Origin of the sequence: Streptomyces sp. NBC_00414 (assembly GCF_036038375.1) — a bacterium.
Taxonomy (GTDB): Bacteria; Actinomycetota; Actinomycetes; order Streptomycetales; family Streptomycetaceae; genus Streptomyces.
Map to the genome: position 1 here is coordinate 1145765 of NZ_CP107935.1, position 457962 is coordinate 1603726.

Annotated in this window: 397 protein-coding genes, 14 pseudogenes and 2 riboswitches (1 of these 413 running past the window's edge); of the genes and pseudogenes, 211 read left to right on the forward strand and 200 right to left on the reverse strand. The window is 70.9% G+C overall.

Annotated elements, in window-relative coordinates:
• Window positions 1-1492, reverse strand: partial view of a glycoside hydrolase family 36 protein gene (locus OHS59_RS05025; RefSeq protein WP_443061612.1) — the 5' portion only. It extends 707 nt beyond the left edge of the window; only the first 1492 of its 2199 coding nucleotides appear in the window; the start codon lies at window positions 1490-1492; its stop codon lies off the left edge, out of view.
• A gap of 169 nt (window positions 1493-1661) precedes the next feature.
• Between OHS59_RS05025 and OHS59_RS05030 the strand changes: the two genes are divergently transcribed.
• From OHS59_RS05030 to OHS59_RS05040, 3 genes are all read left to right on the forward strand, one after another.
• Window positions 1662-2708, forward strand: a complete 1047-nt coding sequence (locus OHS59_RS05030) for a LacI family DNA-binding transcriptional regulator (protein WP_328492177.1) — start codon at window positions 1662-1664, stop codon at window positions 2706-2708.
• A 142-nt stretch (window positions 2709-2850) separates the two neighbouring features.
• Window positions 2851-5319: a CBM35 domain-containing protein gene (locus tag OHS59_RS05035; RefSeq protein WP_328492178.1), complete on the forward strand. Its 2469-nt coding sequence runs from the start codon at window positions 2851-2853 to the stop codon at window positions 5317-5319.
• Window positions 5320-5487: 168 nt separating this feature from the next.
• A complete protein-coding gene (locus OHS59_RS05040; RefSeq protein WP_328492179.1) occupies window positions 5488-8520 on the forward strand; it encodes a SpoIIE family protein phosphatase in 3033 nt (1010 codons plus the stop codon).
• 83 nt (window positions 8521-8603) lie between these two features.
• Here the strand turns inward: OHS59_RS05040 and OHS59_RS05045 are convergent.
• Window positions 8604-8801: pseudogene (locus OHS59_RS05045) on the reverse strand (substrate-binding domain-containing protein); the annotation flags it as partial.
• 144 nt (window positions 8802-8945) lie between these two features.
• Complete coding sequence (locus OHS59_RS05050; RefSeq protein WP_328492180.1) at window positions 8946-10493, reverse strand: CYTH and CHAD domain-containing protein; 1548 nt, start codon at window positions 10491-10493, stop codon at window positions 8946-8948.
• 256 nt (window positions 10494-10749) lie between these two features.
• Here OHS59_RS05050 and OHS59_RS05055 point away from each other — a divergent pair, with 256 nt between their 5' ends.
• Together OHS59_RS05055 and OHS59_RS05060 are read left to right on the forward strand one after the other, a co-directional pair.
• Window positions 10750-11592, forward strand: coding sequence for a CPBP family intramembrane glutamic endopeptidase (locus tag OHS59_RS05055; protein ID WP_328492181.1), 843 nt, complete (start codon window positions 10750-10752; stop codon window positions 11590-11592).
• Between the two features lie 254 nt (window positions 11593-11846).
• Window positions 11847-12236 (forward strand): annotated as a pseudogene (locus tag OHS59_RS05060) (DUF6461 domain-containing protein); the annotation flags it as partial.
• 156 nt (window positions 12237-12392) lie between these two features.
• Here the strand turns inward: OHS59_RS05060 and OHS59_RS05065 are convergent.
• From OHS59_RS05065 to OHS59_RS05075, 3 genes are all read right to left on the reverse strand, one after another.
• Window positions 12393-13364, reverse strand: a complete 972-nt coding sequence (locus OHS59_RS05065) for a pyridoxal-phosphate dependent enzyme (RefSeq protein WP_328492182.1) — start codon at window positions 13362-13364, stop codon at window positions 12393-12395.
• A 109-nt stretch (window positions 13365-13473) separates the two neighbouring features.
• Window positions 13474-13782: an AzlD domain-containing protein gene (locus OHS59_RS05070; protein WP_328492183.1), complete on the reverse strand. Its 309-nt coding sequence runs from the start codon at window positions 13780-13782 to the stop codon at window positions 13474-13476.
• A complete protein-coding gene (locus OHS59_RS05075; RefSeq protein ID WP_328492184.1) occupies window positions 13779-14606 on the reverse strand; it encodes an AzlC family ABC transporter permease in 828 nt (275 codons plus the stop codon). Before OHS59_RS05075 ends, OHS59_RS05070 begins: the two co-directional genes overlap by 4 nt.
• 91 nt (window positions 14607-14697) lie before the next feature.
• Here OHS59_RS05075 and OHS59_RS05080 point away from each other — a divergent pair, with 91 nt between their 5' ends.
• Window positions 14698-15303: a CGNR zinc finger domain-containing protein gene (locus tag OHS59_RS05080; protein ID WP_328492185.1), complete on the forward strand. Its 606-nt coding sequence runs from the start codon at window positions 14698-14700 to the stop codon at window positions 15301-15303.
• Here the strand turns inward: OHS59_RS05080 and OHS59_RS05085 are convergent.
• Window positions 15273-15650, reverse strand: a complete 378-nt coding sequence (locus OHS59_RS05085; protein ID WP_328499055.1) for a DUF952 domain-containing protein — start codon at window positions 15648-15650, stop codon at window positions 15273-15275. The two genes, OHS59_RS05080 and OHS59_RS05085, sit on opposite strands and share 31 nt — an antisense overlap.
• 294 nt (window positions 15651-15944) lie before the next feature.
• Between OHS59_RS05085 and OHS59_RS05090 the strand changes: the two genes are divergently transcribed.
• From OHS59_RS05090 to OHS59_RS05115, 6 genes are all read left to right on the forward strand, one after another.
• On the forward strand, window positions 15945-17573 hold the full coding sequence (locus tag OHS59_RS05090; RefSeq protein WP_328492186.1) for a sulfite oxidase: 1629 nt from the start codon (window positions 15945-15947) through the stop codon (window positions 17571-17573).
• 98 nt (window positions 17574-17671) lie between these two features.
• The gene (locus OHS59_RS05095) at window positions 17672-18331 is read left to right on the forward strand and encodes a fasciclin domain-containing protein (protein ID WP_328492187.1); all 660 of its coding nucleotides are present in this window, start codon (window positions 17672-17674) and stop codon (window positions 18329-18331) included.
• 202 nt (window positions 18332-18533) lie between these two features.
• Window positions 18534-18755 carry a hypothetical protein gene (locus OHS59_RS05100; RefSeq protein WP_328492188.1) on the forward strand — a complete coding sequence of 74 codons (222 nt, stop codon included), beginning with the start codon at window positions 18534-18536 and terminating at the stop codon, window positions 18753-18755.
• A 123-nt stretch (window positions 18756-18878) separates the two neighbouring features.
• The gene (hemC, locus tag OHS59_RS05105) at window positions 18879-19814 is read left to right on the forward strand and encodes a hydroxymethylbilane synthase (protein ID WP_328492189.1); all 936 of its coding nucleotides are present in this window, start codon (window positions 18879-18881) and stop codon (window positions 19812-19814) included.
• A gap of 182 nt (window positions 19815-19996) precedes the next feature.
• Window positions 19997-20566 carry a TetR/AcrR family transcriptional regulator gene (locus OHS59_RS05110; RefSeq protein ID WP_328492190.1) on the forward strand — a complete coding sequence of 190 codons (570 nt, stop codon included), beginning with the start codon at window positions 19997-19999 and terminating at the stop codon, window positions 20564-20566.
• 68 nt (window positions 20567-20634) lie between these two features.
• The gene (locus OHS59_RS05115) at window positions 20635-21849 is read left to right on the forward strand and encodes a GDSL-type esterase/lipase family protein (RefSeq protein ID WP_328492191.1); all 1215 of its coding nucleotides are present in this window, start codon (window positions 20635-20637) and stop codon (window positions 21847-21849) included.
• Between the two features lie 94 nt (window positions 21850-21943).
• Here OHS59_RS05115 and OHS59_RS05120 read toward each other — a convergent pair whose 3' ends face one another.
• The 6 genes from OHS59_RS05120 to OHS59_RS05145 form a co-directional block, all read right to left on the reverse strand.
• Entirely contained in the window at window positions 21944-22375 is a 432-nt protein-coding gene (locus OHS59_RS05120) for an ATP-binding protein (RefSeq protein WP_328492192.1), read from the reverse strand.
• A gap of 106 nt (window positions 22376-22481) precedes the next feature.
• Window positions 22482-23144: a YceI family protein gene (locus OHS59_RS05125; RefSeq protein ID WP_443061383.1), complete on the reverse strand. Its 663-nt coding sequence runs from the start codon at window positions 23142-23144 to the stop codon at window positions 22482-22484.
• A gap of 333 nt (window positions 23145-23477) precedes the next feature.
• Window positions 23478-25034: a hypothetical protein gene (locus tag OHS59_RS05130; RefSeq protein WP_328492194.1), complete on the reverse strand. Its 1557-nt coding sequence runs from the start codon at window positions 25032-25034 to the stop codon at window positions 23478-23480.
• 91 nt (window positions 25035-25125) lie between these two features.
• Window positions 25126-26820, reverse strand: coding sequence for a hypothetical protein (locus tag OHS59_RS05135; protein ID WP_328492195.1), 1695 nt, complete (start codon window positions 26818-26820; stop codon window positions 25126-25128).
• Window positions 26821-26921: 101 nt separating this feature from the next.
• Entirely contained in the window at window positions 26922-27077 is a 156-nt protein-coding gene (locus OHS59_RS05140; RefSeq protein WP_328492196.1) for a hypothetical protein, read from the reverse strand.
• 222 nt (window positions 27078-27299) lie between these two features.
• On the reverse strand, window positions 27300-27617 hold the full coding sequence (locus tag OHS59_RS05145; RefSeq protein WP_328492197.1) for a hypothetical protein: 318 nt from the start codon (window positions 27615-27617) through the stop codon (window positions 27300-27302).
• Window positions 27618-28051: 434 nt separating this feature from the next.
• Here OHS59_RS05145 and OHS59_RS05150 point away from each other — a divergent pair, with 434 nt between their 5' ends.
• The gene (locus OHS59_RS05150) at window positions 28052-30586 is read left to right on the forward strand and encodes a SpoIIE family protein phosphatase (protein ID WP_328492198.1); all 2535 of its coding nucleotides are present in this window, start codon (window positions 28052-28054) and stop codon (window positions 30584-30586) included.
• Between the two features lie 40 nt (window positions 30587-30626).
• On the opposite strand, the gene OHS59_RS05155 is transcribed toward OHS59_RS05150, so the two are convergent.
• The 4 genes from OHS59_RS05155 to OHS59_RS05170 all read right to left on the reverse strand — a co-directional run bounded on the left by OHS59_RS05155 (window position 30627) and on the right by OHS59_RS05170 (window position 34099).
• Window positions 30627-31385: a YqjF family protein gene (locus tag OHS59_RS05155; RefSeq protein WP_328492199.1), complete on the reverse strand. Its 759-nt coding sequence runs from the start codon at window positions 31383-31385 to the stop codon at window positions 30627-30629.
• A gap of 112 nt (window positions 31386-31497) precedes the next feature.
• Entirely contained in the window at window positions 31498-31929 is a 432-nt protein-coding gene (locus tag OHS59_RS05160; protein ID WP_328492200.1) for a hypothetical protein, read from the reverse strand.
• A 122-nt stretch (window positions 31930-32051) separates the two neighbouring features.
• Window positions 32052-33578 carry a DEAD/DEAH box helicase gene (locus OHS59_RS05165; protein ID WP_328492201.1) on the reverse strand — a complete coding sequence of 509 codons (1527 nt, stop codon included), beginning with the start codon at window positions 33576-33578 and terminating at the stop codon, window positions 32052-32054.
• Between the two features lie 317 nt (window positions 33579-33895).
• A complete protein-coding gene (locus OHS59_RS05170; protein WP_328492202.1) occupies window positions 33896-34099 on the reverse strand; it encodes a cold-shock protein in 204 nt (67 codons plus the stop codon).
• A 337-nt stretch (window positions 34100-34436) separates the two neighbouring features.
• Here OHS59_RS05170 and OHS59_RS05175 point away from each other — a divergent pair, with 337 nt between their 5' ends.
• Complete coding sequence (locus OHS59_RS05175) at window positions 34437-35510, forward strand: NAD(P)H-dependent amine dehydrogenase family protein (protein ID WP_328492203.1); 1074 nt, start codon at window positions 34437-34439, stop codon at window positions 35508-35510.
• A 25-nt stretch (window positions 35511-35535) separates the two neighbouring features.
• The gene (locus OHS59_RS05180; RefSeq protein WP_328492204.1) at window positions 35536-36015 is read left to right on the forward strand and encodes a carboxymuconolactone decarboxylase family protein; all 480 of its coding nucleotides are present in this window, start codon (window positions 35536-35538) and stop codon (window positions 36013-36015) included.
• A gap of 100 nt (window positions 36016-36115) precedes the next feature.
• On the opposite strand, the gene OHS59_RS05185 is transcribed toward OHS59_RS05180, so the two are convergent.
• Both OHS59_RS05185 and OHS59_RS05190 read right to left on the reverse strand, forming a co-directional pair.
• Window positions 36116-37759: a GMC oxidoreductase gene (locus OHS59_RS05185; RefSeq protein ID WP_328492205.1), complete on the reverse strand. Its 1644-nt coding sequence runs from the start codon at window positions 37757-37759 to the stop codon at window positions 36116-36118.
• A 177-nt stretch (window positions 37760-37936) separates the two neighbouring features.
• The gene (locus tag OHS59_RS05190; protein ID WP_328492206.1) at window positions 37937-39217 is read right to left on the reverse strand and encodes a PucR family transcriptional regulator; all 1281 of its coding nucleotides are present in this window, start codon (window positions 39215-39217) and stop codon (window positions 37937-37939) included.
• 306 nt (window positions 39218-39523) lie between these two features.
• Between OHS59_RS05190 and OHS59_RS05195 the strand changes: the two genes are divergently transcribed.
• Window positions 39524-39886, forward strand: a complete 363-nt coding sequence (locus tag OHS59_RS05195; protein ID WP_328492207.1) for a hypothetical protein — start codon at window positions 39524-39526, stop codon at window positions 39884-39886.
• 37 nt (window positions 39887-39923) lie between these two features.
• Here the strand turns inward: OHS59_RS05195 and OHS59_RS05200 are convergent, their stop codons facing one another.
• The 3 genes from OHS59_RS05200 to OHS59_RS05210 form a co-directional block, all read right to left on the reverse strand.
• Window positions 39924-40889: a YihY/virulence factor BrkB family protein gene (locus tag OHS59_RS05200; RefSeq protein ID WP_328499056.1), complete on the reverse strand. Its 966-nt coding sequence runs from the start codon at window positions 40887-40889 to the stop codon at window positions 39924-39926.
• A gap of 348 nt (window positions 40890-41237) precedes the next feature.
• Complete coding sequence (locus tag OHS59_RS05205; protein ID WP_328492208.1) at window positions 41238-42290, reverse strand: threonine aldolase family protein; 1053 nt, start codon at window positions 42288-42290, stop codon at window positions 41238-41240.
• A 66-nt stretch (window positions 42291-42356) separates the two neighbouring features.
• A complete protein-coding gene (locus tag OHS59_RS05210) occupies window positions 42357-43022 on the reverse strand; it encodes a TetR/AcrR family transcriptional regulator (RefSeq protein WP_328492209.1) in 666 nt (221 codons plus the stop codon).
• Between the two features lie 157 nt (window positions 43023-43179).
• Here OHS59_RS05210 and OHS59_RS05215 point away from each other — a divergent pair, with 157 nt between their 5' ends.
• The 5 genes from OHS59_RS05215 (at window position 43180) to OHS59_RS05235 (ending at window position 47988) form a co-directional block, all read left to right on the forward strand.
• Entirely contained in the window at window positions 43180-44103 is a 924-nt protein-coding gene (locus tag OHS59_RS05215) for an ABC transporter ATP-binding protein (protein WP_328492210.1), read from the forward strand.
• Window positions 44104-44111: 8 nt separating this feature from the next.
• Window positions 44112-44819, forward strand: coding sequence for an ABC transporter permease (locus tag OHS59_RS05220; protein WP_328492211.1), 708 nt, complete (start codon window positions 44112-44114; stop codon window positions 44817-44819).
• On the forward strand, window positions 44816-46006 hold the full coding sequence (locus tag OHS59_RS05225) for a sensor histidine kinase (protein ID WP_328492212.1): 1191 nt from the start codon (window positions 44816-44818) through the stop codon (window positions 46004-46006). The genes OHS59_RS05220 and OHS59_RS05225 overlap by 4 nt, the downstream gene beginning before the upstream one ends.
• On the forward strand, window positions 46003-46668 hold the full coding sequence (locus OHS59_RS05230) for a response regulator transcription factor (RefSeq protein WP_328492213.1): 666 nt from the start codon (window positions 46003-46005) through the stop codon (window positions 46666-46668). The genes OHS59_RS05225 and OHS59_RS05230 overlap by 4 nt, the downstream gene beginning before the upstream one ends.
• Before the next feature lie 201 nt (window positions 46669-46869).
• Window positions 46870-47988, forward strand: a complete 1119-nt coding sequence (locus OHS59_RS05235) for a hypothetical protein (protein ID WP_328492214.1) — start codon at window positions 46870-46872, stop codon at window positions 47986-47988.
• A gap of 98 nt (window positions 47989-48086) precedes the next feature.
• Here the strand turns inward: OHS59_RS05235 and OHS59_RS05240 are convergent, their stop codons facing one another.
• From OHS59_RS05240 to OHS59_RS05255, 4 genes are all read right to left on the reverse strand, one after another.
• A complete protein-coding gene (locus OHS59_RS05240; protein WP_328492215.1) occupies window positions 48087-48539 on the reverse strand; it encodes a DUF7144 family membrane protein in 453 nt (150 codons plus the stop codon).
• A gap of 33 nt (window positions 48540-48572) precedes the next feature.
• Window positions 48573-49028, reverse strand: coding sequence for an SHOCT domain-containing protein (locus tag OHS59_RS05245; RefSeq protein WP_328492216.1), 456 nt, complete (start codon window positions 49026-49028; stop codon window positions 48573-48575).
• A gap of 77 nt (window positions 49029-49105) precedes the next feature.
• A complete protein-coding gene (locus OHS59_RS05250) occupies window positions 49106-50458 on the reverse strand; it encodes a hypothetical protein (RefSeq protein ID WP_328492217.1) in 1353 nt (450 codons plus the stop codon).
• A 96-nt stretch (window positions 50459-50554) separates the two neighbouring features.
• On the reverse strand, window positions 50555-51262 hold the full coding sequence (locus OHS59_RS05255; RefSeq protein ID WP_328492218.1) for an HdeD family acid-resistance protein: 708 nt from the start codon (window positions 51260-51262) through the stop codon (window positions 50555-50557).
• A 298-nt stretch (window positions 51263-51560) separates the two neighbouring features.
• Here OHS59_RS05255 and OHS59_RS05260 point away from each other — a divergent pair, with 298 nt between their 5' ends.
• On the forward strand, window positions 51561-52970 hold the full coding sequence (locus tag OHS59_RS05260; RefSeq protein ID WP_328492219.1) for a DUF2252 domain-containing protein: 1410 nt from the start codon (window positions 51561-51563) through the stop codon (window positions 52968-52970).
• Window positions 52971-53038: 68 nt separating this feature from the next.
• Here the strand turns inward: OHS59_RS05260 and OHS59_RS05265 are convergent, their stop codons facing one another.
• The 5 genes from OHS59_RS05265 to OHS59_RS05285 form a co-directional block, all read right to left on the reverse strand.
• A complete protein-coding gene (locus tag OHS59_RS05265) occupies window positions 53039-53236 on the reverse strand; it encodes a hypothetical protein (protein ID WP_328492220.1) in 198 nt (65 codons plus the stop codon).
• Window positions 53237-53448: 212 nt separating this feature from the next.
• Window positions 53449-53970, reverse strand: coding sequence for a hypothetical protein (locus tag OHS59_RS05270; protein WP_328492221.1), 522 nt, complete (start codon window positions 53968-53970; stop codon window positions 53449-53451).
• 237 nt (window positions 53971-54207) lie between these two features.
• Complete coding sequence (locus OHS59_RS05275) at window positions 54208-56937, reverse strand: helix-turn-helix transcriptional regulator (RefSeq protein WP_328499057.1); 2730 nt, start codon at window positions 56935-56937, stop codon at window positions 54208-54210.
• 138 nt (window positions 56938-57075) lie between these two features.
• The gene (locus tag OHS59_RS05280) at window positions 57076-58896 is read right to left on the reverse strand and encodes a glycoside hydrolase family 15 protein (protein WP_328492222.1); all 1821 of its coding nucleotides are present in this window, start codon (window positions 58894-58896) and stop codon (window positions 57076-57078) included.
• Between the two features lie 273 nt (window positions 58897-59169).
• A complete protein-coding gene (locus tag OHS59_RS05285) occupies window positions 59170-60147 on the reverse strand; it encodes an ABC transporter substrate-binding protein (protein ID WP_328492223.1) in 978 nt (325 codons plus the stop codon).
• Between the two features lie 400 nt (window positions 60148-60547).
• Here OHS59_RS05285 and OHS59_RS05290 point away from each other — a divergent pair, with 400 nt between their 5' ends.
• Together OHS59_RS05290 and OHS59_RS05295 are read left to right on the forward strand one after the other, a co-directional pair.
• A complete protein-coding gene (locus OHS59_RS05290; protein ID WP_328492224.1) occupies window positions 60548-60721 on the forward strand; it encodes a CsbD family protein in 174 nt (57 codons plus the stop codon).
• A gap of 94 nt (window positions 60722-60815) precedes the next feature.
• Complete coding sequence (locus OHS59_RS05295; protein WP_328492225.1) at window positions 60816-61253, forward strand: ATP-binding protein; 438 nt, start codon at window positions 60816-60818, stop codon at window positions 61251-61253.
• Window positions 61254-61526: 273 nt separating this feature from the next.
• Here the strand turns inward: OHS59_RS05295 and OHS59_RS05300 are convergent, their stop codons facing one another.
• The 4 genes from OHS59_RS05300 to OHS59_RS05315 all read right to left on the reverse strand — a co-directional run bounded on the left by OHS59_RS05300 (window position 61527) and on the right by OHS59_RS05315 (window position 63566).
• Window positions 61527-62018: a hemerythrin domain-containing protein gene (locus OHS59_RS05300; RefSeq protein WP_328492226.1), complete on the reverse strand. Its 492-nt coding sequence runs from the start codon at window positions 62016-62018 to the stop codon at window positions 61527-61529.
• 100 nt (window positions 62019-62118) lie between these two features.
• On the reverse strand, window positions 62119-62547 hold the full coding sequence (locus OHS59_RS05305; protein ID WP_328492227.1) for a hypothetical protein: 429 nt from the start codon (window positions 62545-62547) through the stop codon (window positions 62119-62121).
• A gap of 136 nt (window positions 62548-62683) precedes the next feature.
• Entirely contained in the window at window positions 62684-63034 is a 351-nt protein-coding gene (locus tag OHS59_RS05310) for a hypothetical protein (RefSeq protein ID WP_328492228.1), read from the reverse strand.
• 271 nt (window positions 63035-63305) lie between these two features.
• Complete coding sequence (locus tag OHS59_RS05315) at window positions 63306-63566, reverse strand: WhiB family transcriptional regulator (protein WP_328492229.1); 261 nt, start codon at window positions 63564-63566, stop codon at window positions 63306-63308.
• Window positions 63567-63812: 246 nt separating this feature from the next.
• Between OHS59_RS05315 and OHS59_RS05320 the strand changes: the two genes are divergently transcribed.
• On the forward strand, window positions 63813-64517 hold the full coding sequence (locus tag OHS59_RS05320; RefSeq protein WP_328492230.1) for a GAF and ANTAR domain-containing protein: 705 nt from the start codon (window positions 63813-63815) through the stop codon (window positions 64515-64517).
• A gap of 703 nt (window positions 64518-65220) precedes the next feature.
• Window positions 65221-65550 (forward strand): DUF397 domain-containing protein, encoded by a 330-nt coding sequence (locus OHS59_RS05325; RefSeq protein ID WP_328492231.1) that lies wholly within the window; start codon window positions 65221-65223, stop codon window positions 65548-65550.
• Between the two features lie 47 nt (window positions 65551-65597).
• Here OHS59_RS05325 and OHS59_RS05330 read toward each other — a convergent pair whose 3' ends face one another.
• Window positions 65598-66476, reverse strand: a complete 879-nt coding sequence (locus OHS59_RS05330; RefSeq protein WP_328492232.1) for a helix-turn-helix domain-containing protein — start codon at window positions 66474-66476, stop codon at window positions 65598-65600.
• Window positions 66477-66772: 296 nt separating this feature from the next.
• A complete protein-coding gene (locus tag OHS59_RS05335; RefSeq protein ID WP_328492233.1) occupies window positions 66773-67996 on the reverse strand; it encodes a phospholipase D-like domain-containing protein in 1224 nt (407 codons plus the stop codon).
• Between the two features lie 224 nt (window positions 67997-68220).
• Between OHS59_RS05335 and OHS59_RS05340 the strand changes: the two genes are divergently transcribed.
• Window positions 68221-69093, forward strand: coding sequence for a SigB/SigF/SigG family RNA polymerase sigma factor (locus OHS59_RS05340; RefSeq protein WP_443061384.1), 873 nt, complete (start codon window positions 68221-68223; stop codon window positions 69091-69093).
• A 52-nt stretch (window positions 69094-69145) separates the two neighbouring features.
• Entirely contained in the window at window positions 69146-69610 is a 465-nt protein-coding gene (locus OHS59_RS05345) for a hypothetical protein (protein WP_328492234.1), read from the forward strand.
• 25 nt (window positions 69611-69635) lie between these two features.
• Here the strand turns inward: OHS59_RS05345 and OHS59_RS05350 are convergent, their stop codons facing one another.
• The gene (locus OHS59_RS05350; protein ID WP_328492235.1) at window positions 69636-70769 is read right to left on the reverse strand and encodes a GNAT family N-acetyltransferase; all 1134 of its coding nucleotides are present in this window, start codon (window positions 70767-70769) and stop codon (window positions 69636-69638) included.
• Window positions 70770-71276: 507 nt separating this feature from the next.
• On the opposite strand from OHS59_RS05350, the gene OHS59_RS05355 reads away from it, so the two are divergent.
• Entirely contained in the window at window positions 71277-71996 is a 720-nt protein-coding gene (locus OHS59_RS05355) for a hypothetical protein (RefSeq protein WP_328492236.1), read from the forward strand.
• A gap of 90 nt (window positions 71997-72086) precedes the next feature.
• On the opposite strand, the gene OHS59_RS05360 is transcribed toward OHS59_RS05355, so the two are convergent.
• Window positions 72087-73769 (reverse strand): cellulase family glycosylhydrolase, encoded by a 1683-nt coding sequence (locus tag OHS59_RS05360; RefSeq protein WP_328492237.1) that lies wholly within the window; start codon window positions 73767-73769, stop codon window positions 72087-72089.
• 167 nt (window positions 73770-73936) lie between these two features.
• Window positions 73937-74677, reverse strand: coding sequence for a nuclear transport factor 2 family protein (locus OHS59_RS05365; RefSeq protein WP_328492238.1), 741 nt, complete (start codon window positions 74675-74677; stop codon window positions 73937-73939).
• 259 nt (window positions 74678-74936) lie between these two features.
• Window positions 74937-75118, forward strand: a riboswitch (cobalamin riboswitch).
• A 30-nt stretch (window positions 75119-75148) separates the two neighbouring features.
• On the opposite strand from OHS59_RS05365, the gene OHS59_RS05370 reads away from it, so the two are divergent.
• From OHS59_RS05370 to OHS59_RS05385, 4 genes are read left to right on the forward strand one after another with little or no spacing between them, the layout of a single operon-like run.
• Entirely contained in the window at window positions 75149-75871 is a 723-nt protein-coding gene (locus OHS59_RS05370) for an energy-coupling factor ABC transporter permease (RefSeq protein ID WP_328492239.1), read from the forward strand.
• Window positions 75868-76314 carry an energy-coupling factor ABC transporter substrate-binding protein gene (locus OHS59_RS05375; protein ID WP_328492240.1) on the forward strand — a complete coding sequence of 149 codons (447 nt, stop codon included), beginning with the start codon at window positions 75868-75870 and terminating at the stop codon, window positions 76312-76314. The genes OHS59_RS05370 and OHS59_RS05375 overlap by 4 nt, the downstream gene beginning before the upstream one ends.
• Window positions 76315-76320: 6 nt before the next feature.
• On the forward strand, window positions 76321-77070 hold the full coding sequence (gene cbiQ, locus OHS59_RS05380) for a cobalt ECF transporter T component CbiQ (protein WP_328492241.1): 750 nt from the start codon (window positions 76321-76323) through the stop codon (window positions 77068-77070).
• On the forward strand, window positions 77067-77936 hold the full coding sequence (locus OHS59_RS05385; RefSeq protein WP_328492242.1) for an energy-coupling factor ABC transporter ATP-binding protein: 870 nt from the start codon (window positions 77067-77069) through the stop codon (window positions 77934-77936). Before cbiQ ends, OHS59_RS05385 begins: the two co-directional genes overlap by 4 nt.
• A 50-nt stretch (window positions 77937-77986) precedes the next feature.
• Here OHS59_RS05385 and OHS59_RS05390 read toward each other — a convergent pair whose 3' ends face one another.
• The 3 genes from OHS59_RS05390 to kstD all read right to left on the reverse strand — a co-directional run bounded on the left by OHS59_RS05390 (window position 77987) and on the right by kstD (window position 82231).
• On the reverse strand, window positions 77987-79660 hold the full coding sequence (locus OHS59_RS05390; RefSeq protein WP_328492243.1) for a serine/threonine-protein kinase: 1674 nt from the start codon (window positions 79658-79660) through the stop codon (window positions 77987-77989).
• Window positions 79661-79670: 10 nt separating this feature from the next.
• Window positions 79671-80315, reverse strand: coding sequence for a GNAT family N-acetyltransferase (locus tag OHS59_RS05395; RefSeq protein WP_328492244.1), 645 nt, complete (start codon window positions 80313-80315; stop codon window positions 79671-79673).
• A 62-nt stretch (window positions 80316-80377) separates the two neighbouring features.
• Window positions 80378-82231, reverse strand: a complete 1854-nt coding sequence (gene kstD, locus OHS59_RS05400; RefSeq protein ID WP_443061385.1) for a 3-oxosteroid 1-dehydrogenase — start codon at window positions 82229-82231, stop codon at window positions 80378-80380.
• Window positions 82232-82427: 196 nt separating this feature from the next.
• Here kstD and OHS59_RS05405 point away from each other — a divergent pair, with 196 nt between their 5' ends.
• Window positions 82428-82991, forward strand: a complete 564-nt coding sequence (locus OHS59_RS05405; protein WP_328492245.1) for a CGNR zinc finger domain-containing protein — start codon at window positions 82428-82430, stop codon at window positions 82989-82991.
• A 324-nt stretch (window positions 82992-83315) separates the two neighbouring features.
• Here OHS59_RS05405 and OHS59_RS05410 read toward each other — a convergent pair whose 3' ends face one another.
• The 7 genes from OHS59_RS05410 to OHS59_RS05440 all read right to left on the reverse strand — a co-directional run bounded on the left by OHS59_RS05410 (window position 83316) and on the right by OHS59_RS05440 (window position 91841).
• On the reverse strand, window positions 83316-83498 hold the full coding sequence (locus OHS59_RS05410; RefSeq protein ID WP_328492246.1) for a hypothetical protein: 183 nt from the start codon (window positions 83496-83498) through the stop codon (window positions 83316-83318).
• Window positions 83499-83653: 155 nt separating this feature from the next.
• Window positions 83654-85051, reverse strand: coding sequence for an FAD-dependent oxidoreductase (locus OHS59_RS05415; protein ID WP_328492247.1), 1398 nt, complete (start codon window positions 85049-85051; stop codon window positions 83654-83656).
• A gap of 169 nt (window positions 85052-85220) precedes the next feature.
• Window positions 85221-86414 carry a DUF6545 domain-containing protein gene (locus OHS59_RS05420; RefSeq protein ID WP_328492248.1) on the reverse strand — a complete coding sequence of 398 codons (1194 nt, stop codon included), beginning with the start codon at window positions 86412-86414 and terminating at the stop codon, window positions 85221-85223.
• 136 nt (window positions 86415-86550) lie between these two features.
• Complete coding sequence (locus OHS59_RS05425; RefSeq protein WP_328492249.1) at window positions 86551-87747, reverse strand: MAB_1171c family putative transporter; 1197 nt, start codon at window positions 87745-87747, stop codon at window positions 86551-86553.
• Window positions 87748-87750: 3 nt separating this feature from the next.
• Window positions 87751-88290: a toxin-antitoxin system, toxin component gene (locus OHS59_RS05430; protein ID WP_328492250.1), complete on the reverse strand. Its 540-nt coding sequence runs from the start codon at window positions 88288-88290 to the stop codon at window positions 87751-87753.
• An 843-nt stretch (window positions 88291-89133) separates the two neighbouring features.
• Entirely contained in the window at window positions 89134-91212 is a 2079-nt protein-coding gene (locus tag OHS59_RS05435; RefSeq protein WP_443061613.1) for a DUF1996 domain-containing protein, read from the reverse strand.
• Between the two features lie 392 nt (window positions 91213-91604).
• Window positions 91605-91841, reverse strand: a complete 237-nt coding sequence (locus tag OHS59_RS05440) for a DUF6296 family protein (protein ID WP_328492252.1) — start codon at window positions 91839-91841, stop codon at window positions 91605-91607.
• 533 nt (window positions 91842-92374) lie between these two features.
• Here OHS59_RS05440 and OHS59_RS05445 point away from each other — a divergent pair.
• Entirely contained in the window at window positions 92375-95176 is a 2802-nt protein-coding gene (locus OHS59_RS05445) for a SpoIIE family protein phosphatase (protein ID WP_328492253.1), read from the forward strand.
• A 78-nt stretch (window positions 95177-95254) separates the two neighbouring features.
• On the opposite strand, the gene OHS59_RS05450 is transcribed toward OHS59_RS05445, so the two are convergent.
• From OHS59_RS05450 to OHS59_RS05460, 3 genes are all read right to left on the reverse strand, one after another.
• Complete coding sequence (locus OHS59_RS05450) at window positions 95255-96793, reverse strand: MFS transporter (RefSeq protein ID WP_328492254.1); 1539 nt, start codon at window positions 96791-96793, stop codon at window positions 95255-95257.
• A 142-nt stretch (window positions 96794-96935) separates the two neighbouring features.
• Window positions 96936-97109 (reverse strand): hypothetical protein, encoded by a 174-nt coding sequence (locus tag OHS59_RS05455; RefSeq protein WP_328492255.1) that lies wholly within the window; start codon window positions 97107-97109, stop codon window positions 96936-96938.
• 146 nt (window positions 97110-97255) lie between these two features.
• Window positions 97256-97627, reverse strand: a complete 372-nt coding sequence (locus tag OHS59_RS05460) for a helix-turn-helix transcriptional regulator (protein WP_328492256.1) — start codon at window positions 97625-97627, stop codon at window positions 97256-97258.
• A gap of 144 nt (window positions 97628-97771) precedes the next feature.
• On the opposite strand from OHS59_RS05460, the gene OHS59_RS05465 reads away from it, so the two are divergent.
• Entirely contained in the window at window positions 97772-98668 is an 897-nt protein-coding gene (locus tag OHS59_RS05465; protein WP_443061614.1) for an STAS domain-containing protein, read from the forward strand.
• Between the two features lie 149 nt (window positions 98669-98817).
• Here the strand turns inward: OHS59_RS05465 and OHS59_RS05470 are convergent, their stop codons facing one another.
• Window positions 98818-99555 carry a PaaX family transcriptional regulator C-terminal domain-containing protein gene (locus tag OHS59_RS05470; RefSeq protein ID WP_328499061.1) on the reverse strand — a complete coding sequence of 246 codons (738 nt, stop codon included), beginning with the start codon at window positions 99553-99555 and terminating at the stop codon, window positions 98818-98820.
• A 163-nt stretch (window positions 99556-99718) separates the two neighbouring features.
• On the opposite strand from OHS59_RS05470, the gene OHS59_RS05475 reads away from it, so the two are divergent.
• The 5 genes from OHS59_RS05475 to OHS59_RS05495 all read left to right on the forward strand — a co-directional run bounded on the left by OHS59_RS05475 (window position 99719) and on the right by OHS59_RS05495 (window position 105103).
• A complete protein-coding gene (locus tag OHS59_RS05475) occupies window positions 99719-101398 on the forward strand; it encodes a DNA alkylation response protein (RefSeq protein ID WP_328492257.1) in 1680 nt (559 codons plus the stop codon).
• A gap of 114 nt (window positions 101399-101512) precedes the next feature.
• A complete protein-coding gene (locus OHS59_RS05480; RefSeq protein WP_328492258.1) occupies window positions 101513-101722 on the forward strand; it encodes a heavy-metal-associated domain-containing protein in 210 nt (69 codons plus the stop codon).
• Between the two features lie 161 nt (window positions 101723-101883).
• A complete protein-coding gene (locus OHS59_RS05485) occupies window positions 101884-103734 on the forward strand; it encodes a hypothetical protein (RefSeq protein WP_328492259.1) in 1851 nt (616 codons plus the stop codon).
• Between the two features lie 96 nt (window positions 103735-103830).
• Window positions 103831-104244, forward strand: coding sequence for a hypothetical protein (locus OHS59_RS05490; RefSeq protein WP_328492260.1), 414 nt, complete (start codon window positions 103831-103833; stop codon window positions 104242-104244).
• Window positions 104245-104275: 31 nt separating this feature from the next.
• Window positions 104276-105103, forward strand: a complete 828-nt coding sequence (locus OHS59_RS05495; RefSeq protein WP_328492261.1) for a hypothetical protein — start codon at window positions 104276-104278, stop codon at window positions 105101-105103.
• Between the two features lie 42 nt (window positions 105104-105145).
• Here the strand turns inward: OHS59_RS05495 and OHS59_RS05500 are convergent, their stop codons facing one another.
• Both OHS59_RS05500 and OHS59_RS05505 read right to left on the reverse strand, forming a co-directional pair.
• Window positions 105146-106615, reverse strand: coding sequence for an FAD-binding protein (locus tag OHS59_RS05500; protein WP_328492262.1), 1470 nt, complete (start codon window positions 106613-106615; stop codon window positions 105146-105148).
• A 107-nt stretch (window positions 106616-106722) separates the two neighbouring features.
• Window positions 106723-107778, reverse strand: a complete 1056-nt coding sequence (locus OHS59_RS05505) for a LacI family DNA-binding transcriptional regulator (protein WP_328492263.1) — start codon at window positions 107776-107778, stop codon at window positions 106723-106725.
• A 168-nt stretch (window positions 107779-107946) separates the two neighbouring features.
• Between OHS59_RS05505 and OHS59_RS05510 the strand changes: the two genes are divergently transcribed.
• The 5 genes from OHS59_RS05510 to OHS59_RS05530 all read left to right on the forward strand — a co-directional run bounded on the left by OHS59_RS05510 (window position 107947) and on the right by OHS59_RS05530 (window position 113404).
• Window positions 107947-109104 carry a Gfo/Idh/MocA family protein gene (locus OHS59_RS05510; RefSeq protein ID WP_328492264.1) on the forward strand — a complete coding sequence of 386 codons (1158 nt, stop codon included), beginning with the start codon at window positions 107947-107949 and terminating at the stop codon, window positions 109102-109104.
• A gap of 73 nt (window positions 109105-109177) precedes the next feature.
• Window positions 109178-109852, forward strand: coding sequence for a formylglycine-generating enzyme family protein (locus tag OHS59_RS05515; protein WP_328492265.1), 675 nt, complete (start codon window positions 109178-109180; stop codon window positions 109850-109852).
• A gap of 453 nt (window positions 109853-110305) precedes the next feature.
• A complete protein-coding gene (gene sthA, locus OHS59_RS05520) occupies window positions 110306-111709 on the forward strand; it encodes a Si-specific NAD(P)(+) transhydrogenase (protein WP_328492266.1) in 1404 nt (467 codons plus the stop codon).
• A 147-nt stretch (window positions 111710-111856) separates the two neighbouring features.
• Entirely contained in the window at window positions 111857-112477 is a 621-nt protein-coding gene (locus OHS59_RS05525; RefSeq protein WP_189768828.1) for an L-threonylcarbamoyladenylate synthase, read from the forward strand.
• A gap of 111 nt (window positions 112478-112588) precedes the next feature.
• Window positions 112589-113404, forward strand: a complete 816-nt coding sequence (locus tag OHS59_RS05530) for a sulfite exporter TauE/SafE family protein (RefSeq protein ID WP_328492267.1) — start codon at window positions 112589-112591, stop codon at window positions 113402-113404.
• 30 nt (window positions 113405-113434) lie between these two features.
• Here OHS59_RS05530 and OHS59_RS05535 read toward each other — a convergent pair whose 3' ends face one another.
• The 3 genes from OHS59_RS05535 to OHS59_RS05545 form a co-directional block, all read right to left on the reverse strand.
• The gene (locus OHS59_RS05535) at window positions 113435-114097 is read right to left on the reverse strand and encodes an NUDIX domain-containing protein (RefSeq protein ID WP_328499062.1); all 663 of its coding nucleotides are present in this window, start codon (window positions 114095-114097) and stop codon (window positions 113435-113437) included.
• A gap of 85 nt (window positions 114098-114182) precedes the next feature.
• A complete protein-coding gene (locus OHS59_RS05540; RefSeq protein ID WP_328492268.1) occupies window positions 114183-114974 on the reverse strand; it encodes a fibronectin type III domain-containing protein in 792 nt (263 codons plus the stop codon).
• A 10-nt stretch (window positions 114975-114984) separates the two neighbouring features.
• Window positions 114985-115590, reverse strand: a complete 606-nt coding sequence (locus tag OHS59_RS05545) for a hypothetical protein (RefSeq protein WP_328492269.1) — start codon at window positions 115588-115590, stop codon at window positions 114985-114987.
• Window positions 115591-115890: 300 nt separating this feature from the next.
• Between OHS59_RS05545 and OHS59_RS05550 the strand changes: the two genes are divergently transcribed.
• On the forward strand, window positions 115891-117948 hold the full coding sequence (locus OHS59_RS05550; protein ID WP_328492270.1) for a galactose-binding domain-containing protein: 2058 nt from the start codon (window positions 115891-115893) through the stop codon (window positions 117946-117948).
• A gap of 35 nt (window positions 117949-117983) precedes the next feature.
• Window positions 117984-118592, forward strand: a complete 609-nt coding sequence (locus OHS59_RS05555; protein WP_328492271.1) for a TetR/AcrR family transcriptional regulator — start codon at window positions 117984-117986, stop codon at window positions 118590-118592.
• A gap of 46 nt (window positions 118593-118638) precedes the next feature.
• On the opposite strand, the gene OHS59_RS05560 is transcribed toward OHS59_RS05555, so the two are convergent.
• On the reverse strand, window positions 118639-119397 hold the full coding sequence (locus tag OHS59_RS05560; RefSeq protein ID WP_328492272.1) for a LysR substrate-binding domain-containing protein: 759 nt from the start codon (window positions 119395-119397) through the stop codon (window positions 118639-118641).
• A gap of 37 nt (window positions 119398-119434) precedes the next feature.
• Here OHS59_RS05560 and OHS59_RS05565 point away from each other — a divergent pair, with 37 nt between their 5' ends.
• Window positions 119435-119842: a DUF5997 family protein gene (locus tag OHS59_RS05565; RefSeq protein WP_328492273.1), complete on the forward strand. Its 408-nt coding sequence runs from the start codon at window positions 119435-119437 to the stop codon at window positions 119840-119842.
• Between the two features lie 84 nt (window positions 119843-119926).
• Entirely contained in the window at window positions 119927-120952 is a 1026-nt protein-coding gene (locus OHS59_RS05570) for an LLM class flavin-dependent oxidoreductase (protein ID WP_328492274.1), read from the forward strand.
• A gap of 74 nt (window positions 120953-121026) precedes the next feature.
• On the opposite strand, the gene OHS59_RS05575 is transcribed toward OHS59_RS05570, so the two are convergent.
• Window positions 121027-121335 carry a GNAT family N-acetyltransferase gene (locus OHS59_RS05575; RefSeq protein WP_328492275.1) on the reverse strand — a complete coding sequence of 103 codons (309 nt, stop codon included), beginning with the start codon at window positions 121333-121335 and terminating at the stop codon, window positions 121027-121029.
• A gap of 373 nt (window positions 121336-121708) precedes the next feature.
• Here OHS59_RS05575 and OHS59_RS05580 point away from each other — a divergent pair, with 373 nt between their 5' ends.
• Window positions 121709-121975 carry a hypothetical protein gene (locus tag OHS59_RS05580; RefSeq protein ID WP_328492276.1) on the forward strand — a complete coding sequence of 89 codons (267 nt, stop codon included), beginning with the start codon at window positions 121709-121711 and terminating at the stop codon, window positions 121973-121975.
• A gap of 58 nt (window positions 121976-122033) precedes the next feature.
• Here the strand turns inward: OHS59_RS05580 and OHS59_RS05585 are convergent, their stop codons facing one another.
• Complete coding sequence (locus OHS59_RS05585; RefSeq protein WP_328492277.1) at window positions 122034-122315, reverse strand: hypothetical protein; 282 nt, start codon at window positions 122313-122315, stop codon at window positions 122034-122036.
• 381 nt (window positions 122316-122696) lie between these two features.
• Between OHS59_RS05585 and OHS59_RS05590 the strand changes: the two genes are divergently transcribed.
• From OHS59_RS05590 to OHS59_RS05610, 5 genes are all read left to right on the forward strand, one after another.
• The gene (locus OHS59_RS05590) at window positions 122697-123371 is read left to right on the forward strand and encodes a response regulator transcription factor (protein WP_328492278.1); all 675 of its coding nucleotides are present in this window, start codon (window positions 122697-122699) and stop codon (window positions 123369-123371) included.
• Window positions 123372-123379: 8 nt separating this feature from the next.
• A complete protein-coding gene (locus OHS59_RS05595; RefSeq protein ID WP_328492279.1) occupies window positions 123380-125107 on the forward strand; it encodes a hybrid sensor histidine kinase/response regulator in 1728 nt (575 codons plus the stop codon).
• Between the two features lie 49 nt (window positions 125108-125156).
• On the forward strand, window positions 125157-125378 hold the full coding sequence (locus OHS59_RS05600; RefSeq protein WP_328492280.1) for a hypothetical protein: 222 nt from the start codon (window positions 125157-125159) through the stop codon (window positions 125376-125378).
• Window positions 125379-125433: 55 nt separating this feature from the next.
• Complete coding sequence (locus tag OHS59_RS05605) at window positions 125434-126000, forward strand: antibiotic biosynthesis monooxygenase (RefSeq protein WP_328492281.1); 567 nt, start codon at window positions 125434-125436, stop codon at window positions 125998-126000.
• A 151-nt stretch (window positions 126001-126151) separates the two neighbouring features.
• A complete protein-coding gene (locus OHS59_RS05610) occupies window positions 126152-127816 on the forward strand; it encodes a hypothetical protein (protein ID WP_328492282.1) in 1665 nt (554 codons plus the stop codon).
• A gap of 89 nt (window positions 127817-127905) precedes the next feature.
• On the opposite strand, the gene OHS59_RS05615 is transcribed toward OHS59_RS05610, so the two are convergent.
• The 3 genes from OHS59_RS05615 to OHS59_RS05625 form a co-directional block, all read right to left on the reverse strand.
• Window positions 127906-129750 carry a HAMP domain-containing sensor histidine kinase gene (locus tag OHS59_RS05615; RefSeq protein WP_328492283.1) on the reverse strand — a complete coding sequence of 615 codons (1845 nt, stop codon included), beginning with the start codon at window positions 129748-129750 and terminating at the stop codon, window positions 127906-127908.
• Window positions 129747-130460: a response regulator transcription factor gene (locus tag OHS59_RS05620; protein WP_328492284.1), complete on the reverse strand. Its 714-nt coding sequence runs from the start codon at window positions 130458-130460 to the stop codon at window positions 129747-129749. Before OHS59_RS05620 ends, OHS59_RS05615 begins: the two co-directional genes overlap by 4 nt.
• Before the next feature lie 166 nt (window positions 130461-130626).
• Window positions 130627-131394: a L,D-transpeptidase family protein gene (locus tag OHS59_RS05625; RefSeq protein WP_328492285.1), complete on the reverse strand. Its 768-nt coding sequence runs from the start codon at window positions 131392-131394 to the stop codon at window positions 130627-130629.
• Window positions 131395-131691: 297 nt separating this feature from the next.
• Between OHS59_RS05625 and OHS59_RS05630 the strand changes: the two genes are divergently transcribed.
• The 4 genes from OHS59_RS05630 (at window position 131692) to OHS59_RS05645 (ending at window position 137784) form a co-directional block, all read left to right on the forward strand.
• On the forward strand, window positions 131692-133074 hold the full coding sequence (locus OHS59_RS05630; protein WP_443061386.1) for an endo-1,4-beta-xylanase: 1383 nt from the start codon (window positions 131692-131694) through the stop codon (window positions 133072-133074).
• A gap of 172 nt (window positions 133075-133246) precedes the next feature.
• Entirely contained in the window at window positions 133247-133693 is a 447-nt protein-coding gene (locus tag OHS59_RS05635; protein WP_328492286.1) for a PPOX class F420-dependent oxidoreductase, read from the forward strand.
• 158 nt (window positions 133694-133851) lie between these two features.
• Window positions 133852-135018, forward strand: coding sequence for a S1 family peptidase (locus tag OHS59_RS05640; RefSeq protein WP_328492287.1), 1167 nt, complete (start codon window positions 133852-133854; stop codon window positions 135016-135018).
• A gap of 321 nt (window positions 135019-135339) precedes the next feature.
• A complete protein-coding gene (locus OHS59_RS05645) occupies window positions 135340-137784 on the forward strand; it encodes a GH92 family glycosyl hydrolase (RefSeq protein WP_328492288.1) in 2445 nt (814 codons plus the stop codon).
• A gap of 78 nt (window positions 137785-137862) precedes the next feature.
• Here OHS59_RS05645 and OHS59_RS05650 read toward each other — a convergent pair whose 3' ends face one another.
• Complete coding sequence (locus tag OHS59_RS05650; RefSeq protein ID WP_328492289.1) at window positions 137863-138690, reverse strand: DUF1206 domain-containing protein; 828 nt, start codon at window positions 138688-138690, stop codon at window positions 137863-137865.
• A gap of 177 nt (window positions 138691-138867) precedes the next feature.
• On the opposite strand from OHS59_RS05650, the gene OHS59_RS05655 reads away from it, so the two are divergent.
• From OHS59_RS05655 to OHS59_RS05675, 5 genes are all read left to right on the forward strand, one after another.
• Window positions 138868-140544: an FAD-dependent oxidoreductase gene (locus OHS59_RS05655; protein ID WP_328492290.1), complete on the forward strand. Its 1677-nt coding sequence runs from the start codon at window positions 138868-138870 to the stop codon at window positions 140542-140544.
• On the forward strand, window positions 140541-142049 hold the full coding sequence (locus OHS59_RS05660) for an ATP-binding protein (protein WP_328492291.1): 1509 nt from the start codon (window positions 140541-140543) through the stop codon (window positions 142047-142049). Before OHS59_RS05655 ends, OHS59_RS05660 begins: the two co-directional genes overlap by 4 nt.
• Window positions 142046-142402, forward strand: coding sequence for a UBP-type zinc finger domain-containing protein (locus tag OHS59_RS05665; RefSeq protein WP_328492292.1), 357 nt, complete (start codon window positions 142046-142048; stop codon window positions 142400-142402). Before OHS59_RS05660 ends, OHS59_RS05665 begins: the two co-directional genes overlap by 4 nt.
• A gap of 85 nt (window positions 142403-142487) precedes the next feature.
• Window positions 142488-145499 carry a helix-turn-helix transcriptional regulator gene (locus tag OHS59_RS05670; protein WP_328492293.1) on the forward strand — a complete coding sequence of 1004 codons (3012 nt, stop codon included), beginning with the start codon at window positions 142488-142490 and terminating at the stop codon, window positions 145497-145499.
• 199 nt (window positions 145500-145698) lie between these two features.
• A complete protein-coding gene (locus tag OHS59_RS05675) occupies window positions 145699-146052 on the forward strand; it encodes a hypothetical protein (protein ID WP_328492294.1) in 354 nt (117 codons plus the stop codon).
• Between the two features lie 68 nt (window positions 146053-146120).
• Here the strand turns inward: OHS59_RS05675 and OHS59_RS05680 are convergent, their stop codons facing one another.
• Entirely contained in the window at window positions 146121-146555 is a 435-nt protein-coding gene (locus tag OHS59_RS05680; RefSeq protein WP_328499064.1) for a DUF6624 domain-containing protein, read from the reverse strand.
• A gap of 464 nt (window positions 146556-147019) precedes the next feature.
• Window positions 147020-147580: an ATP-binding protein gene (locus OHS59_RS05685; RefSeq protein WP_328492295.1), complete on the reverse strand. Its 561-nt coding sequence runs from the start codon at window positions 147578-147580 to the stop codon at window positions 147020-147022.
• 153 nt (window positions 147581-147733) lie between these two features.
• On the opposite strand from OHS59_RS05685, the gene OHS59_RS05690 reads away from it, so the two are divergent.
• Entirely contained in the window at window positions 147734-148558 is an 825-nt protein-coding gene (locus tag OHS59_RS05690) for an SDR family NAD(P)-dependent oxidoreductase (protein WP_328499065.1), read from the forward strand.
• Between the two features lie 74 nt (window positions 148559-148632).
• Here the strand turns inward: OHS59_RS05690 and OHS59_RS05695 are convergent, their stop codons facing one another.
• Entirely contained in the window at window positions 148633-150045 is a 1413-nt protein-coding gene (locus tag OHS59_RS05695) for a hypothetical protein (RefSeq protein WP_328492296.1), read from the reverse strand.
• 245 nt (window positions 150046-150290) lie between these two features.
• On the opposite strand from OHS59_RS05695, the gene OHS59_RS05700 reads away from it, so the two are divergent.
• The 4 genes from OHS59_RS05700 (at window position 150291) to OHS59_RS05715 (ending at window position 152978) form a co-directional block, all read left to right on the forward strand.
• Entirely contained in the window at window positions 150291-151157 is an 867-nt protein-coding gene (locus OHS59_RS05700; RefSeq protein WP_328492297.1) for a helix-turn-helix domain-containing protein, read from the forward strand.
• A 3-nt stretch (window positions 151158-151160) separates the two neighbouring features.
• Complete coding sequence (locus OHS59_RS05705) at window positions 151161-151406, forward strand: DUF397 domain-containing protein (RefSeq protein WP_328492298.1); 246 nt, start codon at window positions 151161-151163, stop codon at window positions 151404-151406.
• A 195-nt stretch (window positions 151407-151601) separates the two neighbouring features.
• Window positions 151602-152135, forward strand: coding sequence for a hypothetical protein (locus OHS59_RS05710; RefSeq protein WP_328492299.1), 534 nt, complete (start codon window positions 151602-151604; stop codon window positions 152133-152135).
• A 33-nt stretch (window positions 152136-152168) separates the two neighbouring features.
• Window positions 152169-152978: an SAM-dependent methyltransferase gene (locus OHS59_RS05715; protein WP_328492300.1), complete on the forward strand. Its 810-nt coding sequence runs from the start codon at window positions 152169-152171 to the stop codon at window positions 152976-152978.
• Between the two features lie 111 nt (window positions 152979-153089).
• Here OHS59_RS05715 and OHS59_RS05720 read toward each other — a convergent pair whose 3' ends face one another.
• Entirely contained in the window at window positions 153090-154487 is a 1398-nt protein-coding gene (locus tag OHS59_RS05720; RefSeq protein ID WP_328492301.1) for an FAD-binding oxidoreductase, read from the reverse strand.
• Window positions 154488-154652: 165 nt separating this feature from the next.
• On the reverse strand, window positions 154653-157253 hold the full coding sequence (locus tag OHS59_RS05725) for an ATP-binding protein (RefSeq protein WP_328492302.1): 2601 nt from the start codon (window positions 157251-157253) through the stop codon (window positions 154653-154655).
• Between the two features lie 165 nt (window positions 157254-157418).
• Here OHS59_RS05725 and OHS59_RS05730 point away from each other — a divergent pair, with 165 nt between their 5' ends.
• On the forward strand, window positions 157419-160706 hold the full coding sequence (locus OHS59_RS05730) for a glycoside hydrolase family 78 protein (protein ID WP_328492303.1): 3288 nt from the start codon (window positions 157419-157421) through the stop codon (window positions 160704-160706).
• Between the two features lie 102 nt (window positions 160707-160808).
• Window positions 160809-161504, forward strand: coding sequence for an alpha/beta fold hydrolase (locus tag OHS59_RS05735; RefSeq protein ID WP_328492304.1), 696 nt, complete (start codon window positions 160809-160811; stop codon window positions 161502-161504).
• Here the strand turns inward: OHS59_RS05735 and OHS59_RS05740 are convergent.
• Complete coding sequence (locus tag OHS59_RS05740) at window positions 161453-161875, reverse strand: hypothetical protein (RefSeq protein ID WP_328492305.1); 423 nt, start codon at window positions 161873-161875, stop codon at window positions 161453-161455. The two genes, OHS59_RS05735 and OHS59_RS05740, sit on opposite strands and share 52 nt — an antisense overlap.
• 172 nt (window positions 161876-162047) lie before the next feature.
• Complete coding sequence (locus tag OHS59_RS05745) at window positions 162048-162461, reverse strand: hypothetical protein (RefSeq protein ID WP_328492306.1); 414 nt, start codon at window positions 162459-162461, stop codon at window positions 162048-162050.
• A 118-nt stretch (window positions 162462-162579) separates the two neighbouring features.
• Between OHS59_RS05745 and OHS59_RS05750 the strand changes: the two are divergent.
• Window positions 162580-162818 (forward strand): annotated as a pseudogene (locus OHS59_RS05750) (IS701 family transposase); the annotation flags it as partial.
• A 131-nt stretch (window positions 162819-162949) separates the two neighbouring features.
• On the opposite strand, the gene OHS59_RS05755 reads toward OHS59_RS05750, so the two are convergent.
• Window positions 162950-163465, reverse strand: coding sequence for a GNAT family N-acetyltransferase (locus OHS59_RS05755; protein WP_328492307.1), 516 nt, complete (start codon window positions 163463-163465; stop codon window positions 162950-162952).
• Between the two features lie 585 nt (window positions 163466-164050).
• On the opposite strand from OHS59_RS05755, the gene OHS59_RS05760 reads away from it, so the two are divergent.
• Window positions 164051-164575: a hypothetical protein gene (locus OHS59_RS05760; protein ID WP_328492308.1), complete on the forward strand. Its 525-nt coding sequence runs from the start codon at window positions 164051-164053 to the stop codon at window positions 164573-164575.
• A gap of 167 nt (window positions 164576-164742) precedes the next feature.
• Here OHS59_RS05760 and OHS59_RS05765 read toward each other — a convergent pair whose 3' ends face one another.
• Together OHS59_RS05765 and OHS59_RS05770 are read right to left on the reverse strand one after the other, a co-directional pair.
• Window positions 164743-165468 carry a peptidoglycan-binding domain-containing protein gene (locus tag OHS59_RS05765; RefSeq protein WP_328492309.1) on the reverse strand — a complete coding sequence of 242 codons (726 nt, stop codon included), beginning with the start codon at window positions 165466-165468 and terminating at the stop codon, window positions 164743-164745.
• Window positions 165469-165616: 148 nt separating this feature from the next.
• Entirely contained in the window at window positions 165617-166363 is a 747-nt protein-coding gene (locus OHS59_RS05770) for an SAM-dependent methyltransferase (protein ID WP_328492310.1), read from the reverse strand.
• A gap of 29 nt (window positions 166364-166392) precedes the next feature.
• Between OHS59_RS05770 and OHS59_RS05775 the strand changes: the two genes are divergently transcribed.
• From OHS59_RS05775 to OHS59_RS05825, 11 genes are all read left to right on the forward strand, one after another.
• Window positions 166393-166527: a hypothetical protein gene (locus tag OHS59_RS05775; RefSeq protein WP_328492311.1), complete on the forward strand. Its 135-nt coding sequence runs from the start codon at window positions 166393-166395 to the stop codon at window positions 166525-166527.
• A gap of 332 nt (window positions 166528-166859) precedes the next feature.
• The gene (locus OHS59_RS05780; protein ID WP_328492312.1) at window positions 166860-168116 is read left to right on the forward strand and encodes an ATP-grasp domain-containing protein; all 1257 of its coding nucleotides are present in this window, start codon (window positions 166860-166862) and stop codon (window positions 168114-168116) included.
• 140 nt (window positions 168117-168256) lie between these two features.
• A complete protein-coding gene (locus OHS59_RS05785; protein WP_328492313.1) occupies window positions 168257-169048 on the forward strand; it encodes a Rossmann-like domain-containing protein in 792 nt (263 codons plus the stop codon).
• Entirely contained in the window at window positions 169045-170169 is a 1125-nt protein-coding gene (locus OHS59_RS05790) for a PLP-dependent cysteine synthase family protein (protein WP_328492314.1), read from the forward strand. The genes OHS59_RS05785 and OHS59_RS05790 overlap by 4 nt, the downstream gene beginning before the upstream one ends.
• A complete protein-coding gene (locus tag OHS59_RS05795) occupies window positions 170166-171299 on the forward strand; it encodes a dipeptide epimerase (protein ID WP_328492315.1) in 1134 nt (377 codons plus the stop codon). Before OHS59_RS05790 ends, OHS59_RS05795 begins: the two co-directional genes overlap by 4 nt.
• Window positions 171296-172534 carry an MFS transporter gene (locus OHS59_RS05800; RefSeq protein ID WP_328499066.1) on the forward strand — a complete coding sequence of 413 codons (1239 nt, stop codon included), beginning with the start codon at window positions 171296-171298 and terminating at the stop codon, window positions 172532-172534. The genes OHS59_RS05795 and OHS59_RS05800 overlap by 4 nt, the downstream gene beginning before the upstream one ends.
• Window positions 172531-173316, forward strand: a complete 786-nt coding sequence (locus OHS59_RS05805; protein ID WP_328492316.1) for a class I SAM-dependent DNA methyltransferase — start codon at window positions 172531-172533, stop codon at window positions 173314-173316. Before OHS59_RS05800 ends, OHS59_RS05805 begins: the two co-directional genes overlap by 4 nt.
• Before the next feature lie 108 nt (window positions 173317-173424).
• A complete protein-coding gene (locus OHS59_RS05810; RefSeq protein ID WP_328492317.1) occupies window positions 173425-175011 on the forward strand; it encodes an ABC transporter substrate-binding protein in 1587 nt (528 codons plus the stop codon).
• Window positions 175008-175961 carry an ABC transporter permease gene (locus tag OHS59_RS05815; RefSeq protein ID WP_328492318.1) on the forward strand — a complete coding sequence of 318 codons (954 nt, stop codon included), beginning with the start codon at window positions 175008-175010 and terminating at the stop codon, window positions 175959-175961. Before OHS59_RS05810 ends, OHS59_RS05815 begins: the two co-directional genes overlap by 4 nt.
• A 26-nt stretch (window positions 175962-175987) precedes the next feature.
• The gene (locus OHS59_RS05820; RefSeq protein WP_328499067.1) at window positions 175988-176767 is read left to right on the forward strand and encodes an ABC transporter permease; all 780 of its coding nucleotides are present in this window, start codon (window positions 175988-175990) and stop codon (window positions 176765-176767) included.
• Entirely contained in the window at window positions 176764-178344 is a 1581-nt protein-coding gene (locus OHS59_RS05825) for an ABC transporter ATP-binding protein (protein WP_328492319.1), read from the forward strand. The genes OHS59_RS05820 and OHS59_RS05825 overlap by 4 nt, the downstream gene beginning before the upstream one ends.
• A gap of 95 nt (window positions 178345-178439) precedes the next feature.
• Here OHS59_RS05825 and OHS59_RS05830 read toward each other — a convergent pair whose 3' ends face one another.
• Both OHS59_RS05830 and OHS59_RS05835 read right to left on the reverse strand, forming a co-directional pair.
• A complete protein-coding gene (locus tag OHS59_RS05830) occupies window positions 178440-179042 on the reverse strand; it encodes a response regulator transcription factor (protein WP_328492320.1) in 603 nt (200 codons plus the stop codon).
• Window positions 179039-180199, reverse strand: coding sequence for a sensor histidine kinase (locus OHS59_RS05835; RefSeq protein WP_328492321.1), 1161 nt, complete (start codon window positions 180197-180199; stop codon window positions 179039-179041). The genes OHS59_RS05830 and OHS59_RS05835 overlap by 4 nt, the downstream gene beginning before the upstream one ends.
• A 290-nt stretch (window positions 180200-180489) precedes the next feature.
• On the opposite strand from OHS59_RS05835, the gene OHS59_RS05840 reads away from it, so the two are divergent.
• Entirely contained in the window at window positions 180490-181143 is a 654-nt protein-coding gene (locus OHS59_RS05840; protein WP_328492322.1) for a hypothetical protein, read from the forward strand.
• Between the two features lie 90 nt (window positions 181144-181233).
• Here OHS59_RS05840 and OHS59_RS05845 read toward each other — a convergent pair whose 3' ends face one another.
• Complete coding sequence (locus tag OHS59_RS05845) at window positions 181234-181767, reverse strand: hypothetical protein (protein ID WP_328492323.1); 534 nt, start codon at window positions 181765-181767, stop codon at window positions 181234-181236.
• Between the two features lie 149 nt (window positions 181768-181916).
• Window positions 181917-184172, reverse strand: coding sequence for a tetratricopeptide repeat protein (locus OHS59_RS05850; RefSeq protein WP_328492324.1), 2256 nt, complete (start codon window positions 184170-184172; stop codon window positions 181917-181919).
• Window positions 184173-184534: 362 nt separating this feature from the next.
• On the opposite strand from OHS59_RS05850, the gene OHS59_RS05855 reads away from it, so the two are divergent.
• The 6 genes from OHS59_RS05855 (at window position 184535) to OHS59_RS05880 (ending at window position 189924) form a co-directional block, all read left to right on the forward strand.
• Entirely contained in the window at window positions 184535-185551 is a 1017-nt protein-coding gene (locus OHS59_RS05855) for a zinc-binding alcohol dehydrogenase family protein (protein ID WP_328499068.1), read from the forward strand.
• A gap of 47 nt (window positions 185552-185598) precedes the next feature.
• On the forward strand, window positions 185599-186075 hold the full coding sequence (locus OHS59_RS05860; RefSeq protein WP_328492325.1) for a GNAT family N-acetyltransferase: 477 nt from the start codon (window positions 185599-185601) through the stop codon (window positions 186073-186075).
• 577 nt (window positions 186076-186652) lie between these two features.
• On the forward strand, window positions 186653-187261 hold the full coding sequence (locus OHS59_RS05865; RefSeq protein ID WP_328492326.1) for a hypothetical protein: 609 nt from the start codon (window positions 186653-186655) through the stop codon (window positions 187259-187261).
• A 76-nt stretch (window positions 187262-187337) separates the two neighbouring features.
• Window positions 187338-188135, forward strand: coding sequence for a class F sortase (locus OHS59_RS05870; protein WP_328492327.1), 798 nt, complete (start codon window positions 187338-187340; stop codon window positions 188133-188135).
• 105 nt (window positions 188136-188240) lie between these two features.
• On the forward strand, window positions 188241-188771 hold the full coding sequence (locus OHS59_RS05875; protein ID WP_328492328.1) for a hypothetical protein: 531 nt from the start codon (window positions 188241-188243) through the stop codon (window positions 188769-188771).
• A gap of 136 nt (window positions 188772-188907) precedes the next feature.
• Window positions 188908-189924 (forward strand): hypothetical protein, encoded by a 1017-nt coding sequence (locus OHS59_RS05880; RefSeq protein ID WP_328492329.1) that lies wholly within the window; start codon window positions 188908-188910, stop codon window positions 189922-189924.
• A 9-nt stretch (window positions 189925-189933) separates the two neighbouring features.
• On the opposite strand, the gene OHS59_RS05885 is transcribed toward OHS59_RS05880, so the two are convergent.
• Together OHS59_RS05885 and OHS59_RS05890 are read right to left on the reverse strand one after the other, a co-directional pair.
• The gene (locus OHS59_RS05885; RefSeq protein ID WP_328492330.1) at window positions 189934-190851 is read right to left on the reverse strand and encodes an ABC transporter permease; all 918 of its coding nucleotides are present in this window, start codon (window positions 190849-190851) and stop codon (window positions 189934-189936) included.
• Window positions 190848-191756: an ATP-binding cassette domain-containing protein gene (locus OHS59_RS05890; RefSeq protein WP_328492331.1), complete on the reverse strand. Its 909-nt coding sequence runs from the start codon at window positions 191754-191756 to the stop codon at window positions 190848-190850. The genes OHS59_RS05885 and OHS59_RS05890 overlap by 4 nt, the downstream gene beginning before the upstream one ends.
• Before the next feature lie 179 nt (window positions 191757-191935).
• Here OHS59_RS05890 and OHS59_RS05895 point away from each other — a divergent pair, with 179 nt between their 5' ends.
• A complete protein-coding gene (locus OHS59_RS05895; RefSeq protein WP_328492332.1) occupies window positions 191936-192595 on the forward strand; it encodes a response regulator transcription factor in 660 nt (219 codons plus the stop codon).
• On the opposite strand, the gene OHS59_RS05900 is transcribed toward OHS59_RS05895, so the two are convergent.
• Window positions 192555-193577 carry an alpha/beta fold hydrolase gene (locus OHS59_RS05900; RefSeq protein ID WP_328492333.1) on the reverse strand — a complete coding sequence of 341 codons (1023 nt, stop codon included), beginning with the start codon at window positions 193575-193577 and terminating at the stop codon, window positions 192555-192557. The two genes, OHS59_RS05895 and OHS59_RS05900, sit on opposite strands and share 41 nt — an antisense overlap.
• 253 nt (window positions 193578-193830) lie before the next feature.
• Between OHS59_RS05900 and OHS59_RS05905 the strand changes: the two genes are divergently transcribed.
• Together OHS59_RS05905 and OHS59_RS05910 are read left to right on the forward strand one after the other, a co-directional pair.
• Window positions 193831-195243 carry a S1 family peptidase gene (locus OHS59_RS05905; protein ID WP_328492334.1) on the forward strand — a complete coding sequence of 471 codons (1413 nt, stop codon included), beginning with the start codon at window positions 193831-193833 and terminating at the stop codon, window positions 195241-195243.
• A gap of 94 nt (window positions 195244-195337) precedes the next feature.
• Window positions 195338-196606: a damage-control phosphatase ARMT1 family protein gene (locus OHS59_RS05910; RefSeq protein WP_328492335.1), complete on the forward strand. Its 1269-nt coding sequence runs from the start codon at window positions 195338-195340 to the stop codon at window positions 196604-196606.
• On the opposite strand, the gene OHS59_RS05915 is transcribed toward OHS59_RS05910, so the two are convergent.
• The gene (locus tag OHS59_RS05915) at window positions 196596-197954 is read right to left on the reverse strand and encodes an MFS transporter (protein ID WP_443061387.1); all 1359 of its coding nucleotides are present in this window, start codon (window positions 197952-197954) and stop codon (window positions 196596-196598) included. The genes OHS59_RS05910 and OHS59_RS05915 overlap by 11 nt on opposite strands.
• The gene (locus tag OHS59_RS05920; protein ID WP_328492337.1) at window positions 197951-198586 is read right to left on the reverse strand and encodes a TetR/AcrR family transcriptional regulator; all 636 of its coding nucleotides are present in this window, start codon (window positions 198584-198586) and stop codon (window positions 197951-197953) included. Before OHS59_RS05920 ends, OHS59_RS05915 begins: the two co-directional genes overlap by 4 nt.
• A 115-nt stretch (window positions 198587-198701) precedes the next feature.
• Between OHS59_RS05920 and OHS59_RS05925 the strand changes: the two genes are divergently transcribed.
• Window positions 198702-199094 (forward strand): hypothetical protein, encoded by a 393-nt coding sequence (locus tag OHS59_RS05925; protein ID WP_328492338.1) that lies wholly within the window; start codon window positions 198702-198704, stop codon window positions 199092-199094.
• Between the two features lie 88 nt (window positions 199095-199182).
• Window positions 199183-199839, forward strand: a complete 657-nt coding sequence (locus OHS59_RS05930) for a DUF3105 domain-containing protein (RefSeq protein ID WP_328492339.1) — start codon at window positions 199183-199185, stop codon at window positions 199837-199839.
• Window positions 199840-199932: 93 nt separating this feature from the next.
• On the opposite strand, the gene OHS59_RS05935 is transcribed toward OHS59_RS05930, so the two are convergent.
• Window positions 199933-201099 carry a PucR family transcriptional regulator gene (locus OHS59_RS05935; RefSeq protein ID WP_328492340.1) on the reverse strand — a complete coding sequence of 389 codons (1167 nt, stop codon included), beginning with the start codon at window positions 201097-201099 and terminating at the stop codon, window positions 199933-199935.
• A gap of 278 nt (window positions 201100-201377) precedes the next feature.
• Here OHS59_RS05935 and OHS59_RS05940 point away from each other — a divergent pair, with 278 nt between their 5' ends.
• The 4 genes from OHS59_RS05940 to OHS59_RS05955 all read left to right on the forward strand — a co-directional run bounded on the left by OHS59_RS05940 (window position 201378) and on the right by OHS59_RS05955 (window position 206080).
• Window positions 201378-202532 carry a helix-turn-helix domain-containing protein gene (locus OHS59_RS05940; protein ID WP_328492341.1) on the forward strand — a complete coding sequence of 385 codons (1155 nt, stop codon included), beginning with the start codon at window positions 201378-201380 and terminating at the stop codon, window positions 202530-202532.
• A gap of 71 nt (window positions 202533-202603) precedes the next feature.
• The gene (locus OHS59_RS05945; protein WP_328492342.1) at window positions 202604-203485 is read left to right on the forward strand and encodes a poly(ethylene terephthalate) hydrolase family protein; all 882 of its coding nucleotides are present in this window, start codon (window positions 202604-202606) and stop codon (window positions 203483-203485) included.
• A 191-nt stretch (window positions 203486-203676) separates the two neighbouring features.
• Window positions 203677-205068: an alpha/beta hydrolase family protein gene (locus tag OHS59_RS05950; RefSeq protein ID WP_328492343.1), complete on the forward strand. Its 1392-nt coding sequence runs from the start codon at window positions 203677-203679 to the stop codon at window positions 205066-205068.
• Window positions 205069-205195: 127 nt separating this feature from the next.
• Window positions 205196-206080, forward strand: coding sequence for a hypothetical protein (locus OHS59_RS05955; protein WP_328492344.1), 885 nt, complete (start codon window positions 205196-205198; stop codon window positions 206078-206080).
• An 80-nt stretch (window positions 206081-206160) separates the two neighbouring features.
• Here OHS59_RS05955 and OHS59_RS05960 read toward each other — a convergent pair whose 3' ends face one another.
• Both OHS59_RS05960 and OHS59_RS05965 read right to left on the reverse strand, forming a co-directional pair.
• A complete protein-coding gene (locus OHS59_RS05960) occupies window positions 206161-206352 on the reverse strand; it encodes an antitoxin (RefSeq protein ID WP_328492345.1) in 192 nt (63 codons plus the stop codon).
• A gap of 166 nt (window positions 206353-206518) precedes the next feature.
• Complete coding sequence (locus tag OHS59_RS05965) at window positions 206519-207241, reverse strand: ribonuclease H family protein (RefSeq protein WP_328492346.1); 723 nt, start codon at window positions 207239-207241, stop codon at window positions 206519-206521.
• A gap of 296 nt (window positions 207242-207537) precedes the next feature.
• On the opposite strand from OHS59_RS05965, the gene OHS59_RS05970 reads away from it, so the two are divergent.
• Both OHS59_RS05970 and OHS59_RS05975 read left to right on the forward strand, forming a co-directional pair.
• The gene (locus tag OHS59_RS05970) at window positions 207538-208461 is read left to right on the forward strand and encodes a MurR/RpiR family transcriptional regulator (protein ID WP_328492347.1); all 924 of its coding nucleotides are present in this window, start codon (window positions 207538-207540) and stop codon (window positions 208459-208461) included.
• 362 nt (window positions 208462-208823) lie between these two features.
• Complete coding sequence (locus tag OHS59_RS05975) at window positions 208824-209207, forward strand: hypothetical protein (RefSeq protein WP_328492348.1); 384 nt, start codon at window positions 208824-208826, stop codon at window positions 209205-209207.
• Here OHS59_RS05975 and OHS59_RS05980 read toward each other — a convergent pair.
• Both OHS59_RS05980 and OHS59_RS05985 read right to left on the reverse strand, forming a co-directional pair.
• Complete coding sequence (locus OHS59_RS05980) at window positions 209161-210090, reverse strand: hypothetical protein (RefSeq protein ID WP_328492349.1); 930 nt, start codon at window positions 210088-210090, stop codon at window positions 209161-209163. The genes OHS59_RS05975 and OHS59_RS05980 overlap by 47 nt on opposite strands.
• 205 nt (window positions 210091-210295) lie before the next feature.
• Window positions 210296-211033 carry a dienelactone hydrolase family protein gene (locus OHS59_RS05985; protein WP_328492350.1) on the reverse strand — a complete coding sequence of 246 codons (738 nt, stop codon included), beginning with the start codon at window positions 211031-211033 and terminating at the stop codon, window positions 210296-210298.
• A gap of 330 nt (window positions 211034-211363) precedes the next feature.
• On the opposite strand from OHS59_RS05985, the gene OHS59_RS05990 reads away from it, so the two are divergent.
• From OHS59_RS05990 to OHS59_RS06015, 6 genes are all read left to right on the forward strand, one after another.
• A complete protein-coding gene (locus OHS59_RS05990) occupies window positions 211364-212065 on the forward strand; it encodes a TetR family transcriptional regulator (protein WP_328499069.1) in 702 nt (233 codons plus the stop codon).
• Between the two features lie 117 nt (window positions 212066-212182).
• Window positions 212183-212644 carry a Zn-ribbon domain-containing OB-fold protein gene (locus OHS59_RS05995; RefSeq protein WP_328492351.1) on the forward strand — a complete coding sequence of 154 codons (462 nt, stop codon included), beginning with the start codon at window positions 212183-212185 and terminating at the stop codon, window positions 212642-212644.
• A 64-nt stretch (window positions 212645-212708) separates the two neighbouring features.
• Window positions 212709-213218, forward strand: coding sequence for a mycothiol transferase (locus OHS59_RS06000; protein ID WP_328492352.1), 510 nt, complete (start codon window positions 212709-212711; stop codon window positions 213216-213218).
• Between the two features lie 237 nt (window positions 213219-213455).
• Window positions 213456-214586: a tetratricopeptide repeat protein gene (locus OHS59_RS06005; RefSeq protein ID WP_328492353.1), complete on the forward strand. Its 1131-nt coding sequence runs from the start codon at window positions 213456-213458 to the stop codon at window positions 214584-214586.
• On the forward strand, window positions 214583-215671 hold the full coding sequence (locus OHS59_RS06010; protein WP_328492354.1) for a polyprenyl synthetase family protein: 1089 nt from the start codon (window positions 214583-214585) through the stop codon (window positions 215669-215671). Before OHS59_RS06005 ends, OHS59_RS06010 begins: the two co-directional genes overlap by 4 nt.
• Before the next feature lie 156 nt (window positions 215672-215827).
• Window positions 215828-217078 (forward strand): right-handed parallel beta-helix repeat-containing protein, encoded by a 1251-nt coding sequence (locus OHS59_RS06015; protein ID WP_328492355.1) that lies wholly within the window; start codon window positions 215828-215830, stop codon window positions 217076-217078.
• Between the two features lie 78 nt (window positions 217079-217156).
• Here OHS59_RS06015 and OHS59_RS06020 read toward each other — a convergent pair whose 3' ends face one another.
• Window positions 217157-217456 (reverse strand): hypothetical protein, encoded by a 300-nt coding sequence (locus OHS59_RS06020; RefSeq protein WP_328492356.1) that lies wholly within the window; start codon window positions 217454-217456, stop codon window positions 217157-217159.
• Window positions 217457-217641: 185 nt separating this feature from the next.
• Between OHS59_RS06020 and OHS59_RS06025 the strand changes: the two genes are divergently transcribed.
• The 3 genes from OHS59_RS06025 (at window position 217642) to OHS59_RS06035 (ending at window position 220373) form a co-directional block, all read left to right on the forward strand.
• The gene (locus tag OHS59_RS06025) at window positions 217642-218013 is read left to right on the forward strand and encodes a nuclear transport factor 2 family protein (RefSeq protein ID WP_328492357.1); all 372 of its coding nucleotides are present in this window, start codon (window positions 217642-217644) and stop codon (window positions 218011-218013) included.
• A gap of 345 nt (window positions 218014-218358) precedes the next feature.
• Complete coding sequence (locus OHS59_RS06030; RefSeq protein ID WP_328492358.1) at window positions 218359-219213, forward strand: hypothetical protein; 855 nt, start codon at window positions 218359-218361, stop codon at window positions 219211-219213.
• A 204-nt stretch (window positions 219214-219417) separates the two neighbouring features.
• Window positions 219418-219504: riboswitch (ZMP/ZTP riboswitch) on the forward strand.
• Window positions 219505-219524: 20 nt separating this feature from the next.
• Window positions 219525-220373: a bifunctional 5,10-methylenetetrahydrofolate dehydrogenase/5,10-methenyltetrahydrofolate cyclohydrolase gene (locus tag OHS59_RS06035; protein ID WP_328492359.1), complete on the forward strand. Its 849-nt coding sequence runs from the start codon at window positions 219525-219527 to the stop codon at window positions 220371-220373.
• A gap of 23 nt (window positions 220374-220396) precedes the next feature.
• Here the strand turns inward: OHS59_RS06035 and OHS59_RS06040 are convergent, their stop codons facing one another.
• Both OHS59_RS06040 and OHS59_RS06045 read right to left on the reverse strand, forming a co-directional pair.
• Window positions 220397-221404: a CU044_5270 family protein gene (locus OHS59_RS06040; protein WP_328492360.1), complete on the reverse strand. Its 1008-nt coding sequence runs from the start codon at window positions 221402-221404 to the stop codon at window positions 220397-220399.
• Complete coding sequence (locus OHS59_RS06045) at window positions 221397-221945, reverse strand: RNA polymerase sigma factor (RefSeq protein WP_328492361.1); 549 nt, start codon at window positions 221943-221945, stop codon at window positions 221397-221399. Before OHS59_RS06045 ends, OHS59_RS06040 begins: the two co-directional genes overlap by 8 nt.
• Window positions 221946-222050: 105 nt before the next feature.
• Between OHS59_RS06045 and ctaD the strand changes: the two genes are divergently transcribed.
• Together ctaD and OHS59_RS06055 are read left to right on the forward strand one after the other, a co-directional pair.
• Window positions 222051-223712, forward strand: a complete 1662-nt coding sequence (ctaD, locus tag OHS59_RS06050; protein WP_328492362.1) for an aa3-type cytochrome oxidase subunit I — start codon at window positions 222051-222053, stop codon at window positions 223710-223712.
• Between the two features lie 5 nt (window positions 223713-223717).
• Window positions 223718-224062 (forward strand): hypothetical protein, encoded by a 345-nt coding sequence (locus OHS59_RS06055; RefSeq protein WP_328499070.1) that lies wholly within the window; start codon window positions 223718-223720, stop codon window positions 224060-224062.
• Between the two features lie 453 nt (window positions 224063-224515).
• Here the strand turns inward: OHS59_RS06055 and OHS59_RS06060 are convergent, their stop codons facing one another.
• The 3 genes from OHS59_RS06060 to OHS59_RS06070 all read right to left on the reverse strand — a co-directional run bounded on the left by OHS59_RS06060 (window position 224516) and on the right by OHS59_RS06070 (window position 230181).
• Window positions 224516-225955, reverse strand: coding sequence for a M6 family metalloprotease domain-containing protein (locus tag OHS59_RS06060; RefSeq protein WP_328492363.1), 1440 nt, complete (start codon window positions 225953-225955; stop codon window positions 224516-224518).
• A gap of 162 nt (window positions 225956-226117) precedes the next feature.
• On the reverse strand, window positions 226118-227980 hold the full coding sequence (locus OHS59_RS06065; protein ID WP_328492364.1) for an endoglycosylceramidase: 1863 nt from the start codon (window positions 227978-227980) through the stop codon (window positions 226118-226120).
• 113 nt (window positions 227981-228093) lie between these two features.
• Window positions 228094-230181 (reverse strand): translation factor GTPase family protein, encoded by a 2088-nt coding sequence (locus OHS59_RS06070; RefSeq protein ID WP_328492365.1) that lies wholly within the window; start codon window positions 230179-230181, stop codon window positions 228094-228096.
• Window positions 230182-230452: 271 nt separating this feature from the next.
• Between OHS59_RS06070 and OHS59_RS06075 the strand changes: the two genes are divergently transcribed.
• The 6 genes from OHS59_RS06075 to OHS59_RS06100 are packed head-to-tail and all read left to right on the forward strand — an operon-like array spanning window position 230453 to window position 237436.
• On the forward strand, window positions 230453-230953 hold the full coding sequence (locus OHS59_RS06075) for a (2Fe-2S)-binding protein (protein WP_328492366.1): 501 nt from the start codon (window positions 230453-230455) through the stop codon (window positions 230951-230953).
• Window positions 230950-233361 (forward strand): xanthine dehydrogenase family protein molybdopterin-binding subunit, encoded by a 2412-nt coding sequence (locus tag OHS59_RS06080; RefSeq protein ID WP_328492367.1) that lies wholly within the window; start codon window positions 230950-230952, stop codon window positions 233359-233361. The genes OHS59_RS06075 and OHS59_RS06080 overlap by 4 nt, the downstream gene beginning before the upstream one ends.
• Complete coding sequence (locus tag OHS59_RS06085; protein WP_328492368.1) at window positions 233358-234218, forward strand: FAD binding domain-containing protein; 861 nt, start codon at window positions 233358-233360, stop codon at window positions 234216-234218. Before OHS59_RS06080 ends, OHS59_RS06085 begins: the two co-directional genes overlap by 4 nt.
• Window positions 234215-235171 (forward strand): AAA family ATPase, encoded by a 957-nt coding sequence (locus tag OHS59_RS06090; RefSeq protein ID WP_443061388.1) that lies wholly within the window; start codon window positions 234215-234217, stop codon window positions 235169-235171. Before OHS59_RS06085 ends, OHS59_RS06090 begins: the two co-directional genes overlap by 4 nt.
• A gap of 11 nt (window positions 235172-235182) precedes the next feature.
• The gene (locus OHS59_RS06095; RefSeq protein WP_328492369.1) at window positions 235183-236340 is read left to right on the forward strand and encodes a vWA domain-containing protein; all 1158 of its coding nucleotides are present in this window, start codon (window positions 235183-235185) and stop codon (window positions 236338-236340) included.
• Entirely contained in the window at window positions 236333-237436 is a 1104-nt protein-coding gene (locus tag OHS59_RS06100) for an XdhC family protein (protein WP_328492370.1), read from the forward strand. Before OHS59_RS06095 ends, OHS59_RS06100 begins: the two co-directional genes overlap by 8 nt.
• A gap of 16 nt (window positions 237437-237452) precedes the next feature.
• Here OHS59_RS06100 and OHS59_RS06105 read toward each other — a convergent pair whose 3' ends face one another.
• Entirely contained in the window at window positions 237453-237956 is a 504-nt protein-coding gene (locus OHS59_RS06105; protein WP_328492371.1) for a metallophosphoesterase family protein, read from the reverse strand.
• A gap of 60 nt (window positions 237957-238016) precedes the next feature.
• The gene (locus OHS59_RS06110; protein WP_328492372.1) at window positions 238017-240488 is read right to left on the reverse strand and encodes a SpoIIE family protein phosphatase; all 2472 of its coding nucleotides are present in this window, start codon (window positions 240486-240488) and stop codon (window positions 238017-238019) included.
• A 366-nt stretch (window positions 240489-240854) separates the two neighbouring features.
• On the opposite strand from OHS59_RS06110, the gene OHS59_RS06115 reads away from it, so the two are divergent.
• A complete protein-coding gene (locus tag OHS59_RS06115) occupies window positions 240855-243011 on the forward strand; it encodes a SpoIIE family protein phosphatase (protein ID WP_328492373.1) in 2157 nt (718 codons plus the stop codon).
• Window positions 243012-243175: 164 nt separating this feature from the next.
• Here the strand turns inward: OHS59_RS06115 and OHS59_RS06120 are convergent, their stop codons facing one another.
• Window positions 243176-244507: a S1 family peptidase gene (locus OHS59_RS06120; protein WP_328499072.1), complete on the reverse strand. Its 1332-nt coding sequence runs from the start codon at window positions 244505-244507 to the stop codon at window positions 243176-243178.
• Between the two features lie 602 nt (window positions 244508-245109).
• Between OHS59_RS06120 and OHS59_RS06125 the strand changes: the two genes are divergently transcribed.
• From OHS59_RS06125 to OHS59_RS06150, 6 genes are all read left to right on the forward strand, one after another.
• Complete coding sequence (locus OHS59_RS06125) at window positions 245110-245805, forward strand: type 1 glutamine amidotransferase domain-containing protein (RefSeq protein ID WP_328492374.1); 696 nt, start codon at window positions 245110-245112, stop codon at window positions 245803-245805.
• A gap of 463 nt (window positions 245806-246268) precedes the next feature.
• A complete protein-coding gene (locus tag OHS59_RS06130) occupies window positions 246269-246484 on the forward strand; it encodes a type A2 lantipeptide (protein ID WP_328492375.1) in 216 nt (71 codons plus the stop codon).
• A 105-nt stretch (window positions 246485-246589) separates the two neighbouring features.
• Window positions 246590-247396 carry an HlyD family efflux transporter periplasmic adaptor subunit gene (locus tag OHS59_RS06135; protein ID WP_328492376.1) on the forward strand — a complete coding sequence of 269 codons (807 nt, stop codon included), beginning with the start codon at window positions 246590-246592 and terminating at the stop codon, window positions 247394-247396.
• A gap of 47 nt (window positions 247397-247443) precedes the next feature.
• Window positions 247444-249660, forward strand: coding sequence for an NHLP family bacteriocin export ABC transporter peptidase/permease/ATPase subunit (locus tag OHS59_RS06140; RefSeq protein WP_328499073.1), 2217 nt, complete (start codon window positions 247444-247446; stop codon window positions 249658-249660).
• 118 nt (window positions 249661-249778) lie between these two features.
• The gene (locus OHS59_RS06145) at window positions 249779-252547 is read left to right on the forward strand and encodes an NHLP bacteriocin export ABC transporter permease/ATPase subunit (RefSeq protein WP_328499074.1); all 2769 of its coding nucleotides are present in this window, start codon (window positions 249779-249781) and stop codon (window positions 252545-252547) included.
• A 159-nt stretch (window positions 252548-252706) separates the two neighbouring features.
• On the forward strand, window positions 252707-254215 hold the full coding sequence (locus OHS59_RS06150) for an MFS transporter (RefSeq protein WP_328492377.1): 1509 nt from the start codon (window positions 252707-252709) through the stop codon (window positions 254213-254215).
• Window positions 254216-254418: 203 nt separating this feature from the next.
• Here the strand turns inward: OHS59_RS06150 and OHS59_RS06155 are convergent, their stop codons facing one another.
• The 5 genes from OHS59_RS06155 to OHS59_RS06175 all read right to left on the reverse strand — a co-directional run bounded on the left by OHS59_RS06155 (window position 254419) and on the right by OHS59_RS06175 (window position 260255).
• Window positions 254419-255747 (reverse strand): MDR family MFS transporter, encoded by a 1329-nt coding sequence (locus OHS59_RS06155; protein WP_328492378.1) that lies wholly within the window; start codon window positions 255745-255747, stop codon window positions 254419-254421.
• Window positions 255740-257500, reverse strand: coding sequence for an ABC transporter permease subunit (locus OHS59_RS06160; RefSeq protein WP_328492379.1), 1761 nt, complete (start codon window positions 257498-257500; stop codon window positions 255740-255742). The genes OHS59_RS06155 and OHS59_RS06160 overlap by 8 nt, the downstream gene beginning before the upstream one ends.
• A 16-nt stretch (window positions 257501-257516) precedes the next feature.
• Window positions 257517-259013 carry an ABC transporter substrate-binding protein gene (locus tag OHS59_RS06165; protein WP_328492380.1) on the reverse strand — a complete coding sequence of 499 codons (1497 nt, stop codon included), beginning with the start codon at window positions 259011-259013 and terminating at the stop codon, window positions 257517-257519.
• 72 nt (window positions 259014-259085) lie between these two features.
• On the reverse strand, window positions 259086-259619 hold the full coding sequence (locus tag OHS59_RS06170; RefSeq protein ID WP_328492381.1) for a GNAT family N-acetyltransferase: 534 nt from the start codon (window positions 259617-259619) through the stop codon (window positions 259086-259088).
• Between the two features lie 162 nt (window positions 259620-259781).
• Complete coding sequence (locus OHS59_RS06175; RefSeq protein ID WP_328492382.1) at window positions 259782-260255, reverse strand: hypothetical protein; 474 nt, start codon at window positions 260253-260255, stop codon at window positions 259782-259784.
• A gap of 260 nt (window positions 260256-260515) precedes the next feature.
• Between OHS59_RS06175 and OHS59_RS06180 the strand changes: the two genes are divergently transcribed.
• On the forward strand, window positions 260516-260902 hold the full coding sequence (locus tag OHS59_RS06180; protein ID WP_328492383.1) for an STAS domain-containing protein: 387 nt from the start codon (window positions 260516-260518) through the stop codon (window positions 260900-260902).
• Window positions 260903-260968: 66 nt separating this feature from the next.
• On the opposite strand, the gene OHS59_RS06185 is transcribed toward OHS59_RS06180, so the two are convergent.
• Window positions 260969-261700, reverse strand: coding sequence for a MerR family transcriptional regulator (locus OHS59_RS06185; protein ID WP_328492384.1), 732 nt, complete (start codon window positions 261698-261700; stop codon window positions 260969-260971).
• Between the two features lie 157 nt (window positions 261701-261857).
• On the opposite strand from OHS59_RS06185, the gene OHS59_RS06190 reads away from it, so the two are divergent.
• Window positions 261858-262067 carry a hypothetical protein gene (locus OHS59_RS06190; RefSeq protein WP_328492385.1) on the forward strand — a complete coding sequence of 70 codons (210 nt, stop codon included), beginning with the start codon at window positions 261858-261860 and terminating at the stop codon, window positions 262065-262067.
• 146 nt (window positions 262068-262213) lie between these two features.
• Here the strand turns inward: OHS59_RS06190 and OHS59_RS06195 are convergent, their stop codons facing one another.
• Entirely contained in the window at window positions 262214-262642 is a 429-nt protein-coding gene (locus tag OHS59_RS06195) for a protease inhibitor (RefSeq protein ID WP_328492386.1), read from the reverse strand.
• Between the two features lie 307 nt (window positions 262643-262949).
• Here OHS59_RS06195 and OHS59_RS06200 point away from each other — a divergent pair, with 307 nt between their 5' ends.
• From OHS59_RS06200 to OHS59_RS06215, 4 genes are all read left to right on the forward strand, one after another.
• Complete coding sequence (locus tag OHS59_RS06200) at window positions 262950-263519, forward strand: hypothetical protein (RefSeq protein ID WP_328492387.1); 570 nt, start codon at window positions 262950-262952, stop codon at window positions 263517-263519.
• A 241-nt stretch (window positions 263520-263760) separates the two neighbouring features.
• The gene (locus OHS59_RS06205) at window positions 263761-265350 is read left to right on the forward strand and encodes a purine-cytosine permease family protein (protein WP_328492388.1); all 1590 of its coding nucleotides are present in this window, start codon (window positions 263761-263763) and stop codon (window positions 265348-265350) included.
• A gap of 118 nt (window positions 265351-265468) precedes the next feature.
• Window positions 265469-266470, forward strand: coding sequence for a hypothetical protein (locus OHS59_RS06210; RefSeq protein ID WP_328492389.1), 1002 nt, complete (start codon window positions 265469-265471; stop codon window positions 266468-266470).
• A 203-nt stretch (window positions 266471-266673) separates the two neighbouring features.
• Window positions 266674-267843 carry a lactate 2-monooxygenase gene (locus OHS59_RS06215; protein ID WP_328492390.1) on the forward strand — a complete coding sequence of 390 codons (1170 nt, stop codon included), beginning with the start codon at window positions 266674-266676 and terminating at the stop codon, window positions 267841-267843.
• Between the two features lie 99 nt (window positions 267844-267942).
• On the opposite strand, the gene OHS59_RS06220 is transcribed toward OHS59_RS06215, so the two are convergent.
• A complete protein-coding gene (locus OHS59_RS06220; RefSeq protein WP_328492391.1) occupies window positions 267943-269850 on the reverse strand; it encodes an RICIN domain-containing protein in 1908 nt (635 codons plus the stop codon).
• 808 nt (window positions 269851-270658) lie between these two features.
• Here OHS59_RS06220 and sigJ point away from each other — a divergent pair.
• Together sigJ and qcrB are read left to right on the forward strand one after the other, a co-directional pair.
• Window positions 270659-271687 carry an RNA polymerase sigma factor SigJ gene (gene sigJ / locus OHS59_RS06225; protein WP_443061389.1) on the forward strand — a complete coding sequence of 343 codons (1029 nt, stop codon included), beginning with the start codon at window positions 270659-270661 and terminating at the stop codon, window positions 271685-271687.
• Window positions 271684-273426, forward strand: coding sequence for a cytochrome bc1 complex cytochrome b subunit (gene qcrB / locus OHS59_RS06230; protein ID WP_328492392.1), 1743 nt, complete (start codon window positions 271684-271686; stop codon window positions 273424-273426). The genes sigJ and qcrB overlap by 4 nt, the downstream gene beginning before the upstream one ends.
• Here qcrB and OHS59_RS06235 read toward each other — a convergent pair.
• On the reverse strand, window positions 273398-276508 hold the full coding sequence (locus OHS59_RS06235) for a glycoside hydrolase family 2 TIM barrel-domain containing protein (protein WP_328492393.1): 3111 nt from the start codon (window positions 276506-276508) through the stop codon (window positions 273398-273400). The genes qcrB and OHS59_RS06235 overlap by 29 nt on opposite strands.
• Window positions 276509-276788: 280 nt before the next feature.
• On the opposite strand from OHS59_RS06235, the gene OHS59_RS06240 reads away from it, so the two are divergent.
• Complete coding sequence (locus tag OHS59_RS06240; protein ID WP_328492394.1) at window positions 276789-279254, forward strand: SpoIIE family protein phosphatase; 2466 nt, start codon at window positions 276789-276791, stop codon at window positions 279252-279254.
• 67 nt (window positions 279255-279321) lie between these two features.
• On the opposite strand, the gene OHS59_RS06245 is transcribed toward OHS59_RS06240, so the two are convergent.
• On the reverse strand, window positions 279322-281670 hold the full coding sequence (locus OHS59_RS06245) for a ricin-type beta-trefoil lectin domain protein (protein WP_328492395.1): 2349 nt from the start codon (window positions 281668-281670) through the stop codon (window positions 279322-279324).
• A gap of 400 nt (window positions 281671-282070) precedes the next feature.
• Between OHS59_RS06245 and OHS59_RS06250 the strand changes: the two genes are divergently transcribed.
• Entirely contained in the window at window positions 282071-283360 is a 1290-nt protein-coding gene (locus OHS59_RS06250; RefSeq protein WP_328499076.1) for an arsenic transporter, read from the forward strand.
• A 201-nt stretch (window positions 283361-283561) separates the two neighbouring features.
• Entirely contained in the window at window positions 283562-285448 is a 1887-nt protein-coding gene (locus OHS59_RS06255) for a glycoside hydrolase family 9 protein (RefSeq protein ID WP_328492396.1), read from the forward strand.
• A gap of 17 nt (window positions 285449-285465) precedes the next feature.
• Here the strand turns inward: OHS59_RS06255 and OHS59_RS06260 are convergent, their stop codons facing one another.
• Window positions 285466-286434, reverse strand: a complete 969-nt coding sequence (locus tag OHS59_RS06260; protein ID WP_328492397.1) for a helix-turn-helix domain-containing protein — start codon at window positions 286432-286434, stop codon at window positions 285466-285468.
• A gap of 64 nt (window positions 286435-286498) precedes the next feature.
• On the opposite strand from OHS59_RS06260, the gene OHS59_RS06265 reads away from it, so the two are divergent.
• On the forward strand, window positions 286499-287299 hold the full coding sequence (locus tag OHS59_RS06265; RefSeq protein ID WP_328492398.1) for a phytanoyl-CoA dioxygenase family protein: 801 nt from the start codon (window positions 286499-286501) through the stop codon (window positions 287297-287299).
• A gap of 18 nt (window positions 287300-287317) precedes the next feature.
• Here OHS59_RS06265 and OHS59_RS06270 read toward each other — a convergent pair whose 3' ends face one another.
• The 4 genes from OHS59_RS06270 to OHS59_RS06285 all read right to left on the reverse strand — a co-directional run bounded on the left by OHS59_RS06270 (window position 287318) and on the right by OHS59_RS06285 (window position 293060).
• A complete protein-coding gene (locus OHS59_RS06270; protein WP_328492399.1) occupies window positions 287318-287980 on the reverse strand; it encodes an HAD-IA family hydrolase in 663 nt (220 codons plus the stop codon).
• 18 nt (window positions 287981-287998) lie between these two features.
• On the reverse strand, window positions 287999-289015 hold the full coding sequence (locus OHS59_RS06275; protein ID WP_328492400.1) for an NAD(P)-dependent oxidoreductase: 1017 nt from the start codon (window positions 289013-289015) through the stop codon (window positions 287999-288001).
• A gap of 94 nt (window positions 289016-289109) precedes the next feature.
• Window positions 289110-291971, reverse strand: coding sequence for an ATP-binding protein (locus OHS59_RS06280; RefSeq protein WP_328492401.1), 2862 nt, complete (start codon window positions 291969-291971; stop codon window positions 289110-289112).
• A 171-nt stretch (window positions 291972-292142) separates the two neighbouring features.
• Window positions 292143-293060, reverse strand: a complete 918-nt coding sequence (locus tag OHS59_RS06285) for an alpha/beta hydrolase (RefSeq protein ID WP_328492402.1) — start codon at window positions 293058-293060, stop codon at window positions 292143-292145.
• Window positions 293061-293577: 517 nt separating this feature from the next.
• Here OHS59_RS06285 and OHS59_RS06290 point away from each other — a divergent pair.
• A complete protein-coding gene (locus OHS59_RS06290) occupies window positions 293578-294441 on the forward strand; it encodes an endo alpha-1,4 polygalactosaminidase (protein WP_328492403.1) in 864 nt (287 codons plus the stop codon).
• Window positions 294442-294466: 25 nt separating this feature from the next.
• On the opposite strand, the gene OHS59_RS06295 is transcribed toward OHS59_RS06290, so the two are convergent.
• A complete protein-coding gene (locus OHS59_RS06295) occupies window positions 294467-294982 on the reverse strand; it encodes a flavoprotein (RefSeq protein ID WP_328492404.1) in 516 nt (171 codons plus the stop codon).
• A gap of 36 nt (window positions 294983-295018) precedes the next feature.
• The gene (locus OHS59_RS06300; protein ID WP_328492405.1) at window positions 295019-295477 is read right to left on the reverse strand and encodes a nuclear transport factor 2 family protein; all 459 of its coding nucleotides are present in this window, start codon (window positions 295475-295477) and stop codon (window positions 295019-295021) included.
• A gap of 131 nt (window positions 295478-295608) precedes the next feature.
• Here OHS59_RS06300 and OHS59_RS06305 point away from each other — a divergent pair, with 131 nt between their 5' ends.
• The 3 genes from OHS59_RS06305 (at window position 295609) to OHS59_RS06315 (ending at window position 298425) form a co-directional block, all read left to right on the forward strand.
• Entirely contained in the window at window positions 295609-296193 is a 585-nt protein-coding gene (locus OHS59_RS06305) for a TetR/AcrR family transcriptional regulator (RefSeq protein WP_328492406.1), read from the forward strand.
• Window positions 296194-296311: 118 nt separating this feature from the next.
• Window positions 296312-297772: an aldehyde dehydrogenase family protein gene (locus OHS59_RS06310; RefSeq protein WP_328492407.1), complete on the forward strand. Its 1461-nt coding sequence runs from the start codon at window positions 296312-296314 to the stop codon at window positions 297770-297772.
• 203 nt (window positions 297773-297975) lie between these two features.
• A complete protein-coding gene (locus OHS59_RS06315) occupies window positions 297976-298425 on the forward strand; it encodes a nitroreductase family deazaflavin-dependent oxidoreductase (RefSeq protein ID WP_328492408.1) in 450 nt (149 codons plus the stop codon).
• A gap of 66 nt (window positions 298426-298491) precedes the next feature.
• On the opposite strand, the gene OHS59_RS06320 is transcribed toward OHS59_RS06315, so the two are convergent.
• Window positions 298492-299472, reverse strand: a complete 981-nt coding sequence (locus OHS59_RS06320; RefSeq protein ID WP_328492409.1) for a cation diffusion facilitator family transporter — start codon at window positions 299470-299472, stop codon at window positions 298492-298494.
• Window positions 299473-299580: 108 nt separating this feature from the next.
• Here OHS59_RS06320 and OHS59_RS06325 point away from each other — a divergent pair, with 108 nt between their 5' ends.
• The 3 genes from OHS59_RS06325 (at window position 299581) to OHS59_RS06335 (ending at window position 301503) form a co-directional block, all read left to right on the forward strand.
• Window positions 299581-300597, forward strand: coding sequence for a glutathione S-transferase family protein (locus tag OHS59_RS06325; protein ID WP_328492410.1), 1017 nt, complete (start codon window positions 299581-299583; stop codon window positions 300595-300597).
• A gap of 82 nt (window positions 300598-300679) precedes the next feature.
• A complete protein-coding gene (locus tag OHS59_RS06330) occupies window positions 300680-300973 on the forward strand; it encodes a DUF4235 domain-containing protein (RefSeq protein ID WP_328492411.1) in 294 nt (97 codons plus the stop codon).
• Window positions 300974-301035: 62 nt separating this feature from the next.
• Complete coding sequence (locus tag OHS59_RS06335) at window positions 301036-301503, forward strand: peroxiredoxin (protein ID WP_328492412.1); 468 nt, start codon at window positions 301036-301038, stop codon at window positions 301501-301503.
• 9 nt (window positions 301504-301512) lie between these two features.
• Here the strand turns inward: OHS59_RS06335 and OHS59_RS06340 are convergent, their stop codons facing one another.
• On the reverse strand, window positions 301513-301905 hold the full coding sequence (locus OHS59_RS06340; protein WP_328492413.1) for a VOC family protein: 393 nt from the start codon (window positions 301903-301905) through the stop codon (window positions 301513-301515).
• A 354-nt stretch (window positions 301906-302259) separates the two neighbouring features.
• On the opposite strand from OHS59_RS06340, the gene OHS59_RS06345 reads away from it, so the two are divergent.
• On the forward strand, window positions 302260-303291 hold the full coding sequence (locus tag OHS59_RS06345; protein WP_328492414.1) for a 7-epi-alpha-eudesmol synthase: 1032 nt from the start codon (window positions 302260-302262) through the stop codon (window positions 303289-303291).
• A 181-nt stretch (window positions 303292-303472) separates the two neighbouring features.
• Here OHS59_RS06345 and OHS59_RS06350 read toward each other — a convergent pair whose 3' ends face one another.
• The 9 genes from OHS59_RS06350 to OHS59_RS06390 form a co-directional block, all read right to left on the reverse strand.
• Entirely contained in the window at window positions 303473-304726 is a 1254-nt protein-coding gene (locus tag OHS59_RS06350; protein ID WP_328492415.1) for a cytochrome P450, read from the reverse strand.
• Window positions 304723-305337 carry a GTP-binding protein gene (locus OHS59_RS06355; RefSeq protein ID WP_328492416.1) on the reverse strand — a complete coding sequence of 205 codons (615 nt, stop codon included), beginning with the start codon at window positions 305335-305337 and terminating at the stop codon, window positions 304723-304725. The genes OHS59_RS06350 and OHS59_RS06355 overlap by 4 nt, the downstream gene beginning before the upstream one ends.
• Window positions 305318-305689: a DUF742 domain-containing protein gene (locus OHS59_RS06360; protein WP_189776805.1), complete on the reverse strand. Its 372-nt coding sequence runs from the start codon at window positions 305687-305689 to the stop codon at window positions 305318-305320. Before OHS59_RS06360 ends, OHS59_RS06355 begins: the two co-directional genes overlap by 20 nt.
• Window positions 305686-306096 (reverse strand): roadblock/LC7 domain-containing protein, encoded by a 411-nt coding sequence (locus tag OHS59_RS06365; protein WP_055611716.1) that lies wholly within the window; start codon window positions 306094-306096, stop codon window positions 305686-305688. Before OHS59_RS06365 ends, OHS59_RS06360 begins: the two co-directional genes overlap by 4 nt.
• Before the next feature lie 5 nt (window positions 306097-306101).
• Window positions 306102-307718 (reverse strand): ATP-binding protein, encoded by a 1617-nt coding sequence (locus tag OHS59_RS06370; protein ID WP_328492417.1) that lies wholly within the window; start codon window positions 307716-307718, stop codon window positions 306102-306104.
• A 393-nt stretch (window positions 307719-308111) separates the two neighbouring features.
• Window positions 308112-309416, reverse strand: coding sequence for a crotonyl-CoA carboxylase/reductase (gene ccrA, locus OHS59_RS06375; RefSeq protein ID WP_328492418.1), 1305 nt, complete (start codon window positions 309414-309416; stop codon window positions 308112-308114).
• 61 nt (window positions 309417-309477) lie between these two features.
• Window positions 309478-310470: an alpha/beta hydrolase gene (locus OHS59_RS06380; RefSeq protein WP_328492419.1), complete on the reverse strand. Its 993-nt coding sequence runs from the start codon at window positions 310468-310470 to the stop codon at window positions 309478-309480.
• Window positions 310471-310484: 14 nt separating this feature from the next.
• Window positions 310485-314747 carry a beta-ketoacyl synthase N-terminal-like domain-containing protein gene (locus OHS59_RS06385; protein WP_328492420.1) on the reverse strand — a complete coding sequence of 1421 codons (4263 nt, stop codon included), beginning with the start codon at window positions 314745-314747 and terminating at the stop codon, window positions 310485-310487.
• Window positions 314744-316603: a fatty acyl-AMP ligase gene (locus tag OHS59_RS06390; RefSeq protein WP_328492421.1), complete on the reverse strand. Its 1860-nt coding sequence runs from the start codon at window positions 316601-316603 to the stop codon at window positions 314744-314746. The genes OHS59_RS06385 and OHS59_RS06390 overlap by 4 nt, the downstream gene beginning before the upstream one ends.
• Window positions 316604-316969: 366 nt before the next feature.
• Here OHS59_RS06390 and OHS59_RS06395 point away from each other — a divergent pair, with 366 nt between their 5' ends.
• The 4 genes from OHS59_RS06395 to OHS59_RS06410 all read left to right on the forward strand — a co-directional run bounded on the left by OHS59_RS06395 (window position 316970) and on the right by OHS59_RS06410 (window position 320818).
• A complete protein-coding gene (locus OHS59_RS06395) occupies window positions 316970-318394 on the forward strand; it encodes an MFS transporter (protein ID WP_328492422.1) in 1425 nt (474 codons plus the stop codon).
• 102 nt (window positions 318395-318496) lie between these two features.
• The gene (locus tag OHS59_RS06400; RefSeq protein WP_328492423.1) at window positions 318497-319783 is read left to right on the forward strand and encodes a PucR family transcriptional regulator; all 1287 of its coding nucleotides are present in this window, start codon (window positions 318497-318499) and stop codon (window positions 319781-319783) included.
• A gap of 73 nt (window positions 319784-319856) precedes the next feature.
• A complete protein-coding gene (locus OHS59_RS06405; protein ID WP_328492424.1) occupies window positions 319857-320219 on the forward strand; it encodes a DUF1304 domain-containing protein in 363 nt (120 codons plus the stop codon).
• Window positions 320216-320818, forward strand: coding sequence for a TetR/AcrR family transcriptional regulator (locus OHS59_RS06410; RefSeq protein ID WP_328492425.1), 603 nt, complete (start codon window positions 320216-320218; stop codon window positions 320816-320818). Before OHS59_RS06405 ends, OHS59_RS06410 begins: the two co-directional genes overlap by 4 nt.
• A 56-nt stretch (window positions 320819-320874) precedes the next feature.
• Here OHS59_RS06410 and OHS59_RS06415 read toward each other — a convergent pair whose 3' ends face one another.
• Window positions 320875-321753 carry a hypothetical protein gene (locus OHS59_RS06415; protein WP_328492426.1) on the reverse strand — a complete coding sequence of 293 codons (879 nt, stop codon included), beginning with the start codon at window positions 321751-321753 and terminating at the stop codon, window positions 320875-320877.
• A gap of 101 nt (window positions 321754-321854) precedes the next feature.
• Window positions 321855-322880, reverse strand: coding sequence for a GlxA family transcriptional regulator (locus tag OHS59_RS06420; RefSeq protein ID WP_328492427.1), 1026 nt, complete (start codon window positions 322878-322880; stop codon window positions 321855-321857).
• 70 nt (window positions 322881-322950) lie between these two features.
• On the opposite strand from OHS59_RS06420, the gene OHS59_RS06425 reads away from it, so the two are divergent.
• Window positions 322951-323901, forward strand: a complete 951-nt coding sequence (locus OHS59_RS06425) for an NADP-dependent oxidoreductase (protein ID WP_328492428.1) — start codon at window positions 322951-322953, stop codon at window positions 323899-323901.
• Window positions 323902-324318: 417 nt separating this feature from the next.
• Window positions 324319-324699, forward strand: a complete 381-nt coding sequence (locus tag OHS59_RS06430) for an anti-sigma factor antagonist (RefSeq protein WP_328492429.1) — start codon at window positions 324319-324321, stop codon at window positions 324697-324699.
• A 57-nt stretch (window positions 324700-324756) separates the two neighbouring features.
• Here the strand turns inward: OHS59_RS06430 and tuf are convergent, their stop codons facing one another.
• The 3 genes from tuf to OHS59_RS06445 form a co-directional block, all read right to left on the reverse strand.
• Window positions 324757-325950, reverse strand: coding sequence for an elongation factor Tu (tuf, locus tag OHS59_RS06435; protein ID WP_328492430.1), 1194 nt, complete (start codon window positions 325948-325950; stop codon window positions 324757-324759).
• 142 nt (window positions 325951-326092) lie between these two features.
• Window positions 326093-327007 (reverse strand): transposase family protein, encoded by a 915-nt coding sequence (locus tag OHS59_RS06440; protein ID WP_328499001.1) that lies wholly within the window; start codon window positions 327005-327007, stop codon window positions 326093-326095.
• A gap of 79 nt (window positions 327008-327086) precedes the next feature.
• A protein-coding gene (locus OHS59_RS06445; RefSeq protein WP_328499002.1) for an IS5 family transposase occupies window positions 327087-327886 on the reverse strand; the annotation gives its coding sequence in 2 pieces (ribosomal slippage) (window positions 327087-327548 and window positions 327551-327886; 798 coding nt in all).
• 113 nt (window positions 327887-327999) lie between these two features.
• Here OHS59_RS06445 and OHS59_RS06450 point away from each other — a divergent pair.
• The 5 genes from OHS59_RS06450 to OHS59_RS06470 all read left to right on the forward strand — a co-directional run bounded on the left by OHS59_RS06450 (window position 328000) and on the right by OHS59_RS06470 (window position 334353).
• The gene (locus OHS59_RS06450; protein ID WP_328499001.1) at window positions 328000-328914 is read left to right on the forward strand and encodes a transposase family protein; all 915 of its coding nucleotides are present in this window, start codon (window positions 328000-328002) and stop codon (window positions 328912-328914) included.
• A gap of 232 nt (window positions 328915-329146) precedes the next feature.
• Window positions 329147-331063, forward strand: a complete 1917-nt coding sequence (gene otr(A), locus OHS59_RS06455; protein ID WP_328492431.1) for a tetracycline resistance ribosomal protection protein Otr(A) — start codon at window positions 329147-329149, stop codon at window positions 331061-331063.
• Window positions 331064-331289: 226 nt separating this feature from the next.
• Complete coding sequence (locus OHS59_RS06460; protein ID WP_328492432.1) at window positions 331290-331940, forward strand: DUF4230 domain-containing protein; 651 nt, start codon at window positions 331290-331292, stop codon at window positions 331938-331940.
• 287 nt (window positions 331941-332227) lie between these two features.
• Complete coding sequence (locus OHS59_RS06465) at window positions 332228-332884, forward strand: VanZ family protein (RefSeq protein WP_328492433.1); 657 nt, start codon at window positions 332228-332230, stop codon at window positions 332882-332884.
• A 197-nt stretch (window positions 332885-333081) separates the two neighbouring features.
• Window positions 333082-334353: an RICIN domain-containing protein gene (locus OHS59_RS06470; RefSeq protein WP_328492434.1), complete on the forward strand. Its 1272-nt coding sequence runs from the start codon at window positions 333082-333084 to the stop codon at window positions 334351-334353.
• A 227-nt stretch (window positions 334354-334580) separates the two neighbouring features.
• Here OHS59_RS06470 and OHS59_RS06475 read toward each other — a convergent pair whose 3' ends face one another.
• From OHS59_RS06475 to OHS59_RS06485, 3 genes are all read right to left on the reverse strand, one after another.
• Complete coding sequence (locus OHS59_RS06475; protein WP_328499077.1) at window positions 334581-334952, reverse strand: peptidase inhibitor family I36 protein; 372 nt, start codon at window positions 334950-334952, stop codon at window positions 334581-334583.
• Window positions 334953-334954: 2 nt separating this feature from the next.
• Window positions 334955-335668, reverse strand: coding sequence for a hypothetical protein (locus OHS59_RS06480; RefSeq protein ID WP_328492435.1), 714 nt, complete (start codon window positions 335666-335668; stop codon window positions 334955-334957).
• Between the two features lie 322 nt (window positions 335669-335990).
• A complete protein-coding gene (locus OHS59_RS06485) occupies window positions 335991-336227 on the reverse strand; it encodes a hypothetical protein (RefSeq protein ID WP_328492436.1) in 237 nt (78 codons plus the stop codon).
• A gap of 179 nt (window positions 336228-336406) precedes the next feature.
• Between OHS59_RS06485 and OHS59_RS06490 the strand changes: the two genes are divergently transcribed.
• From OHS59_RS06490 to OHS59_RS06500, 3 genes are all read left to right on the forward strand, one after another.
• The gene (locus tag OHS59_RS06490; protein WP_328492437.1) at window positions 336407-337444 is read left to right on the forward strand and encodes a PHP domain-containing protein; all 1038 of its coding nucleotides are present in this window, start codon (window positions 336407-336409) and stop codon (window positions 337442-337444) included.
• A gap of 51 nt (window positions 337445-337495) precedes the next feature.
• Window positions 337496-338161: an HAD family hydrolase gene (locus tag OHS59_RS06495; RefSeq protein WP_328492438.1), complete on the forward strand. Its 666-nt coding sequence runs from the start codon at window positions 337496-337498 to the stop codon at window positions 338159-338161.
• Between the two features lie 404 nt (window positions 338162-338565).
• The gene (locus OHS59_RS06500) at window positions 338566-339528 is read left to right on the forward strand and encodes an SDR family NAD(P)-dependent oxidoreductase (RefSeq protein ID WP_328492439.1); all 963 of its coding nucleotides are present in this window, start codon (window positions 338566-338568) and stop codon (window positions 339526-339528) included.
• Window positions 339529-339581: 53 nt separating this feature from the next.
• Here the strand turns inward: OHS59_RS06500 and OHS59_RS06505 are convergent, their stop codons facing one another.
• Window positions 339582-339875, reverse strand: a complete 294-nt coding sequence (locus tag OHS59_RS06505) for a hypothetical protein (RefSeq protein WP_328492440.1) — start codon at window positions 339873-339875, stop codon at window positions 339582-339584.
• 111 nt (window positions 339876-339986) lie between these two features.
• Window positions 339987-341339, reverse strand: a complete 1353-nt coding sequence (locus OHS59_RS06510; RefSeq protein WP_328492441.1) for an ROK family transcriptional regulator — start codon at window positions 341337-341339, stop codon at window positions 339987-339989.
• Between the two features lie 168 nt (window positions 341340-341507).
• On the opposite strand from OHS59_RS06510, the gene OHS59_RS06515 reads away from it, so the two are divergent.
• From OHS59_RS06515 to OHS59_RS06530, 4 genes are all read left to right on the forward strand, one after another.
• Window positions 341508-342824 (forward strand): ABC transporter substrate-binding protein, encoded by a 1317-nt coding sequence (locus tag OHS59_RS06515; RefSeq protein ID WP_328492442.1) that lies wholly within the window; start codon window positions 341508-341510, stop codon window positions 342822-342824.
• A 7-nt stretch (window positions 342825-342831) separates the two neighbouring features.
• On the forward strand, window positions 342832-343821 hold the full coding sequence (locus tag OHS59_RS06520) for a carbohydrate ABC transporter permease (RefSeq protein ID WP_328492443.1): 990 nt from the start codon (window positions 342832-342834) through the stop codon (window positions 343819-343821).
• 100 nt (window positions 343822-343921) lie between these two features.
• A complete protein-coding gene (locus tag OHS59_RS06525; RefSeq protein WP_265647921.1) occupies window positions 343922-344761 on the forward strand; it encodes a carbohydrate ABC transporter permease in 840 nt (279 codons plus the stop codon).
• A gap of 32 nt (window positions 344762-344793) precedes the next feature.
• The gene (locus OHS59_RS06530) at window positions 344794-346170 is read left to right on the forward strand and encodes a GH1 family beta-glucosidase (protein WP_328492444.1); all 1377 of its coding nucleotides are present in this window, start codon (window positions 344794-344796) and stop codon (window positions 346168-346170) included.
• Between the two features lie 3 nt (window positions 346171-346173).
• On the opposite strand, the gene OHS59_RS06535 is transcribed toward OHS59_RS06530, so the two are convergent.
• Window positions 346174-347163, reverse strand: coding sequence for a phosphotransferase family protein (locus OHS59_RS06535; protein ID WP_328492445.1), 990 nt, complete (start codon window positions 347161-347163; stop codon window positions 346174-346176).
• A gap of 1024 nt (window positions 347164-348187) precedes the next feature.
• On the opposite strand from OHS59_RS06535, the gene OHS59_RS06540 reads away from it, so the two are divergent.
• From OHS59_RS06540 to OHS59_RS06560, 5 genes are all read left to right on the forward strand, one after another.
• Complete coding sequence (locus tag OHS59_RS06540; RefSeq protein ID WP_328492446.1) at window positions 348188-349732, forward strand: hypothetical protein; 1545 nt, start codon at window positions 348188-348190, stop codon at window positions 349730-349732.
• A gap of 216 nt (window positions 349733-349948) precedes the next feature.
• Window positions 349949-350347 (forward strand): hypothetical protein, encoded by a 399-nt coding sequence (locus OHS59_RS06545; RefSeq protein ID WP_328492447.1) that lies wholly within the window; start codon window positions 349949-349951, stop codon window positions 350345-350347.
• 169 nt (window positions 350348-350516) lie between these two features.
• Window positions 350517-351011 (forward strand): FBP domain-containing protein, encoded by a 495-nt coding sequence (locus OHS59_RS06550; protein WP_328492448.1) that lies wholly within the window; start codon window positions 350517-350519, stop codon window positions 351009-351011.
• An 82-nt stretch (window positions 351012-351093) separates the two neighbouring features.
• On the forward strand, window positions 351094-352341 hold the full coding sequence (locus OHS59_RS06555) for an FUSC family protein (RefSeq protein WP_328492449.1): 1248 nt from the start codon (window positions 351094-351096) through the stop codon (window positions 352339-352341).
• 62 nt (window positions 352342-352403) lie between these two features.
• Entirely contained in the window at window positions 352404-353489 is a 1086-nt protein-coding gene (locus OHS59_RS06560) for a hypothetical protein (protein WP_328492450.1), read from the forward strand.
• A 27-nt stretch (window positions 353490-353516) separates the two neighbouring features.
• Here OHS59_RS06560 and OHS59_RS06565 read toward each other — a convergent pair whose 3' ends face one another.
• Together OHS59_RS06565 and OHS59_RS06570 are read right to left on the reverse strand one after the other, a co-directional pair.
• Window positions 353517-354242, reverse strand: a complete 726-nt coding sequence (locus OHS59_RS06565; protein WP_328492451.1) for a DUF2470 domain-containing protein — start codon at window positions 354240-354242, stop codon at window positions 353517-353519.
• Between the two features lie 100 nt (window positions 354243-354342).
• A complete protein-coding gene (locus tag OHS59_RS06570) occupies window positions 354343-354951 on the reverse strand; it encodes a TetR/AcrR family transcriptional regulator (RefSeq protein ID WP_328492452.1) in 609 nt (202 codons plus the stop codon).
• A gap of 148 nt (window positions 354952-355099) precedes the next feature.
• On the opposite strand from OHS59_RS06570, the gene OHS59_RS06575 reads away from it, so the two are divergent.
• Complete coding sequence (locus OHS59_RS06575) at window positions 355100-356635, forward strand: cytochrome P450 (RefSeq protein WP_328492453.1); 1536 nt, start codon at window positions 355100-355102, stop codon at window positions 356633-356635.
• Here the strand turns inward: OHS59_RS06575 and OHS59_RS06580 are convergent.
• The 4 genes from OHS59_RS06580 to OHS59_RS06595 all read right to left on the reverse strand — a co-directional run bounded on the left by OHS59_RS06580 (window position 356603) and on the right by OHS59_RS06595 (window position 360307).
• Entirely contained in the window at window positions 356603-357442 is an 840-nt protein-coding gene (locus OHS59_RS06580; protein WP_328492454.1) for a pentapeptide repeat-containing protein, read from the reverse strand. The two genes, OHS59_RS06575 and OHS59_RS06580, sit on opposite strands and share 33 nt — an antisense overlap.
• Window positions 357443-357509: 67 nt before the next feature.
• Window positions 357510-358286, reverse strand: coding sequence for an SDR family NAD(P)-dependent oxidoreductase (locus OHS59_RS06585; protein WP_328492455.1), 777 nt, complete (start codon window positions 358284-358286; stop codon window positions 357510-357512).
• 101 nt (window positions 358287-358387) lie between these two features.
• Window positions 358388-359689: an alpha/beta fold hydrolase gene (locus tag OHS59_RS06590; protein ID WP_328492456.1), complete on the reverse strand. Its 1302-nt coding sequence runs from the start codon at window positions 359687-359689 to the stop codon at window positions 358388-358390.
• Between the two features lie 138 nt (window positions 359690-359827).
• Window positions 359828-360307 carry a DUF4396 domain-containing protein gene (locus OHS59_RS06595; RefSeq protein WP_328492457.1) on the reverse strand — a complete coding sequence of 160 codons (480 nt, stop codon included), beginning with the start codon at window positions 360305-360307 and terminating at the stop codon, window positions 359828-359830.
• A 475-nt stretch (window positions 360308-360782) separates the two neighbouring features.
• Between OHS59_RS06595 and OHS59_RS06600 the strand changes: the two genes are divergently transcribed.
• Both OHS59_RS06600 and OHS59_RS06605 read left to right on the forward strand, forming a co-directional pair.
• Window positions 360783-361448 (forward strand): response regulator transcription factor, encoded by a 666-nt coding sequence (locus OHS59_RS06600; RefSeq protein ID WP_328492458.1) that lies wholly within the window; start codon window positions 360783-360785, stop codon window positions 361446-361448.
• Window positions 361445-362557, forward strand: coding sequence for a sensor histidine kinase (locus OHS59_RS06605; RefSeq protein ID WP_328492459.1), 1113 nt, complete (start codon window positions 361445-361447; stop codon window positions 362555-362557). The genes OHS59_RS06600 and OHS59_RS06605 overlap by 4 nt, the downstream gene beginning before the upstream one ends.
• A 150-nt stretch (window positions 362558-362707) precedes the next feature.
• Here the strand turns inward: OHS59_RS06605 and OHS59_RS06610 are convergent, their stop codons facing one another.
• The 9 genes from OHS59_RS06610 to OHS59_RS06650 all read right to left on the reverse strand — a co-directional run bounded on the left by OHS59_RS06610 (window position 362708) and on the right by OHS59_RS06650 (window position 371710).
• Entirely contained in the window at window positions 362708-363346 is a 639-nt protein-coding gene (locus OHS59_RS06610; protein ID WP_328492460.1) for a DUF305 domain-containing protein, read from the reverse strand.
• A gap of 124 nt (window positions 363347-363470) precedes the next feature.
• Window positions 363471-363872, reverse strand: coding sequence for a DUF6153 family protein (locus OHS59_RS06615; protein ID WP_328492461.1), 402 nt, complete (start codon window positions 363870-363872; stop codon window positions 363471-363473).
• Between the two features lie 44 nt (window positions 363873-363916).
• The gene (locus OHS59_RS06620; RefSeq protein ID WP_328492462.1) at window positions 363917-364942 is read right to left on the reverse strand and encodes a LacI family DNA-binding transcriptional regulator; all 1026 of its coding nucleotides are present in this window, start codon (window positions 364940-364942) and stop codon (window positions 363917-363919) included.
• 78 nt (window positions 364943-365020) lie between these two features.
• Window positions 365021-366442 (reverse strand): BNR repeat-containing protein, encoded by a 1422-nt coding sequence (locus tag OHS59_RS06625; protein ID WP_328492463.1) that lies wholly within the window; start codon window positions 366440-366442, stop codon window positions 365021-365023.
• A gap of 101 nt (window positions 366443-366543) precedes the next feature.
• The gene (locus tag OHS59_RS06630; protein ID WP_328492464.1) at window positions 366544-366864 is read right to left on the reverse strand and encodes an L-rhamnose mutarotase; all 321 of its coding nucleotides are present in this window, start codon (window positions 366862-366864) and stop codon (window positions 366544-366546) included.
• Between the two features lie 73 nt (window positions 366865-366937).
• Window positions 366938-368023: a rhamnose ABC transporter substrate-binding protein gene (rhaS, locus tag OHS59_RS06635; protein ID WP_328492465.1), complete on the reverse strand. Its 1086-nt coding sequence runs from the start codon at window positions 368021-368023 to the stop codon at window positions 366938-366940.
• 147 nt (window positions 368024-368170) lie between these two features.
• Window positions 368171-369163, reverse strand: coding sequence for an ABC transporter permease (locus OHS59_RS06640; RefSeq protein ID WP_328492466.1), 993 nt, complete (start codon window positions 369161-369163; stop codon window positions 368171-368173).
• A complete protein-coding gene (locus OHS59_RS06645) occupies window positions 369156-370196 on the reverse strand; it encodes an ABC transporter permease (RefSeq protein WP_248776049.1) in 1041 nt (346 codons plus the stop codon). Before OHS59_RS06645 ends, OHS59_RS06640 begins: the two co-directional genes overlap by 8 nt.
• Window positions 370193-371710, reverse strand: coding sequence for a sugar ABC transporter ATP-binding protein (locus OHS59_RS06650; protein ID WP_328492467.1), 1518 nt, complete (start codon window positions 371708-371710; stop codon window positions 370193-370195). The genes OHS59_RS06645 and OHS59_RS06650 overlap by 4 nt, the downstream gene beginning before the upstream one ends.
• Before the next feature lie 283 nt (window positions 371711-371993).
• Here OHS59_RS06650 and rhaI point away from each other — a divergent pair, with 283 nt between their 5' ends.
• The 7 genes from rhaI to OHS59_RS06685 all read left to right on the forward strand — a co-directional run bounded on the left by rhaI (window position 371994) and on the right by OHS59_RS06685 (window position 381043).
• Window positions 371994-373154 (forward strand): L-rhamnose isomerase, encoded by a 1161-nt coding sequence (gene rhaI / locus OHS59_RS06655; protein ID WP_328492468.1) that lies wholly within the window; start codon window positions 371994-371996, stop codon window positions 373152-373154.
• Window positions 373155-373320: 166 nt separating this feature from the next.
• Window positions 373321-375360: a bifunctional aldolase/short-chain dehydrogenase gene (locus tag OHS59_RS06660; RefSeq protein WP_328492469.1), complete on the forward strand. Its 2040-nt coding sequence runs from the start codon at window positions 373321-373323 to the stop codon at window positions 375358-375360.
• Window positions 375361-375383: 23 nt separating this feature from the next.
• Window positions 375384-376820 (forward strand): rhamnulokinase, encoded by a 1437-nt coding sequence (locus OHS59_RS06665; RefSeq protein WP_443061615.1) that lies wholly within the window; start codon window positions 375384-375386, stop codon window positions 376818-376820.
• A 168-nt stretch (window positions 376821-376988) separates the two neighbouring features.
• Window positions 376989-377741 carry a (Fe-S)-binding protein gene (locus OHS59_RS06670; RefSeq protein WP_328492471.1) on the forward strand — a complete coding sequence of 251 codons (753 nt, stop codon included), beginning with the start codon at window positions 376989-376991 and terminating at the stop codon, window positions 377739-377741.
• On the forward strand, window positions 377738-379219 hold the full coding sequence (locus tag OHS59_RS06675; protein WP_443061390.1) for a LutB/LldF family L-lactate oxidation iron-sulfur protein: 1482 nt from the start codon (window positions 377738-377740) through the stop codon (window positions 379217-379219). Before OHS59_RS06670 ends, OHS59_RS06675 begins: the two co-directional genes overlap by 4 nt.
• Window positions 379216-379866, forward strand: a complete 651-nt coding sequence (locus OHS59_RS06680) for a LutC/YkgG family protein (RefSeq protein WP_328492472.1) — start codon at window positions 379216-379218, stop codon at window positions 379864-379866. Before OHS59_RS06675 ends, OHS59_RS06680 begins: the two co-directional genes overlap by 4 nt.
• Before the next feature lie 22 nt (window positions 379867-379888).
• The gene (locus OHS59_RS06685; RefSeq protein WP_328492473.1) at window positions 379889-381043 is read left to right on the forward strand and encodes a betaine/proline/choline family ABC transporter ATP-binding protein; all 1155 of its coding nucleotides are present in this window, start codon (window positions 379889-379891) and stop codon (window positions 381041-381043) included.
• A 10-nt stretch (window positions 381044-381053) separates the two neighbouring features.
• Here OHS59_RS06685 and OHS59_RS06690 read toward each other — a convergent pair whose 3' ends face one another.
• The 4 genes from OHS59_RS06690 to OHS59_RS06705 all read right to left on the reverse strand — a co-directional run bounded on the left by OHS59_RS06690 (window position 381054) and on the right by OHS59_RS06705 (window position 384402).
• Window positions 381054-381977 (reverse strand): hypothetical protein, encoded by a 924-nt coding sequence (locus tag OHS59_RS06690; RefSeq protein ID WP_328492474.1) that lies wholly within the window; start codon window positions 381975-381977, stop codon window positions 381054-381056.
• 117 nt (window positions 381978-382094) lie between these two features.
• Window positions 382095-383063 (reverse strand): ABC transporter substrate-binding protein, encoded by a 969-nt coding sequence (locus OHS59_RS06695; RefSeq protein ID WP_328492475.1) that lies wholly within the window; start codon window positions 383061-383063, stop codon window positions 382095-382097.
• Window positions 383060-383725 (reverse strand): ABC transporter permease, encoded by a 666-nt coding sequence (locus tag OHS59_RS06700; protein ID WP_328499079.1) that lies wholly within the window; start codon window positions 383723-383725, stop codon window positions 383060-383062. Before OHS59_RS06700 ends, OHS59_RS06695 begins: the two co-directional genes overlap by 4 nt.
• Window positions 383722-384402, reverse strand: a complete 681-nt coding sequence (locus tag OHS59_RS06705; protein WP_328492476.1) for an ABC transporter permease — start codon at window positions 384400-384402, stop codon at window positions 383722-383724. Before OHS59_RS06705 ends, OHS59_RS06700 begins: the two co-directional genes overlap by 4 nt.
• A 252-nt stretch (window positions 384403-384654) precedes the next feature.
• On the opposite strand from OHS59_RS06705, the gene OHS59_RS06710 reads away from it, so the two are divergent.
• Window positions 384655-385593, forward strand: a complete 939-nt coding sequence (locus OHS59_RS06710; protein ID WP_328492477.1) for a lytic polysaccharide monooxygenase — start codon at window positions 384655-384657, stop codon at window positions 385591-385593.
• Window positions 385594-385731: 138 nt separating this feature from the next.
• Window positions 385732-386670 carry a squalene/phytoene synthase family protein gene (locus OHS59_RS06715; protein ID WP_328492478.1) on the forward strand — a complete coding sequence of 313 codons (939 nt, stop codon included), beginning with the start codon at window positions 385732-385734 and terminating at the stop codon, window positions 386668-386670.
• Window positions 386671-386783: 113 nt separating this feature from the next.
• Here OHS59_RS06715 and OHS59_RS06720 read toward each other — a convergent pair.
• Window positions 386784-386948 (reverse strand): annotated as a pseudogene (locus OHS59_RS06720) (pirin family protein); the annotation flags it as partial.
• A 95-nt stretch (window positions 386949-387043) separates the two neighbouring features.
• Between OHS59_RS06720 and OHS59_RS06725 the strand changes: the two are divergent.
• Both OHS59_RS06725 and OHS59_RS06730 read left to right on the forward strand, forming a co-directional pair.
• The gene (locus OHS59_RS06725) at window positions 387044-388117 is read left to right on the forward strand and encodes a tyrosine-type recombinase/integrase (RefSeq protein ID WP_328492479.1); all 1074 of its coding nucleotides are present in this window, start codon (window positions 387044-387046) and stop codon (window positions 388115-388117) included.
• A protein-coding gene (locus OHS59_RS06730; RefSeq protein ID WP_328499080.1) for an IS5 family transposase occupies window positions 388093-388943 on the forward strand; the annotation gives its coding sequence in 2 pieces (ribosomal slippage) (window positions 388093-388455 and window positions 388458-388943; 849 coding nt in all). The genes OHS59_RS06725 and OHS59_RS06730 overlap by 25 nt, the downstream gene beginning before the upstream one ends.
• A gap of 300 nt (window positions 388944-389243) precedes the next feature.
• Here OHS59_RS06730 and OHS59_RS06735 read toward each other — a convergent pair.
• A complete protein-coding gene (locus tag OHS59_RS06735; protein ID WP_328492480.1) occupies window positions 389244-389369 on the reverse strand; it encodes a hypothetical protein in 126 nt (41 codons plus the stop codon).
• A 165-nt stretch (window positions 389370-389534) separates the two neighbouring features.
• Here OHS59_RS06735 and OHS59_RS06740 point away from each other — a divergent pair, with 165 nt between their 5' ends.
• On the forward strand, window positions 389535-392555 hold the full coding sequence (locus OHS59_RS06740; protein WP_328492481.1) for a tetratricopeptide repeat protein: 3021 nt from the start codon (window positions 389535-389537) through the stop codon (window positions 392553-392555).
• 16 nt (window positions 392556-392571) lie between these two features.
• Here the strand turns inward: OHS59_RS06740 and OHS59_RS06745 are convergent.
• The 6 genes and pseudogenes from OHS59_RS06745 to OHS59_RS44485 form a co-directional block, all read right to left on the reverse strand.
• A protein-coding gene (locus tag OHS59_RS06745) for an IS5 family transposase (RefSeq protein WP_328499081.1) occupies window positions 392572-393422 on the reverse strand; the annotation gives its coding sequence in 2 pieces (ribosomal slippage) (window positions 392572-393057 and window positions 393060-393422; 849 coding nt in all).
• A complete protein-coding gene (locus tag OHS59_RS06750) occupies window positions 393398-394222 on the reverse strand; it encodes a tyrosine-type recombinase/integrase (protein ID WP_328492482.1) in 825 nt (274 codons plus the stop codon). The genes OHS59_RS06745 and OHS59_RS06750 overlap by 25 nt, the downstream gene beginning before the upstream one ends.
• A 334-nt stretch (window positions 394223-394556) precedes the next feature.
• Entirely contained in the window at window positions 394557-394724 is a 168-nt protein-coding gene (locus OHS59_RS44475; protein ID WP_356547022.1) for a helix-turn-helix domain-containing protein, read from the reverse strand.
• Window positions 394725-395255: 531 nt separating this feature from the next.
• Window positions 395256-395540, reverse strand: a pseudogene (locus OHS59_RS44480) (IS3 family transposase); the annotation flags it as partial.
• Between the two features lie 164 nt (window positions 395541-395704).
• On the reverse strand, window positions 395705-395923 hold the full coding sequence (locus OHS59_RS06755) for a DDE-type integrase/transposase/recombinase (protein WP_328492483.1): 219 nt from the start codon (window positions 395921-395923) through the stop codon (window positions 395705-395707).
• A 101-nt stretch (window positions 395924-396024) separates the two neighbouring features.
• Window positions 396025-396183, reverse strand: a pseudogene (locus tag OHS59_RS44485) (IS3 family transposase); the annotation flags it as partial.
• 130 nt (window positions 396184-396313) lie between these two features.
• Between OHS59_RS44485 and OHS59_RS06760 the strand changes: the two are divergent.
• Complete coding sequence (locus OHS59_RS06760) at window positions 396314-397975, forward strand: ISAzo13 family transposase (RefSeq protein ID WP_328499082.1); 1662 nt, start codon at window positions 396314-396316, stop codon at window positions 397973-397975.
• Here OHS59_RS06760 and OHS59_RS06765 read toward each other — a convergent pair.
• From OHS59_RS06765 to OHS59_RS06800, 8 genes and pseudogenes are all read right to left on the reverse strand, one after another.
• Window positions 397959-398222: pseudogene (locus OHS59_RS06765) on the reverse strand (transposase family protein); the annotation flags it as partial. The gene OHS59_RS06760 and the pseudogene OHS59_RS06765 sit on opposite strands and share 17 nt — an antisense overlap.
• 62 nt (window positions 398223-398284) lie before the next feature.
• Window positions 398285-398548 (reverse strand): annotated as a pseudogene (locus tag OHS59_RS06770) (IS110 family transposase); the annotation flags it as partial.
• Window positions 398549-398708: 160 nt separating this feature from the next.
• On the reverse strand, window positions 398709-401312 hold the full coding sequence (locus OHS59_RS06775) for a tetratricopeptide repeat protein (protein ID WP_328492484.1): 2604 nt from the start codon (window positions 401310-401312) through the stop codon (window positions 398709-398711).
• An 865-nt stretch (window positions 401313-402177) separates the two neighbouring features.
• Window positions 402178-402519 carry a hypothetical protein gene (locus tag OHS59_RS06780; RefSeq protein WP_328492485.1) on the reverse strand — a complete coding sequence of 114 codons (342 nt, stop codon included), beginning with the start codon at window positions 402517-402519 and terminating at the stop codon, window positions 402178-402180.
• A gap of 33 nt (window positions 402520-402552) precedes the next feature.
• Window positions 402553-402789 (reverse strand): annotated as a pseudogene (locus OHS59_RS06785) (transposase family protein); the annotation flags it as partial.
• 82 nt (window positions 402790-402871) lie between these two features.
• Window positions 402872-404200: an IS110 family transposase gene (locus OHS59_RS06790; RefSeq protein WP_328492486.1), complete on the reverse strand. Its 1329-nt coding sequence runs from the start codon at window positions 404198-404200 to the stop codon at window positions 402872-402874.
• 234 nt (window positions 404201-404434) lie between these two features.
• Window positions 404435-405022: pseudogene (locus OHS59_RS06795) on the reverse strand (transposase); the annotation flags it as partial.
• Between the two features lie 98 nt (window positions 405023-405120).
• Window positions 405121-406224 carry a hypothetical protein gene (locus tag OHS59_RS06800; protein WP_328492487.1) on the reverse strand — a complete coding sequence of 368 codons (1104 nt, stop codon included), beginning with the start codon at window positions 406222-406224 and terminating at the stop codon, window positions 405121-405123.
• 152 nt (window positions 406225-406376) lie between these two features.
• Here OHS59_RS06800 and OHS59_RS06805 point away from each other — a divergent pair.
• A pseudogene (locus OHS59_RS06805) lies at window positions 406377-407165 on the forward strand (IS5 family transposase).
• 870 nt (window positions 407166-408035) lie between these two features.
• Window positions 408036-408359, forward strand: coding sequence for a hypothetical protein (locus OHS59_RS06815; protein WP_328499083.1), 324 nt, complete (start codon window positions 408036-408038; stop codon window positions 408357-408359).
• A gap of 21 nt (window positions 408360-408380) precedes the next feature.
• Here the strand turns inward: OHS59_RS06815 and OHS59_RS06820 are convergent, their stop codons facing one another.
• Together OHS59_RS06820 and OHS59_RS06825 are read right to left on the reverse strand one after the other, a co-directional pair.
• Window positions 408381-409151 carry a transposase gene (locus OHS59_RS06820; RefSeq protein WP_328492488.1) on the reverse strand — a complete coding sequence of 257 codons (771 nt, stop codon included), beginning with the start codon at window positions 409149-409151 and terminating at the stop codon, window positions 408381-408383.
• Between the two features lie 101 nt (window positions 409152-409252).
• On the reverse strand, window positions 409253-410158 hold the full coding sequence (locus OHS59_RS06825; protein WP_328492489.1) for a transposase family protein: 906 nt from the start codon (window positions 410156-410158) through the stop codon (window positions 409253-409255).
• Between the two features lie 170 nt (window positions 410159-410328).
• Between OHS59_RS06825 and OHS59_RS06830 the strand changes: the two genes are divergently transcribed.
• The 3 genes from OHS59_RS06830 to OHS59_RS06840 all read left to right on the forward strand — a co-directional run bounded on the left by OHS59_RS06830 (window position 410329) and on the right by OHS59_RS06840 (window position 412205).
• Window positions 410329-411294 (forward strand): helix-turn-helix domain-containing protein, encoded by a 966-nt coding sequence (locus tag OHS59_RS06830; protein WP_328492490.1) that lies wholly within the window; start codon window positions 410329-410331, stop codon window positions 411292-411294.
• 4 nt (window positions 411295-411298) lie between these two features.
• Window positions 411299-411730, forward strand: a complete 432-nt coding sequence (locus OHS59_RS06835; RefSeq protein ID WP_248781426.1) for an SgcJ/EcaC family oxidoreductase — start codon at window positions 411299-411301, stop codon at window positions 411728-411730.
• Window positions 411731-411944: 214 nt separating this feature from the next.
• Entirely contained in the window at window positions 411945-412205 is a 261-nt protein-coding gene (locus OHS59_RS06840) for a hypothetical protein (RefSeq protein WP_328492491.1), read from the forward strand.
• Between the two features lie 112 nt (window positions 412206-412317).
• On the opposite strand, the gene OHS59_RS06845 is transcribed toward OHS59_RS06840, so the two are convergent.
• The 6 genes and pseudogenes from OHS59_RS06845 to OHS59_RS06865 all read right to left on the reverse strand — a co-directional run.
• Window positions 412318-412479, reverse strand: a complete 162-nt coding sequence (locus tag OHS59_RS06845; protein ID WP_328492492.1) for a hypothetical protein — start codon at window positions 412477-412479, stop codon at window positions 412318-412320.
• A 32-nt stretch (window positions 412480-412511) separates the two neighbouring features.
• Window positions 412512-412700, reverse strand: coding sequence for a hypothetical protein (locus OHS59_RS06850; RefSeq protein WP_328492493.1), 189 nt, complete (start codon window positions 412698-412700; stop codon window positions 412512-412514).
• A 66-nt stretch (window positions 412701-412766) separates the two neighbouring features.
• Complete coding sequence (locus tag OHS59_RS06855) at window positions 412767-413192, reverse strand: hypothetical protein (RefSeq protein ID WP_328492494.1); 426 nt, start codon at window positions 413190-413192, stop codon at window positions 412767-412769.
• Window positions 413193-415002: 1810 nt separating this feature from the next.
• Window positions 415003-416076: pseudogene (locus OHS59_RS06860) on the reverse strand (MFS transporter); the annotation flags it as partial.
• Between the two features lie 565 nt (window positions 416077-416641).
• A pseudogene (locus OHS59_RS44490) lies at window positions 416642-416788 on the reverse strand (AAA family ATPase); the annotation flags it as partial.
• A 318-nt stretch (window positions 416789-417106) separates the two neighbouring features.
• Window positions 417107-417370, reverse strand: a pseudogene (locus OHS59_RS06865) (transposase family protein); the annotation flags it as partial.
• A 179-nt stretch (window positions 417371-417549) separates the two neighbouring features.
• On the opposite strand from OHS59_RS06865, the gene OHS59_RS06870 reads away from it, so the two are divergent.
• From OHS59_RS06870 to OHS59_RS06885, 4 genes are all read left to right on the forward strand, one after another.
• Complete coding sequence (locus tag OHS59_RS06870) at window positions 417550-417870, forward strand: hypothetical protein (RefSeq protein ID WP_328492495.1); 321 nt, start codon at window positions 417550-417552, stop codon at window positions 417868-417870.
• 362 nt (window positions 417871-418232) lie between these two features.
• Window positions 418233-418721, forward strand: a complete 489-nt coding sequence (locus OHS59_RS06875) for a hypothetical protein (RefSeq protein WP_328492496.1) — start codon at window positions 418233-418235, stop codon at window positions 418719-418721.
• A gap of 180 nt (window positions 418722-418901) precedes the next feature.
• Window positions 418902-419501, forward strand: coding sequence for a hypothetical protein (locus OHS59_RS06880; protein WP_328492497.1), 600 nt, complete (start codon window positions 418902-418904; stop codon window positions 419499-419501).
• 80 nt (window positions 419502-419581) lie between these two features.
• Window positions 419582-419935, forward strand: coding sequence for a hypothetical protein (locus OHS59_RS06885; RefSeq protein ID WP_328492498.1), 354 nt, complete (start codon window positions 419582-419584; stop codon window positions 419933-419935).
• A gap of 119 nt (window positions 419936-420054) precedes the next feature.
• On the opposite strand, the gene tpg is transcribed toward OHS59_RS06885, so the two are convergent.
• The 3 genes from tpg to OHS59_RS06900 form a co-directional block, all read right to left on the reverse strand.
• Window positions 420055-420588, reverse strand: coding sequence for a telomere-protecting terminal protein Tpg (tpg, locus tag OHS59_RS06890; protein ID WP_328499084.1), 534 nt, complete (start codon window positions 420586-420588; stop codon window positions 420055-420057).
• A gap of 26 nt (window positions 420589-420614) precedes the next feature.
• Window positions 420615-421265: a hypothetical protein gene (locus OHS59_RS06895; RefSeq protein ID WP_443061686.1), complete on the reverse strand. Its 651-nt coding sequence runs from the start codon at window positions 421263-421265 to the stop codon at window positions 420615-420617.
• Window positions 421266-422567: 1302 nt separating this feature from the next.
• On the reverse strand, window positions 422568-423533 hold the full coding sequence (locus OHS59_RS06900) for a pirin family protein (RefSeq protein ID WP_328492499.1): 966 nt from the start codon (window positions 423531-423533) through the stop codon (window positions 422568-422570).
• 159 nt (window positions 423534-423692) lie between these two features.
• Here OHS59_RS06900 and OHS59_RS06905 point away from each other — a divergent pair, with 159 nt between their 5' ends.
• Window positions 423693-424040 carry a tetratricopeptide repeat protein gene (locus OHS59_RS06905; protein WP_328499085.1) on the forward strand — a complete coding sequence of 116 codons (348 nt, stop codon included), beginning with the start codon at window positions 423693-423695 and terminating at the stop codon, window positions 424038-424040.
• A gap of 112 nt (window positions 424041-424152) precedes the next feature.
• On the opposite strand, the gene OHS59_RS06910 is transcribed toward OHS59_RS06905, so the two are convergent.
• On the reverse strand, window positions 424153-425637 hold the full coding sequence (locus OHS59_RS06910) for a PepSY-associated TM helix domain-containing protein (RefSeq protein WP_328492500.1): 1485 nt from the start codon (window positions 425635-425637) through the stop codon (window positions 424153-424155).
• Window positions 425638-425849: 212 nt separating this feature from the next.
• Here OHS59_RS06910 and OHS59_RS06915 point away from each other — a divergent pair, with 212 nt between their 5' ends.
• Window positions 425850-426491 carry a peptide deformylase gene (locus tag OHS59_RS06915; protein ID WP_328492501.1) on the forward strand — a complete coding sequence of 214 codons (642 nt, stop codon included), beginning with the start codon at window positions 425850-425852 and terminating at the stop codon, window positions 426489-426491.
• Window positions 426492-426572: 81 nt separating this feature from the next.
• Here the strand turns inward: OHS59_RS06915 and OHS59_RS06920 are convergent, their stop codons facing one another.
• Window positions 426573-428009 (reverse strand): dihydrolipoyl dehydrogenase family protein, encoded by a 1437-nt coding sequence (locus tag OHS59_RS06920; protein WP_328492502.1) that lies wholly within the window; start codon window positions 428007-428009, stop codon window positions 426573-426575.
• Window positions 428010-428131: 122 nt separating this feature from the next.
• Between OHS59_RS06920 and trxA the strand changes: the two genes are divergently transcribed.
• Window positions 428132-428518 carry a thioredoxin gene (trxA, locus tag OHS59_RS06925; protein ID WP_328492503.1) on the forward strand — a complete coding sequence of 129 codons (387 nt, stop codon included), beginning with the start codon at window positions 428132-428134 and terminating at the stop codon, window positions 428516-428518.
• A 138-nt stretch (window positions 428519-428656) separates the two neighbouring features.
• Here the strand turns inward: trxA and OHS59_RS06930 are convergent, their stop codons facing one another.
• From OHS59_RS06930 to OHS59_RS06940, 3 genes are all read right to left on the reverse strand, one after another.
• Entirely contained in the window at window positions 428657-429904 is a 1248-nt protein-coding gene (locus tag OHS59_RS06930; protein WP_328492504.1) for a 4-hydroxybenzoate 3-monooxygenase, read from the reverse strand.
• Between the two features lie 17 nt (window positions 429905-429921).
• A complete protein-coding gene (locus OHS59_RS06935; RefSeq protein ID WP_328492505.1) occupies window positions 429922-430956 on the reverse strand; it encodes a LacI family DNA-binding transcriptional regulator in 1035 nt (344 codons plus the stop codon).
• Between the two features lie 110 nt (window positions 430957-431066).
• Complete coding sequence (locus OHS59_RS06940) at window positions 431067-431729, reverse strand: TetR/AcrR family transcriptional regulator (protein WP_328492506.1); 663 nt, start codon at window positions 431727-431729, stop codon at window positions 431067-431069.
• Window positions 431730-431847: 118 nt separating this feature from the next.
• On the opposite strand from OHS59_RS06940, the gene OHS59_RS06945 reads away from it, so the two are divergent.
• Both OHS59_RS06945 and OHS59_RS06950 read left to right on the forward strand, forming a co-directional pair.
• Window positions 431848-432411 (forward strand): NAD(P)H-dependent oxidoreductase, encoded by a 564-nt coding sequence (locus OHS59_RS06945; RefSeq protein ID WP_328492507.1) that lies wholly within the window; start codon window positions 431848-431850, stop codon window positions 432409-432411.
• 134 nt (window positions 432412-432545) lie between these two features.
• A complete protein-coding gene (locus OHS59_RS06950) occupies window positions 432546-433385 on the forward strand; it encodes an HAD family hydrolase (protein WP_328492508.1) in 840 nt (279 codons plus the stop codon).
• 54 nt (window positions 433386-433439) lie between these two features.
• Here the strand turns inward: OHS59_RS06950 and OHS59_RS06955 are convergent, their stop codons facing one another.
• Window positions 433440-434321, reverse strand: coding sequence for an LLM class F420-dependent oxidoreductase (locus OHS59_RS06955; RefSeq protein WP_328492509.1), 882 nt, complete (start codon window positions 434319-434321; stop codon window positions 433440-433442).
• A 256-nt stretch (window positions 434322-434577) separates the two neighbouring features.
• On the opposite strand from OHS59_RS06955, the gene OHS59_RS06960 reads away from it, so the two are divergent.
• The 4 genes from OHS59_RS06960 (at window position 434578) to OHS59_RS06975 (ending at window position 438526) form a co-directional block, all read left to right on the forward strand.
• Window positions 434578-436047: an amidase gene (locus OHS59_RS06960; protein WP_328492510.1), complete on the forward strand. Its 1470-nt coding sequence runs from the start codon at window positions 434578-434580 to the stop codon at window positions 436045-436047.
• Between the two features lie 25 nt (window positions 436048-436072).
• Complete coding sequence (locus tag OHS59_RS06965) at window positions 436073-436276, forward strand: hypothetical protein (protein ID WP_189779856.1); 204 nt, start codon at window positions 436073-436075, stop codon at window positions 436274-436276.
• Between the two features lie 147 nt (window positions 436277-436423).
• Window positions 436424-437920: an SPFH domain-containing protein gene (locus OHS59_RS06970; RefSeq protein ID WP_328492511.1), complete on the forward strand. Its 1497-nt coding sequence runs from the start codon at window positions 436424-436426 to the stop codon at window positions 437918-437920.
• Window positions 437921-438079: 159 nt separating this feature from the next.
• Window positions 438080-438526, forward strand: a complete 447-nt coding sequence (locus OHS59_RS06975; RefSeq protein WP_328492512.1) for a type II toxin-antitoxin system PemK/MazF family toxin — start codon at window positions 438080-438082, stop codon at window positions 438524-438526.
• Here OHS59_RS06975 and OHS59_RS06980 read toward each other — a convergent pair.
• Complete coding sequence (locus OHS59_RS06980; RefSeq protein WP_328492513.1) at window positions 438511-439347, reverse strand: TIGR02452 family protein; 837 nt, start codon at window positions 439345-439347, stop codon at window positions 438511-438513. The two genes, OHS59_RS06975 and OHS59_RS06980, sit on opposite strands and share 16 nt — an antisense overlap.
• Before the next feature lie 257 nt (window positions 439348-439604).
• Between OHS59_RS06980 and egtA the strand changes: the two genes are divergently transcribed.
• The 5 genes from egtA (at window position 439605) to OHS59_RS07005 (ending at window position 444444) form a co-directional block, all read left to right on the forward strand.
• The gene (gene egtA / locus OHS59_RS06985) at window positions 439605-440996 is read left to right on the forward strand and encodes an ergothioneine biosynthesis glutamate--cysteine ligase EgtA (protein ID WP_328492514.1); all 1392 of its coding nucleotides are present in this window, start codon (window positions 439605-439607) and stop codon (window positions 440994-440996) included.
• Window positions 440993-442339 (forward strand): ergothioneine biosynthesis protein EgtB, encoded by a 1347-nt coding sequence (gene egtB, locus OHS59_RS06990; RefSeq protein ID WP_328492515.1) that lies wholly within the window; start codon window positions 440993-440995, stop codon window positions 442337-442339. Before egtA ends, egtB begins: the two co-directional genes overlap by 4 nt.
• Entirely contained in the window at window positions 442339-443145 is an 807-nt protein-coding gene (gene egtC, locus OHS59_RS06995) for an ergothioneine biosynthesis protein EgtC (RefSeq protein ID WP_328492516.1), read from the forward strand. Before egtB ends, egtC begins: the two co-directional genes overlap by 1 nt.
• Window positions 443142-444104, forward strand: a complete 963-nt coding sequence (gene egtD / locus OHS59_RS07000) for an L-histidine N(alpha)-methyltransferase (protein ID WP_328492517.1) — start codon at window positions 443142-443144, stop codon at window positions 444102-444104. Before egtC ends, egtD begins: the two co-directional genes overlap by 4 nt.
• Before the next feature lie 124 nt (window positions 444105-444228).
• Window positions 444229-444444 (forward strand): dodecin, encoded by a 216-nt coding sequence (locus OHS59_RS07005; protein ID WP_328492518.1) that lies wholly within the window; start codon window positions 444229-444231, stop codon window positions 444442-444444.
• A 122-nt stretch (window positions 444445-444566) separates the two neighbouring features.
• Here the strand turns inward: OHS59_RS07005 and OHS59_RS07010 are convergent, their stop codons facing one another.
• A complete protein-coding gene (locus OHS59_RS07010) occupies window positions 444567-445082 on the reverse strand; it encodes a phosphatase domain-containing protein (RefSeq protein ID WP_328492519.1) in 516 nt (171 codons plus the stop codon).
• 84 nt (window positions 445083-445166) lie between these two features.
• Between OHS59_RS07010 and OHS59_RS07015 the strand changes: the two genes are divergently transcribed.
• Window positions 445167-446168, forward strand: coding sequence for an LLM class flavin-dependent oxidoreductase (locus tag OHS59_RS07015; RefSeq protein WP_328492520.1), 1002 nt, complete (start codon window positions 445167-445169; stop codon window positions 446166-446168).
• A gap of 54 nt (window positions 446169-446222) precedes the next feature.
• On the opposite strand, the gene OHS59_RS07020 is transcribed toward OHS59_RS07015, so the two are convergent.
• The 6 genes from OHS59_RS07020 to OHS59_RS07045 form a co-directional block, all read right to left on the reverse strand.
• The gene (locus tag OHS59_RS07020; RefSeq protein WP_328492521.1) at window positions 446223-447743 is read right to left on the reverse strand and encodes an acyl-CoA synthetase; all 1521 of its coding nucleotides are present in this window, start codon (window positions 447741-447743) and stop codon (window positions 446223-446225) included.
• Window positions 447744-447776: 33 nt separating this feature from the next.
• Window positions 447777-448646, reverse strand: a complete 870-nt coding sequence (locus OHS59_RS07025; RefSeq protein ID WP_328499086.1) for a lysophospholipid acyltransferase family protein — start codon at window positions 448644-448646, stop codon at window positions 447777-447779.
• Window positions 448647-448948: 302 nt separating this feature from the next.
• Window positions 448949-449719, reverse strand: coding sequence for a GNAT family N-acetyltransferase (locus OHS59_RS07030; protein WP_328492522.1), 771 nt, complete (start codon window positions 449717-449719; stop codon window positions 448949-448951).
• 347 nt (window positions 449720-450066) lie between these two features.
• Window positions 450067-450816: a succinate dehydrogenase/fumarate reductase iron-sulfur subunit gene (locus tag OHS59_RS07035; protein WP_328492523.1), complete on the reverse strand. Its 750-nt coding sequence runs from the start codon at window positions 450814-450816 to the stop codon at window positions 450067-450069.
• Window positions 450813-452783, reverse strand: a complete 1971-nt coding sequence (locus OHS59_RS07040; protein WP_328492524.1) for a fumarate reductase/succinate dehydrogenase flavoprotein subunit — start codon at window positions 452781-452783, stop codon at window positions 450813-450815. Before OHS59_RS07040 ends, OHS59_RS07035 begins: the two co-directional genes overlap by 4 nt.
• 1 nt (window position 452784) lies before the next feature.
• Window positions 452785-453492 carry a succinate dehydrogenase gene (locus OHS59_RS07045; RefSeq protein ID WP_328492525.1) on the reverse strand — a complete coding sequence of 236 codons (708 nt, stop codon included), beginning with the start codon at window positions 453490-453492 and terminating at the stop codon, window positions 452785-452787.
• 94 nt (window positions 453493-453586) lie between these two features.
• Here OHS59_RS07045 and OHS59_RS07050 point away from each other — a divergent pair, with 94 nt between their 5' ends.
• Window positions 453587-454471, forward strand: a complete 885-nt coding sequence (locus OHS59_RS07050; RefSeq protein ID WP_328492526.1) for a LysR family transcriptional regulator — start codon at window positions 453587-453589, stop codon at window positions 454469-454471.
• 313 nt (window positions 454472-454784) lie between these two features.
• Here the strand turns inward: OHS59_RS07050 and OHS59_RS07055 are convergent, their stop codons facing one another.
• Window positions 454785-456920 carry a putative bifunctional diguanylate cyclase/phosphodiesterase gene (locus tag OHS59_RS07055; RefSeq protein WP_328492527.1) on the reverse strand — a complete coding sequence of 712 codons (2136 nt, stop codon included), beginning with the start codon at window positions 456918-456920 and terminating at the stop codon, window positions 454785-454787.
• Entirely contained in the window at window positions 456917-457729 is an 813-nt protein-coding gene (locus tag OHS59_RS07060) for an SAM-dependent methyltransferase (RefSeq protein ID WP_328492528.1), read from the reverse strand. The genes OHS59_RS07055 and OHS59_RS07060 overlap by 4 nt, the downstream gene beginning before the upstream one ends.
• Window positions 457730-457962 lie beyond the last annotated feature (233 nt).

A 457962-nucleotide genomic window follows, 5' to 3' on the forward strand; every position in this document is an offset into this window, starting at 1 on the left:
ACGCCTGGGCGTGCCCCAGCAGTCCGGCGCCGGGTGAGACGTCCCCGGGGCCGCAGGTGCCCGGGTCGACCAGGATGTTGTAGTCCAGTTTGAGGTAGCCCACTCCCCAGTCGCCGACGATCCGGTCGACCGTCCTGTCGAGGTGGGCCCGGGCGGCCGGGTGCCGCAGGTCCAGCTGGTGGCGTCCCTGCTCGACCAGGCGTACACCGTCCCGCTGGAAGAAGGCTTCCGGCGGAAGCTCGGCCGCGACCGGGCTGCGTACCCCAACGACCTCGGGCTCCAGCCACAGACCCGGCACCATGCCTCGCTCGCGGATCCGGTCCAGGACGGCTTGGATCCCGCCGTCGGGGAAGCGGCGCGACGAGGGCAGCCACTCGCCGACGCTGTCCCACCAGCCCTCCGTACTGTCGTCGTACCAGCCGGAGTCGACGCAGAAGTACTCCGATCCGGCCTCGGCCGCCGCGTCGATCAGCGGGAGCAGTCTCTCCGTCGTCGGATCGCCCATCAGCGTGTTCATGTAGTCGTTGAAGACGACGGGCAGTGCGGCATGGTCGGGGTGCGGACGGCGCACGGCTCGGCGGTACGAAGTCAGGGCGCCGAAGGCGTCGTCGAGCCCGGAGCCGGGTCCTGCGCGGGGTCCTGAGCCGAGCCCGGAGCCGAGGGCGATGACTCCCGGCACGGTGGTGAACTCGGAGCCGGGCTCCAGCCGGATCCGCCACTGGTGCTCGGCGTCCGTGGGCCCGTTCAGTGCCAGGTACGTACCGTGGTGGCGTTCGCCCAGGTCCCAGCGCCAGCCTGCCGGGGACTCCACCTGCCACAACCAGGCCCGGTCGCCGTCGCGTTCGGTGAGGGCGCCCATGGGCAGGTGTCCGCCGCTGGACCAGCTGCCGCGTCCGGTCAGGGTGAGTGCGGCCCTGCTGTCGTGCTGGTGGACGTCGACACTGATGTCGGCGACGGTGTCGCTCAGCGCCTCGGTGTACCAACGGCACTCCGCCAGCCAGTCGTTGCGGGCCCGGTGGACGTCGAGCCGGTCGGGCGGCGGGAGGGCGCCGAGCAGCAGACTGCTGACGGACTGCACGACGAGCGGCTCGTGTCCGTCGTTGCGCAGCCGGACGCGGGAGCGGAGCACGGGCAGACCGATGGGCGAGGACAGCTCGACGAAGGCGGTCAACCCGGTTCCGGGGTCGTGGAGTTCGACGGTCAGGCGGGTCCAGCCGTCGTGCTCCCCGAGGGTGTGCGCGCGGTGACGCAGACGCGGGCCCAGGGCCGTGCCGGTGAAGCGCGGGCCGGACCAGCCGCTTCCGTGGCCGAGGGCGGTGAGTTCGACGAGGTGGAGAGGGGCACCGGCACCGGACGCGGAAACCGGGTCGCCGGGGCGGGCCAGCCGGACCAGCCGCAGCTCTCCGTCGGGGCCGGTGGCGAACTCCGCCTCCAGCGCCCAGTGACCCCAGGCGATCGTCCGCCCGGTGTCCACGGGGGCCGCGCCCACCACATCCACCGCACCCGCCGTGTCCGACGTATCGGTCAACGTCTCCCCCTCCCGGTGACCGCCACCGGCCGCCGACTGCCACCGACCGCTACTCACGGCGGTCCGGGTCGGTCGCGTGAATCCATGGTTACGGTCTCTTGACGAGCTTTGTGTGACCGGTCACAATCCTGGCATGAATGTGACCGGTCACACAAAGCGCTCGGTGAGCATCAGGGACGTCGCCACCGCTGCCGGGGTCTCCTACCAGACCGTCTCCCGGGTGATCAACGGACATCCCAGCGTCAAGCCGTCCACCCGGGAGCGGGTCCTCGCGGCCATCGACGAGCTGGGCTTCCGGCGCAGCTCCACCGCGCTCGCCCTGGCCAGCGGCCGCAGCCGGACCGTGACCGTGCTCACCGCCGACACCACGCACTACGGCTACGCGTCGATCCTCCAGGGCATCGAGGAGGCCGCGCGCGCCTCGTCGTACTCGGTGGGCATCGGCGTCCTCGAATCACCCGACGAAGCCGACGAGGCCGATGTCGCCGCCCAGGTGCAGCGGGCGGCGGACACCGGCGGCGGCCTGATCGTGATCGCCTACGATCCGGCGGGGGTACGGGCCCTGGGTGCCGTACCCCCGGGGCTGCCGGTCGTCGGGGTGGTGGAGACCCCGGCCCGCCCGCCGGGCGGCGACCGCCCCTGGGTGTGGACCGACGACCGCGAAGCCGCCTACGAGGCGACCCGCCATCTGCTCTCCCTCGGTCACGCGACCGTGCACTACGTCGCCATCCCCTCCAGCACCCGGCGCACCAGCGCCCGTACCTCCGGCTGGCAGCAGGCGCTGAAGGAGGCCGGAGCCCCGCGACCCCGTCCCGTGCAGGGCAGTTGGGGTCCGGCGGGCGGCCACGCGGCAGGCCTGAAGTTCGCCGGGGACCGGGCGGTCACCGCGATCCTGTGCGGCAACGACGACCTCGCGCTCGGCGTGATCCGCGCCCTGCACGAGAAGGGCCGGTCGGTGCCCGACGACGTGAGCGTGGCCGGCTTCGACGACGCCCCGCACTCCGCCTTCCTCACCCCGTCGCTGACGACCGTGCGCCTGGACTTCACCGGCCTCGGGCGGTCCGCGTTCGGCCTCCTGCACACCGTGCTGGAGGAGTCCGCGCAGGTCGGCCCGCACCCCGTCTCCGTACCGGAGTTGGTGGTGCGCGAGAGCTCGGGGCCGCCGCCGGGGCGCGGCTGATCCCCTCCGCCGACTCCACTGGAGGTCCAACCGCGTGATCACCCCCACCCGAACACCCACTCGCCTTCCCACCCGCACGAGATCCCGTATCGGGTCCCGCACCCGAACCGCCCTGCTCACCGCCGTACTTGGAGTCAGCGCCATGGCAGGCACCCTCCCCGCGTCCGGGGCCACGACCGCCGGCGAACCGCAGCGCGTAGCCGTCGACCTCGCCGCCTCCGAAGGCCCGGTGATGCGCGGTGCCAACGGAACGCTGTACGGGCTCAGCGACGACGGCGTGCCCAGTGACGCCGCGCTGGCACCCCTGAAGATCACCAGTGTCTCGCAGAAGCCTGAGGGCGGCGCCCAGCATCCCAACGGGGACGCGCTCACGGTCTCCAAGTCGTTCTTCCGCAACGGCGGCGGCGAGATCAACGTCATGATGCAGGACATCTACGCCAAGTGGCCGTACGAGGATCTCGGCATCGACGACTACCTGCCCAAGGTCGACAAGATCGTGAAGGAGGTGGCGGCGGACCCGAACAGCGAGCGGTTCGTCTACATCCCGTTCAACGAACCCGACCAGATCTGGTACGACCTCGGCACCTCCGACCAGGCGCGGTACGAGGCCGACCGCGACCGGTTCTTCAAGGACTGGAAGACGGTGTACCAGCGGATACGGGCCGCCGACCCCGATGCCAGGATCGCCGGGCCGAACGAATCCTCGTACCACACACGCCTGTTGACCGATTTTCTCGCCTTCGCGAAGCGGGAGAACGTCCTCCCCCAGATCATGACCTGGCACGAGCTGGGCTCCGGCTCGCTGCGGGACTTCCAGGGGCACTACGACACCTACCGCTCGATCGAACGTGAACTCGGCGTCGCGCCACTCAAGATCAACATCGACGAGTACGCCAACCGCCGCGACCTGTCCGTGCCCGGGCAACTCGTGCAGTGGGTCTCGATGTTCGAGCGCAACAAGGTGTACGCCAACCAGGCCTACTGGGACGCGGCCGGCAACCTCGACGGCAACGTGGTGCGCTCGAACATCCCCAACGGCGGCTGGTGGTTCTTCCGTTGGTACGCGGGGCTGACCGGCGACACAGTCAAGGTGACTCCGCCACAGGCCGACACCATCGACACCCTCCAGGGCCTGGCGTCGTACGACAGGGAGCGGCGTCAGGCGCAGGTCCTGCTCGGTGGTTCCGCCGGTGACTCCGACGTCGTGGTCGAGAACGTGTCCCGGTCCGTCTTGGGCCGCACGGTCACCGCGACCGTCGCCGAGGCGGCCTGGTCCGGCTACGAGGGGCCGCACGCGGCGCCGCGTGTGCTCACGCGGACGAAGGTCCAGGTGGCGGCCGACGGCTCGGTGAGCGTACCGCTGCGCGGCACGCACAAGATGTCCGCCTACCGGATCGTCCTGACCCCGGGCGGTTCCGGCACCCCGTCCACCGCCGTCGTCCCGTGGACCGGCTCGTACGAGGCCGAGGACGCGGCCATCACCGGCGGTCAGATCTACACGCAGGGCACGGTCGCCAACGCCAACGGCTACGCGGCCTCCGGGACGAAGGACGTCGGCTCGCTCGACTCGGCGGCCAGCAAGGTCGACTTCACGGTGACGGTCCCGAGGACGGGGACGTACGACCTGGCGATCCTGTACGGCAACCAGTCCGGGACACCCGCCACGCAGAAGCTCATCGTCGACGGCGGGGACCCGGTCACGGTCGCCTACCCCTCCACCGAGAACTGGACCTACCGCGCCAAGAAGGACCTGTCCGTAGAGCTGTCCGCAGGCACCCATGTCCTGACACTGGCCAAGGGCGACGCCGAGGTCACCCTCGACCGCGTCGACCTGACCGCCCGTACCGCCGCCGAGCCCTCCGCCTCCTACGAGGCCACGCTGGCGGACATCAGCGGGAAGCCGGCCTTCGACTACTCCTCGTCGGCCGGTGTCGGCACGGGCTCACTGGTACTGCGCCCGGGTGACGAGGCTGTCTTCGACGTCTACGCGCCGCGTGACGGCTACTTCACGGTGTTCCCGCGTGCCTCGGCGGCGGTGCAGCTCGCCCTGCACGGAGAGACGGTGACGGCGGCGCCCGACCGGCCCCTGCGGCTGTATCTCGTGGCGGGCAACAACCGTGTCCGGGCGACGGCCGACCGCTCCGCCGTCCGCTCCCTCGACGTCTCGGGCGCCGGCTCGACCGCCGGCACGCTCTCCTACGAGGGCGCCTCGGCGACCCTGGCCGGCGGGGCCAGGCTCGTCGGCTCCGCGTACGCTTCCGCCGGTTCCTACATCGGGGAATTCGGCAACAGCGCCTCCAGCACCGCCGAGTTCACGGTGGACGCCCCCAGGGCCGGCCGCCATCTCCTGGTCGTCCACTACGCGCACAACGACCGGCGCGACAACGGCCACGCCTACAACACGGACATCATGTCCCGTACGGCGGACATCACGGTGGGTACCGCCGCTCCCCTCACGGCCACTTTCAAGAACACCTGGGGCTGGGACGACTACTGGACACTCAGTGTCCCCGTGGACCTGAAGAAGGGCTCCAACAGGGTGATCTTCGCAAACGCGAGCGCCTGGGCCCCGAACATCGACCGGATCGAGCTGGGCCGGGTCGTCGGCTGAGCGCTCCGCCGACGGCGCCGCCGGAAGCCCGGTGAGTCGGCTGCGGGTGCGTCGTGGCTTGTCGCGCAGTTCCCCGCGCCCCCGAAGGGGCTCGGCCCCGCCGGAACTGATCGTGAGGGTCCTGCGAAGCAGGGTTTCGACCGAGGTCGGAGCGTTAAGGTTCGCAACATGAACGCACGGCTGGATCTTCTCCGCACGGTGGCCCCCGGTGCCACGGAAAGCGAGGTCTTCCGGCTGGCACTTCAGCACGCGATGGGAGAACTGGGCGCGCTGGGTGGAGCGATTCACCTGCGCGGGCCCATGTCCGCCCTGAGACTGGTGTCGGCGGTCGGCCTGCCGTCCGCCCTCACCCGTTCATGGGAGATCGTCGACCAGGAGGGACCGTCGGCCCCGGCCCTCGCCCTCCACCAGGGCAGTGGCGTATGGGTCCCGACGGACTCCGAAGGGCCGGCAGGGGCCGCCCGGGAAGCCGCCGCCCGGTCTTCGGCGGAGCCGAGCGGCGCCTTCCGGCCCGGCTCCGGTCTCGCCGCCCTGCCGGTCTCCAGCGAGAACCGCCGCATCGGCGCGCTCACCCTCCTGACGGGCGACCGGGGCGAACCCACCTCCGGACAGTGGGACTTCCTGCGGGCCGTCGTCGCCTGGGCCGAGGAACGCATCCTGCAGGCGCCGCTGCCGTCCGGCCCCGTACACACCGAGCTGCACGGTGAACGCCTGCGGCAGGCGCTCAAGGAGGTCAGCGTCGGATCGTGGGACTGGGACATCCGTACCGGCGACCTGATCTGGGACGAGGCGGCGCTGGAGCTCTACGGCACCATGCCCGCCGACTTCACCGGCAGGATCGAGAACTGGATGAGGATCGTCCACCCCGACGATCTGGCACCCACACTCGCGGCGGCGCAGCGGGCCATCCACGGCCACACCGTGTTCGAGGCCGAGTACCGGGTGCGGCGGCTGGACGGCTCGTACGGCTGGACCCGGGCCCGCGGCAGGGCGACGTACGACGACCGGGGCGAGGCCCTGCGGATGATCGGCGTGGGCTGGGAGAGCAACGAGTCCCGCAGCGCCCGCGACGCCCTCAGCCGGGCCCTGCGCCATATGAGCGACGGCTTCCTCTCCGTGGACGAACAGTGGCGGATCACCTTCGCCAACCTGGAGGCGGAACGCACCCTGGGCTTCTCCGAGGAGGAGTTGTTCGGGCGCGTCCTGTGGGACCTGCCCTCCGCACGGCGGATCCCCGGCCTCGAGGCCCGCTGCCGAGAAGCCGCCGCCCAGGAGAAGCCCGTCGGTTTCGACGTCCGCACACCCCACACAGGCCGCCTCTTCCACCTGCGGCTGGTCCCCGGACCCGACGGCCGCACCCTGTACTTCACCGACGTGACCGACAAGCGGCGGCAGGCCGAGGAGCGCCGGTCGGCCGAACTGGCGGCCGCCGAGCGGGCGGCCCGGATCGCCGAGCTGACCGAGGAACTCGCCAGGGCGACGACCTCACAGGACGTGGTGGACGCGGTCGCCCGCCGGGTACTGCCGCCGTTCGCCGCCACCGGGCTGCTGATGCAGGTGGTCGAGGGCGACCGGCTGCACCGGGTCGGGTCCGTCGGCTACTCGGAGGAGTTCCTGGACGTGCTCGACCGCCGCCCCCGGGGTGTCGGCGACCCGGCCTGGGACCCGATCATGTCCGGCACGCCGCTGTTCCTGTCCTCCGTGGCGGAGTTCACCGCGCACTCGCCGGACCGCGCCGGCCTGCCCGCTCAGGCCGGCAAGCAGGCCTGGGCGTTCCTGCCGCTGGCCGCGTCCGGGCACACGTTCGGCGTATGCATCGTCTCCTTCGACCGGCCGCGCCTGCTCACCGACGAGGAACGCACCCTGCTGACCACCATCAGCGCGCTCGTCGCGCAGGCCCTGGAACGAGCCCGGCTCTACGACGCCGAACACGCCCGGTCCCGCGAACTCCAGCGCAGCCTGCTCCCCCAGGGGCTTCCCGAGCTGGCCGCGTGCACGACCGCCGCCCGGTATCTTCCCGCGGGCCAGGGCATGGACGTGGGCGGCGACTGGTACGACATCATCCCGCTGTCCGGCGGCCAGGTCGCCCTGGTCGTGGGCGATGTCATGGGTCACGGCCTGCCCGAGGCGGCCACCATGGGCCGCCTGCGCACCGCCGTGCACACCCTGGCCGACCTCGAACTGCCCCCCGACGAGATCATGAGCCACCTGAACGACCTCGTCGGCGGCATGAGCGAGGAGTCGTACGCCACCTGTCTGTACGCGCTCTACGACTCCACCACCCAGACCTGCTCCATCGCCCGTGCGGGACATCCGCCGCCGGCCCTGGTCCATCCCGACGGCAGCGTCCACTTCCCGGAGCCGGCCGCCGATCCGCCGCTGGGCGCGGCGAAGCCGCCGTTCGAGACGGTCGAGATCGCGGTGCCCGAGGGAAGTCTGCTCGTGCTCTACACCGACGGCCTGGTCGAGTCGGCGAAACGGGACATCGACACGGGCATGGCCGATCTGGCCCGGCTTCTGCACACCACCCACGAGGACGGCACCGGCGCCGACCTGGAGCGCCTCTGCGACACCCTGACGGCCGGTCTGCTGCCCACCGACCAGCAGGCGGCCGACGACGCGGCGTTCCTCGTCGCCCGCCTCCATGCCCTGCCCAAGGACAGGATGGCGGCCTGGCCCCTCCCCAGGGACCCGAAGGCGGCCGGCCAGGCCCGCCACCATGTCCGCGGGCAACTGGCCGACTGGGGCCTGGACGACCTGGCACCCACCACGGAACTGCTGGTCAGCGAGCTGGTGGGCAATGTCGTACGCCATGCCAAGGGCCCTGTCCGGCTGCGGCTGCTGTACGGCGCCGAGCTGATCTGTGAGGTCTTCGACGGCAGCCTGACGATGCCCCGGATCCGCCGCGCGACGGAGAGCGACGAGGGAGGCCGCGGACTGCAGTTGGTCAGGGCGCTCTCCGAGCGCTGGGGCGTGCGCTACACACAGACGGGCAAGTGCATCTGGACCGAGCAGGTGCTGCTCGGACCGGACGGCCACGAGGACGGCACGCCTGCGGGCCAGGACCCGACACTCGACCCGGACATGTTCGCCGCGGACCTGGAGGACCTCCTGTCCGAAGACACCGCGGACACCGCGGACACCGCGGACACCGACGACGCCACCGGAGAGGCCGGAGAGGCCGGAGGCAGGGAGTCGTAGGGGGCGCGCGGGACGGCCGGGCGAGAAGGGCCGCGGCGACCACTCCGCCGCTCCGGCACCGTCGCCGCGCCGGTGCCGCGTAGGACCAGGTGCGGGGTGAGTACGACCTCGCTGGACCCGGTGCGGCCGTGGTCGAGGCGTTCGACGGCGGACGTGACCGCGTGCCTGGCCTGCTCCTCGGCGCTCTGACTGACCGTGGTCAGGTCGAAGCAGCTCAGCCGGGACAGCGTGTCGTCGTAACCGACCACCGACACCTCGCCCGAGCCTCCTTCGACCAGCACCGGCCTGCCGAGTACCTCTTCGACGACGCGCAGCCCGAGGCCCGTACGCGCGGGGCCCGTCAGATCGTCGCGGGCCCTCGACTGCCGTACTTCGCGGGCGGGGTGCCGATGGAGGCGCCGGGCATGGGCACGTCCGCCCGGGTGTCACCGGCTGAGCTTCTCGCGTGCCTCCGGGGCCGAGGCGTGCTCCCACACAGCGGGCAGCTCCCGCTCCCTGTCCGCGGCGCGGGCCTGCTCGGTGCCGTACAGCAGGCCCCACGTGAAGCCCGCCTCGCCCGCGGTCTGGGCCGCCACGGCAAGGTCCCTGAGGGCGCCCCGGGCGACCACGCTGTCCTGGTGGTCGCCGAGGACCTTCTGCACCGCCTTGACCCGCTTGCCCAGGCTCTTGGCCGGCTTGCCGAGGGCCGGACGGGCCACCTCCGTGGCGTAGCGGACCTTCTTCGCCGCCTTGCGCGCCTCGTGGAGGGCCACATCGCGCTCGGGGCCCGGCGACAGTTCCAGGGCGTCGGTCATGCGCCCGGCCAGTCGCCCGTACTCCTTGAGGACGGCCTTGGCCATGACCTTGCCGGCGGGCGCGGTGGCCTTGCCCGCCTTGCCGGTACGCAGCGGGGGCCGCTCCAGCAGCGCGGCGAGGGAGTCCAGCAGGGCCAGGTAGCGAGGTGAGCCCAGGGCGTCGAGACTGCGCAGATGGGACTCCGTACTGTCGACGACGTTCCACACCCGCAGCCGTGCGGCGACGGGACCGAGGAGCAATTCCCGCGGCAGGGCCTCGATGTCCCCGCTGAGTCGCTCCATCAGTACTTCCTGATCGCGCTCGGCGCCCAGCTCGCCGGCCAGCCACTTCAGCTCGCCGCGGATCGCGTCGGTGACACGGCGGTCGAGAACGGACCGGTAGGACCGCAGACAGCTGCGCAGGCGGCGGCAGGCGACACGCATCCTGTGCACCGAGTCGGGCCGGTTGCGGCGCACGGCCGGGTCCAGGGCGGTCAGGGCACGGACCTGCTCCCGCACGTAGGCGAGGACCTGCGCGCCGGCCTGAGCGGGGTCCGGGGCGGCGGACTCGTCGGGTGCGCCGGCCGTGGCGGGCGCGGTCTCGTCCAGTGCCCGGGCCAGCTTGGACGGGGAGTGCGCCCTTGCGATCCCCTTCTTGCGCAGCTTCTTCTCCACTGCGTCGAGGAGGGCGGGATCGGCGTCCTCGGCCAGTTCCACCTCCATCTCGTTCCACGCGGCGCTCCTGCCCTCCGCGCGCAGGGACTCCGCGCGGACCGTGTCGACGCACACCTCGGCACGCATCGTGCCGTCGGCGTCGACGAGGTGGCGCACCTCGCGCGTCGAGCGGATACGGACCACCGGGGTCAGCTCCGCGCCGCGGGTACGGGACTTGGTCAGGTCGAGCAGCGCGTCCGGGACTGTGTCGGTGAGGGCGGACCGGATCTCCTCCCGGCTGTCGCCCGACAGCGGCAGCTTGAGGTGCCACCCGGCGTCGGCGCCACCGGTCCTGCGGCGCAGCGTGACCGAGGAGCCGGACAGGCGGAGATCGTCGGTGTCGTAGTAGACCGCGTCCAGTTCCTCGGGGCTTCGGTCGACGACCGCCGCGACACCCTCCACACGCTCCAACCCGGGCAGCCAGGAGGTGCCCGCGGACGAAGGGACTTCGTACTTTCGTTCTGTCTCTCGTATCGACTGGACCATGTAGTACCGGTAGACACAATCCGCCGAACGAAACACGAACTTGGACGTTGTCGGGCTTTCCGGGTGAGCGGGAGCGGTGGCGCAGGCCGCCACGGGTGCGTCATCCAGGGGCCGTTGCTCCGGTGCGGACGCCGTTGGCCCCGCGCGGCACGTCACCCCCGTACGGGCTGTGGACCCGGCGTGCCGTGCCGGTTCACCATGCGTGGAGGGGGCGCGCCGACCGGCGGGGCTCCGCGTGCCGTGCGGGAGGGTACTCATGGCCGAGGAGCGGGCGGCACCGGCGGCGGCACCTCGATCGCGGCCCTCCATGCCGTGGCGCGTACTGATCGTGTTCGCGGTCGCCGTCGGCCTCTTCTGGTTCGTCTTCCACGGGGCTCCGATCAGCCGTTCCTACGACCGTCCCACGCACGCCGTGCGGGCCATGCTGACCACCGCTCTCGTCGTCCCGGTGGTCCTGGTCGCGTGGCGGGTGACGGACCGCCGCCCCTGGGCCGAGCTGGGCCTGCCCGCGCCACGGGTGGCGGGACGGCATCTGCTGCTGGGGCTGGTCTATTGGGCGGCGCCCGCCGCGGTCGGCTTCGGGCTCTGCCTGGGACTCGGCTGGGTCGAGGTCACGCCACGGACCTCCGTCGCGGAGATCGTCGGAGTGACGGCTCTCCTCGTCGTGCTGGTCTTCCTCTACGAGGCGCTGCCCGAGGAACTCGTCTTCCGGGGCTACCTGCAGCGCAACCTCCTGGCCGCGCTGCCCCGTTGGCAGGCGGTCGCCGCACAGGCCGTGCTCTTCGCCCTCTTCGGTTTTCTGCTCAGGGTGGCCGTCACCCCGGACCGGCTCCTCGTCTTCTTCGCGTTCGCGCTCGTACTGGGGGTCTTCCGTGTCGCCACCGGCGACATCGCGGCCGGTATCGGATTCCATCTCGCCTTCCAGACCGTCGCGCAGCTCTTCGACAGCGAGGGCGCGGTCTTCGAGGTGTCAGGACAGGCCACCCTCGGAGTGCTCGCCCTGGGCGGTCTGCCCTTCACCGTGGGCTGGCTGGCCATGACACAGTTCCGCGGCGAACGCCCGGACTGGAACACTCCGCAGGGTTGGAGGCAGGTCTGAGGCCCGTCCCGTAACCGATCTTCGCCATGCCCGCGGTGCGGTCAGCGATGATCCGCTCGGCCGCCGACTTCCAGACACCGCGGAACCGGGCGAGTTGGCGCATCGTCAGGTGCGCGCCAGTTCAGGTGCGCGCGCCAGTACGGCCCAGGGGACCCGCTCCGGTGGCCGGAACCGGCTTTCCCCGGCGTTGTCGGAGGCATCGGGCAGACTGCGCCGTACGACCTCGGTGACCGCGCACGACTACGCCTGGATCCGAGGACGGTGAGCTCCGTACGACGTTCGAGGGCCCCTCGTCGCGCTACGGCAGCACCCCCGACGAACTGATCCCCCTGCTGCGCGAGGTCGGCTTCCCGCTGACCTCCGAGGGAGCGCACGACGAGAGCGCCCCGGACGTCGACCGGAAGGCGGCCGTCCTCGCCCTGGCCGAGAGACTCACCGGCATACGCGTCACCGAATCCCTCCTCCAGGACGCTGCCTACGAGCTGGGGCTCGTCCCCGAACAGCCCGCCGAGGAGTGGACCGGCGTGGTCACAGACATCACCGATGCCCACAGGGAGCGCTTCCACAGGGAATGGACCTACGAGGAGACAGCGGCGGCATCGGAGCGCGCACGGGCGGAGGCGAACGCACCGGTCGTCGTCACCTACAACGACCCGCCGACCGTGGATCGCTCGGAGGTCCGTTCGAAACACGAGACAGGCGAGGAGCGAGCGAGCGCGGGGAGGGTACCCCCGAGCGGGCGCGGAGCGAGCGCACCCGAGCGAGCGCGAATGGGCGCCCCGGTGTACTCGCCGCCGCGCTCAGCCGAACTTCCGCATGCCTTCGGCGAACGCGAGCGCCTCGGTGTGCCCGAACAGTCCGGGGAGACCGCCGGTGTGGACGAAGACGGTCCTGTCACCCGGGGCGATCTCGCCCCGCCGGGCCGCCGCGATGAGTCCGGCCATGGCCCGCCCGGTGTACGTGGGATCGAGGAGGACCCCCTCCAGCCCGGCGGTGAGGGTCATCGCCTCCTCGACGGTTTCGGCGAGGCTCGCGTAGCCGCTGCCGATGTGGTCGCGGTCGACGCGCAGATCGGCGGCGCGGACATCCGGCGCATGCGGGGCGGTGAACGCCTCGACCCGTTGGCGGGCGTCGTCCACGGCCCCCACCTCGACACCGAGGGTGCGCTCCGCACCCAGGCTGGCGACGAGACCGGCCATCGTGGCCCCGGACCCCAGCGCGACAACCGCGGTGCGCAGGCCGGGTACTTGGGTCACGAGTTCCTCGCCGCATCGCACGTAGCCGCGGGCCGACAGCGCGCTGGACCCACCGAACGGGAGGAGAGCGGGGCGCGCCCCTTCGGAACGCAGCCGGTCGCACACCCGTGAGGCGGCGTCCGCGAGCGCCGCCTGTCCCGTCACGCCGCTGAAGACGATCTCGGCGCCGAGGAACGCGTCCAGGGTGAGGTTGCCGGACCGGGCCGTCCCCCGTTCGCCCGGGAACACCAGTACGGCGCGCAGGCCGAGGCGTGCGGCGGCAGCGGCGGTGAGCCGGGCGTGGTTGCTCTGCGGAGCGCCGGTGGTGACGAGTGTGTCGGCGTCGTTCGCGAGCGCTTCGGCGACCGTCCATTCCAGCTTGCGGATCTTGTTCCCACCGCCACCGAGACCGGTGAGGTCGTCCCTCTTGACGAGCAGGTCGTCGCGGCCGAGACCGAGGGCGGCGGCCAGCCGGGGCATCGGCTCCACCGGTGTGGGCCAGGTGCCGAGCGAGAGCGGAATGATCGGTTCGGACATACCTGCGACTCCTGGAGGTCGACGTGCCGGGCTGCACGGTCCGTACGGGCTGAGCGGGCTGAGCGGGCTAGACGGTCTGGCCGGCCTGGCCGGTCTGCGTGACCGCTGGTCAGCCCCATAACAGCCTGATGAGCGCCGTGACGGCCACTCCGGCGACGATCGCGAGCAGCATCGGCGCACGCCACAGCCGTACGGCCGCCACCGTGGCGAGTCCGATCAGCAGGGCTCCGTCCAGCCCCGTCCACCGCGGGCCCGCCACGTCGACGACGAGCAGTCCGGCGAGGAGCACCGGTGCGAGCAGAGCGATGACGCCGCGCGCCGCCGTGGGAAGTTGCCGGTCGCCGAGCACCGCGGGCCCGGTCGCCTTGAAGGTGAAACTGATCAGCGCGACGCAGAGGATGGCCCACCACAGGTTCACGATCCGCTCGCCTCCTCCGTGGCGCGCGGAACGAGACCGGTACGCAGCCCGAGCAGGGCCGCCGCGCTCGCCCCCAGCAGCGCGAGACCGGCCGGCACCCAGATCACCAGCACCCCGGCGAGGCAGCCGCCCAGCGCCGCCGCGATGCGTGCCGCCCGCGATCCCCGCAGTTCGTCCAGCAGGAGCAGCAGGAAGAAGGCCGGGAAGACGAGATCGAGGCCGAGTGGCTCCACCAGGCTCTCCGGCGGGGCCACGACGACGCCCAGCGCGGTTCCCGCCACCCAGGCGGGCCACTGCACGGCGGTCGCGCCGAACAGTTTGTAGCGGTCGAACCGGCCACCGCCCAGATGCGCGGCGACCCAGGAACCGTCCACGACGGCCTGTCCCTCCAGCGCCCGGCGGATCCGGCCACCGCGCAGGTCCTTGGCCACGGCCACGCCCATCGGGACGAAGCGGCCGTTGATCAGCGCGGCCGCGGCGATGGCCGTCGGTACGCCCCCGCCGCCGGCCAGTGCGGTGGCGAGCGCGAACTGCGCCGACCCGGAGAACACGACAAGGGAGCAGACGATGGGGGCGAGGACTCCCCAGCCCTCCGTGCGGGCGAACGCTCCGAAGGTGACGGCCAGGACGAAAGCGGCCGCTGCCAGGCCCGTGCCCACCTTGAGGCCCGCGACGAAGCCCTGCCGGCGGGAGTCCCCGGCCACCCCCTGAGCCGCCGGGCCCTCGCCCGCCGGGCCCTGGGCCGCCAAGCCCTGGGCTGTCGATCCCTTGGCCGTCGGGCCCTCGGACGTCGGCCCCTCGGCTTGCGGAGATATCCGGTCCATACATCCGAGGCTAACAGTCATCAGACGCTATGAGTATTAGCATGACGTCATCGAGGCGAAAGCATGAAGGTGGCGGCATGAAGGTGACGGCATGGAGGTGACGGCGTCGGCCCTGATCGGCGGGCACGTGGTGCTGGACTTCGCCAACACGATCGCGTGGCGGCTCGACGAACGACGCACGGTCGACCGCGTGTCCGATCCCGCGGCCCTGCTCGCCTGGACGGGCGCGGCCGGCCTGCTGGACGCCGACCGGGTCGAATCGCTCCTGGCGGTCACCGAGGACGACCCGGACTCCGCCGCGGACATGCTGCGGGCGGCGCGGCGGCTGCGGGCGGCCCTGCACCACCTTCTCGACTCCGCGGTGGACGGCCGACCGCCCCGCCGCGAGGACCTGACCGAGGTGCGCCGCCGCTTCCTCGACGCTTGGCATCGGGCGGAGTTCGCGTCGGCCCTGCCACTGCGCCCGGCGTCGGACGTCACGGTGCCGGAGGACGTCGTACGGCTACTGGCACTGGAGGCCGCGGAGCTGCTGTCCGGGCCGCTGGCGAATCTCCGGCGCTGCCAGGGGCCGGGCTGCGGGTGGTTCTTCCTCGACCGCAGCCGCAGTCACACCCGGCAGTGGTGCCGCACCGGCGACTGCGGCAACCGTGAGCGGGTGCGGCGGCACTACGAGCGTTCCCGCGGCACCCGCGGCTGAAGGGCGACCGCCCGGCCGTCGTCGTCCCACCGGATCTCCAGCACGCGCTCGACGGCTTCCCGGTCGACGGGACCGTACAGGTGGGGGAAGAGGACGTCCGCGTCGACCCCGGGCGGCGGAGTGGGGTCCGCCGCTTCGAACTCCAGCCTGGCGGTGAGCCGGGTCTCGTCGAGGACCAGCGCGAGCAGTGGTCTCGGCGTGCTCCGGTAGAAGGCGTTGACGACGGCCAGGGTGGTCTCCTCGTCGGGAGCGCAGTGGATGAAACCGTCCTCCGCGAGGGAAGCGGGCGCGTACGGGACCTCCGGGCGGGCGCTCCAGTCACCGAGCGTCACAACGTGATAGATCATCATCCGGTTATACAACAGCGGGTGCGGTGCCTACGGCTCTCGGTCCGCGACCTTCGATCCGCCGTCCTCGGTCTTCCGCCAGCGGACCTCATGACATGGCGGCCCGAACTCACGCGATGGCCGGGAACTCACGCGATGGTCGACGAACTCATGGAACGGCTGTCCGAATCGAAAATCCGTAGGACCAAATTCTCTTAATCCGTTGCCCGAGGGTCTGCGGATTGGTCCGAAAAAGAATTGGCCCTGATCGGGTGATCGACCAATCCGTGCCTCTTTCAGGACCGGATTCCCCACGTGACGCAAGACGAGAAGCAAAGGCGAATTACCCGCAGCCCGGTGCGGCCGGCGCTGGGTGCGCTCAGTGGCCTGCTGGCGGGTTTCGCCGCGCTCGCCGTCGCCGAGCTGGTGGCCGCAGGGGTGCGCCCTCAGGCCGGTCCCGTCATCGCGGTCGGGGGTGCGGCGATCGACCGCACCCCCACAGCCGTGAAGGACTGGGCGATCCGGAATTTCGGCACCAACGACAAATTGGTCCTGCAACTCGGGATTCTCGCCGCACTGGTGCTGTTCGCTATCGCCCTGGGCCTGTTCGCACTGCGGTACCGGCGGAGCGGGGCCGCCGGAGTTCTGCTTTTCGGTGTGGTCGGGGCATCGGCGGCGCTCAGCCGGCCCGACTCGACCGGACTCACCGACGCGTTGCCCTCCGTGGTGGGCGCGGTGGTCGCCGCGGTGCTCCTGTTCTTTCTCGTCGGCAGGCTCCGGATCCGTACCCCGGCACCCCACGACGCCGGTTCGGCGGAGGCGGAAGCGCAGGAGGACTCGCCCCGTGAACCGGGGTGGGACCGCCGCGGCTTCGTCATCATGGCGACCGCTGCCGCCGCCGCGTCAGCCGGTACCGGACTGCTGGGCCGCGCCCTGAGCGGATCGAGCAGCCGCGAGGCGGTCGCCTCACGGGCGGACGTCGTACTGCCCGCCCCGGCCTCCCCAGCCGACGCGGTTCCCAAAGGCGCCCAGTTGCGGGTCCGCGACGTGAGTGCCTTCACCACCCCGAACAAGGACTTCTACCGCGTGGACACCGCACTCGTGGTGCCCAAGGTGGACGCGACCACCTGGAAGCTGCGGATCCACGGCAAGGGGGTCACCCGGCCGGTCACCCTCACCTTCGACGACCTGCTGCGGCGCGAACTGATCGAGCGCGACATCACGCTCACCTGCGTGTCCAACGAGGTCGGCGGCCCGTACGTGGGCAACGCCCGCTGGATCGGCGTACGACTGGCCGATCTGCTGGCCGAGTGCGGGGTCGAGCCGCCCTCCAAGGGCGGTCGCGCCGACCAGTTGGTGACCCGTTCCGTCGACGGCATGACCATCGGCAGCCCGGTCGAGGACGTCATGGACGGCCGCGACGCCCTCCTCGCCGTCGGTATGAACGGGGAACCGCTCCCCTTCGCACACGGCTTCCCGGTCCGGATGCTGGTGCCCGGCCTGTTCGGTTACGTGTCGGCCTGCAAGTGGATCCAGGACATCGAACTCACCTCGTTCGACGACTACGACGCCTACTGGGTCAAGCGGAAGTGGGCACGGCAGGCGCCCGTCAAGACCCAGTCCCGGATCGACACCCCCAAGCCGTTCGCCCGCCCCGAGGCCGGCTCGGTCATGGTCGCGGGGGTCGCCTGGGCGCAGCACCGCGGCATCGACAAGGTCGAGGTGCGTGTCGACGACGGCCCCTGGCAGGAGGCCCGGCTCGCCGCCGAGGACTCGCGCGACACCTGGCGTCAGTGGTCCTTCGACTGGCGGGCCACCAAGGGCGGTCACACCCTCACCGTGCGGGCCACGGACCGGACCGGTGAGGTGCAGACCGACAAGCGCACCGGCACCGTCCCCGACGGCGCCAGCGGCCGGCACTCGGTCGTGGTGACCGTCGAGTGAGACCACGGACCAACTCTCCCGAGCCACATTCCCCGAGCCATTTTTCCGACCCCCGAATGAACGCAGCTGCGACTGCGTCAACCCACAGGAGAAACACCATGAACACTCGCATCAGCCGTATCGCCGTGATCGTGGCCGCGGCCACCGTTCTCCCGCTGTCCCTCAGCGCCTGCTCCGACAGCGGCAGCGACTCCGCCAAGTCGGACTCCTCCAGCAAGGCATCGGCCGCCGCCACCGAGTCCGACGACAGCATGGGCAGCTCCGGCGACACCGCTTCGAAGGACGAGCCGTTCGGCCCGGGCTGTGCGTCCGTGCCCGCGAGCGGTTCCGGTTCGTTCGACGGCATGGCGAAGGACCCGGTCGCCACGGCCGCGTCCAACAACCCGGACCTGTCCACCCTGGTGACCGCCGTCAAGAAGGCCGGTCTGGTCGACACCCTGAACAACGCCAAGGACATCACGGTGTTCGCCCCGACCAACGACGCCTTCGCGAAGATCCCGAAGGCCGACCTGGACAAGGTCCTCGCCGACAAGGCCATGCTGACGAAGATCCTCACGTACCACGTCGTGGGTCAGAAGCTCGCCCCCAAGGACCTGGAGAACGGCTCCTACCCCACGCTGGAGAAGTCGAAGCTGACGACCTCGGGCTCGGGCGAGTCGTACAAGGTCAACGACTCCGCGAAGGTCGTCTGCGGCAACGTGAAGACCGCCAACGCCAACGTCTACATCATCGACACCGTCCTGATGCCCACCAGCTGACGGATCTGCTTCGGCCGCCGGCCGCCCGGAGGCGGACGGCGGCCGGCGCCCGGGCTCCCGTGACGGGGAGAAAAAAGGGGTGGCCGGGACCGTTCAGTCCCGGCCACCCCTTTCCTGTCCCGCCGACCCGGCCGACGCCTGCCGGACGGCAGGGTGAGACGGCTCCTCGGGCGGGCCGGGCCGCCGCGGGTACCCTGCCTGCATGACGCAGGAGCCGCCTTCGGAAACCGGGTCCGGTGACGCCGTCCCGGCCCCGGCGGCCGGTGCGGAGATCACCACGACGGACTGCCGCCAGTGCGGCGCCAAGGTGAGCGGGCTCAACAACCGGTACGCCTGCTCGTACTGCGGCTGGGTCAACCACTGGGTGGAGGGCTCCAACGTCCTGCCGTCGGCCGAGGACGACCCCGACCACCCCGGCCACTGAGAAGCGGCCCGGTCACGGGCGAACCACCGGACCCCTGGTCGCGGTCGACGCCCGTACCGGGCGGACCACCCTCGTGACAGGGAGGGCCGGTTCGTATGGGGCACACGGTCTATCGTGGGCCGTATGCACGCTCCCGAGCTGATCCGCATCGTCTCCCGCGACTCGCCCATGGCCCTGGCGCAGGTGGCGCGCGTAAGAGCCGAACTGGCCGCGCTCCATCCCGGGACACGCACCGAGGTCGTCCCCGTGAAGACGACCGGCGACAAGTGGATGGGCGACCTCGCCGCGGTGGAGGGCAAGGGGGCGTTCACCAAGGAGGTCGACGCCGCGCTCCTGGCGGGTGAGGCCGACCTGGCGGTGCACTGCGTCAAGGACGTGCCCGCCGACCGGCCGCTCCCGGCGGGCACGATGTTCGCCGCGTTCCTCAAGCGGGACGACATCCGTGACGCCCTCATCCATCCGGACGGGCTCACCCTCGACGAGTTGCCGCCCGGAACCCGGATCGGGACCTCCTCCGTACGCCGTGTCGCGCAGCTCGCCGCGTCCCGTCCGCATCTGCAGTGCGTGCCGTTCCGGGGCAACGCGAACCGGCGCCTGGCGAAGCTCGCGGCCGGTGAGGCGGACGCGCTGCTGCTCGCGGTCTCGGGCCTGGAGCGCATCGGACGCACCGATGTGATCACCGAGATCCTCTCCCCGGAGACGATGATGCCGCCGATCGGTGCGGGCATCCTCGCCCTCCAGTGCCGCGAGGGCGACACCACGGTCATCGACGCCGTCAGTGCGCTCGGAGATCCCGACACCCATCGCGAGGCCACCGCGGAACGCATGTTCCTCCACGTCCTCCAGGGCCACTGCAACTCACCGATCGCCGGTTACGCCACGGCCGGCCGGGGCGGTGAACTGTCGCTGCGCGCCTGCGTGTTCACCCCGGACGGAAAGACTCAGCTCAACGCCCACGAGTGGGCCGGCCGTCTCGACCCCGCCACCCTCGGCACCTCCGTGGCCGTCGCACTGCTGCGCCAGGGCGCCCGCGACCTGATCGACACCATCGCCCACTGACCGACGCTCGTCCTTCTCTTTCAGGGACGCGGGGAACTGCTCACCCAGCCCCCACCGGGTGCCGCCTGACAGCGAACCCCTCCCCACCTCCCAGAAAAACACCCCCTCCCTTCAAGGCGCGAGCATTTGCCTAAACCCTTTAGGCAAATGCATAATCGAGTCTGCCGAACAGGAGGAGCCCCATGGTCCGCGCAGGACTCACGACGGAGCGACTGATCCAGGCGGGCGCCGAACTCGCCGACGAGGTCGGCTTCGACCAGGTCACGGTCTCCGCGCTGGCCAGACGATTCGACGTCAAGGTCGCGAGCCTGTACTCGCACCTGAAGAACTCCCAGGACCTGAAGACCGGGATCGCCCTGCTCGCCCTGGAGGAACTGGCCGACCGCGGCGCCACCGCACTGGCCGGACGCGCCGGCAAGGACGCCCTCGTCGCCCTTGCGAACGTCTACCGCGACTACGCGGTCGAGCATCCCGGCCGCTACGCCGCAGCCCAGCTCAGGCTCACCCCGGAGGCGGCGGCAGCCAGCGCCGGCGGCAGGCACGCGCAGATGACACGGGCCATCCTGCGCGGCTACGACCTGACGGAACCGGACCAGACGCACGCGGTCCGCCTCCTCGGCAGCGTCTTCCACGGCTACGTCAGCCTGGAACTGGGCGGCGGGTTCAGCCACAGCGCCCCCGACTCGCAGGAGACCTGGACCCGGATCCTGGACGCCCTCGACGCGCTCCTCAGGAACTGGCCCGCCCGGTAGCCCGGCCCGGCAGCCCGCCCCCAGCAGTCCCGCCCAGTCAGCCACACCGAACCGACAAGGTCGAAGCCATGCGTACCGAGAACCGAACAGCCGACAGGGACGACTGGATCACCACGCCCATCACCGCGGACCTCCTGCGGGGGGCCATCGACGTGGAGCGGACCGAGCACGGCGTGCTGCCGCACCGGCTGCCCGCGTGGGTCCGCGCCCAGTACGCCGACGGACAACTGGCCATGGCCGAGTCCCAGCCGTCGGGCGTACGGCTGGCCTTCCGGACCAGGGCCACCACCGTCGAACTGGACACACTGCCCACCAAGCGGCTCTACGTGGGGGCCCCGCCCCGTCCGGACGGCCGGTACGAACTGCTGGTCGACGGGGTCCTGACCGGCCAGGGCAGTGTGCGGGGCGGCAACACCCTGACCATCGACATGACCACGGGGAGCGCCGAACTGCGGACCGGTCCGGTCGGCACCGTCCGCTTCACCGGCCTGCCCGAGGGCGCGGGCGACGGCGGCAAGGACGTCGAGATCTGGCTGCCGCACAACGAGACCACCGAGCTGGTCGCCCTGCGCACCGACGCCCCGGTCGAGCCCGCGCCGGACCGGGGCCGCAGGGTGTGGCTGCACCACGGCAGCTCCATCAGCCATGGTTCCGACGCCGCCGGGCCGACCACCATCTGGCCTGCCCTCGCCGCCTCCCTCGGGGGTGTGGAGCTGATCAACCTGGGGCTGGGCGGCAGCGCGCTGCTCGATCCGTTCACCGCCCGCACGCTCCGGGACACCCCCGCCGACCTGATCAGCGTCAAGATCGGCATCAACGTGGTCAACGCGGACGTGATGCGCATGCGCGCGTTCACCCCGGCCGTCCACGGTTTCCTCGACACCATCCGTGAGGGCCACCCCGACACACCGCTGCTGGTCGTCTCGCCGATCCTGTGCCCCATCCACGAGGACACGCCAGGTCCGAGCGCTCCGGACCTCGCCAACATGAGCGAGGGACAGCTGCGGTTCGTGGCCATGGGCGATCCGGCGGAGAAGGCCGCCGGGAAACTGACCCTGCGCGTCATCCGGGACGAGCTGGCCCGGATCGTCGCCCAGCGGGCGAAGGAGGACCCGAACCTCCACCACCTCGACGGGCTGCGCCTCTACGGCGAGGCCGACTTCGCCGAACTGCCGCTGCCCGACCAGCTCCACCCGGACGCGGCCACCCACCGCCGCATCGGCGAACGCTTCGCGGAGCAGGTCTTCAGCGCCGAAGGCGCCTTCGCGACCCGCGACGCCTGACGGACGCCGGGCGCCGCACCGACAGGTCGCCGTACCCGCAGCGGGCGCTGTACCGGCAGTTGGCGCCGCCCGGACGGCGGGCGCCGAGCGGGACTCAGCGGCCACCCATCGAGTGGCCGTCCCGCGAATCGGCGCCGGCCGGCCGGAAGCAGGCCGTCACCACCTTGCCGTGCCGCTGGCACCGCATCTCCCACTCGTCCGCGAGCATCCGTACGATCCCCACTCCGCGGCCGGACACCTCGCCGATCCCCGGGTCCCGCTGCCGCGGCAGCGTGGGGTCCTCGTCGTGGACGCTCACATGAAGACAGTCGCCGTCCCAGGTGAGCACGAGATGCGCGTCGCTGTGCGCGTGGACATGAGCGTTGGTGAGCAGCTCGGACACGGTCAGGACGATGGCGTCCACCTTGTCCGGCTCGGCCGCGGTCCACGACAGTGCCTCCAGATGCTCACGCGTCCATTCCCGCCCGGCGCGCACACCGCCCGACACCGGAAACGAATGCGCCCAGCCCATTGCCTTGACCCCCACCGACTCACTCCCGTTCCTGCGGTCCGTATCAGCATGTCCGCGAACCGGGTACCCGACAGTCGCGCACACAGGCATCAACGAGCCGTACAAGAGCGTCCGCCGGTGTTCAGCCGGTCGGCTCGGTGGCGCGGATGGCCGCGATGTCGAGCTGGAGGCGGACCTTGTCGCTCACCATGGCGCCGCCCTCGGCCAGCCTGGTGTTGTAGGTCAGGCCCCACTCGGAGCGGTTGATCGTGGTGGTGCCGTCGAAGCCGACACGCTCGTAGCCGAACGGGTCGGTGACGTAGCCGATGTAGGTGAGTTCGAGGACGACGGGTCGCGTCCTGTTCTTGATGGTGAGGTCGCCGGTCATCCGGTAGACGTCACTGCCGGCCAGTTGCACGGCGGTACTGAGGAAGCGCATGTGGGGGTAGGTGCCGGAGTCCAGGAAGTCACGGCCGGCCAGATGGCTGTCGCGCTGGTCCACGCCCGTCTCGACGCTGGCGGTGGACATGATGATCTCGGCCCCCGAGCGGGACGGGTCGCGGCCGTCGAAGAAGAGGCGGCTCTGGTAGTCCGTGAAGGCGCCCCGGACCGTCGTGACCATGGCGTGCCGTACGGAGAACCCGATCCTGCTGTGTGCGGGATCGATCATCCAGTTCCCGGTCAGGGATCTCAGGTCGGGTTCCGTCCGGCCTCCCTGGGAAAAGTCAGGTGGGCTGTCCGGCCGCTTCGGTTCGACGAGTGTGGTCGAGCGACGGGGAGAAGCACCTCGATTAAAAAGATTCACGACTCACCTAGCTATTTAGCAATAGATATTTCTGCAAGCCAGACCAAGGTCCATGAGTTTACCGGCTTGGTACCCGCCGACCGGCCCGGCATCCCCGCACGGCCGATGGGTCACAGAATCCACACACCCGTCACCGGGCCCCCAGAAGGCACTGCGTGCCTGACCTGCCCGGATCCGGGCCCTACCGCACGGGACACCTTCCACCGAACGCCGCAAAATGACATGAATTCCGCGCACCCGTAAGGGCGATATGCACGGGGCGCCAGAATTGCGCTGATACCGATCCGGGATAACCGTACGTACGCGACAGCCGTACGTTCCGTGGTGATGCCGTCAGTAACCGAAGCTCGTCGTGTAGGCGCACTCGGTGTAGATGTAGCCGGGTGAGAGTTTGGCGGTGTCCGATGCCGGGGACTTTCCGAGACCGCTCTTGGACTTGTGCACGAAGTACGTCGTGCCGGCGGGCAGCCGGATGGTCCGCTGCGGGTAGTTCTTGCCGCTGTCGCTGCACGGTTCGAAGCCGAGCGTCACCGTGCTGGCAAGGGAGTAGGAGGTGCACTTCCCGCAGGCCTTGAGAGTGAAACTGCCCGTCACGGGGCCCGTGTAGAGCACCGTGATGTCGTCGGGGCTGTCGTTCTTGACGGTGACGGAGATGCCGCCGCCGGAGGCCGTGGTCGGCAGGCGCTTGCCCGCGGCGGGCACGGTCTGGGCCACCTCGGCGGCGATGACGATCTTCTTCGCGCGGGCCCGGTTCTTGCCCTGCTCACTGTTCTTGACGTAGTCGTTCAAGGTCGTGACGGCTTCGGCGAAGCTCTTCTCCTTGTACTGGTCCACCCCGCAGGCGTACGTACCCGACTCCGCGTTCTTCTCCGCTCGGTCGGCGTTCTTGCCGAGCGCCTGGGTCAGACCGGCCCGCTCTCCCGACAGCCCGACGATCTGCGAGTTGAGGGTTTCGAGGCGCTCGACAGCCTTGCAGGGGTCGTCGCCGCGCACGGCCTTCACGGCCTTGTCGACCGCCGCCTCGACCGAGGGCTCGACCTTCGCGGTCTGCTCGGACCGCGGGAAGACCGTCAGGAGTTCGCCGTAGTGCGTGGCCCAATCCGCGGATCCGCCGGACAGCGCCCCCGAGCCGCACTCGTAGAGCGAGGTGGCCAGCCGGCCGTCGGGCCATTTCGCGAGCGTGCCCAGTTCCTTCTCGTCCATGGTGCGCGGGACCGTGCGCAGGTACTTCAGGGGCGCGACGGCGACGCAGTAGTTCCGCTCCTCGTACGCCGACGCGACGGTGGTGTAGTAGTCCTTGAGCCGGTCGGGGACCCGGTCGGCCGCCCGTGAGCCGGGGTGGTCGCTGCGAAGGTCGCGGTAGACGGTCAGGGCCCTGCGGTAGTCGGGCTCCGCCGTCGTGAACTGCTGCTTCCCCGCTGCCTGGACCATTTCGTCCGCGCGTTCCAGCCGGTCCAGGAGCATCTGTTCGGTGGCTTCGTCGCGTGCGCCGTCGTACAGGGCCACGCCTCCGGCGGGCACGGCCAGGAGCACGATCCCCATGACGACGGCGATCCAGGCCGCCGGCGGCCACGTCAGCCGGGTCCGCAGACCCACGACCGCGCCGTGGACGGCCGCCAGCCCGAGAAAGACCAGGTACGCGACGAGGGCTCCGCCGGAAACGCCGTCCGGGTCGGCGGGCAGCGCCACCAGGAGCAGCACCGCGGTCGCGACCCAGCAGGCCGCCATCAGCCACCAGCGGCGCACCAGTGCGTAACCGAGCCCGAGGCCGCAGAGGTTCAGCAGCGCCACCCCGGCCGCTCTCCAGCCGTCCGCGGGTGCGGGTGGCGGCGCGGTCGGCATCGGCGGTACGACGAATCCGTCGCGGAAGTCATTGTGGTCCCAGGACATGACGGCTCCCCCAGTCAATCACGTCCGAACTTCTATGACTTGTCAGCGTACGGTCAGCCATGAGACGACGACAAGAGGGAACGGCGGTCCTTCAGCAACAGCCGGTGTCGGAAGCTCCGTCGACGGGAACTCCGGTGTCCGGGACCGCGTCGAGACGGCAGAAGCACGACGCCTCGACCGGTACGTCCGCACCGGCCGCCGCGATCTTCAATTGCTGGGCCACGATCTGCGCCTCCCCCGCCCTGCCCAGCCGGACGAGGCACTCGTGGAACCCGTGCAGGGCCCAGACGTTGCCGGGATGGTGCAGCGCGCGGGGCAGCGTGTCGTCGAGCCCGAGGTCGGCCCGGTAGACCGCTTCCGCCTCGGCGACGCGCCCCTGTTCGAGGAGCAGGGCGCCGTACGCGTGCCGGGTGGGCTGCATCCACCCCCAGGGCTCGTCGTAGGGAAGGCCGTCGTCCAGTTCGATCGACCGCTCCAGTGCGGCGAAGGCGGCCTCGTGACGCCCCTTGCGGTACTCCAGTTCGCCGTCGAGCATCGCCGACGCGACGGCGAGGATGTCGGCGCAGGTGTTGTTGAACAGCATCCGGGTCTCCGGAACCCGCGTGACCGCTTCCCGGAAGAGTGCGCGCTCGGTCTCGGCCTCGGCGATCGCGCCGGTGGCCGAGTACGCGACCCCGCGGGCGTAGTGGAGCATCGCGGTCGTGACGCAGTACAGCCTCGGATCGGCGGGCAGCGGCAGGTCCAGGATGTCGGCCCAGCGGCCGAACCGGATCAGGACGTGCACCCGCATGGCGAGGAAGCCCTCCAGCCAGTCCGCCATGGGCGGGCTCTGCACCCGCAGCAGTTCTTCCGGGATGGAGGCCTCCAGCTGGGCGGCGGTCTCCAGGGCGGTCCTCGACTGTCCGAGGAACATCGCGCCGTAGATCCTGAAGTGGTAGTTGTGCGACCGGTACAGCGTGTAGAAGTTCATCGCCCCGGACCGCGCGAGGAACTTCTCGTCGGCGGCGATCGCCGTGCCGTTGTCGGCCACCACACGCCGGTAGTCGCCGCAGAGCACGTCCAGGTGGGTGGGCATGTGCTGGAGGTGTCCGGCGTCGGGCACCAGACCGCGCAGCCGGTCCGCCGCGGGCAGCGCGGTCTCGGGGGCCGAGGACATCTCCATCAGGTGGATGTACATGTGCAGGAGCCCCGGATGCCGTGCCCCCGCGTCGGTGGCGATCGCGCGCTCCAGCACCTCCTTGGCCGCCGCCGCGCGCGAGCCGTCGGCCGGCTCACCGGTGCGCAGGTCCCACAGCTGCCAGGGGGTGAGGTTCATCAGCGCGTCGGCGTAGAGCGTGGCCACGTCCAGGTCGTCCGGGGCGAGTTCGTACACGGCGCGCATGCTGATCGCGTACGGCTCGTTCCACACCGAGCAGTCCTCGACGGCCTTCGCCTGCGGATAGCGGGCGCGCAGGGCGTCGATCAGGGCCCGCTCGACGGGGGTGGCGCCGGCCGCCTTCTCCTGCGCGAGCTCCACGGCGGCGTGCGTACGGTCGACGGTACGGGCCAGTTCCTCGCCCTCGAAGAACTCCCAGGGTTTGTTGTAGTTGGGGCCGAGGGCGTAGGCGATGCCCCAGTGGGCCATGGCGCAGTCGGGGTCCGCCGCCGCGGCGGCCTCGAAGCAGGAGACGGCTTCCTCGTGGTGGAAGGCGTACGACCAGACCAGTCCGCGGTCGAACCACAGCTGGGCCTGGGGAGACGCCGTCGTCACGGCACGACCGTGGGTGCCGAGGTCGTAGTAGTCCATCCGCCGCTCCTACGCGTGTACGGCCGAAGCCCCGGAGTACGTACGACTCAGAGCCTAGAGGTGATGCGCGCGCATTTGTCCGGTGTTCGGCGAAGCGGCGGTCATCGCGGTTCGTGCTTGGCGAGAACCCTGCCGAGCAGACGGGTCAGGGTCCGCCGCTCCTCGGCCGACAGCGGTTCGAGCAGGTCGTCCTGCACCTGGTCGAGCACCCCGTCCATCCGCCGCAGCTGCCGGACACCGTCACTGGTGGGCGTCACCCTGTTGCGCCGGCCGTGGCTACCGGACGAACAGTCTGCGCACGGCGTGCACGGCCGTGCGGACCCCGGCGGGCCGGCGGTTCGACGCCATGCGCATCTCGCTGGTCCGGTCGGACGAGAAGTGACGGGCGGGCCGGGGCCGCACTCGGCCCCGGCCCGCCGGTGCTCGGACGGTCCGTCCCCCGCCCTGCCGGGGACGGACCGGAACCGGCTCCCCCGCCCTCAGAACTCGCGGTCGATGCCGGTCACGAACGCCGGGCCCAGCGGAGCGTCCCGCTCGGGAAAGCCGCTGTCGCGCAGGGCCCGGGAGACCAGCTGGACCGCCTCGGTCTCGGCGCTCGCCTGATCCGGCGCCTCGACCTCGATCCGGGCGGAGAACATGCCGCCGTCCTCGACCGTCAGCAGGCTCAGCTCCTCGCTCTCCCCCAGGTCCGTGTTCTTCGGGTCCCGGGGGCGGAGCCTGCGCTCGATGTCCGAGCGCGCGGCGTCCTCGACACCGTTGACGAACGTGCCGGGGACGGTGATGACGTACGTGGTCATGGGACTCCTTACGAGGCTGCGCCGGGTCGTCGGGTCATCGGGCGGTACGAGCCGCACGGGACACGGTCTGCGATTGTCCTGATCCCATGTGTGCTCACTCCCTCGACCGGATCTGCTCCGTGATCCGCTTCTCCCGGCTCGTATGTGATCCACGTTCCACGTTCCCCTCCTTCGCCCGGAAATGCGGACTCTCCCGCGCGACAGGTCGACAAGGCACCCGACCAGCCTCTTTTCCCCCCGCCCCGGACGTCCCGGCGCCGTGGGCGGCTGAACGGGGAAACAGCGGTCGCCACCGGACTCCCCCGGTTCGCGTACACCCCGGTAGCCTCATCGAATTCACGCGCGCAGTGCCTCTCCCGGGTGCAGGCGGAGGGCCTCGTGGCGCATTCTTGCTGTGTCAGCCACCCGGGCGGCGCACGGACGAGGTAGGGCCGATGACTGGGAGAGCCGAGCACGAGACCCGGGCTCCCGGACGCCTGGACTCGCTGCTCACCGGGATCACCACCGAGGCGATCAGCGCGGCCGGTGGTTTCGCGGGCGGCGTGTACCTGCGCTCCGGTACACCCGGTCTGTTGCGGCTCGCCGTGCTCTCCGGGCTGCCCGGACCGCTGTTCCGCCCCTGGTGGCGGCTGCATGTGGACCGCAGGTTCCCGGTGGCGGACGCCTTCCGGCTGGGCGTCCAGGTGGTCCTCCCGGACGCCACGGAAACGATGCGCCGCTACCCCCAGTTCGCGGCCGGCCTGCCGTTCCAGTTCGGATCCCTGTACGTGCCCGTCGTGGGCAAGTCGACGACGTACGGCGTGCTGACCATTCTGCGTCCCTCGGCGTCGGACGCCACCGAGGTGCTGCCCGACCGGGACCGCATGGCACAGCTGGCCGAGGATCTGGGACAGGCCCTGTGGAAGCTGGAGGAGGACGGCGGGCCCGACGTCGCCTGGGACGGCGAACCGCTCTGCGTGCGCCCGCCGGCCACGCACCCTCCCGCCGGGCGCATAGGACGCTTCACCTGGGACCCGGCGTCCGACGTCGTGACCGCTGACAGCCGTCTGCACGCCCTGCTCGGCGTGGCGCCCGGCAGGTCCACGGACACCCCGCAGGCGCTCGCGGAGGCCGTGGCCGCCGCCGACTCCCATCAGATCCTGACCGCGTTACGGGAGACCGCCGCCGGGAGACCGCCGCCCCTTCCCCTGCCGGTGCACGCCTCCGACGGCAGCCTGCGGCTGCTGGAACTCTGGAACCCCGAGGACCCGCCCGTATCGACGGAGCCTCGCGCCGTCCGGGGTCTCGTCCTCGATCCGGACATCGGGTCGGCGGCCGACGGCGCGGCCGATCTGCTCCCCCAGGGAGTGTTCTGCCTCGACCGGCTGGGACTCATCGTCTACGCGAACGAGCAGGCCGCCCGGCTCCTGGGGCGCCCGCGGACACGGCTCCTGGGCCGGCCCCTCGGTGAGGAGGCGCCCTGGCTGGAGCGGTCCGCCTACGAGGACCATCTGCGCGAAGCCCTGCTGTCCCTGGAACCGGTGCACTTCCACGTCGTACGACCCCTCCGGTACGGCGAGGACCCGCCCCCGGAACCGCACGGCGGTGGTGACTGGCTGGCGGTGTCCGTCTATCCCGGGGCCGACATCCTGACCTGCACCGTCGTGCCGGCCAACCGGATGGCCGACCCGGCACCCGGGCCGGCGCCCTCACCCGAGGGGCCCGAGGGGCCGGCCGCCGGAGTCACCTCCATGGCGCCGCTGTACCGGCCGATCGTCCTCGCGATCGCGCTGACCGAGGCCGTCACCGCGCGCCAGGTGTCCGCGGTCGTGATGCAGGAACTACTTCCCGCCTTCGGCGGCGGCCGGCTCGCCATCTACCTGCTCCAGGACCGGCACCTCTACCTGGCCTGGGAGACGGGCTTCCCCCAGGGGTTCCTCGCGCGGTTCGAAGGGGTCGGCCTCGACGCGCGGCTGCCGGGCGTGGAGACCCTCACCACCGGCCGCCCGATGTTCTTCGAGTCGATGCAGCAGCTCGCGGCGGCCTACCCGGGCGTGCCCCTCGACGCGACGGAGGGCTCCCGGGCGTTCCTGCCCCTCATCGCCTCCGGACGTCCGGTCGGCTCCTGCATCCTGGGCTTCGACCGCCCCAGGGGCTTCAGCACCGAGGAACGTACGGTGCTCACGGCCCTCGCCGGGCTGATCGCCCACGCCATGGAGAAGGCCCAGCGCTACGACACCGAGGCCGCCCTCGCCCGGGGCCTGCAGCAGGCACTCCTTCCCCGGCGCCTCTCCGCGCATCCGCAGCTGGAGACCGTCGGCCGCTATCTGCCGGGCACACAGGGGATGGACGTGGGCGGGGACTGGTACGACGTCGTCGAGTCGGGCGACGGCCTCGCGCTGGTCATCGGCGACGTCCAGGGGCACGGCGTCCAGGCGGCCGCCACGATGGGTCAACTGCGCAGTGCCGTCAGGGCTTTCGCGCTCGGTGACCGGCCGCCGGACGAGGTCATGAGCGGCACCAACCATCTCCTGATCGACCTCGACCCCGGTCTGTTCGCCAGTTGCTGCTACATCCGGCTGGATCCGCTCACCGGTGTGGCCCGGGTGGCGCGGGCAGGGCACCTGCCGCCGATCATCCGCTACCCGGACGGCCGTACCCACGTCCTGGACATCCCCGGCGGTGTGGTCCTCGGGGTCGATCCGCAGGCCCACTACCCGGTGACGGACCTGCAGCTGGACCCCGGCGCCATCCTCGCGCTCTACACGGACGGGCTGGTGGAGCGGCCCGGCGTCGACATCGACGAGGGCATCACCGCGCTGCGCGTCGCACTGGCCAGGGCCGGTTCCCCCGCCGGCCGCCCGGGGGGCCGCTCGCTCGCGGGGGTCGCGGACCGGCTCACCGCGAGGGCCAGACACGTGGCCAACCGCCCCGACGACATAGCGCTCCTGCTCGCCACACGCCGTTCGAAGCCCGGCCGGCCCCGCTGAGCGGACGTCCTCGCCCGTACGGCGGCCGTCCGCGTCCGTCTCACCCGCGCGGCGGGCCCGCCGTCGCGCGGCCGAGGCGCACGGGGACTCCCGGCGAGTACAGCACGCTCACCGGATCGCCGGTCGGCGCCGGCAGACCGGCCGCCCGGACGAGGTTCTCCTCGCACTCGACCAGCGTCGCGCGGTGCAGCGGCCAGCGCGGATGGTCGTTGGGCAGGAATCCCGCCTCACCGAGGAACGGCTTGTGCATGCCCCACCGGGCGGTCAGGAAGTGTTCGAGTCCGGTCGGCTCCGCGATGCGCTCCCCGGGCCTGACGACGAGACGGCTGTACGCGCCACGCGGACCCGGCAGGCGCCGCTCGCTGGTGTAGGCGACCGTGTCCTCGCCGGTCCGCACCGACATGCGGGACCACACGTACGGCAGGCGGAAACCGAGGCGGCCCATGACCACCGGCAGGAGCCGGGAGGCGTCCATGGACCGGAAGACCACACCCCGCCGCCCGTACTCGTCCACCGAGTACAGCCGCACGTTGGTCTCCGGGAAGGAGCCGAAGTAGGGCACGCCCGGCAGCCGCAGCCAGCCCACCCGGTGCATACGAAAGGCGACCAGGCCGACGAAGGTGACGCCGTCCAGGGTGTCAGGGGCGGTGCCGGCCGGCAGCAGCCCCGCCACGACCGCCGGATCCACGGCCCAGTGCACGAAGGCCAGGTCCAGCCACTGCTGGGTGAGCAGCGGACGGTGGAGTGCGACCGGGGCGTCGGGCGTGATGGGTTCCGGTACGGACGAGGTGATCGACACGGGCGCCAGCATCGCAGGGCCGTGCCCCGGACATGGCGAGAACCCGTGCCGTGTGACGCGTCTGGCACGGGTACGGGTACGGGGTCAGGCTCGCGACGCCTGGCACGCGAGGTCAGACATCGGTGGGCAGGCCGCTCACCTCGGCGATGCCGCGCAGTTCCTCGTCCTGGCGGTTGCGCTCACCGATGAAGTCGGCGATCTCCTGGCACCGGGCGGGATCGGCAGCGGTGCCGGAGTCCGTCACGACCCTGACGGGTCCGCCCTGCTCCGTCTCGATCTCGACGATCTGGTTGTCCATGCGCCCGGTGACGGCGACCGCCACCACGAGGGACGCCTCGTCACGGACCTCCTGCGAGACGCCCTCGCCCTCCTCGCCCTCCAGTTTCAGCTCGATGGGTCCAGCACGTTGCTCCTGCATCGCTTCGAGCACGGGCTCGACCATGCGGAGCAGTACCGCGTAGTCCGTGGGGTTCATACGGACACGCAGCAGATCGAGGTACAGGTCCACGGGGCGGCTTTCCGGCGGAAACTCTGAATCAGTCATGGGACTCGACTTCCCCAATGTGGGCAATGTGATCGCATCTGCGTCCAGAATGGTGGATCGCGGCGCTCACCGCCCCACGAAGCCCCCCGCCAGCACATACGTGCGATACACGTACGTGCGATTCAGGCGCCGCGGCGGATGCGGGCGGCCTTGCGGGCCTCCGCCGTCTGACGGGCCTCGGCCGTCCTGCGGGACTCGCCACCGGCCCTGCCCGGACGGGTGCCCATGCCCCGGAAGGGCGCGCCGCCGCGCTGCGGACGCTCGGCGGTCTGGCCGCTCCCGGCGATGGGCACACCGGAGGGCTTCTGCGCTCCGGTGATGCGGCTCAGCTCGGCCTCGCCGGAGCGGACCTGGGTGACCTGCGGCCTGATGCGGGCGTCCGACATCAGACGGGTCATGTCGCGGCGCTGGTTGGGCATGACCAGCGTGACGACACTGCCGGACTCACCGGCGCGGGCGGTACGGCCGCCGCGGTGGAGGTAGTCCTTGTGGTCGCCGGGCGGGTCGACGTTGACGACGAGGTCGAGGTCGTCGACGTGGATCCCGCGGGCCGCGACGTTGGTCGCCACCAGCACGGTGACCGCGCCGCTCTTGAACTGGGCCAGGGTGCGGTTGCGCTGGGGCTGCGACTTGCCGCCGTGCAGGGCCGCGGCCTTCACACCGCTGCCGAGCAGGTGCTTGGTGAACTGGTCGACGGCGTGCTTGGTGTCGAGGAACATGAGCACGCGCCCGTCGCGGGCGGCGATCTCCGTGGCCGTGGCGTACTTGTCGGTGCCGTGCACGTAGAGCACGTGGTGCTCCATCGTGGTGACGGTGCCCGCCGACGGGTCGACCGAGTGGACCACCGGGTCGTGGAGGTAGCCGCGGACCAGCAGGTCGATGTTGCGGTCCAGGGTGGCCGAGAACAGCATCCGCTGGCCGTCGGGCCTCACCAGGTCGAGGAGCGCCGTGACCTGCGGCATGAAGCCCATGTCGGCCATCTGGTCCGCCTCGTCCAGGACCGTGATGCCGACCCGGTCCAGGCGGCAGTCCCGGCGCTCGACGAGGTCCATGAGGCGGCCCGGGGTCGCGACGACGACCTCGGCGCCGGTGCGCAGCGCACCGGCCTGGCGGCCGATCGACATACCGCCGACCACGGTGGCCATGCGCAGCTTCAGGGAGCGGGCGTACGGGGTGAGCGCGTCGGTGACCTGCTGGGCCAGCTCACGGGTGGGGACGAGGATCAGCGCCAGCGGCTTCTTCGGCTCGGCACGCCGTCCGGCCGTGCGGGCCAGGAGCGCCAGGCCGAAGGCGAGTGTCTTGCCCGAGCCGGTGCGGCCACGGCCCAACACGTCGCGGCCCGCGAGGGAGTTGGGCAGCGTGGCGGCCTGGATCGGGAAGGGCTCCTCCACGCCGAGGCCGGTGAGCGTCTCCAGCAGCTCGGCGGGCAGGCCCAGTTCGGCGAAGGTCGACACCGCCGGAAGGGCGGGGGTGAGGGTGGCCGGCGGGGCGAACTCCCCCTGTACCGCGGCGGGACGCCGGCCGCCACCGGAGCGGCCGACGGGGCGGCCCTGGCCCTGCGAGGGGGACCGGCCGCCGCGGTCGGCGCCGCCGAAGCCGCCCTTGCGGTTGTTTGAGAAACGATCATTCGTACGAGCTGAGCGGTTCATGAAGAACCTTCCTCGATATGGCACGTATCGAGGAATCCTCGGCAGGTACGAGCCGAATGAATTGCAAGAACGAGCCGGATGTAAGACGAAAGCAGGCCTGCCCTGCCGACTCGGCACACCGGAAGAACGGTGTCGGGCGGCGGGAATCCCCGGAAATGGAAACCGGGGCGGATCGGAGGGCCGGGGCGGGGTCGCGGAGTGCGAAGTGAACCCGACCGGCCGTCGGCGGGCCGGGGTGATCCCCTAAACCCTTGAAAAAGCAACAAGCTGGGGCCCCACCGCGAAGTGGGACCCCAGCCGCCTTGCGCGCTACAGCATCAGGCAGGAGTGATGTTCTCCGCCTGCGGGCCCTTCTGGCCCTGCGTGACGTCGAAGGTCACCTTCTGGCCCTCCTGGAGCTCGCGGAAGCCCTGGGTGGCGATGTTCGAGTAGTGGGCGAAGACGTCGGGGCCGCCACCGTCCTGCTCGATAAAGCCGAAGCCCTTTTCAGAGTTGAACCACTTCACGGTTCCACTAGCCATGTCATATCCCTTTCGGGGCAGTACCCGGGGGCCCGCACTGTGTGGACCCCTGTGACGCCGCAATTGACCCCGTCCGGAATGGAACGCCGGAAATACAAAAGTGCCCGACGAATACGAATTCGCCTGCGGCACTTGAAGTGTGCGGGAACTACAACTGCAACTGGATCAAGACTATCACGGAGGGCCCGTCAGGCAACGGCACGGCCGCACCGCCGGAAAACCGTTACCTGGGGGCCTGGGCACCTCCGAAGCCCTCTCGCGAGCGCACCGCGCGAGGTCGGTGCGGGATCGGTGCAGGACTATGGAAACTGACGACTCGTCAGGTTACGCTCCGCACATGATTCCCACGGTGGTCTGGGGTACCGGCAACGTCGGCCGCGCCGCGATCCGTGCGGTCGAGGCGCACCCGGCGCTCGACCTCACGGCCGTGCTCGTCCACAGCCCCGACAAGGTAGGGCGCGACGCGGGCGAGCTCGGTGGTCTCGGCCGGGGCCTCGGCGTCACGGCGACCGACGACATCGACGCCGTACTGGCCGCCGGCCCCCGGGCCGTCGTGTACGCGGCGTCGGGCGACATCCGGCCCGACGAGGCGCTGGCCGACATCGGCAGGGCGATCCGCGGCGGCGCCGTGGTCGTCACTCCGTCGCTGTATCCGCTCTACGACCAGCGCAACGCGCCGCCCGAGTTCCGGGAGCCGGTGCTCGCCGCCGTCGCGGACGGCGGCGGGTCGCTGTTCGCCTCCGGCGTCGACCCCGGCTGGGGCAACGACGTGCTGCCCCTGCTGATGAGCGGCCTCGGCACGGTCGTCGACGGCATCCGCTGCCAGGAGATCTTCGACTACTCCACGTACGAGCAGGAGGAGTCGGTGCGGTATCTGGTCGGGATGGGGCAGCCGATGGACTACGAGCCGCTGATGCTCGCGCCGTCGATCCCGACCATGGTGTGGGGCGGGCAGATACGTCTGATGGCCAGGGCGCTGGGCGTCGAGCTCGACGAGATCCGCGAGACCGTGCGGCGCCGCCCGCTCGACGCCACCGTGGGCACCCGGACGATGGGCGAGTTCGAGGCCGGCACCCAGGGCGCGGTGCGCTTCGAGGTGCAGGGCATCGTCGAGGGTGAGCCCCGTATCGTCATCGAGCACGTCACCCGGATCCATCCGTCCTGCGCGCCGGACTGGCCCGTTCCGCCCAACGGCGACGGGGCCCATCGCGTGATCATCGAGGGCCGGCCGCGCATCGAGATCACCGTCGAGGCGACCGACGAGGGCGAGAACAGGTCCGCGGGCGGGAACGCCACGGCGGTCGGCCGGCTCGTCGGCGCCGTCGAATGGCTCGTGGCCGCGGAGCCCGGTCTGTACGACGCGCTCGACGTCCCGCTGCGGCCGGCGGTCGGAAGGCTCGGCAGGAAGTGACACCGCGCACGCGAAGGAGTCCCGGATGAACGTCGACATCCCCGAGGGCAAGAACCCGATCGAGTACGTGTGGGGCGACATGGTCCCCGGCATCGGGCCCGCCGCCGCGAACTTCTCACTGGCCGTCTACGCCCATACGACCCTGGGGCTCCGTGAGTTCGAGGCCGCGCGGCTTCGGATCGCGCAGATCAACGGCTGCCTGTTCTGCCTCGACTGGCGGACCGAGCGGGACGGCCTCAAGGTCGAGGAGGAGTTCGCCGACGCGGTGGCCCGGTGGCGCACGACCGACGCCTTCGACGAGCGCACCCGCCTGGCCGCCGAGTACGCGGAGCGGTACACCCTGGACCATCACGGCCTCGACGACGAGTTCTGGGAGCGGATGACCGCGCACTACGGCCAGGCCGAGATCGTGGAGCTGACCATGAGCCTCGGTTCCTGGCTGGCGTTCGGGCGGCTCAACCGCGTTCTGGGGCTCGACGCCATGTGCGTACTGCCGGGGCACTGAGTCGCGGCCACGCCGGTCCGGGGCCGTCCGTGGTCCGGGCGGCCCCGGTTCCGTACCCCTGTCGTCGTTGGGGACCTCTGGGCTGGAGACCCTGGTGGCGCTAGAGGTCCGCGGCGATGATCGCCTCGATGTTCCGTTCGGCGAGCGCCGTGATGGTGACGAACGGGTTGACGCTGGTGTTGCCCGGGACGAGTGCGCCGTCGATGACGTACAGACCCGGATGTCCGTGCAGGCGGCCGTAGTTGTCCGTCGCCTTGTTGAGCACCGCACCGCCGAGGGGGTGGTACGTGAGGTGGTCACCCCAGATCTTGTAGGTGCCGAACAGATCGGTCCGGTAGATCGTGCCCTCCTTGGCGTTGATCTTGTCGAAGATCGTCTTGGCCATGTCGATGGACGGCTGTTTCCAGGCGGTCTGCCAGTTCAGGTCGACGTTGCCCGTCCCCGCGTTCCACGAGAACTGGGCGCGGTTGGGGTTCTTGGTGATCGACAGATAGAACGAGGCATAGGTCTCGATGCCGGTGGGCAGTGGGGCCACCTCGGCGAAGGCGCCACCCGCGGCCCAGTTGTCGATGCCGGAGCACGGGATGGACGACTGCACGGAGCCGGTGGGGTCCCACAGGTGGTTGGCGCGGCCGCACATCACGTTGCCGTTGTCGCCCCAGCCCTTGCCCACCTCGCTGTTGAGGCCGGGCAGTGCGCCGGTGGCCTTGAGTCTGACCAGGAGCTTGCTGGTGCCGACGCTGCCCGCCGCGAAGAACACCCGGTCCGCGGTGACGGTCTTGGTGGCCGTGGTGCCGCCGGTCGTGTTGAGCTGGTCGATGACGACCCTGAAGCCGCCGCCGGTGGCCGGAGAGACCGAAGTGACCTTGTGGAGTGCTGAGATGGAGACCCGTCCGGTCGCTTTCGCCCTGGCGAGATAGGTCTTCTGCAGGGATTTCTTGCCGTAGTTGTTGCCATAGAGGATCTCGCCCGCGAGCGCGGACTTCGGTACGGTCCCGGCGGCCTCCTGCTCCATGTAGTCCCAGTCGTACACGTCGGGCACGAAGACGAACGGGAAGCCCGAACGCTCCGCGTGCTTACGGCCGACCCGCGCGTACTGGTAGCAGTCGGCGGTCTCGAACCAGGTCGGGTCGACCGTGCCGACCCCGAGACCCGCGTTGGCGCGCGGGTAGTAGACGGAGTACATCTGGGCGGCGTCGACCGACGGCAGGACGGCGGCGAAGTTCTCCCGCTTCGGAGTGACCGCCATGCCTCCGTTGACCAGCGAGCCGCCGCCGACACCGCGGCCCTGGTAGACGATGATGCCGCCCATCTCCTCGGCGTCCAGGATGCCGGTGTAGCGGGGGACGTCCTTGTCGATGGGGAAGCCGAGGAAGTTGCTGAGGGGCTGCTTCGTCCTGGTGCGCAGCCAGTAGGACCGGTAGTCGGGGCTCGTCGTGTTGGCGAAGATCTTGCCGTCCGACCCGGGGGTGTCCCAGGCCATGCCCATCTCGATCATGTGGACGTCGACGCCCGCCTGGGCCAGGCGCAGGGCGGCCACGGACCCGCCGTATCCGGTGCCGATCACTAGGGCGGGCACGTGCGCCCCCGGTTCGATGACCGCGGCCGCCGTGGCGGTGGCGGCGTGCGCCGGGAGTACCTGTCCGGCGAGCGCGGCCGACCCGAGAAGAGAACCAGTTCCAGTGATGAATCTTCGCCGGGACACGCCTCTCAGTCGCGTCCCACGTGGGGAATCATCGTTCATGTGCGGCTCCTCACTCTCCATAGAGTGAAACGGGTTCTACTGTCACCCGTATAAGAAGTCACGCCATACCCTGAGGTAACTTTCGAACGATCACATAGTGGGCATCCCGCATCGGACAGCACGCACGCCGCGCGCCGCACACCGCGCGGCCGGTGTCCGCTCAGTCACGCAGAAGGCTCAGTCGCGCAGAAGACGCCGGGCGGTCAGCGCGAGGCTGAACTCCACCATGTCGGCGGGGCGGGCGAGCGAACGCCCGGTCAGCTGCTCGCACCGCTTCAGCCGGTTGAGGACGGTGTTGCGATGGCAGTACAGGCGGACACTCGCCCGCTGCGCCGAGCCGTCGCAGTCCAGCCACGCAGCCAGCGTGTCCAGCAGGATGTCGCGGTCGGACGGCTCCAGACGCAGTAGCGGCCCGAGCACCTTCTCGGCCAGCGCGCCGCCCAGCTCCGGGCACGACATCACGAGGGCCGCGGGCAACTGCTCGGCCAGCCGTACGGTGCCTCCGTCGGCCGCGCACATGCTCAGGGCCATGTCCGCCAGCCTGCGGGCGTCGCCCACCGCGGCCAGCCCCGCCACGACGGGCCCGACACCGGCCCTCGTGCCCGCGGGGGCGGTCAGGCCCACCGTCGGCTCGGACAGGTCGCCGGCACCGTCGCCGTCGTCGATCAGGACGATGCAGTGGTCGACCTCGACTCCCGTGTGCCAGTGCACGCGCGCACCGGCCGGCACGACGGCGCCGGGAACGGAGGTGCGGCCCGCCTGCCGTCCGCCCGCGACGGCGATCACGGCGTACCGGCCCTGTTCCGGCAGGTCCAGCGCCTCGGCCGTCTCGGCGACGTCGGCGATACGGCTCGTACCGTCGAGCAGGGCCGCGGTCAGCAGCCGTACCCGGTGCTCCTGGCGCCAGGCGTGCTGCCGTTCCACCTTGCGGTAGACGTCCGCCACGAGGGTGCAGTGCTCGTCGACGAAGTTCCACACGTCGGCCGCCACATGAACGAGCAGGCGGACGTCCTCGGGGGCGGCCCGTGAGGTCTCCTCGACCAGCGTCTGCCAGATCAGGGATCCGCCGAGCCGGAAGGCGTGCAGCAACGCGTCCAGCGGCAGCCCCTGTTCGGCGCGCGAGGCACCGATCTTCGCCGAGCAGCGCAGTGCGGCGTCCCGGGCGCCGCGCGGGTCGAGCAGCGAACTGACACTGTGCCGCAGCGACCGGTGCACCTCCTGCCAGGTGCCGACGGGGTCGCTCTCCAGGGTGCTGCGGTAGGCGGGTTCCCGTTCCCGCAGCGCCGCGACGAGCCGGTCGGTCAGCTCCGGAAGGTTGTTCAGGAGCACCCGGGCCGACCGGTGCAGCACCCGAAGAGCGTCGGCGTCGATCAGCGAACGGACCTTCGGGGCACGCGCCGGCGCGGCGGACGGCGGTCCGTGGCCGAGCTCGGCTCGGGACCGTACGGCTTGATGCATCGCGTTCTCCCGGGGCGTCGGCTCCGTGGCGGTGCGCTCACAGCGGTCGGTACGCGGCCGACTGTCGGCCGCGGGTCCCCGCGATGGTCGGCACCTGGCTCGTCCTGCCCCGTAGAATGACATACCGTCCAGTCGGTCCCTAGGGTTCTGCGCCGTTCTTTTCCATCGGCACGGCCCGCTCCGAAGGTGACGCTCCGTCAGGGAAGCGTGAGCTCCCGAGCCGTGTGACACGGATCCACGTGACAGTCGTCCTGCGTGCCCCGGCGTTTCAGGGGCATCCGGAAGCCCAACGGGAGGAGAGGTGTCATGTATCTGGCACGTGGAGACTACGGGGACCCGGAAGGCTGGCTGTGGGCCCTCGGCGCGCTCGCCCTGTACGCGCTGATCAGCTACGCACTCGCGTACCGGGCACGCGCCCGGCGCGGCTCCGGGCATCCGGCCCACGACGCCCTGCACGACCTCAAGGACCGGGAGGAGCCGCAGCGGCCCCGGCAGCTCCTCGTGAGCCGCGCGATCATGCTGTGCGGAGGTCTCCTGACCGGCATGGTCGCCTTCGGCACCTCGGGTGCGGTGCGCGTGATGGCGGTCGCGGGAACCGCTGTGGTGGCGGTCGCGGCGTGGGCGTACTACGACCACCGGACCGACACCGCGGCGGCCCGGCGGCGCTGACCCTGGACGCGGCGGACCTGTGCCCGCCCCCGCGGGTTCAGGGGCCGGAGCCCGGGTCCGGTTCCACGGCGTCGGTGATCCCGGCCCGGGCGGCTTCCAGCTGGGCGGCGAAGGCCACGCCGAGGAAGAGCGCGACACCGGTGAGGTTGGCCCACAGCAGCAGGGCGACGAACGCTGTGAGCGGACCGTAGACGGCGCCGAACGATCCGCTCTTGGCCACGTAGAGCGCCAGCAGCCAGGTGGCCGCGACCCACAGCACCAGATGGACCGCCGAGCCGAAGGCGAGCCAGGTGTAGCCCGGCTGGTCCCGGCGAGGGGCCCAGCGGAAGATCACCGCGGAGGCGACCCACACCAGCACCACGCCCAGCGGCACTTCGAGCGGCCCCCACCAGTCGAGACTGTCCCGGGACCAGCCCAGGGCCTCCACCACCGACTCCCCCACCGCGTCACCGGCGACGAGGACGAGAAAACCCAGGACGAGGGGCATGCCCGCGGTGAGGGCGAGGAGCAGGGAACGGCCGTACTTGGTGAGGAACGGCCGGTCGCGTTCGATGCCGTATATCCGGTTGGCGCCCCGCTCGACCTGGCCCATCGCCGAGGCCAGGTTGAGTACGGCGAAGGCCAGGCCCAGCCACATCGCGAGGGCGCCCCAGATCCCGGACCCGGCACTGCGCGCCGTCTTGTCGAGCGCGTCCTCGACCAGATCGGCGCTGGCACCGGGCACGATCCGGCCGAGGGTGAGCTCGATGATGCGCCCGATGCTCTCGGTGTGGACGGTCGTGGCGACCCCCACCAGGGCGATGGTGAACGGCACCATGCCGAGCACCACCTGGAAGGCGAGGGAGCGCGCGTTGGTGAAGCCGTCGGCGTAGCGGAAGCGGGAGAACGCGTCCACCAGGAGGCGTCGGCCTCCGTAGCGGCGCAACGCGGCGAGTGCCTCGTCGCCGGAGAGTTCCTCCCCGATCATGTCCCGTGTCTGCGGGACGTGCACGGCGGTACCCATCGCGTATGTCTCCTCGTGTTCGTTCGTCCGGCGACCGGAGCCGGGCGGGAGATGATCGCACATGAGTTCAGCCATGTACGGGAGCGGACCGGTTCGCGGTCGTTCCCGTCATCATGGTTCGGACGCCCGTTATCCCGGCACGCGGTACGCCGCACAGCGCCCACAGCACAGCGGAGTCGGACACCCATGGCACCCAGCAACGTACCGGGCCGCGCTCCCTCGGAGTCGACTCCGTGAGCGCGGCCCGCATTCCCGGGCTGATCCTGCCCGTCGCCTTCTTCTGCGCCTTCGTGGCCGCCGGCTTCTGGTACTGGCGCCACCGCGGTGACTGAGGACTTCCGGCCTCGGTCAGGCGGCGTGCCGACGGATGTCGCGGAGCAGGTCGTCGATGGCCCGCGGGTCCGTCGCGAAGGAGGTGACGAAGCGGGCGACGCCGGGCGCCCAGCGGTCGTGGTAGAAGGCGTAGCCGTCGGACAGCAGTCCCTGGGTGACCTCCTGGGGCAGTCGGCAGAAGAGGATGTTGGCCTCCGCGGCACCGAGGAGGTCGACCTCCGGTATGGCCTTGAGGCCGTCCTGGAGCCGGGCGGCCATGGCGTTGGCATGGGTCGCGTTGCGCAGCCACAGGTCGTCCGTCAGGTACGCGTCGAGCTGGGCGGCGTGAAAGCGCATCTTGGAGGCGAGCTGGCCGGCCCGTTTGGCGCGGAAGCCGAGTTCGGGGGTGAGGGAGCGGTCGAAGACGACGATCGCCTCGGCCGTCATCGTGCCGTTCTTGGTGGCTCCGAACGACAGCAGGTCGACACCGGCCCGCCAGGTCAGCTCGGCGGGGGTGGCGTCGAGGGCCGCGACGGCTCCGGCGAAGCGCGCGCCGTCCATGTGGAAGCGCAGGCCCGGCTCCTTGATGACGGAGCCGAGGGTGCGGAGTTCGTCGAGGGAGTAGACGGAGCCGGTCTCGGTGGCCTGGGTGAGGCTCACCACGGAGGGCTGGACGCTGTGCACGTCCCCGGTCTTGTTCCGGACGGCCGCGCGGAGTTCGTCCGCGTCGATCTTGGCGTCGTCGCCACCGAGCGGGACGACCTTCGCGCCCGCGGTGTAGAACTCCGGCGCCCCGCACTCGTCGTTGTTGATGTGGCTGTCGCGGTGGCACAGGACGCTGCCCCAGGGCGGGGTGAGCGCGGCCAGGCTCAGGGCGTTCGCCGCGGAACCCGTGGAGACGATCAGCAGGTCGACGTCGCGCTCGAAGATCTCGGACAGTCTGCCGCGCACGCCGGCCGTGATGCTGTCCGACCCGTAGGGCGAGGCCGGTCCCGCGGCGGCCCGGACCACCGCCTCGACCATCTCCGGGGAGGCGCCGGCCGCGTTGTCGCTGCTGAACGCACGCGCGGCGGTGGTGTCGTTGCTCATGCCGTGGGTCCTGACTTTCTGTCGAATGGGGTGCGGGGGCGGCGGTCCGTCGGGCCCGGGCCGCGCTCACAGCGGGCCGTCGCCGGTGGCCGTACGCGCCGGGTCCGCGGCGGTGACGAGCTGGCGCAGGGCCCCGTAGTAGACCTCGTGGTCGGTCAGCACGGGCAGGATCGCCGCCACGTTGCCGGTCAGGGCCGGGTAGTCCGCCGGGTCGAGCGAGGCCAGTGCGGTGCGGGTGACCGTCTGTGTGGCGCGGGGGTCGCGGTGGTCCACGAAGCTCGCGCTGCCGAGGGTGAGCAGGTAGATCCGCCGGTAGACGGTGATCGCCTCCTCGGGGGTCATCCCGGCCGCGAGGCTGTCGGCGAGCTGCGGCTCGACGAGGCGGGCCAGCAGATGCGGGCCGAGCCAGGGGCGGGCGCCCCGCAGCGCGACCAGGCCGGGGTGCGCCGACAGCAGCCGGTACAGAGCGGTGAACCGCGTCTCGGTGGCCTCGGCCCAGCCGGTGCCCGGCTCGATCTCCGGCAGCCGGGCGGCCAGGTGGTCGGTGCACAGGTCCAGCAGTCCGGCCAGGTCGGTGCAGCGGCGCTGGAGGGAGGCGAGGGAGATGCCCAGCCGGGCGGCCAGCGCGCGGAAGGTCAGCGATTCGGGGCCGGCCTCGTCGACCAGCCGCAGGGCGGTCCCGGCGATCCGGTCGGGCGTCGCGCGGTCCAGAGACGGGGAGTTCCGAGGCATGCGTGTCAGTGTACGGTACGTTGTATCGGCGCACGGACTCCGGTCCTGGCCCCCCGCCCGTCGCCCTCGGGTGGAGATCTCTCTCCTCCCCTGGTCGGAGTTCGGGTCTCGACCGTGGGCCGATGACCGGGAGATCATCGCGTCCGAAGCTGCGGGTATGACTTCTTCACGCACATTCGCCCGGGACCCGGCGGTCATCAGGGTGCAGGGGCTGACCAAGCGTTACGGCCGCAGAACCGCGGTCGACGACCTGTCGTTCACGGTCGGGTCCGGGCGGGTGACGGGGTTCTTCGGCCCGAACGGGGCGGGCAAGACCACCGCGCTCAAAGCGGTCGTCGGACTGGCGCGGCCGACCGCGGGCCGGGCGTTCGTACGGGGTACGCCGGTCACGAGGATCAGGCCCGACGCCCGGCTGCTCGGTGTGCACATCGAGCCCTGCGGGGCCCATCCCGGCCGGACCGGCCGTGCGCACCTGCGGTCGCTGGCCGCGCTGGCCGGACTGCCCCGCCGCCGGGTCGGTGAGGTCCTGGAGCTCGTCAGCCTGGCGGAGGCGGCCCGGCTCAGGGTCGGGAAGTACTCGATGGGCATGCGGCAGCGGCTCGGGCTCGCCGCGGCGCTGCTGGGCGATCCGGAGATCCTGGTGCTCGACGAGCCGGTGAACGGCCTGGACCCGCAGGGCATCCGCTGGTTGCGCACGCTGCTGCGGGAACGCGCCGCGAACGGTGGCACGGTCCTGCTGTCCAGCCACATGCTGGGCGAGGCGGCCCGGACCGTCGACGACGTGATCATCATCGACCGGGGCCGGCTGGTCCACGAAGGTGCGATCCGGGATCTCGAACGGTCCGCGGAGAGCGTGGTCGTGGTGCGCACCGCCGAGACCGAGCGCCTGTCGGGGCTGGTGGTCGCGGCCGGTGGCTCCGCAGAGCCCGACGGCGGAGGCGGACTGCTGGTCGAGGGGCTCGACGTCACGGAGGTCGCGCGGCTGGCCCACCGCGACGACGTCCTGCTGGAGGAGATCGGCCGGCGGACCGCGTCGCTGGAGGACGTGTTCTTCGGTCTCACGGGAGGGGCGGACCGTTGAGTCATCTGGTGCGAGGTGAGCTGATCAAGACCGTGACCACCAGGACCGTGCTGGGCTTCGCGGTGGGCGGGGTCGCGTTCACGGTCGTCAACGTTCTGGCGGTCGCGGTGGCGTCGGGCACGCTGGACGAGGTGCCCGAGAAGGAGGAGGCTCTGTCGGGGTTACCGATCCTGCTGCTGCTCTGGGGACTGGTCGGCGCGGCCGGGGAGTACCGGCACCGGACGGCAGCTCCGGCGGCTCTTGTGGGCCGCCGTGACCGGGGGGTCGTGCTGTCGGCGAGAATTGCCGCCTACGCGCTGACCGGGCTCCTGCTCGGCACGCTGACGAGCCTGGTGTCGGTCGGGCTCGCGCTGCCGCTGCTGAGCGACCAGCCGGGCCCCGGTCTCACCTCGGGAGACGTCGGTGCCGTCGTGGCGGGCAACCTCGTGGCGTTCGTCCTGTCCGCGATCATGGGTGCCGCGCTCGGCGCCCTGATCCGTAGCCCGGTCCTGGGAGTGGTCGTCCTGCTGATCGTGAACTTCGCCGTGGTCCCCCTGCTGTCCGACGTCTCGGAGGCGGGGACCAACCTCACACCGTTCGGCGCGGCCGGGATCCTGAGCCGGATGACGCACCACACGACCCTGTCGGTGGTCGACGCCGGATGGGTACTGGCCGCGTGGACGGTCGCGGTCACGCTGGTCGCGGTCGTCGTCGAGCGACGGCGCGATCTGGCGTGAACCGGCTTCTTCGGCGGGCCCGGGCGGCGTACGACCTGCTGGTCGCGCGCCGCTCGGCGCTGTTCGACCTCGCGCTGGCGGTGATCACGACCGGCGTGGAGCTGGGGCAGCTCTTCGACGGCGAACCCCCGGTCGGTGTGGTCCGGGTCGGCGAGATCCCGGCCGGCGTGATCCCGGTCGTGGTGACGGTGCTGGTCGGCTCCGTCCTGCTCGTCCGCCGCCGGGCGCCCCTGGCGGTGCTCGTCGCGGCCTGTGCGGGGGCCGCGGTGCTCGTGGCGCTGGGCTGCTCGCCGGGCGGGGCGCCCGTCGTGGTCGCCCTCGCCTCGCTGGCCGACCTGCGTGACCGAAGGGTCTCGGTGGCGGCGCTGGTCCCGACAGCACTGTTCCTGCTTCTGGCGAGCATCTGCTCGCTGCCCGTCTCGATCGGCGCGTGGGCCATCGGCTCGTACCTGCAGACCCGGCGGCGCTACATCTGGGCGCTGGAGGACCGCGCGGCCACTCTTGAACGTGAGCGCGAGCAGCTCGACGAGATCGCGGCACAGCGGGAACGCACGTCGATCGCCCGCGAACTCCACGACATCGTCGCCCATTCGGTCACCGTCATGCTGATCGGCGTGCGCGGCGCCCGGGACGTCCTGCCGACCGAGCCCCAGGTCGCGGCTGAGACACTGGAAAGGGTCGAGGCCAGCGCGGAGCAGAGCCTGGCCGAGCTGCGCCGGATCCTCGGCCTGCTGCGCACGTCGGACAACGGCGCGCAGTGGCGACCGCAGCCGTCGCTCGACCAGCTCGCCGGACTGGTCTCCGGATACCGGACAGCCGGAATGCCGGTACGGCTGGAGCTCACGGGCCAGGCCCGGCCACTGGCCGGCGGCCTGGAGCTGTCGGTCTACCGCATCGTGGAGGAGGCGCTGACCAACGTGCTCAAACACACCGACCCCATCCAGGTCACGGTGACGCTCGACTACGGGCGGACGCGGCTGGACGTCACGGTCGAGGACGACGGCAGCGGCAGCGACGGTGGCAGTGGCAGTGGCAGTGGCAGGAACGATCCGGTCCCGTCTCCCGTCGGACACGGCATCCTCGGAATGCGGGAGCGCGCGGCGGTGGCGGGCGGCACTCTGGACGCCCGCCGTACCGACCGCGGATTCCTGGTGACCGCCCGGTTCCCCGTCGAGGACGCGGCATGACCATCCGTCTTCTGATCGTCGACGACCAGGAACTGATCCGCACCGGCTTCCGGCTCTTCCTGCAGACCCAGAACGACCTTGAGGTCGTCGGCGAGGCCGCCGACGGCCACGAGGCGCTCACCCAGGCCGCCGCGCTGCGCCCCGACGTGGTCCTGATGGACATCCGCATGCCGCGCATGGACGGCGTCGAGGCCACCTCCCGGCTGACCGCCTCCGGAACCTCGACCCGGGTCCTGGTCCTCACCACCTACGACCTGGACGAATACGTCTTCGGCGCGCTCCGGGCGGGCGCGTCGGGCTTCCTCCTCAAGGACGCCTCACGCGAGCGCCTGCTGGAGGCGATCCGCGTCGTGCACGCAGGCGAGGCCCTGCTGTCGCCGTCGATCACCCGCAGGCTGATCGAGGACTACGCCACCCGCACCGGACCGCTCCGGCCCCGGGCCAAACTGCTGACCGGTCTCACCCCCCGGGAACAGGAGATCCTCCTCCTGGTGGCCAGGGGCCTGTCGAACCCGGAGATCGCCGCGCACCTGGTCGTGACCGAGGCGACGGTGAAGAGCCACATCGGCAGCATGTTCGCCAAGCTCCATCTGCGTGACCGCGCCCAAGCGGTGGTGTTCGCGTACGAGAACGGCTTCGTCCTCCCGGGCACCTCGGGCTGAGCCCGCGTCACATCGCTCCCACTGCCCCGCACAAGTCCTCATGGGCCGTCCGGGCGCGACGGCTCTCACATGACCGAAAAAAGACCCCTTCATACGCCATGTGCCGCATTGACCCCACGACACCGGCACGGTTGCATTCTTGTGGTCCTCCGGCGGGGAGCCGGAGGAAGGACCGCGTCCTGTCGTCCTGGGGGGAATCTGATGGGAAATACGAACCGGCGCGCCACAAGACGGGTACGGGCAGCCGCGACCGCCACGGCCGTGGTCTGCGCGGTCACGGCGGGGCTGCCCGGAGCCGCTTCGGCCGACGCCATGACCTCGGCGGGCGTCGCGAGCGACGGCGGAGCCGGGGTCGAGCGGATCAGCGTCGCGACCGACGGCACCCAGGGCGACGGCGACTCCGTCGGTGCCACGATCACGGCCGACGGCCGGCACGTCGCCTTCTCGTCGTCGGCGACGAACCTCGCGTCCGGCCACACGCCGACCTACGAAAAGGTGTACGTCCGCGACCGACGGACGAGCCTGACCGCGCGGATGAGCACCAGCGCTCCCCCGATACAGCGCCCGGTGATCAGCGGTGACGGGCAGTACGTCGCCCACTGGGGGCTGATCCAGCGAGACACCAGGACATTCCTGTCCCAGCTGAGCTCGGAAGGCACGATCGGCATCAACTGCCCCGGCCTCAGCTGCAGCCAGCCGTCGCTGAGCACGGACGGCCGTTACATCGCCCAGGTCGCCACCTTCGGCCGGCCGCCGTCCGGACAGCGCATCGAGGTACGGGACTGGCTCACCGACACGGCGGAGACCGTCTTCGTGTTCGACCACACCGTCGCGGCCCGGCCGTCCATCAGCGGCGACGGCCGCTTCGTCGCCTACCAGGACGGCCGGGCGGAGGACGTCTTCGTGTGGGACCGGACCGACGACACCTCATCCGGCCCGATCGAGGGCCCGTCCACGGCGGCGACACTCGTCCAGCTCAGCAAGGACGGCGGCAAGGCCGTCTATCTCTCGGGCTCCGACACCTACGTCCACGACGAGAGCTCGGGCGGCGTCCAGTCGGTGCCGAACGTGCGGGGTGTGGCCATCGATCCCACCGGCCGCTATCTGCTGTACGCCCCGAACGACGCGACCGGCCCGTCGCTCACGCTGCGCGACCTGCTGACGGGCACCGACGAGGTCGTCTCGGACCGGCCCGCCTCGGCCGGGACCGACTCGGTCAGCGCCTACGGGCGCGACGTGGTGTTCCAGTCCACGGCGGACGACATCGTGCCGGGCGACACCAACGGCACGTCGGACGTCTTCGTCCGCCGCTTCCACTGATCGCGCACTTCCACCGATCACGCACTTCCACTGGTCGCACCGGCACGGGCCGTGCGGTTCACGGCCCGTGCCAGGTCCCCTTCAGCGCTTCCGCGGCGTCAGCGGTTCCGCGGCGGCGTCGTGAACGTTTCGTCGAAGTCCTCCTCACGGACCACGCTCAGGGCCCAGATGATGAAGCCCGAGAAGGCGATCATCACGATCGACCAGACCGGGTAGTACGGCATGGAGAGGAAGTTGCCGAGGATGATGAGGCCGCCGATGACCATGCCGGACACCCGCGCCCATGTCGACGCCTGGAAGAGACCGATACTGACGATCACGGCCGCCACGCCCAGCGCGAGATGGATCCAGCCCCATGAGGTGAGGTCGAACTCGAACACGTAATTGGGTGTGTTGACGAAGAGGTCGTCCTCGGCGATCGCCATGATCCCCCGGAGGATGTCGAGCACACCCGCGATCATGAGCATGATGGCCGCGAAGACCGTCAGGCCTTCTGCCCAGTGCCGCTTGGCCGAGTGCGTGTGCGTGTGGCCGGTGTGTGTCGCAGTCATACCGATGCCTCGATTCAGTGTCGTGCGATGCCGTCAGTGACCGGCCGCCGAATGGGTGGCGCCCGACCGTCCCGAGGCGCCGGAGCCGCTCAACACCAGCTCCTTCGCCCGGTGGAACTCCTCGTCCGTGATGTCACCGCGGGCCTTGATCTCGGACAGCCGGGCGAGTTCGTCGACACTGCTCGTCCGGTCCGCGCCCCGGGCCGTCTCCCGGACGTACGACTCGAAGGCCTCGTGCTGTGCGCGCGCCTGCGCCACCTCCCGGTGGCCCATGTTCTTGCCCCGCGCGATCACGTAGACGAAGACGCCGAGGAACGGCAGGAAAGTCACGAACACCAGCCAGCCGGCCTTGCCCCAGCCGCTCATGTCGTCGTCCCGGAAGATGTCGACGATGATCCGGAACAGCAGGACGAACCACATGATCCACAGGAAGAAGACCAGCATGGACCAGAAGACGCTCATGAGCGGATAGTCGTAGGCGAGGTACATGTCTTTCCTCCGTCCTGGGCGTTCGCCCAGCCTTTTTCCACCGTTTTCAGCGTGCCCCGGACAAAGACCCGGTGACCTCACCCGGAGCGGGTGAGAGCACCGTCCGGGGGTGGATCGGCGGCCGCGACGGCGACGAGTACCGCCACCGCGGCCAGCGCAGCCAGCACAAGGACGAGGACGAGCGCCACCGCTCCGACCGTCGGGTGGTTCCAGAGCACCAGGGCCAGGGCGCCCGCGCCGATCACGACGCCGGTGGCCCACGTCCGGCGGGCGGCCAGCCCGCGTCCCACGGGGCCGACGCGCATGCCCGCCCGGCTCAGCGCGCCGCCGGCCGCACCCGCGCCGCGCCGGGCCGCGTTCCGCACACCGACGGCCGCCCGCCCCGGGCCGTACAGATACGCGGCCAGTGCGGTGATCAGGGCGACGACGAGAAGCGTGCGCGTGCTGTCGCGCAGGAAGCGTACGAAGGTGTCGAAGATCGCCGCGGCGGCGTCCGGAGGCAGCGTGGCGGCCGGGACCGTGTCCAGGTACACCCGGCGCATGGCCGCCAGCGCGATGAGCAGCACCACCATCATCAGGCCGATGCCGAGAGCCGTGATCAGCAGCATCGACCGGTGTTTGGGAGCGGTCCACACCGCCAGGGCCGCGAGGGCGACGGTGAGCACGGGCAGCCATGTACCGACGATGTCCAGCACCCGCATCGTGCCCTGCGCCCTGTTCAGCTCCGCGGTCCGGAACAGGGTCACGGTCCGGTCGCTGTCCGGGATGGCGGCGGCCCGCTCGAAGCCCTGGTCGACGAGGCGTTGGCGCACCTGGTCGACCACGGATCCGATGTCCAGCTCGATGGCGTCCCCCGAGGCGCGGAGGGCGCCCTGCCGCTCCCCCGTGAGCATGCTCAGCACGGCGGCGTGCGCCCGTCGGTTCGACCCTTCCCACGCCTGCTGGAAGAGGTCGCTCGTGACCACCCGGTCGACGTTGCGCCGTACGACGGTCCGTACGGCGGAGGTCAGCGGGCCGGTCAGGGCCTCGGAACCGGCCACCACGCGCGGCGGTGCGCCGGAGTCCGCGAGCACCTTGGTGAGCGAGGCCGTCACCGCCTCGACGTCCACCTGCTCCACCACGCGGTCGGTCAGCCGGTCGGTCACCAGCTTCTGCACCGCGGGATCCGAGGCCAGGGGCGCGACCGTCGCTACGTACCGGTCGGTGTCGGACACGGTGTCGTGCACCCAGGCCGCGACGACCGCCAGGGGTGCGAGCAGGAGCGCCGCCAGGAGGAGGATCGTGGCGCCCAGCCGGCGCACCCGCCGGTGGCGCAGGGTGGCGGCCCCGCGCAGCCGCTCGTACTCCGCGTGTTCCTCGGCGCTCAGGAGACGACCGGCGTCGGTGGCTCCGCCGGAGTGGGACGGTACGGCACCGCTGTCCGGGACCATGGCTCCTCCTCGGAGGTGTGTGCCCGCGGCAGCGGCGTACCGCCGACGGGTTACGGGGGCTGTGGCGGCCCGGCGCCGAGGGGAGGCAGGCAGGTGTCAGCCGGTCCCGGCGGGGCCTGCGGGGTTCGCGGGGCCGGCCGGCTCGGTCGGGCCGGCCGGTGCACGCGCGCTCGCGACGCGCGTCCTGCCGAGCGCGGCCCGCCAGGCGAAGGCGATCGCCACCTCGACCAGGCCGAGCAGGACGAGCCACAGGCCGAGCAGCCTGGTCAGCGCCCGGGCCGACTCGGTGGGCAGTGCCAGCACCACGATCCCGGCGAGGATGCCGATCACCGCGGCTCCGAGCAGGAAGCCGCGGTGGGGCAGGTCCTTGGCGCCGATGGCCGTGTAGAGGGTGAGGATCCCGGACACCAGCCAGACGACCCCGACGATCAGCGAGAGCGCGGCGATCGTCTGCAGCGGGTTCCGCAGGCAGAGCACCCCTGCCAGGACGTACAGCACCGCGAGGAGCAGTCCGGGCAGCCGTTCGCCCAGGTCGTCGCTGGCGAAGGACGCGACGAACCGGAAGCCCCCGGTCACCAACAGGTACAGGCCGATCAGGACCGCGAGGACGTGCAGCGTCTCGTCCGGCCAGACCAGCACGAGGATGCCCGGCACGAGCGTGGCCACCGCCGAGCCGAGGATCCAGGTCCAGGAGTGCCCGAGCTTCGCCAGCAGTTCCGCCGGATCGCCCGACGCCCCCGGGGCCGCCCCGCCGGAGCGGTGGGCCGGTCCTGAACGCGGTGCCGGGTCAGGTGACACGGTCATGGCTCCTCCTCGCGCGGTCGACGCGGCCGGCGCGGTCGAACGGCACCGCGGGCGGACCGCCGACAGGGCGGTGTGTGGTGACCTCGACCGCCAGCGTCGCGCTCGCCGTCGGCTGCGGGATCACCCCCGGCGGGTGAGCCCGCCCCGTCGTGGGGGCGGTGAGGTGGGGGGCACAGACGTGCGCCGGCGTGCGGCGGAACGGACGGCACGAGTGCTCGGTCCAGGTGCGCGTGACAGGAGCTGTGCGGAAGAGGCGGTGCTTCTCCGCACGGGGACAGCGGTTCAGGAGGTTCACGCCATGGCCGTACCGATCGCGTTCACGCCCTCCCTGTCACCGGCCGAGAGGGCGGCGTACGGCAGGAGCGCCCGTAAACGCGCCTCCCGTTCGTGCCACGGCTGGTTCGAGGCGGAGCAGGAGCGGCCCGACCCGGTCGAGGTGATAGAGCGTCAGTCGCAGTCCCGGCTGACCGAGTTGGTGCCGATCCGCTACGGACGCATGCTGGAGTCCCCGTTCCGCTTCTACCGGGGCGCCGCGTCGATCATGGCCACGGACCTCGGGCCCGTCCCGAACTCCGGCCTGACCGTGCAGCTCTGCGGGGACGCGCATCTGCTCAACTTCCGGCTGCTGGCCTCGCCGGAGCGTCATCTGGTCTTCGACATCAACGACTTCGACGAGACCCTGGCGGGGCCGTTCGAATGGGACGTCAAACGGCTGGCGGCCAGCTTCGCGATCGCCGCCCGGGCCAACGGATTCTCCGTCAAGAAGCAGAACCGCGTGGTCCAGGCCTGTGTGCAGGCCTACCGGCGGCGGATGCGGGAGTTCGCCGGCCTGCCCACGCTCGACATCTGGTACGCGCAGGACGACGTCGACCGGATGCGGGAGCTGCTGGCCTCCTCGATGGACAAGCGGGCCAGGCGCCGTACCGCCGACGCGACCGCCCGGGCCAAGACGCGAACCCACCTCCAGGCGTTCGAGAAGCTCACCCGGGTCACGGCCGAGGGCAGGCGGATCACACCGGACCCCCCGCTGATCACTCCGCTCCGGGACCTGCTCACGGACTCCTCCGAGGCCGACGAGGAGAAGGAGCTGCGGACCGTCGTGGACGGGTACGCGCGGACCCTGTCCTCCGAGCGCCGGCACCTGCTGCGCCACTACCGGCTCGTGGACATGGCCCGGAAGGTGGTGGGCGTCGGCAGTGTCGGAACGCGCTGCTGGATCCTGCTGCTGCTCGGCAGGGACGACGGGGATCCCCTGCTGCTGCAGGCCAAGGAGGCACAGGAGTCGGTCCTCGCCGCGCACACGAACGGCAACCACTTCGACAACCAGGGTTGCCGTGTGGTGGCGGGCCAGCGGCTCATCCAGACGACCAGTGACATCTTCCTCGGCTGGACCAACGTCGTCGGTCTCGACGGCCGGGGCCGGGACTTCTACGTACGACAGCTGCGGGACTGGAAGGGCATCGCCCAGCCGGAGACCATGGGCCCCGGGCTTCTCCGTCTGTTCGGGCAGCTGTGCGGCGCGTGTCTGGCGCGGGCGCACGCCCGGTCCGGCGACCCCGTGGCCATCGCCGCCTATCTGGGCGGGAGCGACCGCTTCGACCGGGCGCTCACCGGATTCGCGCAGGCCTACGCCGACCAGAACGAGCGGGACTTCGAGACGCTGGGCGCCGCCGTCCGCGCCGGCAGGGTCCGCGCCGAGAGTCTCTGAGGACAGTCCTGGGGCACCCACGCACAGGCCGGCACTGAGGGCACACCCGCACAGGCCGGCGCGCGGCGTCACTCGGGGAGCTGGCGCATCTCCAGGACCCGGAGACCCAGCGACCGGCAGCGGGCCAGCAGTCCGAACAGGTGGGCCTCGTCGATCACGGGCCCGAACAGGACGGTCTGACCGGACATCACCACGTGGTCCAGCTCCGGGAAGGAACCGACCATCGTCTCCGACATGTTTCCGTCGACTCGGATCTCGTAGCGCATGAGCTGCTTCTCCCGATGACCTGGGACAGGCGGGCCGCGCCCCTCCTCACTCGCCCTTCTTCACGATCCTGCGTCTCACCGTGCCACCCGGCCTCACCCCGGAGAGGTGAAACGACGATCCGTCGGCGTGCGCGGCGGGGCGTCAGCACATGCGGCGGTGCGTCGGTGCGCCAACGCCTGCGGCGGTGCGTCGGTGCGTCACGCAGTGCTTGTCAGTGCGTCACGAAGAGCTTGAACGAGATGATCAGCAGGCCGAGCAGCAGATTCACCGCGGCGGTGACGGCCATCAGACGCCGGGAGGCGCCGCCCCGTCGTGCCGCGGCTGTCGACCAGCCCACCTGACCGGCCACGGCGACGGCGAGCGCCAGCCACAGGGTGCTCTCCATGCCCAGGCCCAGCAAGGGACTGACGGCCACGACGATCGCGGGCGGGACGGCCGCCTTGACGATCGGCCACTCGTCGCGGCACGCGCTCAGAACGGCCCGCCGGTCCGGGCTCTGCTGCATCAGCCGCGCGCCGAACACCTGGGCGTGGACGTGCGCGATCCAGAACGCCACTCCGGTGAGCAGCAACAGCAGCACCAGTTCCAGACGGGGGAACGAGCCGAGTGTGCCGGCTCCGATGATCACGGAGGCGGCGAGCATGGATCCGTAGACGCCACCGGTGCAGTCGGCCCGGGCCCTTCGCTCCGCGTTGCGCGCCGCCCTGGGGGTGGCATGCCCGGTTTCGGACATCTCGATCTCCCTTCGGGCTCGGCACACCGGGCCGAGCACGCCGAACCGGGCGCGCCGCACCGCATCGCGTCGCATGGAGCAGCGGAAGGAGTCGCTCCGGCGGGTCGGCCGTACCGGCCGTCCTGTCCCATGGCACGCGAAGAGACCGCACGGCGCCTCACCCGTCATGGGCGACCCTTGGCTCGCACGACCTGGGCGATCCCGGCCGGCCACGGTTGTGCCGTACTCGGGCCGTGGTCACAGCAACCGCAGTTCGCGCGCGCGGCGGACCGCGTCGCTGCGCCGGTTCACCGCCAGTTTCCGGTAGACGCTCTTGAGGTGGGTCTTGACCGTGTTCACCGACACGTACAGGTCGGCGGCGATCTCCTCCGTCGACATCATCTGGGCCAGCCGCCGGAGCACATCGCGCTCGCGTCCGCTCAGCGGCTCGACGACCAGCGGCGGAGGCCGGCCCTCCGCCGACCGGGCCGGCCCGGTCGGCGGAGGCGAACCGGGAGCCAGCCAGCCCGCGGCCAGAACGCGCAGGGGCGCCATGTCCAGCGAAGGCCTGATCCACGGACCGGCCTCGAGGAAGGGCCGCCGCAGACGCTCGCTCCGCGCCTCCCGCAGCGCCTGCGCGACAAGTCTGTGCGAGGCCGCGCGGTCGCCCGCCCCGTCCGCGGCCTCCGCTCTCACCAGCATGGCCCGTACGGTCACCGCGGGGCCGGTGGGGTCCTCGGGGCACAGCCCGTCGAGCAGGGCGATCGCCGCGTCGGGCCTGCCCGCGGCGAGCTGGGCGCGGGCAGCCCCCACGGCGCACGCCGCCTGGGCGTCGGGGGCCGTCTGCAGCACTTTGACGGCTGTCTCGGGGCGGCCTTCGGCCAGGTGTGCGGCGGAGGCGATCAGGGCCGTGTGCCCCTGGGCCCACGGCGAGGCGACGTCGGCGCGGACGGCGGTCTCCACCGCCGCGAGTGCGGCTCGCGGTCTGCCGCGGGCCAGGAGCAGACGCGCGGTGACGATCGCCCGGCCCGCCTCCGTCACCGGGTCGCGCGTCCCGCCGTCCTGGTGGGCCGCCTCGTGGAGCAGTGCCTGGGCCCGGCCGAGTTCGTTGCGGTCGACGGCCACCGCTGCCAGGACGAGCCGCCCGACGACCGAACCCGACGCATGCGCGGGGCCGGGCGGACCCGCGGGGTCGGACGGATGCGCGAGGCCGGACCCCTCCGTCCCGGATGTCGCCACCAGAACCCTGCGCTCCGCCCTGCCGAGCCAGCCGTGCAGGTAGTCGATCAGGGCCAGGCGGCCCAGGCAGTCCTCCCGCGCCGACGCCGTCGCGGCCGTGCCGGAGCTGTCGTCGGTCACCGTGGACAGCGCCGCGCGCGCGTCCTCGAAACGCCCGGCCCACAGCCGTGTGGAGCCCAGGTGGGTCTGCAGGAGGGCGGTGACCTCGGGATGCTTGTCCAGGAAGTGGGCGGGGACCTCCTCCTGGAGTCTCGCGGCGGCCCGCGCGGCCGTCTCCGCCCGCCCCGGCGAACCGGTCAGCCGTGCCGCCAGTGTTTCCAGCAGCGCGCAGCTCAGCCGGGCGGCGGCCTGCGCCGCTCCCCCGCCGGGCGGACCGTCCTCCCGGTCCAGGCTCTGCCGCGCCCGGCGCAGGCTGGGCAGGCCGTGTTCCAGGTCGCACCGGGCCAGCTCCCGGGCCGCGCGTACGAGGTCCGCGGCGGGGCTCGTGGCCTCGGGCCCCATCCCGGCGAACAGCGCGGTCAGGTCGTCGGAGCGCAGGCCCGTGAACAGTTCACCGATGGCGAGGTCGTCGACGAGCGCACCGGCGGTGAAGTCCCAGTCGCCCGCGGCGGCACCCTGCCCCAGCGTCTCGGCGAGAGAGCCGGAGCACCGCAGCCAGGCCGCCGCCCGCCGATGGAGTTCGGGCTCAAGGCCGGGTGAGCGCATCCGCAGATGGGCTCGGAGGATCTCGCCGAACAGCGGGTGGAGGCGGTACCAGGTGTGCCCGAGGTCCTCGACGAACGCGTTCTCGCGGTGCAGCCCCGCCAGGATGGGTTCGGCGTCGGCGCGTTCCGTCAGCGCGTTCGCCAGGGCGGGACTGAAACGGTCGAGGACGCTCACCCTCAGCAGGAGGTCCTGGGCCTCGGGCGTCTGCCGCTTGAGCACTTCCGCCAGGAGGAAGTCGGCGACCGTGGAGCGGCCTGCCTCGAACTCCTTGAGATACGTCTCCGGATTCGGGCTCTCCCGCGCGGCCAGGGCACACAGGCGCAGGCCCGCGGCCCATCCCCGGGTGCGTTCCACGAGTGCGCGAGCGGCGTGGACCGGAACACGCAGTCCGTGGGTCTCCAGGAGCACGGCCGCCTCCTCCGGGGTGAAGGCCAGCTCCGCGTCCCTGATCTCGGTCATGTCGCCGGCCGCCCGGTAGCGGTGCAGCGGCAGCAGCGGTTCGGTGCGGGTGACCAGGATCAGGCGCAGGCCCCGGCCCGCGTGGTGCAGGACGAACTCCAGCTGCTCCGCGATCTCCGGGTCGGTGACACGGTCGTACTGGTCGATCACCACGGTCACGGCCGCATCCCGGGCGCTCAGTTCGGCGGCCAGCCGGGCCAGGAGCGGGTGGTCCACACGGCCGACGTCGGCGGGGTCGCCGAGTTCGGCCGACCTCGGCACACCGGAGGCGCGCAGGGCCTGGAGGAAGTAGGCCCAGAACACTCCCGGCTGCTGGTCCGTCGCCTCGCTGGTCAGCCAGGCGAGGGGCCCGTCCCGCCCGGTGGCCCAGTCGGCGACCAGCAGGGTCTTGCCCGCGCCCGCGGCTCCGTTGACCAGGGTCAGCGGTGTCAGGAGGGACCGGTCGAGATGCCGTACCAGCCGGTCGCGCCGCAGGAACATCGCCGGACGTCCGGGCACGGCGAACCTCGTACGCAGAAACGGGTCACCCCGGGGATCGGCATGCGGTGCCGTCGGTACCGAACCGTTCGTCTCGCACCCGGCCATGGCGCTCACCACCACTGTTCTCAGGCCACACGGTCAGCGCTTCCTCCCCAGCATCCCAGGGTTCCCCGATACCTGCGCGTCGCGCGGGCGTCCCCGGGCGCGGACCGGTTCCGGTGGCCTCGAACTCCGCCCCGGCGCTCAGCCGAGGGCGTCCATCTCCTGGTCGAGGGAGAGGGCGGCCGTGATGAGCGCCAGGTGCGTGAACGCCTGCGGGAAGTTTCCGAGCTGCTCCCCCGTCGAGCCGATCTCCTCCGCGAACAGGCCCACGGGATTGGCGTAGGTGAGCATCTTGTCGAAGGCGTACCTGGCCGGGCCGAGCTGACCGGCCTGCGCCAGCGCGTCGACGTACAGGAAGCTGCACAGGGAGAACGTGCCCTCGCTGCCGCGCAGACCGTCCGGGGACGCCTGCGGGTCGTAGCGCTGGACGAGGCTGTCGGAGACGAGTTCCTGTTCCATCGCTTCGAGGGTGGACAGCCAGCGCGGGTCCTTCGGCGAGATGAAGCCGACGGAGGGCATGAGCAGCAGGGACGCGTCGAGGGTGGTGTCCTCGTAGTTCTGGACGAACGACTGGCGCTCGGTGCTCCAGCCGCGCTCCATCACCTGGCGAAGGATGTTGTCCCGGGCCGTGGTCCACTCCGGGATGTCGGCGGGCCGGGCGAAGTCACGGGCCATCCGGATGCCCCGGTCGAAGGCGACCCAGCACATGAGACGGCTGTAGGTGAAGTCCTTCTGCCCGCCGCGCGTCTCCCAGATCCCCTCGTCGGGCCGGTCCCAGGCCTTGACCAGCCAGTCCAGCACACCGGACAGCGCCTGCCAGCCGTCGTACGGCGGCGCGTTGCCGGCGCCCTGCACCGTATGGGACAGGGCGAACACCGCCTCGCCGTAGATGTCGAGCTGGAGCTGTCCCGCGGCGCCGTTGCCCGCGTACACCGGCGCCGATCCGCGGTAGCCCTCGAAGTGGTCGAGGGTCTCCTCCGGCAGTTCGGGGTCGCCGTCGACGCGGTACATGATCTGCAGGGGTTCGCCGCTGACCGTGCGGCCCGCCCTCAGCCGGTCGCCGAGCCAGGCGCGGAACGCGTGCGCCTCCTCGATGTGGCCGAGGCCCAGCAGGGCGCCGACCGACATCGAGCCGTCCCGCACCCAGGTGTAGCGGTAGTCCCAGTTGCGGCCGCCGCCGATCTGTTCGGGCAGCCCCATGGTGGGTGCCGCGACGGGCGCCCCGGTCGGCGCGTACGTGAGCAGTTTCAGGGTGATGGCCGCCCTGTTCACCATGTCCTGCCAGCGTCCGCGGTAGCTGCTGCGGCGTACCCACGCGTGCCAGAAGTCCCGGGTGCTCTCGAAGAGCGCCCGGACGTCCGAGGGTGTCAGTGGCGGTACGGCAGTGTCGTCGGCATCGCCGACCGTCAGGGCGAGGGCGGCGAAATCCCCCTCCTCCATGGTCAGTTCGCCGCGGATGTCATCGCCTTCCCTGTTCCACCGCACCGGGCCGACCGTCTGCACCACGGCCTGGGCGCCGGGGGCGTCGAAGCGCACGGTGTCCCCGCCGAGGTCGACGCGGTGCCCGGCGCGGCCGTAGTCGAAGCGCGGCCTGCACTCCAGTGAGAAGCGGACCAGGCCGCGGGTCACCCGCAGGATCCTGACGAGCCGGTGCCGGCCCACCGCGCGCTCGGGGCGCTCCACCGGCATGAAGTCGACCACTTCGCCGACGCCCGACTCCGTCAGGAACCGCGTCACCAGGATCGCGGTGTCCTGAAGGTAGATCTGCACCGGTGGCTGCGCCGTCTCGGCGGACACGGTGAAGTGACCACCGCGGTCGTGGTCGAGGAGCGAGGCGAACACGCTGGGCGAGTCGAACCTGGGCGCGCACAGCCAGTCGACCGTGCCGTCGGAGGAGACCAGTGCGGCGGTCTGGAGGTCACCGACCAGTCCGTGGTCGGCGATGGGGGGATAGCGTCGCATGGTCGGTGCTCCCTTCCGGCCGGAGCGCCCCCGGGCGTCGAATGCCCGGGCACCGTGTCACGCTCCACGACTGCCAACATCGCCGCGCAGCGCCGTGCGGGCCTCCCCCGCGACGGGTGAGATCGCCCGCCCCGACCGGAAACACAGGCTCCGCACGCCTTGCCGACGCGCCCCGAGGCGTCTTCCAGGAACGCGGACCTCAGGGGCGCGGGGAACTGCCCGACGGGAGTTCGGGGGCGGAGCCCCCGAGGCAGTGACGGGAGGCCCCGCCGCTCAGGAGAAGAGGGCGTCCACATCCGGCTGCTTGTCGCCGAAGAGTCCGTCCTGCTCACCGAGGGACGCCAGCTTCTCCAGGGAGGCCATGTCGACGTCCGGCGGCCAGTTCGGCAGGGTGAGCTTCTCCAGGACATCACCGCCGATCTTGGTGTACGTCGTCAGGACCTGGCGTGCCTCGTCGGGGTGGTCGGTGGCGTACTGGAGAGACTCGGTCATCGCCTCGGTGAACTTCTTCACCAGGCCGGGCTTCTGCTTCGCCAACTGGGCGGAGGTGAAGTACGTGGCCACGGTGAGCTTCGGGTCCGTCTCGGCGAACGGTGACGCCACGACGCGGGCGCCCTTCGCCTTGGCGATGGTCATCGCGGGCTCACCCATCCAGGCGGCGTCCACGCGCCCGTCGTCCAGTGCGGCCGGCATCTGGTCGAACGGGATCTCCACGAACTCGACCTCGGACGGGTCGCCGCCGGCGGCGCGGACCGACTCGCGCACCGTGGTGTCCCCGATGTTCTGCAGGGTGTTCACCGCGACCGTGTGTCCGGCGAGGTCCTCGGCCGACTTGATCGGGCTGTCCTTGCTGACGCCCACACCGGTGACGTCACCCCCGACCTTGCCGTTGGACGCCGCGCCGTTCACCACGGACTTGACCGGGACTCCTTTGACCTGCGCGACCATCAGCGACGTGGTGTTGCTGAAACCGAACTGGAACTGGCCGCTCACCACACCGGGGATGATCGCCGCGCCGCCCTGGGCACTCACCATGTCGAGCTGGATGCCGCGGCTGTCGAAGAATCCCTTCTTCTGTCCCAGGTAGAGCGGGGCCACGTCGACGATCGGGATGATGCCGACCTTGACCTTGGTGGTCCCGTCCCCGTTCGAGGACGACGAATCGCCGGACCCCGAGCCGGACGATCCGCATCCGGCCGTGGCGACGATCGTGGTCAGCACTGCGACAAGCCCGAGAACGCGCCTCTGCATGGGCTCCTCCTGCAGCTCGGTTTCACGGCCCGACTCATGTTGTGCATTTTCCTGACGGCAGAAATGTACAGACCCAGCTTGGCGCTGTCAGTACTCCTGACAGGGGTGGCTGCGCCCGTGCCGATCGCGCGGGCCACCACGACCGGCGCTCCGGTGTCGGCAGGCGGCTCGTCGACGCGCCGCGACAGGACGACACACAGCGAAGATCGTTTATGCGCGCCCTCCGATTTTCACGCGATCATCGCAACTTGATTTCGGAATCTACTTTCCCCGACGGGAGTGATCCGGCCGTTCGGAGGAACCACGTCGAATTCTCGGACGGCCGCGTTTGGAGCGGCTCTCGCCGGTCAGCCGTAACAGTAGATCGGACGGACAAGCATCAGTGAGGACGTGATCCGCAGTGGCCGAGAACGAGAAGGCGAAGGCGAAGACCGAGCAGGCCAAGGGCAAGGTCAAGAAGACCGTCGGCCAGGCCGTCGGCAACGAGCGCCTGACCGCCGAAGGCAAGGCGGAGCAGTCCAAGGGTGACGCCCGCCAGGCCAAGGAGAAGACCAAGGACGTATTCAAGCATTGAGGCTCATCCAATGCGGAGGGCCCGTCGCGCGCTCTTGCGGCGGGCCCGTTCCTTTTCAGGCGGAGGAGCGAGAAAAATGCTCAGGGAGCACCGAATGACCCCCACCGACGCGACGGCCGTACCGTCTCGGCCCGCCCCCTTCGGACCCCGCAGTCCGGCGGAGGTACGCGAGGAGGTGAGGTACGCGCTCGCGGAAGCGCGACGGTCCCGGCGGCGCGAGGCCCTCGGCGGTGACGACATCATCGGCGACGCCCTCCTCGTCGCCTCGGAGCTCACGACCAACGCGATGCTGCACGGCGGCGGTGTCACCAAGTTCGAGGTGACGCTGGACGACCAGGACGTACGTCTGTCGGTGAGCGACCGCAGCCAGGAGTTCCCCCGGCCGGCGCGGCACATGGGCGAGCGGGGAACGATGGGGCCCGGCGGCCACGGCTGGCCGATCGTCTGCCGTCTCGCCCGCGACATCACCATCTCGGAGCTGCGGACCGGCGGCAAGCGCATCACCGCCGTGGTGCCGCTCGCCCAGCGGTAGGGCTCGACCGACACCGGCCGGCGCACATCCCGGCAGCCCGCCCGGCACACACGTCGAACCGGCCGCACCCACAGGTACAGCCGGTCGTCGGACACCGAAAGCACTCGGCGGCAGGCACCTCCACAGGTCACCTGCACGCTTCTCAGTCACTCGCCGTCGCCGTAGTCACAGTCGCAGTCGCAGTCGCAGTCGCAGTCGGCCGAATCGAGCCGATCGCCTCGCCGTATCGCCACGCCTGCGTCGACCCGCCCGCGGGAATCAGTTCCGCAGGGATCAGTTCTCGATGATGTCGCGAACGTTGTCGACCGATCCGCAACCGGACCTCAGCCGGTGCGCCCGCTCCTTGAGGAATTCCGCGCCGAGCTCTTCGCGGCGCTCCATGGCGACGTTCTCGCGCGCCCCGTTGAGGATGGTGCGCTCCTCCTCGTCCGTGTGGTGCGCGATGGCCTCCACCAGTTCCTCAAGTTTCTCGTCCCAGTCCTCCGAGCCGACCTCGTCGACCTCCAGGAGGGCGAGCAGCGCCTTGTGGCCGTCCTCGTGCTCCGCCTCGCCGTGCTCGACCTCTTCGCTGTCGATGTCCTTGTAGCGCTTGAGGGCGGGGTAGACCTTGGTCTCCTCCGCGAGCGCGTGGGCTATCAGGAGGTCGGCGAATTCCTTCAGCGCGGTCGCCCTGTCCGCCTCGACGCTGCGCATCTGCCGGAAGAGGTCCTCCATCTTCCGGTGATCTTCAAGGATGAGTTCGACGACGTCTTGTGTCTCAGGCATGGTGTGGCGGGCCTTCCTCGGTGGAAATACAGTCCGCCGAGCCGGGTGCCCCGTAATCGGGGAGGAAAAGCACCCGCAACCGCCGCGGCCTCCCGCGATGTCAGGCCGTGAGTGCCTGCCGCGGCAGGTCGGCCCTCTGCCGGGGCAGCTCCGCCGCCGCCGCTGCGCCCCGCCCGACGGAACGCACGACCGGGCGCACCGGGTACGTCGTCTTGGCCGGATCCATCACCGGGTCGCCCAGCGCGATCCGGCCCGCCGCGTGCAGCGCGTCGCACTCGTCCGTGGGCAGGGCCACGTAACAGCCCCCGTACCCGGAGCCGGCCACCGCCGGCTGCCAGTAGCCGTACCGGCGGCGGCCGTTGGCGTGCACGGTCAGGCAGACGGGGACGCGCTGCACCGTGATCAGACGCAGCACCTCGGACCCGCCGGGGGCGAGGGGCGCCGGCGTACGCGGGACGGCTCGCAGCAGGGTCCGCGGAGCTCCGTCCGCGGCTCGCGGCACGGCACGGCGGTGGAGCATGGACGTCATGTGCGGGCGGCCTTTCGACGGACGGGTTCGATCACGGATCGCCTGGAGCGACAACGTTCTCGCTGCTCGGCATTGTTCCTCAGGGCACTGACAACGCGGGGTGGAGCCGCTCCGGGCCGCTCCCCGGAGCCTCTCGTCACCGCCGGTCGGGCGGAGGAGGCGCCCGGTGTGCGCGGCCTTCCAGCTCGCCCTGGACGAAGGGGTCGTCGGCGCTGTCGTACTCCCCGGCGTGATCGAAGAGAGCTTCGGTGATGCGCTCCCACTCCTCGACCTCCGCCTGTGCGATCAATGCCTCCCGGCCGCCGGGCGAACTCTCCTCGGCCGCCTTGCGGGCTTCCTCCGACGCGATCTTCGCCTCGTGGTGCCGCATTCCATATGCGGCGCGCCGCACCCGCGCCCAGGCGTCGCGCTCGCCGTCGGACGGCTCCGCCACCTCGTCGCTCGCGTCGTCGACGAGACCGGACGCTCGGTCCTGCTCCAGGCTCACTGATCACCTCGCTGGGGTACGGCGCTGAATACTGCCCTCAGCAGTCCCGCCTGCCCCCGTCGCGAGAGTCGACACCTGTCGCCGGTGACGAGCCGTTACTTCTGATGATCCGAGCCCGAAGTCCGCCGCTCGGAGCCCGGACGGGTCCGGAGTTCGAGGCCCCGGACCGGTTCCGGAACTCAAACCCGGGACGGTTCCGGAACTCGAGACCCCGGGCGGTGAGGCCCGCGTGCGTTCCGCACCACGGACATCACCTTGCGCGCTGACCACGCTACGCACTGTTGTCCCGGGAGGTACGGCTGCGGATGCGCCGCCGCAGGGTGCGCCGTTCGGCCTCGCTCCTGCCGCCCCAGACACCGATGCTCTGCCCCGTGTCGAGCGCCCAGTTCAGGCATTCCTCGCGCACCGGGCAGCGCTGACAGACGGACTTGGCGTCCTCGATCTGCACCAGCGCGGGGCCTGTGTTGCCGATGGGGAAGAAGAGATCGGGATCGACGGTGCGGCATTCTGCGTGCTCACGCCAGCCCTCCATGGGGGCCTCCTTCGGTCGCAAAGTGTTGTTCACGGGGTTCGGTCCCCCTCCGGGTCACCCCAGACCGCCCCGGTGAAACAGGAAGTCTTGTGGGACAACGCCGCTGGAACCCCCGAAGGACACCGCCGACCGCGCACGAGCCCGCCCTCCGGGAAGAGCTGGGCCGGCGCGACGCGGACGTACGGATGGCAAGATGGGCCTTCACGGAGCGCCGTCCCGGGACGCTCCATCGAGGGAGCAGATGACATGGCGCAGGTACCGGGCGAGGTATGGGAGCAGTTCGCGATCGCCGTGGCGGAGATGGCGCGTGACCTGTTGGCGCAGGATTCCGCCCAGGGCACCCTGGACCGCGTCGTGGAGCACGCGTCGGTTCTGATCAAGGGGTGCGACGAAGCCGGCATCCTCACCGTGCGCCAGGGGGAAGTGCATGCCCTGGCCGCGACGAGCGACCTGGTGCGGCGCTCGGACCGGATCCAGCAGGACCTGCAGGAGGGCCCCTGCTTCGACGCGGTGACCGACCGTCAGCAGATCTACGCCATCGAGGATCTACGGCAGCCGAGCAAGCAGTGGCCCCGTTTCGCCCCCGAGCTGAGGAAGCTCGGCATGGGAAGCATGATGGGTTTCCTGCTCTTCACCGAGGACGACAACCTCGGAGCCCTGAACCTGTACTCCCGCGAGCCGGCCAACTTCGACGAGACCGCTCGACGTTCCGGCTGGATCCTCGCCTCCCATGCCGCCGTGGCGTTCTCCGCGGCCCGTACGCACCAGCAGCTGAGCCACGCCATGGAGACCCGTCACGAGATCGGCGAGGCCATGGGCATCCTGATGGAGCGCTACGGCCTGGCCGAGGACACGGCGTTCAAGGTGCTCAAGAAGACGTCGCAGGACCGCAACGTCAAACTGCGTGAGATCGCCCGCCAGATCTGCCGGACCGGCGAAAAGCCCGCCTGACCGTCCCTGGCGTCGTCAGCGACGGCGCCGTTGCCACAGTGGTGGCAACGGCGCGGCAGAGGCGAACCCATTACGGGTTGTTCACCCCTTTTGAGATGTAATCGCTAGCCCATCAACACCGACAGGGCAAAGAACGTCAGGGGCCCCGTAGCGGCCACTACGAGCAGAACCAGGCAGAGACGTAAAGTCGTGTGCCAGTCCCTCATGGCTTCCCTGATCAGGCCAATCATTTCGTCGCGCATACACACCTCCTCTCGCGCAACGAGAGTCGGATGAACGCTATTAATTCTGGCATGCGCAAGGGTGAATACACTAGAAATATTTTGCAGACAAAAAGGAGGAAGCCGTTCCGCCGACTCTGCTGAGTCCGGTGGAACGGCTTGCAACCACTGGTGCGACCGATGGCCGTCGGCCGACCGCACTGCCCATGAAGAAGCGCAGCGATTACCCGTCCAGTATGGATGATGCATTCCAATGTGCCAAGTGTCTTTTTGAAGGATCTCTTGCCGACTGACGCCGGGCGGCCGCCTGCCGGCGGGACCTGTCGTGGCGACGTACGGCAAGCCGACAAGTAGCGGCCACCAATGGGGAACTGATGTTCGGTATCCGATCATCGGTGGCGGCCTCGGGCCCCTCGCCCACGCACCGCCCACACACCGGGGACGGCCAGGCAGGCGAACGGATACAGGATAGAGACACTCCGATGTCCATCGTGCTGTACGCGACTGCTATAAACAGCGCACAACCTGGATCGTCCGGTCGGTTCGGCGCTGCACACCATGCCGACCGGACGATCCTGTTCACTTTGCTCAAGGCATGGAGGGTCGCGCCAGTGCGCTCTGAAGCAGTACCTCTTGAATGGTTCAAGAGTTCGGCCAGCGGTTCGGAAAATTGCGTCGAAGTCGCCTTCACCGGTGACGTGCGGGTAAGGGACTCCAAGGACCCCGACCGCTCCACGCTGAAGTTCTCACACGCGTCATGGACTGCCTTCACCGGCCGCGCGACCGAGCACCCCCTACCGGACGGTGAATAGGCAAAGGATTGAAAGCGTGCCCTCGGCGAAACCGGTTGATGAGTACTTTATACGGACTCGTCACGGAAGCGGCCGAGGGCCCGGTCCACCATCCGCGGAGCGTCCTCCAGCGTCGCCAGCTGTTCCAGCTGCCAGAACTTCTCCAGGAAGCGCGCGGGCGAGTACACGCCCCGCTCCCCGGGTCCCTCGTTGGTGATGAACGTCTGATTCTTCGCCCGCTCGATGTACAGGACGGCTCCGTCGTCGGGGACGGGAAACTCGAAGATCACATACGCGAGGTCCCAGTAGGGATACACACCCGCGTCGAACGGAATGATCCGCAAGGTCACGTGGGGTAACGCGATCACTTCCTGCAGCATTCTCAGCTGCTGCCTCATGACGCGATTGTCACCGACCGTGCGAGTGATGACGTTCTCGTCGAGTATGAAGTGCAGTTCCTTCTCGCCGGTGCGGAAGATCTTCTCCTGTCGCTCCCTCCTCAGCTCCAGCAACCGCTGGGAGTGGGGCTCCGCGTAGTTGGCCAGGACCGCGGCGGCGTACTCCTCCGTCTGAAGCAGCCCGGGCACCATGAGCGGCTCGAAGTTGCGTATCTGCGACGCCGAGGACTCGTGGCCCAGGAATTCCTGGAACTGGGCCGAGATGGCCTCCCGGTAAGGACTCCACCAGCCGAGCTCCCGATAGGAGACGCGCGCCATCTCCACCAGCGAGGCGACGTCCTGCGCATCCGTGATGCCGTAGTACTGAAGAAGAATTTTCAGGTCGTTGACGGAAATGCCGACCGTCCCGGCCTCGATACGCAGAAGTTTGGAGAGCGACCAGTCCATCGCGACCGCCACGTCCTTCTGGCGCATGCCCGCGTGCTCACGTGCTTGCCGGAGCCGAATACGCAGCCTTCGCCGCTGATACATCGGGTCCCGCTCCACCATGCTGCCTCCCGGCACAGTCGTGCCCACGAGTACCGCCGCGCCACTGGTCTGCCGGGCACTTCGCCAGCAGCCACCTGGCGTCAGGCCGTGTGCACAACGCCACTTGGAAGATGAGGATCCAGCAAGGTTCTGCACCCAGCAAGAGTCAGTGCCTGAGGAGGTTGACCGGCAGACGCTCCCGGGCGCACGTTCGGACGGCTTCCGCGTCCGTGAGCCTTGCGTGCGCCCCCGGCGTGAGGGTCAGCCGGCCCGTCCGCCACAGGGGCCCGCGGACACGGCGGTCGTGGGGCGGCGGCTCACAGGAAGCGGCGGATGGGGATGACGGCTGCTTCTCGGGCTCGCTGCACGACGGAACGTCGCTTCCAGCGGCCCTTCTCGATCAGGGTGCTGACCGTCACGTCCTCGTCGAAGTGGCTGTCGAGCGTCGAGGTGAACTCCTCGTCGAGCACGGCGAGCATGATCTCCTCGTCGTGGTCGAGCGAGCGGCGGTTGAAGTTGGTCGAGCCGACCAGCGAGGCGACCCGGTCCACGGTGACGACCTTGGCGTGCATCATCGTCGGCTGGTACTGGTAGATCTTCACGCCGCAGGCGGTGAGCTCCTCGTAATGATGCTGGCCGGCCAGCTGGCAGACGCGCTTGTCCGTGTGCGGGCCGGGCAGCAGGATCTCCACCTCCACGCCCCGGCGGGCCGCGGCACACAGCAGGTCGACGAAGAACGCGTCCGGTGAGAAGTAGGCGGTGGCCAGCCGGAAACGCTCCTCGGCCGACTCCAGCATCACCCGGAGCAGGGTCTGCATGTCCTGCCAGCCGAAGCTGGCCGAGCCGCGCACCACCTGCACCACGGCCCCGCCCTCGGGACTGTGCGCGACGAACCGGTCACGGTCGTCGAAGAGTTCTTCGTGGCACTCGGCCCAGTTCTGGGCGAACGCGGCGGCGACACCGTCCACGGCCGGCCCGCGCAGTTCGACGTGGGTGTCGCGCCACTCGTGCTCGTCGCGCGCGTCGCCGCACCATTCCTCCGCGATGCCCACCCCGCCGGTGAACGCCGTCTGCTCGTCGACGACGAGGACCTTGCGGTGGCAGCGGTGGTTCTGCTTGAGCGGCGAGAGCGCGAGCGGTTTGCGGAACCACGCCACCTGCACACCGGCCTGCTCCATGGCCGACAGCAGGTCCTTCTCGATCAGCCTGCTGCCGAACCCGTCCAGCAGCAGCCGTACCCGCACACCGTCCCTGGCCCGCTCCGCGAGCGCCTGCGCGAAGTCGCGGGCGATGTCGCCCTTCCAGTATACGAAGGTCATCATGTCCACGGTGTGCTCCGCGGACCGGATGCCCGCCAGCATCGCGGCGAAGATCGCGTCGCCGTTGCGCAGAGCGGTGAGGGAGTTGCCCTCGGTCGCCGCGATGCCGATGAGTCTCTCCAGTCGGCGACGTATCCGTTCCGCGCGTTTCTCGTACTCCGGCGACGACCAGGTCCCCGCAGGGGTGGACATCGTCTCCGGCTGGTCCTGAGTACTCGTCATGGCATCACCTGGCCGGCACACAGAGGAAACAGGGGGACGCACGCAGCCCGGTCCGGCACGGGCGCGGCGAGCAGACTGTACTCCGGCTTTCCGGGCACTCGAAGCCGAGGGCGACGAACGCCACGGGACTTTCGCGTCTCCGAAATTGATCGGTCCTGAGCACACATGCTCTTGGGGATGCCGGGCAGGAGACGTCCGACTTGCTTTCTAGTTAAGGCGGCATCGTGACTACCTCCGTGAACACCCGCGAGGCATCTGACTGCAGCACGGGCGTGCAGGAGGCCGTGGGCGACCTGCCCTGGATCGAGGACGGGGGCAAGGTCGCTCCCAAGGACGCGCGGGTACTGTCCCGGCTGTTCCTCGACCGGCTGCAGGAGCTCGAAGAAGGCACCCGCGAATACCAGTACGCCCGCAACACACTGATCGAGATGAACCTGTCCCTGGTCAGCTTCGCGGCCCGCCGGTTCCGCAACCGGGGCAGCGGTGACATGGAGGACGTCATCCAGGTCGGCACGATCGGCCTGATCAAGGCCATCGACCGCTTCGACCTGTCGCGCGAGGTCGAGTTCACCTCCTTCGCGATCCCCTACATCGTCGGCGAGATCAAGCGCTTCTTCCGGGACACCACCTGGGCCGTGCACGTCCCGCGGCGTCTGCAGGAGCTGCGGGTCTCGCTCGCCAAGAGCAAGGAAGCCCTCGCCGCCACACTGAACCGCCCGCCGACGGTCAAGGAACTCGCCACTCATCTGGACCTGAGCGAGGAAGAGGTCATCGAGGGTCTGGTGGCCGCCAACGGTTATGTCGCCGGCTCCATCGACACCCCCGGTGGCGACGACGACTCCAGCGACGGCGGGCCGAAGTACGCGGACACCCTGGGCGAGGAAGACCCGGCGATGGACCTGTTCGAGGACCTGCACACGCTCGCGCCCCTCCTCCAGGAGCTCGACGACCGTGAGCGGACCATCATCGAGATGCGTTTCGGCCAGGAGATGACACAGGCGGAGATCGGCCGTGAACTGAATCTCTCCCAGATGCACATCTCCCGCCTGCTGACGCGCACGCTCGGTCGGCTGCGCGCGGGACTCCTCGCCGCGTGACGGCCGATTCAGGACCGACACATGTGACGGGATGGAAAGGACGAGCAAGGTCGTGAGTGACGAGCAGGACCCGCTGCGGGAGTCGGCCGCGCCGATCGTGACCGAACCCGTGCCGGATCTCCAGCTGCAGATGCTGGTACGGCTGGTCGGCCAGGACCCGCAGGCCGCTCTGCCGGTCACCTTGTTCATCGGGGGTGGTCTCCTCTACGGCGACCTCATCTCGCACAAGGCGTGGACGACCGGCTGGGCGCACAGCCTGCGCGGCATCGACGGACCCGGCGCGCAGCTGCTGGAGCGCTTCCCGGAGCAGGTGGACGAGGCGGTCGCCGACAAGCAGGGGCGCCCCGCCCCGCAGCGGCTGCCGCAGTGGATCCATCTGCGTGACGCCACCAGTGTCGCCGGGGCGGGCGGCCCCGTCGTGATGCCCCTGTGGCGGGGTCGGCTCACCGATGTCTCCGGATGGTCGCTGGGCAAGCCCGACAGCTCCCTCGGGGAATCGGAGGACACCCGCCTCTGACGAGCGGGGTGGGCCCCGGGCGCTGTCAGCGCTCTCGCGAGGCCGCCCTGCCCACGCCCGTGCTGCCGGAGGTGCGCAGGGCGCCGACCGTCTTCAGCAGCCGGTCCGCGGGATCCTTGAGTCCGGGATGGGCCAGAACCGTGTTGCGCAGGCCGCGCACCGGTCTGCGCCACAGCCGGTGTGCCGCCGCCACCGGGTGGCGACGGCTCGCGAAGCCCTCCCCCACACGCAGTTCCCGGGTCTTGAGCCAGTCCTTGTACTCCTTGTCGCCCCGGCCCAGATCCAGGATCCGTACGCCCCGCCGGCCCGCCGCCTCCGCCATCCTGAGGTGCATGACCAAGCCGGGTGAGTAGTAGCGCAGTTCGGGGTCGTACGCGGTGAACCAGGCCGCGAACACCGTGCGCGATCTCGGGCCGAAATGTGCGGCCACCGGCCGGTCGCCCGCGTACACCACGGAGAGGATGCCGGTGAAGTGCTCCTCACGGACGTGGAACAGGTGATCCACCGCGCTCACGATCCAGGGCCGCGCGAACCGGTCCATCCGTGACGTCCTGCGGTACTGGGCGGACTTCCACCGCATGAGCGTGCGCAGCATCGCGGGATCGCGCTCGTCGAAGACGAACCGCATCTCGCCCAGATCGCGCCCCAGGCGGCGCTCCTTCTTCAGCGTCGTCTTGGCCAGCCCGGGGTACGCGCCGCGCAGCCACTCCGCGTAGGTGCCGTCACCGACCTTGAGGTCGATCACCGGTGACGGATACGTCCCCGTGACATAGCGGCTGAACGGCTTCTGTTCCTCGACGAGGTGGTCGAACTCGAAGACGGACAGCCCACAGGCACGCAGCAGTTCGCGGGTGTCCCAGGTGAATCCGGGCCGGTGCACGAGGGCCTGACAGTCCGACAGACCGAGACCGATGGCCCGCCCCACCCCGAAGGAGTTGCGCTCGTACGGGAAGAAGCCCACGGCCTCTCCCCCCTCGCGCAGGACCGCCACCCGCGCGCCGCCGCGGTGGGCGCCGATACCGGCCGCGAACTCCGGTGAGAGGAAGGGGTTGGCGTAGTCGGGTGACGCGTCCGCCGCTCGATGCCAGTCCCGGCGCAGGGCATCGCTCAGCGACTCGGGTCTGTGGATGTCTATGTCCACCTCACTGATTGACCGCATGGACGATCGCCCCCCATTTCCCCCTTGGACGCGGCGTCCGCGTCCCTGCGCTTCCTCGGCCGACTCCCCGTGCACGCCGACGAAGCGCACGTTCCCCGGCCTGCGACTCGACCGGAGTATTCGCGAGGCTCAAACGTCGCGAAACAGTACGCAGCCTGTCAAGGGTGTCGGCCGTAACGAAAGAGGTGCGGATCGGGTGCCCCGCCGACCACTGCGTCCGCCCCTCGCGTCCGACGACCGCGCCGACCGCGTCGACCTCGGCAAGAGGCCGGCAGAACCGGTCGGGCAGTTCGTACAGTCACCTTGAAGGTTGAATTCGAGACATGGCTTCACGCGAGTGGTCAGGTGTCTCTCGCACACCTCGCCGCCTGCGTCTTTGCGGCCCACAGCGGCATGTCAGGGGCCATGTGACGGCAAGGACGGTGCTGACAACTCCGGGATCATGGCCTGATGATGCGAGTAGCATCCGGCCCCAGCACCACACGATGACGAGGAAAGGTAACTGCCATGTCCGAAGTCGAATCGGCCGCCACGGAGCTCAAGACCCAGTACGCCGCCCAGGTGTCTGCGGACCTCGAACGCAACACCAAGGAGCAGGAACGTATCAGCGCCGAAGTGGCGGCGCTGCAGGAGCAGTTGAGTGCACTGGAGCACGACCAGACCCTGCTGGCGGAACTGCAGCGGGCATTGGGTGGTGACACCAAGGGCGGCTCGGCGTCCGCGCCTTCGGTACCGCGGCAGGCCACGGCGGGCGGCCGGAAGAAGGCCACCGCCACGAAGGCGGCCCCGAAGTCCGCGCCGAAGTCGATCGCCAGGCCCACCGGCGCGAAGGCCACCTCGACGGCCACCGCCAAGTCGGCCTCGAAGTCCGCCGTTTCGAAGCCCGCGGCCAAGCCCGCCGCCAAGTCCGCCGCGGTCAAGACCGATGCGGCCAAGGCCGACGCCTCGAAGCCGGCCGCGGTGAAGCCCACCCTGGTCGAGCTCATTCGTGAGCACCTCGGCCGGCAGTCCGAGCCGCGTTCGTCCGCGGAGGTCGCCACCGCGCTGGCGGAGGCCCACCCCGAGCGCGAGATCAAGCCCAAGGTCGTCCGCACGACAGTGGAAGGACTCGTCGCCAAGGGCCAGGTCCAGCGCACCAAGCAGGGGTCGTCCGTCTTCTACACGACGTCCAAGGCCGCTCCGGCCGACACCCCCGTGGAAGAGGCCGCTCCGGCCACCACCGCCTGACTGTCATCCGGCGCCCGCCCGGCCGACGGGGCGCGGTGACCCCGCCGGCCAGTGGTTGCCGGTCAGCGGCTTCCGATCGCTGAGTGTCTGTCAGGCGGTGGCGCAGGTGGCGCCGTTGAGGGTGAATGCGGTCGGGGCCGCGTTCACGGCACCCTTGTTGGCGGTGAAGCCGACGGTGACCGAGCCGCTCGCGGGGATGGTGGCGGTGTACGAGGCGTTGGCGACGCTCACCGTGGCACCGCTCTGGGTCGGTGTTCCGCCCCACATGTTGGAGACGGTCTGGCCGTCGGCGAAGGCGAAGACCAGCTTCCAGCCGCTGATCGCCGAGGTGCCCGTGTTGCGGACGGTGATCTCGCCCTGGAAGCCGCCCGGCCACTCGTTGGTCACCCGGTAGCCGACGGAGCAGCTCGTGCCGGGTGTGCTGCCGCCGTCGGCGGTGGTGACGTTCACCGTGGCCGAGCGGGGCGAGCGGTTCCCGGCCGCGTCACGTGCGTGGACGGCGAAGGTGTACGCCGTGTTCGCGGTGAGTCCGGTCACGGTGGTGGTGTTGGTGGTGGACGCGGCGACGGTGGTCTCGGTGCTTCCGCTGACGCGGACGATGTCGTAGGCGGTGACGCCGACGTTGTCGGTGGCGGCGGTCCAGGTGAGGGTCACCGACGTGGCCGCAACGGCGGAGGCCCTGGGGGTACCGGGAGCGGTCGGGGCCTGGGTGTCACCCGGGTTTCCGCCGCCGTAGACGGTGGCTTCCTCGGACGTCTGGGCTATGCCGTTGGCGCCGTTGAAGATGCGTTGGCCCCAGGAGCTGAGCTGTGTGGGGTCGAAGCCGATCGCGAGGTCCAGGATCGGGTCGGTGTTGCCGCTCCAGGACCAGGCGAGGTAGCCCAGCCTGAGCTGCTGCGCCGTGGCCATCATGGTGTCCTCGTCGGGGTCGCCCCACTGGTCGGCCGGGCCGCCGAACTCGCCGATGAGGATGGGCAGTCCGGCGTCGACGAAGGCGTTCAGGTAGTCGGTGATCTCCGCCGCGGTGTCGAAGACGCTGTACATGTGGATCGAGAAGATCAGGTTGCCGGTGGTGTCGGCGTCGTACACGGCCTGGGCGTTGGCACGCATGACTCCTTGCCAGTCCTGGCCCCAGTTGGGCGCGTCCACCATGATGGTGTGCTCGAACCCGGCGGCGCGCAGCTTCTTGACGGCGGCGATCGTGGGGTCGGTCCAGCCCGCGGGATCGGTGTTGCCCCAGGGCTCGTTGCCGATGTTGACGATGACGTAGTTCTCCTGGCCGGTGAGCACGCTCTTCAGGCCGATCCAGTAGTCGGCCGCATGGTCGAGCGTGCCGGCCGCGGCGTCCTCGCCGTAGCCGGTGGTGTCGTGCACCTCCAGTACGCAGATCAGCCGGTTGGCCTTGCACTGGGCGATGACGGCAGCCACGTCCTCCGGACTGTTCCTGCTCCACCGGTGGCCGTCGGAGAGGACGACCCGGACGGTGTTGGCGCCGAGCGCCTTGACGTCGGCCAGCGACTGCGTCTCACCCGGGTACCAGGTGTGGGCGTGGTTGACGCCGCGCATGACGAAGTCGTTGCCGTTGCCTTCGAGCAGGCGGCCGTCGTCGATATGGAGGCCGGTCGCGAGGGCGCCTGGCGATTCGCCGGGCAGTTGGGCATGCGCGGTGGTCGGCACCAGGGCACCGAGAACGACGAGCCCGAGAAAGGCGGCCAGCCCGGCCAGCAGCATGCTGACGTGGCTCTTTCGTGTCGTGCTTCTTGCTCTTCTCACTGCGACTCCAGGAAGTGAGCGCCAAGAAACGTGAGTTTCGGGAAAGTGGGAGCGCTCCCATAGAGTCATCTTGCCAGGAGCACGTCAAGACTTGGCGCACGCTCCGGCACGTACCGGATGTTCTGGAGGGGCCTCTGGGGCTTCCGGGGAAGCCCCTCCAGAGCCCGTCAGACCCCCATGGCTCCGGGCACCCCGGTGTCGAAGGGAACGGACGTGTGCTGGTGGACGATCAGCCAGCGGTCGCCCGTCAGGCGGTAGCCGGTGGTCACCCGCGCCGTGGTGTCCAGCGCGTCACCGCTGACCGGCGTGGCGCGGATCCGCACGAGCGCGTGGCTGAAGGCGATGCTCTCGTCGACCCGGACCTGGAATTCGAGCACCTCGCGCTCCACCGGTCCCGACAACGTCGAGAACCACACCTCCTCGGCCTTGCGGAGGGCATCGATCCCGCGCTGTTCCAGACCGCTCACCGGGTGGAACACCTCGACGTCCGGCGCGTAACAGGCCATCGCCCGGTCGAAGTCCCGCTCCCTCCCGGCAGTTGTCAGCTCCGCGTCGAGGCGGCGGATCTCCCCCTCCGCGTCCTCGTCGTCCCAGAACGCGCGCACCTCCATGGCCCCGAGGGCCGCCACCGGATGCTTCACGGCCGCCTCGACGGCCTCCTCCAGACTGTCGCACTCAAGGATGTCGAACCCGGCCACGTACTCCTTCGTCTCCGCGAACGGCCCGTCGCTGCGCAGCACTTCACCGCCGCGTACGCGCACGGTCACCGCGTCGGCCGGGGGGCGCAGCCGGTGGCCGTGCAGCCGTACACCGCGTCGCACGCTCAGCTCCTCCACCCATGGTTCGACGGGTGCCATGTCCGAGGCGTCGGCGGTGTCGTCGCCGCAGACCAGCAGCATGTACTTCATGTTTCCTCCCGGTGTTCCTGAGATCCCTGTACCCGACCGACGAACCGGGCGGAGCCGAATCGACACCCCCGCAGCATCTCTTGTGCATCCGTGGTCACAGAAGGCGGCGCCCGGGCGGGGCGCGGCCTCTTCCGGGAACTGCCGACCCGTGAACAGGGCGCCTGAACAGGCGCTCCCGTCGCTCCGGAGGAACCGGCGCGCGCTGCGTGAGCACTCTCACGCCCCCCGAGGGCCGCTTGTCACCACCCCGGTACGCGCACTACTGTCACGACGCCTTGGTGCTCGGGAAATCGGTGTGATGCCGGTGCGGCCCTCGCCACTGTGATCGGGAAGTCCGGCTCCGGCCCTCACGGGCAGCCACTGGGTCCTCGGACCCGGGAAGGCGGAGCACGGGTGGTGTTACCCGTAAGCCAGGAGACCGGCCAAGGCGCGTCAACCATCCACGAGGTGCTGGAGAGGGTCTGCTGAACCATGCACATAGCCGAGGGTTTCCTTCCTCCCGGCCACGCGGTCGCCTGGGGCGTCGCGTCGGCGCCGTTCGTCGTCCACGGAGTCCGGTCGCTCACCCGTGAGGTCCGTGAACACCCCGAGAGCACACTCCTCATCGGGGCGTCGGGTGCCTTCACCTTCGTTCTCTCCGCGCTGAAACTGCCGTCGGTGACCGGGAGCTGCTCGCACCCCACCGGCACCGGACTCGGCGCCATCCTGTTCCGGCCGCCGATCATGGCGGTCCTGGGCACCATCACCCTGCTCTTCCAGGCACTGCTGCTCGCGCACGGCGGGCTCACCACGCTCGGCGCCAACGTCTTCTCGATGGCGATCGTCGGGCCGTGGGCCGGCTACGCGGTCTACCGGCTGCTCCGGCGGTTCGACGTGCCGCTGATGGTCGCGGTGTTCTTCGCCGCGTTCGTCGCCGACCTGTCCACCTACTGCGTCACGAGCGTGCAGCTGGCGCTCGCGTTCCCCGACCCGAGCAGCGGATTCCTGGGCGCGCTCGGCAAGTTCGGCTCCATCTTCGCCGTCACCCAGATCCCGCTCGCGGTGAGCGAGGGGCTTCTCACGGTGTTCGTGATGCGGCTGCTGGTGCAGTCGAGCAAGGGCGAACTGACCCGGCTGGGCGTGTTCCTCGCCAAGGGGCAGTCCCGGACCGGGACGACCGGGACCACGGAGACGACCGAGGCGGTGGCCCGATGAGCCGTAACGCGAAGATCAACGCCCTGCTGCTGCTCGTCGTGGCCGCGCTCGCCGTACTGCCGCTGGCCTTCGGCATGGGCGATCACAAGAAGGAGCCGTTCACGGGCGCCGACGCGGAGGCGGAGACCGCGATCACCGAGATCGAGCCGGACTACGAGCCGTGGTTCTCACCCCTGTACGAGCCGCCGTCCGGTGAGATCGAGTCGGCGCTGTTCGCCCTCCAGGCAGCCCTCGGCGCGGGCGTCCTCGCCTACTACTTCGGCCTGCGCAGGGGCAGGCGCCAGGGCGAACTGCGTGTCCTGGCCCAGCGGGAGGACGGCCAGGACGCCGCGCCCGGAACGAGTCAGGATCCCGTGCCCGGCACAACCTCGGACGCAGACTCAGACGCGGCTGCGGGGAGCACGTCCGGCGGCACCGGTGGGTCCTCCGTCGGACGGACCTGAGTCTTCGTGCTGCCGATCGACGCGGCGGCGCACAGCAGTCGCTGGCGCCGCCGCCATCCCGTGGACAAAGCCGTGCTCGGTCTCGGCCTGACCGTACTGGCGATCTCTCTCCCGCCCTGGCCGGGCGCCGCTCTTGTCCTGGTCACCGCCCTCACCCTGCTGCTGGGCCCGGCCGCGGTACCCGGGCGCCGGCTCTGGCGCGCCTACCGGGTGCCGCTGGGCTTCTGCGTGACCGGAGCACTCCCCCTGCTCCTCCAGGTCGGCGGCCCCGAAGGGTTCGTGACCCTGGCCGACGGTGGGGCGGTGCGCGCCGGTGAACTGCTGCTGCGTACCTCCGCCGCCTCCCTCGGCGTCCTGCTGTTCGCGTTCACCACTCCGATGTCCGACCTGCTGCCCCGGCTGGTGAACGCCGGAGTGCCCGCACCGGTCGTGGACGTCGCGATGGTCACGTACCGGATGAGCTTCCTGCTTCTCGACTCCGTACGCCGTGTCCGGGAGGCGCAGGCCGCGCGGCTCGGGCACACCACGCGGGCCGCCACCTGGCGTTCGCTGGCCGGGCTCGGCGCCACCGCCTTCGTCCGGGCCTTCGACCGGGCGACCCGACTGCAGGCCGGGCTCGCCGGGCGCGGTTACGACGGCACCCTGCGCGTCCTGGTCCCGGAGGCCCGGATCTCCGCGCGCTTCACACTCGCCGCCGTCGCGCTGCTCGCGGCGGTGGCCGCACTCACCCTCGTACTGGAAAGGCCGCTGCGATGAGCGAGCCCGTGCTGGTCGCCCTGCGGGGCGCGTCCTACGCGTACGAGGACGGCCCGACCGTGCTCAGCGGCCTCGACTTCGAGGTGCGCGCGGGGCGTGCGCTCGCCCTGCTCGGCCGCAACGGCAGCGGCAAGACCACGCTGATGCGCCTGCTCAGCGGCGGACTGCGGCCGCACGTGGGGCAGTTGACCGTCGAGGACCGCCCGGTCCGGTACGACCGCAAAGGCCTGACCCTGCTGCGCACGACCGTCCAGCTGGTGGTCCAGGACCCGGACGACCAGCTCTTCGCCGCGTCCGTCGGCCAGGACGTGTCGTTCGGCCCGCTCAATCTCGGCCTGCCCGACACCGAGGTACGGGCCCGGGTGGACGAGGCGCTCGCCGCACTGGACATCACGGCCCTGGCCGACCGGCCCACCCATCTGCTCTCCTACGGGCAGCGCAAGCGGACCGCGATCGCGGGCGCCGTGGCGATGCGGCCACGTGTCCTGATCCTCGACGAACCGACCGCGGGGCTCGACCCGGACGGTCAGGAACGGCTGCTCGCGACCCTCGACGGGCTGCGCGAGAGCGGTACCACCGTGGTGATGGCGACGCACGACGTGGACCTCGCCCTGCGCTGGGCCGACGACGCGGCGCTCCTCACCCCGTCCGGAGCGGTCACCGGCCCCGCGGACACGACCCTGGCCCGCACCGACCTCCTGGCTCAGGCGGGACTGCGCCTGCCCTGGGGCGTCGCGGTGGCCGAACTCCTGGGTGCGCAGGGCCTGTTGACCGACCCGTCCGCCGGTCCGCGTACGGCGGACGAGCTGGCCGCCATGGTCTCGGCAGCACGGCACTCCGCTCCCCCGGTAGCAGCCGACAACTGACGCCAGACGCCAGACGGCTGACGGCTGACGGCTGACGGCCCGATCCGCCGTCAGTCGGCAGGCATCACCCGGGTCACCTTGCCGCGGATGTCGGCCTGCAGGTAGCCGCTCCTGCCGTACTCGTCGCTGAGGTAGACCGAGATCTCCGCCGGCCTGTCGAACACGTCGTTGGGCGACTTGACCAGCAGGTAGCGGCTGGTGGCCTTGTCGACGTTCAGCTTCTTCTCCGCCTCGGCGAGCAGGGCGGGGATCCGGTCCCAGTCGAAGCCGTCCAGGGTCATCGGCAGGGCTCCACCGGCCAACTGAGCCTTGATCGAGCTCTCTTGTACACCCCGGCCCACGTAGTAGGTGTAGCGGTCGTAGCTGGTTCGGCTGCCCTCGACCATCACTTCCGCGGAGAGGTAGTCGGGGTAGACCGTGATGCTGCCGTACCGGTCGCGGCCCGTCTCCTTCTCCAGGGCCTTGATCGCGGTGCGGACGCCGGCCGGTGTCAGCAGGTCGGTGGTCTTCGTCGACCCCGTCCGCCGGGGCGTGGGGCTCGCGTCGGCCTTGCCGCTCTCGTCGTCCTTGCCGTCCTTGCCGGTGGAGGAGGCGTGGGCCGACGGATTCGCCGTCGCTCCGTTCGTCGAGTCGCCCGAGGCCGACGATCCCGGCCCCTCCCCGTCGGGCAGGAGCGTCCACGCCAGCACGCCCACCAGCACCGTTCCCACGGCTGACAGGGCGACCGTGGTCCGGCGCCCTCGCCTCGCGGGCCCTGCAGGCTGTGTGGGCTGTACGGGCTGTATGGGCTGTGCAGATGCCGGGCCGGGTGGCCCGGGCACCGCGTCCCGCGGAGGCGTGAGCCGGTAGGACGTGGACTCCGTACGGTCCTCGGGTTCGGCACCCTTCTCCGCCACGGCCATCAGCATGCGGTCGAGCGTCCCGGCGTCCGGGCGGGCCTGCGGGTCCTTCACCAGCACCCGCATCAGCACGTCCGCCAGCGGACCGGCTCGTCCGGGCGGCGGCACGTCCTCGTAGAGAACGGCGGCGAGGGTGGCCATCGTCGTGCCGCGGCGCAGCGGATGCTCGCCCTCCACCGCGGCGTACAGCATCATCGCCAGCGACCACAGGTCCGACGCCGAACCGCCGTCGTCGCCCGCGATGCGCTCGGGGGCCATGTAGTCGGGCGTACCGATGATCGAACCGGTGGCGGTGAGGGCCGTCGACTCACGGATCGCGGCGATCCCGAAGTCCGTGAGCACGGGGCGGCCGTCGGGGCGCAGCAGGACGTTGGCGGGCTTGACGTCCCGGTGCTGGATACCGGCGTCGTGCGCCGCCCGCAGCGCCGCCAGAATCTCCCGGCCGATCCGTGCCGTCTCCACGGGGGTCATCGGGCCCCGCTCCAGGCGGTCGGCGAGCGAACCGCCGCCGACCAGTTCCATCACGATCCACGGATAGGTTCCCTCGCCGCCGTCGACGATGTGATGGATCGTCACGACGTTCGGGTGATCGATCCTCGCGAGCGCCCTGGCCTCGCGCAGCACCCGCTCGCGCAGCAGCCGCGCGCCGTCCGGGTCGTACTCGGCGAGGCCGATGTCCGGAGGCCGCACCTCCTTGACGGCCACGTTCCGGTGCAGGGCCAGGTCCGTGGCCCGCCAGACCGTGCCCATCCCGCCGCCGCCGAGCCGGGACTCCAGCCGGAACCGCCCGTCGATGACCCGTCTGCCGGAGTCCGCGTCGCTCATGCGCGGGAGCTTAGAGGACAGGTCCGACAGGGGTTCCCCCGGCCGTCGTTCTGCCCAGGTAGGTGAGGGGGCCGGGGTCGGGCACCGGGATCTCGTGGAAGCCGAGGCGGTCGTAGAACGCGCGCGCGGCGACGTTGGCGGTGACCATGCCCAGGTGGACGGCGGAGACTCCGCGGTCGTCCAGGGCGGCCAGGAAAGTCTCCATCAGGCCCCTTCCGAAGCCCCGTCGTTGCCATTCCGGCAGGAGGTCTATGTGCAGGTGTGCCGGATACGCCGCCAGGTCGGGCAGGATCATCCGCTCGGGAGTGTGCAGGAGGTGGATCATCTCCTCACTGGGTGTCCGGGGTTCCGCGGTGGGCTCGGGATAGCGATGGACGACCCGCGGGATCCAGGTCGTACGGAAGTTCTTGACGAAGTCCTCCGTGTCGGCGGCGCCGAGGATGTAGCCGACCGCGCGGCCCGATCCGTCGTCGAGGACGAAGGTGAGCTCCGGCTCCAGGTGGCAGTAGGGCGCGGCGAAGATGGACGGCATCAACTCCTCGTCGGGGTAGCGCTTCCGCGAATCCCCTCCTTCGAAGGCGGTTCTCACGCAGACGTCCGCGACCGCGGCCCGGTCTGCGAGTCGGTAGGGACGGATGGTCGGCTGTGGATGCATGTCGAGCATCCTGGCCGCCGCGGGAGCGCTCCCACAAGCGGGTAGCGGCTTCTCGTCGGACTTCAGGTCCCGGCGGTCGCCGCGATGTCCCGGGCCGCGATGTAGCCGAAGGTCATCGCGGGTCCGATCGTCGAGCCCGCGCCCGCGTAGCTGTGCCCCATGACGGCCGCGCTGGCGTTCCCGGCGGCGTACAGGCCGGGGATGACGGATCCGTCCGGGCGCAGTACTCGCGCCCGGGCATCCGTGCGCAGGCCGCCCTTGGTGCCCAGGTCGCCCGGGACGATCCTGAAGGCGTAGTAGGGGGCCAGCCACAGCGGTGCCAGGCAGGAGTTCGGGAGGATCGCGGGGTCGGTGTAGTAGTGGTCGTAGACGCTGTCGCCACGGTGGAAGTCGGTGTCGTTGCCGTTCTGGGCAAGGCTGTTGAAGCGGTTGACGGTGGTCCGCAGGGCGGCCGGCGGCACACCGATCCCCTGGGCCAGGGCGTCCAGCGTCCAGGCCTTGTGGGCGGCACCGGACTCGTACCACGCGTCGGGGAACACGGAGGTCGGAGCGACGTCCTTGAAGAGGTAGCGGTTGCGGTAGTTCTGGTCGACGATCAGCCAGGCCGGGATGTGCGGGGAGCTCGCGTTCTTGTCGTACATGGTGTGGACGACATCGCTGTAGGGGGCCGCCTCGTTGACGAAGCGCGCTCCTGCGGCGTTGACGAGGAGACCGCCGGGCAGGGTTCGTTCGGCGAGGCAGAAGTAGGGCTGTCCGGGCAGCGGGACGGCCGGGCCCCACCATGCGTCGTCCATCAGGTCGAGTGCGGCGCCGGCCCGTTGGCCCGCCCGGATGCCGTCGCCCGTGTTCTCCTTGGCGCCGACCGTCCACTCGGTGCCGATGGGCTGCCGCTGGTACTGGGCGCGCATGGCCGCGTTGTGCTCGAAGCCGCCCGAGCCGACGATCACCCCGCGCCGGGCCCTGACCAGTGCGGGTGTGCCGTTCTTGGTCACCACGGCTCCCGCGGTGGTGCCGTTCTCCGAGTACAGCTCGGTGAACGGGGTGTTCAGCCATACCGGGACCTGGGCCGCGAGCAGTCCGGCGCGCAGGCCCGCCGCCAGAGACTGGCCCATGGTGAGGGGCTTCTGGCCGAGGAGCGCCGCCCTGGTGCCGCGGGCCAGGCACTCGGTGGCGACGGCGGCGCCCTTCGCGCTGACCGCGGCGAGGGCGAGCCACTTGTAGTCGGCGCTGAAGACGACCATGCCGTTGGGAACCGGCAGGTACGGGGGGTTGAGCCGGGCGAGTTCGGCACCGAGGACGTTGCCGTCGAGCTGGGCGGGTTCGATGGAACGGCCGCCGGGCAGGCCTCCGGGCAGTTCCGGGTAGTAGTCGCTGTAGCCCTCCATCCAGCGGAAACGCAGCGGGCTGTTGGCCATGACGAAGGAGATCATGGCGGGCCCCTGTCCGAGGAAGGCCTGTCTGCGGTCCGCGGAGACGTCGGGGCCGACCACGGCGGCCAGATAGGTCGCCGCCTTCGCCGGGGTGTCGGGCACGCCCGCGGCCAGGATCACCGGGTTGTTCGGGACCCAGATTCCCGCGCCCGAGCGTGCCGCCGAACCGCCGAAGGTGGCGGCCTTCTCCACGACGACGCAGGTCAGTCCTTGCTTCGCGGCGGTGAGCGCGGCGGTCATCCCCGCCGCGCCGGACCCGATCACGACGACGTCGTACGTGCCGAGCAGGGGCAGGTCGGCCGCTCGGGCCGTACAAGGGACCCCGGCGGCGAGCGCGAGACCGGTTCCGGTCGCCGCGCCGAGCACCCGGCGCCTCGACGGGCCGGACGCGGAGGAGGGCGGAGAGGACGGGGAGGAGGGCGGGGAGAGCGGGGAGGACGGTAAGGGGGTGTCGGTGCGTCTCGCGGGGTCCGCGCTTGTGGCCATGACAGGGCGCTCCAACCGGACGAAGGAATGGGAGAGCGTGCTGTGCTCCGGGGGCCAACGGGCGTCCGGCGTCCCGGTTGTGCGGCGGAGTCAGGAATGTGGCGCGAGGGTCTTGGTAAGTCAAGGGTCACGTCGGCCCCTTCTGACCTGCCGGTCGGACCTTGCACGGGCAATCGTCACCTGCCAAGATGGTGACGTGAATGTGGATCATGTCTTCGTGTGCGGAAACCCGGCCCTGGACTTCGCCGCGACGCTCCGCGCCCGCCACACGCTCCGCTTCGAGATGCTCGTGTCGCCGGAGCGGCTGGACGCCTGGTATCTGGAGGCGGGAATCGTCGACGCCCTCTCCCCCGGCGGAGACTCCGACGTGGCGCGGGCGGTGACCGTACGGGAGGCCGTCTACGAGCTGGTCACCGCCCGTCGCCTCGGAGAGCCCTACGACGACAGGGCGCTCGACACGGTGAACGGCGCGGCTCGCAGGCCTCCCGCGACACCGCAGCTCACCGCGTCGGGGCGGTGGACGGAGGCCTCGCCGGAGGAAGCGCTGTCCACGGTCGCGCGGCTCGCCGTGGAGGTGCTCAGCGGTCCTGACGTGCCGCTGCTCAAGGAGTGCGGGAATCCCGAATGCACCCGCGTCTACATCGACCGGTCCCGCGGTATGCGCCGGCAGTGGTGCGGCATGGAGTCCTGCGGGAACAAGCTCAAGGCGGCGGCCTACCGCGCCCGCAAGAAGCAGGCGGGGGCACCCGCCGCGCACTGACGCGCGCCCGCTCGGGCCCGCAGCACCGGTAGCGCCGGTAGCGCTGCGAGCCGTCGACTGCGCGGGCCGTCAGGAGCGTGCGGACCTCAGGGGTTCACAGGTGTCGCGGGACCGCGAATACCGGCGGTCCGTAGGCGCCCGAAGTCCGCGGACGCCCTAAGCCGGCGGACATCGCAAGCCCCGCGAACGTCGCAAGCCCTGCGGAGTCACAAGCCCTCGAACGTCGCAAGTCCTGCGGAGTCACAAGCCCTCGAACGTCGCAAGCCCACGGAGTCACGAGCCCTCGTACGCCAAAAGGCCGTGGACGTCAGAAGGCCGTAGCCGTCAGATGCACGTGCGAACGAGCCACTCGTCGTCGTTGTACGCGTTCCGCGCGGGATCCACGACCGTGGCCGGCTTCTCCTCGACGGTGTCCGCGAGACGGATCCTCTCCGGCAGCGAACCGAACCGCGCACGGCGTGCCGCGTCAGCGACATCCGGGACCTGAACCATTTCCTCACGCGCCATCTCGGCCTCCTGCGTCTCGGAGCTGCACGACGTCACCTGTTCGACTGGTGATGATCCTCGCAGAGGGGGTCATCACCAGTCAAGGGGGTGACGAGGGCGGCGGAGGCCGTGATCCGCGCCCCGCGGCGGGGGTCAGGACATGACCCGCGCGAGGGTCAGGCCATGACCGCCGCGCGCTCGCGGTCCGTCAGCGGCGGGCCCGAGAGATGCGGCTTCTTGCGGCCGAAGCAGACCAGGGCGAGCATGTCGGGCCTGAGGAGCCGGGAAGGCGGCTTCTCCATGCTCATCACGTCCAGCAGGATGCGCAGGGCGCGAGGGTTCCGCGATCCCGCGTCGACGGCCCTGTCCACGAAAGCGGCCAGGGCCTTCTCCAGCCGGGTGGGGGGCTCGTCGCTGGCTCCCGGGTAGAACACGTCCTGCCCCACGGCCAGGCTCCAGGCGTTCTCGACCGGACGCGCCGCGCCTCTCTGGATGCGCCGGGCCGTGCCGGGCGCGCACAGGTCCTGCCGTTCCAGGATGTGCCGCAGTGCGACGACGCTCTGCGCGGCGGCGCTCAGCCCGTGTCCGTAGACGGGGTTGTAGCCGGCGACCGCCTCGCCGAGGACGGCGAAGCCGTCGGGCCAGCGGGCCGCCTTCTCGTAGTAGCGGCGCCTGTTGGCCGTGCTGCGGGTGGTGACGACGTCCGTCTCGGGCTCGGCGTCGGCGAGGAGTTCACCGATAACGGGATGCGGCAGACCGAGCGCGAAGGGCACGAACTCCGCGTTGTCGGCACTCGGTCGGCCTCCCCTGGTCCCGGCGAGCGTCACCAGCCAACGGCCGCCCTCGATGGGGGTGATGATGCCGCCCCTGCCGGGGTTCTGGCGGGGATCGGCCTGCACGTTGACGATCGGGAACCCGTCGGCGGTCGTACCGGGGGCGCGGTAGATCCTGCTGGCATAACCGAAGCCGGCGTCGACCGTGCGCTCCGCGACCGGCGGAAGCCCGAGGTCCCGGAGCCAGTCGGGGGCACGGCTGCCCCGTCCGCCGGCGTCGATCACCAGGTCGGCCGGGAGGGTGCTCTCGGTGTCCGCCGACCGTATTCGTACGCCGGACACCCGGCGGGCGCCGCCTTCCAGGGACAGCAGTTCGGTCTCCTGGCGCAGGGTGATGCGCGGGTCCGTCAGCACTCTGGCGCGGATCACCGCGTCGAGCAGGTCACGGCTGCACAGCAGGCTGACGTGGCCGGCGTGGGTGAAGCGCCGGAACCACTGCCCCGAGGGGGCCTTGGACACCAGGTCGGCCATGACGGGTGTTCTCCGGGCGCCACGGTCGGCGAGTTGGTCGACGATGCCCGGCAGGAGTTCGTCGAGGGCCTTGACCCCACCGGACCACAGCACGTGCGCGTGCCGGGCCTGTGGCAGGCCCTTTCGTGGCCGTGGGCCGTCAGGCAGCAGGTCCCGCTCGATGATCGTGACGTCCGCGTGGTCGGCGAGCACGGATGCGGCGAGCATGCCCGTCATACCCCCTCCGACGACGATCGCGCTGCGCCCGGGGGTGGAGTTCGTGTCAGGCATGGGTGGCCCTCTCTGTTGCCCGGCGCCACCCGGCGTCGGCGCATGGCTGCGGCACGCGGGGCGCGCGGGTACGGGTGATCGCTGTGCGGAGCGCGGGAACCGGGATCCTTCCCGGTCCGGCCGCCCGTTGATCGAACCATGCGCGCGCCGGAGAGCCACCTCGGGCCCGCTAAGCCCTGTCGTGATCGCGGTCGTTGTCGTGGTCGCGGTCGTGCCGTAGCTTCTGCTGGGCCGCCTGCTGACGGGCCGCCCACCGCCGGGCCTCCGCGACGGCGGGTGAGGACGACAGGGCCCGTGCGAGCTGCACCATCAGGTGGGGCTGTGCGACGGACCGCAACCGGCCTACGTCGGAGGGGAGTTCGGCGTCGGGGCCCGCACAGACGCGCACCCTGGCCGCCGCGAGCATGGCCGCCTCGGCGACGATCTCCGCGTGGTCCAGCGCCACCGCCCTGCGGACCTCGTCGTCGAGGTAGGGCGAGCACACCAGGACGCCGTCCAGGATCGTGATCTCCTGCTGGACCAGGCGCACCACGGGGAGATCCCACCAGTGGGTGTCGGCCACCGGTGCCCGCAGTTCGCGCAGCTCCAGCCAGAGCGGTCTGAGGAGGCGATACCGCCGCCAGGCGCGGAAGTTGTCCACGGTGGAGGGGCCGACGCGCGGCAGCGCGAAGCCGGCGGCGACGGTGACTCCCGCGACCGCCACGAGCGGCGGTGAGAGGCTCGTGGAGAGGAAGTCCCAGTCCCGGCCGCCCCAACGGGCGCCGATGGCAAGGTACTTGGCGATCTGGTACGACAGGTCGAAGAGCACGCCGACGACGATCAGCGTCAGACCCTTGCGGGTGAGGTCGCGCACCTTCCGCAGCCAGGCCAGACACATGCCCGCGAGGGCGGCGGTGGCCGCGGTGTGGGACACCAGGTACAGCAGGATCATCTCGCGCATGTACGGCGTCCTGGCGTAGTACGTGTCCAGGTCCCGGGTCCGCTCCACGGGCACGTCGGCCAGCGCGAAGAGGGCGACGATCCCGACGATCACCAGTCCGTAGACGCACACCACGGCACGGGAGGCGCGGGCCACCCGCTCGGGCTCGCCGCCTCTCCAGGCGATCATCAGCACGAGGTAGCAGGCGCTGAGCCCGGACATCCCCGAATAGACCAGCGGCGCCGAGAAGTTGGCGATGCCCATGAGGTCGTTGACGACTCCGATGGTGGGAGGCGCGGACAGGATGCACACGAGAGCGCCGATGAGCAGGACCGAGATGCTCGCGGCCATCAGGGGGTCGCGCCAGGCTCCCCGCATGGCGGGCAGGTTGAGGACGGCGGTGGCGAGAAGGATCACGCCAGGGATGTAGAAGACGACGTCCACGACTTCACCGGCCTTCCGTGGCCACGGAGGGCCGCGCCAGTGCGCGTGCTCGGACCGGTACGAGCAGGGGCCGGGGTGCCGGACGCGCGCTCGGGCAGGGCTGGGCGGCGGCACTGAGCGACGGTGCGAAGGTGCTTCATGTGGGGGACTTCTCGCCGTCGTCGACCGGGGAAGCGGTACGGCTCTCGCGGGCCGCCGCGACGATCGGCGACGTACGCAGCGCGGCCGATACACCCACGGGAGCGGTGCGCACCGCGCTGATCTCGGAGTGGTCGGGCAGGGCACCGGAGCCGACGGGCAGGCCCCGGTCGGCCGACCGGACCGCGGCGGCGACCATCGCCGCCTGTCCGATCCGGGCGGCCTCGTCGTCGGCGTGACCCGCGGCGACCGCCGCGGCCCTCGCCCGTGTACGGACCCCGATGTCGAACCACGGTGCCACGAGGCTCAGTCCGTCCTGGATGCCCGCCTCGCGCTGGGTGAGGCGGACCTGGGGCGACGAGTACCACGGGACGGGCCCGGCGAGCGGCGTCCGGGGTGAGGCGCCCCCGAGTTCGCGCCACAGCGGGCGGAGCTTGCGGTAGGTCCTCGCCGCCCGCCAGTTCCAGACCACCCAGGGGCCCACGAGGGGCAGCAGGAATCCGACGGTGGCGCAGGGCGCGGACATCGCGGAGAGGAGCGGCGCCAGGGTCGTACTGAGGGATCCCCAGTCCTGGCCCGCCCAACGTGCCGCCACCGCGGCCAGTTTGAGACCGCTGAAGGCGAGGTTCAGCAGCCAGCCGAGGACGAGGATCCACAGTCCGGCCCGCAGCCACCCGCTGACCTGGAGCGCCCAGCGCCAGCACAGCACCGTGGTGACGAGCGCGGCGGTCATGTGGGCGACCAGGTACAGCACGATCATCTCGCGGATGAACGGGGTCGTCGCGTAGTAGGTGTCGAAGTCGGTGTGGCGGTCCACCGGGGCGTCACCGAGCGCGAAGAGGACGACCAGCGCGACGACGACCAGGGCGTACCCGGCCTGCCAGCGCCGCGAGACACTGCGCACGTACGCCGGAGGGCCCCCGCGCCAGTGGACGATGAGCAGCAGGCAGGCGGCGCTGAAGGCGCTGATGATGCCGTACACCAGCGGGCTGGAGAAGTTGGCCGTGCCGGTGGCCTCGTTGACGGCGGTGATCGTGGGAGGAGCGGCGAAGAAGAAGCCCGCGCCGCCGAGAGCGATCACGAGGCAGACGGACCGGACGAGCGGGTCGCGCCAGTCCTTCACCAGGCCCGGCAGTTTGACGGCCAGGCCCAGCAGCGTGGCGACGGCCGGTATGTAGTAGTCGGAGGAGTCCACCGCTCAGACCTGTGGCCTGCGCTGTCCCAGGGACGCACCGATACGGCCGGCGATCCGGCCGCGGTCCATGGCCGCGCTGCCGGGCTCGCCCTCCAGCCAGACGCGGAGGCGGGTGACCGCCAGCAGTCCGAATCTCTCGGCGTCCGCCTCCTCGCGCCGGTCGAACTCGGTGCGGGCGGCCACCTTGCGTACGGGCTCCTGGAGTTCGGGGAGTTCGGTGCCGGTCGAGACCAGGCGGGCCGCCACCGCCTTGCCCACGACGTGGTTGCCGCAGTCCCCCTTGAGCATGTGCCACACCTCGTGGAAGAAGATCGCCAACTGGTGCAGGGACGTCGCCCGCTTGTCCACCACGATGAGATCGTAGGCGGGGAGGTCGAGCCACAGTCCGCTCGCGGTCCGGTGCGGGAACTCCTCCTTCACGAGCCGGACCTCGCGGCCCCTCAGCTCGCTCACCTTCGTGATCAGCGCGGCGAACAGCAGGTCGGGATCCGTGGGCACGGGCAGCGTCAGCCCGTCGACCAGCTGACCGATCAGATTCCGCATCTCTCTGGCTTTGCCTGTGCGCACCGCTCTCCCCGCGAACCTCAGCACGGGCACCGTCGCACGGCGTCCGCCGAATCCCACCCTGCCTGCCGTACATCCGGTCGAAGGCCTTCGGCGGTCGTGCGTGAGCCGGGCCCGGGGCGACGCCCTCGGTCCTGACCACCGGCACGGGCTTCAGCGCGCCCAACTCGGTAGGCAAATATGTCAAACGTGAGCCGTATCGGCCACACCGGACCGGAAGAAATGCCCGGAAGGAAGCGATCTGAAATACCGAACAAACGCGACATGCACTGGTCTGGTCCTGGCGCATCCGTTGCGCTCACATCGCCCTCCTGTCCGGCAGCGGGGCGTCCGCCGGTGGCCGTGCCCGCCCGGCCGCCGGGCACGGCCACCCGACGCGGCCGGCGTCCTGCCTGCGTACAGGGGGTGTTCTCCGGCTCGGTGCGATGCGTGGCGAGAGCTGTCCGTTCCCCCGGCGCTGTGGAGTCCACGCTTCTCCGCCCTTCAGGAAGGTCTTGATCCAGTCACTCATCGCAGCGTGTGCCGCAGCTCACGGAGCGCGTCGCCCCTCGCACGGAACAAGCGGGAGCGGTCGGCCGTTCTTCTGTACGTGGCTGCGGAGGGGACAGTGTCCCCGGGCCTCACCCAAAGCCCATGGGGAAGATCGTTCGGCTGAAGCCCCATGGAGCCATTCGCCGAGAGGCGACCGCCCTCCGCAGACACCGCACACGGCCCCGGCTGGTCTCCCCCGTCCAGCCGGGGCTTTCCGCTGCTCACGCACGGAGGGCGGCCGAGCCTGCCTGCGCAGGTCCGACCGCCCTCCGTGGTGTTGGAGCGGTGCCGTTACCTCGACCTGCTGCTGATACGGCGCAGGAGTACGAAGCCCGCGATCACCAGCAGTCCGCCGGCCGCGGCCGGCCACAGGCTCGTGCCGGTCTCCGCGAGTCCGCCCGTGACCGTCTGCGGTTCGGCCACTCCGCCCGCGTCCGAGGGTTCGGGGCCGGGCACGGCACTGCCGGCGTCCGCGCCGCCCGTCGAACCGGCATCGTCGCTCCGGGTCGCCGACGGTGACGTGGCGGCCTTCGGCGCCGCTTCGTCCTTGTCGCCGCCCTTGCCCTTGTCCGCGCCGCCCGCGGCTTCGGTCGCCTCGGTATTGCCGGCCGAGGGCTTCGCGGTGTTCTCGCCACCGTTGTCCGCGGGGGTCTCGCTCTGACCGTTGTCCCCGGGCTCGTCGTCGCCCGGCTGCTCGGTCCCCGGCTGCTCGGTCCCGGGCTGCTCGGTGCCCGGCTCGTCGTCGCCCGGCTGCTCGTTGCCCTCGGTCGGGTCCGGAGAAGCCGTCGGCGGGTCGGTCGGCTCCTCGCCGCCACCGCCGTTGCCGCCGCCGCCGTTGTTGCCGCCGTTACCGCCGCCGCCATTGCCGCCGCCGCCGTTGCCGCCGTCGTCCGGGCCGTCGCACTTACGGCCTTCGTTGATGCAGTCCACCATGTCGCCCATCAGCGCCTCGTCGAAGACGTTGATGAAGTCGCCGTGGTCGGTGACCGGCTTGTGGAGCTGCTCGGGGAAGGAGTCGACCGCGAAGAACGGCTTGGCCTTGCCGCCATCGGCCACGCTGGGCGCGTCGACGTCGTAGACGATGCGCTGCACCAGCTGCGGGATGGCCTTGAAGTCGTTCGCGCAGCTGCCGTCGGCGGCTGCGAACGCCACATGGGTACGGTGGTTGGCGCTGTCGATGTTCCGGCCGTCCCAGCAGCTCTGGAACTTGAAGGTGCGGACCACGTCACTGCCCTGGGGGCAGAGCGGGTACTTGTCCTTCAGCTGCCGGTCCTCGAAGCCGGTGCAGCTCCACGACGCGTTGGCGTTGGTCGGGCCGTTGACGAACGCCTTGGCGTCACCGGTGATGATGCGCAGCAGCTTCGGCATGGCCGTGACCTCGCCGCGCGGGCTGCCCTGGAAGGTCATCGTGGCCGCCTTGGGCCTGATGATCTTGCCGGCGTTGCCCTCGATGCCACCGCCCGGAGAGGCGGCGTCCTTCTCGTCGGCGCCGTTCTGCAGGCGCAGCACGGGCCAGAAGTACGAGGACTTGTCGCCCTCGTCCTCACAGGAGGTCTCGGCGTTCGCCAGGTCCTCGTCGCTCGCGAAGGCGTCGTTGGACTGGTTGCCGACGTAGTCGTGGAAGTGGTGGGCGCCGTTGCTGACACCGGGAGCCACGATGACGTTGTCGGAGTTGAACAGCCCGTTCTCGTTCACACCGCACTTGGTGGTGAAGGAGCCCTTGGAGGCGTTGCCCTGGGCGGCCGGCTTCGACACGTTGGGCTGGACGGTGGAGATGTCCACGAAGTCCGCTGCCACGGGGCCGTTCCCGGCCTGGCCGCCGTTGCCGGGAGGCTGCTCGCCCTGCCCCTGCCCGGCGCCCTGGTCCTGGTCCTGACCGGCACCCTGGTCCTGACCGGCGCCGTCATCGGCGTTGTCGCCCTGACCGTCGCCGTTCTGTTCGCCGTCCTGCCCGTTCTCCGGCTCGTCCTGGTTGCCGGAGGCGCGGAGTATGCAGGGCGCGAAGGCGTCCAGCCCCTCGGGGCGGTCACCCACGGCGTCGACGGCCGCCACGATCCGCTCGATCGTCGCCGCTCGCTTGTCCTTGAGCGGGTTCATGATCGAGTTGTTGGCGAAGGCGGCGTCCTGCTTGATCGCGTCCGCGGAACTCTGCAGCCGCTGATAGGCCTCGGCGATCTGCTTGTCCAGGAGGGCGAGTTCCTTGTCGACCTCCGTCTTGGCCCCTTCCGGAACCGCCGCCAGCTCACTGCCGACATCCGGGCAGTCGATCGTGGCGGCGCCCGAGGCAAGGACCTGGTCGGTCTGGCCCGAGGTGCTCTCGGAGGCCGTGGCGTAGACGTTCGCCGCTACCAGCCCACCTCCTCCCAGCATCAGCGCGACCGCCCCGATGGTCGCGCGTCGTGCGCCTGTTGGGCGTCTGCGCGTGTTGCGTACCAAGGATCTACTCCTACGCTTCGTTGCCGACCGGCATGGCAATCCCCCGCCTCATACGGAGATGAAGCCCCGAGTGTTCAGAGACAACTCGGATTCATAGAAACCTCTCATGAACCAGACGTTTGCGAGACCCGTGTCCGGGCAATCACGTTTTCCTGCGGTCTGGTTGGGGAAGGGTGATCCGATGCGCTCTGCGAGGGCGGGAGTGAGTCCGTTTCCGCCGGTTTGCAACAAGCAAGTCGCGGGTCGGGGCCAGGATTTCGGCGGCGGCGGAACGAATTCGTCATCACCTTCCGCGGCGCACGCTCCTGTTGCGGCGGCGGCCGGACCTAGGCCAGCGGCTCGGCGGAGGGTGGCAGGGGTGACTGGTAGCCGCCGCTGGCCAGCATCCGCACCTCGCCCGCCTGGCTGATCTCGGCACGCAGGATGCCGGTGGGGTCGCAGTAGACCGGACTGCCGCCGGGCCCGAGCGAGGTGGTGCGTTCCACGACCACCTCGTCCGTGGCGGCGTCGGCGCCCGATGGCCCATGGGTGAAGGTCAGCCGGTAACGGTCCGGGGTCTGCATGACGGCCTCCACGCACGCTCTTACCGCAAAAGTGGGCAGATGCATCCACTTCCATGATGCGGCCAGGTGGCACGGACGGCAGAGCGTGGCTGATCCCGGGTGATCGCGTCGGGCATCGGGCCGCACCGCACGGCCGCGCCCGACCGGCCGGCCGGTGCCGCCACCCCGGATCCGGTGCGATTCCGGTCCGCACCCGGTTCGGTTCCGGATCTGCGCCCAGCTCGGTTCCGGTCCGCGCCCGGTTCGGTTCCGGATCTGCGCCCAGCTCGGTTCCGGTCCGCACCCGGTTCGGTTCCGGATCTGCGCCCAGCTCGGTTCCGGTCCGCACCCGGTTCGGTTCCGGGCCTGCGCCCAGCTCGGTTCCGGTCCCCGCCCGGTTCGGTTGCGGCCCGTTTCCGGCCCGTGTCCGGCGCTTCCCTGCCCCACCTTCGGCCGGTTTCCGCCAAAGGTCTGAGCCACATGGGCCTGAGCTTCGTCCGTCACACCACGGGCGCCCCTCGCCTCCTGGCTCCCGGCAGTGTAGACATGAGCATATGGTCCGATTCTTGGGTCGATCCTGGGCCCGGTCGACCTCCCGCCTCAACGGCCTGCGCGCGCGCCGCAGACGTGACCGTCCCCGCCGAGCGCACGGGCAGCGGACACACCGGACGCCGCACCGGCCGCTCGGTCGGCAGGGGGCACAGACAGGCGGCTCCTCGCCCGGGTCCGCGGGGGTGCGGTCGGCGCTGAGCGGACGCAGCGTCGCGGGCCAGGTTTTCCTGCTGCAAGTGGTGATCGTGCTGCTGCTGGTCGTGGCCGCGGCGGTGGCGCTGGTCCTGCAGGTCCGCCACGACAGCACGGAGGAGGCGCGGAACCGCTCCCTGGCCGTCGCCGAGACGTTCGCCAACGCTCCGGGCACCCGCGAGGCGCTGAGCGCCCCCGATCCCACGGCCGTCCTCCAGCCGCGCGCCGAGGCGGCCCGCGTGGGGTCCAAGGTCGACTTCGTCGTGGTGATGAACACCGACGGTGTCCGCTACACCCACCCCAAGCCCGACCGGATCGGCAAGAAGTTCGTCGGGACCCTCGGCCCGGCGCTGGCCGGCAAGGCCTTCACCGAGGAGATCACGGGGACCATCGGACCGCTGGTGCAGGCCGTGGTGCCCGTCAAGGCGGACGACGGCAAGGTCGTCGGCCTGGTGTCGGCGGGCATCACGACCGAGAACGTGGGAGGCGTCGGGGACCGGCAGATGCCCCTCCTGCTGACCGCCGCAGGCGCGGCCCTCGCGCTGGCCCTCGGGGGCACGGCCCTGGTGAGCCGACGGCTGATGCGCCAGACCCACGGTCTGGGACCGTTCGAGATGACCCGGATGTACGAGCACCACGACGCGGTGCTGCACGCCGTCCGGGAGGGAGTGCTCATCGTCGGCGGCGAGGGCCGGCTGCTGCTCGCGAACGACGAGGCACACCGCCTGCTGGACCTCCCGGAGGACGCCGAGGGCCGCCATGTCCTCGAACTCGGCCTGGACACGGGCACCGCCGAACTGCTGGCCTCGGGCCACGTCGTCACGGACGAGGTACGCCTGGTCGGTGACCGGCTGCTGGCCATCAACCAGCGGCCCACGGATCTCAAGGGCGGCCCGGCGGGCAGTGTCGCCACGCTCCGCGACTCGACCGAGCTGCGCGCGCTGTCGGGCAGGGCCGAGGTGGCCCGGGAACACCTCAAGCTCCTGTACGACGCCGGAGTGGGCATCGGCACGACCCTGGACGTGACCCGCACCGCCGAGGAACTGGCGGAGGTGGCCGTCCCGCGCTTCGCGGACTTCGCCACGGTGGATCTGGCCGAGGCCGTGCTGAGCGGCGAGGAGCCGGACGCGGGCACCTCCCTGCGCCGTACGGCGCTCAGCGGGATCCGCAAGGACGCGCCCCTGTACCCGGTGGGCGAGCGGATCGGATTCGTCGCCTCCACACCGCAGGCGCACAGCCTCGGCACCGGCGAGGCCGTGGTGGCTCCCGCGCTCAAGGAGGCGCACGGCTGGCTCGCCCAGGACCTGGAGCGCACCGCACAGGTCGTGGAGTACGGGATCCACTCGCTGATCACGGTCCCCCTGCGGGCGGGGCACCTCGTCATGGGTGTGGCGAACTTCTGGCGCTCCGAGAAGCCCGAGCCGTTCGACGACGAGGAGCTGGCCCTCGCCGAGGAGCTGGTCGCCCGGGCCGCGGTCTCCATCGACAACGCGCGCCGCTACACACGCGAGCACACCATGGCCGAGACCCTGCAGCGCAGTCTGCTCCCCCGCAACCTGCCCGAGCAGAGCGCCCTGGACATCGCCTACCGCTACCTTCCCGCCCAGGCGGGGGTGGGCGGCGACTGGTTCGACGTGCTGCCGCTGTCCGGCGCCCGGGTCGCCCTGGTGGTCGGCGACGTGGTGGGCCACGGCCTGCACGCGGCGGCCACCATGGGACGGCTGCGTACCGCGGTCCACAACTTCTCCTCGCTGGACCTGCCGCCGGACGAACTGCTGGGGCTCCTGGACGAACTGGTCGGCCGTATCGACCAGGACGAGGCGACGGAGGACGGCAGCGCCGCGATCACCGGCGCCACCTGCCTGTACGCCGTCTACGACCCGACCACCCGGCAGTGCACCGTGGCCAGGGCCGGCCATCCGCCACCCGTGGTGATCCGCCCGGACGGCCAGGTCGACTTCCCCGAGGTGCCCGCCGGGCCGCCGCTCGGTCTGGGCGGTCTCCCCTTCGAGACGGCCGAGCTCAAGCTGGAGGAGGGCAGCAGGCTGGTCCTCTACACGGACGGGCTCGTCGAGGACCGGGAAAGGGACATCGACGTCGGCCTCGAACTCCTGCGGACCGCTCTCACCGGGGCCGACCGGTCCCCGGAGGACACCTGCCAGGCCGTCCTGGAGGCCCTGCTCCCGCCCCGCCCGAGCGACGACATCGCCCTGATCGTCGCGGGCACCCGCGCGCTCGGCGCCGACCGTATCGCCGAGTGGCGGGTGCCGTCCGACCCCGCGGCCGTCGGCGAGGTGCGCGCCTCGGTGACCCGGCAGCTGACGGAGTGGGGCCTGGACGAGATGGCGTTCACGACGGAGCTGATCCTCAGTGAGCTGGTCACCAACGCGATCCGGTACGGCAACGGCCCCATCGAGGTCCGTATGCTCCTCGACCGCAGTCTGATCTGCGAGGTCTTCGACGGCAGCAACACCTCACCGCATCTGCGGTACGCGGCCACGACGGACGAGGGCGGACGTGGTCTGTTCCTCGTCGCCCAGCTCACCGACCGCTGGGGCACCCGCTACACACCCGCGGGCAAGGTCATCTGGACCGAACAGCCGCTCTCCTGAGCCGAGTTCCCCCGGGGCCGAACGGGTGCTGGTGCCCGCCGTTCCCCGTCAGGCCTGCGCTCGCCGTTCCCTGTCCGGCTAGTGCTCGCCGTTCCCCTGGAGACGCTCCAGGTCGCCGGGGCGTACCTGGATGACGAGCAGTGCCACCAGGGCCGCCGCGACGGCGAAGATCGCTGCGACGACGAAGGCGCTCGAAATGCCCGACGTCAGCACCTGGTCGCTCCACGGAGACGGGAGTTCGCCGGTCCTGCGGAACTGGAGGCGCTGGGCGGGGGTCGCCTCCGCCATGAACTCGCGGACCTGGTCGGTGGCCTCGTTGCGACTGGCCGTGCCGAAGACGGTGACCAGTACGGACAGTCCGAGCGAACCGCCCACCTGCTGGGTGGCGTTGAGGATTCCGGAGGCCGCTCCCGCTTCCTGGGGCGCCACGCCCGACACCGCCATCAGCGTCAGCGACACGAAGTTCAGCCCCATGCCGAAGCCGAAGACCAGCATCGGTCCGAGGATGCTGCCCGCGTACGTGCTGTCGACCTCGGTCAGGGTCAGCCAGGCGAGTCCGACGGCCGACAGGATCGCGCCCACCGTCATGAACGGCTTGGGACCCCATCTGGGCAGCAGTTGCGAGGCGATTCCGGCGCCCAACGCGATGATGGCGCTGATCGGCAGGAAGGCGAGGCCGGCCCGCAGCGGGCTGAAGCCGAGGACGTTCTGCACGAAGAGCGTCAGGAAGAAGAACATGCCGAACATCGCCGCGGCCAGGCTCAGCATGATCGCGTAGACGCCGGCGCGGTTGCGGTCGCGGAACATCCACAGCGGGGTGATGGGCTGCTTCGACCGGCTCTCGACGAAGATGAACGCGGCGAGGAACACGACAGCCGCGATGAAGGCCCCGACGGTCAGCCCGTCGCTCCAGCCCTCCTCGGAGGCGCGGATGAACCCGTAGACGAGCAGCACCATGCCGATGGTGGAGGTGAGCGCGCCGAGGATGTCGAAGTGGCCCGGCATCCGTTCGGACTCCCGGATGTAGCGGGGCGTCGCGAGCGCGATCAGCAGGCCGATGGGGATGTTGACGTACAGGACCCAGCGCCAGTCGAGCCACTCCACGAGCAGACCACCCGCGAGCAGGCCGATCGCGCTGCCGCCGGCCGAGACCGCGGCGAACACTCCGAAGGCCCTGTTCCGCTCGGGGCCTTCGCGGAACGTCGTGGTGATCAGCGACAGGGCGGTCGGCGAGGCGATGGCACCGCCGACGCCCTGGAGGCAGCGCGCCGCGAGCAACTGCCAGGACTCCTGGGAGAGTCCGCCCAGCAGAGAGGCCAGCACGAAGAGCAGTACGCCGAAGACGAAGACTCTGCGGCGGCCGAGGATGTCGCCCAGCCGCCCGCCCAGCAGGAGCAGACCGCCGAACGTCAGTGTGTAGGCGTTGATCACCCACGACAGGTTCTCGGTCGAGAAGCCGAGGGAACTCTGGATGTGCGGGAGGGCGATGTTCACGATGGTGATGTCGAGGACCACCATCAACTGGCACGAGGCGATGACGAGGAGTGCGATTCCGCTGCCGTGGCCCCGCTCCGGGGACTTGGCAGTGTCGGAAGGTGTCGCGTGTGAACCCGTCATGGCTTTGGCCTGTGTCCTGGCGAGGTCTGGGGTCAGACGCTCGCTACACCGACGTTAGCTCCGGGTTCCCACCCCCACCAGTCGATCATCCCGCCCTCGGACGGCCCCGGGACGGCCGCCGTTGTTCGGTCCTTGCCGTCGGTCAGTCCTCGCCCCTGACGATGTTCCCCTCCGGTTCCGCCGAAGTGCGGCGGGAATCCCTGTCGGCCGTCGCCGAGAGGTGGATGCGCACGCCGCCCACCCGGCGCCGACGGGCCTGCGCCCAGCCGGTCTCGGGGCGACGAACGATGTCCTGCGTGCTGCCGTACGCGCTCACGACTCCTCACATTCCTTCTGCGCCCTGCCCCTTGGAGCAGGGTCCGCGTCATGTTGCCGCTGTTTGTCGCTGACGGGTGCCGGGTCCCCCGCGGCGGCACCCGGAAACCCTGCCGCGGCCCGTCCCCCGTACGGGTGGAACCGACGTCACTCGTCGGCGGAGGTGTCCTGCTCGTGGACGGAGGCCGGCTGCAGCGTCTGAGGTCTCACGTCGCGCTCCGTGTCGTGCTGGTCCAGCAGCGACAGCAGACCCGCGACGGTCAGACCGGCGTCGGCCGGGTGACGCAGGATCGTCCCCGGCTCGATCCGGTACTCGTTGGTGCGCCCCTGCCTGGTGTGAGTGAGATAACCACCCTGTTCCAGGTCGGAAATGATCTTCTGCACGGCACGCTCGGTCAGCCGGCAGCGCGCTGCGATGTCCCGGATGCGGGTGTTCTGGTCCTCGGCGATCGCGGCCAGCACCCGCGCGTGGTTGGTGAGGAACGTCCAGCCGGAATGTGTCTCAGGTACTTCACCCATGCCGCCCAGCATACGACCTGTCATTCACGCAAACCAAAGGGTGAAATATTTTTCATGTATCTATTGACGTGTGAAAGATCGGGGCGGAACCTGGAGGAGACAGTGACGGTGGATGTCCGGGGAGCGGCTGCCATGTCGGAACCCATGCTTTCTGCGCAGGTAGGGGACTCGCGCGGGGCCCACCGCGGAGGGCCGCCCGGTCCCACGCGAGGGCACAGCCCGACATCCCTGAAGATCGGGACACACCGCACCGGTGGGCGGATGACCGTCGTGGCGGCCGGCGAGATCGACATGGACACCTGCCAGGGGCTGCGGCACGCCCTGCGCGAGGCGCTCGCCGCCTCGGTGCGCGGTGTGGATCTCGACCTGGGCGGAGTCGACTTCTGCGACTGCTCCGGGCTCAACGTCCTGCTGCGCGTCCGTCGGCGCGCGCTGACGGACGGCAAGACGCTCGTCATACGGTCCGCGGGCCCCGCCGTCGAGCGGCTGCTCGCGCTCTCGGACACCTCGTCACTGTTCACGCCCGAGAGCGTTGCCGACCATGGCATCGCTCCCCGGAATCGAAACCCGCGCCCCGGCGCGGAACACGGCACCACGGAACCCAGCACCACGGAGGAGAAAGCGTTGTCCGGTGACGCCACCGACGCCGTCGGCACCGTCGACGCCGAGCGGGAACTGCGCGTCGAAGTGGTCCAGTTGAAGCGCGCCATGCAGACGCGGCCGGTCATCGATCTGGCCCGCGGTGTCCTGATGGCATCGTTCGGGCTGAGCCCCGAGGACGCGTGGAGCGTGTTGGTCACGGTCTCTCAGAACGCCAACATCAAGCTGCATCACCTCGCCGAGGGCACGGTGACCGCCGTCACGGGCGACCCGCTGCCCGAGGCCCTGCGGCAGCAACTGTCCGCGGCGGTGGCCGAGATCGCCGCACGCCGTACCGAACCGGCCACGGAGGAGACACCCCAGGAACCGCGGGACACGCCCCAGGAACCGCAGGACATGCGCCGGGAACCGCGGAACGCGACCCGGGAATCGGAGCCGTGAACTCCGGGGACGCCCCGGGATGCTCCCTCTGGAAACCCTGGCCGCCCTGGGCATCCCTGGCCCTTGGACATCCGTGCTCCTCGGACATCCCTGGCCTCTGGACATCCCTCGGCAAGGAGGAGCCGCGGACTCGTCGCCACCGGACAACCTCACAGCGCCGCCAGCACCTCGGCCCGGTAGTCGGTGTAGACGGCCCGCAGGGCCGGTGCCGGCCAGTGCGCCGGGAGGAGTTCGCCGGGCAGGACCGGATCGGTGACCAGGTGCCGTACGACGGCCGCGAAGGCGGCGAAGCGGTCGGCCGGGTGTGCGGTGCGGGCCACGTGCGCCAGCAGGGAGTCGGCGGTGTCGGCCCAGCCTTGGAGCGGCCAGAGGCTCCCGGCCAGGGCGCGCGGGTCCTGTTCAGGTTGCGCGGTGAACCGCTCGGTGAGGTCCGTCAGAGCGCCGGGCCACGGGCGTCGCAGGTTGGCCGGCCTGAGCCACACCCCCTCGCGCAGTTCCGCGAGGCGCAGGCCCGACAACGCGGTACGCAGTTCGGCTCGTTCGGCGGGGCCACGGCCGGTCGCGGTGACCACGACGGTCTCCCATGATCCGTCCCAGGCCCGGGTACTGGGGTGCACGGCCTCGTCCTGGCGGCGCTGCCGTTCCAGGAGCCGTTCGCTGAGCCGGTAGACGCCGTCGGCGCGCCGCAGATCGCCCGCCGTCACCATCCGGCTGAGGGCGGCCCGCAGGGTCGAGCCCGCGATGCCGAAGGGCGCCACGCCGTGGATCAGGTCCCGCACCGGAAGCTCGGGAGGGTGCACGGCCAGGAGGACGCTGAGGACGACCGATCGTGCGGACAGCGGGCGCAGTTCGGGGGCGGCCGACGGCCGGGGCCCGTTCATCCGCATGGACGTCATGGAGGTCATTGTGCCCGGTCCGTGATCCGGAGCGCAGTGTGCCGGTGCCGGGCCCGCAGGGCCGCGCCCCCCTCGCACGCAGGCGGCGCACCGGCCGAAAAGCTAGCCTGTTACGTCATTGCTGCGACCGCAGAAATAGTGCAACACTGCCGACATGGTCCCGATACTCGCGCCGGAACAGTCCGCCACGCACGACGTCACCAACCAGGCCCCCTTGCTGGCTCCGTACGACGCCGCCGACGACACGGCCCTGCTGGAGGGGCTCCGCCGCGAGGGCGCGGGCTGGGCCGAGGGGGATCTCCGCAGGCTGGGCCGCGTGGCGGGTGCCGAGGAGGCCCAGGAGTGGGGCGAGCAGGCCAACCGGCACGAGCCGGAGCTGCGTACGCACGACCGCTTCGGCAATCGGGTCGACGAGGTCGAGTTCCATCCGAGCTGGCACCGGCTGATGGGCACCGCGGTCGCCGAGGGCCTGGCCGCCGCGCCCTGGGCCGACGACCGGCCCGGCGCCCATGTGGTCCGCACGGCAGGCGGACTGGTCTGGGGCCACACGGAGGCCGGCCACGGCTGCCCCACCTCGATGACCTACGCGGCCGTACCCGCCCTGAGGAAGCAGCCCGAGCTGGCCGCGGTGTACGAACCCCTGCTGGTCAGCCGCGTCTACGACCCGGAACTGCGCGTCCCGGGCGAGAAGGGCGGGCTGCTGGCAGGCATGGGCATGACCGAGAAGCAGGGCGGCTCGGACGTCCGTACCAACACGACGGCCGCCTCGCCGACCACGGAGCCGGGCGTGTACACACTGCGCGGCCACAAGTGGTTCACGTCCGCCCCGATGTGCGACGTGTTCCTGGTCCTCGCCCGGGCGCCCGGCGGTCTGTCCTGCTTCCTCGTGCCGCGGATCCTGCCCGACGGCAGCCGCAACACGTTCCGCATCCAGCGGCTCAAGGACAAGCTGGGCAACCGCTCCAACGCGTCCTCGGAACCGGAGTTCGACAACACGGTCGCCTGGCTCGTCGGTCCCGAGGGACAGGGCGTCAAGACGATCATCGAGATGGTCAACTGCACCCGCCTCGACTGCGTGATGATGAGCGCGACGCTGATGCGCAAGACCCTCGTCGAGGCAGGCCATCACACGAAGCACCGGAGTGCCTTCGGCGCGCCGCTGATCGACCAGCCTCTCATGCGCAACGTACTGGCCGACCTCGCGCTGGAGTCGGAGGCCGCCACGACGCTCACCCTGCGGCTCGCGGGCGCGGCCGACCGCGCGATCCGCGGTGACGCCCAGGAGGCGGCCTTCCGCCGGATCGCCACCGCCGTCGGCAAGTACTGGGTCACCAAGCGGGGCCCTGCCTTCACCGCCGAGGCCCTGGAATGCCTCGGCGGAAACGGCTACGTGGAGGAGTCGGGCATGCCCCGCCACTACCGCGAGGCCCCCCTGCTCTCCATCTGGGAGGGATCGGGGAACGTCAACGCCCTCGATGTGCTGCGCGCTCTCGGCCGGTCGCCGGAGACCGCCGACGCCCTGTTCGCCGAGCTCGCCCTGGCAGACGGCGCCGACGCCCGGCTGGACGCCGCCGTCATCCGGCTCAAGGACCAGCTCCACGACCTGCGTGATCGGGGAGGCCTCGAAGCGGGCGCCCGCCGGCTGGTGGAACTGACGGCACTGACACTGCAGGGCTCCCTCCTGGTCCGGCACGCACCGGAGGCGGTCGCCGACGCCTTCTGCGCGACCCGGCTCGGCGGCGACTGGGGGCACTCCTTCGGCACACTCCCCGCCTCCGCCGACCTGACCGAGATCCTGAACCGCGCACTGCCGGACACGGCGGCACAGGGTTAGGTGCGGGCGCGCCGCGCCGGATGGGATCTTGCTGAACGCCTCCGTCGGCAGGCGCGTATGACTTCCCGGGACCGCTCCCACAGCATGTGCGCGCCGGGAAGAGACGAGGGATCAATGACCGAACAGCGTTACCACGTCGTGGGTATGACCTGTGGCCGCTGTGCCGACAAGGTCGGGTCCAAGGTCGGCGGAGTCCCCGGCGTGGACAGCGTGCGCATCGACATCGAGACCGGAGCGGTGACCGTGACGGGCGAGGCGTTCGACGGGTCGAAGATCTGCGCCGCCATCGCGGAAGCCGGTTTCGAGGTCGCCGCCGTCCTCTGACACCTGCCTGCGGCCACCTGCCTGGGCGCATCCGAGGTGCGGTCTGTCCAGCGGAAAAGATGCCTTTCATCCTAAAGAAGGGCACGTACGGACCGACCGGACGGGCAGGGTTCCTCGTCCACTAGCTTCCTTCTCCTGCACCCCAGGGACAGAGGAGCGACGTGGCCGGAGTGAGCCTCCCGGAACATCCGTACCACCGCACGGAGGCGACCCGGCTGCTGTGCGCCGGCACGTACCAGGACGTCGGCTTCCGGCGGCGGGTCATCGACGAACTGGTGGTGCACCAGGAGCGCCCCGTGGCCCCTCCGCTGGGGGTCGACGTGCTGCCCGTGCTGGCGCACGCCGTGCGGGCCACCCGGCAGGAGTCCCGTACCGCCGCGCTGATGCTGGCCGCCTGGCTCGGGTTCCTGCTGTCCGACGTGGTGATGTTCTGGGACAGCGTCGCCGACCGCTGGGGCGAAGGGGCCGATGTCGGCTTCGGTGACGTGTTCACCGCCTTCTACGCGGGCGACGACAGGCTGACCGCCGGGATGCCCATGCCGTGGTCGCAGTTCTACGCGTTCGTCGCCCTCGGCCTCTGGTTCGCCCACTCCGTGCGCACGCAGAGCGCCCAGGGCCGCCGGGAGGGCCTGCCCGATCCGGTGGCGCGGGCCACCGTCGGCTTCGGCCGCATGGTGACCGGGTGCGCCGCGCTGTTCGCCCTGTCCTACTGGTGCTGGTTCGTGGCCGGGGTGCTGGACGGCGACGTACAGACGCCCTACCCGTTGCTCTTTCCGCTGCTCATCGCCCTGATCGCCTGGTGGCACGAGACCACCCGGCGCAGGGCCCTGTGCCGCTGGCTGTCACGCTGGACGTTCCCGCGGACGACCCAGCCCGACCTGCCCGCGGGCCCGTTGTACGAGGACCTGGTCGCCAGTGTCAGCCGCGAGCAGAAGGCCGCGCTGACGCTCTACGAACCGGACAGTCCCTTCGTCGGGATGGGCGCGCCCCGCCGGGCCTGGTCCTTCGCGATGGAACTGCGCAGGCGCGCCGGGGCACCGGCCGGGCCCGGCGCCCCGGACGCCGGTTCCCCCTCCCCCGACGGCTCCCCGGTTCCGCACCAGAGCCGCGGCCCGCTCACCGCCGAGGGCGCCCTCGCCATGATCGAGCCGCAGCTGGTGCGGCTGCGCGAGGCCGCCGCGCTCACCGGGAAGGACCGGCTGCGCGAGCTGGAGATCGACCGATTCGTCTACCTGCCGGGCGGTGTCGGCCGCGACGAGGAACTGCACCTGGGCGGCAGCTCCGACGTGAACGCCGTACAGGCGGCCGGACAGCGGAACGGTGCGGGCCGGTCCGTCTACGACCCCGTCCAGGTCGCCGCCCATCTGGCGGAGGCCGTCGACGAGGGCGGCGAGGGACGACGCGTCTTCCTGCGGGTCCGTATCGGCGCCTGGCACGAACAGGTCGTGGTGACCGTCCTGGTCCGTGTGCACACCCAGGGCGGCATGCTCGTGCTGGAGGTCGTCCCGTACGTGCTCGGCCCGGTCCGCAAGGACTTCGGGGATGTGGACGCCCTCGTGGACAAGCTGCCCGAGACCTGGGCGGGCGGTGCCCTGCGTGCCCTGGGCAACGGTCCCGCGACCGGTGTGAGCACCGCTGTCGGCGCGCTCAGGACCATCGTCGGGGAGATCACCACCGGCTGGTCCGACCGCGAGACCACACCCGACGTGCCCCGCGTCTCGCTGCGTCAGCTGGCGAGCACGACCGGTCTTTCGCCCTTTCAGGAGATGGACGTCACCCGGTACGTCAAGACGGTCCAGGAGCGCATCGTGAACGGCATGCGCGAGGCGCTCCGGTCCCACGGCTACCGGACCGACCAGTTCGAACAGCACGTCTACCAGCTCAGCGGCGGAAGCGTCTTCGTCCAGGACATGTCCGGTGGCGCCGTCGCCACGGGCAGCCACGGCAACGCGACCGCGCACAACAACGCCCCCGCGCAGGCGAACGGCACAGCGCCGCGCACCGGCGCCTAGACACCGAACCCGGAGCCCACAGGCCGGCGCCCGGAAGCCGGCAGGCATAACCCCGAAGACCCGAAACCCGGCCAGCGGATCCCGAGGAACCAGCACATGAACGACACAGGACATCCCACCGGCGGCCGGCCCGCGCAGGACGGCGGTTCCGGCAGCGTGAACATCGGCTCCATGAGCGGCGGTTCGATCGCCACCGGCAGCCACGGACACGCGACGTCCGTCAACCGCACCGCGGCCGAAGCCGCCCCGCCGCACGAAGAGCTGCTCCAGGCCATTCGCGCCCTGCGCGAGGCCCTGCCCGTGCGGGAGCGCAGCGCCGAGGACATGTCCCTCGACGGAGAACTGGCCGACGCGGAGGGCGAGATCGTCCGCACCGGAGCGGCTCCCCCGGAGCGCCTCACCCGGCTGCTGGTGGGCGTCCGGGGCTGGCTCGGATCGCAGGGCGCGGCCGTGGGCGCGATCGCCTCGGCCACAGCCGTCGTCCAGGGCATCGCCCAGCTCCTCGGATGACCGGCGCGACGGCGACAGGGAGGACCGCGGCATGAGGGTGTTCGACACCGAGCGGCAGGAATGGGCCGGGGCCCGGCGCGAACGCCTCTTCCACGCCGACCAGTACCTCGACGTACGGCGCCAGAAGGCCATCCGGCAGCAGACGGCGATCGTGCTCGCGGTCGCCGGCCTCACCTTCGGCGTCTGGGCCCTGGCGTGGAAGGACGAGCCGGAGCCCTACCGGGACCCCGCCGCCACCCGTTCCGACACCGCGCAGGAGACCTCGGGCGGGGTCGCGGACGGCGTCCCACCGGATCAGTCCTCCGACTCGGACGCCGATTCCGATTCCGGCTCCGGCGAGGCCTCACTCGGGACGTCGGCGGCGTCGCTGCCCGCGGGCTACGAGTCCCAGCAGGACGTCGAGGGCTTCCGGGTGGCGCTGCCGGCGGGCTGGGAGCGTGACAGCAGGTCGTCGCGGTACGGCATCGACGTGGTCGACTACCGCAGTACGGACGGCACCCGGCGGCTCCAGGTGTTCCAGGTCCTGGAGACCTCCCCGTACGAGTCGTTGCAGGCGGCGCAGGCGGAGGCGAGGAAGCTCGACGGGTACGAGCCGGTCTCCCTCTCGGAGATCCCAGGCGACGAGGGGCGGGCCGCCGAACACGAGTACCGCACGGACGAGGTCGCGGGCGAGCAGGGCAGCGGTGGCGGCACCCGGCATGTGATCGACCACCGCTTCGAGGCCGCCGACGGCGAACGGTACGCGCTGGTCGCGTACGGCTCGGACGCCGACGGGCCGGACGACGAGCGGGAACTCGTGGACACGGCGCTGCTGTGGTTCTGCCCGCCGGGCGTGCGGTGCGACACGCCGGCCGGCTGAGACCGGTCGACGATCCGGGACCGGTCGACTGTCCAGGACCGGTCAGAAGACGCCCTGTCCCGGGGCGAGGACGCCGCGCGGGTCGTACCGCTTCCTCGCGGCGGCCAGCCGGGGCCAGGCAGTGCCGAAGTGCCGCCGCCAGGCGGCCTCGTCGAAGGGCACGGAGCCGGTCGGGTACCACGTGCCCCCGGCCTCGCGGACGAGCTCGTAGGCGGACCGGTTGGCGGCCAGCAGGCGTCGGACCGTCGCCGGGTCGCCGGGCGGTGCGGTCCGCAGGACGGCCAGCAGGTACGGCACCGGGTCGTCGGGCATCCGCAGAAGCGGGGTCCGCAGGCGCTCACGCACCAGCGGGTACAACAGCACCACGCCGCCCGGCCCCAGGTCCGCCGGGGTGAGCGCGTCCAGGATCCCGCCGGCGAGGTCGGCCGCCGCACGGCCGGGCAGCAGCACGTCGAGCCAGGGGTGCGCGTACGCCCACAGCCCGGCCTCCTTGAGCGCCGCGACGGCGGGCGCGAGCCGGTCGAGGAAGTCGTCGTACGCGAGATCGGTGATCTCCGCACCGGCCGGGTCGTGCCGCAGACCGCGCAGCAGCGCCGTGTCGTCGGGGGCGTCCCCCGCGGGCGGTCCGTAGGCGACGGCCTCGATGGCGTACCCGCGGAAGGCTCCGGAGGCGTCCTCGGTGACCAGGCCCTCGACGTAGTCGAAGCGCCGCTGCTCGGCGAGCAGGCGCTGGTCGTCGAGGAAGGTCCTCAGATCGGCGTACGGCAGGAGGTAGTGGCGTACGTTCTCGGGTGCCCGGACCAGCCGGACGGTCGCGCCGACGATCACGGCGCACTGGCCGAGTCCGGCGAGCACCGCGTGGAACAGGTCGCGGTGCCGGGTCGGCGAGCAGTGGGTCAGCTCCCCCGCGCCGGTGACGACCTCCAGTTCCAGGACGGTGTCGACCTGGGCTCCGAAGCGGTGGGTCTGACCGCCGAGGCCGCCCACGGACAGCGTGCCGCCGACGGAGAGTTCGAGGTAGTCGGTGAAGACGGGAGGTGTCAGGCCGTGCGCGAGTGTGGCCCTGGCGACCTCGCTCCATCTGGCCCCGGCTCCGACCCGCACGCTCGTGCTGCGTGGGCCGACGGGCCGGACGGTGGCGAGCGGTGTGGTCTCGACGACCAGGCCGCCTTCGGCCTGTGCCTGGCCGTTCGTGCCGTGCCCCTGTCCCCGGGGTGCGACCGGGACGCGGTGCCGGGCGCAGAACCGCACCATCTTCACGACGTCGTTCACGGAACCCGGTCGCAGCACCGCGGCCGGGCGGCGGTGCACGATGTGCCCGAAGTCGTCGGCGGCGGCGCTCAGCGAGGCCTCGTCGGTGTGGAGGCTTCCGTCCAGCTCGGGGACGTCGTGCAGCGGACGGTCCGACGCGGTGGCCGCCCAGCTCCGGGTGAGGGGGTCGAAGCCGATCACGGCGGTCCCGACGGCCGCCAGGCCACGCAGTGCGGCCCGCCGGGGCGGTGTGCGGGACATGCGCTCCTCCAGGGGGAAGGATCCGATGAACCGTGCAACAGGCGCCCACTCTAGGGCGGTTGGGGCGTACGTGACACCGCGCCGCTCCCGGTCCGCGCCCCTCGCTCTCAGCTGTGCCGCCGGTCCTGCGAGGGTGCCGCGGTCGTGCCGCGCACTTCGAGGACCGGTGTGCTGAGGACGACCTGGGCGGGGCGGGCGGGGTCGGTGATGCGGTCGAGCAGGCACTGGGCGGCGCGGCGGCCGACGTCGTGGCCCGCGCTGTCCACGGTGGTGAGCCAGAGGTGGCGCAGCCGGGCGAGGTAGGTGTTGTCGTAGCCGACCAGGGAGAGGTCCCGGGGCACCTGGAGGCCGAGTTCCTCGGCGGCCGACAGTGCGCCGACACAGGCGATGTCGTTGAAGGCGAACACGGCGGTGGGCCGCCGGGCGGCACTGAGCAGCCGGACCGTGGCCCGGTAGCCGCCCTCCTCGGTGAGGTCGCCCTGCTCCACGACGGCCGTGTCGGCCAGTCCGTGTTCGCGCATGACGGTTTCGAAGCTGCGGCGCCGTAGTTCGCCGACCATCCCCTGCCCGGCGATGTGGGCGATGCGCCGGTGGCCGAGCCCGATGAGGTGTTCGGTGGCGAGCCGGGCGCCGTACTCGTCGTCGTTGGCGACGATGTCCGCGCGGGGCAGCACCGGCTCGCGGGCGCCCGCGACGACGGTCGGCAGCCGCCCGGCCGCCGTACGCAGCATCCCTGGACCGGGCAGCGTGCCGACCGCGATGAGACCGTCGACCCGCAGGTCCGTGAACATCCGGGTGAGGTCCTCGCCGAGCCGCCGGTTCAGGTGGCCGTCGGCCAGCAGCATGTGCAGGCCGTGGGCGTCCAGGAGGGAGTTGAGTCCGTCCAGCAGCTCCACGAACCAGGGGTTGCGCATGTCGTTCAGGAGCACGCCCACCATGGGGGTGCCCCCGGACCGGGCGTGGTCGAGGGCCTGCGGGTGGGCGCGCCGCTCGCTGAGGCTGCGCGCGGCGGCGTTGGGCCGGTAGCCGAGCTCCTCGACGGCGGCCAGGACGGCCTGCCGCCTCTCGGGGCGCACCCGGTCGGAGCCGCGCAGTACGAGCGAGACCAGGGATTTCGACACTCCGGCCCGCTCGGCGACATCGCGGATCGTCGGTGGCCTCATGAAATAGACCGTTCCACAGGACGCGATGGAAAGTCAAAGGGGTTGACACCTGCTATGACGGCCTCCAGTGTGATCCGGAACGACCATGGACCGATCCAAAAGCAATCCAAAAACAATCACAAGAGCAGTCACAAGAGCAATCCGAAACCGATCCGAAGAGGGACAGTCATGGGGAGTACGCTCGGCGTCGCCGTCGTGGGGTTCGGCTGGATGGGGCGGGTGCACACCCAGGCGTACGCACGCGTGCCGCACCACTTCCCCGGTCTGTCCGTACGGCCCGAACTGATCGCCGTCGCCGACGAGGTGCCCGGCCGGGCCGAGGAGGCCGCCGAGCGGTACGGCTTCGCCACGGCGGCCCGGGACTGGCGGGAGGTGGCCGCCGATCCCCGGGTGCAGGCGGTGAGTGTCGCCGCCCCGAACTTCCTGCACCGCGAGATCGGTGTCGCCATGGCCGAGGCGGGCAAGCACCTCTGGATCGAGAAGCCGGTCGGCCTCACCGCCGGGGACGCGCGGGCCGTCGCGGGCGCGGTCGCCAAGGCGGGAGTCCAGGGCACGGTCGGCTTCAACTACCGCAACGCGCCTGCCGTCGCGGCCGCCCGCGAGCTGGTCGCCTCCGGCGAGATCGGCACCGTCACCCACGTCCGTATCCGCCTCTTCAGCGATTACGCCGCCCATCCCGAGGGCGCCCTGACCTGGCGGTACGAGCGTGAGCGCGGCGGCAGCGGAGTGCTGGGCGACCTCGCTTCGCACGGCGTGGACCTGGCCCGCTTCCTGCTGGGCGAGATCTCCTCGCTGACCGCCGACACGGCCGTCTTCGTCCCCGAGCGGGCCCGGCCCACGGGTGCCACCGCCGGCCATGCCCGTTCCACCGGGGGCGAGTTGGGGCCGGTGGAGAACGAGGACTACGTGTCCTGTCTGCTGCGCTTCGCCTCCGGCGCCCGCGGTGTCCTGGAGGCCTGCCGGGTCTCGGTCGGCGAGCAGAACAACTACGGCTTCGAGATCCATGGAACCAAGGGGGCGGTCTCCTGGGACTTCCGTCGTATGGGTGAACTGGGTGTCAGCCGCGGCACGTCGTTCCAGGACCAGCCGGTCAGCACGCTGTATGTCGGCCCGGGGCACGGCGAGTTCGGCGCTTTCCAGCCGGGCTCGGCCAACAGCATGGGGTACGACGACCTCAAGGTGATCGAGGCGTACAACTTCCTGCGCTCCATCGCCGAGGGCACGCCGTACGGCGCCACGCTGGAGGACGCCGTCCACAGCGCAACTGCCCTGGACGCCATGGCCCGTTCCGCCGAGCTGGGCACCTGGGTGAGTCCGGGGGACTGAGTCTGGCATAAGCCCGCGGTACGTGCCGCCACGCGCCGCGGGCCCACCGGTTCGTCAGTAGGATTGCCTGCTCATGGACACACGCCAGGTGAACGAGATGATCGCTGTCCCGCCGGGGCAGGTCACGCTGTCGGACCGGCGGACGCGGCGCAGTTGGTCGGTCGAGCTCGCGCCCTACCGGCTCGGGGCCTTCCCGGTCACGCAGGCGCTGTACGCGCGGGTCTCAGGCATGCGGCCGAGCACGGCCGACGGGGACCAGCTGCCCGTCGAGGGCGTCTCGTGGTGGGACGCGGTCCGGTTCTGCAACGCCCTGTCGCGGCGGGAGGGGCTCACCCCGGCCTACTCCTTCCACGCCGACGGCGAGGGCATCGACTGGGACACGGCGGCGGACGGCTACCGGCTGCCCACCGAGGCCGAGTGGGAGCACGGGTGCCGTGCCGGTACGCCGGGGCCCCGGTACGGGCCGCTCGACGAGATCGCCTGGTACCGCGACAACTCCCAGGAACGCGTCCACGACGTGGGCGGCAAGCGGCCCAATCAGTGGGGGCTGCACGACATGCTGGGCAATGTGTGGGACTGGTGCTGGGACGTCTACGACGCGGAGGTCTACGGCGGTTACCGGGTTCTGCGGGGCGGGGGCTGGTTCGACGAGCACTGGAGCTGCCGGGCGTCCGTCCGCCGCCGCAGCCACCCGGGCTACCAGGTCGACGACGTGGGCTTCCGCGTCGCACGCTCCGTCACACACTGACGTTCAGCGCTGACGCTCGGCCCTGACGCTCAGCCCTGACGGCTCGGCCGCGGTCGTCGCCGCACGGGCCGTCACGCACGGACGGATCGGTTGCGGTCGGCGCTGCACCGCGGGGCAGTAGGGGCTGAGCACGCGCGGTTCCCCGCGCCCCTAGGGGACGAGGGCGGACGAACCCTGCCCCCACCGGCCCGCCCTGCAGGGACGCGGGGAACTGCGCACAAGCCCCGCAGGGGCTTCCCAGGCGCGCGAGGAACTACGCGACCCCACCCCACCGGCCCGCCCTTCAGGGGCGCGGGGAACTGCGCACAAGCCCCGCAGGGGCTTCTGAGGGTCGCGGGGAACCGCGCACTCGCCCCGGCGGTCCGCAGCGCACACGCGACGGCTCCGCCCCTCCCCCGGCCCGGAGTGCAACTCACCCTTTCGGGGGACCGCCCCGGCTGACAGACTCTGCAGGTGCGCGACTTCGACTTGCTTGTCATCGGATCCGGCCCGGGCGGCCAGAAGGCCGCCATCGCCGCGGCCAAGCTCGGCCGCCGGGTCGCCGTCGTCGACCGCCCCGACATGGTCGGAGGGGTCTCCATCCACACCGGGACCATCCCCTCGAAGACCCTGCGCGAGGCGGTCCTCTATCTCACCGGTCTCACCCAGCGGGATCTCTACGGCCAGAGCTACCGGCTGAAGGAGGACATCACCGTCGCCGACCTGACCGCGCGCACCCAGCACGTGGTCGGCCGCGAGGTGGACGTCATCCGCAGTCAGCTGTCCCGCAACCACGTCTCCCTGTTCGCCGGCACCGGCCGCTTCGTGGACGACCACACCGTCGCCCTGCGCGAAGTGACCGGCAACGAGAAGCTGTTGACCGCGGACACCATCGTCATCGCGACCGGCACCAGGCCGGCCAGGCCCGCGACCGTCGAGTTCGACGAGCTGACGGTCCTGGACTCCGACAACGTTCTCAACCTGGAGCGGGTGCCCCGCTCCATGGTCATCGTCGGGGCCGGCGTGATCGGCATGGAGTACGCCTCCATGTTCGCCGCCCTCGGCAGCAAGATCACCGTGGTCGAACAGCGCCCCGGGATGCTCGACTTCTGCGACGTCGAGGTGATCGAGTCGCTCAAGTACCACCTCAGGGACCTCGCCGTCACCTTCCGCTTCGGCGAGACGGTCGCCGCGGTCGAGCGCCACGCGCGGGGCACGCTCACCGTCCTGGAGAGCGGCAAGAAGATCCCGGCGGACGCCGTGATGTACTCCGCGGGCCGGCAGGGCCTCACCGACGACCTCGACCTCGACAAGGCGGGCCTGTCCGCGGACAAGCGCGGCCGGATCAAGGTGGACGAGCACTACCGCACCGAGGTGCCGCACATCTACGCCGTCGGTGACGTCATCGGCTTCCCGGCACTGGCGGCGACCTCGATGGAACAGGGGCGTACGGCCGCGTACCACGCGTGCGGCGAGCCGGTGAACCGGATGCACGACCTCCAGCCGATCGGCATCTACACCATCCCCGAGATCAGTTTCATCGGGAAGACCGAGGACCAGCTCACCGAGGAGCGGGTGCCGTTCGAGGTGGGCATCTCCCGCTACCGCGAACTGGCCCGGGGCCAGATCATCGGCGACTCGCACGGCATGCTCAAGCTGCTCGTCTCCCCCGACGACCGGAAACTGCTCGGCGTGCACTGCTTCGGCACGGGCGCCACCGAGCTGATCCACATCGGGCAGTCGGTGATGGGCTGCGGTGGCACGGTCGACTACCTGGTCGACGCGGTCTTCAACTACCCGACGCTCGCGGAGTCGTACAAGGTCGCCGCGCTCGACGCCACGAACAAGATTCGGCAGATCGACCGGCTCAGGGACTGAGGCGGTCGATCCGCCCTGCGGGCGCCGGGTGCGGTTGTGTGTTCGGTGCCCGCAGGCGGGGGTTGCTCGCGCCCCGCGGCGCAGCCGCAAGTGTCACAGCCTCGCGCCCCTGGCAGGGCGCGGGCGCGAGGGGCATAAGCTCGGCGGGTGGCAAAGTACTTCGATGTTCATCCCGAGAATCCTCAAGCGCGGACCATCACCCAGGTCGCCGACTCCATCCGGGCAGGTGCGCTCGTCGTGTACCCCACGGACTCCTGCTTCGCGCTGGGGTGCCAGCTGGGCAGTCGTGACGGCATCGACCGGATCCGCTCCATCCGCCGGCTCGACGACCGGCACCACTTCACGCTCGTGTGCCAGAACTTCGCGCAGCTCGGCCAGTTCGTGCAGGTCGACAACGACGTGTTCCGTGCCATCAAGGCGTCCACGCCCGGCAGCTACACCTTCATCCTTCCCGCGACCAGGGAAGTCCCGCGCAAGCTGCTCCACCCGAAGAAGAAGACGGTCGGGGTCCGCATCCCCGACCATGTGGTGGCCCAGGCCCTGCTCGCCGAGCTCGGTGAGCCGCTTCTGTCCAGCACCCTCCTCCTGCCCGACGAGGAGGAGCCGATGACGCAGGGCTGGGAGATCAAGGAGCGCCTCGACCACTCGGTCGACGCGGTGATCGACTCCGGTGACTGCGGCACCGAGCCGACGACGGTCATCGACTTCTCCAGCGGCGAGGCCGAGATCGTCCGCAAGGGCGCCGGCGACGTCTCACGGTTCGAGTGACCGGTCGCCGGGCTGCGGTACGGCGCCGCTGCGCACCATGGTGCGGCGCCCGCCGAACTGTCGGCCCTCTAACGTCGGCTTCATGACCATCGATGCGGGGCGAGGCGACGCGTGACGCCGTGGGAGGCCGTCGCGGTGTTCGCCGCGGGCGTGGCAGCCGGCGGGGTCAACACGGTTGTCGGTTCCGGGACCCTGATCACCTTTCCCGTGCTGCTCGCCACCGGTCTGCCGCCTGTCACCGCGACCGTCTCCAACGCGCTGGGCCTGGTCCCCGGCGCCGTCAGCGGGGCCTTCGGCTACCGGAAGGAACTGCGCGGCCAGCAGCGGCGCATCCTGAAGCTGAGCGTCGGCGCCCTGATGGGCGGCTTCACGGGCGCCGTGCTGCTGCTGGCCCTGCCCGCGACGGCGTTCGAGAAGATCGTGCCGGTCGTGGTGGCGCTCGCCCTGGTCCTGGTCGCCTTCCAGCCGCTGATCACCAAGCGACTTCGGCGCCGCCGCACGGAGGCTCGTTCGTCGTCCGCGGGACCGCCGGGGCCGGTCGTGCAGTCCCCCGCGCCCCCGACGGGGCGCACCGACGGCGGCCCGCTGCTCTTCGTCGGCCTGACCCTCGCGAGCGTCTACGGCGGCTACTTCGCGGCGGCGCAGGGGATCATCTACATGTCGCTGATGGGCGTGCTCCTGGACGAGACGATGCAACGGCTCACCGCCGTCAAGAACGTCCTCGTCGCCGTCGTCAACACCGTCGCCGCGACCTTCTTCCTCTTCGTCGCGGACTTCGACTGGACGGCCGTCGCGCTGATCGCCGTCGGCTCCGCACTCGGCGGGCAGCTCGGAGCCGCGGTCGGCCGCCGCTTCAGCCCGCTGGTCCTGCGAGCCCTCATCGTGACGATCGGCACCGTCGCCCTCGTCCAGCTGCTGCTCCGCTGACCGCCTCACGCGTCTACGGGACGGCGGGACTCACTTGCTGAACGGTCCCTCCAGCGCCGCCCACTGCAGCAGCATGATGGTCTTCGCGTCGGCGATCTCGCCGCTACGGATCATGCCCAAGGCCTCCCTGAAGGGCAGTTCGACGGTCTCGATGTCCTCGCCCTCCTCGTCGAGGCCACCGCCCTCGTGGGTGCGGGTGGCCGGTCCGTAGGAGGCGGCGTAGAAGGTCACGCGCTCGGTGACCGAGCCCGGGCTCATATAGACGTCGAAGACCCGCTCGACCTCGCCGACCGTGTGCCCGGTCTCCTCGATGACCTCGCGTCGTACGGCGACCTCGGGGTGCTCGTCGTCATCGTCGAGGAGACCGCCCGGTGTCTCGACGAGCATGCCGTCGGGGTGTCCGTTCACGTACACGGGATAGCGGAACTGCCGGGTCAGCAGCACGGTCTCGCGTTCCGTGTCGTAGAGCAGGATCGTGGCGCCGTTGCCGCGGTCGTGCGTCTCGCGCTCCTGGGTGGACCAGGTGCCGTCGGCGAGCTGGAGGTCGAAGGTCGTGGTGCGCTCCACGTACCAGTGGCAGGACAGCAGGGTCACGTCCCGCACCTTGACGCGGGGGTTCCCCGTCAGGTCCAGGCCGACCCGGTCGAGTCCGGTACGGCCCCTGCGGTCGGGGGTGTCGATGCCCGCGGTCATCGTGCGCCGGCCGGGGAGGAGATGCGGGTGGAACAAGTGGTCATGTCCTGCTTCTACCATCCTGGTCCCGCCCCTGTCAGGCGCGTTATTGATCAGTCGAGGCGCCGGTGGTCAGCCGCACCACGTTCGACAGCGCGCCGTGGGTGAAGGCCCGGACCCGGTAGGACGCCCGTTTCTCGGTGGGCAGGGTGATCAGGCCCGCGGAATTGACGTCGGGTTCGAAGACCGCGACGGGCGCGTAACCGGAGGCCTCACCGGAGCCCTTGGAGATGCGGGACTCCAGAAGAAACCCCTTCTCGTCGGACGCGTGGTCCGTCCATGTGAACAGAATGCCGTTCGCATGCTTGACCACGGCTCTGAATCCGGTGGGTGCTCCGGCGCCTGTGGGCCGCAGGGGCAGACCGGGGGAAGTCCGCTCCGGGTCCGTGCGGGCGGGCAGCCAGTCGTGGCTGGAGTCCTCGTCCGCCGACGTCAGCTCCCCCGCCGGCAGGGTGACGCCCACCGGCTTCGAAGCGGGGCCGACAAAAGCACGCAGCCGGTAGTGGAAGGTCGTGTGCGGCATCAGATCGGGGTGCCGGTAACTCGTCACCTGAGGCGGCAGGTACTGCAGGACGGTGTACGGGCCGGACGCGTCCGTCGCGAATTCGAGCAGGTGGCCCGACGCATCCGAACCGCCGCCCTGCCAGCGCAGATCGATGTCCGTGGGCGAGGTGCGCTCGGCGCGCAGCACGACGCCCGAGGCGCCGCTGTCCGTGGCGGGACCGCCGCCGTCCGCCGCCGTGCGGGGTGTGTCGCAGGCCGACAGCGCCGGGCCGAGGACAAGGGCGAGACCCAGGACCAGGGCTGCCGGCGCCGCGCCGCGTACGGGAACTCTCATGTGCTCTTGGCTACTTGCGCCAGAAGTGGACGTTGCTCCACACGACGGTGGCCGGGCCGTTGCCGCTGTTGGTGCGGTAGGCGCCGAACTTGTCGTAGAAGCTGCCGCCGGGGCTGGCGTAGGTGTGCTTGAGTGAGCCGTTGATGTAGGTGCGGTGCGAACTGCCCACCTGGTGAACGGTGTTGACCCGGACGGTGGCGCCGACCGTGCCGGCGTTGGACAGGGTGTCGCCGCCGTGGACCGCGTACAGCCGCCCGCCCCGTTCGGCGGCGAGCATGAAGTAGGGGCCCGCCGCCGACTCGTTGAAGGTCTGCTTGAGGCTGATGCGGGTGCCGCTGAGGCTGCTGATCCGGAAGTAGCCCTCGAACTGGCGGGTGCCGCCGGTGTAGGTGGCGTACCGCCGCTCGGCCCGCTGATCTCCACTGGCGGTGGAGCAGGTGAGCTGGAAGGTCAGTCCGTCGACCTGTCCGCAGCCGCGCTCCTGCACGGTGTAGGTGGGCGAGACCGACGTCCAGCCGCCCGGCTCCACTTCGGCGAAGGCGGTGGGGGCGGCGGCCAGGAGGGATGAAGCGCACACCGCACCGGTCACGGTGAGCGCTTGGAAGCGCGTGAGCATGTCGGCTCCTTGAGTGGGGGGTCGCTGGCCGCTCGATTTCACATGTATGAACACTGGCTGTGTTTTTGAACGGCTGACTTGGAAGGTAGGACTAGACCAAGTGCGCGTCAAGAGGTGCGTACGTGCGGGCCGGTGGGGGCTGGCCACGCAGTTCCCCGCGCCCCTCACGGCACCCGCCGGGCCATCAGGTCATCCGTCCCGGACTCTTGACTCTCTTCACGGCAGTCGGGATTCTCGTCGCAGCGTTTGCACGAGTCATGACAAGTGGCGTGCCGTCGACCGAAGACGTGGGTGATGATCATGACCCGACAGCCTCTCCACCGGCGCAGGCCCTTCACGGTCCTGTCGCTGCTGCTCGTCGTGATGGCCATGGCGCTCGGCCCCACGCCCAGTTCCGCCGCCGGGACGGACTGGTGGAACCCGACCGCGCGGCCCGCGCCCGACTCGCAGATCAACGTCACCGGGGAGCCCTTCAAGGGCACGGACTCCCAGGGCGAGGTACGCGGATTCGTCGACGCGCACAACCACATCATGGCCAACGAGGCCTTCGGCGGCCGGCTCATCTGCGGCAAGCCGTTCTCGAAGGCGGGAGTCGCCGACGCCCTCAAGGACTGCCCCGAGCACTACCCCGACGGCTCGCTGGCCATCTTCGACTTCATCACCAACGGCGGTGACGGCAAGCACGACCCGGACGGCTGGCCAACGTTCGAGGACTGGCCCGCCCATGACTCGCTGACCCATCAGCAGAACTACTACGCCTGGGTCGAGCGGGCCTGGCGCGGCGGCCAGCGCGTCCTCGTCAACGACCTCGTCACCAACGGTGTGATCTGCTCGGTCTACCCCTTCAAGGACCGCAGCTGCGACGAGATGACCTCGATCCGGCTGCAGGCGAAGCTGACGTACGACATGCAGGACTACATCGACGCGATGTACGGCGGCCCGGGCAAGGGCTGGTTCAGGATCGTCACCGACAGCGCGCAGGCCCGCGAGGTCGCCCAGCAGGGCAAACTCGCCGTCGTCCTGGGCGTCGAGACGTCCGAACCCTTCGGCTGCAAGCAGATCCTGGACATCGCGCAGTGCGACAAGGCCGACATCGACGCCGGTCTCGACGAGTTGTACGACCTCGGGGTGCGCAGCATGTTCCTGTGCCACAAGTTCGACAACGCCCTGTGCGGGGTCCGTTTCGACGAGGGCGGCCTCGGTACGGCGATCAACGTCGGCCAGTTCCTGTCGACGGGCACCTTCTGGCAGACGGAGAAGTGCGCGGGCCCGCAGCACGACAACCCCATCGGGGGCGCGGCGGCACCGGGCGCGGAGAAGGAACTGCCGGCGGGCGTCGACGTACCGGCGTACGACGAGGACGCGCAGTGCAACAAGCGCGGGCTCACCGACCTCGGCGAGTACGCCGTGCGCGGGCTGATGAAGCGCAAGATGATGCTGGAGATCGACCACATGGGGGTGAAGGCCACCGGCCGGGCCCTCGACATCTTCGAGGCCGAGTCCTACCCCGGAGTCATCTCCTCGCACAGCTGGATGGACCTGAACTGGACCGAGCGGGTCTACCGGCTCGGCGGCTTCATCGCCCAGTACATGCACGGCTCCGAGCAGTTCGGCGCGGAGGCCGCGCGGACGAAGGCCCTGCGGGACAAGTACGACGTGGGCTACGGCTACGGCACCGACATGAACGGCGTCGGCGGCTGGCCCGCCCCGCGTGGCGCGGACGCCTCGAACCCGGTGCGGTATCCCTTCCGCAGCACCGACGGCACCGCCGTGCTCGACCGGCAGACCACCGGGCAGCGCACCTGGGACATCAACACCGACGGCGCCGCCCACTACGGGCTCGTCCCGGACTGGATCGAGGACATCCGCCTGGTCGCGGGGCAGGGAGTCGTGGACGACCTGTTCCGGGGCGCCGAGTCCTACCTCGACACCTGGGGCGCGACGGAGCGGCACAGGGCGGGGGTGAACCTCGCCAAGGGCGCGCCCGCGTCGGCCAGTTCGTCGGAGTCGAGCGTCTTCACCAGTTACGCGCCCGGCCGGGCCGTCGACGGCGACACCGGCACCCGCTGGGCCAGTGACTGGAGCGACGACCAGTGGCTGCGGATCGACCTCGACTCCACCAGCACGGTCAAGCGCGTCACCCTCGACTGGGAGCGCGCCTACGCGAAGTCGTACCGCGTGGAGGTCTCCGCCAATGGCACGGACTGGCAGTCCGTGTGGTCCACCACCACCGGGGACGGCGGCCTGGACACGGCCCTGTTCTCCGGTGTGACCGCCCGCTACGTTCGCGTCCACGGGGTGGAGCGCGGCACCGACTGGGGCTACTCCCTGAACGAGGTGGGCGTCCACAGCAGCTGACGCCCACCAGGAGAGAACAGCGCGAAAGGGATTCCATGGCACGGATGCCGTCGGCCCAGCGGCGGCGTCAGCTCACCGAAGCGGCCATACGCGCGATGACCCGGGACGGCGTCCCCAGGACGACGACCCGGTCCATCGCGGCCGAGGCGGGCGTGTCACTGAGCGTCTTCCACTACTGCTTCGACTCCAAGCAGGCGCTGATCGAGTCCGTCATCGAGACGATCACCGGTCACTCGGTCACGGTGGTGCGCGAGGCGATCCGGCCGAAGGCCACCCTGCGGGAGACCGTCGCGGCCGGTTTCCAGGCCTACTGGGACCATGTGGCCGCCCACCCGGGCGAGCACATGCTCACGTACGAGCTGACGCAGTACGCCCTGCGCCAGCCGGGTTTCGAGCATCTGGCGCGACGGCAGTACGAGCTGTACTCCGACACGTACGCCGAACTCATCGGGCAGCTCGGCCGGGAGATGGACTTCGCGCTGCGCGTGCCCGTGCCGGTGCTGGCCCGCTATCTGGCCGCCATGACCGACGGACTGACTCTCAACTTTCTCGTGCTCGGGGACGATTCGGCGTGGGCGGACATCCTCGACACGATCACCGACCACGTGGCGGGGCTCGTACGCGACACGGACGAGGTCTCTTGAGCCTGCGGGCCCGTGGGGGCTGCCCGCGCCCCCCGATCTGTACTGCTCAGCGACCGCGGGGCTTGCCTCGCTTGGCGCCCTTCGTGCCCTTCGTACCCGTCTTGCCGCCTGTCCTGGCCGCAGTGGGCTTGGGCTTGCGGCGGGGGGTGGTCTTCTCCGGGGCGCGGGCGGCCTTCGGCTCGGCCGCGGGCTGCGTGCGGCCGCGTGAGCTGTTGACGGTGCGGCCCCGGACGATGCCGATGAAGTCCTCCACGAGGTCCGTGGTCCGCTCCTCCGGCCACGACAGGGCGACCCGTGACTCGGGGGCGTCCGTCACCGGCCGGTAGGTGAGGTCCTTGCGGTGGTGGAGGCGGGCGATCGACTGCGGAACGACGAGGAGTCCCACTCCCGCCGCCACCAGGTCGACCGCGTCGGCCGTCGTGGCGGGGCGCTCGATCGCGGGGCGGCCCGGCAGACGCTCCCAGTCGAGGATGTCGTCCAGGGGATGCAGCACGATGTCGTCCGCCAGGTCCTCGGCACTCACCTCGTCCACCGCGGCCACGACGTGGTCCTTGGGGACGACGACCACGCTCGTCTCGGCGTAGAGGGGGATCGCGCTGAGATCCGTGCCGTCGACCGGCAGCCGGACCAGACCGGCGTCGGCGTCGCCGCCGCGCAGCGCGTCGAAGGACTCGCCGACGGACATCGCGAGGAGCTGCAGGGGAACGTCGGGCAGCCGCTCGTTCCAGATCCGCACCCATTTGCTGGGCGTCACTCCCGGGACATAAGCGAGCCGGAACGAAGGGGATTCTTCCGAGCCTGTCACCTGGCCAGGTTACCCGGCGTGGTCGGCGCTGGTTCACATGCTCGATACCCTTGCCGTTATGACGTCGCACGAGAACACCCAGACGATGAAGCCCGCGACCGCGGCGAAGAAGCTGGGTGTGTACCTAGAGGCCACACCCGCCGAGTTCCAGGAAGGTGTCGTCTCGCGCTCCGAGCTCACCGCGCTCCAGGCCGATCCGCCCGAGTGGCTGCAGGAGCTGCGGCGCACCGGACCGCACCCCCGGCCGGTGGTCGCCGCCAAGCTCGGCATCTCCATTTCCGGGCTCGCCCGCGGCGGGGTGACGGACGCCCTCACCACGGACGAGATCGAGGCGCTGAAGAAGGACTCCCCGGAGTGGCTCCAGAAGGAGCGCGCCACCCAGGCCGAGGTCCGCAAGGAGACGGCCCGCATCAAGGACCTCAAGGACAAGAAGGCCGAGCGGTAGCAGCCGAGCGGTAGCAGCCGAGCCGCAGTAGTCAGCAAGCAGCAGTCAGCAAGCAGAACTCGTGCCGGACGCCGGAGGAGCCCCGTGCCGCTGCCCTCACACCCGTTGCGGAAGCTGGGCTTCCTGACCATCGGCCTGTTCGACGAGGCCGATCCCCGCGCGGGCCACGAGTCCACGCTGGAGATCATCGAACTCGGTGAGCGGCTCGGCTTCGACAGCGCGTGGCTGCGCCACCGCCATCTCCAGTACGGGATCTCCTCCCCCGTGGCAGTCCTGGCGGCGGCCTCGCAGCGCACCTCCCGTATCGAGCTGGGCACCGCGGTCATCCCGCTGGGCTGGGAGAACCCGCTGCGGCTGGCCGAGGACCTGGCCACGGTCGACATCCTGTCCGGGGGCCGCCTCAATCCGGGCGTCAGCGTCGGACCGCCGATGCACTTCGACCAGGTCAAGGACGCCCTGTATCCGGACACCGCTGACACCGAGGACTTCGGTTACGAACGGGTGAGCCGCCTGCTGGACTTCGTACGCGGCAAGCCCGCGACCGACTTCAGCGGCGTCGAGGGCTTCGAGGTGTTCTCGGACCGCGTCCAGCCGCACGCCGCCGGGCTGGGCGGCCGGCTCTGGTACGGCGGCGGCAGCCTGCGGTCGGCCCGGTGGGCGGGTGAGCACGCCATGAACTTCCTGACCAGCAGTGTCGTGAAGGCGGAGGAGTCCGAGGACTTCGCCGAGATCCAGCTGTCCCACGTACGCGCCTTCCGCGCCCACCACCCCGACGGCGACCGCGCCCGCGTCTCCCAGGGACTCGTCGTCATCCCCACCGACAGTGCCACTGCCGAGCAGCGCGCGAAGTACGAGGCGTACGCCGAGAAGCGGACCCCGCGCACCGCGACGCCGCACGGTCCCGCGCGTCTGATGTTCGCGCCCGATCTCGTCGGGACCTCCGCCGAGATCGCCGAACGGCTGTACTCCCAGGCCGCGTTCCGGGAGATCGACGAGGTCGCGTTCGCGCTGCCCTTCACCTTCGAGCACGCGGACTACGTCCAGATCCTCACCGACATCGCCACCGGCCTCGGCCCGGCACTGGGCTGGCGGCCCTCGGCCGACCGCTGAGGGCGGTTCCCCGGATCCGACGCCCGATCCGACGCCCGATCCGGTGCCGAATCCCGCCGCTCAGACCCGGGCTCTCAGTCGCTGACGTTGCTGCGGGCCTGGTAGAGCAGGTCGCCGTACTCGGGGTGGCGGGCGATCCAACCGGCGTAGAAGGGGCAGGTGGCCAGCACCCGCAGGCCGGCGGCGCGCGCCTCGTCGAGGGAGACCCGGACCAGTGCGGAGCCGACGCCCTTGCCCTCGCACTGCGGGGTGACCTCGGTGTGGACGAACGCGATGAGTTCCGTCGTGCGGATGTAGTCCGCGAAGCCGGCGACCTCGGACGCTCCGTCGATCCGCGCCTCGTAGCGCCGCGCCTCGGGCGCGTCGCTCACTTCCACCGCCATGTCTCCTCCTTGCGTGACCTCGGTCGCCCCACGGTCGACCGAGGTCACGACCCTAACCCACGCGCGGTGGCCGAAAACCTTCCGGTGCACCCCCGTTGACCTGCCCGTACGCGGAGCCATCAGGTACCACGTGTGGTGGACGCGTCCGGCGGGGCGGGCCGCCGGCCGTGACCGAGCCCGCGCCTGCCTCTGCCTCCGCCCTCGATTCCTCCCATGCCGATGCCCGTGCCTCCGCGGGGCGCCCACGTATGGGTGACGAATGCGCGCCGACGGCACTTGCGGCACTGACCATGGCTTCAAGAGCGGCGTGGCCACGCGATCGTGGCCGGACCTCCCGCTCATGTGTCCATCACTTCTCCATCAGGGAGCAACCATGCGTGTGCGTACCATCCTTGCCGCCGGCGTCTTCGCCGCCACCGCGATCCTGGGCAGCGCCGGCACGGCCCTCGCCGACGGCCACCACGACGGCCGCGACGACGGCCGCAGCGACGGTCGTTACGAGGGCGACTTCCGCGCGTGCGGCGTGTTCGCCGGTGCCGGCGACGGCCATGCCTACTACGGCAACGGCTGCGCGGAGTCCCACTGGGAGGGCGACAACCAGCACTCGCAGTACGGCGGCGGCCACTCCTTCGGACGCTGACGCACCGTAGCGCTTCCGTTCGGGGAACGGCCGTCACGGCCGTTCCCCGATCCCGTCCTCATCCGTCGGCCGGCGCGCACGGCGACGGCACCGTCCGGTGATCGACCCCGGCAAAACTCGTCGCGGGCGCCGAGGAGGCGCGCTCGGACTCGTCGGTGAGGAACCCTGGCGAGGAGGCGCACGGCGTTCCGTGAGCTGATACGGCTCGGGCCCGCCGCCGTGCCCGCCGTCCGGCGAGGTCTGGCAGATGCGGGCCGGTGCTCTCGGTGCCGCCGGTGCTGTAGATGAAGGAGACGGCGCGCAGGTCGATGACGTACACGGATGCGCGCGGAGCGACCACCGCGTCCAGCCAGGTGCGTAGGCAAGCCGCGCAGGCCGGGTGGATGTCGGCGTGCGGTTCGACGAGGACCGGATCGTCCGCCCGCGGCCCCGTGGAGCGGGGTGTGTTCGACGGGCGGCGGCCACGAGGCCGTGGCGACGGGCGACAGGTCGAACACGCGCAAGCCGGTCCGCCCCGGGCCGCTGGCCCATGTTCCGGCCCGGGCCAGTGCGACGGTGTACGCTCCCCGCGCCGCACGGGCCCGTGCCGGAACTCCCCCCGTGTCGGCTCCCCCTTGAACCGCGGGTGCCTACTGTTCTACCTTCGCCACATGGTCGGGGCATCAACGCCCGCTCACCAGCGACACAACGAGCGGGCGGCAGTTGGGCCGGGTGGTGACGGTTGCGTCCACATCTCGCACTGATCGACGACGACCCCGACTTCGCACTGATGTGCCGTTCCTATCTGGAGCGTGAGGGCTTCACGGTCACCTGGGCCATGGACGCCCGGGCCGGCCGGGCCGTCATGTACGACGGCGGCGTGGATCTGGTCGTCCTGGACCTGGGGCTTCCCGACGGCAGCGGACTCGAAGTGCTGCGTGCCCTGCGGGCCACCAGCCGTCTGCCGGTCATCGTCGTCAGCGGGCGCGGCCACGAGACGGACCGGGTGGCCGGCCTGGAGATCGGTGCGGACGACTATCTCGTCAAGCCGTTCTCGCAGCGGGAGCTGGTGGCCCGGATCGGGGCCGTGCTGCGCAGGTCCCTGCCACCGGAGACCCCCGCCGTCCTCGACGTGGGGTCGCTGCGCGTCGACACCGCCGCGTGCCTGGCGAGCGGTACGGGCGTCGCGCTGACACTGCGGCCCAAGGAGTACGCCCTCCTGGAACTCCTCGCCCGCTCCCCCGGCCGCGTCTTCTCCGCCGAGCAGTTGCTGGAGCAGATCTGGGGAGCGTCCTGGCAGCAGTCCGCGACCGTGATCGAGCACGTGTACCGGCTGCGCGGAAAACTCGCCCGACTCCCGGTGCCCGCCCCGAGGATCACCACGGTGCGCGGCTACGGGTACCGCCTCGATCCCTGAGAGCCGCCGTGTCCACGACCAGTCCGTCGAGCAGCCCGTCGAACAGTCCGTCGAGTGATCCATCGGGCGGCCCCTACTCCGTCCCGGATTTCCGGCAGCTCTTCGAATGCGCGCTCTCCCCGTTGCTCATCCTGGCCCCGGACTTCGTCATCGTGGAGGTCAACCGCGCCTATCTCACGGCCACGGGCAGAGAGCGGGACATCGTAGGGCGCCTCATCTTCGACGTGTTCCCCGACAACCCGGACGACCCCTCGGCCGACGGCGTCGCCAACCTGCGCCGGTCGCTGGAGACGGTGGTGGGCACGGCCCGGACGGACACCATGGCGCTGCAGCGGTACGACATCCCGACGGGCGAGGACGCCGACGGCGGGACCGGTTTCGTCGAGCGCTGGTGGAGCCCGGTCAACACCCCGGTCCTCGACACCGAGGGCCGGGTGACGCACATCATCCACCGGGTCGAGGACGTCACCGAGTTCGTGCTGGTGCGACGGGCCGGACGTGAGAAGGAACGAGCCGCCGCCGAGGAACGGACCCGCGCGGAGGGCATGGAGATCGACCTGTTCGTCCGCGCGCGGGAGATCCGGGAGGTCAACGAGCAGTTGCGGCGGCTCAACGGCGACCTCGACGCGGCGGGACGCCGGCTGCGGGAGGAACAGCGCGCCAAGGACCGGTTCATCGCGACGCTCTCGCACGAACTGCGCAACCCCCTGGCCGCCGCCACCGCTGCGACCGAACTGCTGGCTCTCGACACACCCGGCGGCCATCCCGCCCTGGCCGTCCTGGAACGGCAGCTGGGCATCCTGGCCCGGATGAGCAACGACCTGCTGGACGGCACCCGCGCGGTGACCGGACGGCTGGAGCTGGTGCCCGAACGGATGGACCTGCGCTCGGCCGTCGAGAGTGCCTGCGCCGACATCCGGGGCCTGTTCGGACACGAGGGACGCGTGCTGGACGTGCGGCTGCCCGACGATCCGGTGCTCGTGGACGGCGACCGGCTGCGGCTGGCCCAGGTACTGACCAACCTCCTGTCCAACGCGCTCAAGTACACGCTGCCGGGCGGCCGTACGGCCATACACCTGTCGGCCGGGGAGGGGCAGGCGCGGCTCAGCGTCCAGGACGACGGGATCGGTTTCGAACCCGCGCAGGCCGAGGAACTGTTCGGGGTGTTCATGCGGGCCGCCCCCGCCGGGCCCCAGACCCCGGAGGGTCTCGGCCTAGGTCTCTCGGTGGTCCGCACCATCGTCGAACTCCACGGTGGCCGGATCTCCGCGCACAGTGACGGTCCCGGCACCGGTGCCTCGTTCACCGCCCTGCTGCCGCTGGCCGAACCCGGTGACGCTCCTCCGCCGGCCCGCCCCGTGACCGCCCGTCGTGGGCGGCGGCAGCTGGCCGTCCTGGTCGTGGAGGACAACACGGATCTCGCCGCGACCTACCGCACGCTGCTGGACCGCCAGGGGCATCACGTCACGGTCGTCCACACGGGCGCGGACGCCGTCACCGCCGCCGAGAGCCGGCTCTTCGACGTCGTCGTGTGCGATCTCGGACTGCCCGACATGGACGGCTACGAGGTGGCCCGTACCGTGCGGTCGCGCCCGCAAGGTGCCTCGCTGCGGCTCATCGCGGTCTCCGGCTTCAGCCGGGGCACCGACCGTGCGCGGTCCCGCGAGGCCGGATTCGACGCCCACCTGGCGAAACCCCTGCCGCTCGCGGACCTCCTGGACCTCCTGGAGCCCTGACCGCCCGAGTCACCCGGGTCGGAAGGGCTTGTGGGGGTACCCGTATCTCATGACTGACGTTGTGGACTCCGACGAACTCCTGCGCCGTATCCAGCGGGCCCGCTCCTGGGCCGTCCGGGAGGAGCAGACGTGGAAGGCGCGGAGCGAGGAGCTGAAGACCGGCGATCCGGACAGCTCTCGCGATGCCGAGCTGCGCGGACACACCTATGAGGCCGTACGCAAGGCGCTGGACGAGATCGTCACCCCGGGTGTGCACGACACGGACGGCTGAACCCGCTTCGCCGCTCCGTGCATGACCCGCCCGGCGCATGGAACCCGTCGTGGTCATGAGCACCACGCGACTCCCGTGCGCCGAACCCGTCACCACGGTCTTCACCTGGCAGGTACGTCCCGGCCGGGAAGCCGACTTCGAGGAGTGGACCCGAGGCGTCGCCGACTGCGTCTCCCGGTTCCCCGGCAGCCAGGGGGTGTCCTGGCTGCGCCCGGAACCCGGGCACCGGTTCCACGCGGTGCTCCGCTTCGCCGATCCGCAGCGGCTCACCGACTGGCTGATCTCGCCCGAGCGCGCGGAGTGGCACGCGCGGATCGAGGGCGTCGCCACCGAGGTCCGTGACGAACGCCAGTCGACGACCGGGATGGAGAGCTGGTTCCGGCTCCCCGGCACCACCGTGAAGGCCCCGCCGCGCTGGAAGATGGTCCTGACGACGTTCCTCGGCGCCTATCCGATGACGTTCCTGATCCAGTGGCTGGTGGCGCCCGGTACGGCCGCGTGGCCCCTTCCGCTGCGCGCCGCCGTCTTCCCCCTCGTGCTGCTGCCCGTGCTCACGTACGTGATCATGCCGGTGCTCAGTCGGATGCTGCGGTTGTGGCTGTACGGCACACCTGACGACTGATGCCGTGACAGGTCCGGCTCCGGCCCGCGTCACACGTGTGCCGCATCCCGTTGGCGGCGTTCGGCGCGGGCGCTTAGAAAGGTCGAACAGCAACTCTCGGGCCGCACGTCCGGGCCACGACAGCGACTGCACCCTTCGTAGGGAGCCGAGTATGACAACCCGTTCGCCTTTCGACGCCGATCGACCTGGCATATCACCCGAGAGCGCGGTCGACGCCCCCATGCCGCCGCCGCCCGTCTCCGCCCCCTGGCACGCCGTGCCGGACGAGGCGCCGGACAGAGCGGCGCGCAGAGCCGAGCGCCGGTACACCGACACGGGCGACCGCCGGTACGCCGGTCCGGCCGACGCCGTCGAGCACCGGTACGCCGACCCGGCCGACGAGATCGATCATCTGTACCCCGACCCGGCCGACGAGGTTGACCACCGGTACCCCGACGAGGCCGACAGGGCCCCCCGGCGCTACACCGCCCCGGTCGACCGGGCCGAGCACCGGTACGCGGAACACGCCGACCGGGCAGACCGGACCGAGCACCCGTACGAGGAGTCGGTCGAGGAGACCGACCCCCGGTACGCGGAGCCGGCCGAGGAGGCCCGCCGCCCGTACCCCGACCAGGTGGACCGGGCCGAGCACCGGTACGCGGAGCCGGCCGAAGAGGCCCGCCGTCCGCACCCCGACCCGGCCGACGAGACCCGCCACCAGCACCCCGACCCGGCGGACGAGGTCGACCGGCGGCGCCCCGACCCCGTCACCGAGTTCGACAGGAAGTACCCCGACCAGGCCGAGATCGAGGCCGATCCCGCGTACATCAACCCGGTCGACGGACTGGTGCACACCGCGGTGGCCGACCGGCCGCTTGAAGAGGTGATCGAGCTCATCGAACTGCTTGAGCAGTCACCGGAGTACGCGCGGGCCACGGTCGACGCGCTGCGGGCGGTCGGCACGGACCGGTCCGTGGAGGACGTGAGCCGGCTGGTGGCCCTGCTGACCCGGCCGCCGAGGAACGCCGACAGCGCCGACGAGGCGATCCGCGCGGCGGCCGAGGGCCGGCCCGTGGAGGACGTCACCCGGCTGATGGCACTGCTGCACCGGCCCCCGCTGGAGCCCCACTGCGGTGAGGCCGCGGTGCGGGCGGCGGCCACCACCCGGCCGGTCCAGGAGCTCGTGGAGCTGATCGGCCGCATGGCCCAGGAGCAGGGCGTACGCGAGGGCCGCCACCAGACGAAGCCGGCGACACGCGAAGAGGTGAAGGCGGCCGAGGCGGCGCGGGCGGCGTCGGGCAAGGACGGGGCCCCCTCCGGGGACCGGCTGCTCGCCGAGGGCGGCACCGTCGCCATCGGCCGTACGGCCCGGGCACGCCGGAACCCGCCTGCGAAGGGCGTCGACTCCCCCGCCTGGCCGCGGTGGGCCGCGCTCCTGATGCTCGTGGTCTGCGCACTGGCCCACTTCCCGCCGCACCGGGACGGAGCCTCCGCCGGCGCCTACGGATTCGTCCTCGGCTCCGCCGTTCTGTGCGCCCTGCTGGGTCTGGCTCTGGTCCGCCGGAGCACGGTGCCGGTGCTCGCGCTGGGCATCATGGTCCCGGCGGCGCTCGCCGTGGCCCAGCTCCTGGAGGGCCGTGTCGAGTCGCGCGGCCTGTCCAGGGCGCTGGACCTGACCCTCGCGCCGCAGTGGCTCGCCGGTCTCACGGCCGTGCTCGCCGCGCTGGCGGCCCTGACGGCGCTGGTCTCTCTCCTGGCCTCGTCGAGGCCCCGCCCGCGACCCGACGTACGACAGCTGGCCGGGCAGCCGGCCGGATCGGACCGGGTGGCGGACTGACCCGCCCCGAAGGCTCCGAGCCCGGTTTCCGGGCATGAGCGCAACGGCGGCTGTCCGGCACCCTCGGGTGCCGGACAGCCGCCGTTGCGTCAGCGGGCGTCGGGGAGCCGCAGGGTGAACACCGAGCCTGCTCCGACCTCGCTGGTGACCGTGACCGTACCGCCGTGGGCGGTGACGAGCTGGCGCACGATGGGCAGCCCCAGGCCGCTGCCGCCGGTGCGTCTGCTGCGGGACTTCTCCGCCCGCCAGAACCGGTCGAAGACGCTGCCCAGATCCTCCGGGGCGATCCCGCCGCCGGTGTCGGCCACCTGGAAGCGGACCTCGTCGCCGTGGCGTCCGGCGGAGAGGGTGACGGTGCCGTCGGCGGGGGTGTGCCGGATCGCGTTGGACACCAGGTTGCCGAGCGCCTGTCGCATCCGGAGCGGATCGGCGTCGAGCCAGCAGCCGCCGTCCACGGCCGCGCGCAGGCCGACACCCGCCGACCCGGCCGCGACGCGGTGCGCCGCGACGACCTGTTCGAGCAGTTCGTCGGCGCGGACCGGTTCGCGGTGCAGCACGAGCGTGCCCGCCTCGGCGGCCGCGAGGTCCTGGAGGTCGTCGATGACCCGCTGGAGCACCAGAGCCTCCTCGTGCAGGGACGCGAGCAGTTCGGGGTCCGGGTCGACGATGCCGTCGCGGGCCACCTCGAGCCAGCCGCGGATGTTGGTGAGCGGCGTGCGCAGTTCGTGGGCGATGTCGGCGACCATCGCCTTGCGCTGTTCCTCCATGCGTTCGCGGCGCTCGGTGAGGTCGTTGAACGCCACGGCCAGGATGCCCGTCTCGTCCTGCGTGGTCACGGGCACGCGTACGTGCTGCTCGGGCGGCTGCTGGGCGGCGTGCGTCAGGGCGCGCAGAGGTCGTACGAGCCGGCCCGCGACCAGGGCGGTCGCGGCCACCGTGAGGGCGAGGACGAGCCCGGCGACGCCCGTGACCTTGGCCTTGTTGGCGGCCGACATGTCGAAGTGCGGGACGGCGCCGTCGGCGTGGCCCAGGAACAGTTCGGCGGTCGGGGCCACATAGGGTGTGAGCTGCCGTCGGCGGGCGCTGTCGACGCACGTCTCGGCCTTGTCGGCGCTCTCCGCCCGTGCGGCGGCGGTGCGGTCCACCCCCTGCGTCAGGGACGCCTTGACGAGATAGCGGGCCATCACGGAGCGACTCGTGAAATCGACGGTGATGCCGAGGGGCGAGGTGAACTCGGCTCCGGCGCGGTCCAGGCAGTCCTCGGCGTAGGCCGTGAGTTCGGCCAGGGCCTTCTTCTCCGTCGCGGTCGGGGTGTTGAGCACGCCGTCGGCGCACGGTGTCGGCACCTGGCCCCCGTCGACGGCTCCGTCGGCGTCGGTGAGGACGGAACGGCCGCTGGGCAGCCTCGTGATGACGGTCTCGACGCCGTTGCCCGCGAAACAGATCCGCCGCTTCTCCGCCAGCAGTGCCACGTGCTCCCGCTCCGCGCGGGGGAGCCGGTACGGCCCCACCGCGCGCGGATCGATGCCGGTGACCTGCGCGCCGGGTTCGGTGAAGGTGTCGGTGCGCAGTGGGTCGACCGCGGCGGCGGCCCGGGGCGGCAGAGCCGTGTTCCGGGTCGCGGAGTCCGCGATCGGAGTACGGTCCGGGGTCGTCAGGGCGATGCGCCGGCCGGTCTCGTCGGAGAGCGTGCGGACGGTCCTGCGGACGCCCGACCAGTCGCGGTGGGTGGCCGCGTAGCCGCTCAGCTGCCGGAGGATGTCCATGTCCTCGGCCAGTACCTGGCCCTGTTCCTCCTGGATCGCCCGGGTCGTCGTCTCGACCGCCAGCCAGGCCGTCGCGGCGACGGAACAGATGGCGATCAGCACCGAAGTGATCAACAGCCGTACCAGCAGCCTCTTGCGCACCGGTATCCGCCGGCCCGTCCGGTTCACCCGGGGCCCCCGCCCGCCCCGTATCCGCTGAGTTTGTAGCCCACGCCGAAGACGGTCAGCAGCCGGACCGGTCTGCGCGGGTCCGCCTCGGTCTTCTTGCGCAGGTTCATGATGTGCACGTCGACGGCCCGCTCGGTCGACGCCCGGTCGATACCCCGTGTGCGGCGCAGCAGTTGCTGCCGGGAGAAGACCCGGTCCGGCTCGGCGGCCATGGCCAGCAGGATCTCGTACTCGGCGGGTGTGCAGTCCACCGGCGATCCGTCGCACACCACCTCGTGCCGTACGGGGTCCACGGCGATCCCCGCCGCCCGTACGACCGGGTCGTCGCGGTGCCCGGAGGTCTGCCGTCCGCTGCGGCGCAGGACGGTGCGGACACGGGCCATCAGTTCGCGCGGACTGTACGGCTTGGTCATGTAGTCGTCCGCGCCGAGTTCGAGGCCGAGCAGGACGTCCTCCTCCGTGGAGCGGGCGGTGAGCATGAGGACGGGGATGTCGTCGTCACGGCGCAGCGCCCGGCACACGCCGAAGCCGTCGATCACCGGCAGCATCAGGTCCAGGACGACCAGGTCGGGCCGGCGTTCCCTGGCCGCCGCGAGCGCGGCCCCGCCGTCGTGGACCACGGTGGCGGTGTGTCCTTCGCTGAGCAGGGACCGGCGTATCAGCTCGGCCTGCTTCTCGTCGTCCTCGGCAACCATCACGTATGCGCACACGAGGCCAGATGCTAGGCGCAGGCAGACGTGGCGCGGCCCTGTGCGCGGGGGTGTGAGGGGCTTCCCACGTCCTGACATCTTCCTCACAGGCGGCTGGTGGCGGCCCGGTCCCGTGCGCACGGGTGCGGGTGCGGGTGCGGGCGGCGGCAGCCGGGGGCGGTCTCCTTCAGCGTCCGAGCGCGGCCGCGTGGCCCATGACGATCACCGGACGGCGGGCCGGGTCCAAGGCTCTCAGCAGGGCCTTCATGTGTTTCTCCGCCAGGCTGACGCAGCCCTGGGTGGGGCCGCCGTGGTCGACGTGGACCCAGATACCGCCGCCCCGGCCGGCGCCGAGGGGCCGCGTCCAGTCCAGCGGTGTGGTGCCGGGCTCGCGGTTGTAGTCGATGGCGATCACATAGTCGAAGGAGCCGGCCAGGGGCTCGCCCTCGAAGCCCGTTCCGTCCACGGAGAAGCCGCCGGAGTGGTCGTACGGGAGCCGGGTGCCGGGGTCGCGGCGCAGGCCGCCCGCGTCCGTGAGCGTGTACACGCCGACGGGTGAGCGGAGATCTCCGATCACATGGTGGTCGGTCCAGCCCTTGAAGGCGTTGTGCGCGGGCCAGCGGGTCCCGGCGTGCCAGCCGGACGCCGTGCGCTCGTACAACACCGCCGTGGACACCGAGGAGTCGCGCCCCCGGCCCGTGACCACGAGCACCTGGCCCGACTTCGGCGGGATCTTGGCCGATGTCCTGGGGCCCAGGCCGGGCAGTCGCCGCGGTGCCGCGTCCAGGGAGAGCCGGGGTGCGGGTGCGGGCCTGGCCGCGCCGGACCCGGTCGTCTCCGCGCCCGGTGTGCGGTCCGTCGTCCTCGCCGCTCCGGCTCCGCAGCCGACGAGGAGGAGGGAGGCCGCCAGGACTGCGGCGGGACGGCGTCCGGCGCCGCGCTTGCTCGTGATCATGCGTCGACCCTGACCGACACATATGAGGAAGTTGTCAGGCGCGCGGGATCACTCACCCGTCGCGCTCCCACCCCGCTTCGAAACATTCGATCGACTTGACGATTATTCAGGGCAACATAGGCACAACACGGCTGCAGGGCAAGGGTCTCCGGGTGACACATGAGGCGGCCCCACCATCTTGAGCCAACCGGAATCCTTTGCGGCAAAGCCCGTTGACGACCTGTATGACCAGCCGTAAGGTCTCCGCAGCAATTCGGAAACATGCTCGAAACTTTCGATGCTCCAGAAGGGGACGACATGCTCACCCGTACGTTCACGGACCACACGGCCACGCCTCCGCCCCGCCGGTCCCGCACTCGAAGAGCCCTGGTGTTCGGCATGGCGAGCCTGCTCGCCGCGGCCGGCGTCACCGCTCTCGCGGGAACGGCCACGGCGGCCAGCACGCTCGGTGCCGCGGCGGCCGAGAAGGGCCGCTACTTCGGCACCGCGGTCGCGGCCAACCACCTGGGCGAGGCCGCGTACGCCTCGACGCTCGACACGGAGTTCAACTCCGTGACCCCGGAGAACGAGATGAAGTGGGACGCCGTCGAGCCCAGCCGCAACTCCTTCTCGTACGGATCCGCCGACCAGATCGTCAGCCGTGCCCAGAGCAAGGGCATGAAGGTCCGCGGGCACACCCTCGTCTGGCACTCCCAACTGCCCGGCTGGGTCGGGGGGCTGGGCGCCTCCGACCTCAGAACGGCGATGAACAACCACATCACCCAGGTCATGACCCACTACAAGGGCAAGATCCACTCCTGGGACGTCGTCAACGAGGCCTTCCAGGACGGCAGCAGCGGCGCCCGGCGCAGCTCGCCCTTCCAGGACAAGCTCGGCAACGGCTTCATCGAGGAGGCGTTCCGCACCGCACGGGCGACGGACCCGGCCGCCAAGCTCTGTTACAACGACTACAACACCGACGGGGTCAACGCGAAGAGCAACGCCGTCTACAACATGGTGAAGGACTTCAAGGCACGCGGTGTGCCGATCGACTGCGTGGGCTTCCAGTCCCACTTCAACAGCGCCTCCCCGGTGCCCGGCGACTACCGGACGAACCTGCAGCGCTTCGCCGACCTGGGCGTCGACGTGCAGATCACCGAGCTGGACATCGAGGGCTCCGGCTCGGCGCAGGCCACCAGCTACACCAACGTGGTGAACGCCTGCCTCGGCGTCTCCCGCTGCACGGGGATCACCGTCTGGGGCGTCACCGACAAGTACTCCTGGCGTGCGAGCGGCACACCGCTGCTGTTCGACGGCAACTACGGCAAGAAGGCCGCCTACACCGCCGTACTCACCGCGCTCGGCGGCTCGGGCGGCGGAGGCGGGGGTGGCAACGGCGCCTGCACGGTGTCGTACAGCAGGACGAACGAGTGGAGCGACCGGTTCAACGGCCAGGTGACGGTGACCGCGGGCAGTGCCGCCATCACGAGTTGGACGGTGAACGTCACGGTGACCTCTCCGCAGAAGATCTCCACGACCTGGAACGGCACGCCCAGCTGGGACTCCAGCGGCGACGTCATGACCATGAGGCCCAACGGCAACGGGAACCTCGCGGCCGGAGCGTCGACGAGCTTCGGGTTCACCGTCATGAAGAACGGCAACTCCGCCGCTCCCACGATCGGTTCGTGCAGCGCCTCCTGAACAGCCCCTGAACAGCCCCTGATGGTACGGAGAGCGTGGCGCGGCGGTTCCGGTCGCCGCGCCACGTCCGGCTTCCCGGAGTACCCCCCTGGGCGGCGGATACGCATGAGCCCGCGTGAGCCTGTCCGGACAGGATGGAATGCCCGGCGGTGTCACGGGCGTTCCCCAGCGCATGACCGATGACACCGGCCCAGGCCAGAACGCACTGCTCCGACTCCTCTGCGAGTACGACGGCGGGGTGCTGACGACCATCAGGCGCGACGGGCGCCCTCAGCTGTCGAACGTCAACCACGCGTACTACCCCGACGAACGGATCGTGCGCGTGTCGCTCACCGACGGCCGCGCCAAGACGCGCAATCTGCGCCGCGACCCGCGGGCCTCGTACCACGTGACCAGCACGGACCGCTGGGCCTACACCGTGGCCGAGGGCATCGCCGACCTGTCACCCGTGGCCGCCGGCCCCGGCGACGAGACGGTGGAGGAGCTGATCCGGCTCTACCGGGACGTGCAGGGCGAGCATCCCGACTGGGACGACTACCGCGCGGCCATGGTCCGGGACGCCCGTCTCGTCCTGAGGCTGCACGTGGAGCGCGCGTACGGCATTCCGCTCGCCCGCTGACCGCCCCACCCGCTGACACCTCGCCCGCCGACAACCCCTGTTTTTGGTCTGTACCTGACGATGGTCTGCCGCTAGGCTCTGCCCCGCATTCCATGAGAGCGCTCTCATAGTTCAGCTGTTCCGCCCCCACCTTGCTGGAACAACGAAGGGCTATCGCCTTGAGACGCACCACGACCCTGAGCACCGGCCTGGCCTCCCTCCTCCTCATCGGCTCCTGGGCAGCCGTCGGCACCGGATCCGCCTCGGCCGCCGCCGCCCCCGAAGCCGCCCCCACCTCGAAAGCCCCCGCCTCCGACGCCCTCATCGACGCCATGCGCCGGGACTTCGGCCTGACGAAGGCCGGAGCCGAGGCACGGCTCGCCGCCGAGAAGACGGCGACCGCCGCCGAACCGAAGGCCGAGCGCGCGGCCGGCGCCGCGTACGGCGGCTCCTGGTTCGACGCCGACAGCGGGAGGTTGACCGTCGCCGTCAAGAGCGGCGCGTCCGCCGCCACCCTCGACTCGGTACGCGCGACCGGGGCGAGCGTCCGCACCGTCAAGTACAGCGCACGGCAGCTCGACGCGGCCAAGACGCGCATCGACAAGCTGGCCGCGCCCGAGGGCGTCAGCAACTGGTACGTCGACGCCGAGTCGAGCTCGGTCGTCGTCGGCGTCGTCGCCGCGCAGCGGGCTGACAACGATGTCCGCAAGTTCCTCGCGAAGGCGCGGACCGCGGGTCCCGTCACCGTCGAGGAGACCAGCAAGGCACCCGAGACCTTCGCGGCCGGGACCGTCGGCGGCGACCCCTTCTACACCGGCAACGTCCGCTGTTCCATCGGCTTCTCGGTGCACGGCGGCTTCGTCACCGCCGGGCACTGCGGCGGGGCCGGGCAGGGTGTCAGCGGCTGGGACCGCTCGTACATAGGCAACATCCAGGGCTCGTCGTTCCCCGAGAACGACTACGCCTGGGTCAACGTCGGCAGCGGCTGGTGGACCGTGCCCGTCGTGCTCGGCTGGGGCACCGTCTCCGACCAGCTCGTGCGCGGCTCGAACGAGGCGCCGGTCGGTGCCTCCATCTGCCGGTCGGGGTCGACCACGCACTGGCACTGCGGCAATGTGCTGGCCAAGAACGAGACGGTCAACTACAGCCAGGGCGCTGTGCGTCAGATGACCAAGACCAGTGTCTGTGCGGAGCCGGGTGACTCGGGTGGCTCGTTCATCAGTGGTGACCAGGCTCAGGGTGTCACGTCGGGTGGGTGGGGCAACTGCTCCACCGGTGGTGAGACGTGGTACCAGCCGATCAATGAGATTCTCAACCGGTACGGGTTGACGCTGCACACGGCGTGATCCTGCCGGGTGGGCTCCGCCGCCGGCAGGTGGCGGGGCCCTTCCCCACCGGCCCTGTCCGTGCGGACCTCGGCGATGCGCGTCCGCGCGGGGTGATGACGTGCGCGGGTCGCTGGAGGCTGGGCGCGCCGTTCCCCGCGCCCCTTGCGGGGGCTCCGCGGGCCATGTGCTGCGGATTCACCGGCCGTTCACCAAGGTTGCCGCTTCCGTCGGTTCGCGGCGCGTCCCGGCGGCCTACGCTCGTCGGCGGCACTTCGTGGGGTCGGTCCGTCGTCCGGCGGCCGATCCCGCCGTCCGTTCTCACGGAAGGTCCCCTCGCACATGGTCCTCAGATCCACCGCCGTGTCGCGGCGGTTCGGCACGAGAGCCGCCGCTCTCACGCTGACCACCGCGCTCGCCGCCGCACTGCCCGGCCCGGTCTCCTCCGCGGCCGACGCGACCGCCACGCCGGCCCGCCCCACCGCGTACGTCGATCCGCTCATCGGCACGGCGAACGGAGGCAACACCTACCCGGGTGCCAACCTCCCCTACGGCATGATCGGCTGGTCGCCGACCAGTACCAGGGGCGACCAGACGAGCACCGGCGCGGCCAACGGCTACGAGTACGGCGCGACCCGGCTGCGCGGGCTGAGCCTCACCCACGTCAACGGCGCGGGCTGCAACCCGGGCGCCGCCGGCGACGTACCGATCATGCCGTTCGTCGGGGACGTCACGTCGTCGCCGTCGGCGGACACCAAGGACGCCGTCTACGCGGCGAACTTCTCGCACGCCGACGAGCGGGCCGTGCCGGGCCGCTACTCCGTGGGGCTCGATTCCGGGGCCCGCGCGGACCTCGCGGTGTCGCAGCGGGCCGGTGTCGCCGACTTCTCGTTCCCCGCCGACAAGCCCGCCAGCCTGCTCTTCCGGGTGTCCAACTCGCTCAACGGCAGCGAGGACGCCCAGGTCGAGATCGACCGGGCGAACCGCAAGGTGACCGGGTCGGTGCTGACGGGCGCGTTCTGCGGCCGGCGCGCCAACGGCGGTACCAACAACCGCAAGAGTTACTACCGGCTCTACTTCAGCGCCTCCTTCGACCGCGCCTTCTCGTCCGCGGGTACGTGGAAGGACGGCACCCTCTCCCCCGGTGCCACCACGGGCAGCGGCGGCGAAGGGTACGCCACCGGCGCCGATCGCGCGGGACGTGGTTCCGGCGGGTATGTCGGCTTCGACACCGGGTCCGACAACGATGTCCACATGCGGCTCGGCATCTCGTACGTGAGTCTCGCGGGAGCCGAGGCGAACCTCCGCGAGGAGATAGCGCCGAAGGCGAGCGTCGACCAGGTGGCGGCGGCCGGGAGCCGGGCCTGGGACCGTGAGCTGCGGTCCGTGCGGGTCGGGGGCGGCAGTGCGGCCCAGCGGACCGCCTTCTACACCGCGCTGTACCACTCCCTCCAGCAGCCCAACCTGGTCAGCGACACCGACGGCCGCTATCCGGGCATGGACGGCAAGGCGCACCGGATCACGCGCGGGCAGGGGGCGCAGTACAGCAACTTCTCGGGCTGGGACCAGTACCGGGCGCAGATCCAGCTGCTCGCCCTGCTGAAGCCGCGTATCGCCGGGGACTTCGCCCAGTCGCTCTACAACTTCGCGCGGCAGAACGGCGGGGTCTGGGACCGGTGGGTGCACATCAACGGCCCGACCCATGTGATGACCGGCGATCCCACGGCGGCCACGCTCGCCACCTTCTACGCCATGGGAGTGCGCAACTTCGACTACCGCGGCGCCTTCGACTCACTGGCGAAGCAGGCCACCGTGCCGCATCCGGACGGGCTCTCCGACGCGGGCTGCCCCGGCCAGTGCACCGGCCAACGGCCCAACCTGGCCCAGTACATGGCCTCCGGGTACGCGGCGCAGGACGTCTGCCACTGCTGGGGCGGCGCAGCCGAGACCCTGGAGGACTCGGTCGCCGACGACGCGCTCGGCCGCTGGGCGAAGCTGCTCGGCCGTGACGGGCAGGCCGCCGACTTCGCCGAGCGGGGTGGGTGGTGGCGCAACGTCTTCAACCCCGCCGCGACGGACGGGGCGGGCACCGACGGGTACATCCAGGCGCGCAACCTGGACGGTTCGTGGGTCACGCCGTTCAGTCCCGGCAGCGACCGCGGGTTCGCCCAGGGCACGAGTGCCACGTACACCTGGATGGTGCCTCAGGACGTGCAGGGGCTCGCCGAGGCGATGGGGGGACGTGAGGTGGCCGCGAGCCGGCTCGACGGCTTCTTCCACAAGGCCGACGGGTCCTGGTCGGTGAAGGGCGGCGACGCGCTGCGCTACGACCCGACCAACGAGCCCGGCATCCACGCCCCCTGGCTCTACAACGCGCTCGGTCAGCCGTGGAAGACCCAGGCGACCGTCCGGCAGATCGTCGACACCGTCTACGGCACGGGCCCGACGGGGCTGCCCGGCAACGACGACCTCGGCACCATGTCCGCCTGGTACGTCTTCTCGGCGCTCGGCGTCTACCCGCAGACGCCGGGCAGCGCCAACCTGCTGCTGGGCGCGCCGCTGTTCCCGCACGCGGTGGTCGACCGGCCCGGCCGCGACATCGTCATCGACGCCCCGGCGGCCGACGCCACACACGCGTACGTCGGCGGAGTCCGGCTGAACGGCCGTACCCACGACCGGTCCTGGACGGACGGCGGCCTCCTGCGGACGGGTGGCACGCTCAAGTTCACTCTGGCCACGGAGCCGAACACCCGGTGGGCGACCGCGCCCGCCGGACTGCCCCGCTGATCAGCTGCCCGACATGGGTGTGGCCCCGGATCCGGACGGATTCGGGGCCACACTCGTGTGCTGTCTCAGTTGTTCCGGTCAGACCTTGCGGTACCTGGCCATGGCGAACGAGAACACCCCGAAGAGCATCAGACCGACGGCTATGAGCACCAGCAGCCACGGCCCCACCGGGGTCTCGGTGAAGGAGCGCAGGGTGTCGTCCATGCCCTTGGCCTTGTCCGGCTCGTAGTCCCAGGCCGCGCGGACCGCGAAACCTCCGGCGACGGCGAACACCAGACCACGGGCCACACCACCACCGACGCCGGTCACGTCGACCGTCTGGCGCACCTTGCGTGACATCTCACCGAGCTTCATGTGCTTGTGGTACTTGCGGCGTGCGGCCTGCACGACCATCCAGACGCCCGCGCACAGGATCACCACGCCGGCTATGGCCACGAGCCACCGTCCGGCGGGCAGCTCCATGGCCTTGGCCGTCGCGTCCTTGGACTTGCCGTCGCTCGAACCGCTGCCGCCCGCTCCGGCGGCGAAGGAGATCACGGAGTAGGCGACGAAGCCGTAGAACACGGCCCGTGCCGCCGACGCCACCCTCTTCTTCGCCTTGTCACCGTCGGGGCCCGCGGCGCCGAAGACCGCCTCCGACAGGCGCCAGAGCGCCATGCCGACCAGTCCGACGCCCAGCGCCCAGAGCACCACCTCGCCGAAGGGCTTCCCGGCGACCTCCTGGAGCGCACCGCCCTGGTCCGCCTGCTTGCCGCTGCCGCCGAAGGCGATCTGCAGCGCCAAAAGGCCCACCAGCAAGTAGATGACACCGCGCGCGGTGAAACCCGCCCGCGCCGCCCCCTCTATCGCCGGGGCGGCCTTGCGCTTCCCCGCCCGGCTGCCTCGTGTCAACGTGCTTGCGTTCATCATTGCCTCCCGTCTCCGATTGCCCCGGCTCGGCCGTACGACACCCGGCGGGCCCCGCTGGGCGGTACGTCCCTTTTTCGAAGCGGATCGAAGGGATCGAACATACGATGGGCGTGCAACTGGAAGGGCGTCGCGCGCGGAGGTGCGCCAGGACGCCGACCTCGGGGTGGGAGACGTATGGCACAGGGCACAGACGCAGCACGGACCGTCATCCTGACCGTGGACGACGACCCGGGAGTCTCGCGTGCGGTGGCCCGTGACCTGCGGCGCCGCTACGGCGAGACGTACCGGATCGTGCGCGCGGAGTCCGGGGAGAGCGCGCTCGACGCGCTGCGCGAGCTGAAGCTGCGCGGTGATCTCGTCGCGGTGATCCTGGCGGACTACCGGATGCCGCAGATGAACGGGATCGAGTTCCTGGAGCAGGCCCTCGACGTGTACCCGAGCGCGCGCCGGGTGCTGCTGACGGCGTACGCGGACACGAACGCGGCGATCGACGCGATCAACGTGGTGGATCTGGACCACTACCTCCTCAAGCCCTGGGACCCGCCGGAGGAGAAGCTCTACCCCGTCCTGGACGACCTGCTGGCCGCCTGGCGGACCTCCGACCACCGGGCCGTCCCGATCACGAAGGTCGTCGGTCACCGCTGGTCCGCGCGGTCCTCGGACGTACGGGAGTTCCTGGCCCGCAACCAGGTGCCGTACCGCTGGTACTCGTCGGACGAGCCGGAGGGCAAGCGGCTGCTGGCCTGCGCGGAGCAGGACGGCGAGCGGCTGCCGCTCGTGGTCACCGCGGACGGGGCGGTGCTGGTGGAGCCCGACGATCAGCAGCTGGCCGCCCAGGTGGGCCTCGCCACGACGCCGACCGCCGAGTTCTACGACCTGGTCGTGATCGGCGGCGGCCCGGCCGGGCTCGGCGCGGCGGTGTACGGCGCCTCGGAGGGTCTGCGGACGGTACTCGTCGAGCGTTCCGCGACCGGCGGGCAGGCGGGCCAGAGCTCCCGTATCGAGAACTACCTCGGCTTCCCGGACGGCGTGTCCGGCGGGCAGCTCACCGACCGTGCGCGACGGCAGGCGACGAAGTTCGGCGCCGAGATCCTGACGGCACGCGAGGTGACAGGTCTGGAGGTCACCGGTGCCTCGCGCACCGTGCGCTTCGCGGACGGGTCGGCCATCTCCGCGCACTGCGTGATCCTGGCGACGGGCGTGTCCTACCGGCAGCTGGAGTCGCCGGGTGCCGACGACCTGACCGGGTGCGGGGTCTTCTACGGGTCGGCCCTGACCGAGGCCCCCGCGTGCCAGGGGCAGGACGTGTACATCGTCGGCGGGGCGAACTCCGCCGGACAGGCCGCCATGTATCTCGCCCGGGGTGCCAAGTCGGTCACCCTGCTGGTGCGGGGCTCGTCCCTGGCCGCGTCGATGTCCCACTATCTGATCGAGCAGATCGCGAACGCCCCGAACATCTCGGTGCGCACCGGGACGGTCGTCGACGCGGTGCACGGCTCCGACCACCTGGAACAGCTCACCCTGCGCGATCTGGCGAGCGGTCACACCGAACTCGTCGACGCCCAGTGGATGTTCGTGTTCATCGGCGCCGCGCCGCTCACCGACTGGCTGGACGGCACGGTCCTGCGGGACGAGCGCGGGTTCATCGTCGCCGGGCCCGACCTGGCGGTCGGCGGGGAGTCGCCGCCCGACTGGGAGCTGGACCGGCCGCCGTACCACCTGGAGACCAATGTGCCCGGGGTGTTCGTGGCGGGTGACGCGCGGGCCGAGTCCGCCAAGCGCGTCGCCTCCGCCGTAGGAGAGGGAGCCATGGCCGTGATGCTCGTCCACCGGTACCTGGAGCAGTCATGAGCGGGCGGCCGATGCCGTGCGACATCAAGGAACTCGGCACGCTGTTCCTGTTCGAGAAGCTGGACGCCGAGCAGCTGGGGCGGCTGTGCGCCGAGGGCCGGGTGGAGCTGTTCGAGCCCGGTTACGTCTACGAGGAGGGGGATCCGGCCACGTGCTTCTTCGTCCTCCTGGAGGGCACGCTCGTGATGTCGCGGCGGGTCGGCGGCGACGACGTGGAGATCAACCGCACCTCACAGCGAGGGGTGTACGCGGGCGCCATGCAGGCCTATCTGGCGGCCCCGGACGAGGCGCGCTACAAGGGCTCCCTGCGCGTCACCGAGCCCTCGCGGTTCTTCATCCTGCCCGCCGAGACGTTCTCCGCGGTCCTGCGGGAGTGGTTCCCCATGGCCGTGCACCTGCTGGAAGGGCTGTTCTTCGGCAGCCAGAACACCCAGCGGACCATCGGGCAGCGTGAGCGGCTGCTGGCGCTCGGCTCGCTGTCCGCCGGACTGACGCACGAGCTCAACAACCCGGCCGCGGCGGCGGTGCGGGCCACGTCCGCGCTGCGCGAGCGCGTGGCCGGGATGCGGCACAAGCTCGGCATGATCGCGACGGGCCCGTTCGCGCGCGACGCACTGGGGACACTCGTCGAGATCCAGGAACGTACCGCCGAGCAGGTCGCCAAGGCCACGCCGCTGAGCCCGCTGGAGGCCTCCGACCGGGAGGACGCGCTGGGCGACTGGTTCGACGACCACGGCATCTCGGGCGGCTGGGAACTGGCGCCGACGTTCGTGCAGGCGGGGCTCGACACCGACTGGCTGGACCAGGTGGCGGCGACCGTGGACGAGGGGACCCTCGAAGGCGCGGTCCGGTGGCTCAACTACACGGTGGAGACCGAGTTGTTGATGAACGAGATCGAGGACTCCACGACCCGGGTCTCGAACCTCGTGAACGCGGCCAAGCAGTACTCCCAGCTCGACCGGGCGCCCTATCAGGTCGCCGATGTGCACGAACTGCTCGACAGCACCCTGATGATGCTCGCCGGGAAGATCGGGTCCGGCGTCCGGATCGTCAAGGACTACGACCGCTCGCTGCCCCGGATCCCCGCCTACCCGGGCGAGTTGAACCAGGTGTGGACCAACCTCATCGACAACGCCGCCTCGGCGATGGGCGGCGAGGGCACGCTGACCGTGCGCACCGCGCTCGAACGGGAACAGGTGCTCGTCGAGTTCCGCGACACGGGGCCCGGGGTGCCGGAGGAGATCCGCGGCCGGATCTTCGACCCGTTCTTCACCACGAAGCCCGTGGGCGAGGGCACCGGTCTCGGCCTCGACATCTCCTGGCGCATCGTCGTGAACAAACACCACGGGCATCTGCAGGTGCGCTCCGAGCCCGGCGACACCCGTTTCCAGGTCTTCCTCCCTCTCACCGCGGCGGAATCCGACTCCGAACCCGATTCCCGACCCGACTCCGGACCCGACACGGAATCCTCCACGGGATCCGACAGCCCTCAGGAGGCGTCATGACCACCTCGGACACTGCCGGAATCGACCCGACCGTGCCGCCGAGCGGTACCGGTTGCGTGGAGTGCGAGGCCGCGCAGGGCTGGTGGTTCCATCTGCGGCGCTGCGCCCAGTGCGGTCACGTCGGCTGTTGCGACGACTCCCCCGCCAAGCACGCCACGGCCCACCACCAGAGCACGGGCCATCCCTTCATCCGCAGTTTCGAGCCGGGCGAGGCCTGGTTCTGGAACTTCGAGACGTCCGAGCTGTACGAGTCCGGGCCCGACCTCGCCCCGCCGCTCAGCCACCCGGCCGACCAGCCCGCGCCGGGTCCCGCGGGACGGGTGCCGGCGAACTGGGCGCAGACGCTCCGCTGACCCCGCCCGGTACCGGGCGGCCCGGTACCGGGGCCGGCCACCGACGGCCGGGAAGGCTGTCGGTGCCGCGTGCCAGGATGGATCCGTGTCGACCACCGCAGCCACCACACCGTTCATCGGGCCCTTCATCGGGCGTGAGGACGAACTCGCCCGCCTGACCCTGGTCCTGGACCGGGCCCGGGCGGGTGAGGCGCGGGCCGTGCTGGTCGCCGGGGACGCGGGAGTCGGCAAGACCCGGGTGCTCGCCGAGGCCGCCGGGCACGCCGAAGAGGCGGACACGACGGTGGTCACGGGGCACTGTGTCGACCTCGGTGACGTGGGTCTGCCGTATCTGCCGTTCACCGAGATCCTGGGTGTGCTGGCCGGGGACGAGCGGTTCTCGGGCGCGCTGGCCGCGCATCCCGTGGTCGACCGGCTGATCGGGGGCGGCGACGACGGGGCGCGGGAGGCGGGCGGGCGTCCGCAGCTGTTCGAGGGCATGGCCGCGCTCCTGGCCGAACTGACCGGAATCGCCCCGCTGTTGCTGGTCCTGGAAGACCTGCACTGGGCGGACCAGTCCTCTCGCGACCTGCTGCGCTTCCTGCTCAGCAGGGGCATCCTCAGAGGCGGCGGGAGTTCCGGCGGTTCGCCCGGTCAGCGGCTCGCCGTCTTCGCCTCGTACCGCGCCGACGATCTGCACCGCAGGCATCCCCTGCGGCCCCTGCTCGCCGAGCTGGTGCGGCTGCCCGCCGTCGAGCGGCTGGAGCTGCGGCCGATGCCCGACGGCGAGATGGCCCGCCTCGTCCGTTCCCAGCGGACCGACCCCGTGCCCGACGCCACGATCCGCCGCATCGTCGAGCGCGCCGAGGGAAACGCCTTCTACGCGGAGGAGCTGCTCGCCGCCACCTCGGAATCCGCGCCCGGGGCCGCCTCCGCCGTGCCCAGCGGACTGGCCGACGTCCTGCTGATCCGTTTCGAGCAACTGCCGCCGACCGCGCAGCAGGTGCTGCGCACCGCGGCGGTCGCCGGGCGCCGCGTCGAGCACGATCTGCTGCGCGACACCGTGCAACTGCCCGAGGAGGAGCTGGAGTCGGCGCTGCGCGAAGCCGTCGGACGGCAACTCCTCGTCTCCGGCGGGGACTCGGGCGGGGACAGCACCTACTCCTTCCGGCACGCCCTGATCCGCGAGGCGGTCTACGCCGATCTGCTGCCGGGTGAACGGGTGCGGCTGCACAGGTCGTTCGCCCAGGTGCTGGCCGCGCGGGGCCTGTCGGCCGAGTACGCCGCGGAGCGCGCCCACCACTCGCGCGAGAGCCACGATCTGCCCGACGCGCTGGCGGCCTCGCTGGAGGCCGCCGACCACGCCGCGCGGGTCCGCGCGCCCGCCGAGGAGCTGCGCCACCTGGAGGCCGCCCTCGACCTGTGGTCGGCGGTCCCCGCCGACGCGCGGCCCGACGGCTTCGACACCGTCACCCTGACGCTGCGCGCCTCGGCCGCCGCCGCGCACGCCGGTGAGACCCACCGCGCGGTCTCGCTCACCCGGGCCGCGCTCGCGCGCATGGGCTCGGACGAGGACTCCGAGCTGGCCGCCCGGGTCCGCTACACGCTCGCGGGCAACCTCATGCGGATCGACAGCCTGACGGCCGCGTTCACGTACAGCAGCGAGGCCCTCGCGATGATCCCCGCGGATCCGCCGTCCCGTACCTGGGTCTGGGCCGCGTCCACCCATGTCATGGCGGCGCGGTACGTGGGCGACGACGAGACCGCCCGCCGCGTGGCCCGCCGGGCCCTGGGCATCGCGGAGGAGCTGGACATTCCCGACGCCCGGGCGGACCTGATGATCTCCCTCGTCGGTCTGGAGGGGGCCGGCCGGACCACCCAGGAAGGACGGGCCCGGCTGCGGGAGGCACGAGAGGTGGCCCGGCGCGCGGGGAACACCTCCATCGAGATGCGCGCGCTGTTCAACCTCTCCATCGGCGCGTACGAGTCCGGTGACCTGGACGAGTGCCTGACCTGGCTCTCCGACGGGCTGGACCGCGCGGGCCGGGCCGGACTGCTCGCCTCGCCCTATCCGCTGGAGATGCGCTATCTGCGCTCCCTGGTGCTCTACTCCCTGGGCCAGTGGGACGAGTGCGTCCGCGCCGCGGAGAGCGATGCCGAGCGGCTGCCGGCGGCGGGCGGGTACGCGATCGGCCCGGCGCTGTCCGTGGCCCTGGCACGCGGTGACCTGGGAGTGGCCGACCGGGCCCGGTCGCTCCTCGACGGACCGTTCGACTGGATGGCCACTCTCGTGGCGGGCATCCTCCTGACCGACGCGGCGGTACTGCGCCACGATCCCGAGGGAGCCGTGGAACAGGTCCGTACGACCGTCGCGGCTCTCGTCGACGACTCGTGCACTGCGCCCGACGTGGTGGTGCGGCTCGCGGCGCTCGCCCTGGCCCCGGTCGCGGACGCGGCCGTCACCGCCCGCCTGGCCGGCGACGAGGAAGGCGTGCGCCGCTGGTCGGAGATCGGGACGGAGCTGGTGGGGATGGCCCGGGTCACGGCGGCCGAGGGCGAGGACGGTTCGCCGCAGGGACCCGAGGGACGGGCGTGGCTGGCGCGCGCCGAGGCCGAGTGGTCGCGTGGCGGCGCCGAACCGGACCCGCTGGCCCGGGAAACGACGGAGGCATGGGAGAGGGCGGTCGAGGCGTTCGGCTACGGGGACGTCTACGAGCAGGCCCGCTGCCGGCTCCGGTTCGCGGAGGCCCTGGTGGCGTCGGGACGCCGGGAGGAGGCCGCCGGACAGGCGCGGGCGGCGCGGGACACGGCCGTCCGGCTGGGTGCCGTGCCACTGCGCGAGGACGTGGAGCGGCTGATCCGTCGGGCCCGGCTCGCGGGGACTCCGGCGACGGAGGGCGTCCCCGCGCTGACCGCCCGGGAGAACGACGTCCTGCTGCTCCTCGCGCGTGGCCGCACCAACCGGCAGATCGGCGAGGAACTGTTCATCAGCGGCAAGACGGCGAGCGTGCACGTCTCCAACATCCTCGCGAAGCTGGGCGCCGCGAGCCGTACGGAGGCGGTGGCGATCGCGTACCGGGAGGGGCTGGTGCAGGCGGAGCCGTCCGCTTCCGGCTGACCGGTGAGCGGGCCGGTGCCCGGACCGATGACCGGACCGATGGCCGGACCGGTGGGTCGCCCCGGCCGCGGGGTGCGGGGTGCGCCGGATGGCGGTGTGATGGAGGCGGGCTCACGCGGGGCCCAGTCACCGTTTGTGTGCGGAGCAACCGGTTACACGAGCAGGTGGCGCGCATTCTCACAAGCAAAGGTGGCTGTTCATGACGTCCGGCACGCATCTCGCACTGACGCTCACTCTCACCGGCGGCACGGCCGCCGACGCGCGGGCCGTCGTCCACTCGCTCGAACCCGCCTTCGGATCGCCGGACACCATGCCCAGCGACTCGGACGCCACCGTCTACACGGCGACCTTCGACAACAACCCGCCGGCCGACGGCGGCGGGAAGCCGTCCGACTCCGCCGAGCTCTCCACGTCCGTCACCGTCACCCTGCAGGGCAGCCCGGAGGCGGTGCGCAAGGCCGACGAGTCCATCTCGGCGGCCTTCAACGTCCACGAGGAGGGTGCGGCCTCGGGCGACCAGGAGCAGGAGCGGGAGCTGCGTCTCGAACCGTAGGCCGCCGCCGCAGAGCCCGTACGTGCCGGTGGCCCGCGGCGCCGTCTCACCCGTCGGGCCCAACGGTCTCACCCGCTGAGGCGCAGAGTCCGCATCTGTTCGTCGAGGGGCGCGAGACCGACATCGCGACGCCGCTCGTCGACCGTCTCCGGCCTGCGGACCGGGTACGGGTGGAAGGTCGTGGGGTCGATACGGGTCCCGTAGAACTGCGGCTGGCCCAGTTCCACGGCGCAGTGGTCGGCGATGTACGCGTGATGCGGCGCCGGACAGCGTCCGTCCGCGACGGCCTGGGCTATCAGGTCGCGGCACGTGAGCTGGAAGTCGAGATCCGGGGCGTGCAGCAGGATCATCAGGGCCGCCGTCGAGGCGGGCGCGCCGACCAGGTCGGCGGTCGGCCAGGCATGGCGCCGGACGATCGTCCTGAGCGCCTCGGCGTTGCCCTCGCGGCACTTCGCGAGGCGGTGCCGCGCGGTCGGCGTGGGACTGCGGTGCGCCTCCCCCATCGCCCGGTGGTCCTCCTCCACCCGGCGGACCAGTTCGCGGGCGAGGGCCGCCGCGAGCGCCGGAAGCACGGCCGGGTGGCTCTCCCGCACTTCGTCGTGGGCGAGCCCCGTACGGTTCTGGCCGGTCGTCGCGTCGGACGCGTATCCCCTGTGCATCTCCCCCACCCCGCTGTGGGCCTCTTCCGCCCCGTACGGCGAATCCGTCCCGTACGCCTCGCCCGTCCCGCGCGCCGAATCCGTCCCGTGCGCCGCGCCAGTCCCGGACGCCGAATCCGTCCCGCACGGCGAATCGGCCCCGGACGGCGAATCCGTCCCGCACGGCGAGTGGCCGGCCCGGTCTCCGGGAGCCGTGTCGCCCGCGCGCGCCGTGGCCGTGCGCCGGTCCTGATCGACGCGCGCGAGGCCCGCGCCCCCGTCCCCTCGCGGCGCAGCGGACGCGAGGCGGGACGGGATGCGGGGACCGGTCATGGCACCTGCCGAATGTGCAACGAGAACCACACCCGCTTTCCGGTCTCACCGGGCTCGGCGGGTGCGATGCCCCAGTCGTCCGTCAGCGCGGCCACGATGGCGAGCCCGCGCCCCGACTCGTCGGAGATGCCCGCCGTGCGGTGGTACGGCAGATCGGTCGAGCGGTCGGCGACCGTGACACGTACCTCGTGGTCGCTGCACTCGACCATGACCGTGACCGTGTCGCCGCGGTGCGGACTGCCGTGTCTGACGGCGTTGGCGAACAACTCGTCCGTGGCGAGCACGGCGTTGTCCAGCAGGTCGGCGGGGAGCTGACGGCCCGACAGCTCTTCGACGACCATGCGGCGCACGCCGGAGGCGCGTGACGGCTGCGCGGCCACCACCGCGCGAAGCCCGCGCGGCGGATTCACCACGGCGGGGCGGCCCGGGGCCGCGGGGGCGACGGCCACGGTCCGGACGCTCTCGCCGATTCGCGTCCCGGCGGTGGGCGCGTCGAGGTCCGCGTCGTGCGGCAGTGAGGGTGACGGCCGGTGGTGGTGCGCACGGGATGCCGTCATCGTGCCTCCTTCGTCTGCAGCACGGGTGGGGGAGGTTCCGGTGGCTGCCCGTGCAGCCAACCCTCCGGACGGGTGGGGCGACCAGGGGGTGAAGGGGTTGTCCGGTTGCAGCCGCGTAGTGACGCGGCGGGTATGTTCGATCAGGTGACTGAAGTGAGTGAAGGCCGGGCCCTCGACCACGCGCAGGGTGTCCTCGGCCGGCCCGGTGTGAGCGGCAAGCGCGTCCTGGTCACCGGCGGCACACGCGGACTCGGCGAGCAGATCGTGCGCCTGCTGGCAGGCGCAGGCGCCCAGGTGGCGACGTGCGCGCGCACCGCGGGGGATCTTGAGTCGCTGCGGAGATCGCTGGCCGCCCGGAACCCCGGACAGCTGTTCACGCAGGCTCTGGACGTCACCGAACCCGAGCGTCTGGAAAGCTTCGTCGCCGCCTCGGCGAAACGTTTCAGCGGCCTCGACGGGGTGGTGGCGTCGGTCGGTGGTTCTCGCGGGCGAAGCCTCGAGCTGGCGGACGCCGAGGACTGGGCCGCGACCTGGGAGCTGAACGTGGGACACACCGCGCGGCTGGTACGGGCCGCAGTCCCGCATCTGCGGGCGGCCGGCGGCGGCTCGGTGGTGGTCATCTCGTCGATCTCCGGCTGGAAGCCGGGCCCCAACGCGCAGTACGGCAGCGCGAAGTCCGCCCAGATCCATCTGGCCGCCTCGCTGGCCCGCGAACTCGGTCCCGACGGGATCCGCGTGAACGCCGTCTCGCCGGGTTCGATGCTCATTCCGGGCCGCCGCTGGGACCGGATGCGCTCGGAGGACCCCGAGGCCTTCGCCGCCTTCGCGCGGGCGGAGCTGCCGGGCGGCGGGCCGGTCGCGCCGCACGAGGTGGCGCGGGTGGTGGCGTTCCTGCTGTCCGACTGGTCGAGCGGGATCTCCGGGGCCAACCTGCCCGTGGACCGCGCCCAGAACGCGCCTTCCCCGGACGGCTACTGAGCCGACACGAGAGTGCGGGGGCGGGGCGACCAGGCCCGCCGGGCCTGGGGCGGTGGCGGCCGGGCCGGCCTTCGTCATGCCGCCGCCCCCAGCACGGGGCGGGACTTGTACTCGAACTCCTGGACCAGCGGCTCATGGCGGCTGGGGGCCAGCCGGTCACGGAAGTCACGCAGCGCCTGGATGGACCGCTCGCTGTGCACCGACGCGAGCGTGCCCAGGGCTTCGGTCGCGCTGCCGATGGCCTCGTCGAGCCGGTTCTGCTGCAACTGCGCGGTCGCCAGCACGGAACGGCTGATGGCCTGTCGCCTGCGCCGCTCCGCGTTCGCGGCGACCGACTCCTCCGCCGTGCGCTCCGCCTGCGCGGCCAGGCCGAGATCCCTGAAGCACAGAGCGGATTCGGCCTGCAGATAGTGGTGGTCGAGGAACCGGACCCAGACGGACTCCTGCGCCGCTCCCCGGCTCGTGTCCAGCTGCCGCTCCGCCAGACGCAGGGCCTCGGTCGTCTCACCCGCGCGGTTCTGTGCCGCGTGGCCGCGCGCCGCCATGGCGTACAGCCGCATCAGGCCGAGCGGGCTGCCCGAGTCCTTCGCGGTGGCGATGCCCGCCCTGGCCAGCGCCACCCCCTCGTCCGGGCGGCCGAGGCTGGTGGCCAGATGGGAGAGGCCGGCCAGGATCTGCCCGCCCAGCACCCGGTCCCGGCCCTCCGCGCAGAGCCGCAGCGCCTGGGTCATGTAGCGCTGCGCCAGCCCGTACTCCCCCGCGTCGTACGAACTCCAGCCCGCCATCGCGGCGAGCCGGGCCGCGGCGGCGAACAGCAGTCGCTGCCGGTGCGGGGGTGTGCCACGGCGCTGCAGCATGGGGACGACCTCCGTGCACAGGTAGTGCACGATGCTGGTGCGCACTCCGCCGCCGCCGAAGTGGTTGTCCATCTGGTCGAACATGCCGATCATGGCGTGCACCTGCTCGACCGGGCCGCCGTCGGTCACCGGGCCGAGACGGGCGGCCTCCGGGGTCTCGACCAGCCAGAGCAGCCACTCCCGCTGAGGGCCCATCAGGGCGCCCGCGACGAAGGGGACCGTACCGAGGAGGCTACGGCGGGAGATGTCCGTGGAACCGAGTTCGGCCAGGGTGTGCAAGGTGTCCGCCAGGTCCTCGCGGTAGACGAGTGCCCTGCCCGCCACCGGACGCTGCTGCTCGGGCAGGAAACCGAGGTCCGTGGGCGAGACGGGCAGGCCGAGTCGCTCGGACAGGACGGCGGCGATCAACTCCGGTGTGCCCGCCCGCGGTTGCTGTCCGTTCAGCCAGCGGGTGACCGACGCCTTGTCGTAGTTGGAGGCCGTGCCCTGCCGGCGCCCCAGTTCGTTGACGCGAAGGGCGAGCGAGGCGTACGAGCAACCGGCGTCCCTGATGGCCACCGCCAGCGCCTTGTTGGCCCCGGCGGGGTTTCTGCCCGGGTTCCTCGGTTGTCCGTCGCTCACGGTGGCCATCCAGGTCTCGCATCTTGCCGCTTACGGGCTCACCCGACCCGTCGGCGTCAAGTGCGCGGCGGCCGAGCGCTGTTGTGCGCCGTAGCCGCCGGACTGTGCGACAGGTCACTCGGTCCCTATGATTGCGTACACACTCAACTCGCAACAAGCGTTCTGATAATTTCAGAACGATCCGCACGGCTCTGTCTGTGTCAGCCCCGGCGTGGCACACTGCTGGCTGTGACGGCCGTTCCGGGAGGTAGGACGTGAGCGACAACCGCTCCGGCGGCAGCGCGCCGACCGTCCTGCGGATGGTCCTCGGAAAGCGGCTGCGGCACCTGCGGGAGCAGGCCGGGATCTCCTTCGAGGAGGCCGCCCGGGCCATCGAGGTCACGCCTTTGACGGTCCGCCGGATAGAGAAGGCCGAGGTCGGCCTCCGTATCCCCTACGTGCGGGAGCTGCTGCACACCTACGGTGTCCCGTCGTCGGAGGTGGACGACTTCCTCTCGATGGCCAGGGAGGCCAACCGGCCCGGGTGGTGGTACTCCTACCGCGACGTGCTGCCGGACTGGTTCAGCGCGTACGTCAGCCTGGAGAGCGAAGCCAGCGTCATACGTCTCTACGAACCCCACTACGTGCCGGGCCTGTTGCAGACGCACGACTACGCGGCCGCGCTGATGCACGTCGGCTTCCCCAACGCGACCAAGGAGGACATCGCCCGCCGCGTCGACCTGCGGCTGCGGCGCCAGGACCTGCTCGCCAAGTCCGACGCCCCGGCCGTCTGGGCCGTCCTCGACGAGACCGTGCTGCGCCGCCCGGTGGGCGGGGCCGAGGTGATGCGGTCCCAGATCGACCGCCTGGACGAGGCCCTGGACATGCCGAAGGTCCGGATCCAGATACTGCGCTTCTCGGTGGGCGCGCACCCCGGCGCGTTCGGCCCCTTCCACTACTTCCGCTTCGGTTTCTCAGAACTTCCCGACGTCGTCTACACCGAAAGCCTCGTCGGCTCGGTCTATGTCGACCAGTCCGCCGACGTCGTGACGTACCTCGAAGTGCTGGACCGGATGTCCGTGCAGGCGGAGCCGGTCGCCCGGACCAGGAGCATCCTGGGTGAACTGCGTAAGGAGTTGTGAGCCATGACGTCCATGGACCCCATCTACAGCGGCATGCCCGCCGTCGAGCTGGGCACCGAGGGCTGGCACAAGCCCTGGAGCGGTACCAACGGCGGCAGTTGCGTCGAGGCGAAGCGGCTCCCCGACGGGAGCGTGGCCTTGCGCCAGTCCAGGGATCCGGACGGGCCCGCGCTCGTCTACACCCGGGACGAGATGATCTCGTTCCTGGAGGGCGCGAAGTCCGGCCAGGCCGACTTCCTCGTCGCCTGAGCCTCAACGCCCCCTCCGGCCCCTCCGGCCCCGTGTCAGGGGCTCCCGCTCGGACGCCCCCACCAGGGGGCGCGCCGGTTCGCCCGCACAAGCGTCCACCACTACGGCCGCACAACCGGACAACCCGCACGCGCACTCCCGCCGTGCGGGCCACCCGGCCAGACTGAGGAAGTCCGCCGTCCTGGAGGGAGTGGTATGCGCACACTCCATGAGGCCGTCGCCCAGTGCCGGACACTGGTCGTCGAGGGCCCCGACGACATCAGCAGGGCCGGGCTCCTCGCCGAGCTGGCCCGTGGCGGCTTCATGATCCGGCGCTCCCGGGGACACCTGCACCACTTGGACCCGACCCGTCCGTACCGCGAACTCCTGGCCGCTCCGGGCCTGTTGGCCGTCGACGGCGGCATCATCCACGAACTGGTCTACGGGCCACTGCGCCGCGGGCACTCCCGGGTGACCTGGATCCAGGCCCTCGACTTCGCGGAGTCCGTGGCCGAACGGGACGGCGCCCTGCTCCACCTGACGGACTCGGGCCGTCCGACGGCCCCGGCACCCCTGGCGGACACAGAGAGCGCCGAGGCGGCCGACGCCTACGCCCGCGCGTTCCGCACCCTCGCCCAGCACGTACCCGTCGTCACCCTCGACACCGGCGGACCCGGCCCGCCCATCCGCGCACCCGACGCCACTGCCTGTCAACCGAGCCGATACAGACGGAAGTTGACGGTACGTTAGTGACAGACCGGTGACGTACGGCAGGAGATCCCCATGGCAGAAGGCCAGCACACTCCCGACCAGGACGCCTTGTCCAAGATCGACACCACGGTGCCGCACTCGGCCCGCATCTGGAACTACTGGATGGGCGGCAAGGACAACTACGAGGTCGACCGGGAGGCGGGGGACGCCTATCGCCGGATCGCCCCGAACATCGAGACGATGGCCCGCGCCTCCCGCGGCTATCTGATCCGCACCGTGACGTTCGTCGCCGGTGAGCTGGGCATTCGCCAGTTCCTGGACATCGGCACCGGCCTGCCCACGTACGACAACACCCACCAGGTCGCCCAGCGCGTGGCGCCCGAGGCCCGGATCGTCTACGTGGACAACGACCCGCTCGTGCTGAGGCACGCCCAGGCGCTGCTCACCAGCACACCCGAGGGTGTCACCGACTACATCGACTCGGATCTGCACGAGCCCGACAGGATCATCGAGGCCGCGAGCAAGATCCTCGACTTCGACAAGCCCGTCGCGCTGATGCTGATGGGCATCCTGGGCCACATCCAGGACTACGACGAGGCCAGGTCGATAGCGCGCCGCCTCCAGGCCGCCCTGCCGTCGGGCAGCTACTTCGTGCACTACGACAGCACCGACACCGACGCCGAACTGAAGCGGGCGCAGGAGGGTTACGACGACACCGGCGCCGTCCCGTACGTGCTGCGCAGCCCGCGGCAGGTCGCCGCGTACTACGAGGGCCTGGAGCTGCTGGAGCCCGGCATCGTCTCCTGTCCGCTGTGGCGTCCCGAGCCGGGCCCCGATCCGCAGCCGACGGACGTGTACGGAGGCGTCGCCCGCAAGCCCTGACACCCCCCGTCGGTGTCAGGGCCCGTCTGCGGGCGGCCGGTCCGGCCCCCGGTCCGGTCGGTCCGGCCGATGGGTCCCGTGCGGCCGGACCGGTCACGTTCGACCGGCGGATCAGTCGCGTGCCGCCGGCTGGATGTTCTGGTTCAGCCGGAACAGGTTGCCCGGGTCGTAGTCGGCCTTGATCCGGGCCAGGCGTGCGTAGTTGTCGCGGTAGCTCGCGCGGACCCGCTCCTGCCCCTCGTCCATCATCATGTTCACGTAGGCGCCGCCCGCCGAGTACGGGTGCAGTGCCTCGAAGTAGTCGACGGTCCACTGCCTGATGAGGTCGGCGTTCGCCGGGTCGGGGTCCACCCCCGCGTACACCGAGGCCCAGCGCGCGTCCCGGTAGCTCCAGGCGGTGTCCGTCGGTGCGAGGTCGTGGACGGCGCCGTCGATCGGGTACAGGTGGAACGTCGACTTCAGGGTCGGCAGTTCGGCACCGAACTTGGCGTGCTGCTCGATCGCGTCACCGGGGATCTCGTTGACGAAGTCGGCGCGCCAGTACCACTGGTCGCCGGGCGGGTAGAGCCCGTCGAATGCCGACTGGATCGCGGGGTGCGGCATCGGCGCGGGCCCGTGCAGCAGCGGTTCGGGAAGCGCGTCGAGCAGCGGCGCCATCAGGCGGGCCGCCGCGTCCGCGTCGTCCCCGGTGTAGCACCACACGACACCGCAGGCCTTGCGGCCCTGGATCTCCTCGGGGAAGGGCGGGGCCGGCGGGACAGCGCCGAACAGGAAGAAGCCGTTGAGTTCACGGGGTGCGTGAGGGATGAAGTCCCGGTAGGCGGTGAGGACTTCGGCCGCCAGCTCGACGGGCCAGAAGGTGGGTCCCGCGACGACCGTGCTCACCTCGTGCAGCCGGAACCGGAACGAGGTGACGACTCCGAAGTTGCCTCCACCGCCGCGGATCGCCCAGTACAGGTCGGCGTTCTCGTCGGCGCTCGCGCGTACCTGCGTGCCGTCGGCCAGTACGAGTTCGGCCTCCAGGAGGTTGTCGATGGTCAGCCCGCACTTGCGGCTGAGATGGCCGAGGCCGCCGCCGAGGGTGAGTCCGCCGACTCCGGTGGTGGAGATGATGCCGCTCGGTGTGGCCAGCCCGTGCGCGTTGGTGGCGCGGTCCACCTCGCCCCAGACGCAGCCCGCGCCGGCGCGGACCGTCCTGGCCCCGGGATCGACCTCGATGTCCTTGAGCGGGGACAGGTCGACGACCACGCCGTCGTCGCATGTCCCCAGCCCCGCCCCGTGGTGCCCGCCGCCGCGGACGGCGAGCGGCAGGTCGTGACCGCGGGCGAAGCCGATGACGCCTGCCACGTCCTCGGCGCTGGTGCAGCGTGCCACCAGGGCGGGCCGCCGGTCGATCATCGCGTTGTAGACGGCGCGGGCCTCCTGGTAACCGGAGTCGTCCGGGCCGGTCAACTGCCCTTCGAACTGCGTGAGTTCTTGGCGGGCGGCTTGTGCGGGCGTGACGGACATGGCATCCCCCGATCCGGGGCCCCGTCGTCCGGGCCCCTCCGATGGGCCTGTTCTAGTCCGGCGGCCCGGGCTCGGACATCCGTCCCCACCACTCAGCTCGGCGTCCTCGCCTACCTATGTCTACCTGTGCCTGCCTCGGTCCGCCTGCATCCAACGTACCTCCACCTACGACTCACGGCTCGGCAGGATTCCGAGCTCCGTGGCACGGCCGGCGGCCTCGCGCCGGGTGCGGGCACCGAGCTTCTCCAGCACGGCGGCCACGTGGTTGTCGACGGTACGGACCGAGACGACGAGCCGCCCGGCGATCTCCGGGTTGGTGAGGCCCTGGGCCACCAGTCGCATGACCTGGAGCTGGCGCACGGTGAGGCCGGCGGGATTCTCCCGGGTGGCGGCGAGCGGCCCGCGCGGGATGCGGCGTACGCCGAGGTGTCGCAGCTCGGCGCGGACCAGACGGGCCAGGGGTTCGGCGCCGAGCGCGTCCAGCGTCGCGAGGGCGGCGAGCTTGTCGTCCGGGTCCGGGCTCTCGGCGAGGGCGGCGGCATGCTCGTACGGGCAGCCGGCCGCGTGCCACGCCCGGGCCGCCTCCCGCCGGCGGCCGGCGGTCTGGAGGGCGTACGGGTGGTCCGAGCCGTCCGCCGGTACGGGGTGCCCGGCCCTGGTGAGCCAGTGGCCGAGTTCGGCGCGGTGCGGGACGGCGTTCAGTCGGCGGGCCTGCTCGAAGGTGTCGCTGACCAGTTCGGCCACCGCCTGGTGATCGCCACGGAGCCAGGCGGCCTCGGCCCGGGCCGCGGCGACCGGTCCGGTGCGCTGCAGTTCACGGGTGCGTACGGCGATCTCCCAGGCCTCGTCGAGCAGTTCGTCGCCGCCGTCCCGGCCGCGCCGGATCCGGACCCGGGCGAGGACGGTCAGGGCCGGGCAGCGCGCGGGGACGAAGTCGTGGGCGCCGATCTCGGCGTGCCGCTCCGCCGCGTCCCAGGCGCCCGCGGCGAACTTCCGCAGCGCCATGGCCACGTGGAGGTAGCTGAGGAACCCGACGTGCTCCGCCCGGTCGGCCAGCTCCATACCGGGAGCGAGGAAACGGTCGGCCTCGGTGTGTTCGAGGCGTTCGAGCAGTGTCCAGATGAGGTTGGCGTACGAACGGCAGGCGTGCTCGACCTCCCCGGCGGCCAGCGCGACCCTCAGGCTCTCCTCCAACTGGGCGCGGCCCAGCAGGTCTCCGGCGCGCCAGCGGGCGGTGCCGACGTTGTTGAGGGCGTGCGCGAGGATCGCGTCGTCACCCGTACGGCGGGCCAGGGTGATGGCACGTTCGCCGAAGTCGATGGCCTGGGCGGTGCGTTCGGACAGCATGTGGAGCTGGGAGGTGTTGCTGAGCGCGAGCGCGAGGAGCCGCTCGTCGCCCGCCTCCTCCAGGACGGCGATGGCCTCCCGGGCGGCGCGCTGGGCGTCGTCGGCGTTCCCCGCCCACCAGTGGATGCGGGAGAGCCAGCGAAGGTCGGCGCCGAGTGCCTTGGTGTCGCCGAGGAACCTGCGCAGCGCGACCGCGTCCCGTTCGGCGTCCACGGCGGCCGCGGAATCGGCGATGGTGTAGCTCTCGATGGCGAACCGCTCCAGCAGATCGGCGAGTTCGGCCGCCTCGAAGCGGTCTCGCTGCCGCAGGACCAGCCGCAGGTGGGCCGCGGCCTCCCGGTGCGAGCCCGCGCCGGCGGCGTCCCGGGCGGCATCGGGCCCGTAGCGTGCGATCGCCTCCTGGTCACCGGCCTGTGCCGCGTGGTGGACGACACGGGCCGGGTCGGAGCCCGGTTTCTCGACGAGTGCGGCGAGGACCTGCCGGTTGAGTGCGATACGGCGTGCGGCGGGCAGCGAGTCGGCGACGGCCCGGCGGATCAACTCATGGCGGAATCCGGCCCGTTCGGGTGTCACGGTCAGCAGGCCGCGCTGTTCGGCGACCGCCAGCTCGGCCACACCGTCCGTCAGCAGCGCGTCCACGAGGGGGCGTTCGACCGCGGAGGGCACCACGGCGAGCTGTTCCAGGGCGTCCCGGGTGCGGTCGTCCAGGTCGCGCAGCCGGGCGAGGACCGCGTCGACCACTGTGGGCGGTACGGCTCCGGTGCCGCCGGCCGCCACCACCTCGGCGACGAAGAACGGGTTGCCCGAGGTGACCGCGTACACCTCCGCCGGGTCCAGACCGCTCACCGCGCTGAGCGTGTGCACGGCGCTCCGGGAGAGCCGGGACAGGGGCAGGCGGTGCACGCGTTCGGCTCGGGACACCTGGCCGAGGAGGTGGTGCAGGGGGTGGCGGCGGTCCAGTTCGTCGTCGCGGTAGGTCAGGACCAGTACGGCCGGCAGACGTTCGACCCGGTGCACCAGGAACCGCAGCGCGTCGAGCGAGGCCTCGTCGGCCCAGTGCACGTCCTCGACGACGAGGACGGCCGGGTGCGGGGCCGCGGTGAGTTCCGCCCGCAGCGCGTCGTACACCCGGGGCCGGTCGCCGCCCGCCGTGAGCGCCCGCGCCAGTTCCGCGCCGACGCCGCCGACGAGATCGCGGAATGGGCCGAGCGGCCGGCGCGTCGCGAGGTCGTCGCACTCCCCCACCAGGACGCGCGACGTGGCGGGCAGCACCCCCGGCATGGCCTTCACCAGGCTGGACTTGCCGATGCCCGCCTCCCCGTGGACGAGCGCGACGGAGCCGGCTCCGTCGGCCGCGTCCCTGGCTGCCGAGGCCAGCCGGTCCAGCTCGTGGTCTCGTTCGAGGATCCCCCAATCCACGGCGCCATGCTGGCACATGCACGCCTCTTGAAGCCCCACAGCGGCACCCATAGGATCGTTCAACAACAGGTTGAAACGTTTCAAGCAATCCCACGTCTCCCTTCCGCCCCTCACTGATTCACCCGCACCCCGCACCCGCGCACGTACGCAACCAAGGGACCTCACATGACCAAGGGCTGGAACCGCCGCGCCTTCCTCCGCAGCTCGGTCGCCGGAGCGAGCGCCTCCGCCGCCCTCGCCTCCGGCACCGCCGCCGCCTCCGCGTCGGCCCCCATGGGCGCCGACGCCTCGCGGCCGGGCAGGCTGCATGTCGAGCGCACGACCGTCGAGTACGCCGAGACCTTGCTCGGCACGGAGGTGGAACAGCCGCGGCTCACGTGGGAGTTGGCGGCCGACGGGCGCGGAGCCCGGCAGAGCGCCTATCACGTGAGAGTCGCACTCAGCGAGAAGGGCCTGCGCGAGGGGAAGCGGGCCGTCTGGGACTCCGGCCGGGTCACGTCGGACCGCAGCGTCGGTATCGCCTACGCGGGCCCCGCACTGAAGCCGCGCACCCGCTACCACTGGCAGGTCAGGGTCTGGGACGGCGAGGGCCGGCCGTCGGCGTGGAGTGCCCCGCGCTGGTGGGAGACAACGTTGTCCAAGGATGCCTGGCAGGGATTCTGGATCGGTGCGGCCGCCGCGCCCCAGCCGCCGACGTTCGACGGCGCGTCCTGGATCTGGTCGCCCGGCGCGACCTCCGGTGACGCGCCCAACGGCCCCCGCTGGTTCCGCGGCTCGCTGACGCCACCTGCGGGCGCGGAGATCCGGAGGGCAACCCTGCTCGCTACGGCCGACGACGACTTCACGCTGTATCTCGACGGCGTCCGGGTGACGCACCAGGCCGAACAGACCGACGCCTGGCGGCAGGGCCATCTCCTCGACGTCACGGCGGAGGTGAAGGCCGCGGGCTCCGGCCCCCTGGTGGTCGCCGCCCTCGCCACGAACCGCGGCAACGCGTCGGTCAACCCCGGCGGCCTGCTCGTACGGCTTCTCGTGGAGCACGGGACGGGAGCGCAGGCGGGCACAGTGGAGCTGGTCACGGGCGAGGGATGGCGGAGCTCCGAGACCGGGCAACAGGGCTGGGAGCAGCCCGAGTTCGATGATTCCGCGTGGCCCGGGGCGGCCGTGCTCGCCCCGTACGGGCAGGGTCCCTGGGGCAACGGCGTGTCGATCGCGGCACCCGAACAGCCGGCTCCGCTGCTGCGCCGCGAGTTCGACGTCGCGAAGCCCGTCACCCGCGCCCGCCTCTACATCAGCGGACTCGCCTACTACGACGCGGAGATCAACGGTCAGCGCGTCGGCCGCCAGGTCCTCGACCCCGGCTTCACGGACTACGACGAGACCGTGCTGTACGCGGTGCACGACGTGACGGACCACCTGCGCCGGGGCGCCAACGCCATCGGCGTGACCCTCGGCCGCGGCTTCTTCGGCATGACAACACCGAACGTCTGGAACTGGCACCGCCCGCCGTGGCACGGCGAGCCGCGGCTGCTCGGCCAGTTGGAGATCGACCACCCCGACGGCTCACGCACCACGGTCGCCACGGACGGCAGATGGCGGATCACCGAGGGCCCAACGCGCTCCAACTCCCTTTACGCGGGCGAAAGTTATGACGCCCGCAAGGCGCCCAGGGCCTGGACCCGCCCCGGTTTCGACGACAGCGGCTGGCAGGAGACGGAACGCCGGGAAGCCCCGAAGGGCACACTGCGCGCACAGCCGCACGACCCCATCCAGGTCATCGAGACCGTACGCCCTGTCGCCGTCAAGGAGTTGAGCGAGGGCGTGTACGTGGTCGACATGGGCCGCACGATGGCCGGCTGGACCCGGCTGACCGTACGCGCCGAGGCGGGGACGACAGTGAGCCTGATCCACGGCGAGAAGCTGAAGCCCGACGGAAGCGTGCACGCCGAGACCGGGCACGTACCGGGACGGTTCCAGACCGACGAATACGTGTGCGCGGGCGGCGGTGCCGACGAGGTGTGGGAGCCCAAGTTCTCGTACAAGGGCTTCCGGTACGTGCAGGTCAGCGGGCTGCCCTCGAAGCCTGACCCCTCGCAGCTGCTGGGGCGGGTCGTGCACACGCCGGTGGAGGCGACGGGTACGTTCGCCTGCTCCGTGCCGTTCTACCAGCAGCTGGAGCGCGCGATGCGGCGCACGCTCCTGAACAACCTGCACGGCATCCCGACGGACACTCCCATGTACGAGAAGAACGGCTGGACCGGTGACGCCCAGCTGGGTGCGCCGATCATGGCGTACGCCCTCGGTGTGCACCGCTTCCTCTCCAAGTGGCTCGGCGACCTGAAGGACAGTCAGAACCCGGACGGGCAGCTGCCGGTGATCGTGCCGAGCGGCGGCTGGGGGTACGGCGACCTCGGCCCGTCCCCCGAGTGGACGACGGTGTACCCGTTCCTGCTGCGGGAGATGTACCGCGTGTACGGGGACGAGCGGCTGGCCCGCGACCACTGGACGCCCCTCACCCGCTATCTGGACTGGGAGATCTCCCGGCTGAAGGACGGGCTCGCCGTGACCGCGCTCGGCGACTATCTGCCGCCCGGGTACGGAGGCAATCCGCCCGAGGACACCCGGCTCACCGCGACGGCGTATCTGCACCGGGCACTCACCGGCACGGCGGAACTCGCGGACCTGCTCCACGACACCGCGGTCGCGGATCGCTACCGCAGCGCCGCGGCCGGTCTCAAGGAGGCCTTCAACACCGCCTTCCTGGGCCCGGACGGCCACTACCGCACAGCGAAGGATCCCGACTACCGGCAGACGAACAACTGCATACCGCTCGCCTTCGGACTGGTCCCGGCGGGTGCGCGGGCCAGTGTCGTCGACTCGCTCCTCGCCGACATCGAGAAGCGCGGCAACCACCTGAACACCGGCGCACTGGGCACCAGTGTGCTGCTGCGCCAACTGTCCGCGCAGGGACACCCCGAGGTGGCCCACGCGATCGCCACGCAGCGTACGTACCCGAGTTGGGGCCACTGGTTCGAGAACGGCGCCGACACCATGTGGGAGATGTGGCCGCTCGACTCACGCTCCCGGGACCACTACTTCCAGGGCACGGTCGTGCAGTGGCTGTACGAGAACGTGGCCGGACTGCGGCCCGGAGACGCCGGGTACCGGACCTTCACGGTGCGCCCCGACGGCCGTACGGGGGTGGACTGGGCCCGCACCTCGGTCCGGACGGTCCGCGGGGAGGCCTCGGCGGCCTGGTCCGTCGTGGACGGCTCGGTCCGGCTCTCGGTGCGCGTGCCGGTGGGGTCCACGGCCGAGGTGCATGTACCGGCACCGGCACGGTCGGCGGTACGCGCCCCGGGCGGAGCGGAATACGTGCGGGTGGAGCCCGGGTTCGTCGTGTATGAAGTGACGCACGGGGGCTGGGAGTTCGTGGCCCGGCCGACCGGGTGACCGGGTGACCGGAGCGGGGGTGGGGGCGGGGCCGGTGTGACCGGATCGGGGTGGTTGACCGGCTCGGCGTGGAGAGAGCGAGCGAGGGAGCGGGGGAGCGACGTGCGGCTGAACACCCGTACCTGGGGATCCGGCGACAGGACGGCCCTGCTCGTCCACGGAATCATGTCGGACTCCCGCACCTGGCGCCGGGTCGGACCGGCCCTCGCCGAGCGCGGATACCGGGTGATCGCCGTCGATCTGCGCGGACACGGGGCGTCGTCCCGCGGCGAGTACGGTCCGGCGCTCTTCGCCCGGGATCTCGTGGACACGCTGCCGGAACGGGCCGACGTGGCGATCGGGCACTCACTGGGCGGGCTCGCGCTCGCGCTGGCGGTGGACCGACTGCGACCGGAAAGGGCGGTCTACAGCGATCCGGCGTGGGCGACGACCTCGCCCGACGGTCGGATCGACGCCCAGGCCCTCGTCGCGGGCGGGACCGCGACGAGGGAGGACATCGCCGCCCTCAATCCGCGCTGGGACGAGGCCGATGTCGACGTCGAACTCGCCACTCTCGCGGACTGGGATCCCGCCACGGCCCACTTCCTGGGCGACCGGCCACTGCTCGGGTTCCTCCCCACCCGCCCGGTGGTGCCCTCGCTGGTACAGCTGGCGGATCCCAGCTTCCTGATCGGCGCGGCGGCTGCCGCGCATCTGCGGAGAACCCATTTCGAGGTCCGTACGGTGCGCGGGGCCGGGCACACGATTCACCGGGACGACTTCGAGGGGTTCATGGGGTCGCTGGAGGGCTGGGTCTGACGGCCGTTCTCGTGTAGCGGTGGCTCCCTGACAACCAACGGCAGGGGCCGACCGGCGCAGGCCACCAGTGCGCTGCCGCCCTCGGTGAGGAAGAGCAGGGTGGTCCATGTCCGATCGGCGGCATCGATCTGCCCTGTGCGCACGGGCCGGCCGTGTTCGCGGATCAGGCGCACTGCTCGTTCCAGCCCCAGAGGTTCGAGTCCGTGCGCCCGCATGCGCTGAAGCCGGCGCGTGAAGACTCCGGCATGCCGGCCTGCGGGTTGTGCACGGTCTTCCACCCGGTAGGTGGCGCCGTCGCGGAGGTCGGCGAGAGCTCTCACGGACGCCTCGTCGTCACCGGCCAACAGCGACTCCAGCACATGCCGTTCCATGGTCACCCCCGTCTAAATCTTGCCGTACAGCAGCTGGGCGGCCAGACACCGCAAACCCCAGCAATCGCCCGCGTCCGATAGCGCCCTGCGGGGCTCGGCAGCGCGTGAGCCTTCTCGCGCATGGGACCGCTGGTGAGCGGCTCACATACGCCGAGGTACCCGTCCTGGCAGGTCACTTGCTCGGGCGGGTGATGGTGATGTCGATGGCGCCGGCGTCCGGCCCCGGCGAGTCCACTGCGACACGCACGCCGTATTCACCGCGGTCACCCACGCGGTGTACGAAATGGGTCAGTTGCTCGACATCACCGACCGCGATGCGGCCGTCGGGCAGCAGGAGAGACCCGTCGAAGACCGCGGTGAAATCCGGGTCGGGCCCTTCCGCTTCCGGCTCTTGGGGCTGTGTGAAGAGACGCACTTTGATGAGCCCCCTCTGAGGACGAACCCGAACAGCCACGTGGGTGTCGCAGCTGGCCGCGGGTGCAGAGTCCAAGACTAGGGAGACGGGAACCCAGCCAGTCGCCCCCAGGTGCAGCACGGGGTGGTTCACGTAGATGTCGACTCCGGCAGCCTGCACGGTGCTCCTCATGCTCGAAAGGTGCGGCCACTGTTGAGCACCGACACGTGCACGTACAGGCTAACGATCATGCGGTGGCCACAGCCACGGAGTAGACCCGGCCCATCGGCAGGAGGCGTTCGAGGCCCTTATGGGTCGCACAGCCAGGCCGGTTCGCCCGTGTTGAACCCCGGCGCCGGACCGGGCGGGCTGGTGCTCGGGCTGCCTGCAGACCTGCCGCGCAAGAACTGCTGGAGCACCGGCGAGTGGGCCGGGGAGAACAGCCCGCACGGCATGCGGCATCTGCCGTCCCGGGCCGTCTGGGACGCCGATGCCGTCCGCGACGACGTGCGGGAATATGCCGTCGAACACCACCACGACTCAGGAGCCCCTAGCTTCCCAAGCTGATAGCTCCCAGTTGCGGTCTCAGTGCTGCGGCCAGGCCGGCTGTCGTCGAGTAGTCACCCCCTTCCTCGGTTCGCGAAGCCATGGCTCAGCCGCCAGGTCACCCCGCTTCTCCCCTAGTGCGGTGCTGGTGTCCGGGCCTCAGGCGTCTGGCCGGTGAGTTCCTTGCCGTACCAGATCTCCATGTAGGGGCCCGTGCAGTAAGCAGGTATCTCGGCGTAGCCGTGGCGTAGGTACAGCGAGCGAGCCTCGATCAGGTCCAGGCGCGTATTGAGGACCATCCTGCGGGCGCCGAGCCTGCCTGCCTCTTCCTCCAGCACGTTGAGCATGAGGCTCGCGCCCCTACGGCCGCGGAAGGCGGGCCGCACGTAGACGCGGGTGAGTTCGGCACGCTCGGCGTCCAGCATGACCACCCCACCGCAGGCGGCAGCCTCGCCACCGTGGCGGCCGACGACGAACTGTCCCGTGGGCGGGGTGAGCATCTCGACTCCGTCTCCAGCCAGCCCCTGGTCGGTCTCCTCGGACGTCGCCGGCCGCTTCCAGTAGCGGCTCGCGACGTCGGCGTAGTAGTCACGCCGCAGACTCGCCGCGTCGCGCGAGTCGAAGTCTTCGGGGGCCATGATCCAAGTCATGCCTCAATGCAATACAGCGGCCACGTGGGCCCAGCAAGCGGTTTTTGGGCAGCCCGGCGTTGTAGCTGCGAGGAGGCAGCGGTATTGATGTGCGCCCACGCTGCCGGAAAGCGGAAACCGGGAGGTCTTTGCACGGTGCAGCACAACGCGGCCTCATACCTCTCGCCCCCAGGACGAGTGCATGCCCCTTCGAACGAATCACGGCAATGTTGCACTTACGGCCAGTTCGCCTCGCGTGCGACACAGGTCGCCTACGGTGATCGTCACGTGCAGCAAGCAGGGGGAACCGTGAGTACACCACCGTCGCCGCAGCGACCACCGCGCTCTGACGAAGTACTGGCCTTCCACAACGGCGACACGCTGGAGAACATCCCCGTCATCCGCCACGCCCCACCCCCTCGACCGCCGCGATTCCCCTGGAGGACGGCGATGATCGTGGGAGCCGTCGCGGCCGTTGTCGGCGTCTGCCTGGCTCTGGTACTGCATCAGGTGACGGGACCGGGCGACACATCGGACGGGAAGGCGCACCCTCAAGCGGCACGCACTGCCGCAGGTGCCGGACACGGAAGCAGCGGAGTCTCTCCGATGCCACTGACTGCGGCCTCGCCGTCGAGCGCCGCACCGTCCGGCTCGGTGGAAGCAGCGCCGTCCTGTCTGCCCGTGACCTACAAGTTGCCTGATGGCCCAGCCGGTTGTGAGCCGAAGGCCGAGATCTGTGCGGCCGGGGCGCCCTGGCATGTGGACGACATCGAGGGACTGTGCGGCGGCCCCGCGCCTCTCCAGGCCATCCACGTCATCTCGCAGCCTGCCACCGGCGGGGACCCCGGCGCCACCTACTGCCTTGCGTGGACGGGCAGCAGCAACGGCGCGGGCAAGGACGCCACACTCTTGATGAACGCGGCCGGTTACCAGTGTGGCGCCTACCTCGTCGGCCCGGACGGACAGATGATCCAGGCGGACGGCGCTTCGGTCTTCTCAGACAGTCCTCAGCCCTGCGAAGGGTCCTACCCGGGCACCAGGACGACCTACCCGGGCGTCCTGGATTTCCCGAACGAGGGCGGTGCGCAACCCCCCACGTACGTCTGTGTCGCTGAGAACTCGGGCGCATGACGCGGAGCAGCGATGAGCGGCCATGAGCAGTGATGAGGACAACGGCAGCCGCGCCGAGTCGAGGCGACTGCCGTTCCACTGGTCGCTCTCTGCGGAGCTGCGGAGCAGACAGTTGCGACCCCTGCCACGCTGCGAAGCGCCGGGATTCCTCGTCGCCGCGCGCCTCCTCAAGCTCCAGGTGGCCCGCCAGGTGCCGTGCGGGATTCGAGGTCCGTGCGGGTGTCGTTGCCGTACACGCCCGTCTCGTCTCCCCTGATGCCGTACCAGAGTTGGAAACGGGCCACCGCCGCCGTCAGCGTGGCGTCGTACACGCCGCTGGGTGCCCCCTGTTCGTACACGTCGGGGATGCGCAGCAGGCGTTCCTGGAGGTCGCTGACCGCGGGACCCCGGTCGCCCTCGCGCAGGGTGCCGGGGCCGTCGGGGTCGGCACCCGGCGGAGCGGGGACCGACGCGGGCGGCGCGGACGAGGCGGCGGCGGGAGGCGGCGTCCGCGCGGCGTCGTCGGTGTCCCTGTCCCAGGTGAGCAGCAGGGCCGCGCTGAATCCCCCCAGCGCGGCGACCACCGCGGCGGCGCCGAGCGCCGTGTTGCGGAAGAAGGTACTGCGGCCGTGGGCCGGCCCCTTCGCGGCCGGGCGGTCGCGCGGCACCGGTCTGGCGTCGCCCTCGGCCACGGGCGGCAGTTCCTGTGTGTCGTCCTCCGCGACCCAGGGCGGTGCGGCGTCCTCCGCCCCCGGTACGGCGACGACCTCGTAGCCCTCGTCCAGGTCGCGTTCCTTCTCCTGCACCTGCCGCAGCAGGTCCGCCAGCGACCCTGGCTGCCGACGGCGCAGCACGTGGGTCGGTTCCAGCGCTGAACGACGCGTCGGCTCTTCGGGGTCGAACGGTGTCGACAACCTGCTCTCCCTCCGGGGTACTGAGAAGGGATACGGGTCACTCCGCCCGGTGGTTCAACGACGCGGCGCCGAACCGGTGCGCGGTGCCGAGCCGAGTGAGCCCGTCGGTGCGCGCGTGCGCCCACCCGACCGGCACACCCGGCACGCGTCAGCGGTTCATCAACGCGAAAACGCCCCAGCCCAGATACTCGCGCTGGTACCGGACATGGCGCAGGGGCCCGGTCGCGAGCTCCTCACGCATCTCGTCGGCCAGTTCGTCGTCGGGGTGGGCGTCCAGCCAGCGCCGGGTGCTGAGCCACTGCGCGGCCACGTACCGGTCCCAGCTGTCCCGGTCGGCGAGAACCATCTCCACGACATCGCAGCCGAGGCCGCCGAACTGCTCGATCAGCTCCGGGAGCGACCGGAAGTCGTCCCTGCTGCCCGCGTGGCAGCCCTCGACGGTGGCCCGGTCCCGGGGTTCGCGGCGCCAGTACGGCTCGCCGACGAGCATGATCCCGCCGGGGGCGAGGCTCCGGCGCAGGAGTTCGACGGTGCCCGCCACCCCGTCGCCGATCCAGGTGGCACCGACGCACGCGGCGATATCGACGGGCTCGTCGGCGACATGGCCCGTGGCGTCCGCGTGCAGGAACGCGACGCGGTCGGCGACGCCGAGTTCCCCGGCGCGGGCGCGTGCCTTCGCCAGGAACACGGTGCTGATGTCCACCCCGGTGCCGGTCACCCCGTGGTCGCGCGCCCAGGTGCACAGCATCTCGCCGCTGCCGCAGGCGAGGTCGAGCACGCGGGTGCCCGGCGCCGGGTCGAGGGCCCGGCCCAGGGTGGCCAGTTTCTCGCTGGTGAACGGGTTGTGAATGCGGTGTCCGCTCTCGCGAACGGTGAAGCTACGTGGCAGATCCACTTCTGGGATTCCTTCGGTCCGAGGAGGTCATGCGCTCTGTCATGGGAGCTGGAGTACGCAGCCCGTCGTACGCGGCCGCGCTCGTCTGCACCGTCATCTCCCGCACCTCACTCGACAGGGACCATCACTCGGACACCTGGATGCCCATAGGCACCCGGACCTGACACCCGGACACCTGGGCGCTCGGACACCCGGGCACCCGGGGCACCCGGGCACCCGGAGCGGCCGAGGCTAGATCCGCGGTTCGCGCGTGTCCAACGGTTTTCGCCGACTCCGGACGCCCGACGCCCTGCCCGGCACCCGACGCCCGACGGATCGCGGTGAGCGGGGCACGTCGGGTCCAACTGTTTTTGCCGGGGCGGCAATAAAAACCTGCCACCAGATGACAATGAAAATGATTGTCGATAGCGTGTGCGTCGGCCACGTCGTCCGCACCCCCTCGTGGGGTGCCCCTGGCGTGCCCTGAAGCCCAACCGAAGTGCGCGAAAGGGGAGTTGTGGCTCATCTGTTGGTGGTCGAAAGCTGGGTCGGGTCGATGAGCAGACTGCTGCCGCGGGCGATCCGGGAGGGCGGGCACGAGTTCACCTTCCTCACCCGGGACCTGCACCACTATCTGCGCTCCGCACCGGAGGGCACGGCCCATCCCCTGCTCGCGGCCCGCAACGTACTGACCGCCGAGACGAACGACATCGAGTCCCTGCTCCCGGAGGTGGAGCGCCTGCGCGAGGCACTCGGGTTCGACGGGGTGGTCACGTCCTGCGACTACTACCTGCCCACCGTGGCGAGGATCGCCGCACGGCTGGGGCTCCCCGGGCCGACGCCCGAGGCCGTGGAGAACGCCTGCCGCAAGGACACCACCCGTCGCGTACTCGGTGAGGCCGGTGTCCCCGGCCCCCGGTTCGCCGTCTGCGCGGACCGGGCCGCGGCCGAGGAGGCCGCGCGGGAGCTGGGCTTCCCGCTGGTGGTCAAGCCCGTCGACCTCTGCGCGGGCATGTTCGTGCGGCGCGTGGACGACGAGGGCGAGCTCGCCGAGGCCTGCCGGGCGGTCGCCGACTTCCCGCTCAACGCCCGAGGTCAGCTGCGGGCGCCCGTGCTGCTCCTCGAAGAGCTTCTCGACGGCCCCGAAGTCAGCGTGGAGACCGTGTCGTTCGCCGGTTCGACCCATGTCGTGGGCGTGACCGACAAGAGCCTCGGCGGAGCGCCCGCCTTCATCGAGACCGGCCACATGTTCCCCGCCGACCTCGGCCCGGCGGACGTGGAGGCCGCCCAGGACACCGCGGTGCAGGCGATCAAGGCGCTCGGCCTGGACTCCGTCGTGGCCCACACCGAGATCAGACTGACCGCCGCCGGACCTCGCGTCGTCGAGGTCAACCCGCGCCCGGCCGGAAACCGCATCACCGAGCTCGTCCGGCACGTCACCGGCATCGACCTGGCCGCCGCCTGCGTGGACGTGGCTCTCGACCGCACCCCCGACCTACGACGACGGGCCACCGGGCTGCGGAGCGCGGCCGTGGGTTTCCTCGTGCCGGACATCGGGGGAACACTGGAGTCGATCGAGGGTTCCGGCCAAGTGCACTCGGCGCAGGACGTGTTGGAGGTCCAGCTCGCCGAGCCGGGCCGGGCGGTGAAGGTCGCCGGCAGCAACAACGAGTACCTCGGACATGTGATGGCGGGCGACGCCGAGGGCCTGGGAGCGCGAGCCCGCGTCGAGTCCCTGCTGTCCGGGCTGCGGCCCCGGGTGTCCACCCGATGAGGGCCCCGGCGCCAACACCAGCACCGGCATCCGGGTCCGGGTCCGGGTCCGGGTCCGGGTCCGGGTCCGGATCGACACTCACCCCCACACCAGCACCAGCACGAGCACCGGCACCGGCACCGGTCTCGTACGACGATCTCGTGCGGCGGGTTCTCGCCTGCGAGCTGGGTCCGGACCCTCAGGGCCTGCGCGTCGCGGTGGCGTTCACCACGAGTCAGGCCGTACGGCACGACGGGCGCCGCGGCGGCTATCGCAACGAGGTGCTCAGTCTGCGCCTCGGCCGGGCGGTCGGCTCGTGCGCGGTCGAGCCCGGCGCGCTGCCGGACGGCGCGGTGGACGACTGCGCCGGGGCCGACGTCGCGCGGCTGCTGGAGCATCCGCTCGCGTCGGTCCGCGTGGCCGCGCTGGACGCCTACCTGATGCATGTACGTCCGCACACGCCGGAGAACGGGGCACTTCCCTGTCCGCTGCCCGCCGGGAGTTCCCTGGAGAAGTCCCGGGCACGGGCGCGGGCCGTCGTGGAACTGCTGGACGTCGGACCAGGTCAGACCGTCCTCGTCGTCGGTGTCGTCAACTCCCTGCTGGAGGCGCTGCGTTCGCGCGGAATCCCCTACATACCGTGTGACCTCAAGGGCGGCACGACGGAGTGGGGCGAGCGGGTCGCGACCGACGCGCACGCCGAACTCGGCAGCTGTGACGCCGTGCTGGCCTCCGGCATGACCCTCGGCAACGGGTCCTTCGAGCCACTGCGGGAGCACGCCCTGCGCGGCGGGAAGCAGTTGGTGATGTTCGCGCAGACCGGCAGTGCCGTCCTGCCGCTCTTCCTCGGTGCCGGAGTCAGCGCGGTGTGCGCGGAGCCGTACCCCTTCTTCTGGCTCGACGGCGGTCCGGGTGTCATCCACCGTTACGGCCGTACGGAGGTCGCACTGTGACCACGGCCGCGCTGCGCCCCCTCGCAGCCAACCCCGATCTGCTCGCCCTGCTCGGCCGCACTCCACTGGCCAGGGTGACCACCGATCTGCCGTGCCCACAGCCCGGGTTCTGGGCCAAACTGGAAGGCCTCGCCGCCGGTGGCATGAAGGCGCGGGCCGCGGTGTCCATGCTGCTCGGCGCCCGCGACCGGGGTGAACTGCGGCCCGGCGCACCGGTGGTGGAGTCCACCTCCGGGACACTCGGCATCGGTCTCGCCTTCGCGGGTCAGGCGCTGGGGCACCCCATCGTGCTCGTGGGCGACACCGAACTCGAACCGTCCATGCGGCAGTTGCTGCGCGCTTACGGAGCCCGTCTCGAACTCGTCGACCGCCCGGCCGGTGTGGGCGGCTGGCAGGCGGCGCGGCTGGCCCGGCTGCGCGAGCTGCTCGGGTCGCTGCCGGACGCGTACTGGCCTGATCAGTACAACAATCCCGACAACATCGCCGGTTACGCCTCGCTCGCCGCCGAACTCGCTTGCCAGCTCGACCACTTGGACGTGCTGGTCTGCAGCGTCGGTACGGGTGGCCACAGTGCCGGGATCGCCGGGCCGCTGCGCAGGCACTGGCCGGGGCTGCGCCTGATCGGCGTGGACGCCACCGGTTCCACCATCTTCGGCCAGCCCGCCAGGCCCCGGCTGATGCGCGGCCTGGGCAGCAGCATCCATCCGCGCAACGTGGACTACGAGGCCTTCGACGAGGTGCACTGGGTGGGTCCGGCCGAGGCCGTGGACGCCTGTCGGCGGCTGGCCCGCGGCAGCTTCGTCAGTGGAGGCTGGAGTACGGGGGCGGTCGCGCTGGTCTCCGCGTGGGCGGCCCGGGTCCATCCTGGCGCCGTGGTCGCCACGGTCTTCCCCGACGGCCCCCACCGCTATCTCGGCTCGGTCTACGACGACGACTTCGCCGCGGCCCACGGCCTCGACCCGGCCACCGCCGCGACCCGCCCCGTCGAGATCCCTCATCCGCGCGCCGTCGAGGCCACCGGCTGGGTCCGCTGCACCACGGTGACCGACCCGGTCACGAGCCCGGTGGGGGCCAGCCGGCCGGTGACAAACCCCCTGCTCACCCTGGAAGGGAGCCCGTGAAGGCCACCCTGCGCACCGTACGGCTCGTACTCGCCGAGCCGCTGCGCATATCCCGTTCGACAATGGCCTCCCGCGACGCCGTCTGGCTGACGATCGAGCACGAAGGCCTGCACGGCCACGGCGAGGCCGTCACCAGCGTCTACTACGGCCTCGACGCCGACACCCTGCAATGGCAGCTGTACGAGTCCGGCCGCGACCTGGGCCGCTTTCCCGACCCCGAGAGCGCGCTGCGCGAGTGGTCCGCGGAGGACGGACCGCCGGACGGGCGGCCTCCCGCGGTGACCGCCGCCGTGGAGGCCGCGCTCCTCGACCTGTGCGGCAAGCGGGCCGGCGCCCCCGCGTACCAACTCCTCGGTACCGACAGCGGCATCACCGAAGGCGGCGGCACCAACAGCGGCGCCGAAGTCGCCCCGAGCGCCGCCACCGCCCGCACCATCGGCATCGTCCCGGCCCCGCACGCCGCCGCCCAGGCGCGCGCACTCGCCGACGCCGGCTTCGTCCTCATCAAGGTGAAGGCCGGCGCCCCGGACCCCGAGGAAGACCTCGACCGCGTACGCGCCATCCGTGCCGCAGCGCCCGGCGCCCGGCTCCTGCTCGACCCCAACGGCGCCTGGTCACCCGACCAGGCCCGCCAACTCATACCCCGGTACGCCGAGTTGGGCGTCGAGGCCATCGAACAGCCCGTCGCTCCCGGTGATCCGGAGGCCCTGGCGCGGCTCGCGGAGCGTTCACCGCTGCCGCTGATCGCCGACGAGGACGCAGTCTGCCTCGAAGACGTACGCCGTCTCGCGGGCCGGGTGCACGGGGTGAACGTCAAGCTCGCCAAGTGCGGTGGCCCCCGAGCGGCCGTCCGCATAGCCGAGTCGATCGCCGGGAGCGGCACCGAGCTGATGCTCGGCTGCCTCACCGCCAGCACGCTCGGCCTCGCCCCCGCGGTGCACCTCGCCGACCGCGCCCGCTGGGCCGACCTCGACGGGCATCTGCTGCTCGCCGACGACCCGTGGACCGGAATCGGCGGCGCCGACGGAGTCGTACGGGCGAGTGGCCTGCCCGGACTCGGCGTACGGGAGAGAGTCGCTCGGGCGAACGGCCCGCGGGAGTGGCACGCGGGATCGGCGGGCAGGCCGTGAAGACGCTGTACGAGATACGCGGCTTCTCGCCCGCGATCCGGCTCCTCCTCGTCAACCAGTTCGGCGTCAACACCGGCTTCTATCTGCTCATCCCCTATCTGGCCACGCATCTGGGCGAGGACCTGGGCATGTCGGCGGCCGTCGTCGGGATCGTGCTCGGGGTGCGCAACCTCAGCCAGCAGGGGCTGTTCCTCATCGGTGGTTCGGCCGCGGACCGGCTCGGGGCGCGCGGGGTGATCATCGCCGGCTGCGCAGTACGTACCGCGGGCTTCGCGTTGTTCGCGCTCGGCGACGGGCTCGTGGTGCTGCTGGCCGCGTCCGTGCTGAGCGGGCTCGCCGGGGCACTGTTCAACCCTGCCGTGCGGGCGTATCTCTCGCAGGAGGCGGGCGAGCGCAAGGCCGAGGCGTTCGCGCTGTTCAACGTCTTCGCGACCACCGGGGCGCTGGTCGGGCCGCTGCTCGGCAGCGTTCTGCTGCTGGTCGACTTCCGGGCGTCCGCGCTCACCGCCGCCGGGATCTTCGCGGTGCTCACCGTGGCGCAGGCGCTGGTACTGCCCGCGCGGGCCGTGCCGCCGAGTTCGGGCGGTGTGCTCGCGGACTGGCGCGAGGTGGTCGGCAACCGCGCGTTCCTCGCCTTCTCACTGGCCATGGTCGGCATGTTCACCCTGGAGAACCAGCTGTACCTGCTGCTGCCCGACGGGGCCCGCCGGGCGACCGGCTGGGACGGCGCGGCCGGACTGGTCTTCCTTGTCGGCACGCTCGCCAATCTCGCGCTGCAGATGCGGCTCACCCGGGCGCTGAAGGCGTACGGCAGACGCGCCATCGGGGTCGGACTGGCCCTGATGGGGCTGGCCTTCCTGCCGCCGATGCTGGTGTCGGGGGCCGGCTCCCCCGAGGTGTGGCACGTCGTGCCCGTCCTCGTGGGCGCCCTGCTCCTCTACGTCGGAGTCATGGTCGCCCAGCCCTTCGTGATGGAGCTGATCCCGGGCTTCGGCAGGCCGGAGCTGACCGGCACCTACTTCGGGATCTTCTACATGGTGTCGGGGGTCGCCGCGGCCGTGGGCAACACGGTCGTGGGCTGGGCCATGGACGCCGGGGACCGGCAGGACGCGGCCTGGCTGCCCTGGGCATGCTGTGTGGTGTTCGGGCTGGCCTCGGCGGCCGGGTTCACCTGGCTGCGGCGCCTTGGAGCACTGCCCGTACGCCCCGCCCCTGCCGTGGAGGCGACGGTATGACGAGCGGCAATCTGCTGACGGACAACCCGGAACTGTACGAGGCCAGGTTCCCCGATCCCGAGCGGCTGGCCGGGCGATGGGCCGAGGACTGTCTGCGCCGGTACGGGGCCGGGCCGAGGGTCCTGGACCTGGGATGCGGTACCGGACGCGACGCGGCCCGTCTGCACGGCTCGGGCCGGTCGGTGGTCGGCGCCGACCTCTCCGAGGAGATGCTGGCGTACGCCCGCGACCGGCACCCGGGCCCGCGCTATGTGCGCGCGGATCTGCGGGACTTCTCCCTGGGCCACGGGGAGTTCGACGCGGCGGTGTGCCTGGACAGTTCGCTCCTGTACTGCCACACCAACGACGACCTCGACGGTTTTCTCGCCTCCTGCCGCCGCAGTCTGGTTCCCGGCGGGCTCCTGGTCGCCGAGATGCGCAACGGCGCCTACTTCCTCGGCCGGAACGACCTGTTGAACACGCCGAGGCACAACACCCTTTCCTGGCAGGGCGTTTCCTACCGTTCGGCGACGACCCTGCGCATCGACCGCACCGCGCAACTCCTGCGCCGTACCCGCACGTGGACCGCCGACGACGGTTCGCCTCCCGTCGAACAGTTCTCGGCATGGCGGCTGCTGCTCCCGCAGGAACTGCGCCACTTCCTGACCTCGCACGGCTTCACCGTGCTGGCGCTGCACGACGGTCCGGGGCCGCGTACCGAACCGCCCTGGCAGGAGGGCGACCTGCCCGGGACGGCGGCCGACGCCGACCGGCTGCACGTGGTGGCACGCCTCGACGGCTGACCGCACCGCCCCCCATCTCACACCTGACACCCAACACCCAACACCTCACACCTCACACCTCACACCTCACACCTCACACCTCACACCTCACACAGCAAGGACATCCGCATGCAGGACCATCCCGGCCTCCGTCGCAGAGGCTTTCTCACGGCGGCCTCCGGTATCGGCGCCCTCGCTCTCGTCGGCTGCGGCGACTCGGACGACTCCGGATCGGGCGGCTCCGGCCAGGGAGGCGACAGCGGTGACGGGAAGCCGAGGCGCGGCGGGCGGCTCCGGGCCGCCTTCGCGGGCGGCGGCGCGAGCGAGACGCTCGATCCGCACCTGGCCAACCTGTTCGCCGACGTGGCCCGCGCCAAGGCGCTCTTCGACAAACTTGCCGACTACGGGGACGACCTCTCCGCCCAGCCCCGCCTGGCGTCCGGCTGGGAGCCGAACGCGGGGCTCGACCGCTGGAAGGTCACCCTGCGCAAGGCGGACTTCCACAGCGGGAAGCCCGTCACCGCCGAGGACGTCCTGTTCAGCTACCGCCGGATCGCGGACCCCGAGAAGGCGTTCCGTGCCAAGGCGTCCCTCGAACCCATCGATCTGAAGGCGAGCCGGGCCGTCGACGAGCGGACCGTGGAGTTCGTGCTCAAGCGGCCGACCGCCGAATTCCCCAACGTGCTGGCCGCGTTCGGCGCGTACATCGTTCCCGACGGGTCCTCGGCGGCCGACTTCGACAAGAAGCCGGTCGGTTCCGGACCCTTCCGCTTCGTGTCGTTCGCACCGGGCCGCTCGGCGGTCTTCCGCCGCAACGACGACCACTGGGACGGCGCCCCGCACCTCGACGAGGTGGAGTTCGTCGTCGCCAACGAGGAGTCCGCGCGGGTCAACGCACTGCTCGGCGGACAGGTCGAGTACGCCCACGAGCTGAACCCGACGACCGCCCGCGCCCACGAGGGCAAGGGCCAGATCGAGATCGTGCGGCTGCGGAACAGCGCCATGCAGGCCTTCGCCATGAAGACCGACCGGGCACCCTTCGACGACAAGCGGGTCCGCGAGGCGTTCTTCCTCATCGCCGACCGCCAGGAACTCGTCGACGGGGCACTCTCCGGGGCGGGTGTGGTCGGCAACGACCTCTTCGGCAAGGGGTACGAGTACTACGCCGACGGGCTGCCCCAGCGCGAGCAGGACCTCGACCGGGCCCGCTCCCTCCTGAAGAAGGCGGGCGCCGGGAAGCTGAAGGTCACCCTGGACACCTCGGCCGTCGCCGCCGGGTTCACCGAGGCGGCGAGCATCTTCCGCGACCAGGCCGCCCGGGCCGGCGTCACCGTCGACGTGAAGATGGGCAGCAAGGACTCGTACTGGGCCGACATCCTCGACTCCGGAACCCTGTGCTGCTACCGCTCGGGAGCCATGCCCATCGAGTCGCACATCTCCCAGCGGCTCCTGACCGGCTCCACCACCAACGCGACCAAGTGGCAGCACAAGGACTTCGACGCGCTCTACCAGCAGGCGCAGTCCACGAAGGACGAAAAGGAACGCGCCGCCGTGTTCGGGCGGATGCAGCGCAGGCTGTACGCCGAGGGCGGCTTCCTGGTGTGGGGGTTCGCCGACTGGATCATCGGAACCGCCAAGGGTGTCAAGGGAGTTGACCGCAAGGCACCCGCCAACACGCTCGACTGGGCGCGGTTCGACAAGGTCTGGCTGGCGTGAGCGGACTCGGTACCTGGGCCGCCCGGCGGCTGCTGCTCGGCGGTGCGCAGACCGTGGCCGTGGTGCTGCTGGTCTTCGCGCTCACCGAAGCGCTGCCGGGCGACGCGGCGGTGGCCCTCGCCGGAGACCAGCCGGACCCGGCGCGGATCGCCGCCATCCGTGAGGCGATGGACCTGGACCGCCCCGCGCACGAACGGCTCGGTGACTGGGCGAGCGGGCTCCTGCACGCGGACTTCGGCACCTCGCTGGCTTCGGGGCGGCCCGTCACCTCGTACATCTCCGGTGCCTTCGGGCCGACGCTGCTGCTCGCCTCGCTCACCGTGGTGCTGCTGGTGCCGCTCGGGGTCGGGCTCGGGGTGCTGGCCGCGCGGTTCGAGGGGCGGTTCGTGGACCGGCTGGTCAGCGCGGTGACGCTCGGGGTCTACGCGGTACCGGAGTTCGCGTTCGGGGTGCTGCTCGTGACGGTGTTCGCGCTGCGGCTCGACTGGCTGCCGCCGACGGCGGTCGGCTACGGCACGGATCTGCTCGCTCATCCGGCGGCCCTGGTCCTGCCGGTACTCGTCCTCCTCTCCCGCCCGGTGTGCTCGCTGTCCCGGCTGGTGCGCGCGGGGATGATCGACGCGCTCGCCTCGCCGTACGTCGCACAGGCCATGCGGTACGGGATTCCGGGCGCCCGGGTCCGGCACGCGCACGCCCTACCGAACGCGGTCGCGCCGGCCGCCCAGCAACTCGCCCGTACCGTCGACTGGTTGCTGTGCGGAGTGATCGTGGTCGAGGCCCTGTTCGTGATCCCCGGTCTGGGGACCGTGCTGATGAACGCCGTGGCCGAGCGGGATGTGCCCGTGGTGCAGGGACTCGCGGTGGTCTTCGGGGTAGTCACGGTGGTGCTGAACCTGGGGGCCGACCTCGTCGCCCACCGGTTCGCGCCGCGGGCGGAGGTGGCCGCGTGAGATCTGCTCGCAGGAGGCTGCCGCCGATGCGCTACGCGCTCGGGGCCGTCCTGATGTGTGTGCCGCTCGTTCTCGCCCTGTGCGGGCCGCTGATCGCGGGAGGGCCGGGACCTCGGGCCGCCTCGTTCACACTCGGCGACGGGCACTGGCTGGGCACGGACTTCGTGGGCCGGGACGTGTGGCGGCAGGTGCTGCTGGGCGGCCGGCCCGTGGTGGTCGTCGCGCTCACGGCGACGGCGCTGGCGTACCTCGTGGCGCTGCCGCTCGGGTTGATCAGCGCGCTGACCCACAGAACCTGGCTGGAGGAGACACTGATGCGGCCGCTGGACGTGCTGCTGGCCGTGCCCTCCCTGCTGATGATCCTGCTGGTGGCCTCCGTGTTCTCACCCGGGGCGACCGGGCTCGCGCTGCTGGTGGCGCTCGTGAACATCCCGGACGCCGCGCGGATCGTCCGGGCCGCCGCCGCGGACGTGGCCTCGCGGCCGGCGGTGGAGGCGCTTCGGATGCAGGGCGAGTCGTGGTGGCGTATCGCCGTGGGCCATGTCGGGCGGTCGATCCTGCGCCCGCTCGCCGCCGACGCGGGGGTACGGCTGACCGGTGTCCTGTATCTGGTGGCCACGGCCGCGTTCCTGGGCATCGGGGTGGCACCGGACGCGGCCGACTGGGCGGTGATGGTGGACCGCAACCGGACGGGGCTGTTCGTGCAGCCCTGGGCCGTGGTCGTCCCGGCGCTGCTGATCGTGGCACTGACGATGGGCTGCAATCTGCTCTTCGACGCGGTACTCGGAAAGGGGCCGCGTTCATGAGCGGGTCGAGCGGAACGAGTGGGCCGAGCAGGCTCATCGGAGCGGGCGGGCCGGACGCGGTCGCGGAGATCAAGGGGCTGACCGTGGAGGTCGGTGGCAGACGCATCGTCGACGGGGTGAGTCTGCGAGTGCTGCCCGGGAAGGTGACCGCGCTGGTCGGGGCCTCCGGCAGCGGGAAGACGACCACGGGGCGCGCGCTGCTGGGCGAGTTCCCGCCGGGCGCGGGCGTCACCGGCTCCGTACGGGTGGCGGAGGCGCTGGTCGGCTACGTCCCGCAGCATCCGGCGGCGGTGCTCAATCCGGCGCGGCGGGTCGGTGCGCTGCTGCACGACATCGCGCGCGGCCAGGTGCGCGAGGTGCCTCGCCGTGAGCGGCGCTCGGCGATACGGGAGCGTGTGCTGCAAGCATTGGAGGCGGCCCAGCTACCAGACGGCGCAGGGCTGTTGCGACGCTTTCCGCATCAGCTCTCGGGCGGCCAGCAGCAGCGTGTCGTGCTCGCCCAGGCGTTGTTGCTCGGGGCCCGGGTCGTCGTGGCGGATGAGCCCACCACCGGTCAGGACGCGCTCACGAAGCGCCGGGTCGTCGACGAGTTGAGGGCGGTCGCCGCGCGCGGGATCGGGGTCGTCCTGCTCAGCCACGACCTGGAGACGGTACGCGCGCTCGCCGACGAGGTACTGGTCGTGCGGGACGGCCGGGTCGTGGAGTCCGGCCCGACGGAGCGGGTGTGGTTGGCTCCCGTACATCCCTGGACGCGTCAACTGCTCGTGGAACAGACGTCGTTGTCGGAAGTAGCTCCGAGTGGGCCTCGCCCGGAGGCCGTGCTGCGGGTCCGAGGTCTCCGCGCCCGCCACCGGCCCGGCGTCGAGGTACTGCGCGTCCCGGAACTCGCCGTGCACCCGGGCGAATGCCTCGCCGTACTCGGCCGCTCGGGCAGCGGCAAGACGACCCTCGCCCGCTGTCTTGCCGGACTCCACCGCACGTACGAGGGAGAGGTGCTGCTCGACGGGGTCCCGCTCCCCCGCAGTCTGCGTGACCGGGGGCGGGAGCGGCTCGCGGCCGTGCAGTACGTCTTCCAGGACGCGCGCGCCTCCTTCGACGAGCACCGGCCGGTTCTCGACCAGGTGGCCCGGACGGCGGTACGGCTCCGTGGACTGTCCGCCTCGGACGCCCGGGCCGAGGCGTCGCACACGCTCAACAGCCTCGGCCTGACGGGCGAGTTGGCGGCCCGCACCGCTGCCCGGTTGTCCGGGGGCGAGCTCCAGCGGGCCGCGCTCGCCAGGGCGCTGCTCGCACGGCCGCGGGTCCTGGTGTGCGACGAGATCACCTCCGGGCTCGACACCGTCACCCGCCGGGGCATCCTCGACCTGCTCGCCGGGCTGCTCCGCGAGCGCGACGACCTCTCCCTCGTACTCATCACCCACGACCTCGACACGGCGAGGCTCGCCGCGAGGATCGCCGTGCTGGACGGCGGGGAGGTGGTCGAGCAGGGACCGGCCCGGGACATCCTCGTGGCGCCCACGCATCCGTTCACCGTGTCGTTGGTGGAGTCGTCGGCACGACCGGCGGGCCGGACCTGATCCCGGGCGAGGTCCCGGTCCCGGCGTGGTCCTGCCCCTTGTACCGGTCCTGACCGTCGTCACGGTCAGGGTCGTGGGCATGGTCGTGGTCGTGGTCAGATCCAGCCCTGTTGCCAGGCGTGATGGGCGGCGGCGTGCCGGGTCGGTGCTCCCAGCTTCGACATGGCGGCGGAGAGGTAGTTGCGGACCGTGCCGGGGGCCAGGTGGACCGTGGCGGCGATCTCGACGACCGAGGCTCCGGTGCGGGCGGCGCGCAGGACCTCCAACTCGCGGTCGGTGAGGGGACAGTCGTCCTCGGTCAGCGCGGAGGCGGCGATGTCGGGGTCGACGTAACGGCGGCCCGCGGCGATGTCGCGGATGATTCCGGCGAGCACGGCCGCCGAGGTGGTCTTGGGGACGAACCCGCGGACGCCGACGGCCAGGGCGCGGCGCAGCACGGCGGGGCGGGCGTGCCGGGTGACCAGGACGATCTGCGTGGGCAGTTCGGCCCGGATCTCCTCGGCGGCACGCAGTCCGTCGGTGGGCGGCATCTCCAGGTCGAGGACCGCGATGTCGGGGCGGTGGTCACGGGCCAGCCGGACCGCGTCGGCGGAGGTGGCGGCCTCGGCGACCACGGTGAGGTCCTGTTCCAGTCCGAGCAGGGCCACCAGGGCGCTTCTGAGCAGGTCCTCGTCGTCGGCGATCAGCAGGCGGATCAACGTGCCGCTCCGTTCTCCGGTTTCGCCGGACCGGCCCCTGTGACCGGCCCCGTCGGCAGGACGGCCGTGACCGCGAAGTGTTCGCCGTCCCGGTCCCAGGTCAACTCGCCCTCGGCGGCCCGCAGTCGCTCTCGGAGTGAGTGCAGCCCGGTGCCCCGGGCGGTGTCCGGGGGCTGGTCGGCGCCGTCGTTTCCGACCCGCAGGCGGGCGAGTCCGCCGGTGACGCGGTAGTCGACCTCCGCGTGCCGGGCCCGGCTGTGCCTGAGCACGTTGGTGGTGGCCTCCCTCATCACCAGGCCCAGCAGATGGCGGGCGGGTTCGGCGAGTCCGGTGGCGGCCGTCGCCGGTTCGAAGGTCGTCCGCGCGTCGATGCCCGCGGCGGCCAGTACCCGGGTCGCGTTGGCGATCTCGTCGTCCAGGGTCGTCCGCCGGTAGCCCTGCACCACGGCCCGCGTGTCGCTCAGCGCGTCGGCGGCCAGCCGCCGCACCTCCCTCATCTCGGCGGCGGCGCGCCCCGGGTCGGCGGCCACCAGCCGGGCCGCCAACTCACTTTTCAGCGCGATGACTTGAAGGTGATGCCCCTGGATGTCGTGCAGGTCCGCGGCGAACCTGAGCCGCTCGTCCTTCACCGCGAGTTCCCCTTCCAGCCGCCGCGCCTCGTCGAGCCGCCGCGCGGTGTCCCAGGCCCACAGGGGGCCGAGCATGACCCAGGCGGTGAACGCGACCAGCCCGGCCGGGAAGAGCGTGGCGTGGGCCAACTCCCCGTCGCCGGCGGCCAGGCTGACGACGGCGCCGGGCAGGAGCGCGAAGAGCACGGCACCGGCGATCAGCGGCCGTCTGCCGTCCGGCGAGAGGTAGGTCGCGACGATCGCGACCACCGTGGCGGGCGCCACCGCCCACAGTCCGTAGTTGCGCACGGCGAGGGCGCACGTCGCCAGTACAGCCCCGGCCGCGCCCGCGGTGACCAGCCATCCCATGGGCGGTCCGGCGGGGCGCGCGCCCGCCTCGGGCAGCAGGGTCAGCCGCCGGGTGAGCAGCACCATGCTCGCCACCACCTCGACCGCGAGTGCGACGGCGGACGGGACCCGGGCCCGGAGCGCGACGTCCTGGTCGAGGACCCACTCCCCGACGAAGAGCAGCTGAACGGACACGGCCATGCCCGGCACGGTCCACCACGTATGGCGCCGGAGCCCGGTCAGCCCTGTCCCGTGAGCGTTCTCCCCGTCCCGCATCCGGCCATTGTCACCGAAGCCGGCCCGTGGGGCGGAGTGTCGTCACGGCCCGTCCCGGCATGACAGATGTCATCCGCGCGGGTGACAACTCCACGTGCCCGCATACGGGTTCGGCACTACTCGCGGTTTACGGACCGGCGGAGTGTGGAGTCGCCGGAAGCCCTCACACCTCCCGCGGTCCCATGACACGACCGTCCTCATGACCTGGAGTTGCCATGACTGCGACGACCGTCCCCACCGACCCGGACCCTGACACGGCTCCCGACAGCGCACCCGACAAGTCACCGGACGGTGCGGCCACGTGGTGGCGGCCCGTCGAACTGCTCAAGCCGCGCTGGCCGACGCTCCTGGCCGTCGCGCTCGTGATCCTCACGTCGGTCGGGGGCGGCTCGGGCGATCCGGCCGACAGTGTGAGTGCGTTCGGGGACGCGCTGCCCCTGCTGCCGCTGCTGTACGTGATCACCCACCAGATCGGGAGGCGGCGGGCGGCCTGGCCGGTGCTGGGTCTCGGCCTGGCCTTCATGGTGGCGCTGGGAGCGCAGGACCTGGTCTCGCAGCCCGTCGCCCTGATCACGCTCGCGCTGGCGGTCCTGGTGTGGGGCGCCGTTCGCGGGACTCCGCACGGGCGGGCCGCCTTCGGGATCCAGGCCGCGGGGACGCTCGCCTTCGGCGCGCTCGCTCTCGTGGGTCTGGCGGTCGACCCGGACCTGGGCCGCTACCTCGTGGCGGCCGGCTGGTTCTTCCACGGTGTCTGGGACTTCGTCCACATCAGGCACAGCAGGCTCAACAAGGTGGTCTCCCCCACGTTCGCCGAGTGGTGCGCGGTGGTGGACGTCCTGGTCGCCGTACAACTGCTCTTCCTGCTGTGACCCGGGATGCCCAGCACCCAGGACCCAGGACCCAGGATCACCGTGGCCGACCGGTGGCCGCGTGTGACCGCCCGTGGACTTCCGCTCAGCTCAGCGGAAGTCCACCTCCACCGGGTCCGCCACCACCTTCGTACGAGGCACGCGCGCGACGAGTGCCAGAAGTTCCTCCCGTGCGGCGCCGACGGGCACGCCGAAGCCACCGAGCCATTCCTCGGGCCGGGCGGCTTCGGTGTCGAGTGTGAGGGCGTAGCGGTAGCGGCCGGGCCGCCGGGGGGCGAAGTGCGCGAAGGTCATGAGGGGCAGGCAGCCCGCGCCGGAGACCGGGTCCCACGACTCGCCGGGTGCCAGCCTGCGCAGGTCCGTGGGCCGGAGGGGGCCGACGAGGGGGTCCTCGGCCGGAGCGGGGGACGCCACGACGGCGCCGTCCTCGTCTCCCCCGCCACTGGCCTCGGCACGCGTGACGGTCGGCAGATAGCGCGGAAGGCGCAGTCCGTTCTCGGAGCCGTCCAGCACTCCCGCGATCCAGAGGTCACGGTCGCCGGTGTTGCGGATCTCCACCCGCACGGTGGCCGGGCGGCCGAGGGGCTGAGGGCCGCCCGGCCCGTACAGGACGAGGTCGATCATCCGGCTGCTCCCTTCCCGTACCGCCGGCCCGTGACGCCGGCTCCCCGTCTCCCGGGGGCCGGGGCCGGTGCGCCCGATGCTGCCACAGTCGGCCGGGAAGGGCGCTCACGGGCAGAGGGGTGTCCCGTGAGTGCCCTTCCGGGTGCGGGTCAGCCGCCGAACTCCTCGGTGAGCCGCGCCTTCGTGGTGTCGACCTGGTCGCGCACCGCGTCCTTGACGTACGCCTTGAAGGCGGGTGTGTCGAAGTGCCGGACCAGCCGGTCGAGCGTGGAGTTGGCCTCTTCGAGGTCGCCCTGGCGGGCGTAGGCACGGGCCAGGCGCCGCGAGGCGAGGTTGAGCGTCAGGTTGTCGACGCCCTTTCCCTGCTGGGAGACCTTCACGACCTGGGTGAGCTGCTCGATCCCGGACTTGGGGTCCGGGGGCCTTACGGTCAGCTCGGTCTTGTCCGGGGTCAGGCTCTTGAACTCGTGCTCGAAGTTGAGCCCCTTGGCGAGGCGCGCGTACACGGCGAAGGGGTGTGTGCCGTGCCGCTCGATGACCTCCTGGAGCGCGTCGTTGCCGGACTGCAGTGACGGCGAGTCGGAGCCGCGCAGGGCGAGGATCTTGCCCTGTTCGTCGCCCATCATCAGCTCGGCGAGCCGGACGTCGGACTGGCTGACCGGGTGCCGTACGTCGAGCCGCAGCACCGGCGAGACGATCCGGGATCCGTCGGAGGCCAGATAGGCGGCGCGCAGCTGATAGGTGCCCGGCTGCTGGAAGTAGTGCCCGTCGCGGCCGTAGCCGATGTAGGCGCTGCTGTAGATCGCGGGCCGGCCCGCGTCCAGACGTACGGTCTGGTCCTGGTCGACGCAGCGGCGCAGCAGCGGCCGGTAGAGCACGGTGCGTCCGGAGGGCTGCCGGATCGCGATGCTGACGAGTTCGTCGTCGGGGTGGAGGTGGTTGTGCGTGGCCCGGCCGCGCAGGTCGGTCGTCTCCAACTTCAGTTCCACGACGACCGGTTCGCCGAACGACAGTCCGCTCTTGTCGGCGCGCAGGTCGAGGCGGAGGCCGGACTCGTCGGTGAGGGGCTCGTCGAAGAGCGCCGGTTCGATGTCGGCGGCACCGGTGGCGAACGCGTTGGCTCCCATGATGACGTCGCGGTAGAAGCCGTGCCGCAGATGTATCTGCTCGTTGTCGGTGAACTGGAAGGGGAAGGCGCCCCAGTAGGCCGCCGCACCGCCGTTCCCGTTCAACGGCTGGTAGTTCTGCGGGTAGTTCATCCAGGACAGGTCGGCGAAGCCGTTGTTCCCGCCGAGCGGGGCGGGTGGCGTGGCCAGGTTCTTCTGCCAGGAGTGCAGCAGGTTGAAGGAGTGGCCGAGTTCATGGACGTACGTGCGCAGCATGGCGCGTTGCGCTTCGGGGTCCGCGCCCTGGATCAGGTCGTAGAAGACCGCGCAGCCCTGTCGCTGGAAGGAGTCGGCGGCGTCGAACATGATGCCGCGTACGCCTGCCATGCCTTCGTAGCTGCTGGCGACCAGCAGCCACAGTTTCCACTGCGGGGCGTTGCGCCAGAGGCTGAAGTTGGTCTCCATGGCGCCGTGCAGTTCGGTGTTGGTCCAGCCGTTCTGGCTGTTCGCGATGACGTTCGCGGTGCCGGACACGAGCAGTTCGATTCCGGCCTCGGCGTAGGCCCGGGGCACGGTGAGGATCCGGGCCGGGCTGTTGGCGGGCTGCGGAAGCGATCCGGTGTCGTACGAGAGGAAGGGCACGGCCCCCGTCACGGAGTCCTGTTCCCACTCGACGGTGCGGAAGTACGGCGAGACGTACGGGCAGACGTAGGTGGCGCCCAGCTGGCCCGGCGGGCGCAGGAACTCGACGGTCGCGGCGCCCGGCCGCTGGTTCGTCCTGCTGCGCGGGACGGTGACCCGCACGAGCGTGTACGCGGTCTGCCAGGTGTACGTGGCGATGCCCCTGATGACGACCTGCGTCCCGCTCCAGGAGACGGTGGGCGCGTCCACGACGAACGAGCCGAAGTACGCCTTCGTACCGCCGGCCGTGCTGAAGAAGTCCCCGCTGACCTTCCTCAGGACCTTCGGGCCGCCGGGGACGCTGTCGACGTCCACGCGCAGGTCCAGTTCGTAGCCGCTGCTGCTGCCGCGGTAGCGGCCTCGGGTGGGGCGGTGGGCCGGGAGGGCGGCGCCGGACTCGGCGCGCGCGGCCGGGCCGCCGACGGACGCTTGCCGCTGTTCCGTCCCTCGTTCCGAACCGCGGTCCTTCCCTAGTTCCGTCCCGCTCGCTTCGGTGGCGCTTTCGCCCCAGCCGGACTCCTGACCGCTTTCCCACTCCTCGGGGACGGATGTGTCGGCCAGGGGCGCCGCCGAGAAGTCGGCCGTCCCCGTAGTCGGGTCTCCACTGGCTGTTGACATGGCGACAAGCCCTCCGTTCGCTCGATGCGCCGTGCAACGGGCGGCGTCCGGACGACGCCACCCCGGGTCCCGACCGGCCGGGAAGACTGGTGCGAGCACGTTGGCACCGCGCTACGGTCGCGTCAACGATCCTTTCCGTTGTCCCGCAGAAATACGACGTGGCCGTCCGACACCTGGTTCGGCAGGTGAAAGCGGTTCGTCAGGAGTTGCCTGCGCCCACCCGCAGGCTCCCGGGCATCGCCCGGAATCTCCTCGCGGAACGGAGCTGAACGGAATCGAACCGAACGGCGCGGAGGGGAGCGGGGAGAACGGAGCGGACAGCCGCGGGGCGACGACATGACGGCGGGGACTACATGACGACGATGTACGCCTGGGAAGTGGCCGAACCGGGGCCGGTCGAGAGCGGGCCGCTGCGGCTCGTCGAGAAGCCGGTCCCCGTGCCGGGGCCCGACGAACTCCTCGTCCGCGTCGGCGCCTGCGGTGTCTGCCGCACGGACCTGCACGTCAGCGAGGGTGATCTGCCGGTGCGCCGGGCACGGGTGACGCCGGGTCACGAGGTCGTCGGGCGGGTGGCGGGGATGGGCGCGAGGGTCACCGGACACACCGTCGGCGACCGGGTCGGGGTGGCGTGGCTGAGCCGTACCGACGGCACCTGCGCGTACTGCCTGCGCGGGGCGGAGAACCTCTGCCCGGCCTCCCGGTACACCGGCTGGGACACCGACGGCGGCTACGCCCAGTACACGACCGTGCCGGCCGCCTTCGCCCACCCGCTGCCCGGCGGCCTCGACGACATCGCCCTGGCGCCGCTGCTGTGCGCCGGGATCATCGGACACCGTGCGCTGCTCCGCGCGTCCCTGCCGCCCGGCGGACGCCTCGGCCTGTACGGCTTCGGGGGCAGCGCCCACCTCTGCGCCCAGGTGGCGCTCGCCCAGGGTGCGACCGTCCATGTACTGACCCGGGATCCTGCCGCCCGGCGGCTGGCCCTCGACCTGGGCGCCACGTCGGCGGCGGGGGCGTACGACGCGCCGCCGGAGCCGCTGGACAGCGCCGTGCTGTTCGCTCCCGTCGGCGATCTGGTGCCCGTGGCGCTACGGGCCCTGGACCGGGGCGGCATCCTCTCGATCGCGGGCATCCACCTCAGTGACGTGCCGCCGCTCGACTACGAACGTGAGCTGTTCTACGAGAAGGAGATCCGCAGCGTCACCTCCAACACCCGTGACGACGCACGGGAGTTCCTGGCCCTCGCGGAGCGCCACCGGGTGCGCGCCACGACCCACCCGTACCCGATGTCGCAGGCCCCGGAAGCGCTCAAGGACCTCAAGGCGGGCCGCTTCGACGGGGCAGCCGTGCTGGTCGACGACGGCGGGCCCTGGTACTGACCCCTGACACTGCCCCGGCTCTCTTTCCGCGAGGACGGACACCCACCATGCGTTTGCTCCCCTTCGACTCCACATACGCGGCCTCGGTGGCGAGTTGGCCCCGCTCTGCCACGGAGGTGCTGATGTGGTGCGGGCTGCGGGAGTTCCCCGTACCCGAGCGGGCCGTCGCCGCGTGGCAGGGCGAGCCGGATGTGGCGGCCCGTGTTCTCGTCGACGGTGAACAGCCTTTCGCGTACGGGGAGTTGTGGCTCGATGCCGCGGAGGACGAGGTCGAGCTCGCGCGGATCATCGTGGCGCCCGGGGCGCGTGGGCGGGGCCTTGGGCGCGCACTGGTGCGGGGTCTGCTCGCCGAGGCGCGGCTGTCCGGCCTCTCGGAGGTGTTCATGCGGGTCCACCCGGAGAACGCCGCCGCTCTGCGCTGCTACCGGGGAGCGGGATTCGCACCGGTCGGCGCCGAACTGGCCGAGGCCTGGAACGCCGGGCAGCCGGTCGACTACGTCTGGCTGCGGCACGCGGACGCCTGAGCGGCGGGCATGTGCACGGGCATGGGCGTGGACGTGGACGTCGGCGTCGGCGTGGGTGCGGGCATCTGCAGGCCGGCCGGTTCGCCACGCCCGACGACCGGGGCCCGACGACCGACGCCTGACGCCTGACGCCTGACGCCTGACGCACGACGTCCGACATGCGAGGCCCGGCCCCCGCTGTCCGACGTCTGAGGCCCCACGCCCGACGCGCGGGTCGGCGGCTCGTAGCCCGCGACGCGCGGGTCGCGGCTCGTGGCTTGCGGCCCGCGATGCGCGACACGCGGCACAAGCGCCGACGTCGGGGCTGTCGCCAGGGGTGTCTCGGGGGTCGGCGCGAGGGACCCGGCGCGTGTTGAATCCGCGGGTGTGTCGTGGCTGGTCGCGCGGTTCCCCGCGCCCCCTTCGCCGAGTGGGACGACAGGTGCGTTGGAGCGGCCGCGAGCCCCGAATCGTTGGTCCGGACGGGGGATCTCTGACGCTGTATCAGCGATGCGGCGCGTTTCCGGCGTCGGGATGTGAAAGGGAGTCGGGTGCAGAACCGATTTGTACGACAATCATTCCGCTCGGAGGACTTCGTATGCCCGCCTCACCGCTCACCCGCTCCGTCGGCGTCCGTACCGGCGCCGCAGCCCTCACCACGGTCGCCCTCGCCGGCACCGCCCTCCTCGGGGCATCGGCCGCCTACGCCGCCCCCGACAGCGGTGACGTCAAGATCCACTCGGAGACGACGTCCCCGACCGACCAGCGCGACGAGACGAAGGTCTGCAAGTTCTACCTGGCCGCCTTCAACTTCGAGGGTGTCGGCGTCACGGGGATCACCTACATCATCGAGCCACAGCCGGCGGCCTCGGCGGCGGCCACGCTCAACGGCACCCTCAACCTCCCCATCGGCACCGGCTACACGGACACGCTGGCGCTGCCCGACGGTGACTACAAGCTCACCTGGAAGCCCGTGGGCGGGGCGGGGGCGGGCAAGGAGAAGATGTTCAAGGTCGACTGCAAGCCGGCGGCCAAGCCGGACGCCAAGCCGCAGACCCCCAACGGCGCCGTGCCCGCGGGCGGTGGCGGTCTCGCCGAGACGCCCACCGTGTCGGCGGTCGCGACGGCCGGAGCGGTGGGCCTGGTAGGCGTGTCCGGCTTCGTCTACTTCCGGCAGCTGCGTCGCCGGAACAACGGTGCCGCGTAGGCGCGCGCCCAGGCCCTGGTACCGCACGCGTGCCTATCGCCTGACGAGAACGGCGGTCCTGGCGTTCTCTCTGGTGATGGGCGGCATCTGGTGGACCGAGGACGACGGCCGGCCCGCAGGGCCGGTCGCCGCCCCGGCGGTGGAGTCCGGGGACGCGAAGGCGTCCCCGGGTCCGCCCGCCGCCGCGACACCTGAGCCCCGGCGCACCCCCGCTCCCGTACAGCCCACCGTCCGCCGCCCCAATCCACCACCCCCGCCACCTCCGCGGTCCTCACCGCCCCCACCGCCCTCACCGTCCCCGTCGCCCCGGCCATCCCGGCCGCCGCACTCTCCTCCTCCACAGGCCCAGAAGCCCCAACGCCCCCAGCAGCCGCGGCAACCGCAACAGCCCCAACTGCTCTCCCGGTCCAAGCCCACGAGCCTGAACATCCCGTACCTCGGTCTGGAGGCCCCGGTCGTGGGGCTGGGCCTCGACCGGCGTCAGCAGCTCACCACCCCGCCGGTCGACAAGCCCAATCTGGCGGGCTGGTACGAGGGCGGGCCCTCACCGGGAGAGGCGGGCACCGCCGTGGTGGTCGGCCACCTCGACACCCGTACCGGGCCCGCGGTCTTCGCCGGCCTGAGCACACTGAAACCCGGCCGACTCGTCGAGGCCCGGCGCGCCGACGGACGTACCGCCGTCTACACGGTCGACGCCGTCCGCGTGTACGAGAAGTCGCGCTTCCCCAGCCAGGAGGTGTACGGCGCCAGAAAGCGTCCGGAGCTGCGGCTGATCACCTGTGGCGGGGTGTACGACCGGCAGTCCGGCTACAAGAGCAATGTCGTCGTCTTCGCACATCTGACGAAGACCCGGGAACCGTCGCGCCACACCTAGATCGTGTCCTGCGTGCCAGACTCCTGCGGTGACCTCGAAGCCGAACTACGCGACGGCAAAGGGGATTTGGGGACTCGGGAACAGGAACGGGGGGACGGCTTCGGTATGGGTGACAGCACGCTGTGGGTGGCCGCGCTGACCGCCGCGACCGCGGTGCTCGCGAGCTGGGTGACCAGCCGGGGCACCGCCCGCGCGGCCCGAATACAGGCGGACGCGGCCGCCGCGACCGTACAGGCGGACGGCCTCAGGGCCGCCCGCCGCGCGGCGTACGTCGACCTCATCGAACAGGCCCAGCGCATGGGTGACCTGTACTGGAAGGTGACCGACGCACACGAGATCGGCGACCCCGACGAACGTCTGGCCGCCCTGCGGGAGCTGCGGGTCCGACTGCGCGGCGAATACGCGGTGTTGCGCCAGCGGGTCTGGGTGGCGGATCTGGAGGGCCCGCCGGAGGTCGCCTCGGCCGCGGACCGGCTGCGCCGCTCCACCAGCGGCAACTACCGCGCGCTCGACGCGATGATCGCCGGCGAGGAGGACGCGGGCCGACGGTTCAACGACTGCTACGCCCCGTTCTGGGAGTCGGTCGTGCACTTCGTCGGCGTCGCGCGCACCGCCCTGCACGGAACGCGTGCGTAGGCGATACCGAGCAGGCGCACCCCGGGTCCGCCACGCCGCCCGCCGGTGTACGCGCCGCCCTACTGTGGGTACGAGGGCACACATGTGGCTCCGAGGACGGACCGTCCTGTTTCCGATCAGCGAGGAGCATCAGGCCGTGAAGGTCGAAGTCCAGCCGGACGTACGCGAATCCGCCGCCCGGCTCGGCGCGGACGCCCCCTACGCGCTGAAGGCCCTGACCGGCCAACTGGCCGACGACCCCGACATGGGACGCCCCTCGGGACTGCCCGGCATCCTGACGGTCACCGTGGACGGCGCCATGTTCGACGACTGCCCCGACCTGTCCGTCGGCTACATCCGCGAACCGGACCGGATCGAGATCCGATTCCTCGAAGCGGTCCCCTCCACCGAACCCTCCACCGGCATTCCGGAACAGAAGCAGGGGCAGAGACAAAGGCAGAGGCAGGAGCAACAGCAGCAGGGACAGGCGCAGGGGGTTGAGCTGGGGCGGGGGTCCGTCGAGGACCGACCCGGCGATCCGGTTCTCACCGCGGTCACCGTGCGGGAAGTCGCCGACGCCTGGCAGCGCATCACCACCTGGCTGAAGCACAACGCCCCCGACTCCTACGCCGCGCTCCGCCCCGGCGCCGACCCCGCCGCCGTCGCCGCCCTGGAACAGGACCTCGGCATCCCGGTACCCGTCGAGCTGCGCGTCCTGTGGATGCTGACCGCGGGCGACGACGGGGCCGACGGCTGGGGATGCCTTCCGGGCAACAGGGCTCTGATGAACTTCGACCAAGTGGTCGCCTGCTACCGGTTGAAGACCGACTCTCAGGCCCACCAGCACTCCTTGAACGCCGGCCGTCCCGAGGAGGAGCGGATCACCGTGTGGGAGGCGACCCGGATTCCGGTGATCGCGCTGGGCCCGGCCGACACCACCATGGGGCTGTACCTGGACACCGCGACCGGTTTCCTGGGCCGGTGGTCCCGCTACGACGAGGCCCCGGACGAGGTGTTGGACACACTGGTCACCTACTTGGAAGAGGCCGCCGACATGCTGGAAGCCCCGGCCCTGGCCGCGCGCGACAAGCCCGGCCTGATCGGCGGGACGCTGGTGTGGCTCGACAGTGTCGGCTCCGAACAGAAGGATCAGTGGCGGCCCCTGACCGGCTGACCGCCACCGTCACTGGTCACGGCGCTGCACCGGGGCCACGGTGACGACAGCCGCGACGACGGCCCAGACCGCGTAGACGGTCCACGCTCCGCCGACCGTCCACGGGTGGGCGACCTGTTGGTGACCGACGGCCGTCAGCCGGTTCCACGCACCGGTCGGCAGGGCATGCTCGACGACGGCCGCCCAGTGGCGGTCGGCGCTGAAGACCAGGGGCAGCAGCAGAAGGACCACCACGTTGGCCGTCATGGTGGCCGCGCTGTGCCGCAGGACGGTACCGAGGGCCAGACCGACGAGCGCGGAGAGCGGCGCGAGGAGTGCGGACGCCACGACCAGGCGCAGGGCACCGGGATGGCCGATCGCCACACCGGCGTCCCGGCCGGACAGGACGGCCTGGGTCAGCCCGAACGAGGCTACCGAGACAAGCGCCCCGAAAACCGTCGTGACGACGGTGACCACGCACACCTTCGCCGCCATCACCGAACGGCGGGCCGGTACGGCCGTGAACGTCGTGCGGATCAGTCCGGTCCGGTACTCGCCGACGATCACGGTGGATCCGATGGCGCTGAGAGCGAGCATGAGGAGCATGGCGGCGTTCGCGGAGAAGGCGATCGACAGGGGGATCCCGTCCCGGACGAAGTCCGCCCGCGACGCCGTGTCGCGCTCCGACCAGTAGCGGTACGTGTCATAGGCGATGCCCACGTTGAAGCCGATGACGGTCAGCGCCGTGGCCACCAGTGCCCAGCCGCTGGAGCGCAGCGACCACCACTTGGCCCACTCGGCGGCGACGAGGTCACGGAACCGGGCGCGGGGCTCGGCGACTCGGCCGCGGGCCAGCGTGGCCGTGGCCGTGGCATCCCTGGCCGCAGCAGTGGCCGTGTCGGCGGCACTGGCACCGGCCGTATGGGCGGCACTGCTCGTGTCGGTCATCGGGCTTCTCCTGCCGCGTGGTCGACGCTGTCGGCGGTGAGTTCCATGAATGCCTCCTCCAGGGAGGCGGCCCGGGTGGACAGTTCGGTGAGCAACACCCGCTGACGCAGCGCGAGTTCGCCGATCCGGTCCGCGCTCAGGCCGGTCACCGTCAGCGTGCCCGCCTCCTGGCGCACCCGCGCCCCCTCCCCCGTCAGCAGTCCCGTGAGTGCCGTGGTGTCAGGGGTCCGTACGGTCACGCTCGGGCGGGTGCCGCGGGCCGCGAATCCGGCCAGGCTCTCGGCGGCGATCAGCGAACCGCGGCCGATGACGACCAACTGGTCGGCGGTGTTCTCCATCTCCGACATCAGATGGCTGGAGACCAGCACGGTACGGCCCTCGCCGGCCAGCCGCCGGAACAGTCCCCGCAGCCACTTCACGCCCTCCGGGTCGAGCCCGTTGAGGGGTTCGTCGAAGAGCAGCACCGGCGGGTCGCCGAGCAGGGCAGCCGCGATGCCGAGCCGCTGCTTCATCCCGAGGGAGAACCCGCTGATCCGGCGTCGGCGCACGCCCGCGAGGCCGGCCTCCTCCAGCACCTCGTCCACCCTGCGGCGCGGGATGCGGTTGGCGCGGGCCAGTACGGACAGGTGGGCCGCCGCGGTGCGACCGCCGTGCACGTCGTGGGCGTCCAGCAGTGCGCCGACGTGACGCAGCCCGCGCGGCCGGTCCCGGAAGCGGTGGCCGTCGATGGTGACGGATCCGCCGGTGGGGTCGTTCAGGCCGAGGACGATCCGCAGCGTGGTGCTCTTCCCGGCGCCGTTCGGGCCGAGGAACCCGGTGACGTGTCCGGGCCGCACGCAAAAGCTCAGGCCGTCGACCGCGGTGGTGCCGCCGTATCGCTTCGTCAGTTCATTGACTTCGATCACATGCCCAACGGTGGCCGCAGGCAGGGCCGTTCGGCATCCGGCCGGCGCCGACAATCGCGCGGGCGGGTGTCGCCCGGGGGTGTACACCCACGGTCGGATGGCATGCGGGAGTCGGGTGGCTACGATCGGCGTATGCCCGTCACACCTCGTCCCGCGCTGCCCGCACCGGCGGGTGTGCGATGACCGTCCGCGTCGTACTCGCCGACGACCAGCCCCTCGTCCGGGCCGCGCTGCGCATGGTGATCGCCGACGAGTCCGGTCTGGAGGTCGTCGGGGAGGCCGGCACCGGCGCCGAGGCGGTGGCGCTCGCCGAGAAGGAGCACCCGGACGTCGTGGTGATGGACATCCGGATGCCCGGCATGGACGGCATGGAGGCGACCCGGCTGATCACGGGTGGGCAAGGCGGCACCCACGTCATCGTCCTCACCACCTTCGATGACGACGACTGTCTCTACGGGGCGCTGCGGGCGGGTGCCGCCGGGTTCCTCGTCAAGGACATGGCGCTGGAGGACATCCTCGACGCGATCCGGGTCGTCGCCACCGGGGACGGACTGCTCGCGCCGAGTGTCACCCGCCGTCTCATCAGGGATTTCGCCGACCGGCCCGTGTCGGCGGCCCCCTCCGCGCGCACGGTCGGCGGCATCACCGACCGGGAGCGCGAAGTCCTGGCGCTCGTCGGCGGCGGGCTGTCGAACACGGAGATCGCCGAGCGGCTGTCCATCAGCGTCGCCACCGCCAAGACCTATGTGTCCCGGCTGCTGGCCAAGCTGGACGCCCGGGACCGGGTGCGGCTCGTGATCATCGCGTACGAGTCGGGGCTTGTGGCGTCGGCCCGTTGACGGTCTCCAGCCAGTCGGTCAGGAGCCGGTTGACCTCGTCGGGGCGTTCCTGCTGGACCCAGTGGCCGCTGCCCTCGACGAGGTGTGAGGAGACCAGGCCGGGGAGGGTGCCGGGGAACGCCTTGATCGCGTCGGCCAACCAGGCGATGGAGGCGTCGAGTTCACCGGCGACGAAAAGCGAGGGCTGGGTGATGGGGGCGCCCTCCTGGCCGGCGAGGTCCTCCCAGTCGTGGTCCATGTTGCGGTAGCGGTTGAGGGCGCCCGTCAGGCCGGTCCGCTCGAACTCGGCCGCGCAGAAGTCGAGTTCCTCGTCCGTGAGCCAGGACGGGCGCTCCTTCACGAACCGGTCCGAGAGCTTGCCGCCCTTCGGGACGAAGAAGACCGCGCCCTCTCCCGACGCGGGCATCGTGTCCCCGGCCAGCGTGGCGTAGAAGCCGGCGAGCCATCCTCGTACGTCCGGCTCGATCTCCGCCTCCGCGCGGCCCGGCTCCTGGAAGTAACCGACGTAGAACTCCTCGTCCCCGCCGATCATGGCGAAGGCGTCGGTCGGCTTCATGCCGCCCCGGGGCGCGTACGGCACTCCGAGCAGTCCGACGGCGGTGAAGACGTCGGGCCTGAGCAGCGCGGAGTCGGCGGCGATGGTCGAGCCCCAGTCGTGGCCGACGATCACGGCGGTCTCCTCGCCGAGCGCGCGGACGACCGCCACGTTGTCCTCGACATGGGCCCCGATCCGGTACGCCTGCGGGTCGGCGGGCGTCGCGGAGCGCCCGTATCCGCGTACGTCGATGGCGGCCGCCCGGTAGCCCGCCGCGGCGAGCGCGGGGAGCTGGTGGCGCCACGAGTGCCAGAGCTCGGGAAAACCGTGGACCAGCAGGACCAGTGGGCCGGTGCCCTGTTCGACCAGGTGGATGCGGCCACCGGGAACGTCCACCAGCCGGTGCTGGGCGTCCGCCGGGGTGAGCGGGCTGACTTCCTGCGGCATTTGTCCTCCTCGGTCCGAGTTCCTCTGCCGCCGATCATGAGGGTGCTCTCGTCGAGCGGCGAGAGACCTTGCCGTTTCGGCAAAACGTGTCGGGCGGCGCGGCCCCCACGACAGGCGGGTTCCGGCCACTCCCAACGGCCGGGCGGCGCGGTGAACCGGACCGCGTGACGGCACGTACTGAAGGAGGGCGTTCACCTCACGGGTGCGCCCGAAGAAGTGACGCTGTGTCAGGACAGTCGCACGGGAGCCGTGAATGAGGCATGCACGACGGAATGTTCAGCGAATCGCACGGTTCGCCGCCATCGGCGGGCTGGCGTGCGGAGGGCTGATGGTCACGCAGGCCATGGCGAGCGAGACGTCGGGCGACACGAAGACCCCCAATGCCGAGACCCGGGCCGCCCGGACGGGCCAGGAACTGGTCTCCGAGCTGGGCGACTCGCGTACGGCGGGCAGCTGGATCGACGCCAAGGGGCGTCCGGTCGTCGCGGTGACCGACGAGAAGGCGGCGGCCGAGGTACGCGAGGAGGGCGCCGTCGCCAAGGTCGTCCGCCACACCATGCGGGATCTCAAGTCCGCCACCGAGGCGCTGAAGGACGCGCCCAAGGTGGCCGGTACCTCCTGGGCGATGGACTACAAGACCAACCAGGTGGTGGTCCGCGCCGACACCACTGTCTCCGCGGCCGAGTGGGCGCGGCTGACCGAGGTCGCCGAGGGCATCGGCGCGTCCGTGCGCATGGAGCGGACGGAGGGCACCTTCACCCCGCGGCTGAACGGCGCCGACGCGATGTTCGCCGGCTCGGGACGCTGTTCGGCGGGCTTCAACGTGACGAACGGGCAGAACAACTTCATCCTCACGGCCGGCCACTGCGGTCCTGTGGGCACGACGTGGTTCTCGGACCAGCAGGGCAGCAAGCAGGTCGGATCCACCGTGTCCGGCTCGTTCCCCGGCGGTGACTTCTCGCTCGTGCGGTACGCCCCGGGGACCACCCTGAGCGGCGCCGACATCGTGGCCGTGGGCGGCGGCCAGGGCATACGGATCGTCGGAGCCGCCGATCCGGCCGTCGGCCAGAAGGTCTTCCGCAGCGGCAGCACGACCGGTCTTCAGTCCGGCCAGGTGACCGGACTGAACGCGACGGTGAACTACCCGCAGGGCACGGTCACCGGACTCATCGAGACCACGGTGTGCGCCGAACCGGGCGACAGCGGCGGCCCGATGATCGCCGACGGACTGGCCATGGGCATCACCTCGGGCGGCAGCGGCGACTGCAAGGCCGGCGGCACGACGTTCTTCCAGCCGGTGACCAAGGCGCTGGACTCGCTCGGTGTGAAGCTGGCGACCGATCCCGGAGCGGCCGGTCAGGCCGCGCCCTCGTCCGGAAGCACCGGTGGCGCGGACAACGACGCGGCCGCCGCGGTGCCGCCCGGTACGGCCTCGACGGCCCCCGGCGGCGCGGTCCTGCCCGGGGCCATGGGCCCGGCGAGCACGGTTCCCGAGGGTCAGACCGACAACGCCGCCTCGGCGCTCGACCGGCTCGGGGAGTACCGGAACCTCGGCCCCGGGCTGTTCGTCATCGCGGGGAGTCTGCTCGCGCTGGTGGCCCTGCGGATCCGTTCGGAGCGGGGCCGCAAGCGCTACCGCAACCAGTACTCGCAGAGCTGGGGCTGACACACACCCGGCGACCCGGTGGTGGGAGTCCCTGTCACGGTGTGACCACCCGCTGCGGGCCGCAGGCAGTGGGCACGGGCGGTTTACTGGGGACATGACGCGCCCCAGTCACCACACCGGCCGAGCCCCCACCGACGCCGGCACCGGCACCGGCACCGGCACCGGCACCACAGACGTCGTCTCCGGCGCCGGGGACCCGGCCCCCGTCGTCGTCGGCACCCCGGGCTCCTTCGCCCGCAGTGTGCTGGACGAGCGGCACCCGGCCCTCATCGAGCGCGTCCGGCGGGCCACCCCGTACCCGCCCGCGCAGCAGCACGCGCTGGACGGTCTCCTCGACGAGACCACCAAGGGGTTCGCCGAGCGGCTGGACGACGCGGAGCCGGGCGCCGGGCTCTGGCGGGACGAGCCGTACTACGGGCAGCGCTGGGCGGACGTGCCGTTCCTCTGGGCGGAGAGCTTCTTCTACCGCAAACTCCTGGCGGCCCTGGGCCACTTCGCACCGGGCCCCTGGCTGGGAATCGACCCCTTCGCCCCCTTCAAGAACGCCGAACTCGCGGGCTCCAAGGTCGACGACGAGCTGTCCGCGCTCGACCGCCTCCCCGAACTCCCGCCGCACGAACGGGACCGTACGCTCCTGCTCTCCTCCCTCTGGGGCAACCGGGCCGACCTCGGCTTCCAACTGTCCGCGGGTGAGGCCGGGTTGGGCGACCGGGTCCAGGGCCTCGTCGCCGACGACTCGGACGCGCTGTGGGAGATCCTCGCGGCCGGCGGGTCCGGAAAATCTGGAGAGCCCGGCAAGGTCTGTCTGGTCGCCGACAACGCGGGGCCCGAGCTGCTGCCCGACCTCGTCCTCGCCGACCATCTGCTGGCCGGCGGGCGGGCCGCCTCCGTCGTCCTGCACCTCAAGCCGTACCCGTACTACGTCTCGGACGCCACCACCACCGACACGCTCGCCTGTCTCGACCGGCTGACCGGGGCGTCCGGCCACGCGGCGGCGGTCGGTGAACGGCTGCGGCAGGCCGTCGGCGACGGACGGCTGATCCTGCGCAGCCACCCGTTCTCCTGCGCGCCGCACTCCTACGACCGGATGCCCGCCGACCTCCGGGACGACTTCGCGTCCGCCACGCTCACCGTCATGAAGGGTGACCTCAACTACCGCCGTCTGGTGGGCGACCGGCACTGGCCCGCCACCACGCCGTTCGCCGAGGCCACCGCCTACTTCCCGGGCCCGGTGGCGGCCCTGCGCACCCTCAAGTGCGACGTCGTGACCGGCCTTACGCCCGGCACCCTCACGGAACTGGACGCGGGCGCCGAGTCCTGGCGTACGAGCGGAACGCACGCCCTGATCCAGGTCAAACCCTGACCGCCGGCCGTCCGTCGTCCGACGTGGCGGGCAGCCCGGTGGCCAGCAGCGCGCCGAGCGTGGCGACGGCGGCGAGGATGAGCAGTGCGATGCCGGTCGTCGAGACGTCGGCCGGTCTGAACACGGTGGCCAGGGCCACCCCGAGCATCGGTCCGACGTTCATCGCCGTCTGCTGGAGCCCGCCCGACACACCCGCGGCCGCCACGGACGACGCGCGGACGAGGACCGCGGTGGCGGTGACCATCACGGACACGAAACCGGCGCCGAGCAGCAGGAAACAGCAGCCGATCACCAGGGAGCCCGACGTCCGGTCGAGGCGGGACATCAGGAGGGTGGCGAGCGCGACGAGCGCCGCGCCCGACACGACGGTCCGGCGGGGGCCGAAGCGGCGGAACACTACGGTGGTCAGAGGTGCGCCGACCACCATCATGAGGGCGAGCGGCAGCGCGTGCAGGCTGCTCCGCAGAGGGTCGAGGCCCCGCACGTCCTGGAGGTAGTACGTGCCGAGGAACAGCGAGCCGAACATCGCCGCCGACACCGCCACCAGCACCCCGAGCGCCGAGGTGACCGTCGTCGAGCGGAACACGTCCGGCGGGATCAGCGGTCCGGCCGTACGGCGTTCGTGGCCGACGAAGGCGGCGCAGGCGACCGCCGTGCACAGGACGCCGAGAACGGTGGCCGCGGTCCCGCCGGAGCCCGGCAGACCGACCAGCGTGTGGACCAGGCAGATCAGCGTCACCGCCAGGAGGGCCGCCCCGGGCAGGTCCAGGGGTACGCCCGAGGTGTGCGCCGGTACCCGTACGGCGAGGGCGAGAGCGCCCGCCGCCAGCGCGGGTATCACGCTCAGGAAGAAGACCCACCGCCAGCCGAAGTGCGAGATCAGCGCGCCGCCGACGAGAGGGCCGAACGCGGCGGCCGCTCCGATCGCGCTCGTGCGCAGGGCGACGGGCATGCCGAGCCGGTCGGGTGGATACGCGGCGCGCAGCATGCCGAGGGTGGCCGGTTGCAGCAGCGCCCCGAAGACCCCCTGGGCGACGCGCAGGGCGATGACCCAGCCGATACCGGGCGCCAGACCGATGGCCGCCGAGGCCAGGGCGAAGCCGAACACGCCGAAGGCGAAGACCCGCCCGTGTCCGTAGCGGTCACCGAGTCGGCCGGCGAAGACGAGCAGACAGGCCACCGCGATGAGATAGCCGGTGCTGATCCACTGGACCTGCACGAACGAGGCGTCGAGGTCGTGGCGCAGGGTGGGCTGCGCGACGGTCGTCACGGTTCCGTCGAGGGCCACGACCGCGGCTCCAGTGACACCTGCGGCGAGCGTGAGGCGTTGCCGGAGCGCCGCGCTCACCGGGGCCCGGGCCCGAGGTGAGCGTCCAGAGCCGCCTGTACGAAGGGTTCGACGCCGTCCGCCCCCGTGGCGAGCCGGAGACTGCCCCAGCCCCACAGCTGCGCGACGCCGTGCAGGTTGGCCCAGAGCGCGCCCGCGACCTCCGGGGCCCGCACGTCGGGGCGGGCCCGGCCCACCAGGTCGGCCAGAATCCCGAAGAGCGGCAGGCTGGTCTCGCGCAGGCCCAGGCGGTTGCTCTCCAGCAGGTCGTGGCGGAACATCAGCTCGTACATCCCGCGGTGGGAGAGCGCGTAGCCGACGTAGATCCGTGCCAGCGCGGCGAGTTGGGCCCGCGGTGCCTTCTCGCCGCCGCGCAACTCCTCCGACACCTCGGCCCCCAGCTCGGCGAAGCCTTCCCGCGCGATCGCGGACAGCAGTTCCAGGTGGGTGGGGAAGTAGCGGCGCGGCGCGCCGTGCGAGACACCGGCCCGGCGGGCGATCTCCCGCAGGGACAGGGCCTGCGCCCCCTCCTGGGTCACCAGATCCACGCCGACGGCCACCAGCCGGGCGCGCAGCCCCGCTTCCTGTCCCGCATCTGCCTGTCCTGTATCTGACTGCCCTACATCTGGCCGTCCCGCTTCCCGTTCACTCATAGACACTGTCTACCAGTCGCGAGTAGACAGTGTCTACTCGCAAGAGTCTGTGAGTGCCCCGTCGTTCCGCGGGGTCCCGGAGCCGCTGTCACAGGCACCGCATAACATCACCGTGATGAGCAGCCGGATGTCACAGCGAGCGCGCCGCGTCACGCGGGACGCGGCGCTGTGCCCCGGCCCGGCCGTGCTGCTCGCGGTCCTGGTGGCCGTGCTGGTGGTGTGTTTGGGATACGTGCCGTCGCACAGCCGGGCGACACCGCTCTCCGTACCGGCGGCCACCGTCTCCGTCGACCACGAACGGCTGGGCTCCCCCGCCGAGCACGACCAGTGCTGCGGTCTGCCAACCCGGGAGGCGCGGGCCGTGCTGCCCGTGGGGGCCCACCCCCTCCCCGCGGTGGCGCCACGGATCCCGGCCATGACCCACGTGACCACGGCGGGGCGCGTCCCCGCGCTGCCGCCCGCGCGCGGGGCTCCCGACCTCCATGTCCTCCAGGTGCAGCGGATCTAGACCGACGTCCGTGCGACGACGTCCGTCCGACCCCTCACCCACCGCCGCCCGGACGATCCGGCGCGACGGGGACAAGGAACGCATTCCCATGAGCAGAACCAGCAAGAAGTCGGCTTCCACGGCCCGCAAGGCGCGTATCGAGGAGATGCGCCGCGCCGAGAAGGCCCGCGAGCGCAGGAACCGCATCCTGACCATCACGGTCAGCACGGTCATCGTCGCCGGGCTCGTCGGATTCGGCGCGTTCTACATCGACAGAGCGAACGACAAGGACGAGCAGCAGCAGGCGGCCGCGAAGAAGCCGGTCAAGGGCGAGAAGTCGTGGAACGCGAAGAAGCTCACCCAGAACCACGTCTCGAAGGCCGTGTCGTACCCGATGAACCCGCCGGTCGGCGGCGACCACGACCAGGCGTGGATGACGTGTGACGGCTCGGTCTACACCAAGGCGATACCGAACGAGAACGCGGTGCACTCGCTGGAGCACGGCGCGGTGTGGATCACGTACAACGACAAGGCTGCGGACGCCGACGTCAAGACGCTGGCGGACAAGGTCGGCAAGACGCCCTACACGCTGATGAGTCCGGTGAAGGACCAGGCCGGCGCCCTCATGCTGTCGGCGTGGGGCAAGCAGCTGACCGTCGACAAGGCGTCCGACCCGCGGGTCCAGCAGTTCCTCACGAAGTACGTGCAGGGCCCGCAGACCCCCGAGCCGGGCGCCGCCTGCACGAACGGGATCGACGCGGCCTGACATGCGTGACGCGGCGGCGCCGGACCCCACCGGGGAGCCCGGCGCCGCGCCGGATCCCGGGTGCCGCCGGCACCCGGGCGTCCAGGACCTGTCCTAGGCGGCCGCCGGGGACAGGAGCCAGGTCAGTACGAGCATGGTCTCCAGGTGGCGTTCGGGGTCCGGGCAGGTGCCGTCGGTGAGCTGGGTGATCTGGCGCAGGCGGTAGCGGACCGTCTGTTCGTGGACGTGCAGGCGGTCCGCGGTGAGGACCGCGTTGTCGCCGCACCGCAGGTAGACCAGCAGCGTTTCGAGGAGCGGTTCCCGGCGCCTGGGCGGGAGTTCGAGGAGCGGCCCGAGGATGTCCGCCGCGGCGGCCTCCAGGAGGTCGCCCGACCGGAACGCCGTCAGAGCGGCCAGGTGGTCGACGCAGCGCAGCGGGGCGCCGGCGGGTAGCAGGCCCCGCTCGACCAGTTCCAGACCGCGCCGCGCCCACCGCAACGACACCGCGCCCCGCTCGGGAGGCACGGCGGGCCCCAGCGCGGCCCCGATGGTCTTCGGCAGCCAACGCGGCCCCGGTGTACGGGGGTCGGGCAGGACGAGGTAGGGCGCGGCGGGGCTGCGGTCGGCGAGCACCTCGGGCGGCAGCACCCGGGTCTGCGGATGGTCGCCCGGTGGCAGGGCGAGAACGGCGACCGTGCCGGGCAGCCGCCAGTCGGCCGCCGCGGCCAGTTCGGCGAGCGGCCGGGTCCGGTCGTCGGGGTCGGCGACCAGGGCGTCCCGCAGCCGGTCCCGCTGGACGTCGAGCGGGGCCCGGTGGCACTCCTCGGCGTAGCCGCGCGAGGCGGCCGCGATGGCCGTCCCGATCAGGGTGAAGGTGTCCTCGGTGAGTGTGGCCAGCAGGGGCGCGGGCCAGTGCAGCCGGTACGCGTCCTGAATGAGCCGCCGGCACGCCACCCGCCCGGCCAGGTCGAGGGCGTCGCGCAGCACGTCGAGCGGGCAGCCGAGGAGACCGTGCCGGGCGCCGATGCGTTCGTACAGGGCGATGACCTCGGCCGTGGCGGCCGGTCCCGCCCTGGTGGCGTCGTGGATCGAGACGAAGCAGCTGACCGTGCGGTCGATGATCTGGCGCACCGAGTAGCCGTGCGTGCCCTCGACGGCGTGCGTGTAGTGCGGCAGGCCGGTGCGTACCGCCTCCTCCATCTCGTCGATCGCGGCAGGGATGTGCCGCAGCAGCATCCGGCGCGTGTCGCGCGGCAGCGGTACGGCGTCCTGTGGACCCAAGGCCTGTGCGTACGTGGGGGTCAAGGCACCTCCCGTGGGTTCCGGTGGGGCTGGGCAAGACTGCGGGGCCCGTGTGAGGTACGCCAGATTCCGTGCGTGAACCGACGGTGAAAGTGTCATGCGCCTTACACTCCGGACCACGACGACTCACCGTGCCGTGCTAGGTCGTGTCCGCTGTGCGCATGTGGTGAACCTGCGGGCCGGTGGGGGCTGGGCGCACAGTTCCCCGCGCCCCTTCCGGGGGCGCTCCTGGGCGTGGACCGTCAAGGGAGTTGGACGTGTCAGGTGTTGATCCGCTGTTACCCAGGCGTCCTTGGCACGATCTGCCTCCGGGACTCGCCCCGCTGTTGAGGGCCCGGCTTCCGGAGCTGACCACGGAGATGGTCCAGGCCATCCGCAGAGAGGTACGCGGCTACCGGCAGCCCCTCGGCTCCGCCGTCGCGCAGGATCTCGCCGAGGCCGTACGGCTGGCGGCCACCCAGTTCACCGAGCTGGTCGAGGAGCCGGACGGGCCGCAGCAGCACTATGTGCCGCGTTTCAGGCGGCTGGGCAGACTGGAGTATCTGAACGGGCGGGGCATGGACGGGCTGCAGGCCGCCTATCGCATCGGTGCCCGGGTCGCCTGCCGCCGCTATGTGGACGTGGCGCGGGAGGCCGCGTTCTCCGGCGAGATAGCCGTCCCGCTGAGCGAGGCCGTGCTCACCCACATCCACGCGCTGGCCGAGGAGTCGGTGACGGGCTTCGAGGAGGCACGGGCCGGCGCCGCCGACGAGGTGCTGCGCACCCGCCGTCTGCTGGCGGCACGGCTGCTGGAACGCCACCGCGATCCGCTCGCGGAACCCCTGCCCGACCTCGCCCGGCGGGCCGCCTGGCCGCTGCCGGAACGGGTCCGGTGCGCGGTCCTGCCCGCCGCCGCCGACGTGAGCGCGGTCGACGAGGAGGTGCTGCGGGTGAGCCGGGGCGGTGAGCTGCACCTGGTGCTGCCCGACGAACGACTGCTGAGCCCTCTTCAGGGGGCGGGGGCGGCGGTGGGCCCGAGCGTCGCGCTGGACGAGGCGTGGGTGTCGCTGCACTGCGCCCGGCTGGGACGGCGTCTCGGGCACCTGCGGGCCGAGGAGCATCTCGCGGAACTGCAGCTCCTGCACGGTGCGCCGATCGGGGCCCTCCTCTGCGACCAGGTGCTCGATCCGCTGCGTGCCCTGCCGCCGGGCAAGGCGGAGCGGCTCACGGACACACTCGAAGCGCTGCTCGCCTCCGGTGGACGCACGGCCCCGGAGGTGGCCGCCGCGCTGGGCATCCATCCGCAGACCGCCCGCAACCGGCTGCGCCAACTCACCGCCCTGTACGGCGAGAAGCTGGGCGATCCGGTGTTCCGGTTCGACGCGCAGCTCGCGCTGCGCACCAGGTCCGTGCGGCGTTCCGTGCTGCCCTGACAAACTTCGGTTCAGAATTCAGCAGTTGAACCAGAAGCGCCGCTGACCATCGGTCAGCATGCTCTGGCCGCATGAGACATGTGAGCACCCGCACCGCGAAACGCTTCGGCCTCCTGTCCGGCGCCGCCGCCCTGGCGGTGAGCGTGAGCGTCCTCCCCCAGGAGGCTCAGGCCGGACCCGGGGACTACCAACGGGGCCCCGACCCCACCGAACAGTCCGTCACCGCCGAACGCGGTCCCTTCGCCACCGCGCAGACCACGGTCGACGGGCCGAACTTCAAGCAGGGCACCGCCTACTACCCCACCGACACGAGTCAGGGCACGTTCGGGGCCGTCGTCGTCAGCCCCGGTTTCGTGACCCCGGAGGCGCTGATCAGCTGGTACGGCCCGCGCCTCGCGTCCCAGGGCTTCGTCGTCCTGACCCTGGACACCAACTCCGGTTTCGACCAGCCCGACGACCGCGCCACCCAGATGCTCAACGCACTCGACTACCTCGTCCAGTCCAGTTCCGTGCGGACCCGGATCGACCCCAACCGCCTTGCGGTGATGGGACATTCGATGGGCGGGGGCGGCTCGCTCAAGGCGTCCGAGTCGCGGCCCTCGCTGAAGGCGGCCGTGCCGCTGATGCCGTGGAACAACGACAAGACCTGGCAGACCGACCGGGTACCCACGATGATCATCGGCGCCGAGAACGACGTGATCGCCTCGCCCGGCTCGCACGCCGAGGTGTTCTACGACAGCCTCACCGCCGCACCCGAGAAGGCCTACCTGGAACTCAGGGGCGCCGACCACAACGTCGCGCTCAGCTCCAACGTGACGATCGCGAAGTACAGCATCGCCTGGCTGAAGCGCTTCGTCGACGAGGACGTCCGGTACGACAAGTTCCTGTGCCCGGCGCCCGCGACGAACACGCAGATCAGCGAGTACAGGAACACCTGCCCCACCGGCTCCTGATCACCCACCGGAGCACGGCCGTCAGGCGCCCACCCCCACCGCGGGGGTGGGCGCCGAGTCATGACAGCACCAGGTCATGACTCGGCACACATTGATGTTGTGCAAATTATTGACCACCGACGCAACCATGCCTAACTTCACTGGGGCCATCCAGTCCCCGCCCCCTCCCCCGCCCCGGAAGGGACCCCGTCATGAAACGCCGTCACCTCCTCCCGGTCGCCGTCCTGCTGCTGGCGACCGCGGCCCCGGCCCGCTCCGCCACCGCGGAGGCCGTGCCCGTGGAGAACGTCCATGTGGAGGGCACCCTGTCCTCCGGCGCGACGTACGTCATGGACGTCCCCGCCGGCTGGAACGGGACCGTGCTCCTCTTCAGTCACGGCTTCCGGCCCAAGGGCGCGCCCAACCCTGCCCAGAACGTCACGGACCCCGCCACCCGCGACCTCCTCCTGGGGGACGGCTACGCGCTCGTCGGTTCGTCGTACGCCACCACCGGGTGGGCGGTGGAACACGCGGTGCCGGACCAGTTGGCGACGCTCGACGCCTTCACCGAGCGGTTCGGGGCGGCCCGGCGGACCCTCGCCTGGGGCCAGTCGTACGGCGGCCTGGTCACCACGCGGATCGCCGAGCACCACGCGGACCGGGTCGACGGCACCCTGTCCGTCTGCGGGCTGGTCCACGGCGGCGTCGCCAACTGGAACAACACCCTCGACCCGGTCTTCGCCCTCAAGGCCCTCCTCGCCCCCGACGCTTCGATCCCCCTGGCCGACTTCCCGGACCAGGCGGCCGCCACGGCCGCCGCCGGCGCGCTGAGCGGTGTCGTCGCCGAGGCGCAGAACTCCGCGGACGGCCGCGCCCGCATCGCCCTCGCGGCGGCCCTGCACAACATCCCCGGCTGGAACGACCCCTCCCAGCCCCGCCCCGCGCCCGAGGACCGGACCGCCCAGCAGGCAAACCAGTACACGGCCGTCCGGGGTCTCCTCGCGACGGCGGCGTTCAGCTGGCGTCAGGACACGGAGACGCTGGCGGGCGGCAACTCGTCCTGGAACACAGGGGTCGACTACACGAAACTGCTGCGCGCGTCCTCGGCGTACGAGGAGGTCAAGGGGCTTTACAAGGCGGCCGGGCGCTCCCTCACGGACGACCTCCGGACGCTCAACAAGGCCCCGCGCGTCAAGGCCGACGAGGCCGCGGTCGACTGGATGAGCCGGAGCAGTGCCTTCACCGGAAAGCTGACGAAGCCTCAGCTCACCATCCACACCACCGGTGACGCCCTCGTCCCCGTACAGACGGAGAGCGCCTACCTGCGGGCCGCCACCGCGGGCGGCTCCCGGCCGCTGCTCCGTCAGGCGTACGTCGACAACGCGGGCCACTGCACCTTCAGTCCCGCCGAACAGCTCGCCGCGCTGGACACGCTGGAGCACCGGGTCGACACGGGCCGGTGGGGCGACACGGGAGCGGCGGCCCTCAACTCACGGGCCGCGCAGGCCGATCCGACCACTCCGGCCCGTTACACCGGCTACCGGCCCACCGCGTACCTGCGCCCGTACGACCTGGCCCATCCGGGCGACGCGTACCGCCCCTGACCGGTCCCACCCGGCGTGGGAACGGCCCTGCCACCGGGCGTTCCCGCATCCTCTCCTCGACGCACGCGACGACGCACGCGACCGGCGCCCGGCCGTTCACCGCCGCGAGCGCGAGGAGGAGGAATCCGTGCCGGTACGCCCCACATCCCGCAGAACCCCCTTGTTGCTGACCGCGGCGGCCGTACTGGCCGCCGCCGGCTGGACCGCGGTCGGACCACCGGCGGGGGCCGCGCCCCGGCACCGGGCACCTGAGCCGCCGCCCGCCACGACCGCTTCGACCGTCTGCTCCCCCGCGGGCACCCTGAAGGGGCCGGGCGGACAGCGGGCCTCCGTCAGTCTCTGCGCGAGCGGCGGAGGCGCGGGAACATCCCTGTCGGCCCCGGCCACCTGCCGGCGCACCGGCACCGGCGTCCGGTACGCCTGTCTGACCTCGGGCACCTGGACGCTGCGGCGGGACGGCCGGACCGTCGCCACGGGCCCGCTGCCCGGCGGCCGGGAGACCCCGGGTCCTGGTACGTACGAGGTCAGCGGCACCGTGCATGTGCGCTCGTCGCCCGCCGGTGTCGACCTGCGGGGGACGGTCCGCGCCACGCTGACCCTCACCGACCCGAAGCCCGTCGCCACCCATCGCGTCGAGGTCGACCGGCACACGCTGCGCCCGCGCTCGTCGGCCACGCTGACGTACACCGTCGCGCGCGACAGCGACGAGGGGGACGGGAGCGCCCGTTTCGGGCTCATCGGTGAGGAGTCCTCGGGGGTGGAACTGACCACGTCCGACGCCCGTTGCGTCAACCCGCTCACCGGCCGCCATCCGTCGACGACCCGCAGCATGTACGCCCTGGACTGCGCCCTCACCGACCTCCAGCCGGGCCGGCCCTCCACCGTGGTCGTCCACGCCAAGGTCGCGGACGCCTGCACGAGCGTCGTATCCAAGCTCGGGTACTGGATGCCACGGGGCCAGAGCCTCTACACCGGCGGCATGCTGGCGGGGCCCACGGTCAGCTGTCACTGAACGGGCCGGTCCCACGAGGGACCGGCCCGTTCAGCGGCGATGGGGTATGCCCCGTCGCCCGTGCTCGTTCGACCGCGGTGTCAGGTCCGCGGCGGGTTGTCGTCCTTGCCCGAACCGAACTGGTCCTTGAGCCTGTCCTGAGCGGTGTCGACATGACCGCTGTACTTGCCCTGGGTCTTGCCGTCGACGAAGTCACCGGTCTTGTCGATGCCCTTGCTCGTCTGCTCCGGGTGGCCCTTAAGCATGCCCTTGATCTTGTCCATAACGGACATGAGTCATCCTCCTGATCGGTTCACCCCTACGTATCAAGAGTCACCGCAGGTGCCGGATTCCGCATCCGGGAGGGACACGGGCCGGTCCCCGGGCGGGTGCGGGGCGGGTTCAGAGCAGGTTCGGGGCGGGCTCGGGACCGGTTCCGGAGCAGGTCATGGACCGCTCCTAGGCCTCCGTGCGGCACTCCGGGTGGCCCCAGCCGTCGGGGTTCTTCGCGATCGTCTCGCCCGCGGCGTACGAGCGTCCGCAGCGGCACCGGCCGGGGAACTTGGCCTTGAGCGTGCGCGAGGAGGAAGGGGACGAGGATGCAGCGGACCGTGCGGTCGAGGAGGACGTCGTCGAGGACGAGGGGCGCTTCTTCGCGGGCGCCGCCTTCTTGGCCGCCGAGGACTTCGGCGGCTCCGGGGAGCCCTGCTCGCTGCCCGCCGGCTTCTGGACCACCGCGGCCTGGCTCGCGGCCCGGTCGGCGAAGTCGTTGAGGGGGTCGCCGTCGACCTGGTGCGCGGGCACGTACCGGAACTCCACCGAGCGGCCGTCGAGCAGCTCGTCGATCCGCACGACGAGCTCCTGGTTGGCCACGGGCTTGCCCGCCGCCGTCTTCCAGCCCTTGCGCTTCCAGCCCGGGAGCCAGGTGGTGACCGCCTTCATCGCGTACTGGGAGTCCATCCGGATCTCCAGCGGCACGTCCGGGTCCACGGCTGTCAACAGCCGCTCCAGCGCCGTCAGTTCGGCGACGTTGTTGGTCGCGGTGCCGAGCGGGCCCGCCTCCCACTCGGTGGGCGTTCCCGTTCCGTCCCCGACGACCCAGGCCCAGCCTGCGGGGCCCGGATTTCCTTTCGACGCCCCGTCACATGCGGCGATCACGCGTTCAGCCATGCGCACGATCATGCCAGGGGTGGTGGTCGGGGAGGGGCAGTGGGTTGGGTGCGCGTGTATGTACGGGTGCGTCGTGGCTGGTCGCGCCGTTCCCCGCGCCCCTTGAGGCAAAGGATTGCGCCGTTCCCCGCGCCCCTCAACGACGAAAGACTGCGCCGTTCCCCGCGCCCCTCAAGGGCGAAGGAACTCGCCGTTCCCCGTGCCCCTGGGAGCGGGGACTGCCCGGTCCCCGGGGGGCTGAGGGCGAGTTGTCGGTTGTGGGGTGTGGGCTATGTTGAACCTCTGTGGGACACGAAGGAGGCGCACCGGTGCCATCGCCGCAGCAGGCCCGCGCGCAGGCGTCTGCGATCAGTTCGGGGAAACCGGTCACGGAGGCGGAGGCCGCGCCCACGACCCGGCTGCGAGCCCTGTTCGACGGCCCCCGGCTCTCCCCCGGGCAGCGACGCATCGCCCAGTACCTGATCGAGCACATCACCGAAGCGGCCTTCCTGTCGATCACGGATCTCGCGGAGCGCGTGGGCGTGAGCCAGCCCTCGGTGACCCGCTTCGCGACGGCCGTCGGCTTCAGCGGCTACCCCGCCCTGCGGGAACGCCTCCAGTCGATCGCGCTGAGCAAACTCGCCAGCACACCCGACGCCGCGGAAGAGGCCCGGCCCAACGAGTTGCAGGCCGCCGTCGACGCGGAGATCGACAACCTGGAGAACCTGCGCCGCGACTTCGCCGACCCGGAACAGGTCATCGAGACCGGCCGCGCGCTGTCGCGGTCGGCTCCGCTCACCGTCCTCGGACTGCGGATCTCCGGATCGCTGGCCGAATACTTCGCGTACGCCGCCCGGCGCGTCCACCCCGACGTCCGGCTGGTGACCCGGGGCGGCAGTGTCGCCTACGACGCCCTGCTGCAGTCGCGCGAGGCGGGCGGCACGTGGGTGCTGGCCTTCACCATGCCCCGGCACGCGCACGAGACACTGACGGCCATGCGGGTCGCCCGGCGGGCCGGTCTGCGCGTCGCCCTCGTCACCGATCTGGGCCTGGGACCACTGGCCGACGAGGCCGACGTCGTCTTCGCGACCGGCACCGGCTCACGGCTCGTCTTCGACTCCTACGCGGCACCCGCCGTACTCTCCGCGGCACTGCTGCAGGCCATGACCGACGCCGATCCCGAACGCACGCAGGCCCGCCTGGAGGACTACGAGCAGGTCGCGGACGAGCACGTCTTCTTCCTCAAGGACTGACCCAGGCCCTGCCCCAGGACGGGCCGGGGACGGCCCGGGGACGGCCCGGGGATGGGCCGGGGACTGGTCTCGCCGGGCCCGCCCGCATGGGAGGGCAGCATTCCGCAAGGTGAGATTCAGCCGTACAGGCACATGAATTTTTACATACCCTTGCTTACCAGACGGTATATATGAATACTTCTCGCTGATCGGGATCCGGTGGGGTCCTGGTCGGCCCGGGAACGGCGCACCCGCCTCGCACCGACCCGGGTGCATGAACGGGCCCCGCTCGCGCGAGCCCGTGGCGGCCCCGGTCAATCCCCTGGGCCGGGGCCGCCAAGAACGACCAGAACCGCCCGCCGGCCACCTCGGAAGCGATACCCATGTCCCTCACGTACTCGCCCATCAGCACGGACTGGCCCTGTCAGGTCAAGACGCCCGGCAGCCGTGACTGGGAACGATCGGCGGCCAAGTGGCTGCGTGAGCTGGTGCCGACCCGCTATGCCAGCTACCCCCTGCTGATCCGTCAGCCCGTCCTGCTCGCCCGCCACGCACAGATCCAGCTCCAGCAGGAGATCCGGGTCGTGCGCACCGCACTGCACAGCGCACGGGCCGAGCTGCCCGCCATGGGGATGCCCGAGTCCGTGATCGAGCACACGATCAAGCTGTACGCGGCGGAGCTCACGCAGTTGAACCACATCGCCCGGGGCGTCCGCGTCATCACCCAGGCCCTGGTGGAGAGCCACACCGCGCGCCAGGGCCACTGACCCGGCCGGCACCGGGTCGGCCCTGGTCCGCGGGCGCGATCCGCCAGGTGCCGCGGCGCACGTCCAGCGTCGCCGTGAGGTCGGCCCGCCGCGGGAACGAAACGGTCAGCCGCCACCGGGCCGGCAGGGCGGCCAGATCGATCGTCACCAGATCCTCGGTCACTTCGCCCAGGGTTCCGATCCAGTGGGGTGCGGTGGCCATCAGCCGCTCAGGCAGCCAGGACTCGGGCTCGGGAACACGCGAGGAGGGCCTCGCGGTGAGTTCGTTGAGGGCGGAGCCGGCGAGCAGGGTCAGCAGCCGCGCCAGGACCGCGGCCGGCAGGGCGGGGTCGCGGGTCTCCAGCAGCACGTAGCAGTCGTCGTGGCCCGAGAACCGGACCCGGGGCTCCCCCAGACACCTCAGGACCGACTCGTCGACGCCGATCGTGCCGAGCACGAGGGCGAGTTCGTCGAGCCGCTCCGGGGTCACGTCGGCGGGCACGTCGATCAGCGTCAGCTCGTACGGCGACCAGGTGCCGTCGAGGAACCGTGGCAGGAGGCCGCGGTCCATCACCAGGATTTCCTCCGCGAGCCGGTATGTGCCGGAGGCCCAGGATCCGAGCGGGTGGACCTTGCACGGCACGCCGAGGTCGGCCGCGATCAACGAGGGCCGCAGCGACTGCCAGTCCTCGTCCAGATAGGAGTTGGTCGCCAGCTGCACGACCGCGACCGCGTCGTTCACCCCCGCCACGAACAGGTCGGCCAACTCGCCCGCCCGGGCCGCGCCGGCGTTCACCTGCCACACCCCGTCGGCCTCACGGACGCCGAAGCTCAAGGGAAACGGCTGCCTCTCCATGCCGACACCGTTCACGCTGAACGCGCCGTGCTGCCCGACCTCGATCACTGCCCCACCCCCGAGAACCCGCCGGACGCCACCGCGGGGCCAGGACCCGTCGATCATCGCTGATCATCGCGATCGGCGGCGCGGTCGTGCGGCGGGCGGCCACCGCCGTCGAGGAGGGTCCGGCCCTGTCCTCGACGGCGGTGGCCCAGCCGATATCGCCTACCGGCAACCGCCTACCGTCCGCGGTCGGCCCGACCGCCCGGCCTCACTTCAGGTGGCGGTCGAAGAATCGGTTCCCGTCCTCCAACTCGAACCACGGGGTGCCGGTGTGCCCGCCAAGGTTGGCGTGCAGCGTCTTCTCCTTGGCGCCGAAGGCGTCGAAGAGATCCAGGGCGCGCTGCCTGGGGTTCCCCTCGTCGTCCCACTGCAGCAGGAGCAGCAGCGGGACGGTGACCTGCCGGGCCTCCTCGCGTTGGGCGCGGGGCACGTAACCTCCGGCGAAGAGACCGGCGGCCGCGATGCGCGGCTCGGTCGCCGCCAGCCGGATGCCGACGGCGGTCCACCCCGAGTACCCGACCGGGCCGCCGATCTCGGGCAGCGCCAGGAGGGCGTCCAGGGCGGTCCGCCAGTCCGGGGCCGCCTTCTCGACCAGCGGGCCGATGAAGGACTCGAAGATCTCGTCGACCGGTTCGCCGGCCCGCATCGCCCGACGGAGTTCGGCGCGGGCCTGCTCCTCGGCGGCGGTACGGGGCCGGTCACCGCACCCGGCGGCGTCGATGGAGGCCACCGCGTAGCCGCACGCCGCGGTGTACCGGGCCCGGGCCACCAGCCGGGGTTCGGCCTTGGGCAGGCCGTTGTTGTGGGCCATCAGGATCAGCGGAACGGGTGCGGCCCCGGAGGATCCGGCGGAACCGGGCGTCCACAGGGTGCCGGGGATCTCGCCGAGGGTGAACTCGCGTTCGAGGACACCGTCGTCGAGGCGTTGTTCAGAAGTGAATCGCATGGTCGTGCCTTTCGGGAGGGCTCTGGAACGGCGCTCCCGGACGACCTATCGCCCGACCGTGACCCCGGAGGAGAGCACCCATGTCGATACTGTGTTCACGGGTACCACCTCCTCGTTCTGTCGCACGGCCTCCGGAAAAGTAGCAGCGGTCCCCGCGGCCCGCCAACGGGTTTTCGCAGCACCCGACGCCTCCGGAAGCACGATGGCACTCAGTTCCCTGTTCGGAGCACACTGAGTGCCATCCGTCTCCCGTCCGGTGCTAGGTTCCCCACCATGAGCGAGGCACCCCGTCCCGACCAGGCGGCCGACGTGACCCACCCGAAGCCGCCGATGCGGGAGTCCCTGGTGGCGGCGGCGTTCCAGCTGTTCGTGGAGCGGGGGTACGAGCAGACCACCGTCGACGACATCGTGGCCCTCGCCGGTGTCGGACGCCGGTCCTTCTTCCGGTACTTCCCGTCCAAGGAGGACGTGGTCTTCCCGGACCACGAGGGCTGCCTGGCCGAGATGACCGCCTTCCTGCGCGACAGCGGCCCCACGCACGAACCGGTGGAACGGGTCTGCGACGCGGCGCGCCTGGTACTGCGCATGTACGCCGAGAACCCGGCGTTCTCCGTCCAGCGTTACCGGCTCACCAGAAAGGTCCCGGGGCTGCGGACGTACGAACTCTCGGTGGTCTGGCGGTACGAGCGGGCGCTGGCCGAGTATCTGCGCGGACGCTTCACGGGCCGGCCCGACGGGACGCTGCAGGCCGACGTCATCGCCGCGGCCGTGGTCGCCGCACACAACAACGGGCTGCGCTCCTGGCTGCGTTCGGACGGCCGGAGCGACGCGACCGCAGAGGTGGACCACGCCCTCGCCCACGTCCAGCGGGCGTTCGGGCCGGACAGCGCGACGCACGGCCCGGCGCGGGAGCCGGAGGCGCCGGACGGGGGCCGCGACGACGACGTGGTCGTCGTCGTCTCCAGGCGCGGCGCCCCGCTGTGGCGGGTCGTCCAGGAGATCGAGACCATGCTCGCCCGCGATCCCGACTGATTGAGGGTACTGAGTGCCTTTACCTGTGGCACTGCGTGCCATATTCTGAGGCTGTGCCCGGTGCCGCTCGCACCTCGCACGTCTTCGGATTCCGGCCAGGCGCAGGGAGATGACATCGTGTTCCACCGAGGAAGCGGGACCACGACGGGCCTACTCGACCCGACCACCGTCCCGGAGACGGCGACGGGAACGGCGACGGCGACGACCGCGGGACCTGTCGAAGAGGGGCTCCTCTACCAGCGCTGCCGCTGGTGCGGGACCAGCACGTTCCATCGGCTGCTCTGCCCGGTCTGCGCGGGCAGCGACCTGCGTACGGAGCGCAGCGCGGGCCTCGGCGTGATCCGCCACGCGACCGTCGTGCAGCGCAACACCCCCGGCGCCCGCAATGTGTCGCTCGTCGAGATGGCGGAGGGGTTCACGGTGCGGGGCCGGGTCTCGGGGCCGCTCGTCGCGATCCGCACCGGCGACCGGGTCCAGCTCACCACGGCGACGGATCCCGTGCGCCGCGAACCCGTGTTCAAGCTCTGCGACGAGCCGTTCTCCGGGTCGCACTTCGGCTCGTACTCCGGCTGGCACTGAGGCGTTCCGCGGCGCCGCGGGGGACACTGGCCGGGACGCATTTCCACGGAGCCCGGAGGGACCCATGCACGCCAAGGACGTTCTGGTCGAGGCCTACGGCCGCATCAAGGACGAGGTGCACGCCGCCGTCGTCGGCCTCTCCCCCGACGAGCTCAACGCCCGGCCCGGCGGCGGTGCCAACTCGATCACCTGGCTGATCTGGCATCTCACCCGCGTCCAGGACGACCACGTCGCCGACGCCTTCGGCCTGAAACAGGTCTGGCTGTCGGCAGGTTGGGCGGACCGCTTCGCGCTTCCCCTCACCAAGGACGACACGGGGTACGGCCATGACTCGCGGCAGGTCGGCGAGGTCCGGGTGGACTCGGCCGACCTGCTCACCGGCTACTACGACGCCGTGCACGAGCAGACCCTGCGGGCGCTGCGCGACCTGCGCGCCGAGGACCTGGACCGCATCGTCGACGAGAACTGGACCCCGGCCGTCACCCTGGGAGCCCGCCTGGTCAGCGTGCTCTCCGACGACCTCCAGCACGTGGGCCAGGCCGCCTACGCCCGAGGGCTGTCGCCCGCCGGCTGAGCGGCCCGCCGACCGTCCGCCCGGCCTCCTGACGCAGTGATGTACACCTCAGAGGCAACCCCGCCGCCGCGATCCTCGTCCTGATCCACAACGAGGTGGCGCGGCGGCGCCGGTGACCCGTCGAATCCAGGACAGCGATCCGAGGCGAAGAACCGGGGCACTATACACAGCACGTATACATACTGTGTATAGAGAGGTCCGCCGCGCCCACCGGAACCGGCGGACCGAAAGGCACCCATGTACGGCAAGGCATTCGCGCCCGAGTACCAAGGCGCGCTCACCACCCTGTCCGTGAACTCCTCCCTGGTCGACGTACTGGCCGCGGGCACCGAGCAGTTGCGGGCGGCCGAGCGCTCCGGAGCACAGGGCGAGGCGGCCCGCTCGGGTCTCGCGGTCGCGGAGGCACACCGGCGGCTCGGGCAGGTGGGCGACGCCGACCGGGCGTGGAAGGCGAGTTACCGCGCGGCCCGCGAGGCGAAGGACACGGCCGCGATGGCATGGGCCCTGTGGAGCGGCGGCACGCTGGCACGCCAGCGCGGGGCGCTCCCGCTGGCCTGGCGTCTGCTCGGGCTCGCCGCCGAACTCGGCGAACAGGGCGGCGACATCGTCGTACGCGGCTACTCGCTGGCCGGGATGGCGGAGACCGGCCGTATCCAGGGCGACTACGCGGCGGTCGGCGCGCTGCACGAGCAGCTGCTCGCGGAGGCCCGTAGGCGCGGCGAGGCGCGGCACACGGTGTGGGCGCTCGAGGGCATAGCGCAGATGCACCGCAACACCGGGTCGTACGACACCGCGTACGCGATGTTCGAGGAGGCCGCGGAGATCGCCGGCCGGGCCGAGGACCGGCGCGGTCACGCGTGGGCGCTGCGCGGCCTCGCCGACATCGTGTCCGTGCGCGACGGCGACGCCGACCGGGCGCTCGGCCTGCTCTCCGAGGCGGAGGTGACCTGCCGTGAGATGAACCTGTCGAGCGCGCTGGCCTACAACCACAAGATGCGGGGCAACGTCCTGTACCGCGCCGGGCGTTACGCGCAGGCGCGGGACCTCTACGAGCAGGCCCTGTCGGAGTTCCGCGCGATGAGCGAGCCCCGCGGGGAGGCCCTTTCCCGGCTCGGCCTGGCCAAGTCCCTCGCCCGCCTGGGCCGCGACCTGACCGAGACGGCGGCCGAACTGGCCGACCTGGCCTCGGTGTTGGAGCAGATCGGCCTCCGGCACGCACGTCGCATGGTGTCCCGGGCACAGACCGAACTCGGCATCGAGACGACCGCCCAGCCCGAGTCCGCCACCCTTGGCTCCGGTGCGGGCGCGAGCATCCCGCCCGCCGCCGCACCCCCGGCCGCCCGGGCCGACGCGGGGAGCCGACGATGACCACGATGTCCTCCGCGCTGTCCCCCTCCCGGCCCGCCGCAGGCACCGGCACCGGCACCGATGAGCGCGCATCCCATCTCCTGGAGCGCTGCCGCACCCTCGTGCGCCCCGCGCTGGCCGAAGCGGTCGGGCGGCTGCATCCGTGGGTGGGCGAGATGGCCGCCTACTCCTTCGGCTGGTGCGAGCCAGGCGGCGCGCCCGTGTCCGCGCCGGCGGGCGGCAAGGGTCTGCGGCAGGCCCTCGCCGTGCTGGGCGCGGAGGCGGCCGGGGCCCCGGAGAGCGCGGGGGTGACCGCGGCCGTCGCGGTGGAACTGGTGCACACCTTCTCCCTGCTCCACGACGACATCATGGACGGCGACCCGACCCGGCGCGGGCGTCCCACGGTCTGGAAGGCGTACGGCACGGGCCCTGCCGTCCTCGCGGGCGACGCGCTGTTCGCCCTGGCCGTGGAACGTCTCGCCGCCACACCCGGCACCGACATCCCGTCAGCCGTACGTCATCTGTCCTCCGCGCTCAACGACCTCGTACGCGGACAGGCCGACGACCTGCTCTTCGAGAGCCGCCCCTGGACGGGCCCGGAGGCGGTCCGCCCCGACGAGTACCGCGTGATGGCCGAGCACAAGACCGGTGCGCTGCTGGGCTGCGCGACCGCCCTGGGCGCCGTGCTCGCCGGTGCCCCGCGCGAGACGGTCGCCGCGCTCGACCGCGCCGGCCGTCATCTGGGCGTGGCCTTCCAGGTGGTCGACGACCTCCTGGGCGTCTGGGGCGACCCTGCCGTCACGGGCAAGCCGGTCCACGCGGACCTGCTCCGGGGCAAGAAGACGTTCCCGGTGCTGGCCGCGCTCGGCTCTCCGGCCGCCCGGCCGCTCGCCCGTCTCCTGAACTCCGCCGAGGCCCTCGACGCGACGGCCGCCGGATGTGCCGCCGCCCTGATCGAGGACGCCGGTGGCCGCGGGGCCGCCCTGGCGGAGGCCCGTCGGCACATCGCCGTCGTCGACGCCTGCCTCGACAGCCTCCCCTCGGCGTCGCGCGCCACCGACGACCTGCGGGCACTGCTCGATTTCCTCGTACGCCGCGAGATGTGACCGACTCCGGTGTCCCACACACCTCTTGACGCCGCAGAAAGCCCTTGCCACACTCACCGCGCCCCACCGTAGAAAACGCTTGCTACGACCTTGGGCCGGGCAGGCGGCGAACCCCCCACACCCCCACAAGACCATCCCCACACAGGAGAAGACGAGATGGGACGCAGAGCCGCACCTCACCTCACTCGCTCGACCCCACAGACTCCGGCCGACCGGGCGCGCGGAAGGCGCGCCGGTGTCGTCGCCGCGTGCGCCACGATCCTGGTCACGGCGGCGGCCCTGCTCACCGCTCCGGCGAGCGCGGCCCCGCAGACCCCGGCCCCACGGGCCCCGCAGGCCCCGCGCCAGGCGGCGGCAGCGTGCGGCGAGGGCTCGTACCAGGCCGATGCCACGCTCAGCGGCAGCACGTGGACCGCCCGGCGCGGCAGCGGTGTCGTCTACACCGGGACCGACATGCGGGCCGCGATACAGGCGGCCGTCAGCAGCCTCACCGCGGGGCGTACGTCGAAGGAACGCGTCGTCGTACGCGGCTCGGGCAGCATCAGCGCCGGAGCCAGGGTCTCCCTGCCCAGCTACACCGTGCTCGACGTGTGCGGCACCATCAACGTCACCGGTTCGGGCACCGGCGACCAGGCACCGGTCTACGCACGCGGCGTACGGGACATCGAGGTCCAGCACCTCAACGTCACCGGAGCACCGCTGTACGGCATCTTCATGCGCAACGTCACCAACGTGGTCCTCGGCCAGATCGACATGCGCCTGTCGGCCGGTCTGGGCGTACGCATCGACAACCGCGGCGACACCACCCAGTGGACCCGCAACGTCCGTATAGACAACGTGTACGTGTCCGGGGCGAGCAGCCACGCCGTGGAGACGTACGGGGTCGACGGCATCACCATCGGTACGGTCACCGCGCGCGACGTGGGCGAGTCGGGCCTGCTCCTGAACCAGACCGTCAACGCCACCGTCACGAAGGTGGACGCGGACGGCGCGGGCACCGGCACCGGGTACGCGGCCTTCCGGATGGCCAACCGCAACGGCCGGATCGGCAGCAGCTACGCGACCAACGTGCGGGTCGGCGAGGTCGTCGCGCGCGGGGGCGGCCGGGGCGTCTTCTGTGTCTCGGAGAGCGGCGGCGCGACCATCGACCGGGTCACCATCTCCAACACCGGCAACAACGCGATCCTGATCGAGAACTGCTACAACGTGAACCTCGCCGCGCAGAGCGGGAGCGTCACGGGTGGCGGGGAGATCCGGCTGGCCGCCCGCACGGAGTTCCCCAACAACTCGGACATCGTCGTCCAGAACCTGACGGTGACGAACTCCGTGATCAGGGAGAGCCCCTGCGGCGTCAACACGACGTTCCGCAACAACACCCTGGTCAACAGCACACAGAGCATCTGCTGACGACGTGGGCGTGTGCCTCTGTACGAGGCACACGCCCACGGTTTCGTCCGGTACTCGACTACTCGACTACTCGACGGCTCAGTACTCGATCGCCGGGAGCAGTCCGGTGACGGGGGCCGCCAGGTCGGTCACCTGGTGCAGCTGCTCCAGCTGGTAGAGGCCGTTCAGCTGGTTGAGGTTCTGGATCCCGTCGGAGATCTTCGGAATCTTGTTCCGGTGCTCGACGGGAAGGTCGCTCACGGCGATCGAGTCGAGCTCCGCGATCGGGTCCAGTTTTCCCGTCTCGGGGACCGTGGCGGCGCCCGCGGACGGTACGGCAAAACCCGTGACGCTGATGGCGAGGCCAACGGCGGCGACAATACGTCGTGTTGAGATCATGCTTTCAGCAACGGTGACAAGCTGCCTGCAGACACGGCCGCGCCCGGCCCCTCACCCGGGAGGCGCATCGGTACGGCTGCGCTTGCCGAGGTTCCCGTGCCGGAGGAGGCTGTGAGGAGGCCCTCTGCGGCCCGCTCCGCACCGCGGGCCGCGGCCTTCGCCAGTGGTCCACAAGGAGGTCCATCATGGGCACCGCGGCAGGCCCCGGCTTCGACACCGAAGCGTTGCGCCGGGGCATCGAAGGCCAGGACGCGACGGCACTGCTGTCGCTGTACGCGAACGACGCGGAGCTGCGCGTGGTCGACCGCGACACGCAGCCGAGCCACCCGATGGTCATGCACGGCCGCGAGCAGATCGGCAGGATGCTCGACGACGTCTACGGCCGCGACATGACGCACAAGCTGGATCAGTGCGTGGTCCAGGGAGATCACGTCGCCTTCCAGGAGTCCTGTCTGTACCCGGACGGCACCAGAGTGCTCGCGAACTCGATGATGTCGCTGCGCGACGGCAAGATCGTCGATCAGACCGTGCTCCAGGCGTGGGACGCCGAAGAGTGACACGAGGAAGCGCGCGGAAGAGTGGCACCGGAGAACAGGAAGCGGTGTGAGAGGTGATGCCCAAGGTCCAGATCACATCCCGTCTGACCTGGACCTTCTCGGCCCGGCTGAGCCCGGGTCGGGCTCCGTTCCGGTCCCCGCGCCCCCTGCGGCCCCGACCGGATCGTGGAGCGGGCAGGCGAGTGTCCACTTGTCTTCTCGGATCGGCTCTTCGGACGGCACTGCGGGCAGCGCGTCCTCGACGGTGATCCTCTTCCGACGCCCGGAGACGTAAGTGGCCCGACGTCCTGAAGTCGGGCAATAGTTTTCTTGTGGATAGTTTTTCTGATTACTACCTTCCTCGCCATGACAGAGACGAGTACGACCCACGCCGTCCTCCCGGTGGACGAGGTCGCCGCAGCGGCGCGTGAACTCGCCCGGGCCGGACGGTGGCAGCGCGCGTTATGCCTCCTCGACGCCACCGTCACGACCGAGCCGCGCGACCGGGCGGCGCTCGCGCTCGCCGGTGCCCAGATCGCCCTGGAACACGACTGGTTCGGCGGTACGGACACCGCGGGCGCCCGGATCGCCGCCGCGGACAGGGCGGTTGACGGACTCACCGAACCGGTCGGGCGCTGGGACCTGGACTTCGTACGGCTGCGGCACGTGTACTTCCGGCTGCTGCTCGGCGACGGGACGTTCCGGTTCGGTCCGGCGGGCAAGGATCCCGCCGAGCTGGCGGCACTGCGCAGGCGTGCCGAGGAGTTGTGCGAGCGGGCCGCCGACGACACGCGCCGGGGCTGGGCGCGGATGTATCTGGGGCTGATCGTCGACAACCTGTTCGCCGAGCGGGACGAGGCGCCCGCGCACTACGAACTCGCCCTGCGCGCCGGGGAGTCGGCCGACGACCTGCTGGCCCGCGAGGCACTGCGCCACCTCGGCGACCACGACCACGACAACCTCGACCACGACCGGGCGCGCGAGCGCTGGACCCGGGCGACCGCCCTCGGCGCCCGCGCGGGGAACGTCCCCGGCACCCTCTCCCAGCAGATGCTGCTGTCCGTCCTGGCCCGCGACGCGGGTGACGAGCCGGCCGCCACGGCCCTCGCCACCGAGGTGGCACGCTGGGCGGGCGCGATCGGGGCGGTCCGCGTCGAGGCCCAGGCAACCGCCTTCCTGACAGGCACCGACCCGACGACAGTCCCGGAGACCGAAGCCTGAAACCCGCGCCCCACCGCAAGGACACACCCCACAAGGAGCGCGAGGAACTACGCGGTCAGCCCCCACCGACCCACACCCACAGGGGCGCGAGGAACTGCGCGACCGCCCCCCAACGGCCCCCACCTTCAGGGGCGCGAGGAACTGCGCGGCCAACCCCCACCGACCCGCACAACAAATACGACACCCCCAGCGGAGCGTAAAGTGGCCGCAGGCCGTGACTGGCGCTGAGGTGGACCACCACCGGGGAGCGGCCCGACGAAACCGTCTGAGCCGCGCGCCTGGGCATCCTCCACGACGCTCAGGAGCGGCACATGTCCCAGGCCACACTCATGGACGGCACCGGTCTCGCCCGGCGGATCGTCGAGGAGACGGCGCAGCGCGCCGCCGACCTCACCGGACGCACCGGGGTGGCGCCCTGCCTCGCCACCGTACTGGTGGGCGAGGACCCCGCCTCCGTCACCTACGTACGCATGAAGCAGAACCGTTCCCGCAAGGCCGGGATCGCCTCACGGCACGTGAGCCTGCCCGCCGCGACGACGACGGCCGAACTGATCGGCACGCTCTCCGGGCTGTCCGCCGACCCCACCGTGCACGGCATCCTGCTCCAGCACCCGATGGGGCACCACATCGACGAGCGGGCGGCTTTCGAGGCGATCGCCCCGGAGAAGGACGTCGACGGGGTGACCCTGGCGTCCTTCTCCGCGATGAGCTTCGGACTCCCCGGCTTCGCCTCCTGCACCCCGGGCGGGATCATGCGGCTCCTCGACGCGTACGACGTCGACCCGGCGGGCAGGCGGGCCGTCGTGGTGGGCCGCAGCGCGATCCTCGGCAAGCCGGTGGGCATGCTGCTGCTCGGCCGCGACGCCACGGTGACGTACTGCCACTCGCGTACCGCGGACCTGTCGTCGGTCGTGCGGGAGGCGGACATCGTGGTGGCGGCGGTGGGCCGGCCCCGGCTGATCCGCGGGGAGGACATCAAGCCGGGCGCGGTCGTCGTCGACGCCGGTTACAACGCGGGCAACGTCGGTGACGTCGACTTCGACGGCGCCCGTGAGCGGGCCTCGCTGATCACTCCCGTACCCGGTGGGGTCGGTCCGATGACGATCGCCACGCTGCTGGCGCAGACCGTCGAGGCGGCCACCCGGCAGACCGGCGCCTGATCAAGCTGATCGGGGGGCGAGCGTCAGCGGATCCACGCGCTGTAGTCCATGACGTCGCCCGCCTCGACGCCGTACTCGGGCTCGTCGGCGGCGGCGGTGGCCTCCAGGCCGAGGACGGCACCGGTGGCCGGGTCCATGACCAGCATCCGGCGGTAACCGGTGCCGTCGTACACGTACGCCTGACCGGGCCGGCCGAGGCGGTCGGTCACCTGGCCGACCGGCCGCAGCCCTTTCGCGTCCGCCAGCAGCCGGGCGAGCGCCGCGTTCTCCCGGGCGCCGAGGGTCCAGGTGTCGAGCAGGACACCTGCCGCGTCCAGCAACTCGCTCGTGGTCAGCGGGGTGTCGCTGTGCTGCGCCTCCCGCAGATAGGCGCGCAGCCGCGTGGCGTCGCGCGGAGGCGGCGCCTGGGGCGGGGCGTCGCTCCAGCTCGGCGGGAAGGTCTGCTCGCTGATGACGTGCCCGTCGTCGACGAGGCGCGGACCGCCGTCCGCCTCGGACAGGACCGGCCGGCCGGGGTGGCGCGGGTCGGTGGCGACGACCAGTTCCGTGTGGCTGTCGTCCGCGTTCCAGCGCATGACGCGTTCCACGGGGAGTGTGATCGGCGGCTCGTCCTCCGACATGCCCACGCTCCACGACTGCACATGCGTGCCCTTGCGCAGCCCGGGCGACCCGTCCGCCGCATCCCGCTCGGCACGCTCGACCATCCGGTCCAGGGGTACGGGGGTGGAGTCGGCCCGGACCACCAGCGGGCGGGGCGCGGCCACGGCGGGGGTGGTGCTCGGACCCGCGACGAGGAGTGCGGCGGCGGTCACGGCCACCGCCGCGCTCGCCGCGAGCGCCCAGACGAAGCGCGTACGGCTGCGCGGCGGTCGGCGCTCGCCGCCCACGCCCGCGCCCGCGCCCGCGCCCGCGCCCGCCAGGAGGTGGTCGAGGTGGCTCTCGGCCTCGCGCCCCAGCGGGCCTTCGCCGAAGCGGGGGTCACCGGAGGGCACCGGGTTGGCGCGGCGCAGCAGTTCGAGTTCGTCAGCCATGGCCCTGCTCCTTCTGGGTCTCGACGCCGAGGGGCACTGTGATCCGCATGCGGTCGATCTCGGCTCTGAGGCGACGGCGGGCACGGTGCAGCCGCATCGCCGCGGCCCGGCTGCCGCAGCCCAGGGCCACGGCGACCTCGTCGACGCCGAGTTCCTCCCAGGCGGTGAGCCGCAGTATCTCCTGGTCGGAGGGGGAGAGCCGGGCCAGCGCGTCGTGCACCCAGGCGGCGGGCGGCTCGGAGTCGGGGCTGTCCACGATCTGTCTGCCGTGCGCGGTCTCGTCGTTCCCGAGCCGGTCCATCAGCCGCCGGCGGCGCCCATAGCCGCGTACCGCGTTCGAGAGGCAGTTGCGTGCCACGCCGTACAGCCAGGGAAGAGGGGTCGCGGGCAGGTCGGACCGGCGCCGCCAGGCGACGGTGAAGACCTCCGCCACCACTTCCTCGACTTCGCTCGTCCGGCCGTCCAGTCGCCGCGCAACATAGCGGCTGACCGCCCAGTAGTGCTCGCGATAGGCAGCGGCGAAGATCTCGTCGTTGCTCATGTCCCTTACGTGTCCGGCAGGTCCTCGATCGTCACACCTGTTCCGGTGATCCTTGTCGCTTCGCCCAAGTGTGACGTCGGGGCGGCTCTCGGACACAGGCGGGGCATGGAGAGCAACACTGTCATCGCGGCGCCCGCGCCCTCACGTACGGGCCGCCGCCCCGGGTTCGCCGCCGTCCGCTGGCTGACCACCACTGACCACAAGACGATCGGCACGATGTACCTGGTCACGTCGTTCGCGTTCTTCTGCGTCGGCGGCGTCATGGCGCTGCTGATGCGCGCCGAGCTGGCCCGTCCCGGCACGCAGATCATGTCGAACGAGCAGTTCAACCAAACGTTCACGATGCACGGCACGATCATGCTGCTGATGTTCGCCACCCCGTTGTTCGCGGGGTTCGCCAACTGGATCATGCCGCTGCAGATCGGCGCGCCCGACGTGGCGTTCCCGCGGCTGAACATGTTCGCCTACTGGCTGTACCTGTTCGGCTCGCTGATCGCGGTCGGTGGCTTCCTCACCCCGCAGGGCGCGGCCGACTTCGGCTGGTTCGCCTACAGCCCGCTGTCCGACGCGGTCCGCTCGCCGGGCATCGGCGCCGACATGTGGATCATGGGTCTGGCCTTCTCCGGCTTCGGCACGATCCTCGGCGCGGTCAACTTCATCACCACCATCATCTGCATGCGCGCGCCCGGCATGACGATGTTCCGTATGCCGATCTTCGTGTGGAACGTGCTGCTCACCGCGGTCCTGGTGCTGCTGGCCTTCCCCGTGCTCGCCGCCGCGCTGTTCGCGCTGGAGGCGGATCGGAAGTTCGGGGCTCATATCTTCGATGCCTCGAACGGTGGGGCGTTGCTGTGGCAGCACTTGTTCTGGTTCTTCGGGCATCCGGAGGTGTACATCATCGCGTTGCCGTTCTTCGGCATCATCAGCGAGGTCATCCCGGTCTTCTCCCGCAAGCCGATGTTCGGCTACATGGGCCTGATCGGCGCGACCATCGCCATCGCGGGTCTGTCCGTGACGGTGTGGGCGCACCACATGTACGTCACCGGCGGTGTGCTGCTGCCGTTCTTCTCCTTCATGACGTTCCTCATCGCCGTGCCGACGGGGGTGAAGTTCTTCAACTGGATCGGCACCATGTGGCGGGGTTCTCTGTCCTTCGAGACGCCGATGCTGTGGGCCACCGGGTTTCTGATCACGTTCGTGTTCGGTGGTCTGACCGGTGTCATTCTGGCGTCGCCGCCGATGGACTTCCACGTGTCGGACTCGTACTTCGTGGTGGCGCACTTCCATTACGTGGTGTTCGGCACGGTCGTGTTCGCGATGTTCTCCGGCTTCCACTTCTGGTGGCCGAAGTTCACCGGCAAGATGCTCGACGAACGCCTCGGCAAGATCACCTTCTGGACGCTGTTCATCGGCTTCCACGGGACCTTCCTCGTCCAGCACTGGCTGGGCACGAACGGAATGCAACGCCGGATTCCCGACTATCTGGCGGTGGAAGGGCTCACGTTCCTCAACACTCTCTCCAGTATTTTCTCGTTCGTCCTCGGGTTGTCGCTGCTGCCGTTCTTCTACAACATCTGGAAGACGGCCAAGTACGGGGAGAAGGTCGAGGTCGACGACCCGTGGGGGTACGGGCGTTCGCTGGAGTGGGCGACTTCCTGCCCGCCGCCGCGGCACAACTTCGTCGTGCTGCCGCGGATCCGTTCCGAATCCCCGGCCTTCGATGTGCACCATCCGGAAATCGGTGCGGCGCAGAGGGTTCTGCGGTGACCGCGATGGATGGCCGGCCGGTCGATGCGGGTGCGCTGATCAATGAGGTGGAGGGGCATCTTCTGATCGAGGCCACGCTTGGTGACGGGCGGCTTGAGGCCGCGCGGTTCACTCGGCAGTTCGGGTGGCTCACCGAGGGGCAGCGGGCGGAGGTGGAGGAGAGGTTCGTGGGGGTGTACGTGGGGTTGGCGCGGGCCTCTTGGGAGCGGACGGAGCGGCGGGGGGTTCAGTTGCGGGGTGAGTACGAGGAGGTTTATCGGGGGTTGCGGCGGCGGCTGGTGTGGGGGTTTCTGGTCGGCGCGGCCACGGTGTTCTTTGCTGCGGTTCTTCTTTTCCCGGTTGCCCGGTGATTTCGGTCCCGCCCTCCCGTCGTTGGTCACCTGCGGCCCGGTGGGGGTTGGCCGCGCAGTTCCCCGCGCCCCTGCAAGATTGCGCCGTTCCCCGCGCCCCCCAAAAAGCCGCGCAGCCCCTCGCCGCCTCTCAAAGCCGCGCAGTTCCTCGCACCCCTAAAAGACTGCGCCGTTCCCCGCGCCCCTGAAAAGGGGACGGCCGAGGTGCGCCCTCCAGGGGCGCGAGGAACTGCGCGAACGCCCCCATCGGACCCGCACCCTCAAAGCACGGACACCCCCGCCCCTTCGGGGGCGCGGGGAACTGCGCGAACGGCCCCCGCCCGGTGGTCGGCCGCCACGGAACGAACAGGCCCCCGGCCCACCCCTCCAGGGACGCGGGAAACTGCGCGGACGGCCCCCACCGGCCCCCCTGGTCGGCCGGAGGCCGGTTGTCGGGCGTGGCGTTCAGATGCGTCACGCCACAGTGATGTGGACCGTCATCTCGTCCGCCCCCGCCGTCCCCACCGTCTCGACAGTGACCCCCGTCCACGTGCCGTCGGGCAAGTTCAGGGCAGGCGACGTCTTCTCGCCCACCGTGTTCCGGTCCTTGAACGGGTACAGGTCGTCGCTGTCACCCCGGTTCCCCCGCCCGAACATCCGCGAAAGGTCCCCCCGGCCGTCGGCCTGGAGGAGTTCTATCGCGAGGTTCTGCTCGTCGTTGACGTTGTCGATCGACTCGTCGACGACGTACACGGCGATCCCCTCGTCGGGCAGGAAGGCGTCCTGTCCACGCCGACGGCGGTACTCGACGAGGATGTACTGACTGTCGGTCATCGTCTCGGGGTTCTGGACGAACACGGCGCTCCCGTCCTCCGCGGCGGGCCGCAGCCTGATGTCACGGGTCGTCTTGTTGACCACCTGGGGCTCGATCCAGCCGTGGAACATCCGCAGCATGGCCGTCGGGAACACCGGCGTCAGCCCGCCGTTGCCCCATGAACCGCCCGCCATGAGGCAGTAGTTGCCGAGCCCGGCCGACCGGGTCAGCTGCTGCTGTCCGGTGTCGTAGTAGTCGGCCCAGCGCGCCGCGAGGTGGCCCCACTCATGGGCGCAGACCCCGACGGCGCAGTCCTCGGGCACGGTCAGGAACGTGCGGACCGACAGGCCCGGCGCGACCTCGACACCGCCGGGGATCGTCCACTTGAGGCTCCACAGGTCGCCGCGCTGGGTCGTCTGCTCGGCGCCGCGCCCGGCATGGATGACGAACAGGGCGGTGACGGCGCCCTCGTCGAGTGCGTCGAAGGAGGTGAAGTCGACCCCGGCGGCACGGGCCGCGAGTACGGCGTCACGCGCCAACCCCTGCGTGTTGCGGGGGAAGTTGGAGTTCATGCCCGAGTTGCCGTCGGCATAGAAGGACAGCGGCTGCGGCATCCGGAACCAGCCGTGCACCGCCCCCTGGATGTCTATGCCGGTGGTGGGCGAGGTGTCGAAGCCACTGACCTGGCGGTAGAAGGAACGCATGCTGCCGCTCGGGAACTCCTCCAGACCGAAGAGCATGCTGTCGTAGTGGCCGGGACCGTGGTCGGCCTCGTGCGGCTGGTCGGGGAAGTCGACGAGCAGCACCAGCGTCCGTACCGTGCCCCGGAGTTGCGCGGCGGGGCGGGTGATCAGCTGCTTGTCGGTGCTGGGCCCGGAGTCGATCGCCCCGTCGTCGAGACCGACGAGGTTCTCGCCCCTTCGGCCCGCGCGCCATACGGAGTAGTACTCCTCGAAGGTCGTGTTCTTGGGCAGGCGGCGTTCCTTGCGCAGTTCGAGATAGCGGGCGTAGAGCTGCGCGAGAGCCTGCGGCGACAGCGGTACGGGGCAGGCGGCGGAGCAGTCGTGCGCTGGTCGTACAGGGCTGAGCGTATGACGCATCAGGCACCCCCTTCAGGGGACGAACCCCTCTTTGCCGGATACGGAGGATCCAGAGGAAACCGGCCCTGATGAGGCCGTAAGCCCTCTCCTATCCGGGGGTGGCCTCGCTGTCAATGTCCGTCCGGGGCACAGCCGTTGGAGACCTCAAGCGGAACTCGGCCGTCAACCCATCGCCGTGGCGACCCAGTTCGCCAGCTCGGTCCGGGCGGCGTTCAGCAGCGCCGCCGACGGGGCGCTCGCGCCGTTGGTGACCAGGGCGTAGTGCAGGGTGCCCGTGTCCGCGGCGGTCAGCAGGAGCCTGCGGCTGCCCGTGCCGCCCGGTTCGCGTGCTGCCGCGATCGGTGTGGTCCTGGTGTACGCGGGCGGCGAGGCCGTCACCCCGAGGTCCGAGACGACCGTCGTGGAGGCGGTCGGGAAGGACGCCGGCAGGTGCAGTTCGGTGGGCTCGGCGCTGCCGTCCGAGCGCCACACCTGGAGCGCGTACTGGCCGGAGCCGACCAGTTCCGCCACCCGTGGCAGTGAGCTGGGGACCGGATTCCAGGTCAGGGTGGTGGAGCCGTCCCGTGAGCGGTCCTCGTAGGTGAAGGCGACCGTTCTGCCCGCCGTGGCGCTCGGGTAGACCCGGTCGAGGAGCCTGGCGTCCTGGCGCAGCACGGCCGTCCCGGAGTCGTCGAGGCGTACGGCGGAGAGGTCCTCGTCGTTCCAGGCGTCACCGGTGGTGAGCACCTTGTCGGGGTTGCCGTTCATCAGCTCGTGGTGCCGGCCGTTGTAGATGTCCCACTGCCACTGCGAGCCGGACAGGACGGGACCCGACTGGGTGGGAGTGGTCCACCAACTGCCGCCCTTCACACGGGAGTCGAGGGCCTGGTACATCGCCTTGAGGACGGTGGGCGCCTTGTCGGAGACGGTTCCGGCGAGGGGGTGGCCGAACTCGCTGACGACCGCCGCCGTGCCGGTGGCGGCGGCCCGGTCGCGCACGGTGCCGAAGTCGCCCACGTACTGGCCGTTCTCCGCCTTGCCCCACATGAAGACGCCCGAGATGGCCTTCTGGTCGTAGAAGTGGGTGTTGAAGACATAGCGCGGGCCGAGGGTGCCCGAGTCGAGGAGGCCGCCCTCCTGCTTCTGGAAGTCGATGTTGGCGTTCCAGAAGAGGTTCGGCTCCACGAAGGCGGGCTTGCCCTGCCAGCCCGCCGCGTCCATCCGCGCCCGGAACTTCACGTAGAACGGCCAGAGCACGTCCTTCTCCCACGCCCGGCTCGTCTGACCCGAGTCGTAGATGCCCGCGTGCGGCTCGTTGTACGGGTCGAAGCCGACGACGCCCGCGAACTGGGCGTCGCTCAGGTGCTGTTCGACGTAGGCCATGGTGGTCTGCGCGGTGGTGAGGAACGCGTCCTGGAGGCCGTACGCGTTGTGCCAGAAGTCGTACGTCGCCTCCGTGACGGCCGCGTTCGAGGTGATGTTCTGACCCCAGAAGGGGCAGATGCCGCAGTACTCGTCCGGGTAGTCGCCCGTGTCGACGGCCCACTTGGGGGCGCCGTCGCCCGTGTACCAGCTGTCGGGGTCGAAGAGGTGGCGCGAGTAGAGGTCCTGGTGGAAGTCGGGGTAGATCTTGATCCCGGCGTCCAGGAAGGCACTCATCTGGGCCGTGGCCGCGGCCAGGTACGCGGTGTCGACCTGGCCGCGCACCGGTTCGGCGTACGCCCACGAGAGCAGGAAGCGCACCGAGTTGCCGCCGCCGAGGGCGCGCAGCGCGGTCGCCGACTTCCTGGCGTCGGCGACCGAGGCGAACGGCAGGCCGTGGTTCTCCGCCAGCTTGGTCTCGCCGGAGACGTTGTAGCCGCGCAGCACGACCTCGCGGCCGAGACCGTCGGTGAAGCGGCCGTTCTGGACCGTGAGGGTCGCGGCGGCTGCCGGGTCGAACCACAGGTCGTCGGGGAGGGCGGTGGCGGGCTGGGCTCCCGCGGTCGTCAGCAGACCGGTCAGGAGGACGAGGACGCCGAGCAGATGCGCACGCAACTTCGACATGTTCACAACAGTCCCGTGCGCGTCTTTGGCCCGTCAAGCCTCCTGACTTGAGAGTAAGTCACCTTTCTTGAAAGGTTGTTGTGGAAATCGTCTGGTAACGAGCCAAGTCGCGTTCAGACCCGCCGGGCCACGTTGAGCAGGTACTCCTTGCGGTTGAGCGGGTTGTGATCGGTGCGCGGCCGCTCCGGGACCGGACCGCGGCCGACCGGCGCGTAGTGGTCGAAGGCGGCCTCCAGTTCACCCTCGCCGCGGGTCAGCCCCGGCAGCTGCCGCTCCAGTGCGTGAACGTGCGCCGCGGGGACCGACCACTCCAGCACGCACGTCCCGCCCCGGGTCTCCGTCACCCGCGGCACGGCCCGCAGCCCGGCGAGGACCGGCAGGAGCGCGCCCAGCGTGTCCGCGGGGGCTTCGAGTCGGATGCGGTGCATCGGCTCGTACACCTGGGTGCCGGCCCGGCGCAGGGCGTCCATGAGGACGAGCGGGGTGAGGCCGCGGAAGTCCGCGCCGGTGCTCGACATGCTCTTGTCGAAGCCCTGGTGCGCGTGGCTCTGCCGGGGCGAGTAGCCGGACCGCGTCATCGTGACCGTGCAGTCGGTGACCTGCCAGCCGTGGATCCCCTGGCCCAGCACCGCCTTCACGGTGTCCTCGACGGCCTTGAAGAAGGCGTACGGCATCCCGCCCAGCTCGACCTCCAGCCGGAACTTGACGCCTAAGCCGACCGGCGCCGGGTCGACGCGCAGTCCGACCGTGGCGAGGAACGGGTTGGCGTCCTCGCCGTTGCACTCGACCGCCTCCCCGCTGCCGACCGGACGCTCCACGCAGATCGTCGTCGTCTCGCGGAAGCCCACGTCGAGGCCGAACTCGTCGGCCAGGGTCGCCTGGACGACCTCCTTCTGCACCTCGCCGTAGAGGGACACGGAGATCTCCTGCCGGGTCTCGTCATGGCGCAGGTCGATCAGCGGGTCCTGCTCGGCGAGTTGGGTGAGGGCGGTGTGCAGGGCGCCCTTGTCGGCGGGCCGGCACGGGACGACGACCGTTTCGAGCGTGGGCGGGGAGAAGTAGTGCCGCCCCGCCGGCTCCGCGGGCCCCACCGACCCCGCCGACCCGACCGGCTCCCCCGTCCGCTCGCCGGACCGCTCACCCGGCACCCCGATGGTGTCGCCGATCCGGATGCCGGCGAGTCCCCGGAGGGTGCCGATCCGCCCGGCGGACACGGACGTCTCCCGCCTGGCCGCGCCCCGCTCGAAGACGCTGATCCCGGTGACCTTTCCCTGTCGGCGGACACCGCCACCGCCTCCACCACCGCCTGTGAAATCGCCGCCACCGTCGCCGAACGTCAGCGCGTCACGGACCCGCACGGTCCCCGAGAACATCCGCACGTACGCGATCTTCTCCCCCGCGGGCCCCCGCTCGACCTTGAAGACGGTTCCGGACACCGGGCCGTCGGCCCGGCCTCCGGCGGCCGGCAGCAGTTCCCTGATGCCGGAGATCAGGGCGTCCACGCCCGCGCCCGTCATGGCGGAGCCGAAGAACACCGGATGGACCCGCGCCCGCCCGGTCTGTTCTGCGAGCGCCGCGCCGAGTCGGCCGAAGGGGACCGTGCCGTCCGCCACGTACGAGGCGAGGAGTTCGTCGTCGTGCGCCGAGAGGACGTCGAGCATGCCGGTCGCGCCGGAGCCGGACCCCGTGTGCGGGATCGTCCGGGCGTCGCGCGTACCCAGGCCGTCGACCAGGGCCATCGGCACGATCGCCGGAGTGAGCCGTTCGGAGACGCTCCGCAGCACGCGGTCCGTGTCGGCGCCACGGCGGTCGATCTTGTTGACGAAGATCAGGGTCGGGATGCGCAGCCGTCGCAGTGTCCGCATGAGGACGCGGGTCTGCGCCTGGACGCCCTCCACGGCCGAGACCACGAGCACCGCGCCGTCGAGCACGCCCAGTACCCGCTCCACCTCGGCGATGAAGTCCGGGTGGCCGGGGGTGTCGATGAGATCGACCGTGACGTCGTCGATCTCGAAGGAGACGACGGCCGACTTGATGGTGATACCGCGCTGTCGTTCCAGCGCGAGGGAGTCGGTCTGTGTGCTGCCGTCGTCGACGCTGCCGATCTCGTCGATGATCCCGACGGTGTGCAGCAGCCGCTCGGTCAGGCTGGTCTTACCGGCGTCGACGTGGGCCAGAATGCCCAGGTTCAGTGCGTGCACCGCGTGTCATGTCCTTTGGAGTGAGGGGGATTCCTTCCTGGGCGGACATGAACGATGCGCGCATTGCTGCTCCTTGGTCCCGGACGACGACAGTGCCTTGCGGCTGATCCCCCGCAGTGCAGCAGGCGCCCGCACCCGGCCGCAACGGATTAACGCTCAACAAAGGCCTGTCACGGCACTCGCCCCTCCAGGAACACGGTCCTAGAGTGACGCCCATCACGTCCGGTGGCTGATTTCCCACGCACCCTCGCACGGTTCCCTGGGAGGGCACATGACCCGAATCTCGGTGACGGTGGACGGCACGAAGTACGAGGACGAGGTCGAACCCCGTCTTCTGCTGGTCCACTACCTGCGTGACCGGCTGGGCCTGACCGGCACGCCCGTCGGCTGCGACACCTCCAACTGCGGGGCCTGCACGGTCGACCTGGACGGAGTGACCGCCAAGAGCTGCTCGGTGCTCGCCGTCCAGGCAGACGGGAGCGAAGTGACCACCGTCCAGGGGCTCGCGGCGAACGGGGAGTGGCACCCCCTCCAGAAGGCGTTCCACGAGCGGCACGCCCTGCAGTGCGGATACTGCACCCCCGGGATGATCATGGCCGCGCGCGACCTCCTCAAGGAGAACCCGCGGCCGAGCGCCGACGAGGTGCGCCACGCCCTGGAGGGCAACCTCTGCCGGTGCACCGGCTACCAGAACATCGTGCGCGCGGTGCTCGCCGCCTCCGGAGCCGCCGCGGAGGCCGCCGAACCCTCCACCGAGGAGGTGGCGACATGAGCGAGTCCACGCAGGCGCGGACGGGAGAGCGGACCGGCGGGCGCGAGGTCGGCAGGTCCCGTCCCCGCAAGGAGGACGCCCGGCTCGTCACCGGACAGACCAACTGGACCGACAACATCGGGGTCACCGGCCTGCTGCACCTGGCGATCCTGCGCAGCCCGATGGCCCACGCCCGCGTGGAGCGGGTCGACGTCTCCCCCGCTCTCGAACGGCCCGGTGTCGTCGCCGCGTTCACCGGCCGCGACCTCGCCGGAGGCACGGCGTCGCTGCCGTGCGCGTGGCCGGTGACCGAGGACATCGTGCTGCCCGACCATCCGGCGATCGCGGTCGACGAGGTCAGGTACGCGGGCGACCCGGTGGCGGTCGTCGTGGCCCGCGACCGGTACACGGCCGCCGACGCGCTCGAAGCGATCGAGGTCGACTACGAGCCGCTGCCCCCGGTGCTCGACCTGGAGGCCGCGCTCGCGGAAGGCTCCCCGCTGGTCCACGCGGACAAGGGAACGAACCGGAGCTATGTCTGGCCGCTGGCCACCGGCGAGAGCTACGAGTCGGCCCGGCAGCGCGCCGACGTCGTCCTGCACCGCCGCTATCTCCAGCAGCGGCTCATCCCCAACGCCATGGAGCCGCGCTCGGTCGTCGTCACCCCGCTCGCCGCGTCCGGCGAGTACACCGTCCACTCGGCGACCCAGATCCCGCACGTCCTGCGCGTGATGCTGTCCATGGTCACCGGTATCCCCGAGCACAAGCTGCGCGTGATCGCCCCCGACGTCGGCGGCGGCTTCGGCTCCAAACTCCAGGTGTACGGCGAGGAGGTCATCGCCCTCGACATCGCGCGGCGGCTGGGCCGGCCGGTCAAGTGGACCGAGTCCCGCACCGAGGGCTACCTCGCCACCCACCACGGGCGCGGGCAGATCCAGGACATCGAGGTCGCCGCGACCAGCGAGGGCAGGCTGCTCGGCCTGAAGGTCGACCTGCTCGCCGACATGGGCGCGTATCTGATGCTCGTCACGCCGGGCATCCCGATCCTCGGTGCCTTCATGTATCCGGCGATCTACAAGATGGACGCGTACCGGTTCACCTGCACGGGTGTGTTCACGACGCGGACGCCGACGGACGCGTACCGGGGTGCCGGGCGCCCGGAGGCCACGTACGCCATCGAGCGGATCATGGACGAGCTGGCCGTCGAAGTGGGTCTGGATCCGGTGGAGTTGCGGCGCCGGAACTGGATCGGGCACGAGGAGTTCCCGTACACGTCGATCTCCGGTCTGACCTACGACAGCGGCAACTACGAGGCCGCCACCGACAAGGCCCTCGCCCTCTTCGGGTACGACGAGCTGCGGGCCGAGCAGGCCAAGCGCAACGAGAGCGGTGACCTGGTGCGGCTGGGCATCGGCGTGTCCACGTACACCGAGATGTGCGGGCTCGCGCCGAGCCGGGTGCTGCGGGATCTGCGGTACGCGGCCGGCGGCTGGGAGGCGGCGAGCATCCGGATGCTGCCCACCGGCAAGGTCGAGGTGGTCACCGGGACCAGTCCGCACGGGCAGGGGCACGAGACCTGCTGGAGCCAGATCGCCGCCGACGTGCTCGGGGTGCCCTTCGAGGACGTGGAGGTCGTGCACGGCGACACCAGGTCGGCGCCGCAGGGCATGGACACGTACGGGTCCCGGTCGCTGGTCGTCGGAGGCGCTGCCGTGCATCACGCGGCCGAGAAGGTGGTCGACAAGGCGCGGAAGGTGGCCGCCCATCTGCTGGAGGCCGACGAACGCGACCTCGACTTCACGGACGGCGTGTTCTCGGTGAAGGGGTCGCCCGAGGCACGCAGGACGATCCAGGAGGTCGCCTTCGAGACGTTCTCCTCGCACGACCTGCCCGACGGCATGGAACCGACCATCAACGCCGAGCACCTCGTCGACCCGGAGAACTTCTCCTACCCGCACGGCACCCATCTGTGCGCGGTCGAGATCGACACGGAGACCGGCCGGACCTCGATCCGTTCGTACGTCTGCGTGGACGACGTCGGCCGGGTCGTCAACCCGGTGATCGTCGAGGGCCAGGTGCACGGCGGGCTGGCCCAGGGCATCGCACAGGCACTGTACGAGGAGGCCGTGTACGACGACGAGGGCAACCTGGTGTCCGGCACCATGGCCGACTACCTGGTGCCCGGAGCGCCGGACCTCCCCGAGTTCACGACCGGCCGCACGGAGACGCCCGCCACCTCGAACGCCCTGGGGGTCAAGGGAGTCGGGGAGGCGGGGACGATCGCCTCGACACCCGCCGTCGTCAACGCGATCGTGGACGCGCTGCGACCGCTGGGCGTCCACGACGTGGAGATGCCCTGCTCACCGGGCCGGATCTGGCAGGCCCTGCAGTCCGCGCAGGCGCGGCGACCCGGGGAGGGGCGGTCATGATTCCTCCGGCATTCGAGTACACGCGGCCCACGAGCGTCGAAGACGCCGTACGCACGCTCGCCGACGCGGGCGAGGACGCGAAGGTCCTCGCCGGCGGACAGAGCCTGCTGCCGCTCCTGCGGCTACGGCTCGCCTTCCCCGAGCTGGTCGTCGACGTGGGCCGGATCCCCGGACTGCGCGGGGTCCGCGAGGAGGACGGCACGCTGGTCATCGGCGCGCTGACCACCCACCACGACGTCATCGCCGACCCGCTGGTACGCCGTCACGCGGGCCTCCTGGCCGCGGCGGCGGCGACGGTCGCCGACCCCGCCATACGCCATCGGGGCACCCTCGGCGGCTCGCTCGCCCACGCCGATCCGGGCGGCGACCTGCCCGCGGTGGCGCTCGCGCTGGACGCGGAACTGGTCACGGCGGGTCCGGAAGGCCAACGGGTCGTCCCCGCCCGGGAGTTCTTCGTCGACTTCCTCCAGACCGCGCTGCGTCCCGACGAGTTGCTGGTGGCGGTGCGGGTCCCGAAGACCGACGAGTCCGACGGATGGGGCTTCCACTACGAGAAGTTCAGCCGGGTGGCGCAGGCCTGGGCCATGGTCGGGGTCGCGGCGCTCGTGCGGCGCGAGGACGGGCACATCGCGGAGGCACGGATCGGACTCACCAACATGGGGTCCACTCCCCTGCGGGCCACCGCGACCGAGGAGGCGTTGGCGGGCGTGGGCGCGGACGGGGTGGCCCGGGCCGCGCAGTCGGCGGCGGACGGGACGCGGCCGGCCTCCGATCCCGCGGCCTCCGCCGAGTACCGGGCGCATCTGGCACGGGTGCTCACACGGCGCTCGGTGCTGACCGCCGCGGGGATGGGGTGAGGCCGATCGCACCCGAGGACGGGACCGGCACGCCGGCCGGGACGCAGGACTATTCGGCCGGCGGCGGGCCCGCCTGGCCCACCGGGCCCGACGACGTGCGGGACCGGCTCGAACAGAGCGGGTATCTCGTCGACGACGGGTTGGCGGTCGCCTGTTTCCTGGCCCTGCGGCTGCGCCGGCCGATCTTCTGCGAGGGCGACGCGGGCGTGGGGAAGACCGCGCTCGCGTCGGCCCTCGCCACCGCGCTCGACACTCCGCTGATCCGCCTCCAGTGCTACGAGGGCATCGACGCCTCGCAGGCTTTGTACGACTGGGACTTCCCGCGCCAGCTGCTGCATCTGCGGGCGGCCGAGGCGGCCGGTGTCACCGACGCGGACCGGCTGGAGGACGAGCTGTACGGGCGGCGGTTCCTGGTCGCCCGGCCGCTGTTGCGGGCGTTGGAGACCCGGTCGTGCGTCCTGCTCGTCGACGAGATCGACCGAGCCGACGACGAGTTCGAGGCCTTCCTCCTTGAGCTGCTGTCCGAGTACACGGTGACGATCCCCGAACTCGGCACCCTGCGCGCCGAGTCGCCGCCCGTCGTGGTGCTCACCTCCAACCGGACCCGTGAGGTGCACGACGCGCTGAAGCGGCGCTGTCTCTACCACTGGTTCGACCACCCCGGCTTCGCGCGCGAACTCGCCATCGTAAGACGGCGGTTGCCGGGTGCCTCGGCACGTCTCGCCGAGCAGGTGACCGCCCTGGCGCAGGCGCTGCGGGCGCAGGATCTGGTGAAGCCCCCGGGGGTCGCGGAGACCATCGACTGGGCGGAGGCGATGGCCGCGCTGGGCGCCACCGAGGTCGACGCGGAGCTGGCGGTGGCCACGCTGGGGTCGGTGCTGAAGTACCGGGAGGATCTGGAGCGGGCCCGTGGACTCGACCTGACGGCGGTGCTCTCGGTGCGCGGGGCATGAGCGCGCGGGGCATGCGTTCGCGAGGAGCGGCCGACACGCCCGCCGTGGCAGGTGTGGACGCGCCCGCCGTGCTGGTCGGTTTCGCCCGTGCCCTGCGCGCCGCCGGGGTCGACGCGGGACCCGACCGCGTACAGGCCCTGATCCGCGCCCTCGATGTGCTGCGGCCCGGGGTGCGGTCCGACGTGTACTGGGCGGGGCGGCTCACCCTGTGCGGGAGCCGGGACGATCTGGAGCGTTACGACCGGGTGTTCGCCGCGTACTTCGGGGGCGCGGAGCCCGGGGGCAGGGCGGTGCGCGGCGCTCCCGCCACCCGGCTGCGGGTGGCCGTCCGGGACGCGGGGTCCGCGCCCCGCACCGGGGGCGGGGGCGAGCGGGACGCCGTGCCCGCGGCGGTGCTCGCGAGTTCGGCCGAGGTGCTGCGGCACCGGGACTTCGCGGGGCTCACCGAGGCGGAGCGGGGTCAACTGCGGCGGCTGCTGGCCGTGTTCGCGCTGCGCGGCGAGCCCCGGCGGACCGCGCGACTGCGGCCGGCCAGGCGCGGGGTCGTCGATCCCCGGCGCACCGTGCGGGAGGTGCTGCGGCGGGGCGGGGAGCCCGCGCCGCCGCTGCGCAGGGCCCGGGCCGAGCGGCCACGGCGGGTGGTGCTGCTGGTGGACGTGAGCGGTTCGATGGCGGCGTACGCGGACGCGCTGCTGCGGTTCGCGCACACCGCCGCACACGGCGGCCGGGTGCGCACGGAGGTGTTCACCATCGGTACGCGGCTGACGAGAGTGACCCGTGAGCTGGCGCACCGCGATCCCGACACCGCGCTGGCGGCGGTCGCCGCCGCCGTGCCCGACTGGCGCGGCGGCACCCGGCTGGGTGAGCTGCTGCGTGCCTTCCTCGACCGGTGGGGGCAGCGCGGCATGGCACGCGGCGCGGTGGTCGTCGTGCTCTCCGACGGCTGGGAGCGTGGCGATCCGGAACCCCTCGCCGCCCAGATGCGACGCTTGCACCGGCTGGCGCACCGGGTGATCTGGGCCAATCCGCGCAAGGCCCGCCCGGGTTACGCGCCCCTGGCCGCCGGTATGGCGGCGGCACTGCCGAGCGTTGACGCGTTCGTCGAGGGCCACAGTCTGGCCGCGCTGGAACGTCTGGCCGCGGTGGTGAGAGGAGCGGACGATGCGTGAGATCCTCCCGGCGCTCGGCCGGTGGTACGCGGAGGGCTCCCCCTTCGGACTCGCCACCGTCGTCGCCGTCAGCCGGAGCGCGCCCCGGGACCCCGGCGCCTCCATGGCCGTCGGGCCCGATGACGAGGTCGTGGGCAGTGTCTCGGGCGGCTGTGTCGAGGGCGCGGTCTTCGAGCTGGCCCAGGAGGTCGTCGGGTCGGGCGAGGCCCGGCTTGAGACCTTCGGGTACAGCGACGAGGACGCGTTCGCCGTGGGCCTGACCTGCGGCGGGGAGATCACCCTCCTCGTACGGCCCGTGACGGCCGCCCTCGATCCGTCCTTCGGGGCGGTCGCGGAGTCGGTGGCCGCGGGCCGCCCGGTGACCGTGGCGACGGTGCTCGACGGCCCGGCGGAGCGCGGCGCGACCCTCGCCGTCTGGGCGGACGAGGTGTCCGGCACGCTCGGCACGACAGGCCTGGACGTGGCCGTGACCGCCGACGCGCGGGGCGAACTCGCCCTGGGTGCCACCGGCCGTCGGCACTACGGACCGCACGGGGAACGGCGCGAGGACGCGGTGACGGTCTTCCTGCACTCCTTCGCTCCCCCGCCGCGCATGCTGGTCTTCGGGGCGATCGACTACGCGGCGGCGGTGGCCCGCATCGGCGCGTTCCTCGGCTACCGGGTCACGGTGTGCGACGCGCGGCCCGTCTTCGCCACCCCGAAGCGCTTCCCGCGCGACGTCGAGGTCGTCGTCGAGTGGCCGCACCGCTTCCTTCAGGGGACGGACACCGACGAGCGCACGGTGATCTGCGTCCTCACCCACGACCCCAAGTTCGACGTGCCGCTCCTGGAGGAGGCGCTGCGCCGCCCGGCCGCGTACATCGGGGCGATGGGCAGCAGGCGTACGCACGACGACCGGATGAAACGGCTGCGGGACGGCGGGCTCGACGAGGCCGAACTGGCCCGGCTGCGCTCGCCGGTCGGCCTCGACCTCGGGGCGCGTACGCCCGAGGAGGTCGCGGTGTCCGTCGCCGCGGAGATCGTCGCGCTGCGCTGGGGCGGCAGCGGCGCCCCGCTGGCGGCGACGGACGGGGAGATCCACCCTCGCCGGCCGTGACGGCTCCTGCCAGGTTCTAGGTGCGCGGCGGCAGGCGGTGCAGTCGGACGTCGTCGAGCCCGCCGTCCTTCACCGTCGCGGTCATGTACGTGCAGTGCGGCCGGCGTCGGCGGTCGGTGGGCGAGCCCGGGTTGAGCAGCCGCAGTCCGGTGGCGGCCGTGGTGTCCCAGGGGATGTGGCTGTGGCCGAAGACCAGTACGTCGAGGTCGGGGAAGCGCTCCGCGCACCGGCGTTCGCGGCCCTGGGCGCCGCCGGTCTCGTGGACGACCCCGAGGCGCAGGCCGTCGAGTTCGGCGCGGGCGATCTCGGGGAGGCGGGCCCGCAGCTCGGGGCCGTCGTTGTTGCCGTACACGCCGATGAACCGGCGCGAGCGGCTTTCGAGGAGGTCGAGGGTCGCGGTGTCCACCCAGTCACCGGCGTGGATCACGACGTCGGCGCGCGGGAGTTCGGCGAGGAGTCGCGCGGGCAGTTCCCTGGCGCGCTTGGGGAGGTGGGTGTCGGACATGAGCAGGAGGCGCATAGAGGTGAGTCTCCTCGCTCGGTCTCATCGCCGGGTCTCTTCGCCGCCCGGTCTCTTCGCTCAGTCCCCGACGGGCTCGATCAGGGGGAGTTCGGCCCAGACCTGTTTGCCACCGCTGACCGGAACGGTTCCCCAGGTCGCGGAGAGGGCCTCGACGAGCAGTATGCCGCGCCCGCCGGTGGCCTCCCACCCGATGCTCGTGGGCTTGATCGGCGAACGCGGTGAGGAGTCGACGACGGCGACGCGCATGCGGTTGTTGATGAGGGTGAGGTCGAGACGGACCTGGCCCTCGGTGTGCACGAGGGCGTTGGTGACAAGTTCGGAGACCACCAGGAGGATCGCGTCGGGCTCGTCCCTGACGCCCCAGGCACGCAGGGAACGCCGGGTGAAGCGCCGGGCGTGCCGGACCGCCTCGGGGACGCGCCACACCGTCCAGCTCTCCCGCAGCGGTCGCAGGTCGAGGCCGTCGTAGCGCATGAGGAGCAGGGCCACGTCGTCGCCGCGGTTGGCGTCCGCGAGCAGGGCGTCCGCGACGAGTCCGAGGTGGGCGGGGTCGGCGGCGGCCAGCTGCCCGGCCAGCCGGTCCAGGCCGTCGTCCAGTTCGAGTTCGGCGGACTCGACCAGGCCGTCCGTGGTGAGGGCGATGAGGGTGCCGGGCTGGAGCGGCAGCGGGCTCATCGGGAAGTCGGCCTGGGTGATGACACCGAGGGGCGGTCCGCCCTCCGTGACGACGATCTCGGTCGTGCCGTCCGGGTGCCGAAGGACCGGCGGCAGATGCCCGGCCCGTACGCACCAGGCCGTGCCCTCCGCCATGTCCACGTCGACGTAGGAGCAGGTGGCGAACAGGTCGGTCTCCATGCCCATGAGCAGCCGGTTGGCGTGCGAGACGACCACGTCCGGGGGATGGCCCTCGACGGCGTACGCGCGCAGGGCGGTACGCATCTGGCCCATCAGGGTGGCGGCCTGGGCGTTGTGTCCCTGGACGTCGCCGATGACGAGGGCGACGTGGTTGTCGGGCAGCGGGATGACGTCGTACCAGTCGCCGCCGACCTCAAGGCCCGCCGTGGTGGGCAGATAGCGGGCGACGGCCTCGGCGCCGGGCAGGGGCGGCAGCCTGCGCGGGAGGAGGGTGCGCTGCAGCATGCCCACGAGTTCGTGTTCGGCGTCGAAGGAATGGGCGCGCATCAGGGCCTGTCCGGCGAGGCCCGCGGAGGCGGTGAGCAGGGCGCGCTCGTCGGGGCCGAAGTCGTGCGGGGTGTCCCAGCCGATGAGGCAGGCGCCCGCCATCCGGCCACCGGCCGGCAGCGGCAGGATGGCGAGGCCGCCGGGTCCGACGTCGGCGAGGGCGGGCTCCAGCGGGGTGCCCGCGGGCCAGATCGCCGCGCGGCCCTCGCGCAGGGCGGCCTCCAGGGTCGGCATGGAGCGCACGGGGGCGTCGGGCCACTCCGAGCGCCACTCGGTGCGCCACACCTCGGGCCAGGCCTCCGGCTCCGGCGGGTCCAGGACGGTGACGACGAGGCGGTCGCCCTCCAGCTCGGCCAGGGCGATGCGGTCGGCCTTCAGGGGGCGGCGCAGGGCGGTGACGACGGCCTGGCCTACGTCGCGGACGGTGCCCGCGGTGGCGAGGGCGGCGGCGAGACGCTGGACCCGGGCCACCTCGTTGCCGCCGGAGCGCAGCTTGGAGGCGTCGGCGACGGTGCCCACGAGCCGGGACGGACGTCCGTCGGCCGCGGGCAGCAGCCGGGCGCGCATCCTGAGCCACCGCTGGTCGCCGGAGGGCTGGAGGATGCGGAACTCCAGCTCCCGTTCGCCGATGGACATGTGGTCGGCCTCCACCACGGACATCAGGGTGGGCAGGTCCTCCGGCACGGTCATGCTCAGCAGGGTCTCGACCTTGCCGTCGAACTCGTCGGGGTCGAGTCCGAACAGCTCCAGCATCTCGTCGTCGACCTCGACCCGGCCCGAGTCCATGGCCAGGCTGAACGAGCTGCTGGGCAGCACCTCGGACTCGCCGGTCCCGGACGGGGGCGGCGGGAAGGAGACCGCCTCGGCGAACAGCTCCAGGCACTTGCGGTCCTCGGTGTCGAAGCCGCCCGGGTTCTCGCTCACGGCCACCAGACAGCCCCCGCCCCGCGGGTCGGGGGGCAGCGGCAGTGCGGCCAGCCAGAAGTCGCCCGCGGGCGCGGGCCGGGCGCCGGGGAGCAGGGCGAGCTCCGCGGGGCCGAGCCACAGGGGCCGCGCGGCGCGGTAGGCGTCGGCCGCGGGCGAGCCGCCCGAGAGCGGGTAGCTGTCGCGGACGCCGTACAGGGCCCGGGGGACGCCCGCGGACTCGATCAGGCACAGTTGGTCACCGCGGTCCCCCGGCGCGTACACGAGAGCGAGGGTCGCGCCGCCGTAGACGAGTGCCTGTTCGAGCACGCTCCGCAGCCGTTCGGGTGAGCCCAGGTCGGTGTGGAGCGCCTTGAGGGCAAGTTCGGCACGCACCGTTCTCGTGCCGCGTCCCGCATCGCCCTCACTGACCACGTCCGTCATTAGAGCGCTTCCGGGACGTGGGCGCAGCCCCTGTGAACGTCACGAAGTGGGGCGGCGTCCCGGCCGGGCGGGTACGGGGCCGTCCCCGTGGGCCCGTGGACGGTGTCACGGAGAGTTCTCAGCGCCTGCCGGGGATACCGCCGACAGGGGTCACGCTGCGTAGAACAGAGCCCGGAACGGTGCCCCGAGCGGCGCGCGGAACGGACGGTCGGGGACGCCTGCCGGAGGCGGGAGCGGGGTCCGCCTCCGTGACCGCCCAGGGGGCGGTTCCCGCGCTGCGGGCTGTCCGGGCACCCTCGCCGTGCGGGAACCGCGCCCGCGAGGCAGCCTTGACCTCTGGGCTCCTTCGCGTGTCCGAGGGATGAGGTGGTCGGCGTGTCCCACTGGCAGGCGTCCGGGCATCCGTCCCGGGCCGCACCGGCGCCGGTCGGCCGACCGCTGCTCTCGCTGACCCTGGCCGCCCTCATGGACGACGTGCACGCGCACTCGGGCGCGGTGTATCTGCTGGCCCCCGGCGAGCCGGTGCTGGAGATGGCGGTGATGGCCGGGCTGCCGAGGGCGTTCGCGGCCCCCTGGGAGCGGGTGGGGCTCAGCGCGCCGATCCCGGTGGCGGAGGCGGCGCGGCACCGGCGGCTCGTGTGGGTGGGCGGCGAGCAGGACATGGCCCGGTCCTATCCGCGGATCTCGGTGGTCCTGCCGTACCCGTTCGCGCTGGCCGCGCTGCCGGTGGCGACCGACCGTGCCACCTACGGGGCGGTCTTCGTGACCTGGCCGGGCGCGCATCCCGCGGAACTGTCCGACTGGGAGCGGGACCATCTCACGGCCGCCTGCGACCGGCTCGCGACGCGGCTGGAGCGCGCCCACGAGAGGGGCCAGCAGGTCCGGCCCGAGCCCGATCTGCTCTCCCCGGCGCCGATCGCGAGCGTGGCGGGGACACTCGGCACGGTGGAGGCCGCGCGGATGGTGGCGCGGCTGCCGTACGGGCTGTGCGCGCTGGATCTGCAGGGGCGGATCACCTTCGCCAACGCGGCGTCGGCCGAACTGCTGGGGCTGCCGGTGAGCGCGCTGCTGGGCACCCAGCTGTGGGCGTCGGTGCCCTGGCTGAACGACCCGGTCTACGAGGACCGCTACCGTGCCGCGCTGCTCAGCCAGCAGGTGACGTCGTTCGTGGCGCTGCGGCCGCCCTCCGACTGGCTGTCGTTCCGCCTCTATCCCAGTACGAACGGGCTGAGTGTGCGCATCACCCGGGCGCGGGCCGTGGCGCGGGAGGGCCGCGCGGCCTTCCAGCACGGGGAGACCGGCACCCGCCTCGTCTCCATCTCGCAGGTGCTGAGCCTGGCCGGGGCGCTCACGCAGGCGGTGGGTGTGCAGGACGTGGTCCAGCTGGTCGCCGACGAGATCGCCCCCGCCGTCGGCAGCCAGGGACTGGTGATGCTGGGCTCCGAGGCCGGCCGGCTGCATGTCCTGGGACAGCGCGGCTATCCGGACCCGCGGGAGCTGGAGCGGTTCGACGGGATGCCGCTCAGCGACCCCTCACCCGGTACGCACGCCCTGGTGAGCGGGGTGCCGGCCTTCTTCGCCTCCCGCCGGGAGCTGGCCCACGTCTATCCGGAGCAGCGGCCGGCCGGCGACATGGCGGCCTGGGCGTATCTGCCGCTCATCGCGTCCGGGCGGCCGGTCGGCACCTGTGTTCTCGCGTACGCCGAACCGCATCCCTTCCCGGCCGACGAGCGTGCCGTGCTGACCAGCCTCAGCGGGCTCGTCGCGCAGGCGCTGGACCGGGCCCGCCTGTACGACGCGAAGCACCGGCTGGCCCACGGGCTGCAGGCCGCGCTGCTGCCCCACTCGCTGCCGTCGCTGCCCGGTATCGAGGCGGCCGCCCGCTATCTGCCCGCCACCCAGGGGATGGAGATCGGCGGGGACTTCTACGACCTGGTCCCGACCGGCGCGCGGGCCGAGGCCGCGGCCGTGATCGGGGACGTGCAGGGGCACAACGTCACCGCGGCGGGCCTGATGGGACAGCTCCGTACCGCCGTGCGCGCGTACACGACCGTCGGCCAGCCGCCCGGGGAGGTCATGAGGAGCACCAACCGGCTGCTGATCGACCTGGGCACCGAACTCTTCGCGAGCTGTGTATATCTGCGGCTGGACCCGGCGCACGGGCAACTGGTGATGGCCCGCGCGGGGCACCCGCCGCCGCTGCTGAGGAGGCCGGACGGCAAGGTGCGGGTGCTCGACCTGGCCGGCGGGCCGCTGCTGGGCATCGACCCGGACGCCGTCTATCCGACGACCGACGTGGCGCTGCCGCCCGGCTCGCTGCTCGCCCTCTACACCGACGGGCTGATCGAGTCCCGCGGCGTCGACATCGAGGACGCGCTGGCCGGGCTCGCGGAACTCCTCGCCGAGATCGGCGACCGCCCCCTGGACGAGGTCGCCGACAGCCTCGTACGTCACAGCGGAACGGCGGACCAGCGAACGGACGACGTGGCCCTGCTGCTGCTCCGCGCCCGCCCGGCCCCCTGAGGGGCGCGGGGAACCGCGCGGCCCACCCCCACCGGCCCGCACCCGACGCACCGACCCGACGACCGCCCGTGCCCCCATGGCCCCGTACACACACGGAGCGGCCCGATCCTCCCGCCGGAGGACCGGGCCGCTCCGAACGGCTCCGCTACGGGATCAAGGTCGGATCACTGGTCGTGACCCGCACCATCACCCGCGGCGTCACCCGCCTGGTCACCGGCGTCGCCGGCCTGCTCCTCGCCACCGACGGCTTCGCCGCCGACCGCGTCCCCGCCGGCACCGGCTTCCTCACCGGCACCCGCTTCCTCACCGGCTCCGGCCTCTTCGCCCGCACCGGCCTCTTCACCGGCGCCCGCTTCCTCGCCCGCGCCCGCTTCCTCGCCTGCCGCGTCGCCCGCGCCGAGCGTCGCGCCCACCGCGGTCAGCGCGGTGGTCACCGGCTGGAAGAAGGTCTCGCCACCGACGGTGCAGTCGCCGCTGCCGCCCGAGGTCAGGCCGATCGCGCTGCCCTCCGCGGTGAACAGCGAGCCGCCGCTGTCGCCGGGCTCGGCACAGACGTTGGTCTGGATGAGGCCGGTGACCGTGCCCTCCGGGTAGTTCACGGTGGCGTCGAGGCCCGTGACCTCACCGTCGTTGAGACCGGTGGTGCTGCCCATCCGGATGACCGTCTCGCCGACCGCGGCGTCCGCGGCGGCCGTGATCTCGACGGTCTGCTCGCCGGTGTTCACCGTGCTGGGCGCCACGGTCGCCGGGTCGTCGTACTTGACCAGGGCGAAGTCACCGGCGCCGGGGAAGGTGGCGGTCTCGACCGTGCCGATCGGGGCGCCGTCCTGCGCGTCCGACCACTCGGCGGCGGCGACACCGCAGTGGCCCGCGGTCAGGAAGGCGGGGCTGCCGTCGTCGGCGACGACGTTGAACCCGAGCGAGCAGCGCGCGCCACCGCCGAAGATGGCGTCGCCGCCCTCGACGAAGGTCTTGAACTCACCGGCGGACTTCTTGATGGTCGCGACGCCCGCGCCGAGGGTCTGGACGGTCGACTCCAGCTGGTCCCACTTCGCACCTGTGACGGTGCTGTCGGCGGTGACCTGGATCTTGTTCGTCCGGGGGTCGACGGCCCAGGAGGTGCCGGGGATGGTCGCGTCGGCCTTCAGCGTCTGCGACGCCGTCTTGAGTTCGGCGGTGCTGTTCTCGACCTGCCGGACGACCGCGCCCTTCTTCTCCGCCAGGATGATGTTGTTGTTGTCGCCCACGACGTTGATGATGAGCTGCTGCTTGCCGGAGTCGTAGTACCCACCGGCATAGTCTTCACCGAGCAGTTCGGCCAGTTGAGAGGCGAGGTCAGACGCGTCCGCGGCCTTCAGCGTTCTGGGGGCGGCACCTTCCGTCGCGTCGGTCTGGGACGCCATGGCGTTGGGCAGGATGAGTGCCGCCGCGCCGAGCGCGACCACACCGCCTGCGGCTATGACGGCCTTGCGCTTGGGTATCCGCTTGTGACTCAACTTCATGACCTCCTGGGGACTGGGGGGTCCGAGCCGCCGACTGGCGGCTGACTGCGGGCGCCTGGATGGCTGTTGATACGCAAGCGGCGCCTGGGGTGTTCAACGTTCTTTCTCAACTTCCTTTGCGAAAGCACGAATCGGCCACGGCGCGGGTACGGCCCTGGACGGCGGGGAGCGACGGCCGCACGACGCTGACCACCGCCGATGCGGATCGGACGACCGGCCCGTGCGGGTGGCTCGCTGTCAGGTCGGGTCCTGATGGCTGCGGCCGACACGGTGACGGTGGTCGCGACGCCGACGGCACGGGTCGCTCGCGGACCCGGGACCGGATCGGGGCGGTCGTCACGAAATCCGGCAGGCCCACGGCTTCCGCGGACATCACTACGGCCGCGAGAAGACGACCGCGAGAACGCGGGAAAAACCGAAAAAAGCCCAAGAGATCGCGTCGGGCGAAAGCGACCGGAATACGGCCACATGGCTCTCGGACCGCATTGACCCATCAGTGCCTGTTTCCGTGATGCCACGGGAAATCCGACACCCCCGGTGGATTTCCCCATTGATCCCCATTGGAACTCCGTGTCCCGTCGGCCTACCTTCGAGACATGTCGAAGATTCTTTTCGTAGTGACAGGTGCCGATTCCTGGACTCTCGCGGACGGCACGAAGCACCCGACCGGATTCTGGGCGGAAGAGGCCGTCGCCCCGTACGAGGCCTTCAAGGCCGCGGGGCACGAGATCGTCGTGGCCACCCCGGGCGGCGTCACGCCGACCCTGGACAAGGGAAGCCTCGCCCCGGAGCTCAACGGCGGACAGGAGGGCGCCGACAAGGTCGCCGCCGCCCTCGCCTCGTTCGACGAGCTGCACCGTCCGATCCCGCTGACGGACGTGGACCTCGACGCGTACACGGCCGTCTACTACCCGGGCGGGCACGGGCCCATGGAGGATCTCGCGGTCGACGCCGACTCGGGCCGGCTCCTCGTCCGCGCCCTGGAGTCCGGCAAACCGCTCGGGGTCGTCTGCCACGCTCCGTCCGCGCTGCTGGCCGCCACCAGGGAGGACGGCGGCAACGCCTTCGCCGGCTACCGGCTGACCGGGTTCACCAACATCGAGGAGACCCAGGCGGGGTTCGCCGACAAGGCCAAGTGGCTGCTCCAGGACCGCCTGGTGGAGATCGGCGCCGACTTCCAGGAGGGCGAGCCGTGGGCCCCGTACGTGGTCGTCGACCGCAACCTCGTCACCGGCCAGAACCCCGCCTCCTCCGCGCCCCTCGCGGCCGAGCTCCTCAAGAAGCTCGGATGACGGCCGTCCGCTCGCACTCCGCCACCGCGCGGTGACAGATCGTTCACCTGTCGTAGCGGAATCCCGGCTTCAGGAAATCTGCACATCGAATACGCACCCGAGTCACGGCACGCGACGAATCCGCACAACGGATCGTCGCGTGCCGCGTCATTGGCGAGGTGTGCCCGATTCAGGTTCCACCGCGTGTTGCCGAGATGTGAATGACCCCGGGGGCATGTGAAGAAGTCGCCACCGCGCGGTGCGCAGGCCTGCACGGTTGAACCGATGCGGCTCTCAAATGCCCAGATCACATGGCCCGTTGATTGGATACGCGACACGGCGGCGTGCTTTGATCCATTGCACCGCGGGGGCCGCTCATCGGATTCCGGTAACGGGATCCGGGCGCTCGTGGTCGCGGCCGACCATCTGTCCCCAGAGGGGGCCGCTCCCCCCTTGTGAATATCAATAGGAAGGGAAGTTCATCATGAACTCCACCCCCCAGGTCCAGACCGCCGAGATCTCCGACGCCGACCTCGACAACGTCTCGGGCGGCCTCGCGCTGAACGCCCTCAGCACCGTCACCGGTGCCGTGAACGGCATCGCCCCGGTCTCCGGCCTGGTCGACACCGCCGTGGGCACCGTCGAGGGCGTGACCGGCCTGAACACCGCCCCGGTCACCGGCCTGGTCGCCGGTCTCTGATCACTTCTGTGATCGCCTAGCGTGCCGTGAGTCCCGGAACCATTCCCCGGTTCCGGGACTCACGGGTTCCGTGTCAGCCAGTTCCTCGCAGGTGAGGGAAGTCCCGTGCAGTTCCGCCAACAGGCCCTCGCCAAACTGCAGTCACCGGAGGAGCTCGACCTGCCGGTGCGGTTCGCCCGCCCCCAGGGCTGGCTCGTGCTGTCCGTGACGGTCGTCGTCATGGCGGCCGCGTCGGTCTGGGCCGTGACCGGCTCCGTGACGTCCACGGTGAGCGCGCCCGCGGTCCTCACGCACGGGCAGGGCAGTTACCTCCTGCAGAGCCCCGTCTCCGGCCAGGTCACCGCGGTCCTCACCGAGCAGGGCCGCCGGATCAAGGCGAACGCCCCCGTGCTCAAGGTCCGTACGGCGAAGGGCGAGACGGTCGTACGCAGCGTCGCCGCCGGCCGGGTCTCCGGGCTCGCCGCGACGATCGGCGCGATCATCAGCACCGGCGCGAACGTCGCCGCCGTCGAGAAGGTCGCCGACACCGACGACCCGCTCTACGCGACCGTCTACGTGCCCGCCGAGAACGCCGCCGCGATCCCCACGGACGCCGCCGTCGACCTGACCGTCCAGTCCGTGCCCACCCAGGAGTACGGGGTGCTGCGCGGCCATGTGAAGTCGGTGGACCGGACGGCGCAGTCGTCCCAGCAGATCGCCGCCTTCCTCGGTGACAGCCGGCTGGCCGAGCAGTTCACCGAGAAGGGCAGGCCGGTGGCCGTCCTCGTCCGGCTCGACCGGTCGTCCGGCACGAAGTCCGGCTACAAGTGGTCGTCCGTCGAGGGACCGCCGTTCCGGCTCGACTCCATGGTCATGGCCTCCGGCTCGATCCGCCTGGACGACCAGCGCCCGATCGATTGGCTGCTGCCGTGACCGCACCCCAGGACACCTCGTCCCCCACGCACACCACGGGAACCGAACTGCCGCCGCCCGTACGGGGCCGCCGCCGCGCCGCGCCGCCCGAGCGCAAGGTCCCCAAGGGCCGGGGCGGACGGGTCCGTACGCCCACCGTCCTGCAGATGGAAGCCGTGGAGTGCGGCGCCGCCTCCCTCGCGATGGTCCTCGGTCACCACGGGCGGCACGTCCCGCTGGAGGAACTGCGTATCGCCTGCGGTGTCTCGCGCGACGGCTCGCGGGCCAGCAACCTGCTGAAGGCGGCCCGCAGTTACGGCCTGACGGCCAAGGGCATGCAGATGGACACGGCGGCGCTCGCCGAGGTGCACGCCCCGGCGATCCTGTTCTGGGAGTTCAACCACTACGTCGTCTTCGACGGGACGGGGCGCCGCCTCGGCCGGCGCGGGGTGCACATCAACGACCCCGGCAAGGGCCGTCGTTTCGTCCCCATGGAGGACTTCGACACCAGCTTCACCGGCGTCGTGCTCGTCCTGGAACCGGGTCCGGACTTCGAGAAGGGCGGCCGCAAGCCGGGTGTCATGGGCGCCATGCCGGCCCGGCTGCGCGGCACCTCGGGCACCATGCCCGCGGCCGTGCTGGCCAGCCTGCTGCTGGTGGCGGTCGGCGCGGCCGTGCCCGCGCTCAGCCGCACCTACATCGACATGTTCCTGATCGGCGGGCAGACCTCGCTGCTCGGGGTGCTGTTCGCCTCCATGGGCGCGAGTGTGCTGCTGACGGTGGTGCTGACCTGGCTGCAGCAGGCGAACCTGCTGCGCGGCCGGCTCATCTCCTCGACGCTCAGCAGCGCCAAGTTCCTCCGGCACCTGCTGCGTCTGCCGGTCACCTTCTTCTCCCAGCGCAGCCCTGCCGACCTGGTGCAGCGGCTGCAGTCCAACGACGCGGTGGCCGAGACGCTGGCCCGGGACCTCGCGGCGGCGGGCGTGGACGCGGTCGTCGTGGTCCTCTACGCCGTGCTGCTCTACACCTACGATCCGCAGCTCACAGCTGTGGGCATCGGGGTAGCCCTGCTCAACGTGGTGGCGATGCGGGTGGTGATCCGGCTGCGCGCGACCCGTACGGCGAAGCTGCGCGCCGACAACGCGCGGCTGACCAACACGGCGTACACCGGCCTGCAGTTGATCGAGACGATGAAGGCGACCGGCGGCGAGGACGCCTACTTCCGCAAGTGGGCGGGGCAGCACGCCACCACGCTGGAGGAGCAGCAGCGCCTCGGGGTGCCGAGCGCCTGGCTGGGTGTCGTGGCACCGACCCTGGCGACGCTCAACAGCGCCCTGATCCTGTGGATCGGCGGTATGCGGGCCGTGGAGGGGCACATATCAGTCGGTCTGCTCGTCGCGTTCCAGGCGCTGGTGACCCGCTTCACCGCGCCGATCACCCGCCTCAACGGTGTCGCCGGCCGTATCCAGGACTTCGCGGCCGACGTGGCCCGGCTGAAGGACGTGGAGAACTTCGCCGCGGACCCGCTCTACTCGCGGCGCGGCGCGAGCGACAGCACCCGCAGGCTGCAGGGGCATGTCGAGCTGGAGAACATCACCTTCGGCTACAGCCCGCTGGACAAGCCGCTGCTGTCCGGGTTCTCGCTGTCGGTCGGGCCGGGGCAGCAGGTGGCCCTCGTCGGCGGTTCCGGCAGCGGCAAGTCCACGGTGTCCAGGCTGATCTCGGGCCTGTACGCGCCCTGGGAGGGCGTGATCCGTATCGACGGGCAGTGGCTCGATGACATTCCGCGGGGCGCGCTCGCGTCCTCGGTGTCCTTCGTCGACCAGGACGTGTTCCTCTTCGAGGGCACGGTCCGCGACAACATCGCCCTGTGGGACCCGTCGGTCCCGGACGAGGCGGTGGTCGCCGCGCTGCGGGACGCGGCGCTGTACGACGTGGTGATGCGCCGCCCGGGCGGCCTCCAGAGCCGGGTCGAGCAGGACGGCCGCAACTTCTCCGGCGGTCAGCGCCAACGCCTTGAGATCGCGCGGGCGTTGGTGCGCAGGCCGAGCATCCTGGTGCTCGACGAGGTGACGAGCGCGCTGGACGCGGAGACCGAGCAGTTGGTGATGGACAACCTGCGCAAGCGCGGCTGTGCCTGCGTGGTCATCGCGCACCGGCTCAGCACCGTGCGCGACAGCGACGAGATCGTGGTGCTCCAGCACGGCACGATCGTGGAACGCGGGCGTCACGACGCCCTGGTGGCGGCGGGCGGCGCGTACGCCGAGCTGGTCAGGGAGCGATGAGATGACGTCCGCGTACCCGCAGAACGAGTACCAGCAGAACCAGTACCAGCAGAACGAGTACCCGCAGCCGCAACAGCCCGTCGCCGAGGGCGATTACGTGCTGGGCGCGCTCGGCGGCATGGGCAGCCCGGTCGACGGCTCGGGCCTCACGCGCCTGGGCCTCGAAGGGCCGCACGTCCTGTGGCTCGTCGCGGCCGGGGCCATGGACCTCTTCGCCGTCGACGCGGCCCAGCAGGGCCACTGGCACCACCTCGGCCGTCTCGAAGCGGGTTCACTGCTGCTCGGCCCGGTCGCCGGACCCCAGCACACGCTCGTCGGCAGGCCGCTGCGCGAGTGCGTCCTGCGCCGCGTCGAACTGCGCGAGCTGTATCAGCCCCCTCAGACCGAGACCTGGACCTACGACGCGTACGGCACCCCCCAGTACGTGCCCCCGTCGACCAGCCCCCTGGAGTACGCCCTCTCCCTCGGCGTCGGCCGGGGCCTCGCCATCCTCTTCGAGGCGCCGCTCGCCACCGAGCGCGGCGCGGCCCTGACCGACGAGGACATCCTGTGGACGCAGGTGCCGCCCGGCAGTGTGCAGTACGGCTCCCTGTACGGCGCCGAGGCCGCGGCGGACCTGCTGGTGGACCCGGCGCTGTGGCAGACGATGGTCGACCAGCAGTACCGCCTGCTGGCCACGCTCGACCGCTGGATCGAACAGCTGGAACGCACCCACGAGACCCGGACGGCCGCGGGCATCAAAGCGGGCGAGGCGGTCCGCGCGCAGGCCGACCGTACGCTGATCGCCTCCATCTCCAAGCGCTCGGGCCCGGGTCCGGGCGCGGCCGACGCCGATGCCACGTACGCGGCCTGCCGGCTCGTCGCCCGCGCGGCCGGGATCACCCTCGCGGACCCCGCGAAGGGCGGCACGGAGAGCGACCGCCTCGACCCGGTGGAGCGGATCGCGCTCGCCTCCCGGGTCCGGGCCCGTGCCGTACGTCTCGACGGGCGCTGGTGGCACGACGACGTCGGACCTCTGGTCGGGCACCGGGTCGCCTCGGGGGCGCCGGCCGCCCTGCTGTGGCGGCGCGGCGGATATGTGGCGGTGCATCCGTCGAGCGGCCGGGAGACACCGGTCGAGAAGGCCAACGCGGCGGAGTTCGAGCCGCGCGCGGTGATGTTCTACCGGCCGCTGCCCGAGCGCGGGCTGACCCCGCTGCGGCTCTTGCGGTTCAGTCTCCAGGGCACCGGCTCGGACATGCGCAACCTCGCGCTCAGCGGTCTGGTGACGGTGGCGCTCGGCGCGCTGGTGCCGATCGCGACGGGGAAGGTGCTGGGCGAGTTCGTACCGAAGGCCCAGGAGAGCCTGATCGTCCAGATCTGCCTGGCCATCATGATCGCCGGTGTGGTGTCGGCGGCTTTCACGCTGATGCAGAACCTCACCATGCTGCGCCTCGAGGGCCGGATCGAGGCCACGCTCCAGCCGGCCGTGTGGGACCGGCTGCTGCGGCTGCCCACGAAGTTCTTCACCTCGCGCTCCACCGGCGAACTGGCCAGCGCGGCCATGGGGATCAGCGCCATCCGTCGCATGATGGCGGGCCTGGGCCCGGTGGTGGTCCAGTCGGTCACGGTGGGCGCGATGAACCTCGCGCTGCTGTTCTGGTTCAGCGTTCCGATGGCGCTCGCCGCGATCGGCATGCTGGTGGTGATCGCCGGGGTGTTCCTCGGGCTCGGCCTGTGGCAGGTGCGCTGGCAGCGTCGGCTGATCGTGCTGAGCAACAAGCTCAACAACCAGGCGTTCCAGACCCTGCGCGGCCTGCCGAAGCTGCGGGTCGCGGCGGCGGAGAACTACGCGTACGCGGCCTGGGCGGGCGAGTTCGCGCGCAGCCGTGAGCTCCAGCAGCGGGTGGGCCGGATCAAGAACCTCACGACCGTCCTGGGCTCCGTCTATCTGCCGTTCTGCTCGCTCATCATGTTCATGCTGCTGGCGGGACCGGCGCGCGGATCGCTGTCGGCCGCCGCCTTCCTGACCTTCAACACCTCGATGACCATGCTGCTGACCTCGGTCACCCAGCTGACGGGTTCCGCCGTGTCGATGGTCGCCGCGCTGCCGATGTTCGAGGAGATCAAGCCGGTTCTCGACGCGGAGCCGGAGGTGCGGGTGGCGAGCACGCGCCCCGCCGAGCTGTCCGGTGCCATCGAGGCGAAGAAGCTGTCGTTCCGGTACACCGACGACGGGCCGCTGGTCCTCGACGACCTGTCCTTCGCGATCCGGCCCGGCGAGTTCGTGGCGGTCGTCGGCCCGAGCGGCTGCGGCAAGTCCACGCTGCTGCGGCTGCTCATCGGCTTCGACAAGCCGGTCACCGGCAGTGTGCTGTACGACGGCCAGGACCTGGCCGCGCTCGACCAGTCCGCCGTGCGCCGCCAGTGCGGTGTGGTGCTCCAGCACGCCCAGCCGTTCACCGGTTCGATCCTGGACGTCATCTGCGGCACGGAGCCCTACACGCCCGAGGAGGCGATGGCCGCCGCGGAGATGGCGGGGCTCGCCGACGACATCAGGCGCATGCCGATGGGGCTGCACACGCTCATCTCCGGCAGCGGCGCGGTCTCCGGCGGTCAGCGGCAGCGTCTGATGATCGCCCAGGCCCTGATCCGCCGCCCGCGCATCCTCTTCTTCGACGAGGCGACCAGCGCCCTCGACAACGAGACCCAGCGCACGGTCATCGAGAGCACCCGCGCGCTCAACGCCACCCGCGTGGTGATCGCGCACCGGCTGTCCACCGTCATGGACGCGGACCGCGTCATCGTGATGGAGGACGGCCGGATCGCCCAGCAGGGCTCGCCCGCGCAGCTGCTCGCGGACACGGGCGGCCGACTGCACGAGCTGGTGCGCCGGCAGATGCGGTAGGACTCGGGACCGGCCGTCCGGGTTGACCGCCGGGCATGTGACGTCCGTCTCGCTAGCGAAACTTTGTCGTTTCGATGAAAGTGGTCTAGCCTCGAAGAGTACGAAACAGTTTCGTTTACGTGCATCCAGTGCCGAGCGAACTTTCCCTGGAGTCCTCCCATGTCCAAGACACAGACCCTGTCCGAGGACGCCCGCAAGGGCGCCCAGGACGCACCCGGCGCGGCGCGCCCCGCGAACCGGTGGTGGATCCTCGCGATCATCGGCATAGCGCAGCTGATGGTGGTGCTGGACGCGACCATCGTGAACATCGCGCTGCCGTCCGCGCAGGCCGACCTCGGCTTCACCGACGGCAACCGCCAGTGGATCGTCACCGCGTACGCGCTGGCCTTCGCCTCACTGCTCCTGCTGGGCGGCCGCATCGCCGACCTCTTCGGGCGCAAGCCCGCCTTCCTCATCGGTGTCGCCGGATTCGCCGGAGCCTCCGTGCTCGGCGGCGCGGCCAACAGCTTCGGGATGCTGGTCGTCGCCCGCGCCCTCCAGGGTGTCTTCGGCGCCCTCCTCGCGCCCGCCGCGCTCTCCCTGCTGAACACGACGTTCACCGACGCCAAGGAACGCGCCAAGGCGTTCAGCGTGTACGGCGCCATCGCCGGTGCCGGTGGCGCGCTCGGGCTGCTGCTCGGCGGTGTACTGACGGACGCGCTGGACTGGCGCTGGACCCTGTACGTCAACGTCGTCTTCGCCGTCGCCGCCTTCGCGGGTGGCTGGGTGCTGCTGAACAACCACCGTGACGCCGCGAACTCCAAGCTGGACCTGCCGGGCGCGCTGCTGGTCTCCGCCGGTCTCTTCTCCGTGGTGTACGGCTTCTCCAACGCCGAGACGCACGACTGGGGCTCCCCGCTGACCTGGGGCTTCCTGGTGGCGGGCGGTGTGCTCCTGGCGGTGTTCGGCTGGTGGCAGACCCGTGCCGCGCACCCGCTGCTGCCGATGCGCGTGCTGCTTGACCGCACCCGTGCGGCCTCCTTCATCGCCGTCCTGGTGACCGGTGCGGGCATGTTCGGTGTCTTCCTCTTCCTCACCTACTACCTGCAGCTGAACCTGGGCTTCAGCCCGACCAGGACCGGTGTGGCCTTCCTGCCGATGATGGCCGCCCTGATGGTCATGGCCCAGGTGTCCACGACGATCCTGGTCCCGCGTATCGGCCCGAAGACCGTCATTCCGGCGGGCTTCGCGCTCGCCACGGTCGCGATGGTCTGGCTGACCGCGATCGACGTCGACTCCGCCTTCTCGACCGCCGTTCTGCCGCCGCTGCTCGTGATGGGCGCCGGACTCGGCATCGTGATGCCGCCCGCGATGGCCCTGGCCACGAGTGGGGTCGCCGCGGAGGACGCGGGGGTCGCCTCGGCCACCGTCAACACCATGCAGCAGGTGGGTGGTTCCATCGGTACCGCGCTCCTGAACACGCTCGCCGCGAGTGCCGCGGCCAGCTTCCTGGTCGGCAGGGACGCGACCGATCCGCTGGTCCGGGCGCAGTCCTCGATCGAGAGCTACACCACCGCGTTCTGGTGGTCGGCCGGGTTCTTCGCCGCCGGTGCGCTGATCACGTTCCTGCTGTTCCGGCCCGGGGTTCCGGAGCAGGATCCTGACGCGGCGCCTGTCGTCCACATGTGAGCCACCCGAACTGAGGGGCCGCCGTCTTCAGGGAGACGGCGGCCCCTCTTTGCCGCCCCCTTCGGGGAGGGCGGGGCGGTGTGGGCGGCTGGGCGGCGGCGTGGGGGCTGGGTGCGCCGGTCCCCCGCCCCTACCCAGCCGGGCTGCACCCCAGCTGTTCGCTTCAGCCGCGTCCAGGCTGAGCGCGCCGTTCCCCGCGCCCCTCAAGAGCGGGGCTTCGCCCCGGCTTCTGCGTCTGGTCGGCGGGGTAGGAGCACTGTCGCTGTTGCCGCGATCGTTGCCAGGAGCAGCCAGGGAACGGCCGGTGGCAAGGTCGTGTCCAGGAGGGAGCCGGTCGCCGCGCTGCCGATCAGGACCATGAGGCCGGAGACCGAGGAGAGGGCGCCCGTGTAAAGACCCAGTCTGCCGCTCTCGGCCAGGTCGGGGACCCAGGCGCGGGCCGCGGGTGCGACCAGCATCTGCCCCAGGGTGAGCAGGACGACGTAACCGGCCACGGGCAGGAGCCCCACGGTTCCCGTCCATCCGGCGGGCCGGGCCGCGGCCACGACCGCGAACCCGGCCGAGATGAGCAGCAGCCCCGTCGCCATGGACCGGCGCAGGTCGAGCCGGTCGCCCGCCCAGCGTGTGACGGGCAGCTGGGCCGTCACGACCAGCAGCGAGGAGAGCGCGAACAGCCAGGCCAGCGGCGCCTGTGAGCCCGCCGCGCGCTCCACCTCGACGGGCAGCAGCTGGTACAGCTGGTTGTACGCCAGCAGATAGGCGCCGTACGCGCAGCACAGGGCGAGGAAGCGCCGGATGCGCAGCAGGCGCCGGAGCCCGCCACGGGAACGTACGTGTGCCCTGCCGGGGATGCGTTGCGGCAGTAGCCACGCGTGTCCCGCCAGGACGAGCACGAAGACGCCCGCCCCGGCGAGGCAGACCGCGCGGAAGTCCACGGCAAGCAGCAGTGCCCCGATGAACGGGCCGAGGAACGCGCCGGCCTGGCCCGCCACCGTGAACAGCGCCAGCACGTGCGTCCGCGGACCCTCCCCCGCCCCCTCCCTGCACACCGCCTGCCGGGCCACCTCGGACTCGACCGCGGGTGAGAACAGCGCGGCGGCGAAACCGATCAGCAGTACGGCCGCGACGACCGTCCAGGTGGTCCGCGCGTAGCCGAGCCAGCCGAAGCCGGCGATCCGCAGGACGCATCCGGCGAGCACCACGGGACGCACCCCGTACCGGTCCGCCAGCGCGCCGCCCACCACGAACAGCCCCTGCTGGCTGAAGGTCCGCAGGCCCAGGACGAGGCCGACCAGCCAGCCCGCCATGCCGATCGCCGTGCCCAGGTGTTCGGCGAGGAAGGGCAGGACCGCGAAGAAGCCGATGTTGAAGGCGAGCTGGGTGAGGACGAGCAGGCGCAGCAGCGGTGAGAGGGAGGTGAAGGTGCGGAGGGAGCGGGAACGGAGGGAGCGGGTTCTCCGTGGAGGGTGGCCCGCGTCGGTGGCGCCGCCGCCCAGGTCCCGCGGAGGCGGTGGAGGTTGCGGCTCAGACATGGCGGCGCGGTACGCGCGGGGCCCGGGGCCACCGGACCCCGCCACCGGCCGTGACCGCGACGGCCCCCAGGAGGGCGAGCGCGGCGGCCGGTGCCAGTGACGCCCAGGGTGCCCGTTCCGCGTACGGCTGGTTCTCGGCGAGGAGCAGGCCCCACTCCGGGGACGGCGGCTGCGCGCCGAGGCCGAGGAAGCCGAGGGCCGCGAGGGACAGGGCCACCCCGGGCAGGCGCAGCAGCGCGTGGCGCAGGACGGGGGGCAGGACGGCCGGGAGGAGGTCGTGGCGGAGCAGTTGGAGCGAGGTGGCGCCGAGGCCCCGGGTCGCCGCGAGGTGCGTGGTGGCCCGCTCCTGCCGGAGCAGGGCCGAGGTGTGGGCGGCGAGGGGCGCCCAGGCGACGGCGGTGACCGCGAGGGCCGGGGTGGCGGGACCGCTGCCCGCGACCGCGGTGACCAGGAGTGCGGCGAGGACCGGCGGTACGGCGTTGACCGTGTCGGCGAGCGGTCCGGAGAACCGCGGCAGCAGCCCCAGGGTCGCGCCGAGGAGCAGCGCGGCGGCGCTGACGGCGGCGGCCAGGGCCAGGGTGTCCAGTGCTCCGTGGCCGACCCGGGCCAGTACATCGCGCCCCAGCGCGTCCGTGCCGAACGGGTGCGCCCGGGAAGGGGCCCTGAGCCGGGCCGTGGTGTCCAGGGCCAGCGGGTCCCGGGCGAGGCCCAGCGCGATGACGGCCAGCAGCAGTCCCCCGTACAGCAGGGGCTGTGGCGTGGGGCGGGACGGTGTCGGGCGGTGCAGTGAGGGCAGCGCGCCGTCGCGCAGGGCCGGGCCGATCAGGAGGCGCGCGCCGAGACGGGCGAGGCCGCCGACGGCCGCCGCCAGCACGACGAGGGCCAGGGTGCCGGCCTGGAGGACGGGCAGGTCCTGCGCCACGGCGGCCTGGAGCGAGAGCCGTCCGAGGCCCGGGATGTCGAAGATCTGCTCCACGGCGACCGCGCCGCCGGTCAAGCCGACGACGAACAGCCCCACGTTGGGCAGCAGTCCGGGCACACAGCGGCGCAGCGCCTGCCGTGCGACGGTCCGGCCGCGGACTCCGCGCGCGGCGGCGGCCGGCGCCCACGGTTCGGCGAACGCGCCCGGCAGGAGGTCGTCGAGCATCCGCCCGAGCAGCGCGCCCGCGGGCAGGCCGAGCGAGAGGGCGGGCAGCACCATCCACCGGGGGCCGTACCAGCCGAGGGCGGGCAGCCAGCCGAGCCGCACGCCGACGACGGAGGCGAGCACCGAGGCGGTCAGGAAGTCGGGCAGGGTGGCCAGGAGCGCCGAGCCGCTGCCCGCGGTACGCCGCTCGTCGAGTCGTCGGCCGGCCCCGAGACGCAGGGTCCGCGCGCACACGCCGGCCGCCGTGACGGCGGCGACGGCCAGTGCCCCGCCCATCAGCAGCAGCGAGGCCCCGAGCGCCTGGAGGACCGACGGGGTGACCTCGGCGCCGGAGATCCACGAGCGGCCCGCGTCACCGTGCAGCAGGCCGCCGAGCCAGTCGCCCAGCAGCCGCACCGGTCCGGCGTCCAGGCCGAGTTGCGCCCGGATCGCGTCCAGTACCTCGGGGGTCGCGGTGCGCTCGGCGGACCGCGCCCTGAGGACGGTGAGCGCCGGGTCCGTGCGCGAGAGCCACGGCAGCAGCCCGACGCCGCACAGCAGGGCGGCGACGAGGGCGGCGCGCCAGAGCAGCACCGGCGCCCCGCCTCGGAGAGCGGCTTTGAGCACGTGAGCCGTCCGCCCGTCAGCGCCGGGTGCCGACGCCGACGAGGCCTCGCTCGTACGGGTCGAGGAGCACCCCGCCGACCTCGGCGCCGACGCCCGTGATGATCCGCTGGTGGACCAGCGGCACGACGGCGTCCGTAGCGAGGATCGCCGCCTCGGCGGTCATCGCCGCGTCCTGCCGCTTCGCGGTGTCACTGATCGACTCGGCCTCGGAGACGGCCTTGTCGACCTTCTTGTCGCACAGGAGGGCCAGGTTGTAGCTGCCCTCGCAGGTGTAGTCGCTGGCGAGGATGGAGACGGGGTCGCCGGTGTCGAGCATGGTGTTGCGGGCGGACACGAACGCGTCGAACTTCCCGGCCAGCGCGTCGCTCTCCAGCCGCGAGTACTCGCGCACCTCCAGCCTCACCGTGAACCCGGCCTTCTCCAGCTGCTGCCTCAGCACCTGGGCGACCTCGGGCAGTTCGGGCCGGTTGTCGTACGTGGCCACGGTGAGCGTCTTCCCGGCGGCGCCCGCCGCGGCCCGGCCGGCCGGCTTCACACGCTTGTCGGCCGCCCAGGTCAGGGCGGGCCCGTAGACGCCGACGCCGGAGTCGGCGTGTCCCTCGTAGACGCCCTTGGCGAGGGCGGAGGTGTCGATCGCCGCACGGGCGGCGGCCCGCGTCCTCGCGTTCTTGAAGGCGCCCGACCTGGTGTTGAGCAGGAGGCTGGTGGTGCGGGTGGTGGCGGTCTCGCGGCGGGTCGCCTTGTCGAGGGAGGCCGCCTGCGAGACGGGTACGGCCTCGGCGATGTCGGCCTCGCCGGTGCGCAGCGCGTTCGTCCGGGCGGTGCCGTCGGCTATGAACTTCGCGTCGACGCCGGAGGCCTGGGCGCGGCCGCCCCAGTAGTCGTCGAAGCGGTCGAGGGTGGCCGCGGTGGTGCCGGTGACCTCGGTGAGTTCGAAGGGGCCGGTGGCGGTGCCGACGGGGCTGACCGCGTCCTTCTTCGCGTACGCCCCGGGCGAGAGGATCACCAGGCCGGGGCTGGACAGGCGCAGCGGCAGGGCCGGGTCGGGGTCGGCGGTGCTCACCCGTACCCGGCCGCCGTCCACGGCTTCGGCGGTGAGCTCGACTCCCGAGAGGGCGGCGGTCACGGGGTCGGCGCCCGCGGCACGGGTGAGGGCCGCGGCGACGGCCTTCGGGGTGACCTCGGTGCCGTCCTGGAAGCCGGCGTCCCGCAGGGTGAACAGCCAGCCGCGGTCGTTCTCGCGGGTCCACGACTCGGCGAGCGCGGGGGCGGCGGCGCCGTTGGCGTCGAGGCGGGTCAGTCCCTCGGTGACACCGAGCCTGGTGAGGAGGGTGGCGTCGGCACCGTACGGGGAGAAGTTCTCGGCGGGCGGGAAGGCGAGCGCGACCTTCAGCCGGGAGCCTTCCGGGCCGTCGGAGGACCCGCCGCCACCGCCGGCGGCGAAGCAGCCGGTGAGCAGGGGGGCGAGCAGCAGTCCGGCGGCGAACCTGCGACGGCGGGGAAGAGGAGGCATGGTCACTTTCGTTCAGGACGGGGGTGCCTTGTGCGGACGGGGCGCGCCTTCAGGGCAGGAGCACGTACGCCTTCAGGGCAGGGGAACTTCGAAGTGCACGATTCCCTGGCCCCCGCCGGGTTCCTCGCGCTCGTCGTGGACCGCCTTGCCCAGCGAACGCCAGAACGCCTCGGCTCCGGGCACCGCCGGATCGGTGTGCAGATAGACGGAGCGATAGCCGCCGTCGGCCGCCGCGAAGTCGAGCAGCCCCGACACGAGCTGTCGGGCCAGGCCCTGTCTGCGGTCCTCGGGGCGGACGTAGACCCGGCGCAGCTGGGCGGTCTCGCCGGAGGGGTAGCGCTCGGCCAGGTGGCGCGGGTTCGGCGGGTGGGCCGGGCCGCGGGAGTCGAGCGCGGCGGTCGCGGCCACCGTGCCGTCCCGCCGGTCGACCGCGACCAGCAGGGTGTGGCGGACGGGCGCGAGGTAGGTGCCGTGGAGGTCGACGATGTCCCGGTGCCAGCGAGGTACGTAGCCCGTGCCGAAGTCGCGGTACACGGTGTCGAGCATCACGGAGCGGGCGCCGTCGACGTCGTCGGGGGTCGCCGTTCTTATGCAGTAGTCACGCACTTGCGCATCATATGCATTAAGGATGTACGGCTCCGCCTGGGGGCGGGTGCGTCAAGACCGCACGGGCCCGGCCGGTGGACAGGCGCGTCAGGACCTCGCGGGCCGGCCCAGAAGGGGATGCATGTCGAGACCACGGGGGTCAGCCCGGTACGGGATGGCGGGTCAGGACTTCGCGGGGGCGCCCGGGGTCGGGCCGGTCCGGCGCCACGATCCCTTCCACACGACCCAGACATGTCCGTCGGGGCCGTGGTGCACGTTCAGTCCGTCGACGACGGCGAGCAGCGGCAGGTTCTTGGCACCGGCCGGGTCACCCGCGTCCAGCGAGACCGCCACGTCGTCGGTGGCCGCGACGGTGATGCCCGAAGGATCCGCGGTGAGAACGATCCGGCAGGTGTCGGCGGCGCTGCGCGCCAGCAGGCATCGGCTCGCGGAGCAGCCCGCGTCGAGGACCGGGGAGACGAACGACAGCGGGGCGTCGATCACCTGCGTCACCGCCACGGCGGCCGCCTGGGCCGCGAACTCCCCGTCCGCCCGCGCGAAATGGGCCGTGAACTCCATCTCCCGAACGGGCTCCATGAGCCCGTGCTCGGTGAGCAGCGCAGGTCCGTCCGAGGAAGCGCGTACCGGCGTTCCCACCGCCAACCCTCCTTGGCCAGACAGTCGTACGAGAAGTGGTGCGGCCAGGGGCTGGGGCAGCACGGCGACTGTACGTCCACAACACACGGGTGAACAGGGCGCGTTGAGCAAACATAAAGACCAAAAGTCAATCGCTATAGCTGAAATTCACCAGGTCGAGTGAACTAGATCTTGCATTGAGGACGGTATGGATGGTTCCGGCGCGTTACGGGTAGCAACCGAGATCGAATACGCCCGCCCCTGTACGAGGTGGAGCCGACATGCCACCCCAACCCCATGACCATGCCGCCGGGCCGCCCCCGGCGAATCCGTACGCCCGCAGCCACCCCGGCCCCGGGTTCACGGTCGTCGAAGTGCTGGGCGAGATCGACATGGCGACGGCCGGTGCCCTGAGCGAGCACCTGGACACCCTGACCGCGGACGGGACACCCCAGGTCGTGGTGGACCTGCGCGGGGTCGACTTCTTCGACTGCTCGGGCCTGCGGGTGCTGTGCCGGGCCGAGCGGCGGGCCAGAGAGCTGGGCGGTGCCCTCCGCCTGGTCTCCGACCAGTCCCGTATCCACCGCCTGTTACGCGCCTGCGGCCTCCTCGACCGCTTCCCGCCCCTGCCTCACCTTCCTCCCGGGCCCCCTCCGGGAAACGGCTGAGCGGATCCGCCGAAGAGCCGCACGACCGTGACGACCTTGGCGACTGGGTGAATCCGCCGGGGGGATCTACGGAACCGTCCTCCCGAGGCGTCCGAGATAGGCGTCGAGCGCGGCCGAGCCTCGCAGCCGGGTCAGGCTGCGGCGCCGCAACTCACGCTCACGACCGGCCAGTTCGGCCCGTACACGATCAGGGCTTCCGCCGGTACGCAGCTCGGTCAGGACCGAACCGATGGCGGTGAAGGGATGCTCGCCGCGCCGCAGGAGAGCGACGATCCGGGCCAGCCGGACCTCGGACGCGGAGTAGGTGCGGTAGCCGGTGGACTTCTCACGCGTGGGCCGCAGCAGTCCGCGGGCCTCCCACAGCCGCAGCACGGGGGTCCGTACGCCGACGGCGTCGGCCACCTCACCGATACGCAGACCACCACGATTCGTCGAGGTCGGCGTCGGCGTCGACGGGGTGTCGAGCGTGACCAGTGTGTCCAACATGCCAAGGACCTGGGCGAGTTCGCGCCGCTCCCGGTGGAGTTCGGCATGGCTCGCGTCGAGTACGGCGAGGGCGGTCTCCAGATCGTCGCCGTGCACCGCACGCATGATCGCGCCGGCCGTCGGCCAGCCGTGCCCGGCGGCGAGCGAACGGGCCGCCGTGAGCGCGTACGCGTGCACGTCCGTGAACACGCGGTAGCCGCTCTCCGTGCGCTCCACGGGCGGCAGCATGCCCGTCTCCACGTAGTTGCGGACCTGCTGGGTCGAGATACCGGCCGCCCGCGCGAGATCGACGGCCCGGAGCCGGTCACCCACTCCGTCTCCTCACGCTCGTCCCTTACCGCTGTTGAGGGTTTCACCGTACGACACCCGCTGGAACAGGCCGTTCGCCGGTCCAAGTCTCACAAAGCAATTCAATGGAACGATTGAAGACACACGGACCCCCGAAACCTCCGAAGTGGAGAGCGCCCGCATGAAGTTCACTCTCGAAGTCGACATGGGAGACACCGCCTGGGACGGGAACGCGGCCCAGGAGCTGGGGCGGATCCTGCGCTACTGGGGCGGGAACCTCCAGCACTACGAGCTGAGGCCCGGTGACGGGTCGGCCCTCTACGACTCCGCACATCGCGAGGTCGGGGCCTGGAACATCACCGCTCCGAGCGGCTCCGGCGTTCGGAAATGACGCCAGGGCCGGCGGAGACGGCCCCACTCCGTCTCCGCCGGCCCCTGTTGCGAGGTCGCGCGGCACTCCGCGACGGGACTCGCACTCCCCATCCGCATCTGCGGGCCTCCGTCGACGCACTCGGAAGACCGCGCGACCCCGGCCCCTCAGTACGTGAAGACGGCCATCCCGTAGGAGTTCTTCACGCACTCGTTGGAGAAGGTGCGCTCGTAGGAGACCCGCTTGCCCTGCCAGACACCGTCGACCGTGACGACGACGGGATCGTACTCACGGGTGCACAGGACCTCGGATCTGGTCGGCAGGGCGTCGAAGTCCCCGCCCGAAGCCCGCAGTTCGCCGCAGGCGGCCGCCGCGGCCGGGTGTGTCCCCGAGGCCGTCGGCGCGCAGTTCAGGGTGACCGCGCGTTCAGGTGTGGCTTCGGCCGCGATCTCACCGTGGCCCGTGGTGAACACCAGGGACGAGGGGGCGTAGAGCGCGGTCGGCGAAGGGTCGGCGAGGGCGGTCCCGGCAAGGGGACCGCAGACGGCGGTGGCCGTCAGGGTGATCGTCGCTGCCCAGCGCGCGGTGTTCGGCATTGTGTGCATCCTTCCGCTCGGTTGATCGCCGCACCGGATCGGTGTTGCCGGTGCGGCGAGCGCGAGTCTGCCGAGTCCACGGCGGAAACACACGTCGACCCCACGCGTTTCAGTAACATTGCGTATTGAATCAGTGGCGCGAAGTGACGGAAATCGAACACGTCACCCTTGGAACTGAGCGGGCGCCGGGTCGCCCCGAGAGCCCGCTGGCCGGATATCCCCTGCTCAGCAATAGGCCTGAAACATTCCGCTTGGGGCTGAGCGCCGCCCCCTTGCGTCGTGGGGGCAAGCGAGTAATCGTCATTACATGATTACAGCCGAACAGCACGAGACATTGCGCGGCTGGTTCGCCGGCCGTCTGCCCGACGACCTCTTCGAGAGCCTCGGCGAGGTCACGGTCGACCGTGAGGAGATCACCGTCGTCGGCCGGATCCCCGAACCCCGGCTCGCCGAGGGTCTCTCGGACGCCGAGCGGGAGGCCGCCGTCGGCTCCCGGATCCAGGAGTTCCGCGAGCGCACCCGTGACGCCCGCGTGGCCGTGGCCCAAGAGGCCGAGCACCGCTTCCGGAAGAAGGTCTCGTGGGGCGTCGAGTGCGGGGGCGAGCGCGCCCTCTTCACCCATGTCGCCGCACCCGTCATGACCCGGCTGCGCCAGCCCCAGCGCCAGGTGCTCGACACCCTGATCGCCGCCGGTGTCGCCCGCAGCCGCAGCGACGCCCTCGCCTGGTGCGTACGCCTCGTCGAGCGCCACACGGACGACTGGCTCACCGAGCTGCGGGACTCGTTGGAGCATGTGCGGCGGGTCCGCGCGCAGGGCCCCGACGGACCGGACCCCAGCCCCGAGGACAAGCCGGCCACCACCCCCGACGACAACTGACCGCACCGGGCACCGCCTCCAGCGGGTGGAGTATTCGTCCATTGCGGACCATGAAGACGGATGGTTCGTCCACTGGTGCGGCTCTCGGTCCGCCCCATAGTTTCGGCAGACCACCGCACCAAGGGACGGCTTCCCCACGCTGCGCGCACCCTCGCGACAGCGACACGCCGTCCGGCCCGTCGCGTCACCACGCGCTCCCCCGCCCAGCCCTTCGTGGCCGGTCCTCCGCTGGAGCCCCTCCTTGTCCCAGAACTCCCCCGCCACGCCACCGCCGTCGCTCACCGAGGTCGAGCCGTACGGTGTCGAGCGGATCCCCGACGCGGACCGCAGCGCGAGTCCGCTCGACCTCTTCCGGCTCGCCTTCGGCGGCGCCAACACCTTCTCCACCTGTGTGCTGGGCGCCTTTCCCATCCTCTTCGGGCTCTCCTTCTGGCAGGGGCTCGCGGCGACAGTCCTCGGAGTGGTCGCGGGCGCGCTGATCCTGTGCCCGATGGCGGTCTTCGGACCGGTCAACGGCACGAACAACGCCGTCTCCTCCTCCGCGCACCTGGGCGTGCACGGCCGGGTCGTCGGCTCGTTCCTGTCGCTGCTCACGGCGATCGCGTTCTTCTCCATCTCGGTGTGGAGCTCGGGCGACGCCCTGGTCGGCGGCGCGCACCGGCTCTTCGGCCTGGAGCGCAGCGACCTGTCGTACGTCGTCGCGTACGCGCTGTTCGCCGTCCTGGTCCTCGCGGTGTGCGTGTACGGGTTCCGCTTCATGCTGTTCGTCAACAAGATCGCGGTGGCCGCGGCGACCCTGCTGTTCCTGCTCGGCCTGGTGGCGTTCGCCGGGGACTTCGACGCCTCGTACGCGGGAGTCTTCACGGCGTCGGCCGACGCGGCGACGCGGGATCTGTTCTGGCCGTCGTTCATCGGCTCCGCGCTGATCGTGCTGTCGAACCCGGTGTCGTTCGGCGCGTTCCTCGGCGACTGGTCGCGCTACATCCCGGCCAGCACACCGCGCCGCAGGGTGGTCGGGGCGGCCTTCCTGTCGCAGATCGCGACGCTGCTGCCGTTCGTCTTCGGCCTGGCGACCGCGAGCATCATCGCCGCCAAGGCCCCGGAGTACGTGGATCCCGAGGCCCCGAACTTCGTCGGCGGGCTGCTGGCCATCTCGCCGAGCTGGTTCTTCCTGCCGGTGTGTCTGCTCGCGCTGATCGGCGGCATGGCGACGGGCACGACCGCGCTGTACGGCACGGGGCTCGACTTCTCCTCCGTGTTCCCCCGGCTGTCCCGGGTGCGGGCGACGGTGCTGGTGGGCGTGATGTCCATCGTGTTCATCTTCGTGGGCCGCTTCGGCTTCGACCTCGTCCAGAGCATCTCGACGTTCGCCACGATGATCATCACGTGTACGACGCCGTGGATGGTCGTGATGATGCTGGGCTTCCTCACCCGGCGCGGCTGGTACGACCCCGACGCGCTCCAGGTCTTCAACCGGCGCCAGCGCGGTGGCCGTTACTGGTTCGCGCACGGCTGGAACTGGCGTGGCATGACCGCCTGGTGGGTCTCCGCGCTGCTCGGTGTCCTCTTTACGAACATCCCCGGCCAGTTCGTGGGACCGCTCGGCGATCTGGCCGGCGGGGTCGACATCGGTCTGCCGATCTCGATGGCCGTCGCGGCCGTCCTGTTCCTGGGGCTGCTGTGGTTCTTCCCCGAGCCGAGGGCGGCGTACGGGCCCGAGGGTGCGCGGCTCGTCCGTACCGTCGACGTGCCGGTACCGCCGATCACCGGGCCGGGAAGCGGGACCGACGCCGGGGCGAGCGCGAAGGCGATGGCGGCCGACGGCTCCTGACGGCCGACGGCGCTCTGCCCCGTCCTCGAAGAACTCCCGCGGACCCCGACGGCGAAAACCGGACAGCTGCTGCGTCGGCAGGCTGTCCGGGAACGCGGTCTTCGTAGACTGCCCGGCCATGGGAGAGATCTACGGACTGGGCGAGATCACCTGTCCGTCCGGTGAGTTGGTGATCGTCGACGGCGGTCATCTGGGCATGTGGAGCGGGGAGGGTTCACCGGCGCTGGTGGACCCGGGAGCGTTCGGCGTCCAGGAACCCGCGGTCGCCGCCGATGTGAGCGCGGCGACCGACTTCGTGATCACCGGCCCCGACGCCGACAGCGCGGCCCACTCCTTCGACCGGCAGCCCGGCCGCACCCTCCACGACATCCCGGCGTCCGGGGTCGAGCGGCTGATCGAGCTCTTCGACCTGCACTGCCGGGAGCACGGCCTCGACGCCGTACTCGAAGCGTGTGCCGAGCGGGTGCCGCACCGGGAGCGGGTGCGGCGGTGCGTGGAGCGGGGCGGAGGGTGCTTCCTGATGCACGGCGTGCCGGTCGTGGCCCTCGGCGGAGTGCCCCGGGACCGTCCGCTGCCGGTGCTCGCGACGGGCAACGGCATCGTGGTCCCCGTCGACCCCTCCCCCGCCGTCAAGTCCGTCGAACTCGGGGAGATCCGCGTCGACTGGGCCCGGCTGTTCTTCGGGGACGCCGACGCGCTGAACGCCTGGCAACACGAGGACCCCGTCGACGGGCTGGCCGACGTCGCGTTCTGGGGAGCCGCCGAGGACGAGGCCGCCGCCGAGTTCGCGGTTCCGGACCTGGGCGAACCCGGCGAGGAGGGTGTGAAGGGCTGGAAGGGCCTGCCGATGCCGGATGCGATGCGACTGGCCGGCGCGCTCTTCGACTGGAAGGACGCGGATCTCCGCAGGCGGCTGATGGTGGACTTCCGCCCGCACTCCCACCACTGGCAGATCATGCGCGCGGTCCGCGCCTCCCCGCTGGAGGCCGGCACCGTGGAGGTCGGCGGCGCACACGTGCTGTGCGCGATGACCGGCCAGGGCGACGGCTGGTTCCCGGTCTCGGCGGACCTGGACCCGACGGGCCGGCTGGTTGCGGTACGGGTGTCGTTCCCGGCGTGACGCTCCGCCGGGGCCGGTCATTTGTCTGCGGGAGCGTTGTGGCCGAGCGCGCGGTTCCCCACGCCCTTTCGGGGCGCCCCTTCGGTGCGGCGCGTCAGGTTCGCGCCCGTGCTGGACGGATCTTGTCCGACTCGTCAGGATCGGTCGGGCGAGGACGGCACGGTCTCGACGACGGGATCCAGGGCGAGAGGCGGAACGTACGGATGACGAAGCACTGGGCGGACTTCCAGTACGAGATCTATCTGAACGGGATGACGGGAACGGTTCCCCGGCTGCCCACCGACCTGACCCGGCTTGAGGAGCTGACCGAGCAGCGGCTGGGGCCCGGCCCGGTGGGCTACGTGGCGGGCAGCGCGGGCAACGGCAGCACGGCCCGCGCCAACCGGGCCGCACTGGAGCGGCGCCGGATCGTGCCGCGCATGCTGCGTGACGTCCACGAACGCGACCTGTCCGTCGAGGTACTGGGCCGCCGGCTCCCCGCACCCCTCGCGCTCGCGCCGGTCGGTGTCCTGTCGATCATGCATCCGGACGCCGAACCGGCGGCGGCCCGGGCAGCCGCCGCGCAGGGCGTGCCGTACATCCTGTCGTCGGCGTCCAGTACGCCGATGGAGCAGGTCGCGGAGGCGATGGGCGACGGGGAGCGCTGGTTCCAGCTGTACTGGGCGAAGGACCGCGAGGTCACGAGGAGTTTCCTGGACCGGGCGAAGGCGTCCGGGTTCACCGCGCTGTTCGTCACGCTGGACACGCCCCTGCTGGCCTGGCGGCCGCGCGACCTGGACCAGGCGTACCTGCCGTTCCTGCACGGCGTGGGCACCGCCAACTACTTCTCCGACCCGGCGTTCCAGGCGGGTCTGGCCAAACCGGTCCACGAGGACCCGAACGCGGCGGTCATGCACTTCGTCGGGATGTTCGCGGATCCCGCGAAGACCTGGCCCGACCTGGAGTTCCTGCGGGACAACTGGGACGGCCCCATCGTCCTGAAGGGCGTCCTGCACCCCGACGACGCCCGGCGGGCCGTCAACGCCGGCATGGACGGCGTGGTCGTCTCCAACCACGGCGGACGCCAGGTGGCCGGCGCCGTCGCCGCGGCCGACGCGCTGCCCAGGGTGGTCGAAGCCGCCGGGGACCGACTGGCCGTCTTCTTCGACAGCGGGATCCGCACGGGCGACGACATCTTCAAGGCACTGGCGCTGGGCGCCGAGGCGGTGCTCGTCGGGCGTCCGTACGCCTACGGGCTCGGCCTCGACGGCCAGGCCGGCGTCGAGCACGTCATCCGCTGTCTGCTCGCCGAACTCGACCTGACCCTCGCCCTGTCGGGGCATGCGGGGCCGGGGGACCTCGGCGCCGACGACCTGGAGGAGGAGACCGCCTGACCGCCGAGTCGTCCCCCGCTGTCTCCGCCTCCGCCTCCTCCTCCCTGTCCCATCTCCCCCGCCTCCTCCCCGCCTTCGCCTTCGCGAGGAGCGTGCCGGTCAGAGACCGAGGACGGTGAGCGACTTCACCAGCAGCAGGGGCAGCGGTCCGGCGGGAGGCGGGCCGGAGTCGTCGACCGTCGTGGCCCGGCGCACCGACTCGGTGCGGGGACTCGACGTGGCGGGGCCCGACTCCGCCGACTCATCCGGTCCAGCCGGTTCGTTCCGGTAGTTCGGGTCGTTCCGGTCGTCCGGTCCGCCCGGTTCCGACGTCCCCGGCGCGGTGGCGCACGTCGGCTCGGCGCACTCGGCGTCCGAGCCGATCCGCGTGTCGGCGGCGGACGGATCGGCCGACGGCTCGCCGGACGGCGCGCCCGTTCCCGCTATCGACAGCGACTCGGGAGTCGCCTTGGTGCCGTCGGTGAGCCAGCGCTGTTCGTCGCTACGGTCACGGATCTTCACCACCACATCCGCCTCAGCCTCGTCGGCGGCGGGAGCGACGGCGAGCCCCGCCTGCCAGCGCGGCAGCAACTCGCCCTGCACGGTGAGGTCGTAGCGCACATCGTCGCCCCGCTTCGCGGACGCGGCGGCGCAGCGGCCCAGGACGACCACGCCGGCGTCCACATGGGAGTCCAGGCACAGTTCGGGATCGGCGGCGCTGCGCAGAAGCCCGTCCTTCTCGTACGACCACTTCTGTGTCCCCACCGCCGAGCACGCGTCCAGTTCGGCGCCGGCGCCGGCCGTCGCCCGGCCGCCCTTGATGTCGAGGCAGAGGTCGGCGGCGAGGTTGCGCAGCCGGGTCCGGATGGGCCCGGCGGGGAGCCCCGCCGAGCCTGGCGGGGACGACGACCTGGCGGGCGGTGCCTGCCCGCCGGGGCTGAGACCGGCGGACGCCCCGGCGGTGGCCGAGGGGTCGGCGCCGTCGTCGTCCTGCGACCGGAGGCCCGCGACCAGGCCGGTCGCGAGCAGGGCCACCGACACGAGGCCCGCTCCGGTGAGGACCGCCTTCGAGTGCCGCGGGCCGGGGGAGGAATGCCGCCCCTGCCTGGCGGAGAGCGGTGACAGCAGACGGGGACGACCGCCGCCGCCCGGACGTCTGCCGCTGTGACGGACGGTCCGGACTCCCGAATGACCCCGGCTCGGGCGCGATTCGAGATATCGACGCGCGCCCCAGCCGAGCACGCCTTCGGCGAGCAGTCCGCCGAGACCGCCCTCGAAATGGCTCAGCTGCTCGGCCGCATAACGGCAGAAACGGCACGCCAGGAGATGTTGCTGCACATCGGGGAGGAGGGCGCCGCCACGCCGAATCGGAACGTCCAGGAGACGGTTGTAGTAGCGGCAATCCTTGTTCGGCGCGAGTTCACGATGGGCCCGTACACACCCTTCACGGAATTTCTCGCGGGCCTGCTCAAGGGCCGCCGACGCGTTGTCGGCGTCCATGCCCAGCAGACCGGCCGGTACGGATATGTGTTCGGCCTCGACCTCGGTGTGCCAGAGCACGCACTGGGCGAGTCCGGGGAGAGCCTGGAAAGAACGTTCCGCGAGCTTGCGATTTTCCGGTGTCATGGACTTCGTGACACGCATACCGCGACCGCCGGCCGGTTTCCTGAGATCCGGAAGCACCTCGGATATCCGGTCCTCCGCGGACCACACCTTGATGATGTCCCGTACGGCCACCAGGAGCTGGGGGCGCAGCGCGGCGGCGGACCCGGCGCGCCTCAGGCGTTCCAGCACCTGCTGGAAGGCGGCCGCGGTGACCATCGAGGCGACGTTCGACGAGGAGGCGAGGCAGATGACCGCGTAGTCGTGTGTCGGCTGCCAGTGTCGCGCGAGCAGCAGCGCGACGGAGTGGGTGAGTTCGCCCTCCGGCTGCGCCCTGAGGAGGGCGGCGAGGCTCTCGTCGGATTCTCCGGGGGCGGCACCGGAGCCAGGCGGAAATGGCGGACGAGGCGGGTGGGGGGTGTGCACTGAGCGGTTTCCTTCCAAGGCACAAGGTGGCACACAGGAGTTCTGACCGCCGAAAAGGAGCTCCTGTTGGTGCGTACCTTTCGGGCTTGGCGCACGGAAAGCGGCCGGGACGTCGACCACGCGGCATCCGCCGGCCACGAGCCTTTTGGGCCCGACGGCACGATGAAATCCCGAGCGGTGAATCAGACCTGGCCATTGGCCATGTGCGAGGAAGTTCACCCTTGCACATAACGTTCATGCCCAACAAGGCGCTCGGGCCACTTCAGCAACATCCGCGCATTGACAGAAAGTCAGTGCCGCTCTCGGTCGACTCGTCCGGTCCATCTCGGTCAACTCATTGCGGGCGCGCGGTTTTCGACATGGTATTCGTTGCCATGCGCCCCGTGTGAAGCGCGCGCACGCGCCGGGGGCCCTCGCACGCTTCCGGCGCGAGGAAGTCCGGTAGTCCACTGGTACCGGCCCTTCTCGGAAGGCCCCGCGCGGGATGGCGGCTCTCCACGCGCGAAACGGGCCGCCGACCCCGATCTCCCGCCCTCGGTCGGCGGCCCCGAGGGCGGGTCGGACTGCGCGGCGGCGCAGGTCCGCAAGCAGGGCGGACGGTCGGCGGCCTCGCGGAGATCCACCCTCCCGCCGCGCCCGGCCTTCCCCCGCACCCGGCCTCCCGCCACGCCCGCCCCCCTGCGCCCGGCCCTCTCACAGCGCCCGGCGCCGCACGACCCTGAGACCTGTGTCACATTCCGCCGCGGGCTGTCACATCCCGGACCCCCGGAGCCCTCGCATGGGTGAGCGCGCTACGGGAGGCACAGGCATGTCCGAAAGTCCGGCACCGGAGACCCACGAGCAACTGCCCACGACCGGGCAACCGGTCACGCCCGAGCAACCGTCCACGGCGACGCGGCAGTTCATGGAGCACCGCGAGCTGCTGTTCGCGATCGTCTACAACATGCTCGGCGTCGTCGCCGACACCGAGGACGTGCTGCAGGACACCTGGCTGTCCTGGTCCGGCAGCCGCGCCCGGTCGCCGGAGCGGCGCATCGAGAACCCGCGCGCGTACCTGGTGCGCGTCGCGGTGAACCACGCGCTGACGCGCCGGGCCGTGATCAGCCGCCGCCGTGAGACGTACATCGGCCCGTGGCTGCCCGAGCCGCTGGTGGCCGCGTCCGCCGAGGGGGCGCCGGCGGACGCGGCCGAGCACGCCCTGCGTACCGAGTCGGTCTCCCTGGCGATGCTCGTCGTGCTGGAGTCGCTGACCCCGCTGGAGCGGGCGGTGTTCGTCCTCAACGAGGTGTTCGGGTACGCCCACACCGAGATCGCGGAGGTCCTCGACCGCAGCCCCGCGGCGGTGCGCCAGCTCGCGCACCGGGCCCGCCAGCATGTCCACGCCCGCCGTCCGCTGTACGAGGCGCATCCGCGGGTGCGCAGGGAGGCGACCGAGCGGTTCGTCGAGGCCGCGCTCGGCGGGGACATCGGCGCACTGCTGGAGATCCTCGCGCCGGACGTGACGGTGTGGACCGACGGCGGCGGCAAGCGGCGGCCGGCGGGGCTTCGGCCGGTGCACGGACGGGACAAGGCCATCCGCCTCCTCACCGCCGGTGCCTCACGGGGCGCCGGCCGGAAGCTGGACCTCCGCTACCGGCGGGTCAACGGCGACGACGCCGCGGTGCTGTTCGCGGGCGGCTCCCCGTACGCGGTCATCGTCCTGGACCTCACCCCGGAGGGCGACCGGGTGTCCGGCGTCTACGTGGTCACCAACCCCGACAAGCTCACGCACGTACGCCCCGCGGAGAGCCAGGGCCGGGACCAGCGGGACCGGAACCGGACGGAGGCGGACGCGTGACCACCACCGAACGACCGGCCGCCGGGTCGAGGGGGCCCGGGGCGTCCTCCGGCCAGCGGGTCGCCGACTGGTTCGACGGCCGACTCGGCACCCACACCCTCGGCAGGAAGTATCTGCGCAAGGTCTTCCCGGACCACTGGTCGTTCCTGCTCGGGGAGATCTGCCTCTACAGCTTCGTCATCCTGATCCTGACCGGTGTCTACCTCACCCTGTTCTTCCACCCGTCGATGAACGAGGTGACCTACCAGGGCAGTTACGTCCCGCTGAACGGCATCCGCATGTCGGAGGCGTACGCGTCCACGCTGGACATCAGCTTCGACGTGCGGGGCGGTCTGCTGATCCGGCAGATCCACCACTGGGCGGCGCTGGTCTTCATCGCCGGGATGCTCATGCACATGATGCGGCACTTCTTCACGGGCTCGTTCCGCAGGCCCCGTGAGGTCAACTGGCTGTTCGGCTGGACGCTGCTGCTCCTCGGGCTCTTCGAGGGGCTGTTCGGCTACTCGCTCCCCGACGATCTGCTGTCCGGCACCGGGATGCGGTTCGTGGACGGCGCCATCCTGTCCGTGCCGATCGTCGGAACGTATCTCTCGTTCTTCCTGTTCGGCGGCGAGTTCCCCGGGCACGACATCATCGCGCGCTTCTACTCGCTGCACATCCTGGTGATCCCCGGGATCATGGCGGCCCTGGTGGTCGCGCACCTGATCCTCGTCGTGTACCACAAACACACCCAGTTCCCCGGGCCCGGAAAGACCGAACGGAACGTCGTGGGCTCGCCGTTCATGCCGGTGTACCTGGCCAAGGCGGGCGGTTTCTTCTTCCTGGTGTTCGGGGTGATCGCGATCGTCTCGGCGGTCGCGTCCATCAACCCGGTCTGGTCGTACGGCCCCTACCGCGCCGACCAGGTGTCCACGGGGGCCCAGCCGGACTGGTACCTGGGCTTCGCGGAAGGGCTGGTACGCGTCATGCCGGGGTGGGAGATCACCGCGGCCGGGCACACCCTGGTCCTCGGGGTGCTGATCCCGATCGTGGTCTTCCCCCTGCTGCTGGTCTTCATCGGCGCCTATCCGTTCCTGGAGTCCTGGGTCACCGGCGACAAACGCGAGCACCATCTCCTGGACCGGCCCCGCAACCGACCGATCCGTACGTCCGTCGGCACCGCGTGGATCAGCGTCTATCTCATCCTGCTCGCGGGCGGCGGCAACGACATCGTGGCCACCCGCTTCCAGCTGTCCATCAACACGGTCACCTGGGCCGTCCGGATCGCCCTGTTCGTCGTCCCGGTGGCGGTCTTCGTGGCGACCCGGCGCATCTGCCTGGGCCTCCAACGCCGGGACAGGGAACTGGTGTTGCACGGCCGCGAGACCGGCGTGATCGAACGGCTCCCGCACGGCGAGTACGTCGAGCTGCACCGCCCCCTCTCCCCCGCCGAGCTGCACACCCTCACCCGGCACGAGCAGCCCCGGCCGCTGGAACCCGGCCCGGCGAAGGACGCGAACGGCGTGCCGGGCCCGAACGGGCGGGCGCTGAACCTGCGGGTCCGGCTCTCGCGCGCGCTGTACGGCGAGGGCGCCCAGGTGGCGAAGCCGACGGCCGAGGAGTACCGGGAGGCACATCGGCTCGGCGGGCATCGGACCGGCGGCCACGAGGTGAGCGAACCGGAGTCCGGCGATCGGCGGTCGGGCGAACTGCGGTCCGGGGAGCGTCAGGTCAGCGAGGCGGGACCTCCAGGCGACTGATCCGCAGGGCGCCCCGGGCCTCACCGGGGTGGCGGCTCCTCATGGTGACGCGGAGCCGGCTGCCGCGTACCGCGTCGAAGGTGATCGCTGTCGGCGCGTCGGACGCGGTGGCCCAGTCGACTTCAGTCCCCTTCACGGGCCGGTAGCGGTGACCGTCCCAGAAGGCGACCTCCAGATCGGTGGCGGGCAGGGAGTGCGTGGCGTCGACCGTGAAGGAGAGCTCGATCCGGTCGAAGGAACGGGCCCGGCCCCACTCGACGGATACCCAGTCCTCCGCACGGGCACCTTCGAAGGCGGGCAGCAGCGCCGTGGCCGCCTTGAAGAACGCGTTGGACCAGCCGGTGGCAGGGTCGCCGTCGAGCATGGCGGCGGGGAGGGTGTCCGGGCGGCCCGAGTAACTGGCGTCCGCCATCGGGTAGTTGGGCGCGCCGGGTCCCGGGTCGGGTGGGAACTCGGCTGCCGGGGTGACGACCTGCGGCCGTGCGGCGGTGGCGCGCACGCTCACGGTGGCCGTCCGCAGTCCGGCCGAGCGGGCCCGCAGCCTGATCCTGCCTTGCTCGGTGCCGGCGCGGACGATCGCCAGCGCCATGCCGTGGAAAGCCGTGCGGGTGCTCGCCTGGTAGCGCTCGGCGCTCTCCTCGCGTCCGTTGTCGACCCCGGCCAGTGATCCGCCGTCCACGTCGAAGGCGATGGAGTGGTCGGCGCCCGGCACCACCACACCACGGGCGTCGATCACCTCGGCGGTGACGAAGCACAGCGAACGGCCGTCGGCGGCGACGGACTCGCGGTCCGGGGTGAGACGCAGCGCGTGCGGCTCGCCCGCGGTACGCAGCACATCGGTGGCCACGGTCCGGCCGTCGCGCCTGGCCACCGCCTTCAGCTCACCCGGTGCGAACGGCACCCTCCAGGTGAGATGGAGCTTGCCCGCGCTGCCGTTCGGGCTGGTGTAACTCCCGGGCCAGGGCCCGCCGGTGACGGTCTTGTCGTCGCCCGTCGCCTCGGTGGTCTCCAGGTACGTACGGCCGTCGGTGGTCTTCTTCTCGTCGAACTTCCTTCTTCCCAGCGACTTTCCGTCGAGGAAGAGCTCGACCGTGTCGACGTTCGAGTAGGCCCAGACCTCCACGGTGTCGCCGGCGCGGTGGTCCGTCCAGTTCATGGGGAGCAGATGGACCATGGGTTCGTCGGTCCACTGGCTCTTGAAGAGGTGGTACATGTCCTTCGGGAAGCCGGCTGTGTCCACCGCGCCGAAGAAGGACGCCTTCACCGGGAACACGTCGTACGGCGTGGGCTCCCCGATGTAGTCGATGCCCGACCACAGGAACTCCCCCGTGAACCACTTGCGGTCCCGGTCCTTCTTGAGTCCGTACTCACCGCTCATCGTCCAGGAGGCGAGGTTGTTGTCGTACGAGGAGGTGTCGCGCCTGCCCGGCGTGTGGTTCTCGCCCGTGTTGAGGTGCTGCGGCTCCTGGTACGCACCCCGGGTGGAGGTCTCGGACGAGGACTCCGACTCGAAGAGGAACAGGTGCGGATAGCGGGCGTGCAGGGCGTCGACCGAGGCGGCGGTGTTGTAGTTGAGCCCGAGTCCGTCGATCTTGGCGAGCATCAGATCGGCCGGCGAGCCGACGGCGGGCAGGCTCCGGTACTTGTCGGAGCCGATGACGATCGGCCGGGTCGGATCGAGTCGCCGTACGTCGTCGATGAGCCGGTCCGCCATGGCGAGGCCGGCGGTCGAGGTCGAGTCGGGTATCTCGTTCCCGATGGACCACAGGACGACGGCGGGCGAGTTCCGGGCGGCCAGGACCATCTCCGCGATGTCCCGGTCGGACCACTCGTCGAAGAACCGGCCGTAGTCGTAGCGGTTCTTGCCGCGCCGCCAGCAGTCGAAGGCCTCGACCATCATCACGATGCCGAGCCGTTCGCAGGCCTCGATCACCTCGGGTGCCGGCGGGTTGTGCGAGGTGCGCAGGGCGTTGACGCCCATGCCTCGCATGATCCGCAGCTGGCGTTCCACGGCGTCCGCGCTGACGGCGGAGCCGAGTGCGCCGAGGTCGTGGTGGAGGTTGACGCCGCGGAGTTTGACGTGGGTGCCGTTCAGGGTCATTCCGTCGTCGGCGTCGAAGACGACGTGGCGGATGCCGAACGGGGTGCGGTAGGTGTCGGTGACCCGGCCGTCGACACGGAGTTCGGTGTGCAGGGTGTAGCGGCGCGGATGCTCGTACGACCACAACTGTGGTTCGCGGACCGTCAGTTGCTGGTCCGAGGTGCCCGTGTCCCCGACGTCGATCGTGCTCGTCCGCCGGGCCACCGTGCGGCCGTCGGGGTCGACGACCGCGGATCCGACCTCGACCCGTCTCGCCCTGCCGGACGCGTTCACCACGCTCGTGCGCACCCGTACGAGCGCGCGGTCGCCGTCGATCTCCGGGGTCGTCACGCAGGTGCCCCAGCGCTGGACGTGCACCGGCTCGGTGACGATCAGGCGCGCCTCGCGGTGGATGCCGCTCCCCGAGTACCAGCGGCTGCTGGGGAGTTGGTTCCTGACCTGGACCGCGATGACGTTGGAGGTGACGCCGTCCGTGTGCAGCAGGTCGGTGAGGTCGAGGGCGAACCCCGTATAGCCGTAGGGGTGTTGCCCGACGAGTTCGCCGTTGCAGTACACGGAGGAGTCCATGTACACGCCGTCGAACTCCACGGACATCCGTTGTCCGTCGTACGCGGGATGCAGCGTGAAGGCGATCCGGTACCAGGCGAGGCCGCCCGGCAGGAAGCCGGTGCCGCCGCTGGTGCCGTGCTCGGTGGTGGGGGTCAGCTCGATGCTCCAGTCGTGCGGCACCGATGTCCGCCGCCATCGCGAGTCGTCGTAGCCGGGCTCGGCGGCCCGGGCGTACTCGCCGGTGGGGCCGGTGGCGCCGACCGGGTCGACGAGGGCGAAGCGCCAGCCGTCCCGGAGCGGGACCGACCGCCCTCCCGTAGCGATCCGGGCCCGGGGCGCGGCCTCCTCGGCGGCCCAGGTGTCGGAGGTCCCGGAGAGGGCCACCGGAGCGGCTGTGCCTGCGATCAGTAGAGACCTGCGGGTGACCGTCACGGGTTTCCCTTTCGCCAAGGGCCCAGATCTGCTCACAACTACTCGCGGACTAACAGATTCTGACAGCGCGACACATGTGTCCGTCAAGGCTCCGGTAAGCGCGTTCTGTCCGTCCCGGCACATCGGCCTGATTCCCACGGTGGCGTGCAGGGCCCGACGGGGAGGCCGGTGCCCGTGTGCGGGAACCGCCGCGCCGTGTGCGGAGGACCCCGAAGCACTACCCTGGAACGCAAGTGATCCACCTGTTCACCGTGAGTGCGCGTACGGGAGTGGCGGCGATGTGAGGAGCCACAGCGAGACATCGGGCGACGGCCCGGACTATCCGTTCGACGAGACCCCCACGGCAAGGGCCGTCGTCGACGGTGACGGAATCGTCGTCGAGTGGAACGAGGGCGCCCGGCGCCTGCTCGGCCATGCGCCGGCCGATGTCGTGGGCCGGCCCGCCGCGAGGTTGCTGGCGCCCGACTCCGGGACACTGCGGCGTCCGACGGCCGACAACCGCTGGATCGGCACGCTCGCGCTGCGTCACCAGGACGGCCGCACGCTGCGCGTATGGATCCTCGCGCACCGGCGGCGCCCCGAGCTGGGCAACCGCAGCGACTGGCTCGTCGTGACCCCGCTGGAGAACAGCACCCTGGTGACGGAGGACGACTCCCTCTCCGCCACGTTCCTCGACCAGTCACCCTGCGCGACCGCGATCTTCGACGAGCGGCTGCGGCTGCGCAGGGTCAACGCGGTGATGGCCGAGTCGATGGGCCTCCCGGAGGAGCACATCCGCGGACTGCGGATCTCGGAGATCGGCGGCCGGCCGCAGAACGAGGAGCTTGAGGGGCACATGCTCCGGGTGCTCCTGACCGGGCGGCGCGAGGACGTGCAGACGTACCTGGGCACCGCGCCCCAGGGCCGCGCGCAGGCCTGGCTGGCGCGGATGGCGCCGCTGACCGACGCCGAGGGCCGGGTGCGCGGCATCTCTCTGTCCGCCCACGACTTCACCGAGCAGTACCTCGCCCGGGAGCGGCTGCAGCTCGTGAACGAGGCCAGCATCCGGATCGGCTCGACCCTCGACGTCACCCGTACGGCGCAGGAGCTGGCCGATGTCTGCGTGCCCTCGCTCGCGGACTTCGTCAGCGTCGACCTGGTGGATCCCCCGGACCGCGGCGGCGAACCGCACAACGGACCGGTCCTCGCCCCCGTGAGTCTGCGCCGCGCCGCCCACCGGTCGGTGAATCCCGGCGATCCGGAGTCGGTGGTCAAACTGGGCGAGCTGGACGTCTATCCCGCCGGTTCCCCGCAGGCCGACTCCCTCGTGGCCGGCCGGCCCATCGTGGCCGCCGATGCCGCGACCACGCTCTCCGAGTGGCTCGACTGGGATCCGGTGCGCGCCGACCGCGTCAGGGAGCACGGCGTCCACTCGACGATGTCCGTGCCCGTCCAGGCCCGCGGCGCGACCCTGGGCGTCGCCGTCTTCACCCGGTTCCGGCGGCCCGACCCCTTCACCGCCGACGACGTGCTGCTGGCCGAGGAGGTCACGGCCAGGGCGGCGGTCTGTATCGACAACGCCCGCCGGTTCTCCCGCGAACGCGAGACGGCGATCGCCCTGCAGCGCAGCCTGCTGCCCCGGTCACTGCCGCGCACGGCCGCCGTCGAGGCGGCCTCGCGCTACCTTCCCGCGGCACGGGCGGGGGTCGGCGGCGACTGGTTCGACGTGATCCCGCTGTCGGGAATGCGGGTCGCCATGGTCGTCGGGGACGTCGTCGGCCACGGACTGCAGGCATCGGCCACCATGGGCCGGCTGCGGACCGCCGTGCGCACCCTCGCCGACATCGACCTGGCACCGGACGAACTGCTCACCCACCTCGACGACCTGGTCGTCCGGCTCTCCGCGGAGGCGGGCAGCGAGGGGACCACGGGCGAGGTCGGCGCCACCTGCCTGTACGCGGTCTACGATCCGGTCACCCGGCGCTGCACGCTCGCCCGGGCCGGTCATCCGCCACCGGTGATGCTTCCGCCCGGCGGCCCGCCCCAGGAGATCGACGTACCGTCGGGGCCGCCGCTGGGCCTGGGCGGGCTGCCGTTCGAGTCGACCGAGCTGAGACTCGCCGAGGGCACCGTCCTCGCCCTCTACACCGACGGCCTGGTCGAGAGCCGCGACCGTGACCTCGACGAGAGCCGCGCGCTGCTGTCCCGGGCACTGGCACGGACCTCGGGTTCCCTCGACGAGACCTGCCACGACATCCTCCAGTCGCTGCTGCCGCCCGCCGGCGCCTCGGACGACGTGGCCCTGCTGCTCGCCCGCACGAAGGGGCTGCCGACCTCCCAGGTCGCGACCTGGGAGGTCCCGGCCGACCCCGCTCTCGTCGGCCCGATCCGCAAGCAGGTCGTCCAGCAGCTGGACGTCTGGGACGTGAGCGAGGCGGCGTTCACGACCGAGCTGGTGGTGAGCGAACTGGTCACCAACGCGATCCGCTACGGCGAACGCCCGATCCGGCTCCGGCTCATCCACAACGCCTCCACGCTGATCGTGGAGGTGTCGGACTCCAGCCACACCGCGCCGCATCTGCGCCGCGCCAAGACGTTCGACGAGGGCGGCCGCGGGCTGCTCCTGGTCGCCCAGCTCACTCAGCGCTGGGGCAGCCGCCACACCACCGAGGGCAAGACGATCTGGGCGGAGCTGGTGTTCGGCGAGGACGGCCAGGACGGCGGGGAGGGCGGGAACAGCGCGGTCGGCGAGGACGGCGAGCACTGAGACGCCCCACGACGGCGTCCGGATCGAGGGCGTCCAGGGCCCCCGGCCCAGGGAACGCGCCGCCGCGTCAGCGCCCGCCGCCGTAGCCTCCCCCGCCGTAGCCGCCGCCTCCGTAACCCCCACCGCCACCGCCGTAGCCACCCCCTCCGTAGCCGCCTCCTCCTCCTCCGTAACCGCCGTCGGATCCGTCGTCGTACCAGCAGTAGTAGCCGTAACACGTCCAGCCGGAGGCGGACGCTGTGGGCTGCGGGGTCGGGGACGCCTCGGAAGGCGCGGGCTTCGGCTCGGCGGGTGGCGGTGTGCGGCTGGGCTTCGGCCCGGTGGCCGCCGTGGGCTTCGGCTTCGCCGTGTCGCCGTCCGTGTACGAGGTGATCCACTCCATCTGGAGCGAGTCCACCGAGGTGTCGAACTCCCAGCGCTGGGCCGCTCCGTCGGTACGGGTCCTCAGGACCAGCCCCGTCGCGTCGTCCCCCGAGACGGGGGCCAGCGCGAGCGTCGGCCGCCCCAGCGGCACCAGGTTTCCCTCCAGGGTGAAGTCGTAGCGGGCGCTCACCCGGTTCTTCTCGCCGTCGCACGACCCGAGACGGACCGAGGAGGGGAGCCGGGAGTCGAGGCACAGATCCTTGACCGCCAGGCTCCGCAGCAGCCCGTCGCCCTCGTACGACCACTGCTGCCGCTCCGAGGAGGTGCAGGTGGCGAGGACGACCTCGGCGCCCACACCGACCTTGCCGTCCGCGACACCGGCGCAGTCGCCGCTGCCCTCGTTGCGCAGCCGCCCGCTGAGCTTGCCGGGGCCCGTGTCGCCTGCGCCGATCCTGGTCGGGACCTCGCTCGGCTCCTCCACCGTGCTCCCGGCGCCCGAGGAACGTGCGGGTTCGTCCCCGCCTGCGGCCCACAGGACCAGGGGCACGAGGACGCAGCCGCTGACGACGAGTACGGCCAGCGCGAGATCGCGGCGCCGCCGTGGGAAGCGCCGCTCGGTGTGGCCGGGACCCGCGTCCGCGTGCGGCGGAAGCCGCAGGGCGTGGCGGGGGCCCAGCCGCGGGGCACGGTCGCCGCCCAGGGACGCGTAGGCACGCAGGTACGAGCCGGTGCCCGCCTGAGCCCCGGCATCCGGGCCGGCAGCCGCGTCCGAATCCGCTCCGCCCGCGCCCTCTCCGCCCCCACGGCCGCCGGAAGCCGGCCGGGAGCCGGTTTCCCGGTGGGGAGTGGTCTTCCGCCTGGGACTCGCGCCCCAGACGGAGTCGGAATCCGCGTCGAGGCCGCCTGCGGAGTCAGGGACGTGACCGGGGCCGGCAACCGAACGTCGTGCGTCTCCCGGGCCACGCCCGGCGCCCGACCGTGGGCCGGGCCCCCGGTGGTAGCCCGTCCTCGGCCCGGCCCCGGGACCTTCGCCGAGACTCTCGCCCGGCCCCGGCCCGGCTTCGGTCCCTGCTCCGTCGCCCGGATGGGTCTCCGCACCCGGATACGACACCTCGGCCGAGAAGAAATCTGCTCCCGGGTGGCGGCCGGTGTCCCAGTCGGACCCGGCCCCCGGTGCCGTGGACACCACGGGCCCCGCCGTCGCCTCCTCGCCACCGGTCCGGCGCCCGGGCCTGGAGTCGAGGTAGTCCAGGGCCGCCCACCCCAGCACCCCCTCGGCCAGCAGGACGGCCGGCCGGTCCCCGGACTGGTTCAGCTGCTCGGCCGCGTGCGGGCAGTGGTCGCACGCGGCCAGGTGCTGTCGCAGGTCGGGGTCGACGCTGTTGCCGCCCCGCCGGAGCGAGACGTCCAGGAGCCGGCTGTAACGGCGGCACTCGTCGTCGGGGGCGAGTTCGCGATGGGCTTCGAGGCAGTACTGGCGCAGCAGTTCCCGTGCCCGGTCCAGTGCCTGGGAGGCATCCTGGACGGTGAGGCCGAGCAGCCGGGCCGGTACGGCGAGCTCCTCGGCCTCGACCTCCGCGTGCCACAGAACGCAGCGGGCGGCCTCGGGCAGCCGTTGGAACGCGAGGGCCACCATGCGCCGGTTGTTCGGCGGAAGGAGCCGCGCCGCGGCCGACCCCTTGTCGTCCGGGGCGGACTGCAACTCGGGGTGCAGCATCCCCCGGCGTTTGTCCGCGTCCCATTCGCCCGCTATTCGGCGCACGGCGACCAGCAACTCCGGCCGCCAAGCCGCTCTGGGTCCGACCTGTCGAACCGATTCCCCGAAGAGGCGGGTGAATGCGGCGGTGGTGAGCATTCCGGCGTACTGCACACCGTTCGTGCACAGCCGGGCGTACGAGAAGACGGGCACCCAGTGCCGGCCCAGCAGTTCCCCTGCGGGATAGCGGGCGGGCATCTTGCCCGAACCCTTCTTCAGCTCTGCCGCGAGCCGCTCGTCGGTCGTGTCGAACAGGCTGCCGGTCGCGGGGGAATTCGACGGGGTCGCGTCGTTCACGTGCGCTTTCCTCCAGGGCCTCTACGCAGAATTAGTCCATACCAACAGGTACGGAAAACGTTGTCTGCACGCTGACAAGCTGCACCTTGACACAGCGAACCCCCAGGTAACAAGGGAACTCCCGCAATCCCCTTTACCTATCCACGATTTGACGGAGACAAAGTGTCAACAGGGCGGCCTGGACAATGTATTTCCGAATGACAAACTCCAAGTTACTTGGAGTAAGTACCGGTTTGATGCCAGTGGCCCGCCGCAGCGCCCGCTATTCCGTTGGAATATGCAACGCAAGAACGAGCAGAAGGAACGGGTGGCGACACTCGCACCCCCGTTCACCTCCGCGACCTGTCGTCTGATTCGATTGACAGAACGAAACCGACAATCACTTTCCGAAGGACGAACCCTGAGCTCCACACTCGCGACCGCCCTTTCCGCCGTTCTGCTCGTGGCGGTACTGGCCGGTGCCGTGATCCGGCCGTTCGGCCTGCCGGAGGCCACCGTGGCCGTGCCGGCCGCCGCACTGGTGATGGCCACCGGCGCCATCTCCCTCGACCACGCCCGGGCCGAGGCCGAACTGCTCGGCCCGGTGGTGGGCTTTCTCGCCGCCGTGCTCGTGCTCGCCAAGCTCTGCGACGACGAGGGACTCTTCCGGGCCTGCGGCGCCTGGCTGGCCCGCACGTCGAAGGGGCGGCCGCAACGCCTGCTGGCCGCCAACTTCCTGCTCGCGTCGGTCATCACGGCCGTACTGAGCCTGGACGCCACGGTCGTCCTGCTCACCCCGGTGGTGTTCGCGACCGTGGCCCGCCTCGGTGCCCGCCCGGGGCCCCACGTGTACGCGTGCGCCCATCTGTCGAACACGGCGTCGCTGCTGCTGCCCGTCTCCAACCTCACCAACCTGCTCGCGTTCACGGCCAGCGGCCTGAGCTTCACCCGGTTCGCCCTGCTGATGGGCCCCGCGTGGGCCGTCGCCATCGCCGCCGAGTACCTGGTCTTCCGCCGCTTCTTCGCCGACGACCTGAAGGACCTGAACGAGGACCCCTCGCGACCGGCCGGAGCCGACGCCGCAGGCGGGAGCGAGGCCGACCCCGTCGACATGCCCGTGTTCGCGCTGGCCACGGTCGCCTGCACCCTCGCGGGCTTCGTCGTGACGTCCGCGCTCGGGGTCGAACCCGCCTGGGCGGCCTTCGCGGGCGCCCTCGTCCTGGCCGTCCGCGCGCTGGCCCGCGGGCTCACCACCCCGCTCGCCGTCGTACGGGCCACCTCGCTGCCCTTCCTCGCCTTCGTCCTGGCCCTGGGCATCGTGGTGCGCGCCGTGGTCGACAACGGCCTCTCGGACGCGCTCGGCCACCTGGTACCCGACTCGGCGAGCCTGCTCGCGCTGCTCGGCATCGCGGTCCTCGCCGCCGCGCTGGCGAACCTGATCAACAACCTGCCGGCGGTCCTGGTCCTGCTGCCCCTGGCCGCGATGGCGGGACCCGGGCCGATCCTCGCCGTCCTGCTCGGGGTGAACATCGGCCCGAACCTCACGTACGCCGGTTCGCTGGCGACCCTGCTGTGGCGGCGGATCGTCCACCAGCACGACCACAGCGTGGATCTCGGTGAGTTCACCCGCCTCGGCCTGCTCACCGTGCCCGCCACACTGATCCCCGCCGTGGCGGCCCTCTGGCTGTCACTGCGCGTCTTCGGGACCTGAGGGACGCGCACGGGCACACGCGGGCACACACAGAAACGCGTACAGACATACGCACAGGCACACGTACGGGCGAGGTCGCGCAGAGAGCATTGACGCTGTGACATGGCCATGCAATGCTCCGTTTTGGGAGCGCTCCCACCCTTTTGCCGTCCACGCCGGACGGTGTCCACGGACCCCTTTCCAGGCACCGGGAGACGCTCCATGCCCACGTTTCCGCACGTGCACCGCCGCCCGACGAGACGACGTACCGGAAGAGCCGGAAGTGCCGGAAGTGCGGGAAGACGCACGACGGCCGCCCTGCTGACGGCTGTCCTCCTGGCGGGCGGGCTGGCCCTCGCGCCCGGCGCGGGCGCGGCGCGGTCCGTCGCCGATCCCGCCGCGGCGACCACACCCGTGCGCGTCAACCAGGCGGGCTATCTGCCGGACGGCCCCAAGCGCGCCACGGTGGTCACCACGGCCGCCGAGCCGCTGACCTGGCAGTTGCGCAGCGCGTCGGGCTCCGTCGCCGCTTCGGGCCGGACCGTAGTACACGGCCCGGACGCGGCCTCGGGCGAGGCGACCCACGTGGCGGACTTCTCCGCGTACCGCAAGACGGGCGCGGGATACGTCCTGGTGGTCGACGGGTGGAGCAGCGCGCCCTTCGACATCCGCGCGAACCTCTACGACAGCCTGCGCACCGATTCGCTGGCCTTCTTCTACCACCAGCGCAGCGGCACGCCGATCGAGGCCTCACTGGTCGGCCCCGAGTACGCACGGCCCGCCGCGCATCTCGGGGTCGCCCCCAACCAGGGCGACACGAACGTGCCGTGCCAGGCCGGGGTGTGCGACTACACCCAGGACGTGCGGGGCGGCTGGTACGACGCGGGCGACCACGGCAAGTACGTAGTCAACGGCGGGATCTCCGTCTGGCTGCTCGTGGACTCCTTCGCGCGGGCCAAGAGGGCGGGAACCGCGTCCGCGCTCGGCGACTCGACCCAGCGGATCCCCGAGCGCGGCAACGGCGTACCGGACGTCCTGGACGAGGCCCGCTGGGAGCTCGACTTCCTGATGCGGATGCAGGTGCCCGAGGGCAAGCCCTATGCGGGCATGGCCTTCCACAAGATCCATGACGCGGCCTGGACGGGTATCCCGACCCGGCCCGAACTGGACCCGCAGCCGCGCGAGTTGCACCGTCCGTCCACCGCGGCCACGCTCAACCTCGCCGCGACGGCGGCCCAGTGCGCGCGGGTCTTCAGGCCGTACGACCCCGCGTACGCGAAGCGCTGTCTGAGCGTGGCCCGCACGGCGTGGACCGCGGCGAAGGCCAACCCCGCGCTCTACGCGCCGGATTCGGACAGCACGGGCGGCGGCCCCTACAACGACTCCCAGGTCACCGACGACTTCTACTGGGCGGCGACGGAGCTGTACGCGGCGACCGGTGAGCGTGCCTACCGGGACGCGGTCACCTCCTCGCCCTGGCACACCTCGGCCGACGCGCTCACGGCGACCGGCTTCAACTGGGCCGACACCGCGGCGCTCGGCCGGCTGACCCTGGCGACCGTGCCGAACGGGCTGCCCGCCTCCGACATCAGGCGCCTGAGGGCGTCCGTGACGGCCGCGGCCGACGGGCACCTCGCCACGATGGCCGGACAGGGTTACGCGGTGCCCATCCCGGCGAACGGATACGTGTGGGGCTCCAACAGCCAGGTCACCAACAACGCGATCGTCGTGGCCACCGCCTATGCGCTGACCGGTCGACAGCGTTACCGGGCCGGGGTGTTGGAGTCGATGGACTACCTGCTGGGCCGTAACACGCTGGATCTCTCCTACGTGACCGGCTACGGCGACAGGTACTCCCGGAACCAGCACCACCGGTTCTGGGCGCACCAGTACGACGCCTCGCTGCCGAACCCGCCGGCCGGTTCCCTGGCGGGCGGCCCCAACAGCGGTCTGCAGGACCCGGTGGCGCAGGAGCACCTGGCCGGCTGCTCGCCCGCGGCCTGCTACATCGACGACATCGGCTCGTACTCCACCAACGAGGTGACCATCAACTGGAACGCCCCGCTGGCCTGGCTGGCGGCCTTCAGCGCCGAACGCCACCGCGGATAGGCGGACAGGGGGCGTCGTCAGTGTCGGAGTCCCGTGCGGTACGCGCCGGGCGGGGCTCCGTAGCGCTGCCGGAAGACCCGGTTGAAGTGGAACGGGCTGGCGAAGCCGGCGGCCGCCGCGACCCGTTCCACCGGCAGGTCGGTGGCCTCCAGCAACCGTGCCGCGTGCAGCAGCCGGGCGGCGAGCAGCGCCCGCATCGGTGACTGTCCGAGCTGCTGGGTGAAGAGATGGGCGAAGCGGGAGGGCGAGAGCGACACTCCCGCGGCCAGGGTCTCCACCGTGTGCGGCGCTCCCGGGTCGGCGGCGATGCGCGCCTCCGCCCGGCGGATCCGCGCGTCCGTGCCGGAGCGGTCCGCCTCCTCGGGTGCGGTGGCGGTGGCGGTCGCGGTGGTGAGCAGGACGATCGACTCCAGTGAGCAGAGGGCGAGTTCGCGGGCGGCGGCGCCGTGGGCCACGGCGACCCGGCCGTCTCCGGACCCTCCGGGTTCCCCGGGCTCCCGGAACTCGCCGTGCTCTCGGAACTCGTCGGGCTGCGAGGCGGGCGGGGCGCCCTCCCCGGTCCATCGAGCGTCGGCGAGCATCCGCCGGAACGTCCGCTCCAGCCGGTCCCTCACACCGGCCGGTACCGGTGTGACGGCGTACAGCCGGTCACCGAGCAGGTGGGGCCGCAGCCGGTCCGTCCAGGTGGGCCTGGCCTGGCAGTGGGCCCACCAGAACGTCCACTGCCGTGCGTCCGGCGCGACGGCGTAGCGGTGGGGCGTGCCGGGGCCGAGGACGACCAGGTCGCCCGCGCCCGCCAGGGTCCCGGTGGTTCCCTGGGTCAGCCGTCCCGCACCGCCCGTGGTCCAGGTGAAGAGCCAGCTGTCGGCGCCGCGCGGCCTGCTGACGCTGTAGCCGGGGCGCTCGTCGAAGCGGCCGACGGTCACCAGGCCCGGCGGCGGGGCGGGCGCAGCAGCCTCGGACAACTCGTCAGCACGCACAGGCATCCTCCCGGAAAGCGCTTGTCCCTAGCGTGAGGCATACAGGACACGGGAGCGAAGGGGTGGTCGCATGGCAGTCACGGACAGGGGCCTCGTCCGGCACTTCGAGGAGGACGGCTTCACGGTGGCGCGCGGCTTGTTCGCCCCCGCGGAGATCGACGCGCTGTGCGCCGAGTTCACCGCGCTGCACGCGGCCGGGCCGGTCCCGGGGCACTTCCAGCCCCGCGCGACCGAGGCCGAGGGGGCCGACCCGCTGCACGTCTACCCAAGGGTCATGCAGCCGCACCGCATCAACGACCTGGCCCGGCGCTTCCTCCTCGAACCCCGGCTGCGCACGGTGCTCGAACTCCTGCTGGGCGAAGAGGTGTTGGCGGCGCAGAGCATGTTCTACTTCAAGCCGCCTGGCGCCCGCGGGCAGGCCCTGCACCAGGACAACTTCTATCTGCGGACCGAGCCGGGCACGTGTGTGGCCGCCTGGATCGCCTGCGACGCGATCGACCGGGGCAACGGCGGCCTGGAGGTCGTCCCGGGCACCCACCGCATGGACGTGTTCTGCCCCGAGGAGGCCGACGAGGGCCTGTCGTTCGCCCGCGAGTACGTGCCGCCGCCGCCCGGCCTGTCCGCCGTCCCGGTCGACATGGAATCGGGAGACGTCCTCTTCTTCAACGGGACCCTGGTGCACGGCTCCCCGCCCAACCGCAGCGCCGACCGCTTCCGCCGCTCGTTCATCGGCCACTACGTCGGCCGTTCCACGGAACGCATCGGCCGCCACTACCCCACCCTGACGATGAGCGGTGATCCCGTCCCGCTGCCGGAGAGCGAGGGTGCGGGCCCGTGCGGCACGGAGTTCGCACCGGCGGGACCGCACTGAACCGCAGGGCCCGCCGGGTCAGGAGCGCAGCAACTCCGCGGCGCCCAGGTCGAGTACGCCGTCGTGCCAGGTCAGGCCGCGCAGATCGCGTACGACGACCGGGGCGTCGGTGTCCAGGCCGCGCGGTCCGACGCCGATGACGTACGCACCGGCCGCACTCCCCGCCTCGGCGCCCGCGGCGGCGTCCTCCAGGACGACGGTCCGCGCGGGGTCCACGCCGAGCTTGCCGGCCGCCGCGAGGTAGCCGTCGGGGGCGGGTTTGCCGTGCGTGACGTCGTCCGCGGTGACGAGCACGGGCGGCAGGGGAAGGCCCGCGGCGGCGAGGCGGGCGCGGGCCAGGCCGGTGACTCCGGAGGTCACGACGGCCCAGCTGCCGTGCGGCAGGCTCATCAGGAGGTCGAGTGCCCCGGGCAGCGCCGTCGTGGTGGCGGCCGCCTCGATCTCCAGGCGGTCGATCTCGGCGAGGGCGGCCGTCCGCTCCCCCGGGTCCGGCACCAGGAGGGCGACGGTGTCGGCGGAGCGCCTTCCGTGCACCATCGCCGTGACCTTCTCGGCGGACAGTCCGCGGGCCCGCGCCCACCGGCTCCAGGCCTGGTCGACGCCGAGGTCGGAGTCGACCAGCACGCCGTCGTTGTCGAAGAGGAGTCCCTCGCAGGGAATCCTCGTGTCCGGGATCTTCATGTACGGGGTCCGGGCCTTTCAGGTGACGGGACGGTTGCGGTAGCGGCCGACGAGTTCACGGGCGGCGGCCTGCATCCGGGCGGGCGGCAGTCCCTGGGCCAGCAGGGTCAGGTCGTCGACGACCATGTCCCCGATGCTCAGGAAGGCGTCCGGGATGCCGCCCGCGCGGTGGGCGGAGAGCACCAGCCCCTCCAGGCCGCGGGCCGGGTCGCCGGCGGCGACGGGTTCGTCGGGCCAGACGTCGATCCCCGCGAGGAGGCGGCCCTCGGCGACCCGGGCGAGCAGCGCGGGGAAGTCCACGACGGGTGCCCGGCTGACGAGGATGAGCCGGGCGCCGTCGGGCAGCAGTTTCAGTTCGCGCTCGCCGAGCAGACGGCGGCTGTCGTCGGTGACGGTGGCGAGCACGAAGACGAACGTGCTGCGGGCCAGAGTCTCGTCGAGGGTGGCCGGCACCAGGCCCTGGTCGCGCAGGACGGCGGGCGGCAGCCAGGGGTCGTACACGCGCAGGGTCGGGCGGAAGGGGGCGAGGAGCGGGTGGAGGCTGCGACCGAGGTTCCCGAATCCGATCAGGCCGATGTCCGCGCCGCGCAGCAGTACGGAGTCGGCGGTGCCGTCGGACACGTACCGCTCCCGTCCGGCGCGGAAGGCGCGGTCCTCGCGGCTGATGCCGCGCGCCAGGTCGAGGGCGAGCCCGAGGGCGTACTCGGCGACGGCCTGGGCGTAGGCGGGTCCGCAGCCCAGGACGTGGATGCCGCGCCGGAAGCACTCCTCGTAGTCGACGTTCGGGAAGAAGTTGCCCTCGATGTTGAGCAGGGCCCTCAGCTCGCCCGCGCGGGCCAGGCGTTCGGCGGGCAGGTCGGGCTGGCCGACGACGGCGAAGGCGTCCGGCAGCACCTGGTCGAGGGCTTCCTCGGTGTCCGGCTCGACGACGGTGAACCGGTCGTGGAGCCGGGCCAGCGCGTCCGGGCGGAGGATGCGCTCCCTGGGGTGCGGGTCGGGGCGCAGGATCACGAGCGGCTTGTGCGGGGTGCTCACGGCTCTCCTTGCATCCGTCACGGTTCTCCCGGCCCCCGTACGCACGGTGGCCCGGCGCCGCCGGTGCGGCAGTACGGCCGGTCGCTACCCGCGCTCAGGCCTCGGGAACCTCCCGCAGCGAGTCGGGCAGCACGTCGCGCAGCTGGGCGCGGGCCGTGATGCCCAGCTTGGGGAAGATCCGGTAGAGGTGGAAGCCGACGGTGCGGGGCGACAGGAAGAGGCGTTCGCCGATCTCCCGGTTGGTCAGGCCCGCCGCGGCGAGCCGGGCGATCTGCAGTTGCTGCGGGGTGAGTTCGGACAGGTCCGTCTCCTGGCCGGGGGTGGGCGTGGCGTTGACGCCCGCCGCCCGCAGTTCCGCGAGGGTGCGTTCCGTCCAGGGGCGGGCGCCGAGGTTCTCGAAGACCTCCAGGGCGGCGGACAGCAGGGGCCGTGCCTCGGTGGCGCGTCGGCGGCGGCGCAGCCATTCCGCGTAGTCCAGCCGGGTCTGGGCGCGCTCGAAGGGCCACCGGTCGCCCGTCGGACGGGCGAGCGACCGCCGGAAGTGCCGTTCGGCGTCGTCCGGTTCGGCCAGCAGGGCGTGTGCCCGGTCGACGAGGGCGGCGAGACGCGGGGACACCTCGCCCTCGGCGTGCCGACGCCCGGCCGCGTCGAGGACCGCCCGCGCCTCCTCGGCGCGCCCGGTACGCACGGCGACGGCCGCGAGGTCGGCGAGGTGGTAGTCGGACGCGTGGAAGTGCAGGGGTTCGCCGTCCTGGGTGAAGACGGCACGGAAACGGTCGTACGCCGTCGCGTGGTCGCCCTCGGCCTGCGCCGCCGCGCCCAGCGCGTAGAGGGCGCGTACCCGCAGGCTGCGGCAGGTGGGCAGGTCCACGCCGTGGACGGCGCGCCGGACGGCGGTGCGCGCCGCCTCCGAGTCGCCGCGCAGGGCGAGCAGGGTGGCACCGAGGACGGGCGAGCCGGCGGCCACGTTCTCCAGGCCTCCCTCGGCCGCCGTGCGGTAGGCCTCGTCGAGGGAGGCGCGGGCCGCCGTCCACGCGCCGCTCTCGTACTGGGCGAGCGCGAGTGCCTGGGCCACGGTGGCGTTGGCTCCTGCCGTCGGCGAACGGCGCAGGTGCTCCATGGCGCCGCTCAGGAGCCGGACGGCCTCGCCGGTCTCGTCGAGGACCCAGGCGGCCGCACCCCAGCTGATCAGCTGGGAGAGCGGACGGTCCTCTACCGGGTCGCTCTGCTCGTCGGAGGACGGGCCGTCCCGGTCGGCGGCGTCGCGGTCGGTGCCGTCACGGTCGGTGCCGTCGCGGTCGGCGTGGAGCAGGGTGAGGGCCCGGGTCCGGTGGCGCAGGGGGTCCGTGCCCGCCAGGATCCACAGGCGGTCGGTGTCGTCCGCCGATGCGGGGACGCGCTCGGCGATGCGCAGGATCTTCTCGCGGTGTGCCGGTTCCCCGGAGTTGTACGCCGGTGTCGTGGCCGTCGCCAGGGCGTCCATCGCGAGGACGGGGTTCTGGTCGGTCACGGCCTCCGCGAGCGGCAGCAGATAGCCGAGCGAGCCCTCGAACTGGGTGGTGACCGCGAGCGCCCAGCCCGCACGGAGCGAGGCCTCGGCGAGAACGGCGGGGTCCTCGGTGAGCGCGGTGACCCGGGCGGTGATCTCGGCGACCCAGCGGGGGTGTCCGGCGTACATCGCCATGGTGGCGGCGCGGACCAGTCTGCGGGCCCGTTGGGCGGGGTCGGGGCTGAGCTGGGCCGCGCGTTCCAGGGCGGTGGCGGCGGCAGCGTATCCGCCGCGGCGCCGGGCCCGGCCCGCGCCTGCCTCCAGGCCCTCGGCGGCCTCCTCGTCCACGCCCTCGACCGCGGCGGCCCGGTGCCAGGCGCGGCGGTCCGGGTCGCCGGTGAAGACCTCGGCGAGGGACAGGTGGGCCGCGTGCCGCTGCGCGTAGGTCGCCGACTGGTAGACGGCCGAGCGGATCAGCGGGTGCCGGAACCGGAGGTGGCCGTCGTCGATGCGGATCAGTCCGGCCTGCTCGGCGGGGTGCCAGTCGGCGGGGGTCGTGTCGGGCGCCGCGGCCGAGAGGATGAGGGGCAGTTCGGCGGTCTCCGCGGCGGCTGCCAGGAGGAGCAGTTGCCGGGTGGCGGGCGGCAGCGCGGGCAGGTCCTGGGCGAAGATCGCCTCCAGGCGGTCGGTGAGGGGCAGCGAGTCGCGTGCTGCGAGCGGGTCGCGTGCCACCGCCCTGGCCAGCTCGACCAGTGCGAGGGGCACACCGGCGGCCTCGGCGAGGATGCGTGAGCGGGCCCGGCCCGCCGGGGCCTCCGGCTGGAGGTCGAGGAGGCGTCCGGCCGCCGGGGGGTCCAGCGGGTCGACGCCCAGCAGCGGGAACTCGCGGGCGAACTGCGCGGGTACGGACGTGTCACGGGCCGCCACCAGCATCGCGACGGGCTCGCCCTCCAGCCGCCGGGCCACGAAGGCCAGGGTGTCGAGCGTGCCCACGTCCAGCCAGTGGGCGTCGTCCACCACCAGCAGCACGGGGCCGCGCGCCGCGAGGTCGGAGAGGAGCGTGAGCGCGCCGAGGGAGGTCAGGAGGGGATTCCGGGCGTCGTACGGCTGCGTGCCTTCGTCCAGGCCGAACACGCCCAGCAGGGCTGCCCGTTGGCGTACGGGAAGCTCTTGCGCGAGGTCCAGGACGGGGCGCAGCAGCTGGTGCAGTCCGGCGAAGGGCAGCCCCGACTCGACCTCACAGCCGGTACAGCGCAGCACCCGTACGCCGGCTTCGCGGGCGAGCCGGCAGGTCTCGTCCAGGAGGACGCTCTTGCCCGAGCCCGGGCCACCGGTGACCACCAGCACTCCGGGGTGTTCGGCCGGGGTTCCCGAGGACAGCCCCCGGACGAGCCCGGTCAGCAGGGTCAGTTCGCGGCCCCTGCCGACGATCCAGGCGCCGTCGTCCGTCCCCGCCGCGTGCTCCACCCGTCTCCTTCCACCGATTCCACCGCTTCCCGGGTCACTGCTCCCCCGGCCTCGGTCCGTGACCTACGCCACTTCGGAGGAAATGCCCGACGGTCACACCATATGCACGATTATCACTTACGAGACTTACCCGACGTCACCGGGTGTCCCACGGCCCCACAGCGCCACTGCTCACAGGGAGGGGCGCCGCGTGCCGGGAAGTCGTGCGGCGAATTCCAGGATCACGTCGGCCACCGCACGAGGATTCTCCAGCAGCATCGCGTGGGTGCCGTCGATCCCGGCGACGGTCACCTCGGAGTGCCGCTCGGCCAGTTCGGCGAGGTCCTGGGCCAGCCCCGTCGCGCGGGCCGCCATCAGCTCGTCGAACCGGTCGATACCGGGGACGGGCGGCGCGGGCCGCAGCGCGCGGCCGAGCAGCAGCGGCCGGTCCATGCGGCGGAAGAGGCCGAGGAGATCGAGCGAGTGGATCTCGGCCTGCATCTCCAGGGCGTGCTCCCGTCCTGGCCGCAACTCCAGTCGGCCGTCGGCCCGTTCGTGGAGCGAGCGCCGCACACCGGCTTCCAGCAATTCATAGGGGATGCCCAACCGCCCGGACATCGCGCGCTGTTCGGCGAGCAGATCCGCCAGGCCGCCCCGCGGGAGGATCCGGCCGGACGTCTGCGAGGCCAACTCCCTCATCCGACTGAGCCACTCCTCCACGTCGGTGGGGTCGAGGCCGACGTACCGGTCGGGCCGTCCCCACCCGTATCCGTCCAGGTTCACCGCGGCGGGCGTGCGGTCCGGGTGGGCGAGGGCGTACCGGACGGCGAGCATCCCGCCGAGCGAGTGGCCGACGGGCAGCGCTTCCGGTATTCCGTGCCGGGCCAGAACCGCCTCGATGTCACCGAGCACCCCGGGCACGCTCCACGTCCCGTCCGGGGAGAGCCCGTGACCCCGCAGGTCCACGGCCAGCACCCGGTGGTGACGCGCGAGAAGCGGCGCGACGGCCGCCCAGTCCGCCAGGGTGCGGCCGGCGCCGTGCAGCAGCAACAGGGGCGTGCCCTCGCCGCCGTGGTCATGGACAGCTAGGGAGACCTGGTCTCGGATCATGATCCAACACTAGAACGTCCCTTTGGGCCGGGGTCGCGGAGTCGGCGAATCCCGGGGCCGACCACGGGGTCGGTGACGGGTGGTCGGGGCTGCGGCGGAGGGGCCTCACCGGGGCCGTCGCCGAAGCCGTCACCGGAAGCGGTTACCGGCCGTCGCCGGGGCCCTCGCCGAAGGCTGGGGACCGCCGGGGGCGGCGAGCGGGACGAGGTGCAAGGCTGCTGGGGCGCGCCGGTTGAGGCCCGTGGCAGGTGCCGGACCGGCGGCCCGGCGGATGCGTCGGCCGCGCGCGTGCCCGGCGCCCCGCCCGTTCCCCGACGCGAGTCGGACCCCACCGGCACCGCCCGCGCGAACTTGACGTGCGACTTTTCGCACGCTTTGATCCAGACGTGCCGAGGCGTACAGCCCGGCATTGAGAGGTGCGCCCAGCCGGTAGCGGACAAGTTCTCAGTCCGGCCAAAGTCGCCAGGACCGTCACGGAGTCCGAGGCGGGGTCGTACTCGCGATCGATGGAGCGGACATGCCCGCCAAGCGTGGCCCCCGCACGGGATTTCTCAGGGCAGCCGCCGCCCTGGTCGCCCTCGCGGCCCTGGCCTCCTGCACCTCGGACGGGGACGGCAAGGGCCCCGACGACACCACGGACACCACCGGCACCACGAAGCCGAGCTCCAAGGCCGTGCGGCCACCGCCCCCGCACGGCGGTTTCGACTACCAGATCGGCGGCGCCTACCCGCCGCCGTCCGGCGTCCGCATCGTCGCCCGAGACCGCGGCGCGGATCCCGCGCGCGGTCTCTACAACATCTGTTACGTCAACGCCTTCCAGGCCCAGCCCGACGAACAGGACGACTGGGCCGAGGACCTGCTGCTGCGGGACAGGAAGGGCAAGGTCGTCATCGACGCCGACTGGGACGAGGCGCTGCTCGACATCGGCACACCCGCCAAGCGCGAGCGGATCGCGGCCCGGGTCGACAAGTGGATCGACGGCTGCGCGGACAAGGGCTTCGACGCCGTGGAGCCGGACAACTACGACAGCTACACCCGCTCCCGCGGACTGCTGGACGCGGACGACGCCGTGTCCTTCATCAGGCTGCTCTCGGCGCACGCGCACGCCCGGGGGCTGGCCATCGCCCAGAAGAACACCGTGGAACTGTCCGACCGACGCTCCCGTGCCGGGCTGGACTTCGCCGTCGTCGAGGAGTGCGGGGCGTACGACGAGTGCGGTGAGTACGCGGACGCCTTCGACGACCGGGTCGTCGTCGTGGAGTACACGGACAAGGGCCTGAGGAAGGCTCTCGCGGACTACGGCGACCGGCTGAGCATCGTGCGCCGGGACGTGATGGTGTCGACGCCCGACAGCGACGACTACGTCCGCAAGACCCGCTGATCACTGGGCAGTGGGCCGGTGGCCGTCAGCGGTCCAGCAGATCCAGCGCCTGCTCCCAGCGGAATCCGCGTTGCTCCGGGCCGCCGAAGGCGTGTTCCCCGAACCGGACCCCCATCCCGCGCAGCCGTTTCAGGCTGTCCTGATAGGCGGGGTGGGCGGTCAACGCCTCGCTCACACAGGGCAGTACGGAGATCGGCACGCCCATCCCGTACGCCTCGCAGAGCGTGCCGAGGGCCAGCGTGTCGGAGATGCCGGCCGCCCACTTGTTGACGGTGTTGAAGGTCGCCGGCGCCACGGCGACGGCGTCCGGATCCGGGAACGGACGCGGATCGCCGGGCGAACGCCACGCGGACCTGACCGGGCGGCCGGTCTGCGCCTCGACCGCCGTGAGGTCGAAGAAACCCGTCGCCACCGGGGTCGCGATGACGCCGACCTCCCAGTCCCGCTCCTGCGCCAGGGAGATCAACTCGCCGACACCGTCGGCGACCCCGGCGGCACAGACGACGACGTAGAGAAAGGGCCTCGGGGTCTGTCCGGTCACCCGTGAACTCTAGGCGACTCCGGTCACCCGTGGACTCTAGGCGACCGGGAACGAGTCCCCGCGTTCCGAGTCCGGCCGCCGGCCGATGATCCGGCGCTCCTTCTCCTCGATCGGCACGTCGTTGATGCTGGCCTCGCGCCGCGTCATCAGACCGTGTTCGTCGAACTCCCACAGCTCGTTGCCGTACGAGCGCCACCACTGGCCGTCGGCGTCACGGCACTCGTACTGGAAGCGGACGGCGATGCGGTTGCCGTCGAAGGCCCAGAGGTCCTTGCGCAGGGCGTACTCCTCCTCGCGCCGCCACTTCGCCGTGAGCAGTTCCACGATCTCGGCGCGGCCGGTGACGAAGGTGTCGCGGTTGCGCCAGACCGAGTCCTGCGAGTAGGCGAGCGAGACCTTCAGCGGGTCGCGGGTGTTCCAGGCGTCCTCGGCCGCCTGGACCTTCAGGGCGGCGGTCTCACGGGTGAAGGGCGGCAGGGGCGGTCGGTCGGCCATGCGGGGTCCTCTCGTAAGGGGGGCTGGAGGGTGGGCAGGAGAGCGGCCTTGAGAACGGGCGTTCTCCGGGGTGGCTGCTAACGTAGAGAACGGTGGTTCTCACGTCAAGACGGCAAGGAGTGAGCCGGTACATGGAGAGCGCGGTCGCCAGGGAACAGGCCCTGGACGCGGCGGAGACCCTGTTCTACGGACGCGGCATACAGTCCGTCGGGATGGACGACATCCGGGGCGCCTCCGGGGTCTCGCTCAAGCGGCTCTACCAGCTGTTCCCCGCCAAGGAGCACCTGGTGGTGGCCTATCTGGAGCGGCGCGACATCCGCTGGCGGGGGCGGCTCGCCGAGTACGTGGCCGGTCACGAGGACGCCCGGCAGCGCCTCCTCGCGGTGTTCGACTGGCTGGGCCGGTGGTTCGGCGAGCCCGACTTCCGCGGCTGCGCCTGGATCAACTCGTACGGCGAGCTCGGCGCCACGTCGGAGCCGGTGGCCGACCAGGTCCGCGCCCACAAGCGGGCCTTCAGGGAGTATCTGGTCCGCCTGGTGGACGAGGCCGGACTGCCCTGCGAACTGGCCGGTCACCTGCACCTGCTGGCGGAGGGCGCCATGGTCACCGCCGCCGTCGAACAGAGCGCGGAACCCGCCGCCCGGGCCGGGCGGGCGGCGCGCACGCTGGTCGACTCGTACGGCGCGCGTACGGCCCGCCGGCCGGCCATTGACTGATGTCCCGGCGGGTTGCAGACTCCAATTGAATATTCAATGGACGATTGTTCACCAGACGAACGCGGGCGTTCCGTCGCGGAGCGCGTCGCGTTGCGTCGCCCGACGGGAAGAGCCGCGCATGACCCTCCATCGTGACCTGCTGATCGGCGGCAAGGACCAGCCCGCGGTCTCCGGCCGCACCGCCGAGGACGTCAATCCCTACAGCTCACAGGTGTACGCCACCGTCGCCGCGGCAGGCGTCGAGGACGTCACCCGGGCCGTGGACGCCGCGGACGCCGCCTTCGAGGGCTGGGCCGCGCTCGGCCCGGCGCAGCGGCGCAAGGTCTTCCTCGCCGCGGCCGACCTCCTGGAGGCCCGCACCGAGGACGCCGTACGGATCATGGCGGGCGAGGTGGGCGGCACCCGGCCGTGGGCCATGTTCAACGTCGGTCTCGCCGCGAACATCCTCCGTGAGGCCGCCGCCGCGGTCACCGCGCCGCGCGGAGAGGTGCTGAGCGCTCAGGAGGAGGGCGCGCTGGGGCTCGCGATCCGCGAACCCGTCGGCGTCGTGGCCGCCTTCTCGCCCTGGAACGCGCCGGTCATCCTGGGTGTACGGGCCGTCGCCGCGCCGCTCGCCGCGGGCAACACCGTGGTGATGAAGCCGAGCGAGGACGCGCCGATCGCCTGCGGTCTGTTCATCGCGGACATCCTGCGCGAGGCCGGCCTGCCCGACGGCGTCCTGAACGTGGTCACGAACGCTCCCGAGGACGCGGCCGCCGTCGCCGAGGCCCTGGTCGCCGACGAGCGCGTACGGGCCGTCAACTTCACCGGCTCCACGGGCGTCGGCCGGATCATCGGCGTGCACGCGGCCCGGCATCTGAAGCCCGCGGTCCTCGAACTCGGCGGCAAGAACTCGGTGATCGTGCTGGACGACGCCGACGTCGACTACGCGGTCGACGCGGCCGTCTTCTCCGTCTTCATGAACTCCGGCCAGATCTGCATGTCCGCCGACCGGATCCTCGTGCACGAGAGCCTGGCCGAGGAGTTCACCGCCAAGTTCACCGCGAAGACCGAGTCGCTCGCGTCCGGCGACCCGGCCGATCCGCACACCGTCGTCGGCCCGCTCGTCACCCCGGACGCCGCCCGCCGGGTCGCGGCGCTCGTGGCGGACGCCGTCGCCAAGGGCGCGACCGTCCTCACCGGTGGGGCCGCCCCCGAGGGAGCCGTGCATCCGGCGACCGTCCTCACCGACCTGCCGGAGGAGGCCGAGCTGTACCGGGGCGAGGCCTTCGGCCCGCTCGCCGTGATCAGCACGTTCACCACGGACGACGAGGCCGTCTCCTTCGCCAACGCCACGGAGCACGGGCTGACCTGCGGGATCATCACCGAGAACGGCACCCATGGGCTCAGGGTCGCCCGCCGGATCCGTACCGGCATCGTGCATGTCAACGATCAGTCGGTCGCCGACGAACCGAACGCGCCCTTCGGCGGGTTCAAGGGCAGCGGGTACGGGCGCTTCGGTGGACGCTGGGGCATCGAGGCGTTCAGCAACACCCGCTGGGTGACCCTGGCCACGCAGCAGGCGCACTTCCCGTTCTGACGGGGTCGGGGCCACGCTCGTACCGGGCCCGCACGACTCGTACGGCCGTACTCGGGCACGTGTGTGGGTGAACCGTCGCGCGGTCGTCCCGTGCGGGATGAAAAGGACGGGGCGAGCGTGTTGGAATCCGAGTCGGCACGGGCCGGCACCGGTCGGCACGGTTCGGCGACGCGTACGCAACGACGATCGATGGGATGGATGTCATGCCTCTTGAGGGTGAGTACGAGCCCAGCCCCACCCAGTGGGTGCGCGATCAGGTGGAGCTGTACGAGCGCTCCGGCGGTACCGAGGGAACGACGTTGCGCGAGACGGGACTTCCCGTGATCGTGCTGAGCACCCGGGGCGCCAAGAGCGGGAAGATCCGCAAGACGCCGCTGATGCGGGTCGAGCACGAGGGCCGCTACGCCGCCGTCGCCTCGCTGGGCGGCGCGCCCAAGCACCCCGTCTGGTACCACAACGTGGTCAGCGACCCCCATGTGGAACTGCAGGACGGCCCGACGCGCCAGGACATGACCGCGCGGGAGGTGACCGGCGAGGAGAAGGCCCAGTGGTGGGAGCGCGCGGTCGCCGCCTACCCGGACTACGCCGACTACCAGAAGAAGACCGACCGTGAGATCCCGGTCTTCGTGCTGGAGCCGACCGCCGCCGGCTGACCCGCCCGCAGCGGACCCGCTCGAAAAAAGTTGTGCATGATCCTCGGAGCGTCGGGCACCCGACGTTCAGGTCCCGCCGCGCTCCCCCGTCGCGGCGGGGCCATTTTCGAGTGCGGCCGCCCGGCGCGCGATGCGGGCGTCCGTCACGTCGAGGAAGATCTGGTCGACCTCCGGGACCAGGTTGGTGACGGACGCCTTGATGCGTACGGCGACGAGTTCGACCTCCTCGCTGTCCAGGCCGGGCGTCAGGTCGATACGGGCGGCCACCAGAGTCGAGTCGGGGCCGAGCTGCATGGTCAGCAGGGACTCCACGGAGTCGATCTCGGGCTGCGCCTCCAGCAGGGCACGGATGCGGTTGCTCGACTCCTCGTCGGTGGCCTGGCCGATCAGCTGGTCACGCGCGTCACGGCCCAGCCGGTACGCCACGTAGACCAGGAGTACGCCGATGGCGATCGAGGCCGAGGCCTCGTAGACGACCTGGCCGGTCACCATGTGCAGGGCCATGCCGGCGATCGCGAAGAGCACGCCCAGTACCGCGGTGCCGTCCTCGGCGATGACCGTACGCAGTGCCGGGTCACGGATCTCGGTGGAGAACCCGCCCTGCTTCTGCACCTGGCGCACCGCGCGCAGCAGGGACCCGCCCTCGGCGAATAGCGCCACGACCAGGACCACGAGTCCCGCCACATACCCGCTGTGGGACTCCGAGCTCTCGCTGCCCAGGGCTTCGAAGCCCTGGAAGAAGGAGAAGCAGCCACCCATCAGGAAGATGCCCACGGCGGCCAGCAGCGACCAGAAGAAGCGTTCCTTTCCGTACCCGAAGGGGTGACGGTTGTCGGCAGGGCGCCTGCTGCGGCGCAGGGCCGCCAGGAGGAACACCTCGTTCAGGCTGTCGGCCACCGAGTGGGCCGCCTCCGAGAGCAGCGCGGGCGATCCGGCGAAGAGACCGCCCACGGCCTTGGCGACGGCGATGACGAGGTTGGCGGCCAGCGCCACGAGCACGGTGACACGGGTGCGGCGGTCCGAAGACGAGGAAGGCTTACGGTTCACCTCCGCCGAATGCCCCACTCGCCCTGCCTCACACGAGGTGACGGCGGATTTCGGGGAACCCTGACGGCGGCGGACGTACGAGGCGGACGTACGAGAAGGAGATTCCTCATGAGTGACACCGAGGGCAACAGCGCGTACGGGAAGAAGTCCTTCAAGCGGTCGAAGAGCCATTTCTCGGACCGGGTGACGGCCGACGGACGCGACGGCTGGCCGGTCGGGGCCGGGCGCTACCGGCTGGTCGTCAGCCGGGCCTGCCCCTGGGCGAGCCGCGCGGTGATCTCCCGGCGGCTGCTGGGCCTGGAGGACGCCCTGCCGATGGCGGTCACCGACCCGATCCAGGACGACCGGAGCTGGCGCTTCACCCTGGACCCCGGCGGCCGCGACCCGGTCCTTGGCATCCGGTATCTGGCCGAGGCGTACGAGGCCCGGGAGCCGGGCCATCCGGGCGGCGTCAGCGTGCCCGCCGTGGTGGACGTGCCGAGCGGGCGGCTGGCGACCAACGACTACCAGCAGCTCACCCTGGATCTCGCCACCGAGTGGCGTGACCTGCACCGCGAAGGGGCGCCCGAGCTGTATCCGGAGGGGCTGCGCGACGAGATCGACCAGGTCATGGAGGAGGTGTACGAGGACGTCAACAACGGGGTGTACCGGGCCGGGTTCGCGACCGGCCAGGAGGAGTACGAGGCGGCCTACGAGGGTGTGTTCCGGCGGCTCGAACTGCTGTCGCGGCGGCTCGCCGGGCAGCGGTACCTGGTCGGGGACACGATCACCGAGGCGGACATCCGGCTGTTCACGACGCTGGTCCGCTTCGACGCCGTCTACCACGGCCATTTCAAGTGCAACCGCCGGAAGCTGACGGAGGACCGGGTGCTGTGGGCGTACGCCCGTGATCTGTACCAGACGCCCGGGTTCGGGGACACCGTCGACTTCGATCACATCAAGCGCCACTACTACCAGGTCCACGCGGGCATCAATCCGACCGGCATCGTGCCGGCCGGCCCCGACCTGTCCGGCTGGCTGTCGTCCCACGGCCGCGAGGAACTGGGCGGGCGCCCGTTCGGCGACGGGAGCGCGCCGGGTCCCGTACGCGAAGGCGAAGAGGTACCGGCGGCGGGCCGGCCCTGAAGGGTGCGTGACAGGGCCGCGTATTCGCCGCTGAACTGGACACTCGCCTGTTGTCCGCAACCACGAGCCGAAGGAGTGCCAGGTGCAGAAGAAGAAACTGCCCGTCGTCTACAAGCCCGTCGGGTTCCTGCTCGGCTGGACGAGCGGAACGCTCGCCGGGATGGCGTTCCAGAAGACCTGGAAGATGATCCGCCACGAGGACGACGCCCCCGACGCGCTGGACAAGAACCGCGGCTGGGGCGAGGTGCTGTTCGCCGCGGCCGTCCAGGGCGCGATCTTCGCGGTCGTCCGCAGCGCGGCGGACCGCGCGGGCGCGAAGGCCATCGAGCGGTCCACCGGAGTGTGGCCCGGCGATGACAAGGGGGGCCGCGACTGACGCCCCGTACCGTCCAGTACGGTTGGCCTTCCTACAGGTGGCCGACAGTCAGGGAGCCGGACGTGACGAACCAGGCAGCGGTGGGAGACACCGTTGACGACTTCACTCTCCCCGACGAGACGGGCACGCCCCGGCAGCTCTCGGAGCTGCTGGGCGAAGGCCCCGTCGTGCTGTTCTTCTATCCGGCGGCGCTCTCCGCGGGCTGCACCGCCGAGGCCTGCCACTTCCGCGACCTCGCGGCCGAGTTCACGGCCGCCGGAGCGCAGCCGGTGGGGATCAGCGGTGACTCGGTCGAGCGCCAGCAGGAGTTCATTCAGAAGCACACCCTCGGGTATCCGCTGCTGTCCGACCCGGACGGCGCGGTCCGCGAGCTGTTCGGGGTGAAGCGCGGTTTCTCGCTGGCGCCCACCAAGCGGGTCACCTTCGTGATCGCCGAGGACCGCAAGGTCCTTGAGGTGGTGCGCAGCGAACTGCGGATGAGCGCGCACGCGGACCGCGCCCTGGCGGCCCTGCGCGCACACCGCGCCTGAAGATCCGTGTCAGCCCTGCTTGGGTGCGGTCGCCGCTTCCATGCGCAGGGTGAACGAGTGGCCCGACGGGTCGGCGTAGCCCCGCTCCTCGTACGGGCCGCCCGCGTCCTTGGCCTCCAGCGCGCGCCCGCCGAGTCCGATGACCTTGCGCTCGGCCGCGTCGAGGTCGTCGACGTGGAAGTCCAGATGGGCCTGCAGCGAGTTCTCGGGACGCGGCCAGCTGGGCGGCGTCGCGTTCACGTCCCGCCGGAACGCCATCCGCATGCCGTCGGCACCCCGGATCTCCACCCGGTTCGCCGTCGCGTCGGTCTCCTCACCGTCGAGGAACTCCTTGTAGAACGCGGCGAGTTTCTCGGGTTCGGAACAGTCCAGGACCACGAAGCCTGCCACTACCAGTGCCATATCTCCTCCGAAGACGGGCCGAGCGCGAACGGCCGTCCGCCCACTGCTCGTTGACCGGGTACCCCGTACTGCGCACAACAGCCCGCGCAACCGGCCGAGCGTGGCCCGGAGGGGGCAAGGGTGCCCATTCGGCCACGGAGGCCGACAAATCGCCGAGGTCACGGAGCGGTGTAACGCAGGTCACGGTGAAGTCACCGAGGTCGTGGCATAGATCATTTACGATCAGGGCAGCCTCGTAGCGTAAATCGAGTCAACTTTCGCCTCGGGAAACGCAGTTCGAGTCAGTGGGCGTCGCTTTCGTGCGTCCGCGCGCAGGGGTGGGGGCCCTGTGAACCGTCTCAAGAGAGGACGCGAATGCCGCAGGACGTCAGGTTCGACCTCCCCTTCGCCACCCCGGTCAGCGAACACCTCGACTACGCCCAGGCCCGCCATCTGCGCTGGGTGTGGGACAAGGGCCTGGTGCGCAGCAACGCCGGCTTCGAGGAGTACCGGTCCTGGGATCTGCCCCAGGCGGCTGCCCGCACCTATCCCCACGCTTCCGCCGACGACATGGTCGTCCTGATGAACTGGTTCTCGCTGGCCTTCCTCTTCGACGACCAGTTCGACTCCGGCAGGCCCGACCGTGCCGACCGCATAGCCGAGGTGGCGCGGGAGCTCATCGTCACCCCCCTGCGGCCCGCGGGCATCACCCCCCGGGTGGTCTGTCCGATCACGGTGGCCTGGGCCGAGGTCTGGGCTCATCTTTCGGATGGCATGTCTCTGACATGGCGCACGCGCTTCGCGGCCTCCTGGGGCCGCTTCCTCGTGGCGCACACCGAGGAGGTCGACCTCGCCTCCCGCGGCCTGGCCGGCACGCTCGACCTTCAGGAGTACGCCGCGTTCCGTCGCCGTACGGTGGGCATCCACCACAGCATCGACGCCGGGGAGCGCAGCCGGGGCTTCGAGGTGCCCGCCGAGGCCGAGGCCCATCCGCTGATGGAGAGGATGCGGGACCTCGCCGCCGACACCATCGGCTTCATGAACGACATCCACTCCTTCGAGCGCGAGAAGCGCCGGGGCGACGGGCACAACCTGATAGCCGTCCTGCACCGCGAGCGCCGTTGCAGCTGGCAGGAGGCCGCCGACGAGGCCTTCCGGATGACCACGGACCGCCTCACCCAGTACCTCGAACTGGAGTCGCAGGTACCGCAGATGTGCGACGAGCTCGGACTGAACGAGGAGGAGCGCGGCAGGGTCCGGATGGGCGTCGAGGCCATCCAGCACTGGATCAACGGCAACTACGAGTGGGCCCTGACCTCGGGCCGCTACGCCGCCGACAAGGAGACCCCGGCCTCCCAGGCCGAACTGGCGGGCAAGGGCTCCCTGGACGACCTCCTGGCGGTCTGACAACGATTTCCTGACGGGCCCCTTCGGCACGGCCGCCGAAGGGGCCCGTCAGGGGCCTTTGCTCTTAGGAACGCGAGGAACTGCGACCCCGGCCACGGCGTTTCCGCACCCGACACACAACCCACAACAGGCCGAAGGCCCGCCCCCGGCGAACGGGTGGACGGGCCTACGGACGACGGGCCTACGAGGCGAACTGAACCGGCAACCGGTCCAGCCGTGCCTCCCACGTGGACGCGGTGGCGGTCAACTCCCCCGGAGTGACAGAGAGCCGCAACCCCGGCAACCGGTGCAGCAGGACATCAACGGCGGTCTCGATGATCGCCTGCCCGATGTTCTGCCCGGGGCACTCGTGCGGCCCCCCGCTGAACGCGAGATGCGACTGGTTGCCGTGCAGGGAGATGCCGACGTCGGGCCGGATCTCCGGATCGATGTTGCCGGCGGTCAGGCCGAGCACCAGCAGGTCGCCCTCCTGGACCTGATGCCCGCCGAGTTCGAGGTCGGCGGTCGCGAACCGGCCCGGGAGAACGGCCAGCGGCGGGGTGTTCCACATGACCTCCTCCACGACGGCGGAGATGTTCAGCTGCCCGCTGACCAGACCGGAGAGCCGGCCCGCGTCGGTGAGGACCAGCTGCAGCACCCGGGCCAGCAGATTGCTGGTGGTGGTGTGCGCGGTGATCAGCACCAGGCGCAGGTGGTTGACGATCTCGTCCTCGTCGAGGTCGGCGTGGTGTTCCAGCAGCCCGGTGGTGAAGTCGGAGCCGGGCTCCACCCGCTTGCGCTCGGTGAGTTCGCCGAGGATCTGCATGATGCGGTCGTTGTGGGCCAGCGCCTCGGCGCCGCCCTTGATGACCTGCGCGGACGACTCGGCCAGGCGCCGCCCCTCGCTCTCCGCGAGCCCGAACACCCTGGTCAGTACGAGCATCGGCAGGTACTCCGCGTACTCGGACACCAGGTCGGCGGTGCCCGCATCGGCGAAGGCGTCGATCTGCTTGTTGGCGAAGTGCGTGACATGCCGGCGGATGCCACGGCCCGAGACGGCCTGCAGATTGTCGGTGACCGCGCTGCGCAGCCTGCGGTGCGGCTCGCCGTCCTGCGAGACACAGTCGGGACGCCAGCCCACCATCTGCATCAGCGGAGAGGTGCTCTCGACGCGGCCCTCCTTCCAGTCCCGCCAGATCCGCGAATCCCGGCTGAACTGACGGGGGTTGTCGAGCACCCGCCGGTTCTCCCGGTAACCGAGCACCAGCCAGGCGGGCACGTCGCCCTCCAGCAGGACCGGGGCGACGGGCCCGTGCTCCTTGCGCAGCCGCCCGTAGATCCCGATCGGGTCGACGGCGGCCTCGGGCCCGTACAGACGGGTGAGGTCCTCTCCCCCGCCGTGCGCGACCGGGCAGCCGCGCGGGGCGTCGGAGCCGTTTAAGGACTGGTCGGTCATCGGGACTCCAGTGCGACTGCGGAGCGTTCCTTGAGGTGCCGTATCAGCGCGATGAGCACATCACGGCTGGAGGCCCGGTCGCGGGCGTCGCAGGCCACCACCGGTATGTCCGGGGAGATGTCCAGGGCGTCGCGGATCTCCTCGACCGGGTGGTCCTTGGAGTCCGGGAACACGTTCAGGGCGATCACGAAGGGGACGTCCTGCCGCTCCATCTCCTCGATGGCCCGGAAACTGGAGGCCAGTCGGCGTGTGTCGACCAGGACGACGGCTCCGAGCGCACCTTTGAACAGGCCGTTCCACAGGAACCAGAATCGTTCCTGCCCGGGGGTGCCGAACAGGTAGAGCATCAGCTGGTCGTTGATGCCGATCTTGCCGAAGTCCAGGCTGACCGTGGTCTCCTGCTTGTCCGCCACCCCGATCAGGTTGTCGACGTCGGCGCTGGCCTGCGTCAGTGTCTCCTCGGTGGTGAGCGGCTTGATGTCGCTGACGGAGCGGACCATGGTGGTCTTTCCGGTGCCGAATCCGCCGGCGATCATCACCTTCACCGAGCGGGCACCGGCCGCGCCGTCGGCCGGGTTGCGGTCGGGATGGTCAAAGCCTTTGAAGTCCACTGAGTACCTCCTCAAGGAGCGCGAGGTCGGGCCCGCGACCGGCGCCTGACGCCGGGATGGGATCACGGGCTTCAACGCGGCCTGCGTCCAGCAGATCGGCCAAGAGCACCGCGAGAATGTTGAAGGGCAGTCCGAGGTGGGCGCCGAGTTCGGCGACCGACAACGGATCACGGCAGCGCCGGAGGATCTCCTCGTGTTCGTGCTGCATGCCGGGGCCGGCCGCCGCACGGGAGGTGATGAGGGTCGCCACGTCTAGGCTCGACGACGAACCGCCCGGTCCGCTGCGGCCGCCCGTGAGGACGTAGTAGCGCTCAAGACCGGACGGGTCCGTGGGTCGACGGGGACCACTCATCCAGAGTGCTCCTCCAGGCGCGGAGTGGTGCCGAGGAGCTCACCCATCCTGCGGGCCAGGTCCCTCATCTGGTGGCCGAGGAGGCCCTGGTCGAGCCCTTCCCTGGCCAGGACGCCCAGGTATGTCTCCACACCCGCGCGCACCACGAAGAGGTGACCACCGTCGACCTCGATCATCGCCAGGCGCAGCTGCCCGGCGTATTTGGGGAACTGCTCGGCCACCGGCTGGGCCAGCGCCTGCAGGCCCGCCACCACGGCGGCGAAGCGATCCACGTCGTCGGGGTCGTCGGCGCCGTAGGAGGTGATGGCCTTTCCGTCGCTGGAGGCCACAAGGGCGAAGCGGATCTCCTGGATGCTCTCGACCAGATCGCGGAGCGCCCAGCTCACGTCGGTTCCCTGTTGCGTCATGAGGACTAGTCGCTCTCTTCAGTGCGGTGCTCTGTGGGCTCAGCGCCCGAGGTCGGCTCACGGTCGGCGATCGGCTCGCGCCCCGCTGTGGCGAAGGCGGCCAGGCCTGTGAAGGACGCGTCCGGCGGCACCGCGTGCGAGGCGGTGGAGCCGGACTCGTCTTCCCGTACGGCCGACTTGGGCCGCTCGGACTCGGCTCGCCTGCGGCGCCTGGGCAGACCGCCGGGCGTGGTGTCCCCGGTCTCCTCCGGCTCGGCCTGGTCCGGCGTCTCGGGCTCGGCGGCGGCCTCGGGGCCCGGCGCGGCCGGGACCTGGGCGGCCGGAGCCGGGGCCGTGGCCACGGCGGGCAGCTGGCTGAAGTACTTGTGAGGTACCACGATGACCACCGACGTGCCGAGCCACGGCGAGTCCGCGAACGTGACCCTGATGCCGTACCGGCGGGCCAGCACTCCCACCACCCGCAGACCGAGGTGCGCGTCCTCGGACACGCCGCCGATACCGGGGCCGGGGGCCGCGCCCTCAAGCGCCTGGAGTGCCTCTTGCTTCTTCTCCTCGTTCAGGCCCTTGCCGGAGTCCTGGATCTCGACGCCGACGCCGTTCGGAACCTCCTTGCCCGAGACGATCACGGGCTCGGTGGGCGGCGAGTAGCGTGCCGCGTTGTCCAGCAGGTGCGCGAAGATCAGCGTGAGGTGGTCCACCAGACCGCCGTCGACGCCGAGTTCGGGCAGGTGCTGCACCTGGACACGGTCGAAGTCCCTGATCCGGCCGATGCCGCCGCGCACCACGCTGAGCAGGCGCTGCGGCTCCTGCCACTGCCGGCCGGGACGGTCGGTGCCGCCGAGCACGCCGATGCTCGCGGCCAGGGAGTCGGCGGGTCCGAGCTCCTGGTCCAGCTCCATCAGCCCCTGGGCGACGGAGGGCAGTCTGCCGTGCTCGCCCTGCATCTCGTGCAGACGGCCGCGCAGCTTGCTGGTCAGTACGTGGATACGGCTGCCGATGCTGATGACGGCCTGCTCGGCGGAGGTGGAGCGGTCGAGCTCCTGCTCCACGCCCATGAGGGCGGTCCTGAGCGCCTTGCGCAGCGCGGTCTGCAGGTCGGCCCCGACCTCGGCGCCCTGGCCGACGGAGGGCAGCAGGTCGTCGATGGAGTCACCGGCCCGGAGCCGCTCCAGGGTGTCGGGCAGCTGGGTGTCGGCGAGCAGGGCGACCGCGGCGAGCTGTCGGTCCAGCTGTTCCTGCCAGGCCGCGTTCTGCTCGGCGATCCGCGCCTCGTAGGCCTTGGCCTGCTCGGCGAGCTGCGTGTCGTGGGCGGCGCGCTCGGCGGCGTGCTTCCGTTCGAGGCCGGCCACGTGCTGCTGCCACTGCTGGGAGTGTTCGGCCTGGGCGTTTCTGAACTCACCGGCGCTGCTGCGCAGTTGACGCTGGGAGCGGATCAGGAGTCGTACGACGGCGGCGCTCGCGGCCGTGACGACGACTCCGGAGACGATCGCGGGTATTCGGACCTGATCGGAGCCGACGACCGCGGCGACCACGGTGCCGGCCCCTAAGGCCAGTGGCAGCAGCCACCAGCTGTACCAGGGGACCGGTGCCCGCGCCGCCGGTGGCGGAGTGGCAAGTTCCATCTGCATCCTTCAAAGCAACACGATCGAACAGGGGGGAGAAGCTCGGGGGGGAGCACTCGTCACGAGGTGGTCGACCCCGTGACAGACATGCGTGGACAACGAGTGACAAACGATCGCTGTCGCGTCAACTCGCCGCACCTCAGGGAACCTTATCGGGTTTGATCTCCGGAGATTCACCCTCCCCGGCCCACCGCTGTGAAGCTTTCGTTACGCTCCCACCAGGGCTTATGAGTCGACAAATCCCTTAACACGGCACCATGATCGAACACGGGTGGGGTCAAATAGGTGCATACACCATGGACTACGCGGGCCGCACGGCTCACACGCCGCAGGCCCCGTCGTAGGTGACGGGGCCTGCGGCACGGGCGTGTCCGGGTTGGCCCGGCGGTGCGGTCACACCGGGCGGGTGACCAGCTCCCTGCGTGCGGGGTCGGTGACACCCAGGCCGGGCGCCGGGGCGAGGGAGAGGACACCGACCTTGCCCAGGTGGGTGTTGCTCTGGACCAGCCTGGCCGCCTCCGCCGTGTCGGTGAGGGGGTAGGTCTCGGTGAGCGCGGGGGCCAGATGGCCGAGGTCGAGCAGCCGGTTCACGGCGGCCTGCTCGTGGAGGTTGGATCCATGGCTGCCGATGACCCGCTTGAGACGCATCCACAGGTACCGGTTGTCGAACTCGTGCCGGTAGCCCGTGCTGGAGCCGCAGGTCACCACCGCGCCACCACGGCGTACGACGAAGACGGAGACACCGAAGGTGGCCCGGCCCACGTGCTCGAAGACGATGTGCGGGTCCTCCCCCGTCGCGGCACGGATCAGCTTGCCGAGGCGTTTGCCGACGACGGAGGGGTCCGCCGGTGCCTCGCTGCCGGAGAGTCCGATCTCCTCCCGGTTGATGACCACGTGACAGCCGAGGCGCCGGGCGTACTCGGCCTTGCGCTCACTGCTGACCACCCCCACGGCGATCCCGCCGCCGCCCCGGACGAGTTGGACCGCGTACGCGCCGAGGCCGCCGGCCGCTCCCCAGATCAGGACCACGTCGCCCTGGGTCATCCGGGCACCCCGGTCACTGACGAGCATGCGGTACGCCGTGCCCGCGCACAGGGGGTTGGAGGCGGCCTCCTCCCAGGTCAAGTGCGCAGGTTTGGGCAGGAGTTGGCTGGCCCGTGCGACGGCGTAGTGGGCGAGGCCGCCGTAGTTGGTCTCGAAACCCCACGCCAGCATGCCGTTGCCCAGCATGCCGTCGGCGTGGGTCGCCGGGTCCTCCTCGTCCACGTACACCGGGCTCACCACGACCTGGTCGCCGATCTGCCATCTGCGCACGCCCGAACCGGCGCGGACGACGACCCCGGACGCGTCCGAGCCGATCACGTGGAACGGCCGGTCGTGCCGGGCCGCCCACCGGTCCTGGCGGCCGAAGTGCTTCAGGAAGGAGAAGGTCGGGATGGGCTCGAACATCGCCGACCAGACGGTGTTGTAGTTGATGCCGCTCGCCATGACGGCCACCAGCACCTCGTTCGGAGCCAGTTCGGGCATCGGTACGTCACCGAGGTGGATCGACTTGCGGACGTCCTTGTCGGCGACTCCGGCGAAGCTGTCCACGTCCTCCGCGCGCAGGTGTGCGGCGGTGAAGCGGCCGGGGGTCGGGAGGTGCTCCAGTTCCGTGCGGTCGGCTCCCGCGACGACGGCCTGCGCCAGCGCGTCCATGGTGGTTCCTCCTTGAGGGGTCGGCTCGGGCCAGGGGGCTGAAGGCCGGGGCGGCGGGACGTCAGCTCAGGCCGAGGCCCGCCGCGAGCGTCGGCCAGGACGCCTTGAACTCCTGGCGCCAGTACGGCCAGGCGTGCGCTCCCCCGCTGTAGAAGTGCACCTGGGCCGGTATGCCCAGGGCGTCCAGCTGTTCGGTGAAACGGTGGGCCTGGGCCCAGAGCGTGCCTTCGAGCACCGCGCCTTCGAGGTCGCCGAAGTCCCCGCCCGCCAGGCCGCTGCCCTGGGAGACGTACAGTCCGGTGCCCTTGAGGGCGCGTGCCTGTGCGTAGGGGTTGTGCCGGGTCCAGTTGTCCCGGTGGAGCAGGAAGCTGCCCCAGAGGGTCAGGGGCAGCAACTGCTCCCGGGCGACGATGGCGTTGAGGACCGTCGGCATGCCGAGGGCCGTGGTGTCGAGGATCCCGCTGTACGAGGCGGCCGCGCCGAAGGTGCCGGGGTGGCGGGCGGCGAAGGCCAGGGCGCCGTAGCCGCCGGTGGACACCCCGGCGACGGCACGCTTCGTACCGGCCCGGAACCGCTGTTGCAGCAGGCCCATCAACTCGTGCACCTGGAAGGCCTCGTAGTCGGGTGCGCCGGCGCTTCCGTAGTTCCACCAGTCGGTCGGGATGCCGGTGGGCCCGGACGAGGGCATCACGGTGAGGACGTCCTGCCCGGCGAGGAAGTCGACGACGTCCGTCTCCCTGGTCCAGGACGTGTAGTCGTCGTGGGCGCCCTGGAGGAGATAGAGGACGGGCCAGGTGCGGTCCGCGTTCGCGGCGTACCCGGTCGGCAGGACGACGCGTACGGGCAGGGAGGCGCCGACGGCCGGGGAGGCGACCGTGAGGTCGACGGTCCGGGCGTCGAGCCACGTCTCGCGGACGACGGTGGCGCCCGCGGCGGCGGGTGCGGTGGCTTCCGCGGCGGGTGCGGCCGTGGTCGGCGGGGCGGTGAGCACGGCGCCTGTGCCGAGCAGGGCCGTCGTCACCGCGAGAGCGGCACATCTGCGCTTACGGGTCATGGAGCCAAGTCCCTTCAGGAGTCCCGCAGATCGCGTGTCAGCAGCCGGGCCAGGTCGTCGACGACCGGTGGGTCGAGCAGCGACAGATGGTGGCCGGGCAGCGGGACGACGGTCAGGTCGGTGCAGTGCGCGTCCCAGCCGAGCGTCGGGTCGCCGCGCTCGTAGCGGGGGTCCCGCACGGTGTGCGGGGCGGGTTCGCTCGCGCGGTAGAGCAGGGTGCGGCCCAAGTACCCGCCGGGACGGTGCCGTTCACCGCTGCGCAGGTCCAGGTAGGACGTCCGCTGGTGTTCCAGGACGGCTTCCGGCAGCTCGACGGTGTCCCTCAGCACCTTGACGACCAGGTCGATCCGTCCGGCGTCGTCGAGCCCGGCGAGCTCGTCGTACGGCAGGTCCGGCGCCGTGCCGTAGGTGCGTTCCACGTACGCGGCGAAGTCACGGAAGCGGCGGAGGGCGAGATCGGCGGGGGTGAGGCGGGTGGGCAGGGGCAGTACGGAGTCGAGCAGGACCAGGGCGGCGACTCTGCCGTGCGGGGCGAGGAGGCCGGCCGCCTCCTGGGCGACCAGGCCGCCGTAGGACCAACCGCCGATCACCCAGGGTCCGTTGGGGCGGGCCTGGATGATCTGCCGGGCGAACTCGGCGGCGCGGCCTGGCACGTCGTCGGGGTCCGGCCGGCGGTCGAAGCCGTACACCGGGCGGGTGCCGTCCAGTCGGGTTGCCAACCGGGCGTAGACGGCGGCGGATCCGCCTGCGGCGTGGGCCAGGAAGAGGGGGGTGTGGGGGCCGGTGGCGGGGAAGGTGCGCAGAGCGGTCCCGCCCGGGTCGCACCCGCCGCTCACGGGTGTGGGTGGGTATGGGTGGGGGTGTGGGTGCAGTTGCGTCTGCGGGTGCGTTGTGGCTGCTCGCGCCGTTCCTCGCGCCTCTAGGGGGGCGATTGGCTGCGGGTGCGTTGTGGTTGCTCGCGCCGTTCCTCGCGCCCCTGGTGGGGCGACTGGTTGCGGGGTCGGCTCTGCGGCGTGGGGCAGCAGGTCGGCGATTCCTCGTAGCGTGCCGCGTCCGAGGAGTGTGGACGGTTCCATGTCTACGTCGAACTCCCGTTGCACGACGGTCCGTATGCGCACGGCCGTGAGGGAGTCGAGGCCCAGTTCGGTCAACGGCACGTCGGGGTCCAGGTGTTCGGGCCCGTAGCCCATCACCCCGGCCACGCACCGCCGAAGCCGTTCGAGCGGGCCGGCAGCGGGCGCCGGCGACTCGGACCGGGGTGGTTCCTCGGGTGTCTTCTCCCCCGCCCAGAACCTGCGGTGCCGCCAGCGGGGTGGCGGGACGTCCGTGATGCGGCCCTCGGGGTGCAGCCCCTCCCTCGGCCGGGTCACCGGCACGCCGTGCACGAGCAGTGCGGCCAGCGAGGTGCGGAAGCTCATCGCGTCGTCGGTGCCGCGCCGCAGCGTGGGCACGACGAGCGCGTCCTCGGCTCCCGCGTCGCGCAGCGTCTCGCTGAGCGGATGCGACTGCGTGGCGTGCGGGGCGACTTCGACGAAGACCCGGTGTCCGTCCTCGGCCGCCGCGCGCACCGCCTGGGCGAAGCGGACGGGGTTACGCAGGTTGGCGGCCCAGTACGCCGTGTCGCAGAGCCCATCTCCTCGGGGATCGTCGAGCGCTGTCGAGTAGCGACGACAGCGGGGCGAGGAGGGGCGGATGCGGCCCAGCTCCCACGCGAACTCGGGTAGCAGCGGATCGACTTCGGGTGAGTGGCCGGCCGCGGACACACCGAGCGAGCGCGCGAAGCCGCCGCCCTCGGTCACCCGGGCGACCAGGCCGGCTACGTCCTCGGCCGAACCCGTGACCACACTCTGGGCGGGCGAGGCGTGCACGGCCACCCGCAGGGTCCTGAACTCCCGTGCGGACGAAGGGATCTCGGCGGCCGGGAGGTCCACCACCGCCATGGCTCCGCCGTTCAGGCGGGCCAGCAGCCGGGAGCGTACGGCGACGATGCGGGCGCCGGTGGCCTCGTCCAGTTCCCCGGACACGACGGCCGCCGCGATCTCGCCGAGCGAGTGACCGATGACGGCGGCGGGTTCGAGACCGTACGACCGCCACAGTTCCGCGAGGGCGACCTGCGTGCCGTACAGGACGGGCATGACGGTGGCGGGGGTGGACAGGTCGGCGTCGGGGTGGAGTCCGGCGCGCAGGGAGAGGCCCGCGTGCTCGCGCAGGAGCGGTTCAAGTCGGTCGACGGCCGCCTCGAACACGGCCTCCGTGGTGAGGAGTCGGCTGCCCATGCCCGGCCACTGGGACCCGTAGCCGGAGAAGACCCACACCACCGGTCCGGGCCCGTGCGGGGCTCCGTGGCCGGTGATCAGGTGGGGGGACGGGGTGCCGTCGGCGAGGTGGGTGAGCGCGGTGGCGGTCTCCGTGCGGTCCCGGGTGACGAGGGCCGCACGATGCCGCCCGCGGCCGACGCGGCCCGCGAGGGTACGGGCGAGGTCGGAGTCGCGTACGCGCCGGCTGTCGGCGGTGTCGAGCCAGGCGGCCAGTTCGCCCGCGTAGTCGCGCACGCGCTCGGCGGTCGGCCCGTCGAGCAGGAGCAGCGCGGGACGCTCCGACCGCTCCGGCAGTTCCGTCCGCTCGGAGGCTTTGGACGCCAAAGGCCCGATGGTGGGGCGGTGTTCGGTGAGGACGGCGTGGGCGTTCGTGCCGCCGAAGCCGAAGGCGGAGACGCCCGCGGTGGCGGTGCCCGAGTAGCGGGGCCAGGGTTCGGGCGAGGTGACGACACGCAGTCCGAGCGCGTCGAGGTCGGCGTGCGGGCCCGGACGCGTGAAGTGCAGCTGGCCGGGGATCTCCCCGTGGTGCAGGGCGAGCACGGTCTTGACCAGGCCCGCGATACCGGCGGCGGCCTCCAGATGGCCGAGGTTGGTCTTGGCGGAACCGATCAGCAGGGGCTGGTCCGGGGTGCGGTCACGGCCGAGGACCGCGCCGAGCGCGCTCGCCTCGATCGGGTCGCCGAGAGCGGTGCCCGTGCCGTGCGCCTCCACGTAGTCCACGGTCGCCGGATCGGTGTAAGCCTCGGCGAGGAGGGCGCGCTGGGCCTCGGCGTTGGGCGCCGTGAGCCCGTTGGAGCGGCCGTCGGAGTTGACGGCTGTCGCCCGGATCACCGCCAGGACGCGGTCGCCGTCGCGTTCTGCGTCCGCGAGCCGTTTCAGGACGACCACTCCGCAGCCCTCGCCGCGTACGATCCCGTCGGCCGCGATGTCGAAGGCCTTGCAGCGGCCGTCCGGTGCGAGGGCGCCCGCCCGCTGGAAGCCGAGCGTGACGGCGGGCGATAGAAGCAGGTTCGCTCCGGCGGCCAGGGCCGTTTCACTCTCGCCCGACATCAGACTGCGTACGGCGTGGTGCACCGCGACCAGCGACGACGAGCACGCCGTGTCCACGGACAGGCTGGGGCCGCGCAGGTCGAGCGCGTACGACAGGCGGCCCGCGGCGACGCTCAGGGCGGCGCCGGTGGCCGTCCAGGCGTCCACGGCACGGGGGTCGGCGGTGGTGAGGTGCGCGTACTCGTTGCCGCTGATGCCCACGAAGACACCGGTGCGGGTGCCCGCGAGCGCGGTGGCGGACAGGGCCGCGTGGTCGAGGGCCTCGCGGGTGACCTCCAGGAGCATGCGGTGCTGGGGGTCCATGGCGGTGGCCTCGTGCGCCGCGATTCCGAAGAACTCGGCGTCGAATCCGGCGACGGCGTCGAGCCCGCCGAGGAAGGCGCCGTGCCGGATCACGTCGTCCGGGAGCTGTCCCGGGTCCCGGACGAAGGGATCCCAGCGGCCGGCCGGGAGCGTGCCGACGGCGTCCCGGCCGCGGGTGAGCAGCCGCCAGTACGCGTCGGCGGAGGTGACACCGCCGGGGAAACGGCAGCCGACGCCCACTACGGCGACGGAGACCACGGGGGCGGGTACGGAGGAAGGGGCGGGGGCGGGAGCGAGGGCGGGAGCCGGTGACCCGGCACCCGCGTGCGGTGCGTTCGGTGCGTGTGCGGCCTCGGTCGCCGCCGGTTCGTCCTCGGTCAGCCGTTCCACCAGCGCGTCGATCGTCGGGGCGTCCCACAGCAGCGTGTCCGGCAGCCGCCGTCCCACCAGTTCGCTCAGCGCGGCCGTCAGGGCCAGCGCGTCCCGCGAGGTCAGCCCGGCCTCGGCCAGCGGACGGTCGTCGGGCAACTCGTCCGGCGGCAGCCCGTACCAGCCGTGCAGCCGTTCGGTGACCAGGCCGCGGACCGCCATGCGTGAGGCGCTCATCGCGGCCCGAACCCGCCGTCGAGGAACCGGGTGCGCGCGGCGGCGCGGGACACCTTGCCGCTGCTCGTGCGCGGGACGGAGCCGGGTGGCACGAGCAGCAGTGCGCCCAGGCGCAGCCCGTGCCGGGCCGAGACGGCGGCGCGTACGGCGCGTTCGGCGACGCGGACGTCCTGGGCCGTCGGGTCGGCGTCCCTGCGGTGCTCCGCGACCACGACGAGTTCCTCGGCCACGGCGTCGGGGCGGGTCACTCCGAAGGCGGCGAGATGGTCGCGGCGGACCAGCGGGACGACCGACTGAACGGTTTCCTCGATGTCCTGGGGGTAGTGGTTGCGCCCGTCCACGACGAGTACGTCCTTGAGGCGGCCGGTGACGAGCAGCCGTCCCTCGTGCAGGGCGCCGAGATCGCCGGTCCGCAGCCAGTCCTCCTGCGCTCCGAAGCCGAAGGTCTCGGCCGTGAGTCCGGCGCGCTTCCAGTAGCCGAGGCCGATGTTGGGCCCGCGCAGCTGGATCTCTCCGACGTGCCCTGCCGGCCGTACGGCGCCGTCGGCCCCGACGATCCGCAGCTCCTGCCCGACCGGGGTACCGCACGAGACCAGTACGGCTGTTCCCTCGTGCGTCGGCGCTGCCTCGTGCGCCGCTGTTCCCTCGTGGGGCGGCGTCTCCTCGATCCGCCCCTCCGCGAGCGCGTCGGCCTGGCAGGTGACGGTCGAGAGGGGTTCGTCCGGGGAGCTCGCGGTCACGAAGACGGTGGCCTCCGCCAGGCCGTACGCCGGGCAGTGCGTCGTGGGGTCGAGCCCCGCGGGCCCGAAGGCCGTGCGGAAGCGCTCAACCGTGCCGGCCCGTACCGGCTCGCTGCCGTTGATGAGCACCCGTACGCGGTCCAGCCGGAGTTCCTCGACGGCCTCGGGGGCCGTGCGGGCCACGCAGTAGTCGTACGCGAAGTTCGGGGCCGCGCTGATCGTGCACTCGTACGAGCCGAGGAGGCGCAGCCAGCGCGCGGGGTCGCGGAGGAAGTCTCCGGGGTCCATGAGGACGGACGGGAAGCCGCCCACGACGGGGGCGGCGATGCTGAGGACGAGGCCCATGTCGTGGAAGAGCGGCAGCCAGCCGACCGTCGTGGCCGTCCTCGGGTCGGCGACGAACGCGTCCAGTGCCTGGCGGGCGTTGGCGACGACGTTGGCGTGGCTGATCATCACGCCGGCCGGGCTGCGGGTCGATCCGGAGGTGTACTGGAGGTAGGCGATGTCGTCCGGCTCGGGTCTCGGTTCCGGTTCCTGACGGCTCGGGTCGTCGCCCGAGTCACCCGAAGCAACCGAGGCAACCGAGGCAACCGGATCGCCCCAGCTTCCCGAGCCGAATCCGCCGCGCCGGACGGGGAGTCGGTCGACCGGGATCACCGGAAGGTCCGGGAGCCGGTGGTCCCGTACGAAGTCGCTGATCGCGGGAGCCGAACCGGAGTCGGCGAGCAGACAGGCCGGTTCGCAGTCGGCGAGGACGGCCGCCAGTCTCCCTCCGTGGCCGGGGAGTTCGGGTCCGAAGAGGGGTACCGCGATGACACCGGCGTACAGGCAGCCGAGGAACCCGGCCACGTAGTCCAGGCCCTGGGGCAGGACGAGGGCGGCCCGTTCACCGGGGGACGCGACGGTGACGAGGCGGGCCGCCACCGCTCTGGCCCGGGCGTCGAGGGCCCGCCAGCCGAGGGTGCGGTGCAGTCCGCCGGAGGAGCCGTCGGGGAAGGCGACATGGCTGAACGCGCGTTGCTGCGGCCGGTGTTCGGCCCAGTGCCGGAGGTGGTCCGTGAGGGAGGCCTCGTCGGCGGCGGGGCCGGCGGAGGTCATGGCGGCTCCGGAGGTCATGGCGGCTCCAACTGGGTCGGCGGCGGAGCGGGGCGGGGGGCGAAGCGCTGCGGAGTGCGGGCGGAGCGGTGTCCGGTGGAGCGGCGCCGATCGGGCTGTGTCCGGTGCGGGCGGTGCCCGGTGGGGCGGGCACCGGCCTGGAGAGCGGGCACCGGTCGGGACGGGCACCGGCGTGGAGCGGTGACCCAGGTTCCGCCTCCGGGCCGCCGGTGGGTTAGAGGACGTGCTGACAGTTCGGCTCGCGCGTTCTGTCAGTTCACTGACAAAGGCGCGCAGCCGATTCCATGCCGTGGGCCAGAGCCCGGGCGCCGCTCCCCCGCCGACAATCCGTGCGGACGATCCGTGTGACGGCGGAAGGAGCGTCTCGTGGGACGTGCACGGCTGTTCGCGCTGTTCTGCCTGCTCACGCTGACCGGTTTCATCACGACGCTCGACAACACGGTCATCAACGTGGCCCTGCCGACCGTGCAGCGCGAACTGGGCCTGACGGTCCCGGACCTGGAGTGGGTGGCCGCCGGCTATGTGCTCAGTTTCGGCGCACTGCTGCTGCCCGGCGGGCGGCTGACCGATCTGTGCGGACGCCGGCCGGTGCTGGCCGCCGGGATCGTCGTCTTCACCGCCTCGTCGGCGGCCTGCGCCCTCGCGGACAGCGGGGGCGCGCTGATAGCGGCCCGTACGGTGCAGGGGGTCGGGGCCGCGCTGGTCATTCCGGCCTCGCTCGCCGTCATCGCGGTCGACCTGCCCGCGCGGCTGCGCTCGACGGCCGTGGGCCTGTGGACGGCGGCCCTGGCCGTGGCACTGGCGCTGGGTCCCGTGGTGGGCGGCTTCGTCACCCAACGGTGGGGCTGGGGCTGGGTGTTCGCGCTGAACGTCCCCTTCGGGCTGCTCGCGCTGCTGCTGATGCCGGCCGTGCCCGCCCGGTCCGCGCCCCGCCGGAGCGGTCTGGACGTGCCCGGCGCACTGCTGTCCGTACTCGCGCTCTATCTGCTCACGTACGGGCTCGTGCGCGGCCAGGAACACGGTTTCGGCACCTCGCCCGTACCGTTGTGCCTGGGTGTCTCGGCGGTCGCCGCCTGTGCGTTCGTCGTCGTGGAGGCCAGGACCGCCGCCCCTCTCGTCGAACTGCGGCTGCTGCGCGACCGGTTCCTCACCGGTGGGATCCTCGCGCAGGTGCTGTGGGGCATCGGGGTCAACGGGGTGTTCTTCTTCACGGCCCTCTATCTCCAGCGGGTGCTCGGCTTCTCGCCGACCGGGGCGGGGCTGGCCTTTCTGCCGCTGGCGGGCGCGTTGCTGCTCGGGACGCCGGTGGCCGAGCGGGCGGCCCGTGCGCTGGGCGCCCATGTCTCGATCGCGGGGGGACTCGGCCTGGTGGCGGTCGGTCTGCTGTACGTCTCGGGGACGGGTGCGGGCGCGGGCTTCTGGGATCTGCAGCCCGGGCTGCTGCTGATCGGCTGGGGTTCCGCGTTCACCACTCCCCTGACGGTGCGCTCTCTGCTCCGGGTGCCGGAGGACGGGGTGGGGATGGCGACGGGCCTGGTGAGCGCGGCCCGCGAGGTCTCCGGGGTGTTCGGGGTGGTCCTGGTGGGTGTGGTCCTCACCCGGCGCGAGCGTGCCGGACTGCGGACCGGCGCCGACCCGAACGACGCCTTCCTGGCGGGGTACGACCTGGGGCTGCGGATCGCGGCGTGCTGCGTGCTGGCGGGTGCGCTCGTCACGCTGCTGACGCTGCGCCGCCGGGGCCGCCACCGGCGGGTCGTCGCACGGTCCAGGATCCCCCTTGTCATGAAGTGACAAGTCCCGGGCGTACCTCTGTCAGCCGACGATGAAGCTGGGCAGAATCCGCGCGGGTAACGTCGGCGTGCCCCACTTCCCAGGTGCGGAAGGAGCCGCCGCGTGAACGGATTCCGTATGCCGGCGAGAGAGGCCGGGATCAGGGCCGTGACCGCCACCGCCGTCGTCGAGGCGGTGGACGGCCCGTTCAAGGCGTTCCCCTCGGGTCTGCACGACCAGCTCAGACCGTTCTTCGCCGACATCACCGAAGAGGTCGTACAGGCGATCAGAACCGAGATCCCCGAGTACGCGCGGCCGACGGACGACACGTACATGCAGGTCGTGCACCAGGGTGTTGAGCATGCCCTGCAGGGGTTCCTGGAGCGGATGGCCAAGCCCGACACCGACGGGGAGCCGGTGCGGGCGACGTATCAGCGCATCGGCCGGGGCGAGGCGGACGAAGGGCGCAGCCTCGACGCGTTCCAGTCGGCGCTGCGCCTGGGCGCGCGGGTGGCCTGGCGTCGGATCAACGCCCTGGTCGACGCCGATCTGCTGCCGCGTCATGTGCTGGCCGCGTTCGGGGAGGCGCTGTTCCTGCACCTGGACGAGATGGCGGCCGCGACGACGACCGGATACACGGAGGCGCGGCTGCACGCGGCCGGCGAGCTGCGGCAGCGGCGTACGCGGCTGATCGATCTGCTGATCGTGGATCCGCCCGCGTCGGTCGCGGCCATCACGGAGCTGGCGCACACCGCACAGTGGCCGGTGCCCCGTTCGCTGGCCGTGGTCGTCGTCGACCGCGGGTCGCGGGCCGCGGGGCCGCCGCCCATCGTGCCGCCGGAGTTCCTGGCACGGTTCGACGTGCGGCCCGCCGTGCTGGTGGTGCCCGACCCCGAGGGCCCCGGGCGGGCACGTGCCGTCGCGGGAGCGCTGCAGGGGTCGCGGGCCGCCATGGGCCCCAACGTCGCGCTCCAGGAAGGGGCGAGGTCGCTGCGGTGGGCCGCCGAGGCGCTGGACCTGGCCCGGCGGGGCGTCCTGCCCGACACGGAGCTGGTCCGCTGCCGGGACCATCTGGCCACGCTGCTGCTGTTCCGTGACGAGGCGCTGGTGGACGCGATGGCCGACCGGCATCTGCGTCCCCTGGACGGTGTCCGGCCGCCGCAGCGCGAGCGTCTCGCGGAGACGCTGCTCAGCTGGCTCCAGTGCGGACACAACGCGAGCGAGGTCGCCGCGCGGCTCGCCGTCCACCCGCAGACGGTCCGCTACCGCATGCGCCAGCTGGACGAACTGTTCGGGGACCGGCTCCACGACCCCACGGCCCAGTTCGAGATGCAACTGGCTCTGCGCGCCCTCGACCTCCGCCGGGTCGTCGAGCCCCGAGCCGCGGTCAGGGCCGACAACGAGGTGTGAGTTTCTGGACAGGTGTCCATGTATATTGGACACCTGTCCAGAAGAACGTCGCCCCTCGAAGGAGTTCACCCTGATGCAGACGCTCGCGAACGTGCTGGTCGGTCTTGTCGCCGCGCTGCACGCGTACATCCTGGTTCTGGAGATGTTCCTGTGGGAGCGGAAGCCGGGGCGCGGACTGCACGGGTTCGACCCCGAGATGGCGCGGGCCACCGCCCCGCTCGCCGCCAACCAGGGGCTCTACAACGGGTTCCTAGCGGCTGGCCTCGTCTGGGGTCTGGTCGCCGACGACCCGACGGGGTTCCACGCCCAGGTCTTCTTCCTGGTGTGCGTGGTCGTCGCGGGCGTGTACGGCGCGGCCACCGCGAACCGTCGCATCCTGTTCGCGCAGGCCCTGCCCGGCGCACTCGCCCTCGCCGCCGTCCTCGTCGCCCGGTGACCTCCGACCCCCGGGCCGAACGCACCCGCGCGAAGCTCCGCCGAGCCCTCCTCGACGAGTGCGCCCACCGGCCGCTCACGGAGGTCGGCGTCGCGGGACTGGTGCGCGCCGCCGGGGTCGGCCGGGCAACGTTCTACCTGCACTACGCCGACCTGGAGGCGCTGGCCGTCGACGCCTGCGCCGATGTCGTACGCGACGCGGTGGACGCCCTGCACGCGTGGCGGGGCAGGCCCGACCCCAGGTCGGCGCCCGACGCCCTGCTCGCGTTCTTCGCGGACCTGCCCCCGCACGCCCCGCTGTACCGCGCCCTGCTGTCCCCGGGCGGCGGCGGCCCGCTCGGCCGCGTCCTCCACCAGGACCTGCGCGCCCGCAGCCTCGCCGAACGCGAACTCGCCGGCGCACCCGAGTCCCCCCTCGTCGCCTCCGCCGTCGCCGCGACCTTCGCGGGCGTCCTCGCCGACTGGCTGCACGGGCTGGTCGAGGGCACACCGGAGGAGATCGCGCACAAGGTGTGGCGCCTGCTCGTGGCCCTGCACGCGGTCCCGTGGAACGGTTCCACGGGACGTCACTCGTCAGGAGCGTCAGGAGGCGGGGGCTAGGAAGCGAGTCCGGGAAGCGGGTCGGGGACGCAGGTCGGGGACGCGAGTCCGGGAGGTCATTCGCAGCCCGCCCCCTCCTTCACCGCCGGCCACGCCTCCACCCCGTCCGGCGTGCGGACGTACGCCTTCTTCCTGTCGGCCGTCAGCCAGAGCTGTCGCTCGCCGTGGCGGTAACCGGTGTCACGCGCCCCCTCGGGAAGCGTGGCGTCGCCGTCGTACGGGGCGGTGAGCAGGCCGGACAGCACGCCCTGCGGGTCGCGGGCATAGAGGGCGCCCTTCTTCCCTTCGCCGAGCGCGAGGAAGCGGGCCGACTGCCAGCCGCAGTGCTCGGATCCCTCGGAGCCGTGGACGGTGGTGACGGGCAGCCGGCGCCCGTGCCCGTCCGTCCAGATCTCCCATCCCAGGTCGTCGGTGAAGCTCGCGGGGAACTCCGCCGGGTCGCACGAGGCGGTCGTCTCCGGGCCCCAACCCGGCCTGTCCGGCTGGTCCTTCGCGACGACGACGGCGGCCTTGGTCCGGCCGTCGACGTCGTACGAGAACAGGACGCGCCCCTTCTCCTCGCGCTCCACCCGGTAGCCGGACCTCGGCACGTCCGGCTGCTCGATCTCGAAGTACGCCTCCAGTCCTTCGGCGGGGGTCGAACCGCCGTCGCCCGCACTCCAGTTGCCGCCGAACCCGCCCGCGAAGACGTCCCCGTCGCACTCCAGGGCCAGCCCCGCCGCCCCCGACTCGGCCCTGGTCGCCCGCGGGCTGTCCTCGTCGTACTCCTTGTGCGGTACTCGCAAGGGCCCGCTGTACGGCGTGGCCGGCGCAGGTCCGCCCGCGAGGAGCCCGCCGTCGGTGTGCCCCTGCTCGCTCTCCACCAGCACGGTCACCAGTGTCGCGACCGTCACGATTCCCGCCACCGCCAGTCCGCCCGCCTTGAACCCGCGCATCGCGCCCCCTACCCCTGCCGTCCGCCGTGTCTCTGCTCCGACGCGGGAGCAGCCCAGGACGTTCACGGCGGGTCCGGAGCCGACGCCGGAGCCGGGGCCGGTCAGGGGCGGCGGGTCGCCTGGAACGTACGCCGGTACGCCAGCGGCGACACCCCGATCGCCGCGTGCAGGTGCTGCCGCAGCGAGGAGCCGGTGGCGAAGCCGACCTCGCCGGCGATCTGGTCCACCGCCAGATCGCTGGATTCGAGCAACTGCCTTGCCCGGACCACGCGTTGCTGGATGAGCCACCGGCCGGGGCTCATCCCGACCTCGTCGTTGAACCGGCGGGCGAAGGTGCGCAGGCTCATCCGCGCGTGGTCGGCCAGTTCGGTCAGGGTCAGCGGCTCGCCGAGGCGCTCCAGCGCCCAGTGCCGGGTGGCCGCGGTGCTCGTCGCCGTGGGTTCGGGCACGGGCTGCTCGATGTACTGCGCCTGGCCGCCGTCACGCCAGGGCGGCACCACGCAGGAGCGCGCCACCCGGTTGGCCAGTTCGCTGCCGTGGTCCTTGCGCACGAGGTGCAGGCAGACGTCCACGCCGGAGGCCGCTCCCGCCGAGGTGAGCAGGGAGCCCTCGTCGACGAACAGCACATCGGCGTCCAGGTCCACGTCCGGGAACATCGTCCGGAACAGCCCGGCCAGCTGCCAGTGCGTGGTCGCCCGGCGGCCGGCCAGCATCCCGGCCGCCGCCAGCACGAAGGCGCCCGTGCAGATGGAGACGATCCGGGTGTCGGGGCGGATGGCCCTGAGCGCTTCGGCCACCTCGTCGGGGAGGTCGGCGATGACGTTCGACACCGCGAAGGGCGGGATGACCACGGTGTCGGCCGTACGCAGCACTTCGGGGCCGTGCTCGACGGTGATCGAGAAGTCCGAGTTGCTGCGGACCGGCTGCCCGTCGACCGTGCAGGTCAGCACCTCGTACCGGCCCTCGGCCGAGCCGAACACCCGGTTCGGGATGCCGAGTTCGAAGGGGTAGACCCCGTCGAGGGCGAGGACGACGACTCGCTCCACGTGTCCGTCGTACCCCCGGTCCTCCGGGTCCTCGGGCTGCTCGGAGTGTGCGGGGCGCTCCCCGCAGTACGTCTGCTGCATGGCACGATCCTATCGAACAATGGCAATCGTGCCATTTCCTGGACCTCCGAAGCCGGGCAGGCTGAGACACATGAGCACTGCTAACACGATGCGCGCGATCAGTCAGGACGTCCTCGGCGGTACCGAGGTTCTCAAGGAAGTGGAACTGGAGATCCCGAAGCCGGGACCGAGCGAGGTGCTGGTCAGGGTGCACGCGGCGGGCCTGAACCCGACCGACTGGAAGCACCGGGCCAACGGCGGATTCCTCAAGGAGCCACCGTTCGTTCTCGGCTGGGACGTCTCCGGGGTCGTCGAGGCCGTCGGTCTCGGCGTCGCCATCCACAAGCCCGGCGACGAGGTCTTCGGGATGCTGCCGTACCCGTACGGCGTAGGGGCGCACGCCGAATACGTCGTCGCTCCCGCTCGGGCCCTCGCCCGCAAGCCCGCCGAGGTGGACCACACACAGGCGGGAGCTCTACCGCTCGCCGCGCTGACCGCCTGGCAGGCGCTGGTCGACACGGCGGACCTCCGGCCGGGACAGCGGGTGCTGATCCATGCCGCGGCCGGCGGGGTGGGGCACCTGGCCGTCCAGATCGCCAAGGAACGCGGAGCCTATGTGATCGGTACGGCCAGCTCGGGGAAGCACGAGTTCCTGCGCGGGCTGGGCGCCGACGAACTGGTCGACTACCGGGAGACCGACTTCGCCGAGGCCGTGCGTGACGTCGACGTCGTCCTGGACACGATCGGGGGCGACTACCGCTCGCGCTCCCTGCGGACACTGCGCCCGGGCGGGCTGCTGGTGTCGATCCTGGTCTCCGGCACCACGGAGCTCGCCGAGGAGGCGGAAGGGCTCGGAGTGCGGGCGGCGGAGATGCTCGTCGAGGCCGATCAGGCCGGGATGACCGCGATCGCCGGACTCGTCGCCGCGGGGAAGCTGCGGGCCACGGTCGCGGAGGCGTTCCCGTTGGCCGACGCGGCGAAGGCGCACGCGCTGGGCGATACAGGGCGGACGGTGGGGAAGCTCGTCCTTCAGGTGCGGTAGGTCTTTCGGAGGTCATGGAAAGCCCCGCGACATCACCGGCGATGTCGCGGGGCTTCTCCGGTGCCGCGAACTTCACCGGCGATGCGGGCTCCACCGGCGGTGCGAGGCTTCAGCGGTGAGGTGACCTGCGGGCCGGTGGGGGCCGATCGCGCGGTTCCCCGCGCCCCCGAGGAGCGCGGCCAGGTTCCGGCAGGCGCTGTCCGCGCAACCGGGGGCGCACCACGGGGCGCATTGAAGGCTCAGCACATCTCCTAAATGACAGACATATGTCAATCGAACATGCTGAAATTACCTCGAACGAGGGTAACTTGCAGGGTGAGGGACAGTGGTGCGGTCTCAGGCCGTGCCATGTCGGCTCTATGCTCACGACACGACGTCACCCCGGTCCCCGGTGACCCTTCTGGAGGTGATGTCGTCGTGCGTAACAACCCCGGGCCGCACTCCCCGCACCTGCGCGTGCACCAGGACCGCGGACACATCGTGCTGGAGTTCCACGGCGAGATCGACATCCTCGCCTCGCTGGACATCATTCCGGTGCTGGACGCGGCGACGGGACGACCGGGCGCCCAGGTGGTCCTCGACCTCCGGCACATCGAGTTCTTCGACTGCTCGGGCCTGCGACTGCTGTACCGGGCCCGCCGCCGGGTCCTCGCCCAGGGCGGACAGGTGCACCTGGTCTGCACCCATCCCCTGACCCTGCGCATCCTGCGCGTGACCGAACTCGCCGCCGTCATGCCACCACTGTCGAGCATGGACGAAGCGCTGGGACACTCCGAGACCGCCTCGGAATACTCCTGAAACCGCCGACACCGCCGCCACTTACGGCTACAGCTAGGGCTACGGCTACGGCTACGGCTACTTGAGGATCTTGGTGACCTGGCCCGCGCCGACGGTCCGGCCGCCCTCCCTGATCGCGAACTTCAGCCCTTCCTCCATCGCGATCGGCTGGATCAGCTGGACGTGCATGGTCGTGTTGTCGCCAGGCATGACCATCTCCGTGCCCTTGGGCAGCGTCACGACCCCCGTGACGTCCGTCGTCCGGAAGTAGAACTGCGGGCGGTAGTTGTGGAAGAAGGGCGTGTGCCGGCCGCCCTCGTCCTTCGACAGGATGTACGCCGTCGCCTCGAACTCGGCGTGCGGCGCCACCGAGCCCGGCCTGATGACGACCTGCCCGCGCTCGACCTCCTCGCGCTTCACCCCTCGCAGGAGCAGCCCGACGTTCTCCCCCGCCCGGCCCTCGTCGAGCAGCTTGCGGAACATCTCGACGCCCGTGACCGTCGTCTTCGTCCTCTCCTCGTGGATGCCGATGATCTCGACCTCCTGGTTGATCTTCAGCACTCCGCGTTCGATGCGGCCGGTGACGACCGTCCCGCGGCCCGTGATGGTGAAGACGTCCTCGATCGGCATCAGGAAGGGCCGGTCCACGTCCCGCACCGGCTCGGGCACGAACTCGTCGACGGCGGCGAGGAGTTCGAGGACGGACTCGCTCCACTGCTCGTCGCCCTCCAGGGCCTTGAGCGCGGAGACCCGCACGACCGGCACGTCGTCGCCCGGGAACTCGTACTCGGTGAGCAGGTCGCGCACCTCCAGCTCGACCAGTTCGAGGATCTCCTCGTCGTCGACCATGTCCGTCTTGTTCAGCGCGACGACGATGTACGGGACGCCGACCTGCCGGGCCAGCAGGACATGCTCCTTGGTCTGCGGCATCGGCCCGTCGGTCGCGGCGACCACCAGGATCGCGCCGTCCATCTGGGCGGCTCCCGTGATCATGTTCTTGATGTAGTCGGCGTGCCCCGGGCAGTCGACGTGCGCGTAGTGCCGCCGCTCCGTCTGGTACTCGACATGCGCGATGGAGATCGTGATGCCGCGCTGCCGCTCCTCGGGCGCCTTGTCGATCTCGTCGAACGGCGTGTAAGGGTTGAGGTCGGGGAACCTGTCGTGCAAGACCTTCGTCACGGCCGCCGTGAGGGTCGTCTTGCCGTGGTCGATGTGACCGATGGTGCCGATGTTGACGTGCGGCTTGGTCCGCTCGAACTTCGCCTTGGCCACTGCAAGCCCTCCTGATCACCCGGTGACGCGAGCGTGCTCCGCCCGGTCCGCTCCGCTCGGTCCGCTCTCCTCGCCTGTGCGGTACTTACGAGTTGGTGCGTGATAGCGGGCGAGGCGTGTTTGGCCTGCTCATGGCTTATTTTCAGATGGTGCTGGTGCGGTCGGAGACGAGGCCGGCGATGGCGCGGTAGGTGTCGGGCAGGCGGTCACGGCGGTGGGTCCAGCGCGTCAGTTGCTTCCAGCGTTTGTGATCAGCCAGGGCGTGTTCGACGGTGATGCGATCGGATGAGTGCCAGTGACGGTCCCGTTCCCACTGCTCAACCCTGCTGGGCGGTGCTCCGGGACGCGGTTTTCTGGGCGGGGTGATGGCTTGTCCGCGGTGGTCGCGGCTCAGGCCGAGGTAGCCGTCGTCCAAGAGAACCTCGACGTCGGGAAAGTGCTGGAAGCAGTCGGCGATGCCTTCGTTGCGGGCGGCCGTGGCGTCGTGCATCCGTCCAGGTCGCAGGGCATCGGTCCATAACGTGCGACCCTGCCAGTCCGCGATGACGGTGGCTTTCATGGTGTTCTGTTTCTTCTTGCCCGACACGAATGCACGCCGGCCGCTGCGGCCGGCTGGTGGCCGGCGAACCTGGATCTCGGTGGCGTCCAGCCGCAGCTCGATTCCCTCGGCCTGGGCGTAGGCGAAAACATCTGTCAGTGTCCGCAGCCGCAGACCGGGACGGTCGGGGACCGCACACCCCCGCGCGGCCAGGAGAGGTCGTATCTCTGTGATCGCGCGGGTGATGGTGGAGCGGTCGACGCCGAACAGTAGGCCGAGCACGGCGTGCGGCAGGTCGTGGCGTAGATGAATCAGCGTGGCCACCAGTCGGTCGACGAACACCAGCTGATGGCGGGCGCCAGCGCCCTCGGCCCGCTTCCTGGCCCCGCCCCGCGCAACATGACGGCGACCGTCAAGACCAGCCTGCCACGGCGCCGCCAACTCCTCGATCAGACAGGCCAGATGATCCTGCGAGATCCCCGTGAACAGCTGATGCGCCAGCACCGCCCGATTGACCATGATCGCCACAGTCGGATCATGCCACCAGCCAGGCACGACACCTCACCCGCTATCACGCACCAACTCGTTAGAAGTCATCTCATTTGGTGAGTCTGCGGTAGCAAATCAAGGTGCAGGCGATGCTGGTGAAGGCGAGGAAGTGGTCGGCTTTGCGTTCGTAGCGACGGTGCAGGCGTCGGCATCCGGCGAGCCAGGACATCGTGCGCTCCACGGTCCAGCGGTGGCAGCCCAGGCGGGCCGAGGACTCGATGCCCCTGCGGGCGATGCGGTGCCGGATTCCTCGGCTGGATAACCATCGTCGCAGGTGGTTGTAGTCGTAGCCCTTGTCGGCGTGGAGTTTGTGGGGTCTGCGTCGCCGGGGTCCCCGGCGGGAGCGGATCGGCGGTATGCCTTTCACCAGTGGGATCAGTGCCTGGCTGTCATGCGTGTTGGCGCCCGAGATGCCGATGGACAGGGGCAGTCCGGTCCGCTCTGTGATCAAGTGGATCTTTGACCCGTACTTGCCCCGGTCTACAGGATTCGGGCCTGTCAGTTCCCCCTTTTCAGGGCCCGCATGTTGACCGAGTCGATCGCGCACCGGGACCAGTCCAGCTCGCCACGGGATCCGAGCTCGTCGAGGACCAGGCGGTGGAGTTTGGCCCACACCCGGGCCTTCGTCCACTCGGTGAAGCGCCGATGGGCCGTCGCGCCGGACGGGCCGAACGACGCGGTCGGCACCTGCTGCCACGTGCAGCCCGAGGTCGCCACGAAGACGATCGCGGCCAGCACTTCACGGTCGCCGTGCCGACGCCGGCCACCGCCCTGGGGCCGCGACGGTGCGTCGGGCACCACCCGTTGGAACAGCTCCCACAACTCGTCCGGCACCAGCCGCTCAACGATCTTTGACACGCCACAAGTCTAGTCACCCAAATGAGATGGCGTCTTACGAGTTGGTGCGTGATAGCGGGTGAGGTGTCGTGCCTGGCTGGTGGCATGATCCGACTGTGGCGATCATGGTCAATCGGGCGGTGCTGGCGCATCAGCTGTTCACGGGGATCTCGCAGGATCATCTGGCCTGTCTGATCGAGGAGTTGGCGGCGCCGTGGCAGGCTGGTCTTGACGGTCGCCGTCATGTTGCGCGGGGCGGGGCCAGGAAGCGGGCCGAGGGCGCTGGCGCCCGCCATCAGCTGGTGTTCGTCGACCGACTGGTGGCCACGCTGATTCATCTACGCCACGACCTGCCGCACGCCGTGCTCGGCCTACTGTTCGGCGTCGACCGCTCCACCATCACCCGCGCGATCACAGAGATACGACCTCTCCTGGCCGCGCGGGGGTGTGCGGTCCCCGACCGTCCCGGTCTGCGGCTGCGGACACTGACAGATGTTTTCGCCTACGCCCAGGCCGAGGGAATCGAGCTGCGGCTGGACGCCACCGAGATCCAGGTTCGCCGGCCACCAGCCGGCCGCAGCGGCCGGCGTGCATTCGTGTCGGGCAAGAAGAAACAGAACACCATGAAAGCCACCGTCATCGCGGACTGGCAGGGTCGCACGTTATGGACCGATGCCCTGCGACCTGGACGGATGCACGACGCCACGGCCGCCCGCAACGAAGGCATCGCCGACTGCTTCCAGCACTTTCCCGACGTCGAGGTTCTCTTGGACGACGGCTACCTCGGCCTGAGCCGCGACCACCGCGGACAAGCCATCACCCCGCCCAGAAAACCGCGTCCCGGAGCACCGCCCAGCAGGGTTGAGCAGTGGGAACGGGACCGTCACTGGCACTCATCCGATCGCATCACCGTCGAACACGCCCTGGCTGATCACAAACGCTGGAAGCAACTGACGCGCTGGACCCACCGCCGTGACCGCCTGCCCGACACCTACCGCGCCATCGCCGGCCTCGTCTCCGACCGCACCAGCACCATCTGAAAATAAGCCATGAGCAGGCCAAACACGCCTCGCCCGCTATCACGCACCAACTCGTTATTCGGTACTGCCGATCGCACGCCCTGTCCACGAACGGGAAAATCGGTTGCGGCCGACCCACGTGAACGGGCCATGATGCCCAGGGACCACTGCCCGACCCCAGGAGCTCGAATGCGCCGATTCCTCGGAACCCCTCGCCCCCACCGGACGACCGTTCTTGAGGACTCGACCACGCATGCACTCCTGGAACACCCCGCGCCCCTCGCGCACCCTGAACATCGGCATCCTGGCCCACGTCGACGCGGGTAAGACCAGCCTCACCGAGCGGCTGCTCTTCGACTCCGGCGTCATCGACCGGCTCGGCAGCGTCGACGCCGGCGACACCCGCACGGACGACGGCGCGATCGAGCGGCAGCGCGGCATCACCATCCGTTCGGCCGTCGCGGCCTTCACCGCCGAAGACGTGACCGGGGACACGACCGGCGTGCAGATCAACCTGATCGACACACCCGGGCACTCCGACTTCATCGCGGAGGTCGAACGCGCCCTGGAGGTCCTCGACGGAGCGGTCCTGCTGCTGTCCGCCGTGGAGGGCGTACAGGCGCAGACCCGGGTGCTCATGAAGACCCTGCGCCGGCTCCGCCTGCCCACACTCGTCTTCGTGAACAAGATCGACCGCGCGGGCGCACGGGAGGAGGGCCTGCTCGACGACATCCGGCGCAGGCTGACCCCGCACATCGTCCCGCTCACGGGGGTACGCGACATCGGCACCGCGCACGCCCGGGTCGTACCGCGCGCCGTGGACGAGCCGCGTACAACGGAGACGCTCGCCGAGGCCGACCCCGGCATCCTGGCGGCGGTCGTCGACGGCCCGCCGCCGACTCGGGACGAACTGCGCGCCGCGCTCGCCGCGCGGACCGCCGACGGCACCCTGCATCCGGTCCTCTTCGGGTCGGCGCTCGGCGGCCAGGGCATCGCCGAACTCGTCGCGGCCCTCCCCCGGTTGATCCCGGGACCCGGCACGGTGGAAGCACCCGGCTCGGCGGACCCGCGCGGCACGGTCTTCGCCGTACGCACCCGGCCGGACGGCGAGCGGACCGCCTATCTCCGCCTGTTCGAGGGCGAGGTGGCGGAGCGTCAGCGCCTCACCTTCCTGCGGCGTGAGGCGGACGGGCGGGAGACGGAGGTACCGGGCCGCGCTCTCGGACTCGACGTGGTGGGCGGGCCCGGACCGCTCACCGCGGGCAACATCGCCGCGGTGAGCGGCCTGCGCGGGATCCGGGTCGGCGACCGCCTCGGCCGGGGCCCGGACCGCGCCCCGCAGTTCGCCGCCCCCACCCTGGAGACCCTGGTCCGTGCCCGGGAGGCCGGCCGCGCGGCACCGCTCCGCACCGCCCTGCTGGCCCTGGCCGACCAGGACCCGCTGCTCCACGCGCGGCCCGGACCGTCCGGCAGCACCGCGCTCCTCCTGTACGGAGAGGTGCAGAAGGAGGTCGTCGCCGCGACCCTCACACAGGACTTCGGGATCGAGGCCGAGTTCGAACCGAGCCGGATCCGGTGCCTGGAGCGCCCGGTGGGCACGGGCGAGGCGTACGAGGAGATCCAGCGGCACGGCCACACCGGGCTCTGGGCGACGGTCGGCCTCCGTGTCGAGCCCGGCCCGCCCGGCAGCGGCACGGTCTTCGCCTACGAGACCGAACTGGGCGCCCTGCCCCGCGCCTTCCACCAGGCCGTCGAGGACACGGTGTACGCCACGCTGCTCGACGGCGGGCCGCACGGCTGGCCGGTGACGGACTGCAGGGTCACGCTCGTCCGCTCCGGCTACGCCGCGCCACTCAGCACGGCGGGCGATTTCCGCGGGCTCACGCCGGTGGTGTTGCACCGCGCGTTGGAGCACGCGGGGACACGGGTGTACGAGCCGTACCACTCCTTCGAGGCCGAACTGCCCCTCGACGCGTTCGCCCCCGTCGCCGCCCGACTCGCCGCCTGTGGAGCGGAGTTCGGTGAGACGACCGGTGGCGGCGACTCCTGGCTGGTCACCGGCCGGGTGCCCGCCCGGCACGTGCGCGACATCGAGCTGCGGCTGCCCGGTCTGACGCGCGGCGAGGGCGTCTGGTGGTCACGGCCCTCGGGGGATCGTCCGGTCCGGTGACCGGGACCCCACGGGGCCGCCCGGGCCCGTGGGGTCCCACGCGACGGACGGGGGCGGAGGGCCGGAAGGTGCTCCCGTGACCGCCGGACGCTGCTGGAGCGCCCTGGTCGGCGGCTCGCGCCCCCCGCAGCCCGCCGAACTCCTTTCGATGTCAACCATTGGGCCAACACGGCTGTCTGGGACGGCATTTGGCGGGCACCAGGTAGGAGGAAGGAGGACGGTCCACATGACGACGTCTCTTAAGCGCATGCCCGGATGGGCGAAGATCGTGAGTGCCGTCGTGCTGGTTCTGGTGGTGCTCTTCGCCGGTCTGCGATGGACCCTGCTGCCAGGACTGGGCGACGTGTTCCGCGAGGACACCCACGATCGGACGGGGCCCACGCTCCTCAAGTCCATCCAGGACATCAGCCGTTACGACGCCGCCTCGGGCAACTTCCAGGTGGTGGTGGATCTGGAGAAGGACACCAAGTATCTGCCGGACGCGGTCCGGGGCACCCGCACCCTGTACGTGGGCGCGGGCACCGTCGACTCCTACGTCGACCTCGGAAAGATCCGCGACAAGGATGTGAAGGTCAACAAGGACCGCACCTCGGCCACGCTCAGGCTCCCCCACGCCGCCCTGGGCAAGCCGGCGCTGGACCCCGACCACTCGTACGCCGTCTCCAAGCAGCGCGGTCTCCTCGACCGGCTCGGCGACGTCTTCTCGGACAACCCGAACGACGAGCGGGCCGTACAGCGGCTCGCCGCCCGGCACATCGGTGACGCCGCGAAGGACAGCGAGCTGACCGCCCGCGCCGAGGAGAACACCACCGGCATGCTCAAGGGCCTGCTGGGCTCACTCGGGTTCAAGGAGGTGCGCGTGACCTACGGGACCTGAGCCCCCGGCCATGCGCCGTCCGTCCGGTCGGCGCTCCGAGCAGGACCGCGCCCGTGAGCAGCCAAGCGCAGCTCACGGGCGCGCTCGTACGGAGCACTCCCGCAGAGCAGAAGAAGGGTGCGAAAAGGGCTCGAAATGGGCCCGTACCAGCGCAGATGTAGCGGTCTTCAGCTGGGCGAGGGCCGAAAAAATCCCGTCCCCCCGAGCGTGATTACCGGCGGCATCTTCGGACAGTCCCCGGGTAATCGGCTTTCACACCGGATCACAGTTGAAAACTGGAGGGTTGCATGGCCCGCGCAGCGCTACGTCCCCGTACCGCCTTTCGTTTCCGCTCCGCGTCAGGCTCGGGCGCCACGAAGTCCAGCCCTCGCACCACCAAGCCGCGCTCGCGTTGGGGGAAGTCCGACGGCCCCTCCGCCAAGACCCCACGCAAGCCGAAGGCTCCACGCGAGACGAAGGCTCCACGAGAACGACGGCGGCCGCCCTTCCTCGTACGACTCCTGGTCACGCTCCTCGCCTTCGCCGCCATGGTGGCGTTCGCCGCCGTGCTGGCCAAGCTCACGCTCCAGCCGTCACCGGCTTCCGAGGCGCTGACGCACAACAACATCCACCCCGGCCAGTCACTGCGCGCCTACCTCGACCAGCCCGAGCTGCGGGACGCCGTCAAGCAGATCGGCGGCAACATCGTCCTGGGCATCCCCTTCGGCGTGCTGCTGCCGCTCCTGGTGCCCAAGGCACGCGGCATCCTGCGGGTGACCCTGCTGACGGCCCTGGCCATGCTGCTCGTCGAAGTGGTGCAAGGGACGTTCATCACCGGACGCGCCTTCGACATCGACGACGTCATCCTCAACACCACCGGTGCCCTGATCGGCTATCTGCTCCTCGGCCGGCGGATGAGCCGCGCGGTGCATCCGCGGCGCCGTGACCGCAAGGCCGCGGCCTGATCTCCTGGAGGTCCGGCGGCGGGAGGTGCGCGGCGGGAGGCGTCACGACGTGAGGTCGGTCCGGGATGTGAACGGATGGTCTGTACCAAGGTCTTGACGCCTCCTTACTTCACTTCTTAAATCAAGAGTCGAAGCGCGCACCCCCCACCTCAGTCGGCTCCTCCCCCACGGGGATCGCCGTACGGAAGGGAGAAGTCGTGGACTCGCCACGCCTGCTCCGCAGATACCTCCTCGCCGCCCTGTCCGCCGTGCTCCTCGCATCCGTCGCGGTCGGACCCGCGCAAGCGGATCCGGCGCGGGCGGCGCACACGCAGACGGACCCCGCACCGAGTGCCGCCGCCGCGGTGACGTTCCAGGACACCTTCGACGGCGCCGCCGGTTCGGCCGTCAACTCCTCGAAATGGCAGATCGAGACCGGCGACAACGTCAGCAACCACGAGCGGCAGTACTACACGGCCGGCAACAACAACGCGAAGCTCGACGGCCAGGGCCACCTCGTCATCGAGGCCCGCCGCGAGAACCCGAACAACTACCAGTGCTGGTACGGGCGTTGTGAGTACACCTCGGCCCGCCTCAACACCGCCGGCAAGTTCACCACGACCTACGGACGGGTCGAGGCCCGGCTGAAGGTGCCGCGCGGGCAGGGAATGTGGCCCGCCTTCTGGATGCTGGGCAACGACATCGGACAGGTCGGCTGGCCCAACTCGGGCGAGATCGACATCATGGAGAACGTCGGCTTCGAGCCCTCGACCGTGCACGGCACCCTGCACGGCCCCGGCTACTCCGGCTCCGGCGGCATCGGCGCCGGCTACTCGCTGCCCGGCGGCCAGGCCTTCGCCGACGCCTTCCACACCTTCGCCGTCGACTGGTCGCCCGAGGCGGTCACCTGGTCCGTGGACGGTACGGTCTACCAGCGCCGCACGCCCGCCGACCTGGGCGGCAGGCAGTGGGTGTTCAACAAGCCGTTCTTCCTGATCCTCAACCTCGCGGTGGGCGGCTACTGGCCGGGCGACCCGGACGGTTCGACCACCTTCCCGAAGCAGCTCGTCGTGGACGAGGTGAAGGTGACGACGGGCGAGAGCGGCGGTGGCGGCTCGGCCATCAGGGGCCTCGCGGGCAAGTGCGTCGACGTGGCGGGGGCGAACCCCGCCAACGGCACGCCCGTTCAGCTCTACGACTGCAACGGCACCGCGGCCCAGCAGTGGAGCGTGGGCTCGGACGGCACCATCAGGGCGCTGGGCAAGTGCCTGGACGCCGCCGGCGGTGGCACGGCCGACGGCACGCCCGTCCAGCTGTGGGACTGCGCGGGCGTACCCGCCCAGCAGTGGGTCGTCAGCGGAGCGAACGACATCGTGAACCCCCAGGCCAACAAGTGCCTGGACGTGACGGGCAACAGCTCGGCCAACGGCTCGCGGCTGCAGCTGTGGACCTGCACCGGAGCGGCCAATCAGAAGTGGACGGTCGGCTGACCGGCCGGGAGGCCTGACCGAACACGAGGAACAGCCGGCCGGCGCGGAAGGCCGGCTGCGGCAGAGCCCGGCCGGGGCCACCCGGCCGGGCTCTGCTCGTACGGGATCCGCCGGACCGGCCGGACCTGCCGGACCCGCCCGTACGCGGCCTGTTCGCCTGTTCGGACGGGGCCTGCGCGTGCCACTCCCCTCCTCGGGTCACGCGCCGGGGATCCGTCCGGACGCCGTCAGCAGCGCACGGCCCAGGTGTGGGAGTCCCCGCGGTCGTTGGCCACGGCGTTGTGTCCGACCTCCTGGCCCGGGCTGAGACAGATCGTCATGTCGCCGCCCTGCCAGGCGTCCTCGTACACCTTGACGTGGTCCTTGATACCCGGCCCGGAGATCCCGTGGTTGGCCCACGAGGAGTCGGCGTCGGCGATGTAGCCCTCCCACCAGCCGTCGTCACCGGACCAGTTGGCCCGCTGGCCGCCGAAGTTCGCGTTCTCCCACGCGCAGAACTCGCCGCTGGGACAGTCCACGGCGCCGGCGGGCGCGGCCAGGGCCAGGCCGCCGCTCAGGGCGAGGACGGCCGCGGCGGCGGAGAGGGCGAAACGCTTGATGATCACGAAGAGGTACTGCCTTTCTGTCGGTTGTCCGAAGCGGTCCGTGCGGCGTACAGATCCGCCGCACGGTGCAGTGCGCGGGTGCGCAGCTGCCGGTAGGTGGTCAGCTGGTCGTGCCGCTCGGTGCGGACCCGGGCCAGCAGGACCGGTTCGAGGCGGGCGCGCACCTCGTCGAGGCCGCTCTCGCGCTCGCACCGTGCGGCCGTCTCCGGGTCGGGGCGCGCGGGCCTCGGCCCTTCGGCCGGGGTGGCGCAGCGGACCCAGTGGCCGTGCGCCACGCGGTAGTCGGGGTCGTCCTTCATGCGCTGCCGGGCCTCCGCGCGGAGGTTGTCCACGACGACCTGGGTACGGAACCAGCGGCGCTCGTCCCCGTACAGCTCGCGTTGGGCGGCGGCCAGGCAGCCGTCGGTGTGCGCCCTGACCGTGTAGCCGGTCGGGAGGGTGACGGCCAGTTCGGGCCGGCCCTTTCCGAAGAGGGCGCCCTGCAGCTGTCGGTCCTCGTCGCGGGCCCCCTCCAGGGACAGCCCCCGCCGGGTCAGGCAGCGTTCGACGAGAGTCTGCTGGGCGGCCTTGATGAGGTCGTCCCGCTCCCGTTGGCTGCTCGGCAGGGAGGGGCCCGCGCGCCCGGCGTCCGTCGGAGCGCATCCACCGAGCGCCGGCACGACCAGCGCGGCGGCGCACAGGCCCGCGAGCAGGGCGAAGCGGCGGAACATGACGACTCCTGTCGTACGAGGGAGGGACAGGCCCTGGAGAGCCTGGCCGGGTGTTGATCACCGGCGGCCGGCAAGATCAAAGTGCCCTCGTGGGAATCGCCCCATGCACGGCCGAGCCCGCCTCCCGCGGTCCGCCGATGCGCGGGGCCACGGCGTTCGCGACGGCTCACCACGGCGCGAAAGGCGCAGGTCAACGCGCCCCCGCCGGGATTCACCCGGACGCGCCGCCGCAGGACACGCATTCTCCGGGCGGGGCGGTTCCGGCAGCCGGGCCGTTCCGGCGGCGGGCCGGTTCTCTGTGCGCCCCCGTCGCCCGGAGGGGCTAGCGCGGGTGCCAGGTGAGCTTGTCTCCGCCGACCCAGCGCACCACGGCCGGGTCGTCGGCGTCGTGCACCGGGATGCCGTACGCCGCGGCGGCCACCAGGACGTCCGTGAAGCTCTTGGCCTCGCCGATGACGGCACCGTCGATCTCGACGATGCGGAAGGGCGGATGGCCGGGCTGGACGCCCAGGACCGTGATCCGCGGGTGCGAGATGAAGGGGCTGGCGATTTCAGTCATGATCCCACCGGTTCCACACGCGTGCCGCCGATAAGCCTGCCCGGGCGGCGCTGTCGGTCGTCGTGGCACTCGGCGGAGCCGACGTGGCGGCGTCCGTACGAGGTTCGCATTTCATGGTGGCACAGGGCGGGCCGGTCGGCTGCCGTGCGAAGCCGGTCCGAGTGGGCCACGCTGGAGCCATGGACCCGGCAGAGGCGCTGGACCGTATCGCCTTCCTGCTGGAACGGTCCCAGGCCCCCACCTATCGTGTACGGGCCTTCCGTACGGCGGCGGGCGTCGTCACGGGGCTGCCCGCCGACGAGGTGGCCCGGCGGGCGGCCGAGGGGTCGCTGGAGTCGCTGAAGGGCATCGGGCCGAAGACCGCGCAGGTGGTGCGCGAGGTGCTGGCCGGACAGGTGCCGGGCTATCTGGAGAAACTGGAGCAGGAGGCCGCCGAGCCCCTCGTCCGGGGTGGCGAGCGGCTGGCGGAGCTGCTGCGCGGTGACTGTCATCTGCACTCGGACTGGTCGGACGGCGGCAGCCCCGTCGAGGAGATGGGCCGTGCCGCGGCGCGCCTGGGACACGAGTGGGCGGTCCTCACGGATCACTCGCCGCGCCTCACGGTGGCCCACGGTCTGTCCGCCGAGCGGCTGCGGGAGCAGCTGGACGTGGTGGCGGAACTGAACGAGCGGTGGGCCCCCTTCCGGCTGCTCACCGGTATCGAGTGCGACATCCTCGACGACGGGTCGCTGGACCAGGAGCCGGAGCTGCTCGACCGGCTCGACGTCGTCGTGGTGTCGGTGCACTCCAAGCTGCGGATGAACGCGGCCGCGATGACACGCCGGATGGTCGCCGCCGTACGGAATCCGCACTCGGACGTGCTGGGGCACTGCACGGGGCGGCTGGTCACCGGGCGGGGGCGGCCGGAGTCGGAGTTCGACGCGGACGCGGTGTTCGACGCCTGCGCCGAGACGGGCACGGCGGTCGAGATCAACAGCCGCCCCGAGCGGCTCGATCCCCCACGGCGGCTGCTCCGCCGAGCCGTCGCGGCGGGTGTGCTGTTCTCCGTGGACACCGACGCGCACGCGCCGGGACAGCTCGGGTGGCAGGTGTACGGATGTGCGCGGGCCGAGGAGTGCGGGGTGTCTCCGGAGCGCGTGGTCACCACCTGGTCGGCGGAGGAACTGCTGGCCTGGACGCGGGATCGCGTGACTCCGCCAGGCGTGCGGGCCGTGTGACGCGGTACTGGGGTATCTGAACAACGCGACACTGCGGCGAAGGGACGATGTATGGAACGGGCGGCCGTATTCGATGTGGACGGCACTCTTGTCGACACCAACCACCTTCATGTGACGGCCTGGTGGGAGGCGTTCCGGCAGGCCGGGCACGACGTGTCGATGCACGACGTCCACCGGGCGGTGGGCCTCGGTTCCGACGACCTGATCGCCCATCTGCTGGGCGAGGGGCGGGACACCGGGCAGGACGACGCGATCAGCGCCGCTCACAAGACCCTCTACGGCACGTACTTCGACCGGCTGCCCCCGTTCCCGGACGTCGGAGAGCTGCTGCGGCGCCTCGACCACGACGGCTGGACGGTCGTGCTCGCCACCTCCGCCGGAGGGCCGGAACTGGCGGCACTGCGGCGGGCCATCGACGCCGACGACGTCATCAGAGCGACGGCGAGCGCCGACGACGTGGACGCCGGGAAGCCCGCGCCCGATCCGGTGCGACACGCCCTGGAACTGGCCGGGGCCACCGCCGAGCACTCGTTCTTCGTCGGTGACACGGTCTGGGACATGCGCGCGGGCACCCGGGCGGGCGTCCTCTGCGTGGGGGTGCTGTGCGGCGGTATCCCGCGAGCCGACCTGGAGAAGGCCGGGGCCAGCTCCGTCTACCGGGACCCGGCCCACCTCCTCGCGTCACTGGCCGGCAGCCCGCTGCCGACGGGAGGCTAGGCCGTCCCCGCAGGGCGCGGGAGGCCCGGACGCGAGGGTGTTCCCGACCACACCCGGGCCGTGACGCAGATCACGGCCGGCACCGCCCCGACCTGGGAACACTCGCCAGTAGTTTCCCGTTAAATCAGCTGTGGGTGCGGATGGGACAGTGTCCCCGGGCCTCACCTTCCGCCCACAGGGAAGATCGTTCGGCTGAAGCCCTGTGGAGCACACCGCCGAGAGGCGACCGCCATCCGTGGCCACCCACAGACGGCCCCGACCGCGATTCCCCCGTCCGGTCGGGGCCTTTCCCGTTCTCCGCGGCCTGTTCCGTTCTTCGCGGCCTTTTCCGTTCCTTGCGGCTTTTGCGTTCCCCGAGGGCGTCGTTTGACTTCGAGAGCGCTCCAATCCGTAGCGTCGACCGTATGACCACTGCACAGCACAAGATCGGTTCGGGTTTCGGCCCCCGGAGCAGCGCCGACGACGTACTCGACGGCATCGACCTCACGGGGAAGCTGGCGATCGTCACCGGCGGCTACTCGGGGCTCGGCCTGGAGACGACGCGGGCGCTCACCAAGGCGGGTGCCCGGGTCGTCGTCCCCGCGCGGCGCCCCGCGGTCGCCGAGGAGGCGGTCGCCGGTATCGACGGTGTCGAGGTGGACGAACTGGACCTCGGTGATCTGGAGAGCGTTCGCGCGTTCGCCGAGCGGTTCCTAGCCACCGGCCGCACCATCGACCTCGTCATCGACAACGCCGGGATCATGGCCTGCCCCGAGACCCGCGTCGGCCCCGGCTGGGAGGCGCAGTTCGCGACCAACCACCTGGGCCACTTCGCCCTGGTCAACCGGCTCTGGCCGGCGATCGCGCCGGGCGGCGCCCGGGTCGTCTCCGTCTCCTCGACGGGCCACCACACCTCGGACATCCGCTGGGACGACCCGCACTGGAACCGCGGCGACTACGACAAGTGGGAGGCGTACGGGCAGGCGAAGACCGCCAACGTGCTGTTCGCCGTGCAGCTCGACGCACTCGGCAAGGACTCCGGCGTACGGGCCTTCGCGCTGCACCCGGGCGGCATCCTCACGCCTCTGCAGCGGCACCTCCCCAAGGAGGAGATGGTCGAGCGCGGCTGGATCGACGAGAACGGTGTCCCGCTGAACCCCGAGGGCTTCAAGACCCCCGAACAGGGCGCGGCCACCCAGGTGTGGGCGGCGACCTCTCCGCAGCTGTCCGGCATGGGCGGCGTGTACTGCGAGGACTGCGACATCGCCGAACCCGCTCCGGCCGACGGTACGCGGGTCGGCGTGCGCGACTACGCGGTCGACCCGGCGTCGGCGGCCCGCCTGTGGGCCCTCTCGGCGGAACTCACCGGCGTCGACGCCTTCGCCTGAGGCCCTCCGCCCGAGGCGCCGCGTCCGCGCGGGCACCCGGGCATCTCAGGCACTCAGGCGGGAGACTCCTCCGGCTCCGGGTCCTCCGGGTGGACGGTGCTCGTGCCCGAGTCGCCCTGCCGTCCGGTGCCCGCCTCGTCGGTGTCGGGGACGTCGGTGCCGGCGGCGTCGGCGTCCTGCTTCGTCTTCGGGCGGCCGTCCTGCCCGTCGGAGTCCTCGCCCGGCCCGGACTCCGGCGGCGTGATGACGTCCCAGGGGTCCTCGCCCTCCTGCACCTGCTGGTCCGGCAGGTCCCTGGGCACGGGGCCGTCGTTCTCCTCGGGCGTCCTGGTCCCGTACTCGCTCACGGTGCGCTCCCCTCCTGGTCGGGCCACGTCGGGTGGAGATCCCTTGTCGGCCAAGGGTGCGGGTACCTGCCGGAACGACCCGGCAAACCCCGGGAGTCGATACCCCGGGCGTCAATGCGGAGCGCGCTCCTCCAGGGCCGCGCGCCAGGCCGGCGGCGGCGTGTCCCCCGAGCCCGACCCCGGTCCCGTGCCCGCGCGCCGTCCGCCGCGTGCGAAGAAGTCGGCCAGCGGAAGGATCGCCGCGCCGACCGTGACCGCGTCGGGTCCTAGGGCGCCGAGCTCGATGGTGACCCGTTCGGCCGGGTGGCGCAGCGCGTACGAGACGGCGTGGGCGCGGACCGCGGGCAGGAAGCGGGAGCCGAGCTGGAGCCCGGCCCAGCCGCCGATGAGGATGCGCTCGGGCTGGAAGAGGTTGATCAGGTCGGACAGGCCCGCGCCCAGGTACTCGGCCGTCTCCTCCAGCACCGCCAGCGCCACCGGGTCGGCCTGCGCGCCGTCGGCCGCCGCGCCGTCCGCGGCCGTTCCACCGTCCGCGGCCGTGCCGGCGGCCGGGTAGGCGGCGGCGAGCATGGCGGTGAGGGCGGTCTCCTCGTCGACACCCTTCGGCGGGCGTCCGCCCGCCTCCTCCCAGCGTTCCAGCAGGGCCTCGGCGCCCGCGTACGCCTCCAGGCAGCCGAGCGCACCGCAGCGGCAGCGGCGCCCCCTGACCCGTACCGTGAGGTGTCCCCATTCCACGGCCCGGCCCAGTTCCACGTCGTCCGAGACGAGGCTGGCGCCGACGCCCGAGCCGAAGAGGACCACGACCGCGTTGCGCGCGCCGCGGCCGGCGCCGAACCACATCTCGGCCTGGCCGAGGGTCTTGGCGCCGTTGTCGGTGAAGTACGGCACGGAGTCCGGGAGCCCGCAGGCGGCACGGAGCAGGGACTCCAGCGGGACGGAGGGCCAGCCGATGGTCTGGCCGTGCACGACGGCACCCTCGGCCGCGGTGCGTTCCACGATGCCGGGTACCCCGATGCCGACGCCGAGCAGCCGTTCGGGGGCGATGCCCGCGGTGGCCAGGACCTCGGCGACGCCGTCGCGGATGTGACCGACGATGACGCCGACGTCGTAGTCCTGGTGCTCCAAGGGCCGTTCGGTGCGGGCGAGTTCGGTCAGGGCCAGGTCGAAGAGCTCGACGCGGACGCGGGTCTCGCCGACGTCCACGCCGATCATGTGGCCGCTGGCGGGGGCGACCCGGAGCAGGGTACGGGGCCGGCCGCCGTCGGAGTCGACGCTGCCCGCCTCCTCCACCAGACCCTCGCCGACCAGTTCCGCGACCACGTTGCTGATGGAGCCGGAACTCAACCCGGTGGCAGGACCGAGTTCGAACCGGCTCATCGGGCCGTCGAAATAGAGCCTTCTCAATACGGCCGTGCGATTGCCCCGCCGCAGGTCACGCACCGTTCGACCGTTCCGCCCCGCCATGTGGTTCCTTCCCGCCGTACCCCCGACCTGCAAGATACCGCTGCGCCAACCCTTGACGCGACTTTCTTACGGAGCTTAACTCACGTCCTAAATTAAGCCGTGAGGGTCGTTCGAGAAGTGAACGCACCACGCCCTCCTGCTTTCCCTCAGGAAGGGACGCCTGACGTCATGCGCAGAACCCGAGCCGCGGCCGCGAGCGCGGTCACTGTCTCCATGCTGGCCGCCGTGACCGCCTGCGGCGGTGGCTCGTCGACGGACGGCGGGTCCAACGACTCGCCGAAGACGCTCACCTACTGGGCCTCCAACCAGGGCCCGAGCATCGAGGCCGACAAGAAGATCCTCACCCCCGAACTGAAGAAGTTCGAGAAGCAGACCGGCATCAAGGTCAAGCTGGAGGTCGTTCCCTGGTCCGATCTCCTCAACCGCATCCTCGCCGCGACCACCTCGGGCCAGGGCCCGGACGTCCTCAACATAGGCAACACCTGGTCCGCCTCGCTCCAGGCGACGGGGGCCCTGCTGCCCTGGGACGCCAAGAACTTCGGCACGATCGGCGGCAAGGACCGGTTCGTCGAGTCCGCGCTCGGCTCGGCGGGTGAGGCCGGTACCGACCCGGCGGCGGTCCCGCTGTACTCGATGGCGTACGCCCTCTACTACAACAAGAAGATGTTCGAGGACGCGGGGATCTCCGGACCGCCCGCCACCTGGGACGAGCTGGTCGCCGACGGGAAGAAGATCTCCAAGGACGACAAGTGGGCGCTGGGCGCCGAGGGTGCGAACCTCTCGGAGAACATCCACCACGTCTTCGTCTTCGCCAAGCAGCACGGTGCCGACTTCTTCGACGCCGAAGGCAAGCCCGACTTCACCTCCGACGGGGCCGTGGCGGCGGTCAAGCAGTACGTCGACCTGATGGGCAAGGACAAGGTCATCGCGCCCGGCAACGCCGAGTACGCGCAGAACCAGTCCCTCCAGGACTTCGCCAAGGACAAGACGGCGATGGTGCTGTGGCAGACGGCGGCGAGCACGCTCAAGGCCCACGGCATGAGCGACGACGAGTGGGGTGTCGCGCCGGTGCCGGTCCAGTCCGGCGCTCCGGGCGCCGACACGGCCGTCAACTCGATGGTGGCGGGCATCAACATGGCCGTCTTCAAGAACACCGACAACATCGACGGCGCCCGGAAGTTCGTGAAGTTCATGACGAGCGACGCCGAGCAGAAGCTGCTCAACAAGACCTACGGGTCCATCCCGCCGGTCAAGGCGGCCCAGGAGGACCCCGCCTTCAACACGCCCGCCCTGAAGGTCATCCGGGACACCCTCTCCAAGAGCGCGGCCCCGCTGCCGCAGGTGGCCAACGAGTCGCAGTTCGAGACCGCGGTCGGCACGGCGGTGAAGGAGCTCTTCGCGGAGGCGGCGGCCGGCCGGCCGGTGACCACGGCCTCGGTCAAGGAGAAGCTCGACGAGGCCCAGCAGCAGATGCCGAAGAAGTGAGCGCTCGATGACCGTGACCGCACAGCCCGCGGTCGGGAAGGAAGCACCGCCCGGTGCGCCGGCGCCTGCCCCGCGCCGCCGCCCCGGGCGGGTACGCCGGATAGCCCTGCCGTATCTGCTCCTGCTGCCCGCCCTGCTCCTCGAACTCCTCGTCCACCTCGTGCCGATGGTGATCGGCATCGTCATGAGCTTCAAGGAGCTCACCCAGTTCTACATCCGCGACTGGGGCGCCGCGCCCTGGGCGGGCTTCGACAACTACAGCCTGTCCGTCGACTTCGACGCGCCCATCGGCAAGGCGCTGCTCCACTCGTTCTTCGTCACCTGCGCGTTCACCGTGCTCTCCGTCGGTCTGTGCTGGCTGCTCGGCACGACGGCCGCGGTGTACATGCAGGAGAACTTCCGCGGCCGAGGTTTCCTGCGTGCCGTGTTCCTCGTCCCGTACGCGCTTCCGGTGTACGCGGCCGTCATCACCTGGGCATTCATGTTCCAGCGGGACAACGGCCTGGTGAACCACGTGCTGCACGACCAGTTGGGCCTCACCGACAGCCCGTCGTTCTGGCTCATCGGCGACAACAGCTTCGTCGCGCTGCTCGTCGTGTCGGTGTGGAAGGGCTGGCCGTTCGCCTTCCTCATCGTGATGGCGGGCCTGCAGAACATCCCCAAGGAGCTGTACGAGGCGGCGGCGATCGACGGGGCCGGGATGATCCAGCAGCTGCGCCGCATCACGATGCCGTCGCTGCGCCCGGTCAACCAGGTGCTGGTCCTCGTGCTCTTCCTGTGGACGTTCAACGACTTCAACACGCCGTACGTGCTCTTCGGGAAAGCGGCGCCGGAAGCCGCCGATCTGATCTCGATCCACATCTACCAGTCGTCGTTCGTGACGTGGAACTTCGGGACAGGATCCGCGATGTCCGTGCTGCTTCTGCTGTTCCTGCTGGTGGTGACGGGTGTCTATCTCATCCTCACCTCACGCGGACGGAGGGGCGCCGATGCCTGAGCGCACCGCTTCGAGTTCGGTTGTCCGTCCGCGGGTGCGTCGTGGCCGGTCGGGCAGTTCCCCGCGCCCCGTTGGCGCGCTGCCGTCGCGGCGGTCGCCCATGGCCGCGCCCCGGTCCTTCGTCTGGTCGCGACGGATCTTCCTCACGCTGCTCACCGGGTTCGTCCTGCTGCCGGTGTACGTGATGCTGTCCAGCTCGCTGAAGCCGCTGGAGGACGTGTCCGGCGAGTTCCGCTGGGTGCCCAGCGGGCTGACGATCCGCCCCTACATCGACATCTGGTCAACCGTTCCGCTGGCGAAGTACTTCGTCAACTCGCTGATCGTGGCGGGTGCGGCGACGGTCCTGTCGGTGGTGATCGCGATCTTCGCGGCGTACGGGGTGAGCCGCTACCGCTTCCGCGGGAAGCGCCTGTTCACCGTGACCGTGCTGTCCACCCAGATGTTCCCCGGGATCCTGTTCCTGCTCCCGCTGTTCCTGATCTACGTGAACATCGGCAACGCCACCGGTATCGCGCTCTTCGGCTCGCGGATCGGTCTGATCCTCACGTATCTGACGTTCTCGCTGCCGTTCTCGATCTGGATGCTGATCGGGTACTTCGAGTCGGTGCCGCGCGACCTGGACGAGGCGGCGATGGTCGACGGCAACGGGCCGCTCGGCGCGCTCTTCCGGGTCGTCGTGCCGGCGGCGGTGCCGGGCATCGTCGCGGTCGCCGTGTACGCGTTCATGACGGCGTGGGGCGAGGTGCTGTTCGCGTCGGTGATGACCAACGACACCACCCGCACGCTCGCCGTCGGGCTCCAGGGCTACGCCACGCAGAACGACGTGTACTGGAACCAGGTCATGGCCGCGTCGCTCGTGGTGAGCGTTCCCGTGGTCGCCGGGTTCCTGCTGCTCCAGCGCTACCTGGTCGCCGGGCTGACCGCCGGAGCCGTCAAGTGACCACCGCTCCCCCCACAACGCCCAACTCCCCCATGTCGGAAAGGACTTCTGTGACCATCGATCTCGCCGCACTTCCCCAGGACTTCGTGTGGGGCACGGCCACCTCGGCGTACCAGATCGAAGGTGCCGTGGCCGAGGACGGCCGTTCGCCCTCCATCTGGGACACCTTCTCGCACACACCGGGGAAGGTGGACGGCGACGACCACGGGGATGTCGCCTGCGACCACTACCACCGGTGGCGCGAGGACATCGCCCTGATGAAGGAACTGGGCACCAACGCGTACCGGCTGTCGATCGCCTGGCCGCGGGTCGTGCCCGGCGGCGACGGCCCCGCGAACGCCAAGGGGCTCGACTTCTACGACTCGCTGATCGACGGTCTGCTGGAGGCCGGCATCACGCCGTCGGTCACGCTGTACCACTGGGACCTTCCGCAGGTGCTCCAGGACCGCGGCGGCTGGACCGAACGCGACACGGCACACCACCTGGCCGCGTACGCGACGGTCGTGGCCGAACGCCTCGGCGACCGCGTCCAGCACTGGACGACCCTCAACGAGCCGCTGTGCTCGGCCTGGATCGGCCATCTGGAGGGCCGGATGGCCCCGGGCCTGACCGACCTCACGGCGGCCGTCCGCGCCTCGTACCACCTGCTCCTCGGCCACGGCCTCGCCACCCAGGCGATCCGCGCCGCGGCCCCCGGCGCCCAGGTCGGCATCGTCAACAACCTGTCCTATGTCGAGGCCGCCACCGAGCGGCCCGAGGACATCGCGGCGGCCCGGCGCATGGACGGGCACACCAACCGCTGGTGGCTCGACCCGGTGCACGGCCGCGGCTTCCCGGCGGACATGCGCGAGGTGTACGGAGTCGAACTCCCGGAACGAGAGGGCGACTTGGCGGTCATGGCCCAGCCGCTGGACTGGCTGGGGCTCAACTACTACTTCCCGTCGGCCATCGCGGACGACCCGACGGGCCCGGCCCCGTACGCCGCCGCCGTACGCCGGCACGGTGTGCCGCGCACGGCCATGGACTGGGAGATCGACGCGGCCGGCATCGAGAGCCTGCTGCTGCGCCTCACGGACGACTACGGCGCCCAGAAGCTGTACGTCACCGAGAACGGCTCCGCCTACCCGGACGTCGTACGCCCCGACGGCACCGTCCACGATCCCGAGCGCACTCTGTATCTCGAACAGCACCTGGCGGCCTGCGCCTCAGCGGCCCGCAAGGGGGCCCCGCTGGCGGGTTACTTCGCCTGGTCGCTGCTGGACAACTTCGAGTGGGCGTACGGCTACGACAAGCGGTTCGGCCTCGTCCACGTCGATTACCGGACGCAGCGGCGCACGGTGAAGGGAAGCGGGCGCCGGTACGCCGAGATCGTCCGGGAGCACGGCGGGCTGGTGCCCAAGGCCGCCTGAGGCCTACCGGGCCAACTCGTCCAGCGCCGCCACGAGTTCCGGGGCCACCGTGTCCCGGAGCCAGGCGTCGTGCTCGTCCCCCATGTCCCGGGGGATCGTCTCGGTGAGCATGATCAGGTAGAGGTAGCTGCGGTAGAGGGCGAGGCGGCGGCGGGCCGGGTCGGTGAACTCGGCCCGCCCGCCGCCTTCCTGATACCCCGCCAGGAAATCGCGGTCCTTCTCGATGTCGTCGAGCAGCGCCAGGGACACGAAGTCCGCCAAAGGGTCGCCCCAGAACATGCGCTCGCCGTCGATCAGCCCGCCGATCCTGGGGCCGCCGGCACCGGCCGGGCGTTCGACCAGGATGTTCCCCCGCCACAGGTCGAAGTGCACCAGGCGCGGAACGGTCACTTCGTCCAGAGCACCGTAGGCGGACGCGGCCGTGCGGGCCGTCTCCTCCAACGGACGCGGCAGCCAGGCCTCGTACCGGCGGGCGTCGTGCAGGACGGCCGCGTACATGGCGGTGAAGGCGGAACGCCAGTCGGCGGACAGGGGGCCTAGCGCGCCGGACGGATAGCCGAAACCGGGTCCGGTCACCCGGTGGAGACTGGCCACCCGGACCCCCAACTGCCTTCGCAGGGGACCCTGTTCGTCCGCCGTGAAGCGGTCGTCCCACATGTCGCCCGGACAGGCCGTCATCAGCAGATGGCGGCCGGTCGGCGTGGACTCTTCGGCGGACGCCTCGAAGGAGACGCCCACCACGCGTGGCACGGGCACGTCGACCGTGGCGGCCGCGCGGTAGAACTCCGCCTCCGAGACGAGGAGTTCGCGCTCGTGGCTCAGACCGGGCGCGTCCGGCGGGGGCGGGATCTTCAGCACGTACCGGCTGCCGTCGGTGAGCAGCAGTTCCTCGACGGTGTTGTACGTTCCGCCGCTGAGCGGACGGCACCGGGCGAGGCGGTCCGCCGCGATTCCGGCGGCCTCCAGGATCCGTCCGACCCGTTCCTCCGGCATGCCGGCCCACCCCGTCCTCGACGCCGGTGTCTCCGCCGAGCCACCGGAACGCATCTCGCTCGAAGAATAAACACAAAGGAAACATCCGACTCGGTCACCACAGGTACGTTTCCCGAAATGTTGTCGTGTTCCCTTGTTCACGTTGCGTTCTTTTTCGATATAAAAATATTTGCGCCCGATACCCCTTTTGCCCTGGTGTCCTGAATCCTCAGAAGGAGCTTCCGTGCTGGACCGCCCGCGCGAGACCCGGACACGTCGCACGGACGCCGCTGGTCCGGCCAAGCGCCGTACTCAGAGGCCACAGCCTTCGCTGGCCTCCTTGCAGGGCAAAGCGGGAAACAGAGCCGTTGCGGCGGCGATCCAGCGTGCGTCGAACGGTCCTCGCCCGAGTTCCGCAGGCGGAGATCGGCGGCAGGCGGGCTCCTCCGAGGTGGACGCCTTGGCGATCGGCAGGGGTCGGTCGAATTCAGCCCCCGCCGACCTGCCCCAGGCTGCCGAACCGCCGCAGCTCTCTCGGGAGGAGCAGGGGGCGTCGGAGGAGAGCCGTCGGGCGGCGGCGTATCGACAGGTGGCGGTGGATGCGGCGGTGGAGGGTGGTCGGCGGCCGGGGGTGTCGGAGGAGCGGCGGCGACGGGTCGGGGCGGTGGCGACGGACGCGGCGGCGGAAGGGCGCCGCCGGGAGGAAGCCGCGGAAGAACGCCGCCGAATCGCAGCAGTAGCGACAGACGCGGCAACCGAAGGACGCCGACGACCAAGAGCACTGGAAGAACGACGGCGCCAGGTCGGGGCGGTGGCAACGGACGCGGCGGCAGAAGGGCGCCGCCGGCAAGAGGCCGCGGAAGAACGCCGCCGAATCGCAGCAGTAGCGACAGACGCGGCAACCGAAGGACGCCGACGACCAAGAGCACTGGAAGAACGACGGCGCCAGGTCGGGGCGGTGGCAACGGACGCGGCGGCAGAAGGGCGCCGCCGGCAAGAGGCCGCGGCGGCACGGGAACAGCCTGAGCGTCAAGAAGTCACCGAGGTGCAGGAGCAGCCCGAGCGTGAAGAGACCGCGGTGGAGGAGCGGCACCAACAGGAAGCAGCAGCGGCGGCGGCTGCGCAGGGGCAGAGTCAGCAGGACCGGAGTCAGCAGGAGGCGAAGCGGCGTCGAAGTGGGCTGCGGCGCTTGGCCGGTGCCGGGGGAAAGCTGAAGAGGGTCGCCGGGAAGATACGACAGATCCTCGCCACCCCGTCCAGGACCGACAAGGGCAAGAAGATCCTTGACCAGCCCGACACGGTGGCCAACCGGATCAACGCGCCCACGGAGGGCGGCGTCCGGATGCACGGGCAGGCCACGGGCGACACCGGTCAGGTACAGGCCACCGCGATCGTCGCCCAGGTCGACACCGGGATCAACGCGGTGACCGATGTCCTGGGGGTGGTCAACGACGCGCGTGCTCTGAACGCCGCGCGCAAGGGCCGCACAGGCGCGGGGCCGGAGTCCCACAAGCCCAGGAAGGACATGAACGGGAAGCCTCTCGGCGTGGCACAGAACGTCGGCATGGTCGCCGGCGATGCCACCGGCATGGCCAACGCCGCGGTGCGAAACGCCGGCCAGTTGGGCGGGGTGTCCGCGCTCGGGGAGGCGACCGGCGTTTTCAGCGTGTTCTATTCCACGCTGATAGCCGCCCGTGATTCCACTGTCATCTGGAAGACCTACAACAAGAACCGCGCACTCAAGGGTCTGGCACAGGGACCTTCCGGTGCGGCGCCGGGGAACGAGGGCCGACTCCAGGACGTACGCGACCGGTTGGGGGAGGTACAGCAGCAGACGGCCGGGGCAGGGGCCTCGCGGGAGCAAGTGGCCGACCGGTCGGACACTGTCGCGGTGGAAGTGGACGCGGCCGCCGCGGAACTGGGAGCCGGCGTCCTTGAGCTCAACCAACTGCTGCATGCCGAACTGGCCCAGATAATCCAGTACGCACGGCACAAGCAGCACACCAAGATGGGTAAACGCATCACCAGCCTCGGGGGAAACACGGTGCGTACCGCCGGCGGTGGCCTCGCGATCGCCGCCGCTGCCGGGGCGATCGGCGGCCCGGCGGCACCTGCCGTGGCCGGCGCGGCAGCGGCCCTCCTGCTCAGCGGCGCTCTCTACAAGGGAGCCAGGGCGGGCAGCAACCGGTATGTCGCCTCGCGGCACCCCGACCGGTGGGCCAGGCCCACACCGGCTCAGGCCGAGTCCGGGACGGACCGGCCCGAGGCAGCCGCATCGGCATCCCCGCCCGCGCCCGCCGCACGCCGCGACGCGCTGAAGGAGTTCTTCAAGGTGACGAAATCCGTCCAACAGGGCGAGCGTCACTTCATGGCGCAGAAACTCTATGCGCTCGCGGCCGGCCCGGACGTCCCCGCGAGCAGGAACGCTCCCGACGGCGTCCGTGAGTCGGCACGTGCGCTGCTAGGGGTCCTCAAAGCCGGCCCGTCCCAGCACAAGCAGTCGCCGCAGGAGTGGGCTGCGTCGCTCAACGACCCCGCGCAGCAGAGCGCCTGGGAGAAGGAGATAGCCAACCAGCTCTCCTCGGCCTGAGCCGCACCCTCAAGAGGGGCCTGCCCCTGCGCGCGCCGCCACACGGAATCACGGGCACGGCTCCCGACAACAGGCGCCCTCGGCCGCCACGATGCGCGACCCCCTCCCCGACACTTCGGCGTGTACGGGGCGCAGTTCCTGCCCGACGCGAACCCGCACGGGACCCGCGGCGCCCACCCCCGACCACGAGCAAACCGGACCGCATAAGCTCCCCGCATGGAACAGAGCGAGATCATCCTCCGAGCGATCGGCGTCCTGACCGAGACCCAGGAAATGGTGCGCAGGCTCAACGAGGACACCGACGTCGACATAGACGCCGGCGAGGCCCAACTGGGCAGGCTGGTGACGGAGGTCTTCCCGTCGGTCGAGGTCCCCGGCGACGCGACCCCCGCCGAGGCCGGCCAGGCGGTCGTGGACGCCCTGATGCCCGCGGCCATCTCCCTGGTCGGCGCCTTCGCCTTCCTGTTCTCGGAACTCGCCGACATCCACGACACGGAACGCTCCGACATCAAGAGCACCGACCTCCTTCGCACCCTCGCTCTCCGCCTGTCCGACACGGACTCGAACGCCGGACCCGGCTCCGGCCCCGATGCGGACCCCGGCGGCGACGCGTAGCGATGTCCGACGTTTCCCCCGCCGCCGCTGGTCACGCCTCCGGCACCTTCACCATGAGGTACCCGAAAAAATCCATTGGCTGTCGTCGGATCGGCTACGTAACATAGGTCAGAACCTAGTACCCCTAGGTTGATCTCAGTCGCTCCCGATCCGCCAGGAGAAGCCCGCCATGGAGCCGCTCACCGAGCAGGACATCCGCAATTCGTTCGTCAACTGCTCCAAGGGAGAGGCGAAACGACTGTTCGTACCGCACGACCTCGCGGAGCGGCCGTGGGAGCATCTGGACTTCCTGGGCTGGCGCGATCCCGGGGCACCGGACCGCAGCTACCTGGTGACCGAGCGGTCCGGCGGCCCCGTGGGCGTGACCCTGCGCTTCCCCTCGCAGCAGCGGGGCTTCACGCACCGCAGCATGTGCTCGCTGTGCCTGACCACGCACCCGGGAAACGGGGTCTCCCTGATGACGGCCCGCAAGGTGGGCGTACCCGGCCGCGAGGGCAATTCGGTCGGCGTCTACATCTGTACCGACCTCGCCTGCTCCCTCTACGTACGCGGCAAGAAGCTGCCCGGACCAGGGGCGCGCTTCGAGGAGAGCCTCACCGTGGACGAGCAGGTCACCCGCACGAACGGCCATCTGGCCGCCTTCCTGGACCGCCTGTACTCCTGACCGGCCGGGCAGTCGGTGTCATCGGCGGAGCTGCTCCCTCCGTTCGTGTTCGATGCGGGTGTCGAACGGGAAGTGGCCAAGGATGCGAGATGTACGTGAAGTGTGGGCTGCCGGCACCGCCCAGGTGGCGAAGTGGCGACAACAGCCCGGTTTCGTCCAGTCGGTCCGGTCGGCGGCGGCCGCGACGGTGGCGTACGTGGTCGCTCTGCACTTCAGCCCCGAAGTCGCTCCGCTCACCGCTCCCCTGACCGCGCTCCTCGTCGTCCAGGTCACGCTCTACTCCACCCTCACCACCGGCATCCGGCGGGTGAACGCCGTGGTGGCCGGCGTGCTCGTGGCCATCGGCTTCAGCGCCCTGGTGGGGCTGACCTGGTGGAGTCTGGGGCTGCTCATCCTGGCCTCGCTGGCCGTCGGGCGCCTGGTGCGGGTCAGCGAGTTCGTGCCCGAGGTGGCGATCAGCGCCATGCTGGTCCTCGGCGTCACCCGGATCGGCGACACGGCCTGGGCGCGGATCCTGGAGACCGTGATCGGCGCCGTGGTCGGCCTCGGCTGCAATCTGCTGTTCGCTCCCCCGGTGTGGGTCGGCGCCGCCGGTGAGTCCATCGAGGATCTGGCCCGCCGGATGCGACAGCTGATGCTGCGGGTCGGCGACGAGGCGTCCGGCCGCCCACCGGTGGCCGTTGCGACCGAGAGCCTCCACGAGGCACGGCAACTCGACCACGACATCGTCGACGTGGACGCGGCCCTCAAACAGGCCGAGGACAGCCTGCGGCTCAACCCCCGTGTCCGGGAGGGTCTGTTGCACCGGGTGGTCCTGCGCACCGGTCTCGACACGCTGGAGATCTGCACGGTGGTCCTGCGGGTGCTCACGCGCACACTCACCGACCTCGCCAAGGAACGCGCCCCGGAACCGCTGTTCGAGTCGCAGATCGGGGCGGTCTTCGAGCAGCTCCTGTCCGAGGTCGGCGACGCCGTGGTCAGCTTCGCCGTACTGGTCACCACCGACGTCAGCCACAGCGCCGAGTCGGCGGAGTCCCGGCTCGCCTCCGAACTCACGGCCGCGACGGCCACCCGCGACAAGCTGGCCCAGCTCCTCCTGGAGGAGGTGCAGCGGGACGCGCACCAATGGCAGCTGTACGGCGCCGTGGTGACCGAGGTGACCCGGATCCTCGACGAACTCGACATGGAGCACCGCTCCCGCCGCCTGCTGGAGGAACTGGACCGCTGCACGCGCGAACAGCGCGAACGCATGCCCCGGCTGGACCGCTTCCGCCGGCGCCTGCGGCGCTCGCGGCGGAACCGCAAGGCCCCCTCGGCTCGTACTACGTGACGTACGTAAACGTACCGAACACCGTGTGACGGACCGGGACGACAATGGCGGAAGGAGTACGGATGGCCGACGGCACCGTGCGGATCGACGGGAACTCACTGCTTCTGCCGGGCGGTGTGCGAGTCCGGTTCATCCGTACCCTGCGCCTGCCCGAGACGGGTACGCACGCGCTGCCGCCGGGGCTCGGCGAGTTCCCGCTGCGGCGCGTGGAGGACCACCCGGACACGGTGCCCGCCGAGTGGCTGGCGCGCGGCGGAGTGATGCTGCCGGTCCATCTGCGCGAGGCGATGTGGCTGAGCTTCGCCAGTGCGGAACCGGCGGCCCTCCAGGTGGGCGCGGGCAAGGTGTGCGCGGTGTCCGGCGAGCCGTGGAGCCCCCGGCCGGCGCGGGATCCGCAGAACTACGTGGTGCTGCCCCGTCAGCCGTGGCTCGACGGCATCAACTCCGGGAAGGGCACGGTCCGCCAGTTCGTGGCGGTGCCGCTCGGGCTGGGCGCGACGGTCGAGGGCCAGGTCACCGGCGAGGAGGTGTGGGGCGGCGTACAGCTGCAGTCGTTCCCGCTGAACGACGGCGCGCTGCACGCGTGGCGTGACGAGCAGCGCAGGCTGGCGGAGGAGACGGCACGCCGACGGATCCGGATGGCGTCGGGCGGCTACGGCGCCCCGGCCCCCATGTCCGCTCCGGGTGCCATGTCCGCGCCCGGTTCCGTGCCGCAGTTCGGCGGTGCCGTGCCGGCGTCCCCGGCGGGCGCCGCGCCCCGCGCCTCGGGGGCGATGGGTCTCGGCGTCGGCGGTTCGATGCGCCAGGAGGTCTACAAGGACGACCGCCCGTTGTCGGACTGGTCGGCCGACGCGGCCGGGCGGGTCTTCGTCCACCTCGTGACACCGCCGGAGTGGCGGCGCGTCACGGGCGAGGCTCCCCCGCCGTCCCCCGTCGACCGTGCGGCCTACACCCGCGCCGGGCTGCCCTGGTTCGACTACTGGGACCAGGACGGCACGGATCTCGATCCCACGGACGCGCTCGGCGCGGTGAAGCCGGTCGGTGACTGGCTCGGCGACGACCACACTCCGTGGCAGCCGCCGTCGCCGGGTCAGGTGAAGCCGCTGGGCGACGCGCCGGGCAAGCCGGTCGGTGACGGGGACTGGTGAGCCCCGCTCGCGGCGGGCGCGTTCGCGTCAGCCGTCGCCTTCCGTGCGCTGCCGCTGCAGCGCGCGCGGACGCCTCGCGCTGCTCGCCTGTGTGAGCAGGACGTGCATGCGCTCGGTGAGCTGTCCGACGTCGTCCGCGGGCCGGTGGAAGGGCAGCCGTACGTCGCCGTGGCCGCGGGCGCGCTCGATGCGCAGCGTCAGCCCGTGGCGGTCGACGGCGAGCGGCTGCACCCGCACCGCGCCGAGCAGGCAGTCCGGTTCGACGAGCCGGGTCAGCCGCTCGACGGCGTCCGGGTGGGCGTCGGCGAGGTGGGTGAGCAGTTGCGCCTCGGCGACGGCCAGCGGGTCGGGCTCGGCGGCGGCGTACTCGTCGAGGTCGACGACGATCGCTCCGCCGGGCTCGCGCAGCACGGCGCGGGTCGGATGGAACGTCAGGTGTTCGTCCTCGGGCGCGAACCAGCCCGCCATCCACAGGCGCGAGCGGATCCGGTCGCGTACCGGGACAGGCGCCACGTCGGCGAACTCCAGTACGGCGGACGGCTCTCCGCGAGGCGCGCAGATCGCGGCCGTGGTGAGCACGCTGTCGTCCGGCAGGTGGAGCAGCACCCTGCCGTCCTCCGCGACGGTGTGTACGCCGATGAACTCCTCCCGACCGCCTTCCGCGGTCACCGCGCAGGACCACGCCGCGGCGAGCACCGACCGGGCGCGTTGCGCCGTGGCCGGTGCGGCCGTCCAGCTGTGACGGTCACCCATCCCAAACCCTCCCTCTTAGGTAAGCCTTGCCTAACCTATCGAAGATCGGGGTGTACGCCAACCACGCGGCGCCGCTCACGGCGCCTTTGTGACAGCGGTTTCACGGCCGTACGGCTCCGAGCAGGGCACGCGCGCACAGGTCGCGCACCTGTTCCCGGGAGAGATCCGGTTCCTTGAGCCACTCCAGACAGGCGGCGGCCATGAAGGCCAGCCACCCCCGCACGGCGATCCGCAGGACCGGCAGGTCCTCCTCGGTCCAGGCGGTCTCCGGGTCGGCCGCCAGCGCCTGGAGGATCTGCCGCTGCTGCGCGGCGAGCGTCTCCCGGTACACCTTCCGGACGGCCTGGTCCCCCGCCGCCTCGGCACGGTGGAAGGCGCGGAAGCCGTGCGCGTGCTTCTGGACGTACTCCAGGAAGGTGTCGAGCCCGGCGTCGATCTGCGTGCGCACGGGCACGCCGGGCACGGCCGCGGTGACCCGCAGCATGCGCCTGCTCTCACGCTCCACGACGGCCGCGAAGAAGTCCCGCTTGGTCGGGAAGTAGTGGTAGAGCAATCCCCGTGAGACGCCGGCCAGTTCGGCGACCTGCTCGATCCAGACGTCGTCGTACGGGCTCTCCGAGAACAGCCGCGCCCCGACGGTGAGCAGTTCCTCCCGGCGCTCCTCGGTGCTGAGCCGACGGCGCGTGCGCTCTCCCTGCTTGGCGGCCATGCCCGCACTTTACTCGGCCCGCCGACCTGCCCGAGGCCGTGCGCGTCGGCCTACTTGACGTCGGTTCAACAGCGGGATCAGACTGTCGGACACTATTGAATCCGCGTACAACAGGCTCAACAGGCGCTCGGCACAGAGGAGATGCGTGATGGCGGACGCGAGGAAGACGGTGCTGCCGAAGGGGTTTCGCAGCGCGGAGCTGGGGTGGCCCGAGCTGCACCGCATCCCGCGCCCGCCCTACCGCGTGCCGCTGATCGGCGACGCCGTCGGGACCAACCTCCGTACACCGCTGCAGGATTCACTGCGCGCCGGGCGAAAGCTCGGTCCGATCTTCCGGCGCAAGGGATTCGGCAAGGAGATCGTCTTCGTCTGGGGCGCGGGGCTCACCGGCGAGCTGGCGGACGAGTCACGGTTCGCCAAGCATGTCGGGCTGGGGGTCGCGAACCTCCGTCCCGTCGCCGGGGACGGCCTCTTCACGGCGTACAACCACGAGCCCAACTGGCAGCTCGCGCACGACGTCCTCGCCCCCGGTTTCAGCCGGGAGGCCATGGAGGGCTACCACGCGATGATGCTGGGGGTGGCCTCCCGGCTCACCGACCGCTGGGACGGTGAACAGGCCGCGGGACGGGCCGTCGACGTGCCCGGCGACATGACGAAACTGACGCTGGAGACGATCGCCCGCACCGGCTTCGGCCATGACTTCGACTCCTTCGAGCGCGCCCGGCCGCACCCCTTCGTCACGGCCATGGTGGGCGCCCTGTCGTACGCGCAGCGCCTCAATGTCGTCCCCGCGCCGGTGGCGCCCGTGCTGATGCGCACGGCCTCCCGCCGCAACCGGGCCGACGTGGCGTACCTCAACCGCACGGTCGACGCCGTCGTCGAGACGCGCCTGCACGGGCCGGCCGGCGACGGCGACCTGCTGGACCGGATGCTGGAGACCGCCCATCCGGAGACCGGTGAGCGCCTCACGCCCGAGAACGTCCGCCGTCAGGTCATCACCTTCCTGATCGCCGGCCACGAGACGACGTCGGGCGCCCTCTCCTTCGCCCTGCACCACCTCGCGCGGCACCCCGAGATCGCCGCCCGCGCCCGCGCCGAGGTGGACCGCGTCTGGGGAGACACCCCGGAACCGGCCTACGAGCAGGTCGCCCGGCTCCGGTACGTGCGGCGTGTACTCGACGAGTCGCTGCGGCTGTGGCCGACGGCGCCCGCGTTCGCGCGCGAGGCCCGCGAGGACACGGTCCTGGGCGGGGTCCATCCGATGCGCCGGGGCGCGTGGGCGCTGGTCCTGATGCCGCTGCTGCACCGCGATCCCGACGCGTGGGGCCCGGACGCGGAACGGTTCGACCCGGACCGCTTCGAACCGGCGGCCGTACGGGCCCGGCCCGCCCACACCTTCAAGCCGTTCGGCACCGGCGCGCGGGCGTGCATCGGGCGGCAGTTCGCGCTGCACGAGGCGACGCTCGTGCTGGGGCTGCTGCTGCGCCGCTACGAGCTGCGGGCGGACCCCGCGTACCGGCTGCGGGTGGCCGAACGGCTCACGCTGATGCCGGAGGGGCTGACGCTGCGCCTCGACCGCCGCTCCCCCGCACCGGCCGCCGCACCGGTCCCCGGGCCGGAGGTCTCCGGGGTCCGGGAGGCCCCGGCGGCCTCACGGTGTCCAGTGACCGGGGCGGGTGAATGACGCCGGAAGCCTGGTGCCGGCGCCGCCCTTGGCGGCGTTGAGCTGCGGCTGGGTGAGGAAGAGGACGCCGGTCAGGTCGGCGTCCGTGAGGTCGGTGTCGCGCAGGTCGGCGCCGATCAGGTCCGCGCCGCGAAGATCGGCGCCCGTCAGATCGGCGGCGATGAGGAGAGCGCCGCGGAGGTTGGCACCCGCCAGGTCGGCGCCCCTGAGGCGGGCGCCCATCAGGTCGGCGCCCCGACGCTCCTTCTTCCTGCCTCCGCCGAGACCGGCGCGGGCCAGTTCGCTGGTGCGCAGCAGCAGGACGTTGACGTCCTGGCGGACCGCCGCCACGTCCAGCCCGGCCAGTTCTTCCGGTTCGCGGCGGGTGAGGGCCTCGGTGCGGTCGAGCGCGCGGCGCAGTTCGGGGTGGACCGGGCGGGCCGCGGGCAGCTCCAGCGCCTGGGTGAGGTACCAGAGCAGTTCCTGCAGCTGCCGTACGACGCGGAACACGTCGAACATCAGCCGGGCGTGGTCCCCCGATCCCGAGCGCCAGTCCTCGCCGCCGAAGGTGAGCCGGGAGACCTTCTGGCCGGCGCCGAAGCAGTCGTAGACCGTGCAGCCGTTGAAGCCCCGCTGCCGCAGTTCCGTGTGGATACCGCAGCCGAAGTCCGTCCGGAGGTTCTTGCAGGGGCTCCCGGCGGCCTTGTCGATCGCGAAGTCCGCCGAGGCGGCGAAGGGCAGCGCGACACAGCACAGCCCGAAGCACTGGGAACAGTCCGCTGTCAGTTCGGAGCGGGCTGGTGCGACGCTGCCGGTTTCGTCTTGCATGTCCCCCAGCCTACGCAGCGCGCACCCGTGGTGATCACCGACGGTTGCCCGAGCGGCCCGCCCCGCCCTACGACATGTCGCGGAGCATGGCCAGGTTGCTCACCAGCAGGCCGCCGTCGACCGGCAGCGTCACTCCGGTGATCCAGGCCGCGTCCGCCGACGCGAGGAAGGCCACGGCGGACGCGATGTCGGCGGGCTCGCCGACCCGACCCAACGGGTAGTGGGCGGTGGCGCGTTGGAGGAACTCGCCGCGGCCGTCCCAGGCATTGGTACGGATCGTGCCGGGCTCGACGAGATTCACCCGCACCCCCCGCGGGGCGGATTCGACCGCGACGGTACGGGTGAGCGAGGCCAGCGCGGCTTTCGCGGCGCTGTACGCGTGGGAGCCGAAGTGCTGCTCGGCGTTGACCGAACCGATGTTGACGATCGCGCCACGCCCGCCCGCGGCCACCAGATGCGGCAGGGCGGCGCGGATGCAGCGGTACGCGCCGTGCAGGGTGATCTCGAAGTCCTCGTACCAGGGCCCGTCCTCGTGCTCCTCGAAGGAGGCGGGATCGGCGTGGCACGCGTAGGCGTTGTTCACAAGCACGTCCAGGCTGCCGAAGTGGTCCACCGCGGCCGTGACGGCCGCCTCGACCGCGGCGGGGTCGGCCACGTCGCATCCGTACGGTTCGGCCGTGCCGCCGCTGTCCCGGATCGCCGCGGCGACCCGCTTGGCGCGGGCCGGGTCGCGGTCCGTGACCAGGACGTCGGCGCCTTCCGCCGCGAAGCGGTGTGCTGTTGCCTCGCCGATGCCCTGGCCCGCGCCGGTGATCAGTACTCCGTAGCCGGTGAATCTCGTCATGGGATCAGCCTAGGGAGCGGATTCGATCTGCGGGTTCGCCGTGGCCGGGCGCGCCCACGCGGCGGAGCCGCACATGTCACAGTCCCGCGCCCCTGAAAGCATCAGGCCTCGTCCCTTGCCAGGGCCAGGAGCCGGTCGAGCACCCGGGGGCCGCCCGCCCGTACGCCGTCGTGCTCGAACTCGTCCGTGACGTACGTGCGCAGGCCGCGGATCGTGCGGGCCGTGCGCAGGGCGTGCTCGGTGTCGACGTACATGTCGTCGTGGTAGACGGCCGCGGCGACGGGGACCTCGTTGGCCGCGAGGCGGCCGGCGTCGTACAGCGGGGCCCAGTCGGTGCGCTCGGCCAGCAGGTCCGCGGTCTCGCGCAGGGGGCGCAGGGCCGGGTCGCAGTCGAAGGTCCAGGGGTGGACGGACTCGCCGGTGAAGAGGACGGGGCCGTCGCCCGCGAGGCTCTTGGCCGCGTCGAACTGGGGGAAGTCGGCGCGGACCCGCTCGGCGGACCAGGCGGTGGGGCGGTCGCCCTGGGCGTAGCAGGCCTCGTGGACCAGTGCGTACAGGGGATGTCCGGCGAAGGAGAGGAGGGACTGGGCGTCCTCCTGGAAGGCGTCGGAGAGTGCCATGCCCTGGGCGGTGCGGACGAAGGCGTTCTCCAGGAGGTAGTGCAGCCGGTGGCTGCCCTCGCCGCTGCCGAGGATGATGCCGAGGGACTGGAAGGCCTCGACGGTGAGCCGGTGGCCGTTGTGGAGGACGGGCTCGTTGAGCAGGACGTACTCGGCGATCCGGCGGGCCCGCTCGATGTCCTGGGGGTAGCGCCGGTAGTGCGCGGCGACCTTGCGCTCGATGCGCGGGTACGCGGCCCGGTAGACGTCGTCGGCATGGCCGTCGAGGGTCGGGAGTCCGCCCGTGATCAGGGCCGTGCTCAGGCCCTGAGGCGCGGTGGAGAGGTAGTGGGTCGCGCAGAAGCCGCCGAAGCTCTGGCCGAGGACGGCCCAGGGGGCGCCGCCCGTGACGGCCGGGCGGATAGCCTCGCAGTCGCGAACGATGGAGTCGGCGCGGAACAGCGCGAGGTAGTCGGCCTGTTCGCGGGGGCCGCCGCGCAGCGGGAGCGTCTGCCGGTTGGCGGGCGTGGAACTGCCGGTGCCGCGCTGGTCGAGGAGCAGGACGCGGTACTCCTCCAGGGCGCGGCCCAGCCAGGCCTGTCTGCCGATGAAGCGGTTCGCTCCGAAACCGGGGCCTCCCTGCAGGTACACCAGCCATGGCAGGTCCTGGTCCGCCTGGTCGCTCGCGACCACTTCACGGGCGTACAGCTCGATCGTCTCGCCGTTGGGGGCGTCGTGATCGAGGGGCACGGTGAACCGGCGGTCGCTGAGGACGACACCGGGCTGACGGTAGCTGGTGCTCAAAAGGGGCTCCTGAGACGGATGGATTCCTGACCGCGAACCAGTTCAGCACAAGTTCTCCGGTGAGCCGAGGCCGGGGATCAAGAAATCCGTACTGACCGGCCGATCAGGCTGGGAAACGCGAACGTACTGAACAACCGCTCAGTGGTAGGCGTGTACGACGGCGTGCCCCTTGCCGCGGCCGATCATCCACTTGTTGACCGGTGTGGTGATCAGGAAGGCGATGGCGAAGCCACCCAGCAGGGCCGCCCAGAACAGCGCGTCCGACAGCTGTGCGTCCATCGCACCCGGTGTCAGGGCGACGATGCCGTTGTCGACCAGTTCCATCACCGCGATGGAGACCGTGTCGGCGGCCAGCGCCACCTTGAGTGCGGCCCTGAGGGTCAGTCCGGCGCGCACCACGGCGAAGAGCGTGAAGGAGTAGCCGAAGACGAAGGCCAGGAAGATCGCGAGGGCCATGGTGGGCACATTGCCCCACATCAGGGCGGTGCCGATCACCATGCCGAGGATCTCGCCGATGGCGCACCCGGTCAGGCAGTGCAGCGTCGCCTTCACCGCCGTCGGCCAGGACGCGCCGCCGTGGCCGTGCGCTGTACCGGTGTGGTGCGTGCTGTGGTCCATGCCCTTCATCCCCATTCGGCTTCCGGTGCGGCCGGTGTCGGCCCCACTCATGGAAGATATACCCCTGGGGGGTATATTGCCAGCTGTCTCGACGGAAGGCGTGCGATGGAGTTCGAGGGCGCGGGCGGACCGTGCGGCGCAGTTCGAGGGCGCGGGCGGACCCTGCCGTGGACGGCCGCTGTCCTCCTGGGGCGGGAGGGCAGCGGCCGCGCGCCCGGCCTCGGCCGTCCGGTCGTCCGCAGAGGGGGACTCGTGCGGTGCCGGACCGTGGCAGGCTCCCCGAACGGCTCCACCGCCGTGCTTCCCACACTGCCGCCGCACGGCGTCCGGGCCCATCCGGCAGGTGGCCGCCGTCCTCCCGCCGACCGGCTGGAAGCCCTCCGTCGGGCGGCGGGCAGGAGCGCCGCAGGAACTCCCGGGCGCTCTCCCGCGTGGTACGAATCCTCAAGCGGTCCACGCCGATGGGGGGACGCACGTGATTCGCGTACTGGTGGTCGACGACGAAGCGCTGGTCCGCACGGGCTTCGAGCACATCCTGTCCGCGGCCGACGACATCGAGGTGGTGGCCGCGGTCGCCGGCGGCCAAGCGGTGGCAGCCGCCGAGAAGTTGTGTCCCGACGTGGTGCTGCTGGACATCCGCATGCCGGACGTGGACGGGCTGACGGTGCTCGACCGGCTGCGGCGGCTGCCGGGGAAGCCGGTGGTGGCCATGCTCACCACGTTCGACATGGACGAGTACGTGGCCGCCGCGCTGCGCGCGGGAGCGGCCGGTTTCCTCCTCAAGGACACCGATCCGGTGCAACTGCCGGTGCTGGTACGCAATCTGGCCGCGGGCGGGGTCGTACTGTCCTCCTCCGTCACCCGCACCGTCGTGCACGGCTACCTCGACAACGGCCCCCAGCACGAGGCGATGCACCGCGTCCAGGCGCTGACCGACCGGGAACGCGCCGTGCTGGTCCTGATCGCCGAAGGACTGTCCAACGCCGCCATCGGCGCGCGGCTGCACCTGAGCACCGGCACGGTCAAGGACCATGTGAGCGCAGTGCTGTCCAAACTGCGGGTCGTCAGCCGCGTCCAGGCCGCCCTGCTGGCCGAACGCGCCGGACTGCTCAGGGCGCCGGAGTCCCGGGAGGAGCGGTGAGAGCCCGCCGGATACCCGCCCCCGTCCTGGACGCCCTGCTCATCGCGGTCTCCCTGCTGGACATCTGGGTGCACGAGCAGTCCGACGAACCGCTGCGCAGAGCCGCCGCCCTGCTGGCCACCGCCGCTCTGACCCTGCGCCGCCACATGCCCCTGCCGGCCTTCCTGCTCTCCCTACCCGCCGCCCTGGTCACCGACGCGATCTTCGCGCCGCTGGCCGCGCTGTACACGCTGGCCTCGCTCAACCGCCACCGGGTGCTGCTGGTGGCCGGCGCGCTGGCCCTTGCCGCCTGCGACCTCACCTACTGGCACTGGCCCGACCCGGGGTTCGCCGACTTCTCCGACTCCTCCGACCTAGTCACCGTCACCTACAGCCTGGCCACCGCCACGGCGCCGGTCTTCCTCGGCCAGCTGGTCCAGGCCCGCCGTGAACTGTCCCTGCGGCTCGCCGAGATATCCCAGGCCCGCGAGCACGAACGTGAGCTGCTGGCACAGGGCGTGCTCGCCAAGGAACGCGCCCAGCTGGCCCGGGAGATGCACGACGTGGTCTCCCACCAGGTCAGCCTGATCGCGGTACGCGCCGGAGCCCTCCAGGTCGCCACCCACGACTCCGCGGCACGCGAGGCCGCCACCACCATCAGGCAGTTGAGCGTGCAGACCCTGGAGGAGCTGCGGCACATGGTCAGCGTCCTCAGGGCGGCCGGCAGCCGTCCCACCGAGCTGACTCCGCAGCCCTCACTGGCCGATCTGCGGCGGCTGGTCGACACCAGCGGCATCGAGACGGAGCTGCACACCGACCTGCCCGACGCCCTGCCCGCACCCCTGCAGCGTGCCGTCTACCGCACCGTCCAGGAAGCCCTCACCAACGTCCGCAAGCACGCGCCCGGCGCCACGGCCGTCATCCGTGTCCGGTACGAGGACGACACCGTGCACGCCGCCGTCGTCAACACGGCGCCCACCCGGCCCGCGCTGCTGCTGCCGGGCGCCCACCACGGTCTGGCCGGGCTGCGCCAGCGGGCCGAACTCCTCGGCGGCACCGTCACCGCCGGCCCCGCTCCCGACGGGGGCTACGAACTCCATGTGCGCCTGCCGCTGCGCCGGACGCCGTGACCGGAGCGCGAAAGGACCGGTCGGTGGTGCGCCGGGGCGGAGCGGGCACGCTCGATGCCCGCCCCACCCTTGTGCGGGGGTCAGTCCTCACGGCCGGTCAGTCCTTACGGCCGGTCAGTTCTGACGACGCCGGTCAGTTCTTACGGCCGGTCAGTCCTTGCGGAGCTGGTCCATCCGGTCGATCTCCGCGCTCTGTGCGGTGACGATCCGGCCGGCCAACTTCGTGGCGGGACCGTACGCGCCGTCGGCCCGCTCGGTCTTCGCCATCTCGACCGCTCCCTCGTGATGCTTGATCATCATCTTCAGGAAGGCTGCGTCGAAGGCCGTGCCCGAGGTGTTCTTCAGCTCGGTCATCTCCTTGTCCGTCATCATCCCGTCCATGCCGTGCGCGGAGTGGTCCATGCCGCCGGCGGCGGGCGCTTCCTCACCCCAGGAGGTGAGCCAGCCGGAGAGCGTCCCGATCTCCGGGCCCTGGGCCTTCTCGATGCCGGCGGCGAGCTTCCTCACCTCTGCCGACCCGGCCCGCCCGTCGGCGAGTGCGGCCATCTCCACGGCCTGGCGGTGGTGGGGGATCATCCCCTGCGCGAAGGCCACGTCGGCCGCGTTGTGCCCGCCCCGCGACGCCGATGCGGAGCCGGACGCGGTGGCGGTGGCGGTGGTGTCGTGGCCGTTGTGGCCGGCGGAGCCGGCGCTGTCGCCGTCGCCGCCGCAGGCGGCCAGCACGAGCGCCGCCGCACCCGCGGCGGCGACGGTGGCGGTCCGGCGGACCAGTGAACGTGTACGGATCATGATGGTGCAACTCCTCGACACGCGCCGGCAGAAGGGCGCGCGGTGTCACGGATGGTCGGAGCCTGCGGGGGCACGGCACCTCGCACCGGCCCGCGCCGGGCACAGGGGTGCCGTGCGGAGGGCTCTATATCCGGAGAAGCTGCAGTTCGGACAGGTCGGGCGGCGCCCGGCCCTCGTGCGTCCAGCCGGTGGCCGACGCGGTGGGGGAAGCGGCGACGGGTACGTCCAGGGCCGCGCCGGCCGGCGCCGGGGGTGTGTACGCGGCACTCGTACCGGCGGCCGCACACGTTCCGTCCGCGTGGGCGAGGTGACTCCGTCCGCCGTCGGTGTGCGAGCAGCCCGCGTCCGCGTGCGGCACGCTGTCCGCCGCGGTCATCACCATCTCGTGGCCCGCACCCGCACCCGCGGCCGGCGCCCCGCCGGGTGCCAGCGCGTGCATGCCCAGCACACCGGCCAGCACCGCCAGGACCAGCAGCACGAGCAGCCGCCCGGCGGGGCGGTCGTCTGCTCGGGTGCTCGCGGTCACGCCCTCATCGTAGGGGGCACGCGGTCCGTGACCCGGACGCCCCCTCAGCGCGAGGGGAGGCTGGAACGGCGGACGACCAGTTCCGGCTGGAGCACCACGCGCCGGTGCTTGTGCGAGCCGGGAGCCGCGTCGGCCTCGGTCTCCTCCAGGAGCAGTTCCGCGGCGAGCGCGCCCATGGTCACGGCGGGCTGGCGCACCGAGGTCAGCGGCACGGCCGCCGCGGCGGCGAACTCGATGTCGTCGTAGCCGACGATCGCGAGGTCGTCGGGAACGCTCACACCGGCCGCGAACACCGCCTGCAGGACACCGAGGGCGAGCAGGTCGTTGGCGCAGAAGACGGCGGTCGGCCGGTCGGCGAGGCCCAGGAGCCGGGCTCCCGCGTCGCGGCCCGCGGCCACGTCGAGGCGCTCGGTGGGCAGCTCGCGCAGGCACTCCGGGCCGAGCCCCGCCTCGCCCAGGGCGTTCAGGGCACCCGTGCGGCGGTCCGTGACCTGGGTGAGCCCGGGCGGCCCGCTCACATACGCGATGGAACGGTGGCCCGCGTCGATCAGGTGCCGTACGGCGAGTGCGCCGCCCGCCACGTCGTCGACGGACACCGAGCACTCGGTGGTGCCCTCGGCCACCCGGTCGACGAGGACGAAGGGGATGCCGTGCCGGCGGAACGCCTCTATGTTGCGGCCGGTCGCGTCGGCGGGTGTCAACAGGACGCCCCGTACCCGCTGTTCGGCGAAGAGCGACAGGTAGTCGGCTTCCTCGCCGGCGCTCTGCGCGCTGTTGCAGACCATCACGCCGAGCCCGGTCTCGCGGGCCGCGCGCTCGGCGCCGCGCGCCACGTCCACGAAGAAGGGGTTGCCCATGTCGAGGACGAGCAGGCCCATGATCCGGCTGCGTCCGGCGCGCAGCTGCCGGGCCGACTCGCTGCGGACGTAGCCGAGCCGGTCGATCGCGGAGAGCACCCGGGCGCGGGTCTCGGAGGCGACCGTGTCAGGGCGGTTGATGACGTTCGAGACCGTGCCGACGGAGACTCCGGCGACGCGGGCGACGTCCTTGATACCCACCGACTGGGCCATCAGGCGGTTACCTCCATGGAACGGTGAGTGGTGGGCACGCAGTCACATTACCCGCGTGCCCACCCGGAACGGACTGCGTCAGGCGGGCAGGGCGAAGTCGACGACGCGCAGCGCCGAGGGCGTCGTACCGCTGGACCTGACCTGGTACAGGACGGACAGCACGCCGTCCTGGGCGATCCGCGTCTCGTCGACGAGGACCTCGCCGAAGGCGTCGAGTCCGCTGCCGTCGAACAGGGTCGTCCAGGTGGTGTGTCCGGAGGCGGCTGACGCGGCGGCGATCCGGCCGAAGGGCAGGATCGCGTACGCGTTGTCGTACTTGTCGAGGACCAGCCTGGTGCGCTGGCTGGAGTTCAGGGCGAGGGGTATCTCGGTCTTGCTCCAGGTGCCGGTGGCGGTCCTGCGGACGTGGAAGGCACGGCCGTTCGCCTTCCGGTCGGCGACGTAGTTCGTGGTGCACTGGCCGAAACGGCCGGGCACATAGCTGATGATCGCGTGCGGGCGGCCCGCGGAGTCGGTGGCCTGGCTCTCCTGGTTCATCAGGGAGTGGTCCGGGTTGAGGGCGTCGATCACCAGGCCGCTGTCGGTGACGGCGACCGTGTTCGAGGTGCCGGTGGTACCGACGACCGTGCCCGCGTCGTTGCGCCAGGTGCGGCCGCGGTCGTCCGAGTAGACGTAACCCGTGTCGTGGTTGGTCAGTCCCCCGCTGCTGCACATCACCGCGTTGTTCTGCTCGCGCCAGGTGAAGAAGGAGTGCAGCCGGCCGTTCCGGTCGTAGTCGATGCCGTGCAGGTACATGTTGCGGACGCTGCTGGAGCCGTGCTCGCTCGTGTACGTGCCGGTGGAACCGCTCCATTCACCGAGGGCGGTCCAGGACGTGCCGTTGTACTCGGCGAGGGCGTTGCGGCCGTTGCCCGAGACCCCGACGCGGTAGCTGAGCTGCAGCTTCCCGTCGGGGGTGGAGACGAATTGCGGGTACGTGAACTGCGAGGTGAGCGCGAGCCCGTCGAGGGTCGACTGCGGCGCCCCGAACCGGTTCGTGGTCCAGGTCAGGCCCGCCGGGTTGTCCATCAGCCCAGCGACCGACTTCACGTAGGTGAAGCCGTCGCTGTGGGAGTCCATGTGGAGGTGCAGGCGGCCGTCGGTCTTGGAGACACCCATGGAGATGACGTTGTGGGAGTCGTCGTACCGCAGGGTGTGTCCGACCTTCACGGTCGACCAGGTGCTCGCGCCGAGCCCCCGGCGGCCGACGACGGCGTTGCGGTCGGCGGTGTACCAGACGGCGTACTGGTGGCCCTTGTAGGTCAGCAGGGCGTTCTTCTGGAACGAGTTGTTGTTGACCAGGCCGTCGTAGGAGACGAAGAAGATGGCCTGGCTGTCGAGCGTGGTGGTCCCGGTCCGGGTGACCGAGGGACCGGGGGCCGCCGCCCTGGCGGTACCGGCGAGGGCCGGGGCCGCGACGGTACCGAGCAGGGCGGAGGCCAGCAGGGTGCGTCTCTTCATGTTCGGGGCTCCTTGGCGTGTGGGGACGAGGAGGGAACGAGTGGGGAAGAGCACGGTGATCAGGTGGACAGGGTCATCGGACGGACCGGGCCGTCAGGTGATCAGGCGAGGTGGAAGACCTCGGTGAGCGGTTTCATCGCCTCGTCGGGCCTGGCGCCGTCCAGTGCTTCGAAGAACGGCGCCATCTCGGCCTGCCAGCGGGCGTTGACCCCGGTGGCCTCCATGCCCGCCTGCGCGGCCGCGAAGTCCTCGGTCTCCAAGTAGCCGACCAGCAGGCCGTCCTCACGAAGGAAGAGCGAGTAGTTGTGCCAGCCGGTGGCCGAGAGTGCTTCCCGCATCTCGGGCCACACGGTGGCGTGTCTCTCGCGGTACTCGTCGAGCCGGTCCTCGCGGACCTTGAGCAGGAAACAGACGCGCTGCATGAAGTGCCGCTCCCGGGTCGTGGATGAACCTCCGCGAGCCGAACCACCCGTGCCGGACGGGCGGTTCGGGCTGTCAGAAGTCGAACTGGTCGATGTTCTTGGCGTTGAACACGGTCGGCTTGCCGAGGTTGATCACACCGTCCTTGCCGATGGTGTACTCACCCATGTCGCCGGCCTTGAAGGTCTCGCCCTCCTTGCCGGTGATCTGGCCGGAGACCAGCGCGACGGAGGTGCGGGCGGCCAGCTCGCCGAGCTTCGCCGGGTCCCACAGCTCGAAGGCGTCGACGGTGCCGTTCTTGACGTACTTGCGCATGTCGTTCGGGGTGCCGAGGCCGGTCAGCTTGACCTTGCCCTTGTACTTGGAGCCCGACAGGTACTGGGCGGCGGCCTTGATGCCGACCGTGGTCGGGGAGATGATCCCCTTCAGCTTCGGGTACTCCTGGAGCAGGCCCTGGGTCTGCTGGAAGGACTGCTGGGCGTCGTCGTTGCCGTAGGCGGTCTTGACGAGCTTGATGTCCTTGTACTTCGGGTCCTTCAGCTCGTCCTTCATGAAGTCGATCCACGTGTTCTGGTTCGTCGCGGTCTGCGCGGCGGACAGAATCGCGATCTCGCCCTTGTAGTCGATCTGCTCGGCGAGCAACTGCACCTCGGTACGGCCCAGGTCCTCGGCGCTGGCCTGCGAGACGAAGGCGTTGCGGCAGTCGGTCTTGGTGTCCGAGTCGTAGGTGACGACCTTGATGTCGTTCTTCATGGCCTGCTTGAGCGAGGTGCACAGGGCGCCCGGGTCCTGCGCGGACACGGCGATCGCGTCGACCTGCTGCTGGGTGAGCGTGTTGACGTAGGAGACCTGTCCGGCGGTGTCGGTGCCGCTGTTGGTGCCGACCTCCTTGTACTTCGAGCCCAGTTCGGTGAGGGCCTTCTCGCCGCCCTTGTCGGAGGAGGTGAAGTACGGGTTGTTGACCTGCTTCGGCAGGAAGCCGACGGTCAGGCCCTTCTTGGTGGCCGCGTTCGGGTCGGCCTTGCCGGCCGCGGCGTTGGAGCCGCCCTCGTCCTTGACGTCGTCCTTGGAGGTGCCACCACCACAGGCGGTGAGGGCCAGGGCCAGAGAGGTGGTCGCCGCGAGAACCGCACAGGCTCGGCGGAGGGATGACTTGCGCATGATGGGTCCTTTACAAGGGTGGTGAGTACGGTTGGGGGCGCCCCGAAGGGGCGCGGGACTGTATTGCTGAGCGGCTCCGCCGCAGGGCGCGACCAGCCACAACGGACCCGCAGCCGACGAACGGCCCGACCAGCGGACCTTTACCGCTTAACCAGTGGAACTTTGCGCGGCCCGCCGCCCCGCCCGCGCGACGGAGACCTGCCGGGCGACCCGCGGCCCGAGCACGGACAGCACCAGCAGCACGCCGGTGACGACGATCTGCGACTGCGCGGAGACGTCCTGAAGGCTCATCACGTTCTGCAGGGCACCGAGCAGGAACACCCCCGCGATCGCCCCGCCGAGCGTTCCCTTGCCGCCGTCGAAGTCGATCCCGCCGAGCAGCACGGCCGCCACGACGGACAGTTCCAGCCCCGTGGCGTTGTCGTAGCGGGCGCTGGCGTAGTGCAGCGCCCAGAAGATGCCGGTCAGCGAGGCCATCAGCCCGGTCACGGTGAACAGGATCAGCTTCTGCCGCTTGACGCGGATGCCGGCGAACCGCGCGGCCTCCTCGTTGGCGCCGACCGCGAACAGGGATCGCCCGAACGGGGTGGCGTGCAGCGCGACCACGGCGATCGCGAGCAGCACCAGGAAGGGAAGGAACGCGTACGGGATGAAGGTGTCCCCGAGGCGGCCGGCCGCGAAGTCCAGGTACTGGGTGGGGAAGTCGGTCACCGCGTCGGAGCCGAGCACGATCTGCGCGATGCCCCGGTAGGCGGCGAGGGTGCCGATGGTGACGGCGAGGGACGGCAGTCCCAGGCGGGTCACCAGCAGCCCGTTGATCAGTCCGCACACCACGCCGAGGAGCAGACAGATCGGGATGATCGTCTCGATGGTCATGCCCTGGTTCCACAGGGCGCCCATCACGGCGCCGGACAGGCCGGCCGTGGAGGCCACCGAGAGGTCGATCTCGCCGGACACCACGAGCATGGTCATCGGCAGGGCGATCAGCGCGATGGGCAGCGTGTTGCCGATGAGGAACGACAGGTTGAGCGCGTTGCCGAAGCCGTCCACGGTGGTGAAGGAGAGCAGCAGGACGACGATCAGGAGGGCGCCCACCACCGTGTCCCAGCGGACGGCGCGCGCGAGAGCGGAGTCAGCCATGGCGGGCGTTCCTCTTCTTCAGTGCGGTCGCCACCCGCAGGGCGACGATCCGGTCGACTGCGATGGCGAGGATGAGCAGGATGCCGTTGATGGCGAGCACCCAGACGGAGCTGACGCCGAGGGCGGGCAGCACGCTGTTGATGGAGGTGAGGAGGAGCGCGCCGAGGGCCGCTCCGTAGACACTGCCGGAGCCGCCGGTGAAGACGACGCCACCGACCACGACCGCGCTGACGACGGTGAGTTCGTAGCCGTTGCCGGTGCCGGAGTCGACGTTGCCGAACCGGGCGAGGTACAGCGCGCCCGCGAGGCCCGCGAGGGCTCCGCAGAAGGTGTACGCGGCGAGGATCCGCTTGCGTACGGGGATGCCGGCGAGGCGGGCGGCCTCCGGGTTGGAACCGAGCGCGTACAGCTCGCGTCCGCTGCCGAAGTGCTTGAGGTAGTAGGCCGTGGCGACCAGTACCAACAGGGCGATCAGGGCCAGGTACGGCACGGCGGAGATGCCGCCGGAGCCGAAGTCGATGAAACCGTCGGGCAGACCCGCCGCGGTGATCTGCCGGGAGCCGACCCAGATGGAGTCGATGCCCCGGATGATGTAGAGCGTGCCGAGGGTGACGACGAGCGCGGGTACCTGGCCGAGGCTGACGAGCAGTCCGTTGACCAGGCCGCAGCCGACGCCGAGGAGGACCGCGAGAACCACCGCGACGACGGAGTTCCCGCCGCCCTCCAGGTAGGTGCCGGCGGCGAAGGCGCTGATGCCGAGCGTGGAGCCGACCGAGAGGTCGACGTTGCGGGTGATGACGACCAGCGACTGGCCGGTGGCGACCAGCACGAGGATGGTCGCGTTCAGCAGGAGGTCCTTGATGCCCTGCTCGGACAGGAAGTCGCTGTTGCCGATCTGGGTGATGACGATCATCACCAGGAAGACCAGCAGGATGGCGAGTTCACGCATCTTGAAGACGCGGTCCACCAGCCGGGTGCCGCTGGACTTGGGCACCTCGGCGGCGGGGGCTGGGTTGGGAGCGGTGACCGTCACGCGGCTGCCCTCCCGGTGGCTGCGGCCATCACGGTTTCCTCGGTGGCGTCGGTGCGTGCGATCTCGGCGGTGAGCCGGCCCTCGTGCATGACGAGGACCCGGTCGGCCATGCCGAGGATCTCGGGCAGGTCGGAGGAGATCATCAGGACGGCGACCCCGTCGGCGGCCAGCTGGCTGAGGAGGCGGTGCACCTCGGCCTTCGTACCGACGTCGATGCCTCGGGTCGGCTCGTCGACGATCAGCACCTTCGGGCCGGTGGCGAGCCACTTGGCGAGGACGACCTTCTGCTGGTTGCCGCCGGACAGGGTGTTGACGGTGTCGGCGATCCGGGCGTACTTGACCTGGAGCTTGACGGCCCAGTCGAGGGAGCGGCTGCGTTCGGCGCCGCGGTCCATCAGTCCGGCCCTGACGGTCTTGCGCAGTCCGGTGAGGCCGATGTTGCGCTCGATGGACATGTCCATCACCAGGCCCTGGGCGCGGCGGTCCTCGGGGACGAGGGCGAGTCCCGCGGCCATGGCCGTGGAGGGCGCGCCGTTCGTCAGCTTCTTCCCGTCGAGCTCGACCTCTCCGGCGTCCCAGCGGTCGACGCCGAAGACGGCCCGGGCGACCTCCGTGCGTCCGGCGCCGACGAGTCCGGCGAGGCCGACGATCTCGCCGCGGCGGACGTCGAAGGAGACGTCGGTGAAGACGCCCTCGCGGGTCAGGCGGCGCACGCTCAGGGCGACCTCGCCCGCCCGGACGTCCTGCTTGGGGTAGAGCTCGTCGAGGTCGCGGCCGACCATGCGGCGGACGAGATCCTCCTCGGTCATGCCGTCGATCGGTTCGCTGGAGATCAGGGCACCGTCGCGCAGGGTGGTGACCTGCCGGCAGATCTGGAAGATCTCCTCCAGGCGGTGCGAGATGAACAGCACGGCCGAGCCCTGCTCACGCAGGGTGCGGACCACTCCGAAGAGCCGGGCCACCTCGCTGCCGGTGAGGGCGGCGGTCGGCTCGTCCATGATCAGGACGCGGGCGTCGAAGGAGAGCGCCTTGGCGATCTCCACGATCTGCTGGTCGGCGATGGACAGGCCGCGCGCCGGGCGGTCGGGGTCGAGTTCGACCCCGAGGCGCTTCATGAGGGCCAGGGTCGCGGCGTGCGTGGCCTTGTGGTCGATCCGGCCGAGGGCACGCCGGGGCTGGCGCCCCATGAAGATGTTCTCGGCGATCGAAAGATCGGGGAAGAGGGTCGGCTCCTGGTAGATCACCGCGATACCCGCGTCGCGGGCGTCGGCGGGACCGTGGAAGATGGTGGGCTCGCCGTCCAGGAGCACCTGACCGGCGTCCGGTCGGTGCACGCCGGCGAGCGTCTTGATGAGGGTCGACTTGCCCGCGCCGTTCTCACCGGCGAGTGCGTGCACTTCGCCGGGGAAGAGTTCCAGGGACACGTCCCGCAGGGCGCGTACGGCACCGAAGGACTTCGAGATGTCCTTGAGTGCCAGCACGGGGGCCGGATCCGCGTCGGACCGGTGGGTCATGAGGGCTCCTCAACGACGCGGGCGATGCGGCCTCACGACGTCGTGAAAGGTTTCAACTAGGTTGCCGGGACGTTAGACATGTAGCCCAGGTCACGTCAATGGGTACAGGCCGAAATTTTCGATAGCCAAAGGTCACAACCGAGTCACGGCAAGGCGTACGCGCCGGAGGGGTTGACAGCCTTTCGGGGGGCTCATAACTTCTGCCTTCTGAATCGTTTCAGAGCCATGGTGTTCAGAAGCCATTCGGAACCGATGCCACAACGGAAGTCACAGGAGCCCCGAAGTGACCGAGCTCGCCGCGGTGAAGGCCGCCCTCAAGACTCAGGCAGTAGAGACGCCGTCGTGGGCGTACGGGAACTCGGGAACCCGCTTCAAGGTGTTCGCGCAGCCGGGCGTCCCCCGCAATCCTTTCGAAAAACTGGACGACGCGGCGAAGGTCCACGAGTTCACGGGGGCCGCGCCCACCGTGGCCATGCACATCCCCTGGGACCGGGTCGAGGACTACGCGGCGCTGGCGAAGCATGCCGAGGAGCGCGGGCTGACCCTCGGCGCGATCAACTCCAACACCTTCCAGGACGACGACTACAAGCTCGGCAGCGTCTGCCACCCGGACGCCACGGTGCGCAGGAAGGCCGTGGGCCATCTGCTCGAATGCATCGACATCATGGACGCCACGGGTTCGAAGGACCTGAAGCTGTGGTTCGCGGACGGTACGAACTATCCTGGCCAGGACGACCTCCGGGAGCGCCAGGACCGCCTCTCGGAGGCTCTCGCCCAGGTGTACGAGCGTCTCGGCGACGACCAGCGGATGCTCCTTGAGTACAAGTTCTTCGAGCCGGCCTTCTACGCGACCGACGTGCCGGACTGGGGCACGGCGTACGCCCACTGCCTGAAGCTCGGCCCCAAGGCGCAGGTCGTCGTCGACACCGGGCACCACGCGCCGGGCACCAACATCGAGTTCATCGTCGCCACGCTGCTGCGGGAGGGGAAGCTCGGGGCGTTCGACTTCAACTCGCGGTTCTACGCGGACGACGACCTGATGGTGGGCGCCGCCGACCCCTTCCAGCTGTTCCGGATCATGTACGAGGTCATCCGGGGTGGCGGGTTCACGGCGGACGTGGCGTTCATGCTCGACCAGTGCCACAACATCGAGGCGAAGATCCCGGCGATCATCCGGTCCGTGATGAACGTGCAGGAGGCCACGGCCAAGGCGCTTCTCGTGGACCGGGACGCGTTGGCTGTGGCCCAGCGGAGCGGCGACGTGCTCGCGTCGAACGCCGTTCTGATGGACGCGTACAACACGGATGTGCGGCCGTTGGTGGCGGAGGTCCGGGAGGAGCTGGGGCTGGACCCCGACCCGATCGCCGCCTACCACCGGTCCGGGTGGGCGGAGAAGATCGCTGCTGAGCGGGTTGGTGGGGAGCAGGCCGGTTGGGGGGCGTAGCCGCTGCGCTCGGCTTCGACCTAACCACTCGCCGTCGGCCTGACCGCCGACGGATGACTGCGGGGCGCTTGTGGCTGATCGCGCCCCGCGGCGGAGCCGCGAATCGACACAGCCCCGCGCCCCTTGCGGGGCTTCTCTCCTCTCTCTTCTTTTAAGGAACTCTCACATGGCTACCCATCCTGAAGCTGCCGCTCTGCTCGGGCGGTCCAATCGGCTCGGTGCTGATCCTCGTAACACCAACTACGCGGGTGGGAACACGTCCGCCAAGGGGACCGGGGCCGATCCCGTGACCGGCGGGGACGTCGAGTTGATGTGGGTCAAGGGGTCCGGTGGCGACCTGGGGACCCTCACCGAGGGCGGGCTCGCCGTGCTGCGGCTCGACCGGCTGCTGGCGCTGAAGGACGTGTACCCGGGCGTCGAGCGCGAGGACGAGATGGTCGCCGCCTTCGACTACTGCCTGCACGGGAAGGGCGGGGCCGCGCCTTCCATCGACACCGCCATGCATGGCCTGGTGGACGCCGCTCATGTCGATCACCTGCATCCCGACTCCGGGATCGCGCTCGCCTGCGCGGTCGACGGGGAGAAGCTGACCGCCGAGTGTTTCGGGGACAGTGTCGTCTGGGTGCCGTGGCGGCGGCCCGGTTTCCAGCTGGGGCTGGACATCGCGGCGGTCAAGGAGGCCAACCCGCAGGCCATCGGCTGTGTTCTCGGCGGGCACGGCATCACCGCCTGGGGCGACACCGCCGAGGAGTGCGAGCGCAACTCGCTGCACATCATCCGCAGGGCCGAGGAGTTCCTCGTCGAGCGCGGCAAGGCCGAGCCCTTCGGTCCGGCGATCGACGGGTACGCGGCCCTCGGTGACGCCGAGCGCCGGGAGCGGGCCGCCGCGCTCGCGCCCGTCATCCGGTCGATCGCCTCGCAGGACCGGCCCCAGGTCGGACACTTCACCGACTCCGAGGTCGTCCTCGACTTCCTCGCGAGCGCCGAGCACCCGCGCCTCGCCGCCCTCGGCACCTCCTGTCCCGACCACTTCCTCCGTACGAAGGTCAGGCCGCTCGTTCTCGACCTGCCGCCGGCCGCCGACCTCGACGAGGCGATCGCACGGCTGAAGGAGCTGCACGCCGAGTACCGCGAGGAGTACGCGGCCTACTACCGGCGGCACGCCGACGCCGACTCCCCCGCGATGCGCGGCGCTGACCCGGCGATCGTGCTGATCCCCGGTGTCGGCATGTTCTCCTTCGGCAAGGACAAGCAGACCGCGCGGGTCGCCGGCGAGTTCTACGTCAACGCCATCAACGTGATGCGCGGCGCCGAGGCCGTCTCGACGTACGCGCCGATCGAGGAGTCCGAGAAGTTCCGCATCGAGTACTGGGCCCTTGAGGAAGCCAAGCTCCAGCGCATGCCGAAGGCCAAGCCGCTCGCCACGCGGGTCGCGCTCGTGACCGGCGCCGGCAGCGGTATCGGCAAGGCGATCGCCGAGCGGCTCGTCGCCGAGGGCGCCTGTGTCGTGATCGCGGACCTGAACGCGGAGAACGCGGCCGAGGTCGCCACCGCGCTCGGCGGCCCCGACAAGGCCGTCGCCGTCGCCGTGGACGTGACCTCCGAGGAGCAGATCGCCGAAGCCTTCAAGGCGGCGGTCCTCGCCTTCGGCGGTGTCGACCTGGTCGTCAACAACGCCGGTATCTCCATCTCCAAGCCGCTGCTGGAGACGACCGCCAAGGACTGGGACCTCCAGCACGACATCATGGCCCGCGGTTCCTTCCTCGTCTCCCGCGAGGCCGCCCGGGTGATGATCGCGCAGGAGCTGGGCGGCGACATCATCTACATCGCGTCCAAGAACGCGGTCTTCGCGGGCCCGAACAACATCGCCTACTCGGCGACCAAGGCCGACCAGGCCCACCAGGTCCGCCTGCTCGCCGCCGAACTGGGCGAGCACGGTGTCCGCGTCAACGGCGTCAACCCCGACGGCGTCGTCCGCGGCTCCGGGATCTTCGCCGGCGGCTGGGGCGCCCAGCGCGCCGCCACGTACGGCATCGAGGAGGAGAAGCTCGGCGAGTTCTACGCCCAGCGGACCATCCTCAAGCGTGAGGTCCTCCCCGAGCACGTCGCCAACGCCGTGTTCGCCCTGACGGGCGGCGACCTCACGCACACCACCGGTCTGCACGTCCCGGTCGACGCCGGTGTCGCCGCCGCGTTCCTCCGATGACCGGTCCCACCCGGGAGGCGGCTGTGAAGTCGTACGCCGCGGTCGACCTCGGCGCGTCCAGCGGACGTGTCATGGTCGGCCGCGTCGGCCCCGACTCGCTGGAGCTGACAGAGGCCCACCGCTTCCCGAACCGGCCCGTGCGCACCCCCGAGGGGCTGCGCTGGGACATCCTCTCCCTGTACGCGGGGGTCCTCGACGGGCTGCGCGCGGCCGGGCCCGTCGACTCGGTCGGCATCGACAGCTGGGCCGTCGACTACGGCCTGCTCGACGCCGACGGGGCGCTGCTCGGCAACCCGGTGCACTACCGCGACGCCCGCACCCAGGGCGTCGCGGAGAAGGTGTGGGCCACCGTGCCCGCCCCCGAGCTGTACGCGGCCACCGGTCTCCAGTACGCCCCCTTCAACACCCTGTACCAGCTGGTGGCGGCCGGATCCTCCGCCCAGCTCGCGCACGCGAAGCGCCTGTTGCTCATCCCTGATCTGCTGACGTACTGGCTGACGGGTGAGGCCGGCACGGAGCTGACCAATGCCTCCACCACGCAGCTGATCGACCCGCGCACCGGAGACTGGTCGTACGACGTCGCCGCGCGTCTCGGTATCGACCTGGAGCTGTTCGCGCCACTGCGGCGGCCCGGCGACCCGGCCGGTTTCCTGCGGCCGGGCGTGCTGGAGGAGACCGGGCTGACGGGCCCCGTGCCGGTGACGACCGTCGGGTCCCACGACACGGCCTCCGCGGTGGCCGCCGTCCCGGCCGTGAACGAACGCTTCGCGTACATCTGCACCGGCACCTGGTCCCTCGCGGGCCTGGAGCTGGCGGCGCCCGTCCTCACCGAGGCGAGCCGCGCGGCGAACTTCACCAACGAACTGGGCCTGGACGGCACGGTCCGCTATCTGCGGAACATCATGGGCCTGTGGCTGCTCCAGGAGTGCCTGCGGGAGTGGGGGAACCCCGACCTCGGCGAACTGCTGTCCGCCGCGGCCGAGGTGACGCCACTGCGGTCCGTCGTCGACGCGGGGGACGCGGCGTTCCTCGCTCCCGGCCGGATGCCTGCCCGGATCGCCGACGCCTGCCGGGAGTCGGGGCAGGCCGTGCCCGGCTCCCGGGCCGAGATCACCCGGTGCATCCTCGACTCGCTCGCGCTCGCCCACCGCCGGGCGATCTTCCGGGCCCAGGAGCTGGCCGACCATCCGGTCGACGTCGTGCACATCGTCGGCGGCGGCGCCCGCAACGCCCTGCTGTGCCGCCTCACGGCCGACGCCTGCGGCCTCCCGGTCGTCGCGGGCCCGGCGGAGGCGGCGGCCCTGGGCAACGTCCTGGTCCAGGCCCGAGCCCACGGCCAGACCGGCGACCGAACCGAGATGCGCCGACTACTGGCCCGTACGCAGCAACTGACCCGCTACGAGCCACAGGGCACCACTGCGGCTTGGCAGTCGGCCGAGGCACGCCTGAGCGGCCGATGACATGGACCCCGCCCCGCCGTCCGCGCCCCCGAAGGGGCGCGGGGAACTGCGCGCCCAGCCACGGTCCGCCCGCGGCCGAGGACCCCACAGGGGGGTCACCACTCATTCCGGCAAGACCCCGCGCCGCGTACCGTATACCCATCCGATGAATGATCTATAGGAGCCGCGATGCGTGTCGCCCTGTTCCTGACCTGTGTCAACGACACGCTCTATCCGGATACGGGCCGAGCCGTGGTGAAGCTGCTGACCAGACTGGGCGTCGACGTCGACTTCCCGATGGCGCAGACCTGCTGCGGGCAGGCCCACTACAACACCGGATACCGCCACGAGGCCGAACCACTGGCGCGGCACTTCTCCGATGTCTTCGGCGGGTACGACGCGATCGTGACGCCCTCCGGGTCGTGCGGCGCGATGGTCCGCGAGCTGTACCCCCGGATGGGCGAGCGGGCCCGCGCGGAGGGCCGCGGCGACGGCCTGGCCACCACCCTCGCACCGGTCGTGCCCAAGACGTACGAGCTCACCGAGTTCCTGGTGGACGTGCTCAAGGTGACCGACGTGGGCGCGTACTACCCGCACACCGTCACCTACCACCCCACCTGCCACGGGCTGCGCAGTCTCGGTCTGGGCGACCGGCCGCGCCGGCTGCTGCAGTCCGTCAAGGGACTTGAGCTCAGGGAGCTGCCGGGCGCCGACGAGTGCTGCGGCTTCGGCGGCACCTTCGCCCTCAAGAACTCCGACGTCTCGGCGGCGATGGGGGCCGACAAGGTACGCAACGCCGAGTCGACGGGCGCCGACGTGCTGTGCGCCGCCGACAACTCCTGTCTCATGCACATCGGCGGCACCATGACCCGGCTCAGGACGGGCATGCGCCCGGTACACATCGCGGAGATCCTGGCGAGCACGGAAGAGGGACCGGCATGAGCGGTGGCACATTCGTCGGGATGCCGGCCTTCCCGAAGGCCGCGCACGAGGCCGTCCACAACCAGACCCTGCGCGGCAATCTGCGGCACGCGACGCACACCATCCGCGCCAAGCGCGCGAACGCGGTCGCGGAGGTCTCCGACTGGGCCGAGCTGCGCGAGGCCGGCAAGCAGATCAAGGACCACACGCTCCGTCATCTCGACCGGTATTTGGTGCAGTTGGAGGAGTCGGTCACGGCGGCGGGCGGCACCGTGCACTGGGCCGCCGACGCGGACGAGGCCAACCGGATCGTCACGTACCTCGTGAAGGCGACCGGTGAGAGCGAGGTCGTCAAGGTCAAGTCGATGGCCACGCAGGAGATCGGTCTCAACGAAGCCCTGGAAGCCGAGGGCATCAACGCCTACGAGACCGATCTCGCCGAGCTGATCGTGCAGTTGGGCAAGGACCGGCCCTCGCACATCCTCGTCCCCGCCATCCACCGCAACCGCGGTGAGATCCGTGAGATCTTCACGCGCGAGATGAGCGAGTGGGGCCGCCCGGCGCCGGAGGGCCTCACCGACACGCCCGCCGAACTGGCCGACGCGGCGCGCCTGCACCTGCGCGAGAAGTTCCTGCGCGCCAAGGTCGGCGTGTCCGGCGCCAACTTCATGGTCGCCGAGACCGGCACGCTGGTCGTGGTGGAGTCCGAGGGCAACGGCCGGATGTGCCTGACCCTGCCCGAGACGCTGATCTCGGTCGTCGGCATCGAGAAGATCGTGCCGACCTGGCAGGACCTGGAGGTCTTCCTCCAGACCCTCCCCCGCTCCTCGACGGCCGAGCGCATGAACCCGTACACCTCGACGTGGACGGGCACCACGGACGAGGACGGGCCGCAGTCCTTCCATCTGGTCCTCATCGACAACGGACGCACCGACACGCTGGCCGACGAGGTGGGACGCCAGGCGCTGCGCTGCATCCGCTGCTCGGCGTGTCTCAACGTCTGCCCGGTGTACGAGCGGGCGGGCGGCCACGCGTACGGCTCGGTCTACCCGGGCCCGATCGGCGCGATCCTCAGCCCCCAGCTGCGGGGCATCGACAACGAGATCGACGCCTCCCTCCCGTACGCGTCGTCGCTGTGCGGGGCCTGCTACGACGTGTGCCCGGTGGCGATCGACATCCCGGAGGTGCTGGTGCATCTGCGGGAGCGGGTCGTGCAGGGCGGTGCCGTGACCCGCGAGGGCGCCAAGGTCGTGCTCAAGCCCGCGAAGGGGCATGCCGCCGAGCGTGCGGCGATGCGTGCCGCGCGGTGGGCGTTCAGTCATCCGGGCGCGCTGCGCACCGGCCAGCGGATGGCGTCCCGTACGCGCCGCTTCCATCCGAGGTCGCTCCCCGGCCCCGGCAAGGCGTGGAGCGAGACCCGGTCGCTGCCGGCGGTTCCGGCGGAGCCGTTCCGCGACTGGTGGCAGCGGACGCAGGGCGGAAAGGACACCTCGAAGTGAGCGGCAGCAGGGATCTGATCCTGGCCCGGGTACGGCGTGCGCTGGCCGATGTGCCACCGGACGACACGCCGTACGAACAGGCCTTCGAGCGCCCGTATCTGCGCGAGCACGGGCACCGGAGTGTCGCGGAGACGGTGGATCTGCTGGCGGAGAACCTGGCGGACTACCGGGCGCTCGTGCACCGCTGCACGGCCGGCGAGCTGGCGGCGACGATCGCCCGGCTGCTGGCCGAGCGGGGTTCGGCGGCGGTCTCCGTCCCGACGGGCCTGGACCCGCGGTGGCTCGCGGCCACCGAGGTCACCCAGGTGCCCGACTCCGCCGCGAACACCCCGGCCGAACTGGACCGCGTCGACAGTGTGGTCACGGCGTGCGCCGTCGCCATCGCCGAGACCGGCACCATCGTGCTGGACGGCGGCCCCGACCAGGGCCGCCGCCGGATCACGCTGGTCCCGGACCACCACATCTGTGTCGTACGGGTGCCGGATCAGGTCGTGTCCTCGGTGCCCCAGGGCCTGGAGCGCGTCGATCCGGCCCGCCCGCTGACCTGGATCTCGGGTCCGTCCGCGACCAGTGACATCGAACTCGACCGGGTCGAGGGGGTGCACGGTCCGCGCACCCTAGAGGTGGTGCTGGTGAGCGGAGAGTGACGGACGCGGTTAGCGTGAAGTCATGATCCGGTTCGAGCAGGTCACCAAGCGGTATCCGGACGGCACGACCGCGGTGGACGGACTCTCCTTCGAGGTGTCCGAGGGTGAACTCGTCACGCTCGTGGGCCCGTCCGGCTGCGGCAAGACGACGACCATGATGATGGTCAACCGTCTCATCGAGCCGACCTCGGGCCGGATCCTCGTCGACGGCGAGGACATCGCGACGGTCGACCCGGTGCTGCTGCGACGGCGGATCGGTTACGTCATCCAGCAGGTGGGCCTCTTCCCGCACCGGACCGTCCTCGACAACACGGCGACCGTGCCCACCCTGGTCGGCTGGAAGAAGGCGAAGGCGCGGGCGCGGGCCGCCGAACTGCTCGACCTGGTGGGCCTGGACCCGAAGACGTTCGGCTCGCGCTATCCGGACCAGCTCTCCGGCGGTCAGCGCCAGCGGGTCGGCGTGGCGCGGGCCCTGGCCGCGGACCCGCCGGTGCTGCTGATGGACGAGCCCTTCGGTGCGGTCGACCCGGTGGTGCGGGAGCAGTTGCAGGACGAGTTCCTGCGGATGCAGGCGGCCGTGCGCAAGACGGTGCTGCTGGTCACGCACGACATCGAGGAGGCCGTACGGCTCGGCGACCGCATCGCCGTGTACGGGAAGGGCCGCATCGAGCAGTACGACACGCCGGGAGCGGTGCTGGGCACCCCGGCGACTCCGTACGTGGCGGAGTTCGTGGGCGCCGACCGGGGCCTGAAGCGGCTGTCGGTCACCGAGATCGAGCCCGACGACCTGGAGCAGCCGCCGGTCGTCCGCCTCGACGAGAGCGCCGACCGGGCCGCCGGCCGGCTGCGAGCGGAGGGTGCGCGCTGGGCGGTCGTCCTGGACGCGGACGGCGATCTGCACGGCTGGGTGGGCGCCGAGGAACTGGCCGGGGGCGGCACGGTGGCCGCCCTCGTCCACCGGATGAAGTCCTGGGTCCCCGTGGGCGCCCCGTTGAAGCAGGCCTTCGGCGTGATGCTCCAGCACGACGCCGGCTGGGTGGCCGTGCTCGACGGGGCGCGCTTCCTCGGCGTACTGACCCCGGCGAAGCTGCACGAGGCGCTGCGCCGCTCGGTGGACGCGGACGCGCTCGGTGTCCCGCGGGGTCAGGTGGACTTCGACTCGGTGGCGGACGCCTAGTGGCGCTTCGTCAGGTCCTGGCCCTCCTGCCGCTGTCCGCGCTGTCCCTGTCGTCCCGGCTGTCCCTGCCGTCCGTGCCGTAGGAGCGGGACGAGCGGTTCAGCAGGCCGAAGGTCCAGCGTTCGTTGAACCCCGACAGGAAGCCGATGGCGCACCAGAACACCCAGAACGAGGTGCTCGCCGCCTCACGGCCACCGCAGATGTCACCCGTGGCGACCGGTACGTCGATCACCTGGGCGAACTCGGCGCTGAGCAACAGGAACACGGCGATACCGAGGACCCAGCCGATGACGACGCGGTAGACGCCCTCGTGCCGCATGCTCCGGGCCATCTGGCCCGGTACGACGGCTTCGGTGTGTCCGTTGGTCTTCCGGCGCGTCAGCTCGTCCCCGCTGTTGCGCAGCCGCGCCAGCACGCTGAACACCGCGCCGAACGCCCCGGCGCCGCCGCTCAGGAACACCCCCATGAGCGTCCAGCGGTCGCTGCAGTTCAGGGTGATGCCCAGGTGGCCCAGGAGCCCCCACGCGCCCACCATCAGCGGCAGGCTGAGCAGCACGAGACTGATCAGCAGCCCGATGGAGAGTCCGACGTTGAGCCCGCGGCTGATGGCGACCGCCCTGTCCTGGCGGACCCTGGCCCGGATGCCGGCGATCTCCTTCTCCAGGTAGTCGGCCAGGCTGGAGCCGGCCGGAGACTCGTCGAGCTGCGGAGAGGCCAGCGCGCTGCGCACCGTGTACTCCACGGTCGCCATCAGCGAGGTCCTGGTCTCCCGCTCGAAGGCCCGCTGGGAAACCCCGTACAGCCGCTGGAGTTCCAGTAGCTGCTTCGGGAACGACCTGCCCAGTCTCTCGTAGCCCGCGCGGGACTCGGGATCCACGTCGCTCAGCAGCCTGGGCCTTTCGAGCGTGCTCGCGCCCACCATCGTTTCGGACAACTTCTCCCGCCTCGTCGGGCGGTGTCCCCCGTTTTCCATGTAAGACGTGTACCGATGCGCGGGCCGGGCAGGAAGCCGTACCGGCGCACCAGTACGGCCACAGTCGTCACGGTCCTGCTACGGGAGCAATCCGTGGTCGCGCAGGTACGTCCGGGCCACGTCCTCGGGCAGTCGGCGCCAGCTGTCCACCTGCTGGTTCATGGCTGCCAAGTCCCGTGTCGTCAGCACGTCGTTGAGCTTTCCGAGAGCCGTGGCGACGCCCTCGCTGCCCGCTCGGGAGCGGTTGACCACCGGCACGATGTAGTCGGCGTTCTGGAGATGCTTGTCGTCCGTGAGCAGGACGAGGCCGAAGTCGTCGAGCGTCGCGTCCGTCGTGGTGGTCAGCACCATCTGGTCCTGGCCGTTCTGCACGGCCCGTTTCGCCTGCGTAGTGCCGACGCCCTTGGGGTCCACACCCGTGATGTCGATGCCGTACGTCTTCTTCAGCCCCGGTTCGCAGTAGGGCCGTTGTACGCACTCGTCCCCCGCGGCCAGCCGCACTTCCACCCCGGACGCGCCCAGGTCGCTGAGCGACTTGAGGTCGTGTTCGCGGGCGAAGGCGCGGGTCACGGCGAAGGCGTTCTGGTCGACGGCCTTGCCCGCTTCGAGGACGGTGAGCCCGCGGGGCGCGGCCAGCTTGCGCAGCGCGGCCATCGTGGCGTCCAGGTCCGGCGAGCCGACGGCGGGGGCGTCCGCCCCGTTGGTCTTGGCGTTCAGCCAGTCCGCGAAGGTCGCCGCGTACTCGGCGACGACGTCGATCTGCCCCGACTCCAGGGCGGGTTCGTACAGTTCGCGGTTGGCGACGGTGAGCGTCGACGTCTTGTATCCGGCCTGGTTGAGCAGCAGCCCGTACATGGTGGCCAGGAGATCGCTCTCGGTGAAACCGGCCGAGCCGATGATCAGGTTCTTGCTGTCGCCGGGCGGTGCGGTGACCTCGCCCTGGTTCTCCAGGGAGGGGCCGGAGGCGCAGCCGGTCAGCGGAAGCAGGAGCAGCAGGAGCAGACCGGTGAGGTTCCCGCGCCGCCTCACCCCGCACCCCGCCCTCATCGCGTGCCCCGCCGGGGCGCGAGCCGCTCCGCCACTTCGAAGACCGCTTCGACGAGCAGGGCGAAGACGGCGACGAGGACGGCTCCGGCGACGACCTGCGGCGTACTCGCCAGGTTGAACCCGGCGGTGATGATCCGTCCGAGTCCGCCGCCGCCCGCCAGCGCGGCGATCGTGGCGGTGGCCACGAGCTGTACGGCCGCGAGACGCACTCCGCCCATGATCATCGGCATCGCGAGCGGCGCCTCGACCCGCCACAGCATCTGACCTCCGGTCATCCCCATGCCGCGGGCCGCCCGCACGACGTCACGGTCGACCTCGCGCATCCCCACGTACGCGTTGGTGAGCAGCGGTGGAACGGCGAACAGCACGAGCGCGACGACCGTGGGGCCCTGGCCCCAGTCGCCGATCGGGGTGAGCAGCAGCAGGACGAGCACCGCGAAGGTGGGGACGGCCCGGCCGACGTTCGAGATGTTGACGGCGAGCGCGCCGCCCCGGCCGAGGTGGCCGAGGACCAGGGCGACCGGCAGCGCGATCAGACAGCTGATCACGAGGCAGACGACGGTCAGCACGAGGTGCTGACCGAGCCGGTGCCAGACGCCGTCGTCGCCCGCCCAGTGCGCGGAGTCGGCCAGCCAGTCCCAGGCGTCGGTGAGGGTCGTCATCCGCGCTTCGCTCTCGTCCAGGGGGTGATCAGCCACTGGATCCCGAGCAGCAGCAGATCGGCGGCGACCGCGATGGCCACGCACAGCACGGACGCGGTGAGGACCTGGGCCTTGAAGTAGGTGTTCATCCCCGAGTAGATGAGGTTGCCGAGCCCGCCGAAGCCGACGATCGCACCGACCGTGGCCAGCGACACCGCCGAGACGGTGGCGATCCTGAGCCCCGCCATGGCGGCGGGCAGGGCCAACGGCAGTTCGACGGTGAGGAGCAGCCTGACGGGCCCGTACCCCATGCCGCGGGCCGCCTGCCGGGTGTCCTCGGGCACGGCCCGGAGCCCGGCCAGGATGTTCCGGACGAGCAGGGTCAGCGAGTACAGGACGAGGCCCGCGACGACCAGGGCCGCCGACAGCCCGTACACCGGCAGGAGCAGGGAGAACATGGCCAGCGACGGGATCGTGTAGAGGACGGTCGTGACGGCGAGCACCGGGCCCGCCGCCCAGCCCCAGCGGCGGGCCGCCACGGCCAGGGGCAGGGCGATCACCAGGCCGATGAGGACGGAGAGCGCGGTCAGCTGGAGGTGCTGGCCGACGGCGTCGAGGAGGATGTCGCGGCGGGTGCTCAGGTAGTCGCCGCAGATCCACTCGTTGCGCGCGAGGCAGTCGTCCGGGGGCGCGGTCACGGGTCCCTTCCGGTCGCGGGTCCGGTCCGGTCACAGGTCCGGTCCGGTCACGGTCCATTCCAGCGGGGCGGGCGGCGGACGGCGCGTATTGATGACCCGTACGGGGACTCACCCGCGCGGGGAGTCACCCGTGGGGCGAGCAGTTCCGTAGGTCGAGCTGTCGGTGGGGCGAGTTGAACGCCGCTTGCGCCTCTCCCGTACTTCAGGGACAGCGGGTTCCCCCCGCCCGCCGTCCCAGGAGGAATCCCGCCCATGACGACCGCACCCCGCACCGCCGCCCTCGTCGTCCTCGTCGGGGCGGCCCCGCTGCTACTCGCCGTGGGAGCCGCCGGGCCCGCCGCCGCGCACGGGGCGCCGACGGATCCGGTGAGCCGGGCGGTGGCCTGCTCCCCCGGCGGTCAGCAGGCGCGGTCGGCGGTCTGCCGGGCCGCTGCCGCCTCCGGTGTCGCCGCCTTCGACAACCTGCGGCTGGCGGGAGTGAACGGCCGGGACCGGCAGGTCGTCCCCGACGGCAAACTGTGCAGCGGAGGCCTCGCCGCCTACCGGGGCCTGGACCTGGCCCGCGCCGACTGGCCCTCGACCCGGCTGAGCGGCGGGGCGGACATGACGCTCACCTACCGGTCGACGATTCCGCACACGGGCACGTTCAAGCTGTTCCTGACGAAGGACGGCTACGACCCGACGAAGCCGCTCAAGTGGTCCGACCTGCCGTCCAGGCCCTTCGCGACGGCCACCGACCCGGCGCTGGTGAACGGCGCCTACCGGATCAAGGCCGAGCTGCCGTCCGACCGCACCGGACGCCACCTGCTCTACACGATCTGGCAGAACACGAGCACCCCGGACACGTACTACTCGTGCTCGGACGTGGTCTTCCCCGCCGCGAAGAAGAGCGCCGGGGGCTCCGGGTCGGCCGGGTCGACCGGGTCCTCGTCGAGCACACCCGTGAAGCCGCCGACGAAGTCCGCGGCCGCGGAGACCGGCGCCGCCGCCTCCCCCTCGAAGTCACCGGCCGACGTGGCGAGCGCACGCCCGCAGCCGTCGCAGACGCTGACCGGCGACCCCGGCGAGGCGGTCGCCTCCGCCACCTCCGACAAGGACAGCCGGACCCCGGCCCTGCCCCTGGTCGCGGGCGGCGCGGCGGGTCTCCTGATCACGGCGGGCGCCGCGTACACCCTGCGCAGGCGGCGCTGACGCCCTGTACCCACCGTCGGACCCGCGCCGGACCTGCCATTGGACCCGCCGCCGGACCTGCCGTCCGCCGAAGATCACGTGACTGGTAGCGTGCGTCGCTTCGGTGGTCGACGACCGGCAGTGTCAGGGGAGTGGAACGTGCGGACCTGGCGAAAAAGCCTGGAAGCGGCCGAGGTGAGCCAGGGCGTACTGCGTGACGACTACACGAAGGTCGCGCGGTTCATGCGGCGGCGGGAGCCGGCCGGCTATCTGGCGGTGCGCCTGATGGTGCCCGCGGACCATCAACCCCACGTGCTCGCGGGGTACGCGTTCGCGTCCTACACCGACGACATCTGCGACCGGGGCACGGTCGGGGAACGCACCCGGCGCTTCGACGCCTGGGCGGGGCGGGTGCGCACGGCGCTCGGCTCGGGAAGCGCCGAGCACCCGCTGCTGCGCGCGTTCCTGCACACCGCGGCCACCCGTGAACTGCCGCGCCGGTGGGTCGACTCGTACCTGGACGGCGCGCGGATCGACCTCGACTTCCCGGGCTTCGCCACCGAGGCCGACTACCAGCGGTACGTGGAGCGGCTCACCTGGCCGTTCCTGATGATCACCTCGGGGCTGGCCCATCAGGGCGGCGGCAGCGCCGAGTTCGCCGCCGCCTGCCGGCTGTTCGCCGACGCGGCCCAGCGGACGGACATCCTCACCGACCTGCACGAGGATCTGCGCGGCGGGCGACTGTACCTGCCCGTCAGCGATCTCGAACGGTACGAGATCACGCGCGAGGACCTGGAGCGGGGCCGCGACCTGCCCGGGGTACGCGCGCTGGTGGCGGCCACCGCCGGCACCGCGCGCGCCACGCTCCGGGAGTCCGGCGTGCTCCTCGACCACTGCTCCGACGAGCACCGGCGGCTGATGCGTTTCGTCCTCGACCTGCACCATCAGCGCCTGGAGTCGGTGACGACCCGGGGCGCCTCGGTCACCCGCCGCCCCGTCCGCGACCGCCCGGTGGCCTGCCTGCGCCTGCTGACCCGCCGCACGCCGCCACACCGCGCCGAGCGCACGGAGCCGGCCGGGACCGCTTCCACACGGTGACTCGTCCGCCGTCCCCTTCAGGGGCGCGGGTTCGGCGGCGCGGTTTCAGGAGGGCGGCGAACTGGCCGAACCCGCGATCATCCGCGTGCCCCCGGCGCCGGCGGGCGCACCGGTCAGCGCACCCTCCCCCGCGGCTTCAGCGGCACCGCGGGCAGCGTGGGAGCCGCCAACGGCCCCCCGTCGTACCCCTTCACCTCACCGAACCGCGACCCCGTCGCCCAGTCGGCGCGGGCCTGCTCGATGTCCGCCTGGGACCGTCCGATGAAGTTCCACCACATAGCCGGTGTGTCGCTGCTTTACGCAGGTCAAAGGCATCTCGGTCCTCGGACGGTCAGCAAACCGTCAGCATTGGACCTGGGGAGTCGACGACACGATGGCGAGCAAGACCCTGGCACACGGCATGGGCACCTACTTCAAGGACTGCGAGCATGCCCAGTCGAGATGGCCGAAGTGCCCACACCTCTACAAGATCCAGTACCGCAACGCCGCCGGTAAACAGGCTGTCGAGTCCGGGTTCGAGACCGATGCCGCGGCGATCACACGATTGACGAGTATCTACAACGCGAAGAAGGCCGCCCCCAGCCGCACAAGTAGGGCGGTTCGTGTTGCGAAGTATGGGTCGATGCGGTTCGAGGAGTACGCGCGGGAGTGGCGGGAGAGCCAGCGTCATCTGGAGGAGTCCTCCCGGCGGCATCTGGACTCGCTGCTGGAGCATCACATCTTCCCGGCGTTGGGGAGCCGGCGGATGGATGCTTTCGACCACAAGGTGGTGGACGGGTTCATCAGGTCGATGGAACGCAACGGGGCCGGGCTGGCGACGCAGTCCAACGCGTTCGACAAGGTGAAGTCGATCCTGCTGGACGCCCACCGGCTGGGCCTGTACGACGACAGTCCGCTGGAGGGTGTGAAGCCCCCGCAGTACAACCCCGCGAAGGCGGTCATTCCGTCGGTGGCGCAACTGGCCCAGATACGGATGGCTGGTGACGATATCTTCCGGCTGATCGCGGACCTGATGAGCGGCTGCGGGCTGCGCAACGCCGAGGCCACTGCCGTCAATCTCCGCGGCATCGTGGCGCCGGATGTGTACCGGATCTCTGAGCAGGTTAACCAGACCAGCGGCCAGTACGCGCGCCTCAAGCACCGCAAGCCCGGCGAGTACCGGGACGTACCCCTGCCGACCCGCACGCGGCAGACCATCGAGTGGTACGCCGAAAAACACGGCACCGTCGATGGCTACCTGCTCCGCCATCCCCGAGATCCCGGCAAACCGTTCCCGTACTACTACCTGGACAACCGGTGGCTGCGCATCAAGAAGGCCGGCGTGGCAGACATTCCCGAGGGGATGGTTGTGTACGGACTGCGGCACTTCTTCGCCTCCAACTGCCTAACAACGGCTAACACAATGAGGTGGATCGCTCCTGGTTGCCGTGTCCGGGGCGGAAGTTGAGCGTTCGGTCCGTCGTGGGGACGTCGCCGTGGATCGTGTCGGATGTGCTGTGGGATCACCTGGAGCCGCTGCTGCCGCAGCGGGAGCGCAGGTTCCGGTGTCCAGGACGCAAACCGCTGCCGGACCGGGATGTACTGTGCGGGATCTTGTACGTGCTGCACACCGGGATCCAGTGGGAGTACCTGCCGCAGAACCTCGGCTTCGGCTCCGGCATGACGTGCTGGCGCCGACTGCGCGACTGGAACGAGGCCGGCGTCTGGCAGAGGCTGCACGAGGTCCTGCTGGCCGAACTGAATGCGGCCGCACGTCTGGACTGGTCCCGCTGTGTGGTCGACTCCTCGCACGTCAGGGCGCTAAAAGGGGGCAGCACACGGGCCCGTCGCCGGTCGACCGGGGACGAGCCGGCTCCAAGCATCACTTGATCACTGACGGACACGGCACCCCGCTCGCGGTCCTGCTGACCAGCGGCAACCGCAACGACGTCACCCAGCTCCTGCCCCTGCTCGACGCGATCCCGCCGGTCCGCGGCCGGGTCGGGCATCCTCGCCGGAAGCCGGACTCGTTGTTCGCCGACCGCGGGTACGACCACGACATCTACCGCGACCAGGTCCGCGCCCGCGGCATCGTGCCCGCGATCTCCCGCCGCGGCACCCTGCACGGCACCGGACTGGGCACCTACCGCTGGGTCGTGGAGAGGAGTTTTGCCTGGCTGCACGGCTTCCGGCGCCTGCGGATCCGATGGGAACGGCGAGCCGACATCCATGAAGCATTCCTCAAACTCGCCTGCTGCCTCATTACCCACCGCCAACTCGGCTCATTGTGCTAGCCGTTGTAAGCGAGCAGTCGCAAGCTCGCGTTGTTTCTTGGATTCCAGCGGTAGGTGTCACCGGGTACAGATCCTACTTGCCCTGGAGCCGGTGCAAACGTGGTTGTCACAAGATTGAGTGCTGTCCGGTGGTAAGGCGTCTGTGCACCGGCTGGGCCACGCTGCAGACTTGGATGGCACGGTGAACGTGAGCGGGTCGGCGCCGATGGACGATGTGACAGAGGCCCCGCTGTGCAGCGGGGCCTCCAGGACGGAATGTCGAGAATTTAGGATCGGAACCGACCTAAAGCTGTGGGATCTTCAGCGGTTGGTGATCCACCAGATCAGCAGCGATACGGGAGCTGCACCGGCGGCGGCAGCCGCACCCCGGACCAGCGCCTGCATTGCGATCTTCTTCAGCCTGTCGCGGGGCGAGAGGGTGGACATGCCTTCTCCTTCGTGTTGGTGGCCCCGGTGGGGCCGCTGAGCGAGAGGAGACTTGTCCGCCGGGATTGTGCTCCACCGCGACGAGGGCGAGCGAGTCTGTAACGTGTGGTGGCGGTCGGGCAGATACTGTCCGGCAGGTAGTCCGGTCCGGACCGGAGGTGGTGGATGTCGGACGACCAGGCCGCAGCAACGACAGCGAAAGCTCAATACACGGACATGCTACGGACGCTGCATGCTGCGGCTGGCACACCCAGCTGGGCGCAGATTGATCAGGCGGTTCAGAAGCGGCAGCCGGCGGTAACGCTGGCGAAGTCTTCGTGGTACGACTGGCTGAGCGGGACATCCGTCCCGACGAATCCTGACGTCGCCGCGTTCCTGATCAGTTTCCTGCGTGGGCAGGCGAGAAAGAAAGCACCGGAAAAGCACTTTCCCCTCGATAAATGGTGGGAGGCGCTCCGGGTGGCTGCGGTCGCCGAGAGTCGCGCCGAGGAGCGGAAGGGAGGCAGGCCGCGCCAGATCCGGGTTCCCACACCGATCGCGCGTACGCCGTCGTATGTACAGGTAGGGGTCATACCTGCGGCCGCCGGGCACCTTCAGCCACGCGCCGTGAGTGCCAGCCTGCCCCTCCCTCGGGCAGAGGGCGACGGGACCGTCGTGACGCAGGTGCTGTCCGGTATGGGAGGAGTGGGCAAGACTCAGCTCGCCGCGGCCTACGCCCGCCGGGCCGCCAAGAGCGCAGACATCGACTTAATAGTCTGGGTGAGCGCCACGTCTCGTCAGATGATCGTCAATGCCTATGCGCGAGCGGCGAACAGAGTCGGCCTGCCCGTCGATCCGGCGGAGCCGGAAGCCGCAGCCGACGAGTTCCTGACGTGGATGCAGGCCACCCGGACCGCATGGCTGATCGTGCTCGATGATGTGCAGGAGCCGGGCGACCTCCGCGGACTGTGGCCGTCAGGATCGGGGCATGTGCTGATTACCAGCCGCCGGCAGGACGCCGCACTCACTCGGCGGCACCGCGAGATCAAGGTCGGCGTGTTTACTCCTGACGAGGCACGCGGGTACCTCGTCCAAGCGCTGCCCGCGCAGGCCGCCGATGTCGGACAGCTTGACGATCTGGCCTTCGAGTTGGAGTTCATGCCGTTGGCGCTGGCGCAGGCCGTTGCCTACATGATCGACACGGGCTTGAGCTGTTCGGAGTACCGGCGGCGACTCAATGACCGGCAACGCCGGCTGAGCGACGTCATTCCCGAAGACGGGAGCCTGCCGGACGATCAGCGCCACGTATTGACGGCAGCCTGGTCGCTATCAGTCGAGCGCGCGAACCAAGACCGTCCGCAGGGTCTGGCGCGACCGATGTTAAACCTGGCCAGCGTCCTCGATCCGAACGGCATTCCCGAACTGGTGCTGACCAGCGAACCCGCGCGCGAGTATCTCGCAACGTACCTGCCCGAGCAGGCGACCCCGCAGATCGTCGGTGTTGATCTCGCCTATGAGACGCTTCGCCTGCTGTACCGGTTCAACCTGGTTGATCATGATCGTGGAGCTCAGTACCAGGAAGTCCGAGTTCACCGACTGATTCAGCGTGCGACACGGGAGTCGACAAACTCTGCCGATGAGCTCGCCTCGATGACCGACACGGCCGCTGACGCCCTCATAGCCGTGTGGCCGCCCGCAGAACGGGATGGACTCGGTGCGATCCTTCGCGCGAACAGTGCAGTGTTGCGAGCCAATGCGGGAACCAGTCTATGGCTCTGGAACGACCACACACATCCAGTATTGTTCCAGGTAGCCAACAGCCTCACCGAGATCGGCCAATTGCGGGCGGCGACCAACGAATATATCGGCCTGATCAACGAGGCCATTCGCTTTCTTGGACCGGAACATCCCAACACGTTCGCCGCTCAAGCGAACCTCAGCTGGGTACGCGGAAGGGCCGGTGACATCGCAGGCGCCATGCTCGCAGCGTCGGAAATGCACGAGGATCTGGTTCGCGTGCTGGGCGCCCGTCATTTCCACACCGTGGCGAACCGGGCAAACCTGGCACGTTGGCGGGCCGAAGCGGGCGATCCTGTTGGGGCGAGGGCCGAGCTGGAGGCGGTCGCGATTGATGCCAGCCAGGTCTACGGCCCGGACCATCCCCTCACGCTGACGATCCGACGCGATCTTATGCGGGCGCGAGGCGATGGAGGCGACGTGGAAGGTGCTATCGGCGCCGGGCGGGACCTACTTGCCGATCAGACTCGGGTTCTTGGCCATGACCATCCTGACACGTTAAGGACGCGGAACCTTCTGATGGGCTGGTGGCCGGACGGCACCTCGACGGAGGACGCAATCGAGCACATGGAAACACTGCTTAATGACCGTCTTCAGGCCTTGGGACCTGACCATCCGGACACCTTGAGCAGCCGCAATAACTTGGCGCGGCAAAAGGCTCGGGCCGGTGACATCCACGGCGCGCTGGCCGATATGGAAGCGGTGTTGGGCGACCAACTGCAACTTCTTGATCCAGACCATCCCGAGACCCTCACCACCTTGCACAACCTGGCCCACTGGCGCGACAGGGCGAACGACCACACGGGTGCGGCTGCAGCGCTGCAGGAGCTAGCCGATGCCCAGATGCGGGTCCACGGCTCGGACCATCGAGACGTCCTACTCACCCGGAACAATCTGGCGCACCAACTCGGCAAGGCCGGCGATCCGGCCGGCTCGGCGGAGCGTTACGTCGAGCTTGCGAAAGACTCGATGCGGGTACTTGGGTCCGGTGACCCGCTGACCCTGACCGTGTTGAAAAACTTGGCTTGGGCATTGGGTAAGGACGACGATGCGGAGGCCGCAGTCTTCGTGCTTGACCGACTTCTGGCCTTCCAGTTGAAGGCGACGGGGGTGGCTAGCGCGGACATCCTGGAGACCCGCAACGACCTGGCCGCTTTGCACGTTCAAGCTGGCGACGCCGATGCCGCCGTGGCAGCATTTGGCGAATTAGTCGCCGATTCGGTCCGCATCCTAGGCGCAGATCATCCTGATACCCTGCTGAGACGAAACAACCTGGCAGTCGCCCGGTTCAGTACTGGTGACAGCGCAACCGCGATCGCCGAACTCAGAGAGGCCCTGGACGACTTCCGCCGGATCCTTGGTGAAGATCACCCGGTAACCTTGGCCGCCGCGGTGCTCACCACCGAGTAGTGCGGCCTAACAACGGCTAGCACAATGAGCCGAATTGGCGGTGGGTAATGAGGCAGCAGGCGAGTTTGAGGAATGCTTCATGGATGTCGGCTCGCCGTTCCCATCGGATCCGCAGGCGCCGGAAGCCGTGCAGCCAGGCAAAACTCCTCTCCACGACCCAGCGGTAGGTGCCCAGTCCGGTGCCGTGCAGGGTGCCGCGGCGGGAGATCGCGGGCACGATGCCGCGGGCGCGGACCTGGTCGCGGTAGATGTCGTGGTCGTACCCGCGGTCGGCGAACAACGAGTCCGGCTTCCGGCGAGGATGCCCGACCCGGCCGCGGACCGGCGGGATCGCGTCGAGCAGGGGCAGGAGCTGGGTGACGTCGTTGCGGTTGCCGCTGGTCAGCAGGACCGCGAGCGGGGTGCCGTGTCCGTCAGTGATCAAGTGATGCTTGGAGCCGGCTCGTCCCCGGTCGACCGGCGACGGGCCCGTGTGCTGCCCCCTTTTAGCGCCCTGACGTGCGAGGAGTCGACCACACAGCGGGACCAGTCCAGACGTGCGGCCGCATTCAGTTCGGCCAGCAGGACCTCGTGCAGCCTCTGCCAGACGCCGGCCTCGTTCCAGTCGCGCAGTCGGCGCCAGCACGTCATGCCGGAGCCGAAGCCGAGGTTCTGCGGCAGGTACTCCCACTGGATCCCGGTGTGCAGCACGTACAAGATCCCGCACAGTACATCCCGGTCCGGCAGCGGTTTGCGTCCTGGACACCGGAACCTGCGCTCCCGCTGCGGCAGCAGCGGCTCCAGGTGATCCCACAGCACATCCGACACGATCCACGGCGACGTCCCCACGACGGACCGAACGCTCAACTTCCGCCCCGGACACGGCAACCAGGAGCGATCCACCTCATTGTGTTAGCCGTTGTTAGGCAGTTGGAGGCGAAGAAGTGCCGCAGTCCGTACACAACCATCCCCTCGGGAATGTCTGCCACGCCGGCCTTCTTGATGCGCAGCCACCGGTTGTCCAGGTAGTAGTACGGGAACGGTTTGCCGGGATCTCGGGGATGGCGGAGCAGGTAGCCATCGACGGTGCCGTGTTTTTCGGCGTACCACTCGATGGTCTGCCGCGTGCGGGTCGGCAGGGGTACGTCCCGGTACTCGCCGGGCTTGCGGTGCTTGAGGCGCGCGTACTGGCCGCTGGTCTGGTTAACCTGCTCAGAGATCCGGTACACATCCGGCGCCACGATGCCGCGGAGATTGACGGCAGTGGCCTCGGCGTTGCGCAGCCCGCAGCCGCTCATCAGGTCCGCGATCAGCCGGAAGATATCGTCACCAGCCATCCGTATCTGGGCCAGTTGCGCCACCGACGGAATGACCGCCTTCGCGGGGTTGTACTGCGGGGGCTTCACACCCTCCAGCGGACTGTCGTCGTACAGGCCCAGCCGGTGGGCGTCCAGCAGGATCGACTTCACCTTGTCGAACGCGTTGGACTGCGTCGCCAGCCCGGCCCCGTTGCGTTCCATCGACCTGATGAACCCGTCCACCACCTTGTGGTCGAAAGCATCCATCCGCCGGCTCCCCAACGCCGGGAAGATGTGATGCTCCAGCAGCGAGTCCAGATGCCGCCGGGAGGACTCCTCCAGATGACGCTGGCTCTCCCGCCACTCCCGCGCGTACTCCTCGAACCGCATCGACCCATACTTCGCAACACGAACCGCCCTACTATGACTCGAAGGCGCCGATCGCTTCGCGGCGTACACATCTGCCAATCGGGCAATCGCGCTCTCTTGGGTAAGATATCCCGACTCCTCGACTTGCCGCCCACCCGCCGCCCTATATCTAATTTTGTAATGATGGTTGCACTTCGACCACCGATCCCGCAGATGCTCGCAGTCCTTAAAAAAGGTACCCATTCCGCGAGCTAAGACTCTCGCCACCGATGCACCCCTACCATCTCATCGAATAAATTAGAATGCCCGGCTAGGAAAATCCTACGCAACGGTGCACCGCATGGCCTTGGAAAAGTCACTCTCTACGCTGGCGCATCCAAGCCTTCACCTCGGACTCCTTGAACTGAATCTTTGCATTACTGCCCCGGCCAAATCGATAAGACACTAACCCTGAACGGCGCCCACTCTTGTAGACCCAAGAGGCGGACATATTTATGTACTTTGCCGTCTCCCTGACACTCATGAAACGCTCCACGCAAAACTCCTAAAAAGTCACTCATTAACCGCCCTCGCCAGTTTCCGCAGTCAAGCACCATCCGGAGCTGGTGGACCAGGCAGCGGAAACCCCCGAGTTCGGAACATCACTGAGAAACAGAGCGGAACACTGTTAATGGACCGACTGTTCGGATAATCTGCAACCTTGCATCGCGCGTGGCAGCTTGACCCGGGCATCTCTACTCCCAGGCAGCAACAGTTGCGCCGGAAAGCAAAGCAGCTGACATCCTCTCAATGATCGCCACAAGCGCCGGTTTGGGTAACCGGCGATCGTCGGCTATATTCCGCCTCGGGTTGGGCCTGACTGGCAGCGCCTGTGCACGCTCAGCATCCGAAAGTAGACGCAGCGTTCAACTCCAATCTCCGCCCTGACGTGGCTTGCGGGTCCTGCTCGTAGAGGGTCCGAAGCTCAGGGAGACGCCCAAGAGCCCCCAATCCATCAAGGGGAGAACGCACCAGGCAGGTGCGTTCTTCTTGAACTTGCGATGCGGCGGTGTCATCACCCGGCCGCCGGTCTGTGCTCCCATTCCCTGGTAGCCAGCATTCGCGAGAATCGCCATGAACGGGCCGCCGGCCCGGGAGCTGGACCAGGCCCAGCTCCCGGGCCTGGGTGATGTGAACCGCTCCGGGATCGGTGGAGGCTCGATGCGTTGACTTCAGCCGCTGCCTGGAGATGGTGTTGAACGTAGTAATGGGTCTCGTACTCGTGGGGCGGGATGTCTCCGATTGCCGAGTGGAGGCGCTGGTTGTTGAACCAGTCGACCCATTCCGCGGTGGCGAGTTCGACGTCAGCAAGGCCGTGTCACGGCTTGCGGGGTTTGATCAGCTCCGTCTTGTAGAGACAGATCTGGGACTCCATGAGCGCGTTGTCCAGAGCATCGCCGCGGTGCCGATAGTGGCGTCGATGCCGGCGTCGAGCAGATGCGCGGTGAACGCGAACGATGTGTGCTAACTGCCTGCATCCGAATGCGGAACGAGACCTGGTCCAGCGGGAGTTCCGGCCCGGTCCCGGCGCCACAGCGCCATGTCGACGGCGTCGAGGACGAGCTTGGCCCGGTTGCTGGTGGCGGCGGACCGGCCCACGATCGCCCGGGAGAACACGTCCACGACGAACGCGACGTAGACGATCCCGGACCAGGTGGCCAGGTAGGTGAGTCGGCCACCCACCGCTCGTGCGGACGGGACGCGGCGAAGTCACGTTGCAGAAGGCCACCGGCCCGTTCTTGGCCATCATCCCGGATGGTGGTGCGGATCTCCTTCCCGCGTCGGGCACCCTCAAGGCCGAGGTCGCGCATCAGCCGGGCGACGGTGCAGCGGGCCACGGATATGCCCTCGCGGTGAAGCTGCCGCCAGACCTTCCGGACCCCGTGGACGCTGAAGTTGTCCGCGTGGACGCGGCTGATCTGTGTCTTCAGCTCCCGGTCCAGTTACCGGCACGCCACGCCGACAGCGGGCGTCCGGCTGTCGCCCTTAGGGCGTGCAGATCTTTAACTCGTAGCTTTCGGCTCGGTGGTTCGTTGGTCTGTCATGAGCGGGTTGGAAGGGTAACGGGCCGTACTGGCAGCCAAGTTCGAGGCGATTCTGCCGCACCTCGACGAGCGTCAGCGTCGCTTATTGATAGGGGCGGAGGCCCAGTCCCTCGGCCACGGCGGGATCAGAGCAGTCGCCCGTGCCGCCGGTGTCCGCGAGGCCACTGTGTCGGCCGGGGTACGGGAACTCGACTCCGGCCAGGCTCCTTTGGGACGCATCCGACGGCCCGGCGCCGGCCGCAAACGCGTCGTCGACCGGAACCCGGCCGTTCGCGAGGCACTCCTCACGCTGGTCGAACCCGACGTCCGCGGGGACCCCATGTCGCCACTGCGCTGGACTACCAAATCCACCCGCAAACTGGCCGGGGAGTTAACCCGCCAAGGCCACAGGATCTGTGCGGACACGGTGGGCGACCTCCTACGCGAGGAAGGCTTCAGCCTGCAGAGCAATGCCAAGACTCTGGAGGGCAAGCAGCACCCCGACCGGGACGCACAGTTCCACCACCTCAACGAACAGGCCCGCAACCACCAGGACGGCGGGGCTCCGGTGATCAGCGTGGACACGAAGAAGAAGGAGCTGGTCGGCTCGTTCAAGAACAACGGCCGTGAATGGGAGCCCAGAGGCGAGCCGGTGCGGGTCGACACCCATGACTTCCCCGACCGCGAGCTGGGCAGAGCGGTGCCCTACGGCATCTACGACGTCGTCGTGAACACCGGCTGGGTCAACGTGGGCACCGACCACGACACCGCCGCGTTCGCCGTCGAGTCCATCCGCCGCTGGTGGAACGGCGCCGGGCGGGCCGCCTATCCGACGGCCGGCCAACTGCTGATCACCGCTGATGCGGGCGGCTCCAACGGCTATCGCACCCGCACCTGGAAGACCGAACTCGCCCGGTTCGCCGCCGAGTCCGGCCTGGCGATCACCGTCTGCCACCTGCCTCCCGGAACATCGAAATGGAATCGCATCGAGCACCGACTGTTCTCCCACATCACCATGAACTGGCGAGGCAGGCCCCTGACCAGCCACGAAGTCATCATCGAGAGCATTGCCGCGACCACCACCAAGACCGGTCTGACCGTGCACGCTGAACTCGACACCAACCGGTACCCCACCGGCGTCCAGGTCAGCGACGACGAGATCGCCACCCTGCCGATCACCCGACACCGCTTCCACGACGACTGGAACTACACCCTCCATCCTCAGCATCCGCTGGAGGCGACGGCGGCCAACAACCAGTCAGGCCGGGCCGCAGCGAACAGGGCGCCCACACTCACGCAGCATGCGCTGCAGGACTCTGAGCTGACCGGCATGACCCGCCACCAGCTCAGCAACCTCATCGACGCGCTGACTCCCGCGCTGGAGGTCCAACGCGAGCAAGTGCTCCGCACGCGCCGCGGTCACGAGCGCATGGTCGCCCCCGGCACAGGCGCCAAAGCCAAGCTCACCCCAGCCGACCGGGTCCTGGCCACCGTGCTCCACCTGCGCAAAATCGCCACCATGGACCTCCTCGGGCAACTCTTCGGCGTCACCGCCATGACCATCAGCCGAGCGAAACAGGAAGTCCGCCCACTCCTGGAAACACACGGCCACCACGTCGACACCTCAACCGCCCGCTTCCGCACGCCAGCCGACGTCACAACGTTCCTCGCTTCCAACCCCACCCCAACCAAGGTCAAAACGACGAGTTAAAGATCTGCACGCCCTTAGATTTACACTCCCCGTGATGAAGGACGAGGACGGCCTGCATGATCGCGGTGATGCGGTTGGTCCTGCAGCGGAGCTTTCGTAGAAGGCGCCAGCCCTTCAGCGTGGCCATGGCCTGCACGCCGAGGCAGCGGATCTTGGCGTGTGTGCTGTTGTGCCGGCGCTGTCACCGCTTGAGGCGGCGGCCGCGGAAGGGTACTCGGATGAAACCGCCGGCACCTTGATACGCCTTGATGCTGAACCGAGTGCTTTGGCGTGGCCGCGGCGTTTGACGAGGCGCCGGTAGCGGGCGCCAAGGAAGGTGTCGGTGCGGGCGGCGGCGTTGGCTGCCTCGCCAAGCGCGCCCTTGAGCCAGGGGTTGCCCTGGCCGGCCGGGCCCGTACTGTTCTTCGCGCCGGACTGGATCGTGCGGGGGCACAACTTGACCCACGAGACGAGGTGTTCGGGGGTGAGGAAGCGGCTCATGTCCGCGCCGATCTCGGCGAGGATGATCTGCGCGGTGGTCGGCCCGATGCCGGGGACGGCGTCCAGCCGTTCGACCAGGGCCCGCGCGCTCACGGCGACGGCCGGGGCGTCCTCGGTGCCCGATCCTGTCTGCCCCGCTGCTCGACGAGTCCGGCCCGCTGATGGCTGCGGTGCGCGGCTTGCGCCCGGCGGGGCCTCCCGACCCGCGCATCGCCGAGCACCTATTGCCGCTCAAGCGCACCATTGTTCGGCATCAGGACTCCGCAGGACCGGACGAGCGGCTGGCCAGCCGCTTCGCGTGCCGGATCTTCCAGTTTGTTCGTTTTTGCCGCTTCTTTTTGCGAGAGACTGAACGCTTGTTACCAGGCCGCTCGGATCTCCTTTTCCCTCCGTTTTGCCACTGGGCAAGGTTGTGCCGAATGTGCGATACATCCGGGTGTTCCGTGCCCAGCAACTGCACCATGTGTGACAGGAGTTGCTTGTTCACGGTGATGGCCCCATCAACGTCTCCTGCTGCTCCCCGCCAATGAGCGAGGCTGCCCCAAGCGGCAAGTGTGTCTGAGTGATCTTCTCCCAAGACCCTTCGGCGAATCTCGAGGAGATGCGCATACGTTTGCGCGGCTCCGGAGGCGTCTCCGGCCTCTCCGCGCCAGTAGGCGAGACTGTCCAGTGTGTCGAGTAGTTCCGGATGATCGGTACCGAAGACTCGGATCTGGTCTGTCAGCACGTCTGCTAAGGCGTTCGCTGTCCCTGGCGCGTCATTCGCCTGCGCCCGCCATACAGCGAGACCGAGTCGGGCAGCTAGAATCTCTGGATGATGGGCTCCCAGCGAGCGAACTTCATCATCCACTAGCCCGGCAAAGGCATCTGCTGCCCCTGCGGCATCTCCCGCTTCTCCGCGTAAATCGGCTATGCGACATCTTGTCTCGAAGGTGTCAGGGTGTTCCGTACCTAGCACTCGAATCTGATCAGCCAGCAACTCGGCCAAGGCGTTCGTCTCCCCGGGAGTGTCCCCCGACTTTCCCTGCCAGAAGGCGAGGTCACCCCTCGTATTGAGGGTCTCGGGATGGCTCTTACCGAGCACCCGCTCCATGCGCGTCACCAGGTCGGTGAGCACGTCTACAGCCCCTGCAGCGTCCCCGGCGGTGCCTCGCCAGAAGGCGAGGTCACCCTGTGTACTGAAGGTATAGGGGTCGTTCTTGCCCAGTACCCGCACCAGGTCCGTCACCAGCTCGGCGAGAAGAAGCACCGCCCCGAGTGCATTCCCCGCGTCCCCTTGCCGCAACGCGAGAAGGCGCCGGGCGCTGAGGGTATCGGGGTGGTCGGCGCCGAGCCGCCGCCGAGTGGCTTCCGCCAAGTGTTGGTAGTGGTCCCGGGCAGGGATAGCCTGGCCGCTTTCGCCAAGGCTCATGCCGGTGCGGAATAACACCTCATGGGCGCCCCGCCGGTATAGGGAGTCTTCGGCGCATGCGGAAAGAGCTGCTGTGTTATCGCGCAGACCTTGGACAAGGGCAGTGTCGCTTTCAACGTCAGGCCAGGCGCTCATGAGGGCGTCGGCAGTGACGCATGCGGTCCGGTCGTACATCTGAGAGGCGAGGGTTTCTCGGGTGGTGCGTTGGATGAGCTGGTGAACATAGATATTGGTGGCAGGCACGTGGTCGATGAGACTAAGCCGGTGCAGAACCCGCAGAGCTTGGACTGCTTCGTCCGGAGCCACTATTTGCTTCCGACTGGACCGCCATCTCCGCCATCGCGTGTGTGGAAGTCCGGTGCGTTGAGCGGCGAAGTGCGCGAGAGCTGGCAGGCTGATTAGAACGGTCTGGGGGATGCCATTGCCGTCGAGCATGGACGCCATCTGAAGAATGGGGCGAGCTAAACCGATTGGTGGCAGGTTGTCGGCACGGTCGATGGATAGGGACCATGCGGCAGCTAGGGGAACCTGGTCGTCGGGCAGGGTGCTGGGGGTGAGCTTGGCAAGGGTAGTGGTGCGATCCGCCAGCCGCATCCGGTAGCTGTTGATAGATTCACCGCTGTCGATAATGTAGGCGGAGGCCTGGTCTAGTGCCAAGGGGAGATGGCCGAGGTCCCGCGCCAGGGCAATCAGGTCGGCGGTAGATTCGTTACGGCCGGAAAGGGATGTGGCGAGGTAGTTGAGGGCCTCGTCTGCATCAAATAGGCCAATTTCGATGAAGCGCCGCCCGTCGGCGGCGAGGGAAGCGTCTCTGCGGCGGGTGGTGACCAGAGTGCGGCCATAGGGGCTTGCCGGCGGCCACAACCTCTTCAGGTCTTCGGGGTCGGCAACATCGTCCAGTACGATCAGCCACCGGCATGGCTTCTCTCCGGCTTTGGGGGTGAGCCAGGCCAGGAAGGAATGGGCGGCCTTCTCAGCATCGTTCGGATCAGCCCGGCACAGCTCGACACCGGCTTGAGCATAGCCATTCACGATCGGGGAGCGGGCGCTCGCTGTGATCCACACCAGGACGTCCAGCCCGCCTGCCGTGGTGATGTCGGTCCAGGCGGTACGGGCGTAGTCTGCTGCGAGTTGGGTCTTGCCAACTCCCCCCATACCAACGAGCAACTGGGCGACCACAGCGGTACCGCCGACATCGGCCGCCGTGCGAAGCCGCTGTGCCGCGATGCGGTGTTGGAAGGACCGTGCCATGGGCGGAATGACGCCGACCTGGTGCGGCCAGGGCGCCGGTTCCTGGAATGGGCGCTGCGCCACCGCTAGGGTGCGAATGTACCCAGTGTTGACCATCCCACCGTAGGACGCGGTCCCATCCCCAGTGCCGAGTACCCACGTCCGGGCGCGGTGTGTGAGGCCGGAAGGCAGTGCCAGGCGACGATAGTCGTTCACGGCCTGCTCCACCCGTGAGCTCGTGTTGCGGTTCCCGTCTCGCTCAGGGAGGGGTCGGGTTCCTGGTTTCGCACCGCATGGGATGATTGATTCGCCATGGACCGTCGGCCTAGTTCCTGTAGTCGATGCCCGTGTTGGCGTTCTCGCCGCTGGCCTCTCCAGTGTTATGGACGGTTGCCGAGCCGTGCCCTCTGCCCCAAGGACGCTTGATTCCGGTGTTGCCCCCTTGGCTGGCCTTCCCAGTCCGTGCAGCCCGGTCAATCGGGTTGGCAGGGGACGGTGGTTGGAGCAGGGCCCAGACGAGTGCCAGGATGGCGACGGCAGCCTGGACGGAGGCGCCTGTCAGCTCGCCCGCACCAGGGCTGTTCAGTAGCCAAATCAACGGCGTGGAGACGATCCCTATTGCTGCCAGCGCGACGGTCGCGGTCTTCCACCCGTGCGTCACGTCCACTCCCTCTACGTGCGGTAGGCCGCCTATACGGGGCCCATCTCCTACGGATACGCCACATCATCCGCTGTCACAAGGGCGCACGCAGTGAGCCCCTTCCAACCTGGCTGTGGGATCGAGGGGTTGCGGTGACAGGACAACGAAGCCCCAGGTAGATGGGTTGTCGGCGAACAGCAACCTTCTCAGCCTAGAACCCCGAGTCATTGCCCACCCATCGGGTTGCATCCGTCCCCTTCCGCGCTGCGGCTGCTGCGGCGAGGGTTGGCCGCTCGGCTACGACAGATCGGCACCCGGCGGCGGCTGACCGGCAGCCGCCAGGCGCTGACGAGGCTGGCGCACCTGCGCTGCAACCACACCTTTCCGAGCTCGCATCCAGATTCCGCGTGGGCCTGCCCCCAGCCGTGCCGTCGCGCGAAGTCAAAAACCAAGCTGCGGAGGAACGTCTGATCGCACGAGACGGACTCGCGCGGCTGGTATGCGGCTGGGCAGGTAGACGAATCCGTTGCCGTTGTCGAGGAGCAACCCCTCATCGACGCCGTCCACGGACCAGAGATCAACCCGCCCACCGGTGTTGTTGATCTGAAAGAAGAACTCTGCTTCCTCCTCGCCCCGACAGACGAAAATCCCCTCCACCTCAGGGCGGCGGCTGCCGGCGATTCCCCGTGCGGCGCTCATCCGGGCCCAATCCAGGCCATGCTGGGCGATCGTCCGGCGATTGAGCACGGAGGAAACGTGGAAGAGGTTCGGCGTATCAAACACGCCAGGAGTATAGGAGCCAGTGAGGCTTCCTCCTCAGGTTGAGGCGGTCAGCTCCAGGGTGAGGACCGCCTTGACGGGGTCGGTGATACGGGTGGTGCTGCAGCGGAGCTTCCGCAGCAGGCGCCAGGACTTGAGGGTGGCCATGGCCTATTCGCCGAGTGCGCGGATCTTCGCGTGGGCGCGGTTGACGGCCTTCTTTCCGGCGGAGAGCTAGTGCCGACGGCCGCGGAAGGGTACTCGGATGAAACCGCCGGCACCTTGATACGCCTTGATGCTGAACGAAAATCGAGCTTCGGGAGGGCAGGCGGCAGCATCCGGGACGCTTGCTTACCGGATGTCGGTGGGGCGGGGGTCAGGCTGTTGTCGGGGTGAGGGCGACCTGGTGGCCGAGGGACTGGAGCTGGCGGACGAGATCACGGGTTTTGCGGGCGGAGTCGAGATGGCGCCGGTGCCAGTCAGCGCCCAGCTCTCGGTAGGAGGTGCCGGGGTCGTTGATCAGGTGCCAGGCGATGACGAGTATCGAGCGGGCGACCGCGACGAGTGCTTTGGCGTGGCCGCGGCGTTTGACGAGGCGCCGGTAGCGGGCGCCAAGGAAGGTGTCGGTGCGGGCGGCGGCGTTGGCTGCCTCGCCAAGCGCGCCCTTGAGCCAGGGGTTGCCCTGGCCGGCCGGGCCCGTACTGTTCTTCGCGCCGGACTGGATCGTGCGGGGGCACAACTTGACCCACGAGACGAGGTGTTCGGGGGTGAGGAAGCGGCTCATGTCCGCGCCGATCTCGGCGAGGATGATCTGCGCGGTGGTCGGCCCGATGCCGGGGACGGCGTCCAGCCGTTCGACCAGGGCCCGCGCGCTCACGGCGACGGCCGGGGCGTCCTCGGTGCCTGGGCCGTCGGGCGGGGTGGTGATCTCTCCCAGGGTCTGGGCGATGAGCCGGTCGAGCTCGTGGATCTGGCCGGTCAGATGATCGACCGTGGACAGCAGCACGCCGAGCAGCCGGGCGTGACGGTCCTCGAACTGCCCGGTAAGCGCCTCAGCCAGGACCGCCTTCTTCTTGACGAGACTGCCTTGGGCGAGCTCGGTGAGGGTGCGGGGGTTGTGTTCGCCGGCGACCAAGGCGTTCATCATGGCCCGCCCTGACAGGCCGAACAGGTCGGAGACGGCCCCGGACAGTTTGATCTGTGCGTCCTGCAGGGCTTTGTCGACGCGGTGCTTGTGGCGGGTGCGTTCCTGGACGAACACGGTGCGGGTACGGGTGAAGTCCCGCAGCTGCCTTACCGGCTTGGGCGGGACGAACGAGGCGCGGACCATACCGCGTTCGGCGAGCTTGGCCAGCCAGACCGCGTCCAGCTTGTCGGTCTTGGGGCGTCCGGGGACGTTCTTCACATCGCGTGCGTTGACGAGCCAGCAGTCCAGGCCACGGGCTTCGAGCAGGTAGAAGAACGGGCGCCAGTACGAACCCGTGGCCTCCATCCCGACCCGCTCGACTCCCTGGCAGACCAGTTTGTCGCCGAGTTCCAGGATCGAGTTCGTCGTCGAGGCGACGTTCCAGACCTGCTGGATCCGCCGGCCCTCGATGGTGTCGTGCGGGATGCGCAGGCAGACCATCCCGGATGCCTTGGCGATATCGATCGCCGCGACCCTGGCGACCGTTCCGTCGTCGTGGTCCTCTCGCATTTCCTCCATGCCGTGCTCCCTGTCGTGCTGTGCCAGGCGGGGCTGCCCGGGGAGCCTGAGGGGAGTGGAGAAGCTGATCGGCGTGCTCAAGGCGACAGTGCGCGGCCCCTCGGACGGCTCCCTCACCAGACTCCTATGCGGGCTCACAGCCCAAACATCAAGCGGCGTCGGCGGACAGCCCACGTACCGATTTTCACGCCTGCGAGGCGTCATCCGCAGGTGAACGGTCGACTCCTATAGAAGTCAAGTCGTCGAAGTAGCGCTGCCGGCGTGAGTGCGGGTGAGAGCGTGGTAGACCTCGCGGGCGATGAAGCGTTTGAGGCAACGGATGATGTCCTTCTTGGCCAACCCCTGCTGCGTGCGGCGCGCAACGTAGGCGCGAGTGCGGGGGCAATAGCGCATCCGCACCACCGCGATCATGTGGAGGGCGCGGTTGGCCTGGCGGTCCCCGCCTCGGCTGAGCCGATGTCGGTCGGTACGTCCCGAGGAAGCCGGAACTGGAGCGGCGCCGCACAGAGCGGCGAACGCGGCCTCCGTGCGCAGGCGTTCAGGGTTGTCGCCGGCCGTGACCAAGAGTTGACCGGCGGTCTCGGTGCCTACGCCAAACAGTGCAACAAGTTCAGGACCGGCGGACGTGGTGAGCACTGCCAGGCGTTCGGTGACCTCGTCGATCTCCTCGGTGAGCATGCGGATGCGGCATGCCAGTTGCCGCAGCGCATACCGACCGGCGTCGGCGGGAGAGGTGAGATCAGCTGCCGGCCGCAGCCGGAGACAGCAGTTGACCAGGGCGGTGCGGGTGAGCCCCGTGAGCGATGCGCGCAGAGGTTCGGGTTGGGGAGGAGGGCATTCGACGTAGCTACCTAGGTAGTGATGCCGGGCTATAGAAGGCCGGGACCCCCGGCATCTCCGGTCTCCTTACAGGAGCCGTATCAGGTGGCGTCTGCCCAAGAATTTAGCCGTTCCGCAGTGGTCTTGACGCACCTATCCGTGAGTTCGCTCAACGATCGGTAATTGTGGGACGGAAAGAAGATCGACACAAGGCCGAAGAGTGGCTGATCTAGGGTGATTCTCTGTGTGTCGATCCGGCCAGGCAGGTTGTAATGCATCAGGGTGTTGCGAAACCCTCGGGCTGAGCTGTTTGTGATCAAGCGCGCTTCTTCGCTGCCGGTAATTCCCTCCAAGATTTCCGTGGATTCCCTGGACAGCGGGTAGGCGGCATTTTCCTTGAGGAGCATCAGGCTGGTCAATACCTGATATAGCGTGATGTATCGGATCTTGAAGACAGTGTATTCAAGATCCAGCACATCGCTACCCGCGGTGAGCATGAAAGCGATAAAGTTTGTTCTGACTTGAAAGTCAGTCAAGACGCCGTTGATGGCTGGGGTCGTGGATCCATTGAACCCCTGCTGGTAGTACGGCGCCGCGCGTGTATCACGGTGGCGCACGCCTTCGCGTGAGAGGTTTCTGACGAAAGTCCGTGGACCTTCCGCGTCCAGCCGGGCTCCGAGCGCGTACAGGCACCTTCCCATCTTTTCCATGGTTGCCCGAACATAGGCTTCATTGTCTTTGTGGAACAATCTTTCCGTCCGCATTCCGATATGAAATGCGGCGGCGTGCGAAGTGCTGATCAACGTTTCGTTGTAAGTAAAAAGGCTCAAGTCTGATTCTAGGAAGCGGGCTGGTGGAAGCCAAGTGTTGCCAAGGAAGTGACTGGAATGCTTCTTTAGGATTTCGTCCTCAAAGAAACGTAGCTGACCGTCGGTTCCCCGCCTCGTGTCCTCGAAAAGCTTCAAGCTGTGTCGGGCACGAGCGCAAACCTCTCTGGCGTCATCGGTGAAGCTGTCAAATGCGGAGGGGTCGATTGTCTGAGGCTTGGCTTGGGCCTCATGGATAACCAGAGAAACATAAGGAGTCATGCAGAGAGGAATGACACCTTCGCCACTCGAATCCGCCGAGTTCACGATGTCGCCGAACAAGCGGCCCATGTAGTTGGCGTCACTGGCTACGCCGGCCTTGATGACTGCTTCCCTCACGGACATGATCCCTCCAGGGCGGTACTTGCCACGGACGATGCTCCTCAAGGGTGATGGCGCGCAACCGGATTTACAACGGCTAACATAAAGAGGTGGATCGGTCCTGGCTGCCGTGACTGGCGCGGGTGTTGAGCGTTCGGTCTGGTGTGGGGATGTCGCCGTGGATCGTGTCGGATGAGTTGTGGGACCGTCTGGAGCCGCTGCTGCCGCAGCGCGTGCGCAGGTTCCGGTATCCCGGCCGCAAGGCATTGCCGGACCGCCAGGTGCTGTGCGGGATCTTGTATGTGTTGCACACCGGGATCCAGTGGGAGTACCTGCCGCAGGAGTTGGGGTTCGGCTCGGGCATGACGTGCTGGCGTCGTCTGCGGGACTGGAACGAGGCCGGTGTGTGGCAGCGGCTGCACGAGGTCCTGCTGGCGGAGTTGAACGCGGCATCACGGTTGGACTGGTCCCGGTGCGTGGTCGATTCCTCCCACGTCAGGGCGTTAAAAGGGGGATCCATACGGGCCCCTCGCCGGTCGACCGGGGCCGGGCTGGCTCGAAGCACCATCTGATCACCGACGGGCACGGCACCCCGCTCGCAGTCCTGCTGACCGGCGGCAACCGCAACGACGTCACGCAGCTGCTTCCGCTGCTCGACGCGATCCCACCGGTCCGTGGCCAGGTCGGCCGGCCCCGCAGCAAGCCGGACTCCCTGTTCGCCGACCGCGCCTACGACCACGACATCTACCGCGACCAGGTCCGCGCCCGCGGCATCGTCCCCGCGATCGCTCGCCGCGGCACCCTGCACGGCACCGGACTGGGCACCTACCGGTGGGTGGTCGAGAAGTTTCGCGTGGCTGCACGGCTTCCGGCGCCTGCGGATCCGGTGGGAACGCAGGGCCGACATCCACGAAGCATTCCTCAAACTCGCCTGCTGTCTCGTCACCATCGACAACTAGGCTCATTGCGTTAGCCGTTGCGATCGGTGAGATATTCGATTTGCAGATCTTGCCTGCTAGGCGTAGACAGGAGAGCAGGGCTCCGGCTCCCTGTTCCAGTACTCCCAGCGACTGGGGGCGAGATGCGTGTCTAACTCTCGACAGCAAGAGCCGCAATCAAGAGGCCTTTTGCTGCACATGGAAAACATTCAGAAGGTCGTAGAATTCTTGACCTTTTGCATTGCTACGGGTGCCGCAGTTGTCGGGTTCGTTAAGACTACCGGGGGGCCGGTGCAATTTTTGGTAGAGGTGGGAACCTTTGGATTCGCTTGCTACGTTGCCATTTGGGTGATTGTTCCACTTCTAATCTGGGCCATAACACTATTGGAGCGTGTCACTCATCGGCAGACCACTGACGCGGCGACAATGGTAGTGCTCGGCCTCGGACTTCTGGGAGGTGGGGCCTTGATTCGTTTTGGCCTGTTCCACCCAGACGTCGCCAAAGACCTCGACACTATCGGAAGCATCTTTACGGCAAGCGTGGGCGTTATTGTGCTCTGCATTCCACTAGTGATGGTTTGGTATTTTAAGGGGAGCACGCTGAATTGAGGCTTGCGAGGCTGCTAGCATCACTCCATATTCTACACACCCTAACAATGACTGACGCATTGAGCTGTTTTGTCGGTGAGAAATTGGGCAACAGGTGAGTTTGAGGAACGCTTCGTGGATGTCCGATCGGTGTTCCCAGCAAATCCCTAGGCGCCGGAAGCAGTGCAGCCAGGCGAAGCTACTTTCGACCACCTAAGGCTTGTCCCGAAAGCCCCCGTGAGGCCTTCGCCGGCTCCCAGGGGTGGTCAGGACGTCGCGGCTACTCTGTAGACCTTCGTGAGGATGGCGATCTTTGGGGGCCCGGTGGGACGCAGCAGGATGCCTGTGAAGAACTTGGGCGCCAGCGAGCTGTGTCTCTTCATCGAACCGTACGGCGAGGACTACTGGCTGAAGCCTGGAGAGGCCTTTACTGTCGGGCCGGACGCTGAGGGGATCGACGTCTGGTTCGACACCTACGTCTCGACGGACTGCATCACCGTGTGGCTCTACGAGGGCGGTGACCCCACCAAGGTCGTCCTCGACTACATAGTCGTTGACGCCGACGGCACCCGGCTGGATTGCGGACATCAGAGACCTCCGCGGCTGGCTGCCCCTGATCCGGTCTGACCTGGTCTGTCTTTGCTTTGATCACCCGGTCATAGCGAGGTTGTGCAGACGGGCGACGCCGAGCATGGCGTGGTGGACGCCGTCGCCTTTGAGTCGGCAGTCCCGAAGGATCTTCCAGGTCTTCATGCGGGCGAAGACATGCTCGACGCGGGCACGCACCTGTTTGTGGGAACGGTTGTGTTCCTCCTTCCAGGCCGGGAGGTCGGTCTGCCCACGCTCCCGACGGTGCGGGATGACGAGCCCGGTGCCGAGATAGCCGCCGTCGGCGATTGTGATGGTCCGACCGACGGCGGCTTTGGCACCAGATTCCGCCCATGCCTTGCAGTCGTTGCGGTTACCGGGCAATGGCCGGCCGACTACGACGACCAGTCGAGTGTCGGCGTCGATGACAACCTGATGGTTGGTGGAATACCGGTAGTTCTTAGACCGCTCCGCCACTGAGTGGTCGCGGGTGGGCACCAGCGTGCCGTCCACGACGAGAACGGTGCCTTTGCGGAAGCGTTGTCGCAGGTCCAGTGCCAGGAAGGGGCCAACGTCGTCGATCACTCGCGCGGCTATGGACTTCGAGACACCGAACAAGGGCGCGAGCTGTCGCATCGTCAGATTGGTACGCCAGTACACGACAACCAGCAGCACGCGGTCCTCGAACTCTAGGCACCACGGGCGGCTCCGGCGCGCGATGTGAACGCCGCGACGACGCAGTCCAGCAACAAGCTTGGTGAACTGCCGAGGGGTGAGTCCGCTGAACGGACCTATCCAATACCGTTCGGACGCCGAGATCACACCAGCCACGCCGATGATCGTCTCACCCCTGAACGCCCTTACGGGACAAGCCTTAACGAGCTCGTGCACGGTAGGCCGTGGCACGTCGAGATGTGTGGCGTGGTCGGTTTTCAAACTCGAGGGCCGCGGTCGAGGGCGGCGGTCTGCTGATGTGAGAGGAGTCCGGCGACGGCTTGGACGATGTGACTCATGTGCTCGCGTCGGCCAAGGTGCCGGGTCAGGGCCCGCCAGTTCTTGAGGTGCGCGATGCCGTGCTCGACACGGATGCGCCGTGAGGAGTGCGCCCTGCGCTGCCGCTCGTGCCGCTCCTCGTACCAGACAGGTGCGTTCTTCTTGAACTTGCGATGCGGCGGTGTCACCACCCGGCCGCCGGTCTGCGCTCCCATGCCCTGGTAGCCGGCATCCGCGAGGATCTCCATGAACGGGCCGCCGGCCAGGAGCCGGACCAGGCCCAGCTCCCGGGCCTGGGTGATGTCAGCGCAACTGCCTGGCCGAACCGGGCCGCAGAACAGCATGCGCCCCTCGGCGTCCGTGAGGACCATGGACTTCACGGCGTTCTGCTTGGTCTTTCCGGAGACGAACTTGTCGCGGTCCTTGCGGCCTGCAACTGGGCGTCGCACGCGGATCTCCGTGCCGTCGATGATGCCGGTCCGACCATCGACGCCCAGGTACTCGATGACCTCGGCGAGAGTACGCAGCCGGACGTCCGGTGCGATGGTGCACCCCCGCTGCGCCAGCAGGGGCCGCACCTCGCCGATGGCGCGGGTGATGGTGGAGCGCTCCACGCCGAACCAGCAGGCCAGCACGTCATGCGTGGTTCCATGTCGCAGACTCACCAGCGTGGCCAGCAGCCGGTCGACGAAGACGAACTGGTGCTTCGCCCCCGCTCCTACCGCCCGTTGCCGCGGCCGTGCCGTCAGGCGTGCCTGACGCCGTTCGTGCCACAACGGCCCTATCTCGGCGATGAGTTCAGCGATCCCAACCGGCGACAGCCCGGTGATCCTGTACTCCGCCACGATCAACTCTCGCGCCCCAGCCCCCATCATGCAGAGCCCAACGAGCCACCCGGCCACCGAGCCACGGCCTACCGTGCACGAGGTCGTTAGCCCATAGGAGTCGGCGGTGCTTGCGGAAGTCGTGACCTCGGTCGGCGTACCGCCACGAGGGCTGCGCTACCGTGGAACAGGTGCTCAACGACATCGAGACCTTCCAGGACGCACTCGCAGTCAGCGGACTGCCGCCCGTGCTGAGCAAGCGGCACAACAGCGGTGATTTCCAAGCCGGCGTCATGGCGCGCGAGCTCGGGCCCCTGCGGCTGATCGAGCTGAACACTCCCGCGGGAGAGTGTTTCCGGGACGCTCGTTGCGCCCGTGCCGAGGACGAGGCTCTTTGGCAGGTCGAACTGGTGACGCGAGGGCGAGCGCGCGTCGAGCAGGGTGGCAGTACCGCCGAACTCGGCCCGGCCGACATGGTTCTCGTCGACCCCGCGAGGCCGGTGCAGTACGCCAGTACCGCCTGCACACATGTGACCCTGCTGGCATCCCGGCGCGAGCTGCGGCTGCGCCCCGCTGACGCTGACCGTCTGGCCGGCGTGCGCATTCAGGGCGACAGGGGCCCGGCAGCGTTGGTATCCGCACTGGTGCGGGACACGGTCCAGTCGCTGGCCGGATTCCGTGCCGACGAGGCGCAGCGGTCGGGAGCCGCGGTGATCGAGCTGATCTTGGTGGCTCTGGAGTCGCAACTGCACGACGTGCGCCCGGCTTCGGACGAGGTACTGCGTGGCCGGATCCTCGGCTACATCGAAGCCCGGCTGTCCGACCAGGACCTCGCCCCGGCCAAGATTGCCACGGCGCACCACATCTCCGTCCGCCGGCTCCACAGAGTCTTCGAGGATCAGGCACTGTCGGTCGCGGCCCACATCCGTCGGCGCCGTCTGGAGCGGTGTCGCGCCGATCTGGTGCGCGGCGACCGAACGGTCGCGGCTGTCGCGGCGCGCTGGGGGTTCGCGGATCCCTCGCATTTCAGCAGGCTCTTCAAGGCGACGTACGGCTCCAGCGCCTCGGCACTGATGTCCAACAGCCATGCACGGACGGTCAATGCGCCCACCGGACGGCCTGGCGATGATGGTGGCGTAACCATCGTAGAAAGGTGACCACGTGGAGCAGTCGGTCGAGTCGTTGAGTGCCGTTCCGGGCCGGATGTACGAGGCGTGGAACCGTGGGGATGCCGTCGGTTTCTTCGCCGACTTCGCTGAGGACGCCCTGGTCGCGGAGCTTGAGGGGAGCATCCACCGCAGCCGCGCCGACATGGTCGCGGCTCAGGAGGCGGTCTTCACGACGGTGATGAAAGGCTCCCGGCTGGTCAATGGCGAAGTACCGTTTGCGCGCATCGTGAGCCCGGGCGTCGGCGTGGTGCACAGTCGCGTGGGCATTCTTATGCCAGGCGAGGAGAAACCGCCGCCGACCCGCTTCGTCATGCAACTCCTCGTGATGGTCTGGCGAGAAGACCGTTGGGTGGTCACGGCCATGGAGAACGCCCGTCTGCTCACCATGGACGGCATGGCGGCCCTGGAGGCCCTGAACACCTGACCGTCCGTTTCGCCCCGCGACGCGTGTACAGACCGGTTGTCGCGGCAACAGCCTTCGGGCACGGCGGACGGCCCGCAGCCGGTGCGCCAACGCGGTGAGAACCTCCCGCCGCGCATGCCTCGCCGGCCGTCCGCTGAGCTGCACTGCGTTTCGTCACGAGAACCTTGACCAGCCGCAACGCCCCCGTCAGTGGGGTTCCAATACGGGATCTGAGATGAAACAGGACCCCGACGACAACAGTCGCGCTCACATCGAGGGCAAGTACCTCACCCAGCAATCCGAGTACACCAACGCCCCCTTCGGCCAGCTCCTCGTCCTGGACCTCACTGCCAAAACCAACAGCAGTGGCACCCTGCGCGTCGACGAAGTCGCCTGGCTGGCCACCCACCGCCCCCGCGGCGCCACAACCGACCGGCTCGTCCTCGCCGGCATCGTCACCGGCAACCGCCTCACGCCCTCCACCTACTCGCACTGATCGAGGCCCTCCCCCAGTAGGACGCTGTGCGAGGTGCCGGGCAGCTCCCCGCCACCAGTACTCGTCCTGCTGCCAGATCAGGCCTCTCGGTCCTTCCCGCGACGGCGGCCGCCTACGGGCGCCGGTCTGCTGGTGCCGTCGGGCAGGCAATCGCCGGGAACGCCGCCGTGTGTCCGCCCGCGGTGAACGTGATCGAGGCGGGGCGCTGGGCCCAGTAGGGGCAGACGTCGATGAGGTGCTCGCCGTGCTCACCGATGAGGATGCGCAGCCACACCTCCGTGCTGGTGATGCTGGCGCGGTACGCGGTTAACTCCCACGGCTCGGTGTGAACCCGCAGGTGTCGGCGTGGGCAATCACTGTGTCCGGGGCATCGGCCGTGGACATGCCCAGGGCAGTGCCGTCGTACACGAGCCGGATCCCGTCCTGCTCCAGGTCTCGTCGTCGGGGTGCCTGACGCAGGAGTTCGTTCAGGTCCCGGATCTTCAGTTGCACCATGGCCTCGTCCTCTCCCGACCGTGCTGTCGTGCCGACGGAGGTCAGAAGATCAGTCGCTGGTTCCGCTCATGAGGGGCCCAGGCCGTACCACCAGTGATTGGTGAAGCGCTCCAGCGTCAGCTCGGCGTCGAGTTCCCTGTTCCACACCGCAGCAAGCCACACCGGGACCGTGTCCAGGCGCTCGCAGACCACGACGCTCTCGCGTTGATCAGTGAGGTAGCAGCGGCTCTCATCCGCGAACTTTCCGCCCGGCCCGTACTTTCCGTACAGGTCCCCGAGGCGTTCACGGTTGGCGTCGGCGAAGGCCTCCAACTGCCGTACGTAGCCCTCCTGCTGCTCGGCGCTGACACACTTCAGGACGACCGTGAGGATCTCTTCCGACAGGTCACGGTCGAAGCCGGTGTAGCCGGTCAGGGACACGAAGATCCTCTCGGCCACCTCCAGCACCTGGTGCACCTGCTCCTCCCCCACGCTGTCGACTGGCGTGGGCAAGTGACGCGGAGTCCGGCTCGGCGTAGCCGACGGTGTCTCCAGGGCGGCCGCCGCCGCTTGGCCCTGGCGGACGGTGCGGTCGGCGATGTGGGCGAGGCTGCCGGCGATCGCCTCGACAGCGCGAAGCCAGCCCTCGTGGACCTGGTCGCTGCTGCCGGAGGGGGTCTGCGTGTCCAGCTCGATGACTTCGCCATGAGTAGCTGACGCTGTCGGAAATCTTGGTCACGACCAGGGGGCCGGGTGGTATCCGCCTGCGTCGTCGCCCGCAGGAAACAAGGTCCCCCGACAACGTCAGGACATTCCACTTGGACGACCTGAACTTCTCCAGCGGTCTCGACTCGCTACTTCGGGCCAGTGACCGACGGCAACGCCTCGACGACAGCGTCAGCTACTCAGCGGGTCCATCCCCGCGGGTGCGGGGTCGACGGCCAGGCACCGCGGGCAGAGGTGGCGCTCGACGGAGCATCCCCGCGGGTGCGGGGTCGACACTTGCTGAGCTGGGACTTTACCGGGCCGGGTAGCTGTTTTCATTCAGTTGTTTTCTCTCGGCATGAAGGAGCAACTCCCGACGACAGCGATGACGAGCAGTGGGCGCCCTGGCACTTCGGCCCGCATCAACAAGCACCAGCGTGGAACAAACGAAAGGTCATTCACACAGGTCAGCAAGTTGAACCGGTCTATCGCAGCAGGTCACGGAACGCACCGGCCCCTTCCGGGACAACTCACCGCCTGCAGCCACGGCCAATAGACGTCGCTATGAAGTAGCAACGTGCAGGGCGGTGTTGGCCACCGGTGCCACTGCCTGACCAGAAGTACGAACGGTCACCGCAGAGCCTGACCACTGGCTGACACCAGGCGACCGCCCCGAACGAAGCAAGATCCGGACCATTTCCGGGCCAACGACTCCGGCAAGCTGCCCATGGCCACCAAATGCGCAGGTCAGCGATGCGTCACTGCTGTACCACCAGCAGACGAAGAATCTGCTGGCAGGTCTCCACCTTCTCCGCCAATACCAGTCGCTCACCGTGCCTGAAACCCTGCCGCAGGCCAGCCGACTTCTCAGCACAGCCACTTCGCCAGCACGGCCAACTCTGGGGAGTCTGAGCGGTGCTGGGGAGCGCGTGGGGAGTATGGGCTGCATAACGCGGGACGAACCTGAAAGACGCTGAAACAGGCATCGGCGCAGGTCAGAACCACGGACGTCCGTATAGGCGCAGGTCAGCGCCCTCAGGTAGGCAACTTCATGACGTACGTACCGAGATCGTCGGCCTCGACGAGCCCCGGCAGCGAGCCACCCTCACGCAGGGGCGTGATGTAGGCGGGCCCGTCAACTCCGACAGTTCGGACGTCGCGGCGTGCTCAAGGGCCACCACTGGCCTGCCCCTGGGCAGGCGCCCCACATACTGGAGCGGCCGAGGGGCCGGGAGCACATGTCCGAGCCGAGCGAGGGCGGGACGGCGGTCCCGGCACGATGCACAACAACGTCCTGACGGCGGTGGCCGAGGGATGCGTCCCGCAGGCCCAGGTCCACGTCCGGGCGGGCGTTCCAGCCGGGACCGGGCGGTGGGAGCGAGAAGCAGGCCAAGGCCGGGCGAGCCGCCGATAACAGGCGGCCACCTCGGGGCGACGGTGACCCTCCCGGACTCGGTGCCGCGCCGCTGCTCCTATGACCCGGGGCCGGACTCCTGCGCGCCGATTGGCCGGCTAATCCACGCGAACACCGCGTGGCATCCATGCCAGCGATCGTGATGGACATGGCGTTCTTGCCCGAGGACGGGCGGCGGCCTCGAAGCGTGGTCGTGACGCGCCGTCACCGGGTTTTGCTCACCGGGGCGATCGCCATGGCGCTCAGGAGTGCCGACGCGCCGGCCACGGCGTAGAGGAAGGCGTAGGAGTCGCTGCCGATGTAGAGGATCACAGGAGCGATGGCGGGTGCCAGAGAGGTGGGCAGGTTGTTCGCGATGTTGAAGACGCCGAGGTCCTTCGCCGTGTTGTCCTGGTCGGGCAGTACGGCGGTGACCAGGGCCAGTTCGACGGAGGTGTAGGCACCCAGCCCGAGGCCGCCGACGGCCGCGCCGACGAGGAAAAGGGTGAGGTCGCTCGCGACGGTGACGAGGAAGAGGGAGAGAGCGAAGAGGACGGCCGCGATGATGACGAACTGCTTGCGGCGGCCCGTGGCGTCCGAGATCTTGCCGCCCACCACGCTCGATATCGCCGCGAAGACGGCGAGGACCAGTGTGCCCAGGAACACCTGGTGCGGTACGTCCTGCTTGTCCGAGCCCAGATGGTTGATCAGGTAGAACGTCAGATAGGTGTTGAGTATCGCCACGGCGAACGAGAACAGGAACCGGCTTCCCCACGCCCAGGCGAAGTCCGGGTTGCGGCGCGGGTTGAAGGTGAACGTGCTGACCAGGTCCTTCACCGAGAACGCGGTCTGGGGGGCGGCCTTGTCCAGCCGTCGATCGGGGAGCACCGCGGTGAACGCGAGGATCGCCATGCCGCCGACCACGGGGGGAAGCAGGAACATGAGGAAGAAGTTGGGGTCTACGAGTTGCACCAGGAAGGTGCCGAGGACGAGTCCAAGCGGCCCTCCGACTCCCAGCAGTCCCGATACGGTTCCGCGCTGCTCCGGCGGGACCCGGTCGGCGAGTACCGCCGTCAAGACCGCGCCTGCGGCGTTGAGGAACAGCTGCGACAGGCAGAAGCCCACCAGCAGGATCGGGACGTTCGGCGCGAGCGCCATGACCAGTGCACTGACGAGTCCGCCCGAGACCCCCACGATCATCCAGGGGCGGCGCATCCCGATGCGCGCGGTGGTGCGGTCGCTGATCTTGCCCCACGCGGGGGCGGCGACCATTCCGACCAGGGCGCCTGCGCCGACGACGAGACCGAGCGAACCGCCTCAGGATGGACAGCAGACGTCCGAACGTCGCTGTGGAACTGGTCTTGAGGTCGTCGTTGAGTTCCTTGACTGCCGGAATGTAGATCGGCTCCGGCAGCAGGGGGGCCACCGACTTGTCCAAGCCGGTCATCAGCGAGTCGTCGCCCGTGGTGTACTCATGGGGTTCAAGAGCCGCGACACAGTCAGCCCATTCTCGCTTCACCGCAGCGCGGTTGATCTTGCCCGACAGTTTGGTGAAGATCTCCGGATAGGTGTGCTGGACGTTCGCCTCAAGCTCCTCGGTCGAGATCTTGGGCCTGAGAACCGCCTCCAAGGCCCCCTTCCTGAAGCGCTGGTCGCTCGGCACCTTCCGAACTACCCACATCTCGCCCTTGCCCGCCCCATGGTACGTCCGCGCCAGGGTCAGACGTCCGTCCGCAACCGCAGGCTCGATGCGTGAACGGTGACCTTCCTCCAGGCGCTGCAGATCTGTCGCGCCGATGCCGGCGAAGGTGAGCTGGATACGGATGGGACGCGCCGGGTTCAGGAAGTCGGTGGCGATTGCGGCGCTTGAGCGGAGGAACATGTTCAGCGCCTGGAACACGGACGACTTCCCCGCGTTGTTCTCACCGATAAGGCAGCCGAATCGGGAAAACGACATGTCCACGTGGTCCAGTCCACGGAAGTTGTCGATCCTGATGTGTTCGAGACGCATGGTGCTCCAGGGGATGCGTAAGCCGAGGGAGCATCCTAGAGGGCCATGTGACTTCGCCTCCGCGACCGACCAACGCTGAGGGCACCATCAGCATCACGCCAAGGCCAAGATTTTCGGGTCACGTGGCCGACAACACCGCTCCGCTTGAGCACCGTTGGTGCACGACGGATCCCCACGAGCGGATCAGTCACTCCCGCGGCGTGCGGACACACATGGTCGTTGGCCACGTCTACGACCTCGCCCATAAGAATCACCCGAAAGAGTGACCGTGGATCTGCCCCCTTCCGATGTTCTACGCCTTGTCAGTACCAAGGCCGTCCGGCAGCCACGCGTGGGACACACCAGACGCCGAACCCGCACACGGACCACCACCCGCCTCCCGTCCACCGACACATCGGCCACCGTCCGCAGATGAAAGCCATGCACCCGCCCGGACGGTGCTCCGCAACCCGGACACGGCACCGGACCCTCAGGCGTCCGCGCCCGTACCGAAATCCGCTCGCTCTCATCCGTCACGTCCTCGATGACCAGCGGCAACAGTCCCGGAAACACCACATCTATAAGCTCGTTGGCATTCCGCACATCACGTCAACGATGAACCAGCACTCTCGGTCACCACCGAATGTGAGACAGGGCCGCAGACGTTCGGCGAAAGCCTGAACCAGAAGCTGGGCAAGGCCATCGGGAAGCAGATCCCGAACACCGCGAAGCTCATCCGGGAGCGGCACCCGAAGTTCGCCCACATCCCCCACGACCGGCCGATGTTCGGCATCGTGATGACGATGGAGCCGTACCACCTGGTCAACACCCCCGAGTTCCGGCACGTCCTGCCGACCTCGGACGTACCGACGGTCGTGGCCTCGGCAAGCGAACTGGAGGACGCGGTCGTCGCGACGGCCCCCACACTGGAGGAGTCGGTCCTGGCCCGGATCGAGCAGCCACCGCCCGCCGGATGGTCTCTGCGGGCCCTCGCCGACGGACGGCCCGTCATCAATCCGATCCTGGACGAGGCGTGGGCGCTCTACCCCTGGGGCGCGGAACCCGCCACGCCCCAGGACACCGGGGCTTCAGCAGAGTCCTGACCGGGAGCCCCGACGGGCCCCGGGCGTGCGACATAAGCGCGACACCGCCCCACAATGCTGACGACAACGGCTGGAGAGGGGCGATGGCGAGGGACAGCTACCGGGACCTGCGGTGTCCCGCCTACACCGGGCGGCCACTGCGGGAGGAGCTCGGCGTCTGTCTACGGCTTCGACGCGGTCGCCAGCGCCGACCGGACCCGCCGGGACTACCTCCACGTCGCCGACCACGTCCTCGATCGAGTTCATCACACGTCGTGCCGTACGCACGGGCGACGATCCGTCAGGAAGGGGGAACCGGCCACCCGTGGCGGTGAGCGCTCTGGCGGGTGCGCGGCCGTCACCAGTACGTTCCCCGTGGCCTGTTGACCGAAGGGGAGACGACGAGCGGGCGAGGCACGCTGCGGGCGCTGCGGATCGCGATGTCGGTGCTGATCGTGGCCGTCGTGCCGCTGTACGTGGGCTGGCTGGTGCGGGTCAGCTACCTGACCGGGCAGCACCGACTGCCCACCGGCGACGTCATCCGGTGGGCGCTGCCGACGCTGGTTCCGGCGATCGCCGTGGTGTTGCGTGTGGTGGCCGGGCAGATGTGGTGGGTCAGCGTGGTTTCGCGCACGGCGTCCCCGCTGCGGGAGCGGTGGTCCGTCACGGTGCTGCTGTTCATCGCCGCGGTGTCGGTGTTCTGCGGCGTCGCGGCCATCGACGACCCCAACGTGTACTTCGGGCTGCTGAGCCTCGTGATCACCGGACTGGGCATGACCGGTCTGTTCTTCCTCCCGGCTGAGCTCTCCCACGAGCTGCCGGACGTCGTCCGCCGACGTTCCGCTGGCTCTTCCGACGACCCGGCGTCGTAACCGGGCACGCCACCGAGGCGTTGGACACGCAGTCGCATGGCGGTCATCTGCACGGTCCACGAATGCGTATTCGAAATCCTGTGCTGGTGCGTTCACCTGCGGCAACAAGCGCGTCCAGGTTGTGTGTCAGACAGGCAACGAGGACGGTGTACCGGAGCCGGTGCGCGACAGCCTGCGGCCATGGACAAGTTGATCGAGCTGGCCAGCACGCTTGCATCCGGGGCGGTTATCGCCGTCCTCGCGGCGTGGCTGACCAACCGCTCCCGCAACCGCCAGGACCAGCAGGTCGAGATCGGGACGCTGCGGGTACATGCTGACGCGATGACGGTGGCTGTGGTGGAACTGCAGGCTGCGGCTACCGCCAACCGTCTGCTGTGGGAGGGGCCGGCCGAACGCGCGCGGTCGTTCTTTCTGGCCGCGATGGCCTCAGCCGGAGGCTTCGCCATGGCCCGGATCGCCGGTGGAACGGACGTGCAGTGCACCCAGGTGGGTTTCGGATGCGCGGCCGAACTACTGAGCCGGGACCGACTCGCCAGCAAGCAGAACATCGCCGCCGTACGTGAGCCGCTCACTCGGGCCGCCACCGCAGCCGCCCCACTCATGCGGTGTTCCGACCCGGCCGTCGCGACAGCCACCGAGCAACTGCTGAACGCTCTGTCGGACGTGGAGGACACCGCGCGTCTGGAGCCTGCCATGGAAGCATTCGGCCGGGCCGTCAACGCGGCCACCGCGCCGCAGCTGTCGTGGTGGGCACGCCACAGTGCCGCACACACGACCTGACGCAGGAGTTCGTCGAGGTTGAGGCGTGCGAGCGGGCGCTGGACCGCTGTGTGTCAGTGAGGCTCGATAGCCTCTGCGGTATGGGAACTTACGATGACAAGTCGCGTGACTACGACCGTCGCGCGGGCCAGGCGCTGGTCGCCTTTTACAAACTGGTCGAGGCTGGTGGCGGGCATGCCGGGGAAGCGGTCGCGCCTGCATACCGCGACCTGCTGGATGCGGCTGAGTCCACGTTCCGAGCGGGTGTTGAGGCGGGTGACCTGGAGAAGGTGAAGGCCAGCTGGAACGACCTCGTTGACGTGGCTGCACACATTGCGCACGCCAACGCCCGAGTTGGGATGGTGCTGCTGGCGACAGCGGTGAATCATCTGGAGGAGGCCCCGGAGGAGGTCATCGCCAAGGTCATGGTGGAAGTGGAGAAGAATAGTTCCTGACCCCCGGAGACGACAGAGCCCATCAGCCATGACTGTGGATCTGCCCTCGCAGGATGTCTAAACGCCGCGTCCCTGGCAGCTTCAATGTCAGGAACGCGGCGTTCGTGCTGGAGCCCGACCTACAACTCGATGTCGATGCATTCGACGTCGGTGAACTCCACGCCCAGGCCGTGGGCGCGGCGGTTGTTGTCGCGGAAGTACATCTGGGCGAGGCCGTCGGCGGCGATCTGCTGGAGCTGTTGTTCGGTAGCGCCCTGTTCGCGGGCGGTAAACAGGCGGTCCGCGAAGACGGGCGGCAGGGCCTGGGTGATGTCGCGGATCCGGGCGTCGTCGGTGGTGCCCGGTTCGGCGGTGAACCCGAACCGGGCGCGGGTCGAGACGACCAGGCCGTCCGAGGCGGCCGCCTTCTTCCGCGCCTTCGCCCGGACTTGCGGCTGCCACCGCTTCTTGACCTCACGCTCGATGCGCTCCCGCAGGTCCCGGCGGGGCCGCTTGAACCTGCCCGCCACGTACCGCTCCACCGTGCGCTGGGAGATCCCGAGGGCCTGCGCGGCGGCCTTGGTGCCCTTGAGCTGCTTGACCAGATATTTCACCTGGGCCTGGGTGCTTTGTGGGATGCGGCGGGTGAACGCCCCCTCCAGCGCGCGGTCCAGACTGTCCCGAGCGAGTCGGCCATGGGTTACTCCCCTTCTCCAGCGCTCTGGTCGGTCTTGATGAGGTTGGAGATGTTGAAGACACCGCGCTCCTCGAACTGCTGCTCTGCCCACAGGACAGTCTGGGTGCCCTGGTGCTTGACCATCCCGGGCGAGACCCCGAGCCGGAACGTGCCCGGCACGGGCTTTCCTTCGTCGGTGAGCGGCAGGATGTCGAGCGGGGACGGGCCGGGCGAGGGGTAGACGATCGCGTCGGTGCCGATGGACGTCGGGTACAGGCCGGCCGCGACGGTGGTCTTCATCAGCTTGCGGTGGATGCCGATGCGCTGGTTGGCGAGGACGGCGGCCCGAATGCCGGGCCGCCACGTCTCCCGCTTCAGCGCCGGGTGCGGCTCGTAGTACGGCACCTGGCCCCGGCTGCGCTGGCGCAGCTTGCCGATGCCGCCCTTCGCGGTCGCCTTGATCGCGGTCTCCAGCAGCGCCATCGTCGGGTCGGTCTGCTTGCGCCGTGCCATCGCGTTCAGGAATTCCTGGCCGGTGAGGTCGGTGGTGACGCCGAGGTCGGCCATGGTGGTCACGTACGCGTCGCGCAGCCGCTTGTACCAGGCGTCCAGGTAGCGGCCGCTCTGGGTGCGCACGTACGCCTCGATCGGCGCGACGTCAAAGCCGAGCTCCACCGCGTAGGCGACGGTGGACGCGGCGTACCAGGCCGGGCCCTCGGGCCTCTCGCACTGGGGGTGAACGGGCTGGGGAGCCGGTCACCGTCGACGGTGCGGCCGTTGACCGTCACGCGGGACAGGTCGACGTGGGAGAGGTCGACCAGCCACGAGCCGGGCAGCGCCGGGTCGAACGTCGGGTTGCCGCTATGGCGGGTCGGCCCGTTCAGTCCGACGGTGAGGCCGTTGGCGGCCGCGGCGAACGACATGTTGATGTCGACCGCAACCCGGTACGGGTGTCGGCGACCGCCTCCTGAGCGGCCCGCACCACTGTGTGGGAGCCAGCGTTCTCTACGACGGGTCGGCCATGTTCCCGGCACCGCCAAACTGACAGGCGGCCAGATCGACGCCTGCCGACACCTCCAGCTTGCGAGCCCTCAAGCGGAAAGGGCGCGCTCCGGCCGTCCGTCACCCTCGACGTCAACCGGGCCGGTCGACGGGCAGCCGGACCAAACCATCGCGATACAACACGCCCCACTACCACCAAGATCCGGACCATACGCGGGCCAACTCCCCACATTGAACCCGCCGGACCGACATCCTTGCTGGTCAGAAGGCTGTACCACCAGTAGACGAAGAACCTACTGGGTGGTCTGTACCGGTATCTGGCCATGTGCGCTTGGCGCCACAAGACTGCTCGACAATCACACTTGACACGCCTACCCGACCTGCGGCCTTCCTCATGCCGATCACCTGACCCACGGCGCAGCAAAGCTGACTTCCCATCAGGACGATCGAATAGAGGTCACCCCCTATCGCCCGCACTGCACACAGATAAAATTGCAGGTCAGGATTCCGCCGCAGGGCTTCAGCGATCAGAGCAGCAGCTAGACGATGGGATCTTGCCGGTGACACGCACCACTAGATCACCGGTCACGACCTCGTTGCCAGAACTGTCCACTCCCGACAAATGGCCGCGATGCTGACGCGCAGCAAAAGGGCGACATCACACGGTCATGCCTCGTTACGCGAGCCCTGCACAGTCCAACATCAGCAGCACCTACCGGACCGAGCCGGGATCACCCTCAGCACATCACGACACTCATCAGCAGAATCATCTGATTACGCGTCAGTAGAGTCAGCATTGGGTCAGCATTCGGTTTGCCAAGCCCTGCTACAGATGGCTAAACACGCGAAGCGCTACGCGCCCTCGGAGCCCGCGGGCCGGGCATGATCATCCATCCACGGCTACTCGCATTCACTGCACCCAGGGCATCCCCTAGGCCGTGGCTATGCCCAAAGCAGCCGCAGCATCTGCACTGGTCAGCGCACCCGTCCCCGCGCTTTCAGCGGCCCAGGCGGCAAGTTCGGCGCAGGGAGCCGGTCACCGTCGTACCCCTTCACCTCACCGAAGCGCGAGCTTTCCATCCAGTCCGAACGGGCTTGTGCGATATCCTGGTTGGACCGTCCGATGAAGTTCCACCACATGACCAGCTCCTCCTCGAACGGCTCGCCGCCGAGCAGCATCAGGCCGGCGTCCGACTCGGCCCGCAGGGGCAGTTCGGTGCGGCCGCAGCCGAGGTAGAGCATGGAGCCGGGCAGCAGCGGCACACCGTCCACGTGGGCCTCGCCGGACATGGACAGCACCGCGTACTCGAAGTCCGGCTCCAGCGGCAGGCGTACGTCGGCGCCCCGCGCGAGGGCCAGATCGGCGCCGACGATCGGCGTGTACGTCGTACCGGGCGAGGCCGCTCCGTCGACGCCGCCCAGCACGATCGTGGCCTTCAGGCCGGGGGCCGTGACGACGGGCAGCTCGCTGTGGTGTTCGAAACGCGGGTCGGTGTGGCGGTCGCTGTCCGGCAGAGCGACCCACAGCTGCGCGCCGTGCAGGAAGCGGGCGTGCGACTTGGGGCTCTCCTCGGAGTGGCTGATGGCCCGGCCGGAGGTCATGAGCCCCAGCTCACGGGGGCGGATCGTCTGCAGGCTGCCCGTGGAGTCGCGGTGCAGCACCTCGCCCTCGTGCAGCCAGCTCACGGTCTGCAGACCCATGTGCGGATGCGGCGGGACCTGCATACCCGGCTCTTCGGCGATGTCGTCGGGCCCGTAGTGATCGACGAAGCACCACGCGCCCACCATGCGCCGGCCCAGGTTGGGCAGCAGCCGCCGGACTTCGCTGGACTCGCCGAGCTTGACCCGGCGGGGGCTGAGGAGTTCACGTACCGGCTCCGCCACCACGAAGCCCCGGCCGCCGCACAGAGCAGGAACGGCCTCGCGATCAAGATTGCTCATGCCGCACAACCTAGCCCCGTCGAGGAGGGTCCGTCATGCCGTCCCCCGCCGGTCACCACCGAGCAGGTTGTGGAATATTCAACAAACCTGGGCGGTTCTGCCCGTCGAAGGAAGCCAAGGAAGCCACGGATGTCGAGGGAAACAGAGGAGGTCACGGACGTGGACACGACGTACTACGGCCACGGAACGACCGCGGAGCGCTGGGAGCGCGCCCGGATGTTCTTCGACGCCAAGGACTACGCGGCCTCGGCGCGCGTGCTGGACGCGCTGGTCGAGGAGGTGCCGCAGGAGACGGCCCCCCGTCTCCTGCTGGCCCGGGCGTACTACCACTCGGCCCAGCTGGGCCGGGCGGAGTCCGAGCTGCGCGTCCTCGTCGAGCGTGACCCCGTGGAGCACTACGCCCGCCTCATGCTCGGCCGGACGCTCCAGCGCCAGGGCCGCGACGACGAGGCCCGGCCGCACCTGCGGCTCGCCTCGGCCCTCGCGGGGGATTTCGACTCGTTGTGACCTGCGAGTCGTGAGCTCCACGTTGTGAGCTCCACGTTGTGAGATGTGAGGTGTGAGCAGGGCGGCCCGGGTCGTCCGGCGGCGCGGGCCGCGCCGCCGGGCCCCCGGCCCGCTACTTCACGGACGCCTTCGAGGCCTCCTCCGGTGACTCCTTCGCCGGCTCCTCGGACGCGTCCTTGGATGCGTCCTTGGACGCGTCCTTGGAGGGCCCGTACGTGCGCTTGCCCCGCCGGTAGGCGATCTCGCCGAGGATCACGTCCACCGCGATGAAGGCCGCCAGCGGGATGCCGAGGAGCGGCACGAAGTAGCCGAGGACGGCGATGCCCGCCATCAGCGGGACGAGGACGGGCGCGGGCACCTGCTGCCAGGCGCCGCGCGGAACGGGACGGCCGAAGGCCGAGGCGCGGCCCCGCTGCCACCACATGCGGTAGCCCCACAGGATCAGCAGGATCAGACTGAGGGCGAGGGCCATCAGCACCAGCTGGTTGACGATGCCGAAGAGGACACCGGTGTGCGCGTCGATCCCCCAGCGGGTGAGCTTCGCCAGCACCGGGTAGTCGGCGAACCGCACCGTGTCGGTCACCTCGCCGGTTGTCGGGTCGACCGCGACCGCGTCCTGCTTGGTGGGCCAACTGCGCTGGACCTGGCTGACCTTGTAGGCGGACGAGGCGTCGGCGGGCGGGACGATCTCCACCGGGTCGCCCAGGCCCTCGGCCCGCGCGGCGGCCAGCACCTTGTCGAGGCCGACGCCGTGCTCGACGCCGCCCTCGGCCGAACCGGACCCGTGGCCCGAGTGCTCGCCGCCCCCGGCGGCCGACACCGACGGGGTCGCCTGGCGGAGCGAGGTGCGCAGTTCGTCGATGTTCGCTCCGGCGTACGTCGACCAGGTCAGGCCCGTCGCCGAGAGGAAGATGAAGCCGACCGCGGCCCAGACACCGACCGACCCGTGCAGCCCGAGGGTGCGTCGGCGCCCGCTGGTCCCGCGTATCTTGCGCTGCGAACGACGGCGGCCGAACCAGAGCACCAGGCCGCCGCCCGCGATCACCCACAGCCAGCTTGCGGCGAGTTCGCTGTAGAGCCGGCCGTCGTCGCCGAGCTTCAGGTTGGCGTGGAACTCGTCGATCCAGGTGCGCAGCGGCAGGGCGCCGGTGGACCCGTACTGTTCGAGCGCGCCGCGCACCTTGGCCGTGTACGGGTCGACGAACACCGCGAGGGTGTGGGTCTCGCCGATGCCGGAGACGCCGGACAGCATCACCCTGGTCGTCGCGTCGTCCTCGGGTGAGGGGCGTACCGCGGAGACCGTTCCCTCCGGGTGGGCCTTGCGCGCGGCGGCGACCTGTTCGGAGATCGGCAGCTTCTCGTCGCCGACCGGGACGGTCATCTCGTGCGAGTAGAGGATCTTCTCGGCCTGGAACGACGCCGCGTACAGGAATCCGGTCGTGGCGGCGACCAGCAGGAACGGGGCGACGAACACTCCGGCGTAGAAGTGCAGCCGCAGCACCAGCGGGCGGAGCGGCGCCCAGCCGCCGCGTCTGGGAGTGGCGGGGGTGACGGACTGCGGGGACTCGTCCGTCTCGGTCGTGGGAGCGGTGGACATCGGCTGGCTTCTCCGGTCGGGCAGGGGACGACGGGGCCGTACTCGGCCGTTGCGGAGCAGTAGTCGGTGGGCGGGGCCGTCGAGTTCCCGGAGATTCATGTGGTCTGTGTCACATGGCAGTCGGCGGTGCCGACCGGCACCCGGACGGAAGACCCGCGCCCCTGCCAGGGAGCCGCCTCGCGCCCGGGACGCCGTCTTGGCATGCTGGCGCGATGGCATCATCCAGTGACCTCACGCCCCTCAGCGACCGAGTGGAAGAACTCCTCTCCCGTACGGGCCCGTTGCCGATCGTCGCCGCGGGTGACCCCGTGCTGCGCCGCGCGGCCGAGCCGTTCGACGGCCAGCTGGACCCGTCGCTGCTGGCCCGCTTCGTCTCGGCCCTCCGCGACACCATGCACGCGGCGCCGGGGGTCGGGCTGGCCGCACCCCAGGTGGGCATCCCCCTGCGTCTCGCGGTGATCGAGGACCCGGCGCCGGTCCCGGACGAGATCCGCGAGGTACGCGGCCGGGTACCGCTGCCCTTCCGGGTCCTGGTCAACCCGGTGTACGAGGCCGTGGGCACCGCCCGTGCCACGTTCTTCGAGGGCTGTCTGAGCGTGCCGGGCTGGCAGGCGGTGGTGGCCCGACCCGCCGAGGTGCGGCTCCTGGCGCAGGACGAGCACGGGAACCCGGTGGACGAGGTGTTCACGGGCTGGCCCGCGCGGATCGTCCAGCACGAGACGGACCACCTGGACGGCACGCTCTACCTCGACCGCGCGGAACCGCGCTCACTGTCCTCCAACGAGGCGATGGCGCAGTGGTGGGCCCAGCCGACCCCCGCCGAGGCGGCGAAGGGGCTGGGCTTCCACCTGTGAGCCTATGAACCTGTGAGCCTGTGAGCCTGTGAGCCCGGCCTGTCAGCCGGGATCCGTGCGCCGGAACCCGGCTGGGCCGGGTCACTTCCCGTCGCGGTACGCCTCCAGCAGCCTCAGCCACACCTCGCTGACCGTCGGGTAGGACGGGACCGCGTGCCACAGCCGGTTCACCGGGACCTCGCCGGCGACCGCGATCGTGGCGGAGTGGATCAGCTCGCCGACGCCGGGGCCCACGAGGGTGACACCGCGGAGCGTCTCGGTGTCCAGGTCGACGACCATCCGGGCCCGGCCGCGGTAGCCGTCGGCGTAGAGGCCGGCGCCGGCGACCGTGGAGATGTCGACGTCGACGGACCTGACGCGGTGGCCGGCCTGCTCGGCCTCGGCGAGGGAGAGGCCCACGGCGGCGGCCTCCGGGTCGGTGAAGACGACCTGGGGGACGGCGGCATGGTCGGCGGTCGCGGAGTGCGCGCCCCAGGGGTCGGTCTCCAGGAGCGGTACACCGGCCGCGCGGGCGGCGATGGCGGCGCCCGCGATACGGGCCTGGTACTTGCCCTGGTGGGTGAGCAGGGCGCGGTGGTTGACGTCGCCGACCCCGTACAGCCATTCGCTGCCCGTGACCCGGCAGCTGTCGTCGACCTCCAGCCAGGAACCGGGCGTGAGGCCGACCGTCTCCAGGCCGACGTCGTCGGTGCGCGGGGCGCGTCCGGTGGCGAAGAGGATCTCGTCGGCCTCGATACGGTCGCCCGTGGACGTGGTGACGACGACCGTCGTGCCCTGCCGGGTCACGGACTCGACCGAGGCGCCCGTGCGGACGTCCGCGCCCGCTTCCGTGAGCGCCTCGGCGATCAGTTCGCCGGCGAAGGGCTCCATGCGGGGCAGCAGTCCCTTGCCGCGGACGAGGATCGTGACCTGGGAGCCGAGGGCCTGCCAGGCGGTGGCCATCTCCACGCCGACGACTCCGCCGCCGACCACGACGAGGCGGCCCGGGACGGCCTGGGCGCTGGTGGCGTCCCGGCTTGTCCAGGGCTTGACGTCGGCGATCCCGGGCAGGTCGGGCACCACGGCGCGGGTACCGGTGCTGATGGCCACGGCGTGCCGGGCGGTCAGTACGTGTCGTTCACCGTCGGGGCCCTCGACCGTGACCCGGCGCGGCCCGTCGAGCCGGCCGTGTCCCCGGTAGAGGTCGACTCCGACGCCTTCCAGCCACTGGACCTGGCCGTCGTCCTTCCAGTTCGAGGTGAAGTAGTCGCGGTTGGCGAGGATCGCCGCCGCGTCGAGGGGGCCCTGCACGGCCTGGCGCAGGCCGGGGACCTTGCGGGCGTCCGCGCGGGCGATCACCGGGCGCAGCAGGGCCTTGCTGGGCATGCAGGCCCAGTACGAGCACTCGCCGCCGACCAGTTCGCTCTCCACGATCGCGGCGGAGAGGCCTGCCGCGCGGGCGCGGTCGGCGACGTTCTCCCCCACGGGTCCGGCCCCTAGCACCACGACGTCGTACACGTTGGTTTCCGTTTCCGTCATGGGGTCAGTCTGGTCGTTGGTGTGGGTCGTGGCCACACGGGTACGTGCGCGGAATACGGCGCCGGTCGGCGCCGTTGTGCACAACGGCCACGCACCGACCCCAGGAAGAGGGAATCAACGCCATGAGCAGCACCGTGGAGCTCACCAAGGAGAACTTCGACCAGACGGTCACGGACAACGAATTCGTCCTGATCGACTTCTGGGCGTCCTGGTGCGGCCCGTGCCGGCAGTTCGCCCCGGTCTACGAGAAGGCCGCGGAGGCCAATTCCGACCTGGTGTTCGCCAAGGTGGACACGGAGGCTCAGCCGGAGCTGGCCGCCGCCTTCGACATCCAGTCGATCCCGACGCTGATGATCATCCGCGACCAGGTGGCGATCTTCGCCCAGCCGGGTGCGCTGCCCGAGGCCGCTCTGACGGATGTCATCGGTCAGGCCCGCAAGCTCGACATGGACGAGGTCCGCAAGTCCGTCGCCGAGCAGCAGAAGGCCGAGCAGGACAAGGCCGAGTAATGCCGGAGGGGCCCGCGCCCGAGGGGGTGACGGTCGCTCCCCCACCGGTCGGTGATCGGCCCCCGGGCCGGCCGGTCGCCTGCGTGCCGGTCGGCGGTCTCGGATCCGGTCCGGCGAGCGGCTCCTGATCCGGTCCGCTCAGCGCTCCCCGATCCGGCCCGGGGCGTCCGCCTCGGCCGCGAGCGGAATTCCCGTGTAGTTCGCGGCCAGTTCGGCGGCGGCCGAGCGGGACTGTGTGATCCGGCGCAGCCGCGCGAGCTGGACACGGTCCTCGAAGGCGTCGCCGTCCGGCCGCGTGTGGAACATCGTGGTCATGTCGTAGGAGAAGCGCGTCGCCTGCCAGACCCGGTCGAGGCACACGCGCGAGTACGAGTCGAGGAGCCGGGTCGATCCGGAGCGGTGGAGCTCGGCGAAGCCGCGGGCCAGCACGCGGACGTCGGACACGGCCAGATTCAGCCCCTTGGCTCCCGTCGGCGGCACGATGTGCGCGGCGTCCCCGGCGAGGAACAGCCGGCCGTGCCGCATCGGTTCGTGGACGTGACTGCGCATCGGGGTGACGGACTTGGCGGTGATCGGGCCGCGCTCCAACTGCCAGTCGCCGTCGATCGCGAAGCGGGCGTCCAGCTCGTCCCATATGCGTTCGTCCGGCCAGTCGTCGGCCTCCGTACCGGTCGGGACCTGCAGATACAGCCTCGACACGGATGTCGAGCGCATGCTGTGCAGCGCGAAGCCGCCCGGACCCCGCGCGTAGATCAACTCGTCGCAGGAGGGCGGCACATCGGCCAGTATCCCGAGCCAGGAGTAGGGGTACTCATGGGTGTACGTACGGCTGACGGCGGCCGGGAAGGCGTCGCGGGCGATGCCGTGGAAGCCGTCGCAGCCGACCACGTAGTCGCAGGTGAGTGTCTTCTCGCGGCCCTCGTGCACGAAGCGTACGAGGGGTGCGCCGCTCCCCCGGCCCTCGACGCCTTCCCGGCCCTCGGCGCTCCCGGTGTTCTCGACCGCGACGGCCTCCGCCTCGAACAACAGCGGTGGCCCTTCAGCGAGTTGCAGCCCGACGAGGTCCTTCACGATCTCCGTCTGGGCGTAGATCGTGACCGTGCGACCGCCGGTGAGCGCAGGGAAGTCGACGCGGTGCCGCGCGCGGCCGAAGCGCAGCTCGATGCCGTGGTGGACCAGGCCCTCGGCCTCCAGGCGATCGGCGGCCCCGCACTCGCGCAGCGCGTCCACCGTGCCCTGCTCCAGCATTCCGGCCCGCTGGCGTTGCTCGACGTACGCGCGGGTCCTGCTCTCCAGAACGACGCAGTCGATGCCCGTCCGGTGCAGTGAGCGGGCCAGCAGGAGCCCGGCCGGGCCCCCGCCGATGATGCCGACCGTCGTCCGCATGACACACCCCCGGAGATTCAGCTCGATTCGCGGTGCACGACCGTCGCTCCCAGTACCTCGTGCGCCTCGGGCTCCGCGGTGGGCTCGCGCACCGCGCGGTCGACCAGTTCGGCGAGTTCCCGCCCGGAGGGAAGCTCGATGTGGACCGTGCTCAGCCGTGGGCGCAGCAGCCGGCCGAGCATCAGGTCGTCGGCGCCGACGACGGCCGTCTCGCCCGGTATGCCGACGCCCTCGTCCTGCAGGGCGCGCATCAGCAGCATCGCGAACTCGTCGTTGTACGCGAAGACCGCGTCCAGGCCGAGGGACCGCCAGCGCCCCGCGAGGTCGGCCGCGGCCTTCTCGTCGTACGCGAGCGGCACCTCGGTCAATGTGGCGTCCGTGCCGGCCAGTGCCTGCCGTACGCCTTCGAGCCGGGGTCTGGAGAAGATCTCCAGGCCGGGATCCTCGGGCACCAGCACACCGACGCGGCGGTAGCCCCGGGACAGCAGGTGCGTGCCGACGCTGCGGCCGACCCCGTGGTGGTCCATGAGCAGCGCGTGCGCGCCCTCGATGCGTTCGGGGCCGAGGGTGACCACGGCCCGGGCGCCGGAGCGCTTGAGCACGGACACCCCCCGCGGGCCCAGTCCGCCGCCGGGCGCCAGCACGGCGACCGGTCGCAGCTCGGCCCAGGCGCGGGCCGCCTCGTCGCCCTGGAGCCCGAGGCCCCCGTACTGCACGACGGTGTACTCAAGTCGGCTGAGCGCCCACTGGAGTTCGTTGAAGAACTGGCTGTAGAGCGGGCCGACGGGCACGTCCGGGGAGGGCATCAGGACCATGCGGCTGTGCCCGGCGCGCAGGCTGCGGGCCGCGGCGTGCGGCACGTACCCGAGTTCCTCGGCCGCCTCGTGGACGCGGCGGCGGGTGGGCTCGCTGATCCGGACGGCGCTGGTGTTGTTGAGGACGTAGGAGACGGTCGCGCGTGAGACACCCGCCAGACGGGCCACATCGGCGCTCGTCGGCACGGAGTGCTGCGCGGGCGACGGAGGGGCGGATGTTTTCGGTATCTGCACCATGAGTACGGCATCCTTGCAGAAGCCGGGGGCGGCCCCGGGGCCGGGGGGCGCCGGGCGCGGCGGACACCCCGCTCCGCACGATCGTGCGCGGTGCGGCCCAAGTCGCTTTCCTAGTGCGGTAGTTCCGTCCGGGTCAGGCGTGCGACCAGGTCGGTCCAGCCCGCTTCCAGCCGCTCCAGCGGCATCCCGCACTCCTTGGTCAGGTAGTGGATCAGCGCGGGGTCGAGATAGCCCATCAGCGTCTGGGCGAGGAGGGCGCAGTCGGCGTCCGGCACCGCCTGCCGCAGCAGCAGCGTGACGTGGCCGGTGAGGAAGCGCTGGGGCGGGAACGAGAAGCGGCGGGACGGTTCCGGCTGGGCCGCCAGTTGCAGGTCCAGGTGGTCGACCGCCTGCCGCAGGACGGCACAGCCGAACGCCCTCAGCCGCTCGACCGGCGGTGCGCCGGGGCCCAGCGGTGGCGGGCCGCTGAGGAAGGCGGCCTGGAGCTGCTTGGCGGAGTGGTCCAGGAGGGCCATCAGCAGGCCGGTGCGGTCGCCGAAGCGGCGGAAGACGGTTCCCTTGCCGACCGAGGCCGCCGCGGCCACCGCCTCCATCGTGACGCCGGCCGCGCCGTGCTCCTCGACCAGGCGCGTGGCCGCCTCCAGCAGCCGGGCGCGGTTGCGCGCCGCGTCGGCACGCAGGCAGGGCTCGTCCTCACCGGTGGACAGCTCCAGGAGAACGGGCTCGTCACTCGGTGCCTGGGGCTTCGGAAAGGGCGGCAGGGAGGCGGGCATGAACACATCGTAACGCCGGGGAAGAAAACTGGACCGTGGTCCGTTTGACTGGTAGAACTTTTAAACGGACCCCGGTCCGGATCGTAACGGCAATGTTTCGTCCCCTTTGGAGCCCCCCATGTCTGTTCGTATCCTCGCGCTCGTCGGCAGCCTTCGCGCCGGCTCCCACAACCGCCAGCTCGCCGAGGCCTCCGTCAAGCTCGCGCCCGAGGGCGCCGAGGTCGACCTGTTCGAGGGCCTGGCCGAGATCCCCTTCTACAACGAGGACATCGACGTCGAGGGCAATGTCCCGGCCGCCGCGGTACGGCTCCGTGAGGCCGCGGCCGGCGCCGACGCCCTGCTGCTCTTCTCGCCCGAGTACAACGGCACCATCCCGGCCGTCCTGAAGAACGCCATCGACTGGCTGTCCCGCCCGTTCGGCGCGAGCTCCCTCAACGGCAAGCCCCTCGCCGTGGTCGGCACCGCCTACGGCCAGTTCGGCGGCGTCTGGGCGCAGGACGAGACCCGCAAGGCCGCCGGTATCGCCGGCGCCAAGGTTCTTGAGGACATCAAGCTCTCCATCCCCGGTTCGGTCGTCCGCTTCGCCGAGACGCACCCCTCCGACGACGCCGAGGTCGCCGCCCAGCTGACCGAGGTCATCACCCGGATCCACGGCGAGGCGAGCGCGCCCGTCGCCGCCTGACCCGGACACGTTCCCGGACACATCCGTGACGCGCGGTTCCCACCGCGCGTCACACGCGTCCGCGGCAGGTGTCCGAAACACCTGCCGGTAGTACGTACCCGTAGTACAGGTCGGACGGAAGGTGCCACCGCGCGATGACGACGTCCGCCCCAGCCACCGCGCCCAAGCTCGTGGCCACCGATCTCGACGGGACGCTGCTGCGCAGCGACGGGACCGTCTCCGGACGGACAGCGGCCGCACTCGCGGCGGCCGAAGCGGCGGGTATCCGTCTCGCGCTGGTCACCGGCCGGCCCCCGCGGAGCCTCGCCGTCCTGCACGAGGACATCGGACGGCACTTCGCGATCACCGCCAACGGCGCCGCCGTGTACGCGCCCGACGGCACCGCCGTACGGCTGTCGCCGTTCCCGACAGCGCCGCTCACCGCGCTCGTGGCGCGCGTCCGGGCCGCGGTGCCCGGCGTTTCCTTCGCCTTCGAGTACGAGCGGGACTTCGGCCACGAACAGGCCTACCCCGCCTGGTCGTACGGGGAGTCGGCGGTCGAACTGATCGGTACCGCAGAGGACTTGCTCGCGCGGACCCCGGAACGCCCCGTCTTCAAGGTCCTCGCCCATCACCCGACGCTGTCGCTGCACGACTTCCACGAGCGGGCGCGGCTCGGCGCGGGCGACGACGCCGAGACCACGCACTCCACGGGTCTGGCGCTGGTCGAGTTCAGCGCGCCGGGCGTCACCAAGGCCAGCGCGCTCACCGCGTGGAGCGCCGAACTCGGCCTGGGCCCCGACGACATCGCCGCGTTCGGCGACATGCCCAACGACCTGCCCATGCTCGGGGCGGTGGGCCGCTCGTACGCCATGGCCAACGCCGATCCCGAGGTCAGGCGGGCCGCCCGGTTCCACACCGCCTCGAACGACGAGGACGGTGTGGCGCAGATGCTGGAGCGGTTCGTGCGACTGGCGCGTGACGAGGCCGCGTAGAGCACCCGGACCGCGCCGGACCGTACCGGGGCCACACCGGCCGGCGGCCGTGGCTCAGCCGAGTCCGGCCAGCCGCTCGACGAGCGGGGCGACCCCGCGCTCGATCCACTCGGCGGGCTCGTCCACCCGCGGACCGAGGATCACCGTCTCGATGCCGAGCCGCGCGTACTGCGCCATCTCCCGTGTGAAGGCGTCGAGTTCGGCCTCGCTCCTGGGGTCGCCCGAGTGGACCATCGTCTTGCGCACGTCGGCGTACTCGCGGCCCACCGCGTCGCAGTGCCCGCGCAGGACGTCCAGCTTGTGCCCGACCTCCTCCGGGGTCGAGGCGAACAGGTTGCAGGCGTCCGCGTACTGGGCGACCAGCCGCAGCGTCTTCTTCTCGCCACTGCCGCCGACCATGATCTCCGGGCGCGGGGTGCTCACCGGCGCCGGTACGCAGAGGGTCTCGGCCAGTCGGTAGTGCTTGCCCTCGAAGGGCCCGTTCGCCTGCGGGTCCCACATCTGCAGACAGATCCGCAGCGTCTCCTCCAGCCGTTCGAAACGCTCCGCGAGCGCCGGGAACGGCACGCCCAGGCCCTCGTGCTCGCGGTCGTACCAGGCCGCTCCGATCCCCAGTGTGGCCCGGCCGCCCGACAGCACGTCGAGCGTCGTGGCGATCTTGGCGAGGAGCCCGGGGTGGCGGTAGGTCACCCCGGTCACGAGCGTCCCGAGCCGCACGGTGGAGGTGTGGGCGGCGAGGAAGCCGAGGGTCGTGTACGACTCCAGCATGGCGTCCTCGGCACCGCCGTTGAACTCCATCTGGAAGTAGTGGTCCATGACCGACATCCAGCTCACGCCCGCGGCCTCGGCGGCGGCACCCGCCGCGGCCAGCTCGGGGCCGATCGCGGCCGCGCCGCGAGGATGGTTGAACCGGTTGATGTGAACGCCGACCCGCATGTCCGTCTCCGTCGCGCTGGAATCACCGTCGGACAGTCGCCGACTCCCGTGACGGTAGAACTTGAAGAGCGCTCGAAGGCAAGGCCGGAGCGGCGGGCAGGACCTGGTACGCAGGTCAACCGCCGCCCCCGCCGACGAAGTTGCACGCCCCGTACCGCATACGCCATCCGGAGGTTACCGTTCGGTAGACATCGTGCTCCCGGAGGTGGCCGACCCCTATGACTCCCGTGGCTCCCGACCGTGTCCGCAGGCCCGGATGACTCCCGACCGTGCCGCGGGGCTCGCGCAGCGCGCCCGTGCCCTGGCCGAGGGCACGGTGTCCTCGCGGACGCTCGTCGAGGAGGCCCTCGCCGGGATCGAGGCCACGCAGGGCACGCTGAACGCCTTCCGGCTGGTGCGCGCCCGGGCGGCGCTCGCCGAGGCCGACGCGGCGGACAAGGAGCTGGCGGCGGGCGGCCGCCGGCCGCTGCTCGGGGTGCCGCTGGCGGTCAAGGACGACATGGACGTGGCGGGCGAGCCGACGGCCTTCGGCTGCCGCGGCACGTTCCCGCCGGTGCCCGAGGACGGCGAGGCGGTACGCAGGCTGCGGGCGGCCGGGGCCGTGATCGTCGGCAAGACCAACACCTGTGAGCTGGGACAGTGGCCCTTCACCGAGGGCCCGGCCTTCGGCGAGACCCGCAACCCGTGGCACCCCGGCCACACGCCGGGCGGCTCGTCCGGCGGTTCGGCCGCCGCCGTCGCGGCGGGCCTGGTCCCCGCCGCGCTGGGCTCGGACGGGGCGGGCTCGGTACGCATCCCCGCGTCCTGGACCCATCTGATCGGCATCAAGCCGCAGCGCGGCCGGATCTCGACCTGGCCGCGCCCCGAGTCCTTCCACGGCATCACGGTCAACGGCACGCTGGCCCGCACCGTCGAGGACGCAGCACTGCTCCTGGACGCGGCGAGCGGCAGCCACGCACGCGATCTGCACCGCCCGCCCGCGCTGCGCGTCTCGGACGCGGTGGGCCGGGACCCGGGGCGGCTGCGGATCGCGCTGTCGCTGAAACCCCCGTTCACGGCGCTGCCCGCGCGACTGAGCCCCGACGTACGGGCCCGGGTCGTCGCCCTCGCGGAACGGCTGGCCGCGCTCGGGCACGAGGTCGAGGAGGCCGACCCGCCGTACGGGCAGATCGGGCTGGCGTTCGTTCCGCGCGCCACCGCCGGTATCGCCGAGCGCGTGCGTGACGTGCCCGACGCCGCCCTGCTGGACCGGCGCACCCGTGAGGCGGCCCGGCTCGGACGGCTGCTCGGCGGGGCCCCGCTGCGGGCCGCCCGGCGCGCCGAGGCACGGCTGCACCGGCGGATCGGCGTGCTCTTCGAGACGTACGACGTGGTGCTGGCCCCGACGACGGCCGCTCCGCCGCCGCGGATCGGTGCCCTGCACTCTCTGAGCGGCTTCGGCACCGACCGGGCCATGATCGCCGCGTGTCCGTACGCCTGGCCGTGGAACGTGCTGGGCTGGCCCGGGGTGAACGTCCCCGCGGGGTTCGTCGAGGGTTCCCTGCCCGTGGGCGCCCAACTCCTCGGTCCCGCGCACAGCGAACCGCTCCTCGTCTCGCTCGCCGCACAGCTGGAGGCGGACCAGCGGTGGTACGAGCGGTGGCCGGCCGGCGCGTCGGACGGCGGACCGGGCGGCGGTGCGGGGGAGTTCGGTCCGCCCGCCGGTCCCCGGGCCGCGGCCCCGTAGGCTTGGGTCCGTGGACGACGCGTCGATGGTGGGGCTCATGGGGCGGGTCACCGGCACGGTGGGGCCCGGGCTCGTCGGCGAGGTGATCGTCCGGGTCCGTGGCGGCGCCGAGCACTTCCTCGCGTACGCCGCCTCCTCGAAGGACCGCATCGAGTCGGGCACGGTGGTCATGGTGGTGGAGTACCTGCCGCCGCGGACGGTGTACGTGTCGGCCGCGTACGACAGTTGAAGCCGTCCGCGGGCGTCCGGACCACCTGAGCGCGCGGTACGTATCAAGGCTGTCCCAAGGACGCGTCGGCCTCTGTACCCATGGGCTGTCGCGGGCGCACACTCCCCTTCGTTCGGTGCCGACAGGGCACCATCCAACAGGGGGCGAATGCCGATGGTTGTCGGCGTCGTGGCGGGGGCAGCGGTCCTCGCGCTCATTTTCGTCGTAGTGGTCTTCAAGCTGATGTGGCGCGTCGCGGAACCCAACGAAGCACTGATCATCTCCGGTTCGAAGCATCGCACCGAAGGCATCGAGGAGGGGATGGGTTTCCGTATCGTCACCGGGCGCGGCACCCTCGTGCTGCCGGGCATCCAGGCGGTCCGCAAACTCTCGCTCGACCTCAACGAGACCGATCTGTCCGTCGACTGCGTGACCCACCAGGGCATACCTCTCAAGGTGCGGGGCGTGGTCATCTTCAAGGTGGGCGACGACTTCGTGTCGATCGCCAACGCGGGACGCCGGTTCCTCGATCAGCAGAAGCTGGTGGCGGAGCGGGTGCACAACGTGTTCGCCGGCCATCTGCGGTCCATCGTCGGCGGACTGACCGTCGAGGACATGATCCGCGACCGCGACAAACTCACCGGGCAGACCCGTGCCGCGTGCGGTACGGAGATGGAGAAGCTCGGACTGATCGTCGACTCGCTGCAGATCCACGAGATCGAGGATCCGACGGGCTACATCAAGAACCTGGCCATGCCGCACGCGGCGGCCGTCCAGCGGGACGCGCGGATCGCGCAGGCACAGGCCAACCGGCTGGCCACCGAGGCCGAGCAGCAGGCCGCCGCGCGGATGGCGGAGGCGACCCGGGACAGCGAGATCCTGCAGGCCGGATACCAGGCGGAGCGCGACAAGGCCGCGGCCAAGGCGCGGCAGGCCGGGCCGCTCGCCGAGGCGGGGGCCCGGCAGGAGGTCGTGGTCCAGGAGACGCGCGTCGCCGAGCTGAAGGCCCACCGGCGCGAGCAGCAGCTCCAGGCGGACGTCCGCAAGCCCGCGGACGCGAAGGCGTACGAGAAGCGGACGCTGGCCGAGGCGGAGCGCGATGTCCGGATCTCCGCCGCGCAGGCCAAGGCCAAGGAGACCGAATTGGCCGCGGCGGCCGAGGCGACCCGGGTGAAGACGGCCGCGGGCGCGGAGGCAGAGGCGACGAAGGCGCGCGGTGCGGCCACCGCGACGGCGACCAGGGCCACGGGTGAGGCGGAAGCCGCCGCCCAGCAGGCCAAGGGTCTCGCCGTCGCCGAGTCGACACGGGCGAAGGGGCTCGCGGAGGCGGAGGCCATCGCGGCGCGGGCCGCCGCACTGGCGGAGAACCAGGAGGCGGTCGTCGCGCAGCAGCTCGCGGAGAACTGGCCGGAGATCGTCAAGGCCGGTGCGGGGGCGTTCGGGAACGTGGAGCACATGGTGCTGCTGAACGGGGCGGACGGGATGTCCGACATGTTTGCCAAGGCGCTGACCATGGGTGGGACGGGGCTCGGGCTTGCCCGGCAACTGCTCGCTTCCATGAACACGAACGGGCATGTGGGCAAGGAGGGTTCGGGTGTGAACGGGTTCACTTCTCCGGGGCCTGCGCCGAGTTCGCAGAAGGTGGGGGTGGACGGGGAGTCGTAGCGGCGCCGTCGGGGCCGGGGGTCGTTGACGGGTGCGGGGCGGCTGCGGCTGGGTGCGCAGTTCCCCGCGCCCCTCAAGCAAGAGCGGCGGTTGCCCGTGCCCCTGGCCGGAAAGGGGTGCGGGCCATCGCTGTAAGGGGCGCGGGTTAACGTGTCGTTCGTGACTGCTTCTGCCGAGCAAGATGTTCCCGGGCGATTCGGGCCCGCCGCCACCACCGAGGCCGATCCGCGGCGGGTCGGGGTCGTGCGGACCGAGTACTCGCCCGCCCATGACGGTGACCCGGACCCGGGCGAGATCGTGTGGACGTGGGTGCCCTACGAGGAGAACGACGGGCGGGGCAAGGACCGCCCGCTGCTCGTGGTCGCCCGGGAGGTCGCCGGTACGTTCCTCGCCGTGCAGTTGTCGAGCAAGCGGCACGACGGCGACCGGGAGTGGGTGCCGATCGGCAGCGGGCCCTGGGACCGGTCGGGGCGCGACTCGTGGGTGGACGTGGACCGGGTGCTGCGGCTGCACGAGAAGGGGATGCGCCGGGAGGCCTGCGCCCTGGACCGGATGCGGTTCAACCTGGTGGTGCACCGGCTGCGGGAGCGCTACGGCTGGCGCTGAAGCGACCTGAACGCCTCCTCGAAGGCACCCCGGACCACCGCTCCACTCGTACGGTCGAGGATGCCGAACACCACGTGCTCGAAGGTGCCGGAGAACCGGCCCTCGTCCCCGAGGAGCGCGCGGAACGCGCCCGCCACCTGCGCCGGGTCGTTCTGGAAGACCCCGCAGCCCCAGGCGCCGAGCACCAGCCGCCGGTAGCCGTGCGCCGCGGCCGTCTCCAGGACGCGCTCGGCGCGCGAGGCGAGGGCGCGCGGCAGCTCGGGCACCCGCTCCGGCGCTGTGCGCTTGATCACTCCCGCGTTGGGTGCGGCGGCGGTCAGGAATCCGGCGGTGTACGGCTCGTCGAGGAGCCGTCCCCGGTCGTCGCGGAAGACCGGGACGGCCGGTGAGTGGATCACCCGGTCGGTGTAGAAGGTGTCGCGGTGCGTCCGGTGGTGGTCGTAGAACTCACGGACCTCCACCACGCACGCGTAGAGCGCGGAGGCCCGGCACAGGGCCTCCTCCTGGGCCTGTGCGCCGTTCAGATAGCCCCCGCCCGGATTGCGCGCCGAGGAGAAGTTCAGCACCGCGACCGGACCGGTCAGCCGGCGTGCCGCCTCCAGGCTGCTCTCGCCCGTGACCTCGAAGAACGTGTCCGCCGAGCCGGTAGGAGCGAGGGAGGCCGGCGTCTCCACGGGGCCCGGCCCGTACATCCGCGTGCCCTCCCGGGCGGCGGCCACCGCCGCGGCGATCGACACCTCGCGCCCGTCGGACGCGCGATACCAACCCGCCGCGACGATCTCCTCCGTCTGCCGTGCGACCGCGCGCAGCCGTGCGCTCATGGCGCCACCCCTGTAGGCGCCGTGCTCGCGCCCCGCGCGATCTCCCCCGATACCCCCGTGGCATCCCCCGTCGTGCTCATGAACGCATGGTGAGCGATCCTGGTACAGAGCTGCAACAGAGTTTCACGCACCCAAAAGCGGCGATACGCACCCTTGTGCGAACCGGCTCAAGGGTCTTGGGTGGGACGAGCGTCTGTCGGGTCGGCCCATCCGAAGCCGGCCCGACGGCATGGATGGAATCTCAGGAGGATCCCGACATGTCCGATTCGGCGAGTGACTGTACGGAGCCACGCCGCTCCACCGTCACCGAGGCCGAAGTGGAGGCACTGGTCCGCGGCATCTGCTTCAAGACCGGACCGCCCCGCTTCCTCGGTGTGGAACTCGAATGGCTCGTCCACGAGCCGCGCTCCCCGCGGCTCCCCGTACCACCAGAACGTCGCGAAGCGGCCTTCGCCGCAGTGCGGGCACTGCCCCTCAGCTCGGCGGTCACCGTCGAACCGGGCGGCCAGCTGGAGCTCAGCTCCGCACCCGCAGCCTCCCTCATGGAGTGCATCGCATCCGTCTCCGCCGACCTCGACGCCGTACGCGCGGTACTGCGCGAGGCGGGTCTCGCCCTCAGCGGACTGGGCCAGGACCCCTGGAACGAACCCACCCGGTTCCTCCATGAGCCGCGCTACGACGCCATGGAGACCTGTCTCGACCGCACGGGCCCCGAGGGCCGCGCCATGATGTGCTCCTCCGCCTCCGTCCAGGTCTGCCTGGACGCCGGGTACGAGGAGCCCGGACCGCTCGGTCTCGGGCGGCGCTGGTGGCTGGCGCACCAGCTGGGCGCGGTACTGGTGGGCGCGTTCGCCAATTCCCCGATGGCCCGCGGCCGGCCCACGGGCTGGCGCTCCACCCGGCAGTCCCTGTGGGCCGCGATGGATCCGGGCCGCACCAGCGCCCCGCCCCTCGACGGCGACCCTCGGGCCGCCTGGGCGCGGCACGTCCTGGACGCGCCGGTGATGTGCGTACGGGCGCCCAGCGGGCCCTGGGACGTGCCGGAGGGCCTGAGTTTCCGGGACTGGACGCGGTCCGACGCACCACCCGGCCGGGAGGATCTCGACTACCACCAGACGACCCTGTTCCCGCCGGTGCGCCCACGCGGGCACCTTGAGCTGCGCATGATCGACGCGCAGCCGGGCGACGACGGCTGGATCGTGCCGCTGGCCGTGACGACGGCACTGTTCGACGACGCGGAGGCCGCCGAGACCGCCTACCGGACGGTTAAACCGCTCGCCGAGCGGGCCGGCTCACTGCCCGCCCCGCTCAACGCGCTGTGGACCACCGCCGCCCGCTCGGGCCTGGCCGATCCCGAGCTGCGGGAGGCGGCCGTGACCTGCTTCGCGGCGGCGGCCGACGCGCTGCCCCGGATCGGCGCGAGCACCGAGGTGCGGCGGGCGGTCGCGGAGTTCACCGACCGCTATGTGGCCAGGGGCCGCTGTCCGGCCGACGACCTGCTCGACCGTGCCGCCGACTCCGGTCATCCGCAGCACGGCACACTCCACGGCACGGAACAGGCCGCGGGGCAGAGCACGGAACAGCACACGGAACGGCGCACCGAACAGCGCACAGAACACCTGCTCAGCGGGAAGGACCTCCGCTCATGACCGACCCCGGTACCGGCATCTCTCTCGACGACCCGGAGACGCTCAGGAAGCGTGCGCTGGCGGCGCTGCTCGCGGCCCGTGAGCGCACCGCGCTGCTGACCTCCTGCGTCGAGGACCCCGAACTGACCGCGCAGCACTCGCCGTTGATGTCCCCGCTGGTGTGGGACCTCGCGCACATCGGCAACCAGGAAGAACTGTGGCTGCTGCGGACCGTCGCGGGCCGTGACGCGATGCGGCCCGACATCGACGGCCTGTACGACGCGTTCGAGCACCCGCGTTCCGAGCGGCCCTCGCTTCCGCTGCTGCCGCCCGCCGAGGCCCGCAGCTATGCCGCCGAGGTACGCGGACGGGCACTGGACATCCTGGAGAGCACCGCGTTCCAGGGCACCGGCGCCCCGCTGACCGAGGCGGGCTTCGCCTTCGGCATGATCGCCCAGCACGAACAGCAGCACGACGAGACCATGCTGATAACCCATCAGCTCCGCAGAGGGCCGGTGGCGCTGACGGCACCGGACCCGATGCCCGTCCCCGCGTTCACCGGACCGGCCGAAGTGCTGGTCCCGGGCGGCCCGTTCACGATGGGCACGTCCACCGAGCCGTGGGCGCTGGACAACGAACGGCCGGCGCACGCGCGTCTGGTGCCGCCGTTCTTCATCGACACCACCCCGGTGACGAACGAGGCGTACCAGGCGTTCATCGCGGACGGCGGCTACACCGACCGGCGCTGGTGGGCACCGGCCGGCTGGTCCCACATCCGGGAACACTCCATCGAGGCACCGCTGTTCTGGCGGCGCGACGGCGGGCAGTGGCTGCGGCGGCGCTTCGGCGCCACCGAGGTCGTACCGCCGAACGAGCCCGTCCTGCACGTCAGCTGGTACGAGGCCGACGCGTACGCGCGCTGGGCGGGGCGGCGGCTGCCGAGCGAGGCCGAGTGGGAGAAGGCCGCCCGGCACGACCCGGAGACCGGCCGCTCGACGCGCTACCCGTGGGGCGACGCCGACCCCACACCCGAGCACGCCAACCTCGGCCAGCGCCATCTGCGCCCGGCCCCGGCGGGCAGCTACCCGGAGGGTCAGTCACCCCTGGGCGTACGGCAGCTGATCGGTGACGTGTGGGAGTGGACGTCCAGCGAGCTGCTCCCCTACCCGGGCTTCCACGCCTTCCCGTACAGGGAGTACTCGGAGGTGTTCTTCGGCTCCGAGCACAAGGTGCTGCGCGGTGGCTCGTTCGCCGTGGACGCGGTGGCCTGCCGGGGGACGTTCCGCAACTGGGACTACCCGGTCCGGCGGCAGATCTTCTCCGGGTTCCGTACCGCCCGGGACGCCCCCGCGGACAGCGTCTGATGTGCCGTCATCTGGCATACCTGGGGCCCGAGGAGCCGCTGGGGCGGCTCCTCGTGGACCCGGCACACAGCCTGTACCGCCAGTCCTGGGCGCCCCGGCGCCAGCGGCACGGGACCGTCAACGCCGACGGTTTCGGAGTCGGCTGGTACGCCGAGGGTGATCCTGTGCCCGGGCGCTACCGGCGCACCGGGCCCATCTGGGGCGACCAGTCCTTCGCGGACCTCGGGCGGGTGGTGCGCTCGGGCGCGCTGCTCGCCGCGGTGCGCGACGCGACCCTGGCCGGGGCGGACGGGGAGGCCGCGGCGGCCCCGTTCGCCGCGGGCACCTGGCTGTTCAGCCACAACGGCGCGGTCGCCGGCTGGCCGCGCTCGCTGGCCCCGCTGGCCCGCACGCTGCCCGCCGCGGACCTGCTGTCGATGGAGGCGCGCTGCGACTCGGCGTTCGTCTGGGCGCTGGTCCTCAACCGGCTGCGCGGCGGCGACGAGGAGGGCCAGGCCCTGGCCGACACGGTTCTCGACGTCGCGGCGGCGGCCCCCGGCTCCCGCCTCAACCTGCTGCTCACCAACGGCGAGGTGATCGCCGCCACCGCCTGGGGCGACACGCTCTGGTACCTGACCGAGCCCGGCCGGCGCACCGTCGTCGCGTCCGAGCCGTACGACGACGATCCGCACTGGCAGGAGGTGCCGGACCGGACGCTGCTCGCCGCGAGCCGCACGGACGTCCTGCTCACCCCGCTCAAGGACATCGACGAACACCTGGCATCCGCACCAAGAGCATCCGTACCCAGCAAGGAGCCCAGTACGTGAGTCCGTTCCTGGTCACCCGCACGCTGCCCGAGGACGCCACGGACGCCGCCCTGCGCGCCGACGTCCTGCACGGCCTGACCCGCACTCCGAAGACGCTCCCGCCCAAGTGGTTCTACGACGCGCTCGGCAGCGAGCTCTTCGAGAAGATCACCGCGCTGCCCGAGTACTACCCCACCCGCGCCGAGGCCGAGATCCTCGCCGGCCGCGCCCCCGAGATCGCCGCCGCGACCGGCGCCCGCACCCTGGTCGAACTGGGCTCCGGCTCGTCCGAGAAGACCCGGCACCTGCTCGACGCGCTGCCCGCCCTGCACACCTATGTACCGGTGGACGTGAGCGAGAGCGCGCTCACGCAGGCCGGTGAGGCGCTGCTCGCCGAGCGTCCCTCGCTCGCCGTGCACGCGCTGATCGCCGACTTCACCAAGGACCTGGCACTTCCGGACACTCCCGGGCCGCGGCTCGTCGCGTTCCTCGGCGGCACGCTCGGCAATCTGCTGCCCGCCGAACGCGCCTCGTTCCTGGCGTCCGTACGTTCCCTGCTGTCGCCCGGCGACGCGCTGCTCCTCGGCACCGACCTGGTGAAGGACGAGTCGGTGCTCGTCGCCGCCTACGACGACTCCGCCGGGGTGACGGCCGCGTTCGACAAGAACGTGCTGAGCGTCGTCAACCGCGAGCTCGGCGCGGACTTCGATCCCGACGACTTCAGCCATGTCGCCCGCTGGAACGCCGAGGAGGAGTGGATCGAGATGCGGCTGCGCGCCCGTTCGGCGCTCACCGTCAAGATCCCCGCGCTCGACATCGCCGTGGAGTTCGCCGAGGGCGAGGAGATGCGCACCGAGGTGTCGGCGAAGTTCCGTGAGGAGGGCGTACGCGCGGAGCTGGCCGCGACCGGATTCGAACTCGCCCACTGGTGGACGGACACCGAGGGGAGGTTCGCGCTGTCGCTGAGCACGGCCCGGTGACAGCCGCCGGACCGGCGCCCGCGGTGACTCCTGTCCCCCGGGCCCACATCTCGCGGTCCCCCGTCTCGTGGGGCACCGTGGAACGACACGTGGCACACGGGCCACGGCGGAGAGGAGCACCCGCATGTCCGACCACACCTATCGGGTCACCGAGATCGTCGGTACCTCGCACGAGGGAATCGACCAGGCGATCCGCAACGGGGTCGCCCGGGCCTCGCAGACGCTGCGCAACCTCGACTGGTTCGAGGTCACGCAGGTGCGCGGACAGATCGAGGACGGGCAGGTCAAGCACTACCAGGTCGGCCTGAAGGTCGGCTTCCGCCTGGAGGACTCGGCCTGACGACCGCCCGCCGACGGCCCCGGCCGGCCCGCACATGGCACGGGCCGGCCAGTGGCACGGCGGGAACGCCAGTGGCACGGCGGGAACGAGGGCGGACCCGGGGTTCCCTCAGGCAGGGCCCCTCAGGTCCGCCCGTCGCGCTCCTGCGCCTCCTTCAGCGCCGCCGACGCGGCGGCCCAGCGGGCCCGTACGACGGTGAACCCGGCCCGTTCGGCCTCCTCGCACACCAGCTCGTCGTCGTCCACCAGCACCCGGATCTCGCGGCTGCGGTCCAGCTCGCGGAGGATCTGCAGCTTGGTGCGCCGGGCGGGCCTGCGGTCGTCGTTGCGGCGCATCCGGATACGGCCCTCGGGCAGCCCCTGGGCGGCGATCCAGGCCTCCGTGTCCTTGCGGCAGCGCTCGGGCCGCCCGGTCAGATACAGCACCTCGCACTCCCGGGCGTGCTCCAGCGCCAGCGCCACCCCCTCGGCCAGCGGCGGATCGTCCGGCGCTGCGGCGAAGAAGGCGTCCCAGTCCCGCGGCCGGCCCTCCAGGAACCGCTGCCGGTGCCCGGTGTCGGCGAGCGTGCCGTCGAGGTCGAAGACGGCAAGGGGCCTGCGCGCGTCCGACTCGGGGCGTGTCCTGCTGTTGTTCGTCACGGCGGCCAGCCTAGGACGCGATCTTGCGCCACTTCTCATCCGCCCGGCCGGGAATCCTGGGGCGCCACCGCTGTTGAACACCGTGTGAGCTCTGTGATCGCGTCGACCCGTTTCTCCGTCCTCGACCGCTCCCGCACCCGTGAGGGGCACGCGGCGCCCGAGGCGCTGCGCGACACCGTCCGGCTGGCGCGGGAGCTGGAGGAGCTCGGCTACCACCGGGTCTGGGTCTCCGAGCACCACGGCGTGCCGGGGGTCGCGGGGTCCGCGCCGACCGTGCTGGCCGCCGCGGTCGCCGCCGCGACGCGCACGATCCGGGTGGGCACGGGCGGTGTGATGCTGCCCAACCACCAGCCCCTGGTGGTGGCCGAGCAGTTCGGTGTCCTGGAGTCCCTGTTCCCCGGCCGCATCGACATGGGCCTGGGCCGCTCCGTCGGGTTCACGGACGGCGTACGGAAGGCGCTGGGCCGGGACAAGGACGTCGCCGACGACTTCGCGGCCCAGCTGGACGAGCTGCTCGGCTGGTTCCGCGGCACGTCCCCGACCGGCGTGCACGCGTACCCCGCCGAGGGCCTGACCGTGGCGCCGTTCGTGCTGGCCATGGGCGAGGGCGCCACGATCGCCGCCCGGGCCGGCCTGCCGATGGTGATCGGTGACCTCAGGAACCGCGAGAAGATGCGGCGCGGTGTCGACCACTACCGGGAATCGTTCCGCCCCTCCGCCTGGGCACGGGAGCCGTACGTCGTCATCTCGGGCACGGTCGCGGTCGCGGCGACCCCCGAGGAGGCCCGCCGTCTGCTGCTCCCCGAGGCCTGGTCGATGGCGTACTCACGCACGCACGGTACGTTCCCGCCGTTGCCGCCCGCCGAGCGCGTCGAGGCCCTGACGATGACGGACCGGGAGCGCGGCTTCCACGAGTCCGGGCTCGCCGGGCACATCGCCGGCACCGAGGACGAGGTCGCCGACGAGCTGGAGACGGTGATCAAGGACACCGGCGCCGACGAGGTCCTGGTCACGACCAGTACGTACGACCGGGACGCGCTGCTGGACTCGTACCGGAGGCTGGCGAGGGTCGCGGGCCTCGGCTGACCCGGGTTCCGCCCGGCCGCCGTATCAGGACTTGCCTCGTCAGGACTTGCCGCGTCAGGGCCAATAGGCCTTTCGGAGGCGGGACTTGGCCAGCTTGCCGGTCGGCGTACGCGGGATCTCGTCCGTGAAGTCCACACTGCGGGGTGCCTTGTAGTGGGCGATGCGGTCGCGGACGAAGTCGAGGAGTTCGCGTTCGAGTCCGGGACCCGGGGTCGCGTCGGGGGCGGGCTGGACGACCGCCTTGACCGCCTCGCCCATCTCCGCGTCCGGGACACCGACGACCGCGACGTCGGCGACCTTCGGATGCAGGGTGAGGCAGTTCTCGATCTCCTGCGGGTAGATGTTCACGCCGCCGGAGATGATGGTGAACGCCCTGCGGTCGGTGAGGAAGAGGTAGCCGTCCTCGTCGACGTGCCCGATGTCGCCCGTGGTCGTCCAGTCGGGGTGGTCGGGGTGCTGTGCCTCCCGGGTGCGGGCCTCGTCGTTGTGGTAGCGGAACGGGAGTTCGTCGCGCTCGAAGTAGACGGTCCCGGTCTCGCCGACGGGCAGCACCTTGCCGTCGTCGTCGCAGATCCGCAGCTCGCCGAGGAATCCGCCGCGGCCCACCGTCCCGGGCTTGCGCAGCCATTCGTCCGGGCTGACGAAGGTGATCCCGTTGGCCTCCGTCGCCGAGTAGTACTCGTACAGGACGGGTCCCCACCAGTCCATCATCCGGCGTTTGACCTCGACGGGGCAGGGTGCGGCGGCATGGACGGCGACCCTCATCGACGACACGTCGTAGGCGGCGCGCACCTCGTCCGGCAGCTTCAGCATCCGTACGAACATGGTGGGCACCCACTGGCTGTGCGTGACCCGGTGCCGTTCGATCGCCGCCAACGCCCCTCGCGGGTCGAAGGAGTTCAGGGAGTCCATGAGGACGATGGTGCCGCCGGTCGCGGTCAGCACGAAGCAGAAGCGCAGCGGCGCAGCGTGGTAGAGCGGGGCCGGACAGAGGTAGACGCTGTCCTCGCCGAAGCCGTACAGGGGCTGGAAGAGCAGTTGCGGGATGCTCATCTCCTCGCGGATGTCACCCTCGGGCAGGGTCGGCGCGATGCCCTTGGGCAGGCCGGTGGTGCCGGACGAGTAGAGCATGTCGACGCCACGGGGCTGGTACTCGGGCGGTTCGGGTGAGGCGTCGGCGAGAGCCCGCTCGTACGAGCCGTCGTCGAAGCCCAGGTGCAGTGCGGTGTCCGGCGCCGACGCACGTACTTCGCGGCCGAGTTCGGCGAGCGGTGCGGAGACGATGAGCGCCCTCGCGCCGCAGTCGCGGACGATGTAGGCGGCCTCGTCGGCGGTCAGGTGGTGGTTGACCACGGTCAGATAGAGGCCGGAGCGCAGTGCCGCCCAGTAGACCTCCAGGACACGTGGGTCGTTGTCGGAGAGGAGCGCCAGATGGTCGCCCACGCGCAGCCCGGCTGACCGCAGGTGGTCGGCGAGCCGCAGGGAGCGGTCCTCCAACTGGCCGTAGGTGAGAGTACGGCCGCCGTCGGCGGTGACGACGGCCGTCCTGGCGGGGTCGTACGCTCCGGGATACATGCGGGGACGGTACCCCGGTTCGGTGACGGTCCGTCAGGGGTGTGCGAGCGCTTCCGTGTTGGCCCCGGTGACCGGATGAGTGGACGCCTCCGGCTTCGCCCGGCTTGCCGGGTGCGCGGCACAGGCGGAGGGGGTGGTGGCCGTTTCGGCGGCCCGGGCGAGGGCCCGCCGGTCGGGGGCGGAGCCCGGCGGGAGCACCGGCCGGACGTGCACCTCGGCCACGAGGTCGCGGGCCGACACGACCCGCCACACCGAGGCGAGCAGCGAGTCGCTGCCCACGAAGGCGGGTGCGGTGCTGACCGCGCCCCCGTCGTGCCGGTAGTGGAGACGCACCGGCTGGACGGCCGCGTCCGCGTCGAGGGCGGCCTGGAAGGCGGCCCGGCGGAAACGGCCCTGGGCCCGGCCGCACCAGGTGCTGCCCTCGGGGAAGACCACGACCGCCCCGCCGCCGCGCAGGGATTCCGCGATCCGCCCGACCGTCTCCGGCAGCGCGCGCAGCCGGTCGCGTTCGATGAACAGCGCGCCGCTGCTCGCGGTGAGCGCCCCGGCCACGGGCCACTGCCGGATCTCCGCCTTGGCGAGCATCCTGCCGGGGCGGACGGCGGCGAGCAGCGGGATGTCGAGCCAGGAGATGTGGTTGGCCACCAGCAGCAGGCCCCCGGTGGGCGGGGCCGCGCCGGTGGCACGTACCCGGACGCCCGCGGTGCGCACGATCGTCCGGCACCATGCCCTGATGAGCCGGTCGCGCCGGGCCGCGGGAACCCGCGCGGCGACCGGGATCAGTACGACCCCGGTGGCGACCACGAAGAGCAGCGAGATCAGCCGCAGCCCGGCACGCGGTACGGCGGCGACCGCCCGCACGGACTCCACGCAGGCCCCCGGAGTGCAGGGGGCACTGGGCAGCCAGACGCTCGCGAGGGCGGAAGGAGCGGCGGGGGCGGGAAGAGCGGCTGGGGTTGCCGGGGTGGCGGGAGTGGCAGCCGGTGCCGTCCCGGCCGGACGTACGACGACCGGCACGGCGACGACCGGGGCGGAGACGGCTGACGGGGCGGAGACGGCCGGCGCGGAGGAGACCGGCGAGCCGCCGCGTCGCGGGCGCGGCACCTTTCCGGTGCCGAGGAGCGCCGCACCGCCCGTGCCCGGCCCGGCGAGGGGCACCGTGGTGCGGCGCGGACGCAGGAGCACACCCATGCGGGACGCGTTCATCACGCGGGCACGAGGGAGAGGAAGTGCCGCAGATAGCGCGGGTTGACCCGGCGCATCGACAGCAGCACGTACAGGTCGGCGACGCCGAAGTCCGGGTCGTGCGCCGGCTCCGCGCAGACCCAGGCGCCCAGGCGCAGGTAGCCGCGCAGGAGCGGGGGAAGCTCGGCGCGGCCTGCCCGGGCGATCCCCTCGGAGTTCCAGGGCAGCAGCGGCCGTACGCGGTACTCCTCGGGTGCCAGGTGCTTGTCCCGCACCCGGTCCCAGGTGCCCGCGGCGAGGGCCCCGCCGTCGGCGAGCGGGATGGAGCAGCAGCCCGCCAGCCACTCGTGGCCGCTGTCGGTCATGTAGCGGGCGATGCCGGCCCAGATCAGGCCGATGACCGCGCCGTCGCGGTGGTCGGGGTGGACACAGGAGCGGCCGACCTCGACGAGACCGGAGCGGATCCCGGCGAGGGGCCCGAGGTCGAACTCGCTCTCCGAGTAGAGCCGTCCGGCGACCGCGGCACGCTCGGGAGGCAGCAGCCGGTAGGTGCCGACGACCTGGCCGGTCGTGTTGTCGCGGACGAGCAGGTGGTCGCAGTACGCGTCGAAGGCGTCGACGTCGAGGCCGGGCTGCTCGGTGGCCAGCAGGGCGCCCATCTCGCCGGCGAAGACGTCGTGGCGCAGTCGCTGTGCGGCCCGGACGTCGGACTCGTCGCGGGCGAGGGTGACGGTGTAGCGGGTGGGTGTGGTCGACAGTGGGGGGCTGTCGAGCGTGGAAACGCCGGTCATGGCTCTCTCCTGGTCACAGGCCGGATGCGGCGGAGCGGCGCGGCGGACCGGGTGTATCGGTCCGTGCGCTCCTGTTCTTCCGACCCCGGCTGACCACCGAGTAACCCACGGAGAGAGCCCGAGTGTGAGCTTGCTGAACCCCAGGGGCGCCCCCCGCAAGGGGCGCGGGGAACGGCGCAGTCTTTTGTCTTTCAGCGGCGCGGGCAACGGCGCAGTCCGTTCGCCCTTAGCGGCGCGGGGAACGGCGCAGTCTTTCGCCCTTCAGGGGCGCGGGGAACGGCGCGACCAGCCCCCACCCACCCGCACCCGCCCACATACCGAACGCAGTTCCCAAAGGCGGGCAAGCCCTACCGCTTGCCCGCCTTCCGGCTGGCCCGCAACCACTCCTTGTTCATCCCGGTGATGGAGAACAACGGAATCCCCTTGGGACAAGCAGTCGCACACTCCCCCGCGAGCGTGCACCCCCCGAACCCCTCCTCGTCCATCTGCGCGACCATGTCCAGCACCCGCGTCTCCCGCTCGGGAGCCCCCTGCGGCAGCACATTGAGATGATTCACCTTCGCCGAGGTGAACAGCATCGCCGCCCCGTTGGGGCAGGCCGCCACACACGCCCCGCACCCGATGCACTCGGCATGCTCGAACGCGAAGTCCGCGTCCGGCTTGGGCACCGGCGTGGCATGCGCCTCCGGCGCGGCCCCGGTCGGCACGCTGACGTACCCGCCGGCCTGGATGATCCGGTCGAGCGCGGACCGGTCGACGACGAGGTCCTTGACGACCGGGAAGGCGGAGGCCCGCCAGGGCTCGACGTCGATGGTGTCGCCGTCGGCGAAGGACCGCATGTGCAGCTGGCAGGAGGTGGTGCGCTCGGGCCCGTGCGCGTCGCCGTTGATGACGAGCGAGCAGGCGCCGCAGATCCCCTCGCGGCAGTCGTGGTCGAAGGCGACCGGATCGTCCCCGGCGAGGATGAGGTCCTCGTTGAGGGTGTCGAGCATCTCCAGGAAGGACATGTCGGCCGAGATGCCGTCCACTTCGTACGTGGACATCGCTCCGTCGGCGTCGGCGTCGGGCTGCCGCCAGACGCGTAGGGTCAGCTTCATGCGTAGCTCCGCTGGGTGGGGTGGACGTACTCGAAGACGAGGTCTTCCTTGTGCAGCACGGGCGCGTCGCCGGTCTCGGTGAACTCCCAGGCGGCCGCGTAGGAGAACTCCTCGTCGCGGCGGGCCGCCTCGCCGTCCGGGCTCTGGGACTCCTCCCGGAAGTGCCCGCCGCAGGACTCCTCGCGGTGCAGCGCGTCCAGGCACATCAGTTCGGCCAGTTCCAGGTAGTCGACGATCCGGTTGGCCTTCTCCAGCGACTGGTTGAACTCCTCACCCGTACCGGGCACCTTGATGCGCCGCCAGAACTCCTCCCGGATCTGCGGGATCCGCTCCAGCGCCTTGCGCAGCCCCGACTCCGTACGCGCCATGCCGCAGAACTCCCACATCAGTTCCCCGAGTTCGCGGTGGAACGAGTCGGGGGTGCGGTCCCCGTCGACCGCGAGGAGCAGCCGCAGCCGGTCCTCGGTCTCGGCCAACACCTCCTGCACGACAGGATGTTCGTCATCGACCGCTTCGTGGTGCGGGTGGCGCGCGAGGTAGTCGTTGATCGTCGACGGCAGTACGAAGTACCCGTCGGCCAGCCCCTGCATCAGCGCGGACGCGCCGAGCCGGTTCGCCCCGTGATCGGAGAAGTTCGCCTCGCCGATGGCGAAGAGGCCCGGGATCGTGGTCTGCAGGTCGTAGTCGACCCACAGACCGCCCATGGTGTAGTGCACGGCCGGATAGATGCGCATCGGCACGCTGTAGGGGTCCTCGGCGGTGATCCGCGCGTACATGTCGAAGAGATTCCCGTACTTCGCCTCCACGGCCTTCCGCCCCATCCGCGCGATGGCGTCGGCGAAGTCCAGATACACGCCCTGCCCGCCGGGGCCCACCCCGCGCCCCTCGTCACAGACGTTCTTCGCCGCCCGGGAGGCGATGTCCCGCGGCACCAGGTTGCCGAACGCCGGGTAGATGCGCTCCAGGTAGTAGTCGCGCTCGTCCTCGGGGATCTCGTTCGCCGGACGGTCGTCGCCCTGAGCCTTCGGCACCCAGATCCGGCCGTCGTTGCGCAGCGACTCACTCATCAGGGTCAGCTTCGACTGGTGCTCGCCGGTCCGCGGAATGCAGGTGGGATGGATCTGCGTGAAACACGGATTGGCGAAGTACGCGCCCCGCCGGTGCGCCCGCCAGATCGCGGTGGCGTTGGAGTTCATCGCGTTGGTCGACAGGTAGAAGACGTTGCCGTACCCGCCGGAAGCCAGCACCACCGCGTCCGCGTAGTACGTGTCGATCTTCCCGGTGATCAGATCGCGGGCCACGATCCCCCGCGCCCGCCCGTCCACCACGATCACGTCGAGCATCTCGGTGCGGGCGTGCATCTCCACCGTGCCGGCCGCGATCTGCCGCGACAGCGCCTGATACGCCCCCAGCAGCAGTTGCTGGCCCGTCTGCCCGCGTGCGTAGAACGTCCGCGACACCTGCACCCCGCCGAACGACCGGGTGTCCAGCAGCCCCCCGTACTCGCGGGCGAACGGCACCCCCTGCGCGACGCACTGGTCGATGATCTCCACCGAGATCTGTGCGAGGCGGTGGACGTTGGACTCCCTGGCCCGGAAGTCGCCGCCCTTGACGGTGTCGTAGAACAGCCGGTGCACCGAGTCGCCGTCGTTGCGGTAGTTCTTCGCCGCGTTGATCCCGCCCTGCGCGGCGATCGAGTGGGCCCGGCGCGGGGAGTCCTGGTAGCAGAACTGCACGACGTGGTAGCCCTGTTCGGCGAGCGTGGCCCCGGCCGCGCCGCCGGCCAGCCCGGTGCCGACGACGATCACGGTGTGCTTGCGGCGGTTGGCGGGGTTGACCAGCTTGGCCTCGAAGCGGCGGGTGTCCCAGCGCTCGTTCACCGGCCCTTTCGGGGCCTTCGTGTCGACGACCGGCTCCCCGGTCGCGTACTCGGCGAAGGTGCCGTGTCCGGCGAATTCAGCAGTCATGTCAGCTCACCACTCCGGTCATCACGCCCACGGGTACGGCGACGAAGCCCGCCGTGAGCACCACGGCGAGCACGTTGGCGACGGTCTTGAAGGCCCGGTCGCGGGTGCGGCTGCCCACGCCGAGGGTCTGTGCGGCGCTCCAGAAGCCGTGCCGGACGTGCAGGCCGAGCGCGAGCACGGCGACGATGTAGACGACGTTGCCGTACCAGGTGGAGAAGGTGTCGATCACGTTCTGGTACGGGTGTCCGGACTGGAAGCCGTTCGCGTGCACGGTGCCGGTCGTCAGGTCCAGGATGTGCCAGACGATGAACAGGCCGAGGATGATCCCGCCCCAGCGCATGGTGCGCGTCGCGTAACTGGCCCGGGGCTTCTTGTGCACGTACTTGGTGGGGCGCGCCCTGATGTCACGGCGGCTGAGCTGGTACGCGGAGACGGCGTGCGCGACGACGGCGGCCACCAGGACCACGCGGACGATCCACAGCGCCCACTCGTAGTGCAGGAAGGGCTCGCCGAGGGTGCGCAGCCAGTGCGCGTAGCCGTTGAAGTCGTCCGACCCGAAGAAGATCTTCAGGTTGCCCATCATGTGGACGACCAGGTACCCCAGCATGATCAGGCCGCTGACGGCCATCACGGTCTTCTTGCCGACGGACGAGTCCCACACGGTGCGCGTCATGGACGGTTTTCGTTCCGTCCGCGTTGCCAGAGCCATGTGAGGGACGTTACGGCCGACCGGGGCGATCGGTCCAAGACATGGTGCGGCTCGTTTCCATAGCCACTGCCTATCGTGGACGTACGATGGGGGAATGCAGTTCCAGCAGCTCCAGTACTTCGTGGCGGTCGCCGAGACCCGGCATTTCACCCGGGCCGCCGACGTGGTCCATGTGGCCCAGCCGTCGCTCTCCCAGCAGATCAAGGCGCTGGAGCGGGAGTTGGGGGCCGACCTCTTCCTCCGGGCGCGCGGGAACATCACGCTCACGGACGCCGGGGAGGCCCTGCTGCCGCTGGCCCGGCGCATCCTGGCGGACGCGGACACGGCCCGGCACGAGGTGCAGGAGCTGGCCCAGCTGCGCAGCGGGCGGGTCCGGCTGGGCGCGACGCCGAGTCTGTGCACGGGGCTGCTGCCGGACGTACTGCGCGCCTTCCACGACCGCTATCCGGGGATCAGGCTGCTGATCGAGGAGGGCGGCTCCCACGACCTCGTACGGGAGCTGGCCCGTGGGGCGCTCGACCTGGCTCTCGTCGTCCTGCCGCTGCCGACGCCGTCGCCCGCGCTGACCACGGTGGAGGTGTTGCGGGAGGACCTGGTCGTGGTGTCGTCACCGGATGCGCCGGCTCCGGGGCGTGGGCGGCGGACCGTGGGTGTCCCCGATCTGGAGGGGGAACGGCTCGTGATGTTCCGGCACGGGTACGACCTGCGGGAGCTGACCGTCGCCGCGTGCCGCTCCGCGGGGTTCGAGCCGGACTTCGCGGTGGAGGGCGGGGAGATGGACGCGGTGCTGGGGTTCGTGCGGGCGGGGCTGGGGGTGGCCGTGGTGCCCCGGATGGTGGCGACTCGGTCGGGGCGGGGGCTGCGGGTGACGCCGCTCGCTCGGCCCGGGCTGGCCCGGACCATCGCGCTGGCCCACCGCAGTGACGTGGCCCCGCCGCGGGCTGCGCGGGAGCTCCAGCGGATGCTCCTCGAACGCTGAGCCGCGTTCCGCTTGGGCGCGGTTCAAGTCTGCGGGCCGGTGGGGGCCGGCCGCGCCGTTCCCCGCGCCCCCAAAACCAAAAGATTGCGCCGTTCCCCGCGCCCCCCAAAAGCAGGGGCCGCGCCCCCCGCTGCCGAAAGACAGGGCCGCAGCCCCGTCTTTCAGGGGCGCGGGGAACTGCGCGCCCAGCCACGACGTACCCGCACCGTCGGAACCAGGCTCACCCCCTCAGGGGCGCGGGGAACTGCGCGGCCGGCCCCCACCGGCCCGCAGAACACCCCCCGGCCCAAGCCCCGCCAGGGACCCGCACGGGTCACCCCGTGGCGTCCACCAACGCCAAATCGTGCAGCCGCTCCGGAGGACCGGGCCGCGCGTAGTACCAGCCCTGAGCCGTGTCACAGCCCAGCAGCCGCAACTGCTCGGCCTGCGCCCCCGTCTCCACCCCCTCGACCGTGACCGCGAGGTCAAGGCTGTGGGCGAGGGAGACGATCCCCTCCACGATCTTGAGGTCGACAGGATCGGCGGGGAACTGCTGCATGCCCTGTGTGAAGGACCGGTCGAGCTTCAGGATGCTCACCGGCAGCCGCCGCAGATTGGCCAGGTTCGAGTACCCCGTACCGAAGTCGTCGAGCGCGATGTCGACCCCCATCTCGGCGAGCCGCCGCAGCGGCTTCAGGAGATCGTCGTCGGCACCGATCAGCGCGGACTCGGTGACCTCCAGGCAGAGCGAGTTCGGTTCGAGCCCGACCCGCTCCAGGATGTCCACCGTGTCGGAGACAAGGCCGGGATGGGTCAGCTGGCACGGCGACAGATTGACATTGATCCGCAGCGGACCCGCGTCGGAGTGACGTTCCTGCCACACCCGGGCCTGCCGGACCGACTGCTCCAGGACCCAGCGCCCCAGCGGCACGATCAGACCGGTGTGCTCGGCGAGCGGGATGAACCGGTCGGGCCCGAGCACCCCGTGCTGCGGATGCAGCCAGCGCACGAGCGCCTCCGCCCCGTGCACACTGCCGTCGCCGAGATGGACGAGCGGCTGGTACTCGATGAAGAACTCGCCCCGGTCCAGCGCCGCGGGCAGCGCCGTGGTGAGCCCGTGCCGGGTGATCGCCCGCGCGTCGGCCTCCGCGTCGGCCAGCTCGTAACGGTTGCCGCCCGCCGACTTGGCCCGGTACATCGTGATGTCGGCGCTGCGCAGCACCTCCGCGGGTCCGCGCTCGCCCGCGGGGCCCTCGACGATGCCGATGCTGCCGCGGACCGTGAGTTCGCGGCCGTCGATGCGCACCGGGGTGATCAGGGCGTTCATGATGCGGTCGGCGAGCGCGTCGACCTCGCTCTCGGTGTCGGGCCCGGTGGTCAGCGCCACGAACTCGTCGCCGCCGAGCCTGGCCACCATCTCGCCGGGCGCGGTCGCGCAGGACTGCAGCCGGTCGGCGACCTCGACGAGCAGCCGGTCGCCCGCCGCGTGCCCGAGGCTGTCGTTGATGGTCTTGAAGCCGTCGAGGTCGAGGTAGCAGAGCCCGAAGCGCTGGCCGTCCCCTGCCGCGAGTGCCTTGTCGAGCCGCTCGAAGAACAGGGTGCGGTTGGGCAGCCCGGTGAGCGCGTCGTGCGTCGCCTCGTACCGGAGCCGGAGGTTGAGCAGCCTGCGCTCGGTGGTGTCCTCCATGAGGGCGAGCTGGTACTGCGGCTCCCCGTCCGGGTCACGCAGCAGCGAGACGGTGAGGTTGGTCCACAGAACCGTTCCGTCGGGCCGGTAGAAGGCCTTCTCGACGTGGTAGTGCTCGCGGTCGCCGCGCACCAGCTCCTCGTAGAGCCGCCAGACCTGCGGAGCGTCCTCGGGGTGGGTCCAGTCGGTGACGTTGCGCCCGCGCATCAGCTGCTCGGTGCCGCCGAACATGCGCAGCAGGGCGTTGTTCACCTGCAGGATGTTGCCGTCGAGGTCCGCGACTCCGATGCCTATGGCCGCGCCCTCGAACACCGCGCGGAAGCGTGCCTCGGTCGCGTGGAGCGCGTCCGCGACGATGCCCTGGGCCTGGAGGGCGGCGCGTGCGATGGTCTCCTGCTCGGCCAGCGTCCGCTCCCGCAGCGCCTTCGCGAACCCGGCGGCCATGGCGTGCTGCAGCCGCGCGGAGCGGGCGCGCAGGGCGTCCTGGGCTCCGTCCCCGCCGCAGTAGAGCACCAGGTAGGCGTCGACGCAGTCGAGTGTGGCGCTCAGGGCCTCGGGCTCCGTGCAGTGCGCCCCGATGAGCGCGGCGCCGACGGCCTGTCCCTCGGCCGCCTCGAACGTCCTGGCCCGCAGCGCCTCGCTGAGCCGCCGGGCGAGCGGCACCAGGCGCTGCTCGAACTCCGGCCGGGTCAGCGACGTGGCGGTCACCGGGAAGACGGCCCGGCTCCAGATCGTCGCGAACCTGCGCAGTCTGTCCTCCGGCCCGTCCGGCTCCGCGGTCACGCCGTGCGCCCCACGCCCGCGAAACCCGAGAAGGAGTACGGATCCTCGTCCTCGGACGCCGGGTCGGGCCGCCAGTTCGGCATCGGCACCAGTCCGGGTTCCACCATGTCGTACCCCTCGAAGAACCGCGCGATGTCCTCGCGCGAGCGCATGATCAGCGGGTTTCGGATGTCTCTGTAGACGTCTACGGCGCCCCCGGCCCGCTCCGGGGGGAGCGGGATCCCCTCGTACGAGGCGTGCGTGACGACGAACAGACTGCCGGGCGCCAGCGCGTCCCTCAGCTCGGCCACGGCCTTGTACGGGTCGTCCTCGTCCTCCACGAAGTGCAGTATGGCAACGAGCAGGAGGGCGACTGGCTGATTCAGGTCTATCAGGCTCTGCAGCCGGGGACTCGCCAGGATCTCCCGGGGCTTGCGGAGGTCGGCGGTGATGACGTCCGCGTCCTCGTTGCCGGCCAGCACGGACTCGCTGTGGGCCACGGCCACCGGGTCGTGGTCGACGTAGACGACACGTGCTCCCGGACGGGCGCTCTGGGCCACCTCGTGGACGTTGCCGAAGGTGGGGATGCCCGAGCCGATGTCCAGGAACTGGGTGATGCCCTCGGCGGCCGCGTAGCGCACGGCGCGGCGCAGGAACGCCCGGTTCGCCTGCATGATCTTGGGGAGTCCCGGCATGAACTCCATGGCCCTGCGCGCGGCTTCCCTGTCGACCTCGAAGTTGTGCGATCCGCCCAGGTAGTAGTCGTAGATGCGGCTCACACTGGGCACCGAGATGTCGATGCCGCGTGGGGCCCAGGCGGGACGCTCCATCTATGTCTCCAAGGCGTAGACGATCCGGTGTTCGAGCTGAGGCTACTGATCGCCCGCCAATGGAGCGAGTGGAAACGGAAATTGACCGTCCGTTCAAGACCTCTGCCTCGGGCACGTGCCGAATGGAAGGCCCCAGCGAAATCGCCCCGAAGCATTCCAAAGAGATCGGGGGAAACTGCGCAGAGTCACGAAAAGCCGTGCCGGGGCGCGTTCACATGTGAAAAAGCCGCTTC

What these genes read in the sequence shown, in the direction of transcription:
- OHS59_RS06165 (WP_328492380.1), bottom strand. Translation starts at nt 259,013, where the DNA reads ATGCCTCCTCTTCCCCGCCGTCGCAGGTTCGCCGCCGGACTGCTGCTC.
- egtB (WP_328492515.1), top strand. Translation starts at nt 440,993, where the DNA reads ATGACCGACCCCGGTACCGGCATCTCTCTCGACGACCCGGAGACGCTC.
- egtC (WP_328492516.1), top strand. Translation starts at nt 442,339, where the DNA reads ATGTGCCGTCATCTGGCATACCTGGGGCCCGAGGAGCCGCTGGGGCGG.
- OHS59_RS06405 (WP_328492424.1), top strand. Translation starts at nt 319,857, where the DNA reads ATGCAGACGCTCGCGAACGTGCTGGTCGGTCTTGTCGCCGCGCTGCAC.
- OHS59_RS05255 (WP_328492218.1), bottom strand. Translation starts at nt 51,262, where the DNA reads ATGACCGTGTCACCTGACCCGGCACCGCGTTCAGGACCGGCCCACCGC.
- OHS59_RS05610 (WP_328492282.1), top strand. Translation starts at nt 126,152, where the DNA reads ATGACAACCCGTTCGCCTTTCGACGCCGATCGACCTGGCATATCACCC.
- OHS59_RS06940 (WP_328492506.1), bottom strand. Translation starts at nt 431,729, where the DNA reads ATGCCCGCCTCCCTGCCGCCCTTTCCGAAGCCCCAGGCACCGAGTGAC.
- OHS59_RS05835 (WP_328492321.1), bottom strand. Translation starts at nt 180,199, where the DNA reads ATGGCCGTGTCCGTTCAGCTGCTCTTCGTCGGGGAGTGGGTCCTCGAC.
- OHS59_RS05050 (WP_328492180.1), bottom strand. Translation starts at nt 10,493, where the DNA reads ATGGTCCAGTCGATACGAGAGACAGAACGAAAGTACGAAGTCCCTTCG.
- OHS59_RS05975 (WP_328492348.1), top strand. Translation starts at nt 208,824, where the DNA reads ATGTCCCTCACGTACTCGCCCATCAGCACGGACTGGCCCTGTCAGGTC.
- OHS59_RS06305 (WP_328492406.1), top strand. Translation starts at nt 295,609, where the DNA reads ATGGAGAGCGCGGTCGCCAGGGAACAGGCCCTGGACGCGGCGGAGACC.
- OHS59_RS05810 (WP_328492317.1), top strand. Translation starts at nt 173,425, where the DNA reads ATGCAGGACCATCCCGGCCTCCGTCGCAGAGGCTTTCTCACGGCGGCC.
- OHS59_RS06100 (WP_328492370.1), top strand. Translation starts at nt 236,333, where the DNA reads ATGCGTGAGATCCTCCCGGCGCTCGGCCGGTGGTACGCGGAGGGCTCC.
- OHS59_RS05080 (WP_328492185.1), top strand. Translation starts at nt 14,698, where the DNA reads ATGGAGGTGACGGCGTCGGCCCTGATCGGCGGGCACGTGGTGCTGGAC.
- OHS59_RS05250 (WP_328492217.1), bottom strand. Translation starts at nt 50,458, where the DNA reads ATGGTCCCGGACAGCGGTGCCGTACCGTCCCACTCCGGCGGAGCCACC.
- OHS59_RS07035 (WP_328492523.1), bottom strand. Translation starts at nt 450,816, where the DNA reads ATGAAGCTGACCCTACGCGTCTGGCGGCAGCCCGACGCCGACGCCGAC.
- OHS59_RS06980 (WP_328492513.1), bottom strand. Translation starts at nt 439,347, where the DNA reads ATGAGCGCACGGCTGCGCGCGGTCGCACGGCAGACGGAGGAGATCGTC.
- OHS59_RS05460 (WP_328492256.1), bottom strand. Translation starts at nt 97,627, where the DNA reads ATGGGTGAAGTACCTGAGACACATTCCGGCTGGACGTTCCTCACCAAC.
- OHS59_RS06195 (WP_328492386.1), bottom strand. Translation starts at nt 262,642, where the DNA reads ATGCCGAACACCGCGCGCTGGGCAGCGACGATCACCCTGACGGCCACC.
- OHS59_RS06710 (WP_328492477.1), top strand. Translation starts at nt 384,655, where the DNA reads ATGACGACCGCACCCCGCACCGCCGCCCTCGTCGTCCTCGTCGGGGCG.
- OHS59_RS06945 (WP_328492507.1), top strand. Translation starts at nt 431,848, where the DNA reads ATGTCTGTTCGTATCCTCGCGCTCGTCGGCAGCCTTCGCGCCGGCTCC.
- OHS59_RS06425 (WP_328492428.1), top strand. Translation starts at nt 322,951, where the DNA reads ATGAGCACTGCTAACACGATGCGCGCGATCAGTCAGGACGTCCTCGGC.
- OHS59_RS06580 (WP_328492454.1), bottom strand. Translation starts at nt 357,442, where the DNA reads ATGCAAGACGAAACCGGCAGCGTCGCACCAGCCCGCTCCGAACTGACA.
- OHS59_RS05875 (WP_328492328.1), top strand. Translation starts at nt 188,241, where the DNA reads ATGGGTGACAGCACGCTGTGGGTGGCCGCGCTGACCGCCGCGACCGCG.
- OHS59_RS06045 (WP_328492361.1), bottom strand. Translation starts at nt 221,945, where the DNA reads ATGAGCAACGACGAGATCTTCGCCGCTGCCTATCGCGAGCACTACTGG.
- OHS59_RS06695 (WP_328492475.1), bottom strand. Translation starts at nt 383,063, where the DNA reads ATGAGGGCGGGGTGCGGGGTGAGGCGGCGCGGGAACCTCACCGGTCTG.
- OHS59_RS06095 (WP_328492369.1), top strand. Translation starts at nt 235,183, where the DNA reads ATGCGTTCGCGAGGAGCGGCCGACACGCCCGCCGTGGCAGGTGTGGAC.
- sigJ (WP_443061389.1), top strand. Translation starts at nt 270,659, where the DNA reads ATGTCCGAAAGTCCGGCACCGGAGACCCACGAGCAACTGCCCACGACC.
- OHS59_RS06155 (WP_328492378.1), bottom strand. Translation starts at nt 255,747, where the DNA reads ATGTCTGAGCCGCAACCTCCACCGCCTCCGCGGGACCTGGGCGGCGGC.
- OHS59_RS07045 (WP_328492525.1), bottom strand. Translation starts at nt 453,492, where the DNA reads ATGGCTCTGGCAACGCGGACGGAACGAAAACCGTCCATGACGCGCACC.
- OHS59_RS06315 (WP_328492408.1), top strand. Translation starts at nt 297,976, where the DNA reads ATGCCTCTTGAGGGTGAGTACGAGCCCAGCCCCACCCAGTGGGTGCGC.
- OHS59_RS06130 (WP_328492375.1), top strand. Translation starts at nt 246,269, where the DNA reads ATGAACTCCACCCCCCAGGTCCAGACCGCCGAGATCTCCGACGCCGAC.
- egtA (WP_328492514.1), top strand. Translation starts at nt 439,605, where the DNA reads ATGTCCGATTCGGCGAGTGACTGTACGGAGCCACGCCGCTCCACCGTC.
- OHS59_RS06870 (WP_328492495.1), top strand. Translation starts at nt 417,550, where the DNA reads ATGTTCGGCATCGTGATGACGATGGAGCCGTACCACCTGGTCAACACC.
- OHS59_RS05210 (WP_328492209.1), bottom strand. Translation starts at nt 43,022, where the DNA reads ATGCCTCGGAACTCCCCGTCTCTGGACCGCGCGACGCCCGACCGGATC.
- OHS59_RS06525 (WP_265647921.1), top strand. Translation starts at nt 343,922, where the DNA reads ATGGCCGCGCCCCGGTCCTTCGTCTGGTCGCGACGGATCTTCCTCACG.
- OHS59_RS06965 (WP_189779856.1), top strand. Translation starts at nt 436,073, where the DNA reads ATGGTGGGGCTCATGGGGCGGGTCACCGGCACGGTGGGGCCCGGGCTC.
- OHS59_RS05925 (WP_328492338.1), top strand. Translation starts at nt 198,702, where the DNA reads ATGAGCAGCCGGATGTCACAGCGAGCGCGCCGCGTCACGCGGGACGCG.
- OHS59_RS05775 (WP_328492311.1), top strand. Translation starts at nt 166,393, where the DNA reads ATGCGCTCTGTCATGGGAGCTGGAGTACGCAGCCCGTCGTACGCGGCC.
- OHS59_RS05500 (WP_328492262.1), bottom strand. Translation starts at nt 106,615, where the DNA reads ATGTCCCGCACACCGCCCCGGCGGGCCGCACTGCGTGGCCTGGCGGCC.
- ccrA (WP_328492418.1), bottom strand. Translation starts at nt 309,416, where the DNA reads ATGGACGCGCTGGCGCAGGCCGTCGTCGCGGGAGCCGACCGCACGGAA.
- OHS59_RS06365 (WP_055611716.1), bottom strand. Translation starts at nt 306,096, where the DNA reads ATGACGCAACAGGGAACCGACGTGAGCTGGGCGCTCCGCGATCTGGTC.
- OHS59_RS05900 (WP_328492333.1), bottom strand. Translation starts at nt 193,577, where the DNA reads ATGCCGCAGGAAGTCAGCCCGCTCACCCCGGCGGACGCCCAGCACCGG.
- OHS59_RS05755 (WP_328492307.1), bottom strand. Translation starts at nt 163,465, where the DNA reads ATGACTTGGATCATGGCCCCCGAAGACTTCGACTCGCGCGACGCGGCG.
- OHS59_RS05215 (WP_328492210.1), top strand. Translation starts at nt 43,180, where the DNA reads ATGACTTCTTCACGCACATTCGCCCGGGACCCGGCGGTCATCAGGGTG.
- OHS59_RS05870 (WP_328492327.1), top strand. Translation starts at nt 187,338, where the DNA reads ATGGGCGGCATCTGGTGGACCGAGGACGACGGCCGGCCCGCAGGGCCG.
- OHS59_RS06440 (WP_328499001.1), bottom strand. Translation starts at nt 327,007, where the DNA reads ATGGTCAATCGGGCGGTGCTGGCGCATCAGCTGTTCACGGGGATCTCG.
- OHS59_RS06300 (WP_328492405.1), bottom strand. Translation starts at nt 295,477, where the DNA reads ATGGCCGACCGACCGCCCCTGCCGCCCTTCACCCGTGAGACCGCCGCC.
- OHS59_RS06620 (WP_328492462.1), bottom strand. Translation starts at nt 364,942, where the DNA reads ATGGCCCAGTCGGTGGGTATCAAGGACGTCGCCCGCGTCGCCGGAGTC.
- OHS59_RS05100 (WP_328492188.1), top strand. Translation starts at nt 18,534, where the DNA reads ATGACGCAGGAGCCGCCTTCGGAAACCGGGTCCGGTGACGCCGTCCCG.
- OHS59_RS06000 (WP_328492352.1), top strand. Translation starts at nt 212,709, where the DNA reads ATGCACGCCAAGGACGTTCTGGTCGAGGCCTACGGCCGCATCAAGGAC.
- OHS59_RS05855 (WP_328499068.1), top strand. Translation starts at nt 184,535, where the DNA reads ATGTACGCCTGGGAAGTGGCCGAACCGGGGCCGGTCGAGAGCGGGCCG.
- OHS59_RS05275 (WP_328499057.1), bottom strand. Translation starts at nt 56,937, where the DNA reads ATGGCCGGGTGCGAGACGAACGGTTCGGTACCGACGGCACCGCATGCC.
- OHS59_RS06660 (WP_328492469.1), top strand. Translation starts at nt 373,321, where the DNA reads ATGGCTACCCATCCTGAAGCTGCCGCTCTGCTCGGGCGGTCCAATCGG.
- OHS59_RS06270 (WP_328492399.1), bottom strand. Translation starts at nt 287,980, where the DNA reads ATGAAGATCCCGGACACGAGGATTCCCTGCGAGGGACTCCTCTTCGAC.
- OHS59_RS06020 (WP_328492356.1), bottom strand. Translation starts at nt 217,456, where the DNA reads ATGATCTCAACACGACGTATTGTCGCCGCCGTTGGCCTCGCCATCAGC.
- OHS59_RS05685 (WP_328492295.1), bottom strand. Translation starts at nt 147,580, where the DNA reads ATGACGGCATCCCGTGCGCACCACCACCGGCCGTCACCCTCACTGCCG.
- OHS59_RS05350 (WP_328492235.1), bottom strand. Translation starts at nt 70,769, where the DNA reads ATGCGGTCAATCAGTGAGGTGGACATAGACATCCACAGACCCGAGTCG.
- OHS59_RS06285 (WP_328492402.1), bottom strand. Translation starts at nt 293,060, where the DNA reads ATGATCCGAGACCAGGTCTCCCTAGCTGTCCATGACCACGGCGGCGAG.
- OHS59_RS05095 (WP_328492187.1), top strand. Translation starts at nt 17,672, where the DNA reads ATGAACACTCGCATCAGCCGTATCGCCGTGATCGTGGCCGCGGCCACC.
- OHS59_RS06675 (WP_443061390.1), top strand. Translation starts at nt 377,738, where the DNA reads ATGAGCGGTGGCACATTCGTCGGGATGCCGGCCTTCCCGAAGGCCGCG.
- OHS59_RS05985 (WP_328492350.1), bottom strand. Translation starts at nt 211,033, where the DNA reads ATGCGATTCACTTCTGAACAACGCCTCGACGACGGTGTCCTCGAACGC.
- OHS59_RS05730 (WP_328492303.1), top strand. Translation starts at nt 157,419, where the DNA reads ATGACCAAGGGCTGGAACCGCCGCGCCTTCCTCCGCAGCTCGGTCGCC.
- OHS59_RS06005 (WP_328492353.1), top strand. Translation starts at nt 213,456, where the DNA reads ATGTACGGCAAGGCATTCGCGCCCGAGTACCAAGGCGCGCTCACCACC.
- OHS59_RS07050 (WP_328492526.1), top strand. Translation starts at nt 453,587, where the DNA reads ATGCAGTTCCAGCAGCTCCAGTACTTCGTGGCGGTCGCCGAGACCCGG.
- OHS59_RS05905 (WP_328492334.1), top strand. Translation starts at nt 193,831, where the DNA reads ATGAGGCATGCACGACGGAATGTTCAGCGAATCGCACGGTTCGCCGCC.
- OHS59_RS05745 (WP_328492306.1), bottom strand. Translation starts at nt 162,461, where the DNA reads ATGAGGAGCACCGTGCAGGCTGCCGGAGTCGACATCTACGTGAACCAC.
- OHS59_RS05625 (WP_328492285.1), bottom strand. Translation starts at nt 131,394, where the DNA reads ATGATCACGAGCAAGCGCGGCGCCGGACGCCGTCCCGCCGCAGTCCTG.
- OHS59_RS06060 (WP_328492363.1), bottom strand. Translation starts at nt 225,955, where the DNA reads ATGCGTCATACGCTCAGCCCTGTACGACCAGCGCACGACTGCTCCGCC.
- OHS59_RS05910 (WP_328492335.1), top strand. Translation starts at nt 195,338, where the DNA reads ATGACGCGCCCCAGTCACCACACCGGCCGAGCCCCCACCGACGCCGGC.
- OHS59_RS07005 (WP_328492518.1), top strand. Translation starts at nt 444,229, where the DNA reads ATGTCCGACCACACCTATCGGGTCACCGAGATCGTCGGTACCTCGCAC.
- OHS59_RS06750 (WP_328492482.1), bottom strand. Translation starts at nt 394,222, where the DNA reads ATGCGGTTCGAGGAGTACGCGCGGGAGTGGCGGGAGAGCCAGCGTCAT.
- OHS59_RS05950 (WP_328492343.1), top strand. Translation starts at nt 203,677, where the DNA reads ATGAAACGCCGTCACCTCCTCCCGGTCGCCGTCCTGCTGCTGGCGACC.
- OHS59_RS06900 (WP_328492499.1), bottom strand. Translation starts at nt 423,533, where the DNA reads ATGAGCAATCTTGATCGCGAGGCCGTTCCTGCTCTGTGCGGCGGCCGG.
- OHS59_RS06740 (WP_328492481.1), top strand. Translation starts at nt 389,535, where the DNA reads ATGTCGGACGACCAGGCCGCAGCAACGACAGCGAAAGCTCAATACACG.
- OHS59_RS05230 (WP_328492213.1), top strand. Translation starts at nt 46,003, where the DNA reads ATGACCATCCGTCTTCTGATCGTCGACGACCAGGAACTGATCCGCACC.
- OHS59_RS05580 (WP_328492276.1), top strand. Translation starts at nt 121,709, where the DNA reads ATGCGTGTGCGTACCATCCTTGCCGCCGGCGTCTTCGCCGCCACCGCG.
- OHS59_RS06370 (WP_328492417.1), bottom strand. Translation starts at nt 307,718, where the DNA reads ATGGAACTTGCCACTCCGCCACCGGCGGCGCGGGCACCGGTCCCCTGG.
- OHS59_RS06585 (WP_328492455.1), bottom strand. Translation starts at nt 358,286, where the DNA reads ATGACGAGATTCACCGGCTACGGAGTACTGATCACCGGCGCGGGCCAG.
- OHS59_RS06015 (WP_328492355.1), top strand. Translation starts at nt 215,828, where the DNA reads ATGGGACGCAGAGCCGCACCTCACCTCACTCGCTCGACCCCACAGACT.
- OHS59_RS05330 (WP_328492232.1), bottom strand. Translation starts at nt 66,476, where the DNA reads ATGGTGGAGCGGGACCCGATGTATCAGCGGCGAAGGCTGCGTATTCGG.
- OHS59_RS05665 (WP_328492292.1), top strand. Translation starts at nt 142,046, where the DNA reads ATGACCACCTCGGACACTGCCGGAATCGACCCGACCGTGCCGCCGAGC.
- OHS59_RS06560 (WP_328492450.1), top strand. Translation starts at nt 352,404, where the DNA reads ATGGCCGACGGCACCGTGCGGATCGACGGGAACTCACTGCTTCTGCCG.
- OHS59_RS06610 (WP_328492460.1), bottom strand. Translation starts at nt 363,346, where the DNA reads ATGATCCGTACACGTTCACTGGTCCGCCGGACCGCCACCGTCGCCGCC.
- OHS59_RS05660 (WP_328492291.1), top strand. Translation starts at nt 140,541, where the DNA reads ATGAGCGGGCGGCCGATGCCGTGCGACATCAAGGAACTCGGCACGCTG.
- OHS59_RS06790 (WP_328492486.1), bottom strand. Translation starts at nt 404,200, where the DNA reads ATGGAGGAAATGCGAGAGGACCACGACGACGGAACGGTCGCCAGGGTC.
- OHS59_RS05205 (WP_328492208.1), bottom strand. Translation starts at nt 42,290, where the DNA reads ATGAGCAACGACACCACCGCCGCGCGTGCGTTCAGCAGCGACAACGCG.
- OHS59_RS05435 (WP_443061613.1), bottom strand. Translation starts at nt 91,212, where the DNA reads ATGCTGGGAGGAGGTGGGCTGGTAGCGGCGAACGTCTACGCCACGGCC.
- OHS59_RS05680 (WP_328499064.1), bottom strand. Translation starts at nt 146,555, where the DNA reads ATGGGGGAGGCGCACCGCAGTCCCACGCCGACCGCGCGGCACCGCCTC.
- OHS59_RS06640 (WP_328492466.1), bottom strand. Translation starts at nt 369,163, where the DNA reads ATGGCTGACTCCGCTCTCGCGCGCGCCGTCCGCTGGGACACGGTGGTG.
- OHS59_RS05920 (WP_328492337.1), bottom strand. Translation starts at nt 198,586, where the DNA reads ATGAGTGAACGGGAAGCGGGACGGCCAGATGTAGGGCAGTCAGATACA.
- OHS59_RS06210 (WP_328492389.1), top strand. Translation starts at nt 265,469, where the DNA reads ATGGGAGAGATCTACGGACTGGGCGAGATCACCTGTCCGTCCGGTGAG.
- OHS59_RS06465 (WP_328492433.1), top strand. Translation starts at nt 332,228, where the DNA reads ATGGCCCGCGCAGCGCTACGTCCCCGTACCGCCTTTCGTTTCCGCTCC.
- OHS59_RS06595 (WP_328492457.1), bottom strand. Translation starts at nt 360,307, where the DNA reads ATGGACCACAGCACGCACCACACCGGTACAGCGCACGGCCACGGCGGC.
- OHS59_RS06495 (WP_328492438.1), top strand. Translation starts at nt 337,496, where the DNA reads ATGGAACGGGCGGCCGTATTCGATGTGGACGGCACTCTTGTCGACACC.
- OHS59_RS06930 (WP_328492504.1), bottom strand. Translation starts at nt 429,904, where the DNA reads ATGCGGACGACGGTCGGCATCATCGGCGGGGGCCCGGCCGGGCTCCTG.
- OHS59_RS05365 (WP_328492238.1), bottom strand. Translation starts at nt 74,677, where the DNA reads ATGAAGTACATGCTGCTGGTCTGCGGCGACGACACCGCCGACGCCTCG.
- OHS59_RS05280 (WP_328492222.1), bottom strand. Translation starts at nt 58,896, where the DNA reads ATGCGACGCTATCCCCCCATCGCCGACCACGGACTGGTCGGTGACCTC.
- OHS59_RS05510 (WP_328492264.1), top strand. Translation starts at nt 107,947, where the DNA reads ATGGGGAGTACGCTCGGCGTCGCCGTCGTGGGGTTCGGCTGGATGGGG.
- OHS59_RS05495 (WP_328492261.1), top strand. Translation starts at nt 104,276, where the DNA reads ATGAGGGTGTTCGACACCGAGCGGCAGGAATGGGCCGGGGCCCGGCGC.
- OHS59_RS05325 (WP_328492231.1), top strand. Translation starts at nt 65,221, where the DNA reads ATGTCCATCGTGCTGTACGCGACTGCTATAAACAGCGCACAACCTGGA.
- OHS59_RS05390 (WP_328492243.1), bottom strand. Translation starts at nt 79,660, where the DNA reads ATGAGCGACGCGGACTCCGGCAGACGGGTCATCGACGGGCGGTTCCGG.
- OHS59_RS06110 (WP_328492372.1), bottom strand. Translation starts at nt 240,488, where the DNA reads ATGACGGACGTGGTCAGTGAGGGCGATGCGGGACGCGGCACGAGAACG.
- OHS59_RS05885 (WP_328492330.1), bottom strand. Translation starts at nt 190,851, where the DNA reads ATGACCGACACGAGCAGTGCCGCCCATACGGCCGGTGCCAGTGCCGCC.
- OHS59_RS06325 (WP_328492410.1), top strand. Translation starts at nt 299,581, where the DNA reads ATGAGTGACACCGAGGGCAACAGCGCGTACGGGAAGAAGTCCTTCAAG.
- OHS59_RS05180 (WP_328492204.1), top strand. Translation starts at nt 35,536, where the DNA reads ATGAACGTCGACATCCCCGAGGGCAAGAACCCGATCGAGTACGTGTGG.
- OHS59_RS06265 (WP_328492398.1), top strand. Translation starts at nt 286,499, where the DNA reads ATGGCAGTCACGGACAGGGGCCTCGTCCGGCACTTCGAGGAGGACGGC.
- OHS59_RS06920 (WP_328492502.1), bottom strand. Translation starts at nt 428,009, where the DNA reads ATGACGGAAACGGAAACCAACGTGTACGACGTCGTGGTGCTAGGGGCC.
- OHS59_RS07060 (WP_328492528.1), bottom strand. Translation starts at nt 457,729, where the DNA reads ATGGAGCGTCCCGCCTGGGCCCCACGCGGCATCGACATCTCGGTGCCC.
- OHS59_RS05035 (WP_328492178.1), top strand. Translation starts at nt 2,851, where the DNA reads ATGGCAGGCACCCTCCCCGCGTCCGGGGCCACGACCGCCGGCGAACCG.
- OHS59_RS06910 (WP_328492500.1), bottom strand. Translation starts at nt 425,637, where the DNA reads ATGTCCACCGCTCCCACGACCGAGACGGACGAGTCCCCGCAGTCCGTC.
- OHS59_RS06255 (WP_328492396.1), top strand. Translation starts at nt 283,562, where the DNA reads ATGCCCACGTTTCCGCACGTGCACCGCCGCCCGACGAGACGACGTACC.
- OHS59_RS05945 (WP_328492342.1), top strand. Translation starts at nt 202,604, where the DNA reads ATGAGACATGTGAGCACCCGCACCGCGAAACGCTTCGGCCTCCTGTCC.
- OHS59_RS05990 (WP_328499069.1), top strand. Translation starts at nt 211,364, where the DNA reads ATGCGGGAGTCCCTGGTGGCGGCGGCGTTCCAGCTGTTCGTGGAGCGG.
- OHS59_RS05150 (WP_328492198.1), top strand. Translation starts at nt 28,052, where the DNA reads ATGACTGGGAGAGCCGAGCACGAGACCCGGGCTCCCGGACGCCTGGAC.
- OHS59_RS05170 (WP_328492202.1), bottom strand. Translation starts at nt 34,099, where the DNA reads ATGGCTAGTGGAACCGTGAAGTGGTTCAACTCTGAAAAGGGCTTCGGC.
- OHS59_RS05335 (WP_328492233.1), bottom strand. Translation starts at nt 67,996, where the DNA reads ATGACGAGTACTCAGGACCAGCCGGAGACGATGTCCACCCCTGCGGGG.
- OHS59_RS06420 (WP_328492427.1), bottom strand. Translation starts at nt 322,880, where the DNA reads ATGCAGCAGACGTACTGCGGGGAGCGCCCCGCACACTCCGAGCAGCCC.
- OHS59_RS06490 (WP_328492437.1), top strand. Translation starts at nt 336,407, where the DNA reads ATGGACCCGGCAGAGGCGCTGGACCGTATCGCCTTCCTGCTGGAACGG.
- OHS59_RS06625 (WP_328492463.1), bottom strand. Translation starts at nt 366,442, where the DNA reads ATGAAGAGACGCACCCTGCTGGCCTCCGCCCTGCTCGGTACCGTCGCG.
- OHS59_RS06515 (WP_328492442.1), top strand. Translation starts at nt 341,508, where the DNA reads ATGCGCAGAACCCGAGCCGCGGCCGCGAGCGCGGTCACTGTCTCCATG.
- OHS59_RS06570 (WP_328492452.1), bottom strand. Translation starts at nt 354,951, where the DNA reads ATGGCCGCCAAGCAGGGAGAGCGCACGCGCCGTCGGCTCAGCACCGAG.
- OHS59_RS06725 (WP_328492479.1), top strand. Translation starts at nt 387,044, where the DNA reads ATGGCGAGCAAGACCCTGGCACACGGCATGGGCACCTACTTCAAGGAC.
- OHS59_RS06310 (WP_328492407.1), top strand. Translation starts at nt 296,312, where the DNA reads ATGACCCTCCATCGTGACCTGCTGATCGGCGGCAAGGACCAGCCCGCG.
- OHS59_RS06190 (WP_328492385.1), top strand. Translation starts at nt 261,858, where the DNA reads ATGAAGTTCACTCTCGAAGTCGACATGGGAGACACCGCCTGGGACGGG.
- OHS59_RS05175 (WP_328492203.1), top strand. Translation starts at nt 34,437, where the DNA reads ATGATTCCCACGGTGGTCTGGGGTACCGGCAACGTCGGCCGCGCCGCG.
- OHS59_RS05540 (WP_328492268.1), bottom strand. Translation starts at nt 114,974, where the DNA reads ATGAGAGTTCCCGTACGCGGCGCGGCGCCGGCAGCCCTGGTCCTGGGT.
- OHS59_RS05845 (WP_328492323.1), bottom strand. Translation starts at nt 181,767, where the DNA reads ATGATCGACCTCGTCCTGTACGGGCCGGGCGGCCCTCAGCCCCTCGGC.
- OHS59_RS05110 (WP_328492190.1), top strand. Translation starts at nt 19,997, where the DNA reads ATGGTCCGCGCAGGACTCACGACGGAGCGACTGATCCAGGCGGGCGCC.
- OHS59_RS06565 (WP_328492451.1), bottom strand. Translation starts at nt 354,242, where the DNA reads ATGGGTGACCGTCACAGCTGGACGGCCGCACCGGCCACGGCGCAACGC.
- OHS59_RS06480 (WP_328492435.1), bottom strand. Translation starts at nt 335,668, where the DNA reads ATGTTCCGCCGCTTCGCCCTGCTCGCGGGCCTGTGCGCCGCCGCGCTG.
- OHS59_RS05960 (WP_328492345.1), bottom strand. Translation starts at nt 206,352, where the DNA reads ATGTCCGTTATGGACAAGATCAAGGGCATGCTTAAGGGCCACCCGGAG.
- OHS59_RS06345 (WP_328492414.1), top strand. Translation starts at nt 302,260, where the DNA reads ATGCCGCAGGACGTCAGGTTCGACCTCCCCTTCGCCACCCCGGTCAGC.
- OHS59_RS06970 (WP_328492511.1), top strand. Translation starts at nt 436,424, where the DNA reads ATGCCGATGGTTGTCGGCGTCGTGGCGGGGGCAGCGGTCCTCGCGCTC.
- OHS59_RS06105 (WP_328492371.1), bottom strand. Translation starts at nt 237,956, where the DNA reads ATGCGCCTCCTGCTCATGTCCGACACCCACCTCCCCAAGCGCGCCAGG.
- OHS59_RS06700 (WP_328499079.1), bottom strand. Translation starts at nt 383,725, where the DNA reads ATGACGACCCTCACCGACGCCTGGGACTGGCTGGCCGACTCCGCGCAC.
- OHS59_RS06065 (WP_328492364.1), bottom strand. Translation starts at nt 227,980, where the DNA reads ATGTCGAAGTTGCGTGCGCATCTGCTCGGCGTCCTCGTCCTCCTGACC.
- OHS59_RS05145 (WP_328492197.1), bottom strand. Translation starts at nt 27,617, where the DNA reads ATGACCACGTACGTCATCACCGTCCCCGGCACGTTCGTCAACGGTGTC.
- OHS59_RS06815 (WP_328499083.1), top strand. Translation starts at nt 408,036, where the DNA reads ATGGCGATCTTTGGGGGCCCGGTGGGACGCAGCAGGATGCCTGTGAAG.
- OHS59_RS05355 (WP_328492236.1), top strand. Translation starts at nt 71,277, where the DNA reads ATGTCCGAAGTCGAATCGGCCGCCACGGAGCTCAAGACCCAGTACGCC.
- OHS59_RS05535 (WP_328499062.1), bottom strand. Translation starts at nt 114,097, where the DNA reads ATGACCGCGGGCATCGACACCCCCGACCGCAGGGGCCGTACCGGACTC.
- OHS59_RS44475 (WP_356547022.1), bottom strand. Translation starts at nt 394,724, where the DNA reads ATGAGTGTCAGGGAGACGGCAAAGTACATAAATATGTCCGCCTCTTGG.
- OHS59_RS05265 (WP_328492220.1), bottom strand. Translation starts at nt 53,236, where the DNA reads ATGCGCTACGAGATCCGAGTCGACGGAAACATGTCGGAGACGATGGTC.
- OHS59_RS05160 (WP_328492200.1), bottom strand. Translation starts at nt 31,929, where the DNA reads ATGACTGATTCAGAGTTTCCGCCGGAAAGCCGCCCCGTGGACCTGTAC.
- OHS59_RS05840 (WP_328492322.1), top strand. Translation starts at nt 180,490, where the DNA reads ATGACTGCGACGACCGTCCCCACCGACCCGGACCCTGACACGGCTCCC.
- OHS59_RS05240 (WP_328492215.1), bottom strand. Translation starts at nt 48,539, where the DNA reads ATGACTGCGACACACACCGGCCACACGCACACGCACTCGGCCAAGCGG.
- OHS59_RS05465 (WP_443061614.1), top strand. Translation starts at nt 97,772, where the DNA reads ATGCTTTCTGCGCAGGTAGGGGACTCGCGCGGGGCCCACCGCGGAGGG.
- OHS59_RS06485 (WP_328492436.1), bottom strand. Translation starts at nt 336,227, where the DNA reads ATGACTGAAATCGCCAGCCCCTTCATCTCGCACCCGCGGATCACGGTC.
- OHS59_RS06380 (WP_328492419.1), bottom strand. Translation starts at nt 310,470, where the DNA reads ATGACCCGTAAGCGCAGATGTGCCGCTCTCGCGGTGACGACGGCCCTG.
- OHS59_RS05480 (WP_328492258.1), top strand. Translation starts at nt 101,513, where the DNA reads ATGACCGAACAGCGTTACCACGTCGTGGGTATGACCTGTGGCCGCTGT.
- OHS59_RS06125 (WP_328492374.1), top strand. Translation starts at nt 245,110, where the DNA reads ATGTCGAAGATTCTTTTCGTAGTGACAGGTGCCGATTCCTGGACTCTC.
- OHS59_RS05605 (WP_328492281.1), top strand. Translation starts at nt 125,434, where the DNA reads ATGAGCACCACGCGACTCCCGTGCGCCGAACCCGTCACCACGGTCTTC.
- OHS59_RS06150 (WP_328492377.1), top strand. Translation starts at nt 252,707, where the DNA reads ATGTCCAAGACACAGACCCTGTCCGAGGACGCCCGCAAGGGCGCCCAG.
- OHS59_RS06575 (WP_328492453.1), top strand. Translation starts at nt 355,100, where the DNA reads ATGGCGGACGCGAGGAAGACGGTGCTGCCGAAGGGGTTTCGCAGCGCG.
- OHS59_RS06630 (WP_328492464.1), bottom strand. Translation starts at nt 366,864, where the DNA reads ATGCAGCGCGTCTGTTTCCTGCTCAAGGTCCGCGAGGACCGGCTCGAC.
- trxA (WP_328492503.1), top strand. Translation starts at nt 428,132, where the DNA reads ATGAGCAGCACCGTGGAGCTCACCAAGGAGAACTTCGACCAGACGGTC.
- OHS59_RS06650 (WP_328492467.1), bottom strand. Translation starts at nt 371,710, where the DNA reads ATGACCCACCGGTCCGACGCGGATCCGGCCCCCGTGCTGGCACTCAAG.
- OHS59_RS05715 (WP_328492300.1), top strand. Translation starts at nt 152,169, where the DNA reads ATGGCAGAAGGCCAGCACACTCCCGACCAGGACGCCTTGTCCAAGATC.
- OHS59_RS06950 (WP_328492508.1), top strand. Translation starts at nt 432,546, where the DNA reads ATGACGACGTCCGCCCCAGCCACCGCGCCCAAGCTCGTGGCCACCGAT.
- OHS59_RS06935 (WP_328492505.1), bottom strand. Translation starts at nt 430,956, where the DNA reads ATGGTGCAGATACCGAAAACATCCGCCCCTCCGTCGCCCGCGCAGCAC.
- OHS59_RS06350 (WP_328492415.1), bottom strand. Translation starts at nt 304,726, where the DNA reads ATGACCGACCAGTCCTTAAACGGCTCCGACGCCCCGCGCGGCTGCCCG.
- OHS59_RS05555 (WP_328492271.1), top strand. Translation starts at nt 117,984, where the DNA reads ATGGCACGGATGCCGTCGGCCCAGCGGCGGCGTCAGCTCACCGAAGCG.
- ctaD (WP_328492362.1), top strand. Translation starts at nt 222,051, where the DNA reads ATGGAGAGCAACACTGTCATCGCGGCGCCCGCGCCCTCACGTACGGGC.
- OHS59_RS05515 (WP_328492265.1), top strand. Translation starts at nt 109,178, where the DNA reads ATGGACACACGCCAGGTGAACGAGATGATCGCTGTCCCGCCGGGGCAG.
- hemC (WP_328492189.1), top strand. Translation starts at nt 18,879, where the DNA reads ATGCACGCTCCCGAGCTGATCCGCATCGTCTCCCGCGACTCGCCCATG.
- OHS59_RS05820 (WP_328499067.1), top strand. Translation starts at nt 175,988, where the DNA reads ATGCGCTACGCGCTCGGGGCCGTCCTGATGTGTGTGCCGCTCGTTCTC.
- OHS59_RS06550 (WP_328492448.1), top strand. Translation starts at nt 350,517, where the DNA reads ATGGAGCCGCTCACCGAGCAGGACATCCGCAATTCGTTCGTCAACTGC.
- OHS59_RS05965 (WP_328492346.1), bottom strand. Translation starts at nt 207,241, where the DNA reads ATGATCGTGCGCATGGCTGAACGCGTGATCGCCGCATGTGACGGGGCG.
- OHS59_RS06535 (WP_328492445.1), bottom strand. Translation starts at nt 347,163, where the DNA reads ATGCCGGAGGAACGGGTCGGACGGATCCTGGAGGCCGCCGGAATCGCG.
- OHS59_RS07040 (WP_328492524.1), bottom strand. Translation starts at nt 452,783, where the DNA reads ATGACTGCTGAATTCGCCGGACACGGCACCTTCGCCGAGTACGCGACC.
- OHS59_RS05550 (WP_328492270.1), top strand. Translation starts at nt 115,891, where the DNA reads ATGACCCGACAGCCTCTCCACCGGCGCAGGCCCTTCACGGTCCTGTCG.
- OHS59_RS05805 (WP_328492316.1), top strand. Translation starts at nt 172,531, where the DNA reads ATGACGAGCGGCAATCTGCTGACGGACAACCCGGAACTGTACGAGGCC.
- OHS59_RS06415 (WP_328492426.1), bottom strand. Translation starts at nt 321,753, where the DNA reads ATGCGCGGGTTCAAGGCGGGCGGACTGGCGGTGGCGGGAATCGTGACG.
- OHS59_RS05165 (WP_328492201.1), bottom strand. Translation starts at nt 33,578, where the DNA reads ATGAACCGCTCAGCTCGTACGAATGATCGTTTCTCAAACAACCGCAAG.
- OHS59_RS06215 (WP_328492390.1), top strand. Translation starts at nt 266,674, where the DNA reads ATGACGAAGCACTGGGCGGACTTCCAGTACGAGATCTATCTGAACGGG.
- OHS59_RS05930 (WP_328492339.1), top strand. Translation starts at nt 199,183, where the DNA reads ATGAGCAGAACCAGCAAGAAGTCGGCTTCCACGGCCCGCAAGGCGCGT.
- OHS59_RS05320 (WP_328492230.1), top strand. Translation starts at nt 63,813, where the DNA reads ATGGCGCAGGTACCGGGCGAGGTATGGGAGCAGTTCGCGATCGCCGTG.
- OHS59_RS06035 (WP_328492359.1), top strand. Translation starts at nt 219,525, where the DNA reads ATGTCCCAGGCCACACTCATGGACGGCACCGGTCTCGCCCGGCGGATC.
- OHS59_RS05720 (WP_328492301.1), bottom strand. Translation starts at nt 154,487, where the DNA reads ATGTCCGTCACGCCCGCACAAGCCGCCCGCCAAGAACTCACGCAGTTC.
- OHS59_RS05315 (WP_328492229.1), bottom strand. Translation starts at nt 63,566, where the DNA reads ATGGAGGGCTGGCGTGAGCACGCAGAATGCCGCACCGTCGATCCCGAT.
- OHS59_RS05600 (WP_328492280.1), top strand. Translation starts at nt 125,157, where the DNA reads ATGACTGACGTTGTGGACTCCGACGAACTCCTGCGCCGTATCCAGCGG.
- OHS59_RS05710 (WP_328492299.1), top strand. Translation starts at nt 151,602, where the DNA reads ATGCGCACACTCCATGAGGCCGTCGCCCAGTGCCGGACACTGGTCGTC.
- OHS59_RS05055 (WP_328492181.1), top strand. Translation starts at nt 10,750, where the DNA reads ATGGCCGAGGAGCGGGCGGCACCGGCGGCGGCACCTCGATCGCGGCCC.
- OHS59_RS05850 (WP_328492324.1), bottom strand. Translation starts at nt 184,172, where the DNA reads ATGTCAACAGCCAGTGGAGACCCGACTACGGGGACGGCCGACTTCTCG.
- OHS59_RS05085 (WP_328499055.1), bottom strand. Translation starts at nt 15,650, where the DNA reads ATGATCTATCACGTTGTGACGCTCGGTGACTGGAGCGCCCGCCCGGAG.
- OHS59_RS06520 (WP_328492443.1), top strand. Translation starts at nt 342,832, where the DNA reads ATGACCGTGACCGCACAGCCCGCGGTCGGGAAGGAAGCACCGCCCGGT.
- OHS59_RS06040 (WP_328492360.1), bottom strand. Translation starts at nt 221,404, where the DNA reads ATGGCTGACGAACTCGAACTGCTGCGCCGCGCCAACCCGGTGCCCTCC.
- OHS59_RS06260 (WP_328492397.1), bottom strand. Translation starts at nt 286,434, where the DNA reads ATGCCTGTGCGTGCTGACGAGTTGTCCGAGGCTGCTGCGCCCGCCCCG.
- OHS59_RS05415 (WP_328492247.1), bottom strand. Translation starts at nt 85,051, where the DNA reads ATGCCTGACACGAACTCCACCCCCGGGCGCAGCGCGATCGTCGTCGGA.
- OHS59_RS06180 (WP_328492383.1), top strand. Translation starts at nt 260,516, where the DNA reads ATGCCACCCCAACCCCATGACCATGCCGCCGGGCCGCCCCCGGCGAAT.
- OHS59_RS05695 (WP_328492296.1), bottom strand. Translation starts at nt 150,045, where the DNA reads ATGGCCACCGTGAGCGACGGACAACCGAGGAACCCGGGCAGAAACCCC.
- OHS59_RS06025 (WP_328492357.1), top strand. Translation starts at nt 217,642, where the DNA reads ATGGGCACCGCGGCAGGCCCCGGCTTCGACACCGAAGCGTTGCGCCGG.
- OHS59_RS05190 (WP_328492206.1), bottom strand. Translation starts at nt 39,217, where the DNA reads ATGCATCAAGCCGTACGGTCCCGAGCCGAGCTCGGCCACGGACCGCCG.
- OHS59_RS05075 (WP_328492184.1), bottom strand. Translation starts at nt 14,606, where the DNA reads ATGGACCGGATATCTCCGCAAGCCGAGGGGCCGACGTCCGAGGGCCCG.
- OHS59_RS06955 (WP_328492509.1), bottom strand. Translation starts at nt 434,321, where the DNA reads ATGCGGGTCGGCGTTCACATCAACCGGTTCAACCATCCTCGCGGCGCG.
- OHS59_RS05450 (WP_328492254.1), bottom strand. Translation starts at nt 96,793, where the DNA reads ATGACGGGTTCACACGCGACACCTTCCGACACTGCCAAGTCCCCGGAG.
- OHS59_RS05505 (WP_328492263.1), bottom strand. Translation starts at nt 107,778, where the DNA reads ATGAGGCCACCGACGATCCGCGATGTCGCCGAGCGGGCCGGAGTGTCG.
- OHS59_RS05385 (WP_328492242.1), top strand. Translation starts at nt 77,067, where the DNA reads ATGAGCGAGCCCGTGCTGGTCGCCCTGCGGGGCGCGTCCTACGCGTAC.
- OHS59_RS05040 (WP_328492179.1), top strand. Translation starts at nt 5,488, where the DNA reads ATGAACGCACGGCTGGATCTTCTCCGCACGGTGGCCCCCGGTGCCACG.
- OHS59_RS05575 (WP_328492275.1), bottom strand. Translation starts at nt 121,335, where the DNA reads ATGGCGGTGGAAGTGAGCGACGCGCCCGAGGCGCGGCGCTACGAGGCG.
- OHS59_RS05760 (WP_328492308.1), top strand. Translation starts at nt 164,051, where the DNA reads ATGCCACTGACTGCGGCCTCGCCGTCGAGCGCCGCACCGTCCGGCTCG.
- OHS59_RS05395 (WP_328492244.1), bottom strand. Translation starts at nt 80,315, where the DNA reads ATGCATCCACAGCCGACCATCCGTCCCTACCGACTCGCAGACCGGGCC.
- OHS59_RS06075 (WP_328492366.1), top strand. Translation starts at nt 230,453, where the DNA reads ATGACCCGAATCTCGGTGACGGTGGACGGCACGAAGTACGAGGACGAG.
- OHS59_RS06530 (WP_328492444.1), top strand. Translation starts at nt 344,794, where the DNA reads ATGTCGGAAAGGACTTCTGTGACCATCGATCTCGCCGCACTTCCCCAG.
- kstD (WP_443061385.1), bottom strand. Translation starts at nt 82,231, where the DNA reads ATGGCCACAAGCGCGGACCCCGCGAGACGCACCGACACCCCCTTACCG.
- OHS59_RS05650 (WP_328492289.1), bottom strand. Translation starts at nt 138,690, where the DNA reads ATGAACGCAAGCACGTTGACACGAGGCAGCCGGGCGGGGAAGCGCAAG.
- OHS59_RS06085 (WP_328492368.1), top strand. Translation starts at nt 233,358, where the DNA reads ATGATTCCTCCGGCATTCGAGTACACGCGGCCCACGAGCGTCGAAGAC.
- OHS59_RS05895 (WP_328492332.1), top strand. Translation starts at nt 191,936, where the DNA reads ATGACCGTCCGCGTCGTACTCGCCGACGACCAGCCCCTCGTCCGGGCC.
- OHS59_RS05130 (WP_328492194.1), bottom strand. Translation starts at nt 25,034, where the DNA reads ATGTCCTGGGACCACAATGACTTCCGCGACGGATTCGTCGTACCGCCG.
- OHS59_RS05545 (WP_328492269.1), bottom strand. Translation starts at nt 115,590, where the DNA reads ATGCTCACGCGCTTCCAAGCGCTCACCGTGACCGGTGCGGTGTGCGCT.
- OHS59_RS05065 (WP_328492182.1), bottom strand. Translation starts at nt 13,364, where the DNA reads ATGTCCGAACCGATCATTCCGCTCTCGCTCGGCACCTGGCCCACACCG.
- OHS59_RS06080 (WP_328492367.1), top strand. Translation starts at nt 230,950, where the DNA reads ATGAGCGAGTCCACGCAGGCGCGGACGGGAGAGCGGACCGGCGGGCGC.
- OHS59_RS05245 (WP_328492216.1), bottom strand. Translation starts at nt 49,028, where the DNA reads ATGTACCTCGCCTACGACTATCCGCTCATGAGCGTCTTCTGGTCCATG.
- OHS59_RS05185 (WP_328492205.1), bottom strand. Translation starts at nt 37,759, where the DNA reads ATGAACGATGATTCCCCACGTGGGACGCGACTGAGAGGCGTGTCCCGG.
- OHS59_RS06850 (WP_328492493.1), bottom strand. Translation starts at nt 412,700, where the DNA reads ATGGTGCAACTGAAGATCCGGGACCTGAACGAACTCCTGCGTCAGGCA.
- OHS59_RS05440 (WP_328492252.1), bottom strand. Translation starts at nt 91,841, where the DNA reads ATGCAGACCCCGGACCGTTACCGGCTGACCTTCACCCATGGGCCATCG.
- OHS59_RS06390 (WP_328492421.1), bottom strand. Translation starts at nt 316,603, where the DNA reads ATGACCTCCGGAGCCGCCATGACCTCCGCCGGCCCCGCCGCCGACGAG.
- OHS59_RS05430 (WP_328492250.1), bottom strand. Translation starts at nt 88,290, where the DNA reads ATGCGGAATCTGATCGGTCAGCTGGTCGACGGGCTGACGCTGCCCGTG.
- OHS59_RS06670 (WP_328492471.1), top strand. Translation starts at nt 376,989, where the DNA reads ATGCGTGTCGCCCTGTTCCTGACCTGTGTCAACGACACGCTCTATCCG.
- OHS59_RS06885 (WP_328492498.1), top strand. Translation starts at nt 419,582, where the DNA reads ATGGGAACTTACGATGACAAGTCGCGTGACTACGACCGTCGCGCGGGC.
- OHS59_RS06385 (WP_328492420.1), bottom strand. Translation starts at nt 314,747, where the DNA reads ATGAGCGCCTCACGCATGGCGGTCCGCGGCCTGGTCACCGAACGGCTG.
- OHS59_RS06460 (WP_328492432.1), top strand. Translation starts at nt 331,290, where the DNA reads ATGACGACGTCTCTTAAGCGCATGCCCGGATGGGCGAAGATCGTGAGT.
- OHS59_RS05675 (WP_328492294.1), top strand. Translation starts at nt 145,699, where the DNA reads ATGACGTCCGGCACGCATCTCGCACTGACGCTCACTCTCACCGGCGGC.
- OHS59_RS06450 (WP_328499001.1), top strand. Translation starts at nt 328,000, where the DNA reads ATGGTCAATCGGGCGGTGCTGGCGCATCAGCTGTTCACGGGGATCTCG.
- OHS59_RS05565 (WP_328492273.1), top strand. Translation starts at nt 119,435, where the DNA reads ATGCTCGATACCCTTGCCGTTATGACGTCGCACGAGAACACCCAGACG.
- OHS59_RS06510 (WP_328492441.1), bottom strand. Translation starts at nt 341,339, where the DNA reads ATGGCGGGGCGGAACGGTCGAACGGTGCGTGACCTGCGGCGGGGCAAT.
- OHS59_RS05195 (WP_328492207.1), top strand. Translation starts at nt 39,524, where the DNA reads ATGTATCTGGCACGTGGAGACTACGGGGACCCGGAAGGCTGGCTGTGG.
- OHS59_RS07030 (WP_328492522.1), bottom strand. Translation starts at nt 449,719, where the DNA reads ATGACCGGCGTTTCCACGCTCGACAGCCCCCCACTGTCGACCACACCC.
- OHS59_RS05470 (WP_328499061.1), bottom strand. Translation starts at nt 99,555, where the DNA reads ATGCGGATGAACGGGCCCCGGCCGTCGGCCGCCCCCGAACTGCGCCCG.
- OHS59_RS06340 (WP_328492413.1), bottom strand. Translation starts at nt 301,905, where the DNA reads ATGGCACTGGTAGTGGCAGGCTTCGTGGTCCTGGACTGTTCCGAACCC.
- OHS59_RS05285 (WP_328492223.1), bottom strand. Translation starts at nt 60,147, where the DNA reads ATGCAGAGGCGCGTTCTCGGGCTTGTCGCAGTGCTGACCACGATCGTC.
- OHS59_RS06500 (WP_328492439.1), top strand. Translation starts at nt 338,566, where the DNA reads ATGACCACTGCACAGCACAAGATCGGTTCGGGTTTCGGCCCCCGGAGC.
- OHS59_RS05865 (WP_328492326.1), top strand. Translation starts at nt 186,653, where the DNA reads ATGCCCGCCTCACCGCTCACCCGCTCCGTCGGCGTCCGTACCGGCGCC.
- OHS59_RS06555 (WP_328492449.1), top strand. Translation starts at nt 351,094, where the DNA reads ATGCGAGATGTACGTGAAGTGTGGGCTGCCGGCACCGCCCAGGTGGCG.
- OHS59_RS05300 (WP_328492226.1), bottom strand. Translation starts at nt 62,018, where the DNA reads ATGCCTGAGACACAAGACGTCGTCGAACTCATCCTTGAAGATCACCGG.
- OHS59_RS05370 (WP_328492239.1), top strand. Translation starts at nt 75,149, where the DNA reads ATGCACATAGCCGAGGGTTTCCTTCCTCCCGGCCACGCGGTCGCCTGG.
- OHS59_RS05860 (WP_328492325.1), top strand. Translation starts at nt 185,599, where the DNA reads ATGCGTTTGCTCCCCTTCGACTCCACATACGCGGCCTCGGTGGCGAGT.
- OHS59_RS05260 (WP_328492219.1), top strand. Translation starts at nt 51,561, where the DNA reads ATGGCCGTACCGATCGCGTTCACGCCCTCCCTGTCACCGGCCGAGAGG.
- OHS59_RS05135 (WP_328492195.1), bottom strand. Translation starts at nt 26,820, where the DNA reads ATGGACTACTACGACCTCGGCACCCACGGTCGTGCCGTGACGACGGCG.
- OHS59_RS06880 (WP_328492497.1), top strand. Translation starts at nt 418,902, where the DNA reads ATGGACAAGTTGATCGAGCTGGCCAGCACGCTTGCATCCGGGGCGGTT.
- OHS59_RS05475 (WP_328492257.1), top strand. Translation starts at nt 99,719, where the DNA reads ATGGTCCCGATACTCGCGCCGGAACAGTCCGCCACGCACGACGTCACC.
- rhaS (WP_328492465.1), bottom strand. Translation starts at nt 368,023, where the DNA reads ATGCGCAAGTCATCCCTCCGCCGAGCCTGTGCGGTTCTCGCGGCGACC.
- OHS59_RS06840 (WP_328492491.1), top strand. Translation starts at nt 411,945, where the DNA reads ATGAAACAGGACCCCGACGACAACAGTCGCGCTCACATCGAGGGCAAG.
- OHS59_RS06685 (WP_328492473.1), top strand. Translation starts at nt 379,889, where the DNA reads ATGATCCGGTTCGAGCAGGTCACCAAGCGGTATCCGGACGGCACGACC.
- OHS59_RS05490 (WP_328492260.1), top strand. Translation starts at nt 103,831, where the DNA reads ATGAACGACACAGGACATCCCACCGGCGGCCGGCCCGCGCAGGACGGC.
- OHS59_RS06915 (WP_328492501.1), top strand. Translation starts at nt 425,850, where the DNA reads ATGGCATCATCCAGTGACCTCACGCCCCTCAGCGACCGAGTGGAAGAA.
- OHS59_RS05410 (WP_328492246.1), bottom strand. Translation starts at nt 83,498, where the DNA reads ATGGCGCGTGAGGAAATGGTTCAGGTCCCGGATGTCGCTGACGCGGCA.
- OHS59_RS05705 (WP_328492298.1), top strand. Translation starts at nt 151,161, where the DNA reads ATGACGTCCATGGACCCCATCTACAGCGGCATGCCCGCCGTCGAGCTG.
- OHS59_RS05030 (WP_328492177.1), top strand. Translation starts at nt 1,662, where the DNA reads ATGAATGTGACCGGTCACACAAAGCGCTCGGTGAGCATCAGGGACGTC.
- OHS59_RS06030 (WP_328492358.1), top strand. Translation starts at nt 218,359, where the DNA reads ATGACAGAGACGAGTACGACCCACGCCGTCCTCCCGGTGGACGAGGTC.
- OHS59_RS05645 (WP_328492288.1), top strand. Translation starts at nt 135,340, where the DNA reads ATGGTCCTCAGATCCACCGCCGTGTCGCGGCGGTTCGGCACGAGAGCC.
- OHS59_RS06200 (WP_328492387.1), top strand. Translation starts at nt 262,950, where the DNA reads ATGATTACAGCCGAACAGCACGAGACATTGCGCGGCTGGTTCGCCGGC.
- OHS59_RS05305 (WP_328492227.1), bottom strand. Translation starts at nt 62,547, where the DNA reads ATGACGTCCATGCTCCACCGCCGTGCCGTGCCGCGAGCCGCGGACGGA.
- OHS59_RS06145 (WP_328499074.1), top strand. Translation starts at nt 249,779, where the DNA reads ATGGGCAGCCCGGTCGACGGCTCGGGCCTCACGCGCCTGGGCCTCGAA.
- OHS59_RS05295 (WP_328492225.1), top strand. Translation starts at nt 60,816, where the DNA reads ATGACCCCCACCGACGCGACGGCCGTACCGTCTCGGCCCGCCCCCTTC.
- OHS59_RS05200 (WP_328499056.1), bottom strand. Translation starts at nt 40,889, where the DNA reads ATGGGTACCGCCGTGCACGTCCCGCAGACACGGGACATGATCGGGGAG.
- OHS59_RS06290 (WP_328492403.1), top strand. Translation starts at nt 293,578, where the DNA reads ATGCCCGCCAAGCGTGGCCCCCGCACGGGATTTCTCAGGGCAGCCGCC.
- OHS59_RS05635 (WP_328492286.1), top strand. Translation starts at nt 133,247, where the DNA reads ATGACCGATGACACCGGCCCAGGCCAGAACGCACTGCTCCGACTCCTC.
- OHS59_RS06960 (WP_328492510.1), top strand. Translation starts at nt 434,578, where the DNA reads ATGACTCCCGACCGTGCCGCGGGGCTCGCGCAGCGCGCCCGTGCCCTG.
- OHS59_RS05655 (WP_328492290.1), top strand. Translation starts at nt 138,868, where the DNA reads ATGGCACAGGGCACAGACGCAGCACGGACCGTCATCCTGACCGTGGAC.
- OHS59_RS06055 (WP_328499070.1), top strand. Translation starts at nt 223,718, where the DNA reads ATGGATGGCCGGCCGGTCGATGCGGGTGCGCTGATCAATGAGGTGGAG.
- OHS59_RS06545 (WP_328492447.1), top strand. Translation starts at nt 349,949, where the DNA reads ATGGAACAGAGCGAGATCATCCTCCGAGCGATCGGCGTCCTGACCGAG.
- OHS59_RS06360 (WP_189776805.1), bottom strand. Translation starts at nt 305,689, where the DNA reads ATGAGTGGTCCCCGTCGACCCACGGACCCGTCCGGTCTTGAGCGCTAC.
- OHS59_RS05630 (WP_443061386.1), top strand. Translation starts at nt 131,692, where the DNA reads ATGCTCACCCGTACGTTCACGGACCACACGGCCACGCCTCCGCCCCGC.
- OHS59_RS05825 (WP_328492319.1), top strand. Translation starts at nt 176,764, where the DNA reads ATGAGCGGGTCGAGCGGAACGAGTGGGCCGAGCAGGCTCATCGGAGCG.
- OHS59_RS05235 (WP_328492214.1), top strand. Translation starts at nt 46,870, where the DNA reads ATGGGAAATACGAACCGGCGCGCCACAAGACGGGTACGGGCAGCCGCG.
- OHS59_RS05270 (WP_328492221.1), bottom strand. Translation starts at nt 53,970, where the DNA reads ATGTCCGAAACCGGGCATGCCACCCCCAGGGCGGCGCGCAACGCGGAG.
- OHS59_RS05375 (WP_328492240.1), top strand. Translation starts at nt 75,868, where the DNA reads ATGAGCCGTAACGCGAAGATCAACGCCCTGCTGCTGCTCGTCGTGGCC.
- OHS59_RS07020 (WP_328492521.1), bottom strand. Translation starts at nt 447,743, where the DNA reads ATGTATCCCGGAGCGTACGACCCCGCCAGGACGGCCGTCGTCACCGCC.
- OHS59_RS05740 (WP_328492305.1), bottom strand. Translation starts at nt 161,875, where the DNA reads ATGGAACGGCATGTGCTGGAGTCGCTGTTGGCCGGTGACGACGAGGCG.
- OHS59_RS05115 (WP_328492191.1), top strand. Translation starts at nt 20,635, where the DNA reads ATGCGTACCGAGAACCGAACAGCCGACAGGGACGACTGGATCACCACG.
- OHS59_RS06010 (WP_328492354.1), top strand. Translation starts at nt 214,583, where the DNA reads ATGACCACGATGTCCTCCGCGCTGTCCCCCTCCCGGCCCGCCGCAGGC.
- OHS59_RS05445 (WP_328492253.1), top strand. Translation starts at nt 92,375, where the DNA reads ATGGTCCGATTCTTGGGTCGATCCTGGGCCCGGTCGACCTCCCGCCTC.
- OHS59_RS06735 (WP_328492480.1), bottom strand. Translation starts at nt 389,369, where the DNA reads ATGTCCACCCTCTCGCCCCGCGACAGGCTGAAGAAGATCGCAATGCAG.